This window comes from Amycolatopsis alba DSM 44262, from assembly GCF_000384215.1.
Taxonomy (GTDB): domain Bacteria; phylum Actinomycetota; class Actinomycetes; order Mycobacteriales; family Pseudonocardiaceae; genus Amycolatopsis; species Amycolatopsis alba.
This window is the reverse complement of sequence record NZ_KB913032.1, coordinates 1-461,373: the sequence shown is the minus strand read 5'-3', so window position 1 is coordinate 461,373 and position 461,373 is coordinate 1. Positions and strand designations below refer to the sequence as shown.

Here is a 461,373-nt window from a genome sequence, read left to right as displayed (position 1 = left end):
GCGCGACGTCGGCAAGCACTTCCCGGTCAACACCATGCTGAACCGGGAGACGGTCAAGCGCCGCCTCGAAGCCGACGGCATGTCCTACACCGAGTTCAGCTACCTGCTGCTGCAGTCGCAGGACTACCTGCACCTGTACCGCGAGTACGGCTGCAAGCTGCAGATCGGCGGCTCGGACCAGTGGGGCAACCTCGTCGGCGGCGTCGACCTGATCCGCCGGACCGACGGCGGGCACACGCACGCGCTGACCGCGCCGCTGGTCACCGACACCGAGGGACGCAAGTTCGGGAAGTCCACCGGTGGCGGCAGCGTCTGGCTCGACCCGGAGATGACCTCGCCGTACGCGTGGTTCCAGTACTTCGTGAACGTCGCCGACGCCGACGTCATCCGCTACCTGAGGATGTTCTCCTTCCTCGGGCAGGAGGAGATCGCGGCGCTCGCCGAGGACACCGAGCAGCGGCCTCACCTGCGGTCCGCGCAGCGGAAGCTGGCGGAGGACTTCACCACCCTGGTGCACGGCGAGGAGGCGACCCGGCAGGTCATCGCCGCCAGCCAGGCGCTGTTCGGCAGGGGAGAGCTGCGTGAGCTCGACTCGTCGACCCTCGACGCCGCGATGGCCGAGGTCCCGAACGGCAAGGTGGACCCGAACGGCGAGTCGACGATCGTCGACCTGCTGATCGCCGCCGGGCTCGTCGACAGCAAGGGCGCCGCGCGCCGCACCGTCAAGGAAGGCGGCGCGTACGTCAACAACACGAAGATCGCCGACGAGGCGTGGACGCCGTCCTCGGACGACGCTCTGCACGGCCGTTGGCTCGTCGTCCGCAAGGGCAAGCGCAACGTCGCCGGCGTGCGCGTCGGGGGCTGATCGCGGCCCCGGCCCGAAACAGGGGCCTTGACCTGCGAAAACGCAGTTAAGGTACCCCCCTGTTTCGGGCCCTTTCCGGCCATGTAAAGTTCTCCAAGTCGCCAGGGAAACCGAGCGGCCGACCGGGACACGAACCAAGCTCTCGCCTCAGGCGATTGAGTGGGTGTCCCACCAAAAACTGCTAGAAATGACTGCTTCGGATAAGGCCGGGTTTTGCTCGGTGCGATTCGGGGTGTGTTGCTTGAGAACTCAACAGTGTGCTAGTGAACTAAGCCAGTAGAGCTTATGTATATGTAACCTCGTATGAGGTTCCTTTGAGAGCAAGTATTATTTGCCTCGATCAAATTTGACATTGTTGGAGAGTTTGATCCTGGCTCAGGACGAACGCTGGCGGCGTGCTTAACACATGCAAGTCGAACGATGAAGCCTTCGGGTGGATTAGTGGCGAACGGGTGAGTAACACGTGGGCAATCTGCCCTGTACTTTGGGATAAGCCTGGGAAACTGGGTCTAATACCGGATATCACCGACCTTCGCATGGGGGTTGGTTGAAAGTTCTGGCGGTACAGGATGAGCCCGCGGCCTATCAGCTTGTTGGTGGGGTAATGGCCTACCAAGGCGACGACGGGTAGCCGGCCTGAGAGGGTGACCGGCCACACTGGGACTGAGACACGGCCCAGACTCCTACGGGAGGCAGCAGTGGGGAATATTGCACAATGGGCGAAAGCCTGATGCAGCGACGCCGCGTGAGGGATGACGGCCTTCGGGTTGTAAACCTCTTTCGCCAGGGACGAAGCGCAAGTGACGGTACCTGGATAAGAAGCACCGGCTAACTACGTGCCAGCAGCCGCGGTAATACGTAGGGTGCGAGCGTTGTCCGGAATTATTGGGCGTAAAGAGCTCGTAGGCGGTTTGTCGCGTCGTTCGTGAAAACTCCACGCTTAACGTGGAGCGTGCGGGCGATACGGGCAGACTTGAGTTCGGTAGGGGAGACTGGAATTCCTGGTGTAGCGGTGAAATGCGCAGATATCAGGAGGAACACCGGTGGCGAAGGCGGGTCTCTGGGCCGATACTGACGCTGAGGAGCGAAAGCGTGGGGAGCGAACAGGATTAGATACCCTGGTAGTCCACGCTGTAAACGTTGGGCGCTAGGTGTGGGCGACATCCACGTTGTCCGTGCCGTAGCTAACGCATTAAGCGCCCCGCCTGGGGAGTACGGCCGCAAGGCTAAAACTCAAAGGAATTGACGGGGGCCCGCACAAGCGGCGGAGCATGTGGATTAATTCGATGCAACGCGAAGAACCTTACCTGGGCTTGACATGCGCCAGACATCCCCAGAGATGGGGCTTCCCTTGTGGTTGGTGTACAGGTGGTGCATGGCTGTCGTCAGCTCGTGTCGTGAGATGTTGGGTTAAGTCCCGCAACGAGCGCAACCCTTATCCTACGTTGCCAGCGCGTCATGGCGGGGACTCGTGGGAGACTGCCGGGGNCAACTCGGAGGAAGGTGGGGATGACGTCAAGTCATCATGCCCCTTATGTCCAGGGCTTCACACATGCTACAATGGCTGGTACAGAGGGCTGCGATACCGCGAGGTGGAGCGAATCCCTTAAAGCCGGTCTCAGTTCGGATCGCAGTCTGCAACTCGACTGCGTGAAGTCGGAGTCGCTAGTAATCGCAGATCAGCAACGCTGCGGTGAATACGTTCCCGGGCCTTGTACACACCGCCCGTCACGTCATGAAAGTCGGTAACACCCGAAGCCCATGGCCCAACCGCGTAAGCGGGGGGAGTGGTCGAAGGTGGGACTGGCGATTGGGACGAAGTCGTAACAAGGTAGCCGTACCGGAAGGTGCGGCTGGATCACCTCCTTTCTAAGGAGCAACACATCCACAGTCCTCGGGATACCCGAGACCAAGACTGTGGAGTGGCTCGGGCCTAGAAACCGAATGTGTTTCTGCCTGGGTTGCTCAAGGAATTGTGGAACTACTGGTCATGGTGTCGCCGGCTTTTGCCGGGACGCTCTAGTACTGCACTTTCGGGTGCGTGGAACGGGTGCTCCTGGGAGGTTGGAAGCATTGTTCGCTGGCATGCTGTTGGGTCCTGAGGCAACACGCCGAGGGGTTCACACCCTGGTTGTTTGTTTCTGGTGTGGTGTTTGAGAACTGTAGAGTGGATGCGAGCATCTTTGTGGTCAAGTTATTAAGGGCACATGGTGGATGTCTTGGCTTCAGGAGCCGATGAAGGACGTGGGAGGCTGCGATATGCCTCGGGGAGCTGTCAACCGAGCTGTGATCCGAGGATTTCCGAATGGGGAAACCCAGCACCAGTTATGTGGTGTTACCCGCATCTGAATATATAGGGTGTGTGGAGGGAACGCGGGGAAGTGAAACATCTCAGTACCCGTAGGAAGAGAAAACAACCGTGATTCCGTGAGTAGTGGCGAGCGAAAGCGGAAGAGGCTAAACCATGCACATGTCAAGCTGTCAGGCGTTGTGTGTGTGGTGTTGTGGGACCCAGCGTCGAGGATCTGACAGTCCTCGGAATGATTGCGCGTGTTAGTGGAACGCCTTGGGATGGGCGACCGGAGTGGGTGAGAGTCCCGTACGCGAAAACACGTTGTGGATTGTTTGTCTGGTGTTCCCGAGTAGCAGCGAGCTCGTGGAATTTGCTGTGAATCTGCCGGGACCACCCGGTAAGCCTAAATACTTCCTGAAGACCGATAGCGGACTAGTACCGTGAGGGAAAGATGAAAAGTACCCCGGGAGGGGAGTGAAAGAGTACCTGAAACCGTGTGCCTACAAGCCGTCAGAGCCCGAGCACATCCTTGTGATGTTGAGGTGATGGCGTGCCTTTTGAAGAATGAGCCTGCGAGTTAGTGCTGCGTGGCGAGGTTAACCCGTGTGGGGTAGCCGTAGCGAAAGCGAGTCTGAATAGGGCGAATATAGTCGCGTGGTCTAGACCCGAAGCGGAGTGATCTACCCATGGCCAGGCTGAAGCGTCGGTAAGACGACGTGGAGGGCCGAACCCACTTAGGTTGAAAACTGAGGGGATGAGCTGTGGGTAGGGGTGAAAGGCCAATCAAACTCCGTGATAGCTGGTTCTCCCCGAAATGCATTTAGGTGCAGCGTCACATGTTTCACCGCGGGGGTAGAGCTACTGGATGGTCTAGGGGCCTTACCGGGTTACCGAAATCAACCAAACTCCGAATACCGTGGTGTGAGAGTGTGGCAGTGAGACGGCGGGGGATAAGCTTCGTCGTCGAGAGGGAAACAGCCCAGAACACCAGCTAAGGCCCCTAAGTGTGTGCTCAGTGGGAAAGGATGTGGGATTGCCCAGACAACCAGGAGGTTGGCTTAGAAGCAGCCACCCTTGAAAGAGTGCGTAATAGCTCACTGGTCAAGTGGTCCTGCGCCGACAATGTAGCGGGGCTTAAGCACACCGCCGAAGCTGTGTCATTCACACATACAGATCGATGCTTCCCTTGAGGGAGTGTCCAGTCGTGTGGATGGGTAGGGGAGCGTCCTGCATCCAGGGAAGCGGCGGCGGAAGCCAGTCGTGGAGGGTGCGGGAGTGAGAATGCAGGCATGAGTAGCGAATGCAGAGTGAGAAACTCTGCCGCCGGATGACCAAGGGTTCCTGGGCCAGGCTAATCCGCCCAGGGTAAGTCGGGACCTAAGGCGAGGCCGACAGGCGTAGTCGATGGATAACGGGTTGATATTCCCGTACCCGAGCACGTGCGCCCAGGATGAGGCGGTTGATACTAACCACCCAAAGCCTCGTGTTGAAGCCTTCGGGTGAATGCGCGAGTGTGGAGCGTGGGATCTGATTCCGTAGTAGTCGAGTGATGGGGTGACGCAGGAAGGTAGCTCCGCCAGTGAGTGGTAGTACTGGTGTAAGCGTGTAGGCCGAATGGTAGGCAAATCCGCCATTCATTAAGGCTGAGACGTGATGCGTAGCCGATTGAGGTGAAGTAGAGTGATCCTATGCTGCCGAGAAAAGCCTCTAGCGAGTGCGTGCACGGCCCGTACCCCAAACCAACACAGGTGGTCAGGTAGAGAATACTAAGGCGATCGGGTGAACTGTGGTTAAGGAACTCGGCAAAATGCCCCCGTAACTTCGGGAGAAGGGGGGCCAAACACTCTGAAGCCCTTCGCGGGCTAGGGGTGGGTGGCCGCAGAGACCAGCGGAAAGCGACTGTTTACTAAAAACACAGGTCCATGCGAAGTCGCAAGACGATGTATATGGACTGACGCCTGCCCGGTGCTGGAACGTTAAGAGGACCGGTTAACCCTTCGGGGTGAAGCTGAGAATTTAAGCGCCAGTAAACGGCGGTGGTAACTATAACCATCCTAAGGTAGCGAAATTCCTTGTCGGGTAAGTTCCGACCTGCACGAATGGCGTAACGACTTTCCGGCTGTCTCAACCACAGGCCCGGCGAAATTGCACTACGAGTAAAGATGCTCGTTACGCGCGGCAGGACGGAAAGACCCCGGGACCTTTACTATAGTTTGGTATTGGTTTTCGGTTCGGCTTGTGTAGGATAGGTGGGAGACTGTGAAGCTGGCACGCTAGTGTTGGTGGAGTCGTTGTTGAAATACCACTCTGGTCGGATTGGGAATCTGAACCTCGGACCATGATCTGGTTCAGGGACAGTGCCTGATGGGTAGTTTAACTGGGGCGGTTGCCTCCTAAAGAGTAACGGAGGCGCCCAAAGGTTCCCTCAGCCTGGTTGGCAATCAGGTGTTGAGTGCAAGTGCACAAGGGAGCTTGACTGTGAGACAGACATGTCGAGCAGGGACGAAAGTCGGGACTAGTGATCCGGCACCACCTGGTGGAAGGGGTGTCGCTCAACGGATAAAAGGTACCCCGGGGATAACAGGCTGATCTTGCCCAAGAGTCCATATCGACGGCATGGTTTGGCACCTCGATGTCGGCTCGTCGCATCCTGGGGCCGGAGTAGGTCCCAAGGGTTGGGCTGTTCGCCCATTAAAGCGGCACGCGAGCTGGGTTTAGAACGTCGTGAGACAGTTCGGTCCCTATCCGCCGCGCGCGTAGGATACTTGAGGAAGGCTGTCCCTAGTACGAGAGGACCGGGACGGACGAACCTCTGGTATGCCAGTTGTCACGCCAGTGGCATGGCTGGTTGGCCACGTTCGGAAGGGATAACCGCTGAAGGCATCTAAGCGGGAAGCCTGTTCCAAGATGAGGTATCCCACCCCATGTGGGTTAAGGCCCCCAACAGACCATTGGGTTGATAGGCCAGAAATGGAAGCACAGTAATGTGTTGTCGAGTTGACTGGTACTAATAGGCCGAGGACTTGCCCACAAAGATGTTACGCATCCACTCTACAGCTCTGAAACACCACACAACCACCAATTTGTATTGGTGGAAGTGGTTGTTTCACAGTGTTTCGGTGGTTATAGCGTCAGGGAAACGCCCGGTCCCATTCCGAACCCGGAAGCTAAGCCTGACAGCGCCGATGGTACTGCAACCGAAGGGTTGTGGGAGAGTAGGACACCGCCGGACTAACATTGAAGAAGGCCCAGATCGGTCGAGAACCCCCGAGGTTCTCCCGATCTGGGCCTTTTTTCTATACCCCGCACCCCGTCACACACGTGCCTGTGCTCGTCACACACGTGACCAGAGACGGAACACGCGTGCTTGAACGGCGAACACCCGTGATCAGACGGACGACACAGGGCCATGTCAGTGTCGTCCATCCACACACACGTGCCGCCCCCCTGGGCACAGATGATCGCCCTCCGATCACGCGAGTCACGGGTTCAAGCACGCGAGTTCGGCGTTCAAGCACGTGAGTCACGGGGCGAGGCACGCGAGGGTGGGGTCAGACGGGGCGACGGCGAGGGCGGGGCGGCCGCATTCAGGGGACTACATGCGGGAGGGGGCGGGGCGCCGCAGGTGGTAGATGTCCATGATCCAGCCCTTCCGTGACCGCGCCGCGGCGCGAGCGGCGCGGATCTCGGCGGCGAGGCCGGCGGTCAGAGGACCCGACAGCAGGAGCTCGTCGCGGGTCCCGAGGTACGCGCCCCAGTAGATCTCCAGCCCCGTGTCCGCGAAGTTCGAGAACGTGCATTGCGCGTCCAGCATCACGAAGACGTCGTCCACGTCCGCGGGCCAGCCGGCTTCGAGGCGACGGCCGGTGGTGATCAGGACCGGCCTGCCGATCTGGTTCATCGTGGTCCGGTGCCGTGCCGTCAGCGCGGCCACGCTGCTGACCCCCGGAACGACGTCGTACTCGAACTCGACGTTCCCCCTGGCGTGCACGGCGTCCAGCAACGTGAGGGTCGAGTCGTAGAGCGCCGGGTCACCCCACACCAGGAACGCGCCCCGCTCATCGGGACCCAGGGAAGCGATCATGGTTTCGTAGACGTCGGTGCGGAGCCGGTGCCAGTCGGCGACGGCCTTCCGGTAGTCGGCAGGGGTACGGTCGCGTTCGGGGTCCGGCGCCCGCACGACGCGGTAACCGGGCCGCTCGACGAACCGGTCGAGGATCTCCTGGCGCAGTCCCACCAGGTCCTGCTTCTCTGAACCCTTGTCGAGGACGAAGAACACATCGATCTCGTTCAGCCGCCGGACGGCCTGGACGGTCAGGTGTTCCGGGTCGCCGGCGCCGATGCCGATGGCGGAGATCTTCCTCATTTCCGCAGTGTGCCCGCACCCTCCATGCACACCCCTACCCCCATGGGGTATAAAAGAAATGATCGCTTCGTTTGTCCTGTAGAGGAGTTCGTACCGATGGCCGAAACCACCTACACCGTCAAGGGCATGTCCTGCGGGCACTGCGCCTCTTCCGTCACCGAGGAGGTCAGCGGGATCGTGGGCGTCAGTGCCGTGAACGTGGACGTCGCCAGCGGCAAGGTAACCATCACCAGCGACACCGCGCTCGATGTCCAGATCGTGGACGCGGCCGTCACCGAAGCCGGTTACCAGCTCGTCTCGTGAGTACCGCCGTCAAGGTGTCGGCGTTCGCCGCGGCTCTGGCCGCGGTGTTCGTCGTCGCCTGGGCGATCGGTTCGGCCGTCGGGCCGCTGGACGAGAAGCCGCCCGCGCCCGCGCCGACCAGCGTGCACGAAGGCCATCACGAGGGACACACGGGAGGCACGCCGTGACCGCCGGGACCTCCCAGCGTGTCGAACTGGCCATCGGCGGGATGACCTGCGCGTCCTGTGCCGCACGCGTCGAACGCAAGCTGAACAAGGTCGACGGCGTCTCCGCCACGGTCAACTACGCCACCGAGAAGGCGCAGGTCGACTTCCCCGCCGCGCTCTCGGTCGACGACCTCGTCGGCGTCGTCGAGTCCGCGGGCTACACGGCCCAGCCACCCAAGCCCGACGAGGACGCAGACAGCACGGACGGTCTCCGGCGGCGGCTCCTGGCCTCCGCCGTGCTCGCGGTGCCGGTGATCGTGCTGGCGATGGTTCCGGCCTGGCAGTTCACCTACTGGCAGTGGGTCTCCCTGGTCCTGGCCGCCCCCGTCGTCACCTGGGGCGCGTGGCCGTTCCACCGCCCCGCCTGGACGAACTTCCGCCACGGCGCCGCCACCATGGACACCCTGATCTCACTCGGCGTCGTCGCCGCCACGCTCTGGTCGCTGTACGCGCTGCTGTTCGGTACCGCCGGAGTCCCCGGCATGCGGCACGGTTTCGCGCTGACCATGGAACGTGGCTCCGGCGCGGGCAACCTCTACCTCGAGGTCGCCGCCGGGGTGACCACGTTCCTCCTCGCGGGCCGCTACTTCGAGGCCCGGTCCAAGCGCCGCTCCGGCGCAGCTCTGCGCGCGCTGCTCGAACTCGGCGCGAAGGACGTCGCCCTCCTGAAGGACGGTGCCGAGAGCCGTGTCCCGATCGGCGAGCTGAAGGCGGGCGACGAGTTCGTCGTGCGGCCGGGGGAGAAGATCGCCACCGACGGTGTCGTGACCGACGGCGGATCCGCGGTCGACCTGAGCATGCTGACCGGTGAAGCCGTCCCGGTCGAGGTGACCGTCGGCGACAACGTCGTCGGCGGGACGGTCAACGCCGGCGGCAGGCTCGTCGTCCGTGCCACCCGGATCGGTGCCGACACCCAGCTCGCGCAGATGGCGCGGCTGGTCGAGGACGCGCAGAACGGCAAGGCACGGGTCCAGCGGCTCGCCGACCGCGTGTCGGCCGTGTTCGTCCCGGTGGTGATCGCGCTCGCGGTCGGCACGCTCGGCTTCTGGCTCGGCGTGGGCAGCGGCGCGGACGCCGCCTTCACCGCCGCCGTCGCGGTCCTGATCATCGCCTGCCCGTGCGCGCTCGGCCTGGCCACGCCGACCGCGCTGCTGGTCGGCACCGGCCGCGGCGCGCAGCTCGGCATCCTCATCAAGGGGCCCGAGGTGCTCGAGTCCACGCGTGCGGTCGACACCGTCGTCCTCGACAAGACCGGCACGGTGACCGCCGGGAAGATGAGCCTCACCGACCTCCATGGCGACGACGACGTCCTCCGGTTCGCCGCGGCGGTCGAGCACGCTTCCGAGCATCCGATCGCCCGCGCGATCGTCGCGGCCGCCGAAGAGCGGCTGGGTGCGCTTCCGCCGGTCGAGAAGTTCCGGAACGCCGAGGGGCTGGGCGTCGTCGGGCAGGTCGAGGGCAAGACCGTCCTGGCCGGGCGGCCCGCCCTCCTCGACCAGCACGGCATCACCGTCGGCGACGAGTTCGCCCAGGTCAAGACGGCTGCCGAAGCACGTGGCGCGACCGCCGTCGTCGTCGCCTGGGACGGTGAGGCGCGGGGTGTGGTCGTCGTCGCCGACACGGTCAAGCCGACGTCGGCCAAGGCCGTCGCCGAGCTGAAGGCGCTCGGGCTGCGGCCGGTCCTGCTGACCGGCGACAACACCGGATCCGCGCAGGCCATCGCCGCCGAAGTGGGGATCGACGAGGTCATCGCGGAGGTGCTGCCCGCGGACAAGGTCGACGTCGTCAAGCGGCTGCAGGCGCAAGGCCGGGTGGTCGCCATGGTCGGCGACGGCGTCAACGACGCGGCCGCGCTCGCGCAGGCCGACCTCGGCCTCTCGATGGGGACCGGGACGGACGCCGCGATCGAGGCCGGTGACCTGACACTGGTGCGCGGTGACCTGCGTTCGGCCGTGGACGCCATCCGGCTCTCGCGCCGCACGCTCGGCACGATCAAGGGCAACCTGTTCTGGGCGTTCGCCTACAACGTCGCCGCGCTGCCGCTGGCCGCGCTCGGCCTGCTCAACCCCATGATCGCCGGGGCCGCGATGGCGTTCTCCTCGGTTTTCGTCGTCACCAACAGCCTGCGGCTGCGCCGGTTTCGCGGGGTCGCGTGATCAGGAGCGGACAAGCCGGGCGATGGCGTCGGACGCCTCCCGGACCTTGAGGTCGGCCTCTTCACCGCCCGCGGCGGCGGCCTGGACCACGCAGGTGGCGAGGTGCTCGTCCAGCAGTTCGAGGGAGAACGACTGCAGCGCCTTGGTGGCCGCGGACACCTGGGTCAGGATGTCGATGCAGTACTTGTCCTCTTCGACCATCCGCTGCAAACCGCGGACCTGCCCCTCGATCCGGCGCAGGCGCTTGAGGTAGGCCTCCCGCTCGCTGCCGTATCCCGTCATCCCGCACCCGCTCTCTCGTGGTTCCCTGCCGTCGCCCACTATACCCTCCCCACGTATCCACTCCGGGCGGGTGGAATTCGCGGGTGCCAGGATGTCGAGGACGATCCGGCGGCTCCGACTCCTGCGTGAGTGGCCGGGCACCCGGCCGGATGACCAGGAGGAACCCCGATGAAGTACATGATCATGATCACGATGAACCCCGCCGCCTGGGACGCTCTCCCCGAGGAGGAGCGCAACGAGGTGGTCGCCCGCATCGACCCTTTCATGAAGAAGCTCACCGAGAGCGGCGAACTGCTGGGGACGCAGGCGCTGGGGGAGCCGAAGGAGAGCACGGTGGTCCGGGTGCGTGACGGCGTCCCGGTGGTCACCGACGGCCCGTTCGCCGAGTCGAAGGAGTACCTGGCCGGCTTCTACCTGGTCGAATGCGACAGCAAGGAGCGCGCGATCGAGATCGCGGGCCAGGTCCCGGACGCGCACATCAACGCGATGGAGGTCCGGCCGGTGGTGTATTCGTCCGGGGACGACGCCTAACGCCTAGGTGGCGGCCGCTTCGGCGCCGGTGCGGGCCTCGGGCCTGCTCCGGCGCTGAACGGGCACTTCCGGTTCCGCGGTGACCGCCAGGACCGTACCGGCTTCCGCGAGCAGATCCCGGCAGCCGAGCAGCTGTTTCAGCACGTCATCGCGCAGGCCGAGGGCCACGTCGGCCTTCTGCCGCGCTTCGGCGACCAGGCGCTCGCCCTTCTCGGCGGCGTCGTCGAGCAGTTTTCGCGCCCGTGCCTGCGAGGCTTCGTCCCGCGCGGCGAGCGCCCGCATCGCCTCGGCCCGGCGCAGCGTCATGGCGCGCTCGAAGTCTTCGGCGATCCGTTTCCGTTCCGCCTCGGCCTTGGCGGCTTCCTCGGCGGCGCGCGCGGTGATGTCGTCGGCTTCCTCGCGGGTGAGTTCGAGCATCCGGCGTGACCGCTCCTGGAGCGCGTCCGGGGCGATCGGCACGCGGCTGATCCGGTCGACGCTGTTCTTCAGTTCCCGGTTTTCCTCTTGGGTGGCGGTGAGCCGGGCGGCGAGCGCCTCCCCGCGCCGGATCGCTTCGTCGCGTTCGGCGGCGACTCGGCGCAACTCGGTTTCGACCTCGCGAACGAATTCCCGGACCTGTGCGCGGTTGAAGCCACGCCACGCCAGATCGAAGCCGGGCATCTCCATTGGTCACCTCCACAGTGGGCGATCTGTCACCGGTGCGTGCTTTGTCGAACAGCAGAGTTGTTGCGGCACGGGGGCTTTCCCCGTCCAGTGTGCCTGAAGCCCCGACGACACGCGTCACGGGTGGGTGATCTTGCGCCGAACGGTCGGGAGCAAACGGGAAGAAGGGGCATCCTTCCCCCGGTGGGAGAATGGACGACCATCGTTTCACCCTTATTGGAGGTGGCCGCGTGACGAGCAGCCGAATTCGGGTCCCTGGCTGGAATACGGCGACAGCGGCCGAAGGATATCGGCAGGTCAGAGAGAACATCTCGATCTTGCTCGCCGACCACGCCGGCGCGGGGGAACGGACCGTCCCGGCTTGTCCACAGTGGACCGTCCGGGACCTGCTCGCGCATCTGACCGAAATCTGCGACCGGGTGATCACCCGGTTCGGGGGTGCGGCCTGCCCGATTCCGGAGACGGCGTCGGCCGCCGAACTGCTGCGGCTCTGGACCGAACGCGGACCCGAGGCCGACGCGCTCCTCGCCGCCGACGGCGAAGGCAAGAGCCGCGGCGACATCATGGTGATGGACGCCTTCACCCACGAACTCGATCTCCGGTACGCGCTCGGCGCTCCGCCGCCCGAGGCGCACGCGGCCTGGCTGCGCGGTTTCGAAGTGCTCGTCAGCGGCCTCGGCGCCTCGCTGGGCAAGCACGGGCTGCCAGGGATGCGGATCGAAATCGAGGGCGCGACCTGGATCGCCGGCACCGAACCGGTCGCCGCGGTGCTCTCGGGCGCGCCGGTGGACGTCTACCGGTCGCTCGCCGGGCGCCGGAGCCCGGCCCAGATCGCCGCCTTGGACTGGCTGGGCGATCCCGAGCCGTGGCTCCGGGCCTTCACCTGGGGGCCGTTCACCCCGCCGGATGAGCCTGTCGAACGCTGATCAACCGGTCGGGGACATCGAGGACAACGCCGCGGCCAGCGCGAGCACCACGGCCACGATCAGCACCTCGACCCCGACGCTGACCCGCAGTTTCCGCAGGTCGGCGGTCACGACGCCGGTGCCGCCGCGGCCGGAGATCCCGCGGCGCACCGCGTTCCGGCTCAGGTTCGCGACCAGCAGCAACGCGGCGAACCCGGTCAGCTTCAGCAGGAAGACGATGCCGTAGGCCGACGTCCAGAGCGCCTCCACCGACGGGACGAGCCGGAAGCCCAGGTACGCGCCGCTGACCACCATGATCACGATCGACCAGGTGGCGATCGGATGGAACCGCGCCAGTGCCGGTTCCGCCTCCGACGCCGAGTACTTGCCGCGCAGGAGCACGGCCAGCTGGATCAGCCCGCCGACCCAGACGGCCATCGCGCCGAAATGCGCGAGGTCGGCGCTGACCGAGAGGAACATGATCTTGTCGGCCACCGCGTGCCCGGTCGCGGAGAAGCTCAGCATCACGAGGAACCCGGCCGCGATGCCGAGGTTCTCGTAACGCGACTTCAGCCTGTCCGGCAGGTCGTCCATCAGCAGCCGTCGCACGATCACGGCGAGCGCGACGATCGCGGCCAGGCGCAGGAGCAGGAGCTTCCCGTACGCCACCCGCAGGGTCGCCTCGATCAGCGCCGGGTCGAAGACCGAACCCGCGCCGCGGCCCGCGACGTACGGGCCTTGCAGCAGGAACCCGGCCACGGCCGTAACGCCGGACAGCCACAGGCCCGCGGTGAGCAGCTTCCGCGCCGCCGGGTCCGTCCGGCCGCCCGGACGGCAGACCAGCACGAACACCATCCCACCCAGCAGCGCGACACCGCCGAACGAGCCCCAGCGGAAGGTGGTGAACAACGCGTCGGTGACCGGATCGGTGCCGGTGGAGGCGGACACCGCGCCCGCCGAGGTGATCAGGGGGCCGGTGCCGATCACGAAGGCGAACGTGCCGCGCACCGGATGCGAGTCGGTGGAGACGAAGGCGTACTCCACGAGGTAACTGCCGTCGGGAAGATCGGGCTCGAGTTTGACGGCGACCTGTTCGGCGACGTCACCGGGCTGGAACACCGGTCCGGACACGACGTTCGTGCCTTGCTGATCGACGACCTTGATCGAGTTCGGCTGGATGCCGATGTTCTCCGAAAGGGTGATCGAGATCAGAGGCGGCGCCGAGGTGAGCCGGGCGCCGTCGGCGGGATTCGAGCCGAGGAGTTCGACGTGGGCCGAGGCCGGGGCCGCGGCGAACACCGCGACCCCCAGCCAGGCCGCCACGAAGGCCAGGAGAGCGAAGAGCCTCCTGGTCACGATGCGGCGGTGGCCAGCTCACGCCGGCTTTCGGGCGAACACGTGCAGCCGGTCAGCTCTCGTTCGGCGGCGGGCGCCTTCCGGTGCACGATCATCGCGATGATCATCGGGATGGTGACGATCGTGTTGTAGAACAGGTGCAGTTCCACCCGCGGGATGAACAGCTGGATGATGCTGCTCGGCGCGGTGCCGCCGCCGAGGCGCCAGCCGGTCTGCGCCTGGATCAGCAGGAGCAGATGCTCGATGTGGTGCCAGAACTGCAGGCCGAGCGCCAGGTTCCACCACTGCCGCGAGCGGCCGGCGAAGCCCTTGCGCAGGGCGAACAGGAAGACCAGCATGACGATCGCGTAGCCGTAGTGCAGCCACTCGGAGCTGATCAGCTTGGGGAACGGGATGCCGAGCACGCCACGGGCGTCCGAGGTCTTCCAGCCGAGCACGTAGATCTGGAACGCCTGCACGAGGTGTTCCGCCCAGTGGGCCAGCACGACGAGCGTGAAGATGTTGAGTGCCGCGCGGTGGTATTTCCCGTTGAGCGAGGCGAGCAGACCGGGACGGTGGGGATCGAGTGCGGCCATGAAGGGCTCCTTGGAGGAAAAGACCGGCCGGTGACGGACATCGACGATATCTCGCTCGCCGCCGGTTTTCGTTACTCCGGATTGCTGAGCTGATCTGCGGACTTACGCCATTCGGCTGCTCGGTACAACGAATGGCGTAGGCAAAAGCACCGTGTGTCACGAAAAACGGAATCGGCGGTCAGCGGATGACGATTCCGGGTGACACCTGGGGTGCGGCGGGGATGTGGAACAGCCCGGTGAACAGTTCCAGGTATTCGAAGGCGCCTTCGACCCGGACCTTTCCGGTCCGCATCGCGTCGTCGGCGGTGAGTTCCCCGCTCAGCAGGTCCTTGATGTACGGGCCCAGCGGTTCGATGATCGCGTCGGCACCGGGATGCGCGCCGTCCGCGACCTTGAGCGCGCCGTCCTCGACGATCGCGTGCAGGACCATCCCGCCGGGGTAGTGCAGTTCGTAGGTGACCTGGACGCCCTTGGCCTTCTCGCTCTGGAAGGTCGTGTACAGCGAGAGGATCGCCGCGTCCAGGGTGAAGACGTCCTCGGGGGCCGGGCGGCCGAGCGACCGCGCGCCCCAGAGGCCGAGGTCCAGCACGATCTGGTCGAGCTCGCTGCCGTACTCGGTGAGTTCGTAGATCACCGCGGCGTCGAGCTGGGGGAGCAGGCGGCGGCGGAGCACACCGGACTGTTCGAGTTCGTTGAGCCGCGCGGACAGCGTGCTCGCCGGGATCTTCGGCAGCCCCGCCTGCAGTTCGGTGAACCGCTTCGGGCCGAGGACGAGGTCACGGACGATCAGCAGCGACCAGCGTTCGCCGATGATCTCCAGCGCGCGGGCCAGGCCGCAGAACTGCCCATAGGTACGACTCATCCGCCGATCCTCACTTTCGGTTGCCGTGGCAGCAGTGGGTTTCACGCGGGTTCGCCCTCGGAAAGCAGGTCGTGGTGCAGGACCTGCAGTTCGTCGCAGGGTTCGACGCCCAGTTCATTGTTGAGCCTCGACCGCACCTGACGGTAGGTCGCGAGCGCGTCGGATCGGCGCCCGCTGCGGCCGAGCACCCGGATCAGCTGGCCGTGCAGGGCCTCGTCCAGCGGGTTCGCGGTGACCAGGGAGCGCAGTTCGCCGATCAGCTCGTGCCGCATCCCGGCCGCGATGTCCGCCTCGATCCGCAGGTGCAGGGTGCTGCGCCGCTGTTCGACGAGGTCGACCGCGTACGCCGACAGCACCGGTCCACAGTGGACGTTCGCCAGCGGCGGCCCGGACCACAGGTCGAGCGCGGACCGGAAGGCCTTCGCCGCCTCGGTGTGCTCGCCCCGCAGCTGCAGTTCGCGGCCCTTCTTCTGCAGGGCCTGGAACTCGAAGACGTCCACCTGGTCCGGTTCGATCCGGAACAGGTACCCCGGCGGTTTCGTCGCCAGCATGGTCTCGCCGTACGGGGCGAGGTCGTTCTCGTCGATGCACCGGCGCAGCTGGTAGACGTAGGTGTGCATCGTGGTGCGGACGCTGCGCGGCGGGTCGTTCGCCCACAGTTCCTGGACGATCGAGTCGATGTGCACGATCTTGCCGGGGCTCATCACCAGCATGGCCAGCACCTGCAGCAGCTTCGGCGTCGTCGGCGCGTAGTCGATGCCGTCCCGCATGAGTTCGAGCGGGCCGAGCAGGGTGAAGCGGACGGGGCTTGCGGACGCGGCCGGAATCGGGTTGGGTGCCGAGCCGTGGTGCGTGTCCGCTACTCGTGATCCGGGGTACATCGCAAGCGCCCTCCAGCTCGATACGCGTCGTGACCTGTTTCCCAGTGCTTCGACAGTGACAGAGCGGCGGGGCACCGGGCCAGTGAGCCGTCCACCAGGTCCCGCGTGCGTGCGTCCCGGAAAAACGTGGGTTTTTCATGCTCGACCCATGAAACGCGCACTGGCCGGTGCACGCCTTCGCCCAGCAGGATGCGGGGACCGCACCGACCTACGGGGGTTCCCATGCGCGAGGCAGTGTCGAACGGGTCCGGCTCGATCAGCGGCGGTCTGGGCTTCAAACGGCATCTGCGCGCGGAGATCAGCGAGGGCAACGGCGCTTACCTGTTCTCGGAACAGGGTGTCATCGCGATGCGCGGCGCGCAGGTCGCGTCGGTGGCGGCCCTGCTCGACGGCACCCGTGACCTCGACGGACTGCTCTCCGCCTGCCCGGAGGGGATGAGCGCCGAACAGGTCACCGGTGTCCTCGCCAGGCTGGTCGAGGCGGGCCTGGTCACCGTCCGCGTCCCCGACGAACTCAGCGGGGACGAACGCGCGCTCGCCTATTGGGACGCGTGCGGTCTCGACGCGTCCGCGGTGGCCTGCCGTCAGAAGCCCGCCACGGCTAGCCTGACCACGATCGGCCGCGGCGTCGACACCTCCCAGGTGGAGAACGCGCTCAGCGCGAGCGGGATCGAAGTGGTCGACACGGCTGCCGAACTGGCCATCGTGCTGTGCGACGACTACCTCGACCCGAGGCTGGCCGGGATCGACGCCGAACACCGGCGCACCGGGCGGCCGTGGCTGCTGGCCAGGCCGTCGGGTTCGCAGGTGTGGATCGGCCCGATCATGCAGCCCGGCCGGTCCGGCTGCTGGCACTGCCTGACCAACCGGCTGTGGGGGCACCGGCACGCGGAAGCCTGCGTGCAGGAGGTCCTCGGGCACGACGGACCGGCCTCGTTCCCGATCCCCGCCGTGCCGCCGCTGACCGCGGCCGCGTCGCACCTGATCTCCCTCGAAGCGTCCAAATGGCTGGCGGGACACCGCTATCCGGGGCAGCAGGCCGTGTGGATCCTGGACACCCTCGACCTGCAGGGGCGGCTGCACGAACTGCGGCGGCGCCCGCAGTGCCCGGAATGCGGTGACGAAGGGATCGTCGCCGCGCGCACGGCCGAGCCGGTCGTGCTGCGGGAGGCCAAGAAGGCGACGTCGGGCGGCGGCGGGCACCGGACGCTCACCCCGGTCGAGGTGCTCGACCGCTACGGCCACCTGGTCAGCCCGGTCACCGGCATCGTCAAGGAGATCGCCCGCGACCCGAGGGCGCCGGCGTTCGTGAACGCGTACCGCTCCGGGCTGAACGTCGCGCGCCGCGTCCGCGGTGAGGCAGGGCTGCAGGCCGGGCTGCGCGGGGACAACGGCGGCAAGGGCGCGAGCCCGATCGACGCCGAGGTCGGCGCGCTGTGCGAGGCGATCGAACGGTTCTCGGCGAACTACCAGGGCGACGAACTGCGGATCCGTGACACCTTCCGCGCGCTCGGCGAGGACGCCGTCCACCCGAACTCGTGCATGCTCTTCGACGAGCGCCAGTACGAGAACCGCGACGAATGGAACGCCAGGCACGCGATCTTCCAGCACGTCCCCGACCGGTTCGACGACGGGAAGCCCGTCGACTGGACGCCGCTGTGGTCGCTTTCGCAGCAGCGCCGGAAGCTGATGCCGACGGCGTACCTCTACTACGGTGTGCCGCCGGAGTGCGGGATCACCGGGATGCGCGCGGACTCCAACGGCTGCGCGGCAGGCAGCAGTATCGAAGACGCCGTCCTGCAAGGGCTTCTCGAACTCATCGAACGCGACGCCGTCGCGATGTGGTGGTACAACCGGCTTCCCGTGCCCGGCGTCGACATCGCGTCGTTCGACGACCCGTGGGCCGAGGAGATGGTCGGCCAGTACGCGCGGGCAGGCCGGGAACTGTGGGTCCTCGACGTGACCGCGGATCTCGGTATCCCGGTGATGGTCGCGCTGTCCAGGAGTATCGCCGGACCGCGCGAGAACGTCATGATGGGGTTCGGCGCCCACCTGGATCCCAGGACGGCGCTGCGGAGGGCGGTCAGCGAGCTCAACCAGATGATCCCGGCGGTGCTCGCGAACGACGTCGAACTCGACGATCCCGACGCGGCGCGGTGGCTCCGACACGCCACGGTCGCCAACCAGCCGTATCTGCTGCCGGCGCCGGGGCGTTCGGCGAAACGGGCCGCGGACTTCAAGTTCGTCCGGCGGCCCGACGTACGGGACGACGTGGAATGCTTGGTACGCAAGCTTTCCGCGTTGGGGATGGAGACGCTCGTGCTGGATCAGACCAGGCCCGACATCGATCTTCCGGTGGTCAGGGTGGTCGTTCCGGGGCTGCGCCCGTTCTGGAGCCGCTTCGCCCCAGGCCGGCTGTTCGACGTGCCGGTGCGCTTGGGCAGGCTCGCCGAACCGACCCCGTACGACCGGCTGAACCCCTTCCCCATGTTCTTGTAGATCCGGCTGGAGCGACAAGTGAGGACAGATCCCCCCGGCGGTGTGGCCGAGACGATCCCCTTGTGGTCGCTCACCGACGACAGTCTTGTCGAAATCGGTGAGGACGGCTCCTTGGTGGTCGTCACTCGGTGGGGGGAGTACGACTTCGATCGTGCGGAGCCGCTGGTCCGGGAATCGTTGCGGCGGATGGCTCTGGGGCCGGTCTCGCTGGCGAACGTGACGTCCTCGTGGGAACCGGTCGAGCGCGAGCCCGACCTCGAAGGCGAGTTGAGCTGGACGGCCGAAGGCGCCGACGCGCTGCGGCAGGCGCTCAAGGAACTCGGCGGTTCCGTGGTGCGTTCGCTCGGTCTCGCCGACGGCAGGGGACCTTTGCTGTCGGTGATCCCGGTGGCGCTCGCGCCGGTGTTCGTCCCGGTGGAGATCCCGGCCTCGCGGCCGATCCGGTTGTCCCGCTTCAGTTCCCTGCGTTCCGACGCCTACGGGATGGGGCTGGAGTCGCCGTCCGCGCGGTACCGCGTCGTGCTGTACCAACCGTGGGCCGTGCACGTCGCGGCGACGCTCGCGACGGCGAAGTCGGTCGGGGACATCGTGGCCACGACCGGGATCGGGCCAGGGGTGGTCGGGGCGATCGTGTCCTACCTGGTCGCCGCCGGCGTCGTCCAGGTCGCCGGGGAGGAGGGCCGGTTCGCCGAGGACGAAGACCCGGAACTGAGCCTGTGGTCGCCGGACGAACTGCTCTTCCACACCACGAGCCGCACCTGGCGGCCCGGTGGACCGGCTGATCTGCCTGGGCTCGGAAGACCTCCGGTGGTCAAGGCTTCCACCGGCGAGGGACCGGTCTATTCGCTGTACCGGCCGGATCTGACCGAGCGCGCGGCGACCGATCCGACGCTGACGGCGTTGCTGGAGAACGATCACACCTGCCCCGAGTTCACCGAGGGCGTGCTGTCCGCCGAGCAGATCGGCGAATTCCTGTTCCGCGGCGCGCGGATCCGGTCGATCGGGCCGGCACACTTTCCCAACGGCCCGGCGCACAGCGCGTCGCAGCGGCCGTATTTCAGCGTCGCGTGCCTGTACGAGCTCGAGTTGTACGTCTCGGTGAACCGTTGCTCGGGAGTGGATCGCGGGATCTACCACTACGATCCGCTCGAACACCGGCTCAGCCTGGTCAACGACGACGAGTCCGATCTCGACGCGATGCTCGACATGGCGATGATCGGCGGCGGCAACCACCGGCGGCCCTCGGCGCTGATCACGGTGACCGCGCGGATGCCGCGGATGGCGTCGGTGCTCGGCGGCGGCGCGTACGCCACGACGCTGGCGCATGTCGGCGCGCTGCAACAGACCCTGTACCTCGTCGCCCGCGCGATGGGACTGGCCGCGCACGCCGTCCCGGTCGACGCCGGTGACCGGGTGGACCGCGCGCTGAAGCTCGAATGGCCCGCCGAGGTCGGCGTGGGCGAGTGCGTACTGGACCTGCCTGCCTGACCGCGCGTTTGGTCGGCTGCTTGCGTCCCAGGTGGACGGCTTCGGGACGAGGGCGCGTTGTGAAAGCCACTTTCGCAACGTTGAAGGTTGCGAAAGTGGCTTTCGCGACATGCCCTCGCCTCGGCATCGACCAAGGTCGTGAAGGCCTCCTTCCCTACCTTCAGGGTAGGCAAGGAGGCCTTCACGGATCTCCACGGTCACCTTGACGCGCGTTTGGTCGACTACTCACCCCGACAGCGGTTCTCCGTTCGTGCCGTCGCTTCGACCGTTCGCCGATCGCGCAGGGCTGAGTAGTACCAGTACATGGTCCATCTCGATCGCGTGTCGAGTGCTCCGAAATCGATGACGCGTTTGCTGGCGTGCAGAGGAAAAGCGACAGCGAATCCGAGGTTGGTCTGATGCAGCTACGAACAGTCGCCACGGCGGCGAACGAGAAAGGCGTCATCGAACCCGGTCGGCTCCCCGAGCCGGCGTCACCCCTGCAACCCGCGGTCCTGCAGGCCATCTCATCGATGCACGCGCGGTACTTCGACCCGATCACCTTGGGCGACCTGGCATCGGAAGTCTTCGTCAGCCCGTTCCACTTCTCGCGGATCTTCACCAAGGCGACCGGCGTGACCCCCGGCCGGTATCTCACCGCGATCCGGCTCTTCGAAGCGAAACGGCTGCTGCTGACGACGTCGCTGACGGTGTCGGACATCGTGTGCAGCGTCGGCTACAGCAGTGTCGGCACGTTCACCAGCCGCTTCACCCGTGCGGTCGGGATGACCCCGACCCAGTACCGCGACCCCGAGGTCGGCGAACTGCTCGTCGCGCTGGCCCCGCATTTCCAGCGGCTGCCGACCCTGGAGGCCTTGCACAGCGCCGGAATGGGCTGCGCGACGATGCGCAGCGGCACCGGCACGATCAGCGTGCGGGTCGAGACCCCGCGCGGGGCAGGCCCGGCGAGTGTCCTCATCGGACTGTTCGCCGAGTCGATCCCGCAGTGCGGCCCGGTCGCGTTCGGCGGCAGGGCGAACGTCCTGTCGGCGGACATCGAGATCCAAAACGTGCCCGAGGGCCGGTGGACCGTCATCGCGGTCGCCGAGCACGCCGCCGGGACCGCGGCCTCCTCGTTCTCCGTCGGCACCCTGCCCGGCCGCGTCGACATCACCCGCTACGGCCGGGTCCACCTGCGGATGCCGATGCGCACGCCGCGGCCGACCGACGCGCCGATGGCGATCACCCTCGCCGGCGGCCCGACCTCCACCGGCAACCGGATGACCATGCCCGCTCCCGACTACCTTCGCGCGGCGGCCTGACCGAGGCTCTCTTCTGCCAGGTGCCAAGTCCGTGAAGGCCTCCTTGAGGGACTCTGAGTCCCTCAAGGAGGCCTTCACGGACCGGTGCTCGTGGGTGGTGAGTCCTGAGAAAGGTTATTCCCGTGTTCTCCTGGGTTCGCAAACGGGGAGAATCGCGGGCGCAACCGTGGAGTAGCTGCCTCACAGCCACGCATGTGAGCCTTTAACCAGTCCGCAGAATTCGAATCCACCCGTTAGGGGGAGAGTGCGTTGGGCAATGGTTGGCGCACGATCAGGCGTCGCATGATCACTCCGGACGTCTCCGAGACGTCGCTGGACAAGCGCGGTTTTCACAAGAAGAGCCCGGCCGCTCAAGAATTGCTGGAGACCGTCGGCGAGAAATTCCTGCTCGGCTACGCGCACGCGGTCGAGGCGCGTTCCGTCGACCAGGCAGAAGAATGGCTCGAACGCATTCCGGTGAAATACCGCGGCTTCGCCTACGAAGGCGCGGGAATGGGTTACGGAATGCTGGACGGCCTGCCCGGCGGGGGGCGCGGGCACATCGCGGACTTCCTCGCCGGTCCCGGCGAGAAACACGACTACATCATCTACGTCGGCGTCGGCTGGGCGATGGCGCGGCTGCCGCGCTTCCGCTGGCCGTCGGCCGAGGACTTCGACCCGTTGCTGCGCTGGCTGGTGCTCGACGGGTACGGCTTCCACCAGGCCTATTTCAAGACCGCCAAGTACATCGACGGCCAGTTCCAGGACCCGAACTTCACCTGGCCCGCCGGAAACAACGGTTACTCGCTGCGGGCGATCGACCAGGGCATCGGCCGGGCGCTGTGGTTCATCTGCGGCACCGACGTCGATCTGGTCACCGACGCGATCGCGAGATTCCCCAAGCAGCGTCACGGAGATCTCTACGCCGGTGTCGGGCTCGCCTCGACCTACGCGTGCGGTGTCACCTCCGACGAACTGCTGAAGCTGGCCGAGTTCGCCGGTGAGCACCGGGGAAACCTGGCACAGGGCAGCGCTTTCGCCGCCGAAGCCCGCGTCCGCGCCGGGCTGCTGATCCCCGAGACGGAGGTCGCCACGCAGGCGATCTGCGGGCTGCCGGCCGAGCGCGCCGCGGCCATCACGCAGGAAGTGCGCCCGGCTGTCGTGGTCGACGGCGAACTCCCGCATTTCGAAACCTGGCGACAGCGCATCGCCGCCGAGGTACTCACTTCTGGAGGTGCAGGTAAATGACCGCGACCTTGGGCTGGCTCCGCAAGCAGCTTGCGGGCATCGTGGCGCTGTTGCTGATGTCGGGACTGTTCGTGGTGGCGCAGCTGCCCACGGTCTCGACCGCCGAGGCCGACACCATGGCCTCGAAGTACGCGTTCGAACCGCTGACGATCGCCCTGCCGGAAGCGGCGAAGAGCCAGTCGATCCGCACGGTGAACAAGGAGTACGAGCACATCCGTGCCTGGATCTCCTCGGTGGGCGCCGCGATCGCGGTCAACGACCTCGACGGCGACAAGCTCGCGAACGACCTGTGCTTCGTGGACCCGCGCAGTGACCAGGTGGTCGTGACGCCGACGCCGGGCAAGGGCGGTGACCGGTACAAGCCGTTCGCACTCGACTCGGCACCGTTGCCGATGGGCAAGTACATCGCCCCGATGGGCTGTGTGCCGGGTGACTTCAACGAGGACGGCCGGGTCGACCTGCTGGCCTACTACTGGGGCCGCACCCCGATCCTGTTCCTCTCGAAGCCGGGCGCGACCAAGCTGGAGCCGTCGGCCTACGAGCCGGTGGAACTGGTGCCGGGCAACAACTCCAAGAACGGTGAGTACGCCGGTCCACTGTGGAACACCAACGCCGCGACGGTCGGTGACTTCGACGGCGACGGCCACCAGGACATCTTCATCGGCAACTACTTCCCCGACAGCGCGGTGCTGGACGACCGCGTCGAGGGCGGGGTCGAGATGAACAAGTCGATGTCGCACGCCGACAACGCCGGTGGCAAGTACATCTTCCGGTTCACCGGCGCTACCCAGGGTGCGAAGCCGACGGCCACCTTCGTCTGCGACGACCAGGCCATCCCGGCCGACGCCCGCGGCGGCTGGTCGCTGGCTGCCAGCGCCACCGACGTCGACGGCGACAACCTGCCGGAGCTCTACATCGGCAACGACTTCGGGCACGACCGCCTGCTGTACAACAAGTCCCGCCCCGGCAAGGTCGAGTTCGCCGAGGTGAAGGGGATCCGCGGGGCCAACGAGCCGAAGTCGAAGGTGCTCGGCAACGACTCCTTCAAGGGCATGGGCGTCGACTTCGCGGACCTTGACCACGACGGTCTCTACGACCTGTACGTCAGCAACATCACGACGTCGTGGGGTATCGAGGAAAGCCACTTCCAGTTCATGAACACCGCCAAGGACACCGCGGATCTGCGCGGCCGTCTGCAGGGCGGCGAGGCGCCGTGGGTGGACCGCAGCGCGCAGGCAGGCACCGCGTGGTCCGGCTGGGGCTGGGACGTCAAGATCGCCGACTACAACAACAGTGGCGAATCGGTGATCACCCAGGCGACCGGTTTCGTCAAGGGTGACGTCAACCGCTGGCCGCAGCTGCAGGAACTGGCGACGTCCAACGACGAACTGCTGAAGCACCCGACCTTCTGGCCGAACATGCGGGCCGGTGACGACGTCGGCGGCGACCACACCCTGCACTTCTGGGCCAAGAGCGCCGACGGCCGCTACACCGACCTGGCCCCGCGCCTCGGTCTCGCGGTCCCGGTGCCCACCCGCGGTATCGCCACCGGTGACGCCGACGGTGACGGCAAGCTCGACTTCGCCGTGGCCCGCCAGTGGGAGCAGCCGATCTTCTACCACAACGTCAGTCCCGACTCCGGTTCGTACCTGAACCTGAAGCTGGTGCACGACAAGGCGTCGTCCGACGGCCCGCTCAAGGCCGCGGGGACCGCCGCGATCGGCGCGCAGGTCACCGTCGTCACCCCCGACGGCAAGAAGTACATGGACCGCGTCGACGGCGGCAGCGGGCACTCCGGCAAGCGCAGCCACGAGATCCAGATCGGACTCGGCAAGGTCACCGGACCGGTGAAGGTGCACCTGCAATGGCGCGACCTGACCGGGCAGATCCGCATCCAGGAAGTCCAGCTGACGCCGGGCAACCACACGTTCCAGCTCGGCGCTCAGGCTAAGGAGAAGTGACCGTCATGGCTGAGCAGACACTAGCGGCACCGAAGAGCAACAAGACGATCACGGCGCTACGCCGGTTCGCCATCTCGATCACCATCTTCAACATCATCGGTTACACCGTGCTCGGTTTCGAGCAGCCGTACACCTATCCGTTCATCGCGCTGGCGACGGCGTACACGACGGAGATCTTGCTGGAGATCATCGGGGCCCGCGTCCAGGGCCGCGACGTCCGCTTCCGCGGCAACGGTTTCAAGGGACTGGTGGAGTTCCTCTTCCCGGCGCACATCACCGGTCTCGCGCTCAACATGCTGACCTACGTCAACGACCAGGTGCTGGTCATGATGTTCGGCGTCGTGGTCGCCGTCGGCGCCAAGTGGGTCCTCCAGGCCCCGGTGCGGGGACGGCTCCGCCACTACATGAACCCGTCGAACTTCGGCATCACGATCATCCTGCTGGTGTTCCCATGGGCGAGCATCGCCCCGCCGTACCACTTCACCGAGCAGGTCGACTCGTGGGTCGGCTGGCTGATCGTCGGCATCATCATGATCTCGGGCACCGTGCTCAACGCGATGCTGACCCAGCGGATGTGGCTGATCGGCGCCTGGCTGATCACCTTCGCGCTCCAGGCGATCATCCGTGGCCTGGTGTTCGACACCGCGATCCCCGGCGCGCTCGGGATGATGACCGGGGTGGCGTTCGTGCTCTACACGAACTACATGGTCACCGACCCCGGCACGACGCCGTCGAAGCCCGCGTCGCAGGTCCTGTTCGGTTCGGGGGTGGCGCTGGCGTACGGATTCTTCATGATCGTGCACGTCGCCTACGGCCTGTTCCTGGCGACCGCGCTGGTCTGCCTCATCCGCGGCATGTTCCTGTGGGGTCTGCACTTCTCCAAGAAGGCCACCGAGAAGTGGGAGGCCGAGCAGGCGAAGTCGGCCGAGGTCACGACCCTGCCCAAGCCGGCCGACAAGCCGGAGACCGAGGAAACCGGGGCCGTGGCGGCATGACCTCCGGTGCGGAAACCACCCAGGGGGCGCGTCTCGCGCCCCCTGGGCCGCCGCGCCGAGCGACCTTCGGTCTGCTGAAGAAGCTCTTCACCGACCGGCTGGCGCTCATGTCGGATTCGGCGGAGGCGCACGGGGACGTCGTCCGGATCGCGATCGGTCCGAAGACGATGTACCTGGTGAACCACCCCGAGCTGGCGAAACACGTGCTCGCGGACAACGCGGCCAACTACCACAAGGGAATCGGCCTCCAGGAGGCCAGGCGGGCGCTCGGCGACGGGCTGCTCACCAGTGACGGCGAGGTCTGGAAGAAGCAGCGCCGGACCATCCAGCCGGTGTTCCAGCCCAAGCGGATCGCGCGGCAGGCCTCTGTCGTCGCGAACGAGGTCGAAGGTCTCGTGAAACGCTTGCGGGACACCGAAGGACCGGTGGAGATCCTGCACGAGATGACCGGGCTGACGCTCGGCGTGCTCGGCAAGACGCTGCTCGACGCGGACCTCGGCGGGTTCACCTCGCTGGGGCATTCGTTCGAAGCCGTGCAGGACCAGGCGATGTTCGAAGCGGTGACGCTGAGCATGGTCCCGCAGTGGGCCCCGCTGAAGAAACAACGCCGGTTCCGGGAATCGCGGGCCGATCTCCGCCGGATCGCCGAGGAACTCGTCGAGCAGCGGCTGGGGAACCCGGCCGAGGACGGCGAGGACGTGCTGTCGCGGCTCATCGCGACCGACGGGACCCGCGAGCAGATGCGGGACGAGCTGATCACCCTGCTGCTTGCCGGGCACGAGACGACGGCGAGCACCTTGGGCTGGGCGTTCCACCTGCTCGACGAACATCCCGACGTCGCGGCGAAACTGCGCGCCGAGGCCGATTCGGTGCTGGGCGACCAGTTGCCGACGCACGAGGATCTGCACCGGTTGCCGTACACGGCGCGGGTCGTCGAAGAGGTCATGCGGCTGTACCCGCCCGTATGGCTGCTGCCGCGGGTGGCGCAGGCCGACGACGAGATCGGCGGCTACCACATCCCGGCCGGATCCGACGTCGTCGTCGTGCCGTACACGCTGCACCGGCATCCGGCGTTCTGGCCGGAGCCGGAGAAGTTCGACCCGGACCGGTTCGATCCCGACCGGCCGAGCGGGCGGCCCCGGTACGCCTACATCCCGTTCGGCGCCGGGCCGCGGTTCTGCATCGGCAACAGCCTCGGCGTGATGGAGGCCGTTTTCGTGCTGACGATGGTCCTGCGTGACCTCGACCTCAGGAAGCTCCCCGGCTACGACGTGGTTCCCGAAGCGATGTTGTCGCTGCGGGTGCGCGGCGGGCTGCCGATGACCGTGCACACCAGGAACAGGAGGTAGGTTCCGTGGATTCGGAAGAACAGGTCAAGGTGTCCACTTTGGAGGCCTACGCGGACACGATCGTGCCGGGGGAGAAGCGGTTCCCCGACGACCACGCGATCGCCGGCGCCTCGCCCGGTCCGGGCGCGGTCGCGGCGGGCGCGCTCGAACTGCTGCACACCGAGGCGACCGGGGTGACCGTCGGGCTGCCGTATCTGGCGCAGTCCCTCAACGATCACGCGAAGGTCTACGCCAAGGAACATGACCTCATCCTCGACGAGGCGCTGCCGTCGTTCGTCGCGCTGTCCTTCGCGGACAGGACGGCGCTCGTGCGGTCGCTGACCGCGCCGGGGCATCCGGAGAAGGACGGCTGGGTCAGCCTGGCCCTGTTCTGCAACATGTCCTTCGACAGCGCGGCGCACAAGCACACCGCCGAAGCCATCGCCGAGGGCCACCCCGGTCTGCTGGCGATGGGCTACACCGCACCGGACGAAGACGGCCTGTGGCGGTTCCCGAAGTTCTCCTACCGCCGCGAACTGGCGCGACTCCACCCTGACACCACGCCTTCCGGGAGCCCCGCATGACTGCCTACGACAAGACCGACGTCGTCATCGTCGGCAGCGGGTTCGGCGGTTCGATCCCCGCCTACCACCTGGCGGCAGGCGGGGCGAAGGTGACCGTGCTGGAGCGCGGGCCGTGGCTGGAGGCCAAGGAGTTCGAGCACGACTACCTGCTCGGTTCGTCCTACACCAGGGCGTTCGACTTCGTCGTCGGCGACGGGATGAGCGTGCTCGGCGGGAACTGCGTCGGCGGTGGCAGCGTGGTGTACTTCGCCGCGATGCCGCGCGCACCGAAGTTCGTCTTCGAGCGCCACGGCAGCATCGGCCGCCGCATGTGGCCTTCGACGATCACGCGGGACTCGCTGGAGCCTTGGTACGACCGGGTCTCCGACTCGCTTCCGGTGTCCACACAGGACTGGAACGACGTGTCCTACGCGGGCGGGCTGTGGGGCGCGCTCTGCAACCACTCCGGCCGGACCGCCAACCCGGCGCCGGTCGCGGTGGACAACGACCGCTGCGTGAACTGCAACTTCATGATGGCCGGCTGCCGGTTCGACGCGAAACGCTCGCTGCTGACCAACTATCTCCCCGCCGCTCTCGCGCACGGCGCGCGGATCCGGCCGCTGCACGAGGTCCAGCGGATCGAGCGCATCGACGACGGCGACTACCGCGTGCACTTCAACATCATCGACGACGAGGACTACCGCGTGCAGTCCGGCAGCGGGACGATCGACGCGAAGATCGTCATCATCGCGGCCGGCGCCGGGGCGACCCCGGTGATCCTGCAGCGCTCGGAATCGGCGCTGGGCACGATGCCGCACGCCGTCGGCCGGTACTTCTCGGGCAACGGCGAGCGGCTCAACACCGCGATCATCAACGAGGAGCGCGTCCGTGAGGTGCTCGGGCTGTCCCGTGAGGACGGGAAGGTCTACGCGGCCAACCACATCGGCAAGGGCCCGACCGTGGCGAACTGGGACAAGCTCGACGGTTCGCTGCCGGAGTACGAGCGCTACTCGCTGGAGCAGCTGTACTTCCCGCCAGGGCTCGGCACGATCCTCGCGCAGGTGCCCGACGGCGACGAACCACGCTGGTTCGGGGCGCAGAAGAAGGAGATCCTCAAGCAGTGGGCCTCCTGGCTGACCATCTTCCTGATGACCGAGGACGACAACGAAGGCGTCTTCGGCGCGCCGCCGCCCACCGGCAACGCCTACCGCATCTCGCAGCAGATGCTCGGCCGCGGCGCGCTGAAGTACGACCCGACGCCGAACACCCTGCACGGCTGGTCGCTGGCCGACGCGGAGTGCAAGGAGATCCTGGAGAAGGACGGCCTGGCGAAGGTCGCGCCGTGGACCAACGACGTCGTCGGCGCGTACACCGTGCACCCGCTGGCGTCGTGCCGGATCGGTGACGACCCGGCGACCTCGGCACTGCACCCGAACCACGAACTCCGCGACCACCCCGGTATCTTCGTGACCGACAGCGCTTCCGTGCCGGGTGCGCTGACGGTGAACCCGGCGATGACGATCGCGGCGCTGGCCGAACGGTCGGTGCCGGGGATCGTGCGGGCGCTGCAGGCCCGCGGTGTCGACGTCTCGTACGGCGCTCCGGCCCCGGACGGCTCGATCACCGGGCGGCGCGCGGTCAGCAAGCTGTCGCTGGTCGCCGGGAGCTGATCATGGCGCCCGCACTGGTGCGACTGGCGCTGCGGCGGGTGTTGCGCGAAGTCCGGTACGTCCGGCCGGTTTCCTTCGGCCGGGCGACCGGGCTCGTGCGCGACGTCTACCGTCAGCTGGAACGGGATTTCGGCATGCTCGCCCCGCCGGTGGCCCTGCATTCACCTTCGCCTCCCGTGCTCGCGGCGAGCTGGGTGATGCTGCGGGAGTCACTGGTGGCGACGGGAGAGACGAGCCGGGCGGACCGGGAGGTCGTCGCTTCCCTGGTGTCGCGAGCGAATTCGTGTCCGTACTGCGTCGAGGTCCACGGGATGGCCTTGGACTCGCTCGGGCGCTCTTCGGAGGCTTCGGCGATCGTGACGGGTGAGTCCGTGGCGGATCCTCTCGCGGGGCCGTCGACTCCGGCCGCCCGCGCGGAGCTGACCGCGGTCGCGTTCGCGTTCCACTACCTCAACCGGGTGGTGAGCGTGTTCCTCGGGCCGTCGCCGCTGCCGTCATCCGTGCCGGATTCCGCACGGGAGAAGGCGAAAGCGGTGCTGGGGCGGTTCCTCCGTCCCGGCACCGGGGCCATGCCCGGCGAGTCGCTGGACCTGCTCCCGGCGGGTTCACGGGACTTCTCCTGGGCGGCGGGGAATCCGTTCGTCGAAGACGCCTTCTCGCGTGCTTCCGCGGCGTTCGGATCGCTGGCGGTTTCTTCGGCCGTGCGGGATGCGGTGAGGCGGGAACTGTCCACTTGGGACGGCTCCCCGCCGGGCCTGAGCCGGTCCTGGGTGGCTGTTTTCGACGATCCGGTCGTGCGGTTGGCTTTGGTGGTCGCGAAAGCGCCTTACCAGGTCGACGACGTTCTGGTCACCGCCGCCGGGCTGGCCGATCGGGAGCTGGTCGAGCTGGTGGGATGGGCGGCTTTCGCGGCCGCGGCTCACTGCGTTTCGCTCCTCCCGATCCGCACTTACTGAGGGATAAGGCAAGTCACCTGCTTGCGCAACAACATGAGAGAAGACTCTTCACCCTGCTCCGGGTCATGCTTGACCGGACTGCAGATGCGGACGGTTGCCGGGTTTTGGGGAACAGAACCGGGCGCCGAGGCCGGATTCCATGACTTGAGTGGTTGAGAGCTAGGGGAGTGCGGTGGCATGAGCGTTGAGCGGATTTCGATTGTCGGTATCGGTCTCCGATACCCGGACGCCGGTTCCCCGGACGAACTGTGGGAGAACGTCCTCGCCGGCCGTCGGGCGTTCCGGAGACTGCCCGACGAGCGGATGAACCGCGAGGACTACTACTCGCCCGACCCGAAGGCTCCGGACCGTTTCTACGCCCAGAAGGCCGCGGTCCTCCGCGACTACGAGTTCGACCGGATCAAGTACAAGATCGCGGGCAGCACGTTCCGCTCGACCGACACCACGCACTGGCTCGCCCTCGACGTCGCCGCGCAGGCCTTGGCGGACGCGGGCTTCCCCGAGGGTGACGGGCTGCCGCGGCCCGCCACCGGCGTGGTCATCGGCAACAGCCTCACCGGAGAGTTCTCGCGCGCCAACATCATGCGGCTGCGCTGGCCGTACGTGCGCCGCACGGTCGCGGCGGCGCTCGCCGAACGCGGCTGGGCCGAGGGCGACACCGCCGAGTTCCTCCACGACCTCGAAGCGCAGTACAAGGCGCCGTTCCCGGAGATCGACGAGGACACCCTCGCGGGCGGACTGGCGAACACGATCGCCGGCCGCGTCTGCAACTTCTTCGACTTCGGCGGCGGCGGGTTCACTGTGGACGGTGCCTGCTCGTCGTCGCTGCTTTCCGTCGTCACCGCGGCGAACGCGCTGTCCGAAGGCGACCTCGACGTGGCCATCGCGGGCGGTGTCGACTTGTCGATCGACCCGTTCGAAGTGATCGGCTTCGCGAAGACCGGCGCGCTCGCCAAACGCGAGATGAAGGTCTACGACGCCGATTCCAACGGCTTCTGGCCCGGCGAGGGCTCCGGCATGCTCGTGCTGATGCGCGAGGACGACGCGATCGCGCAGGGCAAGCGGATCTACGCCTCCATCGGCGGCTGGGGTGTCTCCTCCGACGGCAAGGGCGGCATCACGCGGCCCGAGGCGTCGGGCCACCGTCTCGCGCTGAAGCGGGCTTACGAGAAGGCCGGTTACGGCGTCGAGACCGTCTCCTACTTCGAGGGTCACGGCACCGGGACCGCGCTGGGCGACGCCACCGAGATCGAGGCGCTGTCCACCGCCCGCCGCGACGCCGACCCGCTCGCGGACCGTGCCGCGCTGAGCACGATCAAGGGCAACATCGGGCACACCAAGGCCGCCGCCGGGGTCGCCGGGCTGATCAAGGCCACCCTGGCCGTCTACCACCAGGTCATCCCGCCCGCGACCGGCCACTTCGAACCGCACGAGTCGCTGGTCGGCGACTCCGCGCGGATGTACGTCCCGGCCGAGGCCGGGCTGTGGCCCGCGGATCACCCGGTCCGCGCGGGTGTCTCCGCGATGGGCTTCGGCGGGATCAACTCGCACGTCACCGTCACCGAAGCCCCCGGTGCCGCGCGGCGCAAGGAGCTCGACGAGAAGACCAGGGCGCTGGTCGCCGGACGGCAGGACAGCGAACTGCTGCTGCTGGACGCCGCCGACGCCGCGTCGCTGCGCGGTCGGGTGACCGGGCTGCTGGAGGTCGTGCCGAAGCTTTCGTTCGCGGAGCTCGCGGACCTCGCCGGGACGCTTTCCGCGGAGCTGTCCGGGAAACCGGTCCGCGCGGCAGTCGTCGCGACGAGCCCGGAGGATGCCGAGCGCAAGCTGTCCAAGCTGCTCGACCTCCTCGGCGAGGGAGAACCGGAAGTCTTCTCCGCCACCGAGGGCATCTTCGCCGGTTCTCGCTCGACGGACCCGAAGATCGGCTTCCTGTTCCCCGGTCAGGGTTCCGGTCAGGGCACGGTCGGCGCGGTGCGCAAACGCTTCGCCAACGCCGACGACGTCTACCGCGCCGCCGGCCTTTCGACCGGCGCGGACCAGGTCGCCACCGACGTCGCGCAGCCGCGCATCGTCACCGGTTCGCTCGCCGGGCTGCGCGTCCTCAAAAGCCTCGGCATCGAGGCGAACACGGCCGCCGGGCACAGCCTCGGCGAGCTCACCGCGTTGCATTGGGGCGGCGCGCTCACCGAACGTGAAGTCCTCGAACTCGCCAAGATCCGCGGCAAGGTGATGGCGACCGCGAGCGACGGAAACGGTGCCATGGCGGGAATCGCCGCCACACCGGGGGTCGCCGAGCGGTTCGCCGAGGGGGAAGAGGTGGTCATCGCGGGCTACAACGCGCCCGAGCAGACCGTCCTTTCCGGACCGTCGGAGGCGATCGACCGGGTCGTCGCCCGTGCCCGCGCGGAGGGTTTCACCGCCACCCGCATCAACGTCTCCCACGCGTTCCACTCGCCCGCGGTCGTCCCGGCCGCCGAGGCGATGACCGACGAACTCGCCGCGTTCGACTTCGCCAGGCTCGACCGGCCCGTCGTCTCCACGGTCACCGGTGACGTCCTGCACGCCGCCGAGGACCTGCGCGATCTGCTGCGCGACCAGGTGGTCCTGCCGGTGCGGTTCCGTGAGGCGGCCGCGAAGGTCGCCGAGCGCAGCGACCTGGTGATCGAGGTCGGGCCCGGCCGGGTGCTGACCGGGCTGTTCGGCGAGATCGCGCCCGGCACGCCGGTGCTCGCGATCGACACCGACAGCCCGACACTGGCCGCGGTGCTGAGGGTCGCCGGTGCCGCGTTCGCTTTCGGCGCCCCGCTGGAGACCTCCGCGTTGTTCGCCGGGCGGGTCGTGCGGGCCCTGCCGGTGGACGGCGAGTTCTCCTTCCTCGCCAGCCCGTGTGAGGCGGCGCCGTCCATCGGCGCCGAACTGGCCCGCGACCGCGTCGCCGACCCCGCCGAAGCGACGACCGGGGAAGCCTCGGAGAGCGGTGGCAGCAGCACCCTCGACCTGCTGCGCAAACTCGCCTCCGAACGCGTCGAACTGCCGCTCGACGCGGTCACCGCCGACACGCATCCGCTCGACGACCTGCACCTTTCGTCGATCACCGTCGGCCAGCTGGTCAACGACGTGACCCGCGCGCTCGGCCGCCCCGCCTTGGAGGGCATGCCGAACTTCGCGACCGTCTGTCTCGGCGAACTCGCCGAGATGATCGACGAACTCGCGCAGACCGCCAAACCCGCCGACGGCAACCAGGCCGAGGTCGCCGGCGTCGGGCCGTGGGTCCGGCCGTTCGCGGTCGAGTACGTCGTCGCGCCGAAGCCCGCGCCCGACCTCACACCTGGCCTCGCCGCCGCCGAATGGACGGCGTTCGCCCCGGACGGCCATCCGCTGGCGGAGCCCCTGCGCGCGGCACTGGCCACCGCCGGTGTCGGCGACGGTGTCCTCCTGTGCCTGAACGAGGACAGCGACGCGGACGACGTCGGCCTGTTCCTCGAGGCGGGCCGCGCGGTGCTGGCCGCGCCCAACGGCACGCGGTTCGTCGTGGTGCAGCACGGGCTCGGCGCCTCCGGCCTGGCGAAGACGCTGCGCCTGGAGGACCCGTCGGCCCGCACCACGATCGTCGATCTCGCCGACGTCAACCCGGTCGACCCCGAGGCTGTCGGCGGTGCGGTGTCCACTGTGGTCACCGAGGTCGCGGCCACCACCGACTTCAGCGAGGTCCGCTACGACACCGCCGGTGTCCGCACGGTGCCGAAGCTCGGCGCGCTGGCGCCGTCCGAAGCCGAAGGAACCCCGCTGGGCACCGAAGACGTCCTGCTCGTCACCGGTGGCGGAAAGGGCATCACCGCGGAGAGCGCTTTGGCGCTGGCCAAGGACTCCGGCGCGAAACTGGCGCTGCTGGGCCGGAGCGATCCTGCCGACGACGCCGAACTGTCGGAGAACCTCGGGCGGATGGCGGCGGCGGGCATCACCTACCGCTACGAACGCGCCGACGTCACCGACGGCAGGCAGGTCGCCGACGCGATCGGCCGCGTCCAGGCCGAATTCGGCCCGGTCACCGCGGTGCTGCACGGCGCGGGCCGCAACGAGCCCGCCGCGCTGTTCTCCTTGACCGAGGAGAGTTTCCGCAAGACCCTCGCGCCGAAGATCGGCGGTCTCAACGCCGTCCTCGACGCCGTCGACAAGGACAAGATCAAGCTGCTGGTCACCTTCGGCAGCATCATCGGACGGGCGGGCCTGCGCGGTGAGGCGCACTACGCCACGGCCAACGACTGGATGACCGAACTGACCGTGCGCTTCGGCCGCGAACACCCGAACGCACGGGCGATCGCGCTGGAATGGTCGGTCTGGTCCGGGACCGGGATGGGCGAAAAGCTCGGTGTCGTCAGCGCTCTGATGCGCGACGGCATCACCCCCATCCCGACCGAGGAGGGCATCGAGATCCTCCGCCAGGTCGTCGGCGATCCGGCCGCCCCGTCGGTACTGGTCGTCTGCGGCCGTACCGCGGGGCTGGCCACCCTGCCGGTGGAGAAGCGCGAACTGCCGCTGACCCGCTTCGTCGACCGCGCAGTCGTGCACTATCCGGGTGTCGAGCTGATCACCGAGGCCGACCTGTCCGCGGGCAGCGACCCGTATCTGGCCGACCACCTGCTCGACGGTCAGCTGCTGTTCCCGGCGGTGATCGGCATGGAGGCGATGACCCAGGTCGCCAAGGCCGCGCTGGGCGCGGAAACCCTGCCGGCGCCGGTGTTCTCCGACGTCGAGTTCCTGCGCCCGATCATCGTCTCGCCGGGCGGGTCGACCACGATCCGGATCGCCGCGCTGGCCAGGGACGCCGAAACGGTGGACGTGGTGCTGCGCAGCGGGGAGACCGGGTTCAGTGCCGATCACTTCCGCGCCCGGTTGCGGTTCTCCCGGCCGGATCCGCTCGGCGAGACGATCGTCCGCGACGTCGCGCTGCCGCCGGTCCCGGTCGACCCGACGACCGAGCTGTACGGCACGGTCCTGTTCCAGGGCAAGCGGTTCCAGCGCGTCACCGGCTACCGGCGGGCCAGCGCACGGCACGCGGTCGCGGAGATCGCGACCGGCGCCGAGGTCGACTGGTTCGCGCCGTTCCTCCCTCAGGAACAGCTTCTGGCCGACCCCGGTACCCGCGACGCGATGATGCACGCGATCCAGTGCTGTGTCCCGGACGCGACCCTGCTGCCGCAAGGGATCGAGCGGCTGTACCTGGCCGAGCCCGGCGAGCAGGACCCGGAGTTCGTGCTCCTCGACGCCCGCGAGCGTTCGCAGGACGGCGACAGCTACGTCTACGACCTCGACGTCCGCAATCCCGACGGGAAGCTCGTCGAGCGGTGGGAAGGGCTGAAGCTGCGCGCGGTGCGCAAGCGTGACGGGGAAGGACCTTGGGTCCCGTCGATGCTCGGGTCCTATTTGGAGCGTTCGGTCGAACGGCTGCTCGGCTCGTCCCGCGCGATCGTCGTCGAACCGGATCCGCTGGGCGTTTCCGTGGAGACCACGCCGGAACGCCGGGCGCAGACGGCGCTGGCCGCCGGCCGTGCCGTCGACGGCACGCTAGAGATCCGCTACCGCCCGGACGGGAAACCGGAGGCCGACGGCGTCGAGGTGAGCGCGTCGCACAGCGCCGAGCTCACCCTGGCGATCACAGGCACCGGCCGGATCGCGTGCGACGTCGAAACGGCGATCGAACGGACACCGGAGGACTGGGCGGGCCTGCTCGGCGAGGATCTGCTTTCGGTGGGCGAACTACTCGCCGCGGACGCCCGCGAACCGCTTTCGGTCGCGCACACCCGTGTCTGGAGCGCGCTGGAATGCGTGCGCAAGACCGGCGACATGACACAGGCGCTCACCGTACACCGGGTCGACCCGGACGGCTGGGCGGTGCTTTCCCACGGCAGTGCCCGCATCGCCACCTGGGTGACGACCGTCAACGACCGGACCGATCCCGTCGTCTTCGCGGTGCTCCAGGGAGAGGAGAACTGACATGGCCGACTACTACGAGATCCTTCACACGGTCGGGTTCGAGGAGACCAACCTGGTCGGCAACGTCTACTACGTGAACTACGTGCGCTGGCAGGGCCGGTGCCGCGAGATGTTCCTGAAGGAGAAGGCACCCGCGGTGCTCGAAGAGGTCCGCCACGACCTCAAGCTGTTCACGCTCAAGGTCGACTGCGAGTTCTACGCGGAGATCACCGCGTTCGACGAGCTGTCCATCCGGCTGCGGCTGGAGGAGCTGACCCAGACCCAGATCCAGTTCACCTTCGACTACGTCCACCTCACCGACGAGGGCGAGCGGCTGGTGGCCCGCGGACGGCAGCGGATCGCGTGCATGCGCGGCCCGAACACGGCGACGGTGCCCAGCCGGGTCCCGGAACAGCTGCGTGAGGCGCTGGCCCCGTACACGGTCGATCGCAAGGGAGAGTGACGTGGGCAGCGAGGAAGAGCCCAAGCGGCCGGTGCTGAAACGCCTGCCGACCCCCGCGGCCCGGCGCCGGTTGTCCGCACAGGCCGGGCTGCGGGAGGTGATGGGCCAGTTCGCCACCGGGGTCACGGTGCTGACCGCCGGCGGCGAACGGGCCCACGGGATGACCGCCAACGCCGTCACCTCCGTGTCGCTGGAGCCGCCGATGGTGCTGTGCTGCGTTTCCCGCGCGGCGCGGATGCACGAGGCGATCGTGACGGCCGGTTCGTACGCGGTCACGGTGCTGGCTTCGGACCAGAAGGAACTGGCGAAGTACTTCGCGGATTGGCGGCGCCCCGCCGGGCTCGCGCAGTTCGATTCGGTGGACTGGACGGCGGGGCCGCAGACCGGCGCCCCGCTGCTCGACGGCGCGCTGGCGTGGCTGGAATGCGAGCTGGCGGAGGTCTACGAAGGCGGTGACCACTCGATCTTCCTCGGCAAGGTGGTCGCCTCCAGCCGCGGCACGGCGCAGGACTCGCTGGTCTTCTACAGCGGCGGCTACCACCAGATCGACGGCCGGGTACGGGCATCGGCCTAAAGGGAGAGGAAACTGTCATGACCGTCAACGAATCCGCCACGCCCGCCCCGGCTCTTTCGCCGGAGCGGCCGCCGGTGGTCACCACGATGCCCCGGCTCGGACGGGGGGTGTGCTGGCGCGACATCGTGCGCGAGATCGAGATGGACGAGCTCGAGCGCGAGGCCCGGCTGAAGGAGGCGGCGTGACCCTGCAGGGTGATCCGGGCGCCCAGCGCACGGAGGAGTCCGAGGTGGTGCCGCTGCCGGAAGACCGGCTGCGGCGCCCCCGGCTCCCGCGGGCGACCGACGGGCAGGTGATCCCGCTCGCCCGCGGCGCGGAACCGGTGCACCCGCCGGAGCCGACGATGCCGTTGCTGCGCACGCAGCGCGACGAACTGCGCGAGCACATCGTCGACGGACGGCTCGACGGCGTCCGGCGGCAGCACTCACTGGGCAAGCACACCGCTCGCGAGCGGCTGGATCTGTTGCTGGACCCCGATTCCTTCACCGAGGTCGAGCTGTACCGGCGGCATCAGGCGAGCGGGCTCGGGCTGGCGGAGAACCGGCCGTACACCGACGGCGTCGTCGCTGGCTCGGGCACCATCGACGGACGGCGCGTGTTCGTCTACGCGCAGGACTTCACCGTCTTCGGCGGTTCGCTCGGCGAGGCGCACGCGGCGAAGATCCACAAGGTGATGGACCTGGCCATCGCCACCGGGTCCCCGCTGATCGGGCTCAACGACAGCGGGGGAGCGCGGATCCAGGAAGGGGTCATGGCGCTCAACGGCTACGGCGGCATCTTCCGCCGCCAGGTCGAGGCGTCCGGCGTCATCCCGCAGATCAGCGTGGTGCTGGGGCCGTGCGCGGGCGGGGCGGCGTATTCGCCCGCGCTCGCGGACTTCGTCTTCATGGTGCGCGACACCGCCCGCATGTACCTGACCGGGCCGGACGTCGTCGAGACCGTGACCGGGGAACGGGTCAGCCACGACGAACTGGGCGGGGCGGACGTGCACGGCGCGTCGTCCGGGGTGGCGACCGTGGTGCACGACGACGAGGAGAGCTGCCTCGCCGACGTCCGCTACCTGGTCTCGCTGCTGCCGTCGAACTACCTGGAGCCCGCGCCGCGCGAGCCGTCGCAGGACGCGGGCAAGGACCGGCGGCCCCGGTTCGCGGACCTCGTCCCGGTGGAGCCGAACAAGCCGTACGACATGCGGGACGTGTTCGCGGAACTGGCCGACGACGGCGAGTTCTTCGAGCTGCACGAACGCTGGGCGCAGAACGTGCTGTGCGCGCTCGCGCGGATCGACGGGCGCGTGGTCGGCCTGGTCGGCAACCAGCCGGTGGTGTTCGCCGGCGTGCTCGACGGTCCCGCCTCGCAGAAGGCGGCGCGGTTCGTGCGGTTCTGCGACGCGTTCAGCATCCCGCTGGTGACGCTGGTGGACGTCCCCGGCTTCCTGCCGGGGGTCGAGCAGGAGCATTCGGGGATCATCCGGCACGGGGCGCAGCTGCTGCACGCCTACTGCGAGGCGACCGTGCCGCGGATCCAGGTCATCCTGCGCAAGGCCTACGGCGGCGCGTACATCGTGATGGATTCGCGGTCCATCGGGACGGATCTGTCCCTGGCGTGGCCGACCAACCAGATCGCCGTGATGGGCGCCGAGGGCGCGGTCAACGTGCTGTTCCGCAAGGACCTCGCGGCCGCTTCGGATCCGGACGCGTTGCGCGCGCATCTGGTCGCCGAGTACACCGAGGAGTTCATGAACCCCCAGTACTCGGCCGAACGCGGGCTCGTCGACGACATCATCGACCCCGCGGACACCCGCTCGGCCGTCGCCAGGGCGCTGGACATGCTGCAGGACAAGCGAAAGGCGGCGCCGCAGCGCAAGCACGGCAACCACCCGATCTGAACGGGGGAACCATGTCACCGTCCGGACAGGACAGTGCGCCGCTCTTCCGGGTCCTGCGGGGGGACCCGGAAGACGCCGAACTGGCGGCGCTCGTCGCCGTCCTCACCGCGCTCGCCTCGGCCGCGCCGCCCGCCGCGCCCGCGCGTTCCACCTGGTCGCCCCTAGCTTCGGCGACCTGGCGTACCTCCACCCTGCGCTGATGCCGGTCCCAAGTCCGTGAAGGCCTCCTTGAGGGACTCAGAGTCCCTCAAGGAGGCCTTCACGGACTTGTCGTGCGGTGCGGTCACGGGCGGTCCCGTTGCTCGGGGACGGCGGGGTCGGGCCACGTCAGGCCCAGCAGGTCGACGTCGAGTTCGTCGTCGGCGTAGAGCTCGTACGGGTCGAGGCGTTCGGTCATGGCGCGCTCCTTGTGTTCCGGGGTATCACAAGGGCACTACCGGGACCCCCGCACCGGCGACTTGTCTTTTGCTCATCGGGCTCTTCAGCCGTCCTCGATCGCACCACCATCGGCTTCCGATCGGACGGGTCCATCCTTGGTTGTCAAGTGAGCTCTTCATCGAAGGCCGGGAGGAACGTCATGACGGCACAGGTGCGAATTTGGGTCGTGACCGATGATTTCGGCCCGCGCGGGATCGACGAGGCCGACGCCGCCGCGTTCGTCCCGGAGCCGAGGCAGTCTGCCGAAAACGACTTCCCGGCCGACCACATCGTCCTCGGCTACAACTAGCGGACATGGGCCGCGACCAGCGAAGACAGCACGGACAAAGAAGACCACCGGGTATCACGCGCGGGAGAATCAAGATCCCCCGCGACCCGGCGAGACCTCGAGGAGGCCTTCGGATGGCTATGCGCCTCCAGCTCACGTCGGGTTTGCAGGTGCTGGAAGAATGGGCGATCAACGCCCCGCAGGCCGAACGCAATGTTATCTACGAAGCGCTTTTCGCGGTAGCCGACGGATCCGCTTTTCTCATCTACGACATTTTCGGAGACGGCCGGGATCCGCATCAGTTCATCATTCTGGTGAAACACGACCTGGTTATCAGGATAGCGCTGAGACGCTCCGATTCCTCGTTCGAGATCGTCTACATCGGCGCGCTGGAGCACGGTACGCCCGCCGCGGTGTGGGCCGAGGACTCCGACGGCTCCTGAACTGCCGGGTGAGGCCGAAGGAACCAGGCTTCGTGCCGCCGAACGGACCAGTGACGTGACTTGTACCGGCGCCCTTTCGCACCAAGGGACCATGCGTTCCTCATCTTGACACCGTCCGCTTCGGCGTGAAATTCTTCCGGTGTTTGCGGATAGCGGAATAGCGCCGGTTCGGAATTGCGTTTATCGAGGTCTGGAGGCATGAAAGATGTCGTCACCTGAATTCCCTGGATTGGACGTTTCCACACGGGTACGCGCACGTGACATCCAGATGGCCGGGGTGGCCGACGTCCGCCGCCGGGTGCTGATGATCTCCGGCGCGATCGACACCACCGAGCACGACGTCTCGGTCAGCGTCAACCTGCCGGAACCGGGTCGCTGGCAGGTGATCAAGTCCGAGACCAACCTGACCGACAAGACCTGGGTCGCGATGCAGGTCGTCACCGACGAGGACTCGACCTTCGTCGACGACGCCGAGACCCTGGTGCTTTCCCGCCAGTTCTCCAAGTCCTTCATGACGCCGGATCAGCGCCGTCTCACCTTCTACGACGGCGAAGTCCGGCCCGGCGAGGCCGTGCTGAAGGTGTACTCGCTGGACGCGGGCGGGCGGAAGCCGACCTACTCGTACTCCCGCTACAGTCCTATCGCGACCGACACCGCCGAGCAGTCCCAGCAGACCTTGGACGAACTGATCAGCAACGGGATGAAGCAGCGCCCCGTGATCGAGCTGATCGTCCCGGTGACCGTGATCGGCTGAGTCACCGGTGATCACCTTCGTCCCGGAACCCCGGCTGCTCGAATCACCGCGCGGACGGGACTGGCCGGTGCTGCCGTCCACCCCGGCCGCCGTCGCGCCCGAACCGCCGTCCGGTGCCGACGTGGTCATCGTCGGGGCGGGCCCGGCTGGGCTCGCGGTCGCTTCCGCGTTGTGGCACCACGGTGTCCGCGACATCGTCGTCGTCGACCGCGACGGCCGTCCCTGCGGCCGGTTCTTCGACCGCGTCGACCTGCTCGGCCAGCGCGTGCTGAGGTCGCCGTACGAACACCACCCCGGCGTCGAGGGTTACCGGGACTGCGAGCTGCTGGACTTCGCCCGGCTGCACTGGTCGGTGCTGACCCCGGTGGAACGCCGCGAGATCCGGATGGCGCAGGCCGGGCACCGCTCGGTCGTCCCCGTCGACGTCTTCGAGGCCTACTGCCGTCATCTCGCCGCGAGCCACCACGTCACCGAACGGACCTGGCGCGGTTCGGTCCGCGAGGTGCTGCCGACCTCGGACGCGGTCACCGTGCGCGCCGACAGGTTTTCCGTCACCGCCCGGCACGCGGTGCTGTGCCTCGGCGAGGAACGCCGGTCCGCCCCGGACACCTGGTGGGGCGGCGGCTATCCGCCGCGCGGCGTGAGCTACTGGGACGAACCCGTGCCCGAAAGCGGGAAACGGCTCGCTGTCGTCGGCGCCGGCCTCACCGCCGCGCACCTGATCTCCACCGGGCTCGCCCAGGGGCGTGAAGTGCACTGGGTGGTCCGCGAAGCAGGCGAGCGCTACCAGTGCGCCGACGTCAACTCGTCGTTCTTCCGCCCGGAAGGCCGTGCCCGCTTCGACGGCGTGAGCTGGTCCGACAGGCTCGAATTGATGGGCCGTTTCCGGCGCGCGTCGATCATGTTCGAGTTCCGGCCGCTGCTCGAGGCGGCTGAAGCCGAAGGGCGGCTGGTCGTGCATCGCGGAAAGGCGATCACGAAGGTGACCCCCGGTGTCAGCCTCCAGCTTGAAGACGGTTCGCGCGTTTCGGTGGATTACGCGGTCCTGGCGCTCGGCACCACGCCGTCGATCGGGGACGGCCTGATGCCCGACGACGCCGTCCTCGAACGCGGCGGCTGGCCACAGCTGGACGAGCGCACCTTCGCCTACGTTGGCGCGCCGCGGGTCTTCGCCGTCGGCGCGGCCGCGGGGATGGCGCTTGGCCCGGCCGCCCGCAACATCGACGGTCACCGCGTCGCCACCGCGCGGGTCGCGGCCGCGGTTGCCGAGAACCTGCGCCGGGACGCCCCGCTGCGGACGGCCGCGAAGGACGTCGCCCGTGTCTGAGCCCTACGACTCCCGGTTCACCCTGCCCTCGATCGACGACGCCCCGTCGACCGAAGCGGGGGTGATCCTGATGGGCCTGGACGCCGAACGGCTGCTCGCCGGCGTCGGCCTCGCGCGGCTCGCGGACGAGCCAGGACTGGTCGCCCTCGCCGTGGACCAGGCCCGGCACGACGCGCTCGACCTTCGCACCGACGCGCTGGTCGAAGCCGGGATCCTCCGCTGGCGCGCGGTCCGCCCGCTGATCGAAGCAGGTCCGGAGATGACGGCGGCCGGTTCCCTGCGCAGAGAATGGGAACACACCACCGCGCGGGTCACCGCCACGGTTTCCGGGCTGGGACCGGCGTCGGTGGCCTGCCTCGCGGCCTGCTGGCTGCGGCGCGATGACGTCGACGCCATGGCCAAGTTCGCCGAACACGGGCGGGCGCCGGAAAAGGGGAGCGGTACACACGATGTCCTATCTCGGGTCTTTGCCGACTGACGCCACCTTGCTGCAGGTGTTCCGGAAGTTCCCCGCGCCCGCGTCGAAACTGCTGGACTTCCACGAACTGATCATGCGGGCGCCGTCGGCGTTCGACGCGGGGGAGCGGGAGCTGATCGCGGCCTACGTCTCCGGCGTCAACGATTGCGCTTACTGTCACGGTGTCCACACCGTCACCGCGGAGGCTTTCGGTGTGCCGGAAGGACTTCTGACTGCCGCGCTGACCGATCTCGACTCTTCGCCCGTGGAAGCCCGGATGAAGCCCGTGCTGGCCTACGTGGGCAAGCTGACGCGCACGCCGTCGCAGGTGACCGAGGAGGACGCCGAAGCCGTCTTCGCGGCGGGCTGGGACGAAGCCGCGCTGCACGACGCCGTCCTCGTGTGCGCCTTGTTCAACTTCATGAACCGGATGGTCGAGGGTCTCGGGATCCGCGCCGACGCCGCTTACGCGAAGACTTCGGGCGTGCGGCTGAAGGAGGGCGGGTACGCCGGGCTGGCCGGCCTGCTCGCGGAGTGACTACGCCATCCGTGTCATGAACACGGTCAAGTGACCACAAGCGGTCACCATGCCCCGATGGCTTCGGTTGACCACTTTCAGTAGTCGAAAACAGCCTCGGTTACTCCATCCGACGGTCATGATCGCGGAAGTGGAGCAGTCGCGCGAACCTTCTGGCGTAGGCGAAAAGCACATCCTCGCGATGATGCCTGGCACTGGCCGCGCACCGGCCTCGGGAAGCACGATTTCCTCATCGAAGGAAACAGCCGAAACGCCTGGGAGTCATTCGATGAAGAACGCTGTGACCGACAACGTCCGCTCGCTCTTCGCCGTCAAGGGAATCGACACCGATTCCGCCCGGAACCAGGTCGACCTGGTGATCGACCGCTTCGACCACTGGACCAACCAGCCGAGGGGCGAGGTCTTCAACTGCTTCACCGGCGCTTGTTGCACCGCTCCGCCCCTGGCCGAGGCGAGCTGAGCCGCACCTTCACCGGCCGTCTCCCGCGCACCCGACGCGGAAGGCGGCCGGTTCGCGTACGCCTTCGGCGACGGAAAGTCACCGACCGACTGCGGAATCCGTAGCCGTTGAACCCTTTTGCCCTAGCGCAGCCGAAGTGGACCAAGCCGACTCACCACCCGAACGGTGGAACGCGTTCCGTCCGGGCGTGTTTATGTTGGGCCCACGGGGGTGTGCGTGAAGGGGCGGCGCGATGGTGATCCGGGTTCTCGTGGCCGAAGACATGCATATCGTCAGGGGAGCGCTCGTCGCGCTGCTGCGGCTGGAACCGGATATCGAGGTGGTGTCCGAAGTGGCGTCCGGTGACGAGATCCTCACCGCCGCAAGGACTTCCCGGACCCAGGTCGCGGTCATCGACATCGACCTCCCCGGCAAGGACGGGCTCACCGCGGCCACCGAACTCCACGAGCAGCTTCCCGAGGTCAGAACGCTGATCTTGACCAGCCTCGGCAGGCCCGGCACGCTCCGCCGGGCCCTGGCGGCCAAAGTGAACGGGTTCCTGTTGAAGGACGCCCCCGCGGAGAAACTCGCCAACGCCGTGCGCGGCGTCGCGGCCGGACGGCGGATGGTCGACGGCGATCTCGCGCTCGCGGCCTGGGACACCGTGGAATGCCCGCTGACCCCGCGTGAGATCGACGTCCTGCGGCTGACCGCGGAAGGACGCGACACCCTGGAGGTCGCGGCGAAGGCCTTTCTCTCCACCGGAACCGTGCGCAACTACCTGACCACGATCGTTTCGAAGCTCAACGCGCGCAACCGGGTCGACGCCATCCGCATCGCGAAGGAATCCGGCTGGATCTAGGCGGGCCTAGACGGGCACGACCGCGCGCAGCCGGAACCGCCCGTCGGCCTCGACCCCCGCGGTCAGTTCGCCGCCGAGCCCGGCGACCCGGTCGGACATGTTCGTGATGCCACTGCCCGCGGCCTCGACCCGCACCGGCCGCTCCGGTGGCCGCCCGTTTTCGACGCCGTCGTTGACGATGTCCAGCGCGACGCCGTCGCCGGTCCGCCGAACGGCGATCTCACAGCGTTCGACCTTGCTGTGCCGCAACACATTCGTCACGCCTTCGCGCAGCACCACGGCCAGCACCGTCCGCACCGTCGCCGGCAGCTCCTCGTGCTCGATCTCCAGTCGCACCTGGACGTCGGCGGCCACCAGCACCGCCTGCGCCGACCGGGACTCCTGATCCAGCGACAGTTCGCGGTAGCCGCTCGCCACCGAGCGGACGTCGGTCAGCGCCTGCCGGGTCAACCCGAGGATCTCCAGCAGCTCGTCGGAGGCACGCGTGGTGTCGATGTCCATGATCCGGCTGGTCAGCTCACTCTTGAGCGCGATCGCCGACAGGCTCATCCCCAGCAGGTCGTGCAGGTCGCGGGCGAACCGCAGCCGCTCCTCCGCGACCGCGACCTCGGCGAGGCGCTTCCTGGTCTCGCCCAGTTCGGTCACCAGCCGGACCAGCCAGATGAGACCGAAGACCATCAGCCCGGTGTTCAGGATGGACGCGAAAGTGTAGAAGCCGCCGAGGAAGTCGGTGCCGTACTCGATCCGGATCAGCACCACGCCCGCGGCGGTCGCCGCGAACGCCGTCCATCCCGCCAGCGGCGGCAGCACCAGCAGCGCGGTGCCAGCGAACAGGCTGGGCAGGCTCACCCAGGTGGTCCCGAGCGGGATCAGCGGCAGGAAGATCAGACAGGCCTGGACGAACAGCAGCGCGTAGCTCTGCCGTGAGCGAAGCCGGACGTTCGGCCGGGCGAAGTAGGACAGTTGCAGGGTGATCAGCGCGGTGAGGTACCCGGCGATGAGCGCGATGGACCAGCCGTCTTCGGTCAGCATGAAGGCCCGCGCCATCGCGGAGAGACCGAAAAGGATGAAGACCACGGTCAGCGTCCATTGGACGTTCCTGGCGTCGATCCTCGACCAGTGGCCGGACGTCTGGGCCAGCGCCGTCTCGGTGGGTTCGACCTGGTCGGGCACGGGAAGTTCGGCGCGCAGCCGCCACCGGCCCGCCGCGTCGGGGCCCGCGCTCAGCTTCCCGCCGTGCCCGGCGACCTCCTCGGTCACCGCGCGCAGGCTCTCGGCGGTCTCCGCCGGGACGTCCTCGTGGGCCGTTCCGTCGTGGACGATTTCCAGCGCGACCCGGCCCGCGTTCTCTCGCACGGTGATCTCGCACTGCTCGACGCCGGTGTAGCGGAGCACGTTCGTGACGCCCTCCCGCAGCACCTTCGCCAGCAGGGTGCGCAGCTTCACCGGCAGCTCGACCTCCGCGAGGTCGAGCCGCACCGCGACGTTCGACGCCGAGAGCAGCGAAACCGCCGTCCGGGACTCCTTGTCGAGCGACAGCTCCCGGTACCCCCTGGCCACCGACCGCACGTCGGACAGGGTCCGCTGGGCGATCCCGGTGATCTCGGCGAGTTCCTCGCGCGCCCGGTCCAGCGACTTGCGCAGCAGCCGGTGCACCAGTTCGCCCTTGAGCGCGATCGCGGAGAGGCTGAGCCCGAGCAGGTCGTGCAGGTCCCTCGCGAAGGCCAGCCGCTGCTCGGCCACGGCCCGCCTCGCCAGTTCGGTCCTGGCCTGGTGCAGTTCGGTCACCAGCCGGGCGAGCCAGGTCAGCAGGTACACGACCAGCGCGTAGAAGACCGCGGTGATGCTGTCGAACACCGCGCCGAGCCAGGTGTCGTCGAAGGTCCACAGGATCCACGTCGTGCCCGCCATGAACACGGTGAACACCGTCCAGCCCGTCCGCGGCCGGAACAGCAGCAGCGCGCTGCCCGCCGCGAGGGTGGTCAGCGAACTCAGCGCCGCCTCGAAGTGCAGCGTCGGCAGGTAGGCCAGGCACGCCTGGACCACCAGCATGGCTTTCGCGAGCCTGGTGTCCAGCCGGACCGCCGGACGGCTGAAGTACAGCAGCTGGATCGCCAGCACGGGCCCGACGTAGAGCACCGCCAGCAGGCCCTGCCAGAAGTCCACGCCAGGCCGCGTCAGCACGGCGAGGAGACCGAACAGGCAGGAGTTGACGAAGACGACGGTGATGATCAGCCCGGCGAGGAACAGCGCCCGTCGGGGGCGCCGGTCGATCCCGGCGGTCCCCAGAGGTTCGGCGGTCACCGCGAGCTGTTCCGGCACAGGCACCCCAGTGGTAACAGGAGACGTCATCTTCGTTGTGCTTCGCCCTCGCGACGGCCGAGGCCGGGCGCCGCACGACCTTCCATCGCGGTGTATTCGGATCCTAACCCATGCTCGTTACCCCGGTGATCCTTCCGGGTAAGGGAGAATGACGAACAGGGAGACGTTTTCCCCGCCGGGGACAGGGAAAATCCCGGCGGTCGGTGGCACGGGTGTGGGTCGTTCGGACCCTGCGGACGATCTCGGAACACGCCACGATGGAAGACGTGCGCCGTCCCTTGGTTCCATTATGTACACCGCGTACGCCACGCGGGGTGGGCTCTCACGGCGGGCCGGGGCCGGTGGGCCTAAGCTCGGCGCATGGCCAGGTATTTCGACGTACATCCGGAGAATCCGCAACGACGCGCGATCGGACAGGTCGTCGACATCCTGCGCGAAGACGGGCTGATCGCCTACCCGACGGACTCCTGCTTCGCCCTCGGCTGCCAGCTGGGGAACAAGGACGGCATCGACCGCATCCGGAGCATCCGCAAACTGGACGACCGCCACCATTTCACCCTGGTGTGCCAGGACTTCGCCCAGCTTGGCCAGTTCGTGCACGTGGACAACGCGGTCTTCCGCGCGATCAAGGCGTCCACACCGGGCAGTTACACGTTCATCCTCCCGGCCACGAAGGAGGTTCCGCGCCGTCTGATGCACGCCAAGAAGAAGACCGTCGGCGTGCGCATCCCGGACCACGTGGTCACCCAGGCGCTACTGGGCGAACTCGGCGAACCGCTCCTGTCGAGCACGCTGCTGCTGCCCGACCAGGAGGAGCCGATGACCCAGGGCTGGGACATCAAGGAGCGGCTGGAACACGTGGTGGACGCGGTGATCGACTCCGGCGAGTGTGGGGTCGAGCCCACCACGGTGATCGACTTCTCGTCGGGCGAGCCGGAGATCGTGCGCCACGGCGCCGGCGACCCTTCGCGCTTCGAATAGACACCGCGCGGGACCGGTCACCCGGTCCCGCGGCGGAAGCGTCCTCAGCGTTCTCAGTGCGAGACGAGCCCTTCGGTCTTCGACGGGGCCGAGGGGATGTGGAACAGCCGGGTGAACAGCTCCAGCCGCGCCGGGTCGCCCTTGATGGCGACCGCGCCGCAGGTGAGCGCGCTCGCGGCGTCCAGCTCGCCGTTCAGCAGTTTGAGCATGAGCGGGCCGCGCGGCTCGATGACGAGGTCCGGGTCCGGATGCGGGCCCTCACCCGCGGTCACCGCGCCGTCCTCGACCACCGCGTGGACGATCATCTGGTCGCCGTAATGCAGCTCGAAGGCACCCCGGACGCCGCGCGCCGCGTCCGGCTGGAACGTCGTGTACAGCGACAGGATGGCCGCGTCGAGGGTGAACAGGTCGTCCGCGGCCGGGTCGGTGAGCGAACGGGCGCCCCACAGGCCCAGCTGCAGCAGGATCTGGTCGAGGTCGTTGCCGTACTCGGTCAGCTCGTAGACCACCCCGGCGTCGAGCTGCGAGAGCACCCGCCGCTGGACGACGCCGTGCCGTTCGAGTTCGTTGAGCCGGGTCGACAGGATGCTCGTCGGGATCTTCGGCAGGCCCTGCTGCAGCTCGTCGAAGCGTTTCGGGCCGAGCACCAGGTCGCGGATCACGAGCAGGGACCAGCGTTCCCCGATGATCTCGAGCGCGCGGGCGAGGCCGCAGAACTGGCCGTAGGTGCGAGCGGTCATGCTTGACTCCTCAACTTCCTGGATCTGGTGGCTGGGTGATGCTCGTTCAGCGGATCGGGTGTCCCTCGGAAAGCAGTTCGCGGTGCAGCTCTCGCAGTTCGGCGCAGGGTTTCACCCCCAGTTCGTCCTCGAGCCTCGCCCGAAGCCACTCGTAGGACGCCAGCGCGTCGCTGCGCCGCCCGCTGAGTCCCAGTGCGCGGATCAGCTGGCCGTGCAGGCCTTCGTCGAACGGGTTCGCGGTGGTCAGCGACCGCAGCACGCCGAGCATCTCCCGGTGCCGCCCGGCCCGGATCTCGGCCTCGATCCACAGGTCACGGGCGTTGCGCCGGTGCTCCAGCAGATAGACGGTGTAGGCGGCCAGCGTCGGTCCACAGTGGATGTTGGCCAGCGGGGGACCGGACCACAGGTCCAGTGCGGTACGGAAGACGTGCGCGGCCGCCGCGTTGCCGCCTTCGTCCAGCAGGTCGCGGCCGAGGCGGTGCAGTCGCTGGAACTCCGACACGTCGACCATGGCGGGGTCGACGTCCAGCCGGTAGCCGGGCGGGCTGGTGACCAGCAGGCCGCCGTCACCGTCGGGGTCGAGATGACGGCGGAGGTGGTGGACGTAGGTGTGCAGGGTCCGGCGGACGCTGCGCGGGGGCGCGTCGGTCCACAGTTCGTGGACCAGGGAGTCGACGTGGACCGTCTTGCCGGGACGGATGAGCAGCATGGCCAGCAGTTGCAGGAGTTTCGGTGTGCTCGGCGCGCGATCGGCGCCGCCGGCGTGCAGTTCGAGAGGGCCGAGGAGCCGCGCGCGTACCGCGTCCGGCCGGTCCGAGGTGACCGGCGCGGTGGTCGTGTCTCCTTCTTCGATGGTCATCGCGTGCATCCCCTGCCCCTCCGGCGGACTCCCCCTCTGTGACGGTGACAGAGGGAGAACCTTCGGAACAGTGCCGGAAACACCGGGCGAACCGTGATTTCTTCGTTGCCCAGTATGCGATCGTCATGACCTGGGGCGAGGAACCGTTCGTGGCAAAGGAGAAGACGCGGGCCGGCGTCAGAGCCAGTCGGAATCGGTGGCGATGCGGATGGCGTCCACCCGGTTGCGGGCGTTGAGTTTCGTGACCACCGTGGCGAGATAGTTCCGCACGGTGCCCGGTGACAGGAACAGTTCCGCCGCGATGTCGGCGACCGTGCGCCCGTTCGCGGCGAGGCGGAGGATCTCGACTTCCCGCGGGGTCAGCGGGCAATCCTCCGTTTCCCAGGCGGACAACGCGAGTTCACTGTCGATGACGCGGCGGCCGATGGCGACCGAGCGGACGGCGTTCGCGAGCTTGTCGGCGGGCGCGTCCTTGAGCAGGAAGCCGTTGACCTTCGCGTCGAGCGCGCGGCGCACCGTGCCCGGACGGCCGAGCGAGGTGAGGATCAGCGTGCGGACACTGGGAAGTTGCTGGTAGAGCTCGGAAGCGGCGGCGAGTCCGTCCTTGGCCGGCAGGTCGATGTCGATGATCGCGACGTCCGGAAGGTACTCCGCGGCCATCGGGAGGATCTTGTCGCCCGAGCAGACCTCCGCGACGACCTCGATGTCCTGTTCGAGGTTCAGCAGAGCGACCAAGGCGCCGCGGACCATGTGCATATCCTCGGCCAATAGGACTCGGATCACTCCGACCTCCTCTTCCCCAACGCGCTAACTCTCAGTGTACATAGCAAACCCGGAAGAGTGAATCTGAATCGCACGATTCAAGGTTGTGCTTTTTTCGACACCCTGATCCGCATGATCAATGCCCTGGTGAGCTGCGGTGATGGTAACGCTTCGAGCAACGTGAAACTGCGATCGATCGATTACTTACTGTTAGGACAGGGGACGGTAAAATTGCCGTCATAAGTGCTTTTCATTCCCTGTCGAGTACGTTCCACCCCGGTGAATTCGCTCGGCGAACGGGTGAACTCGCCATTGTCGGCGGCGGGGATGGACTGTTCGGCGGTACCGGCGCCGACCTCGATCGGCTGTCGATCGGGCGGCGATCGCGGCGTGGTCTCCTCGGCAAGAGCCGAGTTCGCGCGCGAAGCCGCCACTATCCACAAAGGACGTATGTGATGAGCTCATTGCTGGGTGCCCTCCGTCAGGCCGTGTTCGCGCCTTCGCTGGCTTCAGTCGGCTTCGAGGGTCGCGGCTTCGGAGTACCGCCGACGCCGGCGACCGCCCGGCTGGAGTCGATCCCGCAGGCGGTGGTGTGCGGATTCGAATGGGGAATCCACGGACCGGCGCTGTGGGAGGCCGAGCGGCGGCTGGACATGGTCGAGCAGGAGACGCGCGGGTTCGCCTACGAAGGCGCGGCGATGGCGTTCACCATCCTCGACGTCATGCCCGGCGGCCGGAAGGACCGCACCGCCGAACTGATGAGCGGCCCCGGCCTGCCGCACGTGTTCCTGACCTACATCGGCATCGGGTTCGCGATGGCCCGGCTGCCCCGGCCGCTGTGGAAGAAGGTCCTGCCGGATCTGGACGGCGTCCCGTTCCACCCGACGATGAGCTGGCTGGCCGTCGACGGCTACGCGTTCGACCGCGCATACTTCGACACGCGCAAGTGGGTCGAGAAGCAGTTCGTCCCCAAGCCGTACCCGTGGGCGGGCGCTCCCGCGTACTTCCCGCGCGCCTGCGACCAGGGCATCGGGCGGGCGCTGTGGTTCATCAACGGCGCCGATCCGGTGAAGGTCGCCGCCGCGGTGAACCGCTTCCCCGCCGGACGCCGCCCGGACCTGTGGGCGGGGGTCGGGCTCGCCTCGACCTTCGCGGGCGGCTGCGATCAGCCGGGGCTGGCCAGGCTGCGCGAGTCGGCGGGGGAGCATCAGGACGAGCTGGGCCTCGGCGTCGTGTTCGCGGTGAAGGCGAGGACGTTCTCGTCGTTCGTCCCGTCGCACACGCGCCGCGCCGCGCGGACGCTCGCCGGGCTGAGCATCGAGGAAGCCGTCGACCTCGCCGACTCGACCGAGGTCACCGAGGCCGCCGCGGACGGGACGCCCGCCTACGAACTCTGGCGGCAGAACATCCGGGACGGCTTCGCCCCTTCGGCTGGCCGCCTTTCCGCGTAGACGTCGAAAAAGGGGCCTTCGAAGCGAAGGCCCCTTTTTCGACGCACAGGGGTCAGGCCGCGTGCTTGAACGGCTCCGGCCGGTGCCGCAGGTCGGGCAGCGCGAGCAGGACTGGCGGGTCGAACAGGCGCTTCGGGCGCACCCGCAGGTCCGCCAGCCGCGCGGTGACCCCCGGCTCGACGGTGATCGGGCCGTGGTGCCCGGTGTATCCGCTGCCCCGGCGCGTGAGCGGCCCGGTCACGCAGTGCGCGACGAGGTGCCAGGTGCCTTCCGGGACCTCGGTCAGCTGATAGGGGCCGGGAGCGTCGATGACCGTGTAGCGCACGGGCGCGCCCTCGGGGATACGTGTCGGGAAGAGACCGACGAAGACGAGGCCGGGTGAGATCTCCGGCGGGGCGGACACGAAACCGCGGACGATCGCCGGCTTCGTGCCGGGACGGGGTTCGCCCGTCAGGCGGTGCTGGAAACCGCCCTGCTGGCGGTACGCGGAGGGGGAGAGGCCGACGCGGCTGCTGAACCGCGTGCTGAAGGTGCCGACGCTGTTGTAGCCCACCCGGTGGCTGATGTCGGCGACCGTGATCGAGGTCGTGAGCAGCAGGCGTTTGGCTTCGTCGAGCCGCAGCGCGGACAGGAACCGGCCGGGCGAGACGCCGGTGGCCTGCTGGAACACCCTGGTGAAATGGAATTTGCTGAACGTGGCGGCGCGAGCGATGTCGTCGATAGTGAGCTCTTCACCCAGTTTCTCGTTCATGGCGCCAATGGCTCGCTCCATGGCTCGCCGGACAGTCTCATCCATTGTACCGTCCTTTCGCTCGGGGAATTCTGGCGTGCTTTGCGTTTCCGACAGTAGTGTTCGCCGCCGCTTCTCCTGAAGTGCTTGATTCACCGCCGGATATGGATTCATGTGTGCGGTGACGTGAAAATTTCACGGTCCCCGCGGCAGGTCCGGGGAAGGCCGCACATCATGCGGAGGGCATGCGAAAACCACAGGTCGGCGGTGGTGTGGACACTGGATCTACGTGGTCCGCGGCCGCAAAATTCCTGGTAGCGCATTCACGCCGGAACTACCCCGGCCGTGTTGGCGCGGTCCGAAGAACGTATTCCCGCGGCAACACAGAACCGGCCCTTGACCGCGTCCCCCCTCGGCGGTCAAGGGCCGGTTTCCATTTCGAGGTGCGGGTGTGTGAGGATAGTATTGTCGGCTCGTGGGGCGAGACGCAGGCGAAAGGCAGATGGGGTCGATGATCAAGGTCCTGGTGGCGGAGGACATGCACATTGTCCGTGGGGCCCTGGTCGCGCTGCTCGGGCTGGAAGCGGACATCGAGGTCGTCGCGGAATGCGCGAGCGGTGACGAGATCCTCCCGCTCGCCCAGTCGGCGCGCCCCGACATCGCGCTCATCGACATCGACCTGCCGGGCAAGGACGGGCTCACGGCGGCCGCCGAACTGCACGAACAAATGCCAGGGGTGCGCACGCTGATCCTCACCTCGCTCGGCAGCCCCGGCACCCTCCGGCGGGCGCTGGCCGCGAAGGTCAACGGCTTCCTGCGCAAGGACGCGCCTGCCGACAGGCTGGCCAACGCGGTCCGCGGGGTCGCCGCCGGACGGCGCGTCGTCGACGGTGACCTGGCGCTCGCCGCCTGGGACAGCGAGGAATGCCCGCTCACCGCACGCGAGATCGAGGTGCTCAGGCTGGCGTCGGTCGGCTCCGACCCGACCGAGATCGCGGCGGAACTGTTCCTGTCCGCCGGTACCGTGCGGAACTATCTGACGACGATCGTGTCGAAGCTCAGCGCCCGCAACCGGGTCGACGCGGTGCGGATCGCACGGGAGTCCGGCTGGCTGTGACGCCGGTCCACCTCACCGGGCCAGGACGTTCATCGTCGCGTGGGCGAGATCCGCGGCGAATTCACCAGGGGAAGCCGCGTCCGCGAGCAACCGGCGTTGCCGGGCCGCGCCCGTCCCGTGTTCGAACAGCGAGTCCAGCCCCCGCTCGACGTCTTCGGTGTCGCCGGTGACGTCGAGGGCAGGCCGGATGAAGTCGACGAGCTCGCCGACCAGGTCCCGCTGGTCGGCCTCCTCGCCGGTGAAGACGTCGACGCCCGGCCCGTCGAGGCCCCGGCGCGCAGCCGCCGTCAACGCCGCGCCGATCCGGGAACCGCGGGCGCGTGGCAGCCTTGGCGTCCCGGCGCAGGTCGCGACCAGCCCGCGCACCAGTGCAGCGAGGAGCACGGCGTCGTCGACGGCCAGGCAGACGTCGGCGATCCGCACCTCCACCGTGGGATGACGAGGGGAAAGGCGGGCGTAGAAGTAGACGCCCGCCGTGTCGAGGGCGGCGCCGTGGCGCAAAGCCTCCCTGACACTCCGGTCGTACGCGTCCGCACCTGGCCATTCGTCGGGCGGCCGCGCCGTCGGCCACCGGTCCCAGATCGGGAAACGCCTGCTCGACCACCCGGAATCGGCGCCGTGCTCGACTGGGGAGTTGACACTGAGCGCCAGCAACGGAGCGAGCCAGGGCCGAAGCCCGGCGAGTACCCGCGCGCCGACGTCCCGCGATGGCAAACCGACGTGCACGTGGCAGGCACAGGTTCCCGCGTCGTCGATGAGGTCGGGGAACGCCTGGGCCAACCGGCGGTACCGGGGATCGGGCGTGAGCGTGTCTCCCCGCAGGTCACCGGGCGGCACCCCCGCCGCCACCATCAGACAGCCGTCGGCCTCCGCCGCCGTCGCGACGATCTGCCGCAGCCGGGTCAGGTCCGAGCGCACCTCGTCCAGGCTGCGGCAGATGCCGGTCGCGGTCTCGATCTGGAACCGCATCAGCTCACCGGTGACGTCCGAACCGGGGGCGAGGTTTTCGAGAAGATCGGGCGCGCGCAGCGCGACCGAGCCGTCCATCGGATCAAGGAGGACGAACTCTTCTTCCACGCCAAGGGTGAAGTTCATGCCGTCAAACGCCATGGTTCTCCGTTTCTGGTGGTTTCGCCGGTACCGATGAATCTCCCCCTTCGAACGCGGCGATGAAAGGGCCGGTGTGCTGAACTTCGTTGCGGCGAAAGTGTTTCGTGGTCTCACGGACGGTCTAGGCTGCTTTCATGATCGACCTGTATCCCCCGCCGAGCCCTACGACAAAGGACTGCTCGATGTAGGTGACGGCAACTTCGTCTACTGGGAGACCTGCGGGAACCCCGCCAGGAAACCCGCAGTCATGGTGCACGGCGGCCCCGGTCAGGGCTGCGCGCCGGGCATGCGGCGGATGTTCGACCCGGCCCGCTATCGCGCGGTGCTGTTCGATCAGCGCGGCTGCGGCCGCAGCACTCCGCACGCGAGCGATCCGGCGACCGACCTGCGGCACAACACGACGGATCATCTCGTCGCCGACATGGAACGGCTGCGGGAACACCTGGGTATCGAACGCTGGCTCGTCACCGGCGGCTCGTGGGGCACGACGCTCGCGCTCGCCTACGCCGAACGGTTTCCGGAGCGGGTCACGGAGATCATCGTCAGTTCCATCAGCACGACAAGCCCTTCCGAGATCGACTGGTTGTATCGCGGTGTCGGCCGGTTCTTCCCCGAAGCGTGGGCCCGCTTCCGCGGCGATCTCTCCGGTGACCTGGTCGCGGCCTACGCGCGGCTCATGGAGGATCCCGACCCGCACGTCCGGACCGAGGCGGCCCGTTCCTGGTGCGTCTGGGAAGACACCGTGCTTTCCCTGGAACCCGGCGCGACCGTCCACAATGGTCCGATCGGCGAGTGGGAACTGGCGTTCGCGCGCATCGTCACCCACTACTACTCTCACGCCGGCTGGCTGGAACCCGGCGCGCTGATCCGGGACGCCGGTCTGCTGCGCGACATTCCTGGCGTACTGATCCACGGGCGCCGGGACCTCAGCTGCCCGGTGGACACGGCATGGGAACTCGCCCGCGCCTGGCCCGGTGCGAAGCTGCTGATCGACGACGGCTCGGGGCACCGGTCGAGCGACGTGAAACGGGCCTGGAAGCTGGAGGCGCTGGACCGGTTCGGCTCACCTGGGTCGTGAGGTGAACGGGAGCAGACCACGTGATCCGGGCGAGCGGCGGCGAGGGGGCTTCGCACCGGTCCGCCCGCTATACCAAAGCCCGTTGGCCTACTGCCGGGTCGAACTAGCCATCGTAGGATGCGATGGCTTCCCGGACAGCTCGTGGTCGACTGCTGCCTGACGGTCGGCCTATGTCCTGAGGTGCATGGTGTTGCGTCTGGGTTGCCCGGTGGGGTCGAGGTAGGCGGGTGCGGTGAATTCGGGGAGTCCGTCTTGGGCGATCTGGACTTTCCATTCGCTGCGGTGGATCAGCCGGTGATGCTTCGTGCAGAGCAGCACCAAATTGTCGATTTTGGTTTCGCCGTGGTGCCGCCAGAAAACAATGTGATGGGCGGTACACCGTGGCACCGGCATATCACAGCCAGGAAAGGCACAGCCACCATCGCGGAGGGTCAAAGCGTACTTCTGCGCCAGGGAAACGGTACGTTTCGACCGGCCGATGTCCAACGGCTCACCCGCGGCACCAAGAACGCCAGGCCGGACACGAGCATCACAGGCGAGGATCCGGGCGTCGGTGGCGCTGATCGGCCCGACCAGATCCAGATGCGCTTCACCGATATCCCGGATCAGGTCCTCATACGACATGGTGACCAGAATGTGCGTGGCTTCCCCGGCCTGACCGGGAAGGTTCCGGCTCGATGTTTTCAACCGGACGTAGTCGGTGAAGGCGTCGCCGTAGCGTTCGTCCTGGGTACGGGAGTCACGGACTCCGTCGATGGCCTTGTGAGGTTTGGCCATCGGGTCAAGGTCGGACTTCAACCGGGCATAGGTTTCGAGGTCGAGAGTGCCCTTCAGTCCGAGGGTGCCGTCGCGGTGCTTGACGAACCGCAGCTCCGGACGACCATCCTTCGGGTCCTCGTTGCGGGGCTCTTTCCCGTCAGGGTCGAGCTCGTCCAGCAGCCGCCGCCCGGCTTGCGCGATCGTCCGGGGCCCGGCGTGGCGGGCCAAGTCGACCAGGATCTTCTCCCCGCCCCGCACGTCCTCTTCCGGGACAGTGGAAGGGATGCGAGCGAGGGTTTTGATGATCGCGTCGATCTGCGAACCGCCGATCGCGCCTTCCGCGGAAGCAGCAGCAGTCAACGGCGCCAAAGGCGGCACAGGGTCACCGCCGATGGACGGGCCGGGATACAGGGCCAGGACCCGGTCGGCACGATCGTCGGCTTCCTTCGCGGTGACACGGAAATCCTCATAGATCATCGACGCCAGCGTCGAATGACCCGAGCAGCCACGAACCCCACGGATGTTGATCTCCGCAAGGATCGCGTTCTGCTCCGCGTCTAGCTGCCGCTTGAGGACTTCGAGTTCCTGCTTACGGGCATGCAGCGTCGCGGTGTCGGCACGCCACCACTCGGTGGGTGTCGTCGGGGATGTGCTGTCGCTGGCCACGAGATCAATAGTACACCGATTCGAACACCTGTGCGAATATGAAACAGTTTATTGATTCCTTCAAGAAGTCGGCGATGGTGTGTACGGGTCGCGGAAATATACTGGCATGACGGTGAAAATCGGCGTGCCGACTCAACTTCTTCCCCTGCTCCCAGGTGGTGCTGTTCTTGACCAAGCCTGGAAGGGTGTTCCTTTCCAGGCAGGCGGGCGACCTTCTCGGAACCCCGGCACCGGCCGGTCCTCCGCCTCCACGGGACGGTCACTGATCAGCACCATGTCCTTGATCCGCCCCTGTCACAGGAAAAACGCCTGACAGATCGTTTCACGGGACACCCACAAAGAATCAGATGGCTTCAAACCGATGAGCGTACGAGGCGGAACTGCGAAAAAAACGAAACCGCGGTGGCACCCGCGAAAGGGTGCCACCGCGATCGGAGAATCAGGCCGCGTGGTGGACGACGATGTCGTCGAGCCGCGTGCGGGCGTAGACCTTGACCCCGCCCTCGCCACCACCCGCGGCGAACGAGTTGCGCACCGAACCCTTGGTGCTCTTGGCATCCACCGACGCGGCGTCGGCGTCGATGCCGACGTTGATGCCGCCGGACGCGTTCACCAGTTCGGCCGCACCGTGCGACAGCCGTCCGACCCGGATCGGGCAGTTGGCCGCCTTCGCGATGACGTCGCCGTCGGCGCGGTCGATGTCGAAGCTCCCGCTCGAACCGGAGAGGTCGGCGCCGGACCGGGCGTGCCCGATCCAGACCTTCCCGCTCGCGCCCACGTACCTGACGGCGCCCTCGGCCTCGCCGATCCGCAGTCCCGCCGTACCGCCTTCGACGTTCACGGTCCCGGCGACGTGCCCGATCGTGACGTCGCCCGCCGCCAGGTTGCCCCGCACCGCCGCGACGCGGTCGAGCTGGATCCGGCCTGACGACACCTCCAGCTCGCAGTCGCCGAGCCGGCCTTCGCCGAGCACCTCCGACCACGCGGTGTTCAGGACCAGCTTGGAACCGGTGGGCACCTTGATCGTGATCGCGACCGAACCGTTCTTGCCGCCGGCCTTCCTCGTCTCGATCGAGAGCTCTCCGCCGGTGAAGTCGACCTTGGTGTTCTCGGCGACCTTCACGTCCGACTTGCTCGTGCTGTCGATCGGCTCGACCAGCACCACCGTGTCCGAACGGTCGCTCGCGGCGACGCGCACCCGTGCGCCGGCGGTGGTCAGCGTGGCGGTGATCGGCGACGTCGTGGTGAAAACAGACATGGTGGGAACTCCTCGGTGGTGGTGATCTCTTGTTGTTGAGGAAACGATCGCCGACCGTCCTGACACCGGACCGCCACCGCGCTGACACGCCGGGGACACCGTGTCAGGCTCCTGGTCCCCCCAAAGAGAACGGGGCTGGACCAGGCTGTGGGCGTGGAGTACGTGTCCAGAGTGCCGCGACCGCCGCTGGACGGGCTGATCGACGACCTCTACTACCTGGAGGGCGCGCCGCCGTACGCCCGGCTGACGCTGCCGCCCGCGCCGTCGGCGCTGCTCATCGTCAACCTCGGGGAGCCGTTCCGCATCCGCGTCGGCGCCGCGACGGCCGAGTACGCCGACGGCTGCGTGATCACCATGCGCACCCGCGCGCTGGAGTTCGGCTACCCGCGCCGGACCCGGTCCGTCGGCGTGCACGTCAAGCCGTGGGGGCTGGCGCCGTTCCTGCCGATGCCCGCGGCCGAGCTGCGCGACCGGCCGGTGACGGTGGAGCAGGTTTGGGGCAGGTCCGCCGTCGCCGGGCTGCGAGATCGGCTGGCCACGGCGGACCGGCCGCAGGAGATGCTGACGCTGCTCGAAGAGGAGCTGATGCGACGGCTGAGCGAGACCGACGGTCTGGGGCTGGTCCGCCATACGAGCAGCGTCCTCGCGGCGACCGGCGGGGCGGCGGTGATCGGCGACCTGAGCGTGGCTGCCGGTGTCAGCGGCACCCATCTGGCACAGCGGTTCAAGCAGCTCGTCGGCGTCACGCCGAAGCGGCTGGCCCGCACCTACCGCCTCACCACCACCGTGCTGGGGATCGACCCCAGCGGGCCGATCGACTGGGGCGGCCTCGCCACTGGAGCGGGCTACTTCGACCAGGCCCACTTCGGCCACGAGTTCCGGGAGTTCACCGGGCTCACGCCGACCCGGTACCTCGAAGTCCGGCGGCGGTTCCTGCGCGAACATCCCGGCCACGTCCTGGACGGCTGGCCGCTGCCCGCCGATTGATTTCTTACAAGAGCGAAAGCTCACGGCACGCTAGTTTCGGGGCACCCCCAAGCAGAGGAGAGCCCGTGGGCAAGGTGGTCATGTACGCCTCGGTGTCGGTGGACGGCTTCATCGCGGACGAGAACGACCAGCCCGGACCGCTGTTCGACTGGCTGTCCGGCGGTGACGTCCCCTTGGACGAGAGCGGAGCGCTCAAGGTGTCGCAGGCGTCCTACGACCACACCCGGCCCTACTGGGACGGGATCGGCGTGACGATCGCCGGCCGCCACGTCTTCGACATGACGGACGGCTGGGACGGGAAGCCGCCGAGCGGGATCGACCACGTGGTCGTCGTGACGCACCGGCCGGCGCCCGAGGGGTGGGACCCCGAGGCGCCGTTTCACTTCGTCGACGGCGTCGAGGCGGCCGTGGCCAAGGCGCAGGAGCTCGCGGGTGACCGCCTGGTCGAGGTCGCCGCCGGAGACGTCGGTGGCCAGGCGCTCGCCGCGCACCTCGTCGACGAGGTGCGCATGGACGTCGTACCCGTCGTGTTCGGATCCGGGAAGCGCTACTTCGGGTCGGTCCGGGCCCAGCACCTGCTGGAGCAGCCTGACGTGGTGATTCAGGGCAACCGGGTGCTTCACCTGAGCTATCGGCTCAGCTGATCACTTCGACGTCCTCGGGTGCCTTGTCCGCCCGAAGGCCCCGCCAAGTCGTGTGCCGCAACCGCCCGTCCGGCGTCCAGTTCCGGTGCACGACCTCCCCGACGAGTTCCGGCGTCACCCAGCGCACCCCGCGCGCCCGATCGCGCGGGACCTCCGAAGCGAAAGGCGGCGTCTTCCGCTCCAGCGGGGTGAGCCTGCCGTGCAGGTCTTCGAGGACCTTGTCGCTGAACCCGGTCCCGACATCGCCGATGTACCGCAGGTCACCGGACTCGTCGTACGCGCCCAGCAGCAGCGCGCCGAGCGTGCCCGAGCGCCGTCCCTCGCCGGGCCGCCAGCCGCCGATCACGACCTCCTGGGTCAGCCACAGCGCCCGTTTGATCCACTGCCGCGTCCGTTTACCTGGGTGATACCGGCTGTCGAGCTTCTTCGCGATCAGCCCTTCGAGTCCATGCTGCCGGACGACCTCGAGCAGCTGATCGGGCGAGATGTCGTCGTCGGTGTACCCCGGCGGGATGACGACGCGGCCACCGGCCGCCAGAGAGGTCAGTAGCTCGCGACGGGCGGCATACGGCTCGTCGAGCAGGCTCTCCCCGTCGAGAAGCAGCACGTCGAAGGCGAAGAAGTGCACCGGGCTGCGCTCCAGCAGCGACGCGTCCGGCGTGCGCAGGTGCCGGGTCTGCAGCAGCGGGAAGCTGGGCCTTCCCTGGTCGTCGAGGACGACGATCTCGCCGTCGAGGACGGCTTCGCGGCCATCGAGCGCTTCGCCGGTCACATCCGGGTACGTCGCTGTGATGTCGAGGCCGCGACGGCTCGTCAGGCGTGTCTCGCCGTCCCTCGCGACTCGAAGGCAGCAGCGGTAGCCGTCCCATTTGTATTCGTACCCCCACCCGCCGGCGGGCAGGTCACCGTCGGTCGCCAGCATCGGGGCGATCGCGTCCGGCACGGTACTCATGCCTCACGGTACCCCGGAAACCCCGCCGGTGATCTATCGTCGAAGGGTGCCTGAGGAGCGGATAACGGTCGAGGTCGAGGGACGGCGGATGGGGCTGTCCAATCTGGACAAGGTGCTCTACCCGGCGCACGGTTTCACCAAACGCGAGGTCCTCGACTACTACCGCCGCATCGCCCCCGCCATGCTCCCGCATCTGCGCGACCGGGCGGCCACGTTCCGCCGGTTCCCCGACGGCGTCGACGGCGAACCGTTCTACGAGAAGAACGTTTCCCGGCACGCGCCCGAGTGGGTGCGCACCGCGCGGCTCACCAACCGCGGCCGCCGGGGCGGGGAGGAGACGCTCGACTATCCGGTCGTCGGGGATCTCCCGACGCTGATGTGGGCGGCCAATCTCGCCGCGCTGGAACTCCACGTTCCACAATGGACGGTCGGACCGCGTGGCGCGCGGAAGCCGCCGGACCTGCTGGTGTTCGACCTAGACCCCGGACCGCCCGCGGACGTCGTCGACTGCTGCCGCGTCGCCGAGACGCTCAGCGACCTGCTCACCGGAGACGGCCTGACGGTCTACGCGAAGACCAGCGGCAACAAGGGAATGCAGCTGTACTGCCCGGTGCGGACCCGCTCCGACGAACGCACCGCCGAATACGCCAAGGCGGTCGCGGAGGAGCTCGCGCGCCGGTCACCGGGAACCGTGGTCGCCCGCATGACGAAGGCGATCCGCCCCGGCCGCGTGTTCATCGACTGGAGTCAGAACAACACCGCCAAGACCACCATCGCGCCGTACTCGCTGCGCGGCCGCGCCGTCCCGACGGTCTCCACCCCGGTCACCTGGGAGGAGGTCGAGGCCTGCCGCAAGGCCGCCGACCTGCTGTTCACCGCCGAGCAGGTGATCGAACGCGTCGAGGAGATGGGCGATCTGTTCGGCGACATCGCCGAACACCGGGCGGCCGTCCCCGCCCGGTGACAGAACCCCCGGAAAGACCACTGTGGACTCCGTCTCTTCCGCATACGATCTGCGGATCGGGCGCGCGGGGGTGCGCGCCCACCGGGCTGGTTCCTGCGGAGCCGGTGAGGATGTGGCTGTTGAACGGATATCACACGCTGGCCGAGACCGAGAACGCCGTGCGGGCCAAACTGGGCGGGATCCCTTTGCTGTGGGAGCGGATGGAGGCGGTGGCCAACCTCCACCGGGCCGCCACGGCGGTCCGGCTGCACTTCGAGAACTCGGTCCTGCGCACCGCGGGCCTCACCTGGACCGCGTTCGTGGTGCTCTGGGTGGTGTGGATCTTCGGCGAGAAGGAGACCAGGCACGTCGCCGCGGAGTCCGGGATCACCAAGGGAACGCTGACCGGGGTGATGAAGACCCTGGAGACCCACGGCCTGGTCGCCCGGCGCAAACATCCCGTCGACGGACGGCTGGTGCTGCTCGCGCTGACCCCGGAGGGGGAGCGGTTGATGCGGGAGCTGTTCCCGGAGTTCAATCAGGAAGAAGCGTTCGTCACCGACAGGCTCAGCCCGGCGGAATGCACCGAGTTGGCGGTTTCGCTGCGGGAGATCGTCAGGCAACTGGAGGAGAAGGGCGAAGAACGACGTCAGGCGGCGGTGACACAGGGGAGCTGACCCCTACCGAAGACGGTTGCGCGGGACCTCCTGCGACTCCTAGATTTTTTGGAGCCGAACGATCGAAGGGCGCCCTTGATGGACTTCCGGTACTGGCTCGGTCAGGCGTTGACGTCGAACGAGGCGTGGGCGGAGACGTTCACCCCCGTGCGGCCGCATCCGTCGCTGGAGATCTCCGACGGGCGGTTCGAAACCGCGTTCGAGGAGTTCACCGAGCGGCTGAAGGACAACTACCCGTTCTTCCACCCGTCCTACGCCGGCCAGATGCTCAAACCGCCGCATCCGGCCGCGGTGGTCGGCTACCTGACCGCGATGCTGGTCAACCCCAACAACCACGCGCTCGACGGCGGGCCCGCGACGGCCGAGATGGAACGCGAGGTGGTCGGGCAGCTCGCCACGATGTTCGGCTACACCGAGCATCTGGGGCATCTGACCACCAGCGGCACGGTGGCGAACCTGGAGGCGTTGTTCGTCGCGCGGGAATCGCATCCTGGCAAGGGGATCGCGTACAGCACCGAGGCGCACTACACGCACGGCCGGATGTGCGGTCTGCTCGGCGTCGAGGGGCATACGGTGCCTGTCGACGCCCGCGGCGCGATGGACCTCGACGCGCTCGAAGAGCTGCTGCGCACCGGGAAGATCGGCACCGTGGTGGTCACCGCGGGCACGACCGCGCTCGGCACGGTGGAACCGGTCCACGAGGTGCTGGCGTTGCGCGAACGCTACGGCATCCGGGTGCACGTCGACGCCGCCTACGGTGGATTCTTCCGCCTTCTGTCCGGTTTGGACGGTCCGGAAGGGCTGCCCGAAGCCCCGTGGCTCGCCATCGCCGAGGCCGATTCGATCGTCATCGACCCGCACAAGCACGGCCTCCAGCCCTATGGCTGCGGCGCGGTGCTGTTCAAGGATCCCACGGTGGGCCGGTTCTACCTGCACGATTCGCCGTACACCTACTTCACCTCGGAAGACCTGCACCTCGGCGAGATCAGTCTCGAATGCTCGCGGGCGGGCGCGGCCGCCGCCGCGTTGTGGCTCACCTTCCGGGTACTGCCGCCCACGCCCGACGGGCTGGGCCGGGTCCTCGCGGCCGGGCGCCGCGCGGCGTTGCGGTGGGCGAAGCTGCTGGAGGACTCCGAGCGGTTCGACCTGTACCAGTCACCGGAACTCGACATCGTCACCTACTTCCCCCGCACGGAACCGCTTTCGCTGTCGAAGATCGACGAGACGAGCGCGCGGATCATGCGCGTCGGCATGGCCGCGGCGAAGGAACCGGTGTTCCTGAGCACGCTCCGCGTGAGCGAGCGGCAGTTCGGCCTGCGTCACACCGGGGTCGACGCGGATGCGGACGGCGCGAGGATCCTGCGTAGCGTGCTGATGAAGCCCGAAAGCGAGGACCACGTCGACCGGCTCCACGAGCGGCTGGAAGAGTTGTCCCGCGGTTGAGCCCCGAGTACCGCAGCGAACGAATGGATCCACCATGCCCGCACCAGGTCCCGCCGAACCCGTGACCGCGATCGAGACCCGGTCGCTCGGCACCGGATTCCGGCGGCGCCACGTCACCATGCTGGCCATCAGCGGGGCGATCGGCGCCGGCCTGTTCGTCGGCACCGGTGCGGGGATCAAGACCGGCGGCCCCGGCATCCTGCTGTCCTATGTGGTCGCCGGCCTGCTGATGGTGCTCGTCATGCGCATGCTGGGCGAGATGGCGGCCGCGGAGCCGAGCAGCGGTTCGTTCTCGGTGTACGCGGAGAAGGCGCTCGGCCGCTGGGCCGGGTTCACCGTCGGCTGGCTGTACTGGTCGCTGCTGGTGGTCGTGGTGGCCGCCGAGGCCACCGCGGCGGCGGGGATCGCGAACGGGCTGCTGCCCACGATTCCACAGTGGACCTGGGTGCTGCTGTTCATGGCGGTGCTGACCGTGGTGAACCTGTTCGCGGTGCGCTCGTTCGGGGAGTTCGAGTTCTGGTTCGGCGCCATCAAGGTGACCGCCGTGGTCGGCTTCCTCGTACTCGGCACGCTGGCGGTGTTCGGGATCCTGCCGGGGACGACGCCGGTCGGGCTGAGCAATCTCACCGAGCACGGCGGATTCCTGCCCAACGGCCTGCAAGGGGTGCTGACCGGCCTGCTCGCGGTCGCGTTCTCCTTCGGCGGCATGGAACTGGTCACCATCGCCGCGGCGGAGTCCGAAGACCCGGCGGACTCGATCCGGCGCACCACGCGCACGGTCATCGTGCGGCTGCTGCTGTTCTACGTCGGTTCCGTGGCGCTGATGGTGCTGTTGCTGCCATGGGAATCCGCTTCGGCCAACGCCAGCCCGTTCGTGACCATCCTGGAGCAGATCGGGGTGCCCGCGGCGGCGCTGGTGATGAGCTTCGTCGTGCTGACCTCGCTGCTCTCGGCGCTGAACGCGAACCTCTACGGCGCCTCGCGGATGGTGTTCTCCCTCGCCGAACGCGGCGAGGCGCCGCGCGCGATGCTGAAACTGTCCGGCGCTGGTGTCCCCCGGACGGCGGTGCTGTCTTCGGTGGCCTTCGGGTTCGTGGCCGTCCTGCTGAACTTCCTGGCGCCTGAACACGTTCTGCCGTTCCTGCTGAACGCCATCGGGGCGAACATCCTGCTGGTCTGGATCTTCGTCGCCGTCTCCCAGCTGCGGCTGCGGAAAGCGGCGGAACGTGACGGCACGGCCGCGGACCTGCCGGTGCGGATGTGGGGTTTCCCGTGGCTCAGCTGGGTCGCGCTGGTCGCGATGGCGGGTGTCCTCATTCTCATGTGGACGGACGCCGACGCGCGGGCGCAGCTGTTCACCAGTGGCGCGGTGGCCGTGCTGATCGTGGTGATCAGCCTGCTGAGGCGACGTCCGCGACGCTGAACAGTTCCCGCTCCACGCGGCCCAGCGCCAGCCGGACCGCGCCGAGCGCCACCGAGTCTTCGCCGAGGATCGACGCCTCGACACGCACCGGGAACAGGCAGAGCCTGGCCAGTTCGGTGCGCAGCCGGGTCGTCGACAGGGCCTGCGGGTTCTCGTTGCCGCCGATCACCACCAGCTGAGGGTCGAGGGTGAGCACGGTCGCGGCGACGAGCTCGACGAACCTGTCGAGTGACGCGTACGGGCCGGCCTGCTGCAGGGAGCCGATCTCGCCCGCCGCGCCGTGATGGCCGCCGTGCAGTTTCCCGCCGAGCAGCATGCCCAGCGAGACTGTGCGCCCGGCCCGCACGTAGACGACGTCGTCGACGCCGTGTGCCGCGCCGCGCCAGTGCTCGGCCAGCGTCGCGAGCTTGGTGTCGTTCCCGGTCAGCACCGGGCAGCGGCCGCCGAACTCCGCGGGAAGGTCGACCCCGGCCCAGCCGGGAAGACGATCGTCGCGGACGACCTTGCCGCCGGACACCACACCGGTGGTGCCGATGCCGAGTGCCCGGACGTTCTCAAGGCCTTCGACGGCGGCTCCGAGCGCCCGGCGTGCGGCACCGAGCCGGTCGGTCGCGTCCATTTCCGGGGTGAGTTCGGCCGTCGCCCGGCCGATGACCTCGCCGCGCAGGTCGGCGACCAGGCACAGGGCCCGGTGCCTGCCGACTTCGAGCCCGGCGACGTGTCCGGCCTCGGGGCGGAAGCGGTACCGCTTGGCGGGCCTGCCCACCGGTCGCGGGGCGGCAGGGGAGAGCGGAACCTCTTCGACCAGGCCTTGCCCGCCGAGGTCGGCGGCGATCTCCTCGACCGTCGGCCGGGAGACCTCGCTCGCCTTGACTAGTTCCGCGAGGGTGAGTTGCTCGGCCGCGTACAGCGCTCGCAGGACGGCGACGGCGTTGAGCCGCCGCAGCAGTGACGGATCCCCTCCGGACAGTCTGGCCATGCGACTCCCTAGGCGGTGACGCGTTTGTCGTACTGGGCGCGTGCGACGGCGATCTCGCTCTGGTGGTCTTCGGTCCAGGTGACCAGCGACTGGATGGTCTTGTGCAGGGTGATGCCCAGCGGGGTCAGCGCGTAGTCCACGCGGGGCGGCACGACCGGGTAGACGGTCCGGGTCACGAGCCCGTCGCGTTCGAGGTGCCGCAGCGTGGTGGTGAGCATGCGCTGGCTGATGCCGTCGATCTTGTACTTCAGCTCGGTGAACCGGAGGGTGTTCCGGTCGAGCAGCGCGATGACCAGGAGTGACCACTTGTCCGCCACCCGGTCCAGGATCTGGCGGACCTCGCAGTCCTCGCGGGTGTCCCACTGGAAGGCCTCGTAGTCCTCCTCGGTGAGTTCACAACGACTGGGTGAGTTCAAAGTGCCTTCTTCCATGGTCATCGATAGTGTCCGAAGATCTCCTTGGTTACAAGAGGGAACTGACCGGCAGATGGGTAACCGTCGGTCCCTTGTCCACCGAGGGAGAACTGATCTTGACTACAACACGTGCCGCCGAGCGGATGAGCGGACGTGCCTGGGGCGTGCTCCTGGTGCTGTGCGGCGCCATCTTCCTGGAGGGCATCGACGTCGCGATGCTGAACGTGGCGCTGCCGTCCATCCGGGCCGAACTCGGCCTGTCGACCGCGACCTTGAGCGGCGTGGTGAGCGCCTACGTGCTCGGCTACGGCGGATTCATGCTGCTGGGCGGGCGTGCCGCCGACATGTACGGCCGCCGCCGGATGTTCCTCACCTGGCTGGTGGTGTTCCTCGTCTTCTCCGGTCTCGGCGGGCTCGCCACCGAAGGCTGGATGCTGCTGCTCGCCAGGTTCGTCACCGGCGTCGCCGCGGCTTTCATGACCCCGGCGGGCCTGTCCATCATCACCACGAGCTTCGAAGAGGGCCCGAAACGCAACAAGGCCCTGCTGTTCTACGCCGGGACCGGGGCGGGCGGTTTCTCGCTCGGCCTGGTCATCGGCGGGCTGCTGACCAGGATCGACTGGCGCTGGGTGTTCTTCACCCCGGTGGTCCTGTCCGCCGTCATCCTCGCCGCCGCGCTCTGGCTCATCAAGGAACCCGCGAAACAGGAGCGCCTCCAGCGGCGCGCGGACTTCGCCGGGGCGGTCACCGTGACCGCGGCGATGCTGCTGATCGCGTACGCGGTGGTCCGGCTGGAACACCCCGCACAGGGCTGGGGCTGGACGGTCGCGTCCTTCGCCGGGGGAGTGGCCGCGCTGGCGGCCTTCGTGACGATCGAACGGCGCTCGTCCGCGCCGCTGGTACGGCTGGGCATCCTGAAATCGGGTCCGCTGGTGCGGGCGAACGTCAGTGCGCTGCTCTTCGCGGGTTCGTTCTTCGGGTTCCAGTTCCTCGTCACGCTGTACCTGCAGGAACTCCGGGGCTGGTCGACGCTGGAGACGAGCCTGGCGCTGCTGGCGGTCGGGATCGACGCGATCCTGGCGCCGACACTGACCCCGCGTCTGGTGGCGAGGTTCGGCAACACGCGGCTGATCTTCGGCGGTTTCGTCCTCGCCGCCGTGGCCTACGCGCTCTTCCTGCCGCTGGACCTGGACTGGACGTACGCGGCGATGTTCCCGTCGATGATCATCCTCGGCCTAGGTTTCGCCCTGGCCTACGGACCGCTGACGATCGTGGCCACCGACGGGATCGCCGAAGACGAGCAGGGCCTGGCGGGTGGCCTGCTGTACACGGCCTTCCAGTTCGGCGCGGCGCTCGGGCTGTCCGCGGTGACCGCCGTCAACGTCGCCGCGCTCGGTGACGGTTCGCCGCAGGCCGCGCTCGGCGGTTTCCGGGCGGCCCTGCTCGTGCCGCTGGTGATGGCCGTCCTCGCCGCGATCGTCGTCGCGTCCGGCCGTCAGCGTGCTTCGGTGAAGGACGCCAGGTTGGCCAAGGAAGAGGCGATCCCGGCCTCGTGATCCGCCTGGCCGATGCCGGACGGCACGTCCGTCGCGGTGACGGTCACTTCGGTGCCGTCGCCCGCGGCGGTGAGGTCCCAGGTCATCGTCATGGTGCCCACGAACGCCGGGTCTTCGGACTCGAAGACGGCCAGGTGCACCACGCGTTCCGCAGGCACCAGATCGGCGAACCCGACTTCGACGACGTCCGTCGCCTCCGACGATTTGCCGGGGGCGGCGGACGCGTCGAGGTAGGTGAGGGTCATCCGGAAGCCGCCACCGGGCCGCGGATCCCAGCGCTCGATGCGGCCACGCATCCCTTCGGGCGGCAGCCAGGTCTCGAGGGATTCCCTGTCCAGCAAAGCTTTGTAGACGGTCGCGGGCGGTGCGGCGATCACCCGGCTGCCGCTGTCGATCCTGTCCATGGCGCCGAGTCTAGGGACGGATAGGCTGATCATCGCGGATCACGGACGTCGGTGGTCCGGGGAGGGTGATCCACATCGAGTACGTCATCGCCTGGTCCGCCTTCCTCGGCGGCTGGCTCCTCGTCGCCGGGCCCATGTACCAGGGCGCGCTCGAACTCCGCGAGGAGAGCGAGCGGTTCGACGACCTGCGTTCGGTCCAGACGCGCCGTCCCACCGGCGGCACCCCCGCGTCGCGCTGGTGGTGGCTGGTGCCGCCGGTGGCCGTCCTCAAGGAACGCCGTCGCCGGAAGAAGGCGCAGCGCGAGTTCATGAAGACGCTCACGCCCGGCCAGCGGCGCACCATGACCACCTTCGCCAACAAGGCCAAAGGCTGGTTCATCGTATGCGCGGGCGCCTTCTTCATCGCCCTCAAGGAAACGTGGCATCTGAACCATCTGTACCACTGGCCTTTGTGGACCTACATCGCGCTCGTGCTCGTCCCGCTGGTGCTGAGTTTCGCCCACACGTCACGGGGTGTCCGGCTCACGGTCCTCATCATGGGTGCCGAGGAGTGATGGTGTCGCGAGTGATCGACTCCACGTTCTCCTGTGCCTTCTTCGCGTCGGTGACCCAGAGCTTGTAGAAGTCGAACGGGCAGTCCGCCACGCCCTTGTCGCCCTCGTCCGCGTCCTGCACGCCGGTGTAGCCGCGGTGCAGCAGCTTGAAGATGTGGTTCTGGGACTGGTCGTAGGTCCGCGCGTCGCGGATCGCCGACACCGAGAGCTGCGCGTACTGGATCCCGTATTCCTCTTCGCCGGTCTCGCCGAGCGTGCGCCCGTCGAAGCCGATGATCGCGGAATGCCCGAAGTACGAGTACACGCCGTCGAAACCGGCGGCGTTCGCCACGGCCACGTAACAGTTGTTGGCCCACGCCATCGCCTTGGCCATCAGGACCTGCTGTTCCTTGGCCGGGTACATGTAGCCCTGGCAGCGCACGATCAGCTCGGCGCCCTTCATCGCGCAGTCGCGCCAGATCTCCGGGTAGTTCCCGTCGTCGCAGATGATCAGCGAGATCTTCATGCCCTTGGGGCCGTCGCTGACGTAGGTCTCCTCGCCGGGGTACCAGCCTTCGATCGGGCACCACGGCAGGATCTTGCGGTACTTCTGGACGATCTCGCCGCGGTCGTTGATGAGCACGAGCGTGTTGTACGGCGGTTTGTTCGGGTGGTCCTCGTGCCGTTCACCGGTGATGGAGAAAACGCCCCAGGTCTGCGCTTCGCGGCACGCGGCGGCGAAGATTTCGGTTTCCTCACCGGGAATCGTCGCCGCCGTCTCGTACATTTCCTTGGGGTCGTACATGATGCCCTGCGTCGAGTACTCCGGGAAGATCACGAGGTCCATGCCGGGCAGGCCGGACTTCATGCCCACCACCATTTCGGCGATCTTGCGGGCGTTGTCGAGGACTTCGGCCTTGGTGTGCAGGCGCGGCATCTTGTAGTTGACCACCGCGACGCCGACCGTGTCCGGGCTGGCGGAAATGTCACCGTGTCGCATTGAGACTCCTTTTCTCGGTGGAAATTCGGGACGGGCTGAGTACCGCGGCCGCCACGACCAGCACCACCGCGATCGCGGCCGCCAGCAACGCCGTCCCGGCGTCGCTGCGGTACGCGCCGGTCAGGCCGAGGAAGGCGGGCACCGTGCAGGTCGGCTGGCTGAGCAGGAGGACGGTCCAGCCGGTGAACCGCGTCAGCCTCTCCTTGCCGAGGCCGAGCACCAGGAAGAACAACCCCCACAACAGCGCCCAGGACAGCCAGATGACGCCGAACACCGGATCGTTGTCGTGCCAGAAGGCGATTCCCGCGTACACCACGGCGGCGCCCGCCACGAAGAGCGAGAACCAGCCGATGCCTTCGGGCGCCAGGCCGGCGAGGTTCGCGATGCCGACGTACAGGTAGGTGAAGCCGAACAGGTACAGGCCGGAAGCGGCGAGGATCGCGTCCTGGTTCCCGCCCGCCTGGACGATGAGGACGGTCGGGGTGACGCACTGCAAGGCGCCGACGAACAGGTTCAGCACCGCCGCCGACCGGGGTGGTATCCGGCCGAGCAACATCAGGCCGTTGATCATCAAGGCGGCGCCGACGTAGAGCAGGCCCACGTTGCCCATGCTCACCTCCGCGCAATGTGCATCACATGGAATAATTCCAAATGAAAGTATGTGGTGTGCCGGGGTGAGTCAAGAGGTGGCGTTTCAGAGCCGGGTGAGGACTTCGAAGTCGTAGCCGTCGGCGACCGCGAGATGGACGTGCTGATCGGCCTGCTGCCCGCGGAACTCGATCGTGCCGCGCGGCCCGTGATAGGCGACGCCGTCGATCGCCGCGTTGAGCGCGGGCAGCTCCGGCGTCCCCGCCCGGCGGACGAGTTCCGCCAGCGTGTGCAGTCCCTCGTAACAGGATTCGGCCGCGTTGTTCAAGGCCGGGGCGCCGGGACCGTTGCGGTCGACGTAGCGGCCGAGCAGGTCCATCGCGTCGGCGGTGACCATGGACCGGAAGTAGGCGGCGGAGACGTACAGGTTGCCGGTCGCGTTCGCGCCGCTGGCGAGGAGCATGTTCTCCTCCATCAGCGGGCTGAACCGGATCAGGCGGTCGCTGAGCCCCTGCGCGGCGAAGGCCCGGTTGAAGCGGACCGCGTCCTGTCCGACCAGCAACATGAGCACACCGTCGCTTGTGGACTGTTCGACCTGACGGACCACTGTGGACATGTCGCCTTCGCCGAGCCCGACGAAGGCCTCGCCGGTGATGCGCAGGCCGAGATCCTTGGCGTAGTGCCGGATCGCCCGTGCCGACCGATGCGGCCAGACGTAGTCGTCGCCGACGACGAACCAGCGCCGGGCGCCGAGGTGGTCGCGCAGCCAGCGCAGGGCCGGTTCGATCTGGCAGCGCGGTGTCTCGCCCGTGCAGAAGATGCCCGAACGGCGCTCGCCGCCTTCGTAGAGCGAGGTGTACACGTACGGGATCCTGTCGGCGACCACCGGCGCGAGCGCGTTCCGGATCGACGAGATGTGCCAGCCGCTCACCGCGTCGACTCCTCCGCTGTCGACGAGGCGCCGCAGGTCTTCGGCCACTTGTCCTGGGCTGCCGCCGCCGTCGACCACCTCGGCCTCGACCTGCCTGCCGAGGATGCCGCCGGACTCGTTGAGTTCGTGGACGGCCAGCTCCGTGATCGCCTCGCAGGACGGGCCGAACAGCCCGGCGGGCCCCTGCAGCGGGACCACCATGGCCACGCGCCAGGTGTCGTCGCGGGGCCGTGTGGCGAGGCGTAGGGGCATGGCGCTCCGTGCGGTGGCCCGGTAAGGTCAAAGTGCTTTCACCTGGAAGTATTGCGAGGGTGTCCGGTTTTGGCAAGGGGACGGGATATGGGGACAAGCGGCGTCGCGACCGCCGGAATGTCGATCACCGGCTCGCTCACCCGTGCCGCCAGGGCCGTCGCCGCCATGGTCGAGCAGGTGCTCGCCAAGGAAGGGCTCACCCTCGACCAGTGGCTGGTGCTGGACGCGCTGAGCGGCAAGGGCGGCCTCGCCATGGCCGACCTCGCCGACCGGACACTCGCCACCGCCCCGACGCTGACCAGGGTGGTCGACAAACTGGTCACCACCGCGCAGGCGTACCGCGAGGTCGACGCCGCGGACAGGCGCCGCGTGCTCGTCCACCTCAGCGCCCGCGGCCGGGCGACGCACCGGCGCGTGGCCGCGAAGGTGTCGGAAGTGGAAGCCGGGCTCGACGTGCCGGACGAACTGCTCGTGGCGTTACGGGGTCTCGGCGGCTGAAAGTCAGGCGTACGGCTGCGCCGGTGTCTTCGCCTTGACCAAGGCGACGATGCCGAGGACTCCCGCGACGACGAGCGCGACGAACACGAACAGCGCGGCCACCAAGAACACCAGGCGGAAGCCGGTGGCGTCCGAAAGCAGTCCACCGAGGACCGGCGCGATCACCAAGGCGAGGACGCCGAGACCCGCCGTGATCCCGGCCGCGGCGCCGCGACCGGACCGGAGCCGCCGGATCAGCGCGACGGTCACCCCGAGGACGGCGCCCGCGCCGAGTCCGCCGAGCACCCGGCCGACCAGGAGCAGGCCGCTGGTGGGGACGAAGGCGACCAGCAACACGCCGAGGAGCATCAAGACGATCGCGGGTACGGTCACCGGCGTCGGGAAGCGCCCGCCGAGCAGCAGACCCGCCGGGAAGGCGATCGCGGCCGCGACAAGATACGAGACGAGGCCGGTCAGCAGCAGGGACTGGCTGGACATGCCCAGATCGATCTGCAGGGCCGACCCGCCGTCGAAGCGGTAGATCACGGTGACCAGGAAAAGGCCGATGAGTGCGGCGAAGCCGGGTCCGATGAGCAGCCACCAGGGAGGTCCGGGGGTCGGCCGCGGGTCACGCTGTGTCGGCGTCGGCGCATACATGCGCACAACCTATAGCGCCCGGTGCCACCTGCGGACCACTTCGTCGATACTGCCGCGCCAGGGCGCCATAATCACGGCCATGCCGCATGTCCTGCTGATCGAAGACGATGTGTCCATTCGCGACGCGATGGAACTCGTCCTGCGGCGTCACGGTCACGACGTCGACGCCGCAGGCAGCGGTGAGGACGGGCTCGACCTGGTGCGGCGTCCCGGCGCGGGCGGGATCGAGGCGGTCGTGCTCGATCTGATGCTGCCGGGGATCGACGGTTTCGAGGTGTGCCGCCGCCTCCGTGAGCTGAGCACGATGCCGATCATCATGCTCACCTCCCGCGGCGACGATGCCGACATCGTCCGTGGTTTGGAGGCGGGCGCCGACGACTACGTGGTGAAGCCGGTGACGGCGCGGGTGCTGGAGGCCAGGATCCGCGCGGCCGTCCGCCGGGTCGTCCCGGCGGCGCGCGAACGGGAGGACCACGACGGGCTCGTCCTCGACCGCGCGGGCCTGACCGTCACCAAGAACGGCGTCCCGCTGGCGATCCCGCCGACCGAACTGCGGCTGCTGCTGGAGCTGTCCGCCTCGCCGGGCCGGGTCTTCACCCGTGAGCAGCTCCTGGAACTGGTCTGGGAGCACGATTACTTCGCCGACGCGCGGCTGGTCGACGCCGCCGTCGGGCGGTTGCGCGTCAAGATCGAAGACGTCGCTTCCCGGCCGCGTTACGTGCAGACCGTGCGCGGATTCGGCTACCGCTTCGGGCCGCTGTGAGGTTCGGCGGGCTTCGCGGTCGTCTGCTGGTTGCGTTCGTGCTGGTGTCGCTGCTCAGCGCCGCCACCGCCACGGTGCTGGCCTACGACAAGGCCCGCGAGGCGATTCTCGAACGTGCGGGTTCCTCGGCGGTGCAGAACTTCCGCGACCGGGTGAACGCGGCCGTCGGGGAGTTCGAAGTCCCGCCCGATCGGCGTGCGCTGGACCGGCTCGCCGAGGCCGTCGCCTCCGGCACCCGCGACGCACGGGTCGTCGTCCGGTACCAGGATCTCGTGGCACCGGCCGAGCAGGAGGCGATCCCCGCCGGGCTGCGGGACCGGGTGCGGGCCGAGAACCGGTCGAGTTTCCAGCGGGTCGACTGGAACGGCGCGCCGTGGCTCGTGGTGGGCACCCCGGTCACGTTCGCCGGTTCCGGGCGGCCGTCCGGCGTCGAGGTGTTCCAGGTGATCTCGCTGCAGCCGGAGCAGGACGACATCGCGGCCCTGCTGACGTCCGTCCGCGACGGTGTCGTCCCGGTGGTGCTGCTCGCCGCCGTGCTCGCCCTGCTCTCCGCCGGGACCGTGCTGCGGCCCGTCCGGCGGCTCGCGCGGGCGACCCGGCGGCTGGCCGGTGGACGGCTGGAGACCCGCGTCCCGGTCAAGGGCCGCGACGAACTCGCCGATCTCGCCAGGGACTTCAACGAAACGGCCGACGCGCTGCAGTCGTCGGTCGCCGAGCTCCGGGAGCAGGAGGCCCGCGCGCGACGGTTCGTCGCCGACGTCTCCCACGAACTCCGGACGCCGCTCGCCGCGATGACCATGGTGTCGTCCGTGCTCGACGAGGACGCCGGCGACCTGCCGCCGGACACGGCCCACGCCGCCCGCACGGTGAGCGCCGAGACCGCCGGACTCGCCAGGCTCGTCAACGACCTCATCGAGATCTCCCGTTTCGACGCCCAGGCCGCGACGCTGACCCTGCAGGACCTCGACGTCGCCGAAGTCCTCCGCGCGACGTTGTCCACCCGAGGCTGGACAGACCAGGTCTCGGCCGAGCTGGTGACAGTGCGGGCCCGGCTCGACCGGCGGCGGCTGGACGTCATCGTCGCCAATCTCGTCGGGAATGCCCTCCGGCACGGCGAGCCGCCGGTGACGGTGGTGCTGAGGCCGACCGAGGCCGACGTGCTCGTCGAGGTCGCCGATCGCGGGCCGGGGCTCACGGCGGAGGCGGCACGGCACGTGTTCGAACGGTTCTACAAGGCCGACAGTGCCCGCACCCGGTCCGAAGGCAGCGGTCTCGGGCTGGCCATCGCGCAGGAGAACGCGCGGCTGCACGGCGGGGTCATCACCCACGCCGATCGCGAAGGCGGTGGTGCGGTCTTCATCCTTCGCTTGCCCCGCAACGGAAAGGAGGACGGCCGATGAAACGGGCGATCGTCTCCCTCGCGGCCGTGGCCCTCGTCGCCTGCTGCGGCGTGCGGCCGACCGAAGTGCTCGACGGCGGCGCACCGGCGTCCGGAATCCCCGAAGGCATGCGGATCTACTTCGCCTCGGACAAAGGATTGCGCGGCGTTTCCCGCCCCGACAAGGAGATCACGGACCTCGCCGCCGCCGTCAAACTCGTCATCGCCGGACCGAACGAAGCGGAACTCGCCGCCGGGCTCACCGATCTGACCGCCGTCACCGGCGAGTTCTCCGCGTCCGCCGCCGAAGGACAGGTGACCGTGCGGCTGCCGCGGACGCCGGTGACCGGCGTCGCCGGGATGGCCGCCGGACAGCTGGTCTGCAGCCTCTCCCGTGCCGAGTCTCTGCAGCACGGGACCCGGCCCGACGCGGTGCGGGTGACCGTCGTGGCCCAGGGCGGGACGGTCGGGCCGTACCAGTGCTCCCAGTTCCTGGGCGGTTAGGTCGCGTTGAGCGCGACAGTCGGGTGAAGCCGTGATGCCCGTACAGCCGGGTAAAGCCCCGCGACGACACCGATCACCAACGTCGCGCCCAGCCCCGCGCCCAATGCCCACGGCGGGATGACCGCGATCCAGCCCTGCGCCTCGGCGTACCCGACGGTCGCGACCGCACCGAGCGCCGCCCCCGCCACCCCGCCCAGCGCCGACAGCAGCAGCGATTCGGTGAGGAACTGCAGGAGGATGGCGTTCTTGGTGGCGCCGAGCGCCCGCCGGAGCCCGATCTCCCGTCGTCTTTCCAGCACCGAGACGACCATCGTGTTGGCGACCCCGACCCCGCCGACCAGCAACGCGACCGCACCCAGCCCCAGCATCAGCGTGGTCAGTCCCTTGTCCGTCGCGGCCTTGGCGACCAGCGCGTCGGACGGCCGGGACACCTTCACCGAGTGCTCGTCACCTGGATTGACCGTGCGGGCAAGGACACCTCGGACGGCTTCCACCGAGGCGTCGGAGGAGCGCTCGAAGATCGTGGTCGGATGCCCGTCGAAGCCGAACAACCTTTCCGCGACAGGAAAACCGACCAACGCGACCCGGTCGAGGGTTGGCATGAGCTCGACGGGTGCCAGTATCCCGATGACCACGAACCACTCGTCGTTCATCAGGATCTTGGCGCCAGGCCCGGTCACGCCCAGCCGTTCGGCCGCGATCGCCCCGAGCACGACGGTGGGCACGCGCTCGCTCGCCGGATCCAGCCAGCGGCCCTGCTCGACCCGCGCGCCCAGCGCGTCGAGCAGGTCGATGCGCGTGGCCTGCGTCGTGACGCCCGGCGCGAGTTCCTCGGGGACGGCGTCGCTGCGCCGCACCCGCGCGTCGACCTCGGCGGTGGCGGTGACCTTCTCGACCGGGCTGATCCGCTCGACCATCGCGACCGCGGCCTTGGGGAGCTTGACCGGTTTGCCGTGGGCGTCCTTGCCTGCCTCGACGGTCAGCAGGTTCGTGCCGAGCCGGTCCAGCTGCGCCATCAGATCGGCCCGGCTGGACGTGGACAGCCCGACCACCGCGACCATCGTCGCGATCCCGATGGCGATGCCGAGCGCGGACAGCACCACCCGTGTCCGGCGGGCCCGCAGCCCGCTTACGCCCACCCGGAGGATGTCGGGAGGAGTGAGCCGGGCGGGTTTCAGCGGTGTGCTCACGGCGCCGTCACCGCCGCCCTGGTGTCGAAGACGATCCCGCCGTCCCGGAGCCCGACGCGCCGGGGGAGCCGCGCGGCGATCTCGGTGTCGTGGGTGATGACGCAGATCGTCGTGCCGCTCGCGTTCAACTCGTGGATCAGGCCCAGCACCACCTCGCCGGACGCGGTGTCCAGCGCTCCCGTCGGCTCGTCGGCGAGGAGCAGGCCGGGTTCGCCGACCAGCGCCCGCGCGATCGCGACGCGCTGCTTCTCCCCGCCGGACAACTCCTCGGGCGTATGACCCAGCCGGTGACCGAGCCCGACCCTGTCGAGAGCCACACGAGCCCGGCCGCGACGCTGTCTCATCGGCACACCCGCGTACAGCAGCCCGTCGGCGACGTTGGCCACGGCATCCCGGCCCGGCGCCAGGTGGAACTGCTGGAACACGAACCCGATGTGCCGGGCACGTAACGCCGACAGCCTGGCGTCCGACAGCCCGCCCACGTCGTGACCCGCCACCCGCACCGTGCCCGACGTGGCCCTGTCGAGCGTGCCGATCAGGTTGAGCAGCGTGGACTTGCCCGACCCCGACGGCCCGACGATGGCGACCAGTTCGCCCTGGTCGATCCGGAGGTCGACCCCGCGCAGCGCGGACACACCACCGGGATAGGACTTGGTGGCCGCGGCCAGTTCGATCACCGCCGTCATGGCTTGGCCGCTCCCACCTTCATGCCCTCGGCCAGCCCGCCGCCGGTGATCTCGATCCGGCCGTCGGCGCTCATCCCGGTCTCGACCCGCACGGTCGTGGTCGTGGACTCGCGGACGATCTGCAGGCCGTAGCCGCCTTCGCGCAACGCGACGATGGCTTCGACCGGGACAGTCAGCACCCCCTTCCGGCTCTCTTGGATGAACTTCACACTGGACGTTCCAGCGGTGTCGTCGGGTACGGCGGCGCCGTCGTCCAAGGTGATCTCCACCTGGATCCCGGCCGGGGCTTCGGCGCCGTTCCCGGACTCCGCCCGGACCGTCCCGGACACCTGCCCGCCCGCCGTGGTGCCTTCCGGCAACGTGACCTCGACACGGGTGCCCGCCTTCGCCAGCGCCTGGTCGTCCTTGTCCAGCTGAGCCCGCACGACCGGTTTGGTCGACGCGATCGTCAGCACGGCCTTGTCCGCGCCGACCTGGTCGGCCAAGGCCGCGTCGGCGGCCACCACGCGGACCGGTCCTGGCTGGAAGACCAGGTCACCTTTGCCGAGGTCGCCGGTCGGCTCCAGCACGCCGAGCGCCTTCTGCCAGGACTTCACCGCGGCCTGGGTGGCTTCGTCGTACTTGTTGTCGACAGGCATGCCCCTGCCTCGTCCGAGGTCGCGGAGATTGCGCTTCAGCTGCTGGACGTCCGGTCCCAGCGTGCCGACGGTCAGGTCACGGAACATCGGCGTCGACCCGTAGAGCAGGACGACCGGTCGGGCGTCCCGCTTGTACAGGACCTGACCTCGCTCGACGGTCTTCCCCGGCTCGGCGGCTTGCGTCACCGTTCCCTCCACCGGGGATTTCACGGCGCGACGGTCGGCGTAGTCGAAGTGGCCGTCGATGGTCTTGCTCCGCACCAGATCACCACGGGTGACCTCGGCGACCGCCGGCGGCGCGTCCGCGGCGTTCGCCTTGCCGCCGGGTTCGTCGCGGCCCATCACGACGAAGACGCTCACCCCGGCGACGGTCGCGACCGCCACCATCGCGCCGATCGTCAGCCAGCGCCTCACTGCATGCCTTGCGCTTGCTCGATGAGCTTGTCCCGGCACGCCGTCTCGGCCTGTTTGTACGCCGGTGAGTTCGTGCTGAGCTGTGGGTCGGCAGGGCTGGGGTCGCCACCGGGCTGGGCGATCCCGTTCAGCATGGCCGGATTGGTGAACTTGCTGACGCCGTTGGCCCGCATGCACTGGGCGTGGGCCAGCAGCGACTCGTACACCTTCTGCTGGTCCTTCTCCGGCTCCAGCTGCATCGCCTTCTGCATCGGCTCCTTGCACGCCTGCATCGCGTCGCCGAGCTTCGTCTGAGAGTCCTTGCGCTCCTCCTCTTCCTGGATGACTTCGATCTTGGGCCAGTCGGCGTAACCGGACAGCAAGGGATCCGGCCAGTCCTTCAAACCCTCCTTGCGCATGCACTGGGTGTAGGCGAGTTGTGCGTCGTAGAAGGCGCTCTTCCCTTCAGCCCGCGGGGCGGCGGAAGAAGCGGACGGCGAGGCCGCTGACGGCGGATTCGCCGAGGCGATCTCCGCTTCCTGCTTCTCGCCACCGCAAGCCGCTGTGAACACCAACGGGAGGGCGATCAACGCGGCCAGCCGCCGTGAACGTGTTTCGCTGCTCATGCGGACGAGCATGCGAGCGGCACATGGTCGTCCTTCTACGAAGACATGATGGGAACGTAACAACGCGACACCGCGCGGCTTGGACGTGAATCTTTCTTACGTGGCCCACCGGTGGACCCTTTTCGCGCAGTCGTGTCGCCTGGTGAACTTCCGCCCGTGCTGGGCGGATTTCCGAGTTGCGGCAAGGCCTGCCGTGAGTGTCGGCATGATCACGAGGGGTAGGCGGGGATGGGGTGTCGTCCTGGTACCTCGTCTGGGGGTACCAGGACGGCATCTGGCCCAAAGTGGCCAGTTTATGGCCATTCCGGCCTCCACGAGACCTTTGTTGGCTGGCCACACATGCGTGTGACCAGCCGCGACGTGCCCCCGGCAGGACTTGAACCTGCGACCTAGAGATTAGAAGGCTCTTGCTCTATCCAGCTGAGCTACGAGGGCCGACGTCGGCGACGTTGGGTGTCGCCCAGCACCGGCAGCTTAGCCGTCGCCAACCTGTCGATCGTTCGACACCGCCAGATCGTTTCAGGTCGAGCCCACCGTTTTTTGGAACGCCCGTGAGCGCGTCACGACGCGGGGTGACGCGCCCACGGGCTGGGGCCGCTTCGGGGGAGCGGCCCCAGGGTTCGTGCAGGTCGCGAGTCGACTCTTCCGCGAGCGACCGGCACGAACCGTCGGGGTGGTCAGTCCCAGATCTTGAGGGCGCGGATCACGAACGGTCCCTGGGGTACGTAGGTGCCGCCACCCGGATAGGTGATGAAATCTCCCTCCGTCGTGCATTCTTCGCTCTGGTAAATCGTCACGTCCCGGCTCAGGCGGTTGACGAACGAATGTCCGTCGAAGCCTTCGGGTAGCGGAATGCATTCCTCGGGATTGGAGGTGCGAAGGTCGAATTTGTGCACGGTGCCGCTGAAGGATTCTTCGCCCCAGACGCAGAACTCGCCCTTCTGGCAGGCGGGTGTGGGCGGGGCGTCGGTCGCGCTCGCGACTCCGGTACTGGTCAGCAGTCCGAACACGGCCAGCAGGAGCACATGCGGGAGGCGTGCGCGAAGGTTCGTCAAACGTTGTTGCATGGCTGGGTTCTCCCCCGTGAAGCGGCGGCCGGTGGCCGTCGGTGAATGTGTGATTCCACGATGACCCGAGGGGAAGGCTTTGTCTGCCCGCATTTCTACTTCTGTGGATAAGTAGTTGTGCGCCGCTCGATCGGGGCGAGTTGTCCACAGATCGCCGGGACGTCTTGCGAGTGCCGAATTCGGCTGCTAAGCGGGCGCGGTGGACTCCCGGACGACCAGTTCGGCGGGCACCTCGGCGGGGGCGGGTGCCTTCTCCCCGCGCAGCAGGCCCAGCACCAGATCGCCGGCCGCCCGGCCCTTGGCGGTGAGGTCCTGCCGGACCGTCGTCAGCGGTGGTTCGGACCAGCGCGCGGGCGGGACGTCGTCGAAACCCACGACGGAAAGATCACCCGGTACGGACAGCCCGAGATGCCTCGCCGCCGAGATCGCCGCCAGTGCCAGCAGATCCGACATGCACAACAGCGCTGTCGGCCGCGGGTGCCGGTCCAGCAGGCCGAAAGCGCTCGGGAGCGCGCCCTCGACCGAGAGCCCGGACGCCTCCCAGATCGGCACGTCCGCCGCCGGGACACCCGCCTCGGCCAGCGTCTCCAGGTAACCGGCCATCCGTTCGCGGTTGTCGTGGAACCGGCTGTTCCCGGCCTCCGCGACGCTCAGTTCGCCCCCGCGTGGCGCCGAGAGGCACTGCGCCGAGAAGATCCCGATCCGCCGGTGCCCGAGTTCCAGCAGATGCCGGGCCGCCGCGGCCGCCCCGGCCCGGTCCGCCACCCCGATCCTGGCCGAACCGCGGATATGCGGCTGGTCGATCACCACCAGCGGCAGGCCGCGATCCCGGACCGCGTTCAGTGCCGGCGCGCCGTCTGCCAGCGAATACGCCACCGCGATGTCGGCTTGCGCGGTCAGGATCCGCTCCGCGCGCGGGCCGCCGCTCTCGCCGTCGCCGGGGAGCAGCAGCAAGGCATGCCCCTCGGGATCGACGACGGTCGAAAGCGCGTCGAGGGTGACCGACAGTGCGGGATCCGAGAACGCCGTCGAGAGATTCGTGTCGAGCAGGACGGCGATCGCGCCGGTGCGACTGGTCGCCAGGCTGCGCGCCGTCGGGTTCGGCCCCGCGTATCCGATCTTCTTGGCCGCGCGAAGCACCTCTTCCCGCAGCTGAGCGGACAGCTGGTCGGGCCGGTTGTAGGCGTTGGACACGGTCGCCCGCGACACCCCGACGGCGTCGGCGACATCGTCCAACGTCGGCCTTCGCCGTCGCGTGCTGGTCACCGCGGCAGTCTAGTCCCGGTCGTGATCGATGGACTTTCTGAAGCGCTTAAGTCATTCTGAGGGAACAGGAATCGGAAGGAGACTTGGGTCTATGCGTGACCGTACGGCCGTTTTCGTCGTGTTCGCGCTCAACGGGGCCGCGCTCGGCTCCTGGGCACCGCGCACTCCGGCGCTGTCGGAAAGGGTGAACGCTTCACCGGGGGTCTTCGGCCTGGCCCTGCTGGGTGCCAGCGTCGGCATGCTGATCGCGGCGTCGGTTTCGGGACGGCTGATCGAGCGGCACGGTGCCCGCGCGGTGGTCGCGGGCAGCACGATCATCGCTTGCGCCGCGCTGCCGATGATCGGCTTCTCGACGTCGGTCATCCTGCTGGCCGGGGCGTTGTTCGTCCTCGGCGCGAGTGTCGGCGCGCTGGATGTCGCGATGAACGTCGCGGGCGTCGAGGTGGAGCGCCGGTCCGGGCGGGCCGTCATGCCGGTCCTGCACGCCGGGTTCAGTTTCGGCGCTCTGGCGGGCTCCATCGCCGCCGGATTCGCCGCTTCACACCAGTGGTCGCCGGGGCGGCATCTCACCGTCGCCGCGCTGGCCGCGCTCGTCGTGCTCGCCTTCGTCGTCGTGGCGGTGCCCGGCGCGCGGCCCGAGCACGCGGAGCCCGTCGAGAAGCCTCGGGTGCCGCCGATCAAACGTCCCGTCCTCTGGCTGCTGGCCGCCATCGCGCTGTTCTCGGCGATCGCGGAAGGCGCGAGTTCGGACTGGTCCGCCCTGCTGATGACGTCCGTGCACGGGGTCGGTGACGGTGCCGCGGCCTTCGCCTACTCCGGGTTCGCCCTGGCCATGGCGCTCGCCAGGCTCGCGGGCGCCTGGCTTCAGAACCGCTTCGGCGCCACCCGTGCGTTGGCGGTGGGCGCTGGGATCGCCGCGGCCGGACTCGTGCTCGCCGCGCTGGCCCCTCTCCCGGTGTTCGGGTTCGTCGGTTTCGCGCTGGCGGGGGCCGGGCTGGCCGCGGCCTTCCCGATCGCGTTGAGCCTCGCGGGGGCCTCGGGCAAACGCGCCGACGGCACCGGAGGCGAGCGGGAGCTGGCCTTCGTCACCGCGATCGCCTACACCGGCTTCCTCGCCGGGCCACCGCTGATCGGCGGGATCGCGCAGGTGACGTCGCTTTCGGTGTCGTTCCTGTTCGTCGGCCTGACCGCCGCGCTGATCGTCCCGTCCGCCGTGGCCGCGGCGCGGGCGCGGAAACGAGAGGAGGTCTCAGAACCCGTCACCCGTTGACATCCGCGCCGGACCGCGGGCAAGCTTCTCGGTAAACTGAGATGAATGCGACCTGGTCGCAGTTTCAGGGCGGCTGATCCGGGGGAGGAGCGGCGTGAGGGTGCTGATGTTCGGGGGTGGCGTGGGGATCCCGGCGAGGCTGGTGCAGACCACGTTGCCCCGGCTCACTCTGGTCCCGGTGGTGTTCCGGCTGGTGATGCTGGCGCAGGCGCTGTGGACGGCAGGCCTCACCGGATCCTCGGTGCTGTGGACGTTCGCGGTGCTGCACCTGGTGCCGAACGTCGCCGAAGCGGCCTGGATCTTCCGCTGGTCACCGGCCGGCACGCGGCTGGTGCCGGTGGCCGACGCCGGGGTCGCCGTCCTCTTCGTCCTGGGGGCCACACTGGCCGGACAGGACATCCTGATCACGTCGATCACCTGGACCCACCTGATGGGGACGGTGATGATCTGGACCTTGCTGCGCGGCGCGGCGTCGGGAGCACTGGTCATCGGCGGCGCGGTGGCGTTGCACGCCGTCCTGGACCCGGCTTCCTCGTTCGCTCTCTTCCTCACGCTCGCGACAGCGCTGGTGGCGTCGCTCGCGCTGGTCGGCCTGGTCGGCGCTTCCATGCGGTTCGCGCTCGGATTCGGGGAGCAGCAGGGCCGCGCGGCGGAACGCGAACGGCACCGCCGCGACGTCCACGACACCGTCCTGCAGGTGATGGAGTCGTTCGCGATTCCCGCGCCCGCCGACGCACTCGATCCGGCGGCCAGCCTCGACCGCGTCCGCCGCACCGCCCGCGCCCAGGCGATGCGCATCCGGATCAGCCTCGAGCACGAACCCACCGGACCGATCGGACTGCACCAGCGGCTCCGGCTGCTCGCCGCCGAAATGGCCGCGGAAGGACTGCGGGCCGAGGTCGTCATCCAGGACGACGCCGACCCGGAGCTTTCGGAGGAGGCGGCCATGGCCCTGCACGACTCGGCGAGAGAGGCCTTGCGCAACACGCTGAAACACTCCGGGACCAGGCGGGCCGTCGTCAGCGTCGAAGGGATCGGCGGCGGTGTCTCCCTGACGGTGCGCGATCACGGCGCCGGTTTCGACGTCGGCGACCGGCGGCGCGGGTTCGGCCTCGAGAACTCGATCATCGCGCGGATGGCGGAGGTCGGCGGGTTCGCACGGATCGAATCGAGCCCTGGTCTGGGGACGAGAGTGGTGCTTCTCGCGCCCTCAGTCCTGAGTCTCCCCGTCGGGTGAGTCCCGCCACTGGCGGAACGGGCGGTCCAGCGCCCAGTTGCCGTTCACCCGCTCGACGACGCGGTATTCGCAGGTCGTCGGGTTGGACAAAGATTCGAACAGCTCGATGCTCCAGCCGAAGAGCCGTCGGCACAGCAACCGGATGGTCAGGCCGTGTGAGACGACCAGCACGGTCTCGGGGTGATCTTCGTCGCCCGCCGCCAGTTCGCTGAGGAACGCCGCGACCCGGTCGTCGACGTCCGCGCCGGACTCGCCGAACGGGAGCCGGTAGAAGAAGTGCCCGAACTCGTGACGGCGCTGCTTCTGGACTTCCTGCTCCTGCGGATCCTGAAGGTTGCCCCAGTCCTGCTCCCGTAGCCTCGGCTCCGGCACGATCCGCTCGCAGTCGGCACGGATGTCCAGTAGCCGCAACGTTTCCCGTGTCCGCAGATACGGGCTGACGTAGACCGCCGTCCGCTGCCCGCCGAGGATCTCCTTGAGCTTCGGGCCCGCCAGCCTCGCCTGCTCACGCCCGTCATCGGTGAGCGGGAGGGCGTGGTCGGGGATCCGGGTGTAGGCGAGCTCGTCGACGTTGCCGAGCGACTCGGCGTGCCTCAGCAGGATGATCCGCACGCCGCCATCTTGCCCGTTGCGCGTCCGGCTTACCCTCGTGACGTGCCTTCAGACCCCGAGACGAAACCGGCCCCACCCGCGCGGAAGGCCGGTGTCCTGCCGCTGGTGTCGATCGGGGCGCTCCTGGCCGCGGTGGTCGCCGTCGGCCTGGTCGCGCTGACCGGTGGCGCCGGTTACGTCATCGCAGGCCTGCCGGATCCGGGGCTGGTGACGCGTTACGGCATCACCGTCGTCCGGGTGCTGGCCGAAGCGGCTTCGGTGCTGTGCGTGGGTTCGCTGCTGCTCGCCGCGTTCCTTGTCCCGCCACAGAAGTCCGGCACGCTCGCGGCGGACGGCTACTCGGCCATCCGCGTCGCGGGCGTCGCCGCGTGGGTCTGGTTCTTCGCGGCCGCCGCGTCGATCTTCTTCTCCGCGGCCGACGGCGCGGGGCGCCCGTTCACCGAGGTGCTGTCGCCGCAGGTGCTGATCGACCTCGTGGACGCCATCGAGCAGCCCAAGGCCTGGCTGTTCACCGCGTTGATCGCGCTGCTGGTCGCGCTCGGCTGCCGTCTCGCGCTGACCTGGGGCTGGACGACGGTGGTCTTCTTCCTGTCCGTCGGCGGCCTGATCCCGGTCGCGGTCACCGGGCATTCCGCGAGCGGCGGCTCGCACGACATGGCGACCAACAGCCTGCTGTACCACCTGGTCGCCGCCGCGCTGTGGGTCGGCGGCCTGGTGGCGCTGCTCGCTCTCGGCTGGCGTCGTGGCGAAAACCTGAAGCTCGCCGCGACACGGTTCTCCAAGCTGGCGCTGGTCTGCTGGATCGTGATGGCGGTCTCCGGCATCGTGAACGCGCTGGTGCGGATCAGGATCACCGACCTGTTCACCACCGACTACGGCCTGCTGGTGGTCGCGAAGATCGTCGCGTTGCTGCTGCTCGGTGTCTTCGGGCATCAGCAGCGGCAGAAGGGCGTCGCCGGGCTGGTGAACGGTACCGGCGGCGGACAGCTGCTGCGGCTCGCCGCGGTCGAGGTGCTGATCATGTTCATCACGATCGGCATCGCCACGGGGCTCGCGAAGACCCCGCCGCCGCAGGAATCGTTCACCCAGCCGTCGACGACGGAACTGTTGATCGGCTACGACCTCTACGGTCCGCCCACCGTCTTCAGGCTGCTCACCGACTGGCGGTTCGACCTCGTCTACGGCACCCTCGCGATCGTTCTCGCCGGGCTGTACCTCGCCGGGGTCCGGCGGTTGCGGCGCCGCGGCGACACCTGGGCCACCGGCCGGGTCATCGCCTGGCTGGCGGGCTGTTTCGTGTTGCTGATCGCGACGTCGTCCGGCATCGGGCGGTACGCGCCCGCGATGTTCAGCGTGCACATGGGCAACCACATGCTGCTGTCCATGGTGGCGCCGGTGCTGTTCGTGCTCGGCGGACCCGTGACGCTCGCGCTGCGTGCCCTGCCCGCGGCGGGCAAGGACGCCCCGCCCGGACCGCGGGAATGGCTGCTCGCCTTCGTGCACTCGCCGCTTTCGCGGTTCCTGACGCATCCGATCGTCGCACTGCTGCTGTTCGTCGGTTCCTTTTACGGTTTGTACTTCTCCGGCCTGTTCGACTCCGCGCTGAACTACCACTGGGCGCATCTGGCGATGAACGCGCACTTCCTGCTCGCCGGCTACGTCTTCTACTGGCCGGTGATCGGCGTCGACCCGGCCCCGCGCCGGATCCCGCCGCTGGGACGGCTCGGGATGATGTTCGCCGCCATGCCGTTCCACGCGTTCTTCGGGATCGCGCTGATGAGCATGCAGACCGTGCTCGGCCAGGACTTCTACCGCGGCCTCAAACTGCCGTGGGTCACCGACCTGCTGACCGATCAGCGGCTCGGCGGCGGGATCGCGTGGGCGTCCGGTGAGCTGCCGGTCCTGCTGGTGCTCGTCGCGCTGCTGGTGCAGTGGGCGCGTCAGGACGAACGGGAAGCCCGGCGCAAGGACCGCCGTGAGGAAGCCTCGGGCGACGCGGATCTCAACGCCTACAACGCGATGCTGAAGAACCTCGCCGATCAGGGCCGGGGTCCGGGGAAGAGTTCGTAGCACACCCGGCAGGTATCGCCCGGCTTCCGGCCGGAGTTGTCCACAGGAAGCCCACATCGCCCGGAGTTGTCCACAGATCCCGTTCGTGTCCTTTTTCGCCCTTCGATCCGAGGCAGTCTGTGCTCAAGGGAGAAACCGGGAGCGGCCCGGCCGAGGCGAAAGGGAAGTGTGATGGCGATGGGCGAAACGTGGGTGACCATGATCGGCAATCTGACCAGCGAACCGGTCCACCATCCGGAGCGGGCGCACGGGCACGACATCGTGTCGTTCGGCTTGCGGAGTGTCGAACGCCGGTACGACAAGGAAAGAGGCGAGTGGGGCGAGGGGCGGCAACTCGCGGTCAAGGTCACCTGCTGGCGAAAGCTGGCGATGGCGGCGTTCGCGTGCCTGAGCAAGGGCGATCCGGTGATCGTGGCCGGTCGGCTGCGCGGCGCCGAGACCGCGGAGGAGATCCCGGCGCCTCTCGGTCTACCTGAGCTTGAGGCCTTCTCCATCGGCCCCAACCTCGCGCGGTGCTCGGTCGAGATCCAGCGGGCCGGGCGTGATCGGCCCAGGGCGATCCCGTTGTCTCCGCCGCCGGTGGGGAATCCCATGGTCACCGCGCTGGAGGACGCGCCCGTGGGCTGAGGGTCCCGATGCTCGCTCAGTGATGTCAGGCTGACTGTCGGTAGTTCGGTGGTGACCGCCGTCAAGGCCCCGATCGGCTCGCTCTACGATCGCTTGTATGGCCGAGTTCATCTACACCATGAAGAAGGTGCGCAAGACCGTCGGGGACAAGGTCATCCTCGACGACGTCAGCACCGCGTTCTACCCCGGCGCCAAGATCGGCGTGGTGGGGCCGAACGGCGCGGGTAAGTCCACCGTTCTGAAGATCATGGCGGGGATCGAGCAGGCCAGCAACGGCGAAGCCTTCCTCCAGCCTGGCGCCAGCGTCGGCATCCTCATGCAGGAGCCGGTGCTCAACGAAGAGAAGACCGTCCGCGAAAACGTCGAAGAAGGCCTTGGCGACATCAAGGTCAAGCTCAACCGCTTCAACGAGGTCGCCGAGCTGATGGCGACCGACTACAGCGATGAGCTGATGGAGGAGATGGGCAAGCTCCAGGAGGACCTCGACCACGCCGACGCGTGGGAGATCGACTCCGCGGTCGAGCAGGCGATGGACGCCCTGCGCTGCCCGCCGCCGGAAGAGCCGGTCACCCACCTCTCCGGTGGTGAGCGCCGCCGGGTCGCGCTGTGCAAGCTGCTCCTGTCCGCGCCCGACCTGCTGCTCCTCGACGAGCCCACCAACCATCTGGACGCCGAAAGCGTGCTGTGGCTGGAACAGTTCCTCGCCAACTACGCCGGCGCCGTCCTCGCCGTCACCCACGACCGGTACTTCCTGGACAACGTCGCGCAGTGGATCATGGAGCTCGACCGCGGCCGTGTCGTCGGCTACGAGGGCAACTACTCGACGTACCTGGAGAAGAAGCGCGAGCGCCTCGAGGTCCAGGGCAAGAAGGACGCCAAGCTCGCCAAGCGGCTGAAGTCCGAACTCGAATGGGTCCGGTCCAACGCCAAGGCCCGTCAGACCAAGTCGCGGTCCCGGCTGGACCGCTACGAGGAGATGGCCGCGGAGGCGGACAAGCACCGCAAGCTCGACTTCGAAGAGATCCAGATCCCGCCGGGGCCCCGGCTGGGCAGCGTGGTCGTCGAGGTCGAGAAGCTGCGCAAGGGTTTCGACGACCGTGTGCTGATCGACGGGCTGTCGTTCGACCTGCCGCGCAACGGCATCGTCGGCGTGATCGGGCCGAACGGTGTCGGCAAGACGACCCTGTTCAAGACGATCGTCGGGATCGAGGAGCCGGACGACGGCCGGGTCAAGATCGGCGAGACGGTCAAACTGTCCTATGTGGACCAGAACCGCGGCGGGATCGACCCGAAGAAGACGGTATGGGAGGTGGTTTCGGACAAGCTGGACTACATCCACGTCGGGCAGACCGAAATGCCCTCGCGTGCCTACGTCAGCGCGTTCGGTTTCAAGGGTCCGGACCAGCAGAAGCCGGCGGGCGTGCTCTCCGGTGGTGAGCGCAACCGGCTGAACCTGGCGCTGACCCTCAAGCAGGGCGGGAACCTGATCCTGCTCGACGAGCCGACGAACGACCTGGACGTCGAGACCCTGGGGTCGCTGGAGAACGCTCTCGAGCAGTTCCCCGGCTGCGCCGTGGTGATCTCGCACGACCGGTGGTTCCTCGACCGGGTCGCCACGCACATCCTCGCCTGGGAAGGCACCGACGAGAACCCCTCGCAATGGTTCTGGTTCGAAGGTAACTTCGAGGGCTACGAGAAGAACAAGGTCGAACGTCTCGGTGCCGAGGCGGCTCGTCCGCACCGCGTCACCCATCGCAAGCTGACCCGCGACTGAGGGCCGGGGGTTCCCCGTGGAAGCCAGCAAGCGCCAACGGCCGGGCTCACCCACCACCATGGTGGGTGGGCGGACGGCTGCCACCGGGGGAACCCTGTCCGCTGTCGGCAGGCTGATCGAACGAGCGGACGCCCTGCACCTGAGGGCGCCCGAACTCGCCTTGGTCCTCGGGGAGCGCGCGGCCGCGCTCGCCGAGGCGGCCGGTGCCGACGAGCAGTGGATCCGCGCGGAGAGCCTGGTGGTGACCGCTCGGGTGCGGCTCGGTGGCCGTCCCCGGACGGTCGGCCGGGCGGTGGCCGCCTTGCGCGCCGCCGAACACGCGGGCTACGGCGACATCGCCGCCCGGCTGAGGATCGACCTGGCAGTCTGCGCGCGTAGCGTCGGCATCCCGCTGACCGGGCTGGCCGCACTTCGCCCGCTGCTGGCGGATCCGGCGGTCTCACCGGCGCACCGGGCCGAGGCGTTGTGTCACCTCGTCGGCTGCTTGGCGCAGTTCGGCCGCAAGGCGGAACTGGACCGGGTGCTCGCCGAGGCGGACAAGCTCGTGGCAGGCGACGGTTCGATGACGGCGGATTCGCAGCTGCTGATCCGTGCGCTGCTGCGGGTCGGGGTGTCGGCGCATCGGCGTCGGCATGGCGACCTGACATCGGCCGCCGACGCCGCGCGGACCGGGCTGGGCATGCTGGAGAAGCTCGAAAACCCTGGCGACGACGGAGGTCTCGTCCGGGTCAGGCTGGTCCTGCAACTCGTCTGCACGTTGCTGGACCGGGGCGACACGGAGATGGCGATGGAGGTCGCGCAGCCGATCCTCGACGCGCCGGTCCGCGCCGCCGGGATAGCGCCCGCCGCGTGGCTGCGGCTGGCGGTGGCCACCCGTGTCCTGCTGCCCGCGGGATCAGGTGAAGCCGCGGGCATGCTCGTGCGAGAGTCGGTCGCCGGTACCGAGGACCACAATCTTCACGCCGTCACGGCGCGGCTGTGGCTGGAACTCGCGCAGATCGAGGAACGGCTCGGCCGGGCCGAGGAGGCCATCGGCTGCCTGCACCGTTCGCGTGCCGCCGAGCATCTGCACGCCCGCGCGCGCAGGCAGGCGTGCAACGTCCTGGTCGGTGAGTTCGGCGCGACCGAGAATGCCGCTGTCGACCTCGACGACGTCCTGCGGGCTGTCGCCGCGAGGCCGGCCGTCACGGCGGCTCCCGCTCCAGTGTCGGTTCCCGCGCCGGAGGCCGCCGAGGTGACCGCGGTGATGACGGCGATCGATGTGGCACCCCCGAAGCGGGCCGCGGCCGAGCCGCCGGTTCGCCACGAGCCGCCGCAGCCCGTGCGGCAAAGCAGGCAGCCGGAGCCCGCGCCGGCGCGGCACCGGCCGGTCGAGCCTTCGCGTCCAGCCACGCCTTCGCGGCAGGTTGAGCTTCCCATCGCATCTCCGCGGCAAACCGAGCCCTCTGCCGCACCCCTGCAGCAGACCGGACCCTCTCTCACACCCCCATGGCAAACCGAGCCCCCTTCCGCGCCTCCGCAGCAGATCGAGCCCACTGCCGCACCTCTGCGGCTAACCGGGCCTTCGCGGCAGACTGAGACGCCTTCCGCATCTCCGCGGCAGCCGGAGCGTCCCGTGGCGCCTCCGCGACCGGAGCCTGCCGTGGCACCGGTCGCGGAAAAGACCGAAGCGCCAGTACTGAAGCCGCCGCCTCGTCCGGAGCCGGTTCGGGAAGCCGCGGCGTCCGACAGCGATTGGCGGCGCCGGGTACCGAAGAAACCTCGGCAACCCAAGCCGACGATCAGGTTCGAGCCCAAGGCCGAACCCGCCGCGCCGAAGCTGATGCCGCCGCCGAAACCGGAGCCCGCGCCGAGCCCCGAGCCGGTAGCGCGTCCGGAACCGGAGCGCTCGCGGCGCCGCCGTCCGGAGGCGCCCGTGGCGCACGAGGCTCCCGAGACCGTCGTTCCGGATCCGGTGGCTGCCCGTCCGGAGCCCACGGCCGGCAGGCGGCGCGCCGAAGCACCGGCCCGGTACGAGGAGCCGATGCCCGTACCGGCCCCGGAACCCGTTGTCCCGGAACTGCTTCTGGCTCCGGAACCCGCGGCCGAACCCCGGCCGAGGATGACCGCGGAGACCGAACCGCCTCGTCCGCCGGGGACCGCCGCGCCGTTGTGGGAGAGCGACGAGTGGGCGGCCGAAGAGCGTGTCCGCCGGTCCGCCGCGCCCGTTTCGCGCAAGACCAGGCATGACGCCGAGCACGGTTCCGTGGCGGCGAAATCGGTACTGGACCGGCTCGGGATCTCGAGCGCGGGCGGCCAGGGGCGTGGCCGCCGTCGCGCGGATGGCGCCACGGATCCCGTCCATCCCGAACCCGTCGCCGAGGAACGCGCCCACCGGGAGCAGCCTCCGGTCGAGTACGCCGAACCCGCCGTCCCGCTCGCGCCGCCGCCTCGGGAAGACCCGCCGCCGTCGTACAACGGCGGAACACCGGAAACCCCCAAGGACGAGGTCGCGGATCCTTGGCTGCCGCGGTTGCGGATGCCGCCTGCCTTGGACCCGCTGACCGACACCGGCTCCTGGCGGCCGGTCACCCCCTTCCCGGAGAGCTACGCCCGCGCGATCGCGGAGGACGAGCCGCCGCCGGACGCCGGTCTCGCCGATCTGCTCGCCCGTGCGCTCGCCGAGCATCAGGCGGGGACGGCGAGCGCCGCCGCGCTCGTGAAACAACTCGGCTCACAGGACTCGGGAAAGCGTCCGGTCAACGGCCACGACCGGCACCGCGCCAACGGGAGCGACTGACCGCGCGATAGCAAAGGTCCCTTGCTCACCCCGGTGACCGCCGTGTGGGTCTTGAACGATTCAGTCGGCCGGGTGAGGCCGGGAGTCGTGTCCGTGCGCGGCAATGGGTGCTGGTCACCCCGGTGTGGCGGGTCGCGGGATGGGCCGGACAGACCGCCGATGTGACCGGTGAGTAGCTGAACCGATCACGGCGATTCCGGCATCTGAGCAGGGAAATCTTCGACGGCGGGGAATGACCCGGCCTTGTGGAGCCGACAGTCCGGAGCTGTAGGTTGGGTCTGGGCCGGTACAGAGTCGTGCCGGTCGCGGTGTCAATCTCGCTACTGTGGAGAGTTGCCTCAAATGAGCTCGACGGGAGTCTCGTCCCTGCCCGGAAAAGATGTCGGCACCGAGGATGGCGCCCGGCGCCGGTCGGTGAACCCGGAGCAGATCCGGGACGACCTGATCGACGCCGCCGCGGCGTACGCCCCGGAGATCGGCGAACTGATCCGCCTGTACTACCGGCACATCCCGGCCGAAGAGATTCTCGGTGACGATCCGGTCGACCTCGTCGGCGCCGTCCGTTCGCATCTGCAGCTGGCGAAGGACCGGATGCCCGGCCGCCCCGCGGTGCGGCTGCTGAATCCGACGGGTCCCGAAGACGGCTGGACGCGTGAGGCGACCGTCGTGCAGGTCGTCACGGACGACATGCCGTATCTGGTGGATTCCGTCGCGGCCGAGTTCGCGCGGGACGGGGTGCAGGTGCAGCGCATCGTGCACCCGATCGTCGTGGTCAGCCGCGACCTCACCGGCGAACTGCTGGAGGTCCACCCGGACGCCGACCCGGCCGATCCGCCGCTGAACTCCGCGGCCGAGTCGTGGATGTACATCGAGATCGACCTGGTGACGGACCCGAACCGCGCCCGCGAGCTGGACAACCGGCTGTCGTCGGTGCTGGGTGACGTGCGTGAGGTCGTCGAGGACACCGACAAGATGGCGGAGACGGCGCGCCGTCTCGCCGACGAGCTGGACGGGAACCCGTCGCAGCTGTCCGAGAGCGAGGTCGCCGAAGGTGCCCGGCTGCTGCGCTGGCTCGCCGACGGTCACTTCACCTTCCTGGGCTACCGGCGCTACGAGCTGATCGACAACCCGCACCCGGACAGCGACGAACCCGCCTTGCGCGCGGTGCTCGCGACCGGGCTGGGTGTGCTGCGCCAGGACAGCCTCGCCGCGCGCAGCCTCACCGCCGGGCCCGACACGGCGGCGTCCGCGCTCGCGCCGACCCTGCTGGTGCTGACCCAGGCGAGCGCGCCGTCCACGGTGCACCGCCCGGTCTACCCGTACTACGTCGGCGTAAAAACGTTCGACGACAAGGGAAACGTCACCGGCGAACACCGCTTCCTCGGCATGTTCACCACCACCGCCCTGCACGAGAACGTGCTGGACATCCCGGTGGTCTGCAACCGGGTCCGCGAGGTCATCCACCGCGCGGGCTTCCCGATGGAGTCCTTCTCCGGCCAGCGGATGCTCGAAGTGCTGCAGAACTGGCCGCGCGCGGACCTGTTCTCGGCCGACACCGACTCGCTGTACTCGACGACGACCGGCGCGATCACGCTGTCGGATCGCAGACGGCTCCGGCTGTTCCTGCGCCGCGACCCGTACGGCCGCTTCTACTCCTGCCTCGTGTACCTCCCGCGTGACCGCTACACGACCCGTTCGCGGCTCGCGATGCAGGAGGTCCTGCTCGAAGAACTCGAAGGCACGCAACTGGAGTACAGCGCGCGTATCGGGGAAACCGTGCTCGCGCAGGTGCACTTCATCGTGCACACCGACCCCTCGCAGCGGTCCGAACCGGACACCCTGCGCATCCAGGAACGGCTCAACGAAGCCGTCCGCAGCTGGGACGACCGGATGGTCGAGGCGATCCTCGCCGAGCGCCGCGAGCGCGCCGGGGACAGCGGCGTCGCGATCGGCCTGCTGGGCGAGGAGTCCGCGGGCGAACAGGGACAGCGGTTCGCCGCGGTGTTCCCCGAGGGCTACAAGGAGGACTTCACCGCGCTCGAAGCGCTCGCGGACCTCCGCTCCCTGGAGTCGCTGACCGACGAGGGCGACCTGTCGCTGTCGTTCTACCTGCCCGCCGACGCCGAGCCGGGGGAGCGGCGGTTCAAGCTGTACCTGCGCGGCGAGGGCGTCACCCTCTCCAAGGTGCTCCCGGTCCTGCAGCGCATGGGCGTCGAGGTCGTCGACGAACGGCCGTACGAACTGCGCCGCGAGGACGGCGGCCGGTCCTGGATCTACGACTTCGGCCTGCTGATCGACCCGCAGGTCCTCGACCACGCCGACCACGACCTCCGCACCCGCTTCCAGGACGCCTTCCACGCCGCCTGGCGCGGCGACTGCGAGGTCGACGGCTTCAACGGTCTCGTCCTGCGCGCCGGCCTCACCTGGCGCCAGGCCGCGATCCTGCGCGCCTACTCGCGGTACCTGCGCCAGACGAAGATCCCGTTCTCCCAGGAGTACATCGAGACCACCGTCCTCGCACACACCGACATCGCCACCGCGCTGGTGCGGCTGTTCGAGACCCGGTTCGACCTCTCGCTCGGCGACGAGGCCCGCGCGTCGCAGGCCGACCAGCTCACCACCGAGATCGGCAAGCTGGTCGACGAGGTGACCAGCCTCGACGAAGACAGGATCCTGCGACGGCTGATGGCGGTCATCCTCGCCACGCTGCGCACGAACTACCACGTCACCGACGAGGCCGGGAACTCCCGCCAGTACCTGGCGCTCAAACTCGACCCGAGCGCGGTGCCCGAACTGCCCGAGCCGCGGCCGAAGTACGAGATCTTCGTGTACTCGCCCCGGATCGAGGGTGTGCACCTGCGGTTCGGCGACGTCGCGCGCGGTGGCCTGCGGTGGTCCGACCGCCGGGAGGACTTCCGCACGGAGATCCTCGGCCTGGTCAAGGCGCAGGCGGTCAAGAACGCGGTCATCGTGCCTGTCGGCGCGAAGGGCGGCTTCGTCGTGAAGCGCCCGCCGGCGGCCACCGGTGACCCTGGCCTGGATCGCGACGCCCAGCTGAACGAGGGCATCGCCTGCTACCGCATGTTCATCTCCGGCCTGCTGGATGTGACCGACAACCGCGTCGAGGGCAAGACCGTCCCGGCGCCGGGCGTGGTCCGCCACGACGGCGACGACAGCTACCTCGTGGTCGCCGCGGACAAGGGCACCGCGAAGTTCTCCGACATCGCGAACGAGGTTTCGGCGAACTACCGGTTCTGGCTCGGCGACGCCTTCGCCTCCGGCGGCTCGGTCGGCTACGACCACAAGGCCATGGGCATCACCGCGAAGGGCGCTTGGGAAAGCGTCAAGCGCAACTTCCGCGAGCTGGGCAAGGACACCCAGACCGAGGACTTCACCGTCGTCGGCATCGGCGACATGATGGGTGACGTCTTCGGCAACGGCATGCTGCTCTCCGAGCACATCCGCCTGGTGGCCGCCTTCAACCACCTGCACATCTTCCTCGACCCGGCCCCGGACTCGGCGTCTTCGTTCGCCGAGCGGCGGCGGTTGTTCGACCTGCCGCGGTCCTCGTGGGAGGACTACGACCGCTCGCTGATCAGCGAGGGCGGTGGCATCTACTCGCGGTCGGCGAAGACGATCCCGGTCAGCCCGCAGGTCCGCGAGGCGCTCGGGCTCGCCGAGGACGTCACCGCGCTGGCGCCGAACGACCTCATGCAGGCGATCCTGCTGTCCCCGGTCGAGCTACTGTGGAACGGCGGTATCGGCACCTACGTCAAGGCCGAGCGGGAGAGCCACGCGGACGCGGGCGACAAGGCCAACGACGCCTTGCGCGTCAACGGCAACCAGCTCCGCGTCAAGGTCGTCGGCGAGGGCGGGAACCTGGGACTGACCCAGCTCGGCCGGATCGAGTTCGCCCGCGCCGGCGGCAAGATCAACACCGACGCGCTCGACAACTCCGCCGGCGTCGACTGCTCCGACCACGAGGTCAACATCAAGATCCTGCTGGACCACCTGGTCTCGACCGGATCGCTGGGTGCCGAGCAGCGCAACGAGCTGCTGGAGCAGATGACCGACGAGGTCGGCGAGCTGGTGCTGGCCGACAACTACCGGCAGAACGCCGTGCTCGGGGTCAGCCGGGCGCACGCCGGGCCGATGGTCTCGGTGCACCAGCGGCTCGTCGCGGCGCTGGTCGCGAAGGGCGCCTTCGACCGCAAGCTCGAAGCGCTGCCGAGTTCGGCGGAGTTCCGCGCGCTGGAGAAGGCGGGCGAGGGCCTCACGTCGCCGGAGCTGGCGACACTGCTCGCGCACGTCAAGCTCGACCTCAAGGACGAACTGCTGGCGAGCGAGCTGCCGGACTCCGAGGTGTTCTCGCGCCGTCTGCCCGAGTACTTCCCGAAGCCGCTTCGGGAGCAGTTCGGCGACGCGATCTTCCAGCACCCGCTGAAGCGCGAGATCATCACGACGATGGTGGCCAACGAGGTCGTCGACGGCGCCGGGATCTCCTACGTCTACCGCCTGATGGAGGAGATGAACGCGACCGCGACCGACGCGGTCCGCGCGTACGCCGTGGTCACCCACGTGTACGACCTGCCCTCGCTGTGGGCGCAGATCGACGCGCTGGACAACGTCGTGCCGACCGAGGTCGCCGACGAGATGATGCTGGAGACCCGCAGGCTGCTCGACCGGGCCGCCCGCTGGTTCCTCACCAACCGGCCGCAGCCCCTCGCCCCGCTCGCCGAGATCAACCGGTTCGGCCGGGTCGTCGGCGAACTGGCGCCGCGGGCGCACGAGCTGCTTCGCGGTGTCGAGTGCGCTTCGGTGGACGCGAACACCGAGCGGCTGATCGGGAAGGGCGTCCCGACGGAACTGGCGGAGCGCATCGCGCTCCTGCTGCACACCTTCGGCCTGCTCGACGTCACCGATGTCGCGGAGCTGGCCGAGCAGCAGGCCGGGATCGACGCGGTGCACACCCCGCCGGAGACCGCGGGCCTGTACTACGCGCTGTCGGACCACCTCGGCATCGACAAGATGCTGACGTCGATCAGCGGTCTCGAACGCGGCAACCGCTGGCACGCGCTCGCGCGGCTGGCGCTGCGGGACGACGTCTACGGCTCACTGCGGACGATCACGCTGGACGCGTTGCGGCACAGCGATTCGGGCACCGACCCGGACGAGAAGATCGCGCACTGGGAGAAGACGAACGCCTCACGGTTGCAGCGGGCCCGTGTCGCGCTGGACGAGATCAGCCAGATCGGCAAACTCGACCTGGCGACGCTGTCGGTGGCGGCGAGGCAGATCCGGAGCACGGTGAGGTAGTGAGCTACATTTCCCTGATCCGGCCGCGCTGGTCGGATATGGACGTCTACGGGCACGTCAACCACGCGAACCTGGTGACCCTGCTCGAAGAGGCGCGGATCCCCCTGCTGTTCGGGGACGCCGTCCGGGCCGGGCTCACCGAGCTGCCCAAGGGCATCGTGGTGGTGAAGCTGGCCGTCCATTACCGTTCGCCGATCGTGGTGTCCGATCAGGACATCCGGGTGGAGATCTCGTTGAAGGACTTGAAGCACGCCAGCTTCACCCTCGGCTACCGGGTGCACGACGGGCCGGCCGGGGCCGACAAGGTCGCGGTCACCGCGGAGACGGTGCTCGCCCCGTTCGACACCGGGACCGAACGGCCCCGGCGGCTGACCGAGGACGAGCGCGCCTTCCTGGAGAAGGGGTTCGCCGATGCCTGAGCTCGTCATCCCGGACGCGGGCGACCGCGAAACGCTCGGCGCGTTCGTGGCCAGGGCGGTCCGGCTCGACCAGAACACGCTGGTGCGGTTGCGGCAGCGCGGCGACGGCGTCGTCGAGGCGTGGAGCACGACCCCGTTCGAGGTCCTCGCCACCAGGGCCGTCGCCGGCGACATCACGCCGCCGGACATCACCGTGTCCGGGAATGAGCTGCTCGCCGCGCTGACCATCGCCGGCGGCGAGCGGATGGATCCGGGCCCGGCCCGTGACCTGATGTGGCATTCCGAGCTGCCCGCCCCCGGCCGCTGGCAGCTGGTGGACGAGCTGCCTGCGACGGTGATCGCGGAGCTGGCCGATCGCGGGGTCACCCTCGCCCGTGACAACGCCGGCCCGCACGGCAACCCGCCCGCGTCGCTGATGGACCAGGCGGTGCTCACCGTTTCCGGCAACGAGCTGGAGATCAAGGTCCAGATGCGGTGCCTGTTCGCGCTGTCGGGGATGGGTTTCGTCGACTCGTCGATCGACGGCGACGTCGTCCGGGTCACCGCGACCGATTCGTGGATGCGCATCGACGCGCGGTATGGCGCCGTCATCAAGCGCCGTCACGCGCTCCTGCCGCTGCTGTTCTGACAGGTTTCTTACCGCCGAGCACCGCGGGTGGCTTCCGGCCGCCCGCGGTGTCAGGCTGTCCCCATGAACGACAAGGGCGGTGAGGACCCGACCGCTGACTTCCTCGCCGAGGTCAGGCCGGAGGAGACCCCGTGGCGGACCGAGCGCCCGCCGGGTGAGGAGGCGCCGGAACGCGCTGAACGCCCGGAGAAATGGGGCCGGGCCAAGGCCGCCGGACGGGCGGCCGCGCAGGCGGCGCCGTACGTCCAGGCCGCCGCGCTGGCGACCTGGATCGTCTCGGGCACCCTCGACGACTCAGGCGACTCCGGCTTCGGTGACCTGGGTTCCGGCGACGCCTAAAGCTTCGAGCGCATCGTCTTCATGCGTTCGATCTCGGCGGACTGGCCGGTGATGACCTCCTGCGCCATCTCCTGCGCCTTGACCTCGACACCCTTGCCGAGCTGGGTCTCGGCCATGGTCAGCGCGCCCGTGTGATGCGCGATCATCAGGTCGAGGAACATCTTTTCGAACGCCACACCGCTCGCCGCGCGCAGATCCGCCAGCTGGGCCTCGGTCGCCATACCCGGCATGAGCGCGTGCTCGTGCCCGCCGCCGTGCCCCGCGTGCCCTTCGCCCGGCACCGGCTTGCCGCGGTCGGCGAGCCACGTCTTCATCATCGTGACCTCGCCGTCCTGCGCCACCGAGATCCGGCCCGCGATGGCCCGGATCTGCTCGTTCGCCGTCTTGCCCGGCACCAGGTCGGTCATCACCTTCGCCTGCTCGTGGTGCGGGATCATCATCGTCATGTACTCGACGTCGGCGTCGTTGGGCTGATCGCGGTTCACCGGGCCGGGGGAGCCGGTGCCCGCCTGCTCACCCGGCTTGCCGGGAACGATCACCGGCGCACTCTGAGACGGGGCGGCAGGCCCTTCGCCGCCGGTGCAACCCGAGACGACGAAAACGGCCACGACCAGCGCCGATGTCAAACTTTTTCTCATCTCGGGAGAACCTCCGTTGGTGGGTATCTGCTGAGCCTAAATAAGTAATAAGGTTCGCGTAAAGCTGGGTGGAAGGAGAGCCATATCGTGCTGCAGCCTGGGCTGAAACGCCGCTTGACCAGGGTCTTCGTAGCGGCGGCCGCGGTCGCCGCCCTCGGGGCCTCCAGCGCGGTCGCCGCGCCCTCCGTCCTCGCGGAGCCGTCGGAGACCACGATCCCTGGCGTGGACGAGATCGTTCACAGCCCCAACCTCCGGTCGATCGCGAACATCCCGCAGCAGGGACCGTTCACCAAGGACTCGACCGGCACCGACATCGCGTTCACCAAGGGGCACGCGATCATCGGCACGTACGACGGCTTCAACGTCTTCGACGTGCGCAACCCGTACCGCCCGAAGATCGTCAGCCAGGTCCTCTGCCCCGGCGGGCAGAACGACGTGTCGATCTCCGGTGACCTGCTCTTCCTCTCGACCGACTACGCGCGCAGTGACAACTCGTGCAACAGCGTCGCGAAGCCCGCGTCGGAGAAGTCGGCCTGGGAAGGCATCAAGATCTTCGACATCTCGAACCTCGCGGCGCCGAAGTACGTCGCGGCCGTCGAGACCGACTGCGGTTCGCACACCAACACCCTGGTGCCGGACAAGCGCGGCCAGGACGTCTACATCTACGTCTCGTCGTACGCGCCCGCGGCCAACCTGCCCGACTGCCAGCCGCCGCACGACAAGATCTCCATCGTCAAGGTCCCGGTGAAGGACCCGGCGAAGGCCGCCGTCGTCGCGACGCCGGTGCTGTTCGCGGACGGCGGCAACGCCGGCGGCACCAACCCCGACGGCACCCGCCGGTCCGCGACCACCGGTTGCCACGACCTGACGGCGCTGCCGGAGAAGGACCTGATGGCCGGTGCCTGCATGGGTGACGGCGTCCTGATCGACATCGCCGACCGGCTCAAGCCGCGGGTCATCAACCGGGTCCAGGACAACGTGAACTTCGCGTTCTGGCACAGCGCCACCTTCAACAACGACGCCACCAAGGTCGTCTTCACCGACGAGCTCGGCGGCGGCGGGATGGCGACCTGCCTGGAGAAGTTCGGCTCCACCCGCGGCGCCAACGGCATCTACGAGATCACCGGCCGCGGCGACAACCGCAAGCTGGAGTTCCGCAGCTACTACAAGATCCCGCGGTTGCAGTCCGAGACCGAGAACTGTGTGGCGCACAACGGTTCGCTGATCCCGGTGCCGGGCAAGGACATCATGGTCCAGTCCTGGTACCAGGGCGGCATCTCGGTGTGGGACTTCACCGACTCGACGAAGCCGAAGGAGATCGCGTACTGGGAGCGTGGCCCGCTCTCGAACGAGAAGCTCGTCGGCGGCGGGACGTGGTCGGCGTACTGGTACAACGGCCACATCTTCTCGTCCGACATCGTGAAGGGCCTGGACGTCCTGGACCTCAACGACTGGCGGACCTTCCCGGCGAAGCTCGTCCGGCAGAACCAGTTCAACGCCCAGACGCAGTACAAGCTGCACCCCGGCTTCAACTGATCCGGGTAATGCCCTGAATGGTCCGTTCCCCGCGAAATTCGCGGGGAACGGACCGTTTTCTTGTGCTTAGCTGTACCTGACAGCAAGATCACCTGGGGGTTCACATGAGAATTCGTCAGAGATTCACCGCGCTCCTTGCCGTCGGGGTGGTGGCGTTCAGCGCCGCACCGGCCCAGGCGAGCGCCACTTCCCTGATCGCCGAGCCCACCGTGACTTCGGCCGAGTACCCGGACGACGGTGCCTGGCACCCCGGCGCCGGAATGCCGGGCTCGTTCACCTTCGACGCCAACGGGGACAGCGCGGTCGTCGGGTTCTCTTACGGGAACACCGATCCGGCGGGCACCTACGTGGCGGCGAACCACCCCGGCGGGACCGCGACGGTCTCTTATACGCCGCAGACGTCCGGTCCGAACGATCTTTACGTGGTGAGCGTCGACAGCGCGGGCAACCGGTCGCCTCAGCACGTCCACCACTTCTATGTGAAGTCGACGGAGCCCGTGATCAAGGGCCCATGGGAAACCGGCGTCGGAGTGCCCGCCGAGTTCCGCTTCACACCGGGCATCGCCGATGTCGTCTCCTACACCTACCGGATCGACAGCGGGCCGGAGACCACCATCGCGGCTTCGGCGGGTGCCACGACCGCGAACATCGTCACCGCAGACCTGGGCTCTCACCGGATCGAGGTGTGGAGCACGACCGGCGCGGGACTGAAGTCCGGTACCGCCGCGACGACGTACCGGGCCAGTGACGCCCCGCTGGTGGCGAGCACCGACTACCCGGACTCCCAGGGCAGCGGCGGACCCGGCGTCGCCGGCGTCTTCCACCTGACCCCGCGCACGCCGGGCGTCGTCGAGTACGTCTACTACTTCAACGAGGAGTGGAGCGAGCCGACCGTGGTCCCGGCCGGGGCCGACGGCAAGGCGAGCTTCACGTTCACCCCTGCCGCTTCGGGCTTCTACCCGATCCAGGTCTACAGCCGGACCGCCGACGGCAAGCGGTCGGCACTCGGCCGTGACTACTACATCGTGGTGAACTAAGGCCCCTCGTGAGTGGCGTTTCGGGTTAGAACCCGAAACGCCACTCACGACCCGTGGCGCACGACGGACCGGCTCAGACGAGCCAGGCCGCGGCGTCCGGCGGCAGTTTCCCGTTCACCAGGGGAACGCTCGACAGCAGCACCTCACCCGGCGGCAGCGCGATCGGGCTCGCCGACGTGTTCAGCGCGCAGACCAGCCCGCCGCCTCGCCGCCGGAACGCGAAACAGCCGGCCGGGGCGCCGTACCATTCGAGCTGGTCCCCGCCGAAAGCCTTGTGCGACTTACGGATCTCGATCGCCCGCCGGTACAGCGACAGCGTCGACGCCGGATCCTCCAACTGGGCCTCGACGGTCACCGAAGCCCACGAGGCGGGCATCGGCAGCCAAGGCCGCGGATTCCGCGAGAAGCCGAACGGCGGCAGGTCGCCCTCCCACGGCAGCGGCACCCGTGACGCGTCCCGGCCGAACTCGGCACCGGAGGTCTTGGCGCGCGGGTCCGCGACCGCGTCGGGCGGGATGTCGACGTTGCCGAGTCCCAGTTCCTCGCCGTTGTACAGATAGACCGTCCCCGGCAGCGCGAGTTCGACCAGCGCCATCGCCCGCGCGCGCCGGACGCCGCGTTCACCGCCGCCGTACCGGCTGACCTGCCGCCAGACGTCGTGGTTGCCCAGCGTCCAGGTGGCGGGTGCCCCGGCCGCTTTCGGCACCGCCAGGGACCGCTCGATGGCCGTCCGCAGCGCGTCCGCGTCGAAATGCGTGAGCACGAGCCGGAAATTGAACGCCAGATGCAGTTCGTCCGGGCGCAGATAGCGCGCGAGACGTTCCTCGTCGGTCACCCAGATCTCGCCGACGGCCATGGCGCCGGGGTACTCGTCGAGCACCTTGCGGATCATCTGGTGGATCTCGTGGACACGGTCGTTGTCGAACCGCGGGTCGTAGAACTCGCTCGGCCCCATCGCGTTCACCCGAGGGTCCATGTCCGGCAGGCCCGGCGGTTTCGCCATGCCGTGCGCGACGTCGACGCGGAAACCGTCCACCCCGTGGTCCAGCCAGAACCGCAGGGTCCGCTCCAGATCCGCGGCGACCTCGTGGTTGGCCCAGTTCAGATCCGGCTGCTGCGGCGAGAACAGGTGCAGGTACCACTGGCCGTCCGGGACACGGGTCCACGCCGGCCCGCCGAACGCGCTGACCCAGTTGTTCGGCGGCTCGTCGCCGCGCGGGCCCAGCCCGTCGCGGAAGATGTAGCGATCCCGCTCCGGGCTCCGCGGGGGCGCCGCCATCGCCGATTTGAACCAGGCGTGGGTGTTGCTGGTGTGGTTGGGGACGACGTCGATGGTGACCTTGATGCCGCGTTTGTGCGCCTCGGTCAGCAGCACGTCGAAGTCACCGAGGGTGCCGAACATCGGGTCGACGTCGCGCGGGTCGGCGATGTCGTAGCCGTGGTCGGCCATGGGGGAGCGGTAGAACGGCGTCAGCCACAGCGCGTCGACCCCGAGCAGCTCCAGGTAACCGAGCTTGCCGCGGATGCCTTCGAGGTCACCGACGCCGTCCCCGTCGGAATCGGCGAACGAGCGTACGTAGACCTGGTAGAAGACCGCGTGGTCCCACCAGGTCACGTCGCGCTCCATCACACGAAACTGTTCATCATGCTGTTGGCGGCCATCTCCAGATACGCCCACAGCTGCCCGCGGTAGGGCTCCCCGATCTTCTCCTCGTCGACCGCGATCTTGATGCAGCGCAACCAGGCGTCGCGTTCGATCGGGCCGATCTTGAACGGGGCGTGCCGCATCCGCAGGCGCGGGTGGCCGCGCTGGTCCGAGTAGGTGTGCGGGCCGCCCCAGTACTGCATGAGGAACAGCCGGAAGCGCTCCTCGGCCGGGCCGAGGTCCTCCTCGGGATACAGCGGGCGTAGCACCTCGTCGACCGCCACTTCGGCGTAGAACCGCGCGACGATCCGGGTGAAGACCGGCTCACCGCCGATCGCTTCGTACAGGGTGGTGGGGTCAGGTTCGGTCACGGACACAGCTCCATTCTGCCCTTGTCCTACTGCCCGGCGGTGCCGGACGACATAAAGCGCCCGAGAGGTGGCTCGAAGCCGGCTTCGTCCAGCGCGGCGAGCAGATGCGCCCGCAGCGCGCGCTGCACGGACCACTGCTTGCCCGGCCGGACCTTCACCGTCATGCGGAGCTTGATGCCCTCGGGGGTCACGGTCTCGACGCCGAGCATCTCGGGCGGCTCCAGCACGTTCGGTGCCAGCGCCTCGCTCTCCAGCAGCGCCTTCGACTTCTCGGCCATCACCTCGGTGGCCTTCTCGACGTCGGCGGAGTAGCTGAGCGGGACGTCGACGACGGCCACCGCGAAGCCCTGGCTCGAGTTGCCGACCCGCAGTACCTCGCCGTTGCGGACGTACCAGACGGTGCCGTTGATGTCACGCAGGGTGGTGATCCGGAGGCCGACGGCCTCGACGGTGCCGGACGCCTCGCCGACGTCGACGACGTCACCCACGCCGTACTGGTCCTCGATCATCATGAAGATGCCGGACAGGAAGTCTTTGACCAGGTTCTGCGCGCCGAAACCGAGCGCGACACCGACGATGCCCGCCGAAGCGATGATCGGCGCCAGGTCGATGCCCAGTTCGCCCAGCACGAGGATGAACGCCAGGCCGTAGATGAACAGCGTCGCCATCGACTTGAGCACCGAGCCGATGGTGGCGGCGCGCTGACGGCGTCGCTCCATCACGGCGGACCCGAGAACTTCGGGAGCTTTCTCCCGCAGCGGTCTCAAGAGGGCGGGCAGCTTCGAGGAGCCGCTGGGCATCCGCGTCACGCGGTTGATCAGGCGCCGCACCACGTAGCGCAGCAGGAACGCCACGGCGACGATCAGCACTATCTTGATCGGCTTCGTCAGCAGCCAGCCGGCCGACGCGGAGAGCCATTCGTTGTTTGTGACCTGGAACACCTGGCCGCACAGGGTGCTGGCGTCCTTCGTGCATGCCGGGGGTTCGGTGGGCAGCAGGTTCACGGAGAAGAAATGTCCTTTCGTACTCGGCGGGAATCGTCCGCGCTGCTCGGCGCGGCAGGCGCCCCGGCGGATGCGAAACAGCCAACTTCAATGTGGCCGCCGGGTCGCGCGCATATGACACGTCCAGTAACACACGTGCACTTTGGGGCTGATCTGTGGTCGACTATGCCTGCACCGGTGGAGGTGGTCGAGTGCCAGACCGACAACCCATCCCCCTCGGCGTCCCGAGCCAAGCCTTGGCCGGACAGGCGCCGGAGGTCGTGTTGCGCGCCCATCCGGGAGGTGCCCCCTCGCACGGGGCTCCACCGGGCGGGCCGGGAACGCGGCCAGGGGGTGTTGCCCGCCCGCCCGGACAGCGTAGAGGGCGGGATCCGTCGACTACGGCGGTACCCACCACGACTACAGCGTCGTCATGGGGCCGCAGACGGGTATTGCTGTTGAACGCCACGTTCGAGCCGCTCACGGCGCTGCCGTTGCGGCGCGCGGTGGTCCTCGTGATGTGCGGCAAGGCCGAGGTGGTGCACGGCGACCCCGGAGGGCTCGAACTGCACGCCGCCACGGTCTCGTTGCCCGTGCCTTCCGTGATCCGGCTGAGCACCTACGTGCGCGTGCCCTACCGCGCGCAGGTGCCGCTGACCCGTGCCGGGCTGATGCATCGCGACAGGTACCGCTGCGCCTACTGCGGGGGGCGGGCCGAGACCATCGACCACGTCGTCCCGCGCAGTCGCGGAGGTCCCCACAGCTGGACGAACTGCGTGGCCTGCTGCGCCAAGTGCAACCACCGGAAGGCGGACAAGATGCTTTCCGAGATCGGCTGGCGCCTGCGCGTCGTGCCGAGGGCCCCGCACGGGCCGCACTGGCGGCTGCTCGCCCACTCCAAGGAGGCCGACCCGTTGTGGCGGCCGTACCTGGGGACCGCGGCCTGACCGGGTCTTGACCAGGTTCTGAGCACGTCGGCGCCCCGGCTGCCGTTGCGGCGGCCGGGGCGGGCCGATGATGCCGTGGTGAAGCTCTCTACCGCTGCAAGTCCGCTGAGCTGGCCGCTCGTGCCCGTGTTCAGGCAGCGAGCGAGAAGTCGTGCTGGCAGGTGACGCGGGTACCACGGGTGACGCGGGTACCGCGAGTGACACGGGTGCCGCAGGTGACGCGGGTACCGGCGGTCACGCGAGTGCCACGAGTGACACGGGTGCCTCGGGTGACACGGGTGCCTCGGGTGACGCGGGTACCGGCGGTGACGCGCGTGCCACGGGTCACCCGTGTGCCGCGAGTGACGCGGGTTCCGGCGGTGACGCGGGTACCGCGAGTGACACGTGTACCGCGGGTAACCCGTGTGCCCGCCGTCACACGCGTACCGGGGACAAATTCCATTTCGAAGAGTGACGAAATGTCGTCGATGATCGCCTGGCCGGGTGTCTGGGTGCTCTGCATGACATGTCCTCCTGCGACCGGTGCGTTACCTGCTGGGGTGGGGGAGCTGGGCGCAAGGCCCGTACAGGTGAAAAAGCTACGAGGATTTCAAGGCCCGGACAAGATGACAGCGCCGGGTGCGGCCGCCCGTACGTTGAGTTGCAACCTTTCGGCCTTCAGGGCTTCGGCCCAACGTGGGAGCGCTTTCGCGGCAAGCGGCGGACGGAGCCCTGCGGACGGTGAGCGGTAGGTGTCGCGGACCACGTCCGCGCGGGTGGGTGCGGCCCAGCGACGGCGATCCGGGTCGGATACGCTCACGCGCGTGAACCTTGTCGAGACGATCCTGGTCTTCGCGGTGATCCCCTTGGCCATCTACGCGTTTTGCGGAGTGGCCACGCTGCGGTCGAAGGGCGCGGGCGTCGCCCGGTACCGGCCGGGGCAGCCGTGGGAGTACCCGGCCATGTGGTGGAGCGCCAACCCCGACGGTGTCGGCGCCAGGCATTCGCACGCGGGCGGCGCGACAGCCGTCAACGCGGCGAACGGAGCTTCGGTGACGGGAGGCGCTCGTGGCAACTGGTGAACTGACCCATTCGTCCACCGCTGTTGACGAAGAGCCCGGTTACGGCGCCGCCGTTACGTCCAGCGGCCGGATTTCCGCCGCCAAGATGTACGAACCGGCTGGGCCGATCAGCCCATTCACGACCCAGCAGCTCGCCCGGCTGGACGAGGCGCTGACCCTGGCCAGCCGCGAGACCGGCCTGGACTTCAGCGTGTACCTCGGCGACCTCGGCGAGGACACCCGCGCCGCCGCCGAGGCCCTGCTGACCTCGACCGACAACCCGGCCGACTCCGTGGTCGTCGCCGTGTCGCCTGGCCAGCGCGCCATCGAGATCGTGACGGGCTCGCTCGCCCGGCACCGCCTCCCCGACCGCGGCGCGAAGCTCGCCGTGGCCAGCATGGTGGCCTCCTTCAAGGAAGGCGACCTCGTCGGCGGTCTCGTGAACGCTCTCCGCATGCTGAGCGACCAGGCCGGCGCTCCGCAGCACTGACGCTCTAAAGCCGTGAAGGCCTCCTTCCCTACTCTCAAGGTAGGGAAGGAGGCCTTCACGGCGTTACGGGACTAGAGCCCGGCCTGCGAGTCGAACTCACGGGCGGCCAGCGCCCGCACGATCCCGGCCCGGCCTTCCGACACCAGACGGCGCAGCGCCGCCGGGTGCTCCCCGGTCAGCCACTCGTCCGACGCCGTGACGGTCGCCGCCTCGACGGCCCACGACGGGTACAGGCCGACCACGGTCGGCTGCGCCCGCTCGCTGGAACGCCGCTGCCACACCTCGTCGATGACCTCGAAGTACCGCGTCACGTAGCCGCCGAGCAGATGCTTCTGGCCGGGGTGGGAGAAGCCGGTGATGAGCGAGTCGCTGACCGCGTTGGGCAGCTCGTCGTCGTACACCGCCCGCTGCCACGCGTCGGCCTTCGCCTCGTCGGTCGGCCGCAGCGCCCGCGAGCGCTCCGCCTGACGCCGCCCGGCGGCGGTGTCGTCCTTGGCGAGTTCCGCGTCGATCTCCGGGTTCTCCGCCTTGCCGTGCGCGACCAGCGCGTGCAGCAGACGCCAGCGCAGGTCGGTGTCGACGGTCAGGCCCTCCAGAGGCGCCGTGCCGTCGAGCCAGCCCGCGATGATCTGCAGTGTCTTGTCGTCGAGCACGCAGCCGGCGAGCGAGTTCACGAACGCGAGCTGGTGGTCCGAACCGGCCTCGGCGCCCTGTGCCAGCTCCAGCAGCCGCGAGGAGAACTCCGGCCAGCCCTTGTCCGCCGCCCACGCCGGGTTCGCGTACGAGTTCAGCGCCGTCTGCGCCTGCAGCAGCAGCCGCTGCACCACGCCGACCTCGGTCTCGGTGTGCACGCCGCGCTGGACCAGCGTGACGAAGTCGCGGGCCTTGAGCTCGGCCTCACGCGTCATCTCCCACGCCGCCGACCAGCACAGGGTGCGGGGCAGCGGGTCGGTGATGTCGGCGATGCGGTCGATCAGCGTGGTCAGCGACGCCGGGTCGAGCCGCATCGTGCAGTAGGTCAGGTCGTCGTCGTTGACCAGCACGAGCTTGCCCGCCGGGAGCCCGACCAGCCCCGGCACCTCGGTGCGCTCGCCGTCGACGTCGAGTTCGACCCGGTGCTTGCGGACGATCTTGCCGTTCTCGTCCTCGTCGTAGACACCGACCGCGACGCGGTGCGTCCGCAGCTCACCGGCACCCGGCTTGGCACCGGTCTGGGTGACGGCGAACGCGGTGTACGCGCCGTCGGCGCCGATCTCGTAGCGCGGGCTCAGCGAGTTGAGACCGGTGGTCTCCAGCCACTGCGCGCTCCACCACGACAGGTCGCGGCCCGAGGCCTCTTCCAGCGCGCCCAGCAGATCCGCCAGGGTCGCGTTGCCCCAGGCGTGCTTGCCGAAGTACACCTTCAGGCCTTCGAGGAAGTGCTCGAGCCCGACGTAAGCGACGAGCTGCTTGAGGACGCTCGCGCCCTTGGCGTAGGTGATGCCGTCGAAGTTCACCTCGACCGCGTGCAGGTCGACGATGTCCGCGGCGATCGGATGCGTCGAGGGCAGCTGGTCCTGCCGGTACGCCCACGACTTCTCGATGTTCGCGAAGCTGGTCCACGCGTTCTTGTACTCGGTCGCCTCGGCCTGCGCCAGCACGCTCGCGAAGGTCGCGAACGACTCGTTCAGCCACAGGTCGTCCCACCAGCGCATGGTGACCAGGTCGCCGAACCACATGTGCGCCATCTCGTGCAGCAGCGTCTCGGCGCGGCGCTCGTAGGCGTAGCGGGTGACGCGGCTGCGGAAGACGTAGTCCTCCAGGAAGGTGACCGCGCCGGCGTTCTCCATCGCGCCCGCGTTGAACTCCGGCACGAACAGCTGGTCGTACTTGGAGAACGGGTACGGGGTGGCGAACTTCTCGTGGTAGAACGCGAAACCCTGCTTGGTCTCGGTGAACAGCTTGTCCGCGTCCATGTGCTCGGCGAGCGAGGCGCGGCAGTAGATGCCCAGCGGGATCGTGCGGTGCTCGTCGGAGAACTCGTCGCGCCACTCGCTGTACGGGCCCGCGATCAGCGCGACCAGGTACGTCGAGATCCGCTCGGACACCTTGAACACGGTGCGGACGGCCCCCTCGGGGGTCTCCTCGGCCGACTCGATCAGCGCGTTCGAAATGACCTTCCAGTCCTTCGGCGCGATCACGGTGAGCCGGTAGACCGACTTGAGGTCGGGCTGGTCGAAGCAGGCGAACATGCGCTTGGCGTCGGCGGTCTCGAACTGCGTGTAGAGGTAGACGCCGTCGTCGACCGGGTCGACGAACCGGTGCAGGCCCTCGCCGGTGTTCATGTACCGGCAGACCGCGTCCACGGTGAGCTCGTTCGACTCGGCGAGCGCGGGCAGCTCGACACCCTTGTCCTCGACGTACCCGCTGACGTCGAGGTCCGTCCCGTTGAGGACGGCCGACTCGATCCCCTCGGCGACGATGTCGACCCACGAGGCTTCGCCGCTTCTGGCGCTCGCGAACTTGATCGTCGTCTTCGACGTGAAGGTCTTCTCACCGGGACCGCCGCGGCCGTCGGTCAGATCCAGCTCGATGTCGTAGGACTCCACGTCGAGCAGATCCGCGCGCAGCTTGGCTTGGTCTCGGGTCAGGTTGGGGGCGGGCACTGGCACCTCTGGTCATCGGTATCGGTTTTGGTTTCCAACTACAGGCATCCAATCATGTCCGGCCCGGTGCTGACGACGGGAACAACGCCGACGGCCGCGATGTTGGCTCGCTGTGTAGCACCCCGCGTGTACCGGCACACCCAAGACGATGGCACTGGGAGAACCTGATGACCGCCCCGTCCGAGACGACCAAGGTCGACTTCTACTTCGATCCGATCTGCCCGTTCGCCTGGATCAGCTCGCGCTGGATCCTCGAGGTGGAGAAGCACCGCGACCTCGACCTGAGGTTCCGGATCATGAGCCTGTCCGAGCTCAACAGCGGTCGTGAGGACCTGCCTGAGCAGTACAAGGAGCTGTTGGGCCGCGGCTGGGGTCCCGTCCGCGTCGCGACCGCGCTGGCGCAGAAGAACGGCGAGGAGGCCCTGCGCGACTTCTACACGGAGTTCGGCACGCGCCACCACAACCAGGGCGACAAGGACATCCCGAAGGTCATCAAGGAGACCCTGGAGGCCATCGGCGCCCCGGCCGAGCTGGCCGAGGCCGCCGAGTCGACCGAGTACGACGAGGCGCTCAAGAAGAGTCACTACGAAGGTATGAATCCGGTCGGAATGGACGTCGGCACCCCGACCATCCACATCGACGGCGTCGCCTTCTTCGGCCCGGTGCTCAGTTCGATCCCGCGCGGCGAGGACGCCGTCAAGGTCTTCGACGGCGCCCGCGCGCTGGCGAGCTACCCGGACTTCTTCGAGCTGAAGCGCACCCGGAGCGGGGACCTGAACTTCGATTAAGGGGTCGCCAGGGCCGCCTTGGTGACATCGCCGGGGTAGGAGGACCTCGCGACGGCTTCGTCCGTCGTGAGGTCTCCTGCCGCGATCAGGGCCTTGAGCGCGACGAGTTCGCGCAGCCCGTCGCGGTGTTTCGCGATGAAGGCGGTGTCGACGGGGTCGCCGTGCCCGGCCACGATGGTCTTCGGCTGAAGCGCGAGGATCGCGTCCATCACCTCGGTCCACTCCACGAGTGAGCTGTCTTCGTTGAACGAGTAGGCGCTGAAGCCCGCTTCGGCGTTCTCGACGGCGTCTCCGGCGAAGATGATCCCCGCGTCGGGCACCTGCACGAAGAGGTCGTGATCGGTGTGGGCGTGGCCGAGGAATCGCAGGACGGCCGTGCGGCCGCCGAGGTCGATCTCGGCGGTGTCGGAGACCAGCCGGGTGGGCAAGACGATCTCGGTGCGTCCCAAGGCCGCCGCCATCTCCGGGCGGTTCTCGGACTCCATTTTCGCCATCCATTTGAGACGCGCTTGCTCGCCGTACTGGGCTAGTTCGGTCACGCAGCCTTCGTGTGCCCAGATGTCGCACGGCAGGAACGCCGTCGTGCCGAAGGCGTGGTCGAAATGCGCGTGGGTGTAGAGGACCGACCACGGCAGCGGCGTGATCTCCCGGACCGCCGCGGCCAGCTCGGCTCCCTGATCGACGTCACCGCGGACGTCGACGACCAGGCAGCGCTCACTGCCCACGACCAGGCCGACGGTCAGGTCCAGCTCCTCGTACCGGCGGGCGTACACCCCGTCGGCGAGTTCGAGCCAAGTCACAGATCCTCCAGAATTCCGTTGCGCAGCACAGGAACCGTGCCGCTCGTGTCGAGCCGCGCGGCGAGGGTCACGTCGTTCGCGTGCCCGGCCGCGGCGAGCTCACGCCCCGAAGAACACTCTGTCAGCGCTTCGGCGATGTTCATCGATTTCGCCGCGACAGCAGCGAGCCGGGCTTCGGCGGACAGGCGACCGTAGCCGTTCAGCGCGGCGACGATCGCTCCCGCGCCGAGCTGGTCTTCGACGCACGGCCTCAACGGCCCGAATGTCTTGGCTTCGGTATACATGTCGATTCCCCAGCGTTCCCCCGCCGGGATGACCCCGATCGGGGCACCGTCCGCCAGCTCGGCGGCGCGGGCGGCGACGGCGGTCGCGTTGCGCAGGCAGCCCGCCAGGATTTCGGCACCGGTCGTGGCGGCCGCGTCGCAGAGCGTGGCGCCGTTGGGGGAGGGGAGCGCGAGGAGTGTGCCGGAAGGGATTTCCGTCACAGACGAAGGTCGCAAGGTCCAGTCGCTTTCACCCGCGAGGATGGCGCCTCGCTCTTTCGCGGCTTCCTCGCCGCGGTGATCGCGCCAGCGGACGGGCAGCACCCTGCCGCCGTTGCCGAGGACGAGATCCGTTGTGGTGCAGAAGGAAAGTACGTCGACGATGACGAGAACCGCGCAAGCACGGCCCAAGGCTTCGACACCCTCGGATCCCCATTCGAGTCTGATGTCCGATTCGTTCTGGCCCCAGATGTCCACCCCCACAGCATGCTCGCCCCGGAACGTGATGGCAGACTCCGCGCTGTGCGTGTTTACCTTGGCTCTGACCATGCCGGTTTCGAACTGAAGAACCACCTCGTGGCTCACCTCAAGGAGCAGGGCCACGACGTCGAGGACGTCGGCCCGTTCGTCTACGACGCGGCCGACGACTACCCGGCGTTCTGCATCGAGGCGGCCCGTCGCGTCGTCGCGGACGAGGGCAGCCTCGGCATCGTCGTCGGTGGCTCCGGCAACGGCGAGCAGATCGCGGCCAACAAGGTGAAGGGCGCTCGCGCCGGCCTCGCCTGGAGCGTCGAGACCGCGAAGCTCACCCGCGAGCACAACCACGCCCAGCTGATCGGCGTCGGCGCGCGGATGCACACCACCGAAGAGGCGACGGAGATCGTCGAGGCGTTCCTCGCGACCCCGCCGAGCCCGGACGAGCGCCACGGCCGCCGCGTCCAGCAGATCTCGGATTACGAGAACACCGGCTGGCCGCCGCCGCTCCCCGAGCACTGACATGCCCGAGGGGCACACGCTCCATCGCCTGGCGCGTCTGCACAAACGCCGTTTCGCCGGTCACCCGGTCGAGGTGAGCAGCCCGCAAGGGCGATTCGCCGGTGAAGCGTCCCGTTTGGACGGCCGGGTGCTGGTGAAGGCCGAGGCGTACGGGAAACACCTGTTCCACGACTACGGTCCACACGGGACGGTGCACGTCCACCTCGGCCTCTACGGCAAGTTCTCCGACGTGCCGCTGCCGGTGGGCGAAGTGGTCGGGCAGGTGCGGATGCGGCTGGTCGGCCCGACGCATTCGGCCGACCTGCGCGGCCCGAACCAGTGTGAACTCCTGGACGTGCCGCAGGTCGACGCGATCAAGGCCCGGCTGGGCCCGGATCCGCTGCGCCGGGACGCGAAGCCGGACAAGGCATGGGAGCGGATCTCCCGGTCGAAGACGTCGATCGCGGCGCTGCTGATGGACCAGTCGGTGCTGGCGGGCGTCGGCAACGTGTACCGCGCCGAAGTGCTGTTCCGGCACGGTGTCGCCCCGCTCGTCCCCGGCCGCGGGCTCGATCGCGGACTGTGGGACGACATGTGGGCGGACCTGGTGACGCTCATGCGGCACGGTGTCCGGGTGGGCCGGATCGACACCGTCGCGCCGGAGCACCTGCCCGCGGCCACCGGGCGCGCGCCGCGGCAGGACCGGCACGGGGGCGAGGTCTACGTCTACCGGCGCGAGGGGCAGCCCTGTCTCGTGTGCGGGACTCCGGTGCTGCGGAGCGACCTGGCGGCACGGAACCTCTTCTGGTGCCCGACCTGCCAACCCGCCTGATCCGCTTCCCTGCCTTCCCTCATCTCGGCCCAAGTACATGAAGGCCCGCTTCACGTACTTGGGCCGAGGTGGTCGTGAGTGGCAACACACGTGACGGGACGGACGACACGTGTGTCCAGAGACGGATCTCGCGTGATCAGAGACGGATCTCGCGTGCTTGAAGGCGGATCTCGCGTGCTCAGACGCCGCGTATCGAGATCGCCGTCTGATCACGCATGTTCGCCGTTCAAGCACGTGAGATCCGCCTCCAAGCACGCGTGTTCCGCCTCCAATCACGTGAGTTCGCCGTCTGATCACGCGAGTCCCGCCGCCGGGACCGGCTCGGTCCCGGCGGCCTCACTCGCCTCAAGTACATGAAGGCCCCCTTCCTTGCGCCTAGCGCAAGGAAGGGGGCCTTCATGTACTTCGCAAGAGGTGAAGCGCCGCTTTAGAAGTCGAAGCCGCCGCCATCGAAACCGCCACCGTCGAATCCGCCGCCATCGAAGCTGCCACCGTCGAATCCGCCGGCGTCGCCGCCCATGTCGCCTCCGCCCATGTCGCCGCCGTCGCCGCCCATGTCCGCGGCCGCGTCTTCCTGGCCCGCGTCGTACCCCGACTCCCAGGCCGACGCGCTCGCGACACCGGCCATGCCGGAGAACATCGCGCTGAACAGCAGCATCGAACCGAGACCCCAGGCGCCGGCGACGAGCGCGGGCTTCCACCACGGCTCGCTGTACCAGCCCTGCGGCACCGGACGGCCAGCCACGCGACCGCCGGGGTAGTAGTGCGGCGTCCGCTGGCTCGGGTCCGGCGAGGCCTCGTAGTGCTCGCCCTCGACGTCGACCGAGCGGTGCTCGGTGACCTTGCCCGCCCTGTCGCGCTCTTCGCTGCCGGGCAGCTCCGGACCGGGGTCCATGCCCATCGCGAGCCGCGCGGCGCGGACGTAGTAGAGGCCCTCGATGGCGGTCTCGCGCACCAGCCGGGCCTGTTCGATGGTCTGCGCCTGCTCCATCTGGGAGCCGGCCGCGGTGAAGCGCTCGGACGCGTCCGCCATCGCCTGCTGGGAAGCGGTGTCCGTGCCGGTGAGGTTCATGACCTGACCGCCTAGCCGCTCGACGAGGCGCCGTGCGTCGGCCTTCGCGTCGTCCAGTTGGCGCTTCTTGGCCGCCGCCTGGGATTTCGCGAAGTAGATGCCGCCGCCGACCACGACGACGAGGAGCACGATCAGGAAGATCGCGGTGCCCATGGGTTCAACTCCAGGAATCGTTCGGCCCTTTGCTCCGGACAACGCGGACGGCCTGTCAGGGGTTCCCGTCGTGGTCCCGGTCACCACTGGCGGGTGAAACTAGAACACGTTATAGTTCGCGCCATGAAGTTCACCCTGTCGATCGCGATGAATCCGCTCGATCAGCTGGGCGAGCTCGCCCGCGCCGCCGAAGAGGCGGGTTTCTCCTCGATCGCGCTCCCGGATTCCCTGTTCTATTCCGAAACGGTCTCGGCCGACTACCCGTACACGCCCGACGGCAGCCGCTTCTGGACCGAGGAGACGCCGTGGGCCGATCCGCTGGTCGCGGCCGCGTCGATGGGCGCGGTCACCGAACGGCTCACCTTCTACACCTCCGTGCTCAAACTCGGCTCCCGCAACCCGGTCCTGCTCGCCCGCCAGGTCAACTCGGTCGCGGCGCTGACCGGCGGCCGCTTCGGCCTCGGGCTCGGCGTCGGCTGGTCGCCGGAGGAATTCCAGTGGTGCGGCGCGCCGTACGAGAAGCGCGGCAAGCGCGTGGACGAGGCCATCGAGGTGCTGCGGCTGATCCTCGACGGCGGGATGGTCGAGTTCCACGGCGAGTTCTTCGACTTCGACAAGCTCCGCATGAGTCCGACACCGCCGTCGAAGGTGCCGTTCTACATCGGCGGTCACACCGACGTCGCGCTGCGCCGGGCCGCGCGCGTCGCCGACGGCTGGTCCTCGGCGATGATGAAGTTCGACGACCTCCGCGAAACGATCGCCAAGCTGCGCGGATTGCTGGTCGACCGGGGTCGCGCCGACGATCCCTTCGAGTACCAGGCCGTCTGCATCGACAAGTTCGGTCTGGACGGTTACCGCGAGCAGGGCGACATCGGCGTCACCGACATCATCACCATGCCGTGGGTGTTCGACGGCCTCGGCTTCGACGCCGAGGTCGGCCCGAAGCTGGATTCCATCAAGAAGTTCGGCGACGAGATCATCGCGAAGATCGGAGACTGAGCCATGGGTGTCGACGTCTGCTGGGATCCGGCCGCCGAGCAGCCGCCCGCGCGGCAGGCCGCGTTCCGCTCGATGACCGCGGTCACCGCCGGGGACAAGGCCGCCTGGCTCGCGCTTTTCGCCGGGGACGCCGTCGTCGAGGACCCCATCGGCCCGTCGATGTTCGACGAGGAAGGCAAGGGGCACCACGGCCAGGACGGCATCAGCGCCTTCTGGGACAAGACGATCGCGAACGTCGAACGTTTCCGGTTCACCATCCGCGATTCCCACGCGGCCGGTGACGAGGTCGCGAACGTCGGCACGATCACGACGTACCTGCCCGGCGGCTATCGCGTCGACACCGCCGGCGTGTTCGTCTACCGGGTGCGCGAGGACGGGCTGATCGTGTCGATGCGGGCGTTCTGGGAGACCGAACGCGCCATGGCGACCGCCAGGAAGGCCGATGAGTGACACACGGGCTTGACCGCGCTTCGTGAGCGCTCTTTACTCAAAGCTCGTTCTACGAGTGCCCTTCCGCCGCGTACTCGTCGGATGCCTTCCCTGAGCGCATCCAAGGAGAGAACATGCCGGCATCCACCTTCGCGCGGCGGTGCGCGGTCATCGCCGCCGCGGCACTCGCACTGGCGGTACCCGAACCCGCACTGGCACTGGAAAACGGCCTCGCCCGCACCCCGCCGATGGGGTTCAACAACTGGAACAGCACCCAGTGCCGCCCGGACTTCGACGAGAAGATGATCAAGGGCATCGCGGACATCTTCGTCGCGCGGGGCCTGCGGGACGCCGGTTATCGGTACGTCAACATCGACGACTGCTGGGCCCTGCCGTCCCGGAACGCGCAAGGCGAGCTGCAACCCGACCCGAAGCGATTTCCCGGCGGCATCAAGGCACTCGCCGACTACGTGCACTCGAAGGGACTCAAGTTCGGCATCTACACCAGCGCCGGGACCAAGACCTGCAACACCGCGGGCTTTCCCGGCGGGCTCGGGCACGAGCGGCAGGACGCGAACCTGTTCGCCTCGTGGGGCGTCGACTACCTGAAGTACGACAACTGCAACAACCAGGGTGTCGACGCGCGGAAGCGGTACAAGGCGATGCGTGACGCGCTCGCGAAGACCGGCCGCGAGATCGTCTACTCGATCTGCGAATGGGGCCGGACCGACCCCAAGGTGTGGACCTGGGGCGAACCGGTCGGGAACCTGTGGCGCACTACCGGCGACATCTCCGACAACTGGTCGAGCATGATCGGCAAGGCGAAGGCGAACCGCGTGCTCGCGCAGTACGCCGGACCCGGTCATTGGAACGACCCGGACATGCTCGAAGTCGGCAACGGCGGGATGACCGCGACCGAGTACCGCACCCACTTCAGCCTGTGGGCGATGATGGCCGCGCCGCTGCTCATCGGCAGCGACCTGCGCAAGGCAGGCGCGGAGACGTTCGGCATCCTCGAGAACGCCGACATCATCGCGCTCGACCAGGATCCGCTGGGCAGGCAGGCGACCGTCGTGAGCGCCGAAGGCGGGCTGGTGGTCTACAACAAGGTGCTGGCCGACGGGAGCCGCGCGGTCGCACTGTCCAATGAGAACACCTCCACGGCGACGATCGGCACCACCGCGGCGGCACTGGGCATCGGCGGCGCACCGTCCTACGAGCTGAAGGACCTGTGGTCGAAGGCGACCAGGACGACCACCGGGAAGATCAGCGCGTCCGTTCCGGGGCACGGCACCGTCGTCTACCGGGTCACCCGGTGAGCCGCGCCGCGCGCCGGGTCAGGTACTGCTTCTCGGGTTCGCTCGCGGTCTTGCCGGCGGCCCGGACGTAGGCCTCGCGCGCGGCGACGGCGTCCCCGGCCAGCTCCAGCAGGTGCCCGCGCACGGAATCGAGCCGGTGGGTCTGGCTCATCCGGACGTCGTCGTCGAGGGTGGCGAGCAGTTCGAGGCCCGCTTCCGGCCCGTTGACCTCGGCGACCGCGACAGCACGGTTGAGCGTCACGATCGGGCCGGGCGAGACCTTCTCGAGGACGTCGTAGAGCGCGAGGATCTGGGACCAGTCCGTGTCGGCCGCGGTGGCCGCCTCGCCATGGACGGCGGCGATCGCGGCCTGCACCTGGTACGGCCCGACCGGGCCCGCCGCCAAGGCCCCGCTCACCAGCGAGACCCCTTCGGCGATCGTTTCCGCGTTCCAGCGCGAGCGGTCCTGCTCGGCGAGAGGGACGAGCGAGCCGTCCTCGCCGGCGCGGGCGGCGCGGCGGGCGTCGGTCAGCAGCATGAGCGCGAGCAGGCCGGTGACCTCGTCCTCGTCCGGTATGAGCCGCCGGAGCAGCCTGGTCAGCCGGATCGCCTCGGCGGTCAGGTCGGCGCGGTGCAGGTCGGGGCCGCCACTGGCCGTGTAACCCTCGTTGAAGATCAGGTACAGCACCTGAAGGACGACGCGGAGCCGTTCGGCGAGTTCCGCGACCGGGGGCAGGACGAACTCCGCACCCGCCTTCTTGATGGTCTGTTTCGCCCGGCTGATCCGCTGGGCCAGCGTCGATTCCGGGACCAGGAACGCGGTCGCGATCTCGCCCGTGGTCAGGCCGCCGACCGCGCGCAGGGTGAGCGCGAGCTGCGACGGCGCGGACAGGGAAGGGTGGCAGCACAGGAAGAGCACGGTGAGCGTGTCGTCGGAATCGGAGGGATCGCCCGGACCGGACAGGTCCATCAGCGCGTCGTTCTCCTCGCGCCGCCGTCGCGCGCTCTCGCTGCGCCACTCGTCCACCAGCCGCCGTGAAGCGACCGTCGCGAGCCAGGACTTCGGGCTGTCCGGGATGCCCTGCTCCGGCCATTGCTGCGCGGCCGCGAGCAGGGCTTCCTGGACGGCGTCCTCGCAGGCGTCGAACTGCCCGTACTTGCGCACCAGCAGCCCGATGACCTGCGGGGCCAGCTCCCTCAGGAGCGTTTCCACCTGACGTTCGTCCTTCACGACGCCAGTCTTACCCCATTCCGGGAGTCAGGCGACGGGGGAGTAGTGCGAAGCGTCGCCTTCGAGGGATTCGCTCGGCAGCCCGTCGATGCCGACCGGGACGTCGCCCGCCACGGTCACCCGGTTGAGGCGGCGGGGCAGGTCGTCGTAGTTGTCGACGGCGTAGTGCTGGGTGATGCGATTGTCGAACAGCACCAGCTGGTTCGGCTCCCAGCTCACCCGGACGACGTTCTCGGGCCGCGTCACGTAGGACTGCAGCAGCCGGAGGATGTCCCGCGACTCGCCCTTGGACAGCCCGATGATCCGCTGCGCGAACCCGCCGATGTACAGCCCGCGTTCCCCGGTCACCGGATGCACCCGCACCACCGGGTGCACCGTGCGGAACTTCTGCGAGACGAACACTTTCCGGCGTTCCTGCTCCGCCGCGTCGAGGGTCTCCGGAGCCTTCGCGTAGTCGTAGTCATTGGTGTGCTCGGCACGCAGCGTGTCCGCGAACGCCCGGAGAGGTTCCGGCAGGTCACGGTAGGCGGCGGCGGAGTTCGCGATCAAAGTCTCGCCCCCGTAAGGCGGCACGACCAGGCTTCGCAGCGTGCTGGCCTTCGGCGGGTTGTGCACGAAGGTGACGTCGGTGTGCCACTGGTTCGCGCGGCCCTGCTCGCTGTCGACCGGCAGGATCGCGGGCTCGCCGTCGACCGATGGGACGGTCGGATGCGCCTTGGTCAGCTCGCCGAAGTGCTCGGCGAACCGCTGCTGGCCCGCGTCGTCTAGGTCGACGTCGCGGAAGACGAGTGCCTTGTGTTCGTGCAGCGCGTCGGTCACGAACGCGACGGTCGCGGGGTCGAGGTCCTTGGCCGGGTCGACGCCGATGACGTGCGCGCCGATCCTGCCGGTGATCTTGCGGACTTCGACCTGGGTGTTCAGTGCGGTCATGCGGCGTTCTCCTTCACTGGGGTTTTGGCGACGGGACGGGCGAGGCCGTAGTGGCCGCGCAAGGTCGTGGCGGTGTACTCGGTGCGGAAAAGCCCGCGCCGCTGGAGTTCGGGGACCACGAGGTCGACGAAGTCCTCGAGACCGCCGGGCAGCGTGGGCGGCATGACGTTGAAGCCGTCCGCGGCGCCTTCGGTGAACCAGTGCTCCAGCTGGTCGGCCACCTGCGTGGCGGTGCCGGCGAAGACGCGGTGTCCACGCCCGCCCGCGAGCCGTTCGATGAGCTGCCGGATGGTGAGGTTCTCGCGCCTCGCCAGGCCGGTGACCAGCTCGAACCGGCTTTGTGCGCCTTCGGTGAACGTGCCGACGTCGGGCAGCGGACCGTCCAGCGGATACGGCGTCAGGTCGTGGTCGAGCATGTTCGACAGCTGCCGCACGCCGTACGCGGGCGTGATCAGGGCGTTGAGTTCGGCCTCGCGTTCCTTCGCCTCGGCCTCGGTGTGGCCCAGGATCGGGCTGATCCCCGGCAGGATCTTGATCTCCTCCGGCGAGCGCCCGTACTTCGCGAGTCTTCCCTTGACGTCGTCGTAGAAAGCCTTGCCCTCGGCGAAAGTCTGCTGCGCGGTGAACACCGCCTCGGCGAACCGGGCCGCGTACTCCTTGCCCGTCTCCGACGACCCGGCCTGCACCAGCAAGGGATGTCCTTGCACCGGGCGCGGGATGTTCAGCGGGCCGCGGACCTGGAAATGCGGGCCGTTGTGGTCGATCGGGTGGATACGTTCGGTGTCGGCGTAGACCCCGCTCGCCTTGTCGATCACGGCCGCGTCGTCGTCCCAGCTGTCCCAGAGTTTCCGGGCCACCTCGACGAATTCGGTGGCGCGTTCGTAGCGCAGCGCGTGTGCGGGCCGGGCGTCGCGGTTGAAGTTGCGGGCTTCGTCCTCACCCGCCGACGTCACGATGTTCCAGCCCGCGCGGCCGCCGCTGAGATGATCGAGCGACGCGAACTTCCTGGCCAGGTGGTACGGCTCGTTGTAGGTCGTCGACGCGGTGGCGATCAGGCCGATGCGCTCGGTGGCCCCGGCCAGCGCCGAAAGCAGCGTCAGCGGCTCGAACAGGGTGTGCGAGTTGTAGCGGACGTTGCCCCACAAGGCGACGCCGTCGGCGAGGAACAGCGAGTCCAGCTTGCCGCGTTCAGCCGTGCGGGCGATGTCGACATAGTGCTTCAGTGTCGCTGCGCGGCGAGGATCCGTGCTCGGATGCCGCCAAGCCGCCTCGTGATGGCCGTTCGGCATCACGAACGCGTTGAGGTGTAAGTGGTTCACGCCTTCTCCTTGACACGCCAGGTGGAGAACCGCCGCTCCAGTGCGACGAAGCCCGCGTTGATGGCCAGCCCGAGCACCGACACGGTGATGATCGCGGCGTACATCTGCTGGATCTGGAAGTTGACCTGCGAGTTGTTGATCAGATAGCCGAGTCCGGCCTTCGCGCCGACCATTTCGGCGGCGATGAGGATGAGGATCGAATACGCCGCCGCCATCCGGATACCGGTGAAGATCGTCGGCACCGCCGACGGCAGGATCACCTTGCGGAACAGGTTCGGACTCGACAGTCCGAGCGAACGCGCGGCCTTGACCAGCAAAGGATCCACGGTGTTCACCCCGGCGATCGTGTTGAGCAGCACCGGCCAGACGCAGGCGTAGACGATCAGCGCGATCTTGGACACCTCGCCGATGCCGAGCAGGAGCGTGAACACCGGCAGCAGGGCCAGCGCGGCGGTGTTGCGGGCCAGTTCCAGCAGCGGGTTCAGGAACTCCGCGAGCGGGCGGTACCAGGCGATCAGCAACCCGAGCGGGACCGAGACGCCCACCGCGATCACGAACCCGGCGGCGGACCGGCCGAGGCTCGCCAGCAGATGATCGGCCAGCTGGCCGTTGAGGATCAGCTCCCAGAGCGCGACGAGATCCTCCGACAGCGGCGGCAGGAAGGTCCTCGTGCCTTCGTCGAGAACGTACTGGGGAACGAGCTCCCAGATCGCCAGGAACAGCAGGATCGCCGCCGAACTGCGGAAAGCCTTGCCCAGCCTGCCCTTCTTGTGTGCTTTCTCGACCGGCTTCGGTCCTGTATGGACAGTCGGTGCTTCGAGCGTCGCGGTCATGCGGCCCTCCGGATCTCGTCGTGCAGGAGTTCCCACAGCCGGTGCCGGTGCGCCACGAACGCCGGCGCTGAACGCAGGTCGTCGTTCGAGCGGTCGCCGAGGTCGATGTCGACGACGTCCTTGAGCCTGCCCGGCCGCGACGTGAGCACCGCGACCTTCTGTCCCAGGTAGACGGCTTCTTCGATGCTGTGGGTGATGAAGACGATGGTCTTTCCGGTGCGCTTCCAGATCCGCCGCAGTTCCTCTTGCAGCAGTTCTCGGGTCTGGGAGTCCAGCGCGGCGTACGGTTCGTCCATCAGCAGCACGTCGGGGTCGTAGGCGAGACTCCTCGCGATCGCGACACGTTGCTTCATGCCACCGGAAAGCTCGTGGGGAAGGTGGTCCTCGAAGCCGGAAAGCCCGACCAGGTCGAGGAATTCCCGTGCCCTGTCGGCGCGCTGCCGCTTGGTCAGCGTGCCACCTTCGAGCCCGAATTCGACGTTGGCCCGCGCGGTGCGCCAGGGGAACAGCGCGTACTGCTGGAACACGACCCCGCGGTCCAGGCCTGGTCCGGTGACGGGTTTCCCGTCGATCAGGACCTCGCCGGAGGTGGGTTTCGCGAGCCCGCCGAGCAGATCGAGCAGTGTCGACTTGCCGGAACCGCTGGGCCCGACGAGGGACAGGAACGTGCCGTCCTCGATGTCGAGGGAGACGTCGTCCAGCGCGGTCAGCGTGCCGAAGGTCTTGGTGACCGCGCGGAGGCTGATCTTGGCTGTCATGCGCCACCGCCTTCGCGGAAGGGGTTGAATTCGTTGGTGTAGATCTTTTTCAGGTCGACCTGGTCGTTCTTGATGAACCCGGACTGCTTGAGCCAGTCCGTCCAGAGCGTGTAGTCGTTGTCGGAGATCAGCCCGCCCTTGGTGACGCCGGTGCTCTTCCAGTACTTGAGCGTTTCGGTGTTCTCGTTGCGGCCGCGGTTCTGGATGATCTTGGTGAACCGGGCGATGACCTCGTCGCGCGGCGTGGTGCGCGCCCATTCGATCGCCTTGGCCACGCCGGTGACGAAGGTTTTCGTGGTCTCCGGGTACTTCTTGATGAAGTCGGTCCGCAGCACGTACGGCCCGCCGTTGTAGGGCCCGAACGCCTCGACGTCCTTCACGATCGGCCGCACCCCGCCGACGGAGAGGGCGCGATCCTGCAGGACACCGTTGAGCGCGGCGACGTCGATCTGGCCGTTGCGCAGGGCTTGTTCGGTGTTGATCGGTGGGAGGACGACCAGCTGCACCTGGTCGATCTCGGCGTCGGAGAGGCCGCTGCGTTTGAGCCAGGTGTCGAGGGCGGCCTCCAGGTTGGCGCCGACGGTGTTGACGCCGACCTTCTTGCCGATGAGGTCGCGGGGGTTGCGGATCGGGCTGTCTTCCTTGACGTAGAAACCCAAAAAGGTCTTCTCGTCGGAGCCGTAGTAGTTGACGACGGCCTTGATCGGGGCGCCCGCGTCGACGAGTTTCGCGACCGCGCCGGTGAACGCGCCGCCGAAATCGGTCTGGTCGGTCGCGGCGGACTGGATGTCCTGCGGCCCGCTGATCGTGTTGCCGACCCATTTGAGCTTGACCGGGCCGAAGTAGCCGAGGTCCTCGGCGAGTTCGGGGAAGGTGACGTTGTTCGCCGAGCCTTGGTAGCGGAGTTCGAGTTTCTCCGGTTGCCCGGCCACGCCCGACGGGCTCGCGGAGGCGCCGCAGCCCGACAGCGCCAATCCGGCGAGGAGCGCGGCGATCAAGGGCACTGGTTTCTTCACGATGGGCTCTTTCGTTCGGGTTCGCGTCGTTGAAGGAGATTCTTCGCAGGCCCGGCGGAGAGCGTCAATTTTGCGATTTAATGAAGTAACTCAGGAAGCGTTCGCGAGGTCCGTGAAAAGCGGATCTTCGTAGAGGGCGTTCAGCATGACCGCACCGCCGGCTGTCGCCAGCTCGGTTCCCGGAAAGCTCGACGCCACAACGTTTTTGACCGCGTCCTGGCAGATCCAGGACCGTTGCGACACCTCGTCCCGGATCGTGGAAAGGCAGCCTTCGACGTCACGTACACTCTGGTCGAGCACGATGAGAATCTCCGGATTGAGGACGTCGAAGAGCAAGGCGACGGCCTGTCCGATGATTCGTGCGCGCTCATGGAAAAGGGCGACGGCGCCTTTGTTTCCCGATGCGGCCAAATGGAGCACGCCGGGGAAATCCGGTTCTTCGATGATTTGTGCTTCGACGGCTTTGCGGGCGACCGTGCGCTCGGACACCGTGGCTTCGAGACAGCCGGAACGCCCGCAGTGGCAAGGCTCGTCACTGTCGTCGACCCGAAGATGCGCGACGGCGCCCGCCGCCGAACGAGGACCGTGATGGACGGTGTCGCCGGTGGCGAAGGCGGCGTCGACCACGTTGCCGGTGAACAACTGCACGACACTGCTGCGCGCTCTCGGATGCCCCAGCAGGCGTTCGGCGTGGATGAGCGCCCGCGAATGCCCGTCGACCCGGACGTCGAGCCCGGTGACCTCGGTGAGCAGATCGCGCAACGGCACCCCGGTCCAGCCGAGCAGCCCGTGCTCCACCACCGTCCCCGACGCCTCGTCGACCCAGCCGCCGGTCGCCACCCCCAACCCGAGCGGCGTCCGCTCCGGTGCGTGCCCGATGAGCAGATCGTCGAGCAGCTCCGCGATCTGCGCGACCTGTACGGCGGGCTCGGCGCCGTGATGCGGCGCCTCCAGCTGCGCCAGCACTTTCCCGCGCAGGTCCAGCAGCCCGACGGTGAGATGGTCGACCGCGATATGCGCGCCGCACACCACGAACCGCCCGGTGTCGAGGTCCAGCGGCACATACGGCCTGCCGACCGCGCCGGCGACCTCGGGCAGCTCGGTGAGGAATCCGCGGCGCATCAGCTCCGCCACGTGCCCCGTGACGGCGGCGGCGCTCAGCCCGGTGCGGCGCGCGATGGTGCTGCGCGCTATCGCCCCTTCGTCCAGCACCGCGCGGAGCACCGCGCTGGCACTGGCGCTCCGCCTGCCGGTCACGGTGCCGATGTTCGCAAGCGGGTGCCGGAGGGCCTAGGGCTCTCAGCATCCGGGAGTCACGAGCCAAGTCCTCCCGTGAATGAACCACGGGAGGACTTGGCGCCTGTCCTGGATCAGGTGATGATGGAGCCGTTCGAGAAGAACAGGCCGCTGATCGGCGGGTAGCCGTCGTTCCAGGTGACCGTCGCGAACATCGCGCTGTCGTACCGGCCAGAGGTGCCGTCGAAGTTCACCCGGTGGCTGCGCGTCGTGGACGCGCTGGGCGCGGGCAGGCAGGTCTTCGCCGGCGGGATGACCCGACCGTTCTTGCGGATGGCGATCTGGATGTTGATGTCCCTGACCTCGGTCGACAGCTGGCCGTCGTCGGTCCACCGGCAGGCGACGGCCCACGTCACGTTCAGCTTGCCGCCGGACACCGTGACGTCGTTGCCGAAGCTGACGTCGCAGCGCACAGGCGCGCCCGGCGAGTTCGCGACGAACTGGCCGACAACATGGAACGCGGCGAGCACGACTACGAGCCGTTCAGCGCCGGCGAGTGGAAGAGTTTCATTCGGGGTCTCCTTCGTGAAGCGGAGACTCAATGGTGTTTCCGTGACGTGGCCTGCGACTTCGTGACGGAAGGAGAACCCGCGGCGGCGCCGGGGCGGCGGTTTGTGGTGGTGTGACAAGCGGGTGTCAGGCGGTCAGCGTGCGGTAGAACTTGGCGCTGCGCTCGCAGCGGTCCTCGTACCCGTGGGCCCGGTAGAGGGCGTGCGCGGCGATCCGGCGGCGGGAACTGCTGACCTCCATGGCGACACAGCCCCACCGCATCGCCTGCTCTTCTGCCACGGCGATCAGTTCGCGTCCGACCCCGGTCCGGCGCTGGTTCTCGTCCACCACCAGGGCCACGATCCGTCCCACGGAGCCTTCCCGTTCGAGAAGCGGGATCGCCACCACCGCGATGACGCCGACCACGCCGTCGTCCGACACGGCGACGAACGCGGCGCCTTCGGGATGACCGGCCCAGCGTTCGAGCCTGCGGCGCACGTCGGTCTCGGTGTTGTCCGGGTAGCCCAGCTGCGCGAGCAAGGGGGTCACGGCGGGGGCGTCGGTGGCGAGTGCCAGGCGGATCTCCATGATCCCATCCTGCCCGGATGCGCGACGGCCGACGAGCGTCGCTTCAGCGCAACGACTCGATGGGAGCCTTGAGAATGGCTTGAGCCAACGGGAACCGTGGCGCTTCCATGGCTTGTTTGAGCCGCCAGAACTCGGTGCGCATGAACCTGGGCGCGTCTTCGGCGTTCCGGAAATCGGGCCAAGAGACCTGGAGCTCGCACCGTCGATCGATGTGGATCTGGCTCGGACCTCGCCATGTCCTCACCTCGATCGTCCAGAGTTTGTTGTCCTTGAAGCGATTCTCGAGCTTGGACAGCAGATCGTCACGTCCATCCTTGTCCCAGGTCAGGTCATAGAAATCGCGAAGCATCTGGCTGTACTCGCTCCAGTGCCGTGCGACGTCCGGGCTTCGGCGGAAGTAGATCTCCAACTGTGCCTGGAGCACTTGGGACATGACGGTCCACTCGCCGTACCGCCAGTCGAACCCGGCGCGATCGTCGGCGTTGAGGTCCGGCTTCTGGCCGAGCTCCCGGAACCAGCAGAACGTGATGACGCGGGTGATGTGCTCACTGAGCTGCCTCAGGAGCAGCGCCTTGATGTCGAGGGCCTTCTGATGGTCTTGCCATCGCCGGGTCACCGACGGGACCAGGAGCCCGGTGACGATCGCACTGATCAGCAGGATGGTGAGCGGGTGCCTGATGACCGAATCCATGCGGACCTCCCCTGGCTCGGTGCCGACAGGGCACCGGGGACGTCGCTTCACCACGTCGAGGGGTTACGCGTTTCGACAGAAGTCGAGCCTGGACGACGCCAGGACCTTCCTGGGCGTTCTTGCAGGTCGAAGACCTTGAGTCGGGATGACAGGATTTGAACCTGCGACCCTCCGCTCCCAAAGCGGATGCGCTACCAAGCTGCGCCACATCCCGTGACTCCCCGATCTTCACCGGGGGGTGTGCGCACAGCCTAGCGGGTCACGCTAAGCTGTTTTCGCACCCGGTACTTCGGGGGCACGCGGGTGTAGCTCAATGGTAGAGCCCTAGTCTTCCAAACTAGCTACGCGGGTTCGATTCCCGTCACCCGCTCCACCGCTTCGAACGAGACCCGCAGGCGCCTGGCCTGCGGGTTCTTTCATGTCCGAGGCCAGAAGCCGGGGTGTCCTGAAGGCCACCTTCGGGACGTTGAACGCCTCAAAGGTGGCCTTCAGGACGACCTGGCCGACGCCGTCGCGGGCCCAAAGCTCAGTCCGCGGTCCTATCCGAGGCGTCCGCGGCGGGGGTTACGGCCTGCGAGAGGCCGCTGGAGGCGGCATCGGCCTCCAGGTGCACCGCGATCAGGTCCAGCAGCCTGTCCGTGTCGACGGGCTTGGTCACGTAGTCGTCCGCGCCCGAAGCGAGCGTCCGCGCCTTGTCCTCCGCGGTCGCCTTCGCGGTGACGGCGATCACGGGCAGATCCTCGTGCGCGGCCTCGGCGCGGATCGCGGTGATCGTGGCGTTGCCGTCCAGTTCGGGCATCATCACGTCCATCAGCACCAGCGCGGTGTCCTCGTGCCGTTCCAGCGCCCGGATGCCCGCGACGCCGGTCTCGGCGTAGATGACCTCCAGGCCGTTGCGCTCCAGCACGGCGGCCAGCGCGAAGACGTTGCGCAGGTCGTCGTCGACGATCAGGATCTTCTCGCCGTGGAACCGCAGCGACGGGGTCACCGGGATCACCTGCGGGACGGCCATGATCAGCGGGACACCGCTCGCCTGCGTGGTCGGGACGATCAGGTTCGCCGCGCTCACCGGCAGGTACAGGGTGAACGTGCTGCCCTTGCCGGGGTCGCTGCGCACCCGCAGTTCGCCGCCGAGCAGTTCGGTCAGCTGCTGGCTGATCGACAGGCCCAGCCCGGTGCCGCCGTACTTGCGGCTCGTGGTGCCGTCGGCCTGGCGGAACGCGTCGAAGATGATCGCGAGTTTGTCCGGCGCGATGCCGATCCCGGTGTCCTCGACGGCGAACGCGAGGACGCCGGGGGCCTGCCGGAGCGAGTCTGCTTCGACCTCGCCCGCGTCGGCCATCCGGATGTGCAGGCGCACGCCGCCCTCGTCGGTGAACTTCGCCGCGTTGGACAGCAGGTTCCGCAGCACCTGCTGGACGCGGTGCTCGTCGGTGTGGATCGACGACGGCACCGGCGGATCGATGAGGACCGCGAACTCCAGCCCCTTGTCCGAGGTGAGCGGACGGCAGATCGATTCGACGTACTCGACCAGTTCGGGCAGCGTGACGTCGGACATCTGCAGGTCCAGGTGACCCGCCTCGACCTTGGCCATGTCGAGGATGTCGTTGATCAGCTGCTGCAGGTCGCTGCCCGCGGAGTAGATCGTCCGCGCGAACTGGATCTGCTTCTCCGAAAGGTTCCCGTCCGGGTTCTCCGACAGGAGTTTCGCGAGGATCAGCGCGCTGTTGAGCGGGGTCCGCAGCTCGTGCGACATGTTCGCCATGAACTCGGACTTGTACTGCGACGCCATGGTCAGCTGCCCCGCGCGCTCTTCGAGTTCCTGTCGCGCCTGCTCGATCTCGCTGTTCTTGACCTCGATATCGCGGTTCTGCTGCGCCAGCAGTGCCGCCTTCTCCGCCAGATCCGTGTTGGACCGGCGCAGTTCCCGTTGCTGCGCCTGCAACTGCTCGGACCGCGCGCGCAGTTCCTGTGCCAGGCGCTGGGATTCGGTCAGCAGCGCTTCGGTGCGCGAGTTGGACTGGATGGTGCTGACGTTGACCGCGATGGTCTCCTTCAGCTGCTCCAGCAGGTCGATGTGGACGGTGCTGAAGGCGTTGATCGTCGCCAGTTCCAGCACGCCGAGTACCTCGCCCTGGAACAGCACCGGCAGCACGATCACGTTCACCGGGGCGGCCGAGCCCAGCCCTGACGAGATCAGCGCGTACTCCGGCGGGGCCTCGTGGACCAGTATCGTGCGCCGGTCGACCGCGGCCTGCCCGATGAGCGACTCGCCGGGGGAGAATCGCAGGCCCGCTTGGGACTTCGCCAGCCCGTAGGTGGCGATGCTCTCCAGGACGACCTCTTCCTGCTCGTCCTCGCGGGCGAGGAAGAACGCGCCCTGCTGCGCGGACACCAGCGGGGTCAGCTCGGACAGGATCAGCGACGCCACCGACGCGAGATCGCGGTGTCCCTGCATGAGCGCGGACAGCCGGGCGAGGTTGGTCTTGAGCCAGTCCTGTTCGCGGTTCGCGCGGGTGGTCTCCTTCAGGTTCGCGATCATCTGGTTGATGTTGTCCTTGAGTTCGGCCACCTCCCCGGACGCGTCGACGGTGATGTGCCGCGTCAGGTCGCCCGCGGTCACCGCGGTGGCCACCTGCGCGATCGCCCGCACCTGCGTGGTCAGGTTCCCGGCGAGCTGGTTCACGCTCTCGGTCAGCCTCGACCACGTGCCGGCGACGCCGGGTACCTCCGCTTGACCGCCGAGCGTGCCGTCCGTGCCGACCTCGCGGGCGACACGGGTGACTTCGGAGGCGAACGCCGACAGCTGGTCGACCATCGTGTTGATGGTCGTCTTGAGTTCGAGGATCTCGCCGCGCGCGTCGATGTCGATCTTCTTCGACAGATCGCCCTGCGCCACCGCAGTGGTTACCGTCGCGATGCTGCGGACCTGGCCGGTCAGGTTGTCGGCCATGACGTTCACGTTGTCCGTCAGCGCCTTCCACGTGCCCGCCACGTTCGGCACGCGGGCCTGGCCGCCGAGGATGCCTTCGGTACCGACCTCGCGGGCGACACGGGTGACCTCGTCGGCGAACGCGCGCAGCGTCTCGACCATGCTGTTGATCGTCTCGGCGAGGACGGCGACCTCGCCCTGCGCGTCGATCGAGATCTTCTTCGACAGGTCGCCGTTCGCCACCGCCGTCGTCACCGTGGCGATGCTCCGCACCTGGTCGGTGAGGTTGGTGGCCATGACGTTGACGTTGTCGGTGAGGTCCTTCCACGTCCCGGCGACGCCGCGCACCTGCGCCTGGCCGCCGAGCTTGCCTTCGGTGCCGACCTCGCGGGACACACGGGTGACTTCGTCGGCGAACGCCGACAGCTGGTCGACCATGATGTTGACGGTGTTCTTGAGCTCCAGGATCTCGCCGCGCGCGTCGACGATGATCTTCTGGGTCAGGTCGCCCTTCGCGACGGCGGTGGTGACCTGGGCGATGTTGCGGACCTGGTCGGTCAGGTTGTTCGCCATGAAGTTGACGTTGTCGGTGAGGTCCTTCCACGTCCCGGCCACGCCGGGCACCTGCGCCTGCCCGCCGAGGCGCCCGTCACTGCCGACCTCGCGGGCGACACGGGTGACCTCGTCGGCGAACGACGACAGCTGATCCACCATGGTGTTCAGCGTGTTCTTGAGTTCGAGGATCTCGCCCTTGGCGTCGACGGCGATCTTCTGCGACAGGTCGCCCTTCGCCACCGCCGTCGCCACCTGGGCGATGTTGCGGACCTGCGCGGTGAGGTTGTTCGCCATGAAGTTGACCGACCCGGTGAGGTCGCGCCAGGTCCCGGCGACACCCGGCACCTGCGCCTGCCCGCCGAGCTGACCTTCCGTGCCGACTTCGCGCGCGACACGGGTGACCTCGTCGGCGAACGAGGACAGCTGGTCGACCATCGTGTTGACGGTCGTTTTGAGTTCGAGGATCTCGCCGCGCGCGTCGACCGTGATCTTCTGCGTCAGGTCACCCTTCGCGACGGCGGTCGTGACCTGGGCGATGTTGCGGACCTGGTCGGTCAGGTTGTCCGCCATCTGGTTCACCGAGTCGGTGAGCCCGCGCCAGGTGCCCGCCACGCCCGGCACGGTCGCCTGCCCGCCGAGACGGCCTTCGCTGCCGACCTCGCGCGCCACACGGGTGACTTCATCCGCGAAGGACGAGAGCTGGTCGACCATGGTGTTCAGCGTGTTCTTGAGTTCGAGGATCTCGCCCTTGGCGTCGACGTTGATCTTCTGCGACAGGTCGCCCCGCGCCACCGCGGTGGCCACCTGGGCGATGTTGCGGACCTGGTCGGTCAGGTTGTCCGCCATCAGGTTCACCGAGTCGGTGAGGTCACGCCACGTGCCTGCCGCGCCGGGGACCTGCGCCTGTCCGCCGAGCTGCCCTTCGCTGCCGACCTCGCGCGAGACGCGGGTGACTTCATCCGCGAAGGACGAGAGCTGGTCGACCATGATGTTGACGGTGTTCTTGAGTTCGAGGATCTCGCCGCGCGCGTCGACGTTGATCTTCTGGGTCAGGTCGCCCCGCGCCACGGCGGTGGTGACCTGGGCGATGTTGCGCACCTGGTCGGTCAGGTTGCTGGCCATCACGTTGACGTTGTCGGTGAGATCACGCCAGGTGCCCGCCACGCCAGGGACCTCGGCCTGTCCGCCGAGCCGCCCTTCGGTGGCGATCTCGCGGGCCACTCTCGTGACCTCGGTCGCGAACCGCGAAAGCTGTTTGATCAGGCCGTTGACCGTCTTCGCGACCTCGGCGAACTGACCTTGCAACGGCCGCCCGCCGACCTCCAGGGGCATCGGCTCGGACAGATCGCCGTCGGCGACCGCGCCGAGGACCCGGTTGAGCTCGGCCGTGGGCCTGCTCACGTCCTCGAGCAGCCCGTTGACGACGTCGACCGCGGTGGCCCAGCCGCCGGGGCCGACCTCGGCCGCGACGCGTTCGGTGAGCCTGCCTTCCTTGCCGACCGCCTCACGGACGCGCAGAAGTTCGGTCACCAGCCGCTGGTTGCGTTCGGCGATGTCGTTGAAGGCACCGGCGAGCTGGCCCGCGAGCCCGTCGCCGTGCGCCACGAACCGGCGCCGGAAGTTGCCGTCCCCGAGGTCACGAGCCGCCGCGAGCAGGCGTTCCAGGGTCGCTTCGTCCACCTGGCCGCCACCACCTTCCACGGGCGTCCGATGCCTTTGGGAGTGCTGTGTCATCTGTGTCGACCCTCTCCACCACGCATGCCAAGCCATGGTCGTCGCATCAGCGTGCCATGATTCGACCTACACTTCGAGCCAGTCCGCCCGCTCACACTGCGCTACCCGCAAGGCAGGAGGAGGTCCGGGAATGGTGTCACGGCCTGCCCCGGCCTCGACGTCGCTCCCCTCGGAGTCGTCGCCGACGACGAGTGAGGGCGCGCTGCCCGAATCCGGGAGGTTCTGGCGCGAGCTGCTCGAAGACGTCCGTGACGCCGTGCTCGTGCAGGACACCGGCGGCGCGTTGCGCTGGTCGAATCCCGCCGCCCGCGAGCTGTTCGGCGGCGGCCGCCCGATACTGACCGCCGAGGGCCCCGACGTCGGCCACGTCGAGCACACGGGCCGCCGGTTCCCCGCGCGGATCCGGACGCTGCCCGGCGGCTGGCACGCGTGGACGGTGACCTCCGCGGTCGCGGCCGACGGCCCCCGCGTGGACGGCTTCCTGGCAGGCTCCGCGCCCCGCCTCGCCTCCGCACGGGGACGGCACGGGACGGCGAAGGTGATCGCCGAGCTCGCCGCGGCCGAACTCGCCGACTGCGTGTTCGTGCTCCTGCCGACCACCCGCGGCCGGTGGGAGTGGTGGAGCTGTGACCACCGCACCAACCACGGGCACGGCCGGATCCGCCGCGTCCCGGCCCAGCTGGCGCCGGTGCTCGCCGGCACCTTCGCCTCCGCCGGGGAACCGGAGGCCAAAACGGTCCCGGAGGAAGAGATCGCGACGCTGCCCGCCGTCGTCGCGGAGCGGCTCGCCGTCCATTCGTCGGTCACCGTGGTCTCGCTGGGATCCGACAGCGGCACCGGGGTCACCGGCGCGGTCGTGCTCGGCAGGCGCGGCGCGCCCGCGTTCGGCGACGACCACCCGCGAGCGGTGACCGAGTTCGCCCGCGCGGCGGGCACCGCGCTGGCGAACGCGCATCGCTACGCCCGCCAGGAAGAGGCCACCCGCGGGCTGGAGACCACGCTGCGCCCGACGCCGCCGCCGTCGGTGCCCGGCGTCAAGTTCGACGTCTGGTACGAGCCGTCGAGCGGGCTGCTCGACGTCGGCGGCGACTTCTACGACGTCCTGCCGAGGGACGACGGCGGCGCGATGTTCGTCCTCGGTGACGTCTGCGGCAAAGGAGCCGAGGCGGCCGCGCTCACCGGACGGGTCCGCCAGACCCTCGCCGCGCTCGATCTCGTCGAGCACGACAACACGACTTTGCTGAGCCTGCTCAACTCCCTGCTGATCACCGGTGGCAGTGGCCGGTTCGCCACGCTGGTGCTCGGTTCGGTATTGGCGGGCGAAGACGGCCTCGGCGTCACCCTGGCCTCCGGCGGGCATCCCGCGCCGCTGGTGATCCGCCGACGCGGCGGGGTCGACGAGATCACCCTGCCCGGCACCCTGGTCGGGATCTCCCCGCAGGCCCGGTTCGCCGAGACGGCCGTCCGGCTGGCCGAAGGCGACGTCTGCCTGCTCTACACCGACGGGATCACCGAAGCGCGGCATCACGAGCGGTCGTCGGACCTGTTCGGGGACGAGCGGCTGCGTGAACTGCTGACCGGCTGCCGGGGACTTTCCGGCCGCGAGGTGGTCGGGAGGGTCCGCTCCGCGGTGCGGGAATGGCTCGGCAGCGGGACGCACGACGACATCGCCGTCCTCGCGATCGAGGCGACGCGGCCCGCCCCGTAGCCCCGTGGTTTGGCGGGCCCTGCCTGGGGTAGTCCGGATGCGAGGACGACTCAGGAGGGAAACCCATGACGACATCGCTGAACGGGCGCCGCGTGGCCATCCTCGCGGCGGACGGCGTCGAGCAGGTGGAACTGGTCGAACCGCGCAAAGCGGTCACCGATGCCGGGGCGACGGCCGAGGTCGTCTCGCTGGAACCCGGCGAGATCCAGGCCATGAACGGCGACATCGACAAGGCGGGCAAGTTCGCCGTGGACCGGGTCGTCAAGGAGGTCACGGTCGACGACTTCGACGCGCTCGTGCTCCCTGGCGGGACGATGAATCCGGACAATCTGCGCGCGGACGAGCACGCGGTCCGCTTCGTCCGCGATTTCGTGAACAGCGGCAAACCGGTCGGCGTCATCTGTCACGGGCCGTGGACGCTGGTCGAGGCCGACGTTGTCCGCGGCCGCACGCTCACGTCGTACCCGAGTGTGCGCACCGATATCCGCAACGCCGGCGGCATCGTCGTCGACCAGGAGGTCGTCAACGACAACGGCCTGATCTCCAGCCGGAATCCGGATGATCTGCCCGCGTTCTGCGCCGAGATCGTGACCGAATTCGGCCGCCGACCCCGATAAACGAGTGGCGCGCGTCACATAACTGAGGGATCGTGGAGGTGGAGAGGGAGGTGCCGCGATGACCGTGCATGCCAGACGCTACGGCCGGTGGTGCCGCGAGCATTTCGAGACCGAGCCGGAACAGGACCGGAAACAGCCCGCGGAGGCCACCGCCACCCCGGACGTCCCCGATGCCAGGGCCGAACAGGCCGGGGCCGGTGACGTTCCGCCGGGGAGACCGGGTTCGCTCAGCTGAGCGTCCGCCGGTACCAGACCCGTTTCGGGCCGGGAAGGCCGATCCGGGAGACCAGGTCGGTCACCACCCCGCCGATGATCAGCCACAGCAGGGCGGCCAGGCCGTCGTTGAACAGCGTGCTCAATTTGGCGCCGTCCGGGGTGAACAGGTCGCGCAGTCCGAGCGAGACCGCGCGAGACCATTGGTCGATCAGCTGCGCGAACCCGTTGCCGGGATTCGCTTCGCCGAACACGAGCAGGATGTGCACGATCAGCACCAGCGCGAAGATCCAGCACATCGCGTGGACCAGGGCGTTGACGACACGCACGACACGGATCCTCGCCGGTGTTTGTTCGACGATCTCTTCCTGTGGCTCGCGCGGGTCATTGAGATAGGTCATCGCCGTCTCCCATCATCGTCCACAGTGGACAGCCTGGCCGGGCGGACGCTCAGCCAGGTGGCTGGGGTTTGGTCTTCGTCTTGGTCTTGGTCTTCGAACCGCTCGGCTTGTGCGAGATGCTCGGATCGCCGCCTGCCGGGGTCGAGTTGTCCGGCGTCGTCGTGACGCCGACGCTTTCGGTGACGCGGGGCGGATTCGCCGAGACCGGCACGACTTCGGTCACCACGACCGTGCCGTGGGTCGCTTTCGTGCCCTGGGTGGGCACTTCGGCGGCCTTCGAGGACTGCGGGGACTGTCCGGCCGCCGGACTGGAGGCGCCTGTCGCCGCCGGGAGCGGTGGCTCGCTCGGCTGGAGCGGAAGGTTCGTCCCGGTCTGGTTGAACGCCAGCAGCACGCCGACGGTGATCGCGGCGGCGGGTGCGCTGATGGCGGCGACCACCGCCGCCCGCTTGCGGGTGCCGGTGCCGAGATGCGCGACCTTCGTCCCGGTCGAGTCCTCCAGCAGGATCCGGGAGATCGCCGCCGCGGTCGGGCGCTGTGACGGCTTCTGCGCGGTCATCCCGCGCAACAGCGTCGTCATGGTCACCGACAGCCTGGCGGGGATCCGGGGCGGCCGGTGCAGCCGCCCGATCGCGGCCTCGACCGGCGTCCCGGTGTACTCCCGTTCCCCGGACAGGCATTCGAGCAGGACCAGGCCGAGTGAGTAGATGTCGGCGGGCGGGCCGACGTTCTCGCCGCGGACCTGTTCGGGCGCCATGTACGCCGCCGTGCCGACGACGCCGCCGGTCTCGGTCACCCTCGTCGCGTCGAAGGCGTGCGCCACCCCGAAATCGCCGATCAGCGGGCCGTCGTCGGCCATCAGGATGTTCGCCGGTTTCAGGTCACGGTGGGTGATTCCGTGCGCGTGGACGTGGGCGAGCGCGTCGGACAACCGGGCGGCCAGTTCGACGACCGCGTCCTGGGAGAGCGGGCCGGAACGCAGGCGCTGGGCCAGATTGGGCCCGTCGACCAGCCGCATCGTGAGGTAGGTGTAGCCGTCGTCCGAGCCGGCGTCGTAGAGCGGGACGAGGCCGGGGTGCCGGACCGAGCTGAGGGCCTCGATCTCCTGTTGCCGTCGGCGCTCGTCGCGGGTCATCGTGTCGGCGTGGAACAGTTTCAGGGCGACCTCGCGCCGTTCGTGCAGGTCACGGGCGCGGAAGACCCGCGCGGTCGCGCCGCGGCCGAGGAGGTCGCCGACCTCGTACCGGCCGGCGAGTTTGCGCGGCAGATGGTCCGGATCGTGGACGTTCAGGCTGAAGCGACGCTCCGTGGTCCCCGCATCGGATTCCTCGTCGTCGTCACCACGCGAACCCGCGTCGTCCATCGGTGCTACCTCCGTCTCACCGGCCGAACGCCGTATACCCGGTCCGGCCCTGTGCGAAACAAGGTTTGAGAGCGTACCGGAGATGATCTGGGGGCTCACCCCGAATGGCGGGCAACCCCCGCGAAGGCCGCACGTCTCGTGGTCATGAAGCCGAACCGGTGGGCCGCGCTGGCCGCCACCGCCTTGACCGCCTTCGCCGTCTGCACCCCGGCCGCTGCCGCGGATTCGCTGGTGCCCAAGGGTTTCGCCCCCGCGTCGACGAGCTGGACCGGACCGTCGCGCGGGTTCGTCCTCGGGTTCTCGCCGTGCGGGAAACCGGGATGGTGCGCGTCGCTGCTGTCGACGTCCGACGGCGGGAAGCGGTGGCGGCACGTCGGCGTCCCGCCGATCTCCTTGCCGGACAACCACAATCAGGTCAAGCTCGCCGTGATCGACGAGCACGACGTCTTCCTCTCCGACGGCAACCGGCTGCTCGCCAGCCACGACGGGGGCGGCACCTGGTCGGGAGTCCGGCTCGCCGGGGTCCGGGAACCCTTCTATGTTTCGAAAATAACCGAATCAGGGCCGCGGGTGTTCGCCATGGTCACCGGTTTCGGCAGCCCGTCGACGACGACCTTGTATTCCGGGCTCTCCGGCGCGCGGGTTCTCCAGCCGGTCACGGGGTTCACCGTCACCGGCTCTGTGACCTACGGAGATGTCGCCACCAGCGGCGGCGTGCAGGTGTCGATGGGGGCGGACTACCGCGTGCAGAAGTACTGGACCTCGTCCGACGGCCTGGCCTTCACCGCCGCGCCGCCGCCCTGCCCGGCCGACAGTTCGGCTCTGCTGAGCGGAATCCGGCGCGGGCGGGTGCTGGCGCTGTGCAGCGGGGGACCGGGCACGCCGCAGCCGGGGGCGACCGTCCGGCGGCTGTGGCGGGCGCCGAAGCTCGGCGGGCGGTTCACCGGATCGGCGCAAGCGCCCATTCTCGGGATCAACCAGAGCTTCAGCGCCGCTTCGCCCGCGGCGGCGACCGTCGCGGCGGAAGGCGGCGGCACCGGATTCCTGCACAGCACGGTCGACGGCGGGGTGAGCTGGACGACGACCGTGCTCAGCGGTCGCGGGGTCTGCCTCAACGATCTGGACTTCCCGGACGAACGGGTCGGGGTAGTGGTCGACGGGCTGCCCGACGCCGACGGGGGATCGGCCGTCTACCGGACCACCGACGGCGGAGCCACCTGGCGCGAGCTCGTCTTCGGATGATCATCGCAGGTAACCAAGGCCCTTGGGGAGTTCACTTACCGGTACGCCATGTCGTAGCCTGTGCACTGTCCGTCGATGTCGAGGGAGCCGTGGACCGTGTTCGCCGCGATCCGCACACGGCTGAAGGGTGGAGCGTGTCCATGACTTCGGACGAGGTCCGGTCTGTGCCGAGGCGCCCGCTCCCGCCCCTCGACTACGACAAACCCAATCTCGCCCGGATGAAAGACGCCCTTCTCGGGGGACACGACCACTACGAGATCGACAGGCAAGCCGTCGACGCCTTCCTCACGGTGGCCCCCGACGGCGCCGCGGTGGCCAAGGAGTTCCGGTCCTGGGCGACCAGGGTGGTCCGGTTCCTCGCCGGCGGCCGCGGGGTCGGCCAGTTCCTCGATCTGGGCTCCGGCATGCCCTACATCGAGAACACGCATCAGACGGCGCAGCGGTACAACCCCGACGCGCTGGTCATCTACGTCGACGACGACCCGGTGGTCCAGGCGCACGGTTTGGCGTTGCTGGAAGACCACCTCGTCCACGTCAGCGGCGCGGATCTGCGCGATCCCGAGCAGACGCTGAGCGATCCGGTGATCGCGGAGCATCTCGAACTCGACCGCCCGGTCGCGGTGCTCTTCAACGCGGTGCTGCACCACATCGAAGACCTCGGCAGGGCGCAGGCCATCGTCCGCGGCTACGTCGACGCGCTCGCTCCCGGATCGTATCTGCTGCTCACGCACTATTACACCGACGGCCAAGGTCCGCGCGGCGCGTTCGCGCGGAAGCTCGACGGCCTGATGGGCAGCATCGGTTACCCGACGGTGCACCGCAGCCGCGAGGAGATCGAGTCGCTGTTCGACGGGCTGAAGATGCTCGACCCCGGCCTCGTGCACCTGCACGAATGGTGGCCGGAGGGCCCGCGCCTCGCGCCGCTGACCCAGCTGAACCACCTGAGCCTCGGCGGCGTGGCGATCAAACCCTAGCGAGAGTCTCGTCCACGGACACCAGCCCCAGCCGGCTGTCCCGGATCCTCCGTTGATCAAGGACCGAGACCGGAGCAAGCCCGCGACGGTGAAGGAATCTGGACACTGAACGTCCCGAATCCTGCATCGTCGTCCCCTGTCACCCGCTGAATCGCCACTCACGAAGTCAGCCAGGGCGTCACCGAAGCCGCCGTCCTCAAGCCTTCAGCGACCCGAAGAAGGCCGTCAGTTCGTCGTGCGCGGTCCCGAAGTCCTCGGTGTTGCCGGTCATCGCCAGCTCCAGCGTCTCGCCGTCGGAGAGGTCCAGCGTCAGGTAGGCGGTGAGCTTCCGGCGGGGGAAACCACCCGCGACGATGTCCGTGAACGGGATCCGCCGCGCGCCCGGTTCGGCGCGCAGGTCGTCGAGCCCGCGTTCCCGCAGCTTCCGGATCCGTTTGCGGTCCGACACCCCGCGCGCCCCGATCAGGCCGGCGAGACCGCGGCGGATCAGTACCGCCCGCGCCATCGGCAGGAGCACCACTTCGGTGTCGCAGACGATCAGGTCGTAGAGGCTCCGCTTGGCCTTCAGCGCGGTGAACATCCCGAGCATCCGGGCTTCGGCGGGATCCGGCTCCCGGTGGGGCTCCTGCTTGCAGAAATACGCGGCCGGCACGTTCAGCAGCTGCAGGTTGTGGACCAGTTCGTCGACCGCGCGCGGGCTCTGCACCGCCGGGCCGACCAGTTCGACGACGTCGAACGGCTCGCCGTCACCGAGGCACAGTTCCCAGCCGCCGCCCCAGTTCAGGCGGTGCGCGGCGACACCGTTGTCGATCATCGCGGCGGTGACGGTGTCGGCGAACAGTTCGGTCAGCAGTTCGCGGCCCTCTTCGCGGGACGGGGCCCTCAGGGGTTTCGCGAGCGCGTCGGCGTCGCCGTCACGCAGGACCCGCACTACCTCGCCGATCGTGCCGCGCGGCGCCAGCCTGCTCTCGATCCCGGCCGAGGTCAGCAGCTTCGCGCCCTCCGCGACCGAAGCGCGGCCGGCCCGCTTGATGACCTCGTCCCAGTCCGCCCGCGGCCCGACGTCGCGGATCAGCACGTCGAGTTCCGCCTCGGGCACGTCGACCTTCGGCGCGCCCAGCAGCGCCCAGCCCGGCCGCGCGTCCGGCTTCACCGGGTTGTCCGGCACACCGGCCAGTGCGGCGATCCGCCGCTTCGTGGGCGGATGGCTGTCGTACTTCGAGAGCTCTTCGCCGTCGATGACGTCTTCGGCGTACTCGGCCATCCAGTCCCGCTGCACCGGGTGGTTGAGGTACGACCGGAACCCCAGCAGTACCGCGGGAGTGCGCCGCGCCGTCGCGCCGAGGGAGAGGTAGCGCTCGGCGTAGTCCTTCCAGAGCGGGCTCAGCGTCGCGGCCTTCCGCAGGGCCGCGGCCGCCGTCCGGCTTCCCGCCGCGAGTACGGAAGCCTCGTCGGCCTGCAGTTCCTGCCGCCGGTTCGCCGACCGCGCGACCAGCAGGTACAGCTTCGAGTAGGCGGAGAGCAGGGCCCTGGCGGGGCCGCCGTCCAGCCTGTCGACGGTGAAGGCGAGCGTCTGGGTGCCGCGGTAGGTCAGCGCGAGCAGGCGGGTGTGGCCGCCGCTGTAGTGCCCGAGTTCGTGCGCGAGCACCGAGCGCAGTTCGCTCACGCTCATCGCGGCCAGCAACGGCAGGCCGATCAGCATCGTGCGGCGGCCCGGTCGCAGGCCGAGGAACCGGGCGTCCTCGCTGACCGCCGCGTTGATCTCGCCGATCAGCACGATCTCGTCCGGCGGGCGCGTCTTCACCTGGGCGGCGAGGTCGTCGATCATCTCCCACAGCGCGGGATGGGCGTCGCGGTCCAGCCGCGGTCCCTCGATCGGAGGACGCCGTGCCCGCAGCGCGCTCACCAGCCCGAAGCCGAGCGCGATCATGATCGCGAGCCCGGCACCCATGATGTAAATGCCGCTTTTGCCCGGAATTTGCAGGCCGGCCACCACACTGGCGACACCCACCGCGACGACCACCACTGGGAACGCCACGAGCAGAAGTGTCGCGAGGACGGCGCGTCCTCGGGCCTGCATCGTCCGGTTACCTCTTTTCGCACAACTGCCGTCAGTGCGGCCGAATAGTAACCGGCTGCCCAAGACCTCGTGAGCGGTAAGGACGGTTAGAACCGTCCTTACCGCTCACGGGGCTGGTGCTACGCGACGTTGAAGGTGTCGGGATCCGGCCCGGTTCGCAGGCCCCGGTCCAGCACGGCCAGCGAAGCGATGTCCTCCTCCGACAGGGCGAATCCGAAGACGTCGAGGTTCTCCTTGATCCGCGACGGCGTCACGGATTTCGGGATCACGACGTTGCCGAGCTGCAGGTGCCATCGCAGGACGACCTGCGCCGGAGTGCGGCCGTGCTTCTCCGCGAGCGCCTTCACCGCGGCTTCGCCCAGGAGGTCGCCGCCCTTGGCCAGCGGGCTCCACGCCTCGGTCACGATGCCGTGCTTCGCGTCGAACTCGCGCACCTCGGCCTGCTGCAGGTACGGGTGCACCTCGACCTGGTTGACCGCCGGGGTCACCGCGCCGGTGTCGAGAAGCCGTTCGAGGTGGGCGGGCTGGAAGTTCGAGACGCCGATCGCGCGGACCCGGCCGTCGGCGTAGAGCTTCTCGAAGGCCTTCCACGTGTCGCGGTAGAGGTCGCGCTCCGGTGTGGGCCAGTGGATCAGGTAGAGGTCCAGCTGCTCCAGGCCCAGCTTCGCCAGGCTGGCGTCGAACGCCTTGAGCGTGGCGTCGTAGCCCTGTGCGCTGTTCCACAGCTTGGTGGTGATGAACAGCTCGTCGCGGGCGATCCCGGACTCGGCGAGCGCCTTGCCGACACCGGCTTCGTTGCCGTAGATCGCGGCGGTGTCGATGCTGCGGTAGCCCGCGTCCAGCGCGGCCTTGACCGCGGCGGTGGTCTCCTCGTCCGGCACCTGGAAGACGCCGAACCCGAGCTGCGGCATCTCCACCCCGTTGTCGAGCTTGACGGTGGGAATGTCGGTCACTTGCGTTCCTTTCGTGGGTGTTCACGGGTCAGGCGGCGGGGGCCAGTTCGGCGCGACGAGCCTTTCGTCGCCCGTGGTCGAGCATGCCTGAGATGACCGCGACCAGCAGTCCGGCGAGCGCCAGGGCCGCGCCGATCCAGCTGGACGCGGTGTAGCCGAGACCGCCCTCGATGGCCTTGCCGCCGAGCCACGCGCCCCCGGCGTTGCCGAGGTTGAACGCGGCGATGTTGGCGGCCGAAGCCAGCGCGGGCGCGCCTTCGGCCTTGTCCATCACGCGGGCCTGCAGCGGCGCGACGGTCGCGAAACCGGCGGCGCCGAAGACGGCGATGGTGATCGCGGCGGGAACCTGGGCGTGCGCGGTGAAGACGAACACGACCAGCACCGCCGCGAGCGCGGCGAGAATGACGTACAGGCTCGGCATCAGCGACCGGTCGGCCGCCTTGCCGCCGATCAGGTTGCCGACGAACAGGCCGGCGCCGAACAGCACCAGCAGCCAGGTCACCGCGCCGGGGGAGAAGCCGGCGACCTCGGTCATCATCGGGGCGATGTAGGTGAAGGCCGCGAACACCCCGGCGAACCCGAGCGTGGTCATCGCCAGCGCGAGCCAGACCTGGAGCCGCCGGAAGACGGCGAGTTCGCTGCGCAGCCCGGCGCTCTCCGACGTCGCCTGTACCGGTACCAGCGCGAGGATCCCGATCAGGCCGATCACGCCGAGGACGCTGACGGCCCAGAACGTCGAGCGCCAGCCGAACGCCTGCCCGAGTGCCGTCCCGGCGGGGACGCCGAGGACGTTGGCGACGGTCAGCCCGGTGAACATCAGCGCGATGGCACTGGCCTGTTTCGCGGGCGCGACCAGCGAGGAGGCGACGACCGCGCCGACTCCGAAGAACGCGCCGTGCGAGAGCGCGGCGATCACGCGGCCGGTCATCAGCAGGCCGTAGGTGGGGGCCAGCGCGGAAACGACGTTGCCTGCGATGAACAGGACCATCAGGCCGACCAGGACCGTCTTGCGCGGTATCCGTGACGCGAGCGCGGTCAGCAGCGGGGCGCCGACCACGACGCCGAGCGCGTAGCCGGAGATCAGCAGCCCCGCGGACGGGATCGAGACGCCGAAGTCGCTCGCGACCTCGGGCAACAGGCCCATGATCACGAATTCGGTGGTGCCGATACCGAAGGCGCTGATCGCCAGTGCGAGCAGAGCGGCAGGCATGGAGGCCTCACTTCTTCCCGTAGAGTGGTGGTGTCTGGCGTGAGCAACTACAAGCGCCTGAGATAGTTGCACGCGCCGCATATTGCACACGCTTGATGATGCACGACGCAACAAAGCTCGGGCAACCGGGGAAGAGGTGAACCGTGTCACTGGCCGACGACGCCGTGGAAGCACGCGCTCAGGGCTGGCGGACCCTCGCCGCACTGCACGCGCGGATCGAGGACGCGCTCGAGCGCGCGCTGGCGCAGAAGCACGAGCTGTCCGTCACCGAGTACACCGTGCTGGACGTGCTCGCCCGCCAGGACGGTTTCCACCTGCGGATGAACCAGCTGTCGAACGCCGTCGTGCTCAGCCAGTCGGCGACGACGCGGCTGGTGTCGAGACTGGAGGACAGGGGACTGCTGCAGCGGTACCTGTGCGCGGACGACCGGCGGGGGATCTACACGGAGGTCACGCCGTCGGGGCAGGAACTGCTCGCGGCGGCGCGGCCGACGCACGACACCGTCCTCACCGAGGCGCTGGCCGCCGCCGAAGAGCTCCCCGAACTCGCGCCTTTGGTCGCCGCGCTCGGAAAGCTCACCTTCGCCCGCTCCTGACTCCTCGCATTCAGAGGACTAAACGCGGCCAGGCTGGCAAAGTGAGGGCGTGGACGATCTTCTGGTGCGCCGGGTCCGGGTCGGCTTGGCGGGTTCCCTGTCGGACGTGCTGATCAAGGACGGCCGGATCGCGGCCATCGCGGGGCCGGGGCAGGCGGGTGAGGCGTCGGAGAGCCTGGACGGTCACGGCGGCACGCTGCTGCCCGGCCTCGTCGACGCGCACGTGCACACGGCGCAGTGGTCGGCCGCGCGCCGCCGGATCCCACTGGGGGAGGCGACGTCCGCCGCGCATACGGTCGACCTCGTGCTCGCCCACCTGCTGGCACATCCCGCGCCTCCCGGCGAACTCGTGCTCGGCGCCGGGTTCCGCGACGGCCTCTGGCCGGATACGCCGCACAAGGACCTGCTGCAGAAGGCGTTGCCGGGGCATCCCGTCGCCCTGTTCAGCGCCGACCTCCACACGCTGTGGCTCAGCCCCGCCGCGCTGAAGCTCGTCGGCCGCGAGCATCCGACCGGTGTGCTGCTGGAGAACGACTGTATGAGCGCGACGGCCGAACTCCCCGTCGCCCCCGAAGCGGTCATCGACGGCTGGGTCGCCGACGCGCTCGACGCGGCGGCCGCCCGCGGCGTCACCGAGATCGTCGACTACGAGTACACCGACACGGTCACCGCCTGGCGGCGACGGCTGGCGCGGAAACCCTTACCGGTCCGGGTTTCCTGCGTGATCGCGAAATATCTGCTCGAAACCGCCGTCGAACGCGGCCACCGCACCGGCGACGTCCTCCCGGACACCGGCGGGCTGCTCACGGTCGGCCCGTTCAAACTGTTCGTCGACGGTTCGCTCAACACCCGCACCGCGTACTGCGTGGGACACTACGCCGGAACCGAGTCCCACGGGCTGCTCGAACTGCCACCCGAGGAGCTGGAACCGTTGATGCGCAAGGCTTCCGAGCACGGCCTTTCACCCGCGGTGCACGCGATCGGCGACCACGCCAACAAGATCGCGCTCGACGCCTTCGAGAACGTCGGTTGCGCCGGCCGCATCGAGCACGCGCAGCTGCTGCGTGCCGAGGACGTCGCGCGCTTCGCCGAGCTGGGTGTCGTGGCGAGTGTCCAGCCCGCTCACCAGCCCGACGACCGCGACGTCGCCGACCGGCACTGGCACGGCTGGACCGATCGGGCCTTCCCTTACGGCGCTTTGCATCGCTCCGGGGTGACGCTGGAGTTCGGCTCGGACGCGCCGGTCGCGCCGCTGGACCCGTGGGACGCGATCGCGTCGGCGGTCAGCCGCACCGACGACGGCCGTCCGCCCTGGCACCCCGAACAGGCCATGCCGCTGGAGGCCGCGCTCGCTGCGGCGTCCGGCGGCCGGGCCTCGGTGGCCGTCGGGGACGTCGCGGATCTGGTCGTCACCGCGGTGGATCCGGCGAAGCTGTCCCCGGCAGGGCTGCGCGACATGCCCGTCACCGCCACCGTGATGAACGGCCGGGTCACCTACACGTCCTGACCTCTTCCCTTGCCGGCGCGCAACGCCCTAATGGGAGGGCATGGACCACCGCCTGCTCGACCGGATCCGCGACCTCCACGGTTCACTCGGTGCCGATCTCTCCTGCATCACCCGGATGGTCGAGGACGGCACACCTCGCGCGGACCTGCTCCGCGATCTCGGGGAACGGCTCACCGACCTCGGCACGGCGCTGCTCCGCCATTCGGACGACGTCAACGCCGACGTGCTCGCGAAGCTGCCCGGCGAGGGCTGGCTGCCCGAGGCGGGCGTGCGCCATCAGGCGCTGGCCGTTGCCCACAACGTCGGCGGGCGGCCGCTGCGGTGCGGGCGGATCTACCTCGCCGTCTGCGGCGCGCCGTGCTTTCCCTTCTACGGCAGGGACCCGTCCGGCCGGACGGCGCGGCACGAGCGGTGCCGGTCCTGCGGAGACCGCCTGTTCCGGTGACGGTGGCTGCGGGCGGCGACCGGGTGCGGCAAGGTGAGGTGATCGCGGAGGGAGCGTCCATGAGCACCGAGAAGCTGTTCCGGATCGCCATCACCCTGAAGGGGCTCGATGGCGCTTTGCAGCTGGTGGGCGGGCTCGTCCTGATGATCGTCCCGGCGTCGGCCGTCACCGGTTTCGCGCACGCCGTGGTCACCCGCGACCTGCTCGGCGACCCGGAGGGGACGCTGGCCCGGCACCTCGAACTCGCCGCCGGTCACTTCGTCGAGGGCCGGACGTTCGCCGTCGTCTACCTCGTCGCGCACGGACTCGTCAAACTCGGCCTGGTCTGGGCGCTGGCCCGCAAGGTGATGCGCGCCTACCCCGTGGCCGCGGTCGTGCTTTCGGCTTTCGTGGTCTACGAGATCTTCCGCGCGATCCACACGCACTCGCTCGCGCTGCCGTTCTTCGCCGCCCTCGACGTCCTGATCGTCGTGCTGGTCCTGCGCGAGTACCGGCAGCTGAAGAGGGATCGCGTCGCGGCCTGACCGCCCGGTTCAGGCCGCGACGCGAAACTTTTCCGTGGCGAGATCCGCACCGGGCGGATCCACCACGATCGCGGTGGCGTTGTCGGAGCCACCGAGCGAGATCGCCGTGCGCACCAGCTCCGTGGCCGCCCTGTCCGGCATCCCGAGGATGTCGAGCATGGTCGGCCCGCTGAGCGTCTTGTGCACGCCGTCGCTGGTGAGCACAAGCCCACCGGCGGTGACGGTGGCCGTGCCGATCTCGTGAGCATTGGCCGTGCGGACGCTGGTGGTGACGACGTGTTCCATCCGCGGTGTCACGGGTTGGTCGTGGTCGCGGAAGTACTGCGCGAGCGTATGGTCCTTCGTCACCTGCCGCACGGTGTAACCGTCCCAAGCGTACGCCCGCGCGTCCCCGACCCACGCGATGCCATACCCGTCGCCGGTCTGGACGGCCACGACGAGGACGCAGTCACCGGCCCCGCCGAGTTGAAGCACAGCGCGCTGAGCAGCCAAAACAGCCGCGACCGCGCCTTGCTCGACCGGTGTCCTGGCCGCCGCCGATGCCGCCGTCCGCGCCGCGCGTGCCGCGTTCGGGTGATCTCCGACTCCATCGGCCAGCGCGAACACGATCCCCGCCCCGCCCGCGGCCGCGTACGCCCCGACGGCGTCCGCGTTGTGCTCGCGCGGCCCCTGCGCGCTCGCCGTGTGCCAGTGTGGAAGTTCCCTCATGGTCTTCTCCTCACCCCTGGGTGATCCCTGCTTCCAGAGTGCGCCCGGATCCTGTGCTGGGGCTGAGGGTTCGGTGATAGGTGCCTGTCGGCCGGATCTCGCGTGATCAGACCCGGAACTCGCGTGATCGGAGACGGGACTCGCGTGATCACGCGAGTCCCGCCTCTGTCGAAGCGTCTTCCGTCAGCGCGAGAGCAGGTTGTACACCGTCTGGTCGCCGACCGTGGTGGCGGTGAAGTTCGCCGTGACCCATTCGGAGATCTCGTTCGAGCCGCCGCCGGGACCACCGCCCCGGCCGCCCTCGACGTAGTACGTGATGTCGCCGTCGGCCACGTACTGCTGGAACTCCGCCAGCGTCGGCGCCGGATCCGAACCGCTCCAGCCGCCGATGCCGATCACCGACTTCCCGCTCGCGAGTTCCAGGCTCGCCGCCGACTGGGAACTGGACGTCGCCGCCGCCCACTTCGTCGTGGTCGCGGCGAGCACGGTCCCGATCTCGGCCGACGCGGTCTCGTCCATCCCCGGACCGCCGCCCATGCCCCGGAAATCGCCGGTGACCGCCGGTCCGGACGTCGGGATCGACCCGGAATGCGCCTGCGAAGCGGTTTCGACGGCGTACGCGGTGGTGCCGAGCCCGACGGCCAGCACGGCGACCGTCGCGACGACGGCGACGAGTTTGCGCATCGGCGGGACACCCACCAGCACGACGGTCGCCGTCACCAGGCCGAGCCCGACGATGATCCAGCGCAGCACGGGCAGCCAGTCGGCGTCGCGGTCGAGCAGGATGTACGCCCAGACGGCGCTGGCCGCGATCATCAGCGACAGGAACACCCTCGGCGCGAGATGCGCCCGGCCGCGCCACAGCGAGGTCCCGGAGATGGCCACCACGGCGGCGATCGACGGCGCCAGCGCGACGGCGTAGTACGGGTGCACGATGCCGCTCATGTAGCTGAACACCAGCGCGGTGACGAGCATCCAGCCGCCCCAGACGATCAGCGCCGCCCTGGTCCGGTCGGTCCCGGCGGCCCGCCTGGTGAACCACAGCCCGGCGACCAGCCCGATCAGCGCGGCGGGCAGCAGCCACGACACCTCGCCGCCGAAGCTGGCGCCGAACATCCGGGTCAGGCCGCTCTCACCGCCGAAGCCGACGTTCCCGCCCATGCCCCCGCCCGAGGTCCCGACCATCATGCCGCCGCCACCGCCGCTGCCGCCGAAGATCCGGCCGAGCCCGTTGTAGCCCAGCGCCAGTTCAAGCAGGCTGTCGTCGGTCGAACCACCGATGTACGGCCGTGAAGCGGTCGGCCACAGGTCGACCAGCGCGATGAACCAGCCCGCCGAGACGACCACCGAGACCACCGCCCCGAGCAAGTGCAGCAAGCGTTTGCCCAGTGAGGCAGGCGCGGCGATCAGGTAGGCGAGACCGAACGCGGGCAGCACGAGGAACGCCTGCATCATCTTGGTCAGGAAGCCGAACCCGATGGCGGCACCGGCGAACGCCAGCCAGCGCGGGCTCGCCTTCTCGATCGCGCGGATCGTGCAGTACGCGCCGGCGATCAGCAGCAGCGTCAGCAGCGCGTCCGGGTTGTTGAACTTGAACATGAGCGCGGCGACCGGGGTGAGGGCGAGCGCCGCTCCGGCGAACAGACCGGCCACGGGCCCGGAGGTCCGCTTCACCGTCAGGTACAGCAGACCGACCGAAGCGACCCCCATCAGCGCCTGCGGGGCCAGGACCGTGAAGCTGGAGAATCCGAAGAGCCGGGCGAACGCCGTCGTGACCCAGAGCGCGGCCGGGGGTTTGTCGACGGTCAGCACGTTCCCTGCGTCGAGGGAGCCGAAAAGCCACGCCTTCCAGTCCTGCGTCCCGGACTGCACCGCCGCCGCGTAGAACGAGTTGCCGTAGCCGGAGGCGGTCAGGTTCCAGAAGTACAGCAGCGCGGTGGCGGCGAGCAGGCCGAAGACCGCGGGACGGACCCAGCGGCCCGGTGGCTTCGCGACGTCTTCCTCGACGGGGCCGGGCTCCACACGGGAAGCGAGTGCGGTGGTCATGGGGTCAGCTCTCCATCTCGGTGGCGGGACGGCGGCGGAAGACCCAGCCGCGCAGCAACAGGAAACGCAGCACGGTGGCCGCGAGGTTCGCGAGCACGAGCACGGCGGTCTCGAGCGGCAGTCCGGGCGCCGTCATCATGTGCAGCAGCGCCAGCGCGCCGCTGGTGAGCGCGAGCCCGAGGCCGAACACGATGAGCCCCTGGAACTGGTGCAGCCCGGCGCCTTCCTTGCCGCGGATGCCGAACGTCAGGCGCCGGTTGAGCGCGGTGTTGCCGATCGCCGTCACCAGCAGCGCGACGAAGTTCGCCACCTGGGCGCCGGTGAACGTCCGCAGCAGCAGGAACAGCACGAGATAGGCGACGGTGCTGGCGACGCCGACGGCGGCGAACCGCACCAGCTGCCGCACGAGGCTCGGCGCCACTCCTGGCGCCCGCACCTGGATCGGCGCGCGGCCGAGCTGCTCGCGCAGGCCGCTGATCCGGATCCGGCCGGTCATCGTCGCCTTGGCCAGCCGGGCGATGCCTTTGAGGTCGGCGGTCGCGGTGGCGACGATGTTCACCGACGAGTCCGGGTCGTCGACCCAGTCCACCGGGACCTCGTGGATCCGCAGCCCGGCCTTCTGCGCCAGCACCAGCAGTTCGGTGTCGAAGAACCAGCCGGTGTCCTGGATGTGGGGGAGCAGCCGCTCGGCGACGTCGGCGCGGATCGCCTTGAACCCGCACTGCGCGTCGCTGAACCTCGCCGCCAGCGTGCCGCGCAGGATCAGGTTGTAGCAACGGGAAATGAACTCCCGCTTCGGCCCGCGCACCACCCGCGCGCCGCGGGCGAGCCTGCTGCCGATGGCGAGGTCGGAATGCCCGGACAGCAGCGGCGCGACGAGCGGGCCGAGCGCGGCCAGATCGGTCGAGAGGTCGACGTCCATGTAGGCGAGTACCGGAGCGTCCGAAGTGGACCAAACGGCTCGCAGCGCCCGGCCGCGGCCTTTCTCTTCCAGGTGGCGGACTTCGACGTCGTCGAACTCTCGGCCCAGGCGTTCCGCGACCCGCAGGGTGCCGTCGGTGCTGGCGTTGTCCGCGACGGTGATCCGGAACGGGTACGGGAACTGCTCCACGAGGTACGCGTGCAGCCGTCGGATGCACGGCTCGAGGTCGGTTTCCTCGTTGTAGACCGGGATGACGACGTCGAGCACGGGGGAGCCGGTCGGGGCGATGGCGGGGCGGCGGCCGGTTTCGGCGCCGGAGATGATCGCGGCTGTCATAGCGTCAATCTCGGTCATCGCGCTGAGTCCGGCTTGTGCCGAAGCTGTGCTGTCGCTGTGTTCCGTCACGGGTTCACCGGCTCAGGTCGTAGACGGTGACACCGTCCACAGTGGTCGGTGTGTAGGTCTCCGCGACCCAGGCGGCGATCCGCTCGGCGGCGTCGCTGCCGGTCTCCCCGCGCATCATCATGCCGTCGCCGAGGAAGTAGTGGATCTGTCCACTTCGGACGTACTCCTGGAACTGTTCCAGCGTGGGAGCGGGATCCGTGCCGTTGAACCCGCCCACGGCCATTACCGGCGCCCCGCCGCCGAGCTGATAGCCCGCCGCGTTGTTGGAGCCCACCGTCGCGGCCGTCCACGTGTAGTCCGCGTTGTCCCCGGCCAGGAGTGCGGCGAGTGCGTCGCCGGGCAGGCTCGTCCCGAGCAGTCCGCCGCCGGGCCCGCCTTGCCCGCCGATGACGATCCCGCCGCCACCGGGGCCCATCCCGCGTCCGGTCTGCGGTCCCGCCGAGGGCAACGCGCCGGAATGCGGGGTGGCCGCTGTCGCGACCGTGTACGCGCCGGTGCCCGCGAGCACGGTGACCAGCGCGCCGACGGCGACCAGACGCCTTGCCACGTCAGGTAATCGGGCCGCGAAGAAGACCAGGAACCCGCACAGGAGGCCGGCCACGAGGATCGCGATCGCCAGTCCGGGAAGCCAGTCGGATTGCCGCGACAGCAGGAGATACGCCGTCAGTGCGGTCAGGCCGATCCCGGTGCTCAAGGTGCCCGCGGCGGCCGGATTCGCCCGTGCGCGCCACAACTGGACGCCCGCGATCCCGACGAGCGCGGCGATCGCGGGGCCGAGCGCGATCATGTAGTACGCGTGGATGATCCCGCCCATGTAGCTGAACACCACGGCGGTCACCAGGAACCAGCCGCCCCACACGATCAGCGCCGCGCGCCCCCGGTCGGTGCGCGGTGCGCGGCGGGTGAACCACAGCCCGGCGGCCAGCGCGAGGACGGCGGCGGGCAGCAGCCAGGCGATCCCGCCCGCCATCTCGCTGCCGAACAACCGGTCCCAGCCGGTGCCACCCCAGCCACCGTTGCCGCCTCCGCCGACACTGCCGACCTCGTCACCGGTGATCCGGCCGAAACCGTTGTAGCCGAAGACGAGTTCCCACAGGCTGTTCTCCTGCGAGCCACCGATGTACGGCCGGTCGGCGGCGGGCCACCACGCGACGACGGCGAGATACCAGCCGGCGGAGAGGAGGGTCGCGCTCAAAGCTCCGAGCAGGTGCAGCAGGCGTTTGCCCAGCGACGTCGGCGCGGCGATCAGATAGGCGAGCGCGAAGGCGGGCAGCACCAGGAACGCTTGCAGCATCTTCGCGAGGAAGCCGAAGCCGACGGCGGCCCCGGCCAGCGCCAGCCAGCGCGGACTCGCGTTCTCCAGCGCGCGGACGACGCAGTAGGCGCCCGCGACCAGGAGCAGGACGAGCAGCGCGTCGGGATTGTTGAACCGGAACATCAGCGCGGCGGCCGGGGTGAGCGCGAGGACGGCACCGGCCAGCAGACCCGCGGCAGGACCGGAAGTCCGTCGCACCGCGGCGTACAGCAGCGCCACGGAACCGACCCCCATCAGCGCCTGCGGCACCAGGACACTCCAGGCGTCGACGCCGAACAGGCGCGCGGAAAGGCCCATCACCCACAACGCGGCCGGGGTCTTGTCGACCGTGATCGCGTTCGCGGCGTCGCTGGAGCCGAAGAACAACGCCTTCCAGCTCAGTGATCCGGCTTGCGCGGCCGCCGAGTAAAAGGCGTTGGCCCAGCCGGATTCACCGAGGTTCCAGAGATAGAGGACGGCGGTGGCGAGCAGAAGCGCGGCGAGGGAGGGCCGGACCCAGCGTGGGTCGGCGGGCCTGCCTCGGGCGGGTGGAGCGTCTCGATCGGCTTCGTCGCGGGAGGCGAGGAGGGTCATGGCCTCAGCGTCGGGGGCCGACCTGGGGTGCCCTTGTGCCGAAGCTGTGCACCCGCTGTGAGGATCCGATCACCGGCAGGTGGACGGCGAACTCGGTGTGCCCCGGACGGCTGTGCACTTCGATCGTGCCGTGATGGGCCACGACGATGGCCGACGCGATCGCCATCCCGAGCCCCGTGCTGCCCGCCGTCCGCGATCGCGAGGAGTCGCCGCGGGCGAAGCGCTCGAACACGCTCGGCAGGAGTTCGGGGGCGATACCGGGGCCGTCGTCGGTGACGGTCAGCACCGCGGCCCCGGTGCGGGAGCGGCTCAGCGCGGTGATCACGGTGGTGCCCGGCGGGGTGTGCGTGCGCGCGTTGGACAGCAGGTTCGCCAGCACCTGGTGCAGGCGCTGGACGTCGCCGCGGACCAGCACGGGGTCTTGCGGAAGTCGTAGTTCCCAGCGATGGTCGGGGCCTGCGACGTGCGCGTCGCCGACGGCGTCCGCGGTCAGCCGGGTGAGGTCGGCCTCGCCCGCTTCGAGCGGCCGTCCGGCGTCGAGCCTCGCCAGCAGGAGAAGATCCTCGACCAGCGTCGTCATCCGGGCGGCTTCGGACTGGATCCGCGACATCGAATGCGCGACCTCCGCCGGGACCAGCGAGCTGCCGCGCCCGGCCAGTTCGGCGTACCCGCGGATGGCCGCGAGCGGGGTGCGGAGTTCGTGGCTCGCGTCCGCGACGAACCGGCGGACGCGGGTCTCACTGGCGTGGCGGGCTTCCAGCGCCTGCGCGATATGCCCGAGCATGAGGTTCAGCGCCGAACCGACCTGGCCGACCTCGGTCCGCGGATCGGTGTCGATCTCGGGCACCCGCACGGAAAGCGCGACCTGGCCGCGGTCGAGCCGCATCGCCGACACCCGGCCCGCGGTCGCCGCGACCCGGTCGAGCGGCCGCAGTGTGCGCCGGACCGCGAACGCGCCGAGGAACCCGGCACCGGCGACACCCGCCGCCGCGACCCCGAACAGGATCCACCCGACCGTGGTCAAGGTGTCCTGCATCGGCCCGAGGGGGAGTCCGGTGACGACCACGCCGCCGGGGATCGAGACGGCCTGCACGCGGTAGTCGCCGAGATCGCCGAGTGTCGTCGTCATCGGCGGCCGGTCCGCCGGGATGGAGAACAGGCCGGACTCCTGTTCGGCCGACAGTCCTTCGGGAAGTCCTTGCACCGTAAGGACTCCCGCGTAAAGCACCCGGTCGCCGGAGAAGCGCACGCTGAGCGTCCCGGAGGCCTGGCCCGGCGCGTTGAGCGGGTTGGGGCCTGGACCGTCCTCGAACGGCCGGTTCGCGAAGTCGTGAGCGCGGGCCGACGCGGCCGAGAGCTGGCCGTCGATCTGACCGGTGAGGAACGACCGCAGGGCGATCTCGCTGGCGACGCCGATCACCAGGCAGACGAAGGTGAGCAACAGCACCATCGAGCCGGTCAGTTTGGCGCGCAGGGAAAGCCGCCCGTGCCGGGACCACCGGCGCGGGCCGGTGGTCGGGACCGGACCGGGTGCCATGCCCACGAGCGTGCGCCGAGGTCGTATGTGCGCGTTGTGACCCGCCTGTGAGCCCGCTGTGCGCGTGGATCACAGAAAGGTCTGACGGCGGGCACAGGTCCGGCACAGCCGCGGTGCGGACGGTGGTGGCAACGACGAGACCTCAGGAGCCGAAGACCATGAACGAAACCACCCCGGCCACTCCCGCCACTCCGTCCACTTCGGACTGGGGTGCTCCGGCGCCCGCGCGGGGCGGGAAGCGCAAAACCGTCGTCGCGGGCGCGGCCGCCGCGGTGCTCGCCCTCGGCGGCGGCGCCGCGATCTGGGCCGCCGGTTCGTCGGCCGATCCGGACGTCGCGTCCGCCGCGCCCGGCGGCGGGGCGGGGATGGGCGGGCCCGGCGGCGCGCGGGCGCTTCACGGCGAGTACGTCGTCTCGGACGGCAACGGCGGCTACACCACGCAGCTCACTCAAACCGGGACGGTGACCGAACTGAGCGCGACGTCGCTGACCGCGGTGAGCGCCGACGGGTACAGCAAGGTCTACACGATCGACTCGTCGCTGGTGAGCGGCGTCGCGACCGGGGACACGGTCAGCGTGGTCGCCACGACCTCGGGCACGACCGCGACCGCGCAGTCGGTGCGGGAGTCGACGGGGGAGGACCAGGGGCCGCCGCAGGACGGGACGCCGCCGGGCCAGTGACCGGCGTGCAGGGACGTTTTGGGGTCGTGAGTGGCCAGGACGGTTCTATTGATGGGTAAGTCAAATGTGGCGGGTCTGTGGCTCTGTGCGACGCCGGACTTGTCGCACTGACTGTGTGGATTTTGGTGCGTTGGACGCGCAGAAATCCACACGGTCCCGCGTGACAGGTCCTGTCATGACGGGGTGTGTGGGAATAGGGACGTTCAATGTCCCTATTTCCACACACCCTTCACTTTCAGTGACCCTCGCGCCCCGTCCACGTGCAGTCTGTGAAGGAGGCCTTCACAGACTCGCCACCCAGCAGGACACGTTTGCCCTACCCCTCAATAACCCGAATCGCCACTCACGACCACCTTGACCGAACGCTCACCGCCGCCGACGACCTCAGCGGTCGTAGTCCACGCTCAGCTCGGCCGACGTCGCCACCGCCCGGCAGGTCAGGATCCGCCCCGCCGCGACTTCGTCGTCACCGAGCGCGTAGCGCACGTCCATCCGCGCGCTGCCCCGCACCACGGTCGCCCGGCACGTCCCGCAAGCGCCGCCGACGCACGCGTACGGCGCGTCGACGCCGTGTCGCAGGGCGGCGCTGAGCACGGTTTCGCCCACTGTCGCGGGGATTTCGACGGTCTTCCCGCCGGCGGTCACCATCAGGGCAGGGCCGGGCCGCCGCGAGGGCCGGACGGGAAGCGCGCCCTGGAACAGTTCGAAGTGGACGTTCTCCTCGGGGACGTCCCGGTCCGCCAGGGTCCGGCGGGCCATGTCGACGAGGTCGCGCGGGCCGCACAGGAACCAGTCGTCGACCTTCGCCGGGTGCAGCCGCGCTTGCAGCAGCGCCCGGAGGCGGGTGCTGTCGAGACGGCCGCGCTGGTAGCGCTCGTGCGAGATCGCCAGCGCTTCGCCGACGATGTCGAACGGCTTCTCCAGCCGCTGGGTGCGCAGGTCCGGGTCGCGTTCGTCGGTGCGGTAGTGCACGATGTGCAGCCGCCCGCCCAGCCGCGCGGCGAGCGCCGTGAGTTCGGTGGCGAACATCGTGCTGGCGCCGGAGGTGTTGATGTACAGCAGGGTCGCCTTGCTGTGCGGCTCGTCGCGCAACGTCGAGGTCAGGATCGACAGGATCGGCGTGATCCCGCTCCCGGCGGCGAGCGCGACGTACCGGGCGGAGCGGCCCCGCGCCGGGGCCAGCGTGAAGGCACCGTCCGGGGGCAGCACCTCCAGGACGTCACCCGCCGCGAGTTCCGTGGTGGCGAACGTCGAGAACACGCCGCCGAGCTGGTGCTTGATCGCGATCCGCAGCACGCCGGAGTCCGGTGTCGAGCAGATCGAGTAGGCGCGCCGCACCTCTTCCCCGTCCACCTCCGCGCGCAGGACGAGGTGCTGGCCGGGGATGAACCGGAAGGTCTCCCGCAGCCGCTCCGGCACCTCGAAGGTCACCGTGACCGCGCCTTCGCACAGCGGCCGGACCTCGGACACCCGCAGCGAGTGGAACCGGCTCGGCGGCCGGGGCTGGGGAGCGGGCGGCTCCTCGTCGAAGGAGCCGGTGAGCTGACGCCATTCGCGGTATTCCGACGACGTCAGTTCGCGGCCCCACGCTGTCGCGATCGGGACGTCCCTGTCGAGATAGGCGTCGCGGTTGTCCTTCCACGCGCGCAGGTACCGGTAGAACGGGATCGCCGGGTGGAGATGGTGCACCAGGTGGTAGTTCTGGCACAGCATGATCGGCGTCATCAGCCATTCGAGCCCGACGCGGACACGGGTGGCGCCGAACCGGTTCTGCCGCTGCTCGCCGAGGTCGTGATGCGGGAGCCAGTCGAACCACCAGGCCAGCACGGCCAGGCCGACGCGTTGCGGGATCAGGTACGCCACCAGCAGTTCCCAGCCGTGGCCGGTCGCGGTCAGCCAGGCGAACGCGGCGAGACTCAGCACGACGACGGCCGCGGTCTCGATCCGCTCGGCACGCGGCCGCGTGCGCTGCCGCGCCACGTAGAAGCGGGCGTACCAGAAGTCGATGGTCAGCCAGCGCAGCGGCAGCTGCCACCAGGGGCCGTGCGCGGTCCAGGCGTCGGGATCGGTGTGCGCGTCCTCGTTGGTGTTGCGGTGGTGCTCCAGATGGATGTAGCGCACCAGGGGAAAGGAGCCGTAGCCCGCCACGAACGGCATCGCCAGCCTGCCGAGCAGTTCGTTGACCCAGGTGAGCTGCCCGGCCGCGTGATGCGTCGACTCGTGCAGCACGGTGAACATCGTGAAGGTGACGAGCGCGTGCAGGGGAATGGTCACCCACAGCGGCGCGGCTTCGTTGACCACCAGCCAGGTGGCACCGATCCAGACCATGAGGCCGCCGGTGAACAAGAGCACTGTCGGCACCGAGACCACCGGCAGCGGGATCCGCGGGTTGGGCACCCCGCGTCTCAGTTCTCTCGCGGGTATTTCCCCCGTGTCCTCGGACCGGGTTACGGCGACGGTCATCGATCGTTCCCCTCGGTCGATGCATACCGGGACAAGCTGTCACACCGTAGACAACTAGTACTGGTTTGTAAACTTCATCGGGCTGGTGAAATGCCTCGTCACGGCGCCCGATGGTGGGGTCCGGCGCGCATCCGTGTCCAGGAAAGGGCCGCTTCGTAACAGAGAAGAACCGAAAACTGGTCCGATCGGGTGGTCGGAGGCCGGTTCGCCGGACGGCTCCCGAAACCTGTGATCGGCCGGGCTGGGCGTGGAGGACGCCCCGGAACCGGAGCGATGAAGGACACGGCCCAGGCCGTGTCCTGTGGGTCTGCTCGCGGTCTTCGCGCCCAGGTGGTCCCTGACGGCACGGGCGGATGCGCCCGAGTACGACCCGGTACGAGGGCGATCCGCCCGCACCGCCAGGAACCACCTGGATCACGAACCCCGTCGAACAGACCCACAGGACACGGCCTAGACTCGGACGGCCCGGTCTGCAGGCTGGCCAGGGCGCATCCGCTGCCGACCGCACGCGGATGCTCAATCACATCGTTTACCGCTCGAGGAGAATACGTTGAAGAGCACCGTCGAGCAGCTCAGCCCGACGCGAGTCAAGATCAATGTCGAGGTGCCGTTCGACGAGCTCAAGCCGAACTTCGACCGCGCCTACCGCAAGATCGCCCAGCAGGTGCGCATCCCCGGCTTCCGTCCGGGCAAGGCGCCGGCTCGCGTGCTGGAAAGCCGGATCGGGCGAGCCCCGGTGCTCGACGAGGTCGTCAACGAGGTCATTCCGGCCAAGTACATGGAAGCCGTGCGCGCGGGCGAGGTCCGCACGCTGGGCCAGCCCGAGTTCGAGGTGACCAAGCTGGAGGACCGTGAGGTCCTCGAGTTCACCGCCGAAGTCGACATCCGCCCGGAGATCTCGCTGCCCGACCTCGAGGGCTTCACGGTCAGCGTCGACGACGTCGAACTGACCGACGCCGAGGTCGACGAGCAGCTCGACGAGCTGCGCGCCCGCTTCGGCACCCTGACCGGTGTCGAGCGCGCGGCCGAGAACGGCGACTTCGTCTCGATCGACCTCGCGGCCACCGTCGACGGTCAGGAGGTCGAGGAGGCCTCGACCACCGGCCTGTCCTACGAGATCGGCTCCGGCCAGCTCGTGGACGGTATCGACGAGGCGATCATCGGTGCGAACACCGGCGAGACCAAGACCTTCACCACGAAGCTGGTCGCCGGTGAGCACACCGGCAAGGACGCCGACGTCACCGTCACCGTGCAGACCATCAAGCAGCGTGAGCTGCCGGAGGCGGACGACGAGTTCGCTCAGATGGCGAGCGAGTTCGACACGATCGACGAGCTGAAGGGCGACCTTCGCGAGCGCCTCGGCCGCGTCAAGAAGATGCAGCAGGGCGTCCAGGCCCGCGACAAGGTCCTCGAGGAGCTGCTCGAGCGCACCGAGATCGCGATCCCGGAGAAGGTCCTCGAAGCCGAGATCGAGAACCGCAAGCACGACGCGATCCACCCGTTCGACCACAGCGAGGCGGAGTTCGCGAAGGCGCTCGAGGCCGAAGGCCGCACCCTCGAAGAGTTCGACACCGAGGTGCGCGAGGAGTCGGAGAAGGCGGTCCGCACCCAGCTGCTGCTGGACAGCATCGCCGACGCCGAGCAGACGTCGGTCAACGACGGCGAGCTCACCGAGCGGATCATCTACCAGGCGCAGCGCTTCGGCGTCAGCCCGGACGAGTACGTCCAGCGGGCGCAGCAGTCCGGTCAGCTGACCGCGATCTACGCCGACGTCCGTCGCGGGAAGGCCCTGGCCTCCGTGGTCCGCAAGACCACCGTGACCGACGCGTCCGGCACCGCGGTCGACCTCGAAGAGCTCTTCGGCCCCGCAGCCGAGGAGACGCAGGTCACCGAAGAGACCGCGAAGACTGCGGCCGAGTAGGGAATACCCGGTCCTTCTCGAAACGGACCGTAAAGCTGTAAGCGAACTTGGGCGGTGTCAGGCATTCTGCACCGCCCAAGTTCGTTAGGGTCGGTTGCAAGATCCTCAGCACCTGGACACAGCATCTGGACATACAGCGGCGGCCGAGGCACGGCTGGCCGCCGTCGGCGAAAAGGCAGGCAGACGTGACGCAGCACATGCCCGAGGCGCGGACCGGAACCGCGGGGCTCAACCTCACCGACTCGGTCTTCGAGCGGTTGCTCCAGGAGCGCATCGTCGTCCTCGGCTCCGAGGTCAACGACGAGGTCGCGAACCGGATCACCGCCCAGTTGTTGCTGCTCGACGCAGACGACTCCGAGTCGGACATCCGCTTCTACATCAACTCGCCGGGTGGCTCGGTCACCGCTGGTTTCGCGATCTACGACACCATGCAGCTGATCCGCCCGGACGTCGCGACCTACGCGATGGGCCTGGCCGCGTCGATGGGGCAGTTCCTGCTCTCGTCCGGCACGCCCGGCAAGCGGTACGCGCTGCAGCACGCGCGGATCCTCATGCACCAGCCCTCGGCGGGCGTCGGCGGTACGGCCTCCGACATCGCCATCCAGGCCGAGGTGTTCGGCAAGTGGAAGCAGGAGCTGGCCAAGATCACGGCCGAGCAGACCGGCCAGACGGTCGAGCAGATCGTCAAGGACGGTGACCGTGACCGCTGGTTCACCGCGCAGGAGGCGAAGGACTACGGCTTCGTGGATCAGGTCCTCACCCGCGAGAACCCGCTTCCCACCAGCTGACCCGCGCCGGCACACAGGAGAATTTCAATGAGCAACTTCCAGCTTCCGATCGGGTCGCAGGCGCCGGGGATGCAGTCGCGGCTCCAGCTGCCGCAGTCGCGGTACGTCCTGCCCTCGTACGTCGAGCGCACGAGCTACGGCATCAAGGAATCGAACCCGTACAACAAGCTGTACGAAGAGCGTCAGATCATGCTCGGCGTGCAGATCGACGACGCGTCGGCCAACGACGTGATGGTCCAGCTGCTGCACCTCGAGCACGAGGACCCGGACCGCGACATCATGATCCTGATCAACTCGCCCGGTGGTTCCTTCACCGCGCTGATGGCGATCTACGACACGATGCAGTACGTCCGCCCCGACATCGTCACGATGTGCATCGGCCAGGCCGCTTCGGCCGCCGCGGTGCTGCTGGCGGCGGGCACCCCCGGCAAGCGGTTCACGCTGCCGAACTCGCGGGTGCTGATCCACCAGCCCGCCACCGAGGGCACCTACGGCCAGGTGTCGGACCTGGAGATCCAGGCCAATGAGATCCAGCGGGTGCGGCGCCAGATGGAGGTCATCCTGGCGAAGCACACGAACAAGGACGCCGACGAGGTCAAGAAGGACATCGAGCGCGACAAGATCCTGACGGCCGACGAGGCCAAGGCGTACGGGATCGTCGACGAGGTGCTCGAGTACCGCAAGGCTTCGAGCAGCTGATCGCGGGAGGGGGATCGGTGCGTGTCGGGTGACGACACGCACCGGATCCCTGGTCTAAGGTCAGCTTCTGGCGTGCTCAGATATGACGTTGGTTCTCCCGCCGACGGCATCGGACGGGTACCGTCAGTGGCAATGTGTGAGGCTCCGAGAGGTCATCCGTGACCGGGGTACGACAGTCAGGCACGACAGTGCAGGCGCAGACACTGCGCCGGAGGGGACGAGGTCAACGGCCATGGCACGGATCGGTGACGGCGGCGACCTGCTGAAATGTTCTTTCTGCGGCAAGAGCCAAAAGCAGGTGAAGAAGCTCATTGCCGGCCCCGGGGTCTACATCTGCGATGAGTGCATCGATCTCTGCAACGAGATCATCGAAGAGGAACTCGCCGAGGCCGGTGAGGTCAAGCTCGACGAGCTGCCCAAGCCCGCCGAGATCCACGAGTTCCTCGAGCAGTACATCATCGGCCAGGACGACGCGAAGCGATCGCTGGCCGTGGCGGTGTACAACCACTACAAGCGTGTGCAGTCCGACGACAAGGCCGGGCCGAAGGATTCCAAGGACGAGACCGTCGAGCTGGCGAAGTCCAACATCCTGATGCTCGGGCCGACGGGTTGCGGCAAGACTTATCTGGCCCAGACGCTGGCGAAGATGCTGAACGTCCCGTTCGCGATCGCGGACGCCACGGCGCTCACCGAAGCCGGTTATGTGGGCGAAGACGTCGAGAACATCCTGCTCAAGCTGATCCAGGCGGCGGATTACGACGTCAAGCGGGCCGAGACGGGCATCATCTACATCGACGAGGTCGACAAGATCGCCCGGAAGTCGGAGAACCCGTCGATCACCCGCGACGTGTCCGGTGAGGGCGTGCAGCAGGCGCTGCTGAAGATCCTCGAAGGCACCACCGCGTCGGTGCCGCCGCAGGGCGGCCGCAAGCACCCGCACCAGGAGTTCATCCAGATCGACACGACGAACGTGCTGTTCATCGTGGCAGGCGCGTTCGCCGGCCTGGAGAAGATCATCAACGAGCGGGTCGGCAAGCGCGGCCTCGGTTTCGGCGCGGAGATCCGCACCAAGGCCGAGATCGACGAGAGCGACATCTTCTCCGACACCATGCCGGAGGACCTGATCAAGTTCGGGCTCATCCCGGAGTTCATCGGCCGCCTCCCGGTCGTGGCGACGGTGACCCACCTGGACAAGGACTCGCTGGTCAGCATTCTGACCACGCCGCGCAACGCGCTGGTGAAGCAGTACAAGAAGCTCTTCGAGATGGACAACGTCGAGCTGGAGTTCACCCAGACCGCGCTCGAGGCCATCGCCGACCAGGCCGTGCTCCGCGGCACCGGCGCCCGTGGCCTGCGCGCGATCATGGAAGAGGTCCTGCAGCCGGTCATGTACGACATTCCCAGCCGCGACGACGTCGCGAAGGTCGTCATCACCGAGCAGACGGTCCGCGAGAACGTGAACCCGACGATCGTGGCGCGTCAGCCGACACGTCGTCGCAGCAGCGAGCGCGGCGAGAAGTCCGCCTGAGCGGCGATCTTCGTCACCGATGCCCCGGCCGGATCCTTCCGGGCCGGGGCATCGGTTTCTCCGGCCCGGTCCGGCCGGTGACCGGACCGAGATAGGATGCGATGGTGCCGCTGACTTCCACGAAGGACGAGACCGAGGCTCCCGAGCTGGCAGCCGCGAGTCCGCGCGAGGTCACGGGACTCGTGGAGCTCACCGAACGCATCGTCATCGGGGCCTATCGCGGGCACCCGTGGATCCCGCGCGCACTCACGATCGTGCTGGGCGTGCTGGTGGCGACCTGCCTGGTGGCAGGCGTCGTCCGGTTGTCGCCCTTACCACTGATCCCGCTGCCGTTGTTCGCCGGTTCGGCGTACGCGCTCATCCGGATCAAGGCGGCGCGGAGCGCGGAAGCGAACCACTCGCTCGTAGTCTGGACCGGACTGTTCACCGGTGCGACGCTCGCCGGATTCTGGTTGATCTCGATGGCGGGACGCTGGCTCGGCTGATCAGCCCCGGCAGTTTTCGTCTTTTCCTCCGTTCGCAGGGTTTCAGAACCGCTTCCACGGGGTAAGACGAGTCCGTGACAGTCACCACGGGCCCCTTCTCCCATGTGGGACTGCTCTACTCCGGTGACTCCGAGTATCTGGATGGAACGGTTCCGTACATCCTCGAAGGGCTGAAGCTCGACGAGCCTGTCGCGGTGGCCGTACCCGGCCGGAACCTGACGCTGATCGAAGCGGCCTTGGGCGAGTCCGCCGCCGACGTCGAGCTCATCGACATGACCGAAGCCGGCCGCAACCCCGGCCGCATCCTCCCCGGCGTGCTCCTCGCGTTCGCGGACAACCGGCCAGGTCCGGTCCGGATCGTCGGAGAGCCGGTCTGGGCGGGGAGGTCGGCCATCGAGTACCCGGCGTGCGCGCAGCACGAGGCACTGATCAACTTCGCTTTCGGCGACCGTGACCTGAGCATCCTGTGCCCCTACGACCGGACCTGGCTCGAGGACGACGTCCTCGCCGATGTCGAGCGGACCCATCCGATCCTGTCCGGCACCGGCGGAGATCGTCCGAGCGAGGGGTACGCCCCCGGCACGGTCGTCGAGAAGTACAACCTGCCGCTGCCCGAACCGCGCGAGGCCGACACGTTCCGCTTCGACCTCGCCAGGCTCGCCGCGGTGCGGCACTTCGCGCAGGAGCGGGCCGACGAGAGCGGGCTCGCCCCGGACCGGGTGGAAGACCTCGTCCTCGCCGTGGCGGAGCTTTCGGCCAACAGTGTGCTGCACGGTTCGGGCCATGGCGTCGTCCGCATCTGGCGCGACGAGGCTCATGTGCTCTGCGAGGTCATCGACGAAGGCACGTTGAGCGATCCGCTGGCGGGCCGCCGTCCCGCTCCGCCGGGGCAGATCGGCGGACGTGGCCTGGTACTGGTGAACCAGGTCGCCGATCTGGTCCGGCAGTACCTCAGACCGGGCTCGACCGTGACCAGGATCTACTTCCGCGTCTAGGCGTTCTTCGGCACGTGCTTGCCGAGAAACGCGACCAGGCTCGGCACGACCGTGCGGTTGAAGGCGTCGCCGTGCTTGCCGCGCGCGGTGTGCGCGACGATGGGCCGCGCTTCGGAGATGAACTTGCGCACCCCGCCGATGAACGGGTCTTCGGTCCCGCACCAGATCCCGGTCGGCACGCTCTTGGTGGCGTCGATGTGGCGCAACGGGTCCAGCGAGCCCCAGTCGGCGGCGTCCCGGAACGCGCCCCGCTTGCTCATTTCCGGCCACGACGTGATCAGGGCGGGCGCGAGCGCCGCGACCGCGGCGGGCGGGCGACGGCGTTCCAGCCGCCGCCGGGTGTAGAGCAGCGCGCCGAAACCACCCATGGAAAGACCGGTGGCGGCGAACGGCAGCCCGTCCCGGCCGCCGAGGCCGCGGGCGGCCAGCCAGCGGGGGACCTCTTCCAGCAGCATCGCCATCGGGTTGTCGCCGGGTTTGTTCTCGTGCCAGTAGTGGTCTCCGCCGTCGACCGCGACGAACCCGAACGGGGGCACCGCCTTGCGGGCGACGTCAGAGCTGAGTTGCTTGAGCAGTCCGGTCGGGGCGGCGTGCCGCGCGGTGCCGTGGAGGCCGTGCAGCATCAGCGACATCGGCAGGCCCTTGGGCGGCGCCTTGGTCGGCAGCATCAGCACGAGGTCGACCTCGCGGCCGCGGGCTTCGGAGTACACCCGTTCGACGCGGGGGCTGCCGAGCTGGGTGGCCGGGGTCGGCGAAGCGACGCCGAGTGCCCGCTGAAGCGCCTCGCTGAATGGCAGGGCACCGGTGGCCGTTCCGGCGGCGAGCCCCGCGACACCGAGGCCGGAAGCCCCGGCGATCAGCACGGAACGACGGCTCAGCCAGCGGCGGGCGCCGTGCACCCCCGGCAGCGTCACGTGCCCCTGGTCGTCCTCGTCCACCCGTCCCCGTTCCCCCGTTGATCTTCTACCAGGTCAGACGTGCGCTCTCGGTCAAAGGTTGCACGATTCACCGACCTGTGACCGGGGTATCGCCGGATCAGGTGCCGATGTTTCCTTCTTTCGCACGCCAGGCGTCGATCGAGACCTGGGCGGACCGCGTCGCGGCCTCGTAAGTGTCGCCGAGGCCCACGCCGAGCGCGGTGGCCAGGGGAATCAGGATGTGGTCCACGCCATTCCGGCCGTCGCCGAAGTGGCCGGCGACCTCCAGGGTGATGTAGCCGTGCACGGCGCTCCAGAGCTGGGCGGCGACGGCGAATTCCGGGGCGGGACGGAACCGGCCCGCCTCGATCACCCGCTTCGCGGCGCGGACGAGGTAGCCGAAGGCCTCGCGGCCTTCCTCGCTGGCGTTCTGGCGGGTCTCCTCGTTGGTCATGTCACCCAGCGCCGCCTTCTGCCCGTTGGGCTGGCTCTGGCCGAAGGTCACCGCGTAGAGCTGCGGGTTGTCCACCACGGTCCGCCGGTACGCCAGCGCCAGGGTGAGGATGTCGGCCGCCGGATCGTCGGTCTCCGTGACCTCGCCCAGATTCGCCGACAGCCGCCGGAATCCCTCGCGCGCGACCGCGTCCACCAAGGCGCCCATCCCGCCGAAGTGGGTGTACACGGCCATGGTCGACGCGCCGATCTCGGCAGCCAGCTTGCGGGCCTGGAGCGCCTCGGGGCCGCCGTCCGAGAGCAGCCGGATCGCCGCCTCGATCAGCTTGGCCTTGACCTCGGCGGCGGCGGGTTTCGGTGACATGCTTGCCAGTGTCTCATAACCCTGTTATAAATGGTGTCCATAACCGCGTTATAGCCATCGATCCAGGGGGCCCGTCATGGGTAACAAGTTCCTCGAGGGCAACTTCGCCCCCGTCAGTCACGAGCACACGATCACCGAACTGCGCGTCACCGGGCACATCCCGGAGTACCTGGACGGGCGTTATCTGCGGAACGGGCCGAACCCGCTGTCCGAAGTGGACCCGGCGACCTACCACTGGTTCATGGGCGACGGCATGGTGCACGGCGTCCGGCTGCGGGACGGCCGCGCCGAGTGGTACCGCAACCGCTGGGTGCGCAGCCCCCGGCTCGCACGGGAACTCGGCGAGGACTGGGCGGGCGGACCCGCTTCCATGGGCGCCAACACGAACGTGATCGGCCACGCGGGCAAGACCCTCGCGCTGATCGAAGGCGGCGCCACCAACTTCGAACTGACCGAGGAACTCGACACCGTCGGCGCCTGCGACTTCGACGGCACCCTTCCCGGCGGCTACACCGCGCACCCGAAGCGTGACCCGGAGACCGGCGAACTGCACGCCGTGTCGTACTTCTTCGGCTGGGGCAACAAGGTGCAGTACTCGGTCATCGACGCCGAAGGCCATGCGCGGCGCACGGTGGACATCGAGGTCACCGGTTCGCCGATGATGCACGACTTCTCCCTGACGGAGAAGCACGTCATTTTCTACGACCTGCCGGTCACCTTCGAGAGCGAACAGGCCGTTGCCACGTCGGTCCCGTCGTTCCTGCGCACTCCCGCCCGGCTGGTGGTGTCCGCGCTGGTGGGCAAGGTGAAGGTGCCGGACCCGCTCGGCGCGAAGCTGCGTTCGCGGATCTCGGGCAACGGGGGCCTGCCGTACCGCTGGAACCCCGCGTACCCGGCGCGGATCGGGGTCATGCCGCGAGACGGCGGCAGCGGCGACGTCCGCTGGTTCGAGGTCGAGCCCTGCTACGTGTTCCACCCGATGAACGCCTACGACGACGGCGACACCATCGTGCTGGACGTCGTCCGGCACCCGAAGATGTTCGACAGCGAACTCCTCGGGCCCGCCGAGGGGCCGCCGACCCTGGACCGCTGGACCGTCGACCTGGCCGCGGGCAAGGTCGTCGAGGAACGGCTCGACGACCAGGGTCAGGAGTTCCCGCGCGTCGACGAGCGACTGGTCGGGCGGCCGCACCGCTTCGGCTACTCGGTGTCCACAAAGGATGGATCGGCTTCGTCGGGGTCACTGCTCAAGCACGACCTGTGGAAGCGTTCGGTGGCGTCGCGGGAATTCGGCGACGGCGCGCAGGTGGGGGAGTTCGTGTTCGTTCCGTCCTCGGTGGACGCGGGCGAGGACGAGGGCGTGCTGATGGGGTTCGTCTACGATCCCGCGACGCAGAAGAGCGATCTGACCATTTTGGACGCGGGGACACTGGAGACCGTCGGTGCCGTGCACCTGCCGGACCGGGTGCCGAACGGCTTCCACGGCAACTGGGTCGGTACCGAATAAGGGGGCGTGAGTGGCCAGGACGGTCAGACCGTCCTGGCCACTCACGAGTTTCCTGGCCGGGCGCCGCCTGCCTCGCTCGGGTGTCCTGAAGGACCCCTTTGAGACGATCAACGTCTCAAAGGGGGCCTTCAGGACACCAGGACCACCCCGATCTTCGCGCGACGGCTTCGCGATGGGCGCCCCCAATGTGTCATTGGGGACACCAGTCACTCACGACCCCGTACCCAGCTAGGGCTGAAGGACCCCTTCGTTCCACCAACGGTCCCAACCGAGCGAAGGGTCGTGAGTGGCGATTCGGATTGAGGGGTTAGGCAAATGTCCTGTCAGGTGTCCGTGAAGGCCTCCTTGCCTACCCTGAAGGTAGTGAAGGAGGCCATCACGGACACTGCGAAAGGCACCTGTGGCTTCAGAGGCACCAGCAGTCACAGCGATGCCGCGTGAAGGCCCCTTCCCCCAGCTCAGCCGAGGAAACTCGACCTTCACACCTTCCCCAGGTACGTGATGGCCCCCTTCATTGCGTCTAGCGCAATGAAGGGGGCCATCACGTACCTGTCGCGAGGCCGAGCACCCGCTGTTCGCCGCTGTACAGGTTCATGCTGTCGCCCCGCAGGAACCCGATGAGGGTCATGCCGTTCTCCTCGGCCAGTTCCGCGGCCAGCGACGACGGCGCGGAAACCGCGGCCAGCAGCCCGATCCCGGCCATGGCGGCCTTCTGCACCAGCTCGAACGACGCGCGGCCGGACACCAGCAGACCGGCGTCCGCCGCGGGGATCCGGCCTGCTTGCAGAGCCCAGCCGAGGACCTTGTCGACGGCGTTGTGCCTGCCGACGTCCTCCCGGACGACGGCGAGGTTCCCGTCGCCGTCGAAGAGGGCGGCCGCGTGCAGCCCGCCGGTGCTGGAGAAGACCTTCTGGTGCGCGCGCAGCGTGTCCGGGAGCTTCGCCAGCACGTCCGTGCTCACCGCGAACCCGGACTTCTCCGGTGAGAACCGGCTTCGCAGCTTCACCGCGTCGAGCGCGGCCTTGCCGCAGACGCCGCACGAGGACGTGGTGTAAAAGTTCCGCTCGACGCCCGTCTCCGGCGGAGCGACCCCTTCGGCCAGCGCGATGTCCAGGACGTTGTAGGTGTTGCGGCCCTGGTCGTCGACGCCGTCGCAGTACCGGGCGACCGCGACGTCCTCGCGTGTGGTGAGCACGCCTTCGGACAGCAGGAAGCCGTGCGCCAGTTCGACGTCGTTGCCGGGTGTCCGCATGGTGACCGCGAGTGCCTTGCCGCCGACGCGGATTTCCAGCGGTTCCTCGGCCGCGAGCGCGTCGGGCCGCCGCACGTCCCTGGTCGCGGAGATCTTCCGCACCGGACGCCGCACCGTCACCCTGCCCACTTGTCCACCTTTCTGGCCGATCATTCGACAGTCGTGTACTGCAACGCCGGGAATTAAGTAATACATTCCCAGTGCACATCCTCAGAGTACGGAGGCGCCGGATGGCTGTCGGCTTCCTTGACCGTTCCCGCATCGTCGCATCACCGGGCTGGAGCCGCTGGCTGGTGCCCCCGGCCGCGCTGGCCGTCCACCTGTCGATCGGGCAGGCGTACGCGTGGAGCGTCTTCAAACCCCCGCTGGAAAAGACCCTCGGGCTCAGCGGCACGGAGAGCGCTCTCCCGTTCCAGCTCGGCATCGTGATGCTCGGGCTCTCGGCGGCGTTCGGCGGGACGCTGGTCGAGCGCAACGGGCCGCGCTGGGCGATGTTCGTCTCGATGGTCTGCTTCAGCTCGGGTTTCCTGCTCGCCGCGCTCGGGGTGGCGACGTCGCAGTACTGGCTCGTCGTCCTCGGCTGGGGCGGGATCGGCGGCATCGGGCTCGGGATCGGCTACATCTCGCCGGTGTCGACGCTGATCAAATGGTTCCCGGACCGGCCGGGGATGGCCACCGGCATCGCCATCATGGGCTTCGGTGGCGGCGCGCTGATCGCGTCCCCGTGGTCTTCGCAGATGCTGGGCACGGCGCCGTGGACGATCGGGACGGTCGCGACAGCCTTCCTGGTGCACGGCCTGGTGTACGCGGTCTTCATGAGCCTCGGCATCCTGCTGATCCGGGTGCCGGCCGACGACTGGAAGCCGAAGGGCTGGACACCGAAGACCGATCACGGCAACGCGATGATCACCACCGCGAACGTGTCGGCGCGCAACGCCATCAAGACGCCGCAGTTCTGGCTCCTCTGGGTGGTCCTGTGCTTCAACGTGACGGCGGGCATCGGCATCCTGGAGAAGGCGTCGCCGATGATCGCGGACTTCTTCCGCGAGACCTCGACCCCGGTCGGTACCGCCGCCGCGGCCGGATTCGTCGCGTTGCTGTCGCTGACCAACATGCTCGGCCGGTTCGTCTGGTCGTCCACTTCGGACCTGGTGGGGCGCAAGAACATCTACCGGCTCTACCTCGGCGCGGGCGCACTGCTGTACCTCGTGATCGCGCTGACCACCAACGCCTCGAAGCTCGTGTTCGTCCTGTGCGCCATGCTGATCCTGTCTTTCTACGGCGGTGGTTTCGCGACCGTCCCGGCGTATCTGAAGGACCTCTTCGGGACCTATCAGGTGGGCGCGATCCACGGCAGGCTGCTGACCGCGTGGTCGATGGCGGGGGTGCTCGGGCCGCTCATCGTCAACGCCATCGCCGACAGTCAGAAGTCGGCGGGCAAGGTCGGCCCCGACCTCTACACGACGTCGCTGTTCATCATGATCGGCCTGCTGGCCGTCGGTTTCGTCGCCAACGAACTGGTGCGGCCGGTCAACCCGAAGTTCCACGAGCCGGCGGCGTCCGGCGAGCCCGCGAGGAGTGAGACCCGATGAGCGAACCGGCTCCCGAGCGCAACCGCACCGGGCTGATGGTCTTCGCGTGGCTGTGGGTCGCGCTCCCGTTCGCCTACGGCGTCTACGAACTGTTCCGCAAGGTGGTCCAGCTCTTCGGTGGCTAAGCTCGGTCCCATGGGAGTTCTGGTGACCGGGGCGTCGCGCGGCATCGGCCGGGCGATCGCAGCGGCCTTCGCGGAAAAGGGCGACCGTGTCGCCGTCCATTACGCCTCGAACCGGGAGGACGCCGAGCGGACGCTCGCCGGGCTGCCCGGCTCCGGTCACGGGCTGGTCCAGGGCGACCTCTCGGATCCCGAGGTGGCGCAACGGGTCGCCGACGAGGCCGAAACCCTGGTGGACGGCGTCGACGTCCTCGTGAACAACGCCGCCTTCGCGCCGTCCGCGGCTTCGGCGCATCCTGTCGCCGAAGTGTCCTATGTGGACTGGCAGCGGATCTGGCGGCGGATGGTCGACGTCAACGTGCTCGGCACGGCGAACGTGACCTACTGCGTGGCCCGGCACATGATCGAGCGCGGCGCGCCCGGCCGGGTGGTCAACATCGGTTCGCGGGGAGCCTTCAAGGGCGAGCCCGAGTTCCCCGCGTACGGCGCGAGCAAGGCCGCACTGCACTCGCTCGGGCAGTCACTCGCCGTCGCGCTCGCCCCGCACGGCATCGCGGTGACGTCGGTCGCACCCGGCTTCACCGCCACGGACCGGGTCGCGATGAAGCTCGAAGGCGCGAGCGGTGAGGTCCTGCGCGGGCAGAGCCCGTTCGGCCGGGTCGGCACGCCGGAGGAGGTCGCCGCGGCGGTCCTCTACCTCGCTTCCCCCGAGGCCGCCTGGGCGTCCGGCACGATCCTCGATCTGAACGGCGCCTCGTATCTGCGGATGTGAAGTGGATCACCTATGCAGCAATAAGGACTTCCTGCGCGTCCTAAGAAGGTGCACAAGCTGGGGAAGGTCCTGGTCGCCGCGCTCGCGGTGATGGTGTTCGGCGGGACCGCGTACGGATACTCGACGTTGAAGTCGCTGGACGGCGTGACTCGCGAAGACGTGATCGAGGCGCCTGAGCCGGGCGAGCAGCCCGCCGACGGTTCGCTGGACATCCTGCTGGTCGGGCGCGATTCGCGGACCAACCAGCAGGGCGAGCCGCTGGACCCGGCGATGCTGCGCGAGCTGCGGGTGGGTGCGAACGGCGACGACCTGACCGACACCCTCATCGTGCTCCGCATCCCCAACGGCCAGAAGACGGTGAAGGCCTTCTCGATCCCGCGCGACTCCTTCGTCGCGGAGCCGGGGACGAAGGACAAGACCAAGATCAACGGGATCTTCGGGCACGCCAAGTTCGCCTCGGCGAGCGAGCAGCGCAAGGCGGGCAAGACCGACAAGGCGGAGATCGACAAGGTGGCGATCACGGCCGCGCGGAAGGCGACCTTGAAGGCGGTCGAGGACCTCACCGGCGTCAAGATCGATCACTTCGCCGAGGTCAACCTGCAGAGTTTCTACGACATCAGCAATGCTGTCGGCGGGGTCGAGGTGTGCCTGAAGCGGGACACCAAGGACGTCAAGTCCGGCGCGAACTTCAAGGCGGGGAAGCAGACGATCCAGGGCGCCGACGCGCTGGCCTTCGTCCGCCAGCGTGAGGATCTGCCTCGCAGCGACCTCGACCGCGTCCGCCGTCAGCAGGTGTTCCTCGCCGGCCTGGCGAAACAGGTGCTCTCCGCGGGGACACTCGCCAACCCGGCCAAGGTCTCCGAACTGATCGACGCGGTGAAGCGGTCGGTCGTCCTCGACGGCTCATGGGACCTGTTCGACTTCGTGCGGCAGATGCAGGGCGTCTCCGGCGGCGGTATCGCCTTCGAAACGATCCCGGTGGTCAACCCCGACTACCGCTACAACCCCAAGCAGCCGACCTGGACCGCCGTGCAGGTGGACCCCGCCCAGGTGAGGGCTTTCGCCGCGTCCCTGATCGGTGCCCAGCCCACGACGCCGCAGGCGCCCGCCGGGCCCAAGGTGGACGTCGTCAACGCGAGCGGCAAGGACGGTCTCGCCGCCCGCGTCTCGGATTTTCTGGCGGAGAAGGGATTCGGCAAGGGCGACACGACGGCCGACACCGGACGACGCACCTCCGTCGTCCGGTTCAGCGACGCGTCCGGCCCCGCCGCGGAGATCGCGAAGCTGCTCGGTGGTCTGGAAACCGAGAAGGTCGCCTCCGTCGCGGCGGGCCATGTCCAGGTCGTGCTCGGCCAGGTCTACAAGGGACCGGGTGTGTCCGCGGGCGGCGGGGCGGCCGGCGTCCGGACCGACCAGCCCATCACTTCCGACGACACCGGATGCATCGACTGACGGTCATTCCCCAGGCGGGATCTTGCCGTTCTTGGCGACGGGAAGACCCAGCTGGGTCGGTTCGGTAATGGTGACCTGTTCACTGGGAAGGTGCGCCAGCACCGGGTTCAGATGGGACAGTTTCAGCGTGACCGGTCCGATGACACTCGGTCCGGTGGCGACGTCGTACTTCGCCAGATCCAGCCACTGGACGGTGGCGAGCACCTCTCGCGTGACCTCGTCGCCGCCTTTGGACACCGGGACGCACAACTGCCGTGCGTTGCCGACCTTCACCTCCGCCTTCGGCCGGTCGGCCAGCACCGGGTTGAGATGCCCCAGCGTCAACGGGAAGGGACGGCCGGGGATGCCGAGGACGCGCAGGGCGTAGCACTCGAGGTCGATGTGCCGCACGAACGACAGGATCTCCGGCGGCGGCAGGACTCCGTTCTTCGCGACCGGCACGCACAACTGCTCCGGCGACAGCATGGTCACGGGGGCGTCCTGGATCCCCAGCTTCCGCACGACCGGGTTCAGCTGGCTCAGCGTCAGCGGGAAGTTCACCGCGGCGCCCGCGATCCGGTAGCAGGACAGATCCACCCAGCGGACGTAGTCGAGGATCCACGGCGGCGGGATGGCGCCGTTTTTCGCGACCGGCACGCAGAATTGCTCGCGTTCCCCCAGTTTGACCGTCTCGATCGGCAGCCCCGCGAGTACGGGATTGAGCTGCTTCAAGGTGACCGCCGTCGGTGGCGGTTTGTAGCCTTCGGTCCGGTAGCAGGACAGGTCGAGCTGGGAGACGAAGGGGAGCGGCGGTGGCACGGCCGGGGCGGCGGCGGCCGCACCGGGCAGGACGGCGACGAGCAGGAGCGAGGCCAAGGCGGCGAAGCCGCGCAGGATCGATCTTCGTGACATGGCAAGGCCTTTCCGTGAACGGGTCTCGTTTCACGGTGGGCGCGGGTCGGCCTCGTCCGGCACCGCCAAGGGGGCAGCCTAAGGTGCGGTCAGTGTGCCCGAAGCCTCGATCACCTCCGGTGCGGGGCCGTCCGGACGCAGCCTTCGGCGCAGCCGCACGATCTCCGCGAGCGGCGCCCCGCCGGTGATCTCGATCGCGGCCAATGAAGGAAGCGTGACCCCGGCGTCCAGCAGCCGCCGGACCTGCCCGTCGTCCAGGGTGAGCACGCGCAGCGAGGACAGTTCGCCGACGCGTTCCAGTTCGGGCACGTCGAGACCGGCCAACCCCAGCCTGAGCAGCCCTGGTAGACCGAGCAGCCTGTCGAAGTCGATCGGATGCCGCACCCCGGTGAGCGAGAGGCTCCACAGAGTGGGGTGGCCGGCGAGATCCACCTTCGAGGCCTCGATGCTTACCGCTTCGAGCAAGGGGAACCCGGACAGGTCCGCGACGACGGAATCGGCGCGGTTGACCCGAAGGTGACGCAACGACGACAGCGGGTTCAGGACCGCCAGATCCACCGAGCCAGGGGCGTTGAGATACAGCTCCTGGACGAGTCCGGGATCGTCGACGCCGCCGAGGTCCGTCGTCTCGGTCAGCACCTGGTCGTGGGCGCGGGCGGATTCGCGGTGGAAAGACGCGTCGGCGATGAGGTACGGCGACTCGGGCTCGTCGTTGTCGTACTCGCCCGCCTTCAGCGCACGGAGGACTTCTTCCAGCATCCCGGTGATCGAGGCCGCGACGTACCGGATGGGACCCCAGACGTTCCGCCCGTACTCGAGAATCTGGCCGCTCGTGCCTGCTTCCGCCGGATCGAGGTCCACGGCGACGAAATCACCGGCGTGATCGCTGCCGAAGGTGATCCACCAATCGTTGCGGGACAAGCGTTTCACCCGGCCCGCGGGCGGGGTCTCGAAGACCACGCCCTCTTCGGAAACCGGGTCTTCCCAGCCGTAGGAACCGGGAGCGCCGTCGAGGTAACGCTCGACGAGCAGGTGGAGCGGATCGTGGGCGTACCGGCCGAGCAGCCCGGATTCGTTGTCCCAGCCCGTGATCCGGAACAGTGCGCGAAGATCCTCGGGCAACCGCGCGCCGATCCGTTCCTCCGCCTCGGCGATCTCGGTTTCGGTGAGGCCCGGTTCCCAGCGCGGCGCGTGGCCCTTGATCTCCTCGTACAGTCCGGCGAATTCCGCGGCGAGGGCGGTGATCCGCGCGAGCACGGCCGGATCGGTCGGCGCCCCGCTCGGCCGGGACCGCGTGGGCAGCGGCAGCCCCGGCAGCGGGTGCCCCGGATAACGGAAGTCCTGATCGAAGACGAGCCACGCGGGTGACATGGTGCCGACGTCCGGCGTCGCGAGGAAGGTGTACTCCCCGGTGTGGTTCAGCCGGACCTCGTAGATCGACGGGGGCAACGGCAGGAACAAGTCCGCCAGTGCCGTCATGTCGGGATTCAGGTACCGGCCGCTCTCCGTCTCCGCCTGGAGGGAGAGCCCGCCACCGGTGTTGTGGATCCGCAGCACGGCGCTCGTGAACTCGACCGAACGCGTGCTGTCCCGCAGAAGGCGCGCCATCTCGCGGCCGATGTCCCCAGGGTTCATGGGCGTGAACCTAGCGGGAGGGTCCGACAGAACCGGTCAGGCCGGCGGCTCCAACCTCACCACGACCGCCTTCGACACCGGGGTGTTCGATTTGTCCGCCACCGAATCCAGCGGCACCAAGGCGTTCGCCTCGGGGAAGTACGCCGCCGCGCAGCCCCGCGCAGTCGGGTACGAGACGACGCGGAAGCTCGGGGCCCGGCGATCGCCGTCCCGCCACTCCGAGACCAGGTCGACCATCGCGCCGTCGGTCAGCCCGAGTGACACCAGGTCGTCGGGGTTCACCAGCACGACGCGCCGCGCGTCCTCGATCCCGCGGTAGCGGTCGGAAAGGCCGTAGATCGTGGTGTTGTACTGGTCGTGGCTCCGCATCGTCTGCAGCAGCAGCCTGCCTTCGGGCACCTTGGGGTACTCGAGTTCGGAGACGGTGAAGTTCGCCTTGCCGTTGGCGGTTCCGTTGAACTGCCGGGAATCCCGCGGCGCGTTCGGGAGGACGAATCCGTCGGGCTCGCGGACACGGGCGTTGTAGTCGTGGCAGCCGGGGACGACCCGCGCGATCCGGTCGCGGACGAGGTCGTAGTCGCGGTGGAAATCCCGCCACGGCACGGGATGCCCGGCGCCGAACAGCGCTTCCGCGAGATGGCAGATGATCGCTACCTCGGAGAGCAGATGCTCACTGGCCGGGGCCAGCCTGCCGCGCGAGGTGTGCACCTGCGACATCGAGTCCTCGACGGTGACGAACTGCTCGCCGGCGGCCTGCGTGTCGCGTTCGGTGCGGCCGAGGGTCGGCAGGATCAGCGCGGACTTGCCGGGAACGACGTGCGAGCGGTTGAGCTTCGTCGACACGTGCGCTGTCAGCGAGCACGACTTGAGTGCCTTCTCGGTCAGGTCCGTGTCCGGGGTGGCGGAGGCGAAGTTGCCGCCGACGGCGAAGAAGACCTTGCCCTTCCCGTCCCGCATCGCGCGGATAGCGGCGACCGTGTCGTAGCCGTGGTCTCGCGGGACCTTGATGCCGAACTCGGCGTCGAGACTGTCCATGAAGGACTCCGGCATCTTCTCCCAGATGCCCATCGTCCGGTCGCCCTGGACGTTGGAGTGCCCGCGCACCGGGCACAGGCCCGCACCCGGTTCCCCGATCATGCCGCGCATCAACGCCAGGTTCGCGACCTCGGAGATCGTCTGCACCGCGTGCTTGTGCTGGGTCAGGCCCATCGCCCAGCAGTAGATGGTCCGCTTCGACGTCGCGATCATCCGCGCGAGCCGCTCGATCTGCTCACGCGGCAGCCCGGTCGCCGTGGCGACCTCGGCCCAGTCGATCTCCCGCAGATGCTTCGCGTAGTCCTCGAACCCTTCGCTGGACGACTCGACGAACGCGCGGTCGACGATCGTGCCGGGGGTCTCCTGCTCCCACCGCAGCAGCAGATGCCCGATCGCCTGGAACAGCGCGAGGTCGCCGCCGAGGCGGATCTGCGCGAACTCGTCGGCCAGCGGGGTGCCCTTGCCGACCACGCCCCGGACGTTCTGCGGGTTCTTGAACCGCATCAGACCGGCTTCGGGCAGCGGGTTGACCGCCATGATCTTCGCGCCGTTGCCCTTGGCCTCTTCCAGCGCGGACAGCATGCGCGGATGGTTGGTGCCGGGGTTCTGCCCGACCACCACGATCAGATCCGCCTGGTGGATGTCGGCGAGCGTCACCGAGCCCTTGCCGATCCCGGTCGTGGCCGCGAGCGCCGCGCCGGATGACTCGTGGCACATGTTGGAGCAGTCCGGCAGGTTGTTGGTGCCGTAGGAGCGCACGAGGAGCTGGTAGAGGAACGCGGCCTCGTTGCTGGTGCGGCCGGAGGTGTAGAAGATCGCCTCGTTCGGGTCCTGAAGCGCGCGAAGCTCGTCCGCGACCAGGGTGAAGGCGTCGTCCCAGGAGATCGGTTCGTAGTGCGAGGCACCCTCTCGCAGCACGAACGGCTCGGTGATCCGGCCCTGCTGGCCGAGCCAGTAGTCCGTCTTGTCCGCCAGCTCCTGGACGGAGTGCTCGGCGAAGAACTCGCGGCCGACCCGGCGTTTCGTGGCCTCCTCGGCGACGGCCTTCGCGCCGTTCTCGCAGAACTCCGCGAACTTGCGGTGCTCGCCGTCGACCTCGCGCGGCTCCGGCCAGGCGCAGCCGGGACAGTCGAAGCCGTCACGCTGGTTCAGCAGGCGCAGCGTCTTCACCGTGCGGGCGGCGCCCATCTGCTCCACGCCGCGCATCAGGGATACGGCGACCCCCGGTATCCCGGCCGCCCAGCTCTTCGGTTTTCCGACCTCGAGCTGTGTCTCGTCAACGTCGTTCGCGGGTGCTTCGCGGGTCATGACCCCATCGTGCGCCTTGACGCTCCCGCGCGCGACCGAGGGGTGCCTGTCAGACGCCGGTGTCGAGCCGGGTGATCTGGGACTCGTCCAGCGGGAACCAGGGCGTCTCGTTGACTCCGCGGTCCTGCACCGCGTTCACCGTCACCGCGGCCGCGACCAGCACGACCAGGCCGATGAGCGCGGCGATCCCCGGCCACCGGCTCGACCCCGGCGCGCGGTAGCCGCCACCGGACGCCGCCTTCTGCTGCTTGCGCCGCTTCTTCTTGAGTTCCTTCTTCGCACCCAGCCAGGCGTCCAGTTCGGCGTGCTTCTGCCAGTTCGGGTCGACCAGGTCCGGATGGGTCTCGATCCGCCGGTCCTCTTCGTCCATCTCGGTCCTCTTCCCCAGGGGTTCGGCCGACTACCCGCAGGCGTCCCTCGTCGGCAGGGGTTTCGTCGGGTCGTAGGTGGCGGCTTCTTCGACAGCTGGCGCGCCGTAGACGGGTCCGCCCTTGTCAGCGTACTGGGGCGCCAGGACGCCGGTCTTGATCGCGTCGCAGGCCATGCGCGACGTGAAGCCCGCGCTGTCGCCGAGGCCGAGTCCTGCGTCCCCCTTCGCGAACGACGGCTCCTTGCGGATCATGTAGTCCTCTTCGTCACGGACGAACGGGACGATGTCCACCGGCGAGCGAGCGTCGCCAGGGCGTACGTCGAAGGCGTACGCGGTCACATAACTCGCGTGGACGATCAGCTCGCCCTTACGAGCCGCCTTCGCCGTGAGAGAGCCGATCATGCGCGGACGCGCCGGAAGCAGCCGGTTCGGCCCGATGAGGGTCAGGTACTTGCCCTTTTCCACGGTCGGCGCGCTCGTCAGCGTCGCTTCGAGCCGGGCGCGCTCGTTCGGGTTCAGCAGGGCGAGCAGTTCCGAGCCGTCGCCGCCCAGCGCACGGGAGCCGAGCCGGGCGGCCGCGATGGCCTCCGTCGCCTTGCGATACGCCGCGTCGACCTCCTCCGCGGTGAAGTCACCGACGGCCTGGCCCGGCGGCACGATGATCCCGGCGAGCCCTTCGCCCCAGGTCGCCGCCGGGGTGCGGTCGTAAGGCCGGTCGAGGTCGACGCCGACGGGCACCGGAGCCGCCTTCGGGGGCTGCCCGGAGCCGGTGTCCCGCAGCTGCCGCACGACGATCGTCGCGGCCACGAGCAGGACCACGGTCAGTGCCAGGAACAGGACCAGGACACGGCGGCCACGGGACATCCGGAAACCCCGCCGGAAACGGCGGCGCGGAGTCTGCTTCCGCCGCTGTCTGAGTTCCTTTTTCGCGCCGCGCCGAGCGTCGCGTTCGGCGCGGCTGCGCCATTCCGGATCCAGCAGATCCGGATGCGTCTCCATCCGGCTGTCTTCCATGAACGAGCCTCTCCCCAGTGCTTTGCGACAAAACCTCATCGGCGGGGAACGGCGAGCGTTACGGCCGGTGAGCAACTCGGTGGAGGGGGTTCGTAGACTTGACAATGTGACCGAGAACGCCCAGCCGCAGCAGACCGACCTACCGGGTGCCTGGAACCCGGCCGACGAAGAAGCCTCGCTCTACCAGTCCTGGGTAGACGCCGGGTACTTCACGGCCGACCCCACGTCGGACAAGCCGCCGTTCACGGTAGTCATCCCGCCCCCGAACGTGACCGGTTCGCTGCACATCGGGCACGCGTTCGAGCACACCCTGATCGACGCCACCACCCGCTTCCACCGCATGCTCGGTGACGAGACGCTGTACCTGCCGGGGATGGACCACGCGAGTATCGCGGTCCACGCGCTGGTCGAGAAGCAGCTCCGCGCCGAGGGCACCAGCCGCCGCGAGCTCGGCCGCGAGGCCTTCGTCGAGCGCGTCTGGCAGTGGAAGAACGAGCACGGCGGCAAGATCCTCGCCCAGATGAAGCGCCTCGGCGAGGGTGTCGACTGGACCCGCGAGCGGTTCACCATGGACGACGGCCTGTCCAAGGCCGTCAACACGATCTTCAAGAAGCTCTTCGACGACGGCCTGATCTATCGCGCCGAGCGTCTGGTGAACTGGTCGCCGGAGCTGCGGTCGGTGCTGTCCGACGCCGAGGTGAAGCACGAAGAGGTCGAGGGCGAACTCGTCTCGATGCGCTACGGCGACGGCGAGAACGCGATCGTCGTGGCCACCACCCGGATGGAGACGATGCTCGGCGACACCGCCGTCGCGGTTCACCCGGACGACGAGCGCTACACGCACCTCATCGGCACCGAGGTCGAGCTGCCGCTGACCGGGCGCCGGATCCCGATCGTCGCGGACAAGCACGTCGACCCGGAGTTCGGCACCGGCGCGGTCAAGGTGACCCCCGCGCACGACCCGAACGACTTCGAGATCGGCCAGCGGCACGACCTGCCGATGATCACGATCATGGACGAGCAGGGCCGCATCGACGGCACCGGCACCGAGTTCGACGGTATGGACCGGTTCGAGGCCCGTGTCGCGGTGCGGGAGAAGCTGCGCGAGCAGGGCCGCATCGTCGCGGAAAAGCGTCCGTACCTGCACAGTGTCGGGCACTCGGAGCGTTCGAAGGAGCCGATCGAGCCGCGCCTGTCGCTGCAGTGGTTCGTCAAGGTCGGGCCGCTCGCGAAGGCCGCGGGCGACGCGGTGCGCGACGGCCGGGTGAACGTCCACCCGCCGGAGATGGAGAAGCGCTACTTCGACTGGGTCGACAACCTGCACGACTGGTGCATCTCGCGTCAGCTGTGGTGGGGCCACCGCATCCCGGTCTGGTATGGCCCGAACGACGAGGTCGTCTGCGTCGGACCGGACGAGGAGCCGCCGTCGGGCGAGGGCTGGACCCAGGACCCGGACGTCCTCGACACCTGGTTCTCCTCGGGTCTGTGGCCGTTCTCCACCCTCGGCTGGCCGGAGAAGACGCCGGACCTGAACAAGTTCTATCCGACGTCGGTGCTGGTCACCGGCTACGACATCCTGTTCTTCTGGGTCGTGCGGATGATGATGTTCGGCCTCTACGCCACCGGCGAGGCGCCGTTCAAGACCATCGCGCTGCACGGCATGGTCCGCGACCAGTTCGGCAAGAAGATGTCGAAGACCGCGGGCAACGGTGTCGACCCCATCGAGTGGATGGACCGCTACGGCACCGACGCGCTGCGCTTCACCCTCACGCGTGGCGCCAACCCCGGCACCGACGTGCCGATCGGCGAGGAATGGGTCGCGGGCTCCCGGAACTTCACCACGAAGCTCTGGAACGCCACCAAGTTCGCCATGATGAACGGCGCGGACGCGAACGCCCCGCTGCCCGCCGCCGCCGATCTCACCGAGGCCGACCGCTGGATCCTCGGCAGGCTCGACAGCGTCGTCACCGACGTCACGGCGTACCTGGCGGACTACCAGTTCGCCAAGGCGACGGACCTGCTCTACCAGTTCACCTGGACCGAGCTGTGCGACTGGTACCTGGAGCTGTCGAAGGTCCAGGTCTTCCAGGGTGACGAGGCCCGTGTGACGGCGACGCGCGCGGTGCTCGGGCACGTGTTCGACACCGTGCTGAAGCTGCTGCACCCGTTCATCCCGTTCATCACCGAGAAGCTGTGGACGGCGCTGACCGGCCGCGAGTCGCTGGTGATCGCCCCGTGGCCGGTGGCGGACGGTTCCTACGCCGACGCGGTCGCCGACAAGCGGATCGCGGACGTGCAGAAGCTGGTCACCGAGGTCCGCCGGTTCCGTGCGGACCAGGGCCTCAAGCCCAGCCAGAAGGTGGCCGCGCGGCTGTCCGGCGACGGGTTCGCCGAGATCACCGGGCACGACGAGCCGATCCGCTCGCTGGTCCGGCTCACCCAGCCGGAAGACGGTTTCGCGCCGAGCGCGTCGCTGGAGGTCGGGCTTTCGGCCGGTGTCGTCACCGTCGAACTGGACCTGTCCGGCACGATCGACGTCGCCGCTGAACGCAAACGTTTGCAGAAGGATCTGGGTGCCGCGGAGAAGGAGCTGGCCCAGGCCGAGGCCAAACTCGGCAACCAGGCCTTCATCGACAAGGCACCGGAGCCGGTGATCGGCAAGATCCGGGCCCGCCAGGAGACCGCGGTGGCGGACATCGAGCGCATCAACGCCCGGCTGGCGGCTCTTCCCGCATCCTGACGAGTGCTGTGAACGGTCCGTTCCTGGCGAAATTCGCCAGGAACGGACCGTTCACGGCGTTCAGCGGAGGTGGCGCAGGACCACTCCGGCCACGCCCGCCATCCCCGCGCGGTAGGGGTGGTAAGCGGCCGCGGCGAGCAGTTTCGTGTGCTGCCCGTTGATCCACGCGGCACCGTCCGGCGCGCAGGCGTCGTGCCCGGCGGACGGACCGTAGGTGTCCACAAAGGACGAATCCCCGTCGGCGGCGACGGCCTTCTCGATCGCCGAGTTCAACGCCTTCTCGACGGTGTTGAGCCAGGCGTAGTCACCGTCTGCGAAGGGCAGGATCTTCGGGCAGTGACCGGACTCCGGCGCGATCCGCGGATAGCCGACGACGACCACGTCGGCGCGCGGCGAGCGGGCGTGGATCCCGGCCAGTACCTTCTCGACGTTCTTGCCGGTTTCGGCGATCTTGGCCTTGATGGTGTCGACACCGCCCGAGGTGAACCTGTCCTGGCACGGGTTCCCGGTGGGATCGGCCGCGCGCAGGGACGGGCAGGTGCCGACGAGCGTGCCGAAGACGCCGTAGTCGTTGCCGCCGATCCCGACGGTGACCAGGTCGGTGTTCGCACGCAGGGCGCTGAACTGCGGCGGGTTGCTGCCGAGGAACACACTCTGCCGCTGCGTCATGTTGCTCGTGTCGGCGCCGCCACAGCTGATGTCGGTGAACGAGCGGACGTGCAGCGCCGCGGCGAGCATCGACGGGTAGTTCTGCGTCGATTTGCCGCAGAAGAGCGGGTCGAGGCGGGGGAGCGGGATGAGCGGCCCGGAAGTGTACGAATCACCCAGCGCGACGTAGTTCCGGTAGGACCGCGTGGCGGCGGTGGCCGCCGTGGTGGAAGCGATCAGCAGGACGACGGTCGAGACGGCCGCGAACAAGACGCGTCTGAAGCGCATGAGGACCCCGATCTCCGGACTGGATGGCCTCATCAAAAATGAACCGCATCCGGCCGGGTCGGCGCCGCCGATCGGGTGGTCGGGTCCCGGTTTCACCCGCTTGGGGTGTCACATCGGGTGGTCTTCTTCGGGTCTGCGGTAGACGAGGAGATAGCGGTAGAAGAGCAGGCTCCGGAGCCTGCTTCCCGGCAGCAGCCGGGCCGCGTCACGCCGGATCCGGTTCATCGGGGGGAAGGTCTCGTGGATGGGCGCCGTCGGCAGCGGATCGATCCCGCCGTTGAGCCGTTCGCCCGCGTACACGACCACCCTGGCCAGCGCGTTGACCGGCGAGGCCACCAGGGCACGCGCGTAGTCGGCGGGCGTGCTGGGCTTGCCGAGGCCGAGCACGGCCAGCACCCCGCCGGGGACCAGCGCGTCCCGCAGCCTCGTGACCGTGTCGAAGGGCACATGATGCAGCGACGCGAGGCAGGAGATGAAGTCGTACGCGCCCTCCGGCAGCTTCTCGGCGGAGACGTCGGCCTGCCGGTACGAGATCGTGCCGGGGCCCGGCGAGCCCGCCGCACGGGCCAGGTCGATCATCGGGCCGGACCGGTCGATCGCCTCGACGTGCATACCGGTCGCCGCGAGCCGCCGGGCGAACCGTCCGCCGCCGCAGCCCACGTCCAGCGCCACCCCCGGACCGGGCGGCAGGTGGTCGAGCAGCAGCGGGTGGTAGTGGTCGTTGTGGTTGAACCCCATGCGTCGAGAGTGCCAGCAAAAGCCGCACGTAGACTCGGCCCGACAGGCAGCAAGGCTAAGAGGAGAGTTCGTGCCGCGAGGTGACGGCCGGGATTCCGAAGATTTCAGGGAATCCCCGGACCTGGCAGATCTGGACAGTTTCGCCGGTGTCGACGAATTGGGGGCACGCGCCCACGATCCGGCCGACGACACCGACCCGGATCTGGACGCACCCGACGCCGCGTACCAGGCGGGCGGCGGCGCCGGCGGCGGGATCGGCGGGATCGGGCAGCTGGGGGACAACCTCGCGCTCGGGCCCGTGCCGGACCTCGTCGCCCCCGAGGACGTGGAACTGCACGAACTGGACGACCAGGGCGACGAGTTCACCCCGTCCGACCCCAACGGCCAGCAGGCGCGCCGCGAACTGCTCGCCGTCGAGGCCGAGCTGAACCAGCGCTGGCCCGAGACCAAGATCGAACCGTCCCTCGCCCGGATCGCGGCCCTGGTCAACCTCATGGGTGAACCGCACCGCGGCTACCCGGTGCTGCACGTCGCCGGGACCAACGGCAAGGGTTCGACCACGCGGATGATCGACGCGCTGCTGACCCGGATGGGCCTGCGCGTCGGCCGGTACACGAGCCCGCATCTGCAGCTGGTCACCGAGCGGATCGCGCTGGACGGCGTCCCCATCTCCGCCGCCGCGTACGTCGACCTGTATCGCGACGTCGCGCCGTACGTGACCATGGTGGACAACGCGGGCGGGCCCGACGGGGTGCCGATGAGCAAGTTCGAGGTGCTCACCGGGATGGCGTTCGCGGCCTTCGCCGACGCGCCCGTCGAGGCCGCGGTCGTCGAAACCGGTCTCGGCGGCTCCTGGGACGCCACCAACGTCGCGGACGGCGACGTCGCCGTCATCACGCCGATCGGCGTCGACCACGTCGAGTACTTCGGCGGTTCCCCGGTCAAAGCCGCGGTGGAGAAGGCCGGGATCATCAAGCCCGGCAGCGTCGCGGTCATCGCCGAGCAGGACCCCGACGTGCAGAAGATCCTGCTGGAACGCGCCGTCGAGGTCGACGCGGCCGTCGCCCGCGCGGGCAGCGAGTTCGGCGTGCTGGAACGCGAGATCGCCGTCGGCGGGCAGCTGCTGAAGCTGCAGGGCCTCGGCGGGGTCTACGACGAGATCTTCCTGCCGCTGCACGGCGCGCACCAGGCGGCCAACGCCGCGCTCGCACTGGCCGCCGTCGAAGCCTTCTTCGGCGCGGGCAAGGACAAACAACTGGTCGTCGAAGCCGTTCGAGAGGCCTTCGCCGAGGTGGAGACCCCCGGCAGGCTGGAGCGCGTCCGCGCCGCACCGACCGTGCTGCTCGACGCCGCGCACAACCCGCACGGCGCCAAGGCGCTCGCCACCACCGTCGCCGAGGAGTTCGCCTTCCGGCGCCTCGCCGCCGTGGTCGGCGTGATGGCCGAGAAGGACGCGAGGGGAATCCTGGACGCCCTCGAACCGGTCGTCACCGAGATCGTCGTCACCAAGAACTCGTCCCCGCGCGCGATGCCGCTCGACGAACTCAACGACATCGCCATCTCGATCTTCGGCGAAGACCGCGTCGTGGCCGAACCGAGCCTGGACGCCGCGATCGAAACCGCCATCGGCCTCGTCGAGCAGAGCGACGACCCGGAGGAACCTCTGGCGGGCGGCGGTGTGCTGGTCACCGGCTCGGTCGTCACCGCGGGCGAGGCCAGGACCCTGTTCGGTAAGGAGCCGGCGTGACCGACGAGACCCCGAAGCCGCCGGCCAAGGACCCGATGAAGTCCTTCCGCGGCGTGATGGCCGGTTCCCTGATCATGGAGGGCATCACCGTCGCGCTGGCGCTGCCGGTGGTGGCGAAACTCGGCAGCGGGATCGGCTCGGTCACCGGCTGGTCGGTGATCGCTGTCGCGGTCGCGCTGATCGTGCTGTGCGGTTTCCTGAAGAAGCCCTGGGCGGTGCCCGCGGTGCTCGTGCTGCAGGTCGCCCTGATCGCGTTCTTCGTCGCGCTGCCCGCCGTGGCGATCCTCGGGGTGATCTTCCTCGGGATCTGGCTGTGGCTGCTGTGGCTGCGGCGGGACGTGGCCCGGCGGATGGCGGCCGGGACCCTGCCGAGCCAGCAACAGCAACCCCAGTAGCGGTTCTCGCAGCCAGGACGAAGGCGTCATTCGCGTGATCAGAAACGGAACTCACGTGTCTGGACGCCGCACTCGGGTGTGCGGTGTCTGATCACGCGAGTTCCGTCTCCGATCACGCGAGTTCCGTCTTCAAGCACGCGAGTGCGGCCCGGTGCTTACCGCAGCCGCACCACCTTCAGCTCCGGTGACGCCGCGATGTCGGCACCGCAGAACCGTCCCCGCACCCAGCCGCCCCGCGAGTACAGCCGCGTTTGGTCGGCGAAATGCGGCGACGTGACGTCGGTCGACTGCGAGTACGTCATGATCGTCGAGACGTCCGGGCAGGCCTTGCCGCTGAACCCGACCACCTGCACGAAACTGGATCCGTGCGCGACCTCGCGGTTGCCGCCCGCCGGATCCCACTGGGCCGTGATCACGTTGAGCACGCCCAGGCCGCCGGGCCCGCCGTGGATCGGGATCCGCTGACCGGCCCGCGTCACCGTCTGGTTGTCGCCGAGCCTGCCGTCGACCGGGATGCCGCCGGCGCGGAATTCCGTGAGCGTGTCACCGAAAGCCTTCTGCACGACAGGGTTCCCGGTCGCGAGTGAACGCGGCGTCGTCACCGGCTGGGCCGGGTCGAAGGGGACCTGCCAGAAGTCCCGCAGCCCGCCGAGCCGGGCCGCGAACCGCTGGAAGAACAGCGCGCCGCGGCTGTCGAGCCGGAAGGTGCGGTCCCAGGACGCGAGCGTCGAGCAGGCGTTGCCGACGGGCACCGGCCCGGACGCGGACGGTGCCTGCCCGCCAGGGAAGGACGCGCACATCTTCGCCGTGTCGGCGGCGGCGAGTTCGGCGGTGCGGCTCCGGTCGCGGTACAGCAGGTCCTTCATCGACGACGGCGTGAAACCCTTGCCCGCCATACCTTCTTCAGCGGAGATCAGCGCTTCCCTGGTCCTGTCCGATCGGGTCGTCCCGGTCGTGCCGACGATCCGGGGGAGCGGCGCGATCGGCGCGCGGGCGTTGGCGAGCCAGGCGCTGTCGTTGGCGTTGAGTTCGTAGTCACGCCGCTGCTGCAAGGGCAGCTTGGACGGCCCGAACAGGCCCGGTTCCAGGGAATCCGGGTCGGAACCCCAGCCGCACGAGGACTTCCCACCGTCCAAGATGGACAATCCGCCGAGCGCGAACAGCTGGTTCCCGAGCGGGGTGCCACAGGTCGCGGCCAGCTCGTCGGTGACGTGCGGGACCACCTGGATGTCGCTGTACAGCGCGTTGCCCGCCCTGTCGGCGGCGATGGTGTTGACCCACGGGACGCCCTGCGTGCGCGCGAGCGTGTCGGCGACGTCTTTGGTGCTGTGCGCTTCGCTCAGTTCGAACCAGGTGTTGAGGCCGCGGAGATTGCCCGCGTTCCCGTCCCGCAAGGTGTGCGCGGACTTCGTCGTCCACGGCATGGGCACGTCGAAGGCCGACCCGACGACCTGGCCGTACCTGGTCCCGTAGAACGTGCGGCTGACCTGCTTCCGCTCGCCACCCGGTTCCTTGACCTCGACCTTCACCTCGCGTGCGGTCATCTTCTCCGGTTTGCCGTCGACGAGGTACGTCGTCGGGTCACCGGGGACCAGCGGCACTTCGAAGAGGCCGAAGGTGGTCGCGGTCGACACCGTATGCGTCCACGCTACGTCGGCGGTGTGCCCGATCTGCGGCATCGGGATGCCCAGCAGGCTCCCGCCTGCGACGTCGAAGCGGCCGGGAATGGTCAGCTGTGACTGCCAGAACCGGCGCCCGCCCTGCCACGGGTAGTGCGGATTCCCCAGCAGCAGCCCGCCGCCCGACCGTGTCCCGTCCCCGCCGATCGCGATGCCGTTGCTGCCGAGTTCGCCGGTTCCCATGGCCTTGCGGAACCCTTCGGCGATCCGCTGCGCCGCGTCCGGCCCGGCGGCCGGTACGTCCTTTGTGGACGGAGGCTGGGTCCTGGCCAGGTCCGAGGCGAGCATGCCCTGCCCGCCGACCGAGGCGATGGCGTAGAAGTGCCGGTAGAAGTCCAGCTCGGTGATCGGCCGGACCCAGTCCGCGCCGCGGCACACCGGATCGGTGATGCGCCGGACGCCGGTCTGCTTCAGATACGCGTTGTAGCCCTCGACGTACCCGGAAGCCAGTTGCCGCACTTCCGTTCGCGGGCCGAGCGGCGCGGGCTGCGCGAGGAGCCGTTCGACCACGCCGGAATCGTTGATCCGCTGGAAATGCAGGTCGCTGTCGAGGTTGTTCTCCGCTTCGCTCATCGCCGGGTTGCCGTGGCCGCCCGCCCCGAGGTACGCGGACCGCCGCGCGGACACCGTCAGATAGGTGTTCGCGAGTTCACAGATGTTGTCCTTGGCCGAGGCGAACCCGTAGCCGTAGCCGAGCCCGTCGAAATCCTTCGCCGCGATGTGCGGGATCCCGAACTCGGTGTACCTGATCACCGCCCGCGAGCGGCCCAGCTCGTCCGCGGACGAGACCCCCGTCGTCAGGCTCGATACCGCCAAGGCTGCCGTGAGCAGCACGAGGCCACGCTGGAATCTTCGCATCGTTCCCCCATTCGGATCGATCATCCCCGTAATCGAAAGTACCGGCGTTGGCACGGAGCGAGCATCGGCCGAACGGTTGAGTCGGCTACCGTCCGTTCGTTCATCACCGCGCAAACCGCAGTTGGCCCACCGGCCGTGGCCGCGGGATAGAACCGCGCCATGACCGCAACCCACCACAACCGCCGCACGCTGCTCAAGGCCGGTCTCACCGGCGCCGGAGCCGTCGCGGGCGGCCTGCTCCTCCCCGGAACCGCGGCCGCGAACCCCGTCCCGCTGATCCGCCGCGACCGCCCGGTGCTCACCCACGGTGTCCAGTCCGGCGACGTCACCACCGGTTCCGGCATCGTCTGGTCGCGTGCCGACCGTCCCTCGCGGCTGATCGTGGAGGTCGCCAGGGATCCCTCGTTCCGGCACGCGCGCCGCGTGCGCGGGCCGGTGATGAGCCCGGAGACCGGCGGCACCGGCAAGGTCCGCGTCGCCGGCCTGCTGCCGGGGACCGAGGTCCACTACCGCGTGACCGCCGAATCTCTCGACGGCCGGACGTGTAGCGAAGCCGTCACCGGCCGGTTCGCCACGGCGCCGATCGGCCGCTCGGACGTCCGACTGGTGTGGTCCGGTGACGTCGTCGGGCAGAACTGGGGCATCAACCCCGAACGCGGCGGCATGACGATCTACCGCGCGATGGCCGACCGCCGTCCCGACCTGTTCCTCCACTGTGGAGACACGGTGTACGCCGACGCGCCGCTCACCGAGACCGTCGCGCTGCCGGGCGGCCGCGTGTGGCGCAACATCGTCACCCCGGAGAAGTCGAAGGTCGCCGAGACACTCGACGAGTACCGCGGCCAGTTCGCCTACAACCTGCTCGACGACAACCTCAAGCGCTTCACCGCGAACGTGCCCGCGTACGTCCAGTGGGACGACCACGAGGTCGTGAACAACTGGTATCCGGGGGAGATCCTCAACGACCGCCCCGAGTACACCGAGAAGCGCGTCGACGTGCTCGCGGCCCGCGCGTTCCAGGCGTTCCACGAATGGCACCCGATCGACCGCCGCCAGGCCGTCGACGGCCGCGTCCACCGCAACTTCCGGTACGGCTCGCGCGCCGAGGTCTTCGTGCTGGACATGCGGACCTACAAGGACGCCAACACCGCGGATCAGACCAAACCGGGCCGCATCCTCGGCGACCGGCAGGCACGCTGGCTCGTCGACGCGCTCGACCGCAGCACCGCCACCTGGAAGATCGTCCAGGCCGACCTCCCGATCGGCCTCACCGTCCCCGACGGCAAGGGCATCGAGGGCGTCGCCAACGGCCTGCCCGGCGCGCCCGGCGGCCGCGAGACCGAACTCGCCTGGGTGCTGCGGGAGATCGCGCGGCGCCGGGTGCGCAACGTCGTCTGGCTGACCGCCGACGTGCACTACACCGCGGCGCACCACTACTCGCCGGATCGCGCTTCCTTCACCGACTTCGACCCGTTCTGGGAGTTCGTCTCCGGTCCGCTCAACGCCGGCGCGTTCGGCCCGAACACACTCGACCCGACCTTCGGGCCGGAGGCGGTGTTCGTGCACGCCCCGCCCGCCGCGAACACCTCGCCCGCCGACGGTTTCCAGCACTTCGGCGAGGTGAACATCGACGGGCGGAGCGGCGCGCTCAAGGTGGATCTGCGGGACGCTTCGGGCGCTTCGCTGTGGTCGAAGACCCTCCAGCCCCAGCGCTGAGCAGCTCCGTCAGGACCGCGATGCTGCGGTCGCCGTGCCCAGCCTCGGCGGCCCGCCGCACGAGGTCGTGCAGCGGACGCTGCCACTCGACGTCGACGCCTTCCTCGGCCAGTTCGAGGTCGGCGGCGGCGCCGGCGTGGAAGATGTCCACCGACGCGGACGGATCGGAGTAGTCGCGGCTGTCGATTTCCTTGGTGTACATCGGAAGCGCCGAGATGATCATTTCGAACCACTTGGTCGCGTACGGCAGCAGCGTTTCGGCTTCGAGCCCGCGCGACCTCAGCGCGGCGGCACCCTGGAAGAACCCGACCAGCGCGGGCAGCAGGGTGCCGCCGACGGCCATTTCGTACAGCGCCGCGAGATCGGGCTCCTCGCCGAGGTGGACGGTGTCGCCGCCCAGTACCCGCAAGGTGTCCACGTGTTCGTCGAAGACCGCCTTGTCGCCGCCGTAGTACAGCAACGTGTCCGGCGCGCCGACGGCCGACGGGATGTTCTTGACCGCGCCGTCGAGGAATCGCGCGCCCCGGCTCGTCGCCCACTCGGCCATCCGACGGGCTCCCGCGGGCGATCCGGTGTTCAGGGTGACCAGAGCGCGTCCGTTCAGGGAAGCGGCTTCCAGTACCGCGCGTGTGTCGTCGTAGGTGGTCAGGCAGGTGATGATCAACGGGCTCGCGCGCACCGAGTCTTCGGCCGTTCCGGCTCGGCGTGCCCCGCGCGCGACAAGGGGATCGACCTTCGAAGCCGTCCTGTTCCACACCGTGGTCGGATGCCCGGCCGCGAGGAAGGCGTCCGCCAGTGCGGCGCCCATCGATCCGAGCCCCAGGACGGTCACCGCTGTTTTCGGCATTTTTCGCTCCAGTCAAAGGAAATCTTCGGGATGACTTCATGCTGGGGCGTCACGTACCTTTGATCAAGTACCTACTAATTTGCCGGGTACTGACAAAAAGGTAAGTGATGGGATGACCAAGAACCGCACGTTCACCTGTGGGCTCGATGCCGCGATCGCCGTCATGGGCGGCAAATGGAAAGGGCTCATCCTGTTCTCGCTCCAGGAGGGGCCGGTGCGCTTCGGGGAGTTGCGGCGCGCGCTGCCCGGTATCAGCGAACGGGTGCTGATCCGGCAACTGCGCGAGATGGAGGCCACCGGGCTGCTGCGTCGCGAGGCATACCACCAGGTCCCGCCGAAGGTGGAGTACTCGCTGACCGAGTTCGGACATTCGCTGAACACCGCGATGGCGGTGCTCGGGGCCTGGGGCGAGGAGCATATGGAGCGTATCGAGGCCATTCCCTGGTCCGACGTGAAGTGAGCGGCGAAGCACCCAGTAGGCTCCGGGCGAATAGCACGAAACCCACCCAAGGAGAAATACCGCCGTGACTGAACGCACGCTGGTCCTCGTCAAGCCCGATGGCGTCGCGCGCGGCCTCGTCGGCGAGGTCATCTCGCGCATCGAGCGCAAGGGCCTGAAGCTCGTCGCCCTCGAACTGCGCACCGTCGAGCGCTCGGTCGCCGAGGAGCACTACGCCGAGCACAAGGAGCGCCCGTTCTTCGGCGACCTCCTCGAGTTCATCACCTCGGGCCCGCTGGTCGCGCTCGCCGTCGAGGGCCCGCGCGCCATCGCCGCCTTCCGCCAGCTCGCCGGTGGCACCGACCCGGTCGAGAAGGCCACCCCCGGCACCCTGCGCGGCGACTTCGCGCTGGAGACCCAGTACAACCTGGTGCACGGTTCGGACTCCCCGGAGTCGGCCGAGCGCGAGCTCAAGCTCTGGTTCCCCGAGGTCTGACACACTCGTGGGTGACGCGGTCTTCCCGCGTCACCCACGGATCTGGGGGTTGTCGATGACACCGGACGAGCACCTGGCACACCTACGGGACCTCACCACCCGTTTCGCGCAGGTGGCGCGCACCGGGGACCACGCCGCGCCCGTACCGTGCTGCGGCGACTGGAGCCTGCGTGACCTGGTCGTCCACCTCGGCAACGTCCACCGCTGGGCGACGGAGATCGCCCGCACCGGCGAGCCCGCCCCGCAGGACTTCGCCGTCGAACCGGGCGCGGATCTCGCCGCCTGGTACGCCGAATGCGCGGACGGCCTCGTCGAGGCGCTGCGCGGGGCTTCCCCGGAAGACAGCTCCTGGAACTTCACCTCCGCTCCCAAGATCAAGGCCTTCTGGTTCCGCCGCCAGGTCCACGAGACCGCGGTGCACCTGCTCGACGCGCATCGCGCGGCGGGAACCGAGTACACCTTCGACCCGGCCGTCGCCGCCGACGGCGTGGACGAGGTCCTCATCGGCATGCTGCCGAAGGTGAAGCGGTGGCACACCCCGCCCGCGGTCACCGTTCCGGTGCTGCTGAAGACGTCCGACACCGGACACGCCTGGTTGATCACACCGCCGGGCGAAGACGACGTTCCCGGATCGCGACAGGCAGAACCCGCCGAAACGGCCGGAGCCGTCGTCGAAGGGCCCGCGGAAGGGCTGGACTTGCTGCTGTGGCAACGGGTCGGGCTCGCCGAGTCGGGCCTGAAGATCACCGGTGACGTCGCCGCGGCGGAAACCTTCCTCGCCGGGCCTTTCACCCCCTGACCTTCGGCGCCCTACGCCGTTCGGTTCACGTTCACCTCGGGGTCTTCTCCTGGCGGCTCACGTCCGCTGTGCTGAGCTCAGCCGCCTGTCACTCGATCGTGGGGTAATTCGTGAGAAGATCACGCCTGTTGTTGCTCGCTGCCCTGCTGCCCGGATCTTTCGTCGCCCTGCCGGCGCACGCCGATCCGCTGACCGCTCCGCTCGGTCCGGCGCCCGTCGAAGCCGCCCCAGCGGCCTCCTCGGCGAAGGAGGGCCCGTCCGCGTACGCCGTCGCCGCGCCCGACGACGGTCTCGTCACCACCAGCGCGACTTCTCGTGTGGCGCCGGGCCTGAGCCTCACCGAGTTCGACCGGTACGACCCGGCGGGCTGGATCCGCGGCGACACCCTCGCCGTCGATCTGACCAGCAAGACCCTCAAGCCGACGTATCTCAGCCCTGGCACGGTTTCCGCGCGGACACCGCTTTCGCAGCAGGTCGCCAGGTCCGGCGCGGTCGCCGGGGTGAACGGCGACTTCTTCGACATCAACGCCAGCGGCGCGCCGATCGGCGTCGGCGTCGACGCCGGGAAACTCCAGACGGCGCCCGCGCGCGGCCACAACCTGACCGCGTCGATCACCGAAGAAGGCAAGGCGCGCCTCGCGGAGGTGTTCCTCGACGCGTCGGTCACCTTGCCCGACGGCAAGAGCGTGCCCGCGTCGAACTTCAACAGCCCCGTGCTGAGCGGAGGCGCGATCGGCGTCTACACGCCGTTGTGGGGCGCGGCTTCGCGGCGGACCTCGGTCGCGGGCGCGCAGCGTGTCGTCGAGATCGAGCTCCGGGACGGGGTCGTCACGCAGGTGCGCCCGCAGCCCGCGGACGGCCCGATCGCGGCGGGCGCGACGGTGCTGCTCGCCCGTGACGGCGGCGTGGACACGTTGTCCGGCTTGAAGACCGGCGACCGCGTGGGTGTCGCGTACGCGCCGAAGACCGACGCAGGAAAGCTGTCCGTCTCGGTCGGCGGCAACATCGTCCTGCTGCGCGACGGTGCGATCCAGCCGGTCGACAACGTCGCCATGCACCCCCGGACCGCGGTCGGGTTCTCCGCCGACGGCACGAAGATGTGGCTCGCCACGGTCGACGGCCGTCAGGCGGACAGCCGCGGCATGACGGAACTCGAACTCGCCCGGCACATGAAGTCGCTCGGCGCGGACGACGCCATCAACCTCGACGGCGGCGGTTCCTCGACCATGCTCGCCCGTGAGGAAGGCGAGAAGTCGCCGCTGGTGCGCAACTCGCCGTCGGACGGCGGGGAACGCCTGGTGCCCAACGGGATCGGCGTCGCCACCGTGCCCGGCAGCGGACGCCTGACCGGGTTCTCGCCCCGGCCCGCGCAGAACACCGCCGACGCGACGCGCGTGCTTTCCGGGCTGACCCGGAAACTCGTCGCCGGAGGCCACGACGAGACCGGCGCGGCCGTCGACGGCAAGGCTCAGTGGCTCAGCACGAATCCCTTCCGCGGCACCGTGACGAACGGTGTCTTCACCGCGCATGCCGACCGGTTCCGGCCGGACGCGCCCGCGACCGTCGACGTCCTGGCGAAGCGCGGTGGTGTTCTGGGCAAGACGACGCTGAACGTCCTCGGCTCGCCGGTCCGGCTGGGCACGAGCACCGAACAGGTCGCGCTGTCCGGCGAAGGCGCGAAGAGCACCTTCAAGGTGTTCGGCTACGACGCCGACGGCTACGGCACGTGGATCGAGCCCGACGACGTCAAACTCGACTACGACCCCTCGGTGGTGCGGATCGAGCCGTCCGGTGACGGATTCGCGGTCACCGCGTTGAAGGCTTCGGGCGCTTCGGCGATCACCGCCACGGCCGGCGGGAAGGTGACGCATCTGGCGGCGTCGGTCGGCACCGAATCCCGTGTGGCGGCGTCCTTGGACGGCCCGGCGGGCTGGTCCGCCAGCGTCTTCCCCGCCGTCGTCGGTGCCGCGCTTTCCGAGGCGCCCGGCCGCGACGGCGGACGCGGTCTCGCGCTGGACTACCGGCTGACCGGGACCAACGCCACACGTGCGGCGTACATCAACTCGGCGGCGCCGATCGCGGTTCCGCCCGGCACCCAGCGCGTCGGCCTGTGGGTCAACGGTGACGCGAAGGGTGCCTGGCTCCGGGCCGAACTCCGCGACACCGCCAACGTTCCGTCCATTGTGGACCTTTCGCTGAGCGTCGACTGGACGGGCTGGCGCTACGTCCGCGCGGCGATCCCGGCCGGGCTCCCCGACGGGCAGCGGCTGACGAAGTTCTACGCCGTCGAGAACGTCCCGGACCAGCAGTACGAAGGAAAGCTGGTCTTCGACGACCTCACCTTCGAGGTCGCGCCCGCGGCCGCCGTCCCCGCCGATCCGGCGCCGCGTGACCCGGCGCTGATCACCGATGGTGTCGCGACCGGCGGACTGCGGATCGCCGTGGTCAGCGACGCGCAGTTCACCGCCGACGACCCGAACGGCCCGCTGGTCGTCCAGGCCAGGCGCGCGCTGCGCGAGGCGGTGGCGGCGAAACCGGATCTCGTGCTGATCAACGGCGACTTCGTCGACCGTGGCACGGCCGCCGACTTCGTGCTGGCGAAGTCGGTCATCGATCAGGAACTGGTCGGCAAGGCGCCCTGGTGCTACGTCCCTGGCAACCACGAGGCCGACGGTGGGCACGGGATCACGGAGTTCCAGGCGGCGTTCGGCGAGACTCACCGCGTCGTCGATGTCGCCGGGATCAGGCTGGTGCTGATGGATTCCTCGCGTGGTTCGCTGCGCGCGGGCGGGTTCGACCAGATCCGGATGCTGCGCGAGGCGCTCGACGGCGCGAAGGCGGACAGGCGGATCCGCGGCGTGGTCGTCGCGATGCACCATCCGGTCAAGGACCCCAGCCCCACCGGGAACTCGCAGCTGGCCGACCGCAAGGAAGCCGCGATGCTGACCGGCTGGCTGACCGCCTTCGAACGCGAATCGGGGAAGCAGGCGGCCGCGATCGCCTCGCACGCCGGCGTGTTCAACCTGTCGCGTGTCGACGGCGTGCCGTACCTGGTGAACGGCAACTCCGGGAAGTCGCCCGCGGCGGCCCCCGGTGACGGCGGGTTCGTCGGCTGGACGATGGTCCGGTTCGAGCCGGGGGACAAGGCGCAGCCGGTGCGGTTCGAGACACGGCCGAACGTCGACTCGCTGTCGCTGTCCGGTCCCGCTTCGCTGGCGCGCGGGCAGAAGGCGGACATCCGGGCCGTGGTGACGCAGGGGGCGCGTCAGGTGCCGGTTTCGTACCCGGTCAGCGCGGACTGGAAGGGCGGCTGGGGCACGCACGTCGCCGACGGGTTCCTGCCCGCGATGCCGTGGGACGTCGCGTCCTTCGATCCGGCGACCGGGGTGCTGACCGCCCTGCGGCCAGGAGTGGCGAACCTTTCGGTCACCGTCAACGGCGTGACGAAGACCCTTTCGATCACCGTCCGCTGACAGGCCCGTCCCCGCGTCGACCGGGTGGCAAGTCCGTGAAGGCCTCCTTGAGGGACTCTGAGTCCCTCAAGGAGGCCTTCACGGACTGCTGGGGAAGGCGTCAGGCGGCTTCGTGCGCCTCTTCAGTCGTCCCTGGCAGCGCTGGGCCCCGCGGCGGGATCGCGTCCGCGGCGGCCGGGTCCACCTTCCGCACCGAACCGTCGGCCGCGCTCCGCGCGATCGCGAGCATCGAGGCCAGCGCGTCCTGGATCTGCTGCTGCTCCCGCTCCGGGATGAGGCTCAGCTCGATCAGCACGCTGCCGTTGCCGAGCAGCCCGTACCCGTTGCGCGCGATGCCCTGGTAGTCACCGCCGGGGTACTGCGAGACGTAGCCGCCGTTGCCGTCGATCGACCGTTGCACCACGACCGCGATCTGCTTCGCGAAGTCCACATCGGACGGTTTGACGCCCGCGTTCGTCGGCCACAGCGTCGAAGCCGTGATCTCCTTGCCGTTCGCGTCCTGGTACCTGCCCTGCATGTGGTAGTCGACCATGATGTCCGGCTTGAACGACGCGTTCCGCCGCTGGATCAGGCCGGCCTCGGTGGCCGGGTTGTCCTTCGGCGCCACGGACGGGTCGTGGTAGCGGTTGATGTCGTACCCCTTGCCCTTCTCGCCGTACTCGGGAGTGGCGTCCGGGTCGTAGTTGTAGCGCCAGTCGTGTTCGTTCCCGTCGGGGTTGGCGCGCACGACGATGTCGACGGTGACCTTCGACAGCAGCTTCTGGGCCCACGGGCTGTGCCCGACGCCGACCTGGCGCAGGAATTCGAGCGCGGCGGGGGTGCCGAGCGGCTCGTCGCCGTGTTGCTGGGTGACGTACTGGATCCGTGTCTTGCCGTGGCCGACCCTCGCCGCCCACACCGGGCGGCCCTCGTTGCTGCGGCCGATCTTGTCCACCCGGATCTTCCCGTGGCTGAGCAGGGCCAGTTTGTGCAGCTCGAAGGCGAGCTTGGCGGTGGAGGGCCGCGGATCGACGGTCCGGCCGTCCACAGTGGTCTCGGCCGTGGTGTTGTCGACGGCCTGCGCGGCGGGCGCCACCAGGAGCCCGGCGCTGACAAAAACGGACAACAGGGCGATTTTGGGCTTGAGGCTCATGGTCGGTGAGTATCGACGAGCGGGGAACGACCGACAAGAGGCCGGATAAACCGGTCGAATTTTGTCGGTGGCAGGTTCTAGGGTGCCTACCGTGGGTGACTCAGAGCACGAACCGGCGATGGTCCAGGCGAAGGCGTTGGTCAAGCGTTTCGGCGACTTCGAGGCCGTACGCGGGATCGACGTCGAGGTCCGCCGGGGAGAGGCGTTCGGCTTCCTCGGGCCCAACGGCGCCGGCAAGTCCTCCACCATGCGGATGATCGCGAGCGTGTCCCCGCGCACCGATGGTGACCTGCGGGTCCTCGGCATGGATCCGGACGTCGAGGGGCCGAAGATCCGCGCCCGTCTCGGCGTGGTGCCGCAGCAGGACAACCTGGACGCCGAGCTCACCGTCCGGCAGAACCTGCAGATCTACGGCCGCTATTTCGGGCTTTCCCGCGCGCACGTGCGGAGCAAGGCCGAGGAGCTGATGGAGTTCGCCCAGCTCACCGACCGGGCGAACGCGGAGGTCGAATCGCTCTCCGGCGGGATGAAGCGGCGGCTGACCATCGCGCGGTCCCTGGTCAACGACCCCGAGCTGCTCCTGCTCGACGAGCCGACGACGGGCCTGGACCCGCAGGCCCGTCACCTGCTGTGGGACAGGTTGTTCCGGCTCAAAGCCGGCGGGACCACGCTGATCATCACCACGCACTACATGGACGAGGCAGAGCAGCTCTGCGACAGGCTGGTCGTGATGGACAACGGCCGCATCGCCGCCGAAGGCTCGCCCGCCGACCTGATCGGCCGGTACTCCACCCGCGAGGTCGTCGAGCTGCGCTTCCCGAACGGCGAGCAGGAAGCGGCCGCGAAGCAGATCGAGGGCCTCGCCGAACGCGTCGAGGTGCTGCCGGACCGCGTCCTGCTCTACACGATGACCGGTGAGGCCACCCTCGAACAGGCGCACGCGCGCGGCCTGCGTCCGCTGTCGAGCCTGGTCCGCCGGAGTTCGCTGGAGGACGTCTTCCTCCGCCTCACCGGCCGGACGCTGGTGGACTGATGACCACAGCGGAGACGAAGGCCTCCACGGGCCGCGTGGTGTCGGCCTGGGCGGGCGCCTGGTTGCGGGTTGAGGGCCATTGGATGTGGTACCGCCGGTACTGGCTCTCGACCCTGTACTCGACCGGTCTGCAACCGGTGCTGTTCCTGGCCGCGATGGGGCTCGGGTTCGGTTCGCAGGTCCAGGCGGGTGCCGCGACGAGCGGATTTTCGTACCTGGAGTACGTCGCCCCCGCGCTCCTCGTCGCCGGCGCCGCGCAACTGGCGGTGGGCGAGTCGAGCTATCCGGTGCTGTCGGGTTTCAAGTGGCAGCAGGACTACGTCGCCGTCACCGCCACCCCGATCACGCCGGGACAGGTGCTCGGCAGCCAGATCATGTGGGTGAGCCTCAGGCTGACCCTGGCCGGCACGATCTACGCCGTCATCGCGGCGCTTTTCGGATCCTGGACGAGCTTCGGCGTGCTCGCGGTCATCCTGATCGGGACGCTCACCGGCCTCGCCTGCGGCACCCCGGTGATGGCGCTCGCGGCGAACACCTTCGACGAGGGCGCCCGGTTCGGCCTGGTGTTCCGTTTCGTCCTGATCCCGATGACGTTGTTCTCCGGCACGTTCTTCCCGATCACCGAACTGCCTGCCCCGCTGATGTGGATCGCCTGGCTTTCCCCGCTGTGGCACGGAAACGAGGCCGCGAGGGCGATCAGCCTCGGCACCGTCGGCCCGCTCGCCACACTGGGCCACCTCGCCTTCCTCGTCGTAGTGGCCGGAGTGGGCTGGGCCCTGGCGCACAAGTACTTCTACCGACGGCTGGTGGTCTGAAATGGCAGTGCTCACCGAGGCCCCGCGTCGCGGAGTGCTCCTGCGTATCCTGCCGTCCGCGCTGTACAGCGGCCGTTCCCATGCGGTGCTGGAACGCACCTTCCTGACGTATTCGCACTTCTGGATGCTGTTCGTGTCCGGCGCCTTCGAGCCGCTGTTCTATCTGATGGCCTTCCAGCTCGGCTTCGGCAAACTCGTCGGCGAAGTCGTCGGCCCCGGTGGACAGCCGATGACCTACGTCGCCTTCGTCGCGCCTGGTTTGCTCGCGGCGTCGGCGATGAACGGCGCGATCCTCGACTCGACGTACAACCTGTTCTTCAAACTGAAGTACGCCAAGCTGTACGACGCCATGCTCGCCACCCCGATCGGTCCGCTGGACATCGCGCTCGGCGAGGTCGGCTGGTCGGTCCTGCGCGGCGGGGTCTACTCGGTGACCTTCCTCGGCGTGATGACCGCGATGGGGCTGCCCGGCTCCTGGTGGGCCGTGCTGATGATCCCGGCGGCACTGCTGATCGCGATGGCGTTCTCGGCCATCGGCATCGTGCTGGTGACCTTCCTGCGGTCGGTCTCGCAGTTCGACTACATCAACCTCGTGCTGATGCCGTTGTTCCTGTTCTCCACGACGTTCTACCCGCTTTCGGTGTACCCCGCGGCGATCCAGTGGATCGTGCAGATCTTCCCGCTGTACCACGGGATCGAGCTGATGCGCGGGCTCTCGGTCGGTGTCCTGTCGTGGAGCATGATCGGGAACGTGGCGTACCTGCTGGCGCTGGCGGCGGTCGGGATCTACGCGTCGTCGAAGCGGTTCGGCAAGCTGCTCCTGCGCTAGCTCACCGGGCGGGGTTCGAGCCCGTCCGCCGGGGCGCCACCGCGGCCAGCGCGTCGACCATCCCGTGCCCGTAGAAGCCGTTGAACCCGGCGTACCCTGTGCAGTACGCGTCCTGCACGCCGTCGCCGGTCAGGTCGTAGTCGGCGGGACACGCGATCGGGGTCGCCTGGGCGTCCAGCGCCCCCCGCAACTGGCGGGCGCTGTAGCCGGGGTGTTTCGACGCGAGCAACGCCGCGACACCGGCGACGTGCGGCGCCGCCATCGACGTCCCGCACAGCGGCGCGTATCCGCCGGGAACGGTCGAAAGCACGCATTGACCGGTCTCGCCGCCGGGCGCGGCCACGTCGATCACGCCCAGCCCGTACGAGCTGTAGCCGGCCTTCACCCGCTCCTCACTCACCGACGACACCGCGACGACGTCCCGCAGACCGGCGGGCAGCGCCTGGCAGCCTTCGGCCTGGGTCCGGGCGCCCGAACGCGGAGACGGCACGAGCCCGACGGCTTCGTTGGTCGCCGCCGCGACGTTGAGCGTGCCCGCCGAGGTCGAGTACTCGACGGCGCGGGCCATGACCTCGTTCACCACACCCCGCTCGTCGTCATGGGCGCACGAGAGCGACCACGGATCGACGAAGTAGCTGCTGTTCGTCACGGTCATGCCCTGTGAAACGGCCCACATCAGCCCGCAGACGGCGGCTTCCGGGTCGGCGTACCCGCGGTCGTCGATCACCTTCACCGAGGCGACCCGCACACCGGGCGCCACCCCGGTGACCCCTTTGCCGTCGTCGGCGGCGGCGATGATCCCCGCCACATGGGTGCCGTGCACCGACGTCGTCGCGGCCCAGTTCCGGTCGGGCGCGCCGGTCAGGCAGCCCGCCGACTTGCCGGGGTCGAGGGCGGCCGCCAGGTCGGGGTGGGTGGCGTCGATGCCGGAGTCGAGGACGCCGACGACGACGTCCGGGCTGCCCGGTTCGATCATCCGTGCCTTGTCGGCGCCGATCGCGCGCATGTCCCACTGCTCGTCGGTGCGGTCGGCGGAGGGCACCTTCGCCGGATCCGTCGGTTCGAGCGCGGCGCGCGCGGGCGCGGTCTTGGCGGCCGGGGTCTTGGCGGACGGGGTCTTGGTCGACGGGGTTTTGATTGACGGAGTGCCGTTGGCCCGCTGCACCGCGAGCCGTTCCGCCTGCGCGCTGAACGCGGCGGCGGGCCGGACCAGTTCGGCGAACGCCTGGTCGGCCGAGGTCGCCACGGCGACCGCGATCTGCGGGTAGTAGACCGTCGTGCTGCCGCAGCCGCCGGTGACGGCCGCTCTGGCCTCGGCTTCGGAGGTGCCCCGGTCGAAGGCGACGACGTAACGCAGCGCCCGTCCCTCGGGATGGCACGACGGGCCCGCTTCGGCCGTCGTGACAGCGGCGACCGAGCCACAGAGCACCATGAAGGTGCACACGGCCGCTCGCAGGGACCGCCCCAGCAGGGACACCGGACCTCCCACCGGAGAACAGAGGACGACGAGGGCACCGCGGCCTGGCCTGGGCTGGGCTGGATTTCGGTACCCCCGAGCGCACGCTAGCCACCGTCGGCCGGGTCGACAAGCTCTCTCGCGAAGTTCGCTCGGCCGGTGGCCGCGGCGCGCCCGGTGGTCAGGTCTGTGGCACCGAGTACACCGGAGTGGGGCCGGGGTGTGGGATACTCGCGGTGGCCGCTGGCCGACGGGCACACGTGAGAGGTGGCGCTCGCGGTCTTGTGGCCCGGTGGTGTGCTGCACATCCTCCACACGCGTCGCCGCTGCATGCGGCTCGACGACGTGGCGGGCGGCCCGATGTCGCGAACGTGGCCAGCGCTCCGCCGAGTAGACCTTCAGCCGTACGCGGCGCCCGGACAATCCCGGCGCCGTCGCGGTGCCGGGCAAGGATTCCCGCTGCTGGTGACCACCACGGCGGAACGAACAGAAAGGGGCCCCTGCGCGGCCGCGTCGAGCCGGTGTGAGCCAGCCGACGCGCCCGGGGGCGGAGGAGATATATGTCGAACGCGGACACACCCGCCGTCACCGGCGGGAATACCGCCACACCCATCGCAGGCCAGCTGGCCGAACTGCCTCCCCGGATCCGGGTGCACGCCCTGGCGAAGCTCCTGGGATCCAACAGCCGTGAACTGATGGCCAAGCTCGGTGAGCTCGGCGAGACCGTCCGCAGCGCGCAGTCCAGCGTCACCCGTGATGTGGCCCTCAAGCTCGCCGAAGCCCTCACCGGCGGAGACGAGCCCGAGACCGTCGAAGCGGCCCCGGCCGCCGAAGCGCCCGCCGTCGAGACCCCGAAGGCTCCCGAGCCCGAGGTCAAGGCAGAGGTCAAAGCTGAGCCGAAGCCCGAGCCGGAGCCCGCTCCGCAGGTGGAGGCCCCTTCGCGGCGTGTTCCGCCCGCGCTGGCAGCCCCGGTGACCCCGGAGCCGCCGCAGCCGACGACCAAGCGCGCGAGGGCCGCCGTGCACGTCCCGGTGTTCGCCGCTCCGTCGCCGGTGTTCCTGCCGCCGGAGCCCGTCACGGCGAAGCCCGCCCGCAAGCCGGAGCCCGCCTTCGCCCCGGCCGAAGAGGCCGCCTCCGACGAGGACGAGACGCAGACCGAGCAGGCAGAGCAGGCCGAGGGCCACGGCACCGATGAGGACGGTGACGACGCCAACAGCCGTCGCCGCCGCCGTCGCGGACGTCGCGGCCGTGGCCGCGGCAAGGGCGGCGACGAGAACTCGGCCGAGTCCGAGAACGAGGACGAGCAGCCCGAAGAGCCGCGAGCCCCGCGCGGTCGTCAGCAGCGCGCGAAGGACAAGGACGCCGCAGCCGAAGAGGCCGAGACCGCCGAAGAGGCGTCGGCCACGTCTGATCCGGCGGAGTCCGATTCGGACAACGACGCCGATTCCGACAACGGCAGCAAGCGCCGCCGTCGCCGTCGCCGCCGCAAGGGCGGGGACGACGACAGCACCGAATCCACCAGCGACGACCCGCCCAACACGGTCACCCACGTGCGGCAGGCCAAGGCCGCCGAGACCGAGCGCCCCGCGCGGGACGAGGTCCGCAGCGTGCGGGGCTCGACCAGGCTCGAAGCCAAGCGCCAGCGCCGTCGTGACGGTCGCGAGGCAGGCCGCCGCCGCGCGCCGATCCTGTCCGAGGCCGAGTTCCTCGCCCGCCGCGAGTCGGTCGAGCGCACCATGGTCGTCGCCGAGAAGGGCGAGTCCACGCAGATCGGCGTGCTCGAGGACGGTGTCCTGTGCGAGCACTTCGTGACCTCGTCGGGCACCGGCTCGATCGTCGGCAACGTGTACCTCGGCCGCGTGCAGAACGTGCTGCCGTCGATGGAGGCCGCCTTCATCGACATCGGCCGTGGCCGCAACGCCGTGCTCTACGCCGGTGAGGTCGACTGGGACGCCGCCGGTCTCGAGGGCAAGGCCCGCAAGATCGAGCAGGCGCTCTCCACCGGCGACTCCGTGCTGGTCCAGGTCACCAAGGACCCGGTCGGGCACAAGGGCGCCCGGCTGACCACGCAGATCTCCCTGCCGGGCCGCTTCCTGGTCTACGTGCCCGCGGGCGGCGCCACCGGCATCTCCCGGAAGCTCCCGGAGAACGAGCGCCGCCGCCTGAAGGACATCCTCAAGCGCATCGTCCCCGAAGACGCCGGTGTGATCATCCGCACCGCGTCCGAAGGCATCAGCGAGGAGGAGCTGGACCGCGACGTCCGCCGCCTCAAGGCGCAGTGGGACGTCATCAAGGAGAAGGCCGAAGCCGGCAACGGCGGCAAGAAGAACAGCGCTCCGGTCATGCTCTACGAAGAGCCGGACCTGCTGGTCAAGGTCGTGCGGGACCTGTTCACCGAGGACTTCGCGAAGCTGGAGATCCAGGGCGACAAGGCCTGGGACACCATCTACAACTACGTGCAGCACGTGGCGCCGGACCTGGCGGACCGGGTCAAGCGGTACACGGGCACCGGTTCGGCCTTCGCCGACCACCGGATCGACGAGCAGATCACCAAGGCACTGGACCGCAAGGTCTGGCTGCCCTCCGGTGGCTACCTGGTCATCGACCGCACCGAAGCGATGACGGTCATCGACGTCAACACCGGCAAGTTCACCGGATCGGGTGGAAACCTCGAGGAGACGGTGACCAGGAACAACCTGGAGTCGGCGGAGGAGATCGTCCGCCAGCTCCGGCTCCGGGACATCGGCGGCATCATCGTCATCGACTTCATCGACATGGTGCTCGAATCCAACCGTGAGCTGGTGCTGCGCCGGCTGACCGAATGCCTTGGCCGGGACCGCACCCGCCATCAGGTCGCCGAGGTCACCTCGCTCGGCCTGGTGCAGATGACCCGCAAGAAGATCGGCACCGGGCTGCTCGAGGCGTTCTCGACGCCGTGTGAGCACTGCAAGGGCCGCGGCGTGGTCGTCTCGACCGAGCCGCAGCGCACCGGTGGCGGTGGCCACAACCACGGCGGTGGCAACGGCGGCGGCGGTGGCGGCAAGGAGCAGGGCTCCCGTCGGTCCCGCGGCCGGGGCAAGGGCGAGGACCAGGCGCAGAGCGAGCCCGCCGCGGCCAAGACCGAGGCGCCGCCGGCGTCCGGCCAGCGCGAGTCGGTGGTTTCGGCGGTCCACGCCGTCGCCAACGCCGCCAAGGCGGCCAAGGGCGAGCACCCGCACGAGGTCACCGAGAACGTCGAGGGCGCCGCGCTCAACGGCCACGCCCCGCAGGCGGCTGAACAGCCCGCTGAGCCGGTGAAGGAGGCTTCAAGGCCTCTGGAGTCCGCTGAGCCCGTTGCCGAAGCGGCCGTCGAGCAGGCGGCCGAGGCGGCGGCTGAGCCGGTTTCCGAGCCGGTCGCCGGGGCGCCCGCGACGGAACTCGCCGGTGAACCGGTGACGACGCCGGGCGACGAGGCTCCGGCCGTGCGCGAAGAAGAGTTCGCCGTCGTCGCGGAATCGGGTCCGGAGCCCGAAGCCGCCGAGGTCCCGGTGACTTCTGAGGCTGTTGTGACAGAAGAGGTTTCCGAGCCCGAGGTGGACGTGCCTGCCCCGGCCGTTCGCTCCACCACCCGTCGCCGTCCGCGGCGGGCGGCCTCACGGCCTGCCGGTCCGCCGTTCGAGGCGTCGGAAAAGAGCTAGTGAACACCGTGAGGCACCCCGGTGTGATCGCACCGGGGAGCCCCACGTAACCTATAGAACGGCCCGCCACTTAGCGGCGGGCACCTTGCGCAGAATCTGGACCACCGAGAGAGATCCGGTGGGCCGGTCACGCAAGCCCCCACCCGTTGTCGAGTAAGCAGGAGACTTCCGTGTCGGCGTACGCGATCGTCAAGACTGGCGGCAAGCAGTACAAGGTGGCCGTCGGCGACGTCGTCGAGGTCGAGAAGCTCGAAGGCGAGCCGGGTACCGAGCACACCTTCCCCGCAGTCCTTTTTGTGGACGGTGGCGACGTCACCACGGACGCCGACGCGCTGGCGAAGGTCTCGGTCACCGGCAAGGTCGTCGAGCAGACCAAGGGTCCGAAGATCCGGATCCACAAGTTCAAGAACAAGACCGGCTACCACAAGCGTCAGGGTCACCGGCAGAAGCTGACCCGCGTCGAGGTCACCGGCATCTCCAAGTAGAACTTTCTCCGGATCTTCGTCAGAAAGAGGATTGAGCCATGGCTCACAAGAAGGGTGCGTCCAGCTCCCGCAACGGTCGCGATTCGAACGCGCAGCGACTGGGCGTCAAGCGTTACGGCGGCCAGGAAGTCAACGCGGGCGAGATCCTGATCCGCCAGCGTGGCACCAAGTTCCACCCCGGCGTGAACGTCGGCCGTGGCGGCGACGACACGCTGTTCGCGCTGGCCGCCGGTGCGGTCCAGTTCGGCGAGAAGCGTGGCCGCAAGACGGTCAACATCGTGCCGTCCGAAGCCTGAATTTCGGCTTCTAGTTAGACCTCTGACGAGGGGTGGGCCGGAATATCCGGGTCCACCCCTCGTTTGTTTTGTGTGTATCCCTTCTCGCGAGTGAATAGAGGCAAGTCATGGCGTCCCGTTTCGTGGACCGCGCGGTGATCCACCTGACCGCCGGTGACGGTGGGAACGGCTGCGCCTCGGTGCACCGCGAGAAGTTCAAACCCCTCGGCGGCCCGGACGGCGGCAACGGCGGCAACGGCGGCGACGTCCTGCTGATCGTCGACCCCAACGTGCACACCCTGCTCGACTTCCACTTTCGCCCGCACGCCCGCGCCGGCAGCGGCAAGATGGGCCAGGGCGGCAACCGCTCCGGAGCGGCGGGCGACACGCTGGAGATGCGCGTCCCGTCCGGCACCGTCGTGATGACCGAGGACGGCGAGATCCTGGCGGACCTGGTCGGCTCCGGTGCCACCTTCGTCGCCGCGCAGGGCGGCCGCGGGGGCCTCGGTAACGCGTCCCTGGCCTCCAGCACGCGCAAGGCCCCAGGGTTCGCGCTGCTGGGTGAGCCGGGGGAGAGCCGCAACCTCGTCCTGGAACTGCGTTCGGTCGCCGACGTCGGCCTGCTCGGCTTCCCGTCCGCGGGCAAGTCGTCGCTGATCTCGGTGCTGTCCGCGGCCAAGCCGAAGATCGCCGACTACCCGTTCACCACCCTGGTGCCGAACCTGGGCGTGATCACCGCCGGATCGACCGTGTTCACCATGGCCGACGTGCCCGGCCTGATCCCTGGCGCGAGTGAGGGCAAGGGCCTCGGCCTGGACTTCCTGCGCCATATCGAGCGGTGCGCGGTGCTGGTGCACGTCATCGACTGCGCCACCTTCGAGCCGGGACGCGACCCACTGTCCGATATGGACGCTCTCGAAGAGGAACTGGCCCGCTACACCCCGAGCCTGGGTGGCGACCTCGCCGATCGGCCGCGCGTGGTGGTGCTCAACAAGATCGATGTCCCGGACGCCGCCGAACTCGCCGAGTTCGTTCGCCCGGAACTGGAAGCCCGCGGGCTCAGCGTGTTCGAGATCTCCACGGCGTCCCGCCAGGGGCTGAAGGAACTGACCTACGCGCTCGCCGCCGTGGTCGAGAAGTACCGCGCCGAGCAGCCGGAACCGGAGCCGGAGAAGGTCGTGCTGCGGCCGGTCGCCGTCAACGACGCGGGCTTCACCGTCGAGATCGACCCGGAGGAGGAAGGCGCCTTCATCGTGCGCGGTGTCCGTCCGGAGCGATGGATCCGCCAGACGACCTTCGGCAACGACGAGGCCGTCGGCTACCTCGCGGACCGGTTGCAGCGGCTCGGCGTCGAGGAAGCGCTGGCCCGCAAGGGCGCCGTACCGGGGAGCCCGGTCACCATCGGCGACGTCCAGTTCGAATGGGAGCCGTCGACCCCGGCCGGGGTCGCGGTGCACATGTCGGGCCGCGGTACGGATGTACGGCTGGAGAACAACAGCCGGATCGGCGCCTCCGAGCGCAAGGAAGCCCGCCGGATCCGCCGTGACGGCCCGGACGGCGTCGAAGACGGGATGGACGACGAGTGAGCCTTGCCCGTGGTGCGATCGCCGACGCGAAACGGATGGTCGTCAAGGTCGGTTCCTCCGCCCTGACCACGGCCGGCGACGGTCTCGACGTGGCCAGGCTGGACGCGCTGGTGGACGCGATCGCCGAGAGGGTCTCTCGCGGCACGCAGATCGTCCTGGTGTCCTCGGGCGCGATCGGCGCGGGCCTCGCGCCGCTCTCGCTCGGCAAACGACCCCGTGACCTCGCCACCCAGCAAGCCGCGGCCAGTGTCGGCCAGCTCGCGCTGGCCCACGCCTACGCCGAGTCGTTCGGCCGGTTTTCCCTGACTGTCGGCCAGGTTCTGCTGACGTCGGACGACGTCGTGCGCCGTGCGCACTACCGCAACGCCCAGAACACTTTCACCCGGCTGCTGGCCCTCGGCGCGGTTCCCGTGGTCAACGAGAACGACACTGTGGCCACCGAAGAGATCCGCTTCGGCGACAACGACCGGCTGGCCGCACTGGTGGCCCATCTGATCGGCGCCGACGCGCTCGTTCTTCTGTCCGATGTGGACGGTCTGTACGACGGAGATCCCCGTGACGGCGCGACTCGCAAGATCGCCGAGGTCGCCGGAGAGTCCGATGTGGACGGCATCACCGTCGGCATGTCGAGCTCCGGGCTCGGTACCGGCGGCATGGTCTCCAAACTCGCGGCGGCCCGCACCGCCGCGGGCGCCGGGATCCCGGTCCTCCTCGCCGCCGCGTCCGAGGCCGCACGCGCTCTCACCACCGCCGAGGTCGGCACCGCGTTCGTCGCGGCGGACCACCGCCTGTCGGCCCGCCGGTTCTGGCTGGGCTATGCCGCGGGCGCGTCCGGGAAGCTGCACCTCGACGACGGCGCGGTCGCGGCCGTCGTCCGCCGCCGCCGCTCATTGCTCGCCGCCGGCGTCACCGGCGTAGACGGCGACTTCCAGGCGGGCGACGTCGTCGACTTGGTCGACCTCCGGCAGCGGCCCGTAGCGCGGGGTGTCGTGGCCTTCGACTCGACCGAGTTGCCCGACCTCATCGGCCGCTCCAGCCACGACCTCCCCGCGGAACAGCGGCGCGAGGTCGTCCACGCGGACGACCTCGTCCCGCTTCGTCGTTAGGGCACCAGACCGGGGTCGGCCACGATTTCCTGGAGCTGAACCGGGGTCAGCGGTGGCTCGGCGCGTTGCGCCGGCCGGTAGACACCGTCACCGGTCGCCACGACACCGGTGTTTTCGGCCGTGACCTCGATGATTCCGGCCGGTCTGCTGATCCTTGCCGTGAGAACGATCAGCCCCTCGGCATTGCGGTCGGCCGTCTCTCGCAGAGGGCCGCCGGGAAGCCGGTGTGTTGAGCACGAAGCCGTCTTGGGAACGGTCAGGTCATCGCAACTCGTCATCAGGTGGTAGATGGGCGGAACTACGCTGATGTGAATCGAGCCCGCGCCGCGGCCGTCACTCACGCGGACGTTCACGTAGTAGGTCGTGCCCACCTCGCCGTTCTCTTCGTTGCGCTTGGCCGTCAGGCGAAACGGGTCGGACGGCGGGCTCGCGCCGAGCGGCGGGAGGTTTTCGATCCGGGCCCCCGATGCGACCCTGGAACGTACTGCGGTCCCGACAACGCAGCTCAACCGTGTGATCACCTGCTCCTCGGTCTCACCAGGCCTTCTTGTTTCACAGTGGTCTCCCGCGACAGGCTCGGCGGGCTGTAGTGGCGGCGGTGGTGGTGGTTGCGGTGCGGTCACCGCGAAGGTGACTCCGAGGATCGCCACCACGGTGAACGCGGCACCCGCGACACCGGCCGAGAGACGGCGTCGCCGTGACCGTCGGCCCGCGGCGAGCACGTCCTCGCCGGTGAGCCCGATGGGCGGTTCGCCTTCCGTCACGTACTCCGTCAGTGCGGAGCGGACATCGAGGTCGTCCATGACTACTCCTTGCTCGTCGGGGAGGGCAGGGCGGTGCGCAGCGCCTCGACCCCGCGGGCCGTCTGGCTTTTGACAGTCCCTTCGGCGACACCGAGCAGCGAAGCCACTTCAGTGACCGAGAGGTCTTCGAGGAAGCTAAGAACGACCATCGCGCGCTGGCGCGGCGTCAAGTCGCTCAGTACCCGTTCCAGGTCGATCCGCTCATGACTGTCGTGACCCGGTGGCGCGGCCCGTTCGGGCGGCGACGACGTCACCAGTTCCTTGCCGCGTTTGCGCCGCCCGGTGAGGAACGCGTTCAGCAGGATCCGGCGCGCGTAGGCGTCGACGGTATCCGGCCGCACCTTGCGCCAGCGTCGGTACAACTGGATGAACGTGGTCTGCACCAGGTCTTCGGCGCTGTGCCAGTCACCGCACATGCCGAACGCCAGCCGCCGGAACCGCTGAACGCGGGCCTCGAAGTACTCGCTGAAGTCGGTGTCTCCCGTTTGTCCCACCGGCACCCCTTTTCTTTCCTGCACTCTCTAGTCCGGAGGGGGCCCGAAAGGTTCAAGCGGTAGCGGGGGACCTTTGCTATCGCTTCCCCGGATCGGCGAGGTGGTCGACGAGGCGGGCCAGTTGGTCACCGTAGGCCTCGGCGAACTCGGCCGAATGGGGATCCTGGCCCGAGACGGCCCTGATGACGCGGGGAAATGCCAGCGCGGCACTGGACGCGGCCATGAAGATCACCAGCAGGAACGCCGGATCCAGGTCGGCTGGGAAGTCGCCGGCGGCCTGGCGGGCCCGGACGTACTCCACCTGCCGCTGGAGGAATCCGCGCTGGCCTTCGACGCCGATCGCGTCGGGGGCGCCGTCGGTCAGGTTCTCCCAGAGGAACAGCTTGGCGAGATCGTGGTCCCGGATCCCTGACTGGACGAAGAACCGGACCGCCTCCCCGAACGGCTTGTCGTGGTCGGAAGCCGCGGCGTAGTCGTCGTACATCGTCGCGGTCAGCGAGTTGTACAGCCCTTCCTTGCCGCCGAAGTAGTACGAGATCAGTTGTTTGTTCACGCCCGCTCTCGCGGCGATCTCGCTGACACGCGCCGCCGCGTAGCCCTTCGCGCCGAACTCGGCCTTCGCCGCCTCCAGGAGCTGTGCCTTGGTGCGCTCGGGATCGCGCTGGCGTTCGGCGGGGGCACGGCGGGGGCTGCGCGGGGCGGCTTCGGACATGGGGTCACCTTAGTCACTGACATTTTCAAACACTTGGTTGACTTTATTATCTATCTGGTTGATAGTGGTGGGCGGAGAGAGGAGGCCTCATGGCCACGAGAATCGCGATCATCGGCGGTGGAACGGGCGGGCTCTGCTTGGCGCAAGGGCTGCGCAAGGCGGGGATCGACGTGTCCGTCCACGAGCGCAGCCGCACCCGGACCGAACGCCTGCAGGGCTATCGCGTGCACATCAACCCGCACGGCTCGGCCGCGCTGCACGAATGTCTGCCACCCGAGCTCTGGCAACGGTTTCTGGCCACCACCGGCACCACGAGCGGCCCGTTCACCTTCGTGACCGAGCGCTTGCGTGACCTGATGGTGATCGACACCGAACTCACGTCGAGCCCCGATCCCGCGTCGAGCCATCATTCGGTCAGCCGGATCAGCCTGCATCAAGTGCTGTCGGACGGGCTCGAAGGCGTTCTGCACCACGGCAAGGAGTTCGTCGGTTACCGTCGGGAGGGCGAGGTGGTCGTCTGTGAGTTCACGGACGGCAGCACCGTCGAGGCCGACCTGGTCGTCGGCGCAGACGGTGCCAATTCCCGTGTGCGCAAGCAGTTCCTGCCCGAGGCCGGGCGGGTGGACACCGGGATCATCGCGATCGCGGGCAAGCATCCGCTGACCGAGGAGACCCGCGAACGGTTACCCTCCCGGCTCACCGACGGCCCGAGCATGGTGATGCCGCGGACCGGTGCGGGACTGTTCAGCGCGCCGCACGAGCTGGACGGTGCCCTGTCGGTGAACGACGAGACCGCCGATTACGACCCCGTCCTGTTCGACAACACCTCGAGTTACATCATGTGGGCTTTCGCGGCGGACAACCGGCGCTACCCTGCCGATGTGTCCTCATTGGACGGTAAAGCCCTGCAGGACCTGGTGCTGGATCTGATCGACGGCTGGGATCCCGCGTTCAAGGAACTGGTCGCCTGCTCGCCACCGGGTTCGGTGACCCGGCTGCCGATCTTCACCTCGAAGCCCGTCGAGCCCTGGCCGACGAGCAACATCACCCTGCTCGGTGACGCGATCCACAGCATGACACCGTTCCGCGGCATCGGCGCGAACACCGCGCTCCGGGACGCGCGGCTGTTGTGCCGCAACCTCGTCGAGGCGCGGAAGACCGGCGCGGTGCGTCCCGCGGTCGCCGACTACGAGCAGCGAATGCGGGACTACGGTTTCGCCGCGGTGCGGGACTCGGAACGCAGTGCCCGCCAGTTCGTGTCGGAGAACCGTGCCGGCCGCACGATGGCACGGGGGATGTTCCGCTTCTTCCAGGCGGTTCCTCCGTTGAAGCGCAAGGTCTTCAGCGACCAAGGCGACTCATAGCCTGGCCGGAGTGGAGATGCCCAGAAGGGACAACCCCAGCGACAGCGTCTTCGCGGTGAGTTCGGCCAGCAGCAGCCGCGAGCCGCGGACGCCGGGGCCTTCCGCGTCCAGCACCGGGCACTGTTCGTAGAACCGCGAGAACACGACAGCGGTGTCGTAGAGGTAAGTGCACAGCTTGTGGGGGAGATATCCGGCGATCGCCGCGCCGACCGCCTCGGGGAAGCGGGCAAGGGCGAGCGCCAGTGCCCGTTCCGTGGGATGGCCGAGCAGCACCCGCGCACCTGCGAGGTCCTGGTCCGCCTTCGCCAGGACGGAACGGATTCGCGCGTTCGCGTACTGCAGGTAGACCGAGGTGTTCCCGTTCTTGGAAAGCATCCGTTCCCAGGAGAAGACGTAGTCGCGTTCGCGGTCGCCGGAAAGATCGGCGTACTTGATCGCGCCGATCCCGATCGCCCTGGCGACTTCTTCCCGCACCTCGGGGGAGAGGTCTCCCCGGCTGGCGAGCACGTCGGCAGCGTGGGAAATCGCCTCGGCGAGCAGATCGGAAAGGCGGACCGATTCACCCGCCCTGGTCTTCATGGCGCGCCCGTCTTCACCGAGCACTGTGCCGAACCCGATGTGCTCGGCACAGTGCTCCTCGCCGAGCCAGCCCGCGGCACGGCACACGGCGAACAGCATCGCGAAATGCTGTGCTTGCGGCGCTCCGACGACGTAGAGCAGATCGGTGACCTCGCGTTGTTCCGTCCAGTACCGCAGGGTCGCGAGATCGGTGGCCGCGTAGCCGTAGCCGCCGTCCCGCTTGCGCACGATGAGCGGCAGCGGCTCGCCTTCCCGGTTGCGGAAACCGTCAGGGAAGACGCAGACCGCGCCGTCACTGATCTCGGTCAGCCCGGCGGCGGTCAGGTCGTCCACGACCGCGGCGAGGAACGGGTTGTAGAAGCTCTCGCCGTAGACGTCCTCACTCGACAGGCCGATCCCGAGGAGTTCGTAGACCAGGGCGAAATGTCGTGCCGACTCGTCGACCAGATGCCGCCACAACGACAAGGTCTCTTCGTCACCGCTCTGAAGGAGCACCACACGCTCCCTCGACCGCGTCGCGAAGCCCTCGTTGGCGTCGAACTTCGACCGGGCCGCCCGATAGAAGCCGTTGAGATCTCGGATCGTGTACGGACCCGAAGGGCGTTCATCGAGGAGATGCTCGATCAGCATGCCGAACGGCGTACCCCAGTCACCGAGATGGTTGTGCGGGATCACGTCGTGCCCGGCGAACCGCAGCAGCCGTGTGATCGCGTCACCGATGACGGTGGACCGGAGGTGCCCGGCGTGCATTTCCTTCGCCACGTTCGGGCTGCTGTAGTCGATGGCGATCCGCCGCGGCCGCGATGTCACCGCGGCACCCAGCCGTGGATCATCGTTGAGCGCGGTCACCCGCTCTTCCAGCCAGGACGAGCGCAGCGTGAAGTTGAGGAAGCCCGGCCCGGCGATCTCCGGTGGTTCGGCGATGTCGGCGATGTCGAGCCGTGCCGCGATGGCGGCGGCGATCTCCCTCGGCGGCTTGCCGAGCCGTTTGCCCAGGCTCATCGCGAGATCGCATTGATAGTCGACCCCGCTCCGCGAGGAGATCCGCACCAGGGTGGGGGGCGGCTCGATATCGGTGACCTGGCGAAGGGCGTCCACCACGCGTCGTGCCAATTCCTCGCTCACATCGCCGAACAACACGGTGCCCCTCCTTCGCGCTCGTCGTAGGAACGCGAGGGTAGCCACCTCGTCACGTCATCGGCGACGGAGTTTTCAGCGCAGGTCACTGCCTTTGGTCTCCGGCAGGGTCCGGATCACGAAGAACGCGATCGCCGCGCCGACGGCCACGTACCAGAAGAACAGCGTCGACAGCCCGGAGTCGGACAGCGCGGTGAGCACGAGGGGAGCGGTGCCGCCGAACAGGGCGACGGTCAGGTTGTACCAGGCGCCGATGCCCAGACCGCGCAGTTCGGTGGGGAACAGCTCGCTCATGATCGCGGGCGCGATCGACGTCATCGCCGTGTACAGGCAGAGTCCGACGCAGAACACGACCAGCAGCCCAGGCAGTCCCGGCCTGACCAAAGTGGACAGCGGGACGATGAGGATCGCGGTCGCCGCCGACCAGACGAGCAGCTGGGGTTTGCGGCCGAAACGGTCCGACAGCGCTCCCATCGGGTACTGGAGCGCGACGAACAACGCCGTCGCGATCGACAACGCGAGGAACACGTCGACGTCGTCGGCCTTGCGGGTTTTGACCGCGAACGAGGTCATCGCGCTGAAGAACGTGTAGTAGCAAAGGGTTGACAGCATCGAGAAACCCACGAGCTGCGCGACAGCGCGAGGGTGCTCGCGAAGGGTGGTGCGCAGCGGCCGCTCGACCCGGCGCGCGGTCGACTTCTTCTCTTCGAAGATCTCGGTTTCGGCGAGACTGCGCCGGAGCCACAGCCCGATGATGCCGAGAACGCCGCCGAGCAGGAACGGGATCCGCCAGCCGTAAGCCGTCAGGTCCGCTTTGGACATCGTCCGTGCGAGCACGAACCCGAGGATCGAAGCGAGAAGGACGGCGGAGCCCGTCGAGATGTAGAAGAACGCGGAGTACCGCCCACGGCGGGTGGGCGGCGCGATCTCGCCCAAGTACGCCGAAGCGTTGGAGACTTCGCCGCCGAGCGACAACCCCTGTGCCACCCTCGCCAGCAGCAACAGGATCGGGGCCAGCCAGCCGACCTGGTCGAACGTCGGCAGGAGGCCGATGGCCACCGAACCGCCCGCCATCAGCACGATGGTCAGGATCATCGCCGGCTTCCGGCCCCTGACGTCGGCGAAGCGGCCGAGCAACATCCCGCCGAGCGGCCGGAAGAAGAACGCCAGCGCGTACGTGGCGAAGGTGTTGATCAAGGCCAGGGCTTCGTTGCCCTTCGGGAAGAACTCGCTGGCGAAGTAGATGCTGAAGGTGGCGTAGATGGTCCAGTCGAACCATTCCAGCGCGTTCCCGACACTGGCGGCGAACAGCTTCTTCACCGGGAGCCGATGCCCTAGCCGCTCGGTCGTTGACTCCGCCATCGGTACCTCCGTGCTCGCGCGTGGACGGAACCTTGCCAGAAAGTCTTCAAGCAGGAAAGAACCTGGCGGATACCGGGACGATCCGGCCTACGAGGTGCTGGCCAGAGCGAACGGCAGCACGGCGCGGGCACCGGCCTGGCGCAGCAGGCGCGCGGACAGCGTCATCGTCCATCCGGTGTCGATCAGGTCGTCGACCAGCAGGATCGGGCCCTCGGCCGTGGCGACCCTGTCGGCGAATTCGTCGGGCAGGCTGAGGCGTTTCCACAGATCGGCCAGACGTTGCGCACTGTTCGCCTGACGCGGAGGCGGCCCCGCCGAGGCGATGGCGCCCAGATATTCCAGCCGCCCGATCGAGGCGAGTTTCGCCGCCAGGCTGTGGACCAGCTGAGGCCGGGTGGCGGACGGCACTTCCACCACCGCGACCGGACGTTCGGTCCACTGCCAGCCCTTGAGGACCTCGATACAGGCTTGGAAGACCGGATCGGGGAGTTCGGTGTCCGCCGCGGACGGGCCGACGAGCTCGCGCAGCCGCGTGCCCCAGCCGACGTCGGTCACTCGGCCGACGACCTGGCCGGTTTCGGCCTGTTCGCCCGCCGGAAGCCGCCCGGAGAGCGGGACCTCCAGCCCGGCCATCCCGGTCGGCCACATCTTCCGCGGCGCGACCTCGACACCGGGACGGCGCAGCCGCTGCCGGGTGGCGTCGACGACGTCGTCGGAAATCGTGGTGTCCCAGTGCTTTCCGGTGCAGTTGTCGCACCGTCCGCAGGGCGTCGCTTCGGGATCGTCCAGCTGCTTTCGCAGATACTCCATCCGGCAGCCGGTGGTTTCGAGGTACGAGAGCATAGCGTTCTGCTCGTTGGTGCGTGCCGCGCTCACTCGCGCGTAGCGTTCCTTGTCGTACTGCCACTCTTCGCCGGTGCCTTCCCAGCCGCCCTTCACCCGGCGGACGGCACCGTCGACGTCCAGCACCTTGAGGACCATCTCCAGCCGGGAGCGGGACAGCTCGACGAACGGTTCCAGAGCGGGTGTCGACAGTGGACGGTCCGCGTACGCCAGCGCGTTGAGCACCTGGGTCACCCGCAGTTCGTCCGGGAACGCCAGCGAGCCGAAGTACGCCCAGATGTCCTTGTCCTCGTGGCCCGGCAACAGGATCACTTCGGCGCGATCGACACCACGGCCGGCACGGCCGACCTGCTGGTAGTACGCGATGGGGGAGGACGGGGCGCCGAGGTGGACGACGAAACCCAGGTCCGGCTTGTCGAACCCCATGCCCAGCGCCGAAGTGGCCACCAGTGCCTTGACGTTGTTGTTCAGCAGGTCGTCTTCGGCCGCCTGCCGGTCCGCCGGGTCGGTCTTCCCGGTGTAGGCGGCGACCGGATAGCCGCGTTCGGTCAGCAGGCCCGCCACATCGTGCGCGGCCGCGACGGTGAGCGTGTAGATGATCCCCGATCCGGGGAGTTCCTCCAGGCGCTCGGCCAGCCACGCGAGCCTGGCCTGCGACGTCGGCAGCTTCGCCACCGACAGATAGAGGCTTTCGCGGTCCAGCGTGCCGCGCAGGACGAGGGTGTCGCCGCCGTTGCCGATGCCGAGCTGCTCGGCGACGTCCGTGGCCACCCGGTCGTTCGCGGTCGCGGTGGTGGCGAGCACGGGAACACCCTCGGGCAGATCCTTCAGCAGGGTCCGCAGCCGCCGGTAGTCCGGCCGGAAGTCGTGACCCCAGTCCGAGATGCAGTGGGCCTCGTCGACCACGAGCAGGCCGGCGCTCGCGGTCAGCTTCGGCAGCACGGTGTCGCGGAAGTCCGGGTTGTTCAGCCGCTCCGGGCTGACCAGGAGGACGTCGACCTCGCCCGCCGCGATCGCGGCCTGGACCTGATCCCACTCCTGAGGGTTCGCGGAGTTCATCGTCGCCGCGTGGATACCCGCCCTCGCCGCCGCGGAGATCTGGTTGCGCATCAGCGCCAGCAGCGGCGAGATGATCACGGTCGGGCCCTCGCCGCGTTCCCGCAGCAGCGCGGTTGCCAGGAAGTACACCGCGGACTTCCCCCACCCGGTGCGCTGCACGACGAGCGCGCGTCGGCGGTGCGCGACCAGGGCCTCGATGGCCGTCCACTGGTCTTCGCGCAGCCGGGCGCCTTCGCCCGCCAAAGACTGGAGGAGTGTCTCGGCGCGGTCCCGGAGAGTCGATGTGTCCACGTCCCCACCTCTACCCCATGCCACCGACGAAGTCGCGATCGGCATGTCGTGAACGGACCGTTCATCCATGGAACGGAGCGTAATGTGATCCAGATCACCACTGATCGGTGGGTTCGGCGACCCGAGCGTGAAGCCATCCGCGCTGTATAGGCTCACGACCCATGTCACCACGCAGGATCGGGGTCATGGGCGGCACGTTCGACCCCATTCACCATGGGCACCTCGTCGCGGCCAGTGAGGTCCAGTCCCGGTTCGCACTCGACGAGGTCATCTTCGTGCCCACCGGCCAGCCGTGGCAGAAGTCCGACAGGGTGGTCACCCGCGCCGAGGACCGCTACCTGATGACGGTGATCGCGACGGCGTCCAACCCCGTGTTCTCGGTCAGCCGCGTCGACATCGACCGCGTCGGGCAGACCTACACCGTCGACACCCTGCGCGATCTACGCGCGGAGTACCCGGACGACCAGCTGTTCTTCATCACCGGCGCGGACGCACTCGAACAGATCCTCACCTGGCGCAACGCCGACGAGCTGTTCGACCTGGCGCATTTCATCGGCGTCACCAGGCCCGGCTACCGCCTCAATTCCCAGCATCTGCCCAGTGGGAAGGTGAGCCTGGTGGAGGTGACCGCGATGGCGATCTCGTCCACCGCCTGCCGCGAGCGGGTCGAGGGCGGGGAACCCGTCTGGTACCTCGTTCCCGATGGTGTGGTGCGCTACATCGCCAAAAAGGACCTCTATCGCAAAGACCGGGGTGCCTGACCGGGTACCCTCGTCGGGCGCACCCGCGAGTAAAGCCATCTGTTTGAGGAGAACTGTGACAGCCACGTCCGAGGCACGAGAGCTGGCCGTAGCGGCCGCCCATGCGGCGGCGGACAAGAAGGCGAGCGACGTGGTCGTGCTGGACGTGTCCGACCAGCTTGTCATCACCGACGCCTTCGTGATCGCGTCCGCGCCCAACGAGCGCCAGGTCGGCGCCATCGTCGACAACGTCGAGGAGCAGCTGCGGCTCGGCGGGCACAAGCCGGTCCGCCGTGAAGGCGCCAGGGAGGGCCGCTGGGTCCTGCTGGACTACGTCGACGTCGTCATCCACGTCCAGCACCAGGAGGAACGCTCCTTCTATGGTCTCGAGCGGCTCTGGAAGGACTGCCCGCGGATCGAGGTCGCCGGTTTGGAGACACCCGCCGAGGAGGACCCCGCCGACGCGCAAGGCGCCTCGTGAGCCCGCGGCGGCTGGTGCTCTGGCGCCACGGCGAGACCGACTACAACGCGGCGGGCCGGATGCAGGGGCATCTGGACTCCGCGTTGACGCCGGTCGGCTGGAACCAGGCCAGGTTCGCCGTACCGGCGCTCGCCCGGTTCTCACCGGATCTGGTGATCGCCTCGGATCTGCGCCGCGCGACCGACACGGCCACCGTGCTCACGGAGGCCATCGGTGTCCCGCTGCGGATCGACAAGCGCCTTCGGGAAACCCATCTGGGTGAATGGCAGGGTTTCACCGGCCAGCAGGTCGATGAGGCGTACCCCGGTGAACGCGCGCGCTGGCGCGTCGACGCGACCTGGGCGCCGCCCGGCGGTGAGTCGCGGGTGGACGTCGCCGAACGTGCCCTGGAGGTCGTCGCGGACCTGGACCAGCCCAACTCCGACGCCGGTGATGCCGTGCTGCTGGCGACGCACGGCGGTCTGATCATCGCGCTGACCGCGAAACTGCTCGGCCTGCCGGTCACGTCCTGGCCGACGCTGGGCGGGATCGCGAACTGCCACTGGGTCGAGCTGACCCGGCGTGACGGAAACTGGCGTCTGGCCGCCTACAACGCGGGAATCACCGGCTGATCCATGGCCCCGCGCCTGCTGGTGTTCGGCGATTCCCTCAGTTTCCACGGCCCGGACGGTCCGCTCGCCGCCGACGACGCGCGCCTGTGGCCCAACATCGCCGCCGAGGCGCTCGGCGGTGGCGGGGTGGACCTCGTCGCCGGATTCGGCTGGACCGCCCGTGACGCCTGGTGGTCGCTGATCGGGGACCCGCGTGTCTGGGCCGATCTCCACCACGCCGACGCCGTCGTCCTGGCCGTCGGAAGCATGGACACCCTGCCGTCGCCGCTGCCCACCTATCTGCGCACCGGCCTGCGCTACCTGCGTCCCGACCCGCTGCGGCGGGTGGTGCGCAAGACGTATCTCGCCGCTCAGCCGAGGCTCGCGATCGCCCTTCGCGGGCGTCCGGTGGTCTTGCCGTCGAAGCTGACCGTCCACTACCTCGAAACAGCTGTCGGAGCTCTGCGGGTATTGCGGCCGGAACTGCCGATCTTCGGCATCCTGCCGTCCGTTCACCGGTCCGAGGCCTACGGCCGCGTGCACACCGCACGGGCCGGGGCCGTCGCCGCCGTCGCCGCATGGGGGCGACGCGCGGATGTCCCGCTGCTGGATCTCGGAGCCGTCGTCGGTGACCACGTGCTGAGCGGCCGGGGCAATCCGGACGGGATGCACTGGGGCTGGGAAGGCCATGCCTCCGTTGGCGTGGAAATGGCCCGCCTGATGGCCCCGGTGCTGCGCCCCGCGGCAACGTAGGCTGGCTGCCGTGTCGGTCGCCGTAGTCACGGATTCCACCGCCCACCTGCCGGAAGGCTTCGCCGAACGGAACGGGATCCGGGTGGTCCCGTTGCACGTCCTCGTGGACGGCGTCGTCTTCCTCGACGGCGTCGAAATGGGTCCCGCGGCCCTGGCCGAAGCGCTCGGCAAACGCAGACTGGTGACGACTTCCCGGCCGACGCCCGCCGAGTTCGTCAAGGAGTTCCGGGCGGCGCTGGCCGAGGGCGCGGACGCCGTGGTGTCGGTCCATCTGTCCCGTGAGTTGTCCGGGACGTGGGAGGCGGCCGTGCTCGCGGCCCAGGAGGTCGGGCCGGACAAGGTGCGCGTGGTCGATTCCCGCAGCACCGCCATGGGACTGGGCTTCGCCGCCCTGCGAGCGGCGAGCGCCGCCGCGGACGGGGCCGATCCGGCCGAGGTGGAGGCCGCGGCGGTCGACGCGGTGAGCCGCTCGGAGACCTTGTTCGCCGTCGAGACCCTCGAATACCTGCGCCGCGGCGGGCGGATCGGCCCGGCGGCGGCTCTGCTCGGCACGGCGCTCGCGGTGAAACCGGTGCTCCACATGTCCGAAGGCAGGATCCAGCCGCTGGAGAAGGTGCGGACGATGAACCGCGCGGTGGCGCGGCTGGTCGAACTCGCCGTGAAGGCGGCCGAAGGTGGCCTCGCCGACATCGCCGTTCACCACCTGGCCTCACCGGAGCGTGCCGTCGAACTGGCCAACCGGCTGGAGGAGTCCATCACCTGCCCGGAGGGGTGTGTCGTCTCGGAGATCGGCGCCGTCATCGGGGCCCACACCGGCCCCGGTGTGCTCGGCGTCGTGATCCAGCGGGCGGGCTAGGGAAACCCGGCAGCGTCCCATACGGCTCCGACGAAAACCGGTGATCCGGTCTCGGCCGGGACCGAGTTGTCCACAACACCCCACTTGTCCACAGCCTCGGAATTCACCACTCCCGCCCGCCATCCCCGCTCCGTAGCGTCGTTCACGTGTTCGACCAAACCGCCCGTCCATCGGGTCCCTCCGTCAACGCCAGGCTGGCGTGGCTGGCCGCGCAGCTGTCGCCACCCACCCAGGGCCCGCCCGTGGGCAGGCTCGTACGCCGCTGGGTGCCCGCCCGGTTCACGGCGGACGGGGTCCCGGTGAACAGGCGGTGGTTCGTCGTGGTGGCCGTGCTGATCGCGGCGGCCGTGATCGTGACCGGCGCGATCGCTTTGTTCGGACACCGGCCAGGGGCGGAGACCCCGCCGCCCTTGCCGTCGGCGAAGGCCGCCGGAGACGTCCCCGCCGCGGCGGCCAAGGCGCCTCTGGTGATCAGCGTCGTCGGCAGGGTGCTCAAACCCGGCCTGGTCACGATCCCTCCGGGCGCACGGGTCGCCGATGCCCTCACGGCGGCCGGTGGGGCACCGCCCGGAACGGATCTGACCGGGCTGAACCTGGCCCGGCGGCTCACCGACGGCGAGCAGGTGGCCGTGGGTGTTCCTGGTCCGGCCGCGGCCGGACCAGGAACACCGCCGGGGAAGCTCGACCTGAACACGGCCACGGCCGAACAACTCGACACTCTGCCAGGGGTCGGCGAAGTGATGGCCAAACGCATCGTCGACTGGCGGTCCGGGCACGGCGGGTTCACCACGGTCGAGCAACTCCGTGACGTAGAAGGGATCGGCGAATCCAAATTCAAGAAGGTCCGGGAAATGGTGTCCGTCGGATGAACCCGTCCGCCGATCCGTCCGAAGTGGACACCACGTCGTGGCGAGGGCAGGACCTGCGGCTGATACCGGCCGCGGCGACGGCCTGGCTCGGCACTCTTTCCGGGCTGCTCGTCGGCTGGTGGATCGCGATGCTCTGCGGTGCGGCCGCCGTGGTGCTCGCGATCATCACCGGTGTCCGCGCCCGCCGGACGGCGTCCCGGTGGGTGACGGGCCTGGGCGCGCTCGCGATCCTCGGTGTGCTCACCGCCGGTCCGGTGGCGCTGAGGATCCGGGCCGCCGAACACGACGACCTCCGTGCCGCCGCCGCACGGGGGAGCGAAGTCACCACGAGGGCGGTGGTCACCGAGCGGCCACGTCCGGTCCGCGGCGCCGGATACGCCGATCGCCGGGCGGGCATCCGCCTGGTGGTCATCGCCGCGACGGTGGACACCGCGGAGACGGATGAGCGGGTGGTTGATTCGGACGGCCGGATCCTCCTGCTCGCTCCCGCCGAAGGGTGGACGGACCTGCTGCCTGGGCAGCAGGTCACCGCCTCCGGACGGCTGGCACCGGCGAAGGGGGGCGAACTGACGGTCGCGGTCCTCTCGGTGCGAGGTCCGCCGTCTGTCCTCGCACCGGCGCCCTGGTGGCAGCGAGCCGCGGAATCGCTGCGCACCGGGCTCCGGGGCCTGTGCTCCGTCCTCCCGGAGGAGCAGGCCGGTCTTGTGCCCGGACTGGTCGTGGGGGACACGAGCACGCTGTCCCCGAGGGTCGAGCACGAGTTCACGGACTCCGGCATGTCCCACCTGATGGCCGTGAGCGGTGGGAACGTGGCGATCGTCTGCGGCTCGATCCTTCTCCTGTTGAAAGCGCTCCGGGTCGGGCCGCGGACGTCCGCCGCCGCGGCCGCCGCGGGGCTCGCCGGGTTCGTGGTCCTCGCCGGACCCGCGCCCAGCGTGCTCCGCGCCGGGGTGATGGGGGCGGTCGGGCTGCTGGCGCTGGCCATGGGACGCCGGGGTTCGGCGCTGCCGGCGCTGGCGTTCGCGGTGTCGGGGCTCGTCGTGGTAGATCCCGCGATGGCCGCCGACTTCGGGTTCGCCCTTTCGGTGCTGGCCACGGCAGGGCTCGTGCTGCTGGCGCCGCGGTGGGCAGAGTGGCTGGTCGGACGCGGAGTTCCGGCCGGCTACGCCGAGGGGCTGGCCATCCCGCTGGCCGCGTTCGTGATGACGGCACCGATCATCGCAGGCATGGCGGGATCGATCAGTCTCGTCTCGGTGGTGACCAACGTGCTCGCCGCGCCGGTGGTCGCCCCGGCCACCGTGTTCGGTGTCCTCGCGACCGTCGTCGGGCCCTGGTGGCCGTCGGCGGGCAGGCTGCTGGTCCGCCTGACCGAACCCGAGGCGAGCTGGCTCATCACCGTGGCCCGCCACGGCGCCCGTGCGCCGGGAGCGGTCGTGGACTGGCCGGGTGGCTGGTGGGGCGGGCTTCTGGCGGCCGGCCTGCTCGTGGTGCTGCTCGTCGCCATCCGGCTGCGGCACGCCAGGATCCTGCTGGCTGTTGCGCTGGCTGGCGGGCTGCTCGTTTTCGTGCCGGTCCGCGTGCTGGCTCCGGCATGGCCACCGGCGTCGTGGAGTGCCGTCGCCTGCGACGTCGGACAGGGCGATGCCGTCGTTCTCGCGACGGGCGAGCCGGGAAGGGCGGTCCTGGTCGACACCGGGCCGGAACCTGGGCCGGTCGACGAATGCCTGAGCAGGCTCGGCGTGGACCGGGTTCCGCTGATCGTGCTGAGTCATCTGCACGCCGACCACATCGGCGGTCTCGAATCCGTCTTCGAGGGCAGGTCGGTCGGGGCGGTCGCCGTCGGTCCGGGTCGTGCTCCCGCGTGGGCATGGCAGCAGATCGCGGACGAGACCGCACGTCGCGGGATTCCCTTGCTGGAACTGGGGATCGGGCAACGGCTGGACTGGCCGGGGCTGTCGCTGGATGTATTGGGGCCGCGTTATGTCACCCGGCGATCGGCCCGTGAACAGGACGGCACGGTGATCAACAACGGGTCCGTCGTCCTGCGCGCCGGAACCCCGGCGGGCCGGGTGCTGCTGACCGGCGATGTCGAACTCGCCGCGCAGGCCGACCTGATGGCCGAGGGCGCCGATCTGCGTGCCGAGATCTTGAAGGTCCCGCACCACGGAAGCCGCTACACCGCACCGGACTTCCTCAACGCCGTCGCGCCGCGGCTCGCGCTGGTGAGTGTCGGCGCCGGAAACACTTACGGCCATCCGAACAAGTCCACTTTGGACAATCTGACGGCGGTCGGTGCTTCCGTGGCCAGAACGGACACGGATGGCGACACCGCTGTCGTCGCCGACGCGCGAGGACTCTCCCTGGTGCGCCGGGGTGAGCCCCGCGGCCCGCCTCGTTCTTGAGGCGGGCCGGCGGGAACTCAGATGCCGAGAGCCTCGCGGACCGCGTCTGCCGAGGCGCTGACGGTGGCCTTCGGGCCGACCTTGTCCTCGACGGCGTCGAGGGTCTTGAGACCGTCGCCGGTGATCAGCAGGACGATCTCCTCGTCCGGGTTGAGTTTGCCTGCCTCGATGAGCTTCTTGGCCGTTGCGACGGTGACCCCGCCGGCGGTCTCGGTGAAGATGCCCTCGGTGCGGGCGAGCAGCCGGATGCCTTCGACGACCTCTTCGTCGGTGACGTCTTCGATCGCGCCGCCGGTGCGGTTGACCACGTCCAGGACGTAGGGGCCGTCCGCCGGGTTCCCGATCGCCAGCGACCGGGCGATCGTGTCCGGCTTGACCGGCTGGACGACGTCGTGGCCCGCGCGGAAGGCCGCCGAGACGGGGGAGCAGCCCGTGGCCTGCGCGCCGAACACCTTGTACGGCGTCTCGTCGACGAGGCCGAGCTGTCCGAACTCGCGGAAACCCTTGTCCACCTTGGTGAGCTGGGAACCGGAGGCGATCGGCACCACGATCTGCGAGGGAAGCCGCCAGCCGAGCTGCTCGGCGACCTCGAAGGCCAGCGTCTTGGAGCCTTCCGAGTAGTAGGGCCGGACGTTCACGTTGACGAACGCCCAGCTCTCCTGCTCGGCGGCGAGCTGGGTGGCGAGCCGGTTCACGTCGTCGTAGTTGCCGTCGACCGCGATCAGGTCGCCGTCGTACACGGCGGTGGTGAGGATCTTGGCGCGCTCGAGGGTCTTCGGGATCAGCACGACCGACCGCCAGCCGGCGCGGGCCGCCGCGGCGGCGACGGCGTTGGCCAGGTTGCCGGTCGACGGACAGGCGAGCACGTCGAACCCGAACTCACGGGCGGCGGCCAGTGCGACGGCGACCACGCGGTCCTTGAACGAGTGAGTGGGGTTGCCGGTGTCGTCCTTGACCCAGACCTTCTTGACACCCAAGGCTTTCGCGAGCCTGTCGGCTTGGACGAGCCGGGTGGCGCCGGGTTCGGTGTTGGGGATTTCTTCGACGTTCGACGGAACGGGAAGGAGCTTCTTGTAGCGCCAGATGTTGTTCGGCCCGGATTCGATGTCCTCGCGACGCACGCGGCCGAAGTCGTAGGCGACCTCGAGCGGCGAGAAGTCCTCGGCGGAAACGAATTCGGGGGCGAGCGGCTGCCGGTGTCCCTCTTCCTTCGACACCAGTTCGACGGCCGGTCCGAGATCCGGGGTCTTGGTGGTGGAGGTCGTGCCGAGGGTTGCGGTCATCGCGAGGTCCTTTCCTCATCTGCCCCGCCATGGCGGGCCGGAATTGGCACCGTGTTCGTCAGCTATCCCGCGATCGCGGGATGACAGGCTGACGCCGGTTGCCGGGGCTTCATCGGGCCGTTCCCTCTGCCCCTCTGGATGAGCGGTATTCGATTGTCGGCACGCACATGATCGCGTCGCCTCGCCAACACCGTACGACATGAGGCTCAGGTGGGGCCACAGTGCCCGGAACACATCACCGGACAAAGCACACGAGAGGAGGAGTGGGAGGATCCTCTCCGTGACGACGCAAGCTTCCGCCCCATCGCCGCTGGTCCTGGTTCTCGGTGAGGAAGAGCTGCTGATCGAACGCGCGATCCGCAGCGCCTCGGACGCGGCCAAAGCGGCCGATCCGACGGCGGATCTGACCCGGATCCGGGTGTCGGACCTCACAGTCCCCGCACTCGCGGAGATGGTCAGCCCTTCACTGTTCGCCGAGGGCAGGGTGATCGTCCTCGAATCGGCGCACGACATCTCGCAGGAGCTCTCCGACGGGGTGATGGCCTACGTCAAGGCACCCGCCGAGGGCATCGTGCTCGTCGTCGTGCACAGCGGAGGCGGCCGGAGCAAGGCCGCGAAGGCGCTTCCCGCGGCCTTGAAGAAGGCAGGGGCGGAGGTCGTCGAGTGCCCGAAACTGACCAAACCCGCGGAGCGCGAATCCTTTGTCCGTAACGAGGTCCGCCGGGTCGGCGGGAAGATCGACGGTGCGGCCGTGCTCGCCCTGATCGACGCCGTCGGCTCGGATCTGCGCGAGCTTTCGTCGGCCGCGACCCAGCTCGTCGCGGACGCCGGTGGAACGGTCGACGAGCAGGCCGTCCGGCGCTACCACCGAGGCCGTGCGGACGTGAACGGGTTCGCCGTCGCCGAGAAAGCCGTCGCCGGCGACAAGACGGCGGCGCTGGAGTCGCTGCGCTGGGCGATGCAGCTGGGTGTTCCGCACGTGCTGGTCGCGGATGCCCTCGCCGACGCCGTCCGGACGATCGCGCGGGTGTCGGGAGCTGGTCGCGGGAACCCGAACCAGATGGCGGGCGAGCTGGGGATGCCGCCGTGGAAGGTCCGCAAGGCGCAAGGGCAGGCTCGTGGCTGGGGGCAGGACGGCCTCGCCACCGCGATGCGGATCGTCGCCCGGCTCAACGCCGAGGTCAAGGGTGCCGCGGCCAACCCGGAGTACGCGCTGGAGCGCGCTGTCCTGGAAGTCGTCGACGCCCACGGCACAAGTCGCTGAACACAGCGAAAGGCCCCGGTGACGCGAGTCACCGGGGCCCTTCGAAAGCCGATCAGAGAGAGTTCGCGCGCTTCGCCAGCGCGGACTTCTTGTTGGCGGCCTGGTTGGCGTGGAGAACGCCCTTGGTCACGGCCTTGTCCAGCTTCTTGGCCGCGTCCTTCTGCAGCTCGATGGCCTTGGCCTTGTCGCCGGCGTCGGCGGCCTCGCGGAACTTGCGGATCGCGGTCTTCACCGAGGACCGGATCGCCTGGTTGCGCTGACGCGCCTTCTCGTTGGTGGTGATGCGCTTGATCTGCGACTTGATGTTGGCCACGGGGGCGCTCCTCTTGAATCTCTCGGTGGTTTCACCGCCGCGCTGTGACCGGCCCTGCGCGCTCGTGAAAGCGGCGCGGGTTTCCTCCATGACGGAATGCCACACAGCGGTGAATGGCCAGCCTAACAGCCGCCCCGTGACGGATCGCGGCCGCCTCCGGGCGGGCGATTGAGGTACGGTGCAGATCGTAGTGCCTAGGGTTCCGCCACCTGCCCGTTCAGCGAACCACACAATCAGGGCAGGTGGGACAGGTCCGAGCGGCACCATCGGCGGCGCCGGAAGCGCCGCCGTTCATCTGACGGGACAAAAGCCTGGAGGACCGGTGTTTTCCGCATGCGCGGAAAACGTGAAAGGTCCGTCGTGAACGTCACCGCCCTGTCTTTCGTCATCGTCGCCGCCGTCATCCACGCGGGCTGGAACCTGGCCGCCAAGCGGATCCGCCGCGGCGGGGCCCGATTCGTCTGGGCCTACTACACCCTCTCCGCGGTCCTGCTCCTTCCCGTCATGGCGGTTTCGCTGGCCGTGGAGCCGCAACGTCCACAGTGGAGCTGGCTGTTCGCCGCCGCGGTCACGGCGGTGTTCCACGTCACTTACGGGGTCGTCCTCCAGCGGGGATACGCCGTCGGTGATCTGTCCGTCGTGTATCCCGTCGCTCGTGGGACCGGACCGCTGATCTCGGTGTTCGCGGCCGTCGTGCTGCTCGGCGAGCGGCCGGGGTTACTCGGCCTGGTGGGTGCGTTCCTCGTGGTCGCCGGAGTGCTGGTCATCGGCACCGGGCGGGCACCGGCGCAGGCTGACGCCGCTGACCATGCGGCACGACGCAAAGGCGTCGCGTACGGACTGCTGACCGGGCTCACGATCGCCGCCTACACCCTGTGGGACGCACATTCGGTCACCGGTCTCGGCGTCCCTCCGATCGTCTACTTCGGAACCGGCGCGATCGTGCAGAGCCTGCTCATGGCGCCTTACGCGCTGAAGGACCGTGAAGAGGTCTTGTGGCTCTGGCGTGAGCACAAGCGCGAAGTCCTCATCGTCGGCCTGCTCTCACCTGTCGCCTACCTGCTGGTCCTCTACGCGCTCCAGGTCGCCCCGGTGAGCCTCGTCGCACCTGCCAGGGAGCTGAGCATCGTCCTGGGCGGCCTGGCCGCCTGGCTGGTCCTGGGAGAGGCGAACGCCGTCCGCAGGCTGGTCGGGTCCGGTGTCGTGCTGGTAGGCATCACCGCGATTGCGATGGCTTGAACCCATCAGGTAGGGATGTGAGCCATGAACGTGCTGAGCAGCAGGGTGCTGATCCATCCGAAGGACCTCGACGTGTCGACGGCGTTCTATCGGGACACCCTGGGGCTCGCGATCGACAAGGAGTTCCCCGGCGGGACCGTGTTCTTCGCCGGGAACGGGTCGATCGAGATCGTCGGTACCGGGAAGACCGGCCCGACTCCCGACGTCGCCCTGTGGCTCCAGGTCCGGGACCTGCCCGCGGCGCTTGAGGAGCTCGCCGCGAAGGGCGTGGACCCGGTTCGCGGAGCGCGTCGTGAACCGTGGGGCCTGGACGAAGCGTGGATCGCCGATCCGGACGGCACCAGGATCGTGCTGGTCGAGGTGCCGCGTGAGCATCCGCTGCGTACCGACCCGCGTTAGGCCCTGGGTTTGACCGCGCGCAGCTGAGCGGCGAGTGAGGCGCCGAAGCCCGGCGGATCCCAGGTCCAGGTCTGCAGGTCGGTGAAGCCGGCGGCCGCTGCCTCGTCGGCCAGTTCGTGCCGGGACACCGGCAGCCACTTCTCGTGCGACGACAGCAGCAGCCTGCCGCCGGGCCGCAGTACGCGGAACAGCTCGGTAAACCCGGCCGCCCGGTCTTCCCACAGCTGCACGTTGTTGACCGTCAGGACCACGTCGACGCTCTCGTCCGGCTCACCCGTGGAGTCCGCGGCGCCGCTCCGCAGCTCCACCTTGTCGCCGCATCGGCGGCGGGAGCGGGCGAGCATCTCCGGGGACGGCTCGACGCCGATCGCGCGGCGCGCGCGTCCGGCCACGGCCTGCAGGCCGACGCCAGGTCCGGGCCCCACGACCAGGACGGTTTCGCCGGATTCGATCGACGCCAGTTCGACGATGCGGAGTTCGGTGGCAGCGTTGCCGTGCGCCATCGCCAGGCCACCGAACCGGCCGAGCAGTCCCCTGGGATGGCCGAACGTCTTGTCGAGGATTTGGGTCAGTGAATTGCTCATACTTCGAGGGCACCACAGCGCGCCACGGGCCGCATCGGGGATGACCCCCACTCGCACCCGGAGCGGCATGGGACCATAGACGTGGCACACCCCGACCTTCGCGAGGAAACCCGTTGACGACGTTCGCCGACACGACCTTCACGCCCCCGGAGCTCATCCGGAACTTCTGCATCATCGCGCACATCGACCACGGCAAGTCGACCCTGGCCGACCGGATGCTGCAGCTCACCGGTGTGGTCGAGGAACGGGCCATGCGCGCGCAGTACCTCGACCGCATGGACATCGAGCGGGAACGCGGGATCACCATCAAGGCGCAGAACGTGCGCCTGCCCTGGAAGGTCGACGGTCAGGACCACGTCCTGCACATGATCGACACCCCCGGCCACGTCGACTTCACCTACGAGGTGTCCCGCGCGCTCGAAGCGTGTGAAGGGGCGGTCCTGCTGGTCGACGCCGCGCAGGGGATCGAGGCGCAGACGCTCGCGAACCTGTACCTCGCGCTGGAGAACAACCTCCAGATCATCCCGGTGCTCAACAAGATCGACCTGCCGTCGGCAGACCCGGACAAGTACGCCGCCGAGATCGCGCACATCATCGGCTGCGAACCGTCGGACGTGCTGCGGGTGTCCGCGAAGACCGGTGTCGGCGTCGGGGATCTCCTCGACGCCGTCGTGAAGCAGGTGCCCGCACCGCAGGGTGACGCGGACGCCCCGGCACGGGCGATGATCTTCGACTCGGTGTACGACACCTACCGGGGCGTCGTGACCTATATCAGGGTCGTCGACGGCAAGATCACCCCGCGCGAGCGGATCAAGATGATGTCCACCGGCGCCACCCACGAGCTGCTCGAAGTCGGGATCATCTCGCCGGAGCCCAAGGCCAGCAAGGGGCTCGGCGTCGGCGAGGTCGGCTACCTGATCACGGGTGTGAAGGACGTCCGCCAGTCCAAGGTCGGTGACACGGTGACCTCTGAGCGCAACGGCGCGAAGGAGGCCCTCGCGGGGTACCGCGAGCCGAAGCCGATGGTCTACTCCGGCCTGTACCCGGTCGACGGTTCGGACTACCCCGAGCTGCGCGAGGCCCTGGACAAGCTCCAGCTCAACGACGCCGCGCTGGACTACGAGCCCGAGACGTCGGTGGCGCTCGGCTTCGGCTTCCGCTGCGGCTTCCTCGGCCTGCTGCACCTGGAGATCACCCGTGACCGGCTGGAACGCGAGTTCGGCCTCGATCTGATCTCCACCGCGCCGAACGTGGTCTACGACGTCGTGCTGGACGACGGCAAGGAAATCCACGTGACCAACCCCTCGGACTGGCCGACCGGGAACAAGATCGACAAGGTGCTCGAGCCGGTCAGCAAGGTGAGCATCCTGGCGCCGTCGGAGTTCATCGGCACGATCATGGAGCTGTGCCAGAACAAGCGCGGCGCGCTGCTCGGCATGGACTACCTGTCCGAGGACCGGGTCGAACTGCGGTACAACCTGCCGCTGGGTGAGATCATCTTCGACTTCTTCGACACGCTGAAGTCGCGCACGCGTGGTTACGCGTCGCTGGACTACGAAGAGGCCGGTTCGCAGGCGGCGGACCTGGTCAAAGTGGACATCCTGTTGCAGGGCGAGGGCGTGGACGCGTTCTCCGCGATCGTGCACAAGGACGATGCCTACAACTACGGCAACCGCATGGTGAACCGGCTTCGCGAACTGATCCCCCGGCAGAACTTCGAGGTGCCGATCCAGGCCGCCATCGGTGCCCGGATCATCGCCCGCGAGACCATCCGCGCGATCCGCAAGGACGTGCTCGCGAAGTGCTACGGCGGTGACATCTCGCGTAAGCGCAAGCTGCTGGAAAAGCAGAAGGAAGGCAAGAAGCGGATGAAGACCGTCGGCCGGGTCGAGGTCCCGCAGGAGGCCTTCGTCGCGGCACTGTCCACTGAGGACAACGGTAAGAAGAAGTAGGCGATACTCACGAAAAGGCCGCCCGGATCCTGATCCGGGCGGCCTTTTCGCGTCAGCTGTTCCCGCTGACGCGGTTCGCCGTGACGAAGACGGCGACGCGGCGTTCGGCGGCCATCACGCGGTCGTACTCGTCCCAGTCGTCATGGGTCCCCGTCGCCGCGATGAAGACGTCGCGCAGCAGCCGAGGGAGCCCGGCCGGGTCGAAGCCAGGGTCCGGGTCGTCCGGGCCGATGAGGTGGGTGCTTCCCTGGACCGCCGCCCACTCCCAGCCACGCCGGAAAGTGATCGTGGCGTGGCCTGCCTTGCGGAACAGGTCGAGCTTCTTCACCCCGCCCATCGCGACGAAGGCGACTCCCGGTGCCTTGGTGACCGGGTCTTCGAAGACCCCGGCGTTGACCACCGAGGAGTGGACGGTGCCGTCCGCCCGGACCGTCGAGACGGTCGCGAGTCCGTTTTCGCGCAAGGAAAGAGTGCGGGCGAGTTCGAGGTCTGCGGCCATGGATCCACCGTAGCCCGCCCGGCCGGTGAAGGGGGCCGAGCGGGCGGGAGGGGATCAGCAGGTGCCGTCGTCGCGCCAGACACCCGATTCGCCGGTGGTGCCAGGTTCTTCGCCCCGCGTCCACCACTTCGCGTACCACTTGTGCCCGTTGTGGGAGACGCTCATGCCGCCGGTGTAGGTGGCAGCGCGGTCCCAGGCCGGGAGCGAGCAGGTGCCCGGATTGCCGGATCCGGTTTCCCAGGGCACCTGGCTCGACTTGTAATAGCCGAGGCCCTGCGCCTGCCAGCGCGGGGCCTGGGCGCCGAGGCGCACCCGGAAGGTGTTCCAGTCGTGCGTCGACCACGGTGACCACCCGAGTTCGGCGTGCGCCGGGAGCCGAGGGAACGCGAGGTAGTCGATGTTCGCCGGGGTCACCACGGTTTCGGTCCACAACGGGGATTCGACACCTCGGACGGCGGATTCGGATACACCGGAGAGGTAGGCGCCAGGGTTCCAGTTGTAGGCGTCCTGGACCTCGATGTAGCCCGCCCAGGAGAGCCCGATCGGCGTGCTGGAGTTGTACTTCATGTCCAGGTACGCCTTGTTCGCCGGCGACAGGATCACTTTGCTGCCGCGGGCGACGGCGTTCGAGACCTCGGTGCTGGACGTCGTCGTGCCCCAGAACTGCGGGGTCGCCGTGGCGGGCAGGGTGGCCTTGCCGATCTCGTGCCAGCCGACGACCTGCTTGCCCGCGGCGGCCACCATCGGCAGCACCCGGTTCATGAAGGTGCGATAGTCCGTGTCGCTGGTGGCCTGGGCCTCGTCGCCGCCGAGGTGGAAGTACGGTCCGGGGGTCAGCGCGGCGATCTCCCGGATGACGTCGTTGACGAAGGTGTAGGTGTTCTCCTTCGAGATGCAGAGCGAGCTGTAACCGACAGCGGTGTCGGTGCGCAGCGGGGGAGCGGTGTTGTTGCAGTTCAGTTCCGCGTATGACGCCTGGGCCGCGTTGGTGTGGCCGGGCATGTCGATCTCCGGGATGACCGTGATGAACCGCGAAGCCGCGTAGTTCACGATCTCCGAGTACTGCGCCTTGGTGTAGTAGCCACCGGCTCCGCCGCCGACCTGGGTGCTGCCGCCGTAGGTGGCCAGCCGCGGCCAGCTGTCGATCTGGATGCGCCAGCCCTGGTCGTCGGCCAGATGCAGGTGCAGATTGTTGATCTTGTACTGCGCGAGCTGATCGATGTACCGCTTGACCGTGGCGACCGGGTGGAAGTGCCGGGCGACGTCGAGCATCGCGCCGCGGTAGCCGAAGCGCGGGTAGTCCAGGATGTTGGCGCCAGGGATCGTCCAGGGCCCTTGCTGCACCGTGGAGCTTTCGATCTTGCCGGGCAGCAACTGGCGCAGCGTCTGCACGCCGCCGAAGAGGCCTTGCGCTGTGGTCGCACGCAGGATGACCGAGGCGGACGTCGAGTTCAGCTGGTAGCCCTGGTCGCCGACACGCGTGTCGGCGCCGGACAGCAGGAGCGAGATGCCGTCGGTGGGCGTGCCCGCCGGGGCGTCGGTGACGGGCAGGGCGAACCCGGTGGACGTGCGGAGGATTCCGGCGAGGTACTCGCCGACGGCCTTGGCCTGCGCCGAACCGGCTGCGGTGTAGATCTTGGTGTTCGCGGTCAGGGCGTGGTCGGCGCCGGTGACCGCTTGGGCCGAGACCGGTACCGGGACTATCGCCTGCAGCGGCGGGGTGGCCGCTCCGGCGACGGGTGCGGCTGCGGTGGTGACGCCGGCGAGCAGCGCCACCCCGACGAAGGCGCGGCCCAGCCGCGCTCTCAAGCTCTTCACCGGGGCCTCCAGGGGGCACGGGGACGTGACGCACGTCACGACTGGTCAGATCGTCGCATCTTCGGCCTTAAAGGTCTAGACCACCAAGAGGGAACCTTGGGGTGACTCGAAGGTCACATTCCGTGTCATCGCGAGAGGACTATCGTCGGAAACGTGTTCGAAGACCTGCGTTTCCCGGTGATAGCGGCTCCGATGGCCGGTGGGCCGACCACTCCCGAGCTGGTGGCCGCGGTGACCGCGGCGGGCGGGTTCGGCTTTCTGGCGGGCGGCTATCTGAGTGCTGATGCTCTCCAGAGCCGGATAGTGAAGACCGCCGAACTCACCAGTGAGCCCTTCGGTGTGAACCTCTTCGTCCCAAGTGGCGCGGCCGAGGCGGATCTCGGTGGCCACGTCGAGCGCTGGCGCGCGGAGGCCGAGCGCTACGGCGTCGAGCCCGGCGAGCCGCGCTGGGATGACGACGCTTATGCCGCGAAGCTCGAGGTCGTGCTGGAGCGGACGGTGCCGGTTGTTTCCTTCACCTTCGGCACGCCTTCGCCCGAGGACGTCGAACGCCTGCATGCCAACGGGAGCAAGGTGGCCGTCACCGTCACCAGCCCGGCGGAAGCAGATCAGGCCGTGGCGGTCGGCGCGGACGCTCTCGTGGTCCAGGGATTCGAGGCCGGGGCGCATCGAGGACTCTTCGCTGACGAGCCGGGAGCCGAAGGCGGGGGAGCGCAGTACGGCGCACTCAGTCTGCTTCGCCTGGTCTCGGCGCGGACGGATCTGCCGCTCGTCGCGACCGGTGGGCTCGTGCACGGTGCCGACATCGCGGCGGTGCTGGCGGCGGGTGCTGTCGCGGCCCAGCTGGGGACGGCGTTCCTTCGTGCGGACGAGGCCGGGACACAGCCCGCGCACCGGCAAGCACTCGCGGACGGCGGAAGGCCGACGGCGTTCACCAGGGCGTTCAGCGGACGTCCCGCCCGGTCTCTGGTCAATCGCGTGGTCGCGGACTTTTCGGCTACCGCGCCGTCCGCGTATCCGCAGGTCAACAACTTGACCAAACCGATCCGCGCGGCGGCGGGGAAGGCGGGGGACCCCGAAATCATGTCTCTCTACGCGGGGCAGACCTATGAACTCGCGGGCTCCGGCCCGGCGGCGTCGATCGTCGAACGCCTCCAGGCCGAAGCCCGCGAAGCCGCTACGCGTTTGAGTCGTCTCCGCTGACCTGCTTCGCGTTGCCGTTGTCCGCGTTCATGGCGGAGTGACGGCGGCTGTAGGCGAAGTAGATGATCAGGCCGATGGCGAACCAGACCGCGAACCGAAGCCAGGTCTCCGGGTTCAGGAACGTGATCAGCCAGATCGAGAAGACGATTCCGATGATCGGCACGATCGGCATGCCGGGGGTCTTGAAGGACCGGGGCAGATCCGGCTGCTTGTAGCGCAGCACGATCACCGCGACACAGACGACGACGAACGCGAGCAGGATGCCGATGTTCGTCAGCTCCGCAGCCTCGCCGATCGGCAGCAGCCCGGCGATGAGCGCCGAGGCGCCGCCGAGTACCCAGGTCATCCGGTTCGGCACCTTGCGTACCGGGTGCGTCTTGCCGAACCACTTGGGCAGCAGGCCGTCGCGGCTCATCGAGTAACCGACGCGGCTCGCGCCCATCATGAAGGTGAACAGCACCGTGGTGATACCGATGATCGCGCCGACCGCGATGATCAGGCCGAGCCATTTCATCCCGATGCCGGCGAAGGCGCTCGAGAAGGCGGCTTCGCTGTCGATGTCCTTGTAGTTGACCATTCCGGTCAGGACCAGGCAGGCCAGCACGTAGAGCACCATCGAGATGGCGAGCGAGTAGATGATCGCCTTCGGCATGTGCTTCTGGGAGTCGGTCGACTCCTCGGCGGCGGTCGACATGGCGTCGTATCCGAACACGGCGAAGAACACCGTCGCGGCTCCGGTGAACGCGCCGCTGAGGCCGAACGGGAAGAAGTCCGAGTAGTTGTCGGTGTTGATGTGGAAGACGCCGACGACGACCACCAGCAGGACCAGGCCGACCTTCAGATAGACCAGCAGCGTCTCGAACCGGGCCGCGTTCTTCATGCCCTGGTTGAGGATGAAGGCGATCAGCAGGCACAGCAGCACGGCGAACAGGTTGATCTTGTAGGACCCCGGTTCGACGCCTGCCTTTTCGGTGCCAGGGGCGCCGAGCATCCACGTCGGGAGGTCGATGTCGAGGTAGCCCAGCAGCTCGTTGAAGTAGCCGGAGATGCCGATCGCGACCACCGCCACGATCGCGGTGTACTCCAGCAGCAGGTCCCAGCCGATGAACCAGCCGACGATCTCGCCGAGCACGGTGTAGCCGTAGGTGTACGCGGACCCGGCGCGGGGGATCAGGCCGGCGAACTCGGCGTAGGAGAACGCGGCGGCCGCGCTGGCGATACCCGCGATGAGGAACGAGATCAGCACGGCGGGGCCCGCCGTCTTGTTCGCGACCGCGCCTGCCAGGGAGAAGATCCCCGCGCCGATGATGCCGCCGACCCCGATCGCGGTCAGCTGCCGCAGCCCCAGCGTGCGGTGGAGCCCGCCGCCCCCGCTGAGTTCTTCGATCTGCTCGATCGGTTTGCGGCGGAATATCCCGGATCCCGAGCCCAGGCTGCGCGGTGCGGACATCGTCGTCTCCCAACAGGTTGTGCTGTCGGACTGGGTCACAGTCCGATGGGAGACTAAGCCGTTCGCTGTAAGTGGTTGACCTGGGTGTCTCACAATGTGCGGCCGGGTGATGTTGATCTCAGCCCGATCGGGGCCGGGGCGGGAGGAGCGCCGACTGCCACGCCCCGTGACTTTGCCGCGATTCCTGTCCGCTTAGGCCGATTCGTCGCTTTCCTTGGACCGCTGAGTCAATGCGACCGCCAAGGAGACGAGAACGACGCCCGTCATCTCCCAGGCATTCAGGAACCGACCGAAGAATGCCCAGTCCAGCAACGCGGTGACCGGGGGAACGCAGTAGAACAGGCTGGTCACCTTGGTTGCTTCACCTCTGCCGATCATGACGTAGAGCAACGCTGTCGCTCCCACGGACACGACGAGAACCATCCACCCCACCGCCGCGGCGAGCTGGTGGTTGATCTGCGCGCGCAGTTGCCCGGTGGTGAGTGCGATGACGGCGTAGACGATGGCGCTGATGGTGCTTTGCAGAGCCAGGGAACTCCACACCCCGACGCCGGTCGTTCGCCCCTGCACCAGCGTTCCGGCCGTGATACCGACCAGTGCGGCGAGGGAAAACACCACGCCCAGCACGCTCCCGACCTCGCTCAGGTCGATCCCCGCCGCGGAGGTCACGACGACCCCGACGAAGCCCAGCGCCAAACCCGCGTACAAAGTGGGGTTGTAGCCGGGGCGAGCCAGGATCGCGGTCAGGACCGGCTGAAACCCGACCAGAACCGCGACGACTCCGGCTGGTGTTCCGCTACCCAGGGCCAGGAAGAAGAACCCCTGGTAGAACACCTGCAGCAGGAGCGCCACGGTGATCAGGCGGGTCCATTGCCTCCGGTGGACCGGGAGGGGGTCGCGGACGACCAGCCAGACCGCCCAGGAGACGGCGGCCGCACCGGTGGCGCGCAGAAGCAGGAACGTCACCACCGAGGAGTTTTGGAGTCCGTACAGCACGGCGATCGTGCCGCTGGACCACATCAGGACGAATGCGGTCGGTGCGCCGAACTTGAGCCAGTTGCTCGTTCGGGTCGTGACTTCGGACATCGGTGGCAGTGTTCTTCCGGGCTTGGGTGGGGGGCCCGTGCGGCTGGGCCCCCCACTGCTCGAGGTGATCCGATCGGTGATGTCAGGCGGCGGCGACGAGCCGTTCGCCGAGGGCACGCTGCCCGATCATGTAGTCGCGCACCCCTTCCGCCTTCGCCGTCAACGTCGTGTCGTCGGCAAGGCGGCAGGCTTCGACGAACCACTCGTAGGTCTCGGCGGCGGGCACGTCGTACCGGTAGTGCACTCGCGACATCAGGAACAAGATGTCTTTGAAGTTGTCGTTGTCGATGATCCCGCCGAGCTGGACGAGCTTGTCGCGGTGATCGGTCGTGAAGGGCTTCCTGACTACGATTTCCGGCTCCAGGTCGGGCCGGTAGAACGATTTGTCGGCGAAGATTTGATCTTCCGTGAACGATCCTTCGAAAGCGAAGTCGACGCACAGGGCCTGCCTGCTGTCCGAGGAGAAATTGACCGCGGAATGCGGTGCGGCGGCGTCGAGGTACCAGATCTCGCCGGGGCGCATGTGGATAACGGTGTCATCGTCGGAATGGAACGCGGATCCGTTGTCTTCGAGCACCATGAAGGTGCGGAAATACTGATCGTTGTCCTTGTTCAGTTCGATGAAGTCCCGGTGTGGGATGACCATGGCGTCCACCAGGTTACGGGCGCGGGCCATCTTCACGATCTTCGAGTCGAACACCGTGTGGATCAATTCGTCCAGGTAAGGGGCCTTGGCGGCGTGAGCGGTCGGTTTCGCGGATCCCTGGATGTCCCGGTACATGGTGTCGTCCGCCTCGCCGCTGGAGTTCCAGAGGGAGAGGTTCTTCCAGTAGCCGGAGCTGAATTCGTCGTACTCTTCCTCGACGCGCGGAACCGCGGCAAGCGCCTCGAGGTCATGCTGGAGCCGGGCCTTGTCCAGCTCGACTTTGCCCACGATGTGAGAGCGCACCGATTTCCTCCACATGAGTTGGTATTTCCGGACTTGCGCGCGGCTGGTCATGTCGTGGCCGCCTGAACGCGCTTTTCTCTCCGAGTGGGTGCGACTATTTTGTAGCACTGTTCGAAAGGCCCGTGATAATGCTGTTTGGGAATGACGGTATGCTTCGAGGTTATGGGGGTCGAGCTCCGGCACTTGGAAGCGTTTCTCGCGGCAGCCGAGGAAGGCAGCATCAGCCGTGCGGCGCGACTGCTGAGGGTGACCCAGCCTGCCCTGTCACGCACGCTGTCCCAGCTCGAACAGCAGGTCGGCGCCACATTGCTGCGCAGGTCGGCGAAAGGTGTGGAACTCACCGCCGAGGGAATGGCCTTTCGGAGGAAGGCGACTCAGGCCGTCGACGCTTTCACCGAGGCGGTGTCCAGCCCATTCGACGCACCGAGACCTCTGCGTGTGGGACATGCCTGGGCCGCACTGGGGCGATTCACCACCGGTCTGATCCGGCGGTGGCCGGTCGAGCACCCGGAATACCGGTTGCAGTTGCGGCAGGTCGACGACCTCTACGTCAAGCTGGACGAGGCCGCCATCGATATCGCGGTGGTGAGAGGACAGCGGCCAGGGCCGCGCTACCGGCACGCGCTGCTTTACCGGGAGAATCGTCTGGTGGCCGCCCCCGCGCAGCACGAACTGGCGGACCGCCTGTCGGTGACCCTGGGGGACCTCGCCCGGTACGACCTGGTCGTCAATACCGCTTCCGGAACGACGGACCACCTGTGGGACGAGAGCCAGCGGCCCACGGTCAAGGTCGAAGTGGCCACCGTCGACGACTGGCTCAGCAACATCGCCGCGGGCGCGGGGCTCGGGATCACGCCGGATCCCAGTAGCCAGTTGTACCAACGTCCCGAGATCGTTTATCTCCCGCTCCGCGACGCGCCTCCGGTCGCGGTGTATCTGGCGTGGCCGCCCAGCTCCGCGCATCCCGCCCTTCGCGACTTCCTCTCCATCGTCAAAGAGCTCGTTCACCAGTGAAGCGCGGCCAGACCTACCCGGCGACGGTGTCCTCGCTCACTTCGGCGGCCACGCGGGCGGCGATCTTCGACGGCCTGGACGCGCCGGCGGAGAAGTAGGTCAGCAGTTCCGAGATCTCGACGGGGTCGTCCAGCTGCGGGCAGTGGCCCCAGTCCTCGCGCACCATCAGCCTGCTGTGCGGGACCAGCGCGTGCAGCTGCCGCCCGGAAGCGGCGCTGACCAGCTTGTCCTTGCCGCAGACGACCACCAGGAGCGGGACACGGATCTCTTCCAGCCGGTACGCGTTCGCCAGCTCCTCGACGAGTTGCCTCGCCTGTTCGAGCCTGGTGGTGGTGGAGCGGTAGTCCGGGAACAACGCCGTGAACCGGCGCACCTGGTCGGCGTCCGCGGCGGTGGCGTTGGCGTACAGCAGCCGGGGGACGACCTGCTCGGCGACGGCGCGCACGAGGAAGCCGGGGATCGGCAGCGGCAGGGCCGAGTACATCCGCAGCGGCAGCGGGTACCGGGCCACGGTGCGGATGAGCCAGCTGTCCACGAAACCGGGTGCGGCGATCGATACCACGCCCGAGATCGGCAGCCGGTGGTTCTCGGCGGCACGCAGGCTCATCGTGCCGCCGAGCGAGTTGCCGGCGAGCACCACCGTGCCGAGTACGGCCTGCTCTTTGATCACGGCCGCGGCGAACGCGTCCAGCTGCGGGAGCATCGGGCCCGGCCGGAGTGGCTGAGCGTCACCGAATCCGGGCAGATCGACCGCGACCGCCGGAACACCGGCGGCCGCGAGCAGCTCCAGAACCGGGCGCCAGGTGTCGCCGCTGTCGCAGTAGCCGTGCAGCAGCACCAGCCTCGGTGCCGTCGGCTTGGCGTGCCCGCGCGCGGTGGCCCGCTTCCCGAGTACCCGCCGAGGGGCGCGGTCGGTGGACGCAGGTGCCTGCGGTCCGACTTCCAGCACTCTGGTGCGGACACCGGCGTAGCGTCGGAACGAGACGCGGATCGGGTCGGTGTCGGTGGTGTTCCGGCCCCCCGGTTCCGCCGGTTCGGGCCGCTGCGATGCGGTCATGGTTCCAGGTTAACCGCGAGAGGTCGGATTTTGGTTGAACTTTGGTCGTGAGAATCTTGCTGAGTCATAACGTTCTTGACACTTGACAAGGCCGCGAAATGACTGGTTGACCTGCATGGAACGCGCGGGTGTGCGCAAATGTGCGCGCTTGGTCACGGCGGCGGCAAGATCCGCACTCATCCGATCAATGAGCGAAGACGACCTTTCCCGAAGTTTCCCCGTCGAGCATGTTCTTAAACCCGGTTTCGGCATCCGCGAACGGCAATTCGGCGCCGATCTGCGGACGGACCCCGGTGAGCTCCAGATAGGTGAGGAGATCGGTCAGTTCGTCCCTGGTCCCCATCGTCGAACCCGCGATACGTAGTTGCAGAAAGAACACGTGCTGCAACTCCGCGTGAGCATCCGGGCCGCTGGTCGAGCCCGAAACGACGATGATCCCGCCCGGTTTGAGCGACTTCACCGAATGGGACCAGGTCGCCTTCCCGACGGTTTCGAAGACCGCGTCGACCCGCTCCGGCAGCCGCGCGCCGGACTCAAAGGTCTGATGTGCGCCCAGATTCTCTGCCAGCGCACGCTTTTCTTCGCTACGCCCAGTGACCCAAACCCGGAATCCGGCCGCACGCCCGAGCTGCACGAGGGCGGTCGAGACGCCGCCGGAGGCGCCTTGGACGAGCATCGTCTGCCCCGGCCGCAGCCCGGACTTCACGAACAGCATCCGGTACGCGGTCAGCCAGGCCGTGCCCATGGTCGCGGCTTCGGCGAAGCTCAGGCTCGCCGGCTTCGGCACGACATTGCGCGCGGGGACCACGACCTGCTCGGCGAAGCTGCCCTGGTGCTTCTCGGTGAGCAGGGAGCGCTTCGGGTCGAGTGTGTCGTCGCCCTGCCAGCCAGGGGCGTTGATCACCGAGTGGAGGACGACCTCCGTGCCGTCGTCGAGGGTGCCTGCCCCGTCGCAGCCCAGGATCATCGGGAACTGCTCGGGTTTGATGCCGACGCCGCGCAGCGTCCACAGGTCGTGCATGTTGAGGCTGGCTGCCTTGACGTTGACCCGTACCCAGCCTTCGGGCACCTCGGGCTCGGGCCGCTCGCCGATCACGAGCGAGTCCAGCGGCTTTTCGGCGTTGGGTTCGGAAGCGTAAACGGCGAACATGCCAGCAACCTACATGGCCTGACCGGCGGAGGCAGTGGGTGCGGGCGTAGGCTCACTACGTGTTCAACGGGCTTGCTGACTGGTGGGACGGCGTGGAGCTGTGGCTCGCGCAGGCCCCGTTTCCCGTGCAGTTCGTGCTGGTCATGGCGGTCGTGGTGCCGCTGTGCCTGGTCGCGGCCTGGTTGCTCGACACGCTGTTCGGAAAGGTCGCCCGGCTCTTCGGCGCGGCCCGCGATGCGAACGACCCCGACCGGTCCTCCTAAGCTGGCACACCATGTTCAACCGTAGGCGGATCACCGCCGCCCTGATCGGCCTGATCGTGCTGGTGCTCGCAGGCTGGTTCGTCAAGGACGGCATCAGCGGCGACGACACGAAGAGCGCTCCGGCGCCGGCGAGTTCGTCCGCCCAGGCCAAACCGTCGGGCGCGGCCAAAGGCAAGGTCGCGGGCGAGGATTCCGGTCTGCCGGTCAAACCGCTCACGGGATTGCCGTCGCAGGCCTCCGACACCTGGAAGCTCATCGAAGCGGGCGGGCCGTACCCGTATCCGCGCAACGACGACGTCACCTTCCAGAACCGGGAGAAGGTCCTGCCTGCCAAGAATTCCGGCTACTACCGGGAATACACGGTCAAGACGCCGGGCAGCCCGGATCGCGGGGCGAGGCGGCTGGTGACCGGCACCGGCAAGGAGCTGTACTACACCGAGGACCACTACAAGTCCTTCGTCGTAGTGGACCCCAGCCGATGAGCGCGGGCGAGGAAGCGGCGGACAAGGCGTTCTCCCGCGGCGCGTATCCGCATCCGATCGAGAGCGGCCGGACGGTCGACAAGGCCTCCACGCTCGACGCGATCGCGGAGGCGCTGTCCTTCCCCGACTACTTCGGGAAGAACCTCGACGCGCTCTATGACTGCCTCACCGACCTGTCCTGGCTTCCGCCGGGTGAGCACGTGCTGATCTGGGCCGGTTCCTCGGCGCTCAAGGAGCATGATCCGAAGGCGTACCTGGCCGTCCGGAGTGTGCTTTCGGACGCGCAGCGGGCGCTGGGGCCGTCCGGGGACCGGACGGACTCCCGGCGCCTCACCGTGGTCTTGCCGGACTAGCTCTCGGGGACCCAGTTCGGCTTGCGCTTCTGCGCGAAAGCCGTGATGCCCTCCTGGCCCTCTTCGCTCGCGAAGAACCCGGCGGACAACTTGTTCATGGCCTCGAAACCCTCGCCCGGTGTCGCCGGACGCGGCTTGCCGAGCAGGTCCTTCGTCGCCGCGAGCGCCTTCGGCCCGCCGAGGGCGAGAGCTTTGACGTAGCGGGTGACCTCGCCGTCGAGTTCGTCGGCGGCGACGGCCGAGTTGAGCAGGCCGATCTCGACGGCGCGCTTCGCGTCGAAGGTGTCGCCGGTCAGGAACAGCTCGTGCGCGGCGCGAGCGTTGAGGCGCGGCAGCACGGTGAGCGAGATGACGGCGGGGACGACGCCGATCCGAACCTCGGAGAAGGCGAAGGTCGCTTCGTGCACCGCGACGGCGATGTCCGTCGCGGCCACCATGCCGATGCCGCCTGCCCGCGCGGGGCCCGCCAGCTTCGCCACGACAGGCTTGGGGCTGGTCCACAGCTGCTCGAGGATCTTCGGGAACTCGTTGACGCCCTGGTCGCCCGCGCCGGCGCCGCGGGCCTCCTTGAGGTCCATGCCGGCACAGAACACCGGGCCGGTGTGGGTGAGCACGATGACCCGGACCGCGTCGTCGGCTTGCGCCTTGTCCAGCGACTCGCTCAGTTCACGCCGCAGCTGGGCGGAGAGCGCGTTGCGGTTGTGCGGGGAGTCCAAGGTGATCGTGGCGGTGCCGCCCACCACGTCGTAGTGCACCAGTTCGTCAGCCATGCCACACCTTCGCACAGCACGGTCGGGCCGGGCAGTGGCCTGCGCCACCATGGGGGATGGTGGCGCAGGCGCTGCTCAGCCGATCTTCGTCGTGCTGAAGGTCGGGCTCGGGTTCGGGAAACAGGCTGTCGGCGCCGACACGTCGAAGCCCGCGCTGACCACCGCGGTGAACGTCAGGCCGGGGTCGGCGTAACTGGAGCCGCCCAGTTTCGTCTCGATGGTGCCAGACGAGCCCGCGGTGAGATGCGCTGTCACGGTCGGCAGTTCGAATGTCGAGCCGCCCGCGATCGGGCCGGGGAAGCTCAGCGTCGCGACGCTGCCCGAGACGGTGATCTTCGGCGGGGTCGAGCCGATGCCGGAGCCACCGGCGAGATCGGCGCTCACCCAGGTCGAGTTCGCCGGGATCGGGATCTTCAGGGAGAAGTCCTTGATGTTCTTGACCTTGTACCCGCTGACCTCGGCCGGGACGGTGTTGGCCGCCGGGTCGATGACGACGTCGAGCGCGGCACCGGGCGCGACCGTGGCCGGCGCGGCGACGTCGGCGTCCTGGTTCAGTTTCAGGTACTTGTTGCCGACGAGCGGCGGCTTCGCCTCGCAGTCGAAAACGACGGTCGTCGCGGCCGAAGCCGGAGCGGCTATGCCGACGAATGGGACGAGCACGGCCGAAGCGCAGACGAGGGCACGGATGGCAGCCTTCATGTTCCACCTACCAGGGGGTTCGATGGGGGAGAAAGGGTGCTGCGCAGCGTTTAGAGAGTTACCGGCAAGTTAAGTAACTCGTCAAGAAATCTCCGTTCCCATACGCGGGGCGTCACGGAACTGGGAACGGAACCCACCGAAGATCGGCATCAAGCGCCCGAACGGGACAAGCCGCTCTACTGTGCCGATGAATGATTGCCGATGAATGATCAGGCAGCGAGCCGGGCGGCGGCGACGTCGTAGCGTTCGAGGACGAGCCCGGCGATCCGCGGATCCGGTCCCAGCGGTCCGGCGACGATCACCGACGGGTCGGCTTCGCGGGCCAGACGCGCGATCCGGTCCGGCAAGAGCCCCGGCGCGAGGAACCAGCCCGCGACCGCGAGCCGCCGCGCGCCGTTGAGCCGCAACCGCGCGATGGCGGCGGGCACGTCCGGCTGCGCGGCACTGGCGAAGGCAGGGGTCGCGAGCAGCCCGCGACGCAGATGCCAGCGGGTGGTGATGCCCGCGACCGCGTCGTTCGCCGCGACGTTCGACGAACCGACACCCGCCAGCAGGACCCCCAGCTCGGGGTCGTCCAGGTCGGCGCCCGCCTCGGTGAGCCGGTCCAGCGCGACCGTCTCGACGATCGGGTCGATGCCCAGCACCCCGGAAACCCGCACGTCGAGGCCGGGGCAGTCCGCGATCACCTCGGCGACGAGCGCGGGCAGGTCGACCCTGGCGTGGTACGCGACGCCCAGTAGCAGCGGCACCACGACGACCTCGCGGTGCCCCTCGGCGTGGAGGCCGCGCAAGACATCGGTCAGCGACGGCTCCGAGAGATCCAAAAAGGACTCGCGGATGTCGAGATCCGGTGCCAGCCCGCGGGAAACCTCGAGCAGGGCGCGGATGGTCGCCGCGGACCGCGGATCGCGGCTGCCGTGAGCGACGGCGACCAGAGGCGGAGTGAGACTTGGGGCCGGGCGTGGGGTCATGCGAACCTTTCGCCGACGAGTCCGGCGGCGAGGGTGTCGCCGTCCTTCGGGTCGATGACCAGGAACGCGCCTGTTCGCGGGCTCACCCCGTAGTCGTCCACGCCGATCTCCTCGGCCAGCCTCAGCGTCACCCGGCCGATGTCGTTGAGCTCCAAGGTGGCCGGATCGTCCACACTGGACAGCGTCTGCTCGTCGAACCGGGCGTGGAGCTCGCCGACCAGGGCCTGCACGGTCCGGGTGCCGTGCTTCACCAGCACCCGCGCGCCCGGTTTGAGCGCCTTGGCTGACAGCCAGCAGAGGGTCGCGGTGATCTCGTCGGTCACCGTCGGCTGCCGGTCGGCGGCGGCGATCAGGTCGCCCCGCGAGATGTCGAGGTCGTCCGTGAGCAACAGGGTCACCGAGGTGCCCGCGCCGGCCTCGGCGAGTGGCCCGTCGGCGGTGTCGATGCTCTCCACCCGGCTGCGGAGTCCTTGCGGGAGTACGACGATCTCGTCGCCCGGCCGGACGGTGCCCGCCGCGATCTGCCCCGCGTACCCGCGGTAGTCGGGGTGGTCGGCCGTGCGCGGCCGGATCACGTACTGCACCGGGAACCGGAACGCCGAATCGTGCGGATCCGGTGCCACGGGCACGGTTTCCAGATGCTCCAGCAGGGTCGGGCCGGAGTACCACGGGGTCCTGTCCGATTTCTCCGCCACGTTGTCGCCCACCAGCGCCGAAACCGGCACCGCGAGCACGGAACCCCGTTCGTAGCCCAGGGACGCGGCGTGCTCGGCGAACTCCTCGGCGATCACGGTGAACGTCGCCTCGTCGTAGTCGACGAGGTCGATCTTGTTCACCGCCAGCACCAGATTCGGGACGCCCAGCAGGGCGAGCACCGCGGCGTGACGGCGGGTCTGCTCGATGACGCCCTTGCGCGCGTCGACCAGCAGCACGGCCAGTTGCGCGGTGGACGCCCCGGTCACCGTGTTCCGTGTGTACTGCACGTGGCCGGGAGTGTCCGCGAGCACGAAACTGCGCTTCGGGGTCGCGAAATACCGGTACGCCACGTCGATCGTGATGCCCTGCTCGCGTTCCGAGCGCAGGCCGTCCACGAGCAGTGAAAGGTCCGGTGTGGACAGTCCTTTGTCGACACTGGCGCGGGTGACCGCGTCCAGCTGGTCGGCGAGCACGGATTTGGTGTCGTACAGGAGCCGCCCGACCAGGGTCGACTTCCCGTCGTCCACACTGCCCGCGGTCGCGAGCCTGAGGAGGCTGGACATCAGAAGTACCCTTCCCGCTTGCGGTCTTCCATCGCCGCCTCCGACATCCGGTCGTCGGCGCGGGTGGCGCCGCGTTCGGTGAGCCGGGAGGCTGAGACCTCGGCGATGACCTCGTCCACCGTGGCGGCGGTCGATTCGATGGCGCCGGTGCACGAACCGTCGCCGACGGTCCGGTAACGCACCGTCAGTTCCTGGACGGCCTCGTCCGGCCTCGGCCCGCCCCACGGGCCCTCGGCCAGCCACATGCCGTCGCGCTGGTAGACCTCGCGCCGGTGCGCGTAGTAGATCGACGGCAGTTCGACCTTCTCCCGCGCGATGTAGTTCCAGACGTCCGCCTCGGTCCAGTTGGACAGCGGGAAGACGCGGACCTGCTCGCCGGGGCGGTGCCGCCCGTTGTAGAGGTTCCACAGCTCGGGGCGCTGCCGTCGCGGCTCCCACTGGCCGAAAGCGTTGCGCAGGCTGAAGATCCGCTCCTTGGCGCGGGCGCGTTCCTCGTCACGGCGCCCGCCGCCGAAGACCGCGTCGAACTTGTTCTCGGCGATCGTGTCGAGCAGCGGGGTGGTCTGCAGCGGGTTGCGCATCCCGTCGGCGCGCTCTTCGAGCCTGCCGTCGTCGATCCAGTCCTGGACCTTCGCCACGACCAGCCGGAGCCCGTGCTGCTCGACCACGCGGTCGCGGAAGTCGATGACCTCGTCGAAGTTGTGCCCGGTGTCCACGTGCAGCAACGGGAACGGCACCGGAGCGGGCCAGAACGCCTTGATCGCCAGGTGCAGCAGGAGCGTCGAGTCCTTGCCGCCGGAGAACAGGATCACCGGCCGGTCGAACTCACCCGCCACCTCGCGGAAGATGTGGATGGCCTCGGATTCCAGCGCCGCCAGGTTGTCCTGAGTGGCGTCAGTGGCCGGTTCGAGCGTGGTCATTTCGTCCCTTCTCACCCGTGCAGGCCGCATTCGGTCTTGCCCTGCCCGGCCCAGCGGCCGCTGCGCGGGTCCTGGCCCGCGGCGACCTTGGCGGTGCACGGCGCGCAGCCGATCGACAGATAACCGATGGACACCAACGGGTTCTCGAGGATCCCGTGTTCGCTGATATAGCCGTTGAACTCGTCGTCGGACCACGGCGCGATCGGGTTGATCTTCACCAGCCCGTTGCGGTCGTCCCAGGTGACGATCGGGGTGTTCGCGCGGGTCGGCGCGTCGACGCGGCGGACGCCGGTCACCCACGCCGAGTACTTGGCGAGCGTGTTCCGCAGCGGCACGACCTTGCGGAGGTGGCAGCACCGGTTCGGGTCACGCTCGTGCAGTTTCGGGCCGTACTCGGCGTCCTGGTCGGCGACGCTCTGTTCGGCTTCGGCGTTGACGATCCGCACACCGGGGTAGACCGCCTGCACCGCGTCACGGGTGCCGATGGTCTCCGGGAAGTGGTAGCCGGTCTGCAGGAACAGCACGTCGACGTCAGGTTTGACCTGGGTGGCCAGATCGACGAGGACGGCGTCCTGCATGTTCGACGCGACGATGAAGTCGTCGCCGAACGTCTCCGCGGTCCAGCGCAGGGCCTCGGTCGCGGTCGCCTCCGCGAGTTCCTTCGAGGCTCGTTCGGCGAGGGTCTTGTAGTCGGCAGTGGCGGTCATCCTGGTGACACCTCCGGGAAGGACAGTCCGAGGAACTTCACGGTGAAGACCCGGCGGCAGCCCGAGCACAGCCAGGAGCCGCCCTCCTCGGGGCGCAGGTCTTCATCGCCACAGAAAGGGCAGTAGTACGGCGTCGCCCGCTCGGTCACTGCAGCACGCTTTCCTCGGCCCGCAGGACCCACTGGGCGAACCGCTCGCCGGGTTCGCGGCCGGCGAGGTACGCCCGCACGAGCCGTTCGACGTACGCGGTCAGTTCCGACGCGGTCACCTTGTGCCCGCGCAGTTTCCGGCCGAAGCCCGCGTCCAGGCCGAGGCCACCGCCGAGGTGCACCTGGAAGCCTTCGACCTGCTTGCCGTCGTCGTCGGTGACGATCTGGCCCTTGAGCCCGATGTCGGCCGTCTGGACCCTGGCGCAGGAGTTCGGGCAGCCGTTGAGGTGCACGGTCACCGGGTTCTCGATCTCGGCCTGGATGTCGGCGAGCCGCTTCTCCAGGTCGGTGACCAGCTCGATCGCGCGGGCCTTGGTCTCGACGATCGCGAGTTTGCAGAACTCCAGGCCGGTGCAGGCCATCACCCCGCGCCGCCACGGCGACGGCTCGGTCTGCAGGCCCAGGTCGGCCAGTTCGGTCTTCAGCCCGCCCACCTCGGCCTCGGGGACGTCGAGGACCACGAGTTTCTGGTGCGGCGTCAGTCGGACGCGGTTCGACCCGGCGCGCTCGGCGGCCTTGGCGACCGCCAGCAGCGTTGCCCCGGAGACACGACCGGCGACCGGGGCGGCGCCGACGTAGAACTTGCCGTCGATCTGCGGGTGCACGCCGACGTGGTCGATCTGGGCCGCGGGCACCTCGGGCGCGGGGCCGTCGGTCAGCTTGCGCTTGAGGTACTCGTCTTCCAGTACCTGGCGGAACTTCGCGACACCCCAGTCCTTCACCAGGAACTTGATCCGGGCGCGGGCGCGCAGCCGCCGGTAGCCGTAGTCGCGGAAGACGCTGATCACGCCTTCCCAGACGTCCGGGACCTCGTCGAGCGAGACCCAGGCGCCCAGGCGCTGGCCGATCATCGGGTTGGTGGACAGCCCGCCGCCGACCCAGACGTCGAAGCCGGGGCCGTGCTCGGGATGGTTCACGCCGACGAAAGCGACGTCGTTGATCTCGTGCGCGACGTCCTGCTGACCGGAGACCGCGGTCTTGAACTTGCGCGGCAGGTTCGAGTAGCGCGGGTCGCCGATGTAGCGGCGCTTGATCTCGTCGATCGCGGGTGTGCCGTCGATGATCTCGTCGGCGGCGATACCGGCGACGGGGGAGCCGAGGATGACGCGCGGGCTGTCGCCGCACGCCTCCAACGTGGTCATCCCGGCCTTCTCCAGCTTCGCCCAGATCGTCGGGACGTCCTCGATCTGGATCCAGTGGTACTGGATGTTCTGCCGGTCGGTGATGTCGGCGGTGTCGCGCGCGTGGGTCTGTGAGATCTCGGCGAGCACGGCCAGCTGTTCGGTGGTCAGCGCGCCGCCGTCGAGCCGGACCCGCAGCATGAAGTAGCGGTCGTCGAGTTCCTCGGGCTCCAGCGTCGCGGTGCGGCCGCCGTCGATCCCCGGCTTGCGCTGGGTGTAGAGACCGAACCAGCGGAACCGGCCGCGGAGGTCACCGGGGTCGATCGAGTCGAACCCGCCGTGGGCGTAGATGTTCTCGATCCGCGCCCGGACGTTGAGCGGGTTGTCGTCCTTCTTGGACCGCTCGTTGGGGTTCAGCGGCTCGCGGTAGCCCAGTGCCCACTGTCCCTCGCCCCGTTTCTGTTTGACACGGGGTGTGCGGGCAGGGGTCTCGCGCGTGGGCGACGACATGGGAGTCCTCCGGCTTATCGTGGTGGTGGCGGGGAGTCAGCGGTTCGTCGCACAGAGCGCGCTCGCCACACGACGGAGATCCACGTGGCGGCGGGCCACGAGGGTGATTCCGGCGCGGGTCATTCATTCAGCGTGCCACGCGCCCACTATGTGGTCTAGGCCGGTCCGAATGCTGGGAACGAAGTCCGAATGCGACTGTTTCCGCTGGTCGGAAGCCTGTTTCGAAGGTCAAGCCCTGGTTCGTCGCCGCCACTGTGACGCAGAACGCGCACGGTTCAAGACGGGAGCACGCGGTCCACGATGACGCGGATGACGTCTTCGTCGGTGACGTCCGCCAGTACGTCCGGCAGGGTGAGCCGTTCGACGGTGAGCCCGGTCAGCGCGAGGTACATCAGCAGTACCTCGGCGCGCCCGCCCGGCATTCCCGCCGCGACGTGCCAGTCGACACTCATGTCGATGCCCTCGCGGATCGTCTTGGTCAGCTCGACCGCCAGTTCCGGGCGCCGGGTCGCTTCGAGGCGGAGTTCGAGCAGGGCGAGATAGGGCTCGCGGTGGCCGGTCAGCCGTCCCATGAGCTCGCCGAGCAGGACGCCGACCCGGTCGTGTGACGGCGTCTCCGCCTGGGGGTTCGCCATGACGTCGGCCGGCGCCGACAACCGTTCCTGCACGCGGACGCCGACCTCGCCGAGCAGCTGGTCCCGGTTGCGGAAGTAGTTGGACGTCGTTCCCGGCGGGACGTCCGCCTCGACGTCCACGGCGCGGTAGGTGAGCCCGCGCGCGCCGTCGCGGGCGAGGACGGCGATGGCGGCGTCGGTGAGCGCGGTCCGGCGCTCCGGATTCTGTCGCATCGGAACATTCTCCTTGCCTCGATCAAACCACTATGTTTATAGTACTACACATCAAGTGGTTCGAACTGGGAGGAAACACCAGATGCAACTCAGCGGTTTCGGTGCCGGCCTGCTCGTCGACGACATCGCCGAGACCACCGCCTGGTGGAAGCGGCACCTGCAGTTGACGGTGACGATCGAGCTCGACTGGTTCTCCAGCCTCAACGTCGGAGTTCCGGGCTATGAAATGAGCTTCGTGAAGCGCGGCCACAAGGCCACGCCGGAGCCATGGCGGGCGCAGGAGGCGGCCGGATCGATGGTCGGGTTCATGGTCGACGACGCGGCGGCCGAGTACGAACGGCTGCGCGGAGAGGGAGTCAAGATCGTCACGGAGCTCGTGGACGAGGAATTCGGTCAGCGGCACTTCTACATCGAGGACCTGAACGGCTTCCTGATCGACATCATCGAAGTGATCCCGCCGTCCCCGGAGTGGCTGGCCGCCAACGGGCTGGCCTGAGATACGCCGTGAAGGCCTCTTTCCCCCGCGAAGGAGGCCTTCACGGCGTGAGGGACACTGGGGTGTGCCCGCGCTGCTGCCCGAAACCACCACGCCCGTCGAGTCGGCGCTCCCCGAGAGCGCGCTGGAAGGGCTCGGCACCCGGCCGTTCGGCGTCTACGTGCACGTCCCGTTCTGCGCGACCCGATGCGGCTACTGCGACTTCAACACCTACACCGCCGGAGAGCTGGACAGCGATTCGTCGCCGCAGTCCTGGCTCGAAGGCCTCAAACGCGAGTTCGACCTGGCCGCGCGTGTGCTGGGGAAGCCTCCCGCGGTCGACACCGTCTTCGTCGGCGGAGGCACTCCGTCCCTGCTCGGCGCCGAAGGACTCCGAAGTGTCCTCGACGCGGTCCGTGACACTTTCGGTCTCGCGCCCGGCGCCGAGGTGACGACCGAGTCCAATCCGGAGTCCACCTCGCCCGAGTTCTTCGCGGGCATCCGCGACGCCGGGTACAACCGGATCTCGCTCGGGATGCAGTCCGCCGCGCAGCACGTCTTGAAGATCCTCGACCGGGTGCACACGGCGGGCCGTCCGGTGGCGGCCGCCGAAGAGGCGCGCGCCGCCGGGTTCGAGCACGTCAACCTCGACGTCATCTACGGCACGCCGGGGGAGCGGATCGAAGACCTCCAGGCCTCGCTGGACGCGGTGCTCGCCGCCGGCGTCGACCACGTCTCGGCCTACGCGCTGATCGTCGAAGAGGGCACCGCGCTCGCCCGCCGCATCCGCCGCGGCGAGCTGCCCGCGCCGGACGACGACGTGCTGGCCGCCGACTACGAGATGATCGACCGCGTCCTCGCCACGGCGGGTTTGCGCTGGTACGAGGTCTCCAACTGGGCGACGTCGGAAGAAGCCCGCTGCCGGCACAACATCGGCTACTGGCGCGGCGGCGACTGGTGGGGCGCCGGACCCGGCGCGCACAGCCACGTCGGCGGCGTCCGCTGGTGGAACGTCAAGCATCCGGCCCGGTACGCCGCCTCGCTCGCCGCCGGTGACTCACCGGCCGCGGGCCGCGAACTGCTGACCGAGGCGGACCGGCATCTGGAACGCGTGATGCTGGAACTCCGGCTGTCCGAAGGCCTTTCACTCGACGCGCTCGACGACGACGGCCGGGCCGAAGCCCGCGTCGCCGCCGCCGAGGGGCTGCTGGATCAGTCCGTTTTGGACGGTCAGGGGCGAGCGGTGCTGACCGACCGCGGGCGGTTGCTGGCGGACGGTTTAGTGCGGCGTCTCACGTGAGCTGAGGGACGCCCTGGACGCGAGACCGGTGAGAAACATGTCGATCGCGAACTCGAACCGTTCCTGAGCGGTCTCCTCGGTGAAGTATTCGCCCGAGTGCAGCAGGTTCGGGAAAGTGCCGGGCGGGAACGACGTCATGTATTCGACCATCCGCCTGCCGCGTTCCTCCTGCTCGGTCAGGTCGAGGTCACCGTGCTGCCAGCCGGCGCCCTCGTAGGCGAAAGCCTTGGCGTAGAGCCATAACGCGTCGGCCGCGAACAACGCCAGCTTGAGGTCGAGGCCGCCCGCGCGCAGCACCGCGAGCATGGCCTCGGCCTGCTGAAGGGCGTTCGCGCCGACCGGTATGGCGATGGCCCACGCGATCTTGGCGATCCCTGGGAACGACGTCAGCGCGCGCACGTTGTCCCGCAGCAGGTCCTTCGCCTGCTCCACCCATCGCTCCGTATCGGGCTCGGGGAACGGGCCGAAGTCGAGGACGTGGTCGACCATCAGCTCGTGGAGTTCTTCCTTGTTCGCGACGTGGGCGTAGAGCGACGCGGGACCGGTTTCCAGCGCCTGGGCCACGCGCCGCATGCTCACCGCCTCCAGTCCCTCCGCGGCGAGGAGATCCAGTGCCGTCTTCACCACGAGCTCCTGGGACAGCACGGGTTTCTCGGCGCGACGCCGGGGCCTGCTCACTTCGTTTGCCTCCTGATCCTGGGTTCCGCCGGGAACTCTACTTGACGCGAACACCGTTCGTCTGTAGAACGGTGTTCGTAACACGAACGCTGTTCGTCAAACTGGAGGACATCATGACCGAACGACAGACCGAAGTCCTGGCCGTGCTGAACCGGATCGTCGACGCCTGGAACGACGGCGACGCGGCCGCGTACGCGTCGCACTTCACCGAAGACGCCGACTACGTGACCTTCTTCGGGATGAACATGCCGGGCCGCGCGATCATCGAAAGCGCGCACAGGTCCCTGTTCGAAGGGCCGCTGAAGGGGTCGAAGCTGGTGTCCGGGGGCGGTGAGCCCAAGGTCCGATTCATCCGGCCGGACGTCGCGATCGTCGTGTCCGGCGGCGGGTCGTCGCTGTCGGGCGGAGACAAGCCCGAGCCGGGCAGGGAGTCGACGCTGACCTACGTGCTCGTGGAGGAGGCAGGCGGCTGGCGCGTCGCGTCCTTCCAGAACACGCGGGTGAGCGACCCTGCCGCGAGCGCGGACTGACCGGATACCGGGAGAGCCCGCCCGCCCGATCAAGGAACGGCGTACCCTGGGTTAGGTTCACCTAACCCAGGAAAGGAATCGTGGATGGCCGAGGCGCGGAGAGCGGTATCGGCGACCCGGTTGCGGGTGCTGCGCACCGAGCGGATCACCCCGCATATGGTCCGGATCGTCGCTGGGGGCGAAGAGATCGCCTCGTTCCAGCCCAACGAATTCACCGACGCCTACGTCAAGGTGCACTTCCGGGTGCCCGGCGTCGACTACCCCGAACCGTTCGACCTGGCGCGTGCCCGCGAAGAACTGCCGCGGGAGCAGTGGCCGCGGATGCGGTCCTACACCGTCCGGGCCTTCGACCGGGATCTCGGCGAACTGGTGCTCGACTTCGTCCACCACGGTGACGACGGCGTCGCCGGACCGTGGGCCGCCGCCGCGAAACCCGGCGACGAGCTGCTGATCTCCGGACCCGGCGGGGCGTACGCGCCGGGCGAGGAGGCCGACTGGCATCTGCTCGCCGGGGACGAGAGCGCCCTGCCGGCGATCGCCGCCTCACTCGAGGCGATGCCGGCGGGCGTTCCCGTGCACGCGGTCATCCTCGTGGAGGACGCGGCCGAAGAGCAGCCGCTGACCACCAAGGGTGACGCGCGGATCACCTGGCTGCACCGGAGCCGGGGCGACGACCTCGCGGCCGCCGTCCGCGCGCTCGACTGGCACGAAGGTGTCGTGCAGGCGTTCGTCCACGGCGAGGCCGGGTTCGTCCGGGACCTGCGCCGTCACCTGCTGGACGACCGGGGGATGCGCCGCGACCTGCTGTCGATCTCCGGATACTGGCGGATCGGGAAGACCGACGAGGCGTGGCGACTGGAGAAACAGGCCGAGCGGAACGCGTAGCCTCGATCCCATGATCGAGCTGAAGGTGGACGTCGACCCGGCCGAGGTGGGTTTCGACGCGGAGCGGCTGAAGCGGATCGACAAGCACTTCGACGGGTACCTGGAGCGGAACCTGCTGCCGGGGTATCTGGCCGTGGTGAGCAGGAACGGCAAGGTCGCGCATCTCGCGTCGAACGGGATGCGCGACCTCGAGGCCGGGCTCCCGGTCGAGACCGACACGATCTGGCGTGTCTTCTCGATGACGAAGCCGGTCACTTCGGTCGCCGCGATGATGCTCGTCGAAGCCGGGCTCATCGACCTGCGGGATCCGATCTCGCGCTGGCTTCCCGAGTTCGCGGAACCGCGGGTCTTCACCTCGGGCTCGACCGTCCGGATGGCGACCGAGCCCGCGACCGAGCCGATCCGGCTCTGGCATCTGCTCACCCACACCGCGGGGCTGACGTACGGATTCCATCGCACGCATCCGGTCGACGCGCTCTACCGCGAGGCCGGATTCGACTGGGGCACCGCGCCGGGGCTCGACCTGGCCGGTGTCTCCGAAGCGATCGCGCGGCAGCCGTTGCAGTTCCAGCCCGGTTCCGAATGGAACTATTCGGTCGCGACGGACATCCTCGGCAGGCTCGTCGAGGTCGTCTCCGGTCAAGCCCTCGACACCTTCTTCGCCGAGCGGATCTTCACCCCGCTCGGCATGCACGAGACGGGTTTCCAGGCCGACCCCGGCGCCCTCGAAAGGCTGGCCGCCCTTTACGTGCCCCACCCGAAGACGAAGGCGCCGTTCCGGCACGACGAGATGGGCGCCATCGGCCGCGTCACGCCCACGTGCCTCTCCGGCGGTGGTGGCCTGGTCTCGACGGCCGGTGACTACCACCGGTTCACACAGATGCTGCTGCGCGGCGGCGAACTGGACGGCGTCCGGCTGCTCGGCCCGCGCACGGTGCAGGTCATGGCGAGCAACCACTTGCCGGGCGGAGTGGACCTGGAAACCTACGGACGCGTCGGGTTCTCCGAGGCGCCGTACCACGGTTACGGTTTCGGGCTGGGTTTCTCGGTGCTCGACGACCCGGTGAAGGCCAAAACCCTCGCCAGCGCGGGGGAGTTCGCCTGGGGCGGCGCGGCCAGCACCGCGTTCTGGGTCGACCCGGACGAGGACGTCACGGTGCTGTTCTTCACCCAGTTGCTGCCGTCGTCGACGCATCCGATCCGTGGCGAACTGCGCAACCTCGTGTACCAGGCCCTGGTCGGCTGAGGGAAACCCGGCCACACTGGGACGCAGCCGAGGGGGAGGGGGCGTCATGCGCCGGATCGTGGTGGTCGGGGCCGGTCAAGCGGGCCTGGTCCTGGCACTGGGCCTGCAGCGGCACGGATACGCCGTCACCGTGGTCACCGACCGCGACGCCGAAACGATCCGCGCGGGCAGGCTCATCTCGAACCAGTGCGTGTTCCACCCCGCTCTGACACGGGAACGCGCGCTGGGCATCAACTTCTGGGACGGGATCGCCCCGGAGGTCCTCGGCGCGTCCTTCGGGCTCGCCGGGGACTCCGCGGAACCGGCCGTCGCGTGGCAGGCCCGTTTCGACGAGCCCGCGCAGTCGGTCGACCAGCGGGTCAAGGTGTCGGACTGGCTGACCGCGTTCGCCGATCGCGGCGGCGAGGTGCGGTTCGGCAAGGTGACACCGGACGGGCTGGACGAGTATGCCCGCGAATTCGACCTCGTCCTGGTCGCGGCCGGTCGGGGACCGCAGTTCGACGCGCTCTTCCCGCGCGACGACGGACGTTCCCCGTACCGCGAGCCGCAGCGGACCATCGGGATCATGTACCTCGTGTCCGGGAACGACGAGCCGCTCCCGGTGTATCCGGGCCTGACGTTCGGGCTCTCCCCGGCCGGTGAACTGTTCGGGCTGCCGATCCACTCCGTGCGCGGCCCCGTCTTCGGCCTCGGGTTCTTCGGCGTTCCCGGCGGCCCCATGGACGTCTGGGACGACGTCACCGACACCGACGAGCATTTCGAACGAGCGAAGACGGTGCTGCGCAAGCAGTTCCCGTGGGTCGAGGAATCACTCGCCGACGCCCGCCCGAGCGGGCCGCTGGACGCCCTGCGCGGCAGGGTCCTGCCGATCGTGCGCGACCCGGTCGGGACACTGCCGTCGGGGGCGAAAGTGCTGGCGATGGGCGACACCGCGGTGACGAACGACCCGATCGCCGGACAGGGCGCGAACATGGCGGCGCACGCGGCCGCCGTCTACGAACGGCGCATCCTCGACCACGGCGACCGCCCGTTCGACGAGGCGTTCCTGCGCGGTACTTTCGCCGAATACTGGGAAAAGGCGCAGCACGCGACCCGGCTGAGCAACGATCTGCTCGCCCCGCCGCCGGATCACGTGCTGGCCACGCTGGAAGCCGCGCAGACGGCGCCCGAGGTGGCGCGCCGGTTCGCGAGCATCTTCTCCGACCCCGCCGACTACGCCGGATGGCTCACCGACGAGGGCATCGCCCGTGCCTACCTGGCGTCGAAAGGCGCGTGATCCGGAGCGCAGACCGTGCCGCGCGCCGGAAGACGGCCGTAGGTCAGGTAGGCGTCGAGTGCCGCGTCGACACACTCGCTGCGGTTCGCGGCGCCGTGCCCCCAGGCGTCCAGCGTGAGGAGCCGGGCGTTGCCGAGGATGCGTTCGGTCCGTTTCGCCCCGGCGTACGGCGTTTCCGGGTCACCCTTGCCGTTGGCCAGCAACAGGATCGGCGCGGTCGGCCGGTTCCAGGGACCCGTGTGGCGCGCTGAATCGGTGACGGGCCAGAACGCGCAAGGCATCGAGAGATACGTGTCGTAGGAGCCGAAACCACGGCTTTCCCGGTCGGCGTCGCGGGCCGCACGGGGCCACGCGGCCGGGTCACGCGGATTCGCGGTGTCCACGCACAACGTTCCTCCGCCACCCAGCGCGGAGTCGAAAGGCGTGACGATCCCCTTCGCGGACAAGGGTTTCGTCGCGGCCTGAAGGAACTCCGCCAGCGCGGGGGAGTTGGCTTCGTCGGTCAGCGCGTTGTGGGTGCGCCTGATGACCTCCTGGTAGGTGATCGGGCCGGGGGTGGCTTCGAGCCGGTCGAGGATCGCGTCGTACTTGGCTCGCAGGTCCGTCCCTGGTTCGCGGAACGCGCACCGGGTGTCGGCCGCGCACGTGTCGAGGAACGCCTGCAGCGCCCGGTCCGCGTCCCGGAAGCCGCCGAGCCTGGCGCTGAACGGGATGTTCGCGTCCTCCGGGCGGTACCCGGTGGTCCAGGCGATCGGATCGTCGACGGCGTCCAGCGCCAGGGCGCCGACACGGTTCGGGAACAGGTTGGCGTACACCTCGCCGAGATAGGTGCCGTAGGAAAGGCCGTAGTAGCGCAGGCGGGGTTCGCCGGCGGCCTCACGCAGCCTGTCGAGGTCACGGGCGACGTTCGCGGTCGACAGGTGGCTCAGCAGCGGCCCGGCGTTGCGGCCGCACGAGGCGGCGACCTCGCGGACGTCCGCGGTATGCCGGGTCTCCTGCTCGGTGGTGATCGGGAAGGTGCCCAGGACGCGTTTGAGCGGCTCGGTTTCCGCGTCGCTCGCGAAGCAACGGACCGGTGTGCTCGCGCCGACCCCGCGCGGGTCGAAACCGACGATGTCGAACTGCCGGTGCAGCGACGGGGTCTGGAATTTGCCGAAGCGGCCAGGATTCCCAGGGCCGCCGGGGTTGGTGAAGATCGTGCCGCGTTTGTGCTTCTGGTCGGTCGCCGGAAGACGGCCGAGCGCGATGGTGATCCGAGGCCCGCCCTGGTCCTGATAGGACAGCGGGACATCGAGTTCGGCGCAGTCGTAGCCCGATGGCGAACCGGCGGGGCAGGGACCCCAGTCGATGCCCTTCGGCGCGGCCGAGACCGCGGGAGCGATCGTGACGGCGGTGAGTGCGGCGAGGGTGAGCAAAGCCGCGGTGCGGACTCTGAGGGTGGTCACCGGCCCAGCGTCCCGCCTCACAGGCGCGCGGACCCTGGTGCGCGTACCCGGAAACATGGTGGGGCGAGCCCCTCCATGTTCAACATATAGCGCACCGGGGGGCTTGCGGCAAGACCCCGGTGCTGCCGCAGAATCCTCGGCTGTAGCGAGAACAGGCCGAACAGGAGTGAAGATTTGACCGACGTCGACGTGATCATCGTGGGTGCAGGCCCGACCGGTCTGATGCTGGCCGCGGAACTGCGGTCGGCCGGTGCGCGCCCGCTGGTCCTGGAGCGGCGGCCGGAACAGGGGAAGACTCCGAAGGCCCACGGCCTCAGCGGGCAGATCCTGGACCTGCTGCACCATCGCGGCCTGCTGGAGAAGGTGCGGGGGCTCGTCACCGACCCCGTCCCGCCCCACCGGTTCCCGTTCGGCGGGGTGCACGTGGACCTCACCCGGTTCGAGGAGCCCCCGCTGAAGGCGCTCTCGGTGCGCCAGCCGCTGCTGGAAGCGCTGCTGGAGGAGCACGCCACCGAACTCGGCGCGGAGGTTCGCCGCGGGCACGAGGTCATCGGACTGTCCCAGGACGACACTTCCGTGACGGCCCAGGTCCGTGGGCCGGAGGGGGAGTACGAAGTGACCGCCCCGTACCTGGTGGGCTGCGACGGCGGGCGCAGCCCGGTCCGGTCGATGGCCGGGATCGGGTTCCCCGGCACCACCTATCCCGAGGTCAACCGGATCGGGCAGGTCAAGATCCCCGAGGGGCTGACCGTGCACGACAACGGCGACATCGAGGCACCGGAACTCGGCCGGATCAAGGCGGGCTTCACCCGCACCGACAGCGGGACGTTCGCGCTCGGCTCGCTGACACCGGGGATCGTGTTCATCCAGACCACCGAGGACGATCCCGGCGAGGTCGACGACGACGTGCCGATGACGCTCGCCGAATTCGGGGACAGCATCCGCCGCATCCTCGGCAAGGGCGTCCCGCTGGGTGACCCTGTCCGGCTCTCGCGCTACCAGTTCTCCGCCCGCCAGGCCGAGCGCTACCGCGAGGGCCGGGTCCTGCTGGCGGGCGACGCGGCCCACTTGCTGCCGTCCACCGGCACGGCGATCAACGTCGGCATGTCCGACTCGGTCAACCTCGCCTGGAAGCTGGCCGCCGAGATCCAGGGGCGGGCTCCGGAAGGACTGCTGGACACCTATCACGCGGAACGCCACGCCGCCGGTGCCCGCGCGCTCCTGCAGTCCCAGGCTCAGGTCGCGTTGCGGCGCGGGCACGACGAGGCCGCCGAGGCGCTCCGCGCGGTCTTCCAGGAACTGCTGGACGACGAGCAGGCCGCGCGACGGCTGTCCTCCCACGTCGCCGGGACCGACCTGCGGTACCCGATGCCCGGCTCCCGGCACGCGCTCTCCGGCACGTTCGTCCCGGATCTCGCGCTGGAAACCGACCAGGGCACGACCAGTGTCGCCGCACTGCTGCGTTCGGCGCGACCGGTCCTGCTCGACCTCGCCGGACGGCCGGACCTTCGCGAACTCGCGGAAGCGGCGGGCGTCGAGATCCACACCGCGAAGGCCGAGGACCGGCCCGCCGACGTCCTCCTGATCCGCCCGGACGGCTTCATCGCCTGGGCCGGGGACGACGACGCCGAGGGCCTTCGCGAGGCGCTGGCTGCCTGGTTCGGCTGAGGGGCGCACGAGGGGTTGCGAAAGCCACTTTCGCAACGTTGAGGGTTGCGAAAGTGGCTTTCGCAACACCAGGGATCACATCAGCGGCGCGTGAAGGCTCCCTTCCCTCGACTCAGCCGAGGGAAGGGAGCCTTCACGCGAGAACACCCGACGAAACGCAGGTGGTCAGCGGCCGATGACGTCCGAGCCGTACCGCTTCAGCGTCTCTTCCCGCTGGTCGTGCATGAGGTACAGCGCGAACTGGTCGACCCCCAGCGAGGCCAGCTCATCCAGTCGCTCCGCATGCGCGGACGCCGAGCCCATCAGGCAGAACCGGTCGACGATCTCGTCCGGCACGAAGTCGGTCGAGGGATTCCCCGCCCGCCCGTGATGCGAGTAGTCGTAACCCTGACGCTCACGGATGTAGTCGGTCAGCTCGTGCGGCACCGGCCCGGAATCGCCGTAGCGCGCCACGAGATCCGCGACGTGGTTGCCGACCATCCCGCCGAACCAGCGCAGCTGTTCCCGCTGATGCGCCAGATCGTCCCCGACATACGCCGGGGCCGCGAGGCAGATCGTGATCCCGCCGGGATCCCGTCCCGCGGCACGGGCCGCCTCACGCACGGAACCGATGGTCCAGCGGGCGATCGCCGGATCCGCGCACTGGAGGATGAAGCCGTCGGCGTGCTCACCGACCGTCTTCAGCGCCTTCGGCCCGTATCCCGCCATCCACATTTCGAGCCTGCCGTTGCGGATCCAGGGGATCTGGACCGGCTTGTCCCGCAACAGGACTTCGCGCCCTTCGGCGAGCTCCTTGACCACGTGCATGCAGTCGCGCACGGTGGCCAAAGTGGACGGTGCCATGCCGACGACCCGGTGCGCCGAGTCGCCGCGGCCGATACCGCAGACCGTCCGGTTGCCGTACATGTCGTTGAGCGTGGCGAAGGTCGACGCCATCACCGACCAGTCCCGCGTGGCCGGGCTGGTCACCATCGGGCCCACGATCATCGACGACGTCGCCGCGAGGATCTGCGAGTAGATGACGAACGGTTCCTGCCACAGCACGCACGAGTCGAACGTCCACCCGTAGCGGAACCCCTGGTCCTCGGCGGCCTTCATCAGCCGCACGAGGTCGCGTGCGGGCGGGTCGGTCTGGAGAACTATCCCGAAATCCACGGCCACCACCTCAGTTCAGGTACTGGTTCAGGTCGCGCGAGAGGAACTTCCCGTGCGTCGTACTGCCCGAGAACCCGGACGGCGACACCACTACACGGCCGCGCGAGAGCACCGTCTCGACCTTGCCGGTGATCTCCAGCCCTTCGTAGGCCGAGTAGTCCACGTTCATGTGATGCGTTTCGACCGACAAGGTCTGCTTCGCCGACGGGTCGTAGATGACGATGTCCGCGTCCGAGCCCGCCGCGATGACCCCCTTGCGCGGGTACAGCCCGAACATCCGCGCCGGGGTGGTCGAGCAGGTCTCGACCCAGCGGCCGAGGGTGAGCTCGCCCGCCACGACACCCTGGTGCAGCAGGTCCATCCGGTGTTCGACGCCGGGGATCCCGTTCGGGATCGCGCGGAAGTCGCCGCGGCCGAGTTCCTTCTGGTCCTTGAAACAGAAGGGACAGTGATCCGTCGACACCACCGAGAGGTCGTTGGTGCGCAGCCCGCGCCACAGATCCGCCTGATGCGATTTCTCGCGCAGCGGGGGAGAGGCGACGTACTTGGAACCCTCGAAATCCGGCTTCGCCAAGTCCTCGATGGACAGGTAGAGATACTGAGGACACGTCTCCGCGAAGACGTTCTGCCCGTCGTTGCGTGCCTCCGCGACCGCCGCCAGCGCCTGTGACGCCGAAAGGTGCACGATGTACAGCGGCGCCCCGGTCACCTTCGCCAGCTGGATCGCGCGCGAGGTCGCCTCGCCCTCCAGCTCCGGCGGCCGGGTGAGGCCGTGCTGCACCGGGTCGATCTTCCCCTCGGCGAACGCCTGCGCGGCCAGCTGGTCGATCGCGATGCCGTTCTCCGCGTGCATCATGATCGTCGCGCCGATCTCGCGCGCCTTCTGCATGGCCAGCAGGATCTCGCCGTCCGTGGAGTAGAAGACCCCCGGATACGCCATGAACATCTTGAAGCTGCCGACACCGCCGTCGACGCAGGCCTGCATCTCCTTCAGCGACGAATCGTTGACGTCGGAGACGATCATGTGGAAGCCGTAGTCGATGGCGCAGTTGCCGTCGGCCTTCTCGTGCCACTTGTCCATTGTGGACAGAAGGGAGGTGCCCTTCGCCTGGACGGCGAAGTCGATGATCGTGGTCGTGCCGCCCCACGCCGCCGCCGTCGTCCCGGTGCCGAAGGTGTCGACGGAATGTGTCCCGCCGAACGGCATCTCCATATGGGTGTGCGCGTCGATCCCGCCGGGCAGCACGTACTTCCCGGTGGCGTCGATCGTGTCGTCGGCCGGTCCCAGTGTGCCGGGGGCGCCGACCGCCACGATGATCTCGCCGTCGACGAGGACGTCCGCCGCCGACGCGCCCGCCGTGGACAGTACCTGCCCGCCGCTGATGAGGGTGGTCATCACGCCTCCGCGAGGGGTCCGTAGCTGTCGGGACGACGGTCTCGGTAGAAGGCCCACAGATCCCGTACTTCGGCGAGTTTCGCCATGTCCAGATCGCGGATGACGATCTCCTCCTCGGTATCCGAAGCTGCTTCGCCGATCAGCTGGCCACGCGGGTCCGCGAAGTACGACTGGCCGTAGAAGTCGTTGTCACCCAAGGGTTCCACGCCGACGCGGTTGATCGTGCCGACGAAGTACTCGTTCGCGACGGCGGCCGCGGGCTGCTCCAGCCGCCACAGGTATTCCGACAGGCCGCGGCTGGTCGCCGACGGGTTGAACACGATCTTCGCGCCCGCCAGGCCCAGTGCGCGCCAGCCCTCCGGGAAGTGCCGCTCGTAACAGATGTAGACGCCGATGCGGCCGACGGCGGTGTCGAACACCGGGTACCCCATGTTTCCGGGCCGGAAGTAGAACTTCTCCCAGAAACCCTTCACCTGCGGGATGTGGTTCTTGCGGTGCTTGCCGAGATAGGTGCCGTCGGCGTCGATCACCGCGGCGGTGTTGTAGTACACGCCGGGCTGCTCGACCTCGTACATCGGGACGACCAGCACGACGCCGTGGCGTTCGGCGACCTCCTGCATGAGCTTCGTGGTCGGCCCGTCGGGGATGCCTTCGGTGTAGGAGTAGTAGTCGGTGTCCTGCACCTGGCAGAAATACGGGCCGTAGAACAACTCCTGCAGGCAGATGACCTGGGCGCCCTGCGACGCGGCCTTGCCGATGGCTTCGACCGCGTTCGCGATCATCGACTCCTTGTCACCCGTCCACCGCTGCTGGATCAATCCGGCTCGGACCAGGTCGCTCACTTGCATCCTCCTCTGATTTGACGGCATTGACGGTGGTGCGGTTGCGTTCGGGCAGGGACAGCAGCAGGTAGACGACGAAAGCGCCTGCCAGGCCGATGACCCAGTTGTAGTCGTAGAGCGGCTTCAGGACCGGGATCAGCCCGTCGGCGGGGAACGGCCCGCCGTACGCGCCACCGACGGAGAGCACGGCCCCGACCAGTGTCGCGACGAGCGCGCGCCAGTTCCAGCCGCCGTTGAACCAGTAGACGCCGCGTTCGGAGTAGAGGTCCCGCAGTTTCAGCTCGGTGCGGTTGACCACCCAGTAGCCGGCGACGAGCACCCCGGCGACGGCGCCGAGCAGGCCGCCGTAGAAACCGAGCCACGCGAAGATGTAGATGTTCGGGTCGGAGTAGAGCCGCCACGGCTGGATGAGGATGCCGATGATCCCGGTGATCAGCCCGCCGACGGCGAAGGTGATCTTCTTCGGGAATGCGTTGGAGAAGTCGTAGGACGGGCTGACCACGTTGGCCGCGAGGTTCGCGGACACGGTCGCCAGCACCAGCGCGATCAGCGCGACCACCACCACGACGGGGGAGTCGAACCGGTCGGCCAGCTTCGCCGGGTCCCAGATCTGCTCGCCGTAGAGGACGCTGCCGCCCGAGGTGGTCAGGATCGCCACGATCGCGATGAACGTCATCGTGGTCGGCAGGCCGAGGAGCTGGCCGCGGACCTGCTTGCCCTGGCTGCCGCCGAAGCGGGTGAAGTCCGGCATGTTCAGCGAAAGCGTCGACCAGAACGCGATCATCGCCATCAGCGACGGCGCGAACACCTTCCAGAAGTCCGGTCCCCAGCCGAGTTTGCCGGGTTCGGACAGGATCGGGCCGAGTCCGCCCGCCTTGACCAGCACGTAGCCCAGCAGGATCAGGAAGCCGACCGACACCAGCGGCGCCGTCCAGTTCTCGAACCGGCGGACCGCTTCCATCCCGCGCCAGATGATGAGCATCTGGAACAGCCAGAACAGCCCGAAGGACAGCCAGAGCGTCCAGTGCTGGCCGAGGACGACCGCGGAGTCCTTCCAGGCGGAGCCCGCCAGCCGTCCGACGATGATGTAGATCGCCTCACCGCCGACCCAGGTCTGGATGCCGAACCAGCCGCACGCGATGAACGCCCGCAGCAACGCCGCCAGATTCGCGCCGCGCATCCCGAAGAAGGCGCGGGCGAACACCGGGAACGGGATGCCGTATTTCGTCCCGGCATGGCTGTTGAGCAGCATCGGGATCAACACGATCAGGTTGCCGATGGTGATCGTGAGCAGCGCCTGGACCCAGTTCATCCCGAGCGCGATCAGTGACGCGGCGAGCGCGTAGGACGGGATGTTGTGCGCCATGCCCATCCACAGCGCGAAGTAGGTGTACGTGGTCCAGGTCCGCTTTTCGACCGGAACCGGGGCGAGTTCTTCGTTGTAGAAGCGGCTGTCCTGCAAGGACTCGACCTCGCCGAGTTCGACCCGGCCATCAGGGTGCACGTGCTGCGTTCCGCGTGCCGTCGGCTCCATTGCGGAATCGTGCTCGCCGCGCCGCGCGGGTGGGACTGGCAGACTGTTCACCGTTGGTGGTGTCGGAGCGCAGACTGTCGATTGCTTTCGAAGGATCACGGTGCATGACCTGCGTCACACACACGAGCGTAGCAATCCGGCAAACCGGGTGAAACATCTCCACAGGATCTCCACAGCTCACCCGGATGGTCTCCACGGCCGGTGCTTACAGTCATCCCCATGGAACTGGGAGGACGCCGGGTGCTGGTCGTCGAGGACGACGTGACCATCGCCGAAAGCATCGCCGCGCGGTTGCGGGCCGAGGGCTTCACCGTCGACCTGGCGCATGACGGCCCTTCCGGCGTGGAGACGGACGCCGGGCGGGAGCCGGACCTGGTGGTGCTCGACGTGATGCTGCCGGGGTTCGACGGGCTCGAGGTCTGCCGCCGGATCCAGGCCCGCCGGCCGGTCCCGGTGCTGATGCTGACCGCCCGGTCGGACGAGACGGACATGCTGATCGGCCTCGGCGTCGGCGCGGACGACTACCTCACCAAACCGTTCTCCATGCGGGTGCTCTCGGCCAGGGTGCACGCGCTGCTGCGCCGCGTCGAACGGTCGGCCCGCACCGACGTGAGCGAAGCGGGCACGAAGATCGTGCTCGGCGACCTCGAAATCGACGTCGAACAGCGGCGTGTCACGCGGGCGGGCACCCAGGCCCAGCTGACACCGATCGAGTTCGACCTCCTCGTCCACTTCGCGAAGCGCCCGAGGGCGGTGCAGCCGCGGGAACGCCTGTTGAGCGAGGTCTGGGACTGGGACGTCGCGGGCACCGGTTCGGGCACCCGCGCGGTCGACAGCCACATCAAGGCGTTGCGCCGCAAACTGGGCGCGGACCTCATCCGCACCGTGCACGGCGTCGGCTACGCCCTGGAGGTGGGATCGTGAAGCTCCGCCCGTTGTTCGGCCGGATCGTCGACGCGCTCCCGCGGCCGCTCGACCCGGTCCGCTCCATCAAGCTCAAGCTCGCGATCCTGCTGGTGTCCTCGGGCGGTATCGCGTTCGCCTTCTTCAACTGGCAGATCGGCTGGCTGCCGCCGCGGACCACGATCGCCGCGATGGTGCTCGCGGTGGTCACCTCGCAGATCCTGGCGCACGGGATGACCAGGCCGCTGCGGGAGATGACCGCCGCCGCCCGCGCGATGGCCAAGGGCGACTACACCCGCCGCGTCCGGGCGACCGCCCGCGACGAGGTCGGGGAGCTGTCGCACGCCTTCAACCAGATGGCCGCCGACCTCGACGCCTCGGATCAGCGCCGCCGTGAACTGATCGCGAACGTCTCCCATGAGCTCCGCACCCCGATCACCGCGCTGAACGGGGTGCTGGAGAACCTGGTCGACGGGGTCGCCGAGCCCGATCCGGCGACGCTGAAGACCGCGCTGCAGCAGACCGAACGGCTCGGCAGGCTGGTCTCGGAGCTGCTCGACCTCTCGCGGATCGACGCCGGCGCGTTCCCGTTGCAGCTGGAGGAGTTCGACCTCGAACTGCTGTTGGAGGAGGTCGCCGCCGAAGCGGGGGTGACCGCCGCCGCGACCGGCCGCGGCGTGAGGTTCGCCGTCGACGTCCAGCCGCCCGGCGCGACCGCCGTCGCCGACCGCGGCAGGCTCTACCAGGTCGTGGTCAACCTGCTCGACAACGCCGTCCGGCACGGACCGGCCGGGGGAGAGGCCCGGGTGCGGGCGGAGGCCCGCGGGGCCGACGTCGTCATCGAGGTCGAAGACGAAGGGCCAGGGATCCCGCCGGGGGAGCGGGACAGTGTCTTCGAACGGTTCACCCGCGGCGAGCGGGCGGGCGGTGGGGGCACCGGCCTCGGCCTCGCGATCGCGCGCTGGGTGGTCGACCTGCACGACGGCAGCATCGCCGTCGTCACGCCCGAAAAGCGGACGGGCTGTGTCATCCGCGTCGTGATCCCCGTTCCCTAGTTCCTTAGTTCCTTGCCGCGTTTCTTCGGCGGCTCCCCGCACCTCACGATATGTGCTTTCGCAAACTGGAGGATTCGATGAGCGAAGATCAAGAGGAGAAACAAGCGCACGCGTCGCCGCCGTCGGCGACCACCACTTTGCCGCCCGCGCCGCAGGTGCCGGTGTTGACGAGGCCACGGGTGCCGCCGAAGTCGGCGATCGTCCCGCTGCCCGGTTCGGTGCTGCCCGCGGCGGTCGCGGCCGGGTTGATCGCCGCCGTGGTCATGCCGGACGACCCCGGAGTCGGCTGGTTCGTGGCCGGGCTCGCCTTCGCGGCGGCCGTCTACTACGCCGACAAGCGCGCCCGCGGCGACGCCGAACCGCACTTCCGCCTGAGCAGCGCGTTGTGGGCGGCGGCCGCGCTCGGTCTGCTCGCGGTCGGCATGTTCCGCGCCTCGGTGTGGCTGAACGTGCTGTGCGTGCTGGCCGCCTGCGTCGCGGGATCCCTCGCGGTGGTCGGGAAACGCACCGTCAACACGATCGTCTACGACGTCTTCGCGGTCCCGATCGAGGCACTGCTTTCGGTCCCGTGGATCGGGCGCGGGCTCGGGAAGCTCGGCAAGAAGCAGGAAGGCCGATCGAGGCCGAGGTTCCTGGTGCCCGTCCTGGTGAGCGCCTTGCTGCTGCTGGTGTTCGTTCCGCTGCTGCGTGGCGCGGACGCCGCGTTCGCGAGCGTCGTCGACGCGGTGATCCCCGAGCTGAACCCCGGAACGTTCGTGCGCTGGGGTTTCCTGTTCGTGGTGGCCGCGTTCGCCGTCACCGGCGCGTGTTACCTGCTGGCGGCGCCGCCACTGCCCGCCGACGAAGACGCCCCGCGCAAACGGCTCGCGCATCGCCTCGAATGGACAGTGCCGCTGAGCGTGCTGGTGCTGCTCTTCACGAGCTTCGTCGTGGTCCGCCTGGTCGTGTTGTTCGGCGGCGCCGACTACGTCCTGGCCACGAGCGGGCTGACGGCGGCCGAGTACGCCCGGAGCGGCTTCTGGCAGCTGTCCGCCATCACCGTGCTGACCCTGCTGCTGGTCGCCGCCGCGCTGCGGTGGGCGCCGAAGTCCTCGGCGGCCGATCGTGCCTGGCAGCGCGGGCTGCTCGGGGCGCTGAGCGTGCTCAGCCTGGTGCTGGCCGCGTCGGCGTTGAGTCGCATGTGGACATACCAGCAGGCGTACGGCTTCACCGTGCTGCGGCTGCTGGTGGAGGTCTGTGAACTCCTGATCGGCCTGATCTTCTTGCTGGTACTGGCATCCCTGATCCCGCTGCGGTCGTCCTGGCTGCCGCGTGCGGCCATCGGCGCCGCCGTCGTGGCGCTGCTGGGGCTGGCCGTCCTCGATCCGGAACGGTTCATCGCCGACCGCAACATCGACCGGCTCGCACAGGGCAAGACCCTCGACACCGGGTACCTGTCCCGGTTTTCCGCCGACGTCGTCCCGTCGGCGGACCGGCTGCCGGAGCCGCTGCGGTCCTGTGTGCTCGGACCGGTCGTGACAGGAATTTCGGAAGATGATTGGCGCGCATGGAACCTGAGCCGGTCCCTCGCGCGTCAGACCCCCGTTGCCGCCCAGGACAGGCCGGGATGTCACTACCTGACTCGTCCTTGAGCAGTGACACCACGGCCTTGATCGCCCTCTTGGGGGTGAGGGCGATCAAGGTGGTGGTGAACCCCGGCCGCCGGGCCATGGAGGGGGAGGCCCGGCGGAAGCCTGGGCGCCGTGACCGGCCTTATCGGACTGAAGACCTGTCGCGGAGAAGAATCGTTGAGGGCAGGGCAAAGGTGGAGCGCGGAAGGTGGTGAAGGCCTCCTTGCCTACTTTGAGGGTAGGGAAGGAGGCCTTCGCGGACCTCGGCTCGGATCGCCTCTCGTGCCGACGGCGGCCGAGGTGACAGCGATCATGTCCCGAAAGCCACTTTCGGGACATCAGACGTCGCGAAAGTGGCTTTCGCGACGTTCTGCCTCGCCGGTCAGAAGGTGAAGACACCCGCCGACTCGGTGTCGGCGACGCAGCGGTTGGCGTACGAGGTGCGGTAGGTGACCGGTTCGCCGCGCCACTTGCCGACCGCGGACACGTCCACCGGGTTGTACTCCAAGGTGCAGGCCCGCGGTTCCGCGCGCAGCCTGTCGAACTTTCCGTCCACTTCGGACAGTTTGGCGCAGGCGCCACCGCGCGTCGGGTGGGAACCTCCGGTGGGCTCGCAGGTGAGCGAGACGGTGCCGACCCGGCCTCGTGCGTCGTGGCTGGTCAGCTGGAACGTGGATTCGGCGGGTTGCGCCGGGGCCATACAGGCCAACGCGAGTACGCAGGCGCCGATCGGTTCGAAGAAAGCCATGTCTACCCTATCGGCTGACGTGACCCGATCACTGTGTTCCACGCCTGGGTGAGATTTGCTCACCCGGTCGTGTGGTCGTCCGCTTCCCGAAGATCGTGGGCGAGCAAGGCGACATAGAGGGAGAGCATCGACTCCGGTTCTTCGAGCCGCACCCCGAGCACCTGCTCGATCCGGGCCAGCTGCTGGTAGTAGGCGGTGCGGGAAGTGTGCGCGGCGGCCGCGGCTGCCGATTTGTTGCCGCCGTGCTCGCAGTAATGTCTCAACGCCTGAACGAGTCTGCTGCCCTGCGCGGCGTCCCGGCTCAGCAGCGGGCCGAGCTCCCGCGCGGCGAACGCGGTGATCCGTTCGTCGCCGGCCAGCAGGTGCAGCAGCCCGCGCAGCCGGACGTCGTCGAGGCGGTGGACCACCCGCTCCGTGTTCTCCATGTTCTCCGCGAGCGCCGCGGCGGCGACCTGGGCTGCTTCGACGAGGGTCCGGCGCGCCTCGGCGGGCCCGCTGCCGGTGGTCCCGACCGCGACCACGGCGGGCGCGCCGGCGCGGGCCTCGTGGACGTCGGTGGCGAGCCGCCGCAGGACCGCGTCGACCCCGGCCTCCCGCGAGAGCGCGATCAGCGCGCGCACCTGCGTGTCGTCGGTGGCCACGAGCGCGGACACCTTGGCGCGCCGGGCGGCGAGCGCGGTCGCCTCGGCGAGTTCCCTCAGCAGCACCGGCGTCGACTGCGCGGTCCTGGTGGTCACGGTGATCCGGGGCCGCACGGCGACCCCGACCAGCAGCCGTCCCGTCAGCGGGACACCCAGCGCGGAGGCCCGCGCGGTCAGCTCGGCCGGCGGCACCGGATTCGCCAGCAGTTCGGTCAGGATCGCGCGGTGCGCCTGGCGTTCGAGGCTGTCGGTGTCCTTGGCGACCAGCCGGTGCACCGCGAGCGCGGACGCGGCGCGTTCGGCGACCACGACGTGCCGGTGCGGCGGCGGATCACCGCAGACGACGACCAGCCGTCCCCAGTCGTGCCCGCGCGCGCCGACCACGGTGATGAGCCAGCCCGCGCCCGCGTGGAAACCGGTCCGCTCGCCGACCTGCACCGGCCGTGACCGCGACGGCCAGCCGGGCAGCAGCTCGCCGGGGTCGGTGCCCGCCGTGTCGTAGGCGAGGACCTCGTGCGACAGCGTCTCCAGCACGACGGGATGTTCGGTGAGCCTCGCGACCTCGCGCAGGATGTCGCCCGGCTCGGCGCCCGCGACCGTCAGCGCGGTGAACGTCTCGTGGACCCGTTCCGCCGCCCGGAGTTCGGCGACCTGGGCGTCGACGATCAGCCCGTTCACCGCCTCGGTGACCGACACGAACCGCGTCTCCCGCGAAAGGGTGATCAGCGGAACGCCGTGCCGGTCCGCGGCCTCGACCAGCGCGGGCGGCAGCTTTTCGCTCCAATGACGGACCAGCTCGACGACCACCCCGGCCACCCCGACCCCCGCCAGGTCGGCGACGTACCGGGCGAGCGCGGAGCCGTCGTCGGGCAGCGCGACCCCGGTGGTGAGCACCAGTTCCCCGCCGCGCAGCAGCGGGGCGATGTCCGCGACCTCGGCGACGTGCGCCCAGCGGACCGGCGCGTCCAGCCCCGCCGCCCCCGCCACCACATGGGGCCTGCCCTGACGCAGCACCGGCAGCGCGAGCACCTCGGCGACGGTCGGGTACATCGGCCTCCCACCAGGTCGGAACACAGAGAGACAGACTGTACGGCCGGGACCGGGAGTCCGTACACGTTGCCGATGGCGTCGGTGTGGCGCGCACGCTCAGACTCGACCGGGAGCAGGCACCCGGAAGATCAGGAAGGCGGACCTCGTGACCGACCGCATCACTCATTGGATGGACGGCAAACCGTGCGAAGGCGTGAGCGATCGATCCGGTGACGTGTTCGATCCGGCCACAGGTCAGGTGCGGGCGAAGGTCCCCTTCGCGTCGCAGGACGACGTCGACGCCGCCGTCGCGGCCGCCTCTCGTGCGCTGCCGGGCTGGCGCGGGACGTCGCTGGCCGGGCGGACGCGGGTGCTGTTCGCCTTCCGTGAGCTGCTTTCGGCGCGGCGTCACGAGCTGGCGAAGATCGTGACCAGTGAACACGGAAAGGTCGAATCCGACGCGGCGGGCGAGATCGCGCGCGCCATCGAGAACGTCGAGTACGCCTGCGGCGCGGCGCAGCTGCTCAAGGGCGGGTTCAGCGAGAACGCCTCCACCGGTGTCGACGTCTACTCGATTTCGCAGCCGCTGGGCGTGGTCGGCGTGATCTCGCCGTTCAACTTCCCGGCGATGGTCCCGCTGTGGTTCGTGCCGAACGCGCTTGCCTGCGGCAACACCGTCGTGCTCAAACCGAGCGAGAAGGACCCGTCCGCGGCCGTGTTCATCGCGGAACTGTTCGCCGAGGCGGGCCTGCCCGACGGCGCCCTCAACGTCCTGCACGGGGACAAGGTCGCCGTCGACGGGCTGCTGGAACACCGCGACGTCAAGGCGATCTCGTTCGTCGGATCGACGCCGATCGCGAAGTACGTCTACGAAACCGGGACCAGGCACGGGAAACGCGTGCAGGCGCTCGGCGGCGCGAAGAACCACATGGTCGTCCTCCCGGACGCCGACCTCGACCTCGCGGCCGACGCGGCCGTCTCGGCGGGCTTCGGCTCGGCGGGGGAGCGGTGCATGGCGGTGTCGGTCGTCGTCGCGATCGACCCGGTCGGCGACGAACTGGTCGCGAAGATCGCCGAGCGGATCACGCGGCTGCGCGTCGGCGACGGCAGGCGGCCCACCTCGGAAATGGGGCCGCTCGTCACCGCCGCCCACCACGAACGCGTCGAGTCCTATGTGGAAGCGGGTGTCGAAGCGGGCGCCCGGCTCGTCGTCGACGGCCGCGGCATCGAGGTCGACGGCGAGGACGGCGGGTTCTGGCTCGGCCCGACGCTGTTCGACCACGTCACGCCGGACATGTCGGTCTACACCGACGAGATCTTCGGCCCGGTGCTGACCGTCGCGCGGGCCGGGGGCTACGACGCGGCGCTGGAGCTGATCAACGCCAACGCCTACGGCAACGGCACCGCGATCTTCACCAACGACGGGCGGGCCGCGCGGCGGTTCCAGAACGAGGTCGAGGTCGGGATGGTCGGCGTGAACGTGCCGATCCCGGTGCCGGTCGGCTACTACTCGTTCGGCGGCTGGAAGGACTCGCTGTTCGGGGACAGCCACGCCTACGGGCCGGAGGGGTTCCACTTCTTCACGCGGACGAAGGTCGTCACGTCGCGGTGGCCGGATCCCTCGCAGGGCGGCGTGAACCTCGGGTTCCCGCGCAACAGCTGACCGGCCGGGACGCGTGACGGGTGCGCGCCCTTCGCGTCACGCCCCGCCAGGGTTCCGGTGCCCTGGGCCGCGCTTCGCCTTACCCCTCAAGCCTGTCGGGGAGGGGCGTTGCGAAAGCCACTTTCGCAACGTTGAAGGTTGCGAAAGTGGCTTTCGCAACCTCGGGTCGCGGGTCTCGTGAGTGGCTAGGACGGTTAGAACCGTCCTAGCCACTCACGAGGCCCAAAGATGTCCTGTGGCCCCCTGGGCACGATGCCTTCCGTAAACTCGTTGTGAGGACGAGCCGAAGGAGGTGTGCAGGTGGCCAACGCGGAAGAGCGCCGCTTCGAAGTGCTGCGCGCGATCGTCGCCGACTACGTGTCGAACCAGGAGCCCGTCGGATCCAAGGCGATCGTCGACCGGCACAACCTCGGCGTGTCCAGCGCCACCGTGCGCAACGACATGGCGGCGCTGGAAGAAGAGGGCTACATCACACAGCCCCACACCAGCGCGGGCCGCATCCCCACCGACAAGGGGTACCGGCTGTTCGTCGACCGGATCGCCGAGGTCAAACCGCTCAGCTCGGCCGAACGCCGGGCCATCACGGCTTTCCTCGACAGCGGCACCGACGTCGACGACGTCCTGCGCCGGTCCGTCCGGCTGCTCGCCCAGCTGACCAGGCAGGTCGCGGTCATCCAGTACCCGATGATGACCAACTCCGCCGTCCGTCACCTGGAAGTGGTGCCGCTCACCCCAGCCCGGCTGATGCTGGTGCTGATCACCGATTCCGGCCGGGTCGACCAGCGCACCGTCGACCTCGGCGACGTCATCACCGAGGAGAACGTCGGCAGGCTGCGCACGGTGCTCAACGGCGCGCTGGCGGGCCGCCGTCTCTCCGAGGCCGCGGCGGCGGTCGCCGAACTGCCCGAGAAGTCACCGGGCGAGCTGCGCGACAACCTCACCCGCGTCTGCACGGTGCTGGTGGAATCGCTGGTCGAGCACCCCGAAGAGCGGCTGGTACTCGGCGGCACGGCGAACCTCACCCGCAACGTCTCGGATTTCCCCGGATCGCTGCGGCAGGTGCTGGAGGCGCTCGAGGAGCAGGTCATCGTGCTCAAGCTGCTCGCGGCCGCCCGCAACCCCGGTGCGATCACCGTGCGCATCGGTGAGGAAAATGAAGACGAGCAGATGCGCAGCACCTCGGTGGTGTCCATCGGCTACGGCATGGACGACCTGCTGCTGGGCGGGATGGGCGTCGTCGGGCCCACCAGGATGGACTACCCGAACACCATCGCCGCGGTACGAGCGGTGGCGAACTACGTGGGGCAGATCCTCTCCGGCCGCTGAACGCGGCGTTGAGGACCAAGGCAGAAGGAGAAGGCGGAGACGGTGGCGAGGGACTATTACGGCATTCTCGGGGTTGCGAAGAACGCGACGGATCAGGAGATCAAGCGCGCGTACCGCAAGCTGGCCCGTGAACTGCACCCCGACGTCAACCCGTCGGAGGACGCCCAGCACCGCTTCGGCGAGGTGACCACCGCGTACGAGGTGCTGTCGGATCCGCAGAAGCGCAAGGTCGTCGACCTCGGCGGCGACCCGATGGACGGCGGGGCGCGAGGCGGAGGCGGCGGAGACCCGTTCTCGGGCTTCGGCGGTCTCGGCGACATCATGGACGCCTTCTTCGGTGCCGCAGGGGGTGGCGGCGGTCGCGGCCGTGGCCCGCGCAGCCGGGTGCAGCCCGGCTCCGACGCGCTCATCCGCCTCGGCCTGACGCTGGAGGACTGCGCCACCGGGGTCGACCGCGAGATCACCGTCGACACCGCCATCGTCTGCGACCTGTGCCGCGGCGCGGGCGCGGCCGAAGGCACCGGCACCAAGACCTGCGACACCTGCGGCGGCGCCGGCGAGGTCCAGTCCGTGCAGCGGTCCTTCCTCGGCCAGGTCGTCACCGCCCGCCCCTGCCCGGTCTGCCGCGGCTTCGGCGAGGTCATCCCCGACCCCTGCCGCCAGTGCGGCGGAGACGGCCGGGTCCGCTCCCGCCGCAACGTCACCGCCAAGATCCCGCCGGGCGTCGGCGACGGCATGCGCATCCGCCTCTCCGGCCAGGGCGAGGTCGGCCCCGGCGGCGGCCCGGCGGGCGACCTGTACGTCGAGATCGACGAGGCCCCGCACGAGGTGTTCGTCCGGCAGGGCAACGACCTGCACTGCAACTTCCGCATCCCGATGACCACCGCCGCCCTCGGCGCCACGGTGCCCATCGAAACCCTCATCGACGGCGACTACGAACTCGACATCGAACCGGGCACCCAGCCCGCCACCGAACTCGTGCTCACCGCCAAGGGCATGCCGCGGCTGCGGTCCTCCGGCCGCGTCGACGGCCGCGGCGACCTGCACGTCCACATCGACGTCGTCGTGCCGACCAAACTCGACGACGCCCAGCGCGACCTCCTCGTCGAACTGGCCCAGCAGCGCGGCGAAGACGTGCCTTCGCTTTCCTCGAACGGCTCCAAGCCCGGCGGGCTGTTCTCCAAGCTGCGCACCAAGAACCACCGGTAACCCGTGCCAGAGACGACACTGCCGGTCTTCCTCACCGACGCGCTGCCCGGCTCCGGGCGCACCACGCTCGACGGTGAGGAAGCCCGGCACGCCGCCACCGTCCGGCGGCTGCGCGTCGGCGAACGCCTCATGCTTTCCGACGGCGAAGGCGGCATGGCGCGCTGCGTCGTCGAGGCCGTCCAGGCAGGCCGCGACGCGGCACTCACCCTCGCCATCGAAGAACACTGGACCGAGGAACCGCCCGCACTGCGCGTCATCGTCGCCCAGGCACTCGCCAAAGGCGACCGCGGCGAACTCGCCGTCGAACTCGCCACCGAAGCAGGCGCCGACGCGATCGTCCCCTGGCGCGCCGCCCGCAGCGTCGCCCGCTGGGAAGAAGGAACCCGCGGCGACAAAGCCCTCACCCGCTGGCGCACCACCGCCCGCGCCGCCGCCAAACAAGCCCGCCGCGCCCACGTCCCCGAAGTCGCCGAGCCCGCCACCACCCGCGAACTCGCCGAACTCGCCCAGACCGTTTCGCGCGCCCTCGTCCTCGAATCCGGCATCACCACCCGGCTCACCGAGATCGAACTCCCGCCACAAGGCGACATCCTCCTCATCGTCGGCCCCGAAGGCGGCATCACCGACGAAGAACTCGCCACCCTCACCGAAGCCGGCGCGACCGCCATCCGGTTGGGCCCCACCGTTTTGCGCACCTCCACCGCCGCCGCCGTCGCGCTGGGCGCACTCGGAGTTCTCACCGACCGCTGGAAGTGAAAAAACACCCCACTAATTTGCGGCCGGTTATGGCGCGATCACGCAAACAGCCGTTACTCTCGTTAACTGACGCGCAACACACGGTTTCGGCGCGCCACTGGGGGTTGAAGCCCAGTCGCGTGCGTGAATCCCCGCCGGGCACCTCCCCCCTCGGTCCGGCGGAGCCGCGGCGGCGGTGGAGCGACCCCCAGGCTCCACCGCGCCGCGGCGTCTTCATTTGGGGGCTTCGCAAGTCGCTTCGCTCATTGCTACGCCCCAAATTCGCGCCGCGGCGCGGTTCCGCGTGTTGCACCGGGGGGCCGAGCCCCCCGGACCCCCACGGTGCGTCCGGCGGCGGTTGGCAGCCCCGCAGCGAAGCGTGTAGGTGGCTGCTGGTCTTTGGTATCGGCGTAGGGCCTGGCGGCCCTCGCCTGGTGAGGGAGTTGTCCGTCCGATCACGTGTGTCGTCCGTCTGATCACGGATGACGGCCATCTGCCTTCACGTACTTGGGGGGGCGGGTGGGGGATAGGGTGGGGGGATGAGTGACGCGGAGACGTTGTTCGAGCGGATCATCGCGGGCGAGATCCCGTCCGACAAGGTGTACGAGGACGCGACGACGTATGCGTTTCGGGACATAGCGCCGCAGGCGCGGGTGCATGTGCTCGTGGTGCCGAAGAAGCGGTACCGGAACGTCGCCGAGCTGGCGGCGGCGGACCCGCAGGTGCTCGCCGACATCGCCTTGGCGGCGCGCAAGGTGGCGGAGCTCGAGGGGATCGCGGAGTCGGGCTATCGGGTGGTGTTCAACACCGACGGTGACGCCGGCCAGACCGTCTTCCACGTGCACGCGCACGTGCTCGGCGGCGAGCAGCTGGGGCATTTCGGACGCTGAAGCGCGCGGCCTGGAGAAACCGGACTGCGTGCCGACACCCGCAACCAGTAACATCGACCTTGTCAGTGTTGTTGAAAATCGCAGCGTAAGCGCAGGAAGTAGGCCCGAGGCCACGTGGCCGGAACCGTACCGGGTGAAGCCGCCCGACCCGACGTTCCCGCGGACGTCACACCGTCGAAGGCCGACGAGGCCGCCGTCACCGAAGCGGCCCAGTCCCGATTCCCCATCCCCGACGCCGCCGCGCTCAGCCTGCTCGGCTCGAGGGACGAAAACCTCCGTGTCGCCGAAGAGCTCCTCGCCGCCGACGTCCACGTCCGGGGCAACGAGGTCACCCTGACCGGCGCCCCCGCCGACGTCGCCTTCGCCGAACGTGTCTTCGCCGAACTCGTGACGCTCGCCGGCCGCGGCCAGCAGGTCGACCCGGCCACCGTCCGCCGCACCGTCGGCATGCTCTCCACCGGCGACTCCGAGTCGCCGGCCGAAGTGCTGAGCATGAACATCATCTCCCGGCGCGGCAAGACCATCCGGCCCAAGACGCTCAACCAGAAGCGCTACGTCGACGCCATCGACAAGCACACCATCGTCTTCGGGATCGGCCCCGCCGGTACCGGCAAGACGTACCTCGCCATGGCCAAGGCCGTCCAGGCGCTGCAGGCCAAGCAGGTCACCCGCATCGTGCTGACCCGGCCCGCGGTCGAAGCGGGCGAGCGCCTCGGCTATCTGCCGGGCACGCTCAACGAGAAGATCGACCCGTACCTGCGCCCGCTCTACGACGCGCTGCACGACATGGTCGAGCCCGAGTCGATCCCGCGGCTGATGCAGGCCGGCACCATCGAGATCGCGCCGCTCGCGTACATGCGCGGCCGCACCCTCAACGACGCCTTCATCATCCTCGACGAAGCGCAGAACACCACGCCGGAACAGATGAAGATGTTCCTCACCCGGCTCGGCTTCGGCGCCAAGATCGTCGTCACCGGCGACGTCACCCAGGTCGACCTCCCCAGCGGCCAGAAGAGCGGCCTGCGGGTGGTCCGGGACATCCTCGAAGGTGTCGAGGACCTGCACTTCGCCCAGCTCACCAGCCAGGACGTGGTGCGGCACAAGCTCGTCGGCGACATCGTCGACGCGTACGAGAAGTGGCAGGCGCTGCAGGACAGCCAGAACCAGGGCAGTGGCTGGAAAGGGCAGCGGAGATGAGGAGTGAGCGCCCGTCGCCCGCAGTGACCAAGGCGCGCGCGTTTCCGGCCGCGCGCAGCATCGGGGATGAAAAATGAGCATCGAGATCGCCAATGAATCGGGCGTGAACGTCGACGAGACCTCGATCGTGTCGGCCGCGCGGTTCGCACTCGACAAGATGGAGGTCAGCCCGCTCGCCGAGCTGTCCATCCTGCTCGTCACCCTCGAGGTGATGGAAGACCTGCACGAACGCTGGATGGACCTGCCGGGTCCCACCGACGTGATGGCCTTCCCGATGGACGAGCTCGACTCGTCGCGCCGCCCCGACGCGCCCGACGCCTCACCCGCGCTGCTCGGCGACATCGTGCTGTGCCCGGCGTTCGCGAAGGACCAGGCCAAGACGGCCGGTCACGCGCTGATCGACGAGCTGCACCTGCTCACCACGCACGGCGTGCTGCACCTGCTCGGCTACGACCACGCCGAACCCGCCGAAGAACGCGAGATGTTCGGTCTGCAGAAGCGGATCCTCGGCGAGTTCCAGGCGGCCGTGGCCGCGCACAACCGCCGTGACGCGCAGCGCACCGCGGACGACAGGCTCCTCGGCACGGCCGGTCTCGACACCGTGCCCGCCGACGAACCTCCGGCCTAGGCGGCACCGAAATGGGCAGTCCCACGGCTCTGCTGATCATCGCCATCGCGCTGATCCTGCTCGCCGGGGTGTTCGCGGCCGCCGACGCGGCCGTCAGCACGGTCTCCAAGGCCCGCGCCGACGGCCTCGTCCGGCTCGGCCGCCCCGGCGCCCGCCAGCTCGCACTGGTCATCGCCGAACGCCGCCGCCACATCAACCTGATCCTGTTGCTGCGGATGACCTGCGAGCTGACCGCCACCGTGCTGGTCACCGTCGACATCCTCCGCTGGATCCGGCCGCTGTGGCTGGCCGTCGTCGTCGCCGCGGGTGTGATGGTCGTGGTGAGTTACGTGCTCATCGGGGTCGGCCCGCGCACCCTCGGCCGCCAGCACCCGTACCGGATCGGTCTCGTCGTCGCGGGCCCCGTCCGCGTCCTCGGCTCCATCCTCGGCCCGCTCAGCAGGCTGCTGATCGTCCTCGGTAACGCCATCACCCCTGGTCGCGGCTTCCGCGAAGGCCCGTTCACCTCCGAAGTCGAACTGCGCGAGCTGGTCGACCTCGCCCAGGAACGCGGCGTCGTCGAGGAATCCGAACGCGAGATGATCCACTCGGTGTTCGAACTCGGCGACACCGTCGCGCGTGAGGTCATGGTGCCGCGCACGGAGATCGTCTGGATCGAGCACGACAAGACCGTGCGCCAGGCGCTCGCGCTGGCCCTGCGCACCGGGTTCACCCGGCTGCCGGTGATCGGCGACTCCGTCGACGACGTCGCCGGCGTGGTCAACATCAAGGACCTCATGCCCGCGTACATGGCCGAGGGCGGACCGCAGCGCCAGGTCGAGGAGCTGATGAACCCGGCGAGCTTCGTGCCGGACTCGAAGCGGCTCGACGACCTGCTCAAGGAGATGCAGGTCTCGCACAACCACATGGCCATCGCCGTCGACGAGTACGGCGGCACCGCGGGCCTGCTCACCATCGAGGACATCCTCGAGGAGATCGTCGGCGAGATCACCGACGAATCCGACACCGACGAACGCCCCGAGGTCGAAGAACTCGACAACGGCGCGGTCCGCGTCTCGTCCCGGCTCTCGATCGACGACCTGGGCGAACTGTTCGGGATCGATCTCGAAGACCACGACGTGGAGACCGTGGGCGGGCTGCTCGCCGAGCGACTGGGTAGGGTCCCGCTGCCGGGGGCCGAAGCCGAGGTCGCCGGACTTCGGCTGTTCGCCGAAGGCGGTAAGGACCGGCGCGGGCGGATGCGGATCACCACGGTGGTCGTCCACCCCGCCGACGCGGACGCGGTGACCGACGCGGCACAGGGCAGGCGTCGCACCCGCGTCCCACAGCCCGATGAAAGGGACAGAAGTGTCGAACATGCCTGAGCTGGACGCCGAGGACGAGAAGCTGGTGACCCTGGCCAGGTCCGCGCGAGCCCGCACCCAGGCCGAGGAGGGTGCCGCGCTGCGCGACACCGACGGCCGCACCTACGCGGCGAGCACGGTCGACCAGCCGTCATTCAAGCTCACCGCGCTGCAGGCCGCCGTCGCCGCCGCTGTTTCGAGCGGAGCCGAAGGAATCGAAGCCGCCGTCGTGGTCACCGCCGAAGGCCTGCTCAAGGAGGCTTCCGTGCACGCGGTCCGCGACATCGCCGAAACGGCGCCCATTTATCTCGCCGATCCCAGTGGCAAGGTGCTGAACTGATGACCGAGCCGCACCGTTCCGGTTTCGCCTGCTTCGTCGGGCGGCCCAACGCGGGCAAATCGACGCTGACCAACGCGCTCGTCGGCAGCAAGGTGGCGATCACCTCCAGCAAACCGCAGACTACCCGGCACGCCATCCGCGGCATCGTCCACCGCGACGACGCCCAGCTGGTGATCATCGACACGCCGGGGCTGCACCGGCCGAGGACCCTGCTCGGCGAGCGCCTCAACGACATCGTCCACTCGACATGGTCCGAAGTGGACGTTGTCGGGCTTTGCGTGCCTGCCAACGAAAAGGTCGGCCCCGGCGACCGGTTCATCGCCGCCGAGCTCAAGAAGATCGCCAAGCGGACCCCGGTGATCGGCGTCGTCACCAAGACGGATCTCGTGAAACCCGAACAGGTCGCCGAGCAGCTGCTCGCCCTGCAGGAGGTCATGGAGTTCGCCGAACTCATCCCGGTGTCCGCTGTGGACGGTTTCCAGGTCGGCGCGCTCGCGGACCTGCTGGTGCGTCATCTTCCCGAAGGCCCGCAGCTGTATCCGGGCGGTGAACTCACCGACGAGCCCGAGCAGACCCTGGTCGCCGAGCTGATCCGCGAGGCCGCGCTGGAAGGTGTCCGGGACGAACTCCCGCACTCGATCGCCGTCACCGTCGAAGAGATGCTGCCACACGAGGGCAGGGACGACATGATCGACGTGCACGCGTTCCTCTATGTGGAACGGCCGAGCCAGAAGGGCATCATCCTCGGGCACAAGGGTGAGCGTCTCAAGGACGTCGGCGCCCGCGCCCGGCAGCAGATCGAAGGCCTTCTCGGTTCGAAGGTCTACCTCGACCTGCACATCAAAGTTGCCAAAGAGTGGCAGCGCGACCCCCGTCAGTTGCGACGGCTGGGCTTCTGACTTAACGGAATGTCTCGATTCGGTCGCGGAGACCGATTGACGGTGTGGAACCGGACGGGTGACCTTAGAGTCTCACTCCTCGACCCCCGTGATCGCTGATCGGGCGGCGGCGCGCGGGGCGATTTCCACATCTCATTCGTGAAGGGAAAGCGGTAAATGACCGACAACCAGGGCCTGCCCAACTACTCCGGCGACCCTCAGGGCGGTGGCGGCTTCAACAACCCCGGCCCGCCGCCCAACAACAACCTGGTGTGGGCGATCCTCACCACGATCCTGTGCTGCCTGCCCTTCGGCATCGTCGCGATCGTCAAGGCGAACCAGGTGAACACCCTCTGGGCGCAGGGCCAGCCCGCCGCCGCACAGGAAGCGGCCGACGCCGCCAAGAAGTGGTCGATCATCGCGGCCATCGTCGGCGGCGTGCTCATCGCTCTGTACATTCTGCTGTTCGTCGTCCTCGGCGTCTTCGCGGCTTCGGTGGACGTGAACAACTACCGCTGATCCCGCAGACCGAGGGGGAGACCTCATGACCGACCAGTACCCGAACTACCCGCCTCCGGGCGGGCCACCGCCGCAGCAGCCGTACTACGGCGGCGTGCCGAACTACGGTCCTCCGCCGGACAACAACCTGGTGTGGGCCATTCTCTGCACGGTGCTGTGCTGCTTGCCGCTGGGTATCGTGGCGATCGTGAAGTCGAGCCAGGTGCAGACGTTGTGGGCGCAGGGCTTCCACGCCGAAGCCCAGAAGGCCGCCGACGACGCGAAGAAGTGGTCCATGTGGGGAGCGATCGCCACCGGCGGTCTTTTCCTGCTGTACATCATCTTCATCGTGGTGATGATCATCATCGGCGCGTCGGCGGGAAGTTTCACGCCGTGACGACGTCCGTCTATACGGGATTCCCGGCGCGCGGGTTCAAAGCACGGACCCGCGCGCTGGGGCCGCCCCTCGCCGTCGCCGCCGGCGCCGCGGCGGGCTGCGTCGTCCTCTTGCTCGGCGATCCCACCACCCCCGGCGGACCGCTTCCGGTCTGTCCCACCAAAGCCGTGCTGGGCATCGCGTGCCCCGGCTGCGGTGGCATGCGCATGGTCTACAGCGCGCTGCACGGGGACATCCCCGCCGCGCTGCACTACAACGCGGTGTCCTTTGTGATCCTTCTGCTGCTCGTCTGGAGCACCGTCGCCTGGGCGGTCGGCAGGCTCCGAGGCAGATCTGTCGACAGCTGGCTGCACTGGCGTTGGACGCCGCTCGCGTTCGGCGTCGTGTTCGTCGTCTGGTTCGTCATCCGTAACCTGCCCTTCGCCCCGTTCACCTCGCTCTACGTCTGAGTGCCGGGCCGAGGCCCGGATCGTCGGTGGCACCGAGTACGCTCCCGCGCACCGGTCTGCTCGGTGTGTATCCATGCCGTACATTCAGCCCGGTTCGCCGCACGAGGCCCCGTGCGCCAGGGGGCGAGGAACCAGCGAGGGGATTTCGATGACCACTCCCTACGGCCAGCAGCCGCCGGGACAGCAGCCGCCACCAGGATCCGGGCCCCAGCCGGGGGACGGGCAGCAGCAGTCACCGCAGCCGCAGCAGCCGTTCGGACAACCGCCATCGGGAGAGCAGCCCTCGCCGTTCGGGCAGCAGCCTTCTCAGAGTGACCATCCTTCGCCGTTCGGCCAGCAGCTTCCTCAGGGTGACCAGTCCTCGCCCTTCGGTCAGCAGGCCGTCGGCGAGCAGCCTTCCTCACCGTTCGGGCAGCAACCGCAACAGCAGTCGCCGTTCGGCGCGCAGCCCCAGCAGCCGTTCGGCGCGCAGCAGCCGCAGCAGCCGCAGCAGCCGTTCGGGCAGCAGTCCCAGCAGCAGGCGCCGTTCGGGCAGCCGGGCCAGCAGGCGCCGTTCGGCCAGGCCGCCCAGTTCGGGCCGCAGACCGATTACGCCCACTGGGGCCTGCGCGCGGCCGGGACCTTGATCGACTTCGGTCCGATCGTCGTGCTCCCGATCATCGGCGCGATCGTCGCCACGAACGTGCATTCGGTCGTCGGCGGCATCATCACCGGCATCGGCTACCTCGCGGGACTCGGCTGGACCGTCTACAACCGATGGTTCAAGATGGGCACCACCGGTCAGTCGCTCGGCAAGAAGATCCTGAAGATCAAGCTCGTCCGCGAAGTCGACGGGCAGCCGATCGGCCCGCTGATGGCCTTTGTCCGGGACCTGTGCCACAACCTGGACGGCTGGGTCTGCGGCCTCGGCTACCTCTGGCCGCTGTGGGACCAGAAGAAGCAGACGTTCGCCGACAAGATCCTCAGCACCGTCGTCGTCCCCGGCGAAGCCACCGCCGCGCTCGCGCCGGCGGTGTTCGGCCAGAATCCGGGATTCCCCGCACCGCCCTCGCCGTTCGGCCAGCAGCCGCAGCAGCCGTTCGGCGCGCAGCCCCAGCAGCCCTCGCCGTTCGGGCAGCAGCCCCAGCAGCCTCAGGCGTTCGGTCAGCAGCCGCAACAGCCGTTCGGCCAGCAGCCGCCGGCGCAGCCATTCGGTCAGCAGCCGCCGGGAACCGCGGCGCCTTCCCCGGAGTCCCAGCCGGGACCGGCCTTCGGGGAGCCCGAGCCGACTCAGGTCCTCCGCCCCGGTCAGCAGCCTCAGCAGGCACCGTCCGGGTTCGACGAAGCCGAGCCGACGCAGAAGATCACGCCGGAGCAGCTGAGGCAGCAGCTGCCGGGGGCGGACGGGCCGAACGGGCCCGGAACGCCGCAGCAGTAAGGAACGACCGGCGGGATCCACCCGCCGGGAAGCACGACACAAGTGGGGAACCCGATGACGAACCCGTACGGCCAGCAGCCCGGCTACGGCCAGCAGCAGCCCTATGGCCAGCAGCCTCAGCCCGGATACGGACCCCCGTCCGGCGCCACGCCCGCACCGTACGGTCAGCCTTCGGGCGCGAACCCCATGCCGTACGGCCAGCCCGCGCCGTACGGTCAGCCCTCTCCGTACGGCCAGCCCGCGCCGTATGGCGCTCCGGGCGGCATGCCCGGTGGCGGGGACATCAACTCGATCCCCGACTACAAGGGCTGGGCGATCGGCTGCATCTTCCTCTGCTGGATCATCGCGATCTTCGCGATCATGAAGTCCAATGAGGTCAACACCTACAAGATGCAGGGCAACTACGCCGCCGCCATGGACGCGTCGAAGTCGACGAAGACCATGTGCATGATCGCCTCGATCATCGGCGGCGTCGGCTGCCTGTTCTCCATTCTCTGGATCATCCTGGCCGTCGCGACGGCGTTCTAGCCCGAAAGAACAACGAGGACCATTCACATGACCAACCCCTACGGCCAGCAGCAGCCCTACGGACAGCAGCAGCCTGGCTACGGGCCGCCTTCCGGTGGCATGCCCGCTCCCTACGGCCAGCCCGCCCCGTACGGCGCGCCGTCTCCCTACGGTGCGCCGGGCGGAATGCCCGGTGGTGGCGGCGACATCAACGCCATCAAGGACTACAAGGGCTGGGCGATCGGCTGCATCTTCCTCTGCTGGATCATCGCGATCTTCGCGATCATGAAGTCCAATGAGGTCAACACCTACAAGATGCAGGGCAACTACGCCGCCGCCGCGGACGCGTCGAGGTCGACGCGGACGATGTGCATGATCGCGTCGATCATCGGCGGTGTCGGCTGCCTCGTCGGCATCGTCATCTTCATCTTTTCGATCGTCGCGGCGTCGACGGCGACCTACAGCTGCTACGGCAGCTACTGCTGATTCCAGGGCTCACCACCCCGATGTCGGTCCCTGGTGGGACGATGTCGGGGTGGTGAACCTCTATCGCGACACCGGAGTGGTGTTGCGGACGCACAAGCTGGGTGAGGCCGACAGGATCATCACCCTGCTCACGCGGCGGCACGGCAAGGTCCGTGCGGTCGCGAAAGGCGTGCGTCGGACGTCGTCGCGCTTCGGAGCGCGGCTGGAGCCGTTCGGGCACGTCGACATCCAGTTCTACACGGGCCGTTCCCTCGACGTGATCACCCAGGTCGAGACGGTCGACGCGTTCGCGTTGCCGCTGGTGGCCGACTACCAGCGCTACACCGCCGCGAGCGCCATCGCCGAGACGGCGGACCGGTTGTCCGCCGAAGAGGGCGAGCCGGTGCTCAAGCTCTACATGCTCGTCGTCGGCGCTCTTCGGGCCCTCGCGGGCGGGGAACGGGACAGCTCCCTCATCCTCGACGCCTTCTTCCTGCGGGCCATGGCCTACGCGGGATGGGCGCCCGCGATCACCGAATGCGCCCGCTGCGGCCTGCCCGGCCCGCACAAGGCGTTCAGTGTGTCGGCGGGCGGCTCGATGTGCCCGGACTGCCGGGTGCCCGGCTGTGTCCACCCGTCGCAGGAGGTCCTGACCCTGCTCGCGGCGCTCCTGCACGGTGAGTGGCCGGTGGCCGAGGCGGCGCAGCCGGTGCCGCGGCGGGACGCGTCCGGCCTGGTCGCGGCGCATCTGCAGTGGCATCTGGAGCGCCAGCTGCGCTCGCTGCCGCTGGTGGAGAGGCGTGCGCGGGAAGGCGCCACCGGAGCGCAGTAGGGTCGCAGGCACAGGATTCACTCGATCAGGAGGCTCGAAGGTGCTGCGCAGGGGACGCGAGAACAAGGCGTCACAATTCGAGCTTCGCGCGCCGGAGCCGCACGAGTCCGGTGCCCGGCCGCCGGAGATCCCCCAGGAACTCCTCCCGAAGCATGTGGCGCTGGTGATGGACGGCAACGGCCGCTGGGCCAACCAGCGTGGCCTGCCGCGGATCGAGGGCCACAAACGCGGTGAAGCGGTGATGATCGACGTCGCCAGCGGTGCCGTGGAACTGGGCGTCAAATGGCTGTCGGTGTACGCGTTCTCCACCGAGAACTGGAAGCGGAGCCCGGAAGAGGTCCGCTTCCTGATGGGCTTCAACCGCGACACCATCCGCCGCCAGGTCGACTACCTCGGCTCGATCGGCGTCCGCATCCGCTGGGCGGGCCGCCGCCCGAAGCTGTGGGCGAGCGTCATCAAGGAACTGCAGGTCGCCGAAGAGAAGACCAAGAACAACACGGCGCTGAACATGACCATGTGCGTCAACTACGGCGGCCGTGCCGAACTGGCCGACGCCATGCGCCGGATCGCCCAGGACGTGGCCGACGGGAAACTGAACCCGGACAAGGTCACCGAGAAGACCATCGGGAAGTACCTGTACCAGCCCGACATGCCGGACGTGGACCTGTTCCTGCGGCCGTCGGGGGAGCAGCGGACGTCGAACTTCCTGCTCTGGCAGTCGGCCTACGCCGAGATGGTCTACCAGGACACGCTCTTCCCGGATTTCGACCGCACCCACCTGTGGCGTGCCTGCCTCGAGTTCGCGAAACGGGACCGCCGCTTCGGCGGGGCCATCGACAAGGCTTCGGAAGGAACCTCATGACGACCGAAGCGGCGGACACGGCGGCTTTGCTCACCGCCGCGCGGGAAGCCCTCGAGCGCTACCTCGAAGTGCACGTCGACGACGACGGCGCGCTGACCTTCTCGCACGCGGACGTCCCGTGTGTCATCCAGGCGACCCGGCTGGCCGAAGGGCTGACCGTGCTGAGCCTGACCTGCGTCGTCGCCTGGGATCTGCCGGACGACCCGGCGATCGCGGCCTCGGCGGCGGAACGCGCCGGACAGGGCCTGTTCGGGACGCTCGGCGTCGTGCGTTCGGAGAAGGGGATCGACATCACGCTGAGGTACGCGTTCCCGGCCGAGGGCATGGAGCCCTCGCCGCTCGGGACGCTGCTCATGCTGGTCGTGTCGACGGCGTCGCAGCTGCGCTCCGACCTGCTGGGCTCCGCCACCGGGGACTGACCGCCTCCACACAGGGTCACCTGGCATCATCTCGCGCATGGAAACCATTTCCAGAAACGCCCCGGAGAAGAAGCCGGCCCGGCGGTTCAAGATCACCTCGATCGAGGTGCTCTGCGCGATCCTGCTGATCGCGATCCTCGGGCAGAGCTGGCTCCAGCGGGTGTTCGACGTGCCCGCGCTGCGGACCGGCTCGACGGTGTTCGTCGCCGTCTGCGTCCAGGCGCTGCCGTTCCTGGTGCTCGGGGTGCTGATCAGCGGTGCGATCGCGGCGTTCGTGCCCGCTCGGGTGCTGGAGAAGGTGCTCCCTCGCCGGGCGGGCGCGGCCGTCGGTGTCGCGGGGCTGGCCGGGGTCGCCCTGCCGGGTTGTGAATGCGCGTCGGTGCCCGTCGCACGCCGTCTGATCGGCCAGGGGGTCGCACCCGCGGCCGCGCTGACGTTCCTGCTGGCCGCGCCCGCGGTGAACCCGGTGGTGCTGGTCGCCACGGCGGTGGCGTTCCCCGGAAACCCGGAGATGGTCTTCGCCCGGTTCGCCGGTTCGCTCGCCACGGCGATGGTGATGGGCTGGCTGTGGGCGAAGTGGGGCAAACTCGACTGGATCGCGGAGCGGGCGCTTCGCCGTATGCCGGACGTCCAGCACGGTTCGCGCTGGAAGACCTTCGCCGAGACCGCGCGGGCGGATCTCGTGGAGGCGGGCGGGTTCCTCGTGCTCGGGGCGATGATCGCCGCCACGATGAACGTGCTGGTGCCCGCCAAGTGGTTCGGGGTGCTGGGGGAGCAGATCGTGCTCGGGGTGCTGGTGATGGCGGTGCTCGCCGTCGTGCTGGCCCTGTGCAGCGAGGCCGACGCCTTCGTCGCCGCGTCGCTGACCGCGATGCCGTTGCTGCCGAAACTGGTGTTCCTGGTGGTCGGTCCCGCGATCGACGTGAAGCTGTTCGCCCTGCAGACCGGCACGTTCGGCAAATCCTTCGCGATGCGGTTCGCGCCGGTGACCTTCGTCGTCGCGTTGTTCTGCGCCGTGGTGTCGGGCGTGCTCATCCTGGGAGGTGGCGCGTGAAACGCGAGACCCAGAACATCCTGCTGATCCTGCTCGGCGGGGCGCTGCTCAAGATCACGATCAACGGCGACTACCTGCGCTACGTCAAACCCGCGCAGCAACCGTGGATCATCGCGGGCGGTGCGATCATGGTCGCGCTGGGCGCGGTCGCGATCATCCGCGACCTGCTGGCCGCGCGGGCCGCCGCCGTCGTGTCAGGGGACGTCCACGCGCATGACCACAACACCCGTTCGGCGTGGCTGCTGATGGTGCCGGTGCTGGCCGTCTTCCTGGTCGCGCCGCCCGCGCTCGGCGCCGATTCGGTGACGCGGACCGAGGCCAGGGCGCCGCAAAGCGCTTCGGCGAGCAACGCGGCCGCCTTCCCGCCGCTGCCGGCCGGGGACGTGGTGCCGCTGGAGATCAACGACTTCGTCAGCCGCGCGGGCTGGGACAAGAGCGGGACGCTGAACGGACGGACGGTGCGGCTGTCCGGGTTCGTCGTGCACAACGAGGGCACCACGATGCTGGCCAGGATGGTCATCGGCTGCTGCGCGGCCGACGCCTTCCCGATCACCGTGCGGCTGGTGGGCGACGGTGTCTCGGGCTTCGGCAACGACACCTGGCTGGAAGTGACCGGGACGGTCGTGCCGGGCACCGCGGTGCGAGAGAACAGCTACACGCCGGACCTGACGCTCACTTCAGTACGGCAGGTACCGGCGCCGAAGGACCCTTACGAGTACTGAGGGCGCTCGATGGTCGCGGGTCCGGTCCGTGAAGGCCTCCTTGCCTACCCTGAAGGTAGGGAAGGAGGCCTTCACGGACTTTCGGATCGCCACTTTCGCCCCAGACGCACTAGCGGTCACGCCGGGCCGCGCGTGAAGGACCCCTTCCCAAGTACGTGATGGCCCCCTTCCTTGCGCCTAGCGCAAGGAAGGGGGCCATCACGTACTGCAAGAGAGAGGCGCGGTACCGACGTCAGTGGTTCGAGCAGGTCCCGACGATCTCCACGGTGTGGCTGATGTCGGAGAACCCGTGCTCCGAAGCGATCTTCTCGGCCCACCGCTCGACCGCGGGCCCTTCCACCTCGACGGTGCTCCCGCAGAGGCGGCACACCAGGTGATGGTGGTGGTGCGACGAGCAGCGCCGGTAGATCGCCTCGCCGGTGTCGGTGCGCAGGACGTCGATCTCGCCGGCCTCCGAGAGCGACTGCAGCGTCCGGTACACCGTGGTGAGCCCGATGCCGTCGCCGCGTTTGCGCAGCTCGTCGTGCAGTTCCTGGGCGGACCGGAAGTCGTCGATCTCCTTGAGCAGCTCGACCACGGCGGCCCGCTGTTTCGTCGACCGGCGTCCCGGCACCGGCGCGGAACTGTTGGCCGTCGTCGGACTCATGCTCACTTCCCCTCCTGAACGTGGGCTACGGCGTCCACCACGATATGCGCAAGGTGATCGTCGACCAGCCGGTACACCACCTCGCGGCCGCGTCGCTCACCCTGTACGACACCCGCCGTCTTGAGCACCCGCAGGTGCTGGCTGATCAGCGGCTGCGCGACATCGAGTGTGTCCACCAATTCGTGCACGCACCTGTCCGCGTTACGCAGTTGCAGGACGATGGCGATCCGCACGGGCGCGGCGAGCGCCCTGAGCAGGTCGCCCGCGTCCGCGAGGACGGCGGCCGAGGCCGACGCGGCGGGTTCGGCGAGGGGACGGGCCGCCGAATGCGGTCCGGGGTCTTCCGTGAAGCCAGGAGCGGCAGAGTCCGGGGTCACCGTAGCCATCGCCGCCTCCATGTCCATCATGATTTCCGAAGTCATTGCCAGTAACAGTCCTGTCCATCCTAGTGTTCCCGTCACGGGCGGTCTGTTCGCCGACCGGGCGACCACTTGGCGGTGTCGTTACTGCTCCATTCGGGTGACTTCGCTAAGAAATGACCATTCCACTTCGCATGTCGTCGCCAACGGTGCAAGGTTGTCGCGAGGGCTGAGGGAGGCTGTGGGGAGACATGACTCGTTTCGTGACGAAGCTGGCCGCCGCGACGGCGGCCTTCGCTTTCGCGTCGGTTCCGGGGCTCGCTTCGGCGCAGACCGTGCAGGCCGTGGACGAGAAGACCGGTCCCGTGTCGTTCGCGAACGTGGCGTCGGTGCGCATCGGCAACTCGGGATCGCTGATCACCGAGACCCAGCGTTCGCCGCTGACGCCCGGCCAGTCGAAACTCTCCCCGGATCGCACCATCGTCCCCCGTGACGAAGAGCGGGCCACCTTCGGCGACAAATGGGACATCAACCTGGGCCGCTACGGCGCTCAGAGTCCGTACCCGGCCGGTATCGCCAGCCGCGACCACAACGTGATCGCGGCGTTGCAGCAGACCACCGTCCCGACAGCGGTCGCGGAGAGCAATTACGCCCTGATCGACAACGGGCACGGCGGCGCGAAGCCCGCCGACAACACCGTGCTGGTTCTCGAGGGCGCGAAGAGCGCCGTCGACTGCAGTTCGCCCGGCAAGGCGACGTCGTCGACGAGCGCGGCCAAGATCTGGGTGCGGGACGAAAACGGCGAACTGAAGCCGTCCGGCTCTTCGGGTGTCGACGTCAAGGGCCTCAAACTCGGTCCGCCGTCGTTCGTCAAGAACGAGAACGTCGACAAGAGCAGGACCACCTCCGACCTGACCGTGTCGAGGGTGACCGCGTTCGACCAGCTCATCCGGCAGAACGGCTGGCGCAACGGCGACGTGACCGCGGTGGCGGGCTGGAAACTGGACATCGTCACGCACGTGCGTGACGAGGCGGGCAAGGACCTGCGCGAGGCCCGTACGACGATCGTGCTCGGCGGCGTGAGCTGCGCGATCCCGAAGAACTTCGTGGCGAAACCCGCCGGCGGTACCGGACCGGGCGCGGCACCGGCGCAGCCCGCGGTGCCGGGGACGGTCCCCGCGGGCGGTATCCCGCCGCAGGCCGCCGACTCGACGCGGACCGTGGTCGGCCTCGGCCTCCTGGGCGGCGGCATCGTGATCGGCGCCGCGGCCATGCTGCTCTACCGCCGTCGCAAACCCGCCCCGGTGCGGGAGAAGTAGCGGCCCCGTGCGGACCTGGCCGGCGGGACTCGCCGCCGTCGTCTCCGCGCTCGCCATCTCCGCGGGCGTGATCGTGCTGACCTGGATCCCGCCGGAAACCGAGGTCTCCCTGGCGGAACCCGCGGTCATGCCGGGGGAGGACGGCGCCCCCTTGGTGTTGCCCGCCGACACCGCGAAGCGCGGCCAGCGGCCCGGCACGATCCGCCTTCCCGAGGGCGGATCGGCGAAACTCGTCCGCTCCGAGGTCAACTCCGACGGCACTCTCCCGATCCCGCGCGGGCTCGGCGACGCGGCCTGGTGGGGTGCGCGGCTCGGTGCCGAAGCGGGCACCGCGCTGATCTCCGGGCACGTCAACTGGGGCGGCGCCAAAGGGCCGTTCGACGAGCTGTGGCGGATGCGGGAAGGCCAGGAGGTCGCCGTCAGCGACGCGGCGGGCGGGATCTGGGTCTATCGCGTGCGCGAGGTCGTCACCCTGCACAAGAACGACCTGCCCGCGCAGGCGGCGAAGCTGTTCGCGCAGAGCGGGCCGCACCGGCTGGTACTGGTCACCTGCGGCGGCGACTACCTCGGCGGGACGGACGGCTACCGGGACAACCGGGTCGTCGTCGCGACTCCAGTCTCCGGCCCGCCCGCCTGACTTCCCGCCGGAAGTCGGTGCAACCCATCTCGGCTCGCGTCGCGTGTCTAGCGACACCGGCCGCTTCGGCGGCTTGACGCGAGCAAGGAGTAATACCCGATGGTGGGACAGTTCGACGACGGTGCGGCGAGCGAGGAGCAGCCGAAGAAGCGCTCCAACCTGGGGTGGATCCTCGCCGCCGCCGCGATCTTCGTGGTGGCGGCCGTGGTCGCGGTCCTGGTTTTCACCGGACAGAGTGAACCGGTCGTCGCGGCCGCGCAGGAGCAGGCGAACACCTCGGCGACGCAGTCGTCTCAGGCTCCGGCCGAGACCGGCCAGGCACCCGGCACGGTCAAACTTCCCGGTGGCGGCACGGCGAAACTGATCCGCAAGGAACTGACCGCAGACGGCACCCTCCCCATCCCCGAGGGCCTCGACGAAGCCACCTGGTGGGGCGCGAAACTGGGCGCTGAGCAGGGCGCGTCCCTGCTTTCCGGGCATGTGAACTGGAAGGGCAAGAAGGGCCCGTTCGACGAACTGTGGCGGCTCAAGACCGGGCAGGAGGTCGACCTCGTCGACACCGACGGCGGCAAGTGGGTCTACAAGATCGGCGAGATCGTCACCGTGCACAAGACGAAGCTGGCCGAAGAGTCGGAGAAGCTGTTCGGACCGGACGGCCCGCATCGGCTGGTGCTGGTCACCTGTGGTGGCGAATACGTCGGCGGGACCGACGGATACGAGGACAACCGCATCGTCACCGCGTCGTTGGTCAGCCGGCCCTGAGCCGTCCGACCTCGCCGGAGGTCGCGCGGGGACGGGCAGTTAGGCTTGTCCTTCTAACCCATACCCGTCCCCGCATGCTTCGGAGCGTGGAGTGCCCGCCAACACCATTGAGACCGTCGTCAGCCTGTGCAAGCGTCGAGGCTTCGTTTTCCCGTGTGGAGAGATCTACGGCGGTACCAAGTCGGCGTGGGACTACGGGCCCCTCGGTGTCGAACTCAAGGACAACATCAAGCGCCAGTGGTGGAAGACCGTCGTGCAGAGCCGGGACGACGTCGTCGGCCTCGACTCCTCGGTCATCCTGCCGCGCCAGGTCTGGAGCGCGTCGGGTCACCTCGACGTCTTCACCGACCCGCTGATCGAATGTCTTTCCTGTCACAAGCGTTTCCGTGCCGACCAGCTGGCCGAGGACTTCTCCGCCCGTTCGGGCAAGGAGGTGTCCGAGGACGACCTGTCCGAGGTGCCGTGCCCGAACTGCGGCAACCGCGGGCAGTACACCGCGCCGCGTGACTTCAACATGATGCTGAAGACCTACCTCGGCCCGGTCGAGTCCGAGGAAGGCGTGCACTACCTGCGTCCGGAGACCGCGCAGGGCATCTTCATCAACTTCCTCAACGTGCAGACCGCGGCGCGCAAGAAGCCGCCGTTCGGCATCGGCCAGATCGGCAAGTCGTTCCGGAACGAGATCACACCGGGCAACTTCATCTTCCGCACGCGCGAGTTCGAGCAGATGGAGATGGAGTTCTTCGTCGAGCCGGGCGAGGACGAGACCTGGCACCAGTACTGGATCGACGCGCGCACCGAGTGGTACAAGGACCTCGGCATCAAGGCGGACAACCTCCGCCTGTACGAGCACCCGAAGGAAAAGCTCTCCCACTACTCGAAGCGCACCGTCGACATCGAGTACCGCTTCGCGTTCAACGCGGGCCAGGAATGGGGCGAGCTCGAGGGCATCGCGAACCGCACCGACTTCGACCTCACGACGCACTCGAACCACTCCGGCGTCGACCTGTCGTTCTTCGACCAGGCCACGAAGCAGCGGTTCCGCCCGTTCGTCATCGAGCCCGCGGCCGGTGTCGGCCGGTCGATGATGGCGTTCCTCGTCGACGCCTACCACGAGGAAGAGGTGCCGAACGCCAAGGGCAGCACCGACACCCGCGCGGTGCTCAAGCTGGACTACCGGCTCGCGCCGTTCAAGGTCGCCGTGCTCCCGCTGTCCCGCAACGCCGACCTCACGCCGAAGGCGCGTGACGTCGCGGCGGCGCTGCGCAAGCACTGGAACGCCGACTTCGACGACGCCGGCGCGATCGGCCGCCGCTACCGGCGTCAGGACGAGATCGGCACGCCGTACTGCGTCACCGTCGACTTCGACTCGCTCAACGACCACGCGGTGACCGTGCGGGAGCGCGACACCATGGCGCAGGAGCGGGTCGCGATCGACAAGCTGGAGTCGTACCTGGCGGGTCGCCTGATCGGCGCCTGACACCTCCAGGGCAAGTACGTGAAGGCCCCCTTCATTGCAAAATTTGCAATGAAGGGGGCCTTTCATGTCATCGGCGGGGGCAGGGCGAATACGGCGTGATCGAGCCCTGCCGAGCCGACCTTCTTCGCTGCCTTGAGGGCTTGGTTCCGGACCGACCGGCGGGGCCGGGTCGTGAGTGCTAAAGAGGTTATTGAGGGGTAGGGCAAACGTGTCGTGTCGTTGGGGTGTGCGCCGAATGTGGCATTGGGGGCGACCTGGGATCGGGTGACTCGGGCGCCGTGTCTCGAAGGCCCCCTGTGGGACGTTCACCGTCCTGAAGGCCCCCTTTGAGACATCTCGAAGTGCGGCCGAGGGCATCGCCGCCCGCCAGGACGCATTTGACTTACCCCTCAAATAGAACGCTCTTTGCCACTCACGACCCCTTCGTAAAGTCACGCAAAGTGCACAAACCGGGCGCGTCGGCGGAGAATGGTGTCCCTTGTGGACAGTCGTGGGTCGAGCAGGCCGTGCTCCGAAGCCAACGGACAGGGCCTTCACGTACTTCGGACGCCCTCCTGACCCCTGACAACTGTCATGTCCAGGTCGTGACGCGCGGCCCACGGCCGGAACGCCTCGGCGCGACAAGCTCTAGGCATGGGAGAACAAGACATCACCGCGGGGGCGGCGGTACGACTTTCCGGCCTGCGCAAGCATTACGGCGACGTCCACGCCGTCGACGGCCTGGACCTCACGATCGCACCGGGCGAAGTGGTCGCCCTGCTGGGCCCCAACGGCGCGGGCAAATCCACCACGGTCGACATGATCCTGGGGCTCACCGAGCCCGACAGCGGCACCGTGAGCGTCTTCGGGCGGAAACCGGGCGAAGCGGTCGGCGACGGGATGATCGGCGCGATGCTGCAGGGCGGCGCGCTCGTCGAGGATCTCACGGTCGCGGAGACCGTCGGCATGGTCGCCGCGCTGCACCGCAAGCCGATGCCCGTGCGCGCCGCGCTGCGCCGCGCCGGGATCGAGGACATCGCGAACCGGCGCGCCACCAAGCTTTCCGGCGGGCAGAAGCAGCGTGTGCGGTTCGCGGTCGCGCTGGTGAGCGACCCGGATCTGCTGATCCTCGACGAGCCGACCGCCGCGATGGACGTCGGCACGCGCCGCGAATTCTGGAAGTCGATGTACGAGTACACGAACTCCGGTCGCACGGTCCTGTTCGCGACCCACTACCTCGAAGAGGCCGAAGAGTTCGCCGACCGGGTCGTGCTGATGCGCTCGGGGCGGATCGTCGCGGACGGTTCGGTCGCGCAGGTGCGTGCGCTGGCAGGGGGGCGCACGATCCGCGCGGCGGTGCCCGAGGCGGCGGAACCGGTGATCGCGGGGCTGCCCGCGATCACCGGGTTCGAACTCCGCGGTGGCCGCGTCGCCATCTCCAGTTCCGATTCCGACACCACGCTGCGGGCACTGATGACCGAAATCCCCGAAGCGTACGACATCGAGATCAGCGCCGTCGGCCTCGAAGGCGCGTTCCTTTCCCTGACCACCGAAGACACCGAGGACGCCGTCCGATGAACCCGACCTACCTCAAGACCGAGATCGTCCGCACCTTCCGCTCGACGCGGTTCGTGCTCTTCGCCGTCGCCTTCCCTGTGCTGATGTTCCTGTTGCAGGCCAACGTTTTCAGCTCGGCCAGCGTGGACATCTCCGGGGTGATCATGGTCAACATGATGGCCTTCGGCACCTTCTCGGCCGCGATGACGAGCGGCTCGAAACTGGCCATCGAGCGGTCCACGGGCTGGCAGCGCCAGCTGCGGCTGACCCCGTTGACCGGCACCGGCTACCTCGGTGGCAAGGCACTTTCGGCGATGCTCGTCGCGCTTCCGTCCTTGCTCGTCGTCCCGCTGGTCGGCGTCCTGGTCCAGGGCGTCCATCTCGACGCGGCCGGCTGGCTGCGGCTGGTGCTCGGCGTCTGGCTCGGCGCGATCCCGCTGGTGCTGCTCGGCCTGCTGCTGGGCCAGTTCGGCACGCCGGACTCGATGCAGCCGGTGAACATGATCGTCATGATGGGGATGGGCTTCCTCGGCGGCCTGTGGATCCCGATCGACGGAATGCCGTCCTGGATGGCCGACATCGCCCAGGTGATGCCGACGTACTGGCTGATCCAGCTGGTCCGCCCGGTCGTCACCGACCATCTCACGGTGAGCCTCCCGGCCGCGCTGGGCGTGCTGGCGGCGTGGACCGTGGTCCTCGGGGCGCTGGTGATCAGGCGTTACCGTAAGGACAGTGCGCGGGTCTGAGAAAAAGGTGACCAGGTGAAGGACTACTCGGGCAGAGTGCAGACGGGTTTGAACAACCGGGAGAACTGGTGGGCGGACATGCCGCCGCGGACCGGTAGCGGACCCCGGCCGGGACGGTGGGCCATCATCGGCATCGCCTTCATCCTGCCCAGCTTCATCCCCACCGCGGTCGAGCTGACCACCGACGGGGTGACCGGGGAAGAACTGGTGCTCGCCGCTCTCATGCTCGCCTACGGCGCCTGCTACGTGCTGTTCCCGCTCAGCCTGTCGCCGTCCCGGCGGAAGACGACCTACACCTTCTCGGTGGGGATGCTGCTCATCGGCCTCGCCCTGGTGTTCCTGCACGACAACAACCCGTACATCCTGATCTACGCGACGGCGGTGCTGTCCTTCACCTTGCCTGCGGCATGGGCGTTGATCCTGGACGGCGGTGCGCTGCTGCTGGTGCTGGCCGTCCACCTGGCCATCGGGAGGGACGACTTCGGTGACCTGGTGGCGACCGCTTCGATCACGGCGGCGATGTTCTTCATGGCGAACCTGGTCCGCGCGGTGCGGAAGCTGGAGGCGGCGAACCGGGAGATCGCGACGCTCGCGGTGGCGGGGGAACGCGAGCGCCTGGCGCGGGACCTGCACGACATCCTGGGCCACAGCCTCACCACCATCACGGTCAAGGCCGGGCTCGCCCGCCGCATCCTGGAAAGCGGCAAGGACGATCCCCGAGCGCTGCAGGAGATCAGCGACGTCGAGAACCTGACCCGCAGCGCGCTCTCGGACATCCGTGCCACGGTCTCCGAGTATCGCGAGGTGTCGCTTTCGGCCGAGGTCGCCGGGGCGAGGGCGGCGCTGCGGGCGGCCGAGATCGACGCCGACCTGCCGCACGCGGTGGACAACGTCGAACCCGCGCTGCAGCGGACCTTCGGCTACGTGCTGCGGGAGGCGGTCACCAACGTGCTCCGGCATTCCGGGGCGAAACGGGTCAGGGTCCGCCTCGGCAAGACCTGGCTGGAGATCGAGGACGACGGTGACGGCGGCGAGGTCACGGCGGGGAACGGCCTGCGCGGGCTCACCGAACGGCTGGACGCGGTCGGCGGGACCTTGACCGCCACCGCGCCTTCCGGGGGAGGATGGCTCGTCCGCGCGGAGGTACCGGAGTCCGCCGTGCGGAGCGGCGCCCGTGCGCCGCTCACCGAACCCGCTGGAGGCTGCGCGTGATCCGGGTCCTGCTCGCCGATGACCAGGCCATGGTGCGTGGGGCGCTGGCCACCGTGCTCGGCCTCGAAACCGACATCGAGGTGGTCGCCCAGGTCGGTTCGGGCGACGAAGTGCTTCAGCGGGCGAAGGAGACCGCCCCGGACGTCGCGCTGCTCGACGTCCAGATGCCGGGCAAGGACGGCCTCGAAGCCGCCGCCGAGCTGCACGGCGCGCTGCCGTCCTGCCGGATCATCATCTGCACCACCTTCGGCAGACCCGGCTACCTCTCGCGGGCGATGGCGGCGGGCGCCGCGGGGTTCGTGGTCAAGGACGCCCCGCCGGAGCAGCTCGTCGACGCCGTCCGCAGAGTCCACCGTGGACTCCGGGTGGTCGATCCCGCGCTCGCCGCCGAGTCCCTCGCCACCGGCGCCAGCCCGCTCACCGGACGCGAGCGCGACGTCCTCCGGGCGGCCAAGGACGGCAGCACGGTGGCCGACATCGCCGGTGCGCTGCACCTTTCCGAAGGCACCGTGCGCAACCATCTTTCGGCCGCGATCGGCAAGACCGGGGCGAGGACGCGAGCCGAGGCGGTGCGGCTCGCGGAAGAACACGGCTGGCTCTGAGATCGTCTTGCCGCTCTGAGAGAATCACCACCGTGAGTACCGCCGAACGGACCAAACCCACCCGCGCGAACTGGGTGCGCCGGACCGTGGCGGGGTTCCTGCTGATCGTCGTCGCGGTGATCGGCGGGACGGCGTTCCGGGTCTGGCAGGTCGCGCGGGAGGACGTGCGTGATCAGGCCGACGTGATCGTGGTGCTCGGCGCGGCCCAGTACAACGGCAGGCCGTCGGAGATCTTCCAGTCGCGGCTGGCCAAGGCGAAGACCTTGTACGACCAGGGCGTCGCCAAGGTGATCGTCACCGCGGGCGGCAAACGGGCCGAAGACAACTACACCGAGGCCCAGGCCGGCGCGCAGTGGCTCCGCAAACGTGGCGTGCCCGCGTCGGCGACGCTGCCGGTCGGCGAGGGCAGTGACACGCTCCGCAGCCTGCGCGCGGTCGCCGAGCAGGTGCAGAAACGGGGCTGGAAGACCGTGGTGCTGGTCAGCGACCCGTGGCATTCCTTCCGCGCGCGGGCGATGGCCGACGACCTCGGGCTTCAGGTGTGGACGTCGCCCACCCATCGCGGCCCGATCGTGCAGACCCGCGAGACGCAGGCCCGCTACATCGTCCGCGAGACCGGCGCGCTGCTGTATTACCGCCTCACGAAGTCCCCGGCGGACACTCTGTTCGGTACCGGTGAGGTCTGACGCGGCGATAAGTGTCGGTGATCGCGTTTAAGCTGGTCACGTGGACACCTACACCGAGGCCGACAGGGCGCGCCTGCTGCCCGAGCGGCCCAAGGGCGCGGCGCTGGAAGGCGCGGAGGACGGGCGGAGTGCCTTCGCCCGTGATCGCGCGCGGGTGCTGCACTCGGCGGCCCTGCGGCGGCTGGCAGGCAAGACCCAGGTGGTCGGCCCCGGTGAGGGTGCCGAGGTCAGCGGCGTGCCCCGCACCAGGCTGACGCATTCGCTGGAGGTCGCGCAGATCGGCCGCGGCATCGCGGACGAACTGGGCGCGGACCCCGACCTGGTGGACACCGCCGGGCTCGCGCACGACATCGGGCATCCGCCGTTCGGGCACAACGGCGAGCGCGCGCTGAACGAGGTCTCGCAGCCGTGCGGCGGTTTCGAGGGCAACGCGCAGACGCTGCGGATCCTGACCAGGCTGGAGCCCAAGGTCCTGCTCGAAGGCGGGGTCGTCGGCGGGCTGAACCTCACCCGCGCCTGCCTCGACGCCTCGACGAAGTACCCGTGGCAGCGCGAAGAGGGCAATCCGAAGTACGGCGTCTACGCCGACGACGCCGAGGTCTTCGCGTGGGTCCGCTCGGGCGCGCCGGACCGCCGCACCTGCCTGGAAGCACAGATCATGGACTGGTCCGACGACGTCGCGTACTCCGTGCACGACGTCGAGGACGGGGTGCTGGCTGGCCGGATCTCGTTGCGGGTACTGGCCGACGCCGAGGAACGCGCGGCGGTGGCCGAGGCCGCGCGGAGGTTCTCGGACCAGTCACAGTCCACTTTGGAGGGTGCGGCGAAGGAACTGCTCGACCTGCCCGTGGTCGCGGAGCTCACCGAACCGGGACTCGACGGATCGCTCAAGGCGCAGGTCGCGCTGAAGCGGCTGACGAGTGAACTGGTCGGCCGGTTCGCGACGGCGGTCGTCGGCGCGACGAGGCAGGTGTACGGCGAAGGTCCGCTCAGCCGCTACGCCGCGCGCCTGGTCATTCCGGAGCAGGTCGCGGCCGAGGTCGCGTTGTTCAAGGCGCTGGCGCTGCGGTACGTGATGAGCGACAGGCGGCGGCTCGCGATGCAGGACGGCCAGCGCCAGACGCTCGCCGAACTGGTCGGCGCGCTGTGCCGCCGCGCGCCGGACGCGCTGGACGGCCTGTTCCTGCCCGCGTGGGAGGCCGCCCCGGACGACGCGGCCCGGCTGCGCGTGGTCGTCGACCAGGTGGCGTCGCTCACGGACGCGCAGGCCTACGCGTGGCACGCCTGGCACACGGGCCGCCACGGCTGAGTCGTGAGGACCCCGGCCGCGCGCGTGTCGTCCGTCTGATCACGCGAGTTCGCCGCCCAATCACGCGAGTCACGTGTCTGATCACGCGAGTCACGCTTTCCGGCCCGGCGACCCACCCGACCGACTCGGTACCGGCGCTCTTGCCCGCCTGAAGTCCGTGAAGGCCTCCTTGCCTACCCTGAAGGTAGTGAAAGAGGCCTTCACGGACAGCAAGAGTGAAACTCGCACCTTCGCGCCAACCCTCGAGCACGAGGGAACCTTCGACAGGAGACGGGCGGGCTCGTCCACGGTACGGTCTGCGGCATGGGAGCTGTCGAAAGCCACCTCCGGTTTGGTCTGGACCTCTACCGGGTGCTGGCGAGCCGCGCGGAGAACGCGTGCTTCTCGCCGTACTCGATCGCGAGCGCGCTCGGCCTGGTGACGCAGGCCGCCAAGGGGAAGACCAGAGAAGAACTGATCGCGCTGCTCGGCGACCCGGACGAGCTCGCCGACCTGCTGGGCAAGGCCTCGTCGCTGCTCGACGACGGTCCCGAACTCGCGGTCGCGAACACGCTCTGGGCCTGGGACGGGCTGACGCTGCAGGAGTCCTTCCGCGAGGAGCTCGCCACCTGGCCGGGCGGCAAGGTCGAGAGCGCCCCGTTTGGCGACGATCCGGAGGCCGCGCGGCGGCTGATCAACGCCGATGTCGCCGAGGCCACCCGCGAGCTGATCCCCGAACTGCTCAAGCAGGGGACCGTCTCGCCGGACACCGTCGCCGCGATCGTCAACGCGCTGTATCTCAAAACCGCGTGGACCAACCCGTTCTCGCGTGACAACACCGCGCCCGCGGACTTCCACGCGCCGTCCGGCACCCGTACGGTTCCGACGATGTGGCTCGAAACGCGGCTCGACCACACCCACGAGGACGGCTGGCAGGTCGTCCGCCTCGGTGCCGAGGGCGGGGTGGAGGCGGTCATCCTGCTGCCGGATGGCGACCTCGACGACGCCGAACTCGACGCGGGCAAGCTGGCGGGACTGCTGGAGAACACGCGGTCCAAGACGCTCGCCCTGTCGCTGCCGAAACTCGATCTGGACGTCGACAGCCCGCTGACGACGAAACTGCAGGACCTCGGTGTGCGCACGATGTTCACCGCCGCCGCCGACCTCACCGGGCTCGCCGACGACAAGCGGATCGAAGTGTCCGACGTCCTCCACCAGTCCGTGCTCCGCATCGACGAACAGGGTCTCGAAGGCGCCGCCGCGACGGCGGTGCTGATGCGGCTGACGTCGATCATGGTCGAAGAACCGCTGGAAGTCGCCGTCGATCGTCCTTTCCTTCTGCTCGTCAGGCATGCCTCGACGGGTGTGATCTACTTTCTCGCCCGCGTTGTCGAGCCGTGAGGATGGTCAGTGAGTCTTTTCCAGGCTGAGGCGGCGGACGTGGAGGCCGACGAGACTCCCGCGAGACCCCGCCGGTTCGCCGCGGCCGACGCCGCCATCATGGGCGCCTTCGTACTGTTCGCCTTCTTGCTCTACAACGGGCTCTGGCTCGATCTCGAAGAGGGCTATCTCTGGAACAGCGCGTCGGACCAGAATCTGTGGGAGTGGTTCTTCTCCGTCACCGCGGACAACGTGCTGCACCTGAGGAATCCGCTCAGCTCGCACTTCCAGAACCATCCGCTCGGCGTGAACCTGATGGCCAACACGGCCATGCTCGGCATCGGCATCCCGCTTTCGCCGATCACGCTCACCTTCGGCCCGACGCTCACCTGGGCCATCGCGCTCACCGGTGGTCTCGCCGGCACGGCGGCCGCCTGGTACTGGGTCTTCTCGCGGCACCTGGTCACCCACCGGGTCGGCGCGGCCATCGGCGGCGCGTTCATCGGATTCGCCCCGCCGATGATCTCGCACGGCAACGCGCATCCGAACTTCGTCGCGTGGTTCGTCCTGCCGTTCATCGCGCTGCTGATCTTCAAGATCGCCCGCGGCGAACGCCCGGTCCGCAACGGGATCTTCCTCGGCCTGCTGGCGGCGTACCAGGTCTTCCTCGGCGAGGAACCGCTGCTGATCTTCGCGATGGCGTTCGCGATCTTCGCCGTCGCCTATTTCGCGACGAACCACCGCGAGTTCCCGCCGATGGCGAAACCGCTGGGGATCGGTGTCGGCATCGGTGTCCTCGTGGCGCTCGTGCTGTGCGCTTTCCCGCTGTGGTGGCAGTTCTTCGGCCCGCAGAGCTATCAGGCGATCGAACACGGTTCCGTCGGGAACGACACGGCCGCCTTCACCCGGTTCGCGACGCAGTCGGTCGCCGGGCAGCCGCAGGCCGCCGCGGACGTGTCGATGAACCGCACCGAGGAGAACGCGTTCTTCGGCTGGCCGCTGATCGTGCTGATGGTCGTCATCACCGTCTGGCTGTGGCGCGAGGTGTTCGCGCGGGCGCTGGCGATCTCGATGTTCGTGATGGCCTGGCTCTCGCTCGGCGTGCAACTCGTGGTGGTGCACGAGGAAACCGGGATTCCAGGGCCGTGGAAACTCCTGTCGGAACTGCCGCTGTTCGAGTCGCTGCTGGAATCTCGGCTCGCGATGGGCTGCATCCCGCTGATCGGCGCGCTGCTGGCGCTGGCGACCGAGCGCGCCTACGCGGTCGCGTCGAAGCTGCCGGAAGTGCCAGGGGAGCGGCGATTCCCGTTGCGGCTGGTGTGGATCGGCGTCGTCATCGCGGTACTGCTGCCGATCGCGCCGACGCAATTGGTCGTGAAGGAGCGGCCGCCGACGCCGAAGTTCCTCGCCGACGGCACCTGGCGGTCTTATGTCGCGCCCGGCGGGACCCTGGTGCCCGTGCCGTTGCCGAGTTCCGGCGAATCCGAGCCGCTGCACTGGCAGATCGACGCCGGTCTCGGCTATTCGATGCCGGAGGGCTATTTCGTCGGACCGAGCGGCCCGGAAGACAAACGCGGCCGCTACGGCGCCATCCAGCGGCCGACGTCGATCATCTTCGACCAGATCAAGCAGACCGGCGTGCCCGCGACGATCACCGAGTCGCAGCGGGTGCAGGCGCTGGAGGATCTGCGGTACTGGAACGCCGACGTCCTCGTGCTGATCCCGCGCGAACATCAGGACGCGTTCCGGGCCACGGTGGATCTGCTGCTGCGCAAACCCGCCGAGTTCGTCGACGGCGTCTGGGTCTGGGACGTGCGGACGATCACCCCCTGATCGCGAGCGCCGACCACCGCGAGCCCGCGAACGGCTCGTCGGCGGACTGGGCCGGGTGTTCGTTGACCCGGACCGTGCCGCAGCCGAGCCGCGCCGCGACCTCGGCGGCGTACTCCTCGTCGGCGCCCCACACCGATCCGCACAGGCCGAACGCCGTGGCGTTCGCCAGCCCGACGGCTTCGTCCACTGTGGAGCATCGGACGACCGGCAGCACCGGGCCGAACTGTTCCTCGATCACCACGCGCATGCCGTCGTGCGCCTCGGCGAGGATCGCCGGTGCGAAGAAGTAGCCCGGCCCTTCGAGCGGTCCGCCGGTGACGATCCGCGCGCCGTCCGCCCGCGCCTCGGCGGTGAGTCCGGTGACACGGTCGTAGCGGGGCCGGTTGTTCACCGGGCCGATCTGTGTCCCTGGTGTCCGCCCGTCGCCCACCACGACGTTCGCCGCCATGTCCGCCAGCGCCTCGACGACACCGTCGTAGGCGGACCCGACGGCGTAGACCCGTTCGACCGCCATGCCGATCTGCCCGCAGTTGGCGAAAGCGCTCCAGAAGAGCCGTTCCGCGATGGCGGCCGGATCGGTGCCGGGGAGGACGATCGCGGGATCGTTGCCGCCCACTTCCAGGGTCAGCCGGTGCCAGCCCGCCGCGGCCGCGACCTGCTTGCCGGTGGCGGACGAGCCCATGAAGTCGACCTTCCGGATCCCTGGATGGGCGACCAGTTGCTCGCCGAGCGGATCCTGTCCGGTGAGCACGGTCAGCACGCCCGGTGGCAGCACTTCCGTCAGCATCCGGCCCAGGTGCAGCGTGGTGAGCGGAGTGCGCGGTGACGGTTTGAGCACCACCGTGTGCCCCGCGGCGAACGCCGGCGCGAGTTTCGCGGCGGCCAGTTGCACGGGGAAGTTCCACGGCGTGATCGCGGCGACCGGGCCGTCGCCGACGACCGCCGGTTCGAGCCTCGACCGGGCGAAGTACCGGAACCGCGCCGCCGCCTTGGTGAACTCGGCTTTGGCTTCCCGGAGCGGTTTCCCCTGCTCTTCGGTCAGCACGGGCGCCAGCACCGCCGCGGCCTCCTCGACCACGACCGCGCACGACGCCAGCGCCGCGTGCCGGTCCGTGGCGCGCCAAGCGGGCCAGGCGTCGGCGGCGGCACGGACCGCTTTGTCGACATCGGCCGGTCCTGCGTTCGGGACGGCCGTGATCCGTTGCCCGGTCGCGGGATCTTCGACGGCGAGCATGCGATGGTCCATGTAGTTCCTCCGGTGGGAGAGTGCGGAGGGTCGCCGAAGAGACCGGATGTGCCGGCATCGATGGGTGGGGAAGGAATCGCCGAGCGTAATCGTACCCTCGACGATCCCTTGAGGGTTCCGGCGAAAAGGCGAACTCGGCGCCGTTCCCACCGCGTGGCCCACGTCACCGAGAGCGACTGTCACGTCCGCGCGGGCCGTCTCGTCCACCTGCTGATCGCAACCGCACGAGGAGGACACCATGCCGCGCATCCCCGCCGTCAAGACCGCCGAAGCCGGTTTCCTGCTGAAGCTGATCTACAAGTTCGCCGGGAAGCGCTTCGGCGCCGTTCCCGAGCCGATGGCCGTCTACGCGCACCACCCGGCGCTGCTCCGGGCCAACGGTGTGCACGAACTGCTGGCGGAGAAGGCCAGCAAGACGGTGCCCGCGAATGTGCGTGAGCTGGCCGTATACCGCGTCGCGACCCGGCTCGGCTGCTCGTGGTGCATCGATTTCGGGACCATGCTGCAACTGCACGAGGGACTCGACATCGAACGGCTGAAGAACATCGACGACTACGCGAAGTCGCCCGCCTTCACCGCGCAGGAACGGCTCGCGCTCGCCTACGCCGACGCGATGACCGCGAGCCCGGTGACCGTCACCGACGAGCAGGTCGCCGAACTGGAACGCGAGTTCGGCCGCAAGGGCGTCATCGAGCTGACCTATCAGATCGGGCTCGAGAACATGCGTGCCCGGATGAACAGCGCGCTCGACATCACCGCGCAGGGCTTCACCTCGGGCGACGCCTGCCGGATCCCGCTTCCCTGACGCGGTCAGGGGCCCACGCGGGTGCGGGCGGTGCTGAGCTTGTCCGGGTTCGCCATGTCGTAGATCGCGACGATCTTCCCGTCACGGACGACGAAGGCGTCGACGTGCTCGTCGAGCGCCCGGTACTGCCCCGAAGCGGCTTGCGGCGGGATGTAGAGCCCGAGGTCGCCGTTGACCAGCGCGAGCCTCGCCTGCTCGATCCCGGCCGGGTCGTACATCCGCATGAGCCCCTGGAACAGCCGGGTGACCTTGTCGAACCCGGTGACCGTGTGCACCGCGGTGCGCGCCTTGCCGCCGCCGTCGCCGACGAGGACGACGTCCGGGTGCAGCACCTCGGCCACCGCCTGGATGTCGCCGGTGAGCATCGCGGTCATGAACTTCTCGATGATCTGCTGCTGCTCGGCGAGCGCCGTCCGGGGCGGCGGATCGGCGTCGGCGACCGCGCGGCGGCCGCGGGAACCGTGCTGGCGCGCGGCTTCCACGGTGCAGCCCAGGATTTCGGCGATCTCGCCGAACGGCACCGAAAACGCGTCGTGCAGGACGAACGCGACGCGCTGCTCGGCGGTCAGCCGGTCGAGGACCACCATCGCCGCCATCCGCATCCCGTCGTCGCGGACGGCGACGGTCAGCGGGTCCTCCGAAGACGGCGTGCCCAGCGGGCCGAGGACCGGCTCGGGCAGCCATTCGCCGACGTACCGCTCGCGGCGCACCACGGCCGAACGCAGCCTGTCGAGGCAGATCCGGCTGACGACGGTGGTCAGCCAGCCTTTGTGGTCCTCGATGGCCGCGCGGCGGCGCTCGTCCAGGCCGCTCAGCCGCAGCCAGGACTCCTGCACCGCGTCCTCGGCGTCGGACAGCGCGCCGGTGAGCCGGTACGCGACCGACACCAGATGGGGGCGCAGTGCGGCGAAGTTCCCGGCGAGTTCGTCGAGGGCGGTGCTCATTCCCCGAGTGTGCCGCACGGCGCTCCGGGAGCAAGAACTAGAGTGGAGACGTGGCAGGACGGATTCGGGATAGCGACATCGCGGAAGTGCGCGACCGCAACCGGATCGACGAGGTCATCGGTGACTACGTGGCGCTGCGCAGCGCCGGTGGCGGCAGCCTGAAGGGGCTTTGCCCGTTCCACAACGAGAAGACGCCGTCCTTCAACGTGCGCCCCAGTCACGGCACCTTCCACTGCTTCGGCTGTGGCGAAGGCGGCGACGTGATCAAGTTCATCCAGAAGATGGACCTGATCTCGTTCGTCGAGGCCGTCGAGCGGCTCGCGGATCGCGCCGGTTTCCGGCTCACCTACGAAGGTGGCGGCGGAAGCGTCCAGCGCGATCGCGGAACCCGCGCCCGGTTGATCGAAGCGCACCGCGCCGCCCAGGAGTTCTATGCCGAGCAGCTGCTCACCCCGGACGCGCGCGCGGCGCGGGACTTCCTGTCCGAGCGGGGTTTCGACGCCGCCGCCGCGCAGACGTTCGGCTGCGGGTACGCCCCGGCGGGCTGGGACAAGCTCACCAAGCATCTGCTCAACCGCGGGTTCGAGGTCAAGGAACTGCTCACGGCCGGGCTGGCCAAGGAAGGGCAGCGCGGGCCGATGGACCGGTTCAACCGGCGGCTGCTCTGGCCCATCCGCGACGTCGGCAACGAGGTGGTCGGATTCGGCGCGCGGCGCCTGTACGACGACGACCGCGTCTCGGCGAAGTACCTGAACACCGCGGAATCGCCGATCTACAAGAAGTCGCAGGTGATGTTCGGCCTCGACCTGGCCAAACGCGAGATCGCGAAACGGCACCAGGTCGTCGTGGTCGAGGGTTACACCGACGTGATGGCGATGCACGCCGCCGGGGTGCCGACGGCCGTCGCGTCGTCGGGGACGGCGTTCGGCGAGGACCACATGAAGGTCCTCCGGCGGCTGATGATGGACGACGACGCCTTCCGCGGCGAAGTGATCTTCACCTTCGACGGTGACGAAGCCGGTCAGAAGGCGGCGCTGAAGGCCTTCGAAGGCGACCAGACCTTCGCCGGGCAGACCTACATCGCGGTCGCCCCCGACGGCATGGACCCCTGCGAACTGCGGCTCGCCAAGGGGGACACCGCGGTGCGCGACCTGGTCGCGCGGCGGATCCCGCTGTTCGAGTTCGCGATCAAGAGCATGCTCAAGGCCTTCGACCTCGACTCCGTCGACGGTCAGGTCGCGGCACTGCAGAAGACCGTCCCGATGGTCGCCGGGATCAAGGACCGCGCCAGCCGCGACGGCTACGCATCGAAACTCGCCTGGTGGGTCGGCTGGCAGGACGCGGCGCAGGTGGTGAACCGGGTCCGCGGAAGCGCGGGGGCCACGGCGAAACGCTCCGTCACCGTCGAGCCCCGGCGGCCCGCCGCAGCCGCCACCGCGACCGCCGAGGAGGACCTGCCGAGGCCCGCGCCCGGCGACCCGCGGTTCATCGCGCAGCGCGAAGCACTCAAAGCGGCACTGCAGCAGCCGATGCTCGCCGGGACGGAATACGACGCCCTCCCCGAGGACGCGTTCACCCATCCGGTCTACGTCGCCATCCACAAGGCGCTGCTGTCCGCCGGGGGAGCGGGTTCCGGGCTGACCGGTCCCGCCCTGCTCGACGCGGCCGCCCCGCACTGTCCACAGGGGACGGTGCGGCGAGTGCTCAGCGAGCTTTCGGTGGAACCGTTGCGTGCCAAGGGCGAGGTCGACTCGCGCTACATCTCCGCGCAGCTCGCGGCGGTGCAGGAAGGCATGGTCGGCCGCCAGATCAACGAGATCAAGTCGAAACTCCAGCGGCTTTCCCCGGTCGAGGCGCCGGACGACTACCGCGCGCTGTTCGGCGACCTCGTCGCCCTGGAGCAGTACCGGAAGGCGCTGAAGGAACAGGCCATCGGCGGATTGGACTACTGAGCATGGGCTGGCTGCGTCACCTGCTGGGTGACCGTGTCCCGGCGGATTTCGACGGCACGCTGGAGGACGGCGAACACGTCGTCGGGAGCGCGGCGGTCGAAGGCGGCGGGTACCTGCTGGTCACGCCGCTGGGACTGTGGATCCCCGGCCCGCGCCGGGTCGGCTGGCATCTGGTCGGCAAGGCCGCGTGGTCCGACGGGGTGTTCACCCTGACCGAGTCCGAGGAGACCGGGACCGCGGGGCGGGCCGTGCTGCTGGCCGACAAGACCCCGGTCCGGTTCAAGCTCGCCCAGCCGGGCAAGGTCCCGATCCTGGTGCGGCAGCGGGTCGACGGCTCGGTCCGGGGGCGGCACCGCAAGGAACTCGAGCCAGGGGGAGCGTGGTTCGTCGAGCGCAAGGTCCCCGGCCAGGACGGCACGGTGCTGCAGGTGCGGCCCGATCCGGGCACGGACGCCGACGTGATCAAGGCGATCGCCGAGGAAGCGGCGGAGAAACTGGCCAAGCCCCACGGCTAGCAGTACGCTCGTACTGTATCGCTGGGAGGCGCCATGTGGGATCCGGTCAAGTACCTCGACTACGCCGACCTGCGGGCCAGGCCGTTCTACGACCTCATCGGGCGGATACCGGCCGAGAAGCCCCGCCGGGTCGTCGACCTCGGCTGCGGCCCTGGCAACCTGACCGCCGACCTGGTGGAACGCTGGCCGGACGCGATCATCGAGGCCAGCGACAGTTCACCCGAGATGGTCGAAGCCGCTCGCTCGCGGGGCGTCGACGCGCGAGTCCTCGACGTCAACGACTGGGCGCCCGAACCGGACACCGACGTCGTGATCTCGAACGCCGTGCTCCAGTGGGTGCCGGAGCACCGCGTCCTGCTCCGCCGCTGGGTGGATCTCCTGCCGTCCGGGGCGACGCTCGCGTTCCAGGTCCCCGGCAACTTCGACGCCCCGTCACACGCCCTGGTCCGAGCCCTGGCCCGCACCGAGGAGTGGGCTCCGCGTCTCGCCGACGTCGTCCTGCGGGAGAACGAGGCCGTCGACAGCCCGCTCGGCTACGGAAACCTGCTCGCCGACGCGGGCTGCGCCGTCGACGCCTGGGAGACGACGTACCTGCAGCGGCTGGCCGGGGAGAACGCCGTGCTCGAATGGATCACCGGTACCTCGCTGCGGCCGGTCAAGGAAGCCCTCCCAGGGGCCGATTGGGACCACTTCCGCGCGCAGATCGCCCGCAAACTGGACGAGGCGTACCCGCCACGCCCCGACGGGACCACCTGGTTCGAGTTCCGGCGCGTCTTCGTGGTCGCCGTCGTGAGCTGAAGGGACCCTTCATCGCGTGGCATGCGGCGAAGGGTCCCTTCAGCTCGCCCTGGGCAGGGTCAGCGCTGCCCGAACCTCTCGCCGACCTTGGCGCGAGCGACCCCGGCGGCGCCCTGCACCATGGGGTGGTCAGCGATCTTGCGGTACGTCCGCACGATCTGCTCGTACCGTCCCCGGCCGGCCTTCGCGCCCAATACGTAGCCCGCGGCCGCACCCAGCAGGAACATCTTCATCCGAGTCCACGCCTCCCGTTCGATCTTGCTCCGGCTGTCATTGTCCCTCAAAACGCGAGCTTGACGAGGCGAGCGGAAAAGTGGGGGTGGGTGCGCGGGCGTCGGAGGGGATGGGCTAAAGTTCTCTCATCGGTCGGAGCGATCCGGCCGGTGCGGAGCACAATCCCCTGTAGCTCAACTGGCAGAGCATTCGGCTGTTAACCGGAGGGTTCTTGGTTCGAGTCCAAGCGGGGGAGCACAAGGCCCAGGTCACGTGACCTGGGCCTTCTTCGTGTCTGGGGTCCGGGGCTACAGCGGACTTTCAGGATACGAGTCCTGAACCGCCGGTGAGCGGGGGCCGGTGAGCCGGCGTCGGCGCGGAGGGTCCAGGTCGATGATGATCACGACCGAGTTCGTCGCGGCCATGGTGCGGACTTCGGGAACGGGAGTCATCCGCTGGAAGGCGAGGTAAAAGCTGACACGGTGCCTCAGCCGAGGGCGGGCAGTCGTGTCGTCCAGTACTCGCCGTGTGTTCCCGGAGGATGCTGCGCCACGGTTCCCAGCCCTCCGAGGATGTCGTTGATCCACATCGACCGAAGAGTGAGTTTGGCAGAGTTCCCTCGGCGGCCGGAACGGGTTGACGTCAGGATTGCCCGAAGAGACGCCTCTGACGAGTTCGCGTGGCCGGCGCTTCGGGGCGCAAGGAGCCATCCGGCCCAATCGCGTCCATGCGGCCTTCGCGGGGACGCGCTGCGCCGACAGCGTGCTCTTGCGGGGACCTTCCATTTTTCCAATCCAAGCGATCTGCTCGCCGCTAATATCGGGCTTTGCCGGTCTCGGCCGCGACGACACTTCCCTGGTTTTGGTGATAGGTCCCTTCTGAGACGGGAGAGCTCATGCCGACCATGTCGAGAAGATTGATCGCCTTGTTTTTGGTGACTTGTGCCGCGACGGGAGGTGCTGCGCTACAGGCCTCGACCGCAAGTGCGGCTCCCGTCTCGATGGCACAGGAAGCCGGCGGAAACCAGCAAGGTTGGAGGCAGCCGGCGCCTGCGGGAACCCTGGGGGTCGGCGTCGGTGTGACGTCGGACATCCCGACTCTTTCTCTTTTTCAGTGTCCGACGGTGAGGTGCAATGAGGGTCATGCCAATCAGCAGTGGCCGACGCGGGATGATCTGGCGGACATCTGCTATCTGCCGAACAGTGCTTCGCCCGAGGGCTACTGGCATCTCGTGCTCGACCACAACCCCATCAACGAGGTCATCGGGTTCGTCCGAAGTGCGTACCTCAAAGGCGGCCTGAACGGGCAAACCTGCTGACAGGGGTTCGTGCGCGCCCGCCGTCCGCGAACACGTATCGCGTCACGTCGCGGGCAGGAGATCTAGTGGACGATCCCTCCGGTGAACATCATGACCAGTGCTGCCCTGAGAGGTGTAGATGTATACGAAGTCGCAGTTTGTGCGGGTGGTGATGCCCCTTCTTGTCGTGGCGGCACTGCTGGGCGGTACATCAAGTGCGGTAGCTGCGGAGCGGCCCGCGAAGCCTGCCTCGGAGCTTACTTACGTAGGAAAGGCGTTGATTGTCAACAAGTTCAGCCCGGACGGAAAGAGGTACTGTCTTGATGCTCACGTGAGCAGCGGAGGTGCTCTGAATTCCAAGGTCGGACTTTGGGAATGCAACGGGGTACGACGCTGATATGGAACGTGTACACCAATCCAACGGGTGGCGCGGGCTACGACTACACGTTCATCAATTACAGGTGGAATCGGGCTCTTGACTATCCTGCCGCTTCAAAAGGGTATCCGGGATGGCAGTACGGTATATATGACTATGTCAACAGTCCTGGGCAGCGGTTCGCTTTATTCAGTAAATCGAATGACCCGTTTCATTACGAAATCGCATGTGACCTGGGCGGGCTTGGGAATTTCATGGACGCGTGGGCTACGCACAGTGGGAACGGAAACCCTGTCGGCGGCGAACAATGGACTGGTCATGACCGTCAGTCGTGGATGCTCGACTTCGTGTAAGAGGTTCCGTGGAAGGCCTGTCCTGGACTGAACAACCGTGTCAGTGTCCTTCCGGTTCGGAGCCGATCCGGTACTGCACCGGGCGGCCGTCGGCGTCCCGTACCGGGACCGGGTTGCCGTCGGCGTCCACGATCTTGCCGTCGACGATCTTGTCGCCGTTCTCCAGCTGGGAGAAGGCTTTGAGGTCGGAGTAGTCGATCACCCTGGTCGCCGTCGCGAACACCGACGGGTCGGCGCCCGCCTTGCCCGGCTTCAGATGGTTGAACACCAGGTTCAGCACGACCGCCATGAGCGCGGCGGAACTGATCCCCGAGTGGAAGATCGTGCCGACCCACGCCGGGAAATGGTGGTAGAAGTCCGGCGCGGCGATCGGGACCATGCCGAGCCCGACGGAGGCCGCGACGATGACCAGGTTCAGGTTCCCGTCGTAGTCCACTTTGGACAGAGTCTTGATGCCGGACGCCGCGACCGTGCCGAACAGCACGAGCCCGGCCCCGCCCAGGACCGGGTACGGGATCGCGGCGACCACCCGGCCGAGTACCGGGAGCATGCCGAGGATCAGCAGGACCACGCCACCGGCGGTCACCACGAACCTGCTCCTGACCCCGGTGATCGCGACGAGGCCGACGTTCTGGGCGAAAGCGCTCTGGGTGAACCCGTTGAAGATCGGCGCGATCGCCGAGGACGCCATGTCGGCGCGCAGGCCGTCACCGATCCGGCGTTTGCCGACCCTGGTGCCGACGATCTCTCCCACCGCGAGGATGTCGGCCGTGGTTTCCGTGAGGGTCACCAGGATGACGATGAACATCGACACGATCGCGGCGACGTCGAAGGTCGGCGGGCCGAACGCGAACGGTGTCGGTATCGCGAAGATCGGGCCGTCCCAGACCTTGGTGAAGTCGGCCTTGCCGAGCACGGCGGCCAGCACGGTGCCCACCACGATCGACAGGAGGATCGAGAGCCGGGAGATCGCCGGGACGGCGATCTTGCTGAGCACCAGCACGATCGTCAGGGTCAGCGCGGCCAGTCCGATGTTGGAGACCGAGCCGAAGTCCGCCGCCTTGGTGTTGTTGCCCATCGCCCATTGGGCCGCGACCGGCATCAGGCTGAGCCCGATCACCGTGATCACCGTCCCGGTGACGACGGGCGGGAAGTACTTCACCAGCCGGGAGAACACCGGCGTGATGATCAGGCCGAGTACGGCGGAGGCGATCACCGCGCCGAACACCGCGGGGAGCCCGCCGTCGGCCACGATCGCCGTCATCGTCGCCACGCCGGCGAAGGAGGTGCCCTGGACCAGCGGCAGCCGGGAACCGAAGAAGGGCACACCAAACGACTGCAGGATCGTCGCCAGCCCGCCGATGAACAGGCACGACGCGACGAGCAGCCCGATTTCCGCGGGTGAGACGCCCGCGACACCGCCGATGATCAACGGGGGAGCGATGATCCCGCCGTACATCGTCAGGACGTGCTGGATGCCGTAAGCGAAATTCTTGCCGATCCCGAGCCGTTCATCCTCGGGCCTCGGGGCCGCTTCGGCCTGCGTCCTCTTCACCATGGATCCGCCTCCCGGTAGAAGCGAGCGATGCCAGCTAATTTCAGTCTGCGGAGGTTAGCTTCCACATAGCAGAACTTGCAAGACTCAATATGAGGTAGCGGTCGCTGTCGTCGCCGCGCGAGCCTGGTTTCGGCGCTCGGCCGCGAGGGTCGCCATGGTGGTGAAGAGCAGGCATCGAGCTTTCCCAGGGCCGCTCATGTTGTGCGGAGCGCCAAGGCCGCGGCGAACCGGCCAGGAAGCCGATGTCGACGGCCGGGGCTCGGCGTCGCACCACTCTTGCCATGGTGTGACGCCGAGTAGTTGCCTCCCGCGCTGGTCAGCCGACAGGGATACCGGTGTCGGACCAGCGCCACTGCTGCCACCAGGCCCACTTCTTGTGGCAGGCCCACTGGGTGGTGTCGTCTCCGGTCTTGTCGAGGCACTTCTGACTGTGCCGGGCGACCAGCCAGAATTCGCCGTCTCCGGAGTCCCGCGGCAGCCACTGCTCGTTGGTCGTGCCGCTGCACGTCGCTTGCACGATGTCGGACCCGTCGGCCTGGCCGAAGTAAGCGACGTTGAGGCACATCCCGGTGTGCCGCACCTTGATGAAGTAGTAGCCGTCGCCGATCGGCTGGATGTCCCACAGTTCGTTGCTCGCTCCCGAGCAGGTTTGCACTCCGACCGGGGCGGCGTGGTGGGTGGCCGCGCCGGACACTGCCAGACATCGGTTGTCACGGTTGACGATCTGGTAGTAGGTCGACCCAGGAGCAGCCTGCGCTTGCGCGGGCAACGCCCAGCCGCCGAGAACCGTCAGCAGCAGCGCTGCGCAGGCGGTGAGTGTCGCTTTCCGCCTTGGATTGCGCCGTTGCGGAACGTTTGGCTTCTCATGTTTACGCATTCGTATTCCTTCTTATACTTGATTCCTTTCCGTCGACCTAGCTTCGCATCGAGGCCGGCGTGTGTCGAATACATGGAATGAATGGGTCAATAGGCCATGGTTATCGCGATCAATGGGGTGTATGGCCAGCCGTCGGCCTTGGAGCGCTCCGGCGAGGTCGGTCAGTTCGACGTGCCCAATATCGTCGTGCCAGAGGGCAGGAGGGAGCGCCCGAGCTGGCGCGTCACCTTCTTGGCCATCTCGCAGAACCTCAGTACGGCGGGCCGTCTCTCGTTGCGCCGGCATGCCACGACGGCGCAGTTCGTTCCACCGTCGACGATGTCGATGAAACGGAGAAGCGACGGTGGAAGCGGTGGGTACCTGCGCACTGTTCCGGGCCCGGCGCAGATGAGGTCCGAGTGGTGAAGGGCGGTGTAGGCAAGCTCTGTCGGTGATCCGATCAGTTCTCCGACGCGTTGACCGGGCTCGCCACGTAATTCGTCGAGCATCCAGTACGACAGCACCGATGGCGCCGCCGTCCTCAGGACGATGTTCGGTACCGGCATGTCGATGATGTCGGCGACGTGCACCGCGGGTGCGTCGAAAACGGGGTTGCCGACGGCGACGCCGACCACACGCTGGTCTGCGAAGAGTTCAATCCACGCGCACTGCTCGGGATCCAGGGGCAACCGGGTGAGAGCGATGTCGACGACGTTGCCTGGCAGGCCATGGTACTGCTCGCCCGGATCCAGCAAGGTGAAGACGAGGTGGGTCTCAGGATATGCCTCGGCGTAAGCGGACAAGATCGGTTGCTGTAACTCTCCGAGCGCCTCGATCCACGACAAACCGATACGCAGGACCCCTGTGTCGGTGCGAGCCGCATTGCGGGCTTCTCGGACGCCTTCCGCGACCACCGCCAGCGCGTTACTGGCCGGCTCCACCAAGGCCTGCCCCGCGGCGGTCAGGCGGACACCCTGGGGATCACGGTGGAAAGCTCGCCGCCGACGATCTTTTCAGCCGCGCGAATCTGCTGGCTGAGGGCGGGCTGGCTGACATGGAGTCGTCGTGCGGCTCGGGTGAAGTTCGCTTCGTCCGCTACCGCAAGAAAGTAGCGCAGGTGTCGAAGCTCCAGCGCACTCACCTCCCAGGCCCTCTGAGTGCTGCGCCCAGGGTACGCGGTGCATGCGCCCGGCGTCGCTTTGTCGCTTGTCTTGGGGAGTGTGATCGGCATCGGCGGTAGATTTCCGATCGCGAGCATTTCCTTGCCGCCAGGTACTTATGGCTGCCCAATGGGGCAGCAAACCGGATTTGCCTGCTCAATTCTGCTGTCGGCATGTAACGCTTGTCGATCCACGACGACCTGGCTTGTGGCGAACCAGACAAACGACGGAAACCAGCGGTCACGTCGTCGGCTCACGCGTGCCCGGAGGGTATTCCGGCGACCAAAGGAGCCTGCTATGGCCTTTTCCGACGGAGACTGCATTCAGGATCAGTACGGAAACCGGTACACGCTGACTATCGATGAAGCCCGTCAATACATCACCGGCGCGGTCCGCAGTAGCCAGGGCGGTGGGCCGTGGATCCTCACCGGCAGCTACGTCCAGAGCGGTCCCGCGGACCCCTGGGTCTACGAGTTGACCGTCACCAACACCAACGGTGCCGGACAACCGGGATTTGTTGCTGTCTAGAAGCTCAAGGGAGTGCAGCCCACCGGCGCGTGGTACTACGACAGCGGGTTCGGAGGTCAGCAGTTCACCTTCACCTCCTGTGGCGCGGCGGCCACGATGGCCGAGGCGGCAGACGAGCCACTGCAGGTCGGCGAAAGCCGTGGGATGCGAGTAGGCCACGAATCCGGCGAGTGAGCCGGGCCAGGGCGGCGGAGAGATCACCCGGCCGTCGACCTGAAGCCTGCCTCCCTCTGAACAGTTTGGGAGGAGTGCTCATGGCGTTCCGGGACAATGCTCTGAGCGGAGCAGACCGTAGACGAGCACATCGACATACTCGCCGTGGTAGAAGGACCTGCCGCGCATGACCCCTTCCCGGCGGAACCCCAGGCGTTCGAGGGCTTTCTGCTCGCCGAGATTACCGCCATTGGTGAGGGCTTCGATTCTGTTCGCGGTCGTGCGGCCGAACAGGTAGTCCACGAGCAGGCTCTGCGCCACCGTGCCCACCCCCTGTCTGCGATGCTCGGGGAGCACCCCCACGCCGATCTCATAGGTGACACCCGAGGGGAAGCCGCGGGGCTTCCAGGAGACGATGCCGACAACCGTGTCGTCGGCCCGCGCGATCGCAACCGCCGCGGACTCGGCGGAGATATACCCGTCGATCTCCCATCGCTTGCGGCGTGCCCTCGGATCACCGAATCCGGGCCACTCGAACTCGCCGAGCGCATCGGGATCCGTGCAGAGGCGGTCGAGAAAGGCGAGGTCGGCCTCGGTGAACGCCCTCAAGTGGACTTTGTCCGGGCGGTTCGCTGGAGTCATGAAGGCCAGTATCGCAGCCTACCGCTGCATCCGCGAAGCAGTCGACCTGCTTGCTGCGCTCGCGCCCCAAGTTGGCCGATGCGCCCCGGCGGATCGACCGCCGCCGACCGCCCCTGCTACTCCGGAAAGCGCCGCGAACACGGGAAGAAAGGGCTACGGCGGCACCGTGCGTGTGCCCTACTGGGGCGGTGGGCGAATCTCTCCACAGGCCAGCAGGCGGCCGACCGCTCACACACCCGGATCCGGGCCGTAGAGGAGCGGGCCAACGCAGCCCTGCAGGGTTGGCGTCTCCTGCGCGAGCTGCGGTTCGTGGTGCTCTCATGTCCGTGAGTACGGCCTGACGCGATATCGGGCTTCTGGAATTCGATCTGTTCATGGTCGTTTCCGTGACCGGTGGAGCTGGTGCCTGCGGCACGGACTGTGTGGATTTTGGTGCGTTGGACGAGCAAAAATCCACACAGTCCCGCGTGACCGGTCCAGTCATGACAAGGTGTGTGGAAATAGGGACGTTGGACGTCCCTATTTCCACACACCTCACTCACGCGAAGGGCGTATTTGCCTACCTGCGCCTGACCTGCACAAAGGGTGACCGTCGCGGGGGGTCACTCCGATCTCGGACCTGGATACCGGTCTCGACCACCTTGCACATGACGGTCGCGCCCGGCGCCGTAACCGGCACCGGCCATGAGAAGGCTCAACGCGATGAGAAGCAGGAGAGCGCCGGTCCAGCTGCCGGTGGTGTCGTGGAGAACGCCCAGCAGCAACGGCCCGGCCGCCGCGACGAGATAGCCGATGGACTGGGCCATCCCGGCCAGCGCCGTGGTCTCGCCGGACCCGGCGGCGCGCTGGCTTTGGAAGCTCAGGGCGAGCACGAGACAGGCGCCGGTGCCCAGGCCGAGAAGTGTGCACGCCACGAGCGCGAGCGCGGGGGCGAGGAGCAGGATCGCGAAGCCGGCGGCGACGATCACCGAGGCCGCGGCGGCGGTGAAACGCTGATCGTGGCGGCCTCGGGTGAGCAACGGCAGCGCCATCCCGGTGACCAGGCCGATCAGCTGGTAGTAGAACAGCGTCCAGCCGCCCGCCGCGGTGCTCATGCCCTGGTTGGCGAGAATGCTGGGCAGCCAGGCGATCGCGGTGTAGAAGACGAGGGATTGCAGGCCCATGAAGAAGGACACCTGCCACGCCAGCCAGGATCCCCAGGGAGTACGGGCGTGCTTCCCGCGAGCTTGAACGCCGCCCTCTGACCGGGTTTCGCGAAGACGGGGCAGCCACGCGACGAGGGCTGCGAGCGCGATCACCACACCCCAGGCGAGGGCGGAACGCCAGGTTCCGGGCAGCACCTTGGCGAGCGGCACCGAAATCCCGGACGACACGGCGGCGACCAAACCCATGGCGGTGACGTAGAGAGCGTTGACGGTGTGCGCCCGCGGGCCGGGTACGTGGGTGCGGATCACCGTCGGCAGCAGCACATTCCCGACCGCGATCGCCGCCGAGAGGATCACGGTTCCGAGGAACAGGCAGGCGATCGACGGCAGGGACCGGATCACGGTGGCCACCGCCAGCACCGCGAGGGCGACCACGAGGAGGCGGGTGGTGCCGATCCGGTGCGAGGCGCGCCCGACGAAGGGTGACGTCACCGCGAACATGAGCAGCGGCACCGTGTTCAGGACACCGGCCGCCGAGGCGGTCAGCCCGGTGTCGTGCTCGATGGACGGCAGGAGGGTGCCGACGCCCGTCAAAGTCGCGCGCAAGTTGGCCGCCACCAACAGGATCGCGATCACGAGCCCCGCCGAAAGGGCGGGCTTGGCCCGGATCGGATCGGTTCTCGTCGCCACGGGAGAGGTGTTCGAGATCGTCATTTCCTTCGTTCCGTTCCGGCCTCGGTGAGCTTCACGATCTCGGCGGCGCGGTATCGTGCGCCGACCTCGTCGCCGGCGGCGATCGCCTCGACGAGACTCCTGTGCAGATCGGCGTGTTCCGCGGCGGTCGCGCTGGGCCAGAGCGTGTCGCCGATCTGCTCGACGACCGCTGTGCTGAGGACGTCGTACACGTCGGTGAGCAGCGGGTTCCCGCCGGCGTTGACCACGGCCTGGTGAAAGCGGACGTCGGCCTCGGCGGCGAGGGTGGTGTCCGGTGAACCGGCGGCTGTCTCGGCTTCGTCGAGGAGGCGCCGCAGGCAGGCCAGATCTTCTTCGGTGCGCCGCGCCGCGGCCAGGCCCGAGGCGTACTCCTCCAGCACCGCGCGCAGTTCCAGCACGTCGTCCCGCCTGGAGGTGTTGGCGCGCCTCAGCAAGACCGAGTGCATTTCACTCGATGCCCGGACATAGGTCCCGTCGCCCCGCCGGGCCTCCAGCAAACCCAGATGCGCCAGCGCGCCGAGTGCCTCGCGCACCGTCGTGCGCCCGACGCCCAGCTGCTCGACCAGATCGTGTTCCGGCGGGATCCGTGTCCCGACGGGCCATGCGCCGGAGGCGATCTTCTCGCGGAGGGTGTCCACCAGTTGCGCCGACAGGCTCGCGACACGGCGCGGCGCACGAAGTTCGTTCATAAGGGGACCCTAACACCGAATGTCTGACATTTACTGTGACGCGGACGACCCGTGCGGGCGGCTCCGGCCGGTCAGCCGAGACCTTCGGGGGTGACCAGGCAGAACGGATGCCCGACCGGATCGGCGTACACGCGGTAGCCGATGGGCTTGTCGGAACCGTCGAGGAGGTGCCCGCCCAGGGCGAGCACCTCGCGCTCCGCTTCGTCCAGGTCGGCCACGAGCAGGTCCAGATGCAGCTGCTGTGCGGGCTCGCCCCGCTTCCAGTCCGGGCGGACGTAATGGTCGGTGCGGTGGAGGGCGAGTTCGGGCTGGTCGCCGCCGAGTGTGAGGCGCACGTGGTCTGTGCCGTCCTTGGTTCGGCTCACGCCAAGGAGTGCCTCGTAGAAGGGGGCGAGGGCTTGCGGGTCGGGGCAGTCCACCACCACGACGGCGATTTTCGCGCGTGGCCGGAACGGCTCTTTCGGCAAAGTGACCCCCTCGAATATGACGCATATCACATCCTATTTGTCCGATTACCGGGGTGTCCGGCACCGGCATGCTGCGGACGAAGCACGGACAGCCGATACCTGGAGGGTTCCATGACCGACGACAAAGTGGCGACACAGTCCTTTCCGATGGCGCGCGCGGCGGGCTGCCCGCTCGCACCGGCGCCGGAACTGACCCGTCGAGCCGAACATGATCCGGTGTCGCGGGTGCGGTTGTGGGACGGCAGTACACCCTGGCTGGTCACGCGGCACGAAGACGTGCGCGCGGTGCTGGCCGACCCGCGGGTCAGCGTCGACGCCACCCGGCCCGCCTTCCCGCACACCAACGCGGTGAGCAAGGCCCGCGACACCCGGATGAAAACGCTGATGCAGATGGACGCGCCGGAGCACACCGCTCAGCGGCGGCTGCTGACCTCGGAGTTCACGATCAAGAAGATGGACGCCCTGCGGCCCCGGATCCAGCGGATCGTCGACGAACTCGTCGGCGAACTGCTCGCCGGTCCTCGGCCGGTGGATCTGGTCGAGGCGTTCGCGTTACCGGTCCCCTCGCGGGTGATCTGCGAACTGCTCGGCGTTCCCTACGCCGACCGCGACTTCTTCCAGGGAGTGGCCCGCACGCTCGTCATGGACGAAGGTGATCCCGGACAAGCCATGGCCGCCAGCGAGCAACTGAACACCTACCTGGAGGACCTGGTCGCGGAGAAGGCCGGGAAACCGGGGGAGGACGTGCTCAGCACGCTGGCCGTCGAGCAGTTCCGGACCGGCGCGATGACGGCACGCGAGATCGCGACGCTGGGCCAGCTTCTCCTGGTGGCCGGGCACGACACCACGGCCGCCATGATCACCCTGGGCACGATCGCGCTCCTGGCCGACCCGGACCAGCTGCGCGCCATCCGGGACGGCGACGATCCCGCGGTGGTGGCCAACGCCGTGGAAGAACTCCTGCGCTACCTGTCCATCACCCACACCGAGGCCCGCCGTGTCGCGCGGGAAGACCTGGAGGTCGGCGGACGGCTCATCCGGGCGGGCGAAGGCATCATCGCGGTGAAGAGCACCGCCAACCGGGACCAGGCCGCCTTCCCGGATCCCGACACGCTCGACGTCCACCGCAAGACCCGCCACCACGTCGCTTTCGGCCACGGCAGTCACCTGTGCCTGGGTGCCCCGCTGGCCCGAGTGGAACTTCAGATCGTCTACGGCACGCTCTACCGTCGCGTTCCGACCCTGAAACTGGCGGTGCCCTCGGACGAACTGGAATTCGCCGAGAACGCGGTCTTCTACACGGCGCGGGAGCTGCCCGTCACCTGGTGAACGCCCGCGATGGGTTCGCCCCGAGCGGCTCGAGACGTCACTGCTCGAGCCGCTCGGAGACGGCGCGCATGGCGCGTCCGACCGCTCGCAGGTCCTCCGGTTCGACGGCGTCCACGAAATGCTCGCGGACGGTGCGGAGGTTGTCCGGTGCCGCGCGGCGCAGGGTCTCATGCCCTTCGTCGGTGAGCCGTGCGCGCACGCCGCGGCCGTCGTCGGAGGTCGACTCACGCTGGACCAGGCCGCGGACCTCCAGTCCGTTGACGCGGTGCGAGAGGCGGCTGCGCGAGTAGTACGCGGACTTGGCGAGATCCGCCATGCGCATCGACAGACCGTCCGCTTCGGACAGTCGCACCAGGAGTTCGTACTCCGCCAGTGAAAGCCCGTGCTGCTCGCGCAGCCGCCGGTCGAGCAGGTCGACGAACCGGACGGATCCTTCGATGAACGCACGCCAGTCGCGCTGCTGGTCCGCGTCGAGCCAGTTGGTCACGACGCCCACCGTAACAGTTGACATCTTCAACCACTTCGGTCTAGCTTTGGTTGAAGACTTCAACTAGATGGGGGCGTGATGGCGAACGAAGCCTGGGTGATGCAGGAGAAGGACGCGGAGGTCGTCGAGAAGCCCGAGTTGCGGTTGCTGGCCGACGGCGAGCACACGGGCGGGTTTCTCGGCGCGAACCGGCTTTCCTTGCGGGCCGGGGAACCCGGTACGAAACCGCACTACCACAAGAAATCCGCGGAAGCCTTTTACGTGATCGAGGGCGTGCTGCGGATGTTGGTGGGCACGGAGACGGTCACGGTCGAGCGGGGCGGTTACGTGGTGATCCCGCCCGGTGTCCGGCACGCTTTCGCCGCGCCGCCGGACATCGCCGCCGACGTGCTCATCACGTTGGCGCCGGGGGTCGAACGGTTCGGCTATTTCCGCATGCTGCCGGAGATCCTGCGCGGAAACGTCGCGCCGGAGGAGGTCGAGCGCATCCACGATCGGTATGACGTCCACTTCGTCGACGCGCCGGAATGGGACGAGCGCGGGGGCGGGGCGACGTCCTAGCGGCTGCGCCACTCACGGGCTTTCGCGGGCCGGGCCGGTACTTTCGCGTGACCGAGTGGACGACACGTGTGATCAGATGGACGACACCCGTGATCAGATGGACGTCACTCGGCGACGGCCGAGTCCCGCCGCGTGTCGTCCGTCCAGCCACGTGTGTCGTCCCACTGGACCGCTTGCCCGGCCGGGCGTGGGCGCGGGCAGCCGAGAGTCCCGGTGTGGTGGCACCACTCACGAGACCGGGAGAGTCACCGGTGAAAAGGCGCGCTCACTTGACTTCGTGGACCTCCGGTTCGAGGACGGTGCGTTTGGTCGCCTTGCCTCGTTCGCGCATCGATTCCAGCGCGTAGACGACGCTTTCGGCGAGGCAATGCGAATCCTGGACCACGGTGGCCCGCAGGGGGCTCGCGCCGGTGTCGATCAGGGCGCGCGCCTCGGTGGTTCCGTCCACGCCGATGACCACGGTGTCCGTCGTGACCGACGAGGTCGTCGCCCGAAGCGCGTCGACAGCTCCCAAGGCCATCTCGTCATTGGTGCAGAAAACGGCGTCCAGGCGTCCCGCGTTCGCAGCCAGCACGCGAATGTGGGATTGCACGGCGTCGTAAGCGCGGGGACGGTTGAAGGCGCAGCTGTCGTCGATGGTGATCGAAACGTCGGTCAATTCCGTTCGCAGAACGGTCGCGCACTGGTTCTGGCGGGCTGGATGCTGACGGCTGGCCACGATCAGCACGTGTGGCCGCGGTGTTCCCTGCCGCCTGAAGTGCCCGACCAGCCAGCCGCCCGCGAGTTTTCCGAGATCGGAACTGAGATACCCGACGAAGGCGGTGTTGGCGGGGTAGTCGTTTTCGTCGTCGAAAGGTTCGACGTCGGTGAAAATCACGGGCAAGGCCAACGCGGCGCAGAATTCGGCCAGATCCGGTCGCAGCCGGTGCACTTCGGTCGCGACGATGATCCCGCCGAGGTAATTGTGGCGCGCGGCCAGGATTCTGCGCAGGTGGTGTGCCTGCGCCGCGGCGTCGTAATCCCGGTCGGGCACCTTCAGCACCAGGTCGATGCCGCTGCGGTCCAGCACGACGTGCATACGCTGCACGAAGCCGGCGACCCAGTATTTCTGGCTGAAAGCCGAGGTCACCAAGAACGCCTGACGTGGCCGCCCGGTCCACGGCGCTCGACGCAGCAGAAAGGGGATCACCGCCAGTGAGCCCGCCGCCAGAACGGTCCACGCGGGCAGTTTCGCGATCAGCACATCGCTGCGGATCGCCGCGAGGATCCCGGCGAGCACCAGTCCGCCGGTGACGGAGGTCAGGACGGTGAACCGCACCGGAGTGCGATCGCGGTCCAGCAGTTTCACGGTGGCGACCTCCCTGGCGGACGGGACCACGAGGAGCCGGCGTGCCCCCCACGGGCAGCGATTATGGGGCGGATCGACAGCCGGGTGCCATAGCCCGCTCGAACCAATGCCGCACCGGGCGGGCACGGGGACCGGCAGGCCCGAACCTGACAGGCGACGGCAGACGGACCGGAAGAACCCGCCGCCCCCGAGTTCTGCCGGTTCTTCCTCATGGTCGCGGGCTACTCCGACCGGTGGAATTGACCTCAAGGACGCCAACTAGTCAGGGAGGTCGGCGTGACAGGCCACCGCGGTACTCAGGTGACTTCGCTGGCGGACAGGGCGCCGTCGGCCGAAGGGAACGCTTTCCTGGCCGCACTGCACACCGAGCACCGGGACCATCTGCTGCGCTTCACCCGCGGCCTGCTCCCCACCGACCCGCACCGGGCCGAGGACGTCGTGCAGGAGTGCCTGTTCCGGGCCTGGCGCAACAGCGAGGCGCTGATCGAGAAGCGCATCCCGCCGCGGCCGTGGCTGTTCAGGGTCGCCCGCAACCTCATCGTCGACTGGGCCCGCCGCGACAAGGCCCGGCCGGTCGTGTTCGGGGACGACGACTTCGATCTGCTGCCGGGCGACACCGATTTCGCCGACGAGGTCCTGGAACGGTGCGTCGTCGAAGAGGGGCTGGCCCAGCTGACGCCGATCCAGCGTGAAGCACTGGACGAGGTCTACCGGCTCGACCGCACCCGGCAGCGGGCCGCCGTGAGCATCGGCGTCCCGGTGGGAACGGTCAAATCACGGGTGCACCACGCGACGATCGCCATGACCGAGGTGCTGGCGTGCAGCGGGGTCACCGCCGCGGGCTGGTGATCAGGCCGACTCCGGCACCGCGACACCGAGTGCGGCGGCCAGCTCGCGTCCCGCCTTCCGCGCGAACGGCGTCTCGTACCGGGCGCATTCGGCGAGGGCGTGCACCCGGTGAGCCTTGGCCTCGGCCGGTTTCCCCGTGATCTCGGTCAGTTTCGCCAGCTGGACCAGGATCTCGATCTTGGTTTCGGACCAGCGCGCTTCGGCCAAGGCGGCCAGCAGCTGCTCCTCGGCCTCGGCCGGTCTGCCCGCCTCGAGCAGGATCTGGCCGCGCAGGTGCTGTGCCTTCGCCACCGCGAAGGGCGCGCCATGCCTGCGGAACAGCGACTCGGCCTCGTCCAGCAGGTCCAGGGCGGTCGCGACGTCACCCGCCGCCGCGAGGCTGTCGGAGAGCCTGGTCAGCACCATCGACAGCAGTTCGTCGTTACCGGGCGCGGTGGCCGAACCCCGGTAGTAGGCCTCGCTCCGCCGTTGCACGGCGACGGCTTCGTCGAACTCGCCGAGGGTGTGCAGCATGCTGCCCAGCAAGGACAGCGCCAGATGACGGCCGTTCGGATACCCCGCCCGCTCGAACAGTTCCACGGACCGCCTGCACACCAGCGCGGCCTCACGCGGGGAGCCGAGCCGCCGGGTGATGGCGGCCCCGTAGTACCAGGCCCAGGCCTCCACCGTCAGGTCGCCCGCTTCGGTCGCCGCGGCCACCGCGCGTTCATGCGCTTCGAGCGCGGCCTGCGAATCACCGCAGAGCGCGTAGAGCGCCCACGACACGTAGTTCAGCTGCTCACCCGCGGACCGGACGTCGCCCAGCGCTTCGGCCGCCGCCGCGCCCGCGCCGAACACCTCCCGCCAGAGCGGGCCGGTGCCGCGCAGATCCGAGTACCAGTGCATGGCCTTGGCCAGTTCGAGCACCTGCTCATCCGAGCCGAGCGCCGCCGCCGACCGCAGCGCCCCGCGCCAATGGTGCTGTTCCTCGGCCAGCCAGCGGGCCGAGGATTCCCGGTCGTGCACCGGATCGGGTCCGTCGACCGTGACGGTCACCTCGGTCCGGTCGTGATCGAAGTACTGTGCCGCCTTCGTCGCGACCGCGAGCAGCCAGTTCCGGACCCGCTCGGCCGCCTTCCGGAGGTCCTCGGCTTTTTCGCTGGTTTCGAGCTTTTCCTTGGCGAACACGCGCAGCAGGTCGAGCGTCGTGTACCGCCCCGGCGTGCCGCTGAAGCCGAGCAGACTCGCTTCGGCCAGTTTTTCCAGCGCGGTTTCGACGTCGTCCGCGGGACTTCCGGCGGCGACAGCGGCGAGCTCGACGGAGACGTCCGGGCCGTCCACCAGCGCCAGCCGCCGGAACACCCTGGCGGTTTCGGGGGCGAGGTGGTGGTAGGAGAGCGCGAAGGCGGTGCGGATCTGCAGGTCACCCGCGGTGAGCACGGACAACCGCCGTCGCTCGTTCTCGAGCTGGTCGGCCAGATGCGCGATCGTCCACTGTGGACGGCTGGCCAGCCGGTTGCCCGCGATGAGCAGGGCGAGCGGCACGCCGCCGCAGAGCTCCGCCACCCGCCGGGCCGCGTCCGGCTCCGCCTTCAGGCGCCGGTCTCCGGCGGACACGCCCAGCAGGTCCACCGCGTCGTCGCCGGTCAGGACGTCGAGGGCGAGCCGGTGCCTCGCGTTCAGCCCCGCCAGCGTGCTCCGGCTGGTGACCAGCACCATCGAGCCGGGGCTGGTGGCGAGCAGCGGGCGCACCTGGGCCTCGTTGGCGGCGTTGTCGAGGATCAGCAGGATCTCGCGATCGTGGACCAGTGACCGGTAGAGGGCCAGCCGGTCTTCGGGATCGTTGGGGAACTGGCGTTCGTCGAGCCCCAGCCCGCGCAGCAGCCGGTGCACGGCCCTGTCCGGCGTGAGCGGTTCCGGGTCCATGCCCCGCAGGTCGAGGAACAGGCAGCCCTGGGCGAACCGGTGCGCGTGCCGGTGCCCGGCGTCCACGGCCAGCGCGGTCTTGCCCGCTCCCGGAAGCCCGTGCAGCACCGCGACCTGGAGGTGGGACGACGACGCGGCGGACTCCGCGACCTCGTCCAGCCGCCGTTGTTCGGCCTTCCGGCCGGTCAGCTCGGTGAGGTGGGGCGGCAGGGCCGCGACGACGACGGCGGGCCGGGGTGCCTCGACGGGGACGGCTTCGTCCGGGACGGCCGCCCCGCGTCGTCCGGCGCGGGCGAGACCGGTGAAGTCGCCCGCCTCCTTGCCCGCCAGGCCCAGCCCCTCGACCAGCAGTTCCGCCGTGCGCCGCTGCGGAGTGCGGACCCGCCCGCGTTCCATGTCGCTGATGCTGCGCACGCTGATCCCGGTCCGCTCGGCCAGCTCCTCCTGCGTCATCGGGACGCGCAGCCGGTAGAAACGGAGGAAGTCTCCGAACGCGGTCTTGTCCACGCTGGGCGGACTCCTCTCAACGACGGGCCGTGCCGGGCGGGGCCAATCCTGCCATGGCGTCGAGAGGCGGAACTCAGGGAAGGTCGGCCGGTGACAGCAAGCGCAGGTCCGCGATGGTGGGGGCGCCGGTGGTGCTGAGCCGTCCGGCCTGACGGGTCATCATGATCTCCAGGACCTGGCGTGCGTAGCGGGCGTTGCCGAAGGTTTCGTCGCGTTCCACGCCCGCGAAGTGGCGGCGTAGCTCGGTGACTGTCTCCGGGGCGCATTCGTAGCCGTTCGACGAGGCCATCCGGTGCACGATGGTGACCAGGTCGTCGGTGGAGTAGTTCTCGAACTCGATGTGCCGGGAGAACCGCGAGGCGAGACCGGCGTTCGAGGCGAGGAACGACCGCATCGCCGCCGAGTAGCCGGCGACGATCACCACGGTGTCGTCGCGGTGGTCCTCCATCAGTTTCACCAGGGTGTCGACGGCTTCCTGGCCGAAGTCGCCGCCCGTCGCGCCCTCCGGGGTCAGCGCGTACGCCTCGTCGATGAACAGCACGCCGCCGCGGGCGGATTCGAACGCCTCCCTGGTCAGATGCGCGGTGTGCCCGACGTAGCGGCCGACCAGGTCGGCGCGCGCGACCTCGACCAGATGGCCCTTGCGCAGCACCCCCAGCGCGGCGAGCAGTTCGCCGTAGAGCCGGGCCACCGTGGTCTTGCCGGTACCGGGCGCGCCTGCGAAGACGAGGTGGTTGTTGATCGCGGGGACCGGCAGCCCGGCCTCCCGCCGCTGCCGTGCGGTGGAGATCAGGTTCACCAGATCGTTGATCGCGTCCTTCACCCCGGTGAGGCCGATCATCGAGTCCAGTTTCGTCCGCAGCACCGTCAGCTCGTCGTCGTCGCCGCTCCGCACGGCCTTGCCCGCGTCTCCGGGGACGTCGGCGGAGAGCAGGAGCGAAAGGCTCTGGTCGTCGGCTTCCGGATCGCTCGCGAGCCGGAAAGCCTGCCGGTCCACCATTTCCTCGAACACCTTGCGCGCGGTGCGGCCGTTGCCGAAGTCGTCGCCGCGGTCCATCTGTCCGAAGTGGACGGCCAGCGTGTTCCTGGTGTCCTCGGGCACCTGGTACTGGTGGGCGGTGCACATCTTCTCGACGATGGTCACCAGTTCGTCGGTGCTGTAGTTCTCGAATTCGATGGTGCGGGTGAACCGGGACGCCAGTCCGGGGTTGGACTGCAGGAACGAGGACATCTCCTGCGAGTAGCCGGCGGCGACCACCACTAGCTCGTCACGGTGGTCCTCCATCAGCTTGACCAGCGTGTCGATGGCCTCGCGGCCGAAGTCCGGTCCGCTGCCCTTGCTCTGCGCGCTCAGGGTGTACGCCTCGTCGATGAACAGGACGCCGCCGAGGGCCTTGGTGAAGGTTTCGGTGGTCTTGATCGCGGTGCCGCCGACGATCTGGGCGACCAGATCGGCCCTGGCGACCTCGACGAGGTGACCTTCGCGCAGCACACCGAGTTCCGCGAGGATGCTGCCGTAGAGCCGGGCGACGGTCGTCTTGCCGGTGCCGGGCGGGCCCGCGAAGATCAGGTGCCTGCTGGTCGGCGGGGCGATCATCCCGGCCTGCTCCCGGCGCCGCGCCATCTTGTTGAGGTTCACCAGCGTCTTCACCTGATGCTTGACGCCGCTGAGGCCGACGAGCTCTTCCAGTTTGGCCAGCGGCCCGCTCTCACCTTCGGCGTTCTGGGCCGCTTCGCCGGGCTCGGTGACGGCCGTGATTTCGGCGGTGGCCGCGGTGGTGCCGTCGTTGTCCGGGGCGCCGTTGGCCTTGCTGATCAGGTTCTCCACCGAAAGCCGCGCGTTGGGCACGGTCGTGCGGAGCCCGCCGCCGGTGTTGTCGGAAACGGTGCAGTCCACCACGCTCACCGTCTCGGCCGACTCGATCCGGACACCGTCCCGGCGATTCCCGCTGACGTCGTCGGCGGTCAGTTTCGCCCGCGCGCCGGCTTCCACCAGCACGCCGTGACCACGGGAGCGCCGGACGGAGGACCGGGACAGCATCAGCTCCCCGCCGTCCTGCACCAGCACGCCGTCTTCGCCCGCTTCGCCGATTTCGCAGTCCCGCAGGGAACCGACGCCGCCGGGCCCGACGAGGACGGCGGCCTGTTTCGGCTGATGCACCCGAAGCGTGCTGACGTAAGGACTTCCGCCTTCGGAGATGCTGATCCCGGCCTTTCCGGCGTCGCGCACCTCGCAGTCTTCGACCCGGCCACGGCCGTTGCCGGTGACCTCGATGCCGTTGCCCCGGCAGGCGTTGAGTGTCGCCCGGCGCAACAGCGGATTGGCGGCCGCGCGCACCAGGACACCGTGGCCCGCCACGTCCCGGATCTCCAGCCGGTCGAATTCGGCCGTCGCTCCGTCGGTGACCACCAGTCCTTCCGCCGCGCCGCCGCGGACGGTCGTCCGGCTGAAGGTCGGGCCGCTCGCCTCGTCGACGTGGATGCCCGCCAGCGTCGCGTCGGAGACCTCGCAGTCCTCGAAAGTGCCGCGGGACCGTCCGGTGACCCGGACCCCCACGCCGCCGGTCTTGGCCGTGCGGCACCGGCGCAGCACCGGGTCTGCGCCGTCGGCGACGGTGATCCCGTCACCGGTGGTGTTGGTGGTCCGGCATTCTTCGAGCACGGGGGAGGAGTGCGTGCTGATGAAGACGCCGCTCGCGGTGTCGCGCACGGTGGTGTCGAGCACCTTCGTCGCGCTGTCCTCTTCGAGCGCGATGCCCGGACGGTCGGTCGAGGAGATGTCGCAATGCTGGATGGTGCCCTGTGCCTGCCCGTTGGCGCAGACACCGTTTCCCTTGGCGTGCCTCAGGGTGCAGTCGCGCACCATCGGGTTCCCGCGTTCGGCGATGACGATGGCGGAGGTCTGCACGTGTTCGACGACGCAGTCTTCGATCGTGCTGGGGGCGGGCGAGGTGACCACGATCCCCGCGCCGCCGGGGTTGGTCACCCGGCAGCCGCGCATCGCCAGCGAACCCGAGTTGCGGGCCAGCACCGCTGTCCAGGCGGCGCCGATGATCTCGCAGTCCTCCACCGCGGCCTGGCCGCGGGCGATGTCGACCGCGGGGAGTTCCTCGTTCTGTCCCCGCAGCACCAGACCGGTGAGCTTGACGGCCTCGGCGGCGAGCTGGACCGCGCTGCCCTGACGTGCCACGACCTCCACGGTCCCGCGCGCGTCGCTCGCCGCGATGGTGACGACCTTGGTCACCACCAGGGATTCGTCGTAGCGGCCGGGAAGCACGGAGATCACCGTGCCGTTGCGCGCGTCCTGCAGCGCGGCCGAAATGGTGCGATACCCCTGATCGCGGTCCACCGTGAGCACGTGCCGTGACACGAGCGCTCCCCTCGTCGTTCTCCGAACGGAACCTGGCCCCGGCTCCACCATGGACAACGCGGCAGAGGTCCGATTGGGTTCACCGGGCCGCGATCCTGCCGGTGGTTCTTCCTGGGCGGGCCGGTCGGCTCATGCTGGACTGGGACGATGAGGCGACCCCTGGCCGTGGCGTGCGCGACGCTCACCTTGCTGGCGAACGGCGGTCTCGCGGCCGCGCAGGACACCGAGCTCCCGCAGATCCCGCAGACCTTGAAAGCCGGGCAGGCGTGCACTTCCCCGTCGGGCAAGAAGGTCCCTTCGGTGCCGTGGCAGCTGCCGTATCTCGGCGTGGACCGGCTTTGGGCGTTGTCGAAGGGGGAAGGCGTCACCGTCGGGGTGGTGGACACCGGGGTCGACAAAGCGGTTCTGCCGGTCCAGCAGGTCGGTGACGCCGGAACGGACTGTGTCGGGCACGGAACGGTCGTCGCGAGCCTGATCGCGGCGCCACTGGTGGACGGTGCCAAGGTTTCCGGGCTCGCGCCCGGCGCGCGGGTGCTCGCGGTACGGGGTACGGAGAAGACCGGCGCGGCGACCGCGGCGAGTATCGCGAGCGCGCTCGACGGCGCTGTCGCGGCGGGCGCGCGGATCATCTGCGTCGCGACGGCAGTCACCGAGGCGGGCCCGGCTTTGCAAGCGGCCGTCGACCGGGCCGTCGCGGCGGGCGCGCTGATCGTGGCGGCGGCGGGCCGGGACGCGACCAAGGCAAGCGACGTCCCGCCCTGGCCGTACTACCCGGCGGCGTTCCCCGGCGTGCTCGCGGTGTCCGCCCTCGGCCCGGACGGGAAACCGGACGCCAAGGCCGTACCCGGATCCCTTGCCGCACCGGGAAATCTCGTGGTGGGCCTGGGACCGGGCGGCGGTGCCGCCGTCGGCGCGGGCCCGGCCTTCGCCGCCGCGCACGTGGCGGCCGCCGCGGCGCTGATCCGGTCCTACCGGCCCGAGACCACCGCGGCCGACGTCGCCAGGAGGTTGCGGGACACCGCGTACCCGCACGCCGGAGTCACCGTGCTCGACCCGCTCGCGGCGCTGACTTCGGTCGCTTCCGGCGTCGGCGCCGAGGCGCCCGCGCGCCGTGAACCGGTGGCGGTGACGCCCGGTGCGGACCCAGGGCCCGCGCGGCAGGCGGCCTGGGCGGTGGTGGTGGGTGTCGTGGTGGCTGTTGCTTTGCTGGGCGCGGCGGCCGTCGTGGTGCCTCGGGGTCGGCGGCGGGGGTGGCGGGCCGGGCCACGCGGGTCGTGAGTGCGCGGTTCGCGAAGGTGACGATTCAGCGGGTGCCTGGGCGACACCGACGCGAGCGTGAGTGTCTCGAGCGCCACGTTCGGGACGGTGAACGTCTCAAGCGTGGCGCTCGGGACATGACGGAGACGGCGGAAGGGCGGAGCCCCGGACCCGAAGGCGGGTCCGGGGCTCCGCGGCGGCAGGACCCAGCCGCCGGGAAGCCCTTCCGCCGCCGAGGGGGGAGCGACGGCGGAAGGGCGGGTCGGTCACTTCGCGACGAGCGCCGCTTCGTGGGCCGAGAGGGCGGTCTGCACGATGGTCGTGCCGCGCCGCGTGGCGTACTGCGCCCGTCCGGGGGTCAGGACGCGCGGTCGTACCTCGCCGAACACGATGCCTTCCGAAAGCGGGCACGAGAGCAGCATCATCGGGGTGTTGACCTCGGTGAGCCGCCGCAGCAGCGGATCGTTCGCGCCGCGCCCGATCCCGTTGGCGCCACGGGCGACGATCAGGTGCAGGCCCAGCGCGTTGCCCTGCGCGAGCGGGTCGAACAGTTGCTGGAAAAGGGAATTCGACGACGACGCGACCATGTCGTAGTCGTCGATGAGCACGAACACCTGCGGCCCGGTCCACCAGTCGCGCAACCGCAGGCGCGCCGGTGTGATGTCGGGGCCGGGCAGCCGGGTCTGGACCGCCCGCGCTACCCCGTCGATCATGTCGAGTACCGAGTCCCCGGACACCGCGTAGCCCAGCTGGTAGTCCTTGGGCACGGCGTCGTACAGGCCACGGCGGTAGTCGACGGTGATGATCCTGGCCTCCTGCGGGGTGTATCGCTTGGTGATGCCGTCGATCACCAGCCGCAGCAGGTTCGTCTTCCCGGATTCCACGTCGCCGACGACCATCAGGTGCGGGTTGTCCTCGAAGTCGTGCCACAGCGGTTCGAGGCGCTGGTCGTCCAGGCCGAGCGCGACGCGCACGTCCGCGTCCGGTTCGGGGAGTTCGGCCCGGTCCAGTACCGGCGGCAGCATCCGGACCGGGGGAGCGGACGGGCCGTGCCACGCGGCGACGATCCGGTCCACCAGGACCTCGACGTGCTCGGCGACATCGCGGTCCACCCCGTCGATCGACGGCAGCGCCGTCAGGAAATGCAGTTCCTTCTCGGTGAGGCCGCGGCCGGGGGTCTTCGGCACGGTCGCCGCCGCGCGCATGTTGATCACCGAATCGACCGGGTCGCCGAGCCGGAGTTCGAGCTGCGTGCCGACCAGGTCGCGGACGGCGCTGATGATCTCGCTCCACCGGCTCGACGCCATCATCAGGTGGATGCCGTAGTTGAGGCCGCGTGAAGCCAGCTCGACGAACGTCGGCAGCAGATCCATGAAATCCTGCCGGATCGTGGACCAGCCGTCCACCACCAGGAAGACGTCGCCGTGCCGCTGGTCGGCGAATTCGCCCGCCGCCCGCTTGCGCCGGTAGGTGGCCATGGAATCGATGTCGTTGTCGGTGAAGAACCGCTCCCGGCGGGTCAGCAGCGTGGTGACCTCGCCGATGGTGCGGTGGATGCGTTCGACGTCCAGGCGTCCGGTCACACCGCCGACATGCGGGAGTCTCCGCAGGCTGGTCAGCGTTCCGCCACCGAAGTCGAGGCAGTAGAACTGGACCTCGGCTGGGGTGTGGGTCAGGGCCAGCGCGGTGATGAGGGTCCGCAGGGCCGTGCTCTTGCCGCTTTGCGGTCCGCCGACGATCGCGACGTGCCCGTCGCTGCCTGCCAGGTCGACCAGCAGCGGATCGCGGGCCTGCTCGAACGGCCGGTCGATCAGTCCGATCGGGACGGTCAGCGCGCCCCGGCCGTACCAGTCCCGCGCGGTGAGCCCGTGTTCGGCGGTTTCCACCAGGGGCGGCAGCAGTTCGTCGAGGGAACCGGGCGCGTCCAGCGGCGGCAGCCAGACCTGGTGTGCGGGCGGGCCGGCGTCGCGGAGCCTGTCGACGGCGAGGTCCAGCAGGCTCGGCACCGAACCCTCGGGCTCGGGTTCGGCCACCACCGGCTCGGGTTCGGGCACCGGTTCGGCGCGGGCGGCGAACTTCGAGGTGAACGGCACGATCTGCTGCGCCACCACCGCCTGTTCGACGTTCCGGCGGATCACCCGGTGCGGACCGGAGACGTAAGCCGCCTTGAACCGGTCCAGCGCGGCGGTGCCGCTCTTGAGGAAACCGTTCCCCGGATCCGACGGCAGCTGGTAGGCGTCCGGCACGCCGAGCACGCCGCGGCTTTCCATCGCCGAGAAGGTACGCAGCCCGATCCGGTACGACAGATGCGATTCCAGCTGATGGATCCGGCTTTCGTCGAGCCGTTGCGAGGCGAGCAGCAGATGGACGCCCAATGAGCGGCCCAGCCGTCCGATCATGATGAACAGGTCCATGAAGTCGCGATGCGCCGAAAGCAGCTCGCTGAACTCGTCCACCACCAGGAACAGGGTCGGCAGCGGAGCGAGCGGGGTCCCGTTCGCCCGCGCCCGTTCGTAGTCCAGCGCGGAGCTGTAGTTGCCCGCTTTGCGCAGGAGTTCCTGACGCCGCACCAGTTCCCCGTTGAGCGCCTCGCGCATCCGGCCGACCAGCGCGGCCTCGTCGGCGAGGTTCGTGATCACCGCCGACGTATGCGGCAGCCCGTCCAGGCCGAGGAACGTCGCGCCACCCTTGAAGTCCACCAGGACGAAGTTGAGGATCTCCGACGAATGCGTGAGCGCGAGCGCCAGCACGAGGGTGCGCAGCAGCTCCGACTTCCCGGAACCGGTCGCGCCGATCAGCATGCCGTGCGGGCCCATCCCGGCCTGCGCGGACTCCTTGATGTCGAGATCGACCTTCTGGCCGCCGGGGCCGATGCCGAGCGGCACCCGCAGCCTGCCGCCGGGCCGTTTCGCCGCCCAGCCCGCCGCGACGTCGTAGGTCTGGATGTCGTTGATGCCCAGCATCGCCGTCAGGTCGAAGTTCACGGCCATCGGCTCGGCCGACTTCCGCCGCGCGCCGACCCGGTAGGGCGCCAGGCGCATCGCCAGCGCCGTCGCGGTGTTGAGGCCGATCCCGTCCGGGCGGCCGAGGTCGCCCGCGACCTCCTTGTTGTGCTGGTCGACCGTGATCAGTTTCAGCATCCGGTCTTCGAGCCGGAGCCGCAGTGTCAGCGGATCGTCCTGAATGGACAGTGCGGAGGAGAGATCCACGAGTGTCGTGTTGCGGTAGCCCTCACCGGCGAGCCGGGAGGTGGGCGGAAGGGTGACCCCGTCCACGAACAGCATCACGCAGGGCTCGTGGACGTCGGGCAGCGCGTCCGGGTCGAAACCGGGCCGCATGGCGAATTCGTCGCCCATCGCGGCTTCCAGTTCCGCGAGGGACTCCACCACCAGCCGGGCCTCGCCCGCGCCGTCGCTCTCGCTGGGGTGGAGGTTGTGCGGCAGCCATTTCACCCATTCCCAGGCAGGACGGCGTTCCGGCGCGGTGAGCACGACGATCCGCAGTTCCGCGGGGGAGTGGAAGACGGCGATATGCGCGAGCATCGACCTCGCGAGCGCCCGGATCCGTTCGCCCTCCTCGGCCTTGGCTTCCACCAGGATCCGGGCGAACGACGGCAGGAACACCGCGACCGGCTGATCGGTCACCGTTCCGTAGGCGTGGATGAACCGGCGCAGCGCGTGCGCGGACAGCGGTTCGAGATCGTCGACAGGCTTGGTGGACAACGGGTTCAGCCGCCACGCGAGCCGTTGCGGCCCCCGTGCGACGCGGATCTCGCCGAAGTCGTCGTCGTGGGCGTCCCGCTCCCACATCCTGGTCGTGCCGGGCAGCGACCACAGCGACGTCGGATCGGGATGCCGCCAGGCCAGCGCCTGCCGCTGGCTGGTCACCACTTCCCGGACCTTGCGCCTCGACTGGGCGAGGTAGCGGAGATAGTCGCGTCTGGCGTCGTTGAGTTTCTGTTTGCGTTCGCCCGCGCTGCGGCCGAGCTGGCCGATCAGCATGGCCATCGACGACACCGTCATCAGCCCGGCGGCCAGGTAGCTGAACGCGCCGTTCTCACCCGGCCGGACGAACAGCAGCACGGTCGCCGTCGACGACAGCGCCATCGGCAGGTACATCATTACCGCGCCGGCGCTGCGCTGCACTTCGGGCAGCGTGGGCGGTTCCTGGATACTCAGCTCGCCCTCGGGCATTTCCGGTCCTGGCCGTCGCGGCCCCTTGCGGAATGTGATTACACTCAAGCCCGGATTCCTTCCCTCGGACGCGCTGTGGTGGCGGCTCCACCAGAGGAGACGAAATCCGACCACGCGACGGTTCACTCACGATTCCGCGCGTCGGTCGCCCGAGCGAAGGCGTGTGCCATGGCGACCACTTCAGGGCTGTGCAAGCTCCGAGTCCGCGCACCGGCGACCAGTTTCGAACTGGCCGTCCCGGTGGACATCCCGTTGATCGACCTGATGCCGACGATCCTCGGCCACGCCGGTCAGGACCTGGCGGAGGAGGGCGTGGACCACGACGGCTGGATCCTGCAACGGCTCGGCGATCCGCCGTTGGACCAGGAGTCCACTGTCGACGTTCTCGACCTGCGCGACGGCGAGACCCTGCATCTGCGGCCGCGGCGGGAACAGTTGCCCGCCGTTCATTTCGACGACATCATCGACGGCCTGTCCACCGAGGCCCGCGCCCGGCCGGATTCGTGGAGCGCGCAGGCCACCCGGTGGACGATGCTCGGCGGCGTGCTGGCCGCGGTGGCGCTCGGGTTCTTCCTGCTGGTGACCGCCCCCGCCACCTGGCCGACGCTGCTGTCCGCCGGGGTCGCGGCCTTCTTCCTGCTGGTGTGCGCCGCCACGGCCGCCCGCGCGCTCGGTGACGGCGCCGCGGCACTGGCACTGGCGCTGGCCGCGGTCCCGTTCGTCGGGCTGGCCGGTTCGCTCATCCCGCACGGCCCCGAAGGCCCGGTGCTGACCGGTGCGCGGCTGCTGGCCGCCTGCGTCGCGGGCGCGGGAGCGGCCGCGCTCGGGATGGCGGCGGTGGCGGGCTCGGCGCCGGTGTTCGTCTCGGTCGCGACGTTCGGGCTGCTGTGCGCGACCGGTGGCCTGGTGCTGATGCTCGGCGGGGATTCGGCGTCCGCGTCGGCGACGATCATCGCGGTGATCGCCGTCCTGCTCGGCGCCTTCGTGCCGAGGATCGCCTTCCGGCTGTCCGGGCTGCGGCTGCCCGGCCTGCCCACGTCCGCCCAGGAACTGCAGGAGGAACTCGATCCGCATCCCGGTGGCGAGGTCGTCGGCAAGGGCCTGGTCGCGGACGCCTTCGTGACCGCGTTGTTCACCGCGATCGGCCTTGCCTGCCTGGCCACGCTCGAATTCGTGGTCCGCGACCGGTCGTGGCAGGCCATCACGTTCGCCGCCGTCCTGAGTGTCCTGCTGCTGGTGCACGGCCGCGCGCTGGGCAGTGTGTGGCAGCGGCTCTCGGTGATCGTGCCGGGTGTGTACGGCTTGCTGCGGCTGCTGCTGGCCTCCCAGCTGGATTCGGGCACCCCGCTGCCGATGGTGGCGGGGGTGTTCGCGCTGGCCGCCGTGGTGCTGGTGGCGCGCTGGACACTGCCCGGACGCCGGATGCTGCCGCAGTGGGGCAGGCTCGCGGACATCGCGGAGACCCTCGCCGCGGTCGCGCTGTTGCCGCTCGCGCTGTGGCTGATCGGTGTGTTCGGTTTCGTGCGCGGATTCGGGGGCTGAGGCGATGAACGCCAAAACCGATCAGGTCCAGGCCCACAAGTTCATGCTGGGGCGGTTGACCTCGGCGCTGCTGCGGGTCGACCCCGACGCGCCGGAAAGCCCGCTGCAGCGGACCTACCGCGGCAGCCTGATCGGCGTCGCGGTCGCCGTCCTCGCCTGCCTCGGCCTGCTGGTGTTCGGGCTGGTTTCCCCCGGCGGGAACAAGTCCTGGCGGGTGGAGGGCGCACTGGTCGTGTCCGACTCCTCGGGGGCGCGGTTCCTCTACGCGGGCGGGAAGCTGCTGCCGGTGCTGAACTTCGTCTCCGCCAAACTGGTCGCCGGGAACCAGCTCGCGGTCAAGCACGTCTCCGAGGCCTCGCTGAAGGACGTGCCGCGCGGCGAACCCCTGGGGATCATCGGCGCGCCGGACGGGCTCCCCGCGCTCGCCGCCGATCCGTGGGAAGTGTGCACGGGCGTCGATCGTGATCAGGCCGGGCCGACCGCGCTGCGCGTCGGTGACGTGACCGCGAACCCTCTCGGCGACGACGCCGCGGCCGTCGCGGTCGCCCCGGACGGCGCGACCTTCCTGCTGTGGAAGGGCAAACGGCACCGCGTGGCGACCGACCGCGGCGCGCTCGACGCGGTGGACGGGGTGCTCCAGCCCGCCAAGGTGACGGCGGCGGTGCTGGACGCGCTGCCCGCGGGACCGGATTTCACGCCGCCCGCGATCGACGGGCTCGGCGAGGCCGGCCCCGCGCTCGGCGGGACGGAGTCCCGGATCGGCAGGCTCTACACCGTCTCGGGGGAACCCGCGCAGCGTTACGTGCTGACGAAGGCGGGTCTCACACCGGTGTCCGAACTGGACACGCGGCTGCTGACCGCCGATCCGGAGATCCGCCGGGCCGCGTACGGCGGCGGCGACGTCGCGGTGACCCCGTTGCCGGGTCGGGTGGTCAGCGAGCGGCTGGCGTCGGTCGAGCAGCCGCCGCCCGCGAAACCGCCGAAGGCCGCGACACTCCACAGTGGACAGAGCCTGTGCGCGCTCGTCGTCCCGGACGGCGACACGCCGCGCACCCAGGTGGCGGTGGCCGACGGGGTCGCCCGGTCCGGGCAGGTGCCGTCGGGCCAGCCCGGTATCGCGGCGCCCTGCTCCCGTGTCGACCGGATCACGGTGCGACCCGGCGCAGGTGCCCTCGTGCGCGCCTCGGCCGCGTCGGGACGGGCGGGCGACGCCCTCTTCCTGGTGACCGACACCGGGGTGAAGTACCCGGTTCCCCCTGGAGGCGCGAAGGCGCTCGGTTTCGATCAGGCGGCTTCGAACGGGATGCCCACCACCCTGCTGAACCTGCTGCCGACCGGTGCCGCGCTGGATCCCTTGGTCCTCGGCAACGGCGGAACCGTCCTGCCGTCGGCCGCGACCTGCGGTTCCTGACCGGAGGAACCCGTGACGGCAACTTCTGCCGGTTGTTCCGCATGGTCTGCCGGGCCCGGAGTTGGTGTCCTTGCCATGGACCGGTGAAAGTCCGCGAAACCCTGAGGAAGGACGAGCGACTGATGACCATGCACTTCCAGAAGAGCGACAGCGGGATGAAGGGCGGTATCTCCGCCATCGAGGATTGCGAATCCTCGTGCAAGACCATCCACTCGGGGGTGACCTCGGTCCGCAGCGACCTGAAGGCCGACTGGCAGGGCGCGGCGTCCCAGACCTTCCTCAACCAGCTCGAGCTGTGGGAGGCGGACTACCTCCAGGTGCTCAAGATGCTCACCGAGATCAAGGATCTGGTGCGGGACAGCGACAACACCATGAACACCGCCGAAGACGACATCAACCTCACCGCGGTGACCGCGTTCGGCGGCAACGAGGGCAACCGCATCTTCGACGCGCTGGCCTGACCACCTCCCCCGATTTCGAAAGGAAACGATCATGACCTCTCCCACTGACGGTTTCTCGGTCAGCGGCAACGTCCCGCATCTCGCCGAGCGGATGGTCGGCCTGAGCAAGCAGATCGACGCCGCGCTGGTCGATCTGGAGCGGGACCTCAAGCCGATGACCAGCAGCTGGGTCGGGCAGGGCGCCTCGTCCTACGAGGACCTGCAGAAGCGCTGGCACGCCACGACCAAGGCGATGGAAAACCGCTTCACGAAGGGCCACCAGGTCCTGTCCATGTCCTTCGAGAACTATCAGAACACCGACAAGAACATCGGCGCGAAGTTCCAGATCTGATTCCGGGCCGCATTCGGGAAAGGGAGTAGGGGCGTGGCGGAGAAGCCGGACAGCGGCGACATCAAGATCACGGTCAGTTTTCTGCAGCGGTTCCAGAACGAGGTGCTGCAGACCATGGTCGACGAGCTGAGCACGAACAAGGACATCGCCGAACTGGCCCTGACCGTGGGCAGCGCAACCGGGAAGCGGCGGCTGCTGGCCGGTGCCGAGACGTGGGAGCCCGCCAGGCTGCTGATCGAGAAGTACGAGGCGCCCGGCACGGGCACCGGGCCGACGCTGTACGCGCAGGTCGACGCGATCAGGAATCAGCTCATCACGTTGAACGACAACATCACCTACGTGGTGGGGATCGCGATCAAGGGTGAGGACGAGAACATCAAGCTGTCCACCGAGCTGAACATGAGCCAGCTCGGGGAGATCTTCGCGACCACCCCCGCCCCCGCTCCCGGCGGCGCGGGAACCTGATCCGCGATGCCCGCCACAGAAGCCAAGGTGTCCAAGGAGCCGTGGGAAGAGGCCCTCAAGATCTTCGCCGCTTCCGACGCGCAGGACACCCACGTACCGAGCCGGGAGACCATCACCGGGATCCAGTGGCTCAAATGGGACGTCTACGCCAAGAGCCGGGGCCTTCCCGACCCCAAGGGCTGGGACTTCTTCGCCTCCACCGAAACCTGGTGGATGGAGTACTGGGCGGTGGCCAGCGCCAACTACGAGGCGTTCACGCCGGTGATGACCAAGTTCTACGGCAACATGGACGACATCATCGAGTCCATGCAGGGCTACTACAACAGCAATCCGGTGGCGCAGCCCTGGACGTTCACCAGGGCGTTCGACGCGGTGGACGGTACGAGGACCTGGCTTTCCGACCAGGCCAAGAAGCTGGACACGCAGCGGAACAAGGTCGGGAAGAAGGGCGACGACTTCCAGGGCACCGGCGCCGGCGCGTTCCGTGACGTCCTGGACGGCCTGATCTTCAAATGCAACGACCTGGTCAGGCAGCTGGGCGTCCGGCCGGACGCGCTGAAGGACGCCATGGAACAGAAGGACGATCCGAAGACGGCGGGCACGGACGAGAGCAGCGGGCTCAAATGGGCCTTCGCGAAACTTCAGGAAGCCCACGCCAGGTGGAAGTCCTCCGAGGAGTTCACCCGTGACACCGGCAAGTTCGGCCAGCTGAAGCTGCCGGGCAGCCAGCTGGCCTGGCCGGGCGGCTGCCTGACAGCGGTCTGGACCTCCACGGCGTTCAAGGAGGACCTGAGCAAGGCCAGGGACGACGACTGGAGCGGGACCGGCGGGGAGCGTTACCCCCGGAGCACCGTCCTCGGCGCGGACGCCAGGAACCCCGCTTTCTGGAACGGCATCGCCGACGTGGCCCAGAAACTGTGGCTCGACCACATCAAGGACGTCCTGGATCCGGTGGCCACCACCGTGCTGACGAACCTTCCGGTGAACTACAACGCCGCGAAGGTGCGCCTGCCGCAGATCAGGGAGCCGCGGCGGCTCAACCTCCACAAGCCGCCGCCCACCCCGCCTCCCGGATCGCAGGGACCGCCCCCGCCGACCCCGCCACCAGGATCGGGTGGCCCCAAACCGCCGCCTGGCTCGAAGGACGGGCCGCCGAAGGTCCCGGATCCCAAGGACGTCAAGGGACCCGCGGGGGACAAGGACAAGAAGGGACCCGGCGGTGCACCCCCGCCGCCGGTACCGGGGCCGCCGAAGGGCGGCATCAAACCGCCACCGGCCCCGCCGAAGCCCGACGCGCCGTTGAAGGTGCCGTCCGGGTCGTCCGTCGGACCGGACGGTGTCGTGCTCGGGCCGGACAAGAAGCCGCTGCTCGACCCGCTCGGACGGCCGATCGTCGTACCGCCAGGCTCCCGCGTCGGGCCCAACGGCGAGATCCTCGGGCCGAAGGGGGAGAAGCTCGCCGAGAAGGACCGGCTGGCCAGGCCGGAGCAGACCAAGAAGGACGAGTCGCAGCAGTCGGAGCTGGACAAGTACCTGAAGTCCCTGCGCGGCGGCGGCACGCCGTCGATGCCGACGTTGCTCGGGTCGCACTCGCCGCCGGTGTCGTTCTCCTCCGGTGGCTCGTCGAGCCTCCACAATGGACTGTCGGCGCCGAAGACGTCCGTCGGGTCGGTCGGCACGCCGAGTGGCCTCGGCGCGCCGGGAGGGCACGAACTGCCCGCGCCGCCGGAAAAGCCGGTGACGACCGAGGGCGGGCCCTCGCTGATCAAGAACCAGCAGGGCACCGGAACACCGCAGAACGGCATGGGCGGTGTCCCGTTCTACCCGCCGACCGCGGGCGGAGCAGGCGCGGGCGCGGGCGCCGGCGGCGAGAACAAGAGCGAACGCGACCGGACCACCTGGCTGACCGAGGACGAGGAGACCTGGGGCACCGATCCGAAGCTGCCGCCTTCGGTGCTCGGTGGCCGCAGGCGAGGCGGCCGGACGGGCGGCCGGACCGGTGGTCATCGCGACTACGGACAAGGAGGAAACGATGGCCGACTGGCTGGAGGAGCAACTTCACCAGGCTATGGTCACGCTGAGGGATCAGCGTGACCGGATCGAGTCCGCGAAGGCGGATCTCGCTTCCCGGACGTCTTCGGCGACCTCGATGGATCGCATGGTCACGGTGACCATGAACGCGCAGAACTCCGTGGTGGGACTGAAGTTCAACACCACGAAGTACCGGTCCATGCCGCCGGAACAGCTCGCGCGGACGCTGCTCGACGTGCTCGAAACCGCCCGGCTGCAGATGGCGAACACCGCCGTCGAGGTCTTCGGGCCGCTCATGGACCAGCGCGACGACCTCCGTGCGGCGATGACGGGCGGCACCGAAGTCGACAAGGCGTTCTCGGCCCTGTGGAAAGAGGCGCCCTCGGACGTCTTCGGCAGGGGAAGGGACTGATCCTCCGTGGCGCTGGGCGGACCGGACACGACCAAATGGGTGTGGGAGGAAGCGCTCAACATCTTCACCCGCAACCCGGACATCCCCGAGGTGCCGCCGCGGTCGACCGTCCTCGGGGTGCCCTGGCTGACGTGGCGCGTCTACACCCACCTGCGCGGGCCCAGCAACAAAGTGCCGACGAACCTGATCCACGCGGAAGGCATGACGTTCTTCACGTCGTGGTACGCCGTGGCCGATCCGAGCAAGGAACTGGAGACCGCGGCGGGGACCTTCTTCACCACCGGGGACACGGTCGTCGACTCCTTGAAAAACGAGACGAACCAGGTCGGCAAGCACTCCACCTTCGAGCGGGCGTCGATCACCGTCGGCGGGGTGGCGAGCTGGCTGACCGCGCAGGTCACTCCGCTGGAGAGCTGGCGGGACAAGACCGGCCACCGCGGCGACGACTTCCAGGGCACCGGCGCGGGCGCGTTCTGGAACGTGCTGGACGGGCTCGCCAACAAGTGCCAGGGCCTCGTCGCCCAGCTGACGAAAGACCGCACGACCTGGGAAGCCCTGCAGCTGGCCGGCGGCTTGCTGAAACGTGCCGGTGAAGTGCTCGACGAGGGACGCGCGCGGTGGCAGGGCGGCGAAAGCTTCACTTACGACACCGGGCTCGGGTTCTCGGTCACCGCGCCCGGATCGGAACTGTGGACGCCGAGCGGTGTGGTGCGGGCGATCTGGAAGGCGCCCGCGCTGGCCGCGGACTTCGCGAGCCATCCGCCCCCCAAGTACGACCGGGAGAAGGACGGCTGGCCGAAGAGCACGTTCCTCGGCGGAGTCCTGGACGAAGAGAACACCGCTCCACGTCAGAAGCTGGAACTCGCCGCGCAACGGGTCTGGCAGGAGCATCTGAAGGTCGCGGACGCCAACGGCACGGCCGTGGCCTGGCTGCTCGACCTGACCTATCGCCAGTCGCTCCAGTACCTGCCGACGCTCCGGACCCCGGTGCGCCCGAACCTTTCGGGAGGCTCCGGCGGTCCGGGAGACGGAGGGGCGGGCCCTGGCGGCGACGGCGCCGGCCCTGGCGGGGGAGACGGATCGACCGGGGACAACGGCACGGGCGGCAACACCACCTCACTGCCGCCGCCACCGCCGCCGGTCACCCGTGTCGGCGGAGACGGCCCGAAGGGGTTCCCACCGCCGATCACCAAGGTCGGCGGGCCGGACACCTCGCTGAAAGTGCCCACCGGTTCCCACGTCGGCCCGGACGGAACCGTCATCGGTCCCGACGGCAAACCCGTCCTGGGATCCGACGGCAGGCCGATCATCGTCCCGCCGGGCTCCAGGGTGAACGGGAACGGCGAGATCATCGGACCGCGGGGCACCGGGAACCTCGACCAGAAGGACCGGCTGCGCAAGGCGTACCCGCCTCCGGGGAAGACCGTTCCCGGCACCAACGGCGAATCGGCGATGGAGCGGTACCTCAAGTCGCTGCGGCGCACCCCGCCGCCGCTCCCGCCGCTGCGCGCCCCCGACGTGCTGCCCATGACGATGTCGAAGTTCGATCCGCAGGCGAGCTTCCACAGTGGACCCGGCTCGCTCGGCGGCGGCCGGATCGGGGTTTCGCCGGACCTGCCGTCGTCCTCGGTCCCGTCATCGGGAGGGAAGCCCGCGACCACGGCCACCGGCGGTCCGCCTGCCCTCGGCGGCCCCAAGGGAGCCACCGGGGCGGCGGGGACCGGGAACGGCGTGCCGTTCTATCCACCGTCGGCGGGCGGGGCGGGCGGCGCCGGGCAGAACAAGGGCGAACGCGACCGGACGACCTGGATCGCCGAAGACGAGGAGACCTGGGGCACCGACCCGACGGTCGCGCCGGGCGTGCTCGGCGGGCGCAAGCGCCGCCCCCGCGCTTCCGGCGGTGCCCGGTTGAGCGCGGACACCCGGCGCGACCACACGTTCGGCTTCGGCGAGACCGGGCCGGGCACCGGCACCACCACGGGATGAGGACGAGACGATGACGGATTTCAGGGCGGACCCGAACGCCATGCAGACGCTCGCCGAGGCGTACCGGGAGATCGGGGCCAAGATGCGCAAGATCAGCGAACTCGGCGGTGATCGCCGGGATCTGGTCTTCGAAGCCGCCGGAGACGACGAAATGGGCGAAGAGATCAAGGGCAATCTCGGCGAGCCGGTGACGAAGATCGAAGGCGCGTTCGTCTCGATCGGTGAAGTCGTCGCGAACCAGACCAACGTGACCAAGGGAATGGCGGCGAAGCTCGCCGTGGCGGAGAGCAACAACGTCGAGGCCGTCCACAGAGGACTCAAGCGCTAGCGATCTCCCGGCGGCCGGGTGAACGCCGCCGGTCAACCCCGAGCAAGCAAAGGAAGCGGGAAACACCATGCCCACGGACGCAGCAGAGTCCACCGGCGTCGCGGTCGTCACGGCGGAAGCGGCGGCGCCCGTCGCCCCCGAAACCAAGGCGGACACCGAAACAACGCCGTCTCTGGAGACCGAGACGGCCGCGGCCGGTGCCGTGCCACCGGTCGTGGACGCGGGCACCGACGTCGCGTCGCCGCCGCCGGGCCGGATGTCGAAACCGGTGATCGTCGCGGCGGCGGTCGCGGGTGTCGTACTGGTCGCCCTGCCGATGGCGCTCAGCGGACTGCTCGACGGCGGAAAGCCCGGCGAGGGACCGAACGCGGCGGGCTACGCGAAGGATCTCCCGCCGGACGGCGGGTTCGTGCCGGGACTGGCCGCCCCGCCCGCCGAGAACGGCGGCGTCCCCGCCGGGCAGCCGGGCAACCAGCTGCCGGGCCAGGCGGCCGACGGGATCCCGGCGGGTCAGCCGGGCGCGGCCGCCGATCCGGGGACCGCGGGTCTCCCCGGCGGGGCGCCTCCGGCCGCGGGCGGCGGCCCGGCGCCGGGACCGGGAGCGGGGCAGCTCCAGGGCCCGCCGCCCGCCCAGCAGCCACAGGGACCGCCCGCCCCGGCCGCCAAGACGGTGACCTATGAAGGAATGGCGGGCCGGGGCTGCGGCGGCGGCACCGGGTTCACCGGCGTCGGCGCCTACAGCGACGGCAAGGCGGGCTGGGTGAATCACGGCAACGGCGGCTGCGGCACGTCGTTCGTCTCCATCCCCATGTCCGGTGACGCGAACAAGGACGACTCCAGCGCGTACGGGCTGTGGACGTTCAACACCGGCCCGGTGACCACCGGCGCGTGCGCGGTCTCGGTGTTCGTTCCCGACGGCGACGCGACCGTGGCAGGCGGCAGCCCGTCGGTCTACCGCGTGTTCGACCGGTTCGCGGTCGACAAGGGCACCCCGGTGGGGTCGTTCCAGATCGACCAGAACGGCAACCACGGGCGGTGGGTGAACGTCGGCACCTTCCGGATCAACGGCGCGAAGCTGGCCGTGCAGCTGCTCAACCGGGGCCGTGACTGGTCGGGCTCCACCAAGACCTACGCGCATCACGCCGCGGCGATGGTGAAGGCCAAGTGCCAGGCGTGACGGTGGGCTGAAGGCGCTTTCGTCTCAGCGGTGCGGGAAAGCGCCCTTCAGTCTCGGCGTGGTGGTGGGCGCCGCTGTTGGCGTGCGTGGCGGTCGGGGGTGTTGCGAAAGTGGCTTTCGCAACGCCTTTCGCTGCCGTTTCGCCGCTGTGCCGCCGCCGTGCCGCATTGCCGCGCTGTCAGGCACTCGGCCTGTGGCAACGTGTTGCGAAAGCCACTTTCGTAACCTTCAATGTTGCGAAAGTGGCTTTCGCAACGCCTCTGCCGGGTGGACTGTTCGGTCCCTGGCCGTGTCGCGAAAGCCACTTTCGCGACGTCTGGTGTCCCGAAAGTGGCTTTCGCGACACTCTTCATCGCCGCCGCGCCGCCGCGCCGCCGCGCCGCCGCGCCGCCGCGCCGCCGCGCCGCCGCGCCGCCGCGCCGCCGGGCACTCTGCTTCTGGCAACGCGTTGCCACAAGTGGCTTTCGCAACGTCGCCGCTCCGGTGAACCGTTCGGCCCTCGGGCCGCGTTGTCCTCGGTGAACAGGTCAGGAGGTGGTCCGTGCCCATCAAGGTCGATCGCAGTGATTTCGGTGATGTACCGGAATGGGCGCGGACCCTTCTCGAAATCCTCGGTGTTTCCTGGCCCGCCGCCAATCAGCACAAGTTCCGGCGGGCGGCGCAGGAATACGACACTGTCACGGGACTGCTGAAAGAGCTTCCGGACGACATCGCCAGGGTCAAGCGGGCGATCGACGAGAAGCTGTCGATGCCCGAGGCGGGCGAGGCGTTCGACAAGAGCATGAAGCCGCTCACCGGCGGGTCGCCGAACCTGCTGGGCGAGCTCGCCGAGGGAACGCAGGGTATCGCCGACGGCTGCCGCAAGATCGCGCTGGACGTCGAGTACACGAAGTTCTCCGCGATCGGCCAGCTGTTCCTCCTCGCCTACGAGATCGCGATGGAGTACGCCCTCGCCTCGGTCACCGCGGGCGCGTCGCTCGCGAACCTCACCTGGCATTACGCGCTCACACGCGGCTATCTGCTCGTGTTGTTCAAGATGCTCGTGCGGGCGATCGTGTTCGAGATGTTCATCGGGATCACCGGCGGGCTGATCATCGACGCCGCCGTGCAGCGCCTGCAGCGGGAACGCACCGAATGGGACGACGAAAGCACCAAACAGACGGCGATCTCGGGCGCGATCGGTGGTCTGCTCGGCGGCGCCGTCGGTGAACTCGGCGAGAAACTGGGCCGCAAGATCGGCAGCCTGCTGGGCAAGGACTTCGGCAAGATCGCCACCGACGACCTGCTGAAGCTGGTCAAGGATCTCAAACTGCCGGGCGGCGACGCACTCGCCGACAACTGGGTGCGCGACATCGGCCGGACACTGACCGACCGGGCGGGCAAACAGCTCAGCGACCCGGCGACAGCGTTCACCAAGCGCGCGATCGACGGTTTCGGCGAGGAGGTCGCCGACCGGTTCGGTACCGCGTTCGGCAAGACCCTCGGTGACGACGCGGCCCGGCAACTCGGCCGGGACTACGCGCGCACCTTTGTGGACAATTGGACCAAACACGGCCTCGACGGCAGCGGGGCCTTCGACGACAGCCTGCGCAAGGTGCTCGCGCCGCACAGCGACAAGCTGGGCAAGGACTCCGTCGACCTGCTCGCCGGTCACGTGCCGGACGTGCTGACCCGGAACGTCGCCGACCGGCTCGGCGGCAACATGCTCGCCAAGGCCACCGAGTTCAGCACGATCTTCCTCTTCGAGGGCGTCTCCGGGGTGATGAGCCAGGCCGCGATGGCCGCGCTCAACGGTGAATCCGTGTCCGCCGCGGAATACGGGATGGGTTTCGCGGGCGGGGTGGTCGGCGGCGCCGTCAGCCACAAACTCGAAGGGATCGGGGAGCACGCCCTCGATTCGGCGGTCACGTCGCTCAAGGAGAAGTTCGGCGGCGGGATGGGTTCGCTCGGCGACGTTCCGGCGAATCTCCCGCTCGACACCAAGAGCGGCCCGGCCGCGACGCCCGCCGCCACCGACGTCAAGTCCACTTCGGACACCAAAGCGGCCCCTGAAACCAAGGCCGCCGATACCAAGACCACCGACACCAAGACCACCGAAACGAAGGCTTCGGACACCAAGACGGCTTCGAGCACAAAGTCCACTTCGGACACAAAGTCGCCATCGGACGTCAAGACGAGCTCGTCCGGCAAGCGGGACGTCAAAACGACGGAGACCGCGCCCGCCACCGTGCGGACCACCTCCGACGCGGGAACAACGGCGAACACACCCCAGCAATCCCCGGCGTACGAAGGACAACCGGAGGACGAGGAACGGCCACGGACCCGCCCGGCGCCGCTGCGCACCACGTCGGAGGAGATCCAGGTCGGGCAGACGGTGACCGAAACCGTCGTCACCGGGGACGCTCCGGCGCCCGCGATCGAACTCGACCTCGGCGAACCTTTCGTGGAAGACCTTCTCCAGCACGAAGCCACGCTGGAGACCAGCCCGCGGATCCCGGCCCCCACCGAAACCACCACCGAGATCACCGAGATCACCACCGAGACAACAGAAACGACAACCGAAACCACCGAGCCCGCCAAGAAAGCGCAGGATCTGACGCGAGCGGATCTGCCGCCGTTCCTCGCCACCGGCCAGGCGCTCGGCTCGGCACCGGTCCTCGCGATCGAGGGGACCGCCGGCCTCCGCGACGAGTTGACCCGGCTGCTTCCCGGTGTGAAGCCGGATCGGCTCGACGCGATCAGGAACGCCGTCGAAGACGATTTCGAATCCGCGCTCAGCGGCCTGCATTTCCCGCTCCGCACCGACAAGGGCTGGCGGGAGGTCCGGATCCGGGCCACCCTCGGCGCCGACGTGGTGAGCGAGCCGAGAGAGAAGACCAAGGCGGATCTCACGGTCCAGGGCGGCACCGCGAACGCGGAGAACCTCGCCGTCCTCCGCGCCGGTGACGTCGGGGCGGCCGCGACCGTGCAGGCGCCGACCGGTCCGTATCTCACCGTCGGCGGCAAGGTCGCGCTGGCGGCGCCCGGCGCGACACAGACCGTCTCGGTGTCCACTTCGGACCAGCGGGCGATCCGGTCCGGTGAGGGTTCCCGGCGGGTGGGTCTGAACGTCGAGTTCACCGTCAGCGTCCACGACGAAAGCGGCGCTGAGATCACCGGTCCGGAGCCGTCGAGGCCGGTTCCCGGTCAGGTCACCGTGCGGCTTCCGGACGACCTCGTCCGCGTCACGCCGCCTGAAGGACTGTCCGCGAAGGACCTGACCGCCGACGTCGGGCGCAACCTCCGGAATCCGGTGCCCGAGGCGGTCACCGATCTCGCCGAGGTGTTCACCGGGACGGCGGGGCTGCTGCCCCGGTCGGTCACCGCGTTCGGCGCCCCCGGCCGCGACGCGTTGCGCGCGTTCCTCGGCACCGCCGGTATCCGGGAGAACTTCGGCGCCATGCTGGAAGGCTGGGTCAGTTCGCCCGCCTTGCTCAGCGTGGACGGCGGCAAGGTCGCGGCGGTGCGGATGAAGGCCGTGCTGACCAAGGCCGAGTTCGTCGGCCCCACCACCGGGACCCAGTTGCGGCTGCACGAATCCGCGACCACCGGTTCGACCGTTTCCGCCTTCACCAAACGCGGGTTCGACGCCTCCGTCGCGTTCGGCGGCGGTGGCGGTGTCAAGGGGGCGAAGATCGCCGCCGGGGTCGGGGCGGGCTACTCGGCACGGACGGTGGACACCGTCGTGTCCGGCCGGACCTCGACGGTGAAATCGGGGATCCAGCTCAAGGGCGACGTCGGTCTCTACCGGTTCGAGACCGAGATCGTCGTGCAGGCGCTGGACGGCAAGGAGACCAGCACCACGGCGACGGTCTACGCCAGGGTGGGGCTGGCCGAAGCCGCCGAACAGGGCCTGCCGGTCCCGGACGGCACCGGCGACGGGATCGTCCCGCCCTCGACGCAGAAGTTCCCGCCCGCGCAGCTGGCCGCGGGGCTCGCGGCGGGCAACGTGCGGGTCGGCGGGTTCACCGGCGCCGACGCCGTGCTGACGGAGATCCGCGGCAAACTCCGGGAGGCGGGCCAGTACAAGGACCTGCTGCCCGACTGGGACAAGACGAGCGCTCCGGCGAAAACCGCGCGGACGCTGGAGATGCTGGCCAACGAGCACCGGCTTCAGGCGGTGTTGTCGCCACTGGCGCTGCGCAACCGGATGGACGCGCTGCTGGGCGCCGGGGTGTCGGTGACGCTCAAACGCCAGGGCGTGCTCTGGCAGGACAACGTCACCGTCACCGTGCGGCTGGAAGCGAAGCCTCCCAAGCACATCGGGCGGGCGACCGGGCGGCTGATCCGCAACGCCACGACCACCGGCCCGGCACTCGGCGCCTCCTCCGCGACGACCAAGGGCTGGACGGCCGGGCCCGAGGGCAAGGTGACCTTCGGGGCGACGGGGACGGCTTCGGCGAAGTACGGCAGCAGTACCGGCACCCGGACCGGGGCCGGGCCGGTCACCGAGTCGACGGACCTCAACATCGGCAGCGCCGACTCCGAGGGTTTCGAGCACGAGGGCCGGTTCGTCGTCTCGATCACCGGGTTCTCCCGGCTGAACGCGACGGTCCGGCAGATGCTGCCGGGGCTGCCGGGCCTTCAGGTGCCGGAAGTCCGGCAGATCTGGACCACCCCCGACAAGCTGGAGGACGGCTCCGACCCGCTCCCGGCGAACTTCACGCTGTGGATGTCGGACAGCCTGACCCTGCCCGCCGAAGCGGGCCAGGTCGCGCCCGGCGCGCCAGAGATCCGCGAACTCGACCCGCCGCGGTCGATCACCGGCCACTTCCAGAAGCTCCCGGCGCCTGCCGTCGGCGACTGGCTCGGGGTGGAGAGCATCGCCCACACCGGGCACGTCGGCGCGGCGGCGCTGGAGGCGCTGGTGGAGGCGTCGGACGGCGACAAGGCGCTCGCGCTGCCCGGCAGCGACGCCTGGACCACCGTCCAGGCGATGCTGGGCACCGACTCCATCAAGGCGTCGCTGCGGTCGCTCACCCGCGGCGCGGTGAGCACCGACCTCGTCCACTCCCGGCGCCTCGCGGACCGCGTGGGCAGGATCGGCGTCCACGCGAGGCTGAGCGGGCCCACCCTGGTCCGGGTGGCCGACGACGCGGGCGCGGAACAGTCCACTTCGGGCGGGTTCCGGTTCGACGGCGGCACCAGCAAGAGCACCGGCCCGACGGTCACCGCGGGCGTCTCGGGCACCGGTTCGGTGAACGACGATCCCACCGGCTCCGCGACCGGCGGCCTGTCCGGCAAACCGTGGGCGAAGACCACCACGAAGGCCGAAGGCCTCGACATCTCCGCGGTCGTGGACCGCAACCTGACCACGGCGGCCGGTACCCCGCGGGTGCTGGCCCGGTTCGACGTCGACTTCACCGTGCTCGCCGAGGCGCGGCAGCAGACCGCGCTGATCCGGCCGGACGCCAGGGTCGCCGCCCGGTCGGTCCGGCTGCCGGGCGCGGCGCTGGTGTGGCTCACCGAAGACCAGGCCAGGGCGCACGGTCTCCTGCCTGCCAAGCCCGACGGGCCGAGGGAACGGGACGAGCGGCTGGCGGCTCCTTCGACGCTGTCGAACGGAAAGCGGGGCACGCTGGGGCTCGGCGCCGTCGAGCGGCTGCCCGACCTGTCCGATCTGGTGCCGAAACTGTCCGCGGAGCTGGCCAAGGCCAAGATCCCGCTGCTGCCGGGCGTGTCCCTGAACGACGCGATGCACAACTGGACGCGGCTGACCGGCCTCGTCTCGCCGGACGGCGTGCGCGGACTGGTCGACAGCGCGCTGGACGGCGGGATCCCGCTGCACACGCATCTGCCGAAAGTCTTCACCGACAGCGGTTACCAGCTCCTGCTGACCGCGAAAACGCTGGGAGATCCCGCTTTCCGCGAAGTGGTCAACGACGGCCGGACCGTCGAACACAGCACCGTCCGCGCGGTCCGGACCGTCACCACCGACAGCACGGCCAAAGCGTGGTCGGCCGCGCTCCGGGCAGGCGGGCAGGAGAAATACCAGAGCGACGGCGGGGCCACGGCGACGTCGGTCGGCGGCGCGGTCACCAAGGGGATCGGCGCGGTCAAGGTCACCGGCACCACGGAGGTCCGCACCGAACAGGAAACGCGGCTGCGGACCGGGACCGGGCCCGCCGCGCTGTTCGACGTGCCGATCGAGTTCACCCTCGAGGTGAAGCAGGGCGACAAAACCGTCGCGTCGGCCCGCACCGGTGAGCGGCTGCTCGGGATCCGGCTGCTGGCCGACAACCTGACCGGCGGCACCGACCGGGAGCCGGGCACCACGGAGGACGCGGAGCCGGAGCCGCGGCCCGCGGCGGACGCCACCCCGGCCGCGCTGGAGAACTGGCGTCAGGGGAGTGTCACCAGGCTGCCCGACATGGCGTCGGTCGAATCCGTGCGCGCCGCCGCCCGGCTGCGCGCGGTCGTGCGGAAGGCCTTGACCGACGCCGGCGCGGACAGCGGGATCACCGGGTACGGCACCGGCCCGCTCAACGCCCTGTGGTCGAGTCTGAGCCCTCAGGTGCTGCAGGCCTTCCTGCCCACCATGACCACGAAAAGCCTGCCGGTGCCGGCTTTGCGCGAGGCCGCCGTCCTGCGGGGCAAGCGGGCGGGCGTCGAGGTGCACGCGCGGCTCGGCAAACCGCGGACGATCGCGCTGAGCGATGGCGTCAACCTGGAGAACCCGAAGAACTCGACGACGGCCCGCTCCGCCGAACGGAAGGTCGTCGAGGCGGGCGACATGGGTTTCACCGGGCCGACGGTCACCCCGGTCACCGAGAAGGACAACATCGGCGGCCTGGTCACCGGTGCCGACGCGCGGTGGACCAGCGAGCCCGGTGACGCCACGGTCGACGGCACGACCGTGTCCGCCGTCGCGAACCTCAAACCGGTCGGGCGGACCGCGCTCGTGCGGTTCGACGTGGACTACCGGATCGTGGTCGAGGTCGACGGCCGGACCAAGGTCGTGGACGTCTCACTGCCCGGTTCGGCGGACGTGCGGATGCCGATCGGCGGGCTGGCGGACGTGACCGGCCAGAAGACGCCGCGCGTGCTGAAGGCACGGCAGGGCAGGGTCGGCAGGACCGCCAAAGCGTGGCGGGACGCCGAGGTCGGTGCGGAGGGTCACCGGCGCCGGGCCGAAGAGCTGGCGAAGAAGCTCGGTGTCGGCGTCGACTGGAAGGCCACGGTCGACGCGGCACGGGTCCGCCGTCCCGGCACCCTGGAAGATCGGCACCACAAGTACGCCCGCGAAACCGAGAACGCCTTGCGGGAGGCCGAAAACCTCGCCGAGGCCGCGCAGCTCCACCATGACCGGGTGGCCGTGGCCACCGACGAGGTGCTGGCCGGGCTCGGGGCCAGGACCGTCGATCTCGACGACCTCGCCCGTGGTGCCGCCGACGCGGCACGCGACTTCCAGGTGGTCTCCTCCGCGCTGGCGGCGGCCCGCGTACGGGTCGACCTCGCCGAGGGGAACCAGGATCTCGCCGAGGCGCTGGACGACGTCCGCCGGCTGCGGCGGGAACGGGTCGACGCGAAACTCCGGCGTGACCTGCTCCGTGAAGTCCTGACGGAGCAACGGGAAACGCTGGCCGCCACCGAGGCCGCCGCGGCGGAGGCGCAGGAGCAGCGGGTCGCCGCGGCGGAGCAGCTCGTCCGCACCCAGGCCGCGCTTCAGGCCGCGTGGCTCGATTTCGCGGACACCAAACAGGACGCCTGGTGGCTGGCGAAAGGCGCGCTGGACGCCGAACTCGCGCGGCATACGGCACCGCCGGGTTCTCCCGAGGACGAGAAGTGGCGGCACAGCCGGGCCACCGACGCGCCCTGGTTCTCGGTGGCGAACCCGCTCGACCCGGCGCAGTGGGAGCCGCTGCGGGCGACCACGCCGAGGCGGTCGGTGTCCACCGAGACCGCCGACGTGCTCACCACGGTGCAGACCGGCAAGGACAAACGCTACGACGGCGTCATCCGGTACGGCGTCAGCCGCTTCAAGGTCGGCGACCGCTCGGTCACCGAATTCACCGTGCCGATCAACCTCGTACCCGGCCGCGGCGTCACCGAAGAACAGGTCGCGCGGCTGCGGGAACGCGCCGCGGCCGGCGTCGAGAAGCTGATCAACAAACGCCACGGCCTGCCGAACGGCGACCAGCTGCACGTCCGGATCGAGTTCACCGGCGACCGGCCAGCCGGCTCCCGGTACCGCGCGTACGACGTCGTCGCCGGTGACGACGAGCGCACCACCCAGACCAACTGGCGCTCCGACGCCACGCCGGAGGAACTGGCGCACGAGCTGCTGCACTACCTCGGCGCGGCCGACGAGGAACACGACAAGGACCGGGTGTTCCTCAGCCGTGAGGACGACGGCGCGGGCGGTGTCGTCACCGGCGACGGAAGCATCATGGGCAAGGACGTCGTCAAGCCCGGTGCGACGCCGAAGCTGATGCCCCGCCACACCTGGATGATCCAGCACATCCTGCACAGCCAGCTGGGCCACGGGGACGGCCGCCTCACCGATCCCGGCCAGGACCCGCTGCCGGGCGCCCGGCCCGGCAGCGGGCTGACGGACGCGCAGCGGACCACACTCGGCCAGGAACGCCGGGACGCCGTCCAGGTCGGCGGAGACACCCTGGGGGCGAACCTCGTCGAGGCGATCGCCCGGACACTCGCGCCCGATTCCCCCGCGCGCCAGGCGGAACTGCGGGAGCGGGGCGCCGCGCTGCGGGAACCCACGCCGGAAGAGGTCGCGGTCGCGCTCGATGTCCGCCTGGAGCTGCTGACCGAGGACGGGGCGACGGTCGCGCTCGGTCCCGCGGACGGCGAGCCGGTGCGCGTCGCGTTGTCACCGACGGCTGATTTCCTTGCCACCGAACACGTCCCGGTGCATCCGGGGCTCACCGCCGCCCAGCAGGACACGCTCTTCCAGCTGAACAAGACGGTGGTCCCGGTCGGCGGGAAGCCGGTCACCGAGAACCTGATCGCCGCGGTCGCCGCCGCTGTCGCGCCCGATTCGGCGGCACGTCAGGCGGAACTGCGGGAGCTGGGCGCGACGCTGCGGAACACGACGGCGGCGAAGATCGCCGAGGCCTTCGGGGTCCGGCTGCACGTCGTCACCGAGAACGGGGACGACGTCGCGTACGGCCCCGCCGGTCCGCGGCCGGTCCGGATCGCCCGGACCTCGACCGGGGAGTACCTGGCGACCCGTGACCTGGACACGAGGACGGCGTCGAGGCCCGCCCCGGAAGCCCCCGCGATCCCGCCCGTCATCAACACCCTGACCGGCGCCGGGGACAAGGTCGTCGGCATCGCGTTCCCCACCAAGAACAACGACGCCCTCGTCGCCCGCACCTGGGCCCGCACGACCGGCGCCAGGCCGGTCGTCGAGTACAACAGCCTGAGCCCGAGGCCGGAAAATCAGCCCGGATCAGCGGAACCGGAGGCGCCCCGGTCGGTGAGCAGGCCCGCCCCGTGGGCCTCGAAAGCACTCGCGAAACAGCCGATCTTCCTCTACCTCCACGCCGGTCCGGACCGGTTCCGGGTCAAGCTCCCCAAACGCTTGCTCGCCCAGCGGATCACCGGTGAGGAGCTCGCCCAGCGCGCGCTCGAGAACGCGGACTTCCGGCAGGTCCTCGAAGCCCGGCCCGAAGCGCCGATCGTGCTGCTGGCGTGCGAATCCGGAAAGCTGAACGAGCCCGGTGGCGGCGGCTACGACTTCCGCCGCGAGCTCAAGGCCCAAGGCCACCACCGGACGGTCTACGCGCCGACCCAGACGATCAATCTCGTCCAGGCGCTGGCGGGCGTCAACGTGGACAAGGACGGCGAATTCGTCGAGATCGCCGAACACCCCGAAGACGCCATCGAAACGGTCACGGAGCCCGCCGCTCCGGTCGTCGGCACCGCGGTCACCTTCGCCAAGGGATCACGCGTCCTGGACGGCGACGCCCTCGCCGCGACCGGACGGTTCGCCGACTGGGCGCCGGCGGCGGCCGAAGCGATGACGAGGCGCGACCCGTCGCTGCCGTCGCCGTGGATCCGGGTCACGGGCCACGGCAACGCGATCGTCGGCCGGACCGACACCGCGCTCGCCAGGGCGAACGCGGTGGCCGAGGCATTGCGGTTGCAGCTGTCCGAGGCGTCCCTGGTGGTCGAACCGGCCGCCGCCGGGCGGACCGGCCTTCCGCCGCTGGTGTCGAACGACCCCGAGGCGCGGCGGCGCTCGGTGACCATGGCGCTCGTCCGGTCCGATGACGGCGACGTCCGCTCGGAACTCGGTCTCCTGCCGGACGAGACGGTGACGTCCTGGCTGTCGCGGACGGCGACGCTGCTCGGCGAGGACCTGGACCTCTGGGTGTCGTCCCCGCTGGTCGCCTACCTTGACCGGCACCTGCCGCTGTCCACCGGGCTCCGGGACATCGTGCTGCGGTTGTCGGTCGATCCCGGCACCCCGGCGCCGCGGCTTTCCCGTCTCGTCGGCGCCCGAGGCCACGCCTGGGTCGAATTCGTGCTGCCGACCGGTGGCGGGGAAACGATCGGGTTCCAGCCGGGCGGCGACGGCGGCCCGGCGGTCCGGCTCGGCGGCACCGGGCACACCGCGTCCGCGAGCTACGAGGTGTGGATCTCCGCCGAAGGCACGTTACGGGCCCTCGACCACGCGGTGCGGAATCTGCGGACCCCGCACCGGACCCTGTCGTTCAACTCCCTGCATTTCGCGAGCGGGCTCTTCGAACGCGCCGCCGGGACACCCGCTCCGTCGGCCGGCTGGCTGGTGACCGGCCCCGAGGATCTCGGCAAGCAGCTCCGGGAGGCCGTGGGCGGCATCGCGGAGCTGGACGACGTCGAACTGCTCGACCCGCATGCCAAGGTCACGTTCTCCCGTGACTCGGACACTGTCGATCCGATCGCCTTCACGGGGTTCGTCCGGTCACTGGCCGAGGAACTGCTCACCCGGCCGGTCGCGGGCCGCCGGATCGAGATCGTGGTGAAACGCGGTCAGGACGCGGCCCTGGCGGAGCGGCGAGGGGCGAACCTGGAAACCGCGCTGCGCACCGCCCTGCAGACCGCGACGGACGAGCACGGCGTCGTCCTCGAATACCGGCCGATCAGGCTCACCTATCAGCAGGACGACACGAAGGCCGAGTCGGCGCTCGTCGCGTTCGTCCAGGACGGGCAGGGCGGGACCGTCCCGCCGGGGCAGTCGGTCCAGAACTGGCTGACCGAGAACGCCACCCTCTCGCAGGTGGTCCAGCAGCGGTCCGTCGCGCAGTACTTCATGCGGACCGATCTCCCCGACGCCCTCGACCGGATGCGGCTGCTGAACCCGGACCGGCCGGTGTTCCGGTTCCAGGTGAAGACCCGGCATCGGGACGTGAGCGCCCAGTACACGGGCCACGCGTGGATCGAGATCCACTATCCCGAGGGCGACGGGACACTCATCGACTTCGCGCCGGAGAATCCGCCTTCCCCGCAATGGGCGACCGTGCCGGGCACGGTCCACGTGGGTCCCGCGCGGGAGAAGCCCACCACGTACACCGCGGATCATCTGGTGAGCGCGAACGACGTCATCCGGGGACTGGAGCGGGTGCTCACGCTGTCCGGCAGGCAGTACAAGGTGACCAGCCACAACTGCACGACCTTCGTGCAGGACGTGTACTCGGCGGTCCTCGGGGCGCCCGCGCCGAACGCCGGGCGCTGGGTCCAGGGACCGACCGACCTCGAACGCACCCTCCGCGCCGGCGCGTCGCACATCACGGTCCGGCCGCCCGGCACCACGCCCTTCCCGACCGGCCCCGTCCCGGCCGCTCCGGCGCGCCGTGCGGATCCCATTCCCGCCGCGGACCTCGTGGCGGGCTACCGCGCGGCCACGGCGGACCTCGAACGCTTCCCACTGTCCGAAAAGGACTTCGACACCGCTCTCGCCGAGTTCTCCCGGCTGGCGGGCACCGGCGGGCTCACGCCGCGATTCGAGCGTGATCTGGCGCTGGGACAGCTGAACAGCGCACTCGGGGAGCTGGAAACCCGTGCCGCCGAGTCGGTCGAGGACGGGCCACGGCTTCGGCTGCTCTCGCGGCGGGTGCGGGCGCTGGCCAACGACGCCGTGCTGCTGTCCGCCTTGGCGCCGACCCGTGACACGGTCCTGGAACCGCTGACGCCGCAAAGGCTGCGGAGCGTGCTGTCCGAGGTCGCCGCCATCATCCACAATGGACAGGATCCGTTCACCGCCGAGGGCTCGCCGTGGGACGGCCTGGGCTACGACCAGAACGCTCCTTTGCCGCGCAGGCTGGTCGAACTCGTGCTGATGGACGCCCCGCCGGTGGTGGTCGAAACCCTGCGCGAAGACCCGCTGTTCCGGGACCTGATGCGTGACCCGGAGGCGATCGCCGACGCCCTGTTCGCCGCCTCCGGCCGGTTCGAGCAGGTCTTCACGGCGGCCGAGCAGGACCGGAACGCGGTCCCGCCGTCGACGACCCTGAATCGGATCCACCGCGAGCTCGCCAAGCGGACGGACGCCTCACCCGAGGAACTGACGGCGGCCGCGGACCGGGCGATGGCCCTGCTGTTCGCCGCGCCGGTGCCCGTCGATCCGGTGGTACGCCTCGCCGTCGGCGCGTCGCCGCTTTCGCTGACCCGTCCGGCGGGCAAACCGTGGACCCGCGAGGACGCGGCGCGGGACTGGTGGCGGGCGGCGGATCCGGCGGTGGCCGTCGGGCACCGGATCGCGAATCCGGTGACCCGGCTGGACCCCGAGCAGCGGGACACGCCGCCGGTGACCGTCCGGTCCGAAGACGGCGGGCTGAGCCGTTCGGGACGGCCGTGGCAGGCGACGATCGGCTACGACCTGCGCCGGTTCACCGTCGAACGCGACGGCGAGGACCCCGTTCCGGTCCGGCTGCACACCGTCCGGCTGCGGCTGGACGACACCGGACAGTCCGAAGTGGACATCGAGAACTTCAAGGACCGGGTCAGGGCCGGGGTGAACGAGTACTACAACCGGGGCTACCGGCTGCCCGGCGGCGAACAGCTGATGGTCGAGGTCGGCTTCACCGACCGTGAGGACGCGCACGGCACGGTCTTCGTGACCGCCCCCGGCACTCCGGCCGATCAGCGGCACTGGCCCTCGGACGGGACCGGGGTCCAGTTCGCGCACGAGCTCGGGCATTTCCTCGGCCTGCACGACGAATACTTCGTCGACGGGCAGGACGCGCCGGTCTTCCAGCACGCCGACGGCGCGGGCCGGGTCGCGACCGGGCCCGGCCTGATGACCGCGGCCGCCGTCACCGGCGACGTCGTCCTCGAACCCCGGAATCTCCAGCTCCTTTCCGACCGTGCCCAGGCGCTCGTCGGCGAAGACCCCCGGCCGTACGAGCGGCCGCCCGGCGGCACCGAACACGAACCGGGCTTCCTCGCCTCGGCAGCGGACGAACAGGAGTTCCGTTCCCAGGCGGAGATGGCCGACTACCTGCGTCAGGTTTCCCTTGTGCTGCGGGAAAACCCGCATCTGGCGTCGGTGGGGGAAGCGGAGCTGGCCGCCGTCCGGGCGTACAGCCATTCGCACTTCTCCGTCATCGACGAGTACTTGAAGAACGGGACAGGGCCTGGCTACGCGGCCTCGCTGTCCCGGCTGCTGGCGTCCGCGGTCACCCGGTTCCCGGCCCGTCACACCGGGCGGGCGACCAGGGTCATGTATCTCTCCATCGCGGACGGCAAGGAGATGTTCAAGGAGGGGGAGCGGTTCACCGACCGGAGCTTCTTCCGCGCCATGCAGGACGACGGCATTTTCGGGCAGGACCGGAAGGTGGTCGTCCACGCACTGGTCCACGACGCCGCGTACATCCAATCGGCGTCCTGCCGTCCCAGTGAACAAGAAGTGCTGCTCCCGCCGGGAACCACCTTCGACGTGCTCAAGGTCGAGGAGATCGGCGGCAAGCTCCACGTGGAGGTCCGCCAGATCGGCGCCACGCCCACCAGGATCGCGGCACCGTTCACCGGCTTCCCCGGCGACGGCCCCGCGGCGGACAACTTCGAGGACCGGCTCACCCTGAGCAAGGTGGTCAGGGAGGCGCGTGAACTGGCGCCGGACCTGGCGAGCCGCGACACCCGTGCGCATCGCGACAAGATCGCGTCCGCCCGGCGGCGTGCCCTGCGCGAGGCCGGGGACCGCGGCCGGATCACGGTGAGCACCTGGCGTTCGGCCGCGGAACTGGACGTGTTCCGGAAGGGCCGGTTCGTCACCGAACCGGCCGTGCTGGTCGCCGGGGACAAGCCGGGCAACGTCAAGTTCGTCATCGATGACGCCTTGGCCGTACCGGTGGACCGCGAACGGATCCTGCCGCCGGGTTCGACCTTCGAAGTCGTCCAGGTCGCCAAGGCGGCCAAGTGGTACGAGCCGTCCGAGATCCACCTGCGCCAGGTCGACCCGCTTTCGGTCGCCGACCAGACCGCGCCGGGCCTGCGGCCCAGGACCGTCGAGGAGCAGGCCGAGAAGGTCGTCGACGTCCTCACCCGCGGGCTGCTCGAACGGGACGGCGACCTGCATCTGACCGCCGTCGAAGCCCTTGTGCAGCAGCATCCGGACCCGGATCTGGTCTGGCACACGGCGCTGAAGACCATCGTCGACGACCCCGCTCTCGCGGGCAAGGTCCGGACGATCACCTACCAGCGGCGGGACGGTGACGACGTCCGGTCGGTCGCGCTCCCGGACTCGGTCCGGGATCTGCTGGCGAAGCCGGGTGACTCGTTCGAGGAGTTCCGTGACGAGATCACCACCTCCGTCGAGATCGTGCCGCCCGCGGGCGCTCTCCTCGCCGAGGCCTGGCGGCGGGACGCCACGAGCTGGAACGAGATCCTCGACCGGGACGCGAACGGCCATCCCGGACCGAAGCTGAAAGGCACGGCCGCCACGGGATTCCCGGTCACGCGGAGCGACGCGTGGGCGAATCTCCTCGGCGCGCGCCAGGAGCTGAGCCAGGCCGAAGCGGCGCACGCCGTACTCCGGTCCCGGCTCGACCAAGCTGGAGGCTCCCGCGACGCCGAGCGCCTCACGGATTCCGAAACCGCGCTCGAAACGGCGCGGGACGGCGTCGCCAGGGCGACCGACGACCTTCGCGCCTGGGGCAACGATCCGGGCAGGCTGGACCGGGCGTTCCAGGAGTGGCACGAGGCTTCGGTCCGGGAGCGCCCCCGGCTGCCCGGCGGCAGGCTTCCCGGTGCGGACGAGTTCGCCGATCGCTACGACACGCTCTTCGACGGGTTGCCGAATCTGGCGGCCGAAGATCTCGGCCTCCGCTTGGACCAGCTGTCGCGGCTGGCCGACGGCGGCCGCCTGGAGAACCACCTCGACGCGGTCCTCGGCTCGGCGGAGATCTCGGCCGGGCTCACCCGGATCGACGCGAATCTGGACCGCCTCGCCGATCCGGGGACGCGGGCGAACGTGCGGTCACTGGTGAACGACGCGCTGCTCGTGACGGCCCTGGTGCCCTCGCGGGAGCGGGACGTCCCGGACAATTCCCGGTTCCGGTTGGCGACCGTGCGCGATCGCCGGGTGCTGCAACCGCTCACGATCGACCGTCTCCAGCAGGTCCTCGGCGATCTCGCCGTGAACGTCGAAGCGGGGCGCGATCCGTTCACCACCGACCGGTCGACCGTGCAGGGGATCGGCTACCGGTCCGAGGAGGAGCTGCCGCAGCGCCTGGCGCGGCTGGGACTGACGAACCTCACCCTCGAGGGCCGCGAAGCCCTGCGGGAGGACCCGCTGTTCCGGGCCTTGCTGGACAATCCCGTCGCGCTGACCGAAAGCCTGTTCGCGGCCACCGGGCACGACGAGCAGCACTTCATGAACACGTGCGCGGCGGCGGTCACGATCACCGAAGTCCGCGGTGTCGTCCCGACGATCGCGGGGCTGCTGTCGGTCGGGCAGGGTGTTGTCGACGCCGTGGAGCACCAGCTGCGCACTACCCCGAAACACCAGCTGGACAAGCTCGATCACCCGCTGGGCAGGACGATCGGCGACCTCGCCCGCAAACGCGTCGCCGAAGCCACCGAACTGTTCGCCGCCTTGGACACCCGTGCGCGTGAACTCCTCGCGGCGAACCGCTCGGACGCCGCGGCACGCGCGGACTGGGCCCGGCTCACCACCGAATGGGGCCGTGTCGCGCAAAAGCTCGCCGGGGTGATCTGGCTCGGCCCCAGCGGGGACTCGGCGGTGCCGGTGCTCACGAAGAAGGTCGTTCCCGGCGCGTGGGAACTGAACTACCCCTTCGTGCTCCCGCTCGCGTTCGACCGGCGAAGCCGCCGGGAAACGGGCATCGAGGACCTGCCCTTCCGGATGGCCATGTCCCGGCGGCTCGCGCCGCAGCCGCGGGAAGAGACCAGAGGGGAACTGTGGTCCGATCGCGAGGTGACGGTGGCCTCGCGCCTGTGGTCCGCCGAGCAGGTCACGAGGTTCTGGGAGCGGGTCCGGTCCGGCTCCGGGGTTCGGGTGTCCACTGTGGACCACGCCCTGTTCCTCAAAGCGGCCGAGGCAGGCGGCGAACCCGTCTTCGTGCTGAGCGACCCGATCAAGGCGCAGTTCGCCTACCTGTCGCCGGACGCCTTCGCCGCATGGGCGAAACGCGACGGCATCACGACCGAGCGGACCACGTTCGGCGACCACGCCGTCGTGGTGCCCAGTACATCCGACCTTCCGGTTCCGGCCCGGTCCGAGGCGGCGCCCCCTGTGGAGCCCATCGTCGAGCCCGCCACCGAGCTGGCTGACGCCGTCCTGGGCGGCGCGACCCGCTTCGGCGACGATTCCGGGATCTGGCTCGACGACCCCGCGACCGGACCGGCGGCGCGGGAACAGCAGCGGCAGGCCGTCGAGAGTCTCAGGGAAGACCCGCGGTTCTACACGGTCGTCGCGCACACCGGCCCGAGCGGGATGCCGGAGTTCCGGGGGCGGCCGATCACCCCGGCGGTGATGACCGAACTCCTCGCCACGCTTTCCCGCGAGGGCGCCTGGGCCGACGGGAAGCCGCTGCGTTTCGTCGCGTGCGGACTGGGGTCGCCGGACATCGAAGGCTACGTGTCCACGGTGCTGCACGGCCTCGCCGCCAAGGGCATCGTCGCCCGCGCGTACGCGGGGAACACCGCGGTGTGGTCCACCCCCGGCCAGGACGGACAGGACGGCCGGAACGAACTGGTCGTGGCGAGCCGGATCGGCTTCCGCGCGGACGGCCTGCCCGTCGTCACCGGTGACGGCCGGTGGCTGGGCTTCGGGTTCGCCGCGGCGGGCGAGATCACGGTGACCGAGCACGGTCCTTACCTGGTCGTCGGCGACGACGACCCGCCGCTGTTCGAACAGGCCCCCGGTGGCTTCGACGTCGTGCCGACGCCGGACGGGCTCCTGATCGAACGGTCCATCCCCGATTCGATGCCGTTCGGGACGGGGCAGGAGGAAGACGGCATCGGCGTGGCGGAGACCGTCGAAGCGAACCTGGACGAGATCGCCGGGGTGATCGCCGCGCAGCAGGTGCCGCCCCCGGTGGAGGTGCGCGGACGACGCGGTGACTCGCGGCTGGCGGCGGTCGTCCGGAGGCTGCGCACGGTCTTCACCAGGCACGGCGTGAGCGAGGACGCCCGCGTGCGGGTGATCGCCTCCGACACGGTGCCGGGTGTCCTCGTGTCCACGATCATCCCGGCGCCGGAACCGATCTCACGGCGGATCGAGCGGGAGTTCGGGCTCGATCCGGAAGCGCAGGCCGGGCTTCAGCAGGCCGCGGACGACGCGGGCGTGGCGTTCGAACTGCGGCCGGTGAACCCGGAGATGATCCGTGCGCTGCTCAGGGGCGGGCGGCAGGCGTCGCCGGGGCTCGCGGCGGGCACGGTCACGACGTGGGACGTCCACCTCGGCATGCCGGAGCAGGCGATCGGGCTGGCCGCCCGGTTCGAGCCCCGGCTCCCGGAGCTGACCGGCCTGCCGCCCCAGGTGCGCGACAGGATCGAGCACCGCTACCGGCAGCGGATGGCCGAGTACACCACGCTGGCGGACTCCCTCCCCGCCGGGCACCGGCTCATCGGCGGCGTCGTGCACGAACAGACGGCGAACGGCTGGGCCCCGGTGATCGGTACCGACACGCACCACCTCCGCCGTCCGGACGGCGGAGGCTCGGTCCTGACCGACGACGTGGAGCTGGACGCGCCGCTGCTCGACCTCGTCACGCACACCCTGCCGCTCGGCGACACCGCCGGGCACGGCCGCGAACCGCTGATCCGGTTCGCTCCGGGAAGCGAACCGCGGGTGGTCGTCCTGGACGACACCGGCCCGGCGTCCGACAGTACGCGTGAGTCCCTTGTGGACTACGCGGAGATCGACTGGGAGGGATTGCGCGCGCCCGCGAAGGTCACGCAGGACAACGGGTTCTGGGACGACTTGAACGAACTGGACGGCTCGCAGACGGACTCCGTGTTCGACGCGCTCGTGTCGGCCCATCAGGACGACGAGTCCTCGATCGAGGACGATCCGCACGAGTACGACGATCTCCTGGTGCCGGTCACGATCGACTTCACCGGGAGTTCGGTCACGCTGACCGGGCCGCAGCGGGACGGGCTGTGGCGGATCGCCCGGCAGATGGAGGACGTCGCCCACGCCTATCTGATGCGCCCGGAGATGTTCCCGCCGATGCCGTCGATCGAGCTGTCGGGCGGCAGCGGTGACGCGAGCCTCGACGCCGACCGCAACGACGTCCTGGAAGAGACGTTGTGGCAGATGCTCGAAAACCTGGTGGCCGCGCGAACGGAACTGGACCACCAGGAGCGGGAGGACCTGCTGAACAGTTTCCTCATCTCCGGCAGGCGTGACCCGGACGGGCAGCCGGGCAGGCACGAGGTCCGCATCGACGGCTCCGACATCGCGACCGCGCACCGCCGTGCGCCCCGGAAACGCGTCGAAGAGACGACGGTGTTCCGGATCGAGCGGACCGGTCCGGCGACCGGGCCCGCCTTCACGTATCCCTCCGACGTGTCCTTGTCGGTCACCGCGCGCTCGACCCCGTTCGTCGTACCGCATCAGGAGAACGTCGAGTCGGAGCACATTCCCCTGCGGGTGGCCGACGACCTGTCGATCGCGGTGGGCGCGGCCGAGTCCTCGAAAGAATTCTTCGCCGCGCCCGCCGTCATCGCCGCGTCGCAGGCCGGGTTGCTGCAGGCGGACAGCAACGTCAGCCTCGAAGTACACGACGACGTGGTCCTGGTGGTCGAGCGAGGGGGAGTCGAGCACCGGCTGAACAAGGTGACCGTCAAATTCTGGGACAAGCCGTCCCATATCTGCCGTGACATGGCGCAAGAGGTCCTTGGCGCGCTGCCGGACATCGCGGTCTTCAGGAACAAGGCCGGGAACGCCGCGCTCGGAAACGTCAGTACCACCAACGGTGTCGAGGTGACCGGGGTACGTCACCTCGCCGAGGCGATGGCGGCGCAGGCCGAAGAAGACCTGCCGGATCCGGTGGATCCGCGCTGGGCGGCGGCGCAGGTGGGCAAGGACGTCAGGCCGACCGGTGGCGGATCGGGTGCGCCCCGCCCTGGGGAGGCCTACGGCAGCGCGATGAGCTACCAGCTTTCGAACGCCGCGCGCCGGGCGAAAATGGACCAGGCGGCACGGGACAGCGGTGTCAACGAGCATGCCTGGCCGTCGGTCGGGGAAGCGTACTGCGCCAACTCCATTCCTTTCGACGACGAGCAGGGCCTCGTCTCGATGGGTCGCGATTTCGCGAAGGGAATCGAAAACGACGGCACTCCCTTCGGCTATCACTTCGCGGCTGTCGTCGCGACCAGCCTGGACGGCCGGTTCAACATCACCCTGGAGAATTCGCCGCAGGCGCGTATTCGCACGCCGAAGGTCGATGAAGCGATCCAGCAGGCACTGGCCCAGTACGACGGGCTGTGGGACGTGCTCGAAGACGGGTTCGACGCCGATCTGCAGCAGGCCAAAGCGAATGCGTCCCCCACGGTCACAGAAATCGAATTGAAGCTCTATGTGGTCAGGAAGCTCCGGGCCCTGGCGGAAATCGGCGCGACCTCCGATCCGGACGACCCGGCGATGCAACGCGCCTACAACGAGGCCGCCGGTGGGGTGTACAACCTCGCCACCTGGCCGAAAGAGCGGGACAACTGGCATTTCGTTTCGTACAGCAAGGAACCCGGCGACTCGTTCCACGAACATTGGGCGGTCTATGACGACCCGGACATGTTCATCATGCCGAACCTGATGACCTTCGTGGTCTCGGGCGGGCAAGGGGCCGCGACCGAATGGTCCGCGCAGGTCGCGTTCGACACGGGATCCAGCGATCCGCGCGAGTCCGACGTGCAGACCTTCCGCTCGGTCGCGACGCGGGTGGCGAGAGCGGCGATCTGGCGCAACGCCAACGGGTTGCCGATTCCGGCGGTGACCGTCACCGGATACGGCAACGGCGCCTTCGCCGTACCGGGCGGTGCGGTCAAGAAGGGGAAGGAGCGGGCCGACGCGGTCCGGTCCATGCTGGTCGAGGAGATCGGGGAAGAGCTGAACCGGCTCCAGGGCGGCGATCAGGTGGTCAAGGTCGCCTCCGACCAGGATCCCGTCGCCGAGGGTGTCCCGACGGTCCGGGTGACGGCGTCGTCGAAGGGACGTGACCTCACCGAGGCACCGGACGATCCGCGCTCGACGCCGGAGGAACGCCGTCGGCGTGCCGTGATCACGGTGCGGCCGAACCCGATCGCCGCGAGTGCCGTTCCGGCGATCCCGCTCGCGGGAAACCACGGGATCCGGCTGGCCGACCCGCGGCTGGACGGCGTCGTCGGTCGCTGGCCCTCCGATGACAGGTACTTCACCTTCCTCGCCCACGGAGACGCGAACGGTGCCCCGGTCCACAGCACCCCGGAAACCGGGAGTACGCCGCTGAGCCCGTCCGACGTCGCCGCCCTGCTGGTGACCGCCAGGGACGAAGGCCGGTGGGACGGCGAGAAGCCGTTGATGTTCGCGTCGTGCGGGGCCGGGGCCGGCCGCGGCAAGTCGTTCGCGGCCGAGGTGCTCGCCGAATTGCGGGCGCGGGGGATCGACGTGGAGGCCGTCGCGCCCGACGGCCCGGTGTACTTCGTGCCCGACACGTCCGACCCCGACGGCCCTGGCCACCTCGTGGTGACCGGGAAGGTGGGGGTCGACGCGGCCGGACGGCCGGTGGTCGCGCCGAAGGGGAACTGGGTGCGCCTCACCGGCTCCGGCGGCCGGGCGCTCCCGATCGGGCCGCGCATCGTGAAGGAGGAGACGGGGACCCTGCCGCGCGGCTACGCGTTCGGGAAGTCGACCGGCGACCTGGACGGCGCGGTGCGGCTCGCCGACGAGCCTGCGGGTGAAATCCGCTTCGACGAGGGGAGCAAGGAGCTTTCCCCGGCGGCTTTGTCCACAGTGGACCAAATAGCGCGGGAAGTGGCGGCGGCCGCCGTACGACGGCGCGCGGACGGACTGCCCGCACCGGCGGTGAACGTCGCCGGGGCCGGCAACGGAGCCGTGCTCGGGATCGGGCGGGCCGCGCGGACCGGCCACGCACGCGCGGAAGCGACGGTCACCGCGTTGCGCGCCGCCATCAGCCGTGAGCTGGGCACGCTGCGGGCCGAAGCGGGAGTGCTGCCCGCGCGCAACATCCGTGTCGTCCCGGAGCCGGAGGAACCCGAAGCCGGTCTGTCACGGGAGGCGCGCAGGCGTGCCGTGATCACGGTGGACCTCGATCCGGCGGCGGAACCGCCGGAGCCTCCGTCGGCGAGGAAGCCGAAATCGGTCCTCGACTGGTCGAAACGGCTCCCGCTGGTCGACGTCGTGCTGGCCGATCCCGGTGCCCGGATCCGGCAGAAGCAGACCGTCGGCGAGCATCTCGACCGGGTGCTCCGTGTCCTCGGCCGTCGGGATGCGGACGCGGCGAACGGCCGTGACGCGCTGGCGCTGGCGTCTATTGTGGACAACGTGGCGCGCGAAGTGGCGTCGTCGTTCAACGACCCTCTGCTCAAGCCGGTCTTCGCCCAATGGATCCTCGGCAGGGAAACCGGGGGAAACCCGGTTTCGGCGGAATCGATCGCCCTCGCCCGCGTCCTGGTCTCGGATGATCCGCTCGGCGCCCTGCTGCGCCGGGACATCGACGAGGTCGCGGCGGCGGGGCGGATCGCCATGATGGCCGAGCGGGCGGGGTTGCCGGATCGGGACCTGTTCGATCTGCTGTTTTCCCGCTACGAAGCGGAAATGCTCTCGTACACGACAAGCGAGGTCCGGTACGGAAGGCTGGAAGACGATCCCGGTGCCAACGGCAAGTTCGATCTGGGAGACCTCCCAGGGGAGATCTCCCCGGCCTATCACTCGCTGACCGTCGAATCCGAGAAGACCAAAGCGAAGCGGCTTCGCGACTTCCTCTCCGGTGGCTCGTCCTCCCGTGAAGCGCCGAAATGGGCCGACTTGCAGCTCTCGCTCACGGCCGAGGCGAAGGACCGCCTGGACGCGCTGCGGTCTTCGCTCTCCGCGGAGCCGGTGTCCACGGAGCCCGTGGCCGTCCCCGGCGCACCACCGTCCTCAGCGGATCAGACGGTGCCGCCGTCGCCCTTGCCCTACGACGTTTCGGAGATCGAGACGGGCATCCAGCGCCTGCGCCGCCCGGACGCCGTCGCGCATGTGCCGCCGCCGGGTACCGAAGCGGCGGCGGCCCTGACCGGCAAGCAGTACACGCATCTCCGGGACATCCGCGCCGGACGGCTGGAGCCCACCGGCCGGACACTGAGCCGGGCCGAAGTGATCGAGGGCGTCCAGCGGCTGGCCGGGCTGGAGACCACCGACGAGGCGGAAGAGGTGCTGGGGCACGTCGAGCGCTGGTTCGAGACGGCGCCGCTCACCATTTCGTTCAAAGGCGCGAACTTCTTCGGGGACGAGGAAACCGCGTCGAGGCTCATGCGCCCGGACGCCGAATACCTGACCGCCGCCGAACTCGGACTGCAGATCATCGACAGTTCGATCCTGCCGACCCTGGATCCCGTGGACGACGCCGAGATCGACCGCCTCCAGGCCGCCGTGCGGCAGGTCGAGAGCCGGGTGGAGGCCGCGTCGAAGGACACCGCCCAGCAGTCGATGGCGGAACTCATCGGACTGAGCAGGGAGCACACCGCCGCGCAGACCGCCCTGCGGGTGGCGCAGGCCGCCCGGAACCGGCACCGCTACCTGCGGCGTCTTTTCGACGAGGATCCGCGCTTCGCCGTCTGGACGCTGTCCAACGAAGTGAACGCGGCCCGCGGCGAGAACTACACGAGATGGCGCCGGGAGAAAGACGACAAGGAGACCGGCCGTCGCGGTTTCGGCCCGCACGAACAGGCCGTGTTCGGCGCGGTCAACACGAACTACGCGAAGACGCTGGGCTTCGAGGGCCCGAAGTACTACGGCGAAACCCATCTCGTCCTGAAGCCGGAGGTGCGGCAACGGTCCTACTTCACCGTCGGGGACACGGGCCAGGCCAGGTCGGACGTCGTCGGGATGATGTCCGACATGCTCACGGGCGGGGACGAAACGACAGCCCAGGCCGTGATCAACAACGCGCTGGGGATGACCGGGATGATCCCGTTGCGCCTGCTGCAGTGGGAGGTGCACGTCTACGGCGGGCTCCGGTTCGGCCGCGACGTCGAAGCCGTCTCGATTCCCGGCGAAGGGGTCGGGATCGACGACGACGGGATCAGCCCGGACGTCCGGGGCCGGGTCCTGGACTTCGCGCGGCAGCACGGTCTCGCCGTCGTGACGTCCGACCCGGACCATTACCCGGACCGGCGGACCGGGCTCGACCCGCAAGAGGTTCGCGACAGTCTCGCGAGCCTCAGGCAGACCGGCAGGTCCGACACTGCGCCTTCGGTGACCCAGCAGGTCTTCACGGAAGTGGCGGACGACCTCGGGGTGAACCTGTTCGAACTCGAGATGCGGACGATGGAGCCGTTCGGGGTGCTGTGGCCCGCTTACGAAACGGATCCGCAGGCCTCGGCGGCGGGGACCTATCGCGCGCTCGCGGACGGCGGCCTCGAGAGTTCCTGCGGTGAAACGGCCAATCTGCTGTTCCAGGTGGCCCACGAGCCGGTGGGCACGACGACGGAGACGACCGTGGCCGGATTGGCGGCCGTGATCACCGGTGGCGAGGACGTCGGCGTGTGGGTGAGCGCGGGCTCGAACCACGCCTTCTACCTGGAGTTGCGCGGCGACCGCGCGACCATCCACCAGAGCTACCTGGGCAGGCTCGCCCTCTCCGGCAACTTCGGCGCCGGCCGGTCTTACCCGCGGACGGAACTGGCGGCCCGGCTGGAGTCCCTGCTCGGCGAGTATCAGGGAGGGGGCGTGACAAGCGCGGAGGAGGAGGCGCTGTTCGGCGGGAGCCTGCTGGACCCCGCCCGGCGCGAGGAGTACGAGCAGAGCGGCTGGCAGGTGTTCCGGATCAAGTCCGGCCCGTTCCTCGACACCCGGCAGCAGGTGCAACGCCTGAGCGAGCTGGTGACCTCACGGCACGAAGCGTGGAACGAGATCAAGAACTCGCCGTGGACGATCGGCCAGTGCCTGGGCTTCGAGCCGGTGCCCGACCCGCAAGACACCGCGGAGCCCGCCGGGACGCCGGAGTCGAACAACATCTTCGACGCCTTGGTACCGGACGCGAAGAACTGATCTCCGGTGAGTTCTGCCGCCACTCCTGCCTGGTGCCCGGCGGCCCGTCACGGTGTGCTGTGGTGGCGAAGTCATGCCCGTCGACAGGAGGAAACCCGGTGACCACAGCGGAAGAGTTCACCCTGGCCAGGGTGTTCGACGTCGTCGACCCCGAAACGGGACCAGGGTTCGAGCCCGGCCATCCCGTGGTCGAGGACCCGGAGGAACTGCGGGCGCTCGTCGCGTACCTGACCGGCGGCACCCCGGTCCTGGTCACACCGTCCTTGCTGGACGATGTCCTCGCCCCGGACCGGACCGCGGTCGTGCCGATGAACTTCCTCACCGACGGTACGTGGATCTGGACCGACACCGTCACCTACTACCTGGAAAACCACGGCCTGGCACCGGAATCAGGCCTGCTCGGCCACATCCGGGCGCGCGGGACGGTGGCACCGGTGCCGCCGGACGTCGTCGGGCGCGCGGCCGGTTTCGTGCTGGCACCGCCCGCCGAGCGGACGCCGGTGTGGAGCGCGGGCTGACCCCGGCGGGACTTTCCTTCCGGTTCTTCTGCTGGTGGTTGTTCATGGTGACCGGGACCCGCGTGGCGTTTACTGAATCCAGAGTCGCAGAACCGCTCAACACCAAGGAGTTGACGTGTCGCTACGAATCCAAGGCTACGGTCGCCCCGCCCGGTCCGAAGAGGACATGGTGGCCGTCTACGTCTCCCGCGACGACATCCGTGACCTGGACGCCGGTGAACTCGGCGGCCGGATCGCCGCCGCCGCCGGGATGTCCCGTGCGGGCGGGGCCACGGCCATCGCCGAGTTCGAACCCGCGCCCCGCTACACCATCCAGGACGTCCTGCTCGGGCACATCACCTGGGAGGAACTGACCCGTACTTCCGCCTGACCTACGAGGCGTTGAGGCGTTCGGCCAGTTTCTCGCGGAGTTTGCCGCCTTCGGACCGCCCGAGCCGGTCGCAGAGGCCCAGCGCGCGTTCCCGGTCTTCGCGGGCCGAGGCGGGGTCGCCCGCCTCCTCGGACAACGCGGCCCGATCGCAGAGCGTGTCGATCTGGGCCTGTGTCAGCCCGATGTGCTCGTAAAGCTCCCCGGCCTCGGTCAACCGGCGGCGCGCGCCGGCGTGGTCGCCCTGGCGGCGCAGGATCTTCCCGGATTCCTGAAGGGCACGCGCCTGGCCCATGGCCGCACCGTGGCGGCGGAACAACTCGAGCGCCGTCTCGCAGTGGGCCAGCGCCCGTTCGGTCGAGTCGAGCGCCGCCAGGTTCAGGGCCGAGCGCAGCAGCATGTACGCGTAGTTGGTGTCGTCCACGGGAGTCCGCGGGCCACCGTGGTCCCGCGAAAAGTAGCGGACACACGCGTCGAACTCGTCGGCGGCGTCTTGGAACCGCCCGTTCCGGTACCAGTACGACGCCCGCATCGCCCGCGTCACATGGACGCCGAGCGGATAGCCCGCGTCGTCGAACAGGGACACCGCCTCATCGAACAATTTGGGCGACGTGGTGAGGCTGGAGTCGCGGGCGTGGGCACTGGCCAGGTACACCCGTGCCCAGCCTTGTTCGCGGGGGTCGCCCGCCTCCACCGCGGCGTCCATGGCCTGCCGGGCCATCTTGACGGATTCCTCCGCCTGGTCGCACAGGGTGGCCTGCACCCACGCCAGATAGTTCAGGTGGACGGCCTCGTCCCGTTTGCTGCCGATCGCGACGGCCGAGTTCACGGCGAGTCCGAACACCTCGTACCAGGTGCTCGCCGTGCCGCCGATCTCCGAGTACCAGTGCATGGACTCGGCCAGGTCGAGGACCGGCCGATGCTCACCCCTGGCGGCGAGGCGCTTGACCGCGGCGAGCCAGTTCTTCAGCTCGACCTCCAGCCATCTGCCCGCTCTGGAGTGATCGTCGAACGACGGCGTCGCGACCGGGGCCGGGCTCACCCCGTCGGTCGGATGGAAGTAGCGGCCCGCCGCGGTCGCGGTGCGCACCAGCCAGCAGGCGAGCCGGTTCTCCGCGGCCTCGACGACTTCGGGGGTGTCCTCCCTGGCGAGCCGTTCGGTCGCGAAGACCCGCAGGAGGTCGTGGAACTGGTACCGGCCGTTCTCCGGCGACGTCTGGAGCAGGCTCGCGTCGGCCAGTTCCTCCAGGAAGACGGCGGCGTCGTCCTCGTCGGAGGCTTCGACGAGCGTCATCGCGGCCCCGACGGAGAAGTCCGCGGCCGGGACGAGCGAGAGCCGCCGGAACACCGTCGCGGCGTTCGGGCTGAGCTGGCGATACGACAGTTCGAACACGCTGCGCACGTCGAGATCACCGGCGGTCAGCGTGGTGAGCCGTCTGCTGCGGTCGCGGAGCTGATCCACCAAACGCGTCAGCGGCCAGGTGGGACGGCTCGCCAGCCGGTTGCCCGCGATCCGCAGCGCCAGCGGCAGCCGTCCGCACAGCTCGACCAGTTCGAGCGCCGCCTGCCGCTCCCGCGCGACCCGGCCCGCCCCGACGATGGACGACAGCAAGGCGACCGCGTCGTCCTCGGCGAAGACGTCGAGCGGGAGCCGGCTCGCGCCTTCGAGCCCCACCAGCATCTGACGGCCGGTGATCAGGGTGAGACACCGCGGCCCGCCGACCAGGAGTGGCCGGACCTGGGCTTCGTCGGCCGCGTCGTCGAGGACGATCAGCATGGCCCGGTCCTGCAGGAGGGAGCGGCACAGACTCACCCTGTCCTCCGGATCAGCCGGGATGCGGACGGCGTCTATGCCCAGCGACCGCAGGATCAGGTGCAGCGCGTCCGCCGGATTCGTCGGTTCGGCGGACATCCCGCGCAGCTTCAGGAACAGCCTGCCGTCGGGGAAGTCCTCGGCGAGGTTGTGCGCCACGCGGACCGCGAGGGTGGTCTTGCCCGCGCCGGGAGGACCGCTCAGGATCGCGACCCGTCCCGAGCGGCGGCGGCCGTCGCACAGATCGGCGGAGAGCTCACGCAACGCGGAGAGGTCGCGTTCGCGTCCGGTGAGGTCGTCGACGTCCGTCGGCAGGACACCGATCAGCGGTGATTCGTAGATCCCGGCGGGCGCGGGCGCGGCGACCGGCTGGGCGCGCCCCTGCCTCGCGACCTTCTGCAGGACGGTCAGCTCTTCGTCGGTCAAGGACAGCGACGCGGCGAGCGCTTCGATCGTCCGCCGCTGGGGGCTTTTGGCGATGCCCCGTTCCATGTCGCTGATGGCCCGGACGCTCACCCCGGACCCTTCGGCGAGCTCCTCCTGCGTGAGGTTCGCGCGAACGCGGTAACCCTTCAACAGCGCCTTGAAAGTCGTGGTTGCCCTTCCCAAGGCGGGGTTCGTCATGGGCCGAATTATCCATATCCACCCTGCCCGCTCAAGTCGTCCTCGGCCTCGGGAAGCGGGGTTCCACCACACTGAGTCGCGTCCCCGGTGACGGCCGGGGGAGACCGTTGCGGGGCTCCCGCGACCGTGATCAGGACGAACGCGGTGCGAACATGGCCGCGATGAGAACACGATGTTGCCAACGGTCGCGCGGCACGGTGGCCGCGGCGGACCGCCGTGACCGAGCGTAGTCCTGTGTAACGATCGTCACGGGGTACCTCGACTGTCCACAGTGGTCACTCGACCCGCGCTTCGTAACGGGTGGTGATCGCGGTGGCGCGGTCGTGCAGGGAGACGCGCAACCACTCCGGGGACAGGGCCTCCGCGTCGGTGGCGAGCTGCCACAACGCCCATTCGGCGTGGCGGGAGTCCTGGAAGGTCACCTCCAGCCGCAACCAGCCGTCCGTGCCGGTCTCTTCGGCGAGGACGGCCAGCGCGGTGCTCACCAGTTCCTTCCGCCGCGCCGGGCGCACCCGTGCCAGCACGGCGACCAGCTCGCCGCCGGTCCGGAACCGCGTGCTGCGTTCCTGCCAGGCCCGGTCCAGGTCGACCCGGTCCGGCCGGTGCGCGGGTTCGGGGAGTTCCTCGGCGGCCCGCAGCCGGGACAGCCGGTAGGTGCGGTCCTCGCCGGATCTCGTGGCCAGCAGATAGCCCTGATCGCGGACGGTGACCAGGCCGATCGGATCCACCGTGCGCCACTGCGGCTTCCCGCCCGCGGCCGCGTAGTGGATGCGCAGCTTGTGCCCGGCGAACACCGCGCGCCGCACCTCGGCCACGATCGCGTCGGGCACCTCCTCGGCGGCCACCCGGCGCGAGAGGAGGTCGGTCTCCGGGTCGACGAGCAGGCGCCGGGCCGCGCCCGCCGCGGTGTCGCGCTGGCTTTCGGGCAGGGCGTCGACCACCTTGAGCATGGCGGAAGCGAGCGCCGACCCGAGGCCGAACGCCTGCGCGCCGCGCCGTGACCCGGCGATCAGCAGGGCGAGCGCCTCGTCGTGGTTCAGCCCGGTGAGCTCGGTCCGGAAACCGGGCAGCAACGCGAAACCGCCGTGCCTGCCGCGTTCGGCGTAGACCGGGACGCCCGCCGAGGACAGCGCCTCGATGTCGCGCAGCACGGTGCGGGTGGAGACCTCCAGCTCGCGGGCCAGCGTGGCGGCGGACAGCCTGCCGCGGTGGCGCAGCAGCAACACCAGGGAGACCAGCCGGTCGGCGCGCATGCGGAAACCCTAACGGAATACACGACACAGGATGTCGTGATTCACGGCGAAGCTCATCCGCATGACAAGCAGGACTGTGGCCACTGAGCCGAACGATCTGGGCAGGTTCTTCATCGAGCGCGGCAACGCGGGCGATGTGGACGGACTGGTGGCGTTGTACGAACCGGACGCCGTGCTGGCGTTCCCGCCGGGCAACCTCGCGACGGGGCACGCGGAGATCCGCAAGGTGTACGAGGAGTTCGTCGCGGCCGCGCCGGAACTCCTGCCGGGCAGGCAGCATCCGGCGCTGGTGGGTGAGGACCTGGCGCTCACGGCGTCCACGCTGACCACCGGCGAGGTGACCGTCGAGGTCGCCCGCCGTCAGCCGGACGGGTCCTGGCTCTGGGTGCTGGACCAGCCGGTGTTCGTGCCGTAGCGGAGTCTGTCCGCCGGTGACGGGTTCGTGCCCGTCACCGGCGGACGGTGTCAGACGGTGCAGTTCCTCGACGTGCCGGTGTTCACCTTGGCCCCGGTGAACTCCTCGATGATCGCGACGTTCTCCGGGGCGTAGTTCTTGGCGACGATCTTGGCCACGTCAGCGCTGCCGAGTTTGGCCGCGTAAGGCTCGGACTGATCCAGCCAGTACGCCGCGCGGAGAAACTCCACGAGCACGAATTCGCGCAATTCCGGCTGGCCCTTGATCTTGGCCCAGTAATCGGGATACTTCGCCTTGGCGACGCGCAGATAGAGCTGCAGATAGCGGATATTGGTCGCGACGATGTCCCTGGCGTTGCTCGCGCCGATTCCCTGGATGAACTCCGCGACGACGGACGCCGCGGGCAATCCCATGAGCCCGGCGTTGAGTTCGGCGATGACTCCCTGGATCTTGTACGACCCCTGCTGCTGGTCCCGCAGGTAGATGTCGTCCATCGACTTGGTGAGATTGTCCGTGATCAGCGGCAGGATCTCGCGGCGGGCGAATCCGCCGTGGATCGGCACCTTCATCGCCTTGCGGGAGGCGTTGATCCACGCGGAGACGTAGACGTCCCACGAGGTTCTCGAAGGATCCAGGTCCCACATGTGGGTTTCTTCGTGGATCGCCACCATCAGGGACTCGGCGAGCCCGTTGAAGCTGGTCTTGGTGACGAACTGGCTGAAATACTGGTCCTTGGCCTGGGCGATCGCGAGGCCCTCGCCGCTGGGCCAGCGCCGTTTGTACACGCCTTGGATCGTCTGCAACCACTTCGAGGACGTGAAGCCGGCCTTTATGTCACTGACATCGGCTTTCGGTTGAGACGGCTCTTCATAGCATATAGGCGCCCGTACTTTCGTCGTGTCCTGAGCGGACGCCGGGACGGTCAATTGAGTGAGGGAAAGGGCGAGGCATGCGGTCAGTAGGGTAATACGATTGCGCATGGGGACCTCGGTTCACGGTAGGGGTTTTCCGTGGGTCGGAACGCAGTGTCCCCTGATCGTCACCGTTTCATCAATGATCCGGCCTCTACTGCGGCTGGACAGGCTAGGAATTATGGCGGCGAACGGGCTATTCCGCGGCCAGCCGGGAACGGCGCATGCCGTAGCCGAAGTAGATCAGCAGGCCGAGCGCCATCCAGCCGCCGAAGACGACCCAGGTGGCGCCGTCGAGACTGAGCATCATGTACCCGCAGCACACCACCCCGAGGATCGGCGTGACCGGCGCGAACGGCACGCGGAACGAACGGGAGGCCTCCGGCTGACGGCGTCGCAGCAGCAGGACGGCGATGTTCACCAGCCCGAAGGCGAAGAGGGTGCCGATGCTCGTGGCGTCGGCCAGTTTCCCGAGCGGGATGAACGCGGCCAGCGTCGCGACGAAGCCGGAGACCGCCAGCGTGTTGACCCGCGGGGTCCCGGTTTTGGGGTCCACTTTGGACAGCGCCGCCGGGACCATGCCGTCGCGGGACATCGAGAACAGGATGCGCGTCTGTCCGTAGAGGACCGTCAGCACCACGCTGGAGATCGCCACGATCGCGCCGACGGCGAGCAGCCCGGCCCACAGCGGGTTGTCGGACACGGCGCCGAGCACATGCGAGAGCGCGGCTTCCTGGCCGTCGAACTCCTGCCACGGCAGCGCGCCGACCGCGGCCACGGCGACCAGGCAGTACAGCACGGTGACGATGGCGAGCGAAAGCAGGATCGCCCGTGGCAGGTCATGCTGCGGGTTCTTCGCCTCCTCGCCCGCCGTGGAGGCCGCGTCGAAACCGATGTAGGAGAAGAACAGTTTCGCGCCCCCGGCACTCAGCCCGGCCAGGCCGAGCGGCAGGAACGGGGTGAAGTTCGCCGCCCGGACGGCGGAGAACGCGATCGCGCAGAACAGCACCAGCGTGCCGATCTTGATCACGACCATGATCGCGTTGGCCCGCGCGCTCTCCTTCGCGCCGGACAGCAGCAGGACCATGGCGAGCAGCACGACGACGATGGCCGGGACGTTGACGATCCCGCCCGACCCCGGCGGCTGGCTCAACGCGTCCGGGATGGAGAAACCGAACGTCAGCCGCAGCAGCTCGTTGAGATACTGACCCCAGCCGACGGCGACCGACGCCACCGAGACGCCGTATTCGAGCACCAGGCACCAGCCGCAGACCCAGGCGACCAGCTCGCCGAGGGTGGCGTACGCGTAGGAGTAGGACGAACCGGACACCGGGATCATTCCGGCGAGTTCGGCGTAGGAAAGTGCCGAGAACAGCGCGGTCACCCCGGCGAGCACGAACGACAGCACGACCGCCGGGCCCGCGACGGGGACCGCTTCGCCGAGCACGACGAAGATCCCGCTGCCCAGCGTCGCGCCGATGCTGAGCATGGTCAGCTGGCCGAGGCCGAGGGAGCGTTTCAGCGTGCCGTGATCACTCTCGGCGATCAGGTCGGCGACCGGTTTCCGCCGCACCGCCGCGGCTCGCAGATTCATGCCGACGACCGTATCTGCCACCCTGCGCGGCCCTGGGCCCGGCTCGGACCGGTGCCAAGTCCGTGAAGGACTCCTTGAGGGAATCAGCGTCCCTCAAGGAGTCCTTCACGGACATCGAACGCAGGAAGGCGCGGGGCAGGTCACCGCAGTCCGGAAAGGAACTCCGCGATCCTGCGGAGGCGCGACGGCCTGGGGCCGGGATCGGCGGTCCGCTCGGCGACCAGGTGGTAGGCCTGCAAGGAGTTGACGTTGAACGCGTGTGTGCCGCCCCACAGAAAGAGCCGGAACGCCCGGTAGGTCTCTTCGCCCCAGCGCGCGATGATGTCGTCCTTCGCCGCGTCGAGTCGCTTCGCCCACTCCAGCATCGTCAGCTCGTAGTCGCGGGTTTCCCTGGTCACGTCGAGCACTTCGAAGCCGTGGTACAGCACTTCGGCGATGACGTCCTGAAGCGTCATGTAGGTGTGCGTGCCACCCCAGATGTGATCGCGGGTGAACGCGCTCACCGAGAACCTCTGCACGGAAGCGGACGCGTCGAGATAAAGCCGCCCACCGGGCTTCAGCACATCCCATGCCTTCGCGGCGAAGCGCCGATAGTTCGGGAGGTGCTCGATCACCCCGTAGATCACGGCGTGGTCGTACGGCTGTGCCGGACGGTGGACGAGGAAGTCCTCCAGCAGTACCTCGCCCATGAGATCGTTGTCGTCGATCAGTGCCCGGATGTGCCCGGCCGAGTCCTCCGCGATGGTGAGCGTCGTGACGTGCACGCCGCGCGCGCCGCAGTACTGGGTGACGCCGCCCCAGCCGCCGCCGATGTCGAGCAGCCGGTCGCCAGGCTGCAGATCCAGCGCCGCGAACATGGTCTCCAGCTTGTGTTCGGACGCTTCCTCGATCGTCTCGCCTGGCTGCTGGAAAAGGCCCTGCGAGTAGAAACGGAATCGCTTGTCGATGAAAGTCAGGTAGAAGTCGTCGCCCCGGCCGTAGTGCGCGGACACGGCCTGTTTGTTCATCTTGAGCGGTGAACGCGCGAAGTCGTAGAGAAACCGCAGCCGCTGCCGCAGCGGCACCTCTTCCCGCAGGGCGGTGCGGACGCCGAACAGCGCCCCGAGATCACCCTCGACATCGAGGTCACCGGACACGAAGGCCTGGCCGATCGCCAGCTCGGTGAGCGGTGTCCGCAGCGCGCCGTCCGTGCGGAACCTCAGCCGGTACCGCGGCTCGCCGACCCCGACGGACACGACGGAGCCGTCGGGCAGTTCGAGGGTTCCCGGCAGGTCGGCGGAAGCCAGCAGGGCGGCGATACCGGTCCGGGGGAGCGAGGCGGTTCTCGCTGCCTTCGTCATGGTTACGATCCTGGTCGAAAACCCTTGGCGGAGCAGGAAAGCAGCCCGCCAAGGCAACGATCTCTGTGCGAACAGGCAGCAAGGGCAAGTCCGTGAAGGCCTCCTTCACTACCTTGAGGGTAGGCAAGGAGGCCTTCACGGACCACGGGGATCAGTTCAGCTTGCGCATGTCGGCGGGCAGGCCGCCGCCGGCGTAGACGTCCTCGGCGAGCTTCGCCAGCGCGGTGAGCGCGACGTTCTGGCTGAACGGCCCGTAGGACACCCGTGAGACACCCAGCGCCTGCGCGGTCGCCAGCGGGATCGAGCCAGGGAGGCCGATCAGGTTCACCTTGCGCTCGCCCAGCGCCTCGACCAGCCTGCCGACCTGGGTTTCGTCGAGTTTGCCTGGCACGAAGAAGTTCGACGCGCCGGCGTCCAGGTACGCGCGGCCACGGGTGATCGCCTCGGCCATCGCCTCCTCGGCGTCACCCAACCTGAGGAAGGCGTCCGTGCGGGCGTTGAGCACGAAGTCGATCCCGGCGGACTGAGCCGCGGCGACAGCGGCCTCGACGGCCTTGACCGACTCGTCCAGTGGCTTCATCTGGTCTTCGAGATTGCAGCCGACCGCGCCGACCTCGATCGCGCGGGCGACCGTGCCGCCCGGATCGCCGTAGCCCGCTTCCAGGTCCGCGGTGACCGGCAGGTCTCCCGCCGTCCGGACGATCAGCGCGACCTCGGCGATCATCTCGTCGCGGGGGATCTTCTCGCCGTCCGGGTAGCCGCGGGAGGCGGCGATGCCGTGGCTCGGGGTGGCGAGCGCCTGGGTGCCGGGGGTCTCGGCGACGACCTTCGCGGTGATCGCGTCCCAGACGTTGACGACGAGCAGCAGTTCGGGGGCGGCGTGCAGCTCTTGCAGCCGGGTGGCCTTTTCGGCGGTGGAAACCATGCCTTCAATCTAGAGGCCGCCGCAAGGCGAGGAGACTCAGGACGCGGCCGTGAGAGCACCGAGTCCACTCGCCTGGGTCCGCCAGTCGGCCTGGTTCGGCGTCCCGCCCGCCCAGCGCTGCCCGATCCGGTTCAGCGGATCGCGATCCGACGCCCACAGCGAGTCTGCCTGCCGCTTCGCGTAGTCGCGGTACGCCGTCGAATCCGTCGCGGCGGCCAGATCGGCGAGGAACCGCATGAAGATGCCCTTGAACTGCTTCTGGTTGTCGTCACAGGAGTTCTGGCCGACGTCGCACGACTCGGTGAGGACACCGTTCCTGGTCAGCACCGTGCCGCCGACAGCCGCGTCGGCCAGCCGCCGGGCCGCGTCGAGCCAGCGGGCCTCCCCGGTGGCACGCCAGATCTCGACCAGGCCGCCGATGCCCAGGCCCTGGTTGTAGGTCCAGACCTGCTGGCCGTTGTTGCGGCAGTCACCGGTGAGACCGTCGTTGACCAGCCCGGCCGCGTTGATCATCCCGCTGGCGAGATACCAGTCAGCCGCGGTCCGGGATCGTTGCAGCCACACCGAATCGCCCGGTGTCCGGCGGTGAACGGAAGCCGCGAGCCGCAGGTACAGACCACTGGTGACGGCGTTCTTGTAGGTCCGTTCCCGGTCCCACCAGACACCGCCGCCGCAGGTCCCCGGATCCCAGTACTGGTGCACGTAGGCCGCGATCGTGGTCGCCATGGAGAGGTACCGCGGATCACCGGTGTGATCGTAAGCGGCCACCCACGCCAGTCCCCACCACGCGCTGTCGTCGATCGCCCGGCTCGCGAAATTTCCCTCGATGGCGTCGGAACTGCGCTCACCGGCGGGGAAGACGCCGCGATTCCGCTCGAAGGTGCGCGCGATGACCCAGTCGTAGCGGCGGTCCCCGGTGGTCCTGGCGTGGTCGATGACCGCTGTCAGCGTCGCCGCCGAGTTCCACCAGCTGCTCGGCCACCAGCCCGGATACGGATCGTAGGAGTAGAGGAGCGCGTCGGCCGCGGCTTGCGCGCGGGTGGGCGCCGGTCGGGCCCACGCCGTGCAGGAACCCTCCTGGTGACCGGCTTCACGGCCACACGCGCGGACGGCGCCGCCGTAATGGCGGCCGCGGGGATCACGCGTCGCGAACGACACCGTCCGGCCGGTACTCGCGCCGTCGGCCACCGGCGTCCGGCCGAGCGACGAACCACCCGCCCAGCTCACCCCCGCGTCCCAGGACCGATCCAGCCAGATCTCGTCGCCCCGCGCACCGGACTCGACGGTGCCCCAGGCCATCGCGTTCCCGTCGACGTGCAGGCGGATCGTGCGCCCGTACAACGTCGTCGGCGGAACCGGCTGGGTGTCCCCGTTCGGCTGGGCCGTTCCGTCGCAGACGACATCGCAGACCTTCGGGTGGATCCACTCCGTACAGGCGACCCCGGCGGCGTCCCCGCACGCGCGGATCAGGCCGCGCCGATGCTTTCCGGGATCGGTCACGTTGTACATCAAGGTTCGCGTTCCGGTCCAAGTGCCGGGAATACTCGCTTTGCCCAGCAGTCCTTCCCACGTCGCGCCGCCGTCCCAGGAGCGGTCGAGCCAGACCGAATCCCCGGTCACACCACGATCGATGCTGCCCCAGGCCATCCCGTCGGCGTCGGACACATGCAGCCGGAGCAGGCGTCCGTCGAGCAGCTTGTCCGGAACCGGAAAGGTGTCCTGCTGGGCCCGTGAAGGGTCTAGAGTGTCGCAGGACAGCACACAGACCACCGCCGCGGCGGTCACCGGTTTCCCCGCCGGTACGGGAATCGCCGTCAGAATCAGGCAAAGCACGAGATGGATCAGCGATGACATCGTTGTCCGCCCTCGGGATCGGCCGCGCACCGGATCTGGGATGCCTTTCATGATCCGGGTTTCGTCACCGGCCGGTCAACGGGAACCACCGGTCAGATCTCAGGACAGGATTCTTGTTACGCCTTCGGCCGAGGTCGCGATCTTTAGGGATATCACTTTCGAGGGAGGTCTCGTGGAGCTGACGATCAACGCCGCCGGAGACGAACAAGCACTGAACGAGTTCTACGGCTGGCTCCGCGACGACGTGGACGTCGCCCGGTCCGCGACGATCAGCACGGCGGGGTCGCGCGGCGCGGGGGAGATGGGGGTCTTCGAGGTCATCTGCATGTCCATCGGCTCCCTGACCGGGCTGGCGAACCTGGGCATCGCGTGGGGCAACTTTCTGCGCTCCCGCAAGGAAACACCACCGTTCACGATCACCATCCAGGGTGAACTGACCGCCGAGCAACGCGCCATGCTCCGGAACCTGGACCTCCCGCTGGAGCGGGGCGACGGCGAGTGACCGGACTTCCCGATCCTCGGAAGTCGCGAGCCGTACTGGTCGGGGTTTCGGAGTACGCGACGCTCGAAGAGTTGCCGGGGGTCGCGAACAACATCGCGACCTTGCACGGCGCGATGACCGACCCGGAGCTGTGGGGGCTGCCGGAGGAGCACTGTGTCTCGCTGCTCAATCCCGAGTCCGCCGACGAGGTGATGGAGGCCGTGCATCGGGCCGCGTCGGAAGCGACCGACGCGCTGCTGTTCTACTACGCGGGGCATGGTCTGCTCGACAACCGGTTCGAACTCTATCTGGCGATGCCGGGTTCGGACAACGAGCGGCTCTACCGCTCCGTCCGGTACGACGACATCCGGCGCGAGGTCGTCGGCACCGCGTTGTCCTGCTACGGCAAAGTGGTACTGCTGGACTGTTGTTACAGCGGCCGCGCACTCCAAGGCGGTATGGGTGGCTCGGTCGACGATCTGGCCGACCAGGCGAGGGTCGACGGCACCTACGTCATGACCGCGACGGCCGAGACCCGCAAGGCACTGGCGCCGCCGGGGGAGCACTACACCGCGTTCACCGGCGCGCTCGTCGACAAGCTGACGCGCGGCCTGCCCGGCGGTCCCGAACTCCTCGACATGGAGACGCTGTTCCATCACATGAAGGCCGATCTGCAGGCCCGGCACTTTCCGGTGCCGCAGCAGCGCAGCCGCAACGACGGCAGCGCGATCGCCCTGGTGCGCAACCGATGGAACGCCGGGCGAAAGACCGTGGAGCGGCCGGCGGTCACGCCCCGCTCGCTGCCCCGGCCGCCTGCCGGTTTCGAGCCGTTCCTCCGGCGTCGTCCCGGCGACGTCTACGCAGAGGTCCAGACGTTGCGAGCGCACGGGCAGAACGAGATCGCCGAGCAGCTTCTCGTCGCTTGCGCCGCCTTGCGGCCGGACCAGGAAGTCGCGGCGATCGTCGGACTGCTCCGCCGATCCGGCGCGAGCGATGACATGGTGACGGTTCTCAGGGCTGCGTCCCGGCGCCCGCCCGAAGAGGTGCTGGGGATCCTGGAGGCCTTGCACGACACGGAGCTTTCCGAGGAAGCGGCTGCTCTGTTGTACGGGGCCGGAATCGGTCCGGTCGGTGACGCGGCGGCCTTGGCTCACCTGCTCCAGGAAGGTGGCCGCGCCGGTGAACTCGTCGAGCTCCTCGACGCCGCGCTCGACGCGGCGCAGGCCAGTTCCTCACTGATCGACCTGGTCAACGCCCTGTGGGTGGCCGGTCTGCGTGAGGAGGTCGACAGCCTGATCGGGCGCACGGTGACCAGGTTGCCCGCTCCGGCGGTGCTCACCTTGGCCGACGAACTGCGGTCCGTCGGTAGGGAAGAGGCTGCGTTCGGTCTCTACACGGCCTCGGCGGAGGCGATGGCGTCGCGTGCGCCGGACGTCGTGGCCCAGCTCTGTCACGCGATGGCCGAGGCAGGCCGTCCGGCGGACAGTGCGAAGGTGGCGCAGACGGTGATCGACAGCATGACCGAGGTCAGCCGCTTGCTCGAGATCGCGCTCGCTTTCTGGGACACCGGTCAGAAGCAGCACGCCGAACGCGTGCTGACACGGGCGGCGGAGGTGCTGCCGGATGAGGGTGTCATCACCCTGGTCGCCGAGTTGCGGGCACACGGGCACGACGACGCCGCGCACCGGTTTTGCTTACAAGCCATGGTGAACCGCTCCGCCGGTTCCATGCAGGAGATCATCACGGAGCTGAAAGAGGAGGGCTGGCCGGTTCTGGCGAAGAAGCTGCTGGAGGAGACGGCTGCCCGCGCTCCGGTGGCCAAAGTCGCCGAGTTCCTCGTCGTGTGCGCGGAGGCAGACCGGCAGCGGGTGCTGAGCGTGGCGATCGAACGTGAACAGCATGACGTGGCCGGGTTGTTGAAGTGTCTCGTGACCGCACATCCCGCTCTCGCGCGGGAATTCGCCGATCGGATCACCGCGGAGGCCGAGAGCAGGACCGAATTGCTTCCGGTCGTCATCAAAGACCTCGATCTCCGCTACAAGGAACAGGTGCTCGAGAGGGTCGTCGAGAACAACAGTGGCCCTGGCCTCGCCACCTTGTTGAAGGCGTTGCCCGGCTCTGACGCGAAGTACCTGATGTTCCTCATCGTCGGGGCAGGCCAGGCGAAATTCCTGTCGGTGGTGAGCAGCCTGCCAGGGCATGACCCGCACGCGTTCCTTCGCGGTCATCCGGTGGAGAGATTTCCCGCGCTGATCAAGGTGCTGCTCAGCCTGCCCCGTGGCAAGAAGTACGCGGACGCCGTGCTCGCCGAGCTGGCCGCCCCGGAACGGGGATTCCCTGCCATCACTCAGGAGTTGTCCTATCTGTTCGACGAGAACGAGACGATGGTCGGAAGACTCCTGCTGGGCAAGACCTTGTCCGGAAGATCCTCCAACGACCTCAAGAACTTCGTCACCGCTCTCCGGATCGAGGGCCGCCCCGCGGTACTGGCGGCCACGGCGGACTGGGTGAAGGAACACTACGAGGAGGTCGGGGCGACGGACGGCATCCTTCGCCGCATCGGCCTCCCCGAGTACGTGAGCCGCCGCTCCTTCTTCGGCAGACGCGCCAAGGACTGACGCCGCTTGTGACAGTGCTGATCGACGGGGCCATCCGACAGTTTTCAGGCCACGCTTCCCACCCACCGCAGCGTCTCCAGCGCGACAGCCACATCCACCGCGTTCTCCGCCAACGGCCGCGGAAGCAGCTCGTCGGCCCGCGCCAGCCGACGGACGACGGTGTTGCGATGGGTGTAGAGCCGTTCCGCGGTTCGCGTCGTGTTGCCCAGTTCGTGCACATAGGTCCGGACGGTCTCGCGGGTTTCGGCGTCGGCGTGCCGGAGTTCGCCGAGCGTGTCGGCGACGAATTCGGCCGCCTGCGCCGGGTCGCCGGTGAGCAGGGCGAGCAGCTGGATGTCCTGGTAGCGCGCGATCTGCTGCGGTGAGGTGAGCCGGGCGAGCATCCGCTGGGTGGCGGCGGCGTCCAGGTGGCTGCGGCGGAAGCCGTCGATCCCGCTGCCGGGCCGCCCCAGCGCCACCCGGACGTCGGGATGCGGCGCGAGGTCTTCGGCCAGCCGGTCCGCTCGCGGAGGGGTCCGGCCGGGCAGCCAGACCCACAGGGCGGCGGCGCTGGCGACGACGGTCAGCCGGTGCGAAGCGTCACTGGCCCGCATGAGTGTCTCCGCGGCGGTTTCGAGCTGCTGGGACGACGGGGTGGCCGAGCCGCTCCAGACGATCGCGGCCGTATGCGGGCCGGCGAGCGGGTAGCCCAGCTGGGCTTCGGCCAGCGAACGGCTGATGGGCGCACCCTCCAGCAGCAGCGTGACCGTGGCGCGCCGTTCGGCGTGCGCGCCGCGGGTCAGTTCCGTGCGTTCGGCGGCCATCCGTTCGGAGACCGCGGAGACGGTGTCCTCGATGAACGTGGTGATCGACAGCGACGAGACGTCCAGCAGTTCGCGGAGCAGGATCGGGTCCGAGGTGAGGTCGAAGCAGATCTCGATCCAGCGCCGCCAGGCCACCCCCTGCGCCCGCCGGTAGGCGTCGAGACCGCCGGAGTCGAAGCCGCGGCGGACCATGTCGCGGGCGCCTTCGAGTACCTCCTGGTTCAGGTTCGCGGTGACCCTTTTGCCCGGATGCTGCACGTTGGCGGCGGCCCAGTGCAGCAGGTTCGCCAGGTTCGCGCGCTTGGTCCCCTCGGTGAGCACGGGGTCTTCGGCGACCGCGCGCATGCTGCCCCCGCCGAGTGAGGCTTCGTGCAGCTCTTCGATCCATTCGGCGCGTGGATGCAGGACGATCTCCGCTCCCCGCCGGAACAGTTCACGCGCCTCGGGTGACAGGGTCGGCCACGGCGCTGCGGCACTTTGCACCATGTGTCCATCATGATGGTGCAGATAGTGCTAGCGCAATCGCCCGGTGCACCCGCATCGTGGGGGGAACCGAGACGAGGCTGGAGTACCGCATGACGACGAGCACACCCGTCGAGCACCTCGACGTGGTCATCATCGGTGCCGGGATTTCCGGGATCGGGGCCGCGCGTTACCTGAAGACCGAGAACCCCGGCAAGACGTTCGCCATCCTGGAGGCCCGCGGCACGTCCGGCGGCACCTGGGACCTGTTCCGGTACCCCGGCATCCGATCGGACTCCGACCTGCACACCTTCGGCTACGAGTTCAAGCCGTGGCGGGACAAGCAGTCCATCGCCGACGCGCCCCGGATTCTGTCGTACCTGCGCGAAACGGTCACCGAGAACGGGCTCGAGCCCAGCATCCGCTACCACCACAAGCTGCTCTCGGCGGCCTGGTCGAGTGACGAGTCCCACTGGCTGCTCGAGATCGAGCGGACCGACACCGGCGAGCGCACGCGGCTCAGCGCGGGCTGGCTGTTCAACGCGGGTGGCTACTACCGCTACGACGAGGGCTTCACTCCGGACTTCAAGGGCCGGGACCGGTTCACCGGCACGATCGTGCACCCGCAGCACTGGCCGGAGGACCTCGACTACGCGGGCAAACGCGTGGTCGTGATCGGCAGCGGCGCCACCGCGGTCACCCTGGTCCCGGCGATGGCGGGAACCGCGGCGCACGTGACGATGCTGCAGCGCACCCCGACCTATGTCATGCCGGTGCCGCGTGAGGACAAGATCGCCAACGGCCTGCGCAAGATCCTCGGCGACGAGCGGGCCTACGCGCTCACCCGCCGCAAGAACATCCGCAAGGGACTCGCGGTCTGGCAGTTCTGCCAGAAGTTCCCGAAGACCGCGCGCGGGCTCATCCGCTACGTCAACAAGAAGCAGCTTCCCAAGGACTATCCGGTCGACGAGCACTTCAACCCGCCGTACGACCCGTGGGACCAGCGGCTGTGCGCCGTCCCCGGTGGCGACCTGTTCGCCGCCATCCGCAAGGGCAAGGCCGACGTCGTCACCGACAAGATCGCGACCTTCACTGAGAAGGGGATCCAGCTCGAATCCGGGCGTGAGCTGGAGGCGGACATCGTCATCACCGCCACCGGCCTGAACCTCCAGGTGTTCGGCGGGGCGAAGCTCAGCGTCGACGGCAAGCCGGTGGTCCTGCCGGAAACGGTCGCGTACAAGGGAATGATGCTTTCGGGCGTGCCGAACGCCGCCTTCGCGATCGGCTACACGAACTCGTCGTGGACCCTCAAGATCGGCCTGCTGTGCGAGCACTTCTGCCGCCTGCTGTCGCATATGGACACTCACGGCTACGACGTCTGCCGTCCCGTCCTCGCCGATCCGGACATGCCGACGCGGCCGTTCCTGGACTTCGCCGCCGGGTATGTCCAGCGTGCCCTCGACCAGCTTCCGCGCCAGGGTGACCGGCTGCCGTGGCTGACGTCGATGAGCTACCACTCGGACATCAAGCTGCTGCGTGCGGACGACATCACCGATCCCGAGCTGCACTTCTCCCGCGCGAAGGTCAGGGAAGCGGTGAGCTCGTGACCGACAGCTTCGCCGACCTGCCAGGCGGCCCGCGGATCTGCTACCGCGAAGAGGGGCCCGCCGATGGCGTGCCCCTGGTGCTGATCGCCGGGCTCGGCCTGGATCTCACGTCGTGGCCGCGGCCGATGATCGAGGGGTTCACCGGCCGCGGCTTCCGCGTCGTCACCTTCGACAACCGCGACGCGGGCCGCTCGGACCGGATCAAGGCGCCGAATCCCGGCAAGGTCCGGCAATTGCTGGCCCGGCCCCTGCCGGGGGCGTACGACCTGGGCGACATGGCGGCGGACACCGTCGGCCTCCTGGATCACCTGGGCATCGAGCAGGCGCATCTGGTCGGCATGTCGATGGGCGGCATGATCGCCCAGACCGTCGCCGCCCGGAATCCCGGCCGCGCCCTGTCGCTGACGTCGATCTTCTCCACCACCGGGCACCGCCGGGTCGGGCAGCCCGCACGGTCGACGTTGCTGCGCATGGCGCGGCGGCCCGCCCGGACGGTCGAGGAATCGGTGGTCGGGCACCTGGCCATGATGGGGCACCTCGGTTCGGCGAAGTTCCCGCTGGACAAGGACGTCGAGACAGCTTGGGCCACCGGCCTTTGGGAACGCGCGGGAGGGCGGCGGGCCCGCAGCGGTATCGCCCGCCAGATCGGCGCGATCCAGGCCGGCGGCGACCGCACCGCCGAACTCGGCCGGGTCACCTGCCCGACGGTCGTGGTCCACGGGGACACCGACCGCATGGTCCACCACAGCGGCGGACGGGCGACCGCGAAGGCCGTGAAGGGGGCCCGCTACGTCGAGATCCCTGGGATGGGCCACCACATCGCCCCGGACCTGGTCGACCGGCTCGTCCGGCTCACCGCCGAACTGGCACTCGATCCGGCAGGAGAATCCCGATGAGCAGCGTTCGCGGCAAGGTCGCCGTCGTCACCGGCGCCGGTTCCGGCATCGGCCGCCAGCTGGCCCTCGAACTGGCCCGGCGCGGCGCGCGGCTCGCACTGTCCGATGTGGACGAAAGCGGCCTTGCCGAGACCGTCGCCGAGGTCAAGGCCCTCGGCACGGAAGTGCAGGGTGCCGCGCTGGACGTCAGTGACCGGGCGGCCGTCCTGGAGTACGCGGCCACGGTGGCCGCGCAGTTCGGTGTGGTGCACCAGATCTACAACAACGCGGGGATCGCCGGTGGCGGGCAGACCGTCCTCGACGCCGAGTGGGAACTCTACGACCGCACACTCGCTGTCAACCTCTTCGGCGTCATCAACGGCACCAAGGCCTTCCTGCCGCAGCTGATCGACTCCGGCGACGGCCAGGTCGTCAACATCTCCAGCCTCAACGGATTCATGGCCCAGCCGACGCTCAGTGCCTACTGCGCCAGCAAGTTCGGTGTCCGCGGGTTCACCGAGGCGCTGCGCACCGAGATGATCGCGGGCAGGCATCCGGTACGCGTGACGGTCGTCCACCCCGGCGGGGTCAAGACCGGCATCGCGTCTTCGGCGTTGAAGGAGGCCGCGGCTCGCGGTATCGAGCCCACCGCCGAGCAACTCGAACGCGTCCGGCTGTACAACGAAAAGCTGCTGAAGATGCCCGCCGATCAGGCCGCCCGCATCATCCTCGACGGGGTCGAGGCCGGGAAACCGCGCGTGCTCGTCGGAAACGACGCGAAACTGGTCGACAGGCTCGTCCGGCTGCTCCCGCGCCGCTACCCGAAACTGATCGTCGACTTCGAGCGGCGGCGCTTCGCCCGCTAGGGTTCCACGCTCCGGTGCCCGAGCAAGCCGAGCAGCCACGTGTAGCGGACGGCTTCGCGTGCCTGGCCGTAGGCGTCCTCGGTGCCGATCCAGATGGCCTGCGTGATCAGTTCGATGGTGGCGGCGACGACGGTGCGCGCGGTGAACGGCGGCGGTGACGGCAGCGCGGGATCGGTGGCGCGCAGCCATTCCGCCGTCCGATCGAAGACGGCTTCCCCGGCGCGCAAGGTGTTCTCCCGCGCTTCGAGCCCCGCGTCGCCGAGCGCGTAGATCTCCAACAGGACCGCGCGGACGGCCGTGGGGCGCCGGCGCACGTAGTCGACGAGGAAGTCGCAGCACACTGCGACGGCGTCCAGCGGAGTCGCGGCTTTGGCGCCCGCGGCGACGCCGTGGGTGATGAACTCGCTGGTGATCTCGCGATAGGCGGCGAGGAACGCGTCCTGTTTACCGGAGAACTGTTCGTAGAACGAGGTCCGCGAAACGCCCGCGGTGGCGGTGAGGTGGCCGACGGTGGTGGCGACGTAGCCGCGCCTGCCGACGTTCTCCAGTACCGCGTCGATCAGCCGGGCCCGCTGGGTCCCGGCGACCTCGTCGCGGCTGAGGTTGTGCGGCCCCTTCGGCAGCCTGCGGTGCTCGGTCACGTGCGGCACCGTACCGGCCCGGAAATCCGTGAAGGCCTCCTTCCCTACCTTGAGAGTAGGGAAGGAGGCCTTCACGGACCATCGCGGTCAGCTGACCGGCACCTCCGGGGCAAGGGAGTTGCCGGGCGCGATCTTCCCGCAGGTGGACGGCGCGGCCTTGCCCGCGAACCGGTCGTTGAGCCAGCCGATGGCCTGCGGCGCCCAGGCGACGGCCGCCCCGACGTGGCTCAACGTGTTGTACTGGTCGTACTTGATCGACTTGTTGCCGGTGTCGCAGTACTGCCGCGCGAGCGCGCGCACGTCGCCGGCGACCATCACGCCGTCACCGGTCCCGATCCCCGGCGGATTGCCGAAGGTGCCTTCCACGACGCCGTTGTTGCCCTGCGCGATGTAGCCGGGAACGGTGGGAGTCGGGGCGGAGCCGAGGTTGATCTTGTTCACGGCCTCGACGTACGGCAGCACCTTGTTCGGGTTGACGTACTCGGGTTTGACGAACTTCTCCCACGTCAGCCCTGGATAACGGCCGAGCGCGTCGGCGATCGACGCGTTCTCCATGTCCTTGAGCACCTGGAGGCCATAGGAATTCGCGTACGGCTTGAGATCGATGCCGAAGGAACGCGAGACCCCGATCAGCGCCATCGGAATGACGCCGGTCCACGCGATACTGCCGTTGACGTACTTGAGATTGTGCGACGGCTTGACGAGCACGCCACCTTCGGTGAAACCGACGAGATTCTTGTTGACTTCGGGCGCGTACGTCGGCGCGAGCGCGGCGGCCCAGCCGGTCGCGATGGCACCGCCCGAATACCCGATGAGACCGAAGCGGGTCTTGTCGTTCATTCCCGTTCCCGGCGACCGCGTCGCGGCACGGATCGAATCCAGGGTGTTCGTCCCGTATTCCGGCCCCGCCGCGAAGTTCGCCTTCTGGCCTTCGGTGTCGGGAATGACGACGTTGTAGCCCAGCAACAGCGCGGGCGCGATGAACAACGCCTCCGCGTTGGCGATCAGGCCACCGAACGAGACATCACCCGCGATGGCCCTCGACGGGCCGTGCTCGGGGTTGAGCGAGTCGTAGAACGACTGGTAGGAAACGGCTTTGGTGCTATCGCCGGTGAGGCTGCGCACCACCGAAGTGACGTTGGCGGACGGCTTTCCCTGCGCGTCGGTGCTCCGGTAGAGCAACTGGGTCACCTTGACCGGCGTGGGAATTCCGATGACGTGGTAATCGAGCGTCCGGGTCTTCAGGACTGTTCCGGGGTCGTACGAAGACAGCGGTTCGCTGCCGCTGTAACTGTAGAACGGATCGGTCGCGGGGGCGGCGGAAGCGGCGGGCGCGGCGGCGAAAGTGACGACGAGAGCGATCGCGGCGGCCAGCAGGCGAGCGGGCTTTCGGGTCATGACTCCCCTTTGAATCATGAAGTGGAGCACGTTTGGATGTTCGGAACCTACCAGTCGGTAACCGATGGTGTACAGGTCCGTACATCATTTATCGCCGCGAATTCGACAATATTTCCTCCGGTGGTGTTCCGGTTTGGACGGAGCACGGCTCCGGCAGGGTGCGGGTTGTGATCCAGCACAAAAACGGCAGAGCGATCAACGGGATCAGGGCCGTCCGCAAGGACGTGTGGTCCGCGACGGCGCCGATGACGGGACTCGCGAGCCCGCCGATGCTGACCGTCAGGCCGAGGGTGACGCCGCTGGCGGTGCCGACGCGGGTGGGCAGGTAATCCTGGGAGAGCGTGATCTGCAGGGAGAACGGGATGTAGAGGCTCACGGCGGCCAGCAGGACGAGCGGGAAGAACGCCGGACCCGGCACGAACACGACCCCGGCGACCGCGCCGATGGTGGCCAGATACGACCGGCGGACGACGGTGACCCGGTCCCGGCGCCCGGCCAGCCTGCTGCCCAGCAGCGTGCCCACGGCGCCGCCGAGGTAGAGCAGGAACAGCGCGGCGGTACCCGTCGCCGCGCCGCCGCCGACCCGCTGCTGGGCGTAGAGCGACACGAAGGTGCTCAGCCCGACGAACACGATCGAGCGGAAGACGACAGCCACCGACAGCCTCGTGAACGACCTCCAGTCGTCGATGCCGTTGACGTCCGCGGAGGAGTCGCTGGTGCGGGCGGTCTTGGCGAGCGCGCGCAGTACCGGCAAGCAGAGCACGGAGCCGGCCAGCGCGGGCACGACGAGCAGCGGCGACATCCGGAGCCCGCCGAGGGCCATGACCGCGGCGACGAGCACGGGGGCGGCGGCGAATCCGATGTTCCCGCCGAGGGAGAACCAGCCCATGGCCGTATGCCCGCCGCCGCCGGCGACTCTCGCGACCCGTGCGGCCTCGGGGTGATAGGCGGCCACCCCGATGCCTGACACGGCGACGAAGGCGAGCGTCAGCGCGTAGGAGTCGACGAGTCCGCCGAGGCCGATGCCGAGTCCGCCGAGGAGCGTGGCCGACGGCAGCAGCCATGGCATCGCCCACCGGTCGGTCAGCGCGCCGAACAACGGCTGCGCCACCGACGACAGCAGCGACGCGGCGAGCACGACGCCCGACACCGCCGCGTACCCGTAGGCGCGCTCGGCGGCGAAGAACGGCACCAGCGAGGCCACCGAACCCTGGTACACGTCCACGCACGCGTGCCCTGCCGACAACAGGAAGATCGCTTTGGTCTTCGACACCCCGCCATGCTCGCCGCGGGCCGCGGTGTCGTGCTTCCGATAAAATGACAAACAATGACGGAAATCCGCCACCTGCCCGAAGCGCCGACGCAGATCCAGTCACTGGCGTCCGGCACGACGATCGACGCGCACCGCCACGACGATCACCAGGTCGTCTACGCGGCTCGCGGTGTCCTGGCCATCACCACCGACAAGGGTTCCTGGGTCGCGCCCGCCACCAGGGCCATCTGGGTGCCCGCGGGGACCGTGCACGCTCATCAGGCGCACGGCGACCTCGAACTCCGGCTGGTCGGCCTGCCTGCCACCGAGAACCCGTTGCGGCTGAGCGAACCGAGCGTCCTGGCTGTCGGCCCGCTCCTGCGCGAACTGATCCGTGCGTACACCGATCCGCCGCACGACGACAGCCCGGAGCGCCGTCGGCTGCGCGCGGTCCTGCTCGACCAGCTGCGCGCCTCGCCGCAGCAACCCCTGCACCTGCCGACGCCGGATGATCCGCGGCTGCGCGCCCTGTGCGAGATCCTGAGCACCGATCCGGCCGACAATCGGACACTGGCCGCACTCGGCGCGCGGGTCGGGGCGAGCGAGCGCACGCTGACGCGGCTCTTCAAAGCCGACCTCGGCATGACGTTCCCGCAGTGGCGGACCCAGCTGCGGCTCTACCGCGCCCTGACCCTCCTGGCCGAGAACACTCCGGTGACCGCGGTGGCGCACGCCTGCGGCTGGGCGTCCACCAGCGCGTTCATCGACGTCTTCCGCCGCGCCTTCGGGCACACCCCCGGCACGCACTTCGCCCGGTGAGCCTGGGAAGCCAGGATGCGAGTGGCGATTCGGGTTCTCTTGAGAGGCAAGGCGAACGTGGTGGCTCGCCCACTCGCGTGTCCGCCGGTTTCGGGTGTCGCGAAAGCCACTTTCGAGACACCTGACGTCCCGAAAGTGGCTTTCGCGACACTGGGTGCTGCCGGAGCCCGGTGTGGACAGGTGCGAGCCGGGAGCCGGTGCTGTGAAAGCCACTTTCGCAACGGTGAAGGTTGCGAAAGTGGCTTTCGCAACGCTTCCGGCGAGGCCACGTGGCCGGAGGGCGGCAGCGGACCACCCGGCCGACACCCCCACAACGAAAAAGCGGGGCCGGTCCACAAAGGACCGGCCCCGCTTCGCGTTCGGTTCTTTCTTACGCCTCGCTACGGCGACGACGCACCAGCAGCACCATGAGCACACCCGCGCCGAGGAGCGCGCCGCCGATGACCAGCGGCATGGTGGCGGAAGCACCGGTGTTGGCCAGCTCGTTGCCGCCGCCCGACTCGGCGCCACCGGGCGTGGTGGGGGCCGGGGTGTCGGTGGCGGGCGCGCCGCCCTGCTTCCAGGTCGCGGTCGCGTTCGCGGCGACCGAGGTCTTCTCGGAGTCCGCGACGATCAGCGACTGGGCGGGGACCTTGGCGTAGTTCTCGCCCACGAACAGGCGGCCGGTGTCGAGGTGGCCGCTCACCTTCAGCGAGAACGAGCCCTCGCCGTCCTTGGTGTCCTTGGGAACGTCGACGAAGACCTTGGTGCCGTCCTTGATGGCGGAGGCCTTGATCTCCTTGCCGTCGGCGTCGACGACCTTGACGCCCTCGGGCAGCTTGCTGGTCAGCTCGGTGATGTCACCGGTGGTGGCCACGCTGAACGGGCCGATCTTGCTGCCGGTCGCACCGGAGGCCTTGGCCGGGCCGATGTCGAGGGTCGGCTTCGGCTGCGCGCTGATGCCGACGTTCTCCTTGCCGACGAGGTAGTCGTAGAGGGCCAGCACGTCTGCCGACGCCGCAGCGTTCCCGTCCATCAGCGGCTTCTCGCGGTCGAAGTCCTTGTCGTCACTGAAGTGCCAGACGGCAGCCTGGGTCGCGGTGACGGCCTCACCGACAGACAGGCCCTCGTTGAACTTGACCCCGCTCTTGCCGAGCGTGCTTTCGATGGCCTTCACGCCGACCGCCGGGTAGCCGTGGTGCAGCACCCAGTTGATCTTCGCGTTGTTCTTGTTGAACGGCGACGAGGCGTCCGGGTACTTGTTCCACGGGCGCTCGATCATGTCCTGGTCGGTGCGCATGTTGACTTCGATCTGGACGCAGTACATCTTGAGCTTGCTGCCGTCGGAGAGCTTCAGCTCGAACAGCTCCGGGACGTAGTGCTTGGGGTCCCCGAAGTTGACGCTGTAGCCCCTGGCGCCGGCGCTGTCGACGACCCGGCCCCGCGCCGCGCCGTCCTCGGCGAGGGCGGCCGGAGCGGCCATCGTCAGCGCGACGGCCGCGGTGGCGACCGCGATCCCGCCGCGAACCAGAACTGACCTGCCGTGCATGTGTCTCCCATCCGAATACGGACCACGAATCCCAGTGCCGCTTGCGACCACGGGCCCCGACCGCAACGGCTCGCCCGGATGGGGGATCAGTAATCCCATCGAGCGAGAGCGGAGCATACAGAGGTCATACATGCGGCTACTCCGGGGTATGGCCCATGTCCGAAATGCCCCGAAAGAAGAGTGAACGCCAGGAGAATGATCTTGGGCGGGTAGTGAACGGGATCCCGACGGAAAGAAACCGACAAAAAGCTCGCGGATGGAGGTACCGCCACTGCTCCGCCCACTGTTGAATTGGGCCAGCTGAATTGGACCAGACCATTCAACGGTGATTGGAGTCCCCATGACGCGACGGCACTTCCGCCGGGGGTTGTCCCTGGTGGCCGGGCTCGCCATGGCCGGAGCACTGCTCCCGGCCGCGAGCAGTGCGGAACCTCGGGAAGCACAGGGTGTTCCGCTCGGCGAGCTGACCGCCACGGCGACCCAGGTCGCGTCCGGGCTGGTCAACCCCACCGCGATCACGGCGCTCAACGACGGGAGCGGCCGGATCCTCGTCGTCGAGAAGAGAGGCGTCGTCCGGGCCTACCATCCCAGGACCGGGCTCGCCGCCAAACCGGTCCTGGACATCAGCGACAAGGTGAACGGCGCGGACGTCGAACGCGGGCTGCTCGGGCTGGCGATCGCCAAGGACAAGCGGGTTTACGTCGCCTACACCCGCAAATCCGACAGCGCGGTGACGCTGTCGCGGGTCCGGCTGGACACCGGCGAGCTCACCGAGCTGATCACCCAGCCGCATGCGGAGTTCCCCAACCACAACGGCGGCCAGCTGGCGTTCGGCCCGGACGGCTACCTGTACTGGGGGATCGGCGACGGTGGCGGCGGGGGCGATCCGCTGGCCAGCGGGCAGCGGCTGGACACGCTGCTCGGCAAGATCCTGCGCGTCGACGTCAACCGCGCGTGCCGCCCGTTGAAGTACTGCGTCCCGGCGGGCAACCCGTTCGTCGGCGTCGCGGGCGCGCGGGCGGAGATCTGGTCGTACGGGCTGCGCAACCCGTGGCGGTTCTCCTTCGACCCGGCCGACGGCTCGCTGTGGATCGGCGACGTCGGCCAGGGCCGGTTCGAGGAGGTCGACCATCTCGCCAAGGGCAAGGGCGGCGCGAACTTCGGCTGGTCCTGCAAGGAGGGCCCGGTCGTGTTCGACCAGACGCGGTGCAAGGACGGCGTGACCTACACCGAGCCGGTCTTCCACTACATTTCCGGCGCGGAGGGCTGCGCGGTGATCGGCGGGCACGTCTACCGCGGCAAGAAGTACGCGTCGCTGATGGGCGGGACCTACCTCGCCACCGACTTCTGCCAGGGAACGGCCTGGGCCGTCCGCAAGAAGACCGACGGCAGCTACGAAAGCGCCCGGATCGGGGAGTTCCCGCTCGACGCCACCACGTTCGGCACCGATCAGAACGGCGAGCTGTACCTGGCGGACGAGCGGCCCGGCGGGCTGCACCGGATCTCGTTCTCGCGCAAGGGCTGACAAAGCTCCCCGGCCGCGTCCGCCCGGCGCGGCCGGGGGCTCACTCCTCGCGCGGCAGCCGGACCTCGACCGTCCAGCCGCCATCCGGAGCCGGGCCCGCCTGCGCGGACCCGCCCAGCGCCGCGGCCCGTTCCCGCATCCCGACCAGCCCCATCCCGCCGCCGGAGTCCGGCACCGGACGCTTCTCGGCGGGTCCGTTCGTGACGACGAGCGTGACCGTTTCCGGCGCGAACCCGAGTTTCACCGCGCGCCCGGTGCCGGGGGCGTATTTGGCCGCGTTCGTCAGCGCTTCCTGCGCCGCGCGGACGAGGGTGTGCGCGACACCGCCGCCGAGCGGGCCGGCGGAGCCTTCGACCTCGAAGGCCACCGTCTCGCTCGCGCACAACGCGGCCAAGGTCTCCTCCAGCGGCACGGCGTCCTCGCGCAGTTCGTGCACCGCCTGCCGCATCCGCCCGATGCCGTCCACCGCCAGCGACCGGGCACGGCGCACGGCGTCGCTCGCTTCCGCGTCCCGGCCTTTCGTGCCGAGGGCGTCGGCCATGTCGAGCTGCAGGGCGATCCCGGTCAGCGAATGCCCGAGGACGTCGTGCAGTTCCCGCGCGATCCGTGTCCGCTCCAGCAGCGCGGCCTCCCGCGACTCGGACGCGGCCGCGCGCCGGGCTTCGGCCGCGGCGCGTTCGGCGTTGACGAGCGCGTCCCGCCGGTCGCGGCGCGCGATGCCGAGCAGCACCGGCAGGCCCGTCGAAAGCGCGAGCCACCACGGCCACACGTCCGCGTTCGGCGTCACCACGCCGACCACCGCGACCGTCACGGCACAGCAGACGGCGTCGAGGACGGCCACCGCGACCGCCAGGGTGCGCGAGGCGAGTTTGATCCCGGCGACCGCGGCGGCGAGGTAGGCGAACATCGGCGCGAAGGTCCGCGGGGCCAGCGGAAGGAGCACGGCCGCGCACACCGCGTATCCGCTGGCGAGCAGGAGCTGCGTCCGCTGCGGGATCCGGTCCCACGGCAGGAACGACGCCAAGGCGAAGAGCGTGACCAGGACGAAGAGCACCGTGGTCAGGGGGCGGACGTGGACGTGGTGGGTGGAGATCCCGACCCCGGTCACGACGATCGCCGCCGTGATCAGGGCGGGCCGGATCAGCCTGTCGGCGACCCATTCGCGGCGGAGCACCGCCGCGTTTCCGGTCATCGGGGCTCCTGAGGGTGGAGAGGGTTCTCCACCCGAAGATACGGCCGCCGCCGCACGACGGCCCGCGTTCATCGCCATAACGTCGGAGTGTCTTCGAAAACCGGCCCGAGGGGAAACGATGAGCACGCCTGTCCAAATCGTCTTGATCGTCGCTGCGGTCGGATACATCCTGATCCGGCGGCTGGCCGGGGACGTGGCCGAGGCCAAGCGGATGCTGCTGCTGCCCGCGATCCTGGCCGTGATCGGGCTGTCCAATGTGGATGAAAGCGTGCGCTCCGCGACCGCGGTGGGGTTCCTGGTGGCCACGCTCGCGGTGAGTGTCCTGTTCGGAGTCCTTCGGGGCGTGAGCATCCGGATCTACCAGCAGGACGGCGTCGCGCACATGCGCTACACCTGGTTCACGATCGTGCTGTGGGCGCTGAACGTGGCCGCCAAGGTCGGCGCGAACCTGCTGCTGGGCCTCATCACCGGGGTCGCCTCCGGCGGGAACAGTGTCATGCTGACCATCGGCGTCGGGATGCTCGTCGAGGGTGTCGTGGTGCTCGCCAGGGCGGTCCGCGGCGACAGCCGTATCGTCTGGAAGAAGGGTGAGGACGGCAAGGCGCACACCACCTCGCCGTTCCTCGACGATCTGCAGGCCAAGATGACCCGCCGATGACCGGAGGTGCCCAGGTGACCGTGTCGCTCGTCGTCGTCGACGATCAGGCGTCCATACGGGAGGCCCTCGCGGTGATGCTCGACATCGCCGACGGCATCACCGTCGTCGCGACGGCCACCAATGGCGAGGAGGCCGTCGCCGCGGTCTCCCGGCACACCCCGGACGTCGTGCTGATGGACCTCCACATGCCGGTGCTGAACGGCGTCGAGGCGACCGGCCGGATCAAGGCCGCGACACCCGAGGTCCAGGTGGTGGTGCTGACCAGCCTCGACGACGACGAGTCGATCCTCGCCGCGCTCGAAGCAGGCGCGAGCGGCTACCTGACGAAGGAAGCCGACAGGGCGAAGATCGAGCAGGCCGTGCGCACCGCGGCGGACGGTCAGGTCGTCCTCGCCCCGGAGGTCCAGCGGCGGCTTCTCACCCTCGCGTCGCGCCGGTCGCGCGCGGTGGAGGAGGGCGACCGGTTCGGGTTCACCTCGCGGGAGAAGGAGATCCTCGGCCTGATCGGCGAAGGGCTGCGGAACCCGGAGATCGCCGCGCGGCTGGTGATCAGCGAAGCCACCGTCAAGACCCACATCAACAACCTGTTCGCGAAGGCGGGCTTCCATTCGCGCGCCGAAGCCGTCCGGTACGCGCTGAGCGCCCCGGCTCCCGCGCCCTACCGCTTCACCTGATCGCGTTTCATCAAGTTTTCATCATCCGTCCCTAGCGTGATGCGCCTCAGGTGGTTACGGCTATGGAGGACGACGTGGAGCAAGCATTCCCACCCGGAGGCGCGCAGTGGCCGCCGCCGCAGGGCTGGGTCCCGCAACCGGTACCGGCTCCGCCCGCCCGGAAATCCCGGTGGCCGCTGTTCGGCGGTATCGCCGGACTCGTGGTGGTGCTCCTCGCCGGGCTGACGACCTGGCTGCTCTGGCCGTCGAACGCGGGCCGTGAGCCCTTCGAACAGGCGCTGGCCGGGCTTTCCTCGGCGCCGGCGGTGCGGAACAGCACCTCCTCGGTCGGCGGGATGATCACCACGGACGTCAAGACCACCGCGTACGGCGAGACGTCCGGCACGATGTCCTTCCAGGGCAAGAAGATCGAGATCCTGGTCGTCGGCGGCAAGGTCTACTTCAAGGCGCCCGACGGCATGCTGCCGGGGGCGCGAGCGGATTCGTCCGGGACCGGGGACCTCAAGGACCGCTGGATCACCGGCGAGGACGCGCTGTTCGGGCCCGTCCTGCAGCAGTTCGAGTCCCCGGAGAAACTCGCCGCCCGCCTGCGCGAGGCCCTGGAGCGGGCGGAGAAGATCCAGGGCGACCAGAACGAGTCCGTCCGGGACGTCCCGGCGCTCAAGGCGAGCACGCCGATCGGTGATCTGTATGTCTCGAAGGAGGCGCCGCACCGGCTCCTCCGCTACTCCGTGAAGATGCCCGGCGGGATGCCGTCCGTGCCGAGGGTGCCGACGATGCCCGACGCGGGCTCACGGCCGCCGATGCCTCCGGGCGCGGGGCTCGGCGAGTCCGATGTGGACGCTTTGTCACCGGAAGAGACCGTCACCGTCTACGAAGACCTGATGTCGAACACCAGGAAGCTGTCCGGCGCCGTCGACACCGGGGTGCGGTTCGACATGGACGGCGCGGCCACGGTCGCGTGCGGCGCCTCGGGCTGCACGGTGACCGCGAACGTGTCCAACTCCGCGTCGGCGAACAGCGGCGGGAAGGTCACCGGCCAGGTCAACGCCACGATGACCGCCAACGTGACCATCGGCGGCCGCGCGGCGGGCAGCTGCCGGAACACGGCGACCCTGTCGCTGAACAGCGCGGGCTCGATCAGCTGCGTCGACAGCGAGGCCGGTGGGGTTTTCTCAGCCGTCGAAGCGGAGAAGAAAGCCGACGCCGAGGCGCAGTCACGGGCCGCCGGCGGGGTGCCGGTCCAATACCGGATCGAGAGCATCGCGTCGGTTTCCGTGGTGGCCGAAGCGATCGGGCAGGTCGAGATCACCCGGCTCGTCGACGAACTCGCGGAGCGGCGGTCGAAGCTCGGCGGCAAGTGACCCGGTCACCCGAAAAGAACAGCGCCGGGCGAACGGCTTCGATGCCGCGCGCCCGGCGCTTTCGCGTCCCGCTTGTTCGGGTCGGTCCGTGTTGATTCAGTCCGTGCCGTATTCGATCGCGGCGTGGTCGAGCAGCTCGTCGTCGCCCGAAGCCTTGCCGCGTGAGGCGATCACCTGCGCGCCGCCCGCGTCCATCGCCCCGATCAGCCCGGTCGACGCGGCCTGCGCGGCGCCGATCAGCGTCGGGTGCCCTCCGCCGACCATGCCGAGCCCGGCGTACTGCTCGAGCTTGGCGCGCGAGTCGGCGATGTCGAGGTTCCGCATGGTGAGCTGGCCGATCCGGTCCACCGGGCCGAACGCCGAGTCCTCGGTGCGCTCCATCGACAGCTTGTCCGGGTGGTAGCTGAAGAACGGGCCGGTGGTGTCGAGGATCGAGTAGTCCTCGCCGCGCCGCAGCCGCAGCGTCACCTCGCCGGTGACGGCCGCGCCGACCCACCGCTGTAGCGACTCGCGCAGCATCATCGCCTGCGGGTCCAGCCAGCGGCCTTCGTACATCAGCCTGCCGAGGCGGCGGCCCTCGTTGTGGTAGCTGGCGAGGGTGTCCTCGTTGTGGATCGCGTTGACGAGCCGCTCGTACGCCGCGTGCAGCAGCGCCATCCCCGGTGCCTCGTAGATACCGCGGCTCTTGGCCTCGATGATCCGGTTCTCGATCTGGTCGGACATGCCGAGCCCGTGCCGCCCGCCGATGGCGTTGGCCTCCAGGACCAGGTCGACCGCGGTGGCGAACTCCTTGCCGTTGATCGTCACCGGACGGCCCTGCTCGAAGCCGATCGTGACGTCTTCCGGCGCGATCTCGACCTCGGGGTCCCAGAATCGGACGCCCATGATCGGGTTGACGATCTCGATGCCGGTGTCGAGGTGCTCGAGCGACTTGGCCTCGTGGGTCGCGCCCCAGATGTTCGCGTCCGTGGAGTAGGCCTTCTCGGTGCTGTCCCGGTACGGCAGGCCGTGGGCCTGCAGCCACTCGGACATCTCCTTGCGGCCGCCGAGTTCGCTGACGAACGCGGCGTCCAGCCACGGCTTGTAGATCCGCAGGGACGGGTTCGCGAGCAGGCCGTAGCGGTAGAACCGCTCGATGTCGTTGCCCTTGAAGGTGGACCCGTCGCCCCAGATCTGGACGTCGTCCTCGAGCATCGCGCGCACCAGCAGGGTGCCGGTGACCGCGCGGCCGAGCGGGGTCGTGTTGAAGTAGGTGCGGCCGCCGTTGCGGATGTGGAAGGCGCCGCAGGCCAGCGCCGCGAGCCCTTCCTCGACCAGCGCGGCCTTGCAGTCGACGGCCCGCGCGATCTCGGCGCCGTAGGCCTTCGCCCGGCCGGGGACCGACTCGATGTCGGGTTCGTCGTACTGGCCGATGTCAGCGGTGTAGGTGCACGGCACTGCACCCTTCTCGCGCATCCACGCGACCGCTACCGAGGTGTCGAGGCCGCCGGAGAAGGCGATCCCGACGCGTTCGCCGACAGGCAGAGAGGTGAGTACCTTGGACATGATGGAAGTATATGCATAGTTGTGTATGACCATGCAAGCCGGGGTGAGCAGGGCAACTCGGGTGGGTGGTCCCGGAGGCGTGACTCGCGTGCTCGGAGCCGGATCTCCTGTGCTTGGCGGCCGCACTCGGGTATGCGGCCGCCAAGCACGCGAGTTCCGTCTCTGGTCACGCGAGTGCGGTGACTGATCACGCGAGTCACGCGGTGGGGTCGTGTCCGTTTCGTGACCTGTCCGCGAGGCCCTCCGTCACGAATACCTCGCGAAGGCCTTTATCGAAAACGGCGATTTCCCTTGCGGCAAAAGGAAACCAGTCCGCGAGCGAGGTGGCAGCGAATACCTGGCATGAAGACTTCGCGAGCCGGTCAGGGGCCACGTCTCCCGCTGGCCGGGGCGGCGCTGATCGGTGTCGTCGCCCTTGCCGCCGCCCTGGCGGCCGGGCATCTGGTGGCCGGGTTCATCGGCGCCAACGCCTCGCCGTACCTGGCGGTCGGCAACGGGGCGATCGACCTGACCCCGGTGGAACTGAAGGAATTCGCGGTCCGGACGTTCGGTGTCTACGACAAACTCGTGCTGCTCGGCGGAATGGCTGCGGTGATGGTGCTGGCCGCCGCGGTGGCCGGGATCGCCTCCCGTCGTTCACCCGTTCCGGGGATCGTGCTGATCGCCGCGTTCGGGCTGCTGGGCGGCCTCGCCGTCTCGCAACGACCCGACCTCACCGCGGTCGCGTTGCTGGCACCGCTGGCCAGCCTGGTCGCCGGAGTCGGCGTCTTCTTCTGGTTGCATCGGCTGGCCACGGCCAGGTCGCAAGCCGTGGAGGCTGCCGAAGGCGCGGCGCCGTCACGCCGGTCGGTGCTGCTGGCGGGCGCGGGTGCCGTCGTGGCCGCGGGCGCGGCGGGTGCGGGAGGTCAGCTTCTCGCCGGGACGAGGGACGCGGAATCCTCCCGGACGGCCATCGGTCGGCTGGTCCCCGCCACGCCGGCGCCGCCGATTCCGGCCGACGCGGATTTCGCCAAGCTGGGCACGCCGACGTTCCTCACCTCGAACCGCGACTTCTACCGCGTCGACACCGCGTTGTCGGTGCCCCAGGTCCGGGCGGAGGACTGGAGTCTCAAGCTGCACGGCATGGTGCGCAACGAAAAACGGTTCAGCTACGACGACATCCGCAACCGTCCGCTGATCGAGCGCACGATCACCATGACCTGCGTGTCCAACGAGGTCGGCGGGACCTACGTGTCCACGGCGAACTTCATCGGCGTGGACCTGGGAGAGCTGTTGCGGGAGGCCGGAATCCTGCCCGGTGCCGAGCAGATCTTCTCCACCAGTGTCGACGGCTGGACGGCGGGAAGCCCGGTCGTGGCCGCGCTCGATCCGGAGCGCGGCGCGATGCTGGCGATCGGGATGAACGGGGAACCACTGCCGGTCGAACACGGTTTTCCCGCCCGAATGGTCATCCCCGGTCTTTACGGCTATGTTTCGGCGACGAAATGGGTCAAAGACCTGGAGATCACCACCTGGAAAGCGCGCCGTGCCTACTGGCTCGACCGCGGCTGGGGTGAACAGGCTCCGATCAAAACGCAGTCCAGGATCGACAGTCCGAAAGGATTCGAAACGGTACCCGCGGGCAAGGTCCGGATCTCGGGTGTCGCGTGGGCTCAGCACACGGGCGTCGAGCGAGTCGAAGTCCGGCTCGGCTCGGGCGGGAATTGGCAGCCCGCAATGCTTTCCCGTGAGGTCGGCCGCAACACGTGGCGGATGTGGTGGACCGAATTCGACGTCCCGGCCGGCAGTCATCAGGTCACGGTCCGGGCCGTCGACAAATCCGGCTACACCCAGACCGACGCCCGCGCCGGAACCGTTCCGGACGGTGCGACGGGCTGGCATGTCATCAGTTTCACCGCACGGTGATCGGCGTCACTCGAAAGAGTGGCAATCCGATTTCGTGGCGGTTCCGAATATCCGGTAAGAGTCCGAAAAACAAATGGAGTGATTTTCCGTGAGCAAGCTTCGCGTCGCAGGAATCGGTTTCACCGCGGTCGCCGCACTGGCGCTGACCGCCTGCAGCAGCAACGACACCGCTTCGTCGGGCAGCTCCAGCAGCGCGCCGGCACCTTCGAGCTCGATGTCCGCCCCGATGTCCAGCGCCGCCTCCGGTGACGGCGTCACCACCAACGCCGACGTGTTCGGCCCGGCCTGTTCGCAGCTGCCGCAGGGCAGTGCGCCCGGTTCGCTGGACTCGATGGGCCCGCAGCCGGTCGCCAGCGCCGCTTCGACCAACCCGCTGCTGACCAAGCTGGTCGCCGCGGTCAAGGCCACCGACCTGGTGGACACCCTCAACAGCCAGCAGGCCATCACCGTGTTCGCCCCGGCCGACCCGGCCTTCGCCGCCCTCGGTGACGCGAAGTTCAACGAGCTCGCCGGCAAGCCGGACCAGCTGGCCCCGATCCTGCAGTACCACGTCGTCGGCAAGCGTTACGACGCCAAGGGCCTGGAATCGGCCAAGTCGCTGGAGAGCCTGAACACCGCGGGCGGCCCGCTCAAGATCGAGGGCTCGGGCGACAACCTGACCGTCAACGGCGCGAAGGTCCTGTGCGGCAACATCCCCACCAAGAACGCCACCGTCTTCGTCATCGACAAGGTGCTGACCCCCGGCACCAACAAGAACTAGGTCCCCGCACCATGATCGCGGTGGTCACGCCCTCGGACGTGGCCACCGCGATCGTCGTGTGTCAGGGAACGAGGGCGGCGGCGTCCACGTCGGTCACCACGAGCCGCAGGCTCGCTTTCTCCCAAGGGGTTCCGGTCAGCACCGCGCGCAAGGCGGCCCCGGCGACTTCCGTCAGCGGCGGGATCGGCACCTCCAGCGCGACCACGCGGATCTCGACGACGTTCTCGGAGATGTCGACGGCCATCACGTCCAGATCCCACGGCACCGCCGAGGCGGCGGCCGTGGTGGACGGCGTCGCCGCGCGCAGGCCCGGTACGTCTCGGAGCGTGCTGAGCAGCGACGCGGTCAGCTCGGAACGTGCGGTCACAACAGTCCTCCACGGATTTCGATGTCCAAAATGGACACCGAGACGGCCGACGGGGTGAGCCCGGTCGCCTCGGTGACCGCCTTACCGACAGCGCGCTGGACCGCCTGAGCCGTCGCGGCCGCCTGGTCCAGCCCGGAGACCGAAAGGTCGATCTCCACCCGGAGGTCCGGCGGATCGTGCTCGACGAACGCGCGGACCCCTTCGGTCGGTGCCGGGTTGAGACCTTTGATCCGCTGCCGCGCTATCCGGCTCAGTGAGCCTGCCAGTCCGCGCAGTCCGGGTTCCAGGCGTACCACGCCGGGGACCCGCGCCGCGGCGTGCGCGGCGACGGCCGCGATCACCGGCGGGGAGATCACCGTCTCGACCAGTTGCCCGGCCGGGGCCTGCTCACGCGTCATAGATGTCCTCCACCGTCAGGTCGAGCCGTGCCAGCCGGAGCCCCACCCTGGCGCCCGCCGCCGCCATGACCCGCTCGCGGACCACTTCCAGCGAGGCACTGTCGAAATCATGCGCGATCGCGACGCTCAGTTCCACGTCCACGGTGTGCGCGTCGGTCATGTCCGGCGTACGGATGACGCGGCATCGTCGCGCGCGGATGCCGTTCACGGAGTCCGCCGCGAACCGCAGCACCGCCGCGACCGCCTGATCGCTCACCCGCACCTCGCCGGGTTCCGGGCTGGCCAGCGGCACCAGATCCCGGCGCCGCACCTCGGCTCGGACCGCGAACATGATCCGGCCCGCGAGATCCGGCGACGGCTCGGCGTCGTCCTCGACCAGTTCCTGGGTCAGCCCGCGCAGCACCCGGAGGCTTTCGCGGGTCGCCCGGCAGTGCGGGCAGTCGAGTTCGTGCGCGTCCGCCCGGCCGGCGTCGACCTCGTCGAGCCGGTCCCAGATCTGTTCCACGTCACGGCCGCACGGCAGTAGGTAGTCGTCCTGAGTCGCGTGGTTCATCGCCATGGCGCCATCACCTCCGCCAACTGTGCTCGTGCTCGCGCGATGCGTCCGCGCACCGCGGTGGGGGTCGCCCCGATCGCCTGCGCGATCTCGTCGTAGGAGCGGCCGTGGACCTCGCGCAACAGCCAGCAGGCCCGTTGCTCGGCGGTCAGTTCCCCCAGTGCTCCGGTGAGCGCCGTCATCTGCGCGCTCGTCTCGGCCTCCCGATCCGGCCGTCCGGCCGAACCGGTGGATTCCTGCTGGTCCAGCTCGACGGCGGCCACCGGCTTCCTGGCGCGGATCACGTTCAGGCACCGGTTGGTCGTCGTCCGGTAGAGCCAGCCTACGAACGCCGCGTCCTCCTGGAGCTGGTCGAGGCGTCGCCAGGCACCGAGGAACACCTCCTGGACGACGTCCTCGGCGTCCCCTTTGTTCCCCAGTATCCGCAGGGCCAGCCGGTACATCGACCCCTGGAACCGCAGGACGAGCTGCTCGTACGCGCGGATCTCGCCGTCGCGGGCCCTGGCCACCAGCGTGGCGTCGTCGAGCACCGTCTCGCCGGCGGCGGGCGCTTCTTCTCTCTCCGACGTCGTCATCGAGCGCACCTGTGCAGTGCCGCCATGCCGAAGCTCCCTCCCATCACCTACGCCTGGTGATATCCGTAAGACACGGCTTCCCCGGAAACGTCACGCGGGAAACCTCGTCCAGCCGACCACGGCGCGGCGGATCGCGCACCCCGAAGTCAGGACGGTCAGCCCTGACGGGCGGGTACGGGGTAGTCGTCCAGTGCGATGTCGGTGGCGAACTTGTCGGTCACCCACAGCATCAGGCGCAGCATGAGGGGCCGCCGGAACATCTGGTTGCGCAGCTTGATCCGCAGTTTCGTCGGCGGCGCGAGGAACGGGCCCGCGTTGGCGCTGCGGGCCACCTTGGCGTAGCCGCGGAACTTCTCGTCGTAGCGCCGGAACGCCACCTCGTGGTCGCCGTTCGCCGCGGCGAGCTCGCCCGCGATGACGTAGGCGGCCACGATGGCCAGCCCGCTGCCGAAGCCGCCCAAGGTGTTGCCGTACGCCGCGTCACCGATGAGCGCGACCCGGCCGGTGGAGTACCCGTCCATCGAGACCCGGCCGATCGAGTCCAGGTAGACGTCGTCCGAGCGCTTCACCGCCTCCATCAATTCGGGCACCCGCCAGCCTCCGCCGTCGAACGCGGCGGCCAGGATCTCCTTCTGCTGCTCGGTGTCGTCCCGGTCGTAGCCGAGTTCCGGGGAGGCGAACACGAAGAACGCGGGCGCCTTGGGGCCGCCGGTGGAGGCCAGGCGGCCGGGCTCGTTGTACAGCACCGCGGAGTCGCCGAAGTCGGCTGTCCGGACCAAGGCGTAGTAGTAGCCGAGGTGTTTCACGTAGTCGGCTTCCGGGCCGAACGCCAGCCGCCGCACGGTGGAATGGATGCCGTCCGCGCCGAAGACGAGGTCGAACCGCCTCGGGGCTCCGCGCTCGAAGGTGACGTCGACGCTGTCGGCCGTTTCGGTCAGCGAGGCGATGGAGTCGCCGAAGACGTACTCGCAGTCTTGAACGGTCCGCTCGTAGAGGATCCGGGCCAGGTCACCGCGCTGGATCTCGACGTCGCCGCCGGTGAACTCGCCGGGCATGACGGCCAGCGGCCGACCTTCCGCGTCGATGAAGGTCTGGTCCTGACCACCGGTCTGGTTCCGTCGGATCTCGTCGAGGATGCCCATCCGCTCCAGCACGGTGCGGTGGGTGGCGCCCTTGAAGTCGACCGCCTGGCCGCCGGTGCGGAGTTCCGGCGACCGTTCCACGACGGTGACCGCGTAACCCTGGCGGGAGAGCCAGAAGGCGAGGGCGGGTCCGGCGATGCTGGCACCGGAGATGAGGACTGTCTTGTTCGTCATGGCAGGAGCTTCGCGGCCGGCGTTGACGAAGCGCTGACAGTCCGCTGACGGCCGCCGGTCAGCTCCAGCCGGGCAAAGGGAGGGTGAGTTGCCCTGGGTCGTCCGGTGGCGCGGACTCGTAGCGCGGCGGCGTCGCCGACAGCCCGATCGGGTTGCGGGTCAGCCGCACGGTGGTGCCGTCGGGCCGGGGGAGGTCGACTGTCGGGCTCAGGCCGAGCCGTTCCGCCAGGGCGAACGCCCCCGCGACGTCGTTGACCTCCCCGGCGGGCACCCCGGCCGCGCTCAGTTCCGCCGCCCACTCGGCGGCCGGACGACGGCCGAAGTGGTCCTCCAGCAGTGCGCGGAGTTCGGCGCGGTGCTCGACCCGCGCCGGATTGGTCGCGAACCGCGGGTCGCCCGGAAGGCCGATGACCTCGCACAACGCCGCGAACTGCCGGTCGTTGCCGACGGCGAGCGCGAGTTCGTGATCGGCGCAGGGGACGAGTTCGTAAGGGGCGATGCTGGGGTGCCGGTTGCCCATCCGCGCCGGGACCGTCCCGCCCGAGGTGTACGCGCTGCCCTGGTTGACCAGCGCGGCGAGCAGGCTGGACAGCAGGTCGATCTCGACGCGCTGCCCCAGCCCGGTCCGGTCGCGGTGGCGTAGCGCGGCGAGGATGCCGACGCTCGCGAACAGCCCGGCCAGCACGTCGACGAGCGCGACGCCGACCTTCTGCGGCTCGCCCTCGGGGTCGCCGGTGATGCTCATCAGCCCGCCGACCGCCTGGATGAGCAGGTCGTAGCCGGGCAGCGCGGCACCGCCGCCGGAGCCGAAACCCGTGACTGAGCAATAGACGAGGCCGGGATTCGCCGCCCGCAGGGTCTCGGGGCCGAGGCCGAGCCGGTCCATCACGCCGGGCCGGAAGTTCTCGACCACGACGTCGGCCTCCAGCGCGAGCGCGCGAGCCTGGGCGAGGCCGTCCGGATCGCCGAGGTCCAGTGCCACGCTCGTCTTGTTCCGGTTCACCGACTGGAAGTACGTCGCCTGGCCGGTCGCGTCGTAGGGCGGCCCCCAGCTGCGGGTGTCGTCGCCGGTGCCCGGCCGCTCGACCTTGATCACCGTCGCGCCGAGGTCGGCCAGCAGCATGGTGGCGAACGGGCCGGCGAGCACCCGAGAGAAGTCGAGGACGCGCAGGGGGCCGAGTGCGGTTTCGGGCATGAGCCGGACCCTAAGGCGTCGGCGGCTCCGAAGTTGTGATCACGCTCACGAAAGCCCCGGTTTTCCCAATACTTTCCTCTAGGTACCTACTATCCCCAGGAAGGTAGCTTCGGTCGCGTCAACGAAACGCGGAACGAGGAGCGACCATGATCGTGGTGACTGGAGCGACCGGGAATGTGGGCAGGCGACTGGTGGAAACCCTTGCCGCTGAAGGAGAAGAGGTGACGGCGGTGTCGCGCCGGATCTCGCAGGCGGACGTGCCGGAGGGGGTGCGGACCGTCCGGGCCGACCTCGCGGTGCCCGGCGACCTGAAGGCGGCTTTCGACGGCGCGGACCGGGTCTTCCTCCTGACGTCGGGGGAGTTCCTGGCGGCGGGCGGTGATGTCGCGGAAGTCGTCGCGGCGGCCGGGGGAGCCGGTGTCGTGCTGTTGTCCTCCCAAGGAGTCGGGAGCGGACGGCACGCGCCGGTGTACGAAGAGGCAGTCAAAGCGTCGAGTCCGGAATGGACAGTGCTGAGGCCGGGCGGCTTCGCGTCGAACGCCTTCCAGTGGGCGACGGCGGTCCAGTCCGATCGCCTTGTCGCGGCGCCGTTCGGCGACGTCGCGCTGCCCGTGATCGACCCGGCCGACATCGCCGACGTCGCGGCGGCCGTACTGCGGGGAACCGGCCACCACGGCCGGACCTACGTGCTGACCGGACCCGAGCCGATCACGCCCCGGCGGCAGGCGGCGGACCTCGGCGACGCGCTGGGCGAACCGGTGCGATTCGCCGAACTGAGCGAAGACGAGGCGCGGGCGGCGATGTCGCGGTTCATGCCGCCGACGGTCGTGGAGGCCACGCTCGCCATCCTCGGCAAGCCGACGGAGGACGAACAGCGTGTCAGCCCCGACGTCGAGCGGGTGCTCGGACGGCCGGGGCGGACCTTCGCGGAGTGGGCGGCCCGGAACTCGGCGGCGTTCAAGTGACTTCGGCCGCTGGGCGATCGCAAGTCCGTGAAGGCCTCCTTGAGGGACTCAGAGTCCCTCAAGGAGGCCTTCACGGACATCGGACGACCGGCGGGAACCGGCGGCGTAACGATCGCGGCACGGTGGCCGACCCCTGCTGTTGGGCCCATCGGCCCGGACAGAGGGAGGACGGACATGAGAACGAGGGAGAAGGCCGCGCTCGCGGTGGCGGGGCTGGCCGTCGCGGCGGCCGGGGGAACGGTGTTCGCCGGGACGTCCGGCGCGGTCGGCCCGTCGCCGTCGCCGAGCGTGGAGGCTGCCGAGACGTCGTGCGTGACCGACGGTGCCGGGCTCTGCACCGTGCCGCACGCGCTGGGCGCGGTCCCGGCGGTGGTGGTCGTGTCGCCGAACACGCCGGGGCAGTTCAACGCGTACATGCTGAACACGGTGCAGGGCTCGTACACGGCGACCACGTTCCAGGTGCGGGCGATGTTCAACCAGACCACGCCGAAGGCGGGAGGGACGATCTGGTTCAGCTATGCGGCCTACGGCGGTGCGCCGAAGCCGACCGCGACGCCGACGAAAACCACGCCGACGAAGACCACACTGCCGACTGCTACGACACCCGAGCCCACACCGCTCGGCTGACCGTCCAAAAAGGACTTCAAGGGTGCGTCGGCGGCCGGTCGTCCAGCTCTTCGGCGAAGATCGCGTCGATACGGCCACTGGCCCGCCGCAGTACCCGGAAGCTCGCCCTCAGTGACAACGCCACGCCGACGGCGGCCACGAGACCGAGCCCGATGGCGACCGAACTCGCCACGAGCGCCTCCCTGCCCGGCGGGCGCGATGGTCCAGGCCCGTCCCGATGGTCAGCGTGCCCCGAACGTGAGCCGCTCGGCGTTGGTCTCTGCAACTTAGACGAGCGGCCTTTGTTCCGTGCCGGAAACCAGCTGTTTGGCCTAGGCGATCGTGGCAGGTGAGCGCTGTGATAACTTGGAGCGAACTGGGACTTCTGTGCGTTCGCAAACCCGCTGTTCGGGGCTGGGGCGGCTCCCGCGGAGGTGTCAGGGCACCCTTGGGGCCGGTAGCTCAGTTGGTTAGAGCAGGGGACTCATAATCCCTTGGCCGTCGGTTCGAGCCCGACCCGGCCCACAACATCAACATCGCCGCCGACCTGCAGGAACGTTGGTCCTTCGGCGGCGATCTCGCCTTGGCGTCGATCGTGGCTGGGCTCCGTTATGTCTCCGTTTGCTCCGGTGTGCTCTGCGGGGCCGGTTGGTGGCGTAGCAGCCTTTCTGTTTCCTCGTCACAATCGCTGCGGTGGGGACTTCGGCAGGTCCGGAGTTCTTTGCTTCCACAGCTGGACAAGCTGAGTGTGGTCGCAGGTCGGCTGGGCGTGATCCGTGTTCCCGAGCAGAAGGCCAGTGGCGTCCACGGTTTCAGCCTCGCACTGCGCATTTTGGAACCGACGCGGTCATGTCAGGCGGTGAACTTGACGTAGAGCGTGGCGTACCCGATGGAGTCATGAGCTCGGCGTTGTGTTGGTGTTTGCGAGTTCGATCTGTTTGGGGTGTTGGGTGTACTCGTGGTCCGCTTTGGCTTCGAACAAGCCGGCGTCGGGCGGAGACCAGGTACCGACTGGGCCAGTCAACCGGAGGGTTCTTGATTCGGGTCCAATCGGGGGAGCACAAGACCCGAGTCAACGACCTGGGCCTTCTTTGTATCTGGGCTCGGGGCGATTTAGTGTCGATTTTGACGCCTGCCCTTTGTCTGCCCTGATGTGCCGCTGATGCAGCCACGTTGGCCGCAGGGTGGGGCAGACTGGACGTTGGGCCTCCGGAAGGAGCGTGCGAGGCGTGGTGGCGATCGTGGCTGCGGCAACACTCAGTGTGCTGATCTCGGACAGCTGGCTACAGAGTATGGATCTCTTCGGGGGAGCGGAGTCGTTCAAATCGAAGCTTTCTGACCTGAGAAAACAGTAATCCTGATCCCTCGCTCCCCGCCAGTCAGGTTCAGGCAAGGCGCTGACGTGAGGTTATCGAGGACCCGCTGGTCGGCTGGCGCAGTTGCGCGTTGTTCGATGACGTCCGGTAGCGTTGGGTGCTGCTATAACCGACGCGTGTTCCAGATTTGCTCTAGGAAATTGGTGTGAGAGTCGGACTGCCAGTAGTAGCCGTGGGTGATTGCTTTCGCCGTGGACGCGCTACTTGGCTGTCTGTGGGCGTCGGCGGACCACTGCTCGCAATTTTCAGTCTGCCCGTGCATGCCGTTGTCTACAGCGTGCGCTCATGCCGATGAGCGGCCAGTACCTCTGGGGGCCTACGTAACACACAGCTGTTTCTGTCCGAGCACCTTCGAGCCTCGCGCGGCCGATGTCGGGGTCGCGCTAGAACTGGGCCGCATTCGGTCACCGGAGTGGCAGAAGTACGACACCCGGCTCTCCTCCAACCATTGGCTGGTGTTAGGGTACGTCACCCTTGAGGCGAAACCAGCTGGCCTTGACCCCGGAACCGTTGACGCCGCGCTCCGTCGAGCGTGGAACGCATGCGCGGCTGCGGCCTGCTCAAAAGTGCGGAGTCCCAGCCTGGCAGGACTGTCGTAACCGGACCTGACAGGTCACCCGGTTTCACCATCCCCGTCAGGATGCGGCAGGAGATCCTGAATCCGGCAGGGGTACGTGGACTCGCCTGGGCGAAGGATAAGGGCGGGCTCTCGTGGGATGACCGTCGCGTTCTGGCGGTGTGAGGCGGTCAGGCCGCTGATTCCGATGGCGCCCGGACAACCTGTCACCGAAAGTGCACTCCTGCAGCGCCTCCGGCCGTTGGGCATCTGACCCGCCCGGCCCGCAACGCCGCGATGATGAACCCTCCGCGCAGCTGCCGACCGGCGGTCCCGAGCCACCTGCTCGGCCTCAGCGATATCGTCGCGGCCGACTGGAGCTCCGAAGCGTGAGCCTGCCGCGCGGCGTACGTCGTCGACATCGCCCGAAGGCCCACCGCCTGACCCCTCGGCCTGGGCGTCCGGCTTACCTGGGGCCGTGCGCGCGTGAAATCGGTACTGAAGTCGGTCACGACGTACCTGCGCTGGGCGAACAGTGCAGGGATCCGTTCTGTGGCCGGTGTCATCTCGACTGGCGCATGCGCCACGACGCCGACCTCGTCGTACCACTGGACCTCCCTTGACGGACTTGGCTGAAACGGTGTGGCAGTCCAGCCGGTGCCGTGCACGAGACCCCGGTCGCCAGGCGCCGCTGGAGCGTCGCCAACGTTCGCCGAAGCTCCCGACCGGGAGGCATTTGATCCCGCTGTGGGATGTCGCGGTGGTGCTGACATGGCCGCAGGGGTGTCAAAAGGTGGATTCCGCTGGCCAACTCTTGAGTTCGGGCAGGCAATATTCGGCGAAGGTGTGCAGGCTGTCGTGACCGTCTTGGTCCGGAATGCCGTGGAAGATCGTCAGAAGGCCCTGAAGGTCGAACGTGCGGTGCAAGGTCTCCAACTGTTCTAGCACTTGATCCGGTGTGCCGTGCACAACGGTGCTGGGAGTCAGGTCGAGGTCGGTACGTGCCACAGGCCGCATGCTTTGGTAGAACTCGTATCCTTCCGTCCTGCCAAAGTCCTTGTCCGCCATCCCGTAGTGTGCCACCGCGACGTCATGACTTCGGTCGTTGTGCTTTTTGGCAATCTCCAACGCCCGGTCGGTGCTTTTGTCGACTACCACGACGACGGACAGCAGCGGGCCGGGTGGTTCGCTGGCCATGCCGTGCAGGTCCGACCAGGTGCCGCGGTAACGCTGGACATCCTGCTCCATGAGGTGAAGGGGTTTGAAGATGATGAGCATCATGCCCAATCCCATCTTGGCGACCAGCGGACTGGATTCCGGCGACACCGACGCGCTGAACACCCTTCCCTGGAAAGACTTCAGCGGCCTTGGCCGCAGTTCGCGCCGAGGCTGGCGAGTTGTCTCGCCACCTTCGATAAAACCGGTTTCAAGCGCAGGCAGCACCAACTCGGCGCATTCGGCGAAACGGGCACGGGACTCGTCGAGCGGCACGCGAAAGCCTTCGAACTCGTCCTTGGCCAACCCCCGGCCCAGGCCGAGAACGAGCCGCCCGCCGGACAAGTGATCGGCAAGGATGATTTGTTCGGCAAGCCGGACCGGATCGTGCCATGGAAGCACGAGAACCGCAGTGCCGAGGCGAACACGGCTCGTGCGCGCGGCCAGATAAGACAAGGCTTGGAGCGGGTCGGCGATTAGGCCGTAGTTACTGAAGTGGTGCTCGGTCAGCCAGATGGAGTCGAAGCCGAGTGTCTCGGCTTGGACGCAGGCGTGCAGTTCCTTGCGCATGAAGTCCGCATCAGGATAGCTGCCTCTGTGCTGAAAGGCCGCCTCGAAGCCGACGTGCATGTCACGCCCCTCTCGTGATCGTGGTCCTCCGGCGTTGTCACCATTCGCGCAGCTGTGTGGCGGGGTGGTCGACCAACTGTCGCAGCAGACGCTCGTAGTCGGTCATCCAGCGTGAGACGGTCTGCGGCGCGATGTAGTGCGCTGCTTCGGTCCATAGTCGGATGCCTTTCACGTCGGGTATCGCCAGGACACCGAGATCGGAACGCACACCGGGGATGGCGATCTCTTCGGCGGTGGCCCGCAGACCTGGTAGGGCCAGCCGTCGTCCCGGATCGGGGTGGAGGGAGAACCACACCTGCGGGAATTGGTCCGCCCCCGGCCTCGTGAGGACGTCTGCCTCGTTGAGCACGACCGAGAACGGCACGGTGACATGGTCTGCCAGCGTCCATAGGTGACGTGCTACGCCCAGAACGGTTTCGCCGATGGTGTGGTCCGGATGGCCAGGCAGGCGCAGTGCCAATGAGTTGGTGAGCGGGCCGGCGAGGTCCTCGAACTGCTGTCGGGTTCGATTCGGGAACGCGCCGACCACCACCACCTCGTTCCGGTTCACAAGGCCGCGCAACAGCTGGCCGAAAGCTGTCAACAGCACCGCGTAGAGCGTGACGTGGTGCGCTTCGGCCCAGCGGGTGAGCTCGCGCGCAAGGTTCGTGTCGACGTCGAAGGGTTGTAAAGTCCCATGCCCGCTCAGCACAGCTGGGCGAGGCCGGTCGCCCGGCAACGGTATCGACAGTTCCGCGCCATCGAGTTCCGTGCGCCAGAACTCGATGGACCTCCGCCCCTCCTCGCTGGCCAAATGCTCCTGTTCCCACCTGACGAACTCCGCCAGCTGCACAGGTTGCCCGCGGTTTTCGGCGACGCCTAAAACCGCGGCTCGGTAGCCTTCGGCCAGGTCCGCCATGAGGATGCTCAGTGACATCGCGTCCGTGACGATGTGGTGCTGCACGAACATCAGTACCCACCGATCCGCGCCCGCACGGGCCAGCGCGAATCGCGCGACTTTCCCATGGTGCAGGTCGAACGGTTCCATGGCCTGTCGTTCGCACCACACGGACACTGCGCCGTCGTCCGTCGGGAGATCGGTGACCGGCAGTTCCACCGGCACGGCAGGCATGACCTGCTGGCTGAACCCGGTGCCGTCGCGGCGGAATCGTGTCCTGAGCACATGTCTGCGCTCGACGAGAACCGATACTGCGGTAGCCAGCGCGGCCGGGTCGAGCGGACCCGCGATGCTGATGCGCAGCGCGACGTTCAGAACCGAGCGGTTGCCAAGCTGGGCGTCGCCCTCGGCAAAGCGCAGTTGTCCTTGGCTCGCTGGGTATACCCGCTCGCCCGCGGCGCTGGAGCGTGCGGTCTTCGGTACGTCGGCCATCGTGGATCGCGACGCCTCCCTTCGTGACCGTCCTGAGCGCGGTGTGTTTTTGCGAAGATGTACTCGCGAAGCCCCCGATTCACTGAATCAGGCAATGTCAGGTCCGTCAATGAGCCGTCCGGGTCTAGCTGAGCAGTGTTATGACGTTGAGTGATCATGATACGAATTCCGGATTCTCGATCAGCTCGCGGATCCATAATCGACTCATACCTGTCTTTGTCTACAGTAGATCTCGTAGTTCTCGAATGACCACTTGTCGTGATCGTATGTCGTGTGTACGGTCGAATATTGACTCAAGTTCGCACTGGGGCAACGAATCTATTCGCTCATCCTCCCTGAATTCGTGGCGGACACGTCTGTCCGTCAAATAGTCCACAATGGAGGAAGGGGGTGAAAGTCATGGAGAGCATCGAGATGGTAGCCGAGGAGTTCGAGTTCGAGACCCTCGGCGAGTGGCAGCACCGCTGACGCGCACGGGGGCGTCATCCGCGCAGGTGGCGCCCCCGGTCAAGGCGGTGCACCGGATGAATGGGCCGCGCTGTGGAACCAAACGGTTGGAACCTGGGAGTTCTCGTGATCACTGGACCACCGGCATACCGGCCTCCTGCGGGCTCTAAACCGCTGGCCGCGCGCCTGCGTGCGTTGACCACCGCTGGAGTCCCGGTGGCTTGCGGGGTATATCGAGGATTGGCCGACCCTGGCCCGGCCTCGGCGAAGCACGCCGAGTCGACCCACGCCCGTGCGCGGTACGTCGCCGGGAGATCGGTGGAGTTGCCGCATTTCAACACCAATCCACCGCCGATCTTACGGGTGCTCGCAGTCGCTTCGCACAACCGAGTCGACGCGCTGAGCGACACGATGGCCGACTTTCCCGGCGACCTGGCCGGCGATCTGTGGCGCCGGGTGGCCGAACTGGTCGCCGACCCCGCCGAACTCGAGCCGCCGGAGCGCGCGAACGCGAGCGACTTGATGCTGAGACTGGGGTATCCCAAGGAAGCGGCGCGGGTGCTCGGAATGGACGCGGCCGATCCAACGGCACACGAGTTCAGCCGAGAGTGCGCGATCGCGGAGCTGACCGTTTTCGTGCGCCGTCGTCATGATCCGGCGGTGCTGGAGCGCCGGGCACTGGAGCTCGCCCGTGACCGGTCGCACGGCGCCAGAGTGAGGATGATCGCGGCCAACTACGTGGTCGTGCGCAATGGACGGCGTGGCGCCGATACGCCTGCCCTCCACGAGGCCGCCGAGCTGGCACTCGCGGCCTCCGGCGAGTGGGAGGCCGATCCGTTCGCCGAGAACCTCGCCGCGCAGACGGTCCACCGTGCGACTGCGTACGTCCCGTTCGTGCGCGGCGACGTCGACGGCGCGCTCCGGGCACTGGAACTGGCCGAGGCACACCAAAAGACGGCCGAGGCGGAAGTGACCGGTCCGCTGCGTGAGCTGGCATGGATTGACCACGCTTTTCCGCTCTACGAGACGATCGCCAAGACGCATCTGCGCTCGGGTGACGAAGAGCAGGCTGTCGAAGCGACCGCGCGGCTGGTGGAACTGAGCCCCAACGATCAACGGACCTGGGCCGCGCGCGGGCAGGCGCTCCTCGCCGCCCGCCGGCTTGGGGAGGCGGCGGAGGCGTTCGCGCGGGCGATCCCGCTCGGCGGTCTACCGGTCGCCCGCGCCGCCTATTACCTGGCGTGGATCCACGACGAACTGGGGGATCGCGAGCGGGCGGCCCACTACAGCTCATTGTCGTGCCGGGTCGATCCGACGGTCCCCGCCTCGGCGGAGCTCGCACAGCGGCTGTCCGGCTAGAGAAGACCTGAGGAGACCGTGCTTATGATCGACGCCCCACCCACAAAGACCGGGACGACAGCCCGGACGGTCAGCGATTACGTCGTCAGCTGGCTCCGCGCCAACGAGATCTCCCAGATCTTCACCCTGCCCGGTGGAATGATCGCCGCCCTGCTCGACGCCATCCACCGCGACGGAGGGGTGCGGATCGTCACCATGCACCACGAACAGGCTGTCGCCTTCGCCGCGGACGGCGTCGGTCGGTACACCGGAGCGCCTGCGGTGGCGATCGCGACCGCGGGGCCGGGGGCGACCAACATGCTGACGGCAATCGGCAGTGCCTACCTCGACTCCGTCCCCGCGGTGTTCCTGGTCGGCCAGGTCCAAAGCTACCTGCTCAAGGGCGACAGGCCTGTGCGCCAGTTCGGTTTTCAGGAGTGCGACGTGCTGTCGATGGCCGAGCCGGTGACCAAGGCGGCCTGGCGGGCGCGGTCCGGCGCACAGCTGCCGGAGTTGCTGGACCGCGCGATGACGCTGGCCGCGAGCGGGCGCCCAGGGCCGGTGCTGGTGGAGCTCCCGGCGGACGTGCAGACCATGCCCGTCCTCGCCGACGCCGAGCCGAACCCGTCCGTGCCGCGGCCACCGGAGTTCACGGAGGCCGAGGCCATCGACGAAATGCTGGACGCCGTCGCCTCCGCGCAACGGCCTCTCTTGCTGATAGGCGGCGGGGCCCACGCCGCGCGGGCGGCTGGTCGGACCAGGACCTTCATCGAGGAGCTCGCCGTGCCGGTCGCCGCGTCGGTGATGGCGCTCGACGTGCTCCCCGCGGCCCACCCGCTGCGGCTGGGCATGATCGGTATGTACGGCAACCGCTGGGTCAACCACGCTGTCGCGGAGGCGGACTTGGTCGTCGCGCTGGGCACCAGGCTCGACTTCGGCACGATCGGGGCGGACGTCACCGCTTGGGGCCGCGGCCGCACCACGTTCCAGGTCGACTGCGACCCTGGGGAGATGCGGCGGGTCCGCGGCGCCCGGACGATCACGGCCGACCTGGGCGCGTTCCTCGACGCGGCGGTGCCCGTGGCCCGTGAACGGCGGTTCCCTGACCGGACGGCGTGGGCGGAGCACCTGGCCGGGCTCGGCGCCGCTTGGCCGGATACCGCCGAGCTGCCCGATTCTCCGGGCATCAACCCGAATTCACTTGTGCGCCGGCTCTCCGCCGCGTCGGCAGGCGCCGCGGCGATCGTCGTCGACGACGGGCAGCACCTGTGGTGGGCCTGCCAGTCGATCCAGCCGGCGGAGGGGCAGCGGTTCATGCCCGCGCTCGGGATGGGGCCGTGCGGCTGGGCGTTCCCTGCCGCGATCGGTGTCGCCGAGGCCACGAACCGCCCGGTCGTTCTGTTCGTCGGCGACGGCGCGTTCCAGTTCAACATCCAGGAACTGCAGACAGTGATGCGCAACCACCTGCCGGTGAAGATCGTGGTCGTCGACAACGGCTGCCACGGATCGGTCCGTCAACTGCAAGAGGCGGTTTTCGACGGCAGGTATCCCTCGGCCGTTCACGGCTACGACGCGCCCGATTTCGTCAAGGTGGCTGAGGCCTACGGGATGTCCGCCGCGTCGGTGTCCGAGCCGGACGTGGTGGACGACGCTCTGCGCTGGTTGTGGCGGGACGATAGGGAACCCGCTTTGCTGCACGTGCGGGTACCGACCGAACTGAACGTCTATCCCAACGTCCCGTTCGGCGCGCCGATCACCGCCATGGAGTTCCGCGCGCCGATTGAGGAGGCCCGATGACACCGACGACGGCGACCGGCGATCTGCTGCCCACTGCGGAGGATGTCGCCTTTTATGCCGAGCATGGCTGGTGGACCAGCGACGTGGTCATCCCCGACGAAGTGCTGGAGACCGCGCAGCTGGGAGCTGAGCGGCACTACGCGGGCGAGCGTGACCATGAACTGCTGATCACCGGCGGATATCTGGATTGGCGGCCGCAGCACGGCGATGTCATCCGTCTCAACGATTACGTGTCGCTGCAGAACGACGATCTCCGTCAGCTGGTCGACCTGCCGGTGATCGCCGGGATCGCGGCGCGGCTTGCCGGGACCGACCAGATCCGGCTTTTCCACGACCAACTGATCTGCAAGCCGGCCGGGATGGCTCCGAGCGAATCGACCGTGGGTTGGCACGTGGACGCGGCTTACTGGCAGACCTGCTCCTCGCGGGACATGCTCACCGCCTGGATTCCCTTCCAGGATTGCGACGACGACATCGGGGCGATCTCCTTTGTGGACGGTAGTCACCGTCGCGACGACACAGAGTGGATGCGCACCTTCACCGAGCACGACATGACGGAGCTGGAGCGGTCCTTCGCGGGCGCGGCACCGGTGCACAAGGTGCCGCTGCGGATCAAACGGGGACAGGTCAGCTTCCACCATTGCCGCACGATCCACGGCAGTGACGCCAACCGCAGCTCTCGAGACCGGGTGGCGCTGGCGCTGCACTTCCAGGACCGGGCCAACCGCTACGTGCCGCACACCGACTCGTCCAGGAACCGGACCGTGCACATCAATGATCTGTTGTGCCGCAAGGACGACGCGGGGTTGCCTGACTACGCCGACCCAGACATCTGCCCGGTTCTCTGGCCCGTTTGAAAGGAATTGCGCCTTGACCGAGACGACGAGCACGCTATTGCGCGGCGACAACGCCTGGTGGGCCGAGCGGCTGGTCCGCAGGGGAGCGGAGGCCGGTCCGCCGCTGTTTCGCAAGCGGAGCAGCGTGTACCGCCGCAAGAGCATGACCGTACGGCTGCCTTCGAACGTGGTGGTCCCCGCCGCCGAGACGCACGCGGTGTTCCTTGCCGCGACGGCCGCCGTGCTGCATCGGTACCGGGGCGGCGCCGAGGTGGAAGGGATCGTCGTCGGGTCGCCGCCTTCCGGAACCGGCGAGGTCGACACCGCACTGCCGATGCTGCTCGAGGTCGACCCGGCGACGCCGTTCGGCCAGCTAGTCGACGGCGCGGCCGAGGTGATCGCCGAGAGTGAGTCGAGGACGGATTTCACGATCGACGAGCTGTGGGCGGCGCTCGGCGTCGAGGAGGTCACCGACCGGCATCCGCTGTTCTCCGTCGTCCTGCGTGTCGAGGGTCGGCACAGCACGATCTCCGATCTGCGCAACGACGTCACGGTGATGGTCGCCGCCGACGCGCTGGAACTGGAGTACAACGCCAACGTGCACACCGAGGCGACGATCGCCCGGTTCGGCGGACATGTCCTCGCTTTCGCCGAACAAGGCCGTTCCGCGCTGGGAACGTCGGTCCGTGCGGTGGACTACCTGCTCGACGAAGATCGTACGGCGTTGTCCGCCTGGGGACAGGGCGAACACAGGGAGTCCGACGGAGTAACCCTGCACCGGCTTTTCGAGTTCGAGGCGCGGGCGCGACCCGATCGGGAAGCGCTCGTCTACGGCGACCAGGTGATCAGCTACGGCGAGCTGAACGCGCGTGCTAACCGGCTGGCCAACCATCTGCGATCGCTGGGCGCCGGGCCTGGCACGCGCGTCGGCCTGTGCGTTCCAGCAACGCCCGAGCTGACCATCAGCACGCTCGGCGTGCTCAAGTCCGGCGCCGCGGTGGTGCCGATCGTGCCGACGTTTCCCGACTCGCGGAACCGGATGACGGTCGAGGACTCCGGGATGGCGCTAGTGGTCACCGATTCGTCGCTGTCGGACCGGTTCGGCGCACCGGGCCCGGAGGTGGTCAGTATCGACCGCGACGCCGAGCGGATCGCCGACGCCGACGAGACCGACCCCGATTCGGGCGTCACCGCCGCCGATCCGCTGTACGTGTTGTTCACGTCTGGGTCGACCGGCCGTCCGAAGGGGACGGTCGTGGAGCATCGGCGGCTCGTCGACCTGGTGCGCTGGCAGCGCGAGCGGGGAGAGGACCCAGCCGGTAGGCGAACGCTGCAGCGCACGTCGATCGGCTTCGACGTCAGCTTCCAAGAGATCTTCTCGACACTCGGCTTCGGCGGCAGCCTCGTCGTCGCGTCGGACGAGGTCCGGGACGACGTCTCGCTGCTGCCCGAGCACGTCGAGCGCTACGGCATCGCCAGGCTGTTCCTGCCTCCGGTGGCGCTGAACCAGATGGCGGTGACGGCGACCCTGGAACAGCGAGCGATGAGCTCGCTGCGCGAGATCGTCGTGGCAGGCGAGCAGTTGCACATCTCGATGCCGATCCGCCGCCTGTTCCACCAGCTCGATTGCTCGCTAGACAACCAGTACGGGCCGACGGAGACCCACGTCGTGACCGCGTTCGAGCTCACTGGGCCGAGCATGCGGTGGCCTGCCGCGCCACCGATCGGCAAGCCGGTGCGCAACGTGCGCGTGCACGTTCTGGACCCGTGGTCGCGGCCGGTACCGCCCGGCGTACCCGGCGAGATCCACGTCGCGGGCATCGGCCCGGCCGAGGGCTACCTGGACGAGGAGGCGCACGCCGGGCGGTTCATTCCTGACCCGTTCGGCACCGAGGGCGAGCGGCTCTACCGCACGGGGGACTGCGGACGGTTCACCGAGGACGGCGAAATCGAGTTTCTCGGCCGCTACGACGACCAGGTCAAGATCCGCGGTTATCGGATCGAGCTCGGCGAGGTCGAGACGGTACTGGCCAGGCAGCCGGGCGTGCGGATGGCGGCGGCCGTGGTGCACGAGACCGAAGCGCTGGGCAAGCAGCTGGCCGCGTTCGTCGTCGCCGACCACGAGCTGGACCCCGTCGATTTGCGCCGCCGCATGCTGGAGGACCTGCCCGGACACATGGTCCCGGCGAGATCGGGGTTCGTGTTCACCGACGCCCTGCCGCTCACCCTGACCGGAAAGGTGAACCGGCGCGAGCTGCCACCCCTGCCGCGCGCCGCCGCCTCCGCGACGGCCGTCGCGGAGGGCGACACCGAGGAGACCGTCGCCAAGGTCTGGGCGACGGCACTCGGGCTCGACAGCGTCGGCCGGGACTCGGACTTCATCGAGCTGGGTGGGCATTCACTCGTCGGCATCCACGTCGTCGCGCAGCTCAACGAGCTGTTCTCGATCTCGCTCCCGCTTCGCACTCTGTTGCGTGGCACGACGGTCGCGGCCTTGGCCGTCGAGATCGACGCTGCCCGTGGGCGCGACGAGGCGGACGACCGGAATCCCGCCGAGGCTCCGTCCGGAAACGCCACGGTTCAAGCGGTCGAGCTACCCGGTGGGCTGAAGGTGTACTCGCCGCAACCCTCCGAAACCGAGTACCTGTACCAAGACGTCTTCGAGCACAGGACCTACGACCGGGGTGGCGTGCGGTACCCGGAAACCGGCGTGGTGATCGACGTCGGGGCGCACATCGGCCTGTTCACGTTGTACGCGAAGTCGAAGTCGCCCGCGCTGCGGGTGCTGGCGTTCGAGCCGTGCCCGCCGCTGTTCGATGCGCTGCGGCGTACCACCGGCGAGCTGGACGGCGTCGAGCTCCATGCGTTCGCGCTCGGAGCAAAGGCGGACTCCGCCCGGTTCACCTACTATCCCGATCTCACCGGTATGTCGTCGTTCCATCCGGACGACGCCCAGGAGCGAGCACTGTTGTCGGCGATCCTCGGCAACAGTGCTCATCTGAACGGCGGTGGCGAGGGCGCGCGGCTGGCCGGGTCACATCAGTATCTGGACGAGCGCCTGGCGGCCGTGACGTACACCTGTGCGCGCAAAACGCTCAGCACGGCTCTCGCCGAATCCGGGATCGAGCATGTCGACCTGCTCAAGATCGACGTGCAAAAGGCTGAGCTGGAGGTACTCGAGGGCGTCGCGGACGAGGACTGGGGCAAGATCGACCAGGTCGTCGTAGAGGCACATGACCTGGCGGGGCGACTCGACCGGATCGTCACGTTGTTGAAGTCCAAGGGCTTCCATGTCGAAGTGGAGCAGAATCCGCTGCACGCCGGTACCGTCGTGCACTTCGTCTACGCGGTGCGCCCGTGAACAGCACGACACGGTCGCCCGCGCCCGCCCCTGCCCGGCGAGGGCCGCTCACCGTGGCACAGCAACAGATGTGGGAGCTGCACCAACGTGAACCCGACCCCGGAGCGCTCAATCTGAGCTATGCGATCGCGGTGGACGGCCCGCTCGATGTCGCCGCGCTCGCCGAGGCGTTCCGGAGTCTGGTGCGCACGCACGAGCCACTGCGGACGGTCTACCGCAAGGTCGGGGACAACGTCGTCGCCCAGGTCGGCCCGGCCGAAGTCGCGCTGGCTGCCGTTGAGCTGACGCCGCGCTCCGCCGACGAGCCCGAGGCGGTGCGGCTCATCCGCGAGGATCGCGTTAAGCCGTTCGATCTCACGGCCGGAGCGCCGATCCGGGCTTCCCTGCTCCATCTCGGGCCGGGCAGGCACATTCTACTGCTGTCGCTGCACCATATCGTGGGTGACGGCTGGTCGATCTTCGTGCTGCGAGAGCATCTCACTCGCTGCTACGCGTCGACTGTGCGTGGCGAACCCTTCAGGCCGAACCCACCCCGGACCGAGTGTCTGGAACAGGCACGGCGTCAGCGGGAGTGGCTGAGCGGACCGGCCGTCGACGTGGAGCTGAACTGGTGGAAAGACCGGCTGCGCGGGGCGACGGAGCGGCCCGCGCTGCTCGGCGTTCACCGAACGGTGGGTGAAGTCCGTAGACAGGTCGAGGCACTGCCGCGCCAGTTGACCGCCGAGTTGACCGCGCTGGCCAAACAGATGCGGGTATCGGTGTTCGTCGTGCTGCTGACCGCGTTCGAAGTGCTGATCGAGCGTTGGTCGAAATGCGCGAACGTCGTGGTCGGCACCTTGGCGGCGAGCCGCCCGACCGCCGACAGCGCGGAGGTACTCGGCGCTCATTACAACCCGCTGTTGCTCAACACCGACCTCGACGGGGCCTTGTCGCTGCTGGAATGCCTGATGCGCACGGCGGAGCGCACGCTGTCCGCGCTCGACCGCCAGCGACTGCCGTACGCGATACTGGCGGGCCAGGTCGAGCGCGAGTACGGCTGGGCCGCCGCGCCCGCGGTGATGTTTCAGATGGACCGATACCCGATGGAGGGCTTGGCCCTGGCCGGATGCGCCGTGACCGGCCTGTACATCGATGACGGCCGCGACGTGAGCACGATCCCCGCCGCCACATCGGCCGACCTGACGTACTTCGTCCGCGAGACCGGCACGCACCTCACCCTCTCGGTGCTCTACTCCGCGACCTCGTTCGACGACGAGTCGATCCGCGCTGCGATCCGCGCCTATGTCGAGATACTCGTGGCGTTGTGCGACGCGCCCGAGTCGGTCGCACCCGAACTCGAGCTCCCCAACCCTGTTCCCGACCCGGCCCCGGCCCCGGCGGGTGGGTTCGGTCCGTCGGGGAGATTGAAGAGAATGACCGAGATCGGTCCGGTCGACGCGATCAGTCCCGTCGGCGTGTGGCACCGCCCGCGGTGGGAAGGGGGCGCACCGTGAACCTCACCCAGGAGCAGCTCGAGCTGCTGCCGTCGGAGCACGACATCCGATTTTATGAAGAGCACGGCTGGTGGATCTCGCCGCGCATCGTCGAAGACGAAGTCATCGACGACGCCAGGTTCGGTGTCGACCGCTATTACAGCGGCGAGCGTGATGCCGTCCTGTTGTTCGAGGCCGGCACCGACTGGAACAGCAGCCGTGGAAACGTGCTACGCCAGAACGACTACGTATCGCTGCAGATCGAGCAACTGCGTATGGTGGTCGAGCATCCACTGGTCGCGCTCAGCGCGGCGATCCTGGCGCGCACGGCGGAGGTCCGCTTGTTCCACGATCAGCTCGTCTACAAGCCGCCGCAGGTTTCCGACTCGGTCGCGACCGTCGGCTGGCACACGGATATCGCCTACTGGAAGACCTGTTCGTCAAGGAACCTGATTACGGCATGGGTACCGTTCCAGCCTGTCACTTCCGACATGGGCCCGATGACGGTCCTGGACCGCAGCCATCGGTGGGGAGGCAACGACCGCCTGGAGTTCTTCCACGAGCCGGACCTCGCAGGCGTGGCGGCGAAGATCCAGCGCGGAGCCGAGCCGCTCACCGAGGTTCCGCTGGTGCTGGACGCCGGTCAGGTCAGTTTCCATCACTGCCGCACGATCCACGGCAGCAGGCCCAACAATTCGGACCGGCCCAGGGTGGCTCTCGCGGTCCACATGCAGGACGAGTCCAACCGCTACACCTCCGTCCTTGACGGGAACGGGAAGCGCTTGGTCCACCTCAACGACTTTCTCTGCCGCAAGGACGACAACGGCGACCCGGATTACGCCGACCCCGCGGTGTGCCCGGTTCTGTGGAAGGCGGACGAACGATGAGCGACAGTACGACAGCGAACGACACCCGTGACATCCTTGGCGGGTACGTACAAGAACTCATCGGCATCGAGGAAGTCGGGCAGGATGACCTGCTCCTCGACATCGGTGGCAACTCGCTGATCGCGACGATGCTGGCCAACAGGGTCGAACTGGCATGGGACTTCCGCCCGACCATGATCGAACTCATGACCTGCAAATTCGGTGAGCTGGTCGATTTGTGCACCGAGCGCCGCGGGTTCCATGGCAAATGACGGCATCTTGGCCCGCCCGACCGGACCACCGGTTTGGGACGGGCGGTCACAAGATGCCTGATCTGTTCAGCCGAGATGTTCGGCCGTCCGTACGGCGATGGCTGCTGCGGCCAGGGTCGGGTTGGTGGCGGTGGCCGTCGGGATGAGCCCAGTGCCTCCGAGATAGAGGTTTTCCATTCCCCATACCAGGCCGTAGCCGTCGGTGACACTGTCGATTCCATCGGTACCGATCCGGGTGGTACCCATGACGTGCATCGAGTTGCCCGCGGTGAGCCTCCGGGGTTTGCCGGTCGGGACGAAAGCGCCGATCTGCTTGCCGGCAGCCGTGACAGCGGCCAGAGTGTCCGCACGCTTTGCCTCGTCGTGCGCGGTGAAGGTGTACTCGAACGTGGGCCGGGGCAGTCCGAAAAGATCGGTCGGTGCTTCGGTGAATACGAGCCGGTTGTCCCGTCGTTGCTCTGTCGCGGTGTACCAGTACAGGGAAAGAACCCTGCGTTCGTCGATCCCCTCGAGCAGAGGCGAGCCGTGGGAATCGGTGAGTAGCACGCCGTGAAACGGATGGTCGTCGCTCATCGGGACGATCGCGACCGGATCGGGGTCGCCGGCGGGGAAGTCGTCGAGCATGACTTGGGCGTACGAAAGAGGATGGTCGGTGAGGTAATGGCCGACGGGCAGGCCCCTCCCGATTCCGGATGTCCACAGCAATGCAGGGGTGCGCAGTCCTCCTGCCGCTATGACGAAGTTGTCCGCGGTGACCGTGTGCGGCTTGCTTGTGGCGATGTCGACGGTCTCGGCTGCGATGACACGGTCGCCCCGGCGGATCAGCTTGCGGACCGCGCGATGGGGTACGACCTCTACGTCGGGGGCGATTTCGGCCGGCCCGGTCCACTGTAGACCGTCGAAGGCGATCGGTGCGGGCTCGGCTCCTCCAAGAGCCGAGATCACCGAGCTTTGCCGTTGGCCGGTCGGGCTCGGGGCGACCCGCAGCAGGTCTTCGGCTCGACGATGCAGACGGTCCCATTCGCCGTCGGCGATGCCTGGCCACCGTTCTTGGGTGACCAGGCGCGGGACTACGCAATTCCAGAGGACGCCCATGCCGCCCAGCAGGTTTGTCGTCCTCGCGGCCGCCATGGCCGACGTCGGTGCAGAACCGACGGTGGCTCTTCGCAGATGAACGCTGACGAGGTCGTTGAGGTAGCCTGGATCCGCCGGGGAAATCGGAAGGTTGCGCAGATGCGAGCCTGCGCGGCTGGTCATCGGAGAGCCGGCGTCGAGAACGACCACGGCAGCACCCCGATCGGCCAGACAGCGCGCGAGAACCGCGCCGATGATCCCGAAACCTACGATCGCGACGTCCGCGTCGGTCACGGGTTTGCGCTGGCGGCCAACTCGCGGAGTGAGGGTGCGAGCCGCTCGGCGTATTCCGGATCGACGTGCTCGGCCTCGGCCAGCAAAGCCTCGCATGCGGCGGTGAACGCCTGGGTCAGTTCGGCGGGGTCCAGTGAGCGCACCAGCGCTTCCATGATCGGGTCGGCCATCTCGGAGGGGAGATCGTCAATGCCCCGGCCTTGTGTGGCAGGCACATCGTGGCGCAGGCAAGCGAGATTGAAAATCTCGTCGCGCATTCCGCTGATCATGTACTCCGCCTGCCGGACTCGCCGCCTGGCGATGCTTGACCTGGCATGCAGCGCGTAGAGCCAAGCCCAACCGATGAGGTCCCTCGCCAAGGGCGTCTTCGTCTTCTCGACGTCATTCGCTTCGCCGAAAAGTACCTCGAACTTCGGCCCGGTCGCGCCGAAGTCTTCGTCGTGCCAGAACGCGATATCGACTTGGAGAGTGCCCGGCAGCAAGAACACCCTGAACAGCGTGTTTCCCGCCTGCACATCCAGGTGGGTGACCGCGTTGTACTTCTGGTAGAGCAAGTCGGTCCAGTGTGCGACGAATTCGTCGTAGTCGACGTCGGGAGCCAATCGCAGCGCCAAGTCGATGTCCGACCAGCGGTCTTCTTTGCCGTGTGCGCTTGATCCGGCGAATCCCGCCGCTGTAATCCTTGGTTCGGCCTTCGCCGCCGCCACCAACTCGTCACGGACACGGTCTCGCTCGACTGTTGTGAACACGACACCGTACGTTACCAGTGCCACGCAAGCCCTTCCCGCTTGCTGGGGAATTTCACGCGTTTGTGTCATAGTGTGACTTTCTGTAAGATCCCAGGTGGTCAAGCAACACCATGGGGGGGATTCTGGGGTGCTGAAAAGTGTTGCGGGCAAAGCAAGTCCGGACTCAAACCGGAGCCGCTGGATTCGTCTTCAAGCCACCGTTCTCGCGATGGCGACGAGCGAAGGCCTTCTTTTGGCCGCATTGCCGCTGCTAGCTGTATCATTGACGACCGACCCGCGCGCGGTTTCCCTGGTGAACGCTGCGGCGAAAGCGCCTTGGCTCCTGTTGTCGTTGTTCGCCGGCCTGTTGATCGACCGTGTCCGCCGCACCACGGTTCTGATACTGGCGTGTACGCTGCAAGTCGGCGCGGCTTTGATCTTGGGTCTCGCTGCAGCGGGCTCCTGGTTGACGATCCCGTTGCTGCTGGTGGTGTCGTTCGTCGTCGCGTCTTCACAGGTCCTCGGCGACGGGGCCACCGGGGCGCTGGTCCCCGAATTGCTGCCGCCGGAACGATTCATTGCCGCCAACACCCGCCTACAGGTGATCGGCCAAGGCGCGGTCCAGTTCATGGTTCCGCCGCTGACCGGCTTGCTGCTTGCTCTAGCCGCGGGCCTGCCCGCGTGGGCCGCGTGCGTCGGTGCACTCGCTGGTATCGCCTTGGCCAAGACGATCCCGGCGGCCGTTATCGGTACGACCGGCGGCCGTCCTTTGCGGGAGATCTCCGAAGGATTGCGCGCCCTCGTGTCCACGCCTGTGCTGCGTTCCATCACGGTTACGGTTGCTCTGGGCTCGTTCGCCGCCAGTGGGACGAGTGCTGTTCTCGTCCTATACATCACCGAAATCCTCTCTTTGGGACCGTTGGGCTACGGTCTCATGCTGGCTTGCCTGGCCGTGGGATGGCTCGCTTCGTCGTTCGTCGTGGACCGGATAGTGACTCGGTTCGGCATCCCCAATGCCATGCGGGCCGCGCAAACCATCACGGCTGTCATTCCGCTCTGCATAGCCACAGCGCCACCGTGGCCCCTACTGATCGGCGTTCTGCTTGCCGCCTCGGCGGGCACCACTCTCGTCTGGAATGTCTGCTCTCAAGCCAGTAGGCAGCGTCTTACCCCGCCGAGGATTTTGGGCAGGGTCTTGACCAGTCACCGAGCCTTGGCATGGGGCCTTACTCCTTTGGGTGCTCTCACCGGCGGGCTCATCGCTGCGGCCTGGAACCTTCGCGCGGTATGGTTGTTGGCCGCCGCTCTGCAAGCTATCGCCGCGATCATCGTGTGGCGCACCCTGTCAGTGAAAGCCTTTACCGCAGCGGAGGAACAGTCTTGGGACACGCCGCCCTCGTCATCCCAGTCCCAGCTTTAGAACCGCTGATTCGCCCTCGAATGCAGCGTGCCTTGCCCTCACTGATGTTCTCAGGCCCGAACGTCACTCATGCTCACGTCAGCCTGAGTGACGCCATCCAGGAGGACTCCCTCAATCCCGCCCTGCTCGATGTCCTGACAAGCCACTTCGCTCGGATATCGCCGATTTCTCTTACCTTCCGGCCAACTCCCCAGCTGACGCCCGAGGGTGGCACGTATCTCACCCCCGAACCGCTGGAACCGCTGGAACGCCTGATCGCATCTCTGCCCGGCCTTCCCGTGACTCCCTACCCACCTCACCTGACCGTCGAGTACTCCTGGGGCCGCGACCCTGCGGGGGGAACGCACGACATCCAGACACTCCTTCCGATCACCACCAAGATCGGACAGGCCGATCTCAACTGGTACGAGCGGCATGATTCGCGGAATCTCGCCTCCTTCGCCTTCGGTGGTGCTTGCGGATAGCCTGCGCCCGTGTGCGGCAGGTGGTAGGCCGTGTCCGTCGTGGGCGGATCGGGCAATCCTGTATACGCTGGTGCGATTGACGCCAGGCACGCCTCGGGTTCGGCAGAGACTCGTTAACTGGGGCTAGGCGACCAGACTGGTCAGGTCGCCTAGCTCGTACAGAGCCCGGCCTGCTCAAACAGCGACGCAACAGCACGTTCCCGCAGCTCAGGCGACTGCTTCGACTTCCGGGTCCGAAGGGTTGCTGCCCGATCTGGGTCTCGCCGTCGTCGCTCGTGTCGACGCGCGCTGAGCGACACAGATAGGCTGAAGGAAATCCGGGGCGAGGCGCCCGCCGCCGACGACGTCTGACCGAACGCCTCACCACCACGCCCGAGAACCTCTCCGACAGTGCCCGACTCATCGAAGCCGCGCTCGCGTTGCTGGAGAACCCCCAAGAGCTCTACCGCCGCATGCGGCGAACAGCAATGCCGCATGCTCAACCAGGCGATCTTCCGCGGCCTCTATGTCGACGACGATCAGATCGCCGACCACAACCTCCGAGAGCCCTTCGCGCAACTGCACGCCACCCGGCGCGACTAACAAAGCACTAACGTGGCAGTGCCGGAACCGCGCAGGGAAAACCGGCCCCGAACTGCCAGAAGCGCCGCCTCCAAATTGGAAGGCTGCGCGGGGCGACTGCTGGTGTTCAAGCTGTCAACCGTAGGGTTCTTGGTTCGAGTCCAAGCGGGGGAGTACAAGCCCAGGTCAGGTGGCCTGGGCTTCTTCGTGTCTGGGGTCTAGGTGCGATTTAATGTCGATTTTGACGCCCGCCCAGTGGTCACCCTGATGTGCCGCTTGTGCGGCGATACCGGCGTCCGGGTGGCTCAACCGGACGTGGGGTCGCCAGCGGGGTACGCGAGGTGCGGTGAAGATCCTGGCTGTGGCAGCGTTCAGTGTGCCGCTCTTGTAGTCACTCCAGTGGAAGCCTTCTGAACTGCGAGAACAGCATCGTTGACCCCCTCACTGCCAGTCAGGTCCGGACAGGGCGCTGACCTGCGGTTATCGAGAACCCGCTGGTTGGCTGGAGTAGCTGTGGGCTGTTCGATGCGGTTCGGCGTCGTTGGGTGTAGCTGTGATCGACGCGGTGCTCCAGAGCTGCTCCAGGAAAATTGGTGTGAGAGTTCAGGGTGGCTGAAAGACATGAGGATGGACGACCATGATCTTCGATTTGAGGTAGTCCCTCAGTCTGCGAATCGGCTGTCGGCAACCAGCTGGTTAAGAGTGAGCTGCTTTCTATGTCGGATGGTGTCGAATGATGTCGGACAAGACCTTTTCGTCTGGTCGCAGCATGTCCGAGGTGTCGGGGTATGTCGCCTGGTGTCGGACTGTTTCGAACCTCTCGGGCTCGTCTCGGGCTCGCGGATGCCGGGTTCTGTCGCTTGGTCCAGCCGTCTTGGATGCCTGCGTTGTCGGGTGGTGTGGACGATGACGGTGTGGGATCGGAGCGATCTGGGTTGTGTCGGCGGTGAGCACGATGGTGGGGATCGTGGTCGGGCTGACGTTCCTCTTCGGGTTCGGTAATGTCTTCGCGCTAGCTCTCCGACTCGGTGTCCCGGTGTGGGTCGCGCCCTTGGTCGCGCCCGCGGTGGATCTGACGGTCGTGGCGTTACTGGTGGCCATCCGCCGCCTCTCGGCGCATGGAACAGCCCCTGCGGTTCAGCGCTCAGCGCGGCGGCTCCTCGTTCTCGCGAGCGCAGTGACGCTGGCGTTGAACGTGGCCGAGCCCCTGATTGCTGGAGAGATCGGTAAGGCCCTATTCGATGCGGTGGGGCCGTTGCTACTGATCGGTTGTTCTGAGGTCGGCCCGGGCTTGCTTCAGGCGCTCGCTGACCTTCGGGAGGGCACGCAGCTCCTGCTGTTATTGCACCGATGACCGCGGTGCGGGAGGTCTCATCGGAGGCATCAGGCTGGAACCTGGCCGGACTTGACGACGACTTGGTTGAGCGAGCCAGGGAGATGGATGCTCGGCATCGGGAGCTGCGCCAGCGGCCGATCTCGGCCGAGGCGCTTCGTAAAGCCCTGGGCGTTGGAGCTGAGCGCTCCCGAGTCCTGACTCGTGTCGTTCGCGCGGAATGGCGCGAGCCGTCGCAAGTCGCAGCGGAGTCTGCTTCCTAAGCGGTTGCCATCAGAAGTCCTTTGGGGGTCTCGACGGCTCAGCTTCCCGCTGGATGCACGGCCGCGAGGCCGAGTAGACCCGGTACGAGGACCTCGAGGCCGCACGCCCAACGGAAACCTGGATCCGCCGAATACCCCGAAGGACTTCCGATGGCAACCACTAAGCACGGACGGCGGCTTTCATCGAAGTCGAGTCGTTCTGTGGTCTCGCGCACGTGAAGGCCCGCCAGACAGAGGAGTGGGTTGGTTGCCAGCGTCGAGGTTGTCGAGTTGTTGTTGGACGCTTGCGGCGGCATCGTCACGCCCTTGTTCTCGGTACAGTTCAAGCGCCTCTAGCCAGACGGCACGCGCTTGATCGAGTTGGCCAAGTGCGACATGAGAAAGTCCTATGCTGTCCAGATTGTCGGCGGCTTGCGGAAGGTGACCGAGGACGCGGCGCAGCGCGAGGGCCTCCTGGTAGTGGTCAAGGGCGCGACTGTTGCTCCCAGTTTGTCGGGCGATGTAGCCGAGATTGTCCAGGGCATTTGCCTCGCCATACAAGTTCCGGCGGAGGCGGAAGAGAATCAACGCCGATTGACACCTCTCGCGAGCTTGGTGGTAGTCGCCGAGCCTGGCAGCAAAGTGGCCCATCAGGTTTAGTGTCTGTGCTTCCGCTGCTGGACGTTCGAGTATCTGATAGAGGCGAAGAGCGACTATGGCATGTTCCAGGGCTCGGCGATCATTGCCATTCATTCCCCAGGCCCGTGCGAGTGTCCGGTTCGTATCAGCCTGTTCGTTAGAGACACTGTGTTGTTCAGCCAGAGCGAGAGCCAGGGACAGGTGTTCAATCGCGTCTTCGTGCCGCCCTACGATGGCGTAGGCATGGCCGAGGAGCCGCCGAATGCGGATACGGGTGGCGGGGTCAGGAAGGTAGTGGGCTGCGTCTAGCGCGGTCCGCCACACGGCGAGATTGTCATGTCGTAGTCCTCGGCGGTCATGGAAGGTGCCAAGAACCCATGCCGACTGCCATACAGCCGCGTAACGGCCGGATGCGGTGGCTATTTCCCTAATTGCCAACACGCATGCGTGCTCGCGATCCATCCAAGCCAACGCTGCTGCGGGATCACGGAGTGGTTGGGGGGAGCAACCAGGGGCGCATGGTCCAAGGCTGATGAGATGACGGTGAGGGTTCAGCAAGCGGTCTGCGTTGTGGGCGGTGTGCAGGTAGAAGTCGACCACCCGTGCTCGGGCCGTCTCGCATACGGTCGCTGGAAGGGCATGGGCGATAGTGGTGGCGTATTCACGGACCAGGTCGTGCATCGCGTATCGGCCGTAGGCTTGCCGCTCCACTAGGCACGCCTCCTCCAGCGCGGAGAGTGACTTACGCGCGCGGCTCGAGGACAGATTTACAAGGGAGACGACGGCGGGCAGGGTTGTGTCGGGGCCGGGGGCGATGCCCAGTAGCGCGAAGACTGTGCGTTGTTCGTCAGTCAGGTAGCGCAAAGACCAGGACAGCACGGCGGGGAGGCTCGCGGCGGGATCAGTGTCGTGATCGAGCATCTCCAGGCCAAGCTCGCGCAGCTCTGCGGCGACCTCGGCCAGCGGGATGCCTGGCCGGGTTGAGGCGTTGCGGGCGGCGATCGCCAGCGCCAGCGGATACCTGCCACACAGGTCGACCAGTTCGTCGATAGCGTCGGGCTCATTGGCGGCACGGTCAGCACCGACGCGTTCAGCCAGCAGAGCGCGCGCCTCCTTTCGAGTAAGAACACCGAGGGTGAGGTGGCGGGCGCCATGCCGGTCGATGAGGGAGGCGAGTTTGTGTCGTCCGGTGATCAGTACAGTGCAGGTCGGACTACCGGGTAGCAGAGGGGTGATCTGGTCAGTGGTGGCGGCATTATCCAGCATGACCAGCATTCGCTTGCCCGCAACCTCGCTTCGATACAACGCGGCCTGGGCATCCAGATCCGGCGGGATCCGGTCAGGGGCAACTCCCAGGGCAGCGAGGAACCCACGTACCGCCGCCCCGGACGTCATCGGTTCTCCCAAAGGGCTGAACCCGCGCAGATCTACGAAAAGCTGCCCGTCGGGGAAGCGGTTGATGTTCTGGTGGGCCCAGTGCAGCGCGAGCCATGTCTTCCCGATGCCGCCCGTACCTGCGAGTGAGGAGATCATGACGGCTCCACCGTCTTCCGTACGGGCGTCAAGCTGGGCGTTGAGTTCGGTGAGTTCCGACTCGCGGCCAACGAACCTCGCCGGAGCGGCGTGCAGTTGTTGCGGGGGAGTGCGGGGCGAGGGGGGTGGAATGACGTTGGCGAGGAGCTCGAAGGCGAAAGCGGCGGCGTGCTGCGAGGCTGTGGGTTGCCAGTGCTGGTCAGCGGTCTCGGTTTTGCCGGAGAGCAGGTCGGAGATACCGCGAACGACGAGGGCTTCGACGGCATCGTTGGCGTAGGCGCCATAGAGGAAACCGAAGCCTTCCATTTCGACGGCAGCGGCGTCACCGCAGTGCCTGTCGAGGTAGTGGGCGGTGGCGGAGTTGTGGTCGGCTACGACTGTGCTGCCCGCGGCGATTGGTTTCACGATTGCCTCAGGCAGGGTTTCCGGCTGGCGGGGAAGAATGCGGTGTTGCCACTCGCGGTCGCGAGCGAGCTTCTGAGCTCGCCGAAGAAGCCGATTGGCTGGCGTATGGGTTTTGATGCGGGGGAGGCGGCCAGTGGCGGTGTCTTTGCCTGTGTCGTAGTCGTAGATGTAGTCGGCGATGACCACATCACCCAGGGCGACGTCTTTGCGGCCGCCGGCAACCCCGACGAACAGCACGTAACGTGGGTGGAACACGGTGATCGCGCGCTCGATCTCGATTCCGGCTTGGGTGTTCCCGGCGCCGGATTGGGCGAGCGCGACCGTCCAGCTGCCACGGTCGGTGTGGAAGGTGCCGATTTCGTAGAGTGTGCCTCCGGGTCCCTCTTTTTCTTTCAGGGAACCGTGTAGGTGGTCGCGGACGGCTTGGTATTCCACGTCCAGCGCGGTGCAGATCACTACGGTGCCCAGGTTGGTGGTGTCATTGCCTGTGGTCATCGAGTCCTCCCGTGCGTGAACCATCGGGTGCTACAACGTGGACAGCTCCTGGTGCTCACCGGCCTGGCGGGCGTTCTTCGGGTGGTGCTCGCGCAGCAGCGCCGGATACAGCTGGGTTGCGGGTCCCGCGCGGTAGAGGGTGGCGCGACGGCCACCGTCGCTGGAAGCTTTGCCTCCGGTGGGGGTGACGAAGCCGTCGGCCCGGGTGATCTTGCGGTGAAAGTTCGATGGTTCCAGTTCGATGCCCCAGACGGTTTCGTAGACCTCGCGCAGCTGGCTGATGGTGAACTCTGGTGGACAGAACGTCGTCGCGAGTGTGGTGTGGGACAGCAGATCGCGGGCGCTGTCGACCGCGTCACTGAGGATCCGGTGATGGTCGAACGCCAGTACAGCGGGATCGGAAAGCAGGTCGTCTGCTGGCGTCCAGCGTGCGGCGCTGGCGTCGCCTCCGGCGATCGGAATCGGCAGATCGGGCATCAGCGCAACATAGGCCACGGACAGGATCGGACCCCGGGGGTCACGGTCCGGGTCGCCGTAGGTCCGGAACTGCCGGATGTGCAGTGTCTCCGCGTCCAGGCCTGTCTCTTCCGCGAGTTCACGGTGGGCGGCCTGGTCAAGATTCTCGCCATCCTCCAGGAACCCCCCAGGAAGCGCGAGCTTGCCGAGAAAGGGCTTCCTGGCGCGCTCGATGACCAGCACCTGCAGCGCTTGCTCGCGCACCGTCAGCACGATCATGTCGACCGCGACCGCGTACCGAAACCTGTCTCGCCTGCTCATGTAGCCCACCATAACCCTCTTCTGGTCATCTTGACTAGAATGAGTGCGGCGCGCTACCGTCAAAGACGCACAGTACTTGTCACTGTGACTTTTTCGTCTTGGAGGGCGGCCGGATGAAGATCCTCTGCTCGATACGAACCCTCGCCCAGCTTGTGGCGTGGTCGGCCTGCGTCGGCTTCTTCTGCGGCGTGCTACTTGCTCAGCTGGCGGCATGATCGCCGCGTTGCTAGAGGCTACCGAGATCACCCATTGGAGGGGGCGAACAGTGCACTTCACGACCTGCGTCTGCGCGGCTCGCTCCGTTATGAGGCTGTCCTTGTGGGCAGCGGTGCGGCTTGGTGAAGCCCTTCACAACGCTGCGCCTTTTGGTCTAAACTCTGCGCGCCAACTCGGTGACCTAGCGTCAGCGCCGGGCCTCAGCAGGCTGATCAAATATGGCGGAGAGATCAGCACACTCGATCAGCCAATTTGGTCTGGGTGCGGGAGGACGGCGACAGCTAGCAGCGAAACGGGGGAGCAGCTACAGCTTATGGTCGATAATGAGGGGGCGGCCGCGGGAGCGGGAAAGGCGTCGTGGCCGGGGGATGGAGATCGGTCTAGTGAGCCCGGTGATGCCGAGCTGCACGCCCTGCACGAGGCCGCCGGCCAAGTGTTCACTGCAACGGGGCGTGCGGCGGGTGCATTGCGCAGCTGGCTCGCGGATGACGGTGCCAGGGCGAGTCAACAGTGCATCGATGACGCGAACTCGGCGTATGACGATGAGGTCGCCGTAGTCCGTCGCCGGGTAGCTCGATCGACGACGAAAGGCATGCACCGGATCACCGCTGCGGTGTCGGAGCTCGCGCCGGACGATTTCGGGACACGTTGGGTGACATCGGGTCCTCTGCCCGATGTCACCGATCCGCTGGCTGCAGCCCGATACGTGCGGCTGGGTACGTTGGATGTGCCTGATATCGACATGAGCGCCGAGATCCCGCTTATCGTGCCGTTGCTCGACGAGGGCAATGTTGTGTTGAGATCCGGGCAGGACGTGCCGCCGTTGAAGGGCGTCATCCACAATATCGTCGTTCGCGCGTTGGCCGGCACCGGACCTGGTCAGTTAATGCTTCGAGTATTCGACCCTTGCCTGCGTGGCTACTTGGCGCCGTTCATGCCGCTGCGCGAGGTCAGTGACGAGCTGTTCGCCAGCTCTGGAGCGCTTCCTGAGAACTTGGAGGAGCTGCTCGATCAGCTTGTCGATGACGTGCGCCGTGTTGGCGACCTCGGCAGGGGACAGGCCTCCAGCCTCGGTGCGTTGCGACGGGCCACGGGCCAACCCCTCGAGTCCTATCAATTGGTGACTCTGCTGGACTTTCCTCAAGGTGTCTCCGAACGCTCCGCCCGTACCCTGGTCAGCTTGCTGCGCAGCGGGCCCGCACACGGGATCAGTTTTGTGATCCACCACAACTCCAGTTCCAAGAATGCTGTCATGCTGGGTGAAGTCCTTGATCAGCTTGACCGGTATGCCCAAACGGTGACGGTCAACTGGGGGGCGGGCACCGTCAAATGGTCAGGAGCCCCGCACGCGATGGCGCGACTTGAGGTACCTACGGGCCAGCAGCTCCAGAGCACAATCTCTGTGATCGCGACTCGCGCCCGGTCGGCGACCGCACCACGAATTTCGTTCGCCGAGATCCAGTCGACTGAGCAGTTGTGGACGGAAAAGTCGGCCGACGGGATTACCGCGGCAGTCGGCCGCGTAGGGCACGACGTGGTGAGCCTGACACTGGGCGATGACCGCGAGCAGCGGCACAACGTGCTGGTGACCGGTGCCGTAGGCCAGGGCAAGTCGAACTTCCTCAAAGTCTTCATCCACAGCCTCGCGGTCCGGTACGGGCCCGATGAGCTGGAACTGTGCCTGCTCGATTTCAAAGATGGTGTCACCTTCTACCCCTTGGCTCCCAGTGACACCTCCCCGGACTGGCTTCCGCACGTCAGGCTCATCGGTTTGGAAAGCGACCGTGACTACGGAATCGCCGTCCTGGAGTACCTGTTCGCGGAGTTCGACCGCCGGGCACGCGTCATCAAGCCGCACGGCGATCAAATCGCCACCTACCGAAGACAGGTCCCCGACGCGAAGATGCCGCGCATCGTCGCGGTGATCGACGAGTTCCAGGTGCTATTCGAGGAAGACGATCCCCTTACCGACCGAGCTGTTCAGCTTCTGGAGCGGCTCGCTCGCCGGGGTCGCGCCTACGGTATCCACCTTGTGCTGGCGTCTCAGACGATCTCAGGCATCACCGCGCTGATGGCCAAGGAAGGCGGGATCTACTCGCAGTTCCCGATCCGCGTCGCGCTGAAGAACTCTTCCAGCGAGTCCCAGGCAGTCTTGGACACCAAGAACACCGAGGCCGCGCGGTTACGATTCCGAGGCGAGGCTGTCGTCAATCTTGACTTCGGTCAGATCGAAGGGAACCGGCGGGCGGTCATCGCAGTAGCCGAGGACGACGACCTCACGGCCCTCCGCATGCAATGCTGGAACCAGCGCCCCGCCGGTGCCGCGCCACCCTCGGTATTCCTCGGCAGCAGCACGGCGACGCTGGTCGGAGCCATCCCGCAGCTGCGTGAGTTACGCGCCAGCACGCGCGCGACGACTGCGACGAAAACCGGCCTGCTCGGAATGCCGATCGCGATCACGGATTCGCCGATCGGGGTCCCCTTGCCCGCGACACCAGGCAGGCACCTGGCCGTCGTCGGAGCCGGCCACCGAGCCCAGCCACTCGGAATCGGCCACCGCACCGAGCCGAACCTCGCCATCGGCGCGCTGCAGGCCGCAGCCATCTCACTGGCAATCCAGCATCCCACCGGAGATGCGTCCTTCACAGTCCTCAGCTACCTGACCGACTCAGAGTCCGCTGACTCCGGAATGCCCCTCCTGCTGGACCTTCTCCATCATTTCAGCTGCCAGGCACGCCTGCTGCAACACCAGGACGCGACCGCCGAACTGCCACGGATCGCACAGGACAGTGCCCACTCAACTGGATCCGCGCACTACGTGGTCGCGTTCGCCCTCGACAGGGCAGGCGCGCTCAACCAGCCGGACGAGTCGTTCAACCAGCCTGTCGAAGACCTTCAGGCGATCTTGCGCGACGGCCCAGCACACGGAACACACATCCTCGGCTGGTGGTCCAGCATCGGCATGTTCAAAGCGCACCTCGGCTACGACCCGACCACCGCGATGGACTCGATCCTGGCACTACGCGCTGAGCAACGAGATATCACCGATCTCATGGGGCACACCGTCACATGGTCCCCCCGCGACAACCGCGGCCTTCTCTTCGACCGCACCCAACTGCCCGCGCCAGTCACCCTGATCCCTCTGATGCCGCTGAACCGCGACATCTACAACGCCCTGACGGAAACGGACTGGGACCAGTGACTACTTATGGAGACTATCTGGGTGCCATTGTGGGACTGACCAGAATCGGCCCTGCGGCCAGGAACAAGCTCCGCGAGGCAGAGCGTCGCCGCGACCGTGTCCTCGCTACGCATCGACTGGGTGTCGAACACGCCCGCACGGCGACCTCGGCCAAAGAGCGGGAACTCCGTCGCCACGTCCAGCAGCACTACTCCTGGGCCCTGGAGGCCTTGTCCTCGGTGGGACAGACGCACATGCTGCCCCTCGCAGTGCAGCCTGCACCAGTGCCGCCGCCCATCGAGCACGAAGTCGTCGCCGCCGTCTACGCACAACAACAAGCGGTCGAAGCATTGCAGCGTGCGGTTCTCTCGTACCAGGCTGCCACAAACCAGGCAAGTCAAGTCGGATACGTCAGCCCCGAAAGACCGATCGCATCGCGACGCCGCCGCAAGTGGCTGCGGTAGTCATCTGTCCATGCAACTAAATTCTTGCCCTCATCATCACTGCCACCAAACAACAGGAACGATCGGAGCTCGGATAAATGTCGGAGTTGGCGCGACTCAAAGGCCAGATCTCAGCAGTCGGACAGCAAGCAAAAAGCACAGCAGACGGCCTCGCCGGATTCAAATCAAAATTCTCGCAAGCTGTCGGGCAAGTCAACGCCACCATCGGCGGCAGCGCTCAACAAGTTGACAAGAACATGATCGCTGCCCTGCAAGCGGCAGAGAAACAGGTCAGCTCCGCGGTCGCAGCCCTGCAACAGGCGGCGGCAACCGCCAACAAGTACGCCAGCTCACTGTAGCGACAGACGCTCGTGTCACGCCTGCAAGATCTGTGCGGCGCGCTGGAGGAAATCCGGCGCGACGCTCTTCAGTACGCCCGGCGTCTGGAAGCCGCCCATCGTGCAGTGAACGCAGCGTGGCAACAAGCGGTGGCACTCTTGAGTCGAGAGCGCCAAGCATCATCCGCTGGGCAACAGATCGCCCAACGCCTCCTCGAAGCCGATCACAAGTGCCGTCTCGCGACACAGAGCCTCCTGCAAGCTTCCCAGCATGCCGAGAAATACATAGCCGCACACTGCGGCAAGTCAGGCAACAAGGTAGGCACGCTTTCGCCGCCGCAAGGCGACGTCAATGCAGTCTCATCTGATGCGCCGAGCAGCGTCTCAGATGATAAGGAAGGCTCTGATAGAGACCGAAATGCACCGTATGAACACGCGCACAACGTCGACACTGGGGGCCAGGGCGTCACCCACGATGCGGGTAATAGCCGTTCCATCGGTGCTCCTGCTCCGGGCGACCGGTCCACGACGCGCGAAAAATGGCAGGCGGAGCGATCTTGCCGGCGTGCCGAACGGTCGGTCGACAACGTTGACCAACCGCTGGAGAACCCGAAGCCAACGGCGGCGAAGAAGGGCCACGGCCACAGCAGGCATGGCTACCAGACAACTGACGAACAGCAAGCCACCCGGGTACGCACCGGCAGAGCCCCGAACGGTCTGCGCGTGAAACCGCACCCCGTCCGCGCGTCCCGATTCCGTAGCGCCCAAGCTGAAGCTGAAGCGTTGGGACGGGCACGTACCCAGCTCGAAGCCGACCTTCGCAACGGCACGGTGGATTTCCACACTGATCCTGTGACGGGTCAACAGCTCTATGTCCATCCGGCTACTGGGATACCGGTCCGGCACAGAGTCAGTGTGCCCACGAACGACCCTCGCGGGTTCGGCGAATCAGCGCAAGTCGCGCGTAGGGTCGGTGGGCTGGGTAGCCCTCCCGCGCTGGATGCTAATGGCAGTCGTATTCCTGATCTCATCGTCGCACCCCAGAAGACCGCCACTGTCAGCTACGAATACGTGCCGAGCGCGAACGAGTGGCGCCCAGTCACCTACTTTCCGGAGCCGTGAGCCCAATGACACGAACCCCGCAGGATGCGCTACTCGACGAGTTCATTCTGTACTACAACGTCGACGAACTCGGCTTGTTCATTTACGACAATCTGGCAGAACATGCCGACGAGTCCGCGGAACGGATGGTGCGCATACTCGGCGATCGTGCCGTCGAGGTGGCGAGGTTGATGCGGGAAATGGCGGCCGACCCCGCTCATCCCTTCTATCAAACCATCTGCAGTCGCACGATGTACGACTGGGCCGAAGATCAGGACTCGTGGGCCAGGTTTCAGCAGCTCGCACGACGCATGTCCGACGGGATCACCAAGGCCACCGGCGGCTGAGCAAGCCCGACATCAGCTGTCTCCATTGGACGTAGCACCACCGAGATCGACGCCTCACCACACCTATCGAGCGGACTTCAACACCGAATCGCTGACACTCGGGCCGCCGGCAAAGCCTGGCCTCTTGCTTCCCGCGGCCGCCGCCACACCCTCCCAGCGAATCATTCCGTCCCGCCCCGGCGGCTCCGCGCGCTCGCATGTCTCGTGGGCACCTGACCTTGAAGCTGTACTGCGCAGACAATAGCTCGAGGCGACCCTCTCGCCAGTCCAACCGCTCTACACGACGAACTCGCCTAACAACATGGCTGCACGGCCGGGGCGATCCGATCCCGGTTGATCAAGCTCTTGTGTGACATCGACGCGCCAGGACTTACAGATACGCCTGAACGCGCAGCCGAACTCAAGGGCCGCATACTCAGCTCGGCTCGGGTCCCGCTGGCGTGAATGTGCTTTTACCGGGTTGTGTCACGACTCGTGTCTTCTGAGCTGACGTTGTGGGTCCGGTTACGGGGGAACAAGCCGTAGCGTCCATGGTCTGCGTTTTTGGTGAAAGAGATGTCCCGTGTCCCGGACTCCAGATGGTTCGGTGGGTTCTGGTTCTCCAGGATGATGATTTGGCCGGAGAAGTTCGTCTGGATATCGGCGAAGAACAGGGCTGAGAGGCTGGTGGTGTCGAGGATGTCGCCGCTGTTGTCGGGTTCGTCGTTCGGGTCCGGCGGCCGGTAGACGACCAGGGGGGAGTCGAGTATGACGAAGCCGGGGTGGGGGAGGTCGTTGTCGAAGCAGTACTGGGCGAGCGATATGGTGAAGGCGGCGTGCAGGATGGCCCGGACACCTTTGCCGTGGGCCGAGCGCAGCTGGTTGCCGGACATGATGTCTTGTTTGTCGAAGTTGTAGCTGGTGGTTTCGGCTTCCTGGTAGCCCCAGGCCCCTAGTCGGGCTGCGATCATGCGGGAGAGGTTGGCGACTGCGATGCGTTGCAGACCTGCCGTTCGCTCCATTTTGTCTGGCTTCGGCGCCTCTTCGATCTCGGTGCGGAGTCTTTCGAGGCGCTGAATGCGGTTGATGGCGTCGGCGTCGCGTTCCAGTTGAGATGACTTAGTGAGTAGGTCGCTGAGCTCGGTTTCCTGGGGGCTGAGCAGGTCGTCCAGCCGCGCGATCTCTGTCCGTGCCTGGGCTGCTTGGTCGGTGAAGGCCTGGAGCCTCTGAACTTTCTCGTCGCGTTCGGCGCGCAGGCCGGCGATGGCTTCAACCAGGTCCCCGCGGAGCGCGGTCGTCTTACGCTTTTCTTCGCGCACGGATTCGGCGAGCGCAGTTGTGTCGTCGGCGCAGTCCTCGTTGAGGTGCTGGTGTTCGGGGTCGGCGCCGCAGAACACGCAACGTCCGGGGCTGAAGTAGCCGAGTAGTGTCCCGGCTTCAGCGACGGCGTCCAGCCGGTCTAGGTCAGAGGTGTACTGCTTGTGCAGGAGTGTGAACCGTGCATCGAGTGTCTCCAGTTCGGTCAGGCTTCGCTGTGCGGCGGTGGCAAGCCGCTCGTTGTTGGACAGGGCATGCCCCCACTGCTGCCTCGCTTCGGCAGCCTGCTCGATGCTCGCTGTCGATCCGGCAATCGTCGCCTGTAGGCGCTGGCGTTGTTCGTTGATCTGTTGAAGAGTCTCGTTGCTGTGGAGTTGTTCGCGCAGCTCGGATATCAACGTGTCGATGACTTCGCTCTTGGCTGTCTTGGACCTGCGCTGGTCTTTCTCCGATTCGCCTGGCGTGATCGCGGAGTCGTCCTCGCCCTGCAACAGCAGGCGAAAGGCAGAGATTTCTTTGGTCTCGTCTGTGCGCTGCCCTGTCGAGATCGGTGAGGTCTTAGCCTGGATCTTGATTTCGTTCACGAGGAACAGGGGAGCCAGGGCTCGAACAGTGAACGAGACAGTGTTCCCGGCGCCATCCTTGCGAATGACCTTGTCATCGAGGCCGAGCTTGCCCAGGAGATAGCGCGAGAGGTTCTCGGTGCTCTTGGCACTATGCTTCGCCGATAACGGCTTGCGGTCGACGGGCAACGGGTAGGCGCGGTGATCGCCCTGGAAGAGGCTGAAATTGCCACCGTGCGGGCTCCGGGCCAGTGTCACCGGCTCCCCGTCGGGCAGCTGCACGCCGAGTAGCACTTGGTCGTAGCCTTCGTGTTCGGGGAGTTCCTCGAGTTTCGAGCCGCCCAGCATGAAGTCGAGGGAGTCGGCGATGTGTGACTTCCCCGTGTCGGACGGTCCGCGGACGAGGGTGAGCTTGGGGCCGAATTCCACGGTGGCGGGGTCGACCGACGGGCCTATGAAGGTCAGGTGCAGCAGCCTCAGCCGTTCCATGGCTCTGCCTGCCTCTCGCTGCTGGTGGTGCCTGTGTCAGCGGGGCGTCTGCGGAAGATCACCATAGTCTGCTGTCTGATCTGCTCGTCGGACATTGTCGCGAACCGCTCGAACACCCACCGGGAGCGGTTGCGCAATTCGGTGATGTAGCTGGAGGCGAGTCCGCTGACGAAGCTGTATGCCTCCTCGCCGGCTTGGTATCGGATGCCGGTGCTCGGCGCCTGCATGTCGATAAGCCCGGCGCGCAGCATGACTCGTAGCCCTTCTTCGACGTTGGCCCGTCGGACGCCGAGCTCACCGGCGTGCAGGGGATGGTCAGGATGGATGGAGGGCGGTCCTCCGATTTCGGCGGTATGGAGGACGGTGTGGTCGAGCAGGACCAGATGGTTGATGTCCAGCTGTTGCGGATAGGCCTCGGTCAGCATCACGAGGACGCGGAGCCCGTATTCGAGCGGACCGTTGAGGGGGCTTCTCATGACTCGTCCACCCAGGTCAGGCGGTCATCGTTGGCTAGTTGGTGGCAGACGCCCTGGCGGTCTTGGATTTCGGTTACGTTGATGAGCTTGTGACGGCTGAGGTCGAGGCTGCCCACCTGCGTCATCACCTGGTTCAGCTTCGCGAAGCCGTTCGGGTGGTCGGCATCGGCGACGTCGACCACCCCTGCGTGGATGTCCTCTTGAAGCTTCTCGAAGGTGCCCGGCGGCACCGCTCCGGCGGAGTAAGCCTTGAGCGACTCGGCCTTGAAGAATCGCACCCGTTGCCGCTGTAGGTTCCTGGCCATCTTCGGGACGGCGGCCACGGATTCCAAGGTGGTGATCGTGCCTGGGTGGCGTTCGGCGTACACCGCCAGAAGCTGCTGGAGGTAGCGTGTCTCGTCCGGCGAGTAGTCCTCCGGCGGGCTCTCGCTGGTACCGCGTTCGGGAAGTGACGTGCCGAACCGGGAGGCATGCCATCTGGTCTGGGAGTGAGTGGTCAGCGCTTCTTGCACCTCCACCGACCTGAACATGCTGAAGGCGGTGCCTGCAACCAATGTCCGTACCGCTTCGATTACGGCTTTGTCCAGCCCTTTCACCAGAGCGTCGCCTTCGACGAGCCGGTCCAAGAACTTCGCGCGCAGGGCAGTCGGCTTGCTGACCAGCATGTTGAGCTGAGTGGAAAGCCCTCTCGGCGCCAGGAACTGGTAGCTGCGGGGAAGGGTGTATGCCCCCTCCAAGGTGGACACGAAGACCTTGAGGATCTCCTTCGCGGAGTCACCGAAGCTGAGCGGCTTGTCGTAGTGCTTGGCCTGGAAGCAATCCCACGGCCCCTCGAACTGCTCGTGGGTCTTGAACGCGGCGATGTCCGCGCCCTTGTCGCCCGCTCCGCCGAGGCGCTTGATCTGGAAGTAGTCCTCCTCCAGGGCAGTGGCCCACTCGTAGATGAACTCTTCCCAGTCGTCAGGCGAGTACGACATGATGCGCGCCATCGGGGGGACCGGGGGCCCGTCCAGGGCCACCGAGAGAGTCGAGTCGGCAGGCATGGGCATGTCGCTGACGGTGACGCGCCGATCGATCTGCTGTTCACCCGTGGTCACGCTGTGCTTGCCCTCCGCCCCAGTTGGTTGTCGATCATAGTGTCGCTCGGAGGGCTGCACATGTAACAGAGAGTTTGCAGGCAAGGTCAACGGATGTCGTAGCCATGGCGCCTTGCGACTTCGAAATCTGACGTCATCGAGTGTGTGAAGTCTGAGCTGCTCGTGGGGGCCAGCAGGTATTTGGGTCCCCCGCACGAGCGGGCGCCCTGCGACGGGCTAGGGCGTGTCCTGGGGATCTTCATCGGAGGTGGAGGACGATGCAGGCGAGGATGATCTCGGCGCGGTGGTAGGCGGCTCGTTTGGCGTATCGTGTTGCCAGGCCACGGAATTGTTTGAGCCTGTTGAAGCAGCGCTCGACCACGTTGCGGAGCTTGCAGAGGTCGGGGTCGAAGGCCGGTGGCCTGCCACCCGCGCTGCCCTTGGCTTCGCGGCGGGCGATCTGGTCGGCGCGTTCGGGAATGGTGGCCTTGATCCCGCGCTCCCGCAGCGCTATCCGGGTGCTCGGGTGGGTGTAGGCCTTGTCGGCGAGCACCCGCCCGACCCGTATTTTCTGTCCGTCCACCTCGATGTCACGGATGTCATCCAGCAGCGGAAGCAGCTGCGGGTTGTCCCCGGCCTGTCCCGGCGTGAGGATCACCGCCAACGGCAAACCCGCGGAGTCGACGGCCAGGTGGAGTTTGGTGGTCAATCCGCCCCGCGAGCGCCCGAGGCATTCCCCGTCGACGGCGAGGTCCTCGATCCAGTCCGCGCAGCCCCTTTTCTCCGGGCGCCGGCCGCGTGCTGATGCGCCCGGACACTCGTGGAATCGACGCTGATCACGAACTCGACGTTGTCCTCCAGCGTGCCCAGCGAGTCGTCTTTGACGATGACGTGCTCCAGGATCCGGTCCCAGGTTCCGTCCGAGGCCCACTTCCGCAACCGCTCATGCGCGGTCTTCCACGGCCCATAGCGTTCCGGCAGATCACGCCACGGCGCACCCGTCCGCTCATGCCACAAGATCACGTCGATCACCTGCCGATGACTACGCCACCGCCCACCCCTGCGACCCGTCTGCCACAGGCAGCAACGGCGCAATCGCTGCCCAAGCCCTATCCGTCAGCTCACCACGACCCACCACGATCCATCATCCGCACACGATCATGGAAAAGATCCGCAGGACACGCCCTAGTCAGCGGGGCGCGGAGGTCGTTCGCCCGCGCCTTCCGTCGGTTAGTCCTCCGGAAGACGTTTCCAGCATCACGCGACGTGTGGCGTGGTGGGGCTTCGACGCCGACAAGAAGGACTCTACGATCGGGTGGACCCGTCCAGCGGGCACGCCGAGGTTGCCGGTTTCTGTCGGTGGTGCCTGCTCGGATCTGTGCTCATGAACGACGTTTTCACTGAGCTGCTCGCCCAGCTGCGTGCCGCCACCGCCGATTCCCTCGCTGACCAGGCCGAACAAATCACCCACGGCGCGCAGGAGCTGGGCCTGCGGGTGATCCCAGCTCGCCTCGATCCCGATCGTGTTGTCGAAATCGACTCGGCGACGCTGTCCGCGGAGCAGACTGTGGCTATCGCCGCGTCCGTGGACGCCGCCCTGCTGTACCTGAGCCGCGTCCTGGTCACGCAGGACGCCGTGGACGCCGCGCTGGAGGAACTCGACGCAGGCTCGGAGCGAACCGGGTGAGCAAGGCGCTGGCGCGGATCGTCGGTTGGACCAGCCGTATCGAGGTCGGCTTCGCCCACGCCGGTGTCCTGCACGTATGGGAGGTGACCGCGCCCTGGCACGACGCCCTGGACGAGCTCACGACCCCGGCCCGTTCGTCGCGCTGGGCTCCCGCACCCCGCGTGAGCGACGACGCTGAGGAAGAGAAGGTCATGGAGCTGGCCAGGCTGGTCGCTGAGTCTCCGGAGTTCCGGCGAGCCCGCTATCCCCTACGCCGTTCCGTCGCCGAGCAGCTACCGGCGCTGGCCGAGCTGCGCAATGACCCGGACAACGGCCCGTGGATGATCACCTCGGTCATCAGGGCGGCCGACGAACTTGTCCGAGAACTCGCGGCCGAACGCGCGGAACAACTCCAGGCCCGGCAGGACGACCTGGTCGCCGAACTGGCCGCCCATCCCGACTACGCCACCATCCGCACCGCCGAAGTACGCCTGAAGTTCCTCCAGACCTGGATCCGTGACACGCATACCGACGGGCTGGCTATAGAGACCTGGTGGCTCAAAGAGCTGGTCGCCCTCACCGCCCAGGCCCGCAAGACGAGCGGCGCCCTGCAACTAACCCTTTAAGTAGTCGTCGGGCGCAGATGATGGGCCAACGAGCCGAGTGTGGGCGGTGGCCGCTCGTTCACACGGCTGAAGTGCTCCAGCACCACGCGGCGCGCAACACGGCGATCAGGGCTTCGTCGTCGGCGATGGTGGGTTCGGCTTCTCCGACCCGGAGCCAGAGTTCGTCGACGACGTACCCGCGCTGGCGGCGGGCGACCGTGATACCGGGATAGGTCATGGTCGACGCCGGGCCGCGCGGGTCGCCGACGACCACGGCCCCGGGTAACCCAGAGCAACTGGACATGCTGAGCACTGTCCACTGTGTAGCAAGTCGACCTCGCCTGGCGACAAGTACCGTATGAACACGGTCATCAAGCCGTCCAGACAGCGAAGCCATGGCCTGTCATGACGTGGGAGTATCTCGGGAGCGACCCCAACCCGTGGGGGCGAGATCTGGTCAGTGACGGCGGGCAGAGTCTGGCGCCGAAGGTCCAAGCGTACATGGGCCGTATCGCGGAGCTTGCAGTCGAGGGCCAGCAAGTCGAAGCGGCATCATTACGTACCCAAGTCCTACTTGCGGGCGTGGAGCTTTGATCAGCGCCGAGTGCGTGTGCTGAATACGGTCGACGGGACGGACCGGCCGGTGGGGCTCCGCGATGTCTGCGTCAAAGAGAACTTCTATCGGGTCACGGACAGTTCAGGTCGGCAGCACAACCAAGTCGAGGACATGCTGGCGGTGCTCGACGAGGAATGCGCCAAGCTGCTGCGCTTGCTTAGGGGCTGGGCTCCTGGCGACGATGTCGACTTCGAGGACTTCATGTCTCTGGCAGTGGTGATGGCTGTGCAGCGGAGCCGGACTCCTCAAGCTCGGCGCCACATGCAGGAGATGACGGATGGGATCTATCGAAGCCTCAACCGGCCCACGGAGACGACCCGCGGCCGACGGGCCGGGTCGGCATCTAGGTGTCGGCGTCCTTTGTTGTCGACAGCCATCGCCACCCCATAGGTAAGTCACAGTCGGCCACCCGCCGCAGGGCCCGTCATCGACTCGGTGCGGGGTGTAATTATCTTACCGTCGGCAGTGGCGATATCGGGAACAATCTAGTCGTCGCATTGTGTCAAACTACTGACCTCGTCACTGCCTTTCTCGCGTATCCTCGGAATACGCGAGACTCTACGCCAAAGATTCCGTCGAACCTTGGAGGTTTTTCACATGACTTTCGAAGGGTTTCCAACTTTCTGTCACGTAGACCAGTATGGCGACGCCGGATATAACTCTATCCCACGGATGCTGGCGATGAGCAAGCCGCTGAACCTCTGGGCGCCATCCGGAGCCCGCTTCTTCACGCCCGGCTTTTGCCTCACAGCGAAGGAATTCGTTACCTACGTTGAGGAAGGGTACGTCCGAGTGCTTGGCAGGGAGCCATGGCTGCTCGACCCCTCGTTCCGCGGGTCGGAACGCTGGCCGGAGTCGAAGTGGTTCGCGGAGTTCGACGGTCCGATCAAGCGAATATGTGAGGAGGATCAGCATCTGCCCCCTGGGGAGCGACGAGTACTCGCATGTCCGCCCGAGAAAGGGTGGGATTGGGCAGACGAGTACCTGGCCAAAAAGCCCGAGGATTCGGACCGTTGGAGTCGATTGTCGAAGGTGCGCAACGGCCACATGCTCATCCCGTCCCAGATCCGCGATCGTGCGCTCGCGTACGGCGGGGATAATTACCTCGCGGCGAGACAGATTCTGAGGGATGCCCACAATCACGGTCAGGCCCTGGTCGATTCAGGTGCGGAGGTCCCGTTCCTGCTGTCCGAAACAGACGTGAAGTACTTGAACGTCATCGCCACGACTCCTTGTGCCAGCAACGCGATTCCTGTCTTCACGAGAACCGCGTCGGACAATCCGACGAAATCGATGACCGCGATCACGGCGCAACTGGTTGAATTGTTGCAGGTCTTGGACATTCATGCGCCGAGTAATGGGGAGGGGCGAAGGCTGTCGAAGTTTGTACATGGTGAAGGGCACAAACTGCTCGTCTCCTGGATCTCGAGCGTCTGCAGGCTGATGCGTGACACCAATCCACGTGCGATCGACGGAACGATTCTCAACCTCCTCCGCGATGACCTCGGGAGGGCTGAGATGACGCGACCCATCAACGAATTGATTCGGCGCAAGGACGAAGGAGCGGTTGGCCTAGTAGGCATGGTCTCCATGATCGCCGGACTCATTACGGACCCGATCGGAGTAGCGACCATTGGGGGAGTCCTGGCGCAGGTCTACCCTGTGGGAAAAGGCCTGAGCAGGCAACTGGGCTACGCCCCGGCGAACTTCACTGGCGAGCAGTGGCCCTTTCTCTACACCTACAGCAGGCGCGCGAATCGCAAGTCCCTCAAGCGGATGCGTCATCTCCTCGATCAGATTTCAGACACCAGCACGCGGTAAGTCCTGTGGGTGACTGGCGAAGGCGGAACACTGATTCTGCCAGTCAGCATCACGTCACGACGGGCTCAGGATGGTGTCCCTGTGGTGCCATGCCGAGGCCAACAGCGCTGCGCCCGCCGCTTGCATCCGCTCGTTCCGAACCAAGTTCGACACAGTCGCTTCGTCGAAGCGCTTGGCCGCTAGCACCCGACCTTCGTCGTTCTCCCTCGTCACCTCCCCGAACACGTCCGCGAAAGCGTCGTGCTCGAAGACCAGGACAGCCAGCAGGTCGGTGGCGAATGTCAGTGGATCAACTCCCAGACCGACGCACCACATCCTGGCTCCTCCATCGTCGACCGAAACCTGCAGCTTGCGGAACAACCCCCACTCGCTGTAGTCGAGGGCCCTGGAACCGTCACTGTTGATCTCTGCTTCGCCCAGCAACTCCTCCGCGAGCTCCCGGGCCAGGAACTTCAGCAACGAGAAATCGTTCGTCTGATGCAGAGCTTCTTCCCCTGCCGCCTGAAATACGCCGGATGGAACTACTTGGTATAGCCCCCCCGCATGTCCGACCTTCTTCGGGTCGCGCCAGTGAAGGAAGAATTCGAACTCGCCGCCCGCGGTGCGCTTGAGCGTCAGTGCGCTCACCGCCATGTTGACCGGCCGCTGGGCGAGATCGCATGGATCCTTGATATTTTTCCTGATGCCGCCATCTCCTCTTCCGAGGCGGGCGGCCGCGTACTCGTGTGCGCTAGCTTCCCCTGTGTTCAGGCTGTCGAAGTACCTGCCGAGGGAAAAGGCAAGCCGCGATCTGGACGTATCCGTAAGCTCCGCCTCTTCGAGTCGGTAAGTCGTGCGGTTCTGGAAGGCCCTTGGCGCCGCTAGGGCCTGGAACACGTCCGCGTAGTTCTGGTACGTGGTGTTGTCGAGCGAGAGCGGGAGGTTGGCTCCGTAATCTACGCTCGAGCCGGCTGTAGTCTGAGAAGCCCGAAGCTGCAAGTCGATGCCTAAGAGAGGAATAGGGGAGAGCGGAAGCCAATTCGCCACTGTTAGCAGCGGGGTCTCAAAGAACTTCACGTGATCGACGTATTCGTGCTGCGCATCAACACCCAGATCGAAGCGGTTGGCCTCAAGGTAGCGCCTCACCTCGAGCCACGCTGCTTCTTGTTCGGACAATTTCATTTCTTTGAACCACCCTTCATTTCAATGGAAATTCTTTTCGCTGAACGATGCGCGAGTGCGACGGCTGTTAGTGTGGGATTGCACGCCGTGGAGGTCTCTATCAATCCGCCACCTCCCACGTATACGTTAGATAGGGTATGTACTCGGCCGTAGGCGTCACATACCGACTCTAGTTCAGTGGCACCCATTCGCATCGTACCCTGGTAGTGAAGCGAAGCGCCTGGAGGTAGCACGTTGGGGTCATGTCTGCTTGGTACGCCCAACTGGTGGGCAATGTCCAAAGCGCTTAATTTCAGATGATCGATCGTCTTTCGATCTTGACGAGTCCACCGATAATGCAGACTGATCGTAGGCATATCGTAGATGTCGCGTTGAGTGTCATGGAGTATGACGCGATCATCTCCTGTTATTTCCTTTCGGCCATACAAGGATATTCCCGCGGTGACGGCTAGCGGTCGCTCAGATCGTAGGTCCTCTTGAAACCCGTACAACACCTGCCCGTGAAAAGGTCTTGATTCGTCAGCGAAAGGAATCCAGCACCCCTGTGCCCCGAGGTCGACCTGCTGGGACGCGACCGCTGCGACTTCTTGGAGCGGTTGTGACAAAACCACTTGCAGTGTGACTTGTAGATGATCATTGAAGTGTCGCCCCAGATGTGCAGGTCTGATACCCGAGTTGTAGAGAATCTGGGGTGTCCTAAACGCGTCTGCGGCGAGGACGATGACCTGGGCATGAATTTGGTACAGCTCCTTGCTTTCTAAGTCAACCACCTCCACTCCAACTGCGCGGTCGCCTCTCAGGAGAACCTTTCGGCAATGTGTGCTTGCTCTGATTGACACATTCGATCTTGGACTTTCTGCGATACCGGCCAGGATGACATCTGGCCCTGTCCATCTGGTGCCGTCCGGCGAATTGGTCGCGGCGATCGGTAATGCTCGGATAGACGAGGACGGTGGAATCCCTTGATTTATATCCAACCGAGTTATCAATGTAGAGCACAACTCTGCAGTGAGGTTATCTGGGCGCTCGCCCAGTGGGATTCCGAGAAGCTGATAAGCTTGGTGAATACTGTCGCTATGCTCTTCCGGTGGCACGAGTGTTGATACCTCACTGCCGAGAGGTTGTGGGCAGGACCCACGCCACAGTACTCCCATGCCGCCGACACAGGAAGTCATCGCCACAGAAGGCATCTCCATGTGTGGCGGGAGTTTTCCCAAGGAACTGACCGAGAACAGTCCTGGCCGCTCAAGCGTACCGGTCTCGCCGGTACCCGATTTTGGCGGTAAGTACGTAGAGATCGGCAAACGGACACGTCGGTCGTGTCCCTGGGCTGTCAGTATCGCCGCGTCTCGGGCGTCCAGCGTGGGAAAATTCCGAACGTGGAGTCCGGATATTTCGGACAACCTCGATCCAGCCTCGATGATCTCGATTGTCGCGCCTGGTACGGAGTCTGCTAAAACACGAGCGAAAGTAGAGCCGACTAGGCCGCTGCCGACTACAACGACATCGATCGTTTCGCGCCCGAAATACGTCATCCGTGCCTCCCATGGTGATGCGCAGCCGATCGTGTAGTTAGATCGCGGGAGATCGGGGCAACGTTTCAGTCATGCGCAGGAAATAAACCGTCAACGAACAGATGATTAGAGGTGATCAACAAGTTTGGGGTTCTGTCGAACAGGATCGCCTCGATTGTGGTTAGCGTGGAGGATGTCTGAGTGTGCTCACGTTGGCTGTGAACCTTAGTGCTGCGCGGTCTCCGGGCCACCGCCGTGATCATGGTCGGCCAGTGGTCGCAGGAGCGCGGTCGACCGACGTGAATCTGCATGGACCGCCACTTGCATCCTGCGCAGCGTGAAGAGAAGCGCTCGCTGACCAACCTCTGCAGGTCTAAGGTGTCCGGCTCGACCAAGCGCACAACAGCACTGAGGACGCACTCGCTGCCGCCCGGCTCGCGTGGCAGCTCGCTAAGGACCAGCCCGAACGGATCGGTCAGCTCGCCCCGCACGTGCTCCACAGCTGGCAAGCGCAGTGGTTTCGCGAGCAGCAGAACGCGCGCGTCGAGATGCTTGAGCGCAAGCTGCGGGGAGTCCCCCGCAGTGACACCGCTCGTATCGAGCGGCTCCAGCTACAGCTCCGATACCCGAGCCTCCGGCAAATCTTGGCCACTCCTGCCAGCGACTGTTGCAGCAGCCCGGCGGGTTCGGCCGCCCCAGGCCATGCGGGCCCGCGCGGTCCCATGCTTCGTGGACACCTGATCTTGAAGCCGCGCTGCGCGAGCAGTGGCTCGCCGCCGACCCCGCCACGGCGCCGACCGTGCTGCACGACCAGCTCGCCGAGCAGTACGGGCGCACCGCAGGGGTGATTCGGTCCCGCTTGATCAAGCTTCACTGCGATATCGACGCGCCTGGCCAAACTTGCACTCCTGACCGCGCCGCCGCGCTCAAAGCCCGGCTCGACGCCGAATACGCAGCCGCCCGCAGCTAGGACTCGGGCCTCGGCGCGGCGGCCGTTCCGATGATGACTCGCCTCGGTGGCGTGTCGTTGCCGAGTAATACGGACAGGCGATGTCGACAATGGACGGGTGGTGTCGATGACGGAGGACGGTGGATCGTTGCCGGAGCTGCCCGGTGAGGTGGTGTCGACGATCATGCGTGAGTTGCCCACGCAGGGTGCGAGGATCTTGGCGTGCCTGCGGACGGCGTCGGTGTTGATTGTTTACTCGCTGGACGACGAGGCAGATCTTCGGCTTGCTGAGAGCGCGGCCTACAACGTGCGCGAGGCGGTCGATGCGGTCGTTAAGGAGAGCAGCCCGGTCCCTGGTGGGGGTCTTTCCGTCGTGCGTGAGGCTTGGCAGAGGTATGAAGCGGAGATAGCGCGGCCGGATAATGACGGCGCGGCATCGCTGGCTGCGCTCACGGAGGTTCTGCGGCGCGTCGCCGAGAAGCGGGATCGGGACTCGTATCACGCCGCTCGTCTGTTGCAGTATCTCCGGTCGAAGGCCGGTATCGATCCTCTGGGCGGCGAGCTTGACCCGGTCAAGGAGTACACCCGGCTTTACGGCGAGACAAACCAGGCTCTGCACGCACAGACGACTCCCCAAACCGCAGTCACGTTCTACTCCCGTGCCGTGGCGTGGTTCGTCCGGATGTTCACGCCATCCGATGAGATCGTCCGCGCACTACGGGCCTTGGCAGCCGAGCCGTGGGCCGGCCATGACCAGGTCGAGCGTTTGCGGAATCTGGCGCTGAACGAACATCATCTCCGGCTATTTCTCGGGCTGCTGACCGACCCTGGCTGGCTTATTCCTCTCCACGACGCGGACGTGATCGCGCTACCTGCGCCGAGCGGAACCTGGCCGGGGGCGGCGCTGCTGGAGGGCCTCGGGCGCACGGCGCCAGCAGAGGTTGCCGTCGTTTTGGCGCGCCTGGTGAAGGACGTCAAGCAGCGCACGCTCGAAGAGGACAGGGCGAACGTGGCGTTCACTCTGTTGCTGTTCGCATCCCAACTGGGATCTGCCGGACATAGCGCGGTCGGTGACATCGTCTCGGCCTATTCGAGCAACCGGTCGGTTCGTGTGATCGGCGCCGACGTGATCAAAAAGGCTGATCCGACGATCCCGCTGGTGGAGACCGTGGCCAGGAGGGTCCTGGATGGCGCTCCTCTCGACACCGACCGCTACTACTACAAGCTGGTGCTCGAACGACTCGAAGCTGGACTCAACCGCGACAACGCCACGAGTCGGATTCGCATGCTCGCGGCCAAGACACGGGAAGCGTCCCAACATCCTCAGGCCGGCTGGATCACTCGAGACAGTGCACGCCTTACAGCCGACCTCGGCGAACACGATCGCCACTATCTCGTGATCCTTGCCCACGGCCTCGCGCGCCTACTGCAGCAAGCACCGAAGCTCGGCATCTCCACCGCGAACCTTCTTAACTGGACAAAGGACATCAGCGGCGATCTCGGGGAAAGGATCACCAGCCGCGTCCTCGTACTCGCCGACGACGTCTCGATCCACGACAAGATCGATCACATCACGCGTCGCCTCGCGTCGTTCGCCCCTACCGGCGACGACAAAGACCTCATCGACGCCGTGCTCCTTACAGACCCTGAGCCTGGCCTTCTCGCGCCATGGGCCGAAGCGCTCGGCCTACCGGGAGACGATCCGTTCGGTGAGGACGAGTCCATCCCGGACGCACTGCGTCGCACTTGGCACTGGTCGACGGTGCTGCCCGACTCTGCACTGGAGAGCTGGCAGGATCGGATCGCGGAACTGGAGGAGCGCCACGGCTCCCTCCCGCAGGAGCTCTTCGAGCACAGGACTGATCATGTCACCATGATGTCGGGGCAATCCGCATACAGCGTAAAAGAACTGTCCTCCCTGTCCGTCGCCGACGCCATCGACACGGTTGCACGGTGGCGGCCCGACGGTGACAGCCGCGGCCGCATGATTCTTGCTCGTGAACTTGCCCGGACCCTCGAAAGTGTCGTCGAAGCAGAACCTCAGGCGTGGACGGCCGATCCCGTGTCGGTCGTGACCGGTCTGCGGGAACCTGTGTACGTCCTGCACTATTTCGACGCGGTCGCCAAGAAGGCAGCCGATGTCATCGAGAGTGCACCAGACATCGTGGCGGCGGCCCAGCTCGTGCGGACCGAACGCTGGACCCCGATCGTTCTCGGGGAGGACGATTTCGACTTCGAGCCGGACTGGCGTCGCGTCGAGCAGGTGACAGTCGACCTCGTCCGCGCGCTGGCGAATCACAACACCCGACTTGCCGACCACCTCGACACCGTGTGGGCCTGGGCGCTGGAGCTGATCGACCAGGCACCTGAGAGTGGAGACGCTGCTCACGGTGACCACGACGCTCTGTTCCGCGCGATCAACAGCCGCCGCGGACGAGGGCTACAGGCAATTCTTTCGCTGGCGGGCTGGGAATACCGCAACGGAGGAGTGATCCGCCCTCAGTTCGTCGAACTGCTCGACGAACTCATCCAGATACCAGGTCCAGTCGGCATGGAGTACCGGGCCGTCCTCGCTCAGAACCGCAGATTCCTCGAAACAATCGCGAAGGACTGGCTCGCCCGACGCGTCGACACCCTGTTCCGGGACACCGAATTGGGCGTCGAGACGTTCGAGCTGACCTTAAAGTACGCACAACCCACCCCCTGGCTCTATGTCAATCTGCGAGATGAGTTGACCGCCGCGGCACAACGAAATGCGGACAACGCGGTCGACACCCTCCTCATAGGAATGCTCCACCGCGAGACAGGCTACGAGATTCCCGCCATCCTCCAGGCCCTCCGCGGCTGGCCCGAAGCGCTCACCGCAGCATCCTCAGGAGCCGCTGTCCTGGTGCAGGACAGCGCCGACGGTGAACCAGAACTCGACGTCGCTGCCGAGTTCTGGCAAGCCTTGCTCGATGCTAATCGTGCGACAGTGCCCGCCGACGTGCTCCGTGCTGCGGGCCGGTGGGCGTTCGTCGCCGGCCTCCCCGAAGAAACATGGGCACAGCTCACAGTCCGAACACTCGCCATCACCGGCGGCTTGGACCACTACGCCATCGAAGTCGCGGACCGCTGCCGCACAGCACCGGTCCCAGACGACAGCATCAAGATTCTGCTCATGCTCCTGGGCAAGGGCGCGCCGTGGGAACAGGACCACGTCGCACGCGCCTCCATCGACGCACTACGAACCATCAGCACCACACGGTCAGACCCCAACTTCGACGAACTCCGCACCAAGGTCATCGACCGCGGCTACCCCGAAGCAACCGACATCGCCCCGTATACCGACCCAACCGACACCTGAAAGCCGGTTACAGGGACAAACTCGTGCTGTCCGGGTCAATCACAACAGCCGGTCATGGTCGGCGTCGGCCGCAGCGCGAACAGTGGCTTCGAATTCGCTATCGAGCCGTTCAGCGAGTCCGTCGGTCTCATCGTCGTCGAAGTCTCCGTCGTGCTCGGAGTATTCGTGGAAGAGAAGACGGCAGCCGTGAATGCCGTCAAGGAGGTCTTCGAGCAGGTCGTGGGCGGGCCGGAGTGGGTCGAGAAGGCTGATACGTGCCTGAGCTGTGTCAAGCGAGTCGTCTTCGCCGGGAGGGCTCTCCTCGGCCTGGCCTTGTGAGTTCTTGAGGACGTCCGCAAGTGAGCTGGGGTCGGCGACCCTGCCTTCGGCGGCGAGCATCGCGTTCCGGATGAGATCCACGACCACGTCACGCGGCCTTTCGCCGGCTCCGAGCCGTTCCAGGACCCGGGTCGGCGTTTCGACGGCGAGGGCTTCGATATCGTCGGCTTCGATCACGACTTCGGCGGGATCGCACTCGGCGAGGTCGGCGGTGATGTCGGCCGCGGCCTGGAGCCAGTGCGCGGCGGCGACAGCCGCTGCTGTCGGGTCGACCTCGTGGAGTAGCTTCTCCGATCCGAGTGGGTGCTCGCGGAAGAGATCGTTGGCCGCGTTCACCTGGAGCGGGGAGGCGTCGGCGCGAGTGAGGAGAACCGCTTGTTTCGCTCGTTCGGAAAGGTCGCCGCGCTCGGCCTGTTCGACGGCGCGCAGCTCGGCTTCGACGTCGGCAATCACCTGCTCCGTCAGCGTCTTGTCGTCGAGAGTGTGGAGTGCGCGGCCAACACGGTGTGCTGCTTCCTCGACGCGGTTGTAGGACTGAATCATGTAGCCGTCTTGCGGGAGGTTGGGCTTCGTCAAGGCCTGGATCACGGAGGCGAACGCGTCGCGCTCACCTTGTCGATGCCACCTTTCGGTGTTCTCCTCCAGGCTGTCGGCGGCACTGGCCGGATGCGTGTACGTACGCCACAACTGGCGGGACAGTCCGGTCAGGGTGTCGGCAAGCCGGAGCAGATCCTCGTGCGCTGCGGTGGCGGGAAGGTCGGAGACGTTGCTCGCCACACAGCCGAGCCCCGTATCCCACGTACAGATCAGAACTTGCCGCGTCGCGTCGGAGGCATAGACCGTCACGAGGACGATCGTGCCAGGTGCGGGGAGAACACGCCCGTAACGGAGTACGAATTTGGAGTTGTCCGGCTTTCGGCTTGTCCGGGAAGTTGGGGTCTAGCACTGTGGCTGACATCGGGATGGGGACGGCTGGCTACCCAGGGGCGTCGCGATCGCCCGCCTGGTTTCCACGCTGGAAGTATGTGGAGCCGGTACATGGTGTGAGGGCAGGGTGTGGAAGTGTCAGGGCACGTCAACTCGGCGGATCGGAGTCGGCTATTTTCGGAGCGTCCTTAGCGGGTGGTTGCTGCTCGGAGATCTCGTCCTCTGTGTCTTCGGGGCTCGGTGGGCCGATTTCGATCTCGAAGAACAGCGCCTTGATCCGGATGCGGCCAACCGACTTCACCTTGGCACGGAACGGGCGCAAGACGAGCCAGATGCCGAAAAACACGGTGATGCTAAAGACCGAGGCGGCAAAAAGACCGGTTGTGGACAACGTCGAGACACGAGCGACGAACTCTGACACGCGCAACCCTCACCGCTAGCAGAGCCGAGGCGTCTCCACCAGCCGGTAAAGGTGGTGTACGGGGTACTGCACATGCCGACACTCGTCGGCGGGGTGTTGCTCCTATGTCCCGGCCTCGATGGTGCAGTGCCGCGCCAAACGGAACACAGGTGCCCAGACTTGCTGGACGGGTACATGTCCGGACACATTGCCGACTCATGCACGTCTAACCATACTGCCGATCCGCCAAGAACAGGCTGGCACGGCTCCTGCAAAAGTGCTCGGATGGTCAATCTGTGTTCGGCTTGAGCTTGTCAGACTCACGCGCGGACCCGAAGGTCTGTGACTCAGCGTACATGGTGTAGCAGACAAGGTTGCGAGCACCTCGGCACCATGCATAATCGAACCCATGTTCGATAGCTCCACGTCAGACGGCCCGCCGGAGGAGAAGACCTTCCGGGGTTTCCGGCCTCCTCGGAAGGTCTGGGTGGACTTGAGCCAGCTCTTCCCCGTCGGCCCGCCCAGGGCCGACATCCCGGAGGGCCTCGATCTCCAGGCGGAGGTCCGCGGCGAACTGTCGATGTGGAAGGTCAGCACGACCGGCTACTGGTTCGGCTGGGTCCAGTTCATGATCAATGAGGGGCGCGGCGGAGCGAAGGCAGGTCAGTGGGTTCCGGGGTACGCGCTCCGACCGCGTGATGAGAGCCTTTAGCGCCGAGGTCTGGAACGGAGAGGCCAAGGTGTGGGCTGGGCACGTCCCGCCAGCGTGCGTGGACCGGCCGATAGCCACTCTCCGGAGGTCTCGTTAGGGGCCGTGTAGCGCTGTAACTTCCCTTCGAACGACTAAGGGGATCGGGTCGCGCCATGGGCCCGGCGCGGGTTTCGGGCGAGACATCGGAGCCTTGCGGGATCTTGGTAACACCCATCTGGCGTGCGGCGACTTAGGTGGTGGCCCGGCAGTCCCTCCCCCTTACTGCCGGGCCATTCCGTCAAGTCGCGTCAGAATTCCGGCTTCTGACCCGCTTTCAAGGCCATGGTCGCGAGCAGAGCGCCGGGCCCGATGACCCTGGCTCTTACTCGTCGACGTTGTCGAGCGGGAAGTGCTCGGTGTCCCAAAGTCGGCGCAGGGTGAGCAAGGCGGCTCGGTTGATGACCGTGATCTTGGACTTCGTCTGCACCGTCGTGCGGGTGATGAGTCCTTGTGACTCCAGGTAGGTGAGTGATTTGCTGAGTCGCTGGGTGGTGTAGCGGCCGTTGCCTTTCGCTGCTGCGATCTTCGCGCCTGGTGCGTCCAGCAGGTCGGGGGTTCGCTGGTGCCAGAGCTCGATGAGATGGGCGCGGTCGCAGGTGGGCTGGGCGTGGTCGGTGATCTCGAGGATGAGGTCGGCGACGTCCACGGTCTCGCCGGTGACGTGTGTGCCCTGGAACTCGATGAGTCCGTTCTCGATGTGGCGGGCGGGTCCGCGGCGGCCGCGTTCGGCGGCTACGGCGTCGGCGAGCAGGTAGCTGGCGTTGTCGGAGGTGGGCCAGGGGAGGAGCTGGAGCCGGGCCCAGAGTGCGGTATCGGCGAGCGATTCTTCGCCGGTATGGGCTTGGCGGTGGTCGTCGACAGCGACCGCTAGGGCCAGCAGCGAGTGCCTCAGGGACTCCACGACGTTGTCGCGGTGGAGCTTGCGGACCCGGTCGGCGGCTTGGGCGAGGTGCTGGTGCAGGACTGTGTTGAAGAGGCTGGCGCGTTCCCGCCAGGCGATGAAGTCGCGATACTGGGTGGCGTGCTCGAGGGCTGTCATGAGCCCGGCGCGGTGTTGTTTCTCGGCGAGCTTGATCTTGTCGCGGCGGAGTGTGGCTCCGTGGTTCGCGTTGGCTTCGATGATTTTGAGTACGCGGTAGGTCTGCGTGACGTGGTCGTCGGCGAGCAGGGCGTCCCATCTGCCGCGGTGTGACGGGGTGAGGGCTTCGCGGATGTAGTGCTCGGCGTCGTCGTCGTTCGTCAGGTCGTACGGGAGCGGGTTCGGCACGGTGGTCTCTCACAGGGTGGGTGGTTCGGGGTGGCATTCGGCGCAGAGCTGCGCGTCCGGTGGCAGGGGTGCGTCGACGAGGCCGATGCGTGCGCATCGGGTCAGGACCGCGGTGTACTCGCCGGCTCGGATCGGCATCGGCTTGTCGTCGACCTGGTGCACGTCGTACGGGGCGGTGAGACCGACACAGTGCTGACCTGGAGTGGCTTCCGCGAGGACCTGTCTCGTGCCCGGCTGGTGTGGGGGGTCGAGATCGAAGCGCGGCCAGTACGGCGCGTCCATGCCGAGCTGTGATTCAGGGGAACTAGTACGCGGGCGGAGCGGGTGCACGGTCGCCAGTACTGCCGCTCCCGCGCGCACGGGATGATGTTCCGTCGCGGAGGCAGGGACGGTGGGTGCGCGGACTGTGCGGCCGGGACGACGGATCTGGACTCCGTCCGCGACCAGGAAGGCGCGCACCGTCCGGACAGACAAGCGGTAGAGGTCCGCGAGCTCTCGGAGGGTGGCGCCGGCTCGGTAGCGGACGCTCAGCCCAGGCGGCGGACGCAGGTTCCGGCGGTGTGACGACGCGGTGTGCGCGTTCTGGCTACCCATGACGGCCCCGGGTGCGGGTGACGGTGACTGGTGGTGTTCGGATTGAGCGGTTCATCGGCGCTGGGGTGTCTCAGGCCTGAGGGGTGCCGCCTCCTTGCGTAGGAGACGGCACCCCAAGGTCAGTTGCTAGGTGGCGTTGCCGGTGCGGGCGACGTGATAGATCCAGTCCCGCAGCTCCGGGTCACTGGTGAAAACGTCGGGCTGGGTTCCGCAGAACCCAGGATCAGCCGATCGGCTGGCGGTCCCGACGAGCTGGGGAACGCCGTCGATGGTGGCCAGCGCAGGTGTCCCGGAGTCTCCGTAACAGCTGCCGTCACTGCCGGAGGGGTTGTCGCCGCAGAATTCGGCGGCGGACAGGAACGCTCCGGCGCAGCGCGACGGCGCGGTGACACGGGTGTCGAGCTGCTGCAAACGCCTCGGCAGACCGGAACGGGTGCTGTCAGGCTCGGTCACGCCCCAGCCGAACACGGAGACGTTCTCGCCGCGCCGGGCGGCGTCGCGGGCGAGCGGCACGGTCGGCTCCTGAACGAGGTAGTCGAGCTTGAGCATCGCGGCGTCGAAGACCTTCTTCTTCGGCGCGCCTTCTCCCCATTGCCAGCCGGGGTGGACCACGACCTTGCTCACCGCGGCGGTCTCACCACCGGCGAGCCGGTCAAGGCTGCCGACCCGGACGTGGAAGTTCTTGTCCGCGGTCGGGATCGGTGCGGGGTCGGCGTTGAACCACTGGATGGCGGTCGCTCGGCTACCTCCTGGGTGGGCGGGTCGGTGACGCAGTGCGCGGCGGTGAACACCCAGCCGCGGAACACCAGGACGGCGCCGCAAGTGTGGTAGTCGACGTACTGCGCACCATGGTCCGGTGCGTCGTACTGCAGCGAGGTGATCCCCGGCGGCGCGGTCGCGGCCGGATGGCCACCGATCAGCATCGGCTCGATCGGTGGCGGTGGTGTGGCGGTCACGGCCGTCGCCGCAGGGGCGGCCAGCGTGGTGGCGATGCTCACCGCCATAGCGGCCGCGAACGACCAAGTCTTTCTGAGCAAAGGACCGTCTTCCTGTCGATGAAGGGGCGTGAATGGTGCGCTCAGGAGCCACTACCTGTGGCAAGGCGGCGCACGTCCGGGGTGGTCCACACACGGCGAGAGAAGGCCCATCCAGCTCGCTGTCTTACCGCGCCCAGGAACCGCAGGTGCGGGCTTCGTTGCTAGCGGGATCGTGGCCTTTGCTGTGTCCGCGGCTGGCGGCTGGCGGCTGGCGGATGGGGGGGGGG

The 461,373-nt window shown here is 68.4% G+C and carries 388 protein-coding genes, 5 tRNA genes, 3 rRNA genes, 3 pseudogenes and 1 riboswitch (1 of these 400 only partly in view); of the genes and pseudogenes, 231 read left to right on the top strand and 168 right to left on the bottom strand.

Annotated elements, in window-relative coordinates:
* The 4 genes from tyrS to rrf form a co-directional block, all read left to right on the top strand.
* A protein-coding gene (gene tyrS / locus AMYAL_RS0102035) for a tyrosine--tRNA ligase (RefSeq protein WP_020629629.1) crosses the window boundary here: on the top strand, positions 1 to 865 show its 3' portion. Its footprint begins 410 nt before the window's first position; only the last 865 of its 1,275 coding nucleotides appear in the window; its start codon lies off the left edge, out of view; the stop codon is at positions 863 to 865.
* Between the two features lie 352 nt (positions 866 to 1,217).
* Positions 1,218 to 2,734, top strand: a 16S ribosomal RNA gene (locus tag AMYAL_RS0102030).
* Between the two features lie 318 nt (positions 2,735 to 3,052).
* A 23S ribosomal RNA gene (locus AMYAL_RS0102025) occupies positions 3,053 to 6,189 on the top strand.
* Positions 6,190 to 6,273: 84 nt separating this feature from the next.
* Positions 6,274 to 6,390: ribosomal RNA gene (gene rrf / locus AMYAL_RS0102020) — 5S ribosomal RNA — on the top strand.
* The 16S, 23S and 5S rRNA genes sit together here, the layout of an rRNA operon.
* Before the next feature lie 363 nt (positions 6,391 to 6,753).
* Here the strand turns inward: rrf and cobF are convergent.
* Positions 6,754 to 7,524: a precorrin-6A synthase (deacetylating) gene (gene cobF, locus AMYAL_RS0102015; protein WP_020629628.1), complete on the bottom strand. Its 771-nt coding sequence runs from the start codon at positions 7,522 to 7,524 to the stop codon at positions 6,754 to 6,756.
* Positions 7,525 to 7,620: 96 nt separating this feature from the next.
* Between cobF and AMYAL_RS0102010 the strand changes: the two genes are divergently transcribed.
* From AMYAL_RS0102010 to AMYAL_RS0102000, 3 genes are read left to right on the top strand one after another with little or no spacing between them, the layout of a single operon-like run.
* A complete protein-coding gene (locus tag AMYAL_RS0102010; protein ID WP_020629627.1) occupies positions 7,621 to 7,827 on the top strand; it encodes a heavy-metal-associated domain-containing protein in 207 nt (68 codons plus the stop codon).
* Positions 7,824 to 7,994 (top strand): hypothetical protein, encoded by a 171-nt coding sequence (locus AMYAL_RS49790; protein ID WP_020629626.1) that lies wholly within the window; start codon positions 7,824 to 7,826, stop codon positions 7,992 to 7,994. Before AMYAL_RS0102010 ends, AMYAL_RS49790 begins: the two co-directional genes overlap by 4 nt.
* Positions 7,995 to 8,035: 41 nt before the next feature.
* Complete coding sequence (locus AMYAL_RS0102000; protein ID WP_143267926.1) at positions 8,036 to 10,189, top strand: heavy metal translocating P-type ATPase; 2,154 nt, start codon at positions 8,036 to 8,038, stop codon at positions 10,187 to 10,189.
* Here AMYAL_RS0102000 and AMYAL_RS0101995 read toward each other — a convergent pair whose 3' ends face one another.
* Positions 10,190 to 10,471: a metal-sensitive transcriptional regulator gene (locus AMYAL_RS0101995; protein WP_005154208.1), complete on the bottom strand. Its 282-nt coding sequence runs from the start codon at positions 10,469 to 10,471 to the stop codon at positions 10,190 to 10,192.
* Between the two features lie 168 nt (positions 10,472 to 10,639).
* Here AMYAL_RS0101995 and AMYAL_RS0101990 point away from each other — a divergent pair, with 168 nt between their 5' ends.
* Positions 10,640 to 11,002 (top strand): YciI family protein, encoded by a 363-nt coding sequence (locus tag AMYAL_RS0101990; RefSeq protein ID WP_020629624.1) that lies wholly within the window; start codon positions 10,640 to 10,642, stop codon positions 11,000 to 11,002.
* 3 nt (positions 11,003 to 11,005) lie between these two features.
* On the opposite strand, the gene AMYAL_RS0101985 is transcribed toward AMYAL_RS0101990, so the two are convergent.
* Positions 11,006 to 11,668 (bottom strand): hypothetical protein, encoded by a 663-nt coding sequence (locus AMYAL_RS0101985; protein WP_020629623.1) that lies wholly within the window; start codon positions 11,666 to 11,668, stop codon positions 11,006 to 11,008.
* A gap of 227 nt (positions 11,669 to 11,895) precedes the next feature.
* Between AMYAL_RS0101985 and AMYAL_RS0101980 the strand changes: the two genes are divergently transcribed.
* Positions 11,896 to 12,591: a maleylpyruvate isomerase family mycothiol-dependent enzyme gene (locus AMYAL_RS0101980; RefSeq protein ID WP_051137494.1), complete on the top strand. Its 696-nt coding sequence runs from the start codon at positions 11,896 to 11,898 to the stop codon at positions 12,589 to 12,591.
* On the opposite strand, the gene AMYAL_RS0101975 is transcribed toward AMYAL_RS0101980, so the two are convergent.
* The 4 genes from AMYAL_RS0101975 to AMYAL_RS0101960 form a co-directional block, all read right to left on the bottom strand.
* Positions 12,592 to 13,926, bottom strand: a complete 1,335-nt coding sequence (locus AMYAL_RS0101975) for a copper resistance CopC/CopD family protein (protein ID WP_020629621.1) — start codon at positions 13,924 to 13,926, stop codon at positions 12,592 to 12,594.
* On the bottom strand, positions 13,923 to 14,501 hold the full coding sequence (locus tag AMYAL_RS0101970; RefSeq protein ID WP_020629620.1) for a hypothetical protein: 579 nt from the start codon (positions 14,499 to 14,501) through the stop codon (positions 13,923 to 13,925). Before AMYAL_RS0101970 ends, AMYAL_RS0101975 begins: the two co-directional genes overlap by 4 nt.
* A gap of 178 nt (positions 14,502 to 14,679) precedes the next feature.
* On the bottom strand, positions 14,680 to 15,363 hold the full coding sequence (locus AMYAL_RS0101965) for a winged helix-turn-helix transcriptional regulator (RefSeq protein WP_020629619.1): 684 nt from the start codon (positions 15,361 to 15,363) through the stop codon (positions 14,680 to 14,682).
* A gap of 41 nt (positions 15,364 to 15,404) precedes the next feature.
* The gene (locus AMYAL_RS0101960; RefSeq protein ID WP_020629618.1) at positions 15,405 to 16,244 is read right to left on the bottom strand and encodes an AfsR/SARP family transcriptional regulator; all 840 of its coding nucleotides are present in this window, start codon (positions 16,242 to 16,244) and stop codon (positions 15,405 to 15,407) included.
* A 222-nt stretch (positions 16,245 to 16,466) separates the two neighbouring features.
* On the opposite strand from AMYAL_RS0101960, the gene AMYAL_RS0101955 reads away from it, so the two are divergent.
* The 24 genes from AMYAL_RS0101955 to AMYAL_RS0101835 all read left to right on the top strand — a co-directional run bounded on the left by AMYAL_RS0101955 (position 16,467) and on the right by AMYAL_RS0101835 (position 44,656).
* Positions 16,467 to 18,743, top strand: a complete 2,277-nt coding sequence (locus AMYAL_RS0101955; protein ID WP_020629617.1) for a TOMM precursor leader peptide-binding protein — start codon at positions 16,467 to 16,469, stop codon at positions 18,741 to 18,743.
* Positions 18,744 to 18,785: 42 nt separating this feature from the next.
* Complete coding sequence (locus tag AMYAL_RS0101950) at positions 18,786 to 20,231, top strand: SagB family peptide dehydrogenase (protein ID WP_020629616.1); 1,446 nt, start codon at positions 18,786 to 18,788, stop codon at positions 20,229 to 20,231.
* Between the two features lie 398 nt (positions 20,232 to 20,629).
* Positions 20,630 to 21,532: a helix-turn-helix domain-containing protein gene (locus AMYAL_RS0101945; protein ID WP_020629615.1), complete on the top strand. Its 903-nt coding sequence runs from the start codon at positions 20,630 to 20,632 to the stop codon at positions 21,530 to 21,532.
* Between the two features lie 270 nt (positions 21,533 to 21,802).
* Positions 21,803 to 22,759: a DUF1702 family protein gene (locus tag AMYAL_RS0101940; protein ID WP_280632822.1), complete on the top strand. Its 957-nt coding sequence runs from the start codon at positions 21,803 to 21,805 to the stop codon at positions 22,757 to 22,759.
* A complete protein-coding gene (locus AMYAL_RS0101935) occupies positions 22,756 to 24,720 on the top strand; it encodes a CRTAC1 family protein (protein ID WP_020629613.1) in 1,965 nt (654 codons plus the stop codon). The genes AMYAL_RS0101940 and AMYAL_RS0101935 overlap by 4 nt, the downstream gene beginning before the upstream one ends.
* A 5-nt stretch (positions 24,721 to 24,725) precedes the next feature.
* The gene (locus tag AMYAL_RS0101930) at positions 24,726 to 25,715 is read left to right on the top strand and encodes a hypothetical protein (protein ID WP_026466660.1); all 990 of its coding nucleotides are present in this window, start codon (positions 24,726 to 24,728) and stop codon (positions 25,713 to 25,715) included.
* Positions 25,712 to 27,064, top strand: a complete 1,353-nt coding sequence (locus AMYAL_RS0101925; RefSeq protein WP_020629611.1) for a cytochrome P450 — start codon at positions 25,712 to 25,714, stop codon at positions 27,062 to 27,064. Before AMYAL_RS0101930 ends, AMYAL_RS0101925 begins: the two co-directional genes overlap by 4 nt.
* 5 nt (positions 27,065 to 27,069) lie before the next feature.
* Positions 27,070 to 27,627 (top strand): DUF5987 family protein, encoded by a 558-nt coding sequence (locus AMYAL_RS0101920; protein ID WP_020629610.1) that lies wholly within the window; start codon positions 27,070 to 27,072, stop codon positions 27,625 to 27,627.
* Positions 27,624 to 29,276 (top strand): GMC family oxidoreductase N-terminal domain-containing protein, encoded by a 1,653-nt coding sequence (locus AMYAL_RS0101915; RefSeq protein ID WP_020629609.1) that lies wholly within the window; start codon positions 27,624 to 27,626, stop codon positions 29,274 to 29,276. Before AMYAL_RS0101920 ends, AMYAL_RS0101915 begins: the two co-directional genes overlap by 4 nt.
* A 2-nt stretch (positions 29,277 to 29,278) precedes the next feature.
* Entirely contained in the window at positions 29,279 to 30,232 is a 954-nt protein-coding gene (locus AMYAL_RS0101910; RefSeq protein ID WP_020629608.1) for a carboxymuconolactone decarboxylase family protein, read from the top strand.
* A gap of 177 nt (positions 30,233 to 30,409) precedes the next feature.
* Entirely contained in the window at positions 30,410 to 36,229 is a 5,820-nt protein-coding gene (locus AMYAL_RS0101905) for a type I polyketide synthase (RefSeq protein ID WP_020629607.1), read from the top strand.
* Position 36,230: 1 nt separating this feature from the next.
* Positions 36,231 to 36,671 carry an acyl-CoA thioesterase gene (locus AMYAL_RS0101900; RefSeq protein ID WP_020629606.1) on the top strand — a complete coding sequence of 147 codons (441 nt, stop codon included), beginning with the start codon at positions 36,231 to 36,233 and terminating at the stop codon, positions 36,669 to 36,671.
* A gap of 1 nt (position 36,672) precedes the next feature.
* Positions 36,673 to 37,245 (top strand): flavin reductase family protein, encoded by a 573-nt coding sequence (locus tag AMYAL_RS0101895; protein ID WP_020629605.1) that lies wholly within the window; start codon positions 36,673 to 36,675, stop codon positions 37,243 to 37,245.
* Between the two features lie 17 nt (positions 37,246 to 37,262).
* Positions 37,263 to 37,430 carry a DUF6222 family protein gene (locus tag AMYAL_RS49785; protein ID WP_020629604.1) on the top strand — a complete coding sequence of 56 codons (168 nt, stop codon included), beginning with the start codon at positions 37,263 to 37,265 and terminating at the stop codon, positions 37,428 to 37,430.
* A gap of 158 nt (positions 37,431 to 37,588) precedes the next feature.
* Positions 37,589 to 39,130: an acyl-CoA carboxylase subunit beta gene (locus tag AMYAL_RS0101885; protein ID WP_425332234.1), complete on the top strand. Its 1,542-nt coding sequence runs from the start codon at positions 37,589 to 37,591 to the stop codon at positions 39,128 to 39,130.
* A gap of 11 nt (positions 39,131 to 39,141) precedes the next feature.
* Complete coding sequence (locus AMYAL_RS0101880; RefSeq protein ID WP_020629602.1) at positions 39,142 to 39,330, top strand: acyl-CoA carboxylase subunit epsilon; 189 nt, start codon at positions 39,142 to 39,144, stop codon at positions 39,328 to 39,330.
* A 404-nt stretch (positions 39,331 to 39,734) separates the two neighbouring features.
* On the top strand, positions 39,735 to 39,857 hold the full coding sequence (locus AMYAL_RS50770) for a hypothetical protein (RefSeq protein WP_280632798.1): 123 nt from the start codon (positions 39,735 to 39,737) through the stop codon (positions 39,855 to 39,857).
* Between the two features lie 113 nt (positions 39,858 to 39,970).
* Positions 39,971 to 40,279: a DUF6235 family protein gene (locus AMYAL_RS0101865; RefSeq protein WP_026466659.1), complete on the top strand. Its 309-nt coding sequence runs from the start codon at positions 39,971 to 39,973 to the stop codon at positions 40,277 to 40,279.
* Positions 40,280 to 40,547: 268 nt separating this feature from the next.
* Positions 40,548 to 41,033: a DUF6423 family protein gene (locus tag AMYAL_RS0101860; protein WP_020629598.1), complete on the top strand. Its 486-nt coding sequence runs from the start codon at positions 40,548 to 40,550 to the stop codon at positions 41,031 to 41,033.
* A gap of 7 nt (positions 41,034 to 41,040) precedes the next feature.
* Positions 41,041 to 42,360, top strand: a complete 1,320-nt coding sequence (locus AMYAL_RS0101855) for an FAD-dependent oxidoreductase (protein ID WP_020629597.1) — start codon at positions 41,041 to 41,043, stop codon at positions 42,358 to 42,360.
* Positions 42,353 to 42,838 carry a DUF6187 family protein gene (locus tag AMYAL_RS0101850; RefSeq protein WP_020629596.1) on the top strand — a complete coding sequence of 162 codons (486 nt, stop codon included), beginning with the start codon at positions 42,353 to 42,355 and terminating at the stop codon, positions 42,836 to 42,838. The genes AMYAL_RS0101855 and AMYAL_RS0101850 overlap by 8 nt, the downstream gene beginning before the upstream one ends.
* On the top strand, positions 42,810 to 43,355 hold the full coding sequence (locus AMYAL_RS0101845) for a carboxymuconolactone decarboxylase family protein (protein ID WP_020629595.1): 546 nt from the start codon (positions 42,810 to 42,812) through the stop codon (positions 43,353 to 43,355). Before AMYAL_RS0101850 ends, AMYAL_RS0101845 begins: the two co-directional genes overlap by 29 nt.
* Before the next feature lie 268 nt (positions 43,356 to 43,623).
* Entirely contained in the window at positions 43,624 to 43,815 is a 192-nt protein-coding gene (locus AMYAL_RS0101840) for a hypothetical protein (RefSeq protein ID WP_020629594.1), read from the top strand.
* Between the two features lie 235 nt (positions 43,816 to 44,050).
* A complete protein-coding gene (locus AMYAL_RS0101835) occupies positions 44,051 to 44,656 on the top strand; it encodes a response regulator transcription factor (RefSeq protein WP_026466658.1) in 606 nt (201 codons plus the stop codon).
* Between the two features lie 6 nt (positions 44,657 to 44,662).
* On the opposite strand, the gene AMYAL_RS0101830 is transcribed toward AMYAL_RS0101835, so the two are convergent.
* On the bottom strand, positions 44,663 to 47,008 hold the full coding sequence (locus tag AMYAL_RS0101830) for a sensor histidine kinase (protein WP_039793762.1): 2,346 nt from the start codon (positions 47,006 to 47,008) through the stop codon (positions 44,663 to 44,665).
* Between the two features lie 330 nt (positions 47,009 to 47,338).
* Here AMYAL_RS0101830 and AMYAL_RS0101825 point away from each other — a divergent pair, with 330 nt between their 5' ends.
* Positions 47,339 to 47,959: an L-threonylcarbamoyladenylate synthase gene (locus AMYAL_RS0101825; protein ID WP_020629591.1), complete on the top strand. Its 621-nt coding sequence runs from the start codon at positions 47,339 to 47,341 to the stop codon at positions 47,957 to 47,959.
* A 53-nt stretch (positions 47,960 to 48,012) separates the two neighbouring features.
* Here AMYAL_RS0101825 and AMYAL_RS0101820 read toward each other — a convergent pair whose 3' ends face one another.
* The 3 genes from AMYAL_RS0101820 to AMYAL_RS0101810 form a co-directional block, all read right to left on the bottom strand.
* Entirely contained in the window at positions 48,013 to 48,699 is a 687-nt protein-coding gene (locus AMYAL_RS0101820; RefSeq protein WP_020629590.1) for a winged helix-turn-helix transcriptional regulator, read from the bottom strand.
* A gap of 46 nt (positions 48,700 to 48,745) precedes the next feature.
* Positions 48,746 to 49,567 carry an AfsR/SARP family transcriptional regulator gene (locus tag AMYAL_RS0101815; protein ID WP_020629589.1) on the bottom strand — a complete coding sequence of 274 codons (822 nt, stop codon included), beginning with the start codon at positions 49,565 to 49,567 and terminating at the stop codon, positions 48,746 to 48,748.
* 168 nt (positions 49,568 to 49,735) lie between these two features.
* Positions 49,736 to 50,341, bottom strand: a complete 606-nt coding sequence (locus tag AMYAL_RS0101810) for a response regulator transcription factor (protein ID WP_026466657.1) — start codon at positions 50,339 to 50,341, stop codon at positions 49,736 to 49,738.
* A gap of 434 nt (positions 50,342 to 50,775) precedes the next feature.
* Between AMYAL_RS0101810 and AMYAL_RS0101805 the strand changes: the two genes are divergently transcribed.
* Positions 50,776 to 51,771, top strand: a complete 996-nt coding sequence (locus AMYAL_RS0101805) for a DUF1702 family protein (RefSeq protein WP_026466656.1) — start codon at positions 50,776 to 50,778, stop codon at positions 51,769 to 51,771.
* Between the two features lie 52 nt (positions 51,772 to 51,823).
* On the opposite strand, the gene AMYAL_RS0101800 is transcribed toward AMYAL_RS0101805, so the two are convergent.
* Entirely contained in the window at positions 51,824 to 52,522 is a 699-nt protein-coding gene (locus AMYAL_RS0101800) for an AraC family transcriptional regulator (protein WP_020629586.1), read from the bottom strand.
* A 490-nt stretch (positions 52,523 to 53,012) separates the two neighbouring features.
* On the opposite strand from AMYAL_RS0101800, the gene AMYAL_RS0101795 reads away from it, so the two are divergent.
* Complete coding sequence (locus tag AMYAL_RS0101795; RefSeq protein ID WP_026466654.1) at positions 53,013 to 53,618, top strand: response regulator transcription factor; 606 nt, start codon at positions 53,013 to 53,015, stop codon at positions 53,616 to 53,618.
* 12 nt (positions 53,619 to 53,630) lie between these two features.
* Here the strand turns inward: AMYAL_RS0101795 and AMYAL_RS0101790 are convergent, their stop codons facing one another.
* Positions 53,631 to 54,728: a carboxylate-amine ligase gene (locus AMYAL_RS0101790; protein ID WP_026466653.1), complete on the bottom strand. Its 1,098-nt coding sequence runs from the start codon at positions 54,726 to 54,728 to the stop codon at positions 53,631 to 53,633.
* A 73-nt stretch (positions 54,729 to 54,801) separates the two neighbouring features.
* Here AMYAL_RS0101790 and pip point away from each other — a divergent pair, with 73 nt between their 5' ends.
* Positions 54,802 to 55,806 (top strand): prolyl aminopeptidase, encoded by a 1,005-nt coding sequence (gene pip, locus AMYAL_RS45490; RefSeq protein WP_245192751.1) that lies wholly within the window; start codon positions 54,802 to 54,804, stop codon positions 55,804 to 55,806.
* A 168-nt stretch (positions 55,807 to 55,974) separates the two neighbouring features.
* On the opposite strand, the gene AMYAL_RS0101780 is transcribed toward pip, so the two are convergent.
* Together AMYAL_RS0101780 and AMYAL_RS0101775 are read right to left on the bottom strand one after the other, a co-directional pair.
* Positions 55,975 to 57,231, bottom strand: coding sequence for an HNH endonuclease signature motif containing protein (locus tag AMYAL_RS0101780; protein ID WP_020629582.1), 1,257 nt, complete (start codon positions 57,229 to 57,231; stop codon positions 55,975 to 55,977).
* 439 nt (positions 57,232 to 57,670) lie between these two features.
* Positions 57,671 to 58,489 (bottom strand): DUF4097 family beta strand repeat-containing protein, encoded by an 819-nt coding sequence (locus AMYAL_RS0101775; RefSeq protein ID WP_020629581.1) that lies wholly within the window; start codon positions 58,487 to 58,489, stop codon positions 57,671 to 57,673.
* 171 nt (positions 58,490 to 58,660) lie between these two features.
* Between AMYAL_RS0101775 and AMYAL_RS0101770 the strand changes: the two genes are divergently transcribed.
* Complete coding sequence (locus AMYAL_RS0101770; RefSeq protein WP_020629580.1) at positions 58,661 to 59,476, top strand: AraC family transcriptional regulator; 816 nt, start codon at positions 58,661 to 58,663, stop codon at positions 59,474 to 59,476.
* A 65-nt stretch (positions 59,477 to 59,541) separates the two neighbouring features.
* Positions 59,542 to 60,120, top strand: coding sequence for a dihydrofolate reductase family protein (locus AMYAL_RS0101765; RefSeq protein WP_020629579.1), 579 nt, complete (start codon positions 59,542 to 59,544; stop codon positions 60,118 to 60,120).
* Here AMYAL_RS0101765 and ligD (AMYAL_RS0101760) read toward each other — a convergent pair.
* The gene (gene ligD / locus AMYAL_RS0101760; RefSeq protein ID WP_020629578.1) at positions 60,113 to 61,072 is read right to left on the bottom strand and encodes a non-homologous end-joining DNA ligase; all 960 of its coding nucleotides are present in this window, start codon (positions 61,070 to 61,072) and stop codon (positions 60,113 to 60,115) included. The two genes, AMYAL_RS0101765 and ligD (AMYAL_RS0101760), sit on opposite strands and share 8 nt — an antisense overlap.
* A 46-nt stretch (positions 61,073 to 61,118) precedes the next feature.
* Here ligD (AMYAL_RS0101760) and ligD (AMYAL_RS0101755) point away from each other — a divergent pair, with 46 nt between their 5' ends.
* The 4 genes from ligD (AMYAL_RS0101755) to AMYAL_RS0101740 all read left to right on the top strand — a co-directional run bounded on the left by ligD (AMYAL_RS0101755) (position 61,119) and on the right by AMYAL_RS0101740 (position 65,558).
* Positions 61,119 to 62,036 carry a non-homologous end-joining DNA ligase gene (gene ligD, locus AMYAL_RS0101755; protein WP_026466652.1) on the top strand — a complete coding sequence of 306 codons (918 nt, stop codon included), beginning with the start codon at positions 61,119 to 61,121 and terminating at the stop codon, positions 62,034 to 62,036.
* 110 nt (positions 62,037 to 62,146) lie between these two features.
* Entirely contained in the window at positions 62,147 to 62,692 is a 546-nt protein-coding gene (locus AMYAL_RS0101750) for a MarR family winged helix-turn-helix transcriptional regulator (RefSeq protein ID WP_020629576.1), read from the top strand.
* Positions 62,693 to 62,770: 78 nt separating this feature from the next.
* A complete protein-coding gene (locus tag AMYAL_RS0101745) occupies positions 62,771 to 64,135 on the top strand; it encodes a pyridoxal phosphate-dependent decarboxylase family protein (RefSeq protein WP_020629575.1) in 1,365 nt (454 codons plus the stop codon).
* A 34-nt stretch (positions 64,136 to 64,169) separates the two neighbouring features.
* Positions 64,170 to 65,558: an amino acid permease gene (locus AMYAL_RS0101740; protein WP_020629574.1), complete on the top strand. Its 1,389-nt coding sequence runs from the start codon at positions 64,170 to 64,172 to the stop codon at positions 65,556 to 65,558.
* Here the strand turns inward: AMYAL_RS0101740 and AMYAL_RS0101735 are convergent.
* Entirely contained in the window at positions 65,527 to 66,537 is a 1,011-nt protein-coding gene (locus AMYAL_RS0101735; RefSeq protein WP_020629573.1) for an ROK family transcriptional regulator, read from the bottom strand. The genes AMYAL_RS0101740 and AMYAL_RS0101735 overlap by 32 nt on opposite strands.
* A gap of 8 nt (positions 66,538 to 66,545) precedes the next feature.
* Entirely contained in the window at positions 66,546 to 66,974 is a 429-nt protein-coding gene (locus AMYAL_RS0101730) for a winged helix-turn-helix transcriptional regulator (protein WP_020629572.1), read from the bottom strand.
* 119 nt (positions 66,975 to 67,093) lie between these two features.
* Here AMYAL_RS0101730 and AMYAL_RS0101725 point away from each other — a divergent pair, with 119 nt between their 5' ends.
* Positions 67,094 to 68,506, top strand: a complete 1,413-nt coding sequence (locus tag AMYAL_RS0101725; RefSeq protein ID WP_020629571.1) for an MFS transporter — start codon at positions 67,094 to 67,096, stop codon at positions 68,504 to 68,506.
* Here AMYAL_RS0101725 and AMYAL_RS0101720 read toward each other — a convergent pair.
* Complete coding sequence (locus tag AMYAL_RS0101720) at positions 68,446 to 68,910, bottom strand: SRPBCC family protein (protein WP_020629570.1); 465 nt, start codon at positions 68,908 to 68,910, stop codon at positions 68,446 to 68,448. The two genes, AMYAL_RS0101725 and AMYAL_RS0101720, sit on opposite strands and share 61 nt — an antisense overlap.
* Before the next feature lie 65 nt (positions 68,911 to 68,975).
* On the opposite strand from AMYAL_RS0101720, the gene AMYAL_RS0101715 reads away from it, so the two are divergent.
* Positions 68,976 to 69,464 (top strand): hypothetical protein, encoded by a 489-nt coding sequence (locus AMYAL_RS0101715; protein ID WP_020629569.1) that lies wholly within the window; start codon positions 68,976 to 68,978, stop codon positions 69,462 to 69,464.
* Here the strand turns inward: AMYAL_RS0101715 and AMYAL_RS0101710 are convergent.
* From AMYAL_RS0101710 to AMYAL_RS0101700, 3 genes are all read right to left on the bottom strand, one after another.
* Positions 69,445 to 70,443 carry an aliphatic amidase gene (locus tag AMYAL_RS0101710; protein ID WP_020629568.1) on the bottom strand — a complete coding sequence of 333 codons (999 nt, stop codon included), beginning with the start codon at positions 70,441 to 70,443 and terminating at the stop codon, positions 69,445 to 69,447. The genes AMYAL_RS0101715 and AMYAL_RS0101710 overlap by 20 nt on opposite strands.
* Positions 70,430 to 71,053, bottom strand: a complete 624-nt coding sequence (locus tag AMYAL_RS0101705; protein ID WP_020629567.1) for an AmiS/UreI family transporter — start codon at positions 71,051 to 71,053, stop codon at positions 70,430 to 70,432. The genes AMYAL_RS0101710 and AMYAL_RS0101705 overlap by 14 nt, the downstream gene beginning before the upstream one ends.
* An 84-nt stretch (positions 71,054 to 71,137) precedes the next feature.
* The gene (locus tag AMYAL_RS0101700) at positions 71,138 to 72,214 is read right to left on the bottom strand and encodes a substrate-binding domain-containing protein (RefSeq protein ID WP_280632797.1); all 1,077 of its coding nucleotides are present in this window, start codon (positions 72,212 to 72,214) and stop codon (positions 71,138 to 71,140) included.
* An 87-nt stretch (positions 72,215 to 72,301) separates the two neighbouring features.
* Between AMYAL_RS0101700 and AMYAL_RS0101695 the strand changes: the two genes are divergently transcribed.
* Positions 72,302 to 72,712, top strand: coding sequence for a MarR family transcriptional regulator (locus AMYAL_RS0101695; protein WP_051137493.1), 411 nt, complete (start codon positions 72,302 to 72,304; stop codon positions 72,710 to 72,712).
* Between the two features lie 3 nt (positions 72,713 to 72,715).
* Here the strand turns inward: AMYAL_RS0101695 and AMYAL_RS0101690 are convergent, their stop codons facing one another.
* A complete protein-coding gene (locus AMYAL_RS0101690) occupies positions 72,716 to 73,348 on the bottom strand; it encodes an MFS transporter (protein ID WP_020629564.1) in 633 nt (210 codons plus the stop codon).
* Positions 73,349 to 73,427: 79 nt separating this feature from the next.
* Here AMYAL_RS0101690 and AMYAL_RS0101685 point away from each other — a divergent pair, with 79 nt between their 5' ends.
* The 3 genes from AMYAL_RS0101685 to AMYAL_RS0101675 are packed head-to-tail and all read left to right on the top strand — an operon-like array spanning position 73,428 to position 75,993.
* Positions 73,428 to 74,111, top strand: coding sequence for a response regulator transcription factor (locus tag AMYAL_RS0101685; protein WP_020629563.1), 684 nt, complete (start codon positions 73,428 to 73,430; stop codon positions 74,109 to 74,111).
* The gene (locus AMYAL_RS45485) at positions 74,108 to 75,511 is read left to right on the top strand and encodes a sensor histidine kinase (RefSeq protein WP_020629562.1); all 1,404 of its coding nucleotides are present in this window, start codon (positions 74,108 to 74,110) and stop codon (positions 75,509 to 75,511) included. Before AMYAL_RS0101685 ends, AMYAL_RS45485 begins: the two co-directional genes overlap by 4 nt.
* Entirely contained in the window at positions 75,508 to 75,993 is a 486-nt protein-coding gene (locus tag AMYAL_RS0101675) for a GerMN domain-containing protein (RefSeq protein ID WP_020629561.1), read from the top strand. Before AMYAL_RS45485 ends, AMYAL_RS0101675 begins: the two co-directional genes overlap by 4 nt.
* On the opposite strand, the gene AMYAL_RS0101670 is transcribed toward AMYAL_RS0101675, so the two are convergent.
* The 7 genes from AMYAL_RS0101670 to AMYAL_RS0101640 all read right to left on the bottom strand — a co-directional run bounded on the left by AMYAL_RS0101670 (position 75,990) and on the right by AMYAL_RS0101640 (position 81,829).
* Positions 75,990 to 77,183, bottom strand: coding sequence for an ABC transporter permease (locus AMYAL_RS0101670; protein ID WP_026466648.1), 1,194 nt, complete (start codon positions 77,181 to 77,183; stop codon positions 75,990 to 75,992). The two genes, AMYAL_RS0101675 and AMYAL_RS0101670, sit on opposite strands and share 4 nt — an antisense overlap.
* Positions 77,180 to 77,869 (bottom strand): ABC transporter ATP-binding protein, encoded by a 690-nt coding sequence (locus tag AMYAL_RS45480; RefSeq protein ID WP_020629559.1) that lies wholly within the window; start codon positions 77,867 to 77,869, stop codon positions 77,180 to 77,182. The genes AMYAL_RS0101670 and AMYAL_RS45480 overlap by 4 nt, the downstream gene beginning before the upstream one ends.
* Positions 77,866 to 78,921 carry a peptidoglycan-binding protein gene (locus AMYAL_RS0101660; protein ID WP_020629558.1) on the bottom strand — a complete coding sequence of 352 codons (1,056 nt, stop codon included), beginning with the start codon at positions 78,919 to 78,921 and terminating at the stop codon, positions 77,866 to 77,868. Before AMYAL_RS0101660 ends, AMYAL_RS45480 begins: the two co-directional genes overlap by 4 nt.
* Positions 78,918 to 79,526, bottom strand: a complete 609-nt coding sequence (locus AMYAL_RS0101655; protein ID WP_026466647.1) for a hypothetical protein — start codon at positions 79,524 to 79,526, stop codon at positions 78,918 to 78,920. The genes AMYAL_RS0101660 and AMYAL_RS0101655 overlap by 4 nt, the downstream gene beginning before the upstream one ends.
* Positions 79,527 to 79,887: 361 nt before the next feature.
* Positions 79,888 to 79,961, bottom strand: a tRNA-Arg gene (locus AMYAL_RS0101650).
* A 242-nt stretch (positions 79,962 to 80,203) separates the two neighbouring features.
* The gene (locus tag AMYAL_RS0101645; protein WP_020629556.1) at positions 80,204 to 80,593 is read right to left on the bottom strand and encodes a peptidase inhibitor family I36 protein; all 390 of its coding nucleotides are present in this window, start codon (positions 80,591 to 80,593) and stop codon (positions 80,204 to 80,206) included.
* A 186-nt stretch (positions 80,594 to 80,779) separates the two neighbouring features.
* The gene (locus tag AMYAL_RS0101640; protein WP_020629555.1) at positions 80,780 to 81,829 is read right to left on the bottom strand and encodes a LacI family DNA-binding transcriptional regulator; all 1,050 of its coding nucleotides are present in this window, start codon (positions 81,827 to 81,829) and stop codon (positions 80,780 to 80,782) included.
* 121 nt (positions 81,830 to 81,950) lie between these two features.
* Here AMYAL_RS0101640 and AMYAL_RS0101635 point away from each other — a divergent pair, with 121 nt between their 5' ends.
* On the top strand, positions 81,951 to 83,129 hold the full coding sequence (locus AMYAL_RS0101635; RefSeq protein WP_020629554.1) for an MFS transporter: 1,179 nt from the start codon (positions 81,951 to 81,953) through the stop codon (positions 83,127 to 83,129).
* Between the two features lie 100 nt (positions 83,130 to 83,229).
* Entirely contained in the window at positions 83,230 to 84,366 is a 1,137-nt protein-coding gene (locus tag AMYAL_RS0101630; protein WP_020629553.1) for a sensor histidine kinase, read from the top strand.
* Here the strand turns inward: AMYAL_RS0101630 and AMYAL_RS0101625 are convergent.
* Positions 84,340 to 84,978, bottom strand: a complete 639-nt coding sequence (locus AMYAL_RS0101625; RefSeq protein WP_020629552.1) for a histidine phosphatase family protein — start codon at positions 84,976 to 84,978, stop codon at positions 84,340 to 84,342. The two genes, AMYAL_RS0101630 and AMYAL_RS0101625, sit on opposite strands and share 27 nt — an antisense overlap.
* Before the next feature lie 42 nt (positions 84,979 to 85,020).
* Between AMYAL_RS0101625 and AMYAL_RS0101620 the strand changes: the two genes are divergently transcribed.
* The 8 genes from AMYAL_RS0101620 (at position 85,021) to AMYAL_RS0101585 (ending at position 98,930) form a co-directional block, all read left to right on the top strand.
* On the top strand, positions 85,021 to 87,048 hold the full coding sequence (locus AMYAL_RS0101620) for a bifunctional copper resistance protein CopD/cytochrome c oxidase assembly protein (RefSeq protein WP_020629551.1): 2,028 nt from the start codon (positions 85,021 to 85,023) through the stop codon (positions 87,046 to 87,048).
* A 171-nt stretch (positions 87,049 to 87,219) separates the two neighbouring features.
* Positions 87,220 to 87,675 (top strand): single-stranded DNA-binding protein, encoded by a 456-nt coding sequence (locus tag AMYAL_RS0101615; RefSeq protein ID WP_020629550.1) that lies wholly within the window; start codon positions 87,220 to 87,222, stop codon positions 87,673 to 87,675.
* A gap of 97 nt (positions 87,676 to 87,772) precedes the next feature.
* Positions 87,773 to 89,449 carry an energy-dependent translational throttle protein EttA gene (ettA, locus tag AMYAL_RS0101610; RefSeq protein ID WP_020629549.1) on the top strand — a complete coding sequence of 559 codons (1,677 nt, stop codon included), beginning with the start codon at positions 87,773 to 87,775 and terminating at the stop codon, positions 89,447 to 89,449.
* Positions 89,450 to 89,465: 16 nt separating this feature from the next.
* Positions 89,466 to 92,228 (top strand): hypothetical protein, encoded by a 2,763-nt coding sequence (locus AMYAL_RS0101605; protein WP_026466646.1) that lies wholly within the window; start codon positions 89,466 to 89,468, stop codon positions 92,226 to 92,228.
* 342 nt (positions 92,229 to 92,570) lie between these two features.
* The gene (locus AMYAL_RS0101600; protein WP_020629547.1) at positions 92,571 to 97,544 is read left to right on the top strand and encodes an NAD-glutamate dehydrogenase; all 4,974 of its coding nucleotides are present in this window, start codon (positions 92,571 to 92,573) and stop codon (positions 97,542 to 97,544) included.
* Positions 97,544 to 97,963: an acyl-CoA thioesterase gene (locus AMYAL_RS0101595; protein WP_020629546.1), complete on the top strand. Its 420-nt coding sequence runs from the start codon at positions 97,544 to 97,546 to the stop codon at positions 97,961 to 97,963. The genes AMYAL_RS0101600 and AMYAL_RS0101595 overlap by 1 nt, the downstream gene beginning before the upstream one ends.
* Positions 97,956 to 98,591 carry a DUF8010 domain-containing protein gene (locus AMYAL_RS0101590; RefSeq protein ID WP_020629545.1) on the top strand — a complete coding sequence of 212 codons (636 nt, stop codon included), beginning with the start codon at positions 97,956 to 97,958 and terminating at the stop codon, positions 98,589 to 98,591. The genes AMYAL_RS0101595 and AMYAL_RS0101590 overlap by 8 nt, the downstream gene beginning before the upstream one ends.
* Before the next feature lie 63 nt (positions 98,592 to 98,654).
* Positions 98,655 to 98,930 carry a hypothetical protein gene (locus AMYAL_RS0101585; RefSeq protein WP_020629544.1) on the top strand — a complete coding sequence of 92 codons (276 nt, stop codon included), beginning with the start codon at positions 98,655 to 98,657 and terminating at the stop codon, positions 98,928 to 98,930.
* Here AMYAL_RS0101585 and AMYAL_RS0101580 read toward each other — a convergent pair.
* Entirely contained in the window at positions 98,927 to 99,568 is a 642-nt protein-coding gene (locus AMYAL_RS0101580; protein WP_026466645.1) for a DUF305 domain-containing protein, read from the bottom strand. The two genes, AMYAL_RS0101585 and AMYAL_RS0101580, sit on opposite strands and share 4 nt — an antisense overlap.
* 87 nt (positions 99,569 to 99,655) lie before the next feature.
* On the opposite strand from AMYAL_RS0101580, the gene AMYAL_RS0101575 reads away from it, so the two are divergent.
* Positions 99,656 to 101,104 carry an LVIVD repeat-containing protein gene (locus tag AMYAL_RS0101575; protein ID WP_020629542.1) on the top strand — a complete coding sequence of 483 codons (1,449 nt, stop codon included), beginning with the start codon at positions 99,656 to 99,658 and terminating at the stop codon, positions 101,102 to 101,104.
* A 104-nt stretch (positions 101,105 to 101,208) separates the two neighbouring features.
* Positions 101,209 to 102,141, top strand: coding sequence for a hypothetical protein (locus AMYAL_RS0101570; protein WP_051137492.1), 933 nt, complete (start codon positions 101,209 to 101,211; stop codon positions 102,139 to 102,141).
* Positions 102,142 to 102,214: 73 nt separating this feature from the next.
* Here the strand turns inward: AMYAL_RS0101570 and AMYAL_RS0101565 are convergent, their stop codons facing one another.
* The 3 genes from AMYAL_RS0101565 to AMYAL_RS0101555 are packed head-to-tail and all read right to left on the bottom strand — an operon-like array spanning position 102,215 to position 105,161.
* Positions 102,215 to 103,768, bottom strand: coding sequence for a glycoside hydrolase family 13 protein (locus AMYAL_RS0101565; RefSeq protein WP_020629540.1), 1,554 nt, complete (start codon positions 103,766 to 103,768; stop codon positions 102,215 to 102,217).
* On the bottom strand, positions 103,768 to 104,163 hold the full coding sequence (locus AMYAL_RS0101560) for a globin (RefSeq protein ID WP_020629539.1): 396 nt from the start codon (positions 104,161 to 104,163) through the stop codon (positions 103,768 to 103,770). Before AMYAL_RS0101560 ends, AMYAL_RS0101565 begins: the two co-directional genes overlap by 1 nt.
* 20 nt (positions 104,164 to 104,183) lie before the next feature.
* Positions 104,184 to 105,161: a mechanosensitive ion channel family protein gene (locus tag AMYAL_RS0101555; RefSeq protein WP_020629538.1), complete on the bottom strand. Its 978-nt coding sequence runs from the start codon at positions 105,159 to 105,161 to the stop codon at positions 104,184 to 104,186.
* A 431-nt stretch (positions 105,162 to 105,592) separates the two neighbouring features.
* Here AMYAL_RS0101555 and AMYAL_RS0101550 point away from each other — a divergent pair, with 431 nt between their 5' ends.
* The 3 genes from AMYAL_RS0101550 (at position 105,593) to AMYAL_RS0101540 (ending at position 107,617) form a co-directional block, all read left to right on the top strand.
* Positions 105,593 to 106,087, top strand: a complete 495-nt coding sequence (locus AMYAL_RS0101550; RefSeq protein ID WP_020629537.1) for an HNH endonuclease — start codon at positions 105,593 to 105,595, stop codon at positions 106,085 to 106,087.
* An 803-nt stretch (positions 106,088 to 106,890) separates the two neighbouring features.
* Complete coding sequence (ctaJ, locus tag AMYAL_RS0101545) at positions 106,891 to 107,148, top strand: aa3-type cytochrome oxidase subunit CtaJ (RefSeq protein WP_020629536.1); 258 nt, start codon at positions 106,891 to 106,893, stop codon at positions 107,146 to 107,148.
* Entirely contained in the window at positions 107,135 to 107,617 is a 483-nt protein-coding gene (locus tag AMYAL_RS0101540; protein ID WP_020629535.1) for a DUF5130 family protein, read from the top strand. Before ctaJ ends, AMYAL_RS0101540 begins: the two co-directional genes overlap by 14 nt.
* 71 nt (positions 107,618 to 107,688) lie before the next feature.
* Here the strand turns inward: AMYAL_RS0101540 and pepN are convergent, their stop codons facing one another.
* Positions 107,689 to 110,262 carry an aminopeptidase N gene (gene pepN, locus AMYAL_RS0101535; protein WP_020629534.1) on the bottom strand — a complete coding sequence of 858 codons (2,574 nt, stop codon included), beginning with the start codon at positions 110,260 to 110,262 and terminating at the stop codon, positions 107,689 to 107,691.
* Positions 110,263 to 110,429: 167 nt separating this feature from the next.
* Between pepN and AMYAL_RS0101530 the strand changes: the two genes are divergently transcribed.
* Complete coding sequence (locus AMYAL_RS0101530; RefSeq protein WP_005158288.1) at positions 110,430 to 111,050, top strand: mycothiol-dependent nitroreductase Rv2466c family protein; 621 nt, start codon at positions 110,430 to 110,432, stop codon at positions 111,048 to 111,050.
* On the opposite strand, the gene AMYAL_RS0101525 is transcribed toward AMYAL_RS0101530, so the two are convergent.
* Both AMYAL_RS0101525 and AMYAL_RS0101520 read right to left on the bottom strand, forming a co-directional pair.
* Positions 111,047 to 111,850 carry an MBL fold metallo-hydrolase gene (locus AMYAL_RS0101525; RefSeq protein ID WP_020629533.1) on the bottom strand — a complete coding sequence of 268 codons (804 nt, stop codon included), beginning with the start codon at positions 111,848 to 111,850 and terminating at the stop codon, positions 111,047 to 111,049. The two genes, AMYAL_RS0101530 and AMYAL_RS0101525, sit on opposite strands and share 4 nt — an antisense overlap.
* The gene (locus AMYAL_RS0101520) at positions 111,847 to 112,590 is read right to left on the bottom strand and encodes a 2-phosphosulfolactate phosphatase (protein WP_026466644.1); all 744 of its coding nucleotides are present in this window, start codon (positions 112,588 to 112,590) and stop codon (positions 111,847 to 111,849) included. The genes AMYAL_RS0101525 and AMYAL_RS0101520 overlap by 4 nt, the downstream gene beginning before the upstream one ends.
* 45 nt (positions 112,591 to 112,635) lie before the next feature.
* Here AMYAL_RS0101520 and AMYAL_RS0101515 point away from each other — a divergent pair, with 45 nt between their 5' ends.
* Together AMYAL_RS0101515 and AMYAL_RS0101510 are read left to right on the top strand one after the other, a co-directional pair.
* Positions 112,636 to 113,109, top strand: coding sequence for a ribose-5-phosphate isomerase (locus AMYAL_RS0101515; protein ID WP_026466643.1), 474 nt, complete (start codon positions 112,636 to 112,638; stop codon positions 113,107 to 113,109).
* Between the two features lies 1 nt (position 113,110).
* Positions 113,111 to 113,920, top strand: a complete 810-nt coding sequence (locus AMYAL_RS0101510) for an Fpg/Nei family DNA glycosylase (RefSeq protein ID WP_020629530.1) — start codon at positions 113,111 to 113,113, stop codon at positions 113,918 to 113,920.
* Between the two features lie 427 nt (positions 113,921 to 114,347).
* On the opposite strand, the gene AMYAL_RS0101505 is transcribed toward AMYAL_RS0101510, so the two are convergent.
* A complete protein-coding gene (locus AMYAL_RS0101505) occupies positions 114,348 to 115,145 on the bottom strand; it encodes a hypothetical protein (protein WP_020629529.1) in 798 nt (265 codons plus the stop codon).
* Between the two features lie 123 nt (positions 115,146 to 115,268).
* Here AMYAL_RS0101505 and AMYAL_RS0101500 point away from each other — a divergent pair, with 123 nt between their 5' ends.
* The 3 genes and pseudogenes from AMYAL_RS0101500 to AMYAL_RS0101490 form a co-directional block, all read left to right on the top strand.
* Positions 115,269 to 116,144 carry a TIGR03619 family F420-dependent LLM class oxidoreductase gene (locus AMYAL_RS0101500; protein ID WP_020629528.1) on the top strand — a complete coding sequence of 292 codons (876 nt, stop codon included), beginning with the start codon at positions 115,269 to 115,271 and terminating at the stop codon, positions 116,142 to 116,144.
* A gap of 3 nt (positions 116,145 to 116,147) precedes the next feature.
* The gene (locus AMYAL_RS0101495; protein ID WP_020629527.1) at positions 116,148 to 116,594 is read left to right on the top strand and encodes a nuclear transport factor 2 family protein; all 447 of its coding nucleotides are present in this window, start codon (positions 116,148 to 116,150) and stop codon (positions 116,592 to 116,594) included.
* A gap of 113 nt (positions 116,595 to 116,707) precedes the next feature.
* Positions 116,708 to 117,889: pseudogene (locus AMYAL_RS0101490) on the top strand (glycoside hydrolase family 27 protein); the annotation flags it as partial.
* On the opposite strand, the gene AMYAL_RS0101485 reads toward AMYAL_RS0101490, so the two are convergent.
* The 11 genes from AMYAL_RS0101485 to AMYAL_RS0101430 form a co-directional block, all read right to left on the bottom strand.
* On the bottom strand, positions 117,882 to 119,102 hold the full coding sequence (locus tag AMYAL_RS0101485) for an RNA polymerase sigma factor (protein ID WP_020629525.1): 1,221 nt from the start codon (positions 119,100 to 119,102) through the stop codon (positions 117,882 to 117,884). The pseudogene AMYAL_RS0101490 and the gene AMYAL_RS0101485 overlap by 8 nt on opposite strands.
* Positions 119,103 to 119,129: 27 nt before the next feature.
* Positions 119,130 to 120,032, bottom strand: coding sequence for a TauD/TfdA dioxygenase family protein (locus AMYAL_RS0101480; protein WP_020629524.1), 903 nt, complete (start codon positions 120,030 to 120,032; stop codon positions 119,130 to 119,132).
* Positions 120,029 to 121,351, bottom strand: coding sequence for an LLM class flavin-dependent oxidoreductase (locus tag AMYAL_RS0101475; protein ID WP_020629523.1), 1,323 nt, complete (start codon positions 121,349 to 121,351; stop codon positions 120,029 to 120,031). The genes AMYAL_RS0101480 and AMYAL_RS0101475 overlap by 4 nt, the downstream gene beginning before the upstream one ends.
* Complete coding sequence (locus AMYAL_RS0101470; RefSeq protein WP_020629522.1) at positions 121,348 to 122,184, bottom strand: ABC transporter permease; 837 nt, start codon at positions 122,182 to 122,184, stop codon at positions 121,348 to 121,350. The genes AMYAL_RS0101475 and AMYAL_RS0101470 overlap by 4 nt, the downstream gene beginning before the upstream one ends.
* Positions 122,181 to 122,942 (bottom strand): ABC transporter ATP-binding protein, encoded by a 762-nt coding sequence (locus AMYAL_RS0101465; protein ID WP_020629521.1) that lies wholly within the window; start codon positions 122,940 to 122,942, stop codon positions 122,181 to 122,183. The genes AMYAL_RS0101470 and AMYAL_RS0101465 overlap by 4 nt, the downstream gene beginning before the upstream one ends.
* Positions 122,939 to 123,958, bottom strand: coding sequence for an ABC transporter substrate-binding protein (locus tag AMYAL_RS0101460; RefSeq protein WP_026466642.1), 1,020 nt, complete (start codon positions 123,956 to 123,958; stop codon positions 122,939 to 122,941). Before AMYAL_RS0101460 ends, AMYAL_RS0101465 begins: the two co-directional genes overlap by 4 nt.
* Positions 123,959 to 124,048: 90 nt before the next feature.
* Entirely contained in the window at positions 124,049 to 125,215 is a 1,167-nt protein-coding gene (locus tag AMYAL_RS0101455; protein ID WP_020629519.1) for an ROK family transcriptional regulator, read from the bottom strand.
* 113 nt (positions 125,216 to 125,328) lie between these two features.
* Entirely contained in the window at positions 125,329 to 125,796 is a 468-nt protein-coding gene (locus AMYAL_RS45475; protein WP_143267954.1) for a hypothetical protein, read from the bottom strand.
* A 94-nt stretch (positions 125,797 to 125,890) separates the two neighbouring features.
* Positions 125,891 to 126,331: a GNAT family N-acetyltransferase gene (locus AMYAL_RS0101440; RefSeq protein WP_020629516.1), complete on the bottom strand. Its 441-nt coding sequence runs from the start codon at positions 126,329 to 126,331 to the stop codon at positions 125,891 to 125,893.
* Between the two features lie 43 nt (positions 126,332 to 126,374).
* Positions 126,375 to 127,022 (bottom strand): hypothetical protein, encoded by a 648-nt coding sequence (locus tag AMYAL_RS0101435; protein WP_020629515.1) that lies wholly within the window; start codon positions 127,020 to 127,022, stop codon positions 126,375 to 126,377.
* Positions 127,023 to 127,162: 140 nt separating this feature from the next.
* Positions 127,163 to 127,236: transfer RNA gene (locus AMYAL_RS0101430), tRNA-Pro, on the bottom strand.
* A gap of 85 nt (positions 127,237 to 127,321) precedes the next feature.
* Here AMYAL_RS0101430 and AMYAL_RS0101425 point away from each other — a divergent pair.
* Positions 127,322 to 127,395: transfer RNA gene (locus tag AMYAL_RS0101425), tRNA-Gly, on the top strand.
* Between the two features lie 153 nt (positions 127,396 to 127,548).
* Here AMYAL_RS0101425 and AMYAL_RS45470 read toward each other — a convergent pair.
* On the bottom strand, positions 127,549 to 132,189 hold the full coding sequence (locus tag AMYAL_RS45470; protein WP_020629514.1) for a HAMP domain-containing protein: 4,641 nt from the start codon (positions 132,187 to 132,189) through the stop codon (positions 127,549 to 127,551).
* A 184-nt stretch (positions 132,190 to 132,373) separates the two neighbouring features.
* On the opposite strand from AMYAL_RS45470, the gene AMYAL_RS0101415 reads away from it, so the two are divergent.
* The 3 genes from AMYAL_RS0101415 (at position 132,374) to AMYAL_RS49780 (ending at position 134,803) form a co-directional block, all read left to right on the top strand.
* Complete coding sequence (locus tag AMYAL_RS0101415) at positions 132,374 to 133,951, top strand: SpoIIE family protein phosphatase (RefSeq protein WP_020629513.1); 1,578 nt, start codon at positions 132,374 to 132,376, stop codon at positions 133,949 to 133,951.
* A gap of 65 nt (positions 133,952 to 134,016) precedes the next feature.
* Positions 134,017 to 134,568: a type 1 glutamine amidotransferase domain-containing protein gene (locus tag AMYAL_RS0101410; RefSeq protein ID WP_020629512.1), complete on the top strand. Its 552-nt coding sequence runs from the start codon at positions 134,017 to 134,019 to the stop codon at positions 134,566 to 134,568.
* A 58-nt stretch (positions 134,569 to 134,626) separates the two neighbouring features.
* Entirely contained in the window at positions 134,627 to 134,803 is a 177-nt protein-coding gene (locus AMYAL_RS49780; RefSeq protein ID WP_020629511.1) for a hypothetical protein, read from the top strand.
* Here AMYAL_RS49780 and AMYAL_RS0101400 read toward each other — a convergent pair.
* A complete protein-coding gene (locus AMYAL_RS0101400) occupies positions 134,796 to 135,182 on the bottom strand; it encodes a hypothetical protein (protein ID WP_020629510.1) in 387 nt (128 codons plus the stop codon). The two genes, AMYAL_RS49780 and AMYAL_RS0101400, sit on opposite strands and share 8 nt — an antisense overlap.
* A gap of 49 nt (positions 135,183 to 135,231) precedes the next feature.
* A complete protein-coding gene (locus AMYAL_RS0101395) occupies positions 135,232 to 136,545 on the bottom strand; it encodes a serine/threonine-protein kinase (protein WP_020629509.1) in 1,314 nt (437 codons plus the stop codon).
* A gap of 144 nt (positions 136,546 to 136,689) precedes the next feature.
* On the opposite strand from AMYAL_RS0101395, the gene AMYAL_RS0101390 reads away from it, so the two are divergent.
* Both AMYAL_RS0101390 and AMYAL_RS0101380 read left to right on the top strand, forming a co-directional pair.
* The gene (locus AMYAL_RS0101390) at positions 136,690 to 137,787 is read left to right on the top strand and encodes a sialidase family protein (RefSeq protein ID WP_084702301.1); all 1,098 of its coding nucleotides are present in this window, start codon (positions 136,690 to 136,692) and stop codon (positions 137,785 to 137,787) included.
* A gap of 140 nt (positions 137,788 to 137,927) precedes the next feature.
* On the top strand, positions 137,928 to 138,761 hold the full coding sequence (locus tag AMYAL_RS0101380; RefSeq protein ID WP_020629507.1) for an SAM-dependent methyltransferase: 834 nt from the start codon (positions 137,928 to 137,930) through the stop codon (positions 138,759 to 138,761).
* Between the two features lie 196 nt (positions 138,762 to 138,957).
* On the opposite strand, the gene AMYAL_RS0101375 is transcribed toward AMYAL_RS0101380, so the two are convergent.
* The 3 genes from AMYAL_RS0101375 to AMYAL_RS0101365 all read right to left on the bottom strand — a co-directional run bounded on the left by AMYAL_RS0101375 (position 138,958) and on the right by AMYAL_RS0101365 (position 143,004).
* Positions 138,958 to 140,799 (bottom strand): M48 family metalloprotease, encoded by a 1,842-nt coding sequence (locus AMYAL_RS0101375; RefSeq protein WP_245192742.1) that lies wholly within the window; start codon positions 140,797 to 140,799, stop codon positions 138,958 to 138,960.
* Positions 140,800 to 140,960: 161 nt separating this feature from the next.
* The gene (locus tag AMYAL_RS0101370; protein WP_020629505.1) at positions 140,961 to 141,794 is read right to left on the bottom strand and encodes an aldo/keto reductase; all 834 of its coding nucleotides are present in this window, start codon (positions 141,792 to 141,794) and stop codon (positions 140,961 to 140,963) included.
* 28 nt (positions 141,795 to 141,822) lie between these two features.
* Positions 141,823 to 143,004, bottom strand: a complete 1,182-nt coding sequence (locus tag AMYAL_RS0101365) for an MFS transporter (protein WP_020629504.1) — start codon at positions 143,002 to 143,004, stop codon at positions 141,823 to 141,825.
* A 143-nt stretch (positions 143,005 to 143,147) separates the two neighbouring features.
* On the opposite strand from AMYAL_RS0101365, the gene AMYAL_RS0101360 reads away from it, so the two are divergent.
* The 4 genes from AMYAL_RS0101360 to AMYAL_RS0101345 are packed head-to-tail and all read left to right on the top strand — an operon-like array spanning position 143,148 to position 146,076.
* Positions 143,148 to 143,600: a MarR family winged helix-turn-helix transcriptional regulator gene (locus AMYAL_RS0101360; protein WP_020629503.1), complete on the top strand. Its 453-nt coding sequence runs from the start codon at positions 143,148 to 143,150 to the stop codon at positions 143,598 to 143,600.
* A 49-nt stretch (positions 143,601 to 143,649) separates the two neighbouring features.
* A complete protein-coding gene (locus tag AMYAL_RS0101355; RefSeq protein ID WP_020629502.1) occupies positions 143,650 to 145,107 on the top strand; it encodes an amidohydrolase in 1,458 nt (485 codons plus the stop codon).
* Between the two features lie 40 nt (positions 145,108 to 145,147).
* Complete coding sequence (locus AMYAL_RS0101350; RefSeq protein WP_020629501.1) at positions 145,148 to 145,552, top strand: hypothetical protein; 405 nt, start codon at positions 145,148 to 145,150, stop codon at positions 145,550 to 145,552.
* 59 nt (positions 145,553 to 145,611) lie between these two features.
* A complete protein-coding gene (locus AMYAL_RS0101345) occupies positions 145,612 to 146,076 on the top strand; it encodes a DUF2127 domain-containing protein (protein ID WP_039795132.1) in 465 nt (154 codons plus the stop codon).
* Between the two features lie 9 nt (positions 146,077 to 146,085).
* Here the strand turns inward: AMYAL_RS0101345 and AMYAL_RS0101340 are convergent, their stop codons facing one another.
* From AMYAL_RS0101340 to AMYAL_RS0101320, 5 genes are all read right to left on the bottom strand, one after another.
* The gene (locus tag AMYAL_RS0101340; protein ID WP_020629499.1) at positions 146,086 to 146,784 is read right to left on the bottom strand and encodes a PP2C family protein-serine/threonine phosphatase; all 699 of its coding nucleotides are present in this window, start codon (positions 146,782 to 146,784) and stop codon (positions 146,086 to 146,088) included.
* 183 nt (positions 146,785 to 146,967) lie between these two features.
* Complete coding sequence (locus tag AMYAL_RS0101335; protein ID WP_020629498.1) at positions 146,968 to 148,830, bottom strand: glycosyltransferase family 39 protein; 1,863 nt, start codon at positions 148,828 to 148,830, stop codon at positions 146,968 to 146,970.
* A gap of 4 nt (positions 148,831 to 148,834) precedes the next feature.
* The gene (locus AMYAL_RS0101330) at positions 148,835 to 150,088 is read right to left on the bottom strand and encodes a bifunctional glycosyltransferase family 2/GtrA family protein (protein ID WP_020629497.1); all 1,254 of its coding nucleotides are present in this window, start codon (positions 150,086 to 150,088) and stop codon (positions 148,835 to 148,837) included.
* Between the two features lie 73 nt (positions 150,089 to 150,161).
* Positions 150,162 to 152,045, bottom strand: a complete 1,884-nt coding sequence (locus tag AMYAL_RS0101325) for a glycosyltransferase family 39 protein (RefSeq protein WP_020629496.1) — start codon at positions 152,043 to 152,045, stop codon at positions 150,162 to 150,164.
* A 4-nt stretch (positions 152,046 to 152,049) separates the two neighbouring features.
* A complete protein-coding gene (locus AMYAL_RS0101320) occupies positions 152,050 to 153,582 on the bottom strand; it encodes a sensor histidine kinase (protein WP_020629495.1) in 1,533 nt (510 codons plus the stop codon).
* Positions 153,583 to 153,740: 158 nt separating this feature from the next.
* Between AMYAL_RS0101320 and AMYAL_RS0101315 the strand changes: the two genes are divergently transcribed.
* On the top strand, positions 153,741 to 154,262 hold the full coding sequence (locus tag AMYAL_RS0101315; RefSeq protein WP_020629494.1) for a hypothetical protein: 522 nt from the start codon (positions 153,741 to 153,743) through the stop codon (positions 154,260 to 154,262).
* A 384-nt stretch (positions 154,263 to 154,646) separates the two neighbouring features.
* On the opposite strand, the gene AMYAL_RS0101310 is transcribed toward AMYAL_RS0101315, so the two are convergent.
* Entirely contained in the window at positions 154,647 to 156,659 is a 2,013-nt protein-coding gene (locus AMYAL_RS0101310) for a fatty acid desaturase (RefSeq protein ID WP_020629493.1), read from the bottom strand.
* 616 nt (positions 156,660 to 157,275) lie between these two features.
* On the opposite strand from AMYAL_RS0101310, the gene tig reads away from it, so the two are divergent.
* The 6 genes from tig (at position 157,276) to AMYAL_RS0101280 (ending at position 163,141) form a co-directional block, all read left to right on the top strand.
* A complete protein-coding gene (gene tig / locus AMYAL_RS0101305) occupies positions 157,276 to 158,646 on the top strand; it encodes a trigger factor (RefSeq protein WP_020629492.1) in 1,371 nt (456 codons plus the stop codon).
* A 185-nt stretch (positions 158,647 to 158,831) separates the two neighbouring features.
* Entirely contained in the window at positions 158,832 to 159,434 is a 603-nt protein-coding gene (locus AMYAL_RS0101300; RefSeq protein ID WP_026466638.1) for a ClpP family protease, read from the top strand.
* 27 nt (positions 159,435 to 159,461) lie between these two features.
* Positions 159,462 to 160,133, top strand: coding sequence for an ATP-dependent Clp protease proteolytic subunit (locus AMYAL_RS0101295; protein ID WP_016332354.1), 672 nt, complete (start codon positions 159,462 to 159,464; stop codon positions 160,131 to 160,133).
* 232 nt (positions 160,134 to 160,365) lie between these two features.
* A complete protein-coding gene (gene clpX, locus AMYAL_RS0101290; protein WP_020629490.1) occupies positions 160,366 to 161,661 on the top strand; it encodes an ATP-dependent Clp protease ATP-binding subunit ClpX in 1,296 nt (431 codons plus the stop codon).
* A gap of 101 nt (positions 161,662 to 161,762) precedes the next feature.
* Positions 161,763 to 162,146, top strand: a complete 384-nt coding sequence (locus AMYAL_RS0101285; RefSeq protein ID WP_020629489.1) for a hypothetical protein — start codon at positions 161,763 to 161,765, stop codon at positions 162,144 to 162,146.
* Between the two features lie 74 nt (positions 162,147 to 162,220).
* On the top strand, positions 162,221 to 163,141 hold the full coding sequence (locus AMYAL_RS0101280) for an anti-sigma factor RsbA family regulatory protein (protein WP_280632796.1): 921 nt from the start codon (positions 162,221 to 162,223) through the stop codon (positions 163,139 to 163,141).
* On the opposite strand, the gene AMYAL_RS0101275 is transcribed toward AMYAL_RS0101280, so the two are convergent.
* Together AMYAL_RS0101275 and AMYAL_RS0101270 are read right to left on the bottom strand one after the other, a co-directional pair.
* A complete protein-coding gene (locus AMYAL_RS0101275; RefSeq protein ID WP_020629487.1) occupies positions 163,138 to 164,079 on the bottom strand; it encodes an alpha/beta hydrolase-fold protein in 942 nt (313 codons plus the stop codon). The genes AMYAL_RS0101280 and AMYAL_RS0101275 overlap by 4 nt on opposite strands.
* Positions 164,080 to 164,176: 97 nt before the next feature.
* The gene (locus AMYAL_RS0101270; RefSeq protein ID WP_020629486.1) at positions 164,177 to 164,875 is read right to left on the bottom strand and encodes a TetR/AcrR family transcriptional regulator; all 699 of its coding nucleotides are present in this window, start codon (positions 164,873 to 164,875) and stop codon (positions 164,177 to 164,179) included.
* Between the two features lie 76 nt (positions 164,876 to 164,951).
* Between AMYAL_RS0101270 and AMYAL_RS0101265 the strand changes: the two genes are divergently transcribed.
* Entirely contained in the window at positions 164,952 to 166,382 is a 1,431-nt protein-coding gene (locus tag AMYAL_RS0101265) for a carotenoid oxygenase family protein (protein ID WP_020629485.1), read from the top strand.
* 541 nt (positions 166,383 to 166,923) lie between these two features.
* On the opposite strand, the gene fdhD is transcribed toward AMYAL_RS0101265, so the two are convergent.
* Positions 166,924 to 167,763: a formate dehydrogenase accessory sulfurtransferase FdhD gene (gene fdhD, locus AMYAL_RS0101260; protein WP_020629484.1), complete on the bottom strand. Its 840-nt coding sequence runs from the start codon at positions 167,761 to 167,763 to the stop codon at positions 166,924 to 166,926.
* A 101-nt stretch (positions 167,764 to 167,864) separates the two neighbouring features.
* On the opposite strand from fdhD, the gene AMYAL_RS0101255 reads away from it, so the two are divergent.
* The 4 genes from AMYAL_RS0101255 to AMYAL_RS0101240 are packed head-to-tail and all read left to right on the top strand — an operon-like array spanning position 167,865 to position 171,572.
* Positions 167,865 to 169,226: an L-lactate MFS transporter gene (locus tag AMYAL_RS0101255; protein ID WP_020629483.1), complete on the top strand. Its 1,362-nt coding sequence runs from the start codon at positions 167,865 to 167,867 to the stop codon at positions 169,224 to 169,226.
* Positions 169,223 to 169,351, top strand: coding sequence for an MFS transporter small subunit (locus AMYAL_RS50765; protein WP_020629482.1), 129 nt, complete (start codon positions 169,223 to 169,225; stop codon positions 169,349 to 169,351). The genes AMYAL_RS0101255 and AMYAL_RS50765 overlap by 4 nt, the downstream gene beginning before the upstream one ends.
* Positions 169,352 to 169,361: 10 nt before the next feature.
* On the top strand, positions 169,362 to 170,120 hold the full coding sequence (locus tag AMYAL_RS0101245; protein ID WP_020629481.1) for an SDR family NAD(P)-dependent oxidoreductase: 759 nt from the start codon (positions 169,362 to 169,364) through the stop codon (positions 170,118 to 170,120).
* A 48-nt stretch (positions 170,121 to 170,168) separates the two neighbouring features.
* Entirely contained in the window at positions 170,169 to 171,572 is a 1,404-nt protein-coding gene (locus AMYAL_RS0101240) for an LCP family protein (protein ID WP_020629480.1), read from the top strand.
* A 3-nt stretch (positions 171,573 to 171,575) separates the two neighbouring features.
* On the opposite strand, the gene AMYAL_RS0101235 is transcribed toward AMYAL_RS0101240, so the two are convergent.
* From AMYAL_RS0101235 to AMYAL_RS0101215, 5 genes are all read right to left on the bottom strand, one after another.
* Entirely contained in the window at positions 171,576 to 172,463 is an 888-nt protein-coding gene (locus AMYAL_RS0101235; protein ID WP_020629479.1) for a hypothetical protein, read from the bottom strand.
* Between the two features lie 78 nt (positions 172,464 to 172,541).
* Complete coding sequence (locus AMYAL_RS0101230; RefSeq protein ID WP_020629478.1) at positions 172,542 to 174,098, bottom strand: SMI1/KNR4 family protein; 1,557 nt, start codon at positions 174,096 to 174,098, stop codon at positions 172,542 to 172,544.
* A gap of 36 nt (positions 174,099 to 174,134) precedes the next feature.
* Positions 174,135 to 176,441 carry an FdhF/YdeP family oxidoreductase gene (locus AMYAL_RS0101225; protein ID WP_020629477.1) on the bottom strand — a complete coding sequence of 769 codons (2,307 nt, stop codon included), beginning with the start codon at positions 176,439 to 176,441 and terminating at the stop codon, positions 174,135 to 174,137.
* 49 nt (positions 176,442 to 176,490) lie between these two features.
* A complete protein-coding gene (locus tag AMYAL_RS0101220; RefSeq protein WP_020629476.1) occupies positions 176,491 to 176,811 on the bottom strand; it encodes a hypothetical protein in 321 nt (106 codons plus the stop codon).
* Between the two features lie 30 nt (positions 176,812 to 176,841).
* Positions 176,842 to 177,825 (bottom strand): CBS domain-containing protein, encoded by a 984-nt coding sequence (locus AMYAL_RS0101215; RefSeq protein ID WP_245192741.1) that lies wholly within the window; start codon positions 177,823 to 177,825, stop codon positions 176,842 to 176,844.
* Between the two features lie 106 nt (positions 177,826 to 177,931).
* Between AMYAL_RS0101215 and AMYAL_RS0101210 the strand changes: the two genes are divergently transcribed.
* Complete coding sequence (locus AMYAL_RS0101210) at positions 177,932 to 180,565, top strand: valine--tRNA ligase (protein WP_020629474.1); 2,634 nt, start codon at positions 177,932 to 177,934, stop codon at positions 180,563 to 180,565.
* A 60-nt stretch (positions 180,566 to 180,625) separates the two neighbouring features.
* On the opposite strand, the gene AMYAL_RS0101205 is transcribed toward AMYAL_RS0101210, so the two are convergent.
* Both AMYAL_RS0101205 and AMYAL_RS0101200 read right to left on the bottom strand, forming a co-directional pair.
* Complete coding sequence (locus tag AMYAL_RS0101205; RefSeq protein ID WP_020629473.1) at positions 180,626 to 181,501, bottom strand: SGNH/GDSL hydrolase family protein; 876 nt, start codon at positions 181,499 to 181,501, stop codon at positions 180,626 to 180,628.
* Positions 181,502 to 181,609: 108 nt separating this feature from the next.
* The gene (locus AMYAL_RS0101200; RefSeq protein ID WP_020629472.1) at positions 181,610 to 182,239 is read right to left on the bottom strand and encodes a class I SAM-dependent methyltransferase; all 630 of its coding nucleotides are present in this window, start codon (positions 182,237 to 182,239) and stop codon (positions 181,610 to 181,612) included.
* Positions 182,240 to 182,309: 70 nt separating this feature from the next.
* Here AMYAL_RS0101200 and folC point away from each other — a divergent pair, with 70 nt between their 5' ends.
* Both folC and AMYAL_RS0101190 read left to right on the top strand, forming a co-directional pair.
* Positions 182,310 to 183,986 (top strand): bifunctional tetrahydrofolate synthase/dihydrofolate synthase, encoded by a 1,677-nt coding sequence (folC, locus tag AMYAL_RS0101195; RefSeq protein ID WP_020629471.1) that lies wholly within the window; start codon positions 182,310 to 182,312, stop codon positions 183,984 to 183,986.
* The gene (locus tag AMYAL_RS0101190; RefSeq protein WP_020629470.1) at positions 183,983 to 184,381 is read left to right on the top strand and encodes a DUF4233 domain-containing protein; all 399 of its coding nucleotides are present in this window, start codon (positions 183,983 to 183,985) and stop codon (positions 184,379 to 184,381) included. The genes folC and AMYAL_RS0101190 overlap by 4 nt, the downstream gene beginning before the upstream one ends.
* A 155-nt stretch (positions 184,382 to 184,536) precedes the next feature.
* Here AMYAL_RS0101190 and AMYAL_RS0101185 read toward each other — a convergent pair whose 3' ends face one another.
* A complete protein-coding gene (locus AMYAL_RS0101185) occupies positions 184,537 to 186,918 on the bottom strand; it encodes a penicillin acylase family protein (RefSeq protein ID WP_026466637.1) in 2,382 nt (793 codons plus the stop codon).
* Positions 186,919 to 187,077: 159 nt separating this feature from the next.
* Between AMYAL_RS0101185 and AMYAL_RS0101180 the strand changes: the two genes are divergently transcribed.
* A complete protein-coding gene (locus AMYAL_RS0101180) occupies positions 187,078 to 188,634 on the top strand; it encodes an alkaline phosphatase D family protein (RefSeq protein WP_020629468.1) in 1,557 nt (518 codons plus the stop codon).
* Here AMYAL_RS0101180 and AMYAL_RS0101175 read toward each other — a convergent pair.
* The gene (locus AMYAL_RS0101175; RefSeq protein WP_026466636.1) at positions 188,567 to 189,481 is read right to left on the bottom strand and encodes an NAD(P)-dependent oxidoreductase; all 915 of its coding nucleotides are present in this window, start codon (positions 189,479 to 189,481) and stop codon (positions 188,567 to 188,569) included. The genes AMYAL_RS0101180 and AMYAL_RS0101175 overlap by 68 nt on opposite strands.
* A gap of 112 nt (positions 189,482 to 189,593) precedes the next feature.
* Here AMYAL_RS0101175 and AMYAL_RS0101170 point away from each other — a divergent pair, with 112 nt between their 5' ends.
* The 4 genes from AMYAL_RS0101170 to AMYAL_RS0101155 all read left to right on the top strand — a co-directional run bounded on the left by AMYAL_RS0101170 (position 189,594) and on the right by AMYAL_RS0101155 (position 194,688).
* Positions 189,594 to 189,941 carry a winged helix-turn-helix transcriptional regulator gene (locus tag AMYAL_RS0101170; RefSeq protein ID WP_020629466.1) on the top strand — a complete coding sequence of 116 codons (348 nt, stop codon included), beginning with the start codon at positions 189,594 to 189,596 and terminating at the stop codon, positions 189,939 to 189,941.
* Positions 189,942 to 190,005: 64 nt separating this feature from the next.
* Entirely contained in the window at positions 190,006 to 190,416 is a 411-nt protein-coding gene (ndk, locus tag AMYAL_RS0101165) for a nucleoside-diphosphate kinase (protein ID WP_020629465.1), read from the top strand.
* 55 nt (positions 190,417 to 190,471) lie between these two features.
* A complete protein-coding gene (locus tag AMYAL_RS0101160; protein WP_039793756.1) occupies positions 190,472 to 191,215 on the top strand; it encodes a maleylpyruvate isomerase family mycothiol-dependent enzyme in 744 nt (247 codons plus the stop codon).
* A 128-nt stretch (positions 191,216 to 191,343) separates the two neighbouring features.
* On the top strand, positions 191,344 to 194,688 hold the full coding sequence (locus AMYAL_RS0101155) for a phosphodiester glycosidase family protein (protein ID WP_020629463.1): 3,345 nt from the start codon (positions 191,344 to 191,346) through the stop codon (positions 194,686 to 194,688).
* A 100-nt stretch (positions 194,689 to 194,788) separates the two neighbouring features.
* On the opposite strand, the gene AMYAL_RS0101150 is transcribed toward AMYAL_RS0101155, so the two are convergent.
* Positions 194,789 to 195,820 (bottom strand): M14 family zinc carboxypeptidase, encoded by a 1,032-nt coding sequence (locus tag AMYAL_RS0101150; RefSeq protein ID WP_020629462.1) that lies wholly within the window; start codon positions 195,818 to 195,820, stop codon positions 194,789 to 194,791.
* A 118-nt stretch (positions 195,821 to 195,938) separates the two neighbouring features.
* Between AMYAL_RS0101150 and AMYAL_RS0101145 the strand changes: the two genes are divergently transcribed.
* Genes AMYAL_RS0101145 through AMYAL_RS0101135 form a run of 3 tightly spaced genes read left to right on the top strand, consistent with a single transcriptional unit; the run spans position 195,939 to position 198,497 of the window.
* Positions 195,939 to 196,853 carry an ABC transporter ATP-binding protein gene (locus AMYAL_RS0101145; protein ID WP_051137490.1) on the top strand — a complete coding sequence of 305 codons (915 nt, stop codon included), beginning with the start codon at positions 195,939 to 195,941 and terminating at the stop codon, positions 196,851 to 196,853.
* Positions 196,853 to 197,668: an ABC transporter permease gene (locus tag AMYAL_RS0101140; protein WP_020629460.1), complete on the top strand. Its 816-nt coding sequence runs from the start codon at positions 196,853 to 196,855 to the stop codon at positions 197,666 to 197,668. Before AMYAL_RS0101145 ends, AMYAL_RS0101140 begins: the two co-directional genes overlap by 1 nt.
* 1 nt (position 197,669) lies before the next feature.
* Positions 197,670 to 198,497 (top strand): ABC transporter permease, encoded by an 828-nt coding sequence (locus AMYAL_RS0101135; RefSeq protein ID WP_026466633.1) that lies wholly within the window; start codon positions 197,670 to 197,672, stop codon positions 198,495 to 198,497.
* 1 nt (position 198,498) lies between these two features.
* Here the strand turns inward: AMYAL_RS0101135 and AMYAL_RS0101130 are convergent, their stop codons facing one another.
* Complete coding sequence (locus AMYAL_RS0101130) at positions 198,499 to 199,974, bottom strand: S8 family peptidase (protein WP_020629458.1); 1,476 nt, start codon at positions 199,972 to 199,974, stop codon at positions 198,499 to 198,501.
* A 539-nt stretch (positions 199,975 to 200,513) separates the two neighbouring features.
* Between AMYAL_RS0101130 and AMYAL_RS0101125 the strand changes: the two genes are divergently transcribed.
* The 5 genes from AMYAL_RS0101125 to proB all read left to right on the top strand — a co-directional run bounded on the left by AMYAL_RS0101125 (position 200,514) and on the right by proB (position 207,082).
* Positions 200,514 to 203,630, top strand: coding sequence for a translation initiation factor IF-2 N-terminal domain-containing protein (locus tag AMYAL_RS0101125; RefSeq protein ID WP_020629457.1), 3,117 nt, complete (start codon positions 200,514 to 200,516; stop codon positions 203,628 to 203,630).
* A gap of 170 nt (positions 203,631 to 203,800) precedes the next feature.
* A complete protein-coding gene (gene rplU / locus AMYAL_RS0101120) occupies positions 203,801 to 204,115 on the top strand; it encodes a 50S ribosomal protein L21 (RefSeq protein WP_005158538.1) in 315 nt (104 codons plus the stop codon).
* A gap of 38 nt (positions 204,116 to 204,153) precedes the next feature.
* Positions 204,154 to 204,411, top strand: coding sequence for a 50S ribosomal protein L27 (rpmA, locus tag AMYAL_RS0101115; RefSeq protein ID WP_003067129.1), 258 nt, complete (start codon positions 204,154 to 204,156; stop codon positions 204,409 to 204,411).
* Positions 204,412 to 204,518: 107 nt separating this feature from the next.
* A complete protein-coding gene (gene obgE / locus AMYAL_RS0101110; protein ID WP_020629456.1) occupies positions 204,519 to 205,976 on the top strand; it encodes a GTPase ObgE in 1,458 nt (485 codons plus the stop codon).
* Entirely contained in the window at positions 205,973 to 207,082 is a 1,110-nt protein-coding gene (gene proB, locus AMYAL_RS0101105; protein ID WP_020629455.1) for a glutamate 5-kinase, read from the top strand. Before obgE ends, proB begins: the two co-directional genes overlap by 4 nt.
* Here proB and AMYAL_RS0101100 read toward each other — a convergent pair.
* The 3 genes from AMYAL_RS0101100 to AMYAL_RS0101090 form a co-directional block, all read right to left on the bottom strand.
* Positions 207,079 to 207,885, bottom strand: a complete 807-nt coding sequence (locus tag AMYAL_RS0101100) for a hypothetical protein (protein ID WP_020629454.1) — start codon at positions 207,883 to 207,885, stop codon at positions 207,079 to 207,081. The two genes, proB and AMYAL_RS0101100, sit on opposite strands and share 4 nt — an antisense overlap.
* A gap of 2 nt (positions 207,886 to 207,887) precedes the next feature.
* The gene (locus AMYAL_RS0101095) at positions 207,888 to 208,379 is read right to left on the bottom strand and encodes a SigE family RNA polymerase sigma factor (RefSeq protein WP_026466632.1); all 492 of its coding nucleotides are present in this window, start codon (positions 208,377 to 208,379) and stop codon (positions 207,888 to 207,890) included.
* A 76-nt stretch (positions 208,380 to 208,455) separates the two neighbouring features.
* Positions 208,456 to 209,091 carry a TetR/AcrR family transcriptional regulator gene (locus AMYAL_RS0101090; RefSeq protein ID WP_020629452.1) on the bottom strand — a complete coding sequence of 212 codons (636 nt, stop codon included), beginning with the start codon at positions 209,089 to 209,091 and terminating at the stop codon, positions 208,456 to 208,458.
* Between the two features lie 89 nt (positions 209,092 to 209,180).
* Here AMYAL_RS0101090 and AMYAL_RS0101085 point away from each other — a divergent pair, with 89 nt between their 5' ends.
* The gene (locus tag AMYAL_RS0101085) at positions 209,181 to 210,455 is read left to right on the top strand and encodes an FAD-dependent oxidoreductase (protein ID WP_020629451.1); all 1,275 of its coding nucleotides are present in this window, start codon (positions 209,181 to 209,183) and stop codon (positions 210,453 to 210,455) included.
* Here the strand turns inward: AMYAL_RS0101085 and argS are convergent.
* The 3 genes from argS to AMYAL_RS0101070 all read right to left on the bottom strand — a co-directional run bounded on the left by argS (position 210,450) and on the right by AMYAL_RS0101070 (position 215,726).
* Positions 210,450 to 212,174, bottom strand: a complete 1,725-nt coding sequence (gene argS, locus AMYAL_RS0101080) for an arginine--tRNA ligase (protein ID WP_026466631.1) — start codon at positions 212,172 to 212,174, stop codon at positions 210,450 to 210,452. The two genes, AMYAL_RS0101085 and argS, sit on opposite strands and share 6 nt — an antisense overlap.
* Before the next feature lie 72 nt (positions 212,175 to 212,246).
* Positions 212,247 to 213,533: an MFS transporter gene (locus AMYAL_RS0101075; RefSeq protein WP_020629449.1), complete on the bottom strand. Its 1,287-nt coding sequence runs from the start codon at positions 213,531 to 213,533 to the stop codon at positions 212,247 to 212,249.
* Positions 213,534 to 213,620: 87 nt separating this feature from the next.
* Positions 213,621 to 215,726 (bottom strand): RecQ family ATP-dependent DNA helicase, encoded by a 2,106-nt coding sequence (locus tag AMYAL_RS0101070; protein ID WP_020629448.1) that lies wholly within the window; start codon positions 215,724 to 215,726, stop codon positions 213,621 to 213,623.
* Between the two features lie 161 nt (positions 215,727 to 215,887).
* Between AMYAL_RS0101070 and nadD the strand changes: the two genes are divergently transcribed.
* From nadD to AMYAL_RS0101035, 7 genes are all read left to right on the top strand, one after another.
* Positions 215,888 to 216,487 carry a nicotinate-nucleotide adenylyltransferase gene (nadD, locus tag AMYAL_RS0101065; RefSeq protein ID WP_077241496.1) on the top strand — a complete coding sequence of 200 codons (600 nt, stop codon included), beginning with the start codon at positions 215,888 to 215,890 and terminating at the stop codon, positions 216,485 to 216,487.
* A 55-nt stretch (positions 216,488 to 216,542) separates the two neighbouring features.
* A complete protein-coding gene (gene rsfS, locus AMYAL_RS0101060; protein ID WP_016332398.1) occupies positions 216,543 to 216,947 on the top strand; it encodes a ribosome silencing factor in 405 nt (134 codons plus the stop codon).
* Positions 216,944 to 217,558, top strand: a complete 615-nt coding sequence (locus AMYAL_RS0101055) for a histidine phosphatase family protein (protein ID WP_005158578.1) — start codon at positions 216,944 to 216,946, stop codon at positions 217,556 to 217,558. The genes rsfS and AMYAL_RS0101055 overlap by 4 nt, the downstream gene beginning before the upstream one ends.
* Before the next feature lie 3 nt (positions 217,559 to 217,561).
* A complete protein-coding gene (gene octT, locus AMYAL_RS0101050) occupies positions 217,562 to 218,290 on the top strand; it encodes a diglucosylglycerate octanoyltransferase (RefSeq protein WP_020629447.1) in 729 nt (242 codons plus the stop codon).
* Positions 218,291 to 218,300: 10 nt separating this feature from the next.
* Complete coding sequence (locus tag AMYAL_RS0101045) at positions 218,301 to 219,146, top strand: DegV family protein (RefSeq protein ID WP_020629446.1); 846 nt, start codon at positions 218,301 to 218,303, stop codon at positions 219,144 to 219,146.
* A gap of 146 nt (positions 219,147 to 219,292) precedes the next feature.
* Positions 219,293 to 220,015, top strand: a complete 723-nt coding sequence (locus AMYAL_RS0101040) for a ComEA family DNA-binding protein (RefSeq protein ID WP_020629445.1) — start codon at positions 219,293 to 219,295, stop codon at positions 220,013 to 220,015.
* Positions 220,012 to 222,417 carry a ComEC/Rec2 family competence protein gene (locus AMYAL_RS0101035; RefSeq protein ID WP_020629444.1) on the top strand — a complete coding sequence of 802 codons (2,406 nt, stop codon included), beginning with the start codon at positions 220,012 to 220,014 and terminating at the stop codon, positions 222,415 to 222,417. Before AMYAL_RS0101040 ends, AMYAL_RS0101035 begins: the two co-directional genes overlap by 4 nt.
* Positions 222,418 to 222,434: 17 nt before the next feature.
* Here the strand turns inward: AMYAL_RS0101035 and thrC are convergent, their stop codons facing one another.
* Positions 222,435 to 223,700: a threonine synthase gene (thrC, locus tag AMYAL_RS0101030; protein WP_020629443.1), complete on the bottom strand. Its 1,266-nt coding sequence runs from the start codon at positions 223,698 to 223,700 to the stop codon at positions 222,435 to 222,437.
* 12 nt (positions 223,701 to 223,712) lie between these two features.
* Positions 223,713 to 223,845, bottom strand: a riboswitch (SAM riboswitch).
* Positions 223,846 to 223,980: 135 nt separating this feature from the next.
* Here thrC and holA point away from each other — a divergent pair.
* Positions 223,981 to 224,964, top strand: a complete 984-nt coding sequence (gene holA / locus AMYAL_RS0101025) for a DNA polymerase III subunit delta (RefSeq protein ID WP_020629442.1) — start codon at positions 223,981 to 223,983, stop codon at positions 224,962 to 224,964.
* 52 nt (positions 224,965 to 225,016) lie between these two features.
* On the opposite strand, the gene rpsT is transcribed toward holA, so the two are convergent.
* Complete coding sequence (gene rpsT / locus AMYAL_RS0101020) at positions 225,017 to 225,277, bottom strand: 30S ribosomal protein S20 (RefSeq protein ID WP_026466629.1); 261 nt, start codon at positions 225,275 to 225,277, stop codon at positions 225,017 to 225,019.
* 333 nt (positions 225,278 to 225,610) lie between these two features.
* Here rpsT and AMYAL_RS0101015 point away from each other — a divergent pair, with 333 nt between their 5' ends.
* Positions 225,611 to 226,516: an EamA family transporter gene (locus AMYAL_RS0101015; protein WP_020629440.1), complete on the top strand. Its 906-nt coding sequence runs from the start codon at positions 225,611 to 225,613 to the stop codon at positions 226,514 to 226,516.
* Positions 226,517 to 226,540: 24 nt separating this feature from the next.
* A complete protein-coding gene (locus tag AMYAL_RS0101010) occupies positions 226,541 to 226,915 on the top strand; it encodes a VOC family protein (RefSeq protein ID WP_020629439.1) in 375 nt (124 codons plus the stop codon).
* Here the strand turns inward: AMYAL_RS0101010 and AMYAL_RS0101005 are convergent.
* Complete coding sequence (locus tag AMYAL_RS0101005) at positions 226,912 to 227,499, bottom strand: class I SAM-dependent methyltransferase (RefSeq protein WP_020629438.1); 588 nt, start codon at positions 227,497 to 227,499, stop codon at positions 226,912 to 226,914. The genes AMYAL_RS0101010 and AMYAL_RS0101005 overlap by 4 nt on opposite strands.
* A gap of 113 nt (positions 227,500 to 227,612) precedes the next feature.
* Here AMYAL_RS0101005 and lepA point away from each other — a divergent pair, with 113 nt between their 5' ends.
* Positions 227,613 to 229,451 (top strand): translation elongation factor 4, encoded by a 1,839-nt coding sequence (gene lepA, locus AMYAL_RS0101000; protein ID WP_020629437.1) that lies wholly within the window; start codon positions 227,613 to 227,615, stop codon positions 229,449 to 229,451.
* 52 nt (positions 229,452 to 229,503) lie between these two features.
* Here the strand turns inward: lepA and AMYAL_RS0100995 are convergent, their stop codons facing one another.
* Both AMYAL_RS0100995 and AMYAL_RS0100990 read right to left on the bottom strand, forming a co-directional pair.
* Positions 229,504 to 229,950, bottom strand: a complete 447-nt coding sequence (locus AMYAL_RS0100995; RefSeq protein WP_020629436.1) for a pyridoxamine 5'-phosphate oxidase family protein — start codon at positions 229,948 to 229,950, stop codon at positions 229,504 to 229,506.
* Between the two features lie 54 nt (positions 229,951 to 230,004).
* Positions 230,005 to 231,768: a family 20 glycosylhydrolase gene (locus AMYAL_RS0100990; RefSeq protein WP_020629435.1), complete on the bottom strand. Its 1,764-nt coding sequence runs from the start codon at positions 231,766 to 231,768 to the stop codon at positions 230,005 to 230,007.
* Positions 231,769 to 231,921: 153 nt separating this feature from the next.
* On the opposite strand from AMYAL_RS0100990, the gene AMYAL_RS0100985 reads away from it, so the two are divergent.
* Entirely contained in the window at positions 231,922 to 232,971 is a 1,050-nt protein-coding gene (locus AMYAL_RS0100985; RefSeq protein ID WP_020629434.1) for a nitronate monooxygenase, read from the top strand.
* Here AMYAL_RS0100985 and AMYAL_RS0100980 read toward each other — a convergent pair.
* From AMYAL_RS0100980 to AMYAL_RS0100970, 3 genes are all read right to left on the bottom strand, one after another.
* Positions 232,946 to 234,421 carry an amino acid permease gene (locus tag AMYAL_RS0100980; protein ID WP_020629433.1) on the bottom strand — a complete coding sequence of 492 codons (1,476 nt, stop codon included), beginning with the start codon at positions 234,419 to 234,421 and terminating at the stop codon, positions 232,946 to 232,948. The two genes, AMYAL_RS0100985 and AMYAL_RS0100980, sit on opposite strands and share 26 nt — an antisense overlap.
* Positions 234,422 to 234,613: 192 nt before the next feature.
* The gene (locus tag AMYAL_RS0100975; RefSeq protein ID WP_020629432.1) at positions 234,614 to 235,507 is read right to left on the bottom strand and encodes a DMT family transporter; all 894 of its coding nucleotides are present in this window, start codon (positions 235,505 to 235,507) and stop codon (positions 234,614 to 234,616) included.
* Positions 235,508 to 235,589: 82 nt separating this feature from the next.
* The gene (locus AMYAL_RS0100970; RefSeq protein WP_245192737.1) at positions 235,590 to 236,639 is read right to left on the bottom strand and encodes an aspartyl/asparaginyl beta-hydroxylase domain-containing protein; all 1,050 of its coding nucleotides are present in this window, start codon (positions 236,637 to 236,639) and stop codon (positions 235,590 to 235,592) included.
* Here AMYAL_RS0100970 and AMYAL_RS0100965 point away from each other — a divergent pair.
* Complete coding sequence (locus AMYAL_RS0100965; protein ID WP_020629430.1) at positions 236,619 to 237,470, top strand: LysR family transcriptional regulator; 852 nt, start codon at positions 236,619 to 236,621, stop codon at positions 237,468 to 237,470. The two genes, AMYAL_RS0100970 and AMYAL_RS0100965, sit on opposite strands and share 21 nt — an antisense overlap.
* Positions 237,471 to 237,483: 13 nt before the next feature.
* Here the strand turns inward: AMYAL_RS0100965 and AMYAL_RS0100960 are convergent, their stop codons facing one another.
* Both AMYAL_RS0100960 and AMYAL_RS0100955 read right to left on the bottom strand, forming a co-directional pair.
* Positions 237,484 to 238,527 (bottom strand): alpha/beta hydrolase, encoded by a 1,044-nt coding sequence (locus AMYAL_RS0100960; protein ID WP_020629429.1) that lies wholly within the window; start codon positions 238,525 to 238,527, stop codon positions 237,484 to 237,486.
* Positions 238,528 to 238,711: 184 nt separating this feature from the next.
* The gene (locus tag AMYAL_RS0100955; protein ID WP_020629428.1) at positions 238,712 to 239,677 is read right to left on the bottom strand and encodes a zinc-binding dehydrogenase; all 966 of its coding nucleotides are present in this window, start codon (positions 239,675 to 239,677) and stop codon (positions 238,712 to 238,714) included.
* 59 nt (positions 239,678 to 239,736) lie between these two features.
* Between AMYAL_RS0100955 and AMYAL_RS0100950 the strand changes: the two genes are divergently transcribed.
* The 3 genes from AMYAL_RS0100950 to AMYAL_RS0100940 are packed head-to-tail and all read left to right on the top strand — an operon-like array spanning position 239,737 to position 240,775.
* Positions 239,737 to 239,940: a CDP-alcohol phosphatidyltransferase family protein gene (locus AMYAL_RS0100950; RefSeq protein WP_020629427.1), complete on the top strand. Its 204-nt coding sequence runs from the start codon at positions 239,737 to 239,739 to the stop codon at positions 239,938 to 239,940.
* Between the two features lie 11 nt (positions 239,941 to 239,951).
* Positions 239,952 to 240,422, top strand: coding sequence for a guanyl-specific ribonuclease (locus AMYAL_RS0100945; RefSeq protein WP_020629426.1), 471 nt, complete (start codon positions 239,952 to 239,954; stop codon positions 240,420 to 240,422).
* Complete coding sequence (locus tag AMYAL_RS0100940; RefSeq protein ID WP_020629425.1) at positions 240,419 to 240,775, top strand: barstar family protein; 357 nt, start codon at positions 240,419 to 240,421, stop codon at positions 240,773 to 240,775. The genes AMYAL_RS0100945 and AMYAL_RS0100940 overlap by 4 nt, the downstream gene beginning before the upstream one ends.
* On the opposite strand, the gene AMYAL_RS0100935 is transcribed toward AMYAL_RS0100940, so the two are convergent.
* The 10 genes from AMYAL_RS0100935 to AMYAL_RS0100895 all read right to left on the bottom strand — a co-directional run bounded on the left by AMYAL_RS0100935 (position 240,772) and on the right by AMYAL_RS0100895 (position 248,789).
* Positions 240,772 to 241,545: an enoyl-CoA hydratase-related protein gene (locus AMYAL_RS0100935; RefSeq protein WP_020629424.1), complete on the bottom strand. Its 774-nt coding sequence runs from the start codon at positions 241,543 to 241,545 to the stop codon at positions 240,772 to 240,774. The genes AMYAL_RS0100940 and AMYAL_RS0100935 overlap by 4 nt on opposite strands.
* A gap of 75 nt (positions 241,546 to 241,620) precedes the next feature.
* Positions 241,621 to 242,244, bottom strand: a complete 624-nt coding sequence (locus AMYAL_RS0100930; protein WP_020629423.1) for a hypothetical protein — start codon at positions 242,242 to 242,244, stop codon at positions 241,621 to 241,623.
* 209 nt (positions 242,245 to 242,453) lie between these two features.
* A complete protein-coding gene (locus AMYAL_RS0100925) occupies positions 242,454 to 243,215 on the bottom strand; it encodes a sirohydrochlorin chelatase (protein ID WP_020629422.1) in 762 nt (253 codons plus the stop codon).
* Entirely contained in the window at positions 243,212 to 244,474 is a 1,263-nt protein-coding gene (locus AMYAL_RS0100920; protein ID WP_020629421.1) for a sulfate adenylyltransferase subunit 1, read from the bottom strand. Before AMYAL_RS0100920 ends, AMYAL_RS0100925 begins: the two co-directional genes overlap by 4 nt.
* Positions 244,474 to 245,394 carry a sulfate adenylyltransferase subunit CysD gene (gene cysD / locus AMYAL_RS0100915; RefSeq protein ID WP_020629420.1) on the bottom strand — a complete coding sequence of 307 codons (921 nt, stop codon included), beginning with the start codon at positions 245,392 to 245,394 and terminating at the stop codon, positions 244,474 to 244,476. Before cysD ends, AMYAL_RS0100920 begins: the two co-directional genes overlap by 1 nt.
* Before the next feature lie 11 nt (positions 245,395 to 245,405).
* Entirely contained in the window at positions 245,406 to 246,101 is a 696-nt protein-coding gene (locus AMYAL_RS0100910) for a phosphoadenylyl-sulfate reductase (protein WP_020629419.1), read from the bottom strand.
* Positions 246,098 to 246,250: an eL43 family ribosomal protein gene (locus AMYAL_RS0100905; protein ID WP_005158649.1), complete on the bottom strand. Its 153-nt coding sequence runs from the start codon at positions 246,248 to 246,250 to the stop codon at positions 246,098 to 246,100. Before AMYAL_RS0100905 ends, AMYAL_RS0100910 begins: the two co-directional genes overlap by 4 nt.
* A complete protein-coding gene (locus tag AMYAL_RS0100900) occupies positions 246,247 to 247,941 on the bottom strand; it encodes a nitrite/sulfite reductase (RefSeq protein ID WP_020629418.1) in 1,695 nt (564 codons plus the stop codon). Before AMYAL_RS0100900 ends, AMYAL_RS0100905 begins: the two co-directional genes overlap by 4 nt.
* Positions 247,942 to 247,977: 36 nt before the next feature.
* Complete coding sequence (locus AMYAL_RS51020; RefSeq protein ID WP_360907593.1) at positions 247,978 to 248,064, bottom strand: putative leader peptide; 87 nt, start codon at positions 248,062 to 248,064, stop codon at positions 247,978 to 247,980.
* A 152-nt stretch (positions 248,065 to 248,216) separates the two neighbouring features.
* Entirely contained in the window at positions 248,217 to 248,789 is a 573-nt protein-coding gene (locus tag AMYAL_RS0100895) for a TetR/AcrR family transcriptional regulator (protein WP_020629417.1), read from the bottom strand.
* 82 nt (positions 248,790 to 248,871) lie between these two features.
* Between AMYAL_RS0100895 and AMYAL_RS0100890 the strand changes: the two genes are divergently transcribed.
* The gene (locus AMYAL_RS0100890; RefSeq protein ID WP_020629416.1) at positions 248,872 to 249,285 is read left to right on the top strand and encodes a VOC family protein; all 414 of its coding nucleotides are present in this window, start codon (positions 248,872 to 248,874) and stop codon (positions 249,283 to 249,285) included.
* 64 nt (positions 249,286 to 249,349) lie between these two features.
* A complete protein-coding gene (gene hemW, locus AMYAL_RS0100885; protein WP_020629415.1) occupies positions 249,350 to 250,564 on the top strand; it encodes a radical SAM family heme chaperone HemW in 1,215 nt (404 codons plus the stop codon).
* On the opposite strand, the gene AMYAL_RS0100880 is transcribed toward hemW, so the two are convergent.
* Entirely contained in the window at positions 250,544 to 251,242 is a 699-nt protein-coding gene (locus AMYAL_RS0100880) for a TetR/AcrR family transcriptional regulator (RefSeq protein ID WP_026466625.1), read from the bottom strand. The two genes, hemW and AMYAL_RS0100880, sit on opposite strands and share 21 nt — an antisense overlap.
* A gap of 113 nt (positions 251,243 to 251,355) precedes the next feature.
* Here AMYAL_RS0100880 and AMYAL_RS0100875 point away from each other — a divergent pair, with 113 nt between their 5' ends.
* The 4 genes from AMYAL_RS0100875 to AMYAL_RS0100860 all read left to right on the top strand — a co-directional run bounded on the left by AMYAL_RS0100875 (position 251,356) and on the right by AMYAL_RS0100860 (position 255,179).
* Entirely contained in the window at positions 251,356 to 251,772 is a 417-nt protein-coding gene (locus AMYAL_RS0100875) for an SgcJ/EcaC family oxidoreductase (protein WP_026466624.1), read from the top strand.
* Between the two features lie 84 nt (positions 251,773 to 251,856).
* Positions 251,857 to 252,657, top strand: a complete 801-nt coding sequence (locus tag AMYAL_RS0100870) for a siderophore-interacting protein (RefSeq protein WP_020629412.1) — start codon at positions 251,857 to 251,859, stop codon at positions 252,655 to 252,657.
* 10 nt (positions 252,658 to 252,667) lie between these two features.
* Complete coding sequence (locus AMYAL_RS0100865; RefSeq protein WP_020629411.1) at positions 252,668 to 253,903, top strand: serine hydrolase domain-containing protein; 1,236 nt, start codon at positions 252,668 to 252,670, stop codon at positions 253,901 to 253,903.
* Between the two features lie 46 nt (positions 253,904 to 253,949).
* The gene (locus tag AMYAL_RS0100860; protein ID WP_020629410.1) at positions 253,950 to 255,179 is read left to right on the top strand and encodes a styrene monooxygenase/indole monooxygenase family protein; all 1,230 of its coding nucleotides are present in this window, start codon (positions 253,950 to 253,952) and stop codon (positions 255,177 to 255,179) included.
* Here AMYAL_RS0100860 and AMYAL_RS0100855 read toward each other — a convergent pair.
* Positions 255,155 to 256,624 (bottom strand): alpha/beta hydrolase, encoded by a 1,470-nt coding sequence (locus AMYAL_RS0100855; RefSeq protein ID WP_020629409.1) that lies wholly within the window; start codon positions 256,622 to 256,624, stop codon positions 255,155 to 255,157. The two genes, AMYAL_RS0100860 and AMYAL_RS0100855, sit on opposite strands and share 25 nt — an antisense overlap.
* A gap of 174 nt (positions 256,625 to 256,798) precedes the next feature.
* Here AMYAL_RS0100855 and AMYAL_RS0100850 point away from each other — a divergent pair, with 174 nt between their 5' ends.
* Positions 256,799 to 258,292, top strand: coding sequence for an FAD-dependent monooxygenase (locus AMYAL_RS0100850; RefSeq protein ID WP_020629408.1), 1,494 nt, complete (start codon positions 256,799 to 256,801; stop codon positions 258,290 to 258,292).
* Between the two features lie 165 nt (positions 258,293 to 258,457).
* Here AMYAL_RS0100850 and AMYAL_RS0100845 read toward each other — a convergent pair whose 3' ends face one another.
* The 4 genes from AMYAL_RS0100845 to AMYAL_RS0100830 are packed head-to-tail and all read right to left on the bottom strand — an operon-like array spanning position 258,458 to position 263,219.
* Positions 258,458 to 259,447 (bottom strand): TIGR03842 family LLM class F420-dependent oxidoreductase, encoded by a 990-nt coding sequence (locus AMYAL_RS0100845; RefSeq protein WP_020629407.1) that lies wholly within the window; start codon positions 259,445 to 259,447, stop codon positions 258,458 to 258,460.
* 10 nt (positions 259,448 to 259,457) lie between these two features.
* Positions 259,458 to 260,843, bottom strand: a complete 1,386-nt coding sequence (gene hydA, locus AMYAL_RS0100840; protein WP_020629406.1) for a dihydropyrimidinase — start codon at positions 260,841 to 260,843, stop codon at positions 259,458 to 259,460.
* Positions 260,843 to 261,685: a nitrilase-related carbon-nitrogen hydrolase gene (locus AMYAL_RS0100835; RefSeq protein WP_020629405.1), complete on the bottom strand. Its 843-nt coding sequence runs from the start codon at positions 261,683 to 261,685 to the stop codon at positions 260,843 to 260,845. Before AMYAL_RS0100835 ends, hydA begins: the two co-directional genes overlap by 1 nt.
* Positions 261,636 to 263,219 carry an NCS1 family nucleobase:cation symporter-1 gene (locus tag AMYAL_RS0100830; RefSeq protein WP_020629404.1) on the bottom strand — a complete coding sequence of 528 codons (1,584 nt, stop codon included), beginning with the start codon at positions 263,217 to 263,219 and terminating at the stop codon, positions 261,636 to 261,638. Before AMYAL_RS0100830 ends, AMYAL_RS0100835 begins: the two co-directional genes overlap by 50 nt.
* A gap of 240 nt (positions 263,220 to 263,459) precedes the next feature.
* On the opposite strand from AMYAL_RS0100830, the gene AMYAL_RS0100825 reads away from it, so the two are divergent.
* From AMYAL_RS0100825 to AMYAL_RS0100815, 3 genes are all read left to right on the top strand, one after another.
* Positions 263,460 to 264,143 carry a response regulator gene (locus AMYAL_RS0100825; RefSeq protein WP_020629403.1) on the top strand — a complete coding sequence of 228 codons (684 nt, stop codon included), beginning with the start codon at positions 263,460 to 263,462 and terminating at the stop codon, positions 264,141 to 264,143.
* On the top strand, positions 264,140 to 265,177 hold the full coding sequence (locus AMYAL_RS0100820; RefSeq protein ID WP_020629402.1) for a HAMP domain-containing sensor histidine kinase: 1,038 nt from the start codon (positions 264,140 to 264,142) through the stop codon (positions 265,175 to 265,177). Before AMYAL_RS0100825 ends, AMYAL_RS0100820 begins: the two co-directional genes overlap by 4 nt.
* Before the next feature lie 77 nt (positions 265,178 to 265,254).
* Positions 265,255 to 266,808 (top strand): DUF4153 domain-containing protein, encoded by a 1,554-nt coding sequence (locus AMYAL_RS0100815; protein WP_020629401.1) that lies wholly within the window; start codon positions 265,255 to 265,257, stop codon positions 266,806 to 266,808.
* A 361-nt stretch (positions 266,809 to 267,169) separates the two neighbouring features.
* Here the strand turns inward: AMYAL_RS0100815 and AMYAL_RS0100810 are convergent, their stop codons facing one another.
* Together AMYAL_RS0100810 and AMYAL_RS0100805 are read right to left on the bottom strand one after the other, a co-directional pair.
* On the bottom strand, positions 267,170 to 267,535 hold the full coding sequence (locus tag AMYAL_RS0100810) for an SSI family serine proteinase inhibitor (RefSeq protein ID WP_020629400.1): 366 nt from the start codon (positions 267,533 to 267,535) through the stop codon (positions 267,170 to 267,172).
* Between the two features lie 59 nt (positions 267,536 to 267,594).
* Positions 267,595 to 269,226, bottom strand: coding sequence for a PucR family transcriptional regulator (locus tag AMYAL_RS0100805; RefSeq protein WP_020629399.1), 1,632 nt, complete (start codon positions 269,224 to 269,226; stop codon positions 267,595 to 267,597).
* 145 nt (positions 269,227 to 269,371) lie between these two features.
* Here AMYAL_RS0100805 and AMYAL_RS0100800 point away from each other — a divergent pair, with 145 nt between their 5' ends.
* The 21 genes from AMYAL_RS0100800 to AMYAL_RS0100700 all read left to right on the top strand — a co-directional run bounded on the left by AMYAL_RS0100800 (position 269,372) and on the right by AMYAL_RS0100700 (position 287,036).
* A complete protein-coding gene (locus AMYAL_RS0100800) occupies positions 269,372 to 270,868 on the top strand; it encodes a CoA-acylating methylmalonate-semialdehyde dehydrogenase (protein ID WP_020629398.1) in 1,497 nt (498 codons plus the stop codon).
* 300 nt (positions 270,869 to 271,168) lie between these two features.
* Positions 271,169 to 272,194, top strand: coding sequence for a heat-inducible transcriptional repressor HrcA (gene hrcA, locus AMYAL_RS0100795; RefSeq protein ID WP_026466623.1), 1,026 nt, complete (start codon positions 271,169 to 271,171; stop codon positions 272,192 to 272,194).
* 42 nt (positions 272,195 to 272,236) lie between these two features.
* The gene (gene dnaJ / locus AMYAL_RS0100790; protein WP_020629396.1) at positions 272,237 to 273,403 is read left to right on the top strand and encodes a molecular chaperone DnaJ; all 1,167 of its coding nucleotides are present in this window, start codon (positions 272,237 to 272,239) and stop codon (positions 273,401 to 273,403) included.
* 3 nt (positions 273,404 to 273,406) lie between these two features.
* Positions 273,407 to 274,159, top strand: coding sequence for a 16S rRNA (uracil(1498)-N(3))-methyltransferase (locus AMYAL_RS0100785; RefSeq protein WP_020629395.1), 753 nt, complete (start codon positions 273,407 to 273,409; stop codon positions 274,157 to 274,159).
* A gap of 518 nt (positions 274,160 to 274,677) precedes the next feature.
* Positions 274,678 to 275,028, top strand: a complete 351-nt coding sequence (locus AMYAL_RS0100780) for a histidine triad nucleotide-binding protein (protein WP_020629394.1) — start codon at positions 274,678 to 274,680, stop codon at positions 275,026 to 275,028.
* A 114-nt stretch (positions 275,029 to 275,142) separates the two neighbouring features.
* Positions 275,143 to 276,225 (top strand): PhoH family protein, encoded by a 1,083-nt coding sequence (locus AMYAL_RS0100775; RefSeq protein ID WP_020629393.1) that lies wholly within the window; start codon positions 275,143 to 275,145, stop codon positions 276,223 to 276,225.
* Between the two features lie 73 nt (positions 276,226 to 276,298).
* Entirely contained in the window at positions 276,299 to 276,853 is a 555-nt protein-coding gene (ybeY, locus tag AMYAL_RS0100770; RefSeq protein ID WP_020629392.1) for an rRNA maturation RNase YbeY, read from the top strand.
* Between the two features lie 11 nt (positions 276,854 to 276,864).
* A complete protein-coding gene (locus tag AMYAL_RS0100765) occupies positions 276,865 to 278,217 on the top strand; it encodes a hemolysin family protein (RefSeq protein WP_020629391.1) in 1,353 nt (450 codons plus the stop codon).
* On the top strand, positions 278,210 to 278,536 hold the full coding sequence (locus tag AMYAL_RS0100760) for a cytidine deaminase (RefSeq protein ID WP_020629390.1): 327 nt from the start codon (positions 278,210 to 278,212) through the stop codon (positions 278,534 to 278,536). The genes AMYAL_RS0100765 and AMYAL_RS0100760 overlap by 8 nt, the downstream gene beginning before the upstream one ends.
* A complete protein-coding gene (era, locus tag AMYAL_RS0100755) occupies positions 278,536 to 279,435 on the top strand; it encodes a GTPase Era (protein ID WP_020629389.1) in 900 nt (299 codons plus the stop codon). Before AMYAL_RS0100760 ends, era begins: the two co-directional genes overlap by 1 nt.
* Positions 279,436 to 279,591: 156 nt before the next feature.
* Positions 279,592 to 279,933 (top strand): CD225/dispanin family protein, encoded by a 342-nt coding sequence (locus tag AMYAL_RS0100750; RefSeq protein WP_020629388.1) that lies wholly within the window; start codon positions 279,592 to 279,594, stop codon positions 279,931 to 279,933.
* Positions 279,934 to 279,958: 25 nt separating this feature from the next.
* A complete protein-coding gene (locus AMYAL_RS0100745) occupies positions 279,959 to 280,309 on the top strand; it encodes a CD225/dispanin family protein (RefSeq protein WP_020629387.1) in 351 nt (116 codons plus the stop codon).
* A complete protein-coding gene (locus AMYAL_RS0100740) occupies positions 280,306 to 280,758 on the top strand; it encodes a DUF2752 domain-containing protein (protein ID WP_020629386.1) in 453 nt (150 codons plus the stop codon). Before AMYAL_RS0100745 ends, AMYAL_RS0100740 begins: the two co-directional genes overlap by 4 nt.
* A gap of 148 nt (positions 280,759 to 280,906) precedes the next feature.
* Entirely contained in the window at positions 280,907 to 282,175 is a 1,269-nt protein-coding gene (locus AMYAL_RS0100735; protein WP_026466622.1) for an RDD family protein, read from the top strand.
* A gap of 54 nt (positions 282,176 to 282,229) precedes the next feature.
* Positions 282,230 to 282,703, top strand: coding sequence for a CD225/dispanin family protein (locus tag AMYAL_RS0100730; RefSeq protein ID WP_093976591.1), 474 nt, complete (start codon positions 282,230 to 282,232; stop codon positions 282,701 to 282,703).
* 27 nt (positions 282,704 to 282,730) lie between these two features.
* Positions 282,731 to 283,168 (top strand): CD225/dispanin family protein, encoded by a 438-nt coding sequence (locus AMYAL_RS0100725; RefSeq protein ID WP_020629382.1) that lies wholly within the window; start codon positions 282,731 to 282,733, stop codon positions 283,166 to 283,168.
* A 49-nt stretch (positions 283,169 to 283,217) separates the two neighbouring features.
* Positions 283,218 to 283,979, top strand: coding sequence for a DNA repair protein RecO (gene recO / locus AMYAL_RS0100720; RefSeq protein ID WP_020629381.1), 762 nt, complete (start codon positions 283,218 to 283,220; stop codon positions 283,977 to 283,979).
* A gap of 40 nt (positions 283,980 to 284,019) precedes the next feature.
* Positions 284,020 to 284,841 carry an isoprenyl transferase gene (locus AMYAL_RS0100715; RefSeq protein WP_020629380.1) on the top strand — a complete coding sequence of 274 codons (822 nt, stop codon included), beginning with the start codon at positions 284,020 to 284,022 and terminating at the stop codon, positions 284,839 to 284,841.
* Positions 284,838 to 285,260: a hypothetical protein gene (locus AMYAL_RS0100710; RefSeq protein ID WP_020629379.1), complete on the top strand. Its 423-nt coding sequence runs from the start codon at positions 284,838 to 284,840 to the stop codon at positions 285,258 to 285,260. Before AMYAL_RS0100715 ends, AMYAL_RS0100710 begins: the two co-directional genes overlap by 4 nt.
* A gap of 37 nt (positions 285,261 to 285,297) precedes the next feature.
* The gene (locus tag AMYAL_RS0100705; RefSeq protein WP_020629378.1) at positions 285,298 to 286,314 is read left to right on the top strand and encodes a permease; all 1,017 of its coding nucleotides are present in this window, start codon (positions 285,298 to 285,300) and stop codon (positions 286,312 to 286,314) included.
* Entirely contained in the window at positions 286,311 to 287,036 is a 726-nt protein-coding gene (locus AMYAL_RS0100700; protein ID WP_020629377.1) for a TIGR03943 family putative permease subunit, read from the top strand. Before AMYAL_RS0100705 ends, AMYAL_RS0100700 begins: the two co-directional genes overlap by 4 nt.
* A gap of 232 nt (positions 287,037 to 287,268) precedes the next feature.
* Here the strand turns inward: AMYAL_RS0100700 and AMYAL_RS0100695 are convergent, their stop codons facing one another.
* Positions 287,269 to 287,682 (bottom strand): Fur family transcriptional regulator, encoded by a 414-nt coding sequence (locus tag AMYAL_RS0100695; protein ID WP_020629376.1) that lies wholly within the window; start codon positions 287,680 to 287,682, stop codon positions 287,269 to 287,271.
* A gap of 2 nt (positions 287,683 to 287,684) precedes the next feature.
* Positions 287,685 to 288,068 (bottom strand): ArsR/SmtB family transcription factor, encoded by a 384-nt coding sequence (locus AMYAL_RS0100690; RefSeq protein ID WP_026466621.1) that lies wholly within the window; start codon positions 288,066 to 288,068, stop codon positions 287,685 to 287,687.
* A 224-nt stretch (positions 288,069 to 288,292) separates the two neighbouring features.
* On the opposite strand from AMYAL_RS0100690, the gene AMYAL_RS0100685 reads away from it, so the two are divergent.
* From AMYAL_RS0100685 to AMYAL_RS0100630, 12 genes are all read left to right on the top strand, one after another.
* Positions 288,293 to 289,360, top strand: coding sequence for a hypothetical protein (locus AMYAL_RS0100685; protein WP_020629374.1), 1,068 nt, complete (start codon positions 288,293 to 288,295; stop codon positions 289,358 to 289,360).
* A 7-nt stretch (positions 289,361 to 289,367) separates the two neighbouring features.
* Entirely contained in the window at positions 289,368 to 289,997 is a 630-nt protein-coding gene (locus AMYAL_RS0100680; RefSeq protein WP_020629373.1) for a class F sortase, read from the top strand.
* Positions 289,998 to 290,096: 99 nt separating this feature from the next.
* Positions 290,097 to 290,759 (top strand): class F sortase, encoded by a 663-nt coding sequence (locus AMYAL_RS0100675; RefSeq protein WP_020629372.1) that lies wholly within the window; start codon positions 290,097 to 290,099, stop codon positions 290,757 to 290,759.
* A 91-nt stretch (positions 290,760 to 290,850) separates the two neighbouring features.
* Positions 290,851 to 292,239 (top strand): glycine--tRNA ligase, encoded by a 1,389-nt coding sequence (locus tag AMYAL_RS0100670; protein ID WP_020629371.1) that lies wholly within the window; start codon positions 290,851 to 290,853, stop codon positions 292,237 to 292,239.
* A 633-nt stretch (positions 292,240 to 292,872) separates the two neighbouring features.
* On the top strand, positions 292,873 to 293,796 hold the full coding sequence (locus tag AMYAL_RS0100665; RefSeq protein ID WP_020629370.1) for an ABC transporter ATP-binding protein: 924 nt from the start codon (positions 292,873 to 292,875) through the stop codon (positions 293,794 to 293,796).
* The gene (locus tag AMYAL_RS0100660; RefSeq protein ID WP_020629369.1) at positions 293,793 to 294,521 is read left to right on the top strand and encodes an ABC transporter permease; all 729 of its coding nucleotides are present in this window, start codon (positions 293,793 to 293,795) and stop codon (positions 294,519 to 294,521) included. The genes AMYAL_RS0100665 and AMYAL_RS0100660 overlap by 4 nt, the downstream gene beginning before the upstream one ends.
* A 15-nt stretch (positions 294,522 to 294,536) precedes the next feature.
* The gene (locus tag AMYAL_RS0100655; RefSeq protein WP_020629368.1) at positions 294,537 to 295,733 is read left to right on the top strand and encodes a sensor histidine kinase; all 1,197 of its coding nucleotides are present in this window, start codon (positions 294,537 to 294,539) and stop codon (positions 295,731 to 295,733) included.
* Complete coding sequence (locus AMYAL_RS0100650) at positions 295,730 to 296,335, top strand: response regulator transcription factor (RefSeq protein WP_020629367.1); 606 nt, start codon at positions 295,730 to 295,732, stop codon at positions 296,333 to 296,335. Before AMYAL_RS0100655 ends, AMYAL_RS0100650 begins: the two co-directional genes overlap by 4 nt.
* 32 nt (positions 296,336 to 296,367) lie before the next feature.
* Positions 296,368 to 297,021: a YdcF family protein gene (locus tag AMYAL_RS0100645; protein WP_020629366.1), complete on the top strand. Its 654-nt coding sequence runs from the start codon at positions 296,368 to 296,370 to the stop codon at positions 297,019 to 297,021.
* A 40-nt stretch (positions 297,022 to 297,061) separates the two neighbouring features.
* Entirely contained in the window at positions 297,062 to 298,330 is a 1,269-nt protein-coding gene (locus tag AMYAL_RS0100640) for a deoxyguanosinetriphosphate triphosphohydrolase (RefSeq protein WP_020629365.1), read from the top strand.
* A gap of 303 nt (positions 298,331 to 298,633) precedes the next feature.
* A complete protein-coding gene (locus tag AMYAL_RS0100635; protein ID WP_020629364.1) occupies positions 298,634 to 299,710 on the top strand; it encodes a serpin family protein in 1,077 nt (358 codons plus the stop codon).
* Positions 299,711 to 299,719: 9 nt separating this feature from the next.
* Positions 299,720 to 301,522 (top strand): hypothetical protein, encoded by a 1,803-nt coding sequence (locus AMYAL_RS0100630; RefSeq protein ID WP_020629363.1) that lies wholly within the window; start codon positions 299,720 to 299,722, stop codon positions 301,520 to 301,522.
* Here AMYAL_RS0100630 and AMYAL_RS0100625 read toward each other — a convergent pair.
* Positions 301,512 to 302,768: an aldehyde dehydrogenase family protein gene (locus AMYAL_RS0100625; RefSeq protein ID WP_020629362.1), complete on the bottom strand. Its 1,257-nt coding sequence runs from the start codon at positions 302,766 to 302,768 to the stop codon at positions 301,512 to 301,514. The two genes, AMYAL_RS0100630 and AMYAL_RS0100625, sit on opposite strands and share 11 nt — an antisense overlap.
* 238 nt (positions 302,769 to 303,006) lie before the next feature.
* Here AMYAL_RS0100625 and AMYAL_RS0100620 point away from each other — a divergent pair, with 238 nt between their 5' ends.
* The gene (locus AMYAL_RS0100620; RefSeq protein WP_020629361.1) at positions 303,007 to 303,573 is read left to right on the top strand and encodes a carboxymuconolactone decarboxylase family protein; all 567 of its coding nucleotides are present in this window, start codon (positions 303,007 to 303,009) and stop codon (positions 303,571 to 303,573) included.
* A 5-nt stretch (positions 303,574 to 303,578) separates the two neighbouring features.
* Here AMYAL_RS0100620 and AMYAL_RS0100615 read toward each other — a convergent pair whose 3' ends face one another.
* Entirely contained in the window at positions 303,579 to 304,517 is a 939-nt protein-coding gene (locus AMYAL_RS0100615; RefSeq protein ID WP_020629360.1) for a sigma-70 family RNA polymerase sigma factor, read from the bottom strand.
* 50 nt (positions 304,518 to 304,567) lie between these two features.
* Between AMYAL_RS0100615 and dnaG the strand changes: the two genes are divergently transcribed.
* From dnaG to AMYAL_RS0100600, 3 genes are read left to right on the top strand one after another with little or no spacing between them, the layout of a single operon-like run.
* Complete coding sequence (dnaG, locus tag AMYAL_RS0100610; RefSeq protein ID WP_026466619.1) at positions 304,568 to 306,469, top strand: DNA primase; 1,902 nt, start codon at positions 304,568 to 304,570, stop codon at positions 306,467 to 306,469.
* Positions 306,470 to 306,471: 2 nt separating this feature from the next.
* Positions 306,472 to 306,984, top strand: a complete 513-nt coding sequence (locus tag AMYAL_RS0100605) for a hypothetical protein (RefSeq protein ID WP_020629358.1) — start codon at positions 306,472 to 306,474, stop codon at positions 306,982 to 306,984.
* Between the two features lie 33 nt (positions 306,985 to 307,017).
* Complete coding sequence (locus tag AMYAL_RS0100600; RefSeq protein WP_020629357.1) at positions 307,018 to 307,782, top strand: trans-aconitate 2-methyltransferase; 765 nt, start codon at positions 307,018 to 307,020, stop codon at positions 307,780 to 307,782.
* 59 nt (positions 307,783 to 307,841) lie between these two features.
* On the opposite strand, the gene AMYAL_RS49140 is transcribed toward AMYAL_RS0100600, so the two are convergent.
* Positions 307,842 to 308,066, bottom strand: coding sequence for a hypothetical protein (locus AMYAL_RS49140; RefSeq protein WP_093976630.1), 225 nt, complete (start codon positions 308,064 to 308,066; stop codon positions 307,842 to 307,844).
* A gap of 112 nt (positions 308,067 to 308,178) precedes the next feature.
* Here AMYAL_RS49140 and AMYAL_RS0100590 point away from each other — a divergent pair.
* Positions 308,179 to 308,251: transfer RNA gene (locus AMYAL_RS0100590), tRNA-Asn, on the top strand.
* A gap of 639 nt (positions 308,252 to 308,890) precedes the next feature.
* Positions 308,891 to 309,313, top strand: a complete 423-nt coding sequence (locus AMYAL_RS49135; RefSeq protein ID WP_143267903.1) for a hypothetical protein — start codon at positions 308,891 to 308,893, stop codon at positions 309,311 to 309,313.
* Positions 309,314 to 310,061: 748 nt separating this feature from the next.
* Here AMYAL_RS49135 and AMYAL_RS0100575 read toward each other — a convergent pair.
* The 4 genes from AMYAL_RS0100575 to AMYAL_RS50115 form a co-directional block, all read right to left on the bottom strand.
* A complete protein-coding gene (locus tag AMYAL_RS0100575) occupies positions 310,062 to 311,579 on the bottom strand; it encodes a nucleobase:cation symporter-2 family protein (protein ID WP_020629353.1) in 1,518 nt (505 codons plus the stop codon).
* 316 nt (positions 311,580 to 311,895) lie between these two features.
* On the bottom strand, positions 311,896 to 312,456 hold the full coding sequence (locus tag AMYAL_RS45465; RefSeq protein WP_084702070.1) for an RICIN domain-containing protein: 561 nt from the start codon (positions 312,454 to 312,456) through the stop codon (positions 311,896 to 311,898).
* Between the two features lie 161 nt (positions 312,457 to 312,617).
* A complete protein-coding gene (locus AMYAL_RS49775) occupies positions 312,618 to 313,376 on the bottom strand; it encodes a LysR substrate-binding domain-containing protein (protein WP_167336133.1) in 759 nt (252 codons plus the stop codon).
* A gap of 20 nt (positions 313,377 to 313,396) precedes the next feature.
* Positions 313,397 to 313,576, bottom strand: coding sequence for a LysR family transcriptional regulator (locus AMYAL_RS50115; protein WP_245192734.1), 180 nt, complete (start codon positions 313,574 to 313,576; stop codon positions 313,397 to 313,399).
* A 316-nt stretch (positions 313,577 to 313,892) separates the two neighbouring features.
* On the opposite strand from AMYAL_RS50115, the gene AMYAL_RS0100555 reads away from it, so the two are divergent.
* On the top strand, positions 313,893 to 314,123 hold the full coding sequence (locus tag AMYAL_RS0100555) for a hypothetical protein (protein WP_020629349.1): 231 nt from the start codon (positions 313,893 to 313,895) through the stop codon (positions 314,121 to 314,123).
* A 12-nt stretch (positions 314,124 to 314,135) separates the two neighbouring features.
* Positions 314,136 to 314,297, top strand: a complete 162-nt coding sequence (locus tag AMYAL_RS49130; protein ID WP_020629348.1) for a hypothetical protein — start codon at positions 314,136 to 314,138, stop codon at positions 314,295 to 314,297.
* 78 nt (positions 314,298 to 314,375) lie between these two features.
* Here the strand turns inward: AMYAL_RS49130 and AMYAL_RS0100545 are convergent, their stop codons facing one another.
* The gene (locus AMYAL_RS0100545) at positions 314,376 to 314,885 is read right to left on the bottom strand and encodes a GNAT family N-acetyltransferase (protein WP_020629347.1); all 510 of its coding nucleotides are present in this window, start codon (positions 314,883 to 314,885) and stop codon (positions 314,376 to 314,378) included.
* A 22-nt stretch (positions 314,886 to 314,907) separates the two neighbouring features.
* Between AMYAL_RS0100545 and AMYAL_RS50260 the strand changes: the two are divergent.
* A pseudogene (locus tag AMYAL_RS50260) lies at positions 314,908 to 315,224 on the top strand (hypothetical protein); the annotation flags it as partial.
* Positions 315,225 to 315,520: 296 nt separating this feature from the next.
* Here AMYAL_RS50260 and AMYAL_RS45460 read toward each other — a convergent pair.
* The 3 genes from AMYAL_RS45460 to AMYAL_RS0100530 form a co-directional block, all read right to left on the bottom strand.
* Positions 315,521 to 316,777 carry a CynX/NimT family MFS transporter gene (locus AMYAL_RS45460; protein ID WP_020629346.1) on the bottom strand — a complete coding sequence of 419 codons (1,257 nt, stop codon included), beginning with the start codon at positions 316,775 to 316,777 and terminating at the stop codon, positions 315,521 to 315,523.
* Complete coding sequence (locus AMYAL_RS0100535) at positions 316,774 to 317,466, bottom strand: FadR/GntR family transcriptional regulator (protein ID WP_020629345.1); 693 nt, start codon at positions 317,464 to 317,466, stop codon at positions 316,774 to 316,776. The genes AMYAL_RS45460 and AMYAL_RS0100535 overlap by 4 nt, the downstream gene beginning before the upstream one ends.
* 71 nt (positions 317,467 to 317,537) lie before the next feature.
* Positions 317,538 to 317,933, bottom strand: coding sequence for a VOC family protein (locus AMYAL_RS0100530; RefSeq protein WP_245192732.1), 396 nt, complete (start codon positions 317,931 to 317,933; stop codon positions 317,538 to 317,540).
* 111 nt (positions 317,934 to 318,044) lie between these two features.
* Here AMYAL_RS0100530 and AMYAL_RS0100525 point away from each other — a divergent pair, with 111 nt between their 5' ends.
* Complete coding sequence (locus tag AMYAL_RS0100525; RefSeq protein ID WP_020629343.1) at positions 318,045 to 319,262, top strand: cytochrome P450; 1,218 nt, start codon at positions 318,045 to 318,047, stop codon at positions 319,260 to 319,262.
* Between the two features lie 37 nt (positions 319,263 to 319,299).
* Here AMYAL_RS0100525 and AMYAL_RS0100520 read toward each other — a convergent pair whose 3' ends face one another.
* The gene (locus tag AMYAL_RS0100520) at positions 319,300 to 319,749 is read right to left on the bottom strand and encodes a MarR family winged helix-turn-helix transcriptional regulator (RefSeq protein ID WP_245192730.1); all 450 of its coding nucleotides are present in this window, start codon (positions 319,747 to 319,749) and stop codon (positions 319,300 to 319,302) included.
* A gap of 78 nt (positions 319,750 to 319,827) precedes the next feature.
* Here AMYAL_RS0100520 and AMYAL_RS0100515 point away from each other — a divergent pair, with 78 nt between their 5' ends.
* Positions 319,828 to 320,310 (top strand): cupin domain-containing protein, encoded by a 483-nt coding sequence (locus AMYAL_RS0100515; RefSeq protein WP_020629341.1) that lies wholly within the window; start codon positions 319,828 to 319,830, stop codon positions 320,308 to 320,310.
* Between the two features lie 265 nt (positions 320,311 to 320,575).
* Here AMYAL_RS0100515 and AMYAL_RS0100510 read toward each other — a convergent pair whose 3' ends face one another.
* The gene (locus AMYAL_RS0100510; protein ID WP_245192728.1) at positions 320,576 to 321,658 is read right to left on the bottom strand and encodes a sugar ABC transporter substrate-binding protein; all 1,083 of its coding nucleotides are present in this window, start codon (positions 321,656 to 321,658) and stop codon (positions 320,576 to 320,578) included.
* A gap of 276 nt (positions 321,659 to 321,934) precedes the next feature.
* Here AMYAL_RS0100510 and AMYAL_RS0100505 point away from each other — a divergent pair, with 276 nt between their 5' ends.
* Entirely contained in the window at positions 321,935 to 322,507 is a 573-nt protein-coding gene (locus AMYAL_RS0100505; protein ID WP_245192726.1) for a sigma-70 family RNA polymerase sigma factor, read from the top strand.
* Here AMYAL_RS0100505 and AMYAL_RS45455 read toward each other — a convergent pair whose 3' ends face one another.
* Together AMYAL_RS45455 and AMYAL_RS0100495 are read right to left on the bottom strand one after the other, a co-directional pair.
* Positions 322,508 to 324,919 carry an ATP-binding protein gene (locus tag AMYAL_RS45455; protein WP_020629338.1) on the bottom strand — a complete coding sequence of 804 codons (2,412 nt, stop codon included), beginning with the start codon at positions 324,917 to 324,919 and terminating at the stop codon, positions 322,508 to 322,510.
* A 73-nt stretch (positions 324,920 to 324,992) separates the two neighbouring features.
* Positions 324,993 to 328,289 carry a right-handed parallel beta-helix repeat-containing protein gene (locus AMYAL_RS0100495; protein WP_026466617.1) on the bottom strand — a complete coding sequence of 1,099 codons (3,297 nt, stop codon included), beginning with the start codon at positions 328,287 to 328,289 and terminating at the stop codon, positions 324,993 to 324,995.
* 147 nt (positions 328,290 to 328,436) lie between these two features.
* On the opposite strand from AMYAL_RS0100495, the gene AMYAL_RS0100490 reads away from it, so the two are divergent.
* The gene (locus AMYAL_RS0100490) at positions 328,437 to 329,567 is read left to right on the top strand and encodes a S8 family serine peptidase (protein WP_026466616.1); all 1,131 of its coding nucleotides are present in this window, start codon (positions 328,437 to 328,439) and stop codon (positions 329,565 to 329,567) included.
* A gap of 245 nt (positions 329,568 to 329,812) precedes the next feature.
* Here the strand turns inward: AMYAL_RS0100490 and eccCa are convergent, their stop codons facing one another.
* Positions 329,813 to 333,787 (bottom strand): type VII secretion protein EccCa, encoded by a 3,975-nt coding sequence (eccCa, locus tag AMYAL_RS0100485; RefSeq protein WP_026466615.1) that lies wholly within the window; start codon positions 333,785 to 333,787, stop codon positions 329,813 to 329,815.
* Positions 333,788 to 333,907: 120 nt separating this feature from the next.
* On the opposite strand from eccCa, the gene eccD reads away from it, so the two are divergent.
* From eccD to AMYAL_RS0100420, 13 genes are all read left to right on the top strand, one after another.
* Positions 333,908 to 335,281 carry a type VII secretion integral membrane protein EccD gene (gene eccD / locus AMYAL_RS0100480; RefSeq protein WP_020629334.1) on the top strand — a complete coding sequence of 458 codons (1,374 nt, stop codon included), beginning with the start codon at positions 333,908 to 333,910 and terminating at the stop codon, positions 335,279 to 335,281.
* Between the two features lie 4 nt (positions 335,282 to 335,285).
* Positions 335,286 to 336,692 carry a type VII secretion protein EccB gene (eccB, locus tag AMYAL_RS0100475; protein WP_020629333.1) on the top strand — a complete coding sequence of 469 codons (1,407 nt, stop codon included), beginning with the start codon at positions 335,286 to 335,288 and terminating at the stop codon, positions 336,690 to 336,692.
* A gap of 122 nt (positions 336,693 to 336,814) precedes the next feature.
* Positions 336,815 to 337,153, top strand: a complete 339-nt coding sequence (locus tag AMYAL_RS0100470; protein WP_051137629.1) for a WXG100 family type VII secretion target — start codon at positions 336,815 to 336,817, stop codon at positions 337,151 to 337,153.
* Positions 337,154 to 337,184: 31 nt separating this feature from the next.
* Positions 337,185 to 337,484, top strand: a complete 300-nt coding sequence (locus tag AMYAL_RS0100465) for a WXG100 family type VII secretion target (RefSeq protein WP_020629331.1) — start codon at positions 337,185 to 337,187, stop codon at positions 337,482 to 337,484.
* Positions 337,485 to 337,517: 33 nt separating this feature from the next.
* Positions 337,518 to 337,949, top strand: coding sequence for a hypothetical protein (locus AMYAL_RS0100460; RefSeq protein WP_020629330.1), 432 nt, complete (start codon positions 337,518 to 337,520; stop codon positions 337,947 to 337,949).
* 6 nt (positions 337,950 to 337,955) lie between these two features.
* A complete protein-coding gene (locus tag AMYAL_RS0100455; RefSeq protein ID WP_020629329.1) occupies positions 337,956 to 340,043 on the top strand; it encodes a hypothetical protein in 2,088 nt (695 codons plus the stop codon).
* Positions 339,982 to 340,392 (top strand): YbaB/EbfC family nucleoid-associated protein, encoded by a 411-nt coding sequence (locus tag AMYAL_RS0100450; RefSeq protein WP_245192724.1) that lies wholly within the window; start codon positions 339,982 to 339,984, stop codon positions 340,390 to 340,392. Before AMYAL_RS0100455 ends, AMYAL_RS0100450 begins: the two co-directional genes overlap by 62 nt.
* 6 nt (positions 340,393 to 340,398) lie before the next feature.
* Positions 340,399 to 342,378: a hypothetical protein gene (locus AMYAL_RS45450; RefSeq protein ID WP_051137488.1), complete on the top strand. Its 1,980-nt coding sequence runs from the start codon at positions 340,399 to 340,401 to the stop codon at positions 342,376 to 342,378.
* Positions 342,379 to 342,388: 10 nt separating this feature from the next.
* Positions 342,389 to 342,706 (top strand): hypothetical protein, encoded by a 318-nt coding sequence (locus AMYAL_RS0100440; RefSeq protein WP_020629327.1) that lies wholly within the window; start codon positions 342,389 to 342,391, stop codon positions 342,704 to 342,706.
* Between the two features lie 67 nt (positions 342,707 to 342,773).
* Complete coding sequence (locus AMYAL_RS0100435; RefSeq protein ID WP_026466614.1) at positions 342,774 to 343,883, top strand: hypothetical protein; 1,110 nt, start codon at positions 342,774 to 342,776, stop codon at positions 343,881 to 343,883.
* A 541-nt stretch (positions 343,884 to 344,424) separates the two neighbouring features.
* A complete protein-coding gene (locus AMYAL_RS50110) occupies positions 344,425 to 368,583 on the top strand; it encodes a WXG100-like domain-containing protein (protein WP_020629326.1) in 24,159 nt (8,052 codons plus the stop codon).
* A gap of 98 nt (positions 368,584 to 368,681) precedes the next feature.
* Complete coding sequence (locus AMYAL_RS0100425) at positions 368,682 to 369,101, top strand: hypothetical protein (protein ID WP_020629325.1); 420 nt, start codon at positions 368,682 to 368,684, stop codon at positions 369,099 to 369,101.
* A 115-nt stretch (positions 369,102 to 369,216) separates the two neighbouring features.
* Positions 369,217 to 369,471, top strand: coding sequence for a hypothetical protein (locus AMYAL_RS0100420; RefSeq protein WP_245192723.1), 255 nt, complete (start codon positions 369,217 to 369,219; stop codon positions 369,469 to 369,471).
* A gap of 1 nt (position 369,472) precedes the next feature.
* Here the strand turns inward: AMYAL_RS0100420 and AMYAL_RS0100415 are convergent, their stop codons facing one another.
* Together AMYAL_RS0100415 and AMYAL_RS0100410 are read right to left on the bottom strand one after the other, a co-directional pair.
* Positions 369,473 to 371,905, bottom strand: coding sequence for an ATP-binding protein (locus AMYAL_RS0100415; RefSeq protein WP_020629323.1), 2,433 nt, complete (start codon positions 371,903 to 371,905; stop codon positions 369,473 to 369,475).
* 275 nt (positions 371,906 to 372,180) lie between these two features.
* Positions 372,181 to 373,158 carry a helix-turn-helix transcriptional regulator gene (locus AMYAL_RS0100410; protein WP_020629322.1) on the bottom strand — a complete coding sequence of 326 codons (978 nt, stop codon included), beginning with the start codon at positions 373,156 to 373,158 and terminating at the stop codon, positions 372,181 to 372,183.
* 76 nt (positions 373,159 to 373,234) lie between these two features.
* Here AMYAL_RS0100410 and AMYAL_RS0100405 point away from each other — a divergent pair, with 76 nt between their 5' ends.
* Complete coding sequence (locus tag AMYAL_RS0100405) at positions 373,235 to 373,573, top strand: YybH family protein (RefSeq protein WP_020629321.1); 339 nt, start codon at positions 373,235 to 373,237, stop codon at positions 373,571 to 373,573.
* Between the two features lie 50 nt (positions 373,574 to 373,623).
* Here the strand turns inward: AMYAL_RS0100405 and AMYAL_RS0100400 are convergent, their stop codons facing one another.
* The 5 genes from AMYAL_RS0100400 to AMYAL_RS0100380 form a co-directional block, all read right to left on the bottom strand.
* Entirely contained in the window at positions 373,624 to 374,358 is a 735-nt protein-coding gene (locus tag AMYAL_RS0100400) for a hypothetical protein (RefSeq protein WP_020629320.1), read from the bottom strand.
* 322 nt (positions 374,359 to 374,680) lie between these two features.
* Entirely contained in the window at positions 374,681 to 376,078 is a 1,398-nt protein-coding gene (locus AMYAL_RS0100395) for an amino acid permease (RefSeq protein ID WP_020629319.1), read from the bottom strand.
* 140 nt (positions 376,079 to 376,218) lie between these two features.
* Positions 376,219 to 377,418, bottom strand: a complete 1,200-nt coding sequence (locus tag AMYAL_RS45445; RefSeq protein WP_020629318.1) for a class I SAM-dependent methyltransferase — start codon at positions 377,416 to 377,418, stop codon at positions 376,219 to 376,221.
* Between the two features lie 151 nt (positions 377,419 to 377,569).
* Positions 377,570 to 378,343: an isocitrate lyase/PEP mutase family protein gene (locus AMYAL_RS0100385; protein WP_020629317.1), complete on the bottom strand. Its 774-nt coding sequence runs from the start codon at positions 378,341 to 378,343 to the stop codon at positions 377,570 to 377,572.
* A gap of 36 nt (positions 378,344 to 378,379) precedes the next feature.
* On the bottom strand, positions 378,380 to 380,197 hold the full coding sequence (locus AMYAL_RS0100380; protein ID WP_020629316.1) for a glycoside hydrolase family 76 protein: 1,818 nt from the start codon (positions 380,195 to 380,197) through the stop codon (positions 378,380 to 378,382).
* Positions 380,198 to 380,369: 172 nt separating this feature from the next.
* Between AMYAL_RS0100380 and AMYAL_RS0100375 the strand changes: the two genes are divergently transcribed.
* Positions 380,370 to 380,699 (top strand): effector-associated constant component EACC1, encoded by a 330-nt coding sequence (locus AMYAL_RS0100375; RefSeq protein WP_020629315.1) that lies wholly within the window; start codon positions 380,370 to 380,372, stop codon positions 380,697 to 380,699.
* Positions 380,696 to 383,296 carry a caspase family protein gene (locus AMYAL_RS0100370; protein WP_020629314.1) on the top strand — a complete coding sequence of 867 codons (2,601 nt, stop codon included), beginning with the start codon at positions 380,696 to 380,698 and terminating at the stop codon, positions 383,294 to 383,296. Before AMYAL_RS0100375 ends, AMYAL_RS0100370 begins: the two co-directional genes overlap by 4 nt.
* 44 nt (positions 383,297 to 383,340) lie before the next feature.
* Here AMYAL_RS0100370 and AMYAL_RS0100365 read toward each other — a convergent pair whose 3' ends face one another.
* On the bottom strand, positions 383,341 to 384,585 hold the full coding sequence (locus AMYAL_RS0100365) for a PucR family transcriptional regulator (protein WP_020629313.1): 1,245 nt from the start codon (positions 384,583 to 384,585) through the stop codon (positions 383,341 to 383,343).
* A gap of 89 nt (positions 384,586 to 384,674) precedes the next feature.
* Here AMYAL_RS0100365 and AMYAL_RS0100360 point away from each other — a divergent pair, with 89 nt between their 5' ends.
* The 3 genes from AMYAL_RS0100360 to AMYAL_RS0100350 are packed head-to-tail and all read left to right on the top strand — an operon-like array spanning position 384,675 to position 387,909.
* Complete coding sequence (locus AMYAL_RS0100360) at positions 384,675 to 386,168, top strand: flavin-containing monooxygenase (protein ID WP_020629312.1); 1,494 nt, start codon at positions 384,675 to 384,677, stop codon at positions 386,166 to 386,168.
* The gene (locus AMYAL_RS0100355) at positions 386,165 to 387,064 is read left to right on the top strand and encodes an alpha/beta fold hydrolase (RefSeq protein WP_020629311.1); all 900 of its coding nucleotides are present in this window, start codon (positions 386,165 to 386,167) and stop codon (positions 387,062 to 387,064) included. Before AMYAL_RS0100360 ends, AMYAL_RS0100355 begins: the two co-directional genes overlap by 4 nt.
* Positions 387,061 to 387,909, top strand: a complete 849-nt coding sequence (locus AMYAL_RS0100350; RefSeq protein ID WP_020629310.1) for an SDR family NAD(P)-dependent oxidoreductase — start codon at positions 387,061 to 387,063, stop codon at positions 387,907 to 387,909. Before AMYAL_RS0100355 ends, AMYAL_RS0100350 begins: the two co-directional genes overlap by 4 nt.
* Here AMYAL_RS0100350 and AMYAL_RS0100345 read toward each other — a convergent pair.
* The 3 genes from AMYAL_RS0100345 to AMYAL_RS45440 all read right to left on the bottom strand — a co-directional run bounded on the left by AMYAL_RS0100345 (position 387,906) and on the right by AMYAL_RS45440 (position 391,221).
* Positions 387,906 to 388,550, bottom strand: a complete 645-nt coding sequence (locus tag AMYAL_RS0100345; RefSeq protein WP_143267765.1) for a TetR/AcrR family transcriptional regulator — start codon at positions 388,548 to 388,550, stop codon at positions 387,906 to 387,908. The two genes, AMYAL_RS0100350 and AMYAL_RS0100345, sit on opposite strands and share 4 nt — an antisense overlap.
* Positions 388,551 to 388,637: 87 nt before the next feature.
* The gene (locus tag AMYAL_RS0100340) at positions 388,638 to 389,948 is read right to left on the bottom strand and encodes a lipase family protein (RefSeq protein WP_020629308.1); all 1,311 of its coding nucleotides are present in this window, start codon (positions 389,946 to 389,948) and stop codon (positions 388,638 to 388,640) included.
* 88 nt (positions 389,949 to 390,036) lie between these two features.
* Positions 390,037 to 391,221, bottom strand: coding sequence for an MFS transporter (locus AMYAL_RS45440; RefSeq protein WP_020629307.1), 1,185 nt, complete (start codon positions 391,219 to 391,221; stop codon positions 390,037 to 390,039).
* A 54-nt stretch (positions 391,222 to 391,275) separates the two neighbouring features.
* On the opposite strand from AMYAL_RS45440, the gene AMYAL_RS0100330 reads away from it, so the two are divergent.
* Entirely contained in the window at positions 391,276 to 392,019 is a 744-nt protein-coding gene (locus AMYAL_RS0100330; RefSeq protein WP_020629306.1) for an AraC family transcriptional regulator, read from the top strand.
* 370 nt (positions 392,020 to 392,389) lie between these two features.
* Here AMYAL_RS0100330 and AMYAL_RS0100325 read toward each other — a convergent pair whose 3' ends face one another.
* Positions 392,390 to 393,547 (bottom strand): thioester domain-containing protein, encoded by a 1,158-nt coding sequence (locus tag AMYAL_RS0100325; protein ID WP_020629305.1) that lies wholly within the window; start codon positions 393,545 to 393,547, stop codon positions 392,390 to 392,392.
* 340 nt (positions 393,548 to 393,887) lie between these two features.
* On the opposite strand from AMYAL_RS0100325, the gene AMYAL_RS0100320 reads away from it, so the two are divergent.
* Positions 393,888 to 395,072 (top strand): PQQ-dependent sugar dehydrogenase, encoded by a 1,185-nt coding sequence (locus AMYAL_RS0100320; protein WP_020629304.1) that lies wholly within the window; start codon positions 393,888 to 393,890, stop codon positions 395,070 to 395,072.
* 40 nt (positions 395,073 to 395,112) lie between these two features.
* Here AMYAL_RS0100320 and AMYAL_RS0100315 read toward each other — a convergent pair whose 3' ends face one another.
* Positions 395,113 to 396,264 (bottom strand): sensor histidine kinase, encoded by a 1,152-nt coding sequence (locus AMYAL_RS0100315; RefSeq protein ID WP_020629303.1) that lies wholly within the window; start codon positions 396,262 to 396,264, stop codon positions 395,113 to 395,115.
* A 118-nt stretch (positions 396,265 to 396,382) separates the two neighbouring features.
* Here AMYAL_RS0100315 and AMYAL_RS0100310 point away from each other — a divergent pair, with 118 nt between their 5' ends.
* The 3 genes from AMYAL_RS0100310 to AMYAL_RS47690 all read left to right on the top strand — a co-directional run bounded on the left by AMYAL_RS0100310 (position 396,383) and on the right by AMYAL_RS47690 (position 398,960).
* Complete coding sequence (locus tag AMYAL_RS0100310) at positions 396,383 to 396,922, top strand: hypothetical protein (RefSeq protein ID WP_020629302.1); 540 nt, start codon at positions 396,383 to 396,385, stop codon at positions 396,920 to 396,922.
* Positions 396,919 to 397,596, top strand: a complete 678-nt coding sequence (locus AMYAL_RS0100305) for a response regulator (RefSeq protein ID WP_020629301.1) — start codon at positions 396,919 to 396,921, stop codon at positions 397,594 to 397,596. Before AMYAL_RS0100310 ends, AMYAL_RS0100305 begins: the two co-directional genes overlap by 4 nt.
* 74 nt (positions 397,597 to 397,670) lie before the next feature.
* Positions 397,671 to 398,960: an SON protein gene (locus AMYAL_RS47690; protein WP_245192721.1), complete on the top strand. Its 1,290-nt coding sequence runs from the start codon at positions 397,671 to 397,673 to the stop codon at positions 398,958 to 398,960.
* A gap of 96 nt (positions 398,961 to 399,056) precedes the next feature.
* Here AMYAL_RS47690 and argG read toward each other — a convergent pair whose 3' ends face one another.
* On the bottom strand, positions 399,057 to 400,505 hold the full coding sequence (gene argG, locus AMYAL_RS0100295; protein ID WP_020629299.1) for an argininosuccinate synthase: 1,449 nt from the start codon (positions 400,503 to 400,505) through the stop codon (positions 399,057 to 399,059).
* Positions 400,506 to 400,847: 342 nt separating this feature from the next.
* Here argG and AMYAL_RS0100290 point away from each other — a divergent pair, with 342 nt between their 5' ends.
* A complete protein-coding gene (locus tag AMYAL_RS0100290) occupies positions 400,848 to 402,410 on the top strand; it encodes a molybdopterin-dependent oxidoreductase (protein ID WP_020629298.1) in 1,563 nt (520 codons plus the stop codon).
* An 88-nt stretch (positions 402,411 to 402,498) separates the two neighbouring features.
* Positions 402,499 to 403,170 (top strand): fasciclin domain-containing protein, encoded by a 672-nt coding sequence (locus AMYAL_RS0100285; protein ID WP_020629297.1) that lies wholly within the window; start codon positions 402,499 to 402,501, stop codon positions 403,168 to 403,170.
* A gap of 61 nt (positions 403,171 to 403,231) precedes the next feature.
* On the opposite strand, the gene AMYAL_RS0100280 is transcribed toward AMYAL_RS0100285, so the two are convergent.
* From AMYAL_RS0100280 to AMYAL_RS0100255, 6 genes are all read right to left on the bottom strand, one after another.
* Positions 403,232 to 403,537: a hypothetical protein gene (locus AMYAL_RS0100280; protein WP_020629296.1), complete on the bottom strand. Its 306-nt coding sequence runs from the start codon at positions 403,535 to 403,537 to the stop codon at positions 403,232 to 403,234.
* Positions 403,534 to 403,935 (bottom strand): Asp23/Gls24 family envelope stress response protein, encoded by a 402-nt coding sequence (locus AMYAL_RS0100275; RefSeq protein WP_020629295.1) that lies wholly within the window; start codon positions 403,933 to 403,935, stop codon positions 403,534 to 403,536. The genes AMYAL_RS0100280 and AMYAL_RS0100275 overlap by 4 nt, the downstream gene beginning before the upstream one ends.
* Positions 403,925 to 404,494, bottom strand: a complete 570-nt coding sequence (locus tag AMYAL_RS0100270) for an anti-sigma factor (RefSeq protein ID WP_020629294.1) — start codon at positions 404,492 to 404,494, stop codon at positions 403,925 to 403,927. The genes AMYAL_RS0100275 and AMYAL_RS0100270 overlap by 11 nt, the downstream gene beginning before the upstream one ends.
* Entirely contained in the window at positions 404,485 to 405,066 is a 582-nt protein-coding gene (locus AMYAL_RS0100265; protein WP_026466612.1) for an RNA polymerase sigma factor, read from the bottom strand. The genes AMYAL_RS0100270 and AMYAL_RS0100265 overlap by 10 nt, the downstream gene beginning before the upstream one ends.
* A 155-nt stretch (positions 405,067 to 405,221) precedes the next feature.
* Positions 405,222 to 406,382 (bottom strand): FAD-dependent monooxygenase, encoded by a 1,161-nt coding sequence (locus AMYAL_RS0100260; RefSeq protein WP_020629292.1) that lies wholly within the window; start codon positions 406,380 to 406,382, stop codon positions 405,222 to 405,224.
* A 58-nt stretch (positions 406,383 to 406,440) separates the two neighbouring features.
* Positions 406,441 to 407,577 carry a CaiB/BaiF CoA transferase family protein gene (locus AMYAL_RS0100255; RefSeq protein WP_020629291.1) on the bottom strand — a complete coding sequence of 379 codons (1,137 nt, stop codon included), beginning with the start codon at positions 407,575 to 407,577 and terminating at the stop codon, positions 406,441 to 406,443.
* A 146-nt stretch (positions 407,578 to 407,723) separates the two neighbouring features.
* Here AMYAL_RS0100255 and AMYAL_RS0100250 point away from each other — a divergent pair, with 146 nt between their 5' ends.
* A complete protein-coding gene (locus AMYAL_RS0100250; protein ID WP_026466611.1) occupies positions 407,724 to 408,542 on the top strand; it encodes an SDR family oxidoreductase in 819 nt (272 codons plus the stop codon).
* Between the two features lie 174 nt (positions 408,543 to 408,716).
* Positions 408,717 to 409,169 carry a hypothetical protein gene (locus tag AMYAL_RS0100245; protein WP_020629289.1) on the top strand — a complete coding sequence of 151 codons (453 nt, stop codon included), beginning with the start codon at positions 408,717 to 408,719 and terminating at the stop codon, positions 409,167 to 409,169.
* Positions 409,170 to 409,185: 16 nt separating this feature from the next.
* On the opposite strand, the gene AMYAL_RS49770 is transcribed toward AMYAL_RS0100245, so the two are convergent.
* Positions 409,186 to 409,341, bottom strand: a complete 156-nt coding sequence (locus AMYAL_RS49770; RefSeq protein ID WP_020629288.1) for a hypothetical protein — start codon at positions 409,339 to 409,341, stop codon at positions 409,186 to 409,188.
* 258 nt (positions 409,342 to 409,599) lie between these two features.
* On the opposite strand from AMYAL_RS49770, the gene AMYAL_RS0100235 reads away from it, so the two are divergent.
* A tRNA-Ile gene (locus AMYAL_RS0100235) sits at positions 409,600 to 409,673 on the top strand.
* Positions 409,674 to 411,866: 2,193 nt separating this feature from the next.
* On the opposite strand, the gene AMYAL_RS0100220 is transcribed toward AMYAL_RS0100235, so the two are convergent.
* Positions 411,867 to 412,925: an LLM class flavin-dependent oxidoreductase gene (locus AMYAL_RS0100220; protein WP_020629285.1), complete on the bottom strand. Its 1,059-nt coding sequence runs from the start codon at positions 412,923 to 412,925 to the stop codon at positions 411,867 to 411,869.
* Between the two features lie 37 nt (positions 412,926 to 412,962).
* A complete protein-coding gene (locus tag AMYAL_RS0100215) occupies positions 412,963 to 414,294 on the bottom strand; it encodes a condensation domain-containing protein (RefSeq protein ID WP_020629284.1) in 1,332 nt (443 codons plus the stop codon).
* A 663-nt stretch (positions 414,295 to 414,957) separates the two neighbouring features.
* Here AMYAL_RS0100215 and AMYAL_RS0100210 point away from each other — a divergent pair.
* From AMYAL_RS0100210 to AMYAL_RS45425, 7 genes are read left to right on the top strand one after another with little or no spacing between them, the layout of a single operon-like run.
* Positions 414,958 to 416,100 (top strand): tetratricopeptide repeat protein, encoded by a 1,143-nt coding sequence (locus tag AMYAL_RS0100210; RefSeq protein WP_143267767.1) that lies wholly within the window; start codon positions 414,958 to 414,960, stop codon positions 416,098 to 416,100.
* A 24-nt stretch (positions 416,101 to 416,124) separates the two neighbouring features.
* Positions 416,125 to 417,876 (top strand): thiamine pyrophosphate-binding protein, encoded by a 1,752-nt coding sequence (locus tag AMYAL_RS0100205; RefSeq protein WP_020629282.1) that lies wholly within the window; start codon positions 416,125 to 416,127, stop codon positions 417,874 to 417,876.
* On the top strand, positions 417,873 to 418,733 hold the full coding sequence (locus AMYAL_RS0100200; protein ID WP_020629281.1) for a phytanoyl-CoA dioxygenase family protein: 861 nt from the start codon (positions 417,873 to 417,875) through the stop codon (positions 418,731 to 418,733). The genes AMYAL_RS0100205 and AMYAL_RS0100200 overlap by 4 nt, the downstream gene beginning before the upstream one ends.
* Positions 418,734 to 418,746: 13 nt before the next feature.
* On the top strand, positions 418,747 to 422,073 hold the full coding sequence (locus AMYAL_RS0100195) for a non-ribosomal peptide synthetase (RefSeq protein WP_026466610.1): 3,327 nt from the start codon (positions 418,747 to 418,749) through the stop codon (positions 422,071 to 422,073).
* Positions 422,070 to 423,566: a condensation domain-containing protein gene (locus AMYAL_RS0100190; RefSeq protein ID WP_143267768.1), complete on the top strand. Its 1,497-nt coding sequence runs from the start codon at positions 422,070 to 422,072 to the stop codon at positions 423,564 to 423,566. Before AMYAL_RS0100195 ends, AMYAL_RS0100190 begins: the two co-directional genes overlap by 4 nt.
* Positions 423,563 to 424,432, top strand: coding sequence for a phytanoyl-CoA dioxygenase family protein (locus AMYAL_RS0100185; protein WP_039793745.1), 870 nt, complete (start codon positions 423,563 to 423,565; stop codon positions 424,430 to 424,432). Before AMYAL_RS0100190 ends, AMYAL_RS0100185 begins: the two co-directional genes overlap by 4 nt.
* A complete protein-coding gene (locus AMYAL_RS45425) occupies positions 424,429 to 424,683 on the top strand; it encodes a phosphopantetheine-binding protein (protein WP_020629277.1) in 255 nt (84 codons plus the stop codon). The genes AMYAL_RS0100185 and AMYAL_RS45425 overlap by 4 nt, the downstream gene beginning before the upstream one ends.
* Positions 424,684 to 424,749: 66 nt before the next feature.
* On the opposite strand, the gene AMYAL_RS0100175 is transcribed toward AMYAL_RS45425, so the two are convergent.
* Together AMYAL_RS0100175 and AMYAL_RS0100170 are read right to left on the bottom strand one after the other, a co-directional pair.
* Positions 424,750 to 426,051 carry an FAD-dependent oxidoreductase gene (locus tag AMYAL_RS0100175; protein WP_020629276.1) on the bottom strand — a complete coding sequence of 434 codons (1,302 nt, stop codon included), beginning with the start codon at positions 426,049 to 426,051 and terminating at the stop codon, positions 424,750 to 424,752.
* Positions 426,048 to 426,800, bottom strand: a complete 753-nt coding sequence (locus AMYAL_RS0100170; protein ID WP_039795111.1) for a hypothetical protein — start codon at positions 426,798 to 426,800, stop codon at positions 426,048 to 426,050. The genes AMYAL_RS0100175 and AMYAL_RS0100170 overlap by 4 nt, the downstream gene beginning before the upstream one ends.
* Before the next feature lie 208 nt (positions 426,801 to 427,008).
* On the opposite strand from AMYAL_RS0100170, the gene AMYAL_RS0100165 reads away from it, so the two are divergent.
* The 3 genes from AMYAL_RS0100165 (at position 427,009) to AMYAL_RS50255 (ending at position 430,578) form a co-directional block, all read left to right on the top strand.
* On the top strand, positions 427,009 to 428,199 hold the full coding sequence (locus AMYAL_RS0100165) for an MFS transporter (RefSeq protein WP_020629274.1): 1,191 nt from the start codon (positions 427,009 to 427,011) through the stop codon (positions 428,197 to 428,199).
* A 20-nt stretch (positions 428,200 to 428,219) separates the two neighbouring features.
* Positions 428,220 to 428,663 carry a 2'-5' RNA ligase family protein gene (locus AMYAL_RS49115; protein WP_143267769.1) on the top strand — a complete coding sequence of 148 codons (444 nt, stop codon included), beginning with the start codon at positions 428,220 to 428,222 and terminating at the stop codon, positions 428,661 to 428,663.
* Positions 428,664 to 430,179: 1,516 nt separating this feature from the next.
* Positions 430,180 to 430,578: a hypothetical protein gene (locus AMYAL_RS50255; protein ID WP_425332233.1), complete on the top strand. Its 399-nt coding sequence runs from the start codon at positions 430,180 to 430,182 to the stop codon at positions 430,576 to 430,578.
* A gap of 422 nt (positions 430,579 to 431,000) precedes the next feature.
* Here the strand turns inward: AMYAL_RS50255 and AMYAL_RS45415 are convergent, their stop codons facing one another.
* Together AMYAL_RS45415 and AMYAL_RS0100135 are read right to left on the bottom strand one after the other, a co-directional pair.
* Positions 431,001 to 433,871 (bottom strand): phosphorylase family protein, encoded by a 2,871-nt coding sequence (locus AMYAL_RS45415; RefSeq protein ID WP_020629269.1) that lies wholly within the window; start codon positions 433,869 to 433,871, stop codon positions 431,001 to 431,003.
* A gap of 30 nt (positions 433,872 to 433,901) precedes the next feature.
* On the bottom strand, positions 433,902 to 434,648 hold the full coding sequence (locus AMYAL_RS0100135; RefSeq protein ID WP_051137628.1) for an NUDIX domain-containing protein: 747 nt from the start codon (positions 434,646 to 434,648) through the stop codon (positions 433,902 to 433,904).
* Between the two features lie 529 nt (positions 434,649 to 435,177).
* Between AMYAL_RS0100135 and AMYAL_RS0100125 the strand changes: the two genes are divergently transcribed.
* From AMYAL_RS0100125 to AMYAL_RS0100105, 4 genes are all read left to right on the top strand, one after another.
* The gene (locus tag AMYAL_RS0100125; protein WP_167336138.1) at positions 435,178 to 438,066 is read left to right on the top strand and encodes an FtsK/SpoIIIE domain-containing protein; all 2,889 of its coding nucleotides are present in this window, start codon (positions 435,178 to 435,180) and stop codon (positions 438,064 to 438,066) included.
* Positions 438,067 to 438,586: 520 nt separating this feature from the next.
* On the top strand, positions 438,587 to 438,847 hold the full coding sequence (locus AMYAL_RS48260; protein ID WP_084702065.1) for a hypothetical protein: 261 nt from the start codon (positions 438,587 to 438,589) through the stop codon (positions 438,845 to 438,847).
* A gap of 12 nt (positions 438,848 to 438,859) precedes the next feature.
* Positions 438,860 to 439,948, top strand: a complete 1,089-nt coding sequence (locus tag AMYAL_RS49105) for a hypothetical protein (protein WP_143267770.1) — start codon at positions 438,860 to 438,862, stop codon at positions 439,946 to 439,948.
* 5 nt (positions 439,949 to 439,953) lie between these two features.
* Positions 439,954 to 440,274: a hypothetical protein gene (locus AMYAL_RS0100105; RefSeq protein WP_020629262.1), complete on the top strand. Its 321-nt coding sequence runs from the start codon at positions 439,954 to 439,956 to the stop codon at positions 440,272 to 440,274.
* Positions 440,275 to 440,726: 452 nt separating this feature from the next.
* Here AMYAL_RS0100105 and AMYAL_RS45410 read toward each other — a convergent pair whose 3' ends face one another.
* The 4 genes and pseudogenes from AMYAL_RS45410 to AMYAL_RS48255 all read right to left on the bottom strand — a co-directional run bounded on the left by AMYAL_RS45410 (position 440,727) and on the right by AMYAL_RS48255 (position 445,312).
* Positions 440,727 to 442,622 carry an AAA family ATPase gene (locus AMYAL_RS45410; RefSeq protein ID WP_020629261.1) on the bottom strand — a complete coding sequence of 632 codons (1,896 nt, stop codon included), beginning with the start codon at positions 442,620 to 442,622 and terminating at the stop codon, positions 440,727 to 440,729.
* Positions 442,610 to 443,098, bottom strand: coding sequence for an ABC-three component system middle component 2 (locus tag AMYAL_RS45405; protein WP_020629260.1), 489 nt, complete (start codon positions 443,096 to 443,098; stop codon positions 442,610 to 442,612). The genes AMYAL_RS45410 and AMYAL_RS45405 overlap by 13 nt, the downstream gene beginning before the upstream one ends.
* Positions 443,095 to 444,195: an ABC-three component system protein gene (locus tag AMYAL_RS0100090; RefSeq protein ID WP_020629259.1), complete on the bottom strand. Its 1,101-nt coding sequence runs from the start codon at positions 444,193 to 444,195 to the stop codon at positions 443,095 to 443,097. Before AMYAL_RS0100090 ends, AMYAL_RS45405 begins: the two co-directional genes overlap by 4 nt.
* A gap of 238 nt (positions 444,196 to 444,433) precedes the next feature.
* Positions 444,434 to 445,312 (bottom strand): annotated as a pseudogene (locus AMYAL_RS48255) (IS5 family transposase).
* A 246-nt stretch (positions 445,313 to 445,558) separates the two neighbouring features.
* Here AMYAL_RS48255 and AMYAL_RS0100075 point away from each other — a divergent pair.
* Together AMYAL_RS0100075 and AMYAL_RS0100070 are read left to right on the top strand one after the other, a co-directional pair.
* Positions 445,559 to 445,861, top strand: a complete 303-nt coding sequence (locus tag AMYAL_RS0100075) for a hypothetical protein (RefSeq protein ID WP_039793743.1) — start codon at positions 445,559 to 445,561, stop codon at positions 445,859 to 445,861.
* Positions 445,858 to 446,466 carry a hypothetical protein gene (locus AMYAL_RS0100070; protein WP_020629255.1) on the top strand — a complete coding sequence of 203 codons (609 nt, stop codon included), beginning with the start codon at positions 445,858 to 445,860 and terminating at the stop codon, positions 446,464 to 446,466. The genes AMYAL_RS0100075 and AMYAL_RS0100070 overlap by 4 nt, the downstream gene beginning before the upstream one ends.
* A gap of 58 nt (positions 446,467 to 446,524) precedes the next feature.
* Here the strand turns inward: AMYAL_RS0100070 and AMYAL_RS0100065 are convergent, their stop codons facing one another.
* The gene (locus AMYAL_RS0100065) at positions 446,525 to 446,719 is read right to left on the bottom strand and encodes a hypothetical protein (RefSeq protein ID WP_020629254.1); all 195 of its coding nucleotides are present in this window, start codon (positions 446,717 to 446,719) and stop codon (positions 446,525 to 446,527) included.
* A 186-nt stretch (positions 446,720 to 446,905) separates the two neighbouring features.
* Between AMYAL_RS0100065 and AMYAL_RS0100060 the strand changes: the two genes are divergently transcribed.
* On the top strand, positions 446,906 to 447,451 hold the full coding sequence (locus AMYAL_RS0100060; protein WP_280632795.1) for a DUF4238 domain-containing protein: 546 nt from the start codon (positions 446,906 to 446,908) through the stop codon (positions 447,449 to 447,451).
* Positions 447,452 to 447,658: 207 nt separating this feature from the next.
* Complete coding sequence (locus AMYAL_RS0100055) at positions 447,659 to 448,882, top strand: hypothetical protein (RefSeq protein ID WP_093976702.1); 1,224 nt, start codon at positions 447,659 to 447,661, stop codon at positions 448,880 to 448,882.
* Positions 448,883 to 448,936: 54 nt separating this feature from the next.
* Here AMYAL_RS0100055 and AMYAL_RS0100050 read toward each other — a convergent pair whose 3' ends face one another.
* Both AMYAL_RS0100050 and AMYAL_RS51015 read right to left on the bottom strand, forming a co-directional pair.
* Positions 448,937 to 450,043, bottom strand: coding sequence for a hypothetical protein (locus AMYAL_RS0100050; protein ID WP_020629251.1), 1,107 nt, complete (start codon positions 450,041 to 450,043; stop codon positions 448,937 to 448,939).
* Complete coding sequence (locus AMYAL_RS51015) at positions 450,040 to 451,197, bottom strand: GMC oxidoreductase (RefSeq protein WP_425332232.1); 1,158 nt, start codon at positions 451,195 to 451,197, stop codon at positions 450,040 to 450,042. Before AMYAL_RS51015 ends, AMYAL_RS0100050 begins: the two co-directional genes overlap by 4 nt.
* Positions 451,198 to 452,356: 1,159 nt before the next feature.
* On the opposite strand from AMYAL_RS51015, the gene AMYAL_RS49100 reads away from it, so the two are divergent.
* On the top strand, positions 452,357 to 452,527 hold the full coding sequence (locus AMYAL_RS49100) for a hypothetical protein (RefSeq protein WP_020629249.1): 171 nt from the start codon (positions 452,357 to 452,359) through the stop codon (positions 452,525 to 452,527).
* 106 nt (positions 452,528 to 452,633) lie between these two features.
* On the top strand, positions 452,634 to 455,852 hold the full coding sequence (locus tag AMYAL_RS0100035) for a hypothetical protein (RefSeq protein WP_245193373.1): 3,219 nt from the start codon (positions 452,634 to 452,636) through the stop codon (positions 455,850 to 455,852).
* A gap of 39 nt (positions 455,853 to 455,891) precedes the next feature.
* On the opposite strand, the gene AMYAL_RS0100030 is transcribed toward AMYAL_RS0100035, so the two are convergent.
* Positions 455,892 to 456,758, bottom strand: a complete 867-nt coding sequence (locus AMYAL_RS0100030) for a hypothetical protein (RefSeq protein ID WP_245192715.1) — start codon at positions 456,756 to 456,758, stop codon at positions 455,892 to 455,894.
* Positions 456,759 to 457,245: 487 nt separating this feature from the next.
* Positions 457,246 to 457,518 (bottom strand): hypothetical protein, encoded by a 273-nt coding sequence (locus tag AMYAL_RS45390; RefSeq protein WP_020629246.1) that lies wholly within the window; start codon positions 457,516 to 457,518, stop codon positions 457,246 to 457,248.
* A 388-nt stretch (positions 457,519 to 457,906) separates the two neighbouring features.
* Between AMYAL_RS45390 and AMYAL_RS45385 the strand changes: the two genes are divergently transcribed.
* Entirely contained in the window at positions 457,907 to 458,209 is a 303-nt protein-coding gene (locus AMYAL_RS45385) for a hypothetical protein (RefSeq protein ID WP_020629245.1), read from the top strand.
* Positions 458,210 to 458,570: 361 nt separating this feature from the next.
* Here AMYAL_RS45385 and AMYAL_RS0100015 read toward each other — a convergent pair whose 3' ends face one another.
* From AMYAL_RS0100015 to AMYAL_RS50755, 4 genes are all read right to left on the bottom strand, one after another.
* Positions 458,571 to 459,515 (bottom strand): hypothetical protein, encoded by a 945-nt coding sequence (locus AMYAL_RS0100015; protein ID WP_020629244.1) that lies wholly within the window; start codon positions 459,513 to 459,515, stop codon positions 458,571 to 458,573.
* 9 nt (positions 459,516 to 459,524) lie between these two features.
* Positions 459,525 to 460,109, bottom strand: coding sequence for a hypothetical protein (locus AMYAL_RS49095; protein ID WP_143268005.1), 585 nt, complete (start codon positions 460,107 to 460,109; stop codon positions 459,525 to 459,527).
* A gap of 126 nt (positions 460,110 to 460,235) precedes the next feature.
* A complete protein-coding gene (locus AMYAL_RS50760) occupies positions 460,236 to 460,733 on the bottom strand; it encodes a S1 family peptidase (RefSeq protein ID WP_020629242.1) in 498 nt (165 codons plus the stop codon).
* Positions 460,730 to 461,107: a trypsin-like serine protease gene (locus tag AMYAL_RS50755; protein WP_280632794.1), complete on the bottom strand. Its 378-nt coding sequence runs from the start codon at positions 461,105 to 461,107 to the stop codon at positions 460,730 to 460,732. The genes AMYAL_RS50760 and AMYAL_RS50755 overlap by 4 nt, the downstream gene beginning before the upstream one ends.
* Positions 461,108 to 461,373 lie beyond the last annotated feature (266 nt).

What these genes read in the sequence shown, in the direction of transcription:
- AMYAL_RS0100830 (WP_020629404.1), bottom strand. Translation starts at nt 263,219, where the DNA reads ATGGAGCCGACGGCACGCGGAACGCAGCACGTGCACCCTGATGGCCGG.
- AMYAL_RS0100205 (WP_020629282.1), top strand. Translation starts at nt 416,125, where the DNA reads ATGATCGACGCCCCACCCACAAAGACCGGGACGACAGCCCGGACGGTC.
- AMYAL_RS0101075 (WP_020629449.1), bottom strand. Translation starts at nt 213,533, where the DNA reads ATGGCGGAGTCAACGACCGAGCGGCTAGGGCATCGGCTCCCGGTGAAG.
- AMYAL_RS0100385 (WP_020629317.1), bottom strand. Translation starts at nt 378,343, where the DNA reads ATGGTTTCCACCGCCGAAAAGGCCACCCGGCTGCAAGAGCTGCACGCC.
- AMYAL_RS0101415 (WP_020629513.1), top strand. Translation starts at nt 132,374, where the DNA reads ATGGTGTCACGGCCTGCCCCGGCCTCGACGTCGCTCCCCTCGGAGTCG.
- AMYAL_RS0100105 (WP_020629262.1), top strand. Translation starts at nt 439,954, where the DNA reads ATGACACGAACCCCGCAGGATGCGCTACTCGACGAGTTCATTCTGTAC.
- AMYAL_RS0101365 (WP_020629504.1), bottom strand. Translation starts at nt 143,004, where the DNA reads ATGCCTGCCGCTCTGCTCGCACTGGCGATCAGCGCCTTCGGTATCGGC.
- AMYAL_RS0102000 (WP_143267926.1), top strand. Translation starts at nt 8,036, where the DNA reads ATGACCTGCGCGTCCTGTGCCGCACGCGTCGAACGCAAGCTGAACAAG.
- AMYAL_RS0101145 (WP_051137490.1), top strand. Translation starts at nt 195,939, where the DNA reads ATGGTCCAGGCGAAGGCGTTGGTCAAGCGTTTCGGCGACTTCGAGGCC.
- AMYAL_RS0100320 (WP_020629304.1), top strand. Translation starts at nt 393,888, where the DNA reads ATGACGCGACGGCACTTCCGCCGGGGGTTGTCCCTGGTGGCCGGGCTC.
- AMYAL_RS0101820 (WP_020629590.1), bottom strand. Translation starts at nt 48,699, where the DNA reads ATGACCGCTCGCACCTACGGCCAGTTCTGCGGCCTCGCCCGCGCGCTC.
- AMYAL_RS0100220 (WP_020629285.1), bottom strand. Translation starts at nt 412,925, where the DNA reads ATGCACGTCGGCTTCGAGGCGGCCTTTCAGCACAGAGGCAGCTATCCT.
- AMYAL_RS0100415 (WP_020629323.1), bottom strand. Translation starts at nt 371,905, where the DNA reads ATGACGAACCCCGCCTTGGGAAGGGCAACCACGACTTTCAAGGCGCTG.
- argG (WP_020629299.1), bottom strand. Translation starts at nt 400,505, where the DNA reads ATGTCCAAGGTACTCACCTCTCTGCCTGTCGGCGAACGCGTCGGGATC.
- AMYAL_RS0100525 (WP_020629343.1), top strand. Translation starts at nt 318,045, where the DNA reads ATGACCGACGACAAAGTGGCGACACAGTCCTTTCCGATGGCGCGCGCG.
- AMYAL_RS0100410 (WP_020629322.1), bottom strand. Translation starts at nt 373,158, where the DNA reads ATGCGCGCCGACCGGCTGGTCTCCCTGGTGTTGCTGCTGCGCCACCGC.
- AMYAL_RS0101035 (WP_020629444.1), top strand. Translation starts at nt 220,012, where the DNA reads ATGAACCCGTCCGCCGATCCGTCCGAAGTGGACACCACGTCGTGGCGA.
- AMYAL_RS0100995 (WP_020629436.1), bottom strand. Translation starts at nt 229,950, where the DNA reads ATGGCCGCAGACCTCGAACTCGCCCGCACTCTTTCCTTGCGCGAAAAC.
- AMYAL_RS0100325 (WP_020629305.1), bottom strand. Translation starts at nt 393,547, where the DNA reads ATGCACGGCAGGTCAGTTCTGGTTCGCGGCGGGATCGCGGTCGCCACC.
- AMYAL_RS0101990 (WP_020629624.1), top strand. Translation starts at nt 10,640, where the DNA reads ATGAAGTACATGATCATGATCACGATGAACCCCGCCGCCTGGGACGCT.
- AMYAL_RS0101245 (WP_020629481.1), top strand. Translation starts at nt 169,362, where the DNA reads ATGGGAGTTCTGGTGACCGGGGCGTCGCGCGGCATCGGCCGGGCGATC.
- AMYAL_RS0100745 (WP_020629387.1), top strand. Translation starts at nt 279,959, where the DNA reads ATGACCGACCAGTACCCGAACTACCCGCCTCCGGGCGGGCCACCGCCG.
- AMYAL_RS0100665 (WP_020629370.1), top strand. Translation starts at nt 292,873, where the DNA reads ATGGGAGAACAAGACATCACCGCGGGGGCGGCGGTACGACTTTCCGGC.
- AMYAL_RS0100890 (WP_020629416.1), top strand. Translation starts at nt 248,872, where the DNA reads ATGCAACTCAGCGGTTTCGGTGCCGGCCTGCTCGTCGACGACATCGCC.
- AMYAL_RS0101655 (WP_026466647.1), bottom strand. Translation starts at nt 79,526, where the DNA reads ATGAGCAGCGAAACACGTTCACGGCGGCTGGCCGCGTTGATCGCCCTC.
- AMYAL_RS0101465 (WP_020629521.1), bottom strand. Translation starts at nt 122,942, where the DNA reads ATGACAGCCAAGATCAGCCTCCGCGCGGTCACCAAGACCTTCGGCACG.
- AMYAL_RS0100960 (WP_020629429.1), bottom strand. Translation starts at nt 238,527, where the DNA reads ATGACCGCATCGCAGCGGCCCGAACCGGCGGAACCGGGGGGCCGGAAC.
- AMYAL_RS45460 (WP_020629346.1), bottom strand. Translation starts at nt 316,777, where the DNA reads ATGACGATCTCGAACACCTCTCCCGTGGCGACGAGAACCGATCCGATC.
- AMYAL_RS0101790 (WP_026466653.1), bottom strand. Translation starts at nt 54,728, where the DNA reads ATGGCGTTTGACGGCATGAACTTCACCCTTGGCGTGGAAGAAGAGTTC.
- AMYAL_RS0100490 (WP_026466616.1), top strand. Translation starts at nt 328,437, where the DNA reads ATGAGGCGACCCCTGGCCGTGGCGTGCGCGACGCTCACCTTGCTGGCG.
- AMYAL_RS0101795 (WP_026466654.1), top strand. Translation starts at nt 53,013, where the DNA reads ATGATCAAGGTCCTGGTGGCGGAGGACATGCACATTGTCCGTGGGGCC.
- nadD (WP_077241496.1), top strand. Translation starts at nt 215,888, where the DNA reads ATGTCACCACGCAGGATCGGGGTCATGGGCGGCACGTTCGACCCCATT.
- AMYAL_RS0101865 (WP_026466659.1), top strand. Translation starts at nt 39,971, where the DNA reads ATGGCTATGCGCCTCCAGCTCACGTCGGGTTTGCAGGTGCTGGAAGAA.
- AMYAL_RS0101205 (WP_020629473.1), bottom strand. Translation starts at nt 181,501, where the DNA reads ATGCGCTTCAGACGCGTCTTGTTCGCGGCCGTCTCGACCGTCGTCCTG.
- AMYAL_RS0100860 (WP_020629410.1), top strand. Translation starts at nt 253,950, where the DNA reads ATGCGCCGGATCGTGGTGGTCGGGGCCGGTCAAGCGGGCCTGGTCCTG.
- AMYAL_RS0101500 (WP_020629528.1), top strand. Translation starts at nt 115,269, where the DNA reads ATGAAGTTCACCCTGTCGATCGCGATGAATCCGCTCGATCAGCTGGGC.
- AMYAL_RS0100805 (WP_020629399.1), bottom strand. Translation starts at nt 269,226, where the DNA reads ATGTACCCGACCGTCGCCGAGGTGCTCGCGCTGCCGGTGCTGCGTCAG.
- AMYAL_RS0101495 (WP_020629527.1), top strand. Translation starts at nt 116,148, where the DNA reads ATGGGTGTCGACGTCTGCTGGGATCCGGCCGCCGAGCAGCCGCCCGCG.
- AMYAL_RS0101985 (WP_020629623.1), bottom strand. Translation starts at nt 11,668, where the DNA reads ATGGAGATGCCCGGCTTCGATCTGGCGTGGCGTGGCTTCAACCGCGCA.
- AMYAL_RS0101150 (WP_020629462.1), bottom strand. Translation starts at nt 195,820, where the DNA reads ATGAGCCTCAAGCCCAAAATCGCCCTGTTGTCCGTTTTTGTCAGCGCC.
- AMYAL_RS0101335 (WP_020629498.1), bottom strand. Translation starts at nt 148,830, where the DNA reads ATGACCACCGCACTCGCTTCCCGTGTGGAGCCCGGCCCCGTCGAGGAA.
- AMYAL_RS51020 (WP_360907593.1), bottom strand. Translation starts at nt 248,064, where the DNA reads ATGACCCGCGCCGGAATCACCCTCGTGGCCCGCCGCCACGTGGATCTC.
- AMYAL_RS0101730 (WP_020629572.1), bottom strand. Translation starts at nt 66,974, where the DNA reads ATGACCATGGAAGAAGGCACTTTGAACTCACCCAGTCGTTGTGAACTC.
- AMYAL_RS0101170 (WP_020629466.1), top strand. Translation starts at nt 189,594, where the DNA reads ATGACCAAGAACCGCACGTTCACCTGTGGGCTCGATGCCGCGATCGCC.
- AMYAL_RS0100695 (WP_020629376.1), bottom strand. Translation starts at nt 287,682, where the DNA reads ATGAGTCCGACGACGGCCAACAGTTCCGCGCCGGTGCCGGGACGCCGG.
- clpX (WP_020629490.1), top strand. Translation starts at nt 160,366, where the DNA reads ATGGCACGGATCGGTGACGGCGGCGACCTGCTGAAATGTTCTTTCTGC.
- AMYAL_RS0100675 (WP_020629372.1), top strand. Translation starts at nt 290,097, where the DNA reads ATGGTGGGACAGTTCGACGACGGTGCGGCGAGCGAGGAGCAGCCGAAG.
- AMYAL_RS0101350 (WP_020629501.1), top strand. Translation starts at nt 145,148, where the DNA reads ATGGACCACCGCCTGCTCGACCGGATCCGCGACCTCCACGGTTCACTC.
- AMYAL_RS0100270 (WP_020629294.1), bottom strand. Translation starts at nt 404,494, where the DNA reads ATGGCGATGAACCACGCGACTCAGGACGACTACCTACTGCCGTGCGGC.
- AMYAL_RS0101380 (WP_020629507.1), top strand. Translation starts at nt 137,928, where the DNA reads ATGACTTCGGACGAGGTCCGGTCTGTGCCGAGGCGCCCGCTCCCGCCC.
- AMYAL_RS0100315 (WP_020629303.1), bottom strand. Translation starts at nt 396,264, where the DNA reads ATGACCGGAAACGCGGCGGTGCTCCGCCGCGAATGGGTCGCCGACAGG.
- AMYAL_RS0101695 (WP_051137493.1), top strand. Translation starts at nt 72,302, where the DNA reads ATGGGGACAAGCGGCGTCGCGACCGCCGGAATGTCGATCACCGGCTCG.
- AMYAL_RS45415 (WP_020629269.1), bottom strand. Translation starts at nt 433,871, where the DNA reads ATGACCACAGGCAATGACACCACCAACCTGGGCACCGTAGTGATCTGC.
- ligD (WP_020629578.1), bottom strand. Translation starts at nt 61,072, where the DNA reads ATGAGTACCGTGCCGGACGCGATCGCCCCGATGCTGGCGACCGACGGT.
- AMYAL_RS0100730 (WP_093976591.1), top strand. Translation starts at nt 282,230, where the DNA reads ATGACGAACCCGTACGGCCAGCAGCCCGGCTACGGCCAGCAGCAGCCC.
- AMYAL_RS0100920 (WP_020629421.1), bottom strand. Translation starts at nt 244,474, where the DNA reads ATGTCCAGCCTCCTCAGGCTCGCGACCGCGGGCAGTGTGGACGACGGG.
- AMYAL_RS0101805 (WP_026466656.1), top strand. Translation starts at nt 50,776, where the DNA reads ATGAGCTCATTGCTGGGTGCCCTCCGTCAGGCCGTGTTCGCGCCTTCG.
- AMYAL_RS0101085 (WP_020629451.1), top strand. Translation starts at nt 209,181, where the DNA reads ATGGCCACGAGAATCGCGATCATCGGCGGTGGAACGGGCGGGCTCTGC.
- AMYAL_RS45410 (WP_020629261.1), bottom strand. Translation starts at nt 442,622, where the DNA reads ATGGAACGGCTGAGGCTGCTGCACCTGACCTTCATAGGCCCGTCGGTC.
- AMYAL_RS0101905 (WP_020629607.1), top strand. Translation starts at nt 30,410, where the DNA reads ATGAGCGTTGAGCGGATTTCGATTGTCGGTATCGGTCTCCGATACCCG.
- AMYAL_RS0100865 (WP_020629411.1), top strand. Translation starts at nt 252,668, where the DNA reads ATGATCGAGCTGAAGGTGGACGTCGACCCGGCCGAGGTGGGTTTCGAC.
- AMYAL_RS0101315 (WP_020629494.1), top strand. Translation starts at nt 153,741, where the DNA reads ATGAACGAAACCACCCCGGCCACTCCCGCCACTCCGTCCACTTCGGAC.
- AMYAL_RS0101255 (WP_020629483.1), top strand. Translation starts at nt 167,865, where the DNA reads ATGGCTGTCGGCTTCCTTGACCGTTCCCGCATCGTCGCATCACCGGGC.
- AMYAL_RS0100870 (WP_020629412.1), top strand. Translation starts at nt 251,857, where the DNA reads ATGGCCGAGGCGCGGAGAGCGGTATCGGCGACCCGGTTGCGGGTGCTG.
- AMYAL_RS0101200 (WP_020629472.1), bottom strand. Translation starts at nt 182,239, where the DNA reads ATGGGGTTCAACCACAACGACCACTACCACCCGCTGCTGCTCGACCAC.
- AMYAL_RS45480 (WP_020629559.1), bottom strand. Translation starts at nt 77,869, where the DNA reads ATGACGGCGGTGATCGAACTGGCCGCGGCCACCAAGTCCTATCCCGGT.
- AMYAL_RS0100440 (WP_020629327.1), top strand. Translation starts at nt 342,389, where the DNA reads ATGACGGATTTCAGGGCGGACCCGAACGCCATGCAGACGCTCGCCGAG.
- AMYAL_RS0101965 (WP_020629619.1), bottom strand. Translation starts at nt 15,363, where the DNA reads ATGAGTCGTACCTATGGGCAGTTCTGCGGCCTGGCCCGCGCGCTGGAG.
- AMYAL_RS0100815 (WP_020629401.1), top strand. Translation starts at nt 265,255, where the DNA reads ATGAGCGAAGATCAAGAGGAGAAACAAGCGCACGCGTCGCCGCCGTCG.
- AMYAL_RS0100215 (WP_020629284.1), bottom strand. Translation starts at nt 414,294, where the DNA reads ATGGCCGACGTACCGAAGACCGCACGCTCCAGCGCCGCGGGCGAGCGG.
- AMYAL_RS0100910 (WP_020629419.1), bottom strand. Translation starts at nt 246,101, where the DNA reads ATGACCGCCACTGCCGACTACAAGACCCTCGCCGAACGAGCCTCGAAG.
- AMYAL_RS0100055 (WP_093976702.1), top strand. Translation starts at nt 447,659, where the DNA reads ATGACTTTCGAAGGGTTTCCAACTTTCTGTCACGTAGACCAGTATGGC.
- hydA (WP_020629406.1), bottom strand. Translation starts at nt 260,843, where the DNA reads ATGACCACCCTCATCAGCGGCGGGCAGGTACTGTCCACGGCGGGCGCG.
- AMYAL_RS0100360 (WP_020629312.1), top strand. Translation starts at nt 384,675, where the DNA reads ATGACGACGAGCACACCCGTCGAGCACCTCGACGTGGTCATCATCGGT.
- AMYAL_RS0102010 (WP_020629627.1), top strand. Translation starts at nt 7,621, where the DNA reads ATGGCCGAAACCACCTACACCGTCAAGGGCATGTCCTGCGGGCACTGC.
- AMYAL_RS45405 (WP_020629260.1), bottom strand. Translation starts at nt 443,098, where the DNA reads ATGAGAAGCCCCCTCAACGGTCCGCTCGAATACGGGCTCCGCGTCCTC.
- cobF (WP_020629628.1), bottom strand. Translation starts at nt 7,524, where the DNA reads ATGAGGAAGATCTCCGCCATCGGCATCGGCGCCGGCGACCCGGAACAC.
- AMYAL_RS0100705 (WP_020629378.1), top strand. Translation starts at nt 285,298, where the DNA reads ATGGAAACCATTTCCAGAAACGCCCCGGAGAAGAAGCCGGCCCGGCGG.
- AMYAL_RS0101345 (WP_039795132.1), top strand. Translation starts at nt 145,612, where the DNA reads ATGAGCACCGAGAAGCTGTTCCGGATCGCCATCACCCTGAAGGGGCTC.
- AMYAL_RS0101935 (WP_020629613.1), top strand. Translation starts at nt 22,756, where the DNA reads ATGACCGCGACCTTGGGCTGGCTCCGCAAGCAGCTTGCGGGCATCGTG.
- AMYAL_RS0101390 (WP_084702301.1), top strand. Translation starts at nt 136,690, where the DNA reads ATGAAGCCGAACCGGTGGGCCGCGCTGGCCGCCACCGCCTTGACCGCC.
- AMYAL_RS45445 (WP_020629318.1), bottom strand. Translation starts at nt 377,418, where the DNA reads ATGACGAAGGCAGCGAGAACCGCCTCGCTCCCCCGGACCGGTATCGCC.
- AMYAL_RS0101930 (WP_026466660.1), top strand. Translation starts at nt 24,726, where the DNA reads ATGGCTGAGCAGACACTAGCGGCACCGAAGAGCAACAAGACGATCACG.
- AMYAL_RS0100165 (WP_020629274.1), top strand. Translation starts at nt 427,009, where the DNA reads ATGGCGACGAGCGAAGGCCTTCTTTTGGCCGCATTGCCGCTGCTAGCT.
- AMYAL_RS0101825 (WP_020629591.1), top strand. Translation starts at nt 47,339, where the DNA reads ATGGCCAGGTATTTCGACGTACATCCGGAGAATCCGCAACGACGCGCG.
- AMYAL_RS0100725 (WP_020629382.1), top strand. Translation starts at nt 282,731, where the DNA reads ATGACCAACCCCTACGGCCAGCAGCAGCCCTACGGACAGCAGCAGCCT.
- AMYAL_RS0101775 (WP_020629581.1), bottom strand. Translation starts at nt 58,489, where the DNA reads ATGTCTGTTTTCACCACGACGTCGCCGATCACCGCCACGCTGACCACC.
- AMYAL_RS0100340 (WP_020629308.1), bottom strand. Translation starts at nt 389,948, where the DNA reads ATGACCCGAAAGCCCGCTCGCCTGCTGGCCGCCGCGATCGCTCTCGTC.
- octT (WP_020629447.1), top strand. Translation starts at nt 217,562, where the DNA reads ATGGCCCCGCGCCTGCTGGTGTTCGGCGATTCCCTCAGTTTCCACGGC.
- AMYAL_RS0101995 (WP_005154208.1), bottom strand. Translation starts at nt 10,471, where the DNA reads ATGACGGGATACGGCAGCGAGCGGGAGGCCTACCTCAAGCGCCTGCGC.
- AMYAL_RS0101800 (WP_020629586.1), bottom strand. Translation starts at nt 52,522, where the DNA reads ATGAACGAGAAACTGGGTGAAGAGCTCACTATCGACGACATCGCTCGC.
- AMYAL_RS0100135 (WP_051137628.1), bottom strand. Translation starts at nt 434,648, where the DNA reads ATGAGCAGGCGAGACAGGTTTCGGTACGCGGTCGCGGTCGACATGATC.
- AMYAL_RS0100975 (WP_020629432.1), bottom strand. Translation starts at nt 235,507, where the DNA reads ATGTCCGAAGTCACGACCCGAACGAGCAACTGGCTCAAGTTCGGCGCA.
- AMYAL_RS0100515 (WP_020629341.1), top strand. Translation starts at nt 319,828, where the DNA reads ATGGCGAACGAAGCCTGGGTGATGCAGGAGAAGGACGCGGAGGTCGTC.
- AMYAL_RS0100125 (WP_167336138.1), top strand. Translation starts at nt 435,178, where the DNA reads ATGGTCGATAATGAGGGGGCGGCCGCGGGAGCGGGAAAGGCGTCGTGG.
- AMYAL_RS0101320 (WP_020629495.1), bottom strand. Translation starts at nt 153,582, where the DNA reads ATGGCACCCGGTCCGGTCCCGACCACCGGCCCGCGCCGGTGGTCCCGG.
- AMYAL_RS0100395 (WP_020629319.1), bottom strand. Translation starts at nt 376,078, where the DNA reads ATGAATCTGCGAGCCGCGGCGGTGCGGCGGAAACCGGTCGCCGACCTG.
- AMYAL_RS0101505 (WP_020629529.1), bottom strand. Translation starts at nt 115,145, where the DNA reads ATGGGCACCGCGATCTTCCTGATCGTGCTCCTCGTCGTCGTGGTCGGC.
- AMYAL_RS0100710 (WP_020629379.1), top strand. Translation starts at nt 284,838, where the DNA reads ATGACGACCGAAGCGGCGGACACGGCGGCTTTGCTCACCGCCGCGCGG.
- eccD (WP_020629334.1), top strand. Translation starts at nt 333,908, where the DNA reads ATGGCGACCACTTCAGGGCTGTGCAAGCTCCGAGTCCGCGCACCGGCG.
- AMYAL_RS0101400 (WP_020629510.1), bottom strand. Translation starts at nt 135,182, where the DNA reads ATGACCTATCTCAATGACCCGCGCGAGCCACAGGAAGAGATCGTCGAA.
- AMYAL_RS0101745 (WP_020629575.1), top strand. Translation starts at nt 62,771, where the DNA reads ATGGACTTCCGGTACTGGCTCGGTCAGGCGTTGACGTCGAACGAGGCG.
- AMYAL_RS0101970 (WP_020629620.1), bottom strand. Translation starts at nt 14,501, where the DNA reads ATGGCCGCACTCGATCCCCACCGTCCCGGTCTGCTCGCCTCGCTCAAC.
- AMYAL_RS0100290 (WP_020629298.1), top strand. Translation starts at nt 400,848, where the DNA reads ATGAAGACTTCGCGAGCCGGTCAGGGGCCACGTCTCCCGCTGGCCGGG.
- AMYAL_RS0100685 (WP_020629374.1), top strand. Translation starts at nt 288,293, where the DNA reads ATGACTCGTTTCGTGACGAAGCTGGCCGCCGCGACGGCGGCCTTCGCT.
- AMYAL_RS49115 (WP_143267769.1), top strand. Translation starts at nt 428,220, where the DNA reads ATGCAGCGTGCCTTGCCCTCACTGATGTTCTCAGGCCCGAACGTCACT.
- AMYAL_RS0100980 (WP_020629433.1), bottom strand. Translation starts at nt 234,421, where the DNA reads ATGTCCGCACCGCGCAGCCTGGGCTCGGGATCCGGGATATTCCGCCGC.
- AMYAL_RS0101915 (WP_020629609.1), top strand. Translation starts at nt 27,624, where the DNA reads ATGACTGCCTACGACAAGACCGACGTCGTCATCGTCGGCAGCGGGTTC.
- AMYAL_RS0101705 (WP_020629567.1), bottom strand. Translation starts at nt 71,053, where the DNA reads ATGGGCAACGTGGGCCTGCTCTACGTCGGCGCCGCCTTGATGATCAAC.
- AMYAL_RS0101295 (WP_016332354.1), top strand. Translation starts at nt 159,462, where the DNA reads ATGAGCAACTTCCAGCTTCCGATCGGGTCGCAGGCGCCGGGGATGCAG.
- AMYAL_RS0101590 (WP_020629545.1), top strand. Translation starts at nt 97,956, where the DNA reads ATGCCTGAGCTCGTCATCCCGGACGCGGGCGACCGCGAAACGCTCGGC.
- AMYAL_RS0101410 (WP_020629512.1), top strand. Translation starts at nt 134,017, where the DNA reads ATGACGACATCGCTGAACGGGCGCCGCGTGGCCATCCTCGCGGCGGAC.
- ybeY (WP_020629392.1), top strand. Translation starts at nt 276,299, where the DNA reads ATGAGCATCGAGATCGCCAATGAATCGGGCGTGAACGTCGACGAGACC.
- AMYAL_RS0100575 (WP_020629353.1), bottom strand. Translation starts at nt 311,579, where the DNA reads ATGGTGAAGAGGACGCAGGCCGAAGCGGCCCCGAGGCCCGAGGATGAA.
- AMYAL_RS0101845 (WP_020629595.1), top strand. Translation starts at nt 42,810, where the DNA reads ATGTCCTATCTCGGGTCTTTGCCGACTGACGCCACCTTGCTGCAGGTG.
- AMYAL_RS0101885 (WP_425332234.1), top strand. Translation starts at nt 37,589, where the DNA reads ATGCCGTTGCTGCGCACGCAGCGCGACGAACTGCGCGAGCACATCGTC.
- AMYAL_RS0101740 (WP_020629574.1), top strand. Translation starts at nt 64,170, where the DNA reads ATGCCCGCACCAGGTCCCGCCGAACCCGTGACCGCGATCGAGACCCGG.
- AMYAL_RS0101140 (WP_020629460.1), top strand. Translation starts at nt 196,853, where the DNA reads ATGACCACAGCGGAGACGAAGGCCTCCACGGGCCGCGTGGTGTCGGCC.
- AMYAL_RS0101960 (WP_020629618.1), bottom strand. Translation starts at nt 16,244, where the DNA reads ATGTACCCCGGATCACGAGTAGCGGACACGCACCACGGCTCGGCACCC.
- AMYAL_RS0100245 (WP_020629289.1), top strand. Translation starts at nt 408,717, where the DNA reads ATGAGAACGAGGGAGAAGGCCGCGCTCGCGGTGGCGGGGCTGGCCGTC.
- AMYAL_RS0101005 (WP_020629438.1), bottom strand. Translation starts at nt 227,499, where the DNA reads ATGAGCAATTCACTGACCCAAATCCTCGACAAGACGTTCGGCCATCCC.
- AMYAL_RS0101635 (WP_020629554.1), top strand. Translation starts at nt 81,951, where the DNA reads ATGCGTGACCGTACGGCCGTTTTCGTCGTGTTCGCGCTCAACGGGGCC.
- AMYAL_RS0100535 (WP_020629345.1), bottom strand. Translation starts at nt 317,466, where the DNA reads ATGAACGAACTTCGTGCGCCGCGCCGTGTCGCGAGCCTGTCGGCGCAA.
- AMYAL_RS0100200 (WP_020629281.1), top strand. Translation starts at nt 417,873, where the DNA reads ATGACACCGACGACGGCGACCGGCGATCTGCTGCCCACTGCGGAGGAT.
- AMYAL_RS0100465 (WP_020629331.1), top strand. Translation starts at nt 337,185, where the DNA reads ATGACCTCTCCCACTGACGGTTTCTCGGTCAGCGGCAACGTCCCGCAT.
- AMYAL_RS0101330 (WP_020629497.1), bottom strand. Translation starts at nt 150,088, where the DNA reads ATGACAGCCGCGATCATCTCCGGCGCCGAAACCGGCCGCCGCCCCGCC.
- AMYAL_RS0100930 (WP_020629423.1), bottom strand. Translation starts at nt 242,244, where the DNA reads ATGAAGGCTGCCATCCGTGCCCTCGTCTGCGCTTCGGCCGTGCTCGTC.
- thrC (WP_020629443.1), bottom strand. Translation starts at nt 223,700, where the DNA reads ATGACCGCAACCCTCGGCACGACCTCCACCACCAAGACCCCGGATCTC.
- AMYAL_RS0101480 (WP_020629524.1), bottom strand. Translation starts at nt 120,032, where the DNA reads ATGACCGCACTGAACACCCAGGTCGAAGTCCGCAAGATCACCGGCAGG.
- era (WP_020629389.1), top strand. Translation starts at nt 278,536, where the DNA reads ATGACCGAGCCGCACCGTTCCGGTTTCGCCTGCTTCGTCGGGCGGCCC.
- AMYAL_RS0101285 (WP_020629489.1), top strand. Translation starts at nt 161,763, where the DNA reads ATGGTGCCGCTGACTTCCACGAAGGACGAGACCGAGGCTCCCGAGCTG.
- AMYAL_RS0101720 (WP_020629570.1), bottom strand. Translation starts at nt 68,910, where the DNA reads ATGGACAGGATCGACAGCGGCAGCCGGGTGATCGCCGCACCGCCCGCG.
- AMYAL_RS0101530 (WP_005158288.1), top strand. Translation starts at nt 110,430, where the DNA reads ATGACCGCCCCGTCCGAGACGACCAAGGTCGACTTCTACTTCGATCCG.
- AMYAL_RS0100260 (WP_020629292.1), bottom strand. Translation starts at nt 406,382, where the DNA reads ATGACGAACAAGACAGTCCTCATCTCCGGTGCCAGCATCGCCGGACCC.
- AMYAL_RS0101090 (WP_020629452.1), bottom strand. Translation starts at nt 209,091, where the DNA reads ATGTCCGAAGCCGCCCCGCGCAGCCCCCGCCGTGCCCCCGCCGAACGC.
- AMYAL_RS0100780 (WP_020629394.1), top strand. Translation starts at nt 274,678, where the DNA reads ATGAGTGACGCGGAGACGTTGTTCGAGCGGATCATCGCGGGCGAGATC.
- AMYAL_RS0101510 (WP_020629530.1), top strand. Translation starts at nt 113,111, where the DNA reads ATGCCCGAGGGGCACACGCTCCATCGCCTGGCGCGTCTGCACAAACGC.
- rpmA (WP_003067129.1), top strand. Translation starts at nt 204,154, where the DNA reads ATGGCTCACAAGAAGGGTGCGTCCAGCTCCCGCAACGGTCGCGATTCG.
- AMYAL_RS0101175 (WP_026466636.1), bottom strand. Translation starts at nt 189,481, where the DNA reads ATGCCGAAAACAGCGGTGACCGTCCTGGGGCTCGGATCGATGGGCGCC.
- AMYAL_RS49785 (WP_020629604.1), top strand. Translation starts at nt 37,263, where the DNA reads ATGACCGTCAACGAATCCGCCACGCCCGCCCCGGCTCTTTCGCCGGAG.
- AMYAL_RS0100330 (WP_020629306.1), top strand. Translation starts at nt 391,276, where the DNA reads ATGACGGAAATCCGCCACCTGCCCGAAGCGCCGACGCAGATCCAGTCA.
- AMYAL_RS0101230 (WP_020629478.1), bottom strand. Translation starts at nt 174,098, where the DNA reads ATGAACCCTGGGGACATCGGCCGCGAGATGGCGCGCCTTCTGCGGGAC.
- AMYAL_RS0101470 (WP_020629522.1), bottom strand. Translation starts at nt 122,184, where the DNA reads ATGACCGCGACGCTCGAAGCACCGACTGTCCATACAGGACCGAAGCCG.
- AMYAL_RS0101235 (WP_020629479.1), bottom strand. Translation starts at nt 172,463, where the DNA reads ATGTCACGAAGATCGATCCTGCGCGGCTTCGCCGCCTTGGCCTCGCTC.
- AMYAL_RS0101910 (WP_020629608.1), top strand. Translation starts at nt 29,279, where the DNA reads ATGGCGCCCGCACTGGTGCGACTGGCGCTGCGGCGGGTGTTGCGCGAA.
- AMYAL_RS0100635 (WP_020629364.1), top strand. Translation starts at nt 298,634, where the DNA reads ATGGGAGCTGTCGAAAGCCACCTCCGGTTTGGTCTGGACCTCTACCGG.
- AMYAL_RS0100035 (WP_245193373.1), top strand. Translation starts at nt 452,634, where the DNA reads ATGACGGAGGACGGTGGATCGTTGCCGGAGCTGCCCGGTGAGGTGGTG.
- AMYAL_RS49780 (WP_020629511.1), top strand. Translation starts at nt 134,627, where the DNA reads ATGACCGTGCATGCCAGACGCTACGGCCGGTGGTGCCGCGAGCATTTC.
- AMYAL_RS0100435 (WP_026466614.1), top strand. Translation starts at nt 342,774, where the DNA reads ATGCCCACGGACGCAGCAGAGTCCACCGGCGTCGCGGTCGTCACGGCG.
- AMYAL_RS0100050 (WP_020629251.1), bottom strand. Translation starts at nt 450,043, where the DNA reads ATGAAATTGTCCGAACAAGAAGCAGCGTGGCTCGAGGTGAGGCGCTAC.
- AMYAL_RS0100765 (WP_020629391.1), top strand. Translation starts at nt 276,865, where the DNA reads ATGGGCAGTCCCACGGCTCTGCTGATCATCGCCATCGCGCTGATCCTG.
- AMYAL_RS0100470 (WP_051137629.1), top strand. Translation starts at nt 336,815, where the DNA reads ATGACCATGCACTTCCAGAAGAGCGACAGCGGGATGAAGGGCGGTATC.
- AMYAL_RS0101725 (WP_020629571.1), top strand. Translation starts at nt 67,094, where the DNA reads ATGAGCGGACGTGCCTGGGGCGTGCTCCTGGTGCTGTGCGGCGCCATC.
- AMYAL_RS45465 (WP_084702070.1), bottom strand. Translation starts at nt 312,456, where the DNA reads ATGCGTAAACATGAGAAGCCAAACGTTCCGCAACGGCGCAATCCAAGG.
- AMYAL_RS0100255 (WP_020629291.1), bottom strand. Translation starts at nt 407,577, where the DNA reads ATGCCCGAAACCGCACTCGGCCCCCTGCGCGTCCTCGACTTCTCTCGG.
- AMYAL_RS0101265 (WP_020629485.1), top strand. Translation starts at nt 164,952, where the DNA reads ATGGGTAACAAGTTCCTCGAGGGCAACTTCGCCCCCGTCAGTCACGAG.
- AMYAL_RS0100935 (WP_020629424.1), bottom strand. Translation starts at nt 241,545, where the DNA reads ATGGCTGACGAACTGGTGCACTACGACGTGGTGGGCGGCACCGCCACG.
- AMYAL_RS0101585 (WP_020629544.1), top strand. Translation starts at nt 98,655, where the DNA reads ATGAACGACAAGGGCGGTGAGGACCCGACCGCTGACTTCCTCGCCGAG.
- AMYAL_RS45385 (WP_020629245.1), top strand. Translation starts at nt 457,907, where the DNA reads ATGTTCGATAGCTCCACGTCAGACGGCCCGCCGGAGGAGAAGACCTTC.
- AMYAL_RS0101570 (WP_051137492.1), top strand. Translation starts at nt 101,209, where the DNA reads ATGAGAATTCGTCAGAGATTCACCGCGCTCCTTGCCGTCGGGGTGGTG.
- AMYAL_RS0101860 (WP_020629598.1), top strand. Translation starts at nt 40,548, where the DNA reads ATGGCCGGGGTGGCCGACGTCCGCCGCCGGGTGCTGATGATCTCCGGC.
- AMYAL_RS0100940 (WP_020629425.1), top strand. Translation starts at nt 240,419, where the DNA reads ATGAGCGCGGGCGAGGAAGCGGCGGACAAGGCGTTCTCCCGCGGCGCG.
- AMYAL_RS45425 (WP_020629277.1), top strand. Translation starts at nt 424,429, where the DNA reads ATGAGCGACAGTACGACAGCGAACGACACCCGTGACATCCTTGGCGGG.
- AMYAL_RS0101600 (WP_020629547.1), top strand. Translation starts at nt 92,571, where the DNA reads ATGAGCTCGACGGGAGTCTCGTCCCTGCCCGGAAAAGATGTCGGCACC.
- AMYAL_RS0101160 (WP_039793756.1), top strand. Translation starts at nt 190,472, where the DNA reads ATGACACCGGACGAGCACCTGGCACACCTACGGGACCTCACCACCCGT.
- AMYAL_RS0100625 (WP_020629362.1), bottom strand. Translation starts at nt 302,768, where the DNA reads ATGGACCATCGCATGCTCGCCGTCGAAGATCCCGCGACCGGGCAACGG.
- AMYAL_RS0101125 (WP_020629457.1), top strand. Translation starts at nt 200,514, where the DNA reads ATGTCGAACGCGGACACACCCGCCGTCACCGGCGGGAATACCGCCACA.
- AMYAL_RS0101900 (WP_020629606.1), top strand. Translation starts at nt 36,231, where the DNA reads ATGGCCGACTACTACGAGATCCTTCACACGGTCGGGTTCGAGGAGACC.
- AMYAL_RS0101925 (WP_020629611.1), top strand. Translation starts at nt 25,712, where the DNA reads ATGACCTCCGGTGCGGAAACCACCCAGGGGGCGCGTCTCGCGCCCCCT.
- AMYAL_RS0101440 (WP_020629516.1), bottom strand. Translation starts at nt 126,331, where the DNA reads ATGGAGATCCGCCTGGCACTCGCCACCGACGCCCCCGCCGTGACCCCC.
- AMYAL_RS0100735 (WP_026466622.1), top strand. Translation starts at nt 280,907, where the DNA reads ATGACCACTCCCTACGGCCAGCAGCCGCCGGGACAGCAGCCGCCACCA.
- AMYAL_RS0101225 (WP_020629477.1), bottom strand. Translation starts at nt 176,441, where the DNA reads ATGACCCGCGAAGCACCCGCGAACGACGTTGACGAGACACAGCTCGAG.
- AMYAL_RS0100265 (WP_026466612.1), bottom strand. Translation starts at nt 405,066, where the DNA reads ATGACGACGTCGGAGAGAGAAGAAGCGCCCGCCGCCGGCGAGACGGTG.
- AMYAL_RS0100555 (WP_020629349.1), top strand. Translation starts at nt 313,893, where the DNA reads ATGGCCTTTTCCGACGGAGACTGCATTCAGGATCAGTACGGAAACCGG.
- AMYAL_RS0100305 (WP_020629301.1), top strand. Translation starts at nt 396,919, where the DNA reads ATGACCGGAGGTGCCCAGGTGACCGTGTCGCTCGTCGTCGTCGACGAT.
- AMYAL_RS0100875 (WP_026466624.1), top strand. Translation starts at nt 251,356, where the DNA reads ATGACCGAACGACAGACCGAAGTCCTGGCCGTGCTGAACCGGATCGTC.
- AMYAL_RS0101435 (WP_020629515.1), bottom strand. Translation starts at nt 127,022, where the DNA reads ATGGATTCGGTCATCAGGCACCCGCTCACCATCCTGCTGATCAGTGCG.
- AMYAL_RS49095 (WP_143268005.1), bottom strand. Translation starts at nt 460,109, where the DNA reads ATGGGTAGCCAGAACGCGCACACCGCGTCGTCACACCGCCGGAACCTG.
- AMYAL_RS0101340 (WP_020629499.1), bottom strand. Translation starts at nt 146,784, where the DNA reads ATGAGGGAACTTCCACACTGGCACACGGCGAGCGCGCAGGGGCCGCGC.
- AMYAL_RS0101580 (WP_026466645.1), bottom strand. Translation starts at nt 99,568, where the DNA reads ATGAGAAAAAGTTTGACATCGGCGCTGGTCGTGGCCGTTTTCGTCGTC.
- AMYAL_RS0101645 (WP_020629556.1), bottom strand. Translation starts at nt 80,593, where the DNA reads ATGCAACAACGTTTGACGAACCTTCGCGCACGCCTCCCGCATGTGCTC.
- AMYAL_RS0101815 (WP_020629589.1), bottom strand. Translation starts at nt 49,567, where the DNA reads ATGCACGCGATGACCATCGAAGAAGGAGACACGACCACCGCGCCGGTC.
- AMYAL_RS0101685 (WP_020629563.1), top strand. Translation starts at nt 73,428, where the DNA reads ATGCCGCATGTCCTGCTGATCGAAGACGATGTGTCCATTCGCGACGCG.
- AMYAL_RS0100660 (WP_020629369.1), top strand. Translation starts at nt 293,793, where the DNA reads ATGAACCCGACCTACCTCAAGACCGAGATCGTCCGCACCTTCCGCTCG.
- AMYAL_RS50765 (WP_020629482.1), top strand. Translation starts at nt 169,223, where the DNA reads ATGAGCGAACCGGCTCCCGAGCGCAACCGCACCGGGCTGATGGTCTTC.
- AMYAL_RS0101215 (WP_245192741.1), bottom strand. Translation starts at nt 177,825, where the DNA reads ATGGAAGACAGCCGGATGGAGACGCATCCGGATCTGCTGGATCCGGAA.
- AMYAL_RS0100275 (WP_020629295.1), bottom strand. Translation starts at nt 403,935, where the DNA reads ATGACGCGTGAGCAGGCCCCGGCCGGGCAACTGGTCGAGACGGTGATC.
- AMYAL_RS0100350 (WP_020629310.1), top strand. Translation starts at nt 387,061, where the DNA reads ATGAGCAGCGTTCGCGGCAAGGTCGCCGTCGTCACCGGCGCCGGTTCC.
- AMYAL_RS0101700 (WP_280632797.1), bottom strand. Translation starts at nt 72,214, where the DNA reads ATGCCCCTACGCCTCGCCACACGGCCCCGCGACGACACCTGGCGCGTG.
- obgE (WP_020629456.1), top strand. Translation starts at nt 204,519, where the DNA reads ATGGCGTCCCGTTTCGTGGACCGCGCGGTGATCCACCTGACCGCCGGT.
- AMYAL_RS0100690 (WP_026466621.1), bottom strand. Translation starts at nt 288,068, where the DNA reads ATGGCTACGGTGACCCCGGACTCTGCCGCTCCTGGCTTCACGGAAGAC.
- AMYAL_RS0101840 (WP_020629594.1), top strand. Translation starts at nt 43,624, where the DNA reads ATGAAGAACGCTGTGACCGACAACGTCCGCTCGCTCTTCGCCGTCAAG.
- AMYAL_RS0101675 (WP_020629561.1), top strand. Translation starts at nt 75,508, where the DNA reads ATGAAACGGGCGATCGTCTCCCTCGCGGCCGTGGCCCTCGTCGCCTGC.
- AMYAL_RS0101180 (WP_020629468.1), top strand. Translation starts at nt 187,078, where the DNA reads ATGACCGCAACCCACCACAACCGCCGCACGCTGCTCAAGGCCGGTCTC.
- AMYAL_RS0100810 (WP_020629400.1), bottom strand. Translation starts at nt 267,535, where the DNA reads ATGGCTTTCTTCGAACCGATCGGCGCCTGCGTACTCGCGTTGGCCTGT.
- AMYAL_RS0101185 (WP_026466637.1), bottom strand. Translation starts at nt 186,918, where the DNA reads ATGCGAAGATTCCAGCGTGGCCTCGTGCTGCTCACGGCAGCCTTGGCG.
- AMYAL_RS0100380 (WP_020629316.1), bottom strand. Translation starts at nt 380,197, where the DNA reads ATGTCATCGCTGATCCATCTCGTGCTTTGCCTGATTCTGACGGCGATT.
- AMYAL_RS0100945 (WP_020629426.1), top strand. Translation starts at nt 239,952, where the DNA reads ATGTTCAACCGTAGGCGGATCACCGCCGCCCTGATCGGCCTGATCGTG.
- AMYAL_RS0101395 (WP_020629509.1), bottom strand. Translation starts at nt 136,545, where the DNA reads ATGGACGACGCGGGTTCGCGTGGTGACGACGACGAGGAATCCGATGCG.
- AMYAL_RS0101750 (WP_020629576.1), top strand. Translation starts at nt 62,147, where the DNA reads ATGTGGCTGTTGAACGGATATCACACGCTGGCCGAGACCGAGAACGCC.
- AMYAL_RS0100455 (WP_020629329.1), top strand. Translation starts at nt 337,956, where the DNA reads ATGCCCGCCACAGAAGCCAAGGTGTCCAAGGAGCCGTGGGAAGAGGCC.
- AMYAL_RS0100620 (WP_020629361.1), top strand. Translation starts at nt 303,007, where the DNA reads ATGCCGCGCATCCCCGCCGTCAAGACCGCCGAAGCCGGTTTCCTGCTG.
- AMYAL_RS0100605 (WP_020629358.1), top strand. Translation starts at nt 306,472, where the DNA reads ATGGGCTGGCTGCGTCACCTGCTGGGTGACCGTGTCCCGGCGGATTTC.
- AMYAL_RS0101010 (WP_020629439.1), top strand. Translation starts at nt 226,541, where the DNA reads ATGAACGTGCTGAGCAGCAGGGTGCTGATCCATCCGAAGGACCTCGAC.
- eccB (WP_020629333.1), top strand. Translation starts at nt 335,286, where the DNA reads ATGAACGCCAAAACCGATCAGGTCCAGGCCCACAAGTTCATGCTGGGG.
- AMYAL_RS0101615 (WP_020629550.1), top strand. Translation starts at nt 87,220, where the DNA reads ATGGCGATGGGCGAAACGTGGGTGACCATGATCGGCAATCTGACCAGC.
- AMYAL_RS0101100 (WP_020629454.1), bottom strand. Translation starts at nt 207,885, where the DNA reads ATGGACGACCTCGATGTCCGCTCCGCACTGACGGAGTACGTGACGGAA.
- AMYAL_RS0100450 (WP_245192724.1), top strand. Translation starts at nt 339,982, where the DNA reads ATGGCCGACTGGCTGGAGGAGCAACTTCACCAGGCTATGGTCACGCTG.
- AMYAL_RS0100955 (WP_020629428.1), bottom strand. Translation starts at nt 239,677, where the DNA reads ATGTTCGCCGTTTACGCTTCCGAACCCAACGCCGAAAAGCCGCTGGAC.
- AMYAL_RS0101880 (WP_020629602.1), top strand. Translation starts at nt 39,142, where the DNA reads ATGTCACCGTCCGGACAGGACAGTGCGCCGCTCTTCCGGGTCCTGCGG.
- AMYAL_RS0101270 (WP_020629486.1), bottom strand. Translation starts at nt 164,875, where the DNA reads ATGTCACCGAAACCCGCCGCCGCCGAGGTCAAGGCCAAGCTGATCGAG.
- AMYAL_RS0100075 (WP_039793743.1), top strand. Translation starts at nt 445,559, where the DNA reads ATGAACGACGTTTTCACTGAGCTGCTCGCCCAGCTGCGTGCCGCCACC.
- AMYAL_RS0100965 (WP_020629430.1), top strand. Translation starts at nt 236,619, where the DNA reads ATGGGGGTCGAGCTCCGGCACTTGGAAGCGTTTCTCGCGGCAGCCGAG.
- AMYAL_RS49135 (WP_143267903.1), top strand. Translation starts at nt 308,891, where the DNA reads ATGCCGACCATGTCGAGAAGATTGATCGCCTTGTTTTTGGTGACTTGT.
- AMYAL_RS0101135 (WP_026466633.1), top strand. Translation starts at nt 197,670, where the DNA reads ATGGCAGTGCTCACCGAGGCCCCGCGTCGCGGAGTGCTCCTGCGTATC.
- AMYAL_RS0100250 (WP_026466611.1), top strand. Translation starts at nt 407,724, where the DNA reads ATGATCGTGGTGACTGGAGCGACCGGGAATGTGGGCAGGCGACTGGTG.
- AMYAL_RS0101735 (WP_020629573.1), bottom strand. Translation starts at nt 66,537, where the DNA reads ATGGCCAGACTGTCCGGAGGGGATCCGTCACTGCTGCGGCGGCTCAAC.
- AMYAL_RS0100760 (WP_020629390.1), top strand. Translation starts at nt 278,210, where the DNA reads ATGCCTGAGCTGGACGCCGAGGACGAGAAGCTGGTGACCCTGGCCAGG.
- ettA (WP_020629549.1), top strand. Translation starts at nt 87,773, where the DNA reads ATGGCCGAGTTCATCTACACCATGAAGAAGGTGCGCAAGACCGTCGGG.
- AMYAL_RS0100895 (WP_020629417.1), bottom strand. Translation starts at nt 248,789, where the DNA reads ATGCGACAGAATCCGGAGCGCCGGACCGCGCTCACCGACGCCGCCATC.
- AMYAL_RS0101015 (WP_020629440.1), top strand. Translation starts at nt 225,611, where the DNA reads ATGCGCGGAAAACGTGAAAGGTCCGTCGTGAACGTCACCGCCCTGTCT.
- AMYAL_RS51015 (WP_425332232.1), bottom strand. Translation starts at nt 451,197, where the DNA reads ATGGGAGTACTGTGGCGTGGGTCCTGCCCACAACCTCTCGGCAGTGAG.
- AMYAL_RS0100365 (WP_020629313.1), bottom strand. Translation starts at nt 384,585, where the DNA reads ATGGTGCAAAGTGCCGCAGCGCCGTGGCCGACCCTGTCACCCGAGGCG.
- AMYAL_RS0100310 (WP_020629302.1), top strand. Translation starts at nt 396,383, where the DNA reads ATGAGCACGCCTGTCCAAATCGTCTTGATCGTCGCTGCGGTCGGATAC.
- AMYAL_RS0100900 (WP_020629418.1), bottom strand. Translation starts at nt 247,941, where the DNA reads ATGTCGTCGCCCACGCGCGAGACCCCTGCCCGCACACCCCGTGTCAAA.
- AMYAL_RS0100925 (WP_020629422.1), bottom strand. Translation starts at nt 243,215, where the DNA reads ATGACCCCACGCCCGGCCCCAAGTCTCACTCCGCCTCTGGTCGCCGTC.
- cysD (WP_020629420.1), bottom strand. Translation starts at nt 245,394, where the DNA reads ATGACCACGCTCGAACCGGCCACTGACGCCACTCAGGACAACCTGGCG.
- AMYAL_RS0101830 (WP_039793762.1), bottom strand. Translation starts at nt 47,008, where the DNA reads ATGACGTCTCCTGTTACCACTGGGGTGCCTGTGCCGGAACAGCTCGCG.
- AMYAL_RS48260 (WP_084702065.1), top strand. Translation starts at nt 438,587, where the DNA reads ATGTCGGAGTTGGCGCGACTCAAAGGCCAGATCTCAGCAGTCGGACAG.
- AMYAL_RS0101220 (WP_020629476.1), bottom strand. Translation starts at nt 176,811, where the DNA reads ATGGACGAAGAGGACCGGCGGATCGAGACCCATCCGGACCTGGTCGAC.
- AMYAL_RS0100615 (WP_020629360.1), bottom strand. Translation starts at nt 304,517, where the DNA reads ATGAGCACCGCCCTCGACGAACTCGCCGGGAACTTCGCCGCACTGCGC.
- AMYAL_RS50255 (WP_425332233.1), top strand. Translation starts at nt 430,180, where the DNA reads ATGGTGGGGATCGTGGTCGGGCTGACGTTCCTCTTCGGGTTCGGTAAT.
- AMYAL_RS0100750 (WP_020629388.1), top strand. Translation starts at nt 279,592, where the DNA reads ATGACCGACAACCAGGGCCTGCCCAACTACTCCGGCGACCCTCAGGGC.
- AMYAL_RS0101565 (WP_020629540.1), bottom strand. Translation starts at nt 103,768, where the DNA reads ATGGAGCGCGACGTGACCTGGTGGGACCACGCGGTCTTCTACCAGGTC.
- AMYAL_RS0101955 (WP_020629617.1), top strand. Translation starts at nt 16,467, where the DNA reads ATGCGCGAGGCAGTGTCGAACGGGTCCGGCTCGATCAGCGGCGGTCTG.
- AMYAL_RS0101945 (WP_020629615.1), top strand. Translation starts at nt 20,630, where the DNA reads ATGCAGCTACGAACAGTCGCCACGGCGGCGAACGAGAAAGGCGTCATC.
- AMYAL_RS0101690 (WP_020629564.1), bottom strand. Translation starts at nt 73,348, where the DNA reads ATGTATGCGCCGACGCCGACACAGCGTGACCCGCGGCCGACCCCCGGA.
- AMYAL_RS0101325 (WP_020629496.1), bottom strand. Translation starts at nt 152,045, where the DNA reads ATGACCCTCCTCGCCTCCCGCGACGAAGCCGATCGAGACGCTCCACCC.
- AMYAL_RS0100600 (WP_020629357.1), top strand. Translation starts at nt 307,018, where the DNA reads ATGTGGGATCCGGTCAAGTACCTCGACTACGCCGACCTGCGGGCCAGG.
- AMYAL_RS0101710 (WP_020629568.1), bottom strand. Translation starts at nt 70,443, where the DNA reads ATGCGACACGGTGACATTTCCGCCAGCCCGGACACGGTCGGCGTCGCG.